The following is a 460262-nucleotide window of genomic DNA, read 5'->3' on the forward strand; positions in this document are numbered from 1 at the left end:
GAGGCCGAGGCTCATCAGGACGCCCTGGAGCAGGCCGCGGCCTCGAGTCGCGCGGCGCAGGCGGCGGCCGACCGGCTCGACGAATTGCTGGCTCGCAGTAGCGATTCCAGTGCCCAACAGCACGTCGGCGAGGTGCTGCAGAGCTGGAACGACCGGCGTCGCAACGCGGTGTGGGAACGGCTCGGACGCAGTGACGACGACATCGGCGAAAGCCCGGCGTCGGCCATGCGGCGGCTGCGGCTGGAGATGCTGGCGGCCGAGCGCGAGACATACATCGCCGAACGCGACGCCGGAAACATCGACGACGAAGTGCTCCGGTCGGTGTTGCATGGGCTGGATCTGGAAGAGGCGGCGCTCAACCGGGAGTAGGGCTTGGCTCCCGCGCCGAGAGTCAAGTTGAGCCTGCAGTGAGGGCGCAACCTACTCGCAGAAATACGCCCTAGGTACAGGATCAACCGGTCTACACGCCAATCCCAGGTTGAGCCCGCAGTGACGGCGCAACCTACTCGCACAAATACGCCCTAGGTACAGGATCAACCGGTCTACACGCCAATCCCAGGTTGAGCCCGCAGTGACGGCGCAACCTACTCACACAAATACGCCCTAGGTACAGGATCAACCGGTCTACACGCCAATCCCAGGTTGAGCCCGCAGTGACGGCGCAACCTACTCACACAAATACGCCCTAGGTACAGGGTCAACGGGCCACCGTGCACTTTCGACGCAACCAGCCCTTGACGCCGCCGCGACGCCGACCTAATCTACAACCAAATGGTTGTAGATACTTTTCCCGAAGCATTCACCGATGCGGAGATCGACCGGATCTTCCACGCATTGGCGGACGCCACGCGCCGCGACATCGTCGCCCGCACCATGCGCAGCGACCAGTCGGTGAGCGCGCTCGCGCGTGGCTACGACATGAGCTTCGCCGCGGTACAGAAGCACGTCGCGGTACTGGCCGGAGCCGCGCTGGTGCATAAAGAGCGCCGCGGCCGGGAACAACTCGTGCGTGCGGTGCCAGAAACCCTGCACCGAGCGGGCGTGCTCCTGGAGCGCTACGCGGCGCTCTGGCACGACCGCGCCGCGAGCATCGAGGCGATCCTCGCCGAAGACGGCTATCCGCCACACCAAACATCAAGCCGCACAACACCACCCAACCGAAAGGACCACCGATGACGGTGATCAGCAGCGCCGCCGACCCGCAAGCCCTCACCATGACCTTCGTGGCCGAGTTCACCGCGCCGCCGGCGCGCGTCTGGCAGGTGTGGGAAGACCCGCGCCAGCTGGAGCGCTGATGGGGTCCGCCGACCTGGCCGGCCACCTTCACGCGCCATGAGCTCACCCCGAGCGGGCAGTCGCGCTACCACATGACGGGTCCCGAGGGCGAGAAGGCGCCGGGCTGGTGGACGACGCTCGAGGTCGACGCACCATCGCGACTGCTCATCGAAGACGGCTTCTCGCAGCCCGACGGCGAGCCCGACCCCGAGATGCCCACCATGCGCCTGGAGGTGTCGTTCGACGCGACCGACACCGGTACCCGGATGACGATCGTCACCCGGTTCACCGACCTCGAACAACTCGAGAAGGTGACCGCGATGGGCATGGTCGAGGGCATGACCGGCGCCCTGGGTCAGATCGACGCGCTGCTGGCCGCCTGATCCGCCGAAAACGACTGACAGACAAGGAGAACGACATGCCGACCGCCATCCAGCCATGCCTCTGGTTCAACGACCAGGCCCGCGAGGCCATGAACTATTACGTCGAGGTGTTTCCGAATTCCCATGTCATCTCGGTGGAGGAGTACCCGGACGAAGCACTTGACGAACATTTCAAGGGCATGTCGGGCAAGGTGCTCAACGGCCGATTCAGTTTGAACGGTGTCGATTTCGTCTGCCTCGACGGCGGACCGTTGTTCACCTTCAACGAATCGATCTCGTTCGTCGTCGAATGCGCAGACCAGACCGAGATCGACCACTACTGGTCCAAGCTCTCGCATGTCCCCGAATCCGAGCAATGCGGTTGGTGCAAGGATCGATTCGGGATCAGCTGGCAGATCATCCCGGCCAAGATGGACCAGCTACTCGGCCGGCCCGAACAGATCCAGACGATGATGCGGCAGAAGAAGATCGTCATCGCCGAACTGGAGAACGCCTGACCGACCCAGCCGCGGAGATCGCGCTATCGTGGAAAGTGGCCCGCCGGAAACGAGATTCTAAGCGGGACAAGACCTCTACGGTAGAAGGCGAGGATTCGCTATGAACGCGGCGGGCAAACCCGAAGCACTCGGCGAGGTTTACGAGCAGGCGGGTGCGATCGCCACGGCGACGCATGACGCCGACGGACGGTTGCAGTGGACGGTGCAGTCGCACGACGGATCCAGCGCCGACACAAAGGCTTTGGCGAGCACGACGAGCTGGACGCCCGTGAATCCGGAGACAGTGCTGTGACCCTGTACGGACCGGACACGTCGAACAACAACTTCCGCTCGGCCGCCGATGCCATCGCCTTCGTCTCCCAGCTACCCGGCCAGGGTTTCTCCTGGATCGAGCAGAAGGTGTCCGAAGGCAGTTACTACCGGGATCCGTATTGGCCGGTGATCGCACAGTGGTGCCGGGACAACCACTTTCCGCACATCGGCTATCACTACGTCACCACCAACAGCCCGGCAGCGCAGGCCCAAACGTGGCTGAGCAACAACGGCGGCAAATACGCGATGTTGGACTTCGAGGCGAATTCCGGTGACATCCACAACTTCTGGGCCGTGGTCAATGCCTTCAACGCCGTCGGGGTGACGATCTCGCTGTCGTACATACCGCACTGGTACTGGCAACAGATCGGCTCGCCCGACATCTCTCAGGTACCCGGCCTCATCGCATCGAATTACGTCAACGGCACCGGCTACGCGTCAAACCTCTACCCCGGCAACGACAATCAGCGGTACTGGTTCCCCTACGGCGGTGCCACGCCGCAGATTCTGCAATTCACCGATGCCGCACTGGTCGGGAATCTGTCGGTGGACTGCAACGCGTTCCAGGGCACGCTCGACCAACTCATCGCACTGCTGAACGGAGGAACCGTGACTCAGCCCGACCCGACCACCGCAACCCTCAATCAGATCCTGGCCATCGTGCAGGACATCCAGACCCAGTTGCGCGGGCCGAACCTCAACGGCTGGCCACAGCTCGGCCAGAACGCCGCCGGCCAGAACCTCACGATCGTGGACGCAGTGGCCGCACTCCGGGCGGACGTGTACGCCCTCAAGGCCGCCTCGTCCGTGTGATCACGGCTCGCCGGGAGCGGGTTCGGCACGGAACGCCCGCATCGCACCGGTGAGCGCCACGAAGACGCGGTGCGCCGCTTCGAGGTCGGCGTCGGGCAGGTCGGCCAGGGCCCGCGTGTTGAGCTGAGCCAGCGGGCTGAAGAACTCCCGGCCGACGTCCAGCCCCTTGGCGTCGTTCCGCAGGATGACCTTGCGCCGATCGGCGGGATCGGCGTCGCGGCGCAGATGACCCGAGTTGATCATCCGCTCCACCAGGTACGTGATGGCCGCGCCTGATGTGCCCATCAATTTGCGCAACTCGCCCGCCGTCAGCGGCGTGCCGGCGGACTCGGCGACCATGACATGTAGCAGGGCGCGAAAATCATTGGCGCCCAGATCGTTTTCCGTCGCAAACACCCGCCCGATCTGGTCGGATTCAGCCGTCAGCGCGCGCACGTCAGCGGCGATCTGCGCCTCCAGTTCGGCACGGTCCAGCGGCGGCTTTGGCACGCGGAGAGCATAGCGCCCGCGATGTTCAGTTGATTAATAGTTAAGTATCTGAAATATTTTCCAGGTGTCCACTCGAGTCGCCTGGGCCGTGGCCCTGATCGTCCTGATGCTCTCCGGCGCCGCCATGGCGTTGTTCGGCGCCGGAGATTCGGCATCGCAGTCACCGGTGGCCGTGCCGGCCGGCGCGGAATCCGCCCGCGCCGACGCACTACGCGCACAGTTCCCCGGTGGTGAGACCGCGCCGGCGATCGTCGTCGTCTCCCGTACGGACGACGCGCCCTTGACCCCGGCCGACATCTCCGCGGCCGGAGCGGGTGCCCGGGTATCCGCAGACGGCAGAGCGGCAGTGCGGGTGGCGCCGCTGGCGGCCAACCTGTCCGGCTTCGGTCTCCGCGACGCCGTCCACGAGTTGCGGTCGCAGGTATCGGCCGCACTGCCCGAGGGATTGCGGGCTCAGGTGACGGGCGGGCCGGCGTTCGGCGCCGACATCGCCAATTCCTTTGCCGGAGCGAACTTCACGCTGCTCGCGGTGACCGCGACGGTCGTGGCGCTGCTGCTGATCGTCACGTACCGCTCTCCCATCCTCTGGCTGATCCCACTCTTGGTCATCGGGTTCGCCGATCAGGTGGGCGCGGTCGTCGGAACCGCGGTGGCCACAGCGACGGGCCTGAACCCGGATGGTTCGACGGCGGGTATCACCAGCGTGCTGGTGTTCGGCGCGGGCACCAACTACGCGCTGCTGCTGATCTCGCGGTACCGCGAGGAACTGAGCCGGCGCAGCGATCACCGGGACGCGCTGCGGGTGGCGTGGCGCGCCGCAGCCCCAGCGATCATCGCCAGCAACGCCACCGTCGTGTTGGCCCTACTGACTCTGCTACTCGCCTCGGCGCCGAGCAACCGCAGCCTCGGAGTACAGGCCGCGTCAGGCCTCGTGGTCGCCGCGGTGTTCGTCCTGTTGGTGCTGCCGCCGCTGCTCGGATTGTTCGGCCGCCGGCTGTTCTGGCCCTTCATCCCCGAAACCGGTTCGCACGCCATGCCGCTCACCGAGAGCGGCGTCTGGCACCGCGTCGCAGCAGGCGTGTCCCGCCGGCCGGGCCGCGTCGCCACCGTGGCGCTGGCGGGCTTGGCCGCGCTGTGCGTCGGGCTGGTGAATCTGCCCATCGGGTTGTCCCAGACCCAGCAGTTCCGGGTGCAGGCCGAGTCCGTAGCCGGCTATGACACCCTGGCCGCGCACTTCCCCAGCGGCCTGACGAATCCCACGACCGTCATCGCAGCGGACCCCGCGGTCGCCGACGTCATCACCCACTCCCCTGGCGTGGTGTCGGCGACGCCGGCCGGGCGCTCGGCGTCGGGCCTGACGCAGTGGTCGGTGGTGCTGGCTGCCGCGCCTGCTTCCCCGGAGGCATTCAAAACGATTGACGCCCTTCGCGACTCGGTGCACCAGATCGATGCGCAAGCAGTCGTCGGCGGCCCCGACGCACAGGCCCGCGATGCCGCGGCGGCAGCGCAACACGACCGGAAGATCGTCATCCCGGCGATCCTGCTGGTCGTCCTCGTCGTGCTGTACGTGCTCCTGCGCTCGGCCCTGGCCCCGCTGCTGCTCGTAGCGGTGACGGTGCTCAGTGCGCTGGCCGCGCTGGGCCTCGGTGGCTGGGCCAGCGTCCACCTGTTCGGATTTCCCGCGCTGGATAATGGGACCCCGCTGTTCGCGTTCCTGTTCCTGGTCGCGCTCGGTGTGGACTACACGATCTTCCTGGTGACCCGGGCCCGGGAAGAGACGCCCGAGTTCGGCAACCGGCAGGGCATCGTGCGCGCGGTGTCGGCGACGGGCGCGGTGATCACCAGTGCCGGCATCGTGCTGGCCGCGGTGTTCTGCGTGCTCGGCGTGCTGCCGCTGATCGTGCTGACGCAGCTCGGCATCATCGTCGGCCTGGGCATCCTGCTGGACACCTTCGTGGTGCGCACCGTGATCATCCCGGCGCTGTTCACACTCATCGGGCCCCGCATCTGGTGGCCCGCGCTGCGCGCCGAACCTTAGGGCTGGCCGGGCAGCAGGCTGACCATCAGGCCGTTGGCCTCGGCCAGCAGGTTGCCCTCGGGGTCGAACAGTTCGGCCGCGACGAACGTCTTACGGCCGTCGACCTCGGTGACGTGGGCCTTGGCGGTCAGCACCGTGTCGATCGGCGTGACCTTGCGGTAGTCGACGTGCAGGTACGCCGTACGGCTCATCGGTCGATTGACGGCGTGGATCAGCATGCCGAAGGCCTGGTCGAACAGCAGCGGCAGCACCCCGCCGTGCACGGCGTAGTTGCCGCCCACGTGGTACCGGCTGAACTCGACCTCCATCTCGACGCCCTCGGGCGAGAACTTGGTGACCGTCCACGGCGGCATCAGCAGACTGCCGGCACCCGGCAGCGACGGCACCCGGATGGCCGGGCCGACACCTTCGGCCGCCTCGAACGGCTTCAGCAGCTTGACGAGTTCCTCGACGCGATCGGCGGCGTCGTCCCAGGTGTCGCTGTCCGGGTTGGCCGAGACCGCCAGGTCCTGCAGCCGCCGCATGCCCTCGAGGAAGCGGCCGAAGCCGGGACCGGGGTCGGCAACCTCGAATCGTGGGAATCCGCCGTGCTGGTCGATGAAGCCTTCGGTTTTCCCCGTCGCTTCGCTCGCCCCGTGGGTCACCCGAGGATGTCCCGGCGCACGATCGTCTGATCCCGGCCGGGACCGACGCCGATGCACGACACGTGGGCGCCCGAGAGCTCCTCGAGCCGCAGGACGTAGTCCTGCGCCTTGGCCGGCAGATCGGAGAACTCGCGGGCCCCGGAGATGTCCTCCCACCAGCCCGGCAGTTCTTCGTAGATCGGCTCGGCGCGGGCGATGTCGGCCTGCGTCATCGGCATCTCGTCGGTGCGCTTGCCGTCGACGGTGTAGCCGACGCAGATCGGCACCGTCTCCAGGCTGGACAGCACGTCGAGCTTGGTCAGGAAGTAGTCGGTGATGCCGTTGACGCGAGTCGCGTACCGGGCGATGACGGCGTCGAACCAGCCGCAGCGCCGGGCCCGGCCGGTCGTCACGCCGACCTCGCCGCCCGTCTTGGACAGGTAGGCGCCGTACTCGTCGAACAGCTCCGTCGGGAACGGACCCGAGCCCACACGGGTCGTGTAGGCCTTCAGGATGCCCAGCACCGTCGTGATGCGGGTGGGGCCGATGCCCGAACCGACGGCCGCGCCGCCCGCCGTCGGGTTGGACGACGTCACGAACGGGTAGGTGCCGTGGTCGACGTCGAGCAGGGTGCCCTGCGAGCCTTCCAGCAGCACGGTCTCACCGCGTTCCAGCGCCTGGTTGAGCAGCAGCCGGGCGTCGGCGATGCGGTGCTTGAAGCCCTCGGCCTGCTGCAGCAGGCTCTCGACGACCTCGGCCGGGTCGAGCGCCTTGCGGTTGTAGATCTTGACCAGCACCTGGTTCTTGAACTCCAGCGCGGCCTCGACCTTGGCGGCCAGCTGCTCCTCGTCGAGGACGTCGGCGACCCGGATACCGATGCGCGCGATCTTGTCCTGGTAGCAGGGACCGATGCCGCGACCGGTGGTGCCGATCTTCTTGCTGCCCGCGTACCGCTCGGTGACCTTGTCGATGGCCACGTGGTACGGCATGAGCAGGTGCGCGTCAGCCGAGATCATGAGCTTCGAGGTGTCCACACCGCGGTCCTCGAGCCCGGAGAGCTCACTGAGCAGCACACCAGGGTCGACCACGACACCGTTGCCGATGACGTTGGTGACCCCGGGTGTCAGGATGCCCGAGGGGATGAGGTGGAGCGCGAAGTTCTCCCCCGTGGGCAGTACCACCGTGTGCCCGGCGTTGTTGCCGCCTTGGTAGCGGACCACCCATTGCACACGTCCACCGAGTAGATCGGTGGCCTTACCTTTGCCCTCGTCACCCCATTGGGCCCCGATGAGCACGATTGCCGGCATCGTTTTGCCTCCCGCATTACCTGCCTGAATACAGTGGCAGCCGGTGAGCAACCTTATCCCAGCAGGACGAGAGGAGAGGCCTTGACCGCCAGAGAGGCCTCAGGCGATGTCGTGGCGCTGGTCTTCGGCGACCGCCGGACACCCCGCGCACTGGCCGATCTGGAGGCCATCCCGGTGCCCGCGGGCAGCGCCCCGACGATCCCCGACGGCACCGTCCGGGTGATCGTCGTCGGCGACCACGCCGACCTGTCGGCCACCCTGGCCCGGCTGTTGCGCGACGACCGGCTCGACGTCGAGGTCGGCTTCGTCCCACCCCTGACCCGCGGTGGGCTCGGTGCCGCGCGCCGCGCCAGAGACGGTGTCGCCCAACGCGTTCCGCTCATCCGCGACGAGACCGGCGCGGTGATCGTGCGGTCCGCGCGGTGGCTGCCGTCGGGCGGCGACGCCATCACCGGAGAGGCCGTCGTCGACGACACCGTGCTGTTCGACGGCGAGTCCGCGGGCGTCGTCATCGAACCCCTGCCCGGCATGCCGGGGCTGCGCGCGCGGGCCCTCGGGGCCGGGCGTTCGGGGCCGGGGCGGGGCTGGGTCGCCGGTCGTGCCGCGCAACTCGGCAGCACCGGAGTTTTGGTTGAGCGCGACGGCGTGGCGGCCGCCCGTCCGGCGCGCCGGTCGGCGTTCTACCGCCATATCCAGGGTTGGCTGCGGGTCGGCTAGTTTGCAGTCATGACCATGCCTGTGCGGCGCGCCGTCCGTCCCAGCCCTGTCTTCTGGGCGATCGTGGCCCTGACCGTCGCCGGTGGCGCTCTGGCCTGGTTCTGCGGCGCCGAGGTCCGGCCGCTGGCCTATGCCGGCGTCTTCGTGTTCGTCATCGCGGGGTGGACGGTCTCGCTGTGCCTGCACGAATTCGGCCACGCCTACACCGCCTGGCGGTTCGGCGACCGCGATGTCGAGCTGCGCGGCTATCTCACGCTCAACCCCGCGAAGTACGCCAGCCCGCTGCTGTCACTCGGGCTGCCGGCACTGTTCATCGCCCTCGGCGGCATCGGCCTGCCCGGCGGCGCGGTGTACGTGCGCACCGAGTACATGACGCCCCGGCAGCGCACGCTGGTCAGCCTGGCCGGTCCGTTCGCCAACCTGGTGCTCGCCGTCATCTTGCTGGTCGCGACGGCGGTGCTGTTCGACAACGACCATCCGGTGTTCTGGGCGGGGCTGGCCTTCCTGGGCTTCCTGCAGGTGACGGCGCTGTTCCTGAACCTGCTGCCCATTCCGGGGCTGGACGGCTACGGCGCGCTGGAACCGCACCTGAGCGCCGACACGCAACGCGCGTTGCTCCCCGCTCGGCAGTGGGGCTTCCTGATCCTGATGCTGCTGCTGATCGTCCCCGAGCTCAACCGGCTGTTCTTCAACGTCGTGTACTCCGCCGTCAGCCTCACCGGCGTGCCGCCGCGCCTGGCGATGATCGGCAGCGCCCTGACTCGCTTCTGGTCCGCCTGGTAGCAGGGATTTGTGCACGATTTTCCGCGCTGACCGCGGAAAATCGTGCACAAATCCCAGGGCGCCTTGCGACATATGCAGAGTTCTGCATATATTGCTGGCATGGGTGCCGGACACGACCACAGCCATGGCTCGAACGCACGCGCCAGCCGCATGATCATCGCCGCAGCCGTACTCAGCGTCTTCTTCGTCATCGAGCTGACCACCGCGCTGCTGATCAACTCGATCGCGCTGCTGGCCGACGCCGGCCACATGCTGACCGACCTGGTCGCGATGTTCATGGGCCTGGGCGCCGTCCTCCTCGCCCGCCGCGGGTCGACGTCCGCCGCCCGCACCTACGGCTGGCACCGCGCCGAGGTGTTCACCGCGGTCGCCAATGCCGTCCTGCTGATGGGCGTCGCGGCGTTCATCCTCTACGAGGCCGTCGAGCGCATCGGCAACGCGCCGGGGATCCCGGGTGTGCCGATGATCGTCGTCGCCCTCGCGGGGCTGCTCGCCAACCTGGTCGTGGTACTGCTACTGCGCTCCGACGCCGACAGCAGCCTCGCCGTCAAGGGTGCCTACATGGAGGTCGTCGCCGACACCGTCGGCAGCGTCGGCGTCCTGATCGCGGGCATCGTCAACGTCACCACGGGGTGGCCGTACGCCGACGTCGTCGTCGCCGTCCTGGTCGCGCTGTGGGTGTTGCCGCGCGCCATCGCGCTGGCCCGCGCCGCGCTGCGGATCCTGTCCGAGTCCTCACCCCGCCACATCGACGTCGACGAGCTGCGCGAAGCGCTGGCCGCCGTGGACGGCGTCACCGATGTGCACGACCTGCACGTGTGGACCCTGGTGCCCGGCAAGGACATGGCCACCGCCCACCTGACGTCCGCGGCGGATTCGGCACGCGTCCTCGAGTCGGCGCGCGCCGTGCTGGCCGCCCGCGGGCTGGACCACGCCACCGTTCAGGTGGAGCCGCCGGCCGGCGACTGCCACTGCGAGATGGACTAGTCAGAGACCCAGCTCGGCGCGCGCCGCGGGATCGCAGTCGTCCAACAGGTCCAGGCAGCGCAGGTACTCGTCCTGCTCGCCGATGGATTCCGCCGCCTTCGCCAGCACTGCCACGCAGCGCAGGAAGCCCTGGTTCGGTTCGTGCGCGAACGGCACCGGGCCGAAACCCTTCCAGCCGTTGCGACGCAGCTGATCCAGGCCGCGGTGGTAACCGGTACGCGCGTAGGCGTAGGCAGTGATGGTCTGACCGTCGGCCAGCGCGGCCTCGGCGAGGGCGGCCCACGCGACAGAGGCCGTCGGCTGCGCCGCAGCAACGTCGGTCGGCGATTTACCGGCGGCGAGAGCGTCCTCGGCCTCGAAGTTGGCAGGCAGCAACACCGGCTCCGGACCCAGCAGATCACCCATTCGCGTCATGAACGCCATTGTGCCGTGCGGCCGCTCACGGAGATCCCGCAGGCGGGAGATTAAGCTCCAGGTAGGACGTCGCGGCCTGCTCCAGGACGCATCGGCCCCAGTGCGCGATCTGATCTCGGGAGGACAGTCACCCCCATGTCGAACCCAGCCGCCATGTCGAACCCGACGGGACCGGACGGCCGTCGTGATGCCGATCAGCGCGCTGCCTCGACAGGCGACGACGCCGCGGCGGCAACCGAGATCTTCGAGCCCGCAGATCCAGCGACCGACCCGACGATCCCGGTGCGGCGCTTCACCGCGCCGTCGGGCTTCGACGGCAAGACGCAGATCATCACGCCGCTGCCGGATCCGGAAACCGAACTGATGCCGCCCGCCGCGCCGCAGGTGATCCCCGGCGCCGTCAAGCCACCGAAGGACCGTCGCAGCTGGGGCTGGGTCATCGCACTGGTGCTGGTGATCGCGGCCATCGCCGCCGTCGCGGTGCTGGGCACGGTGCTCCTCACGCGCGGCCACTCGGCCATGAACGCCGAATGGCCGGTCACGACACAGGGTTTCGCGATTCCTGCGTCATGACCGGCCAGTCGGCGGTGTCCAGCTTTGGCTACTTGCCGAGCCCCGCGGAGACGCTGCGGCCCGTGCTGTGCAGGTCGTTGCACGCTTCGATGACGCGCTGGGTCATCGAGGCCTCGGCCTTCTTCAGGTAGCTGCGCGGGTCGTAGACCTTCTTGTTGCCGACCTCGCCGTCGATCTTCAGGACGCCGTCGTAGTTGGTGAACATGTGCGCCGCCACCGGACGGGTGAACGCGTACTGGGTGTCGGTGTCGACGTTCATCTTCACGACGCCGTAGCGCAGCGAGTCCTCGATCTCGGACTTCAGCGAGCCCGAGCCACCGTGGAACACGAAGTCGAACGGCTTGGAGCCGGCGGGCAGACCGAGCTTGGCGGCGGCCACCTTCTGCCCCTCGGCCAGCACCTCGGGCTTGAGCTTGACGTTGCCCGGCTTGTAGACACCGTGGACGTTGCCGAAGGTGGCGGCCAGCAGGTACTTGCCGTTCTCGCCGGAACCCAGCGCGTCGATGGTCTTCTCGAAATCTTCGGAGCTGGTGTACAGCTTCTCGTTGATCTCGGCCTCGACGCCGTCCTCTTCACCGCCGACGACGCCGATCTCGACCTCGAGGATGATGTTGGCGGCCGACGTCAGCTTCAGCAGCTCCTGCGCGATCTCCAGGTTCTCGTCGATCGGCACCGCGGAGCCGTCCCACATGTGCGACTGGAACAGCGGGTTCTCGCCGCGGGCGACGCGCTCGGCCGAGATGGCCAGCAGCGGCCGGACGAAACCGTCGAGCTTGTCCTTGGGGCAGTGGTCGGTGTGCAGCGCGACGGTGATGTCGTATTTGGCAGCGACGACGTGGGCGAACTCGGCCAGCGCGACGGCACCGGTGACCATGTCCTTGATTCCGAGACCGGAGGCGAATTCGGCGCCGCCGGTGGAGAATTGGATGATGCCGTCGCTACCGGCGTCGGCGAAACCTTTGATCGCCGCGTTGACGGTTTCCGACGACGTGCAGTTGATGGCCGGGAACGCGAAGGAGTGTTCCTTGGCGCGGGCCAGCATCTCCGCGTAGACCTCGGGCGTGGCGATGGGCATGTTTTTCCTCTCGGCGAACCTGCAGTCTGGGCCAGTATGTCAGTCACGCGAAGCTGAAGTGCGGCACCGGGGGACACCCGACAGCTCATGCGGTCAGACGGTCAAGACCATCCGGTAGCGCGCGTGGCCGCTGTTCATCCGGTCGAAAGCTTCGGCGGCCTGCGCGAGAGGCCGTTCCTCGATGACGGCGCGCACGCCCGTCAGCGCGGCGAAGTGCAGCGTCTCCTCGATATCGCGTGAGGTGCCGGACGGATGCCCGATGACCGAGAAGCCACCGTTGATGAGGTCGAGCGGGCTGATCGGCAGGGCCTCGGGCGTGACACCGACCGTCACGAGCTGCCCCTCGGGCGCGAGCCCGGCAACCGTGGCGGCCATTGCCGTCGAGCTCGCGGCGGTCGCGAGCACGACGGTCGCCCCACCGAGGCGCCGCAGTTCGGCGGCGACGTCCGAGGCGTTCGAATCGATGTAGTGATGGGCGCCGAGCTCCTTGGCGGCGGCCTCACGCTCCGGCCCGCGCGCGATCGCGACGGTCTCGAAGCCCATCGCCCGGGAGAACTGCACGCCGAGGTGGCCGAGGCCACCGATCCCGATCACCGCGACCAGGTCGCCGGCCTTGGCGCGCGTCTTGCGCAGCCCGTTGAACGTCGTCACGCCCGCGCAGCCCATCGGGGCGGCCTCGGCGAACGAGAACTCGTCCGGGATTCGGGCCAGCGCGGTCGCGGGCGCCGTGACCGATTCGGCGTATCCGCCGGGGTAGTGCCAGCTCGGCACCTCCATGCGTATGCACTGCATGAAATGGCCCTGTCGACATGGGACGCAGCGGTTGCAGTTGCCGCCGAACCAGCCCACCGCCACCCGGTCGCCGACGACGAAGTCTTCGACGCCGTCGCCCAGTTCAGCGACGGTGCCGGCGATCTCGTGGCCGAGGGTGATCGGCCACGAAAGTCCCGGGAAGTGCCCCGCGTGGAACTCGCGGTCGGTGCCGCACACCCCGCACGCGGCGACCTCGATGCGGACGTGGTCGCGCGGCGGCGAGACGGTGTCGACGTCAGCGAGTGCGAGCGGGCCGTCGGCTTGCGCAACGTGAACTGCCCTGTGAGTGGCCATGCGCCGACCTTATGGGCGATGTGCGGTTAAGGGAACAGCCAACACACACCGGTATGTTGACCCCATGATCAGCACGCTGTCGCTCATGCCGGACTTCATGGATCCGGTGAAGCTCATCGCCTATTTCGGCACGTGGGCGCTGGTCGGACTGCTGGTCGTCATCTTCGTCGAGTCGGGCGTGCTGTTCCCGATCCTGCCCGGCGACACCCTGCTGTTCGTCGCGGGCATGCTGGCCGCCGGCACCGCCGCCCAGGCCGAGGTCGCCGCCCAGGCCAACTTCAACATCTGGCTGCTGATGGTGACCATCCCCGTTGCGGCCATCCTCGGCGGGCAGGTCGGATACTTCATCGGACGCTTCCTCGGTACCTCGATGTTCAAGCCCGACGCCCGCGTCCTCAAGCAGAAGTACCTCGATGAGGCGCACACCTTCTTCGAGGAACGCGGACCGTTCGCGATCCTGCTGGCCCGCTTCGTGCCGATCGTGCGCACCCTGGCACCCATCACCGCCGGCGCCGCCCGGATGGGTTATGGCGCCTTCACGCTGTACAACGTGATCGGCGCGATCGTGTGGGGCTGCGGCATCACGCTGCTGGGCTACTGGCTGGGGCAGTTCCCGATCGTGCAGAAGCTGCTCGAGCCGATCTTCATCCTGATCCTCGTCGCGTCCATCACGCCGATGATCTGGGAGTGGTACAAGCGGCGCAAGGCCGCCGCGACGGAGGGCTGAGCCGGCCCGACGGTCGGGTTCGAAAAACTTTGGTCACTTTGTTAGCGCTGGTCACGGTAGGTAACTAGCGTCACATTTCCGGCGGCTTCTTGTCGGTGGTTCGAACTAATGTTCGATGTATGGGATTGACCGATCCAGCCGCTGTCGAGGAGGCGTACGCCGCCTACGAGGCGGCGCACGCGCGGCTCGCATCCCTGGACTACACCGGCCTGGACGTGGCGACATTGTTGGAATTGAAGTCCCGCCGCGAGAGGTTGAGGTGCGCCGCCGAGGCGGTCGATCACCGGATCTTGGTTGCGGCGCAGTCTCAGGTCACGGCCCGAGAACTGGGCGCGAAAAACTGGGCCGAGGTGCTGCGCATCCGGCTGCGCCTGGACACCACCGAAGCCCACCGCCAGGTCCGCGACGCCCAGCATTTGGCGGCCCGCACCGGGCTGACCGGCGAACCGCTGCCGCCGCTGTGGGAGTTCGTCGCCGCGGCCCAGGCCGACGGCGCGATCAACACCGAGCACGTCAAAGTGATCGGCCAGTTCATCAACAAACTCCCCGGCTGGATCGACCCCACCACCAGTTCACAGTTCGAACAGTCCCTCGTCGCTGGGGCGCGGCACCAGACCCCCGAAGAACTGCGCGCCGCCGCCGAGGCCCTGCTGTACCTGCTCGATCAGGACGGCCCCCTGCCCGATGACGCCGAACGCGCCCGCAAACGCAGCTTCCGCATCGGTAAACAACAACCCGACGGCATGTCCAAAGTGGACGGCTGGCTCGACCCCGAAGCACGCGCCACCCTCGAAGCAGTCCACGACAAACTCGGCGCCCCCGGCATGTGCAACCCCGCCGACCCCACACCCTGCCAATCCGGCACCCCCACCCAGGCCCAGATCGACCACGACACCCGCAGCACCGACCAACGCAACCACGACGCCCTGGCCGCCATGGGCCGCATCGCCCTCGGCACCGACCTCGGCGACCACAACGGCCTACCTGTGGCCATCGCGGCCACCTGCACCGTCGCCGACTTGGAGCGCGGCACCGGCCACGCACTCACCCTCACCGGCAGCCGGTTACCGATCCGCGATCTCCTCCGCATGGCTGCCCGCGGCGCCGACCACTACCTCGTCGTCTTTGACGACCACACCGAACAACCGCTGTACCTGGGCCGAGCGCGTCGCACCGCCACCGTCGCCCAACGATTCGCCCTCTTCGCCCGCGACCTGGGCTGCACCAAACCCAACTGCACCGCCCCCGCCACCCGCTGCCAAGCCCACCACGTCGACACCGACTGGCGCGATGATGGCCCCACCGACATCACCAACCTCGCCCTGGCCTGCGGCTGCGACAACCGCCTCGCCGACACCGGCGGCTGGCACACCACCATGGTCAACGGCCGCGCCCACTGGACCCCACCACCACCACTGGACGTCGGCCAACCCCGAACCAACCACTACTGGCACCCCACCCTCTACCCACAGGAGAGTGGCGATGATGGCGGCGAAAGTGACTGTGCAACAAACTGATTGGCCGACGCAGCAGAAACCCTTCGCTGCGGCGCTGATGGTCGCCTTACCGGGGACGGACTGAAGCGCACCCTGGCAGGCCGGTCCAACCGGCAGCCGACCTACAGCCCCAAGGCTGCGGCCAGCTCGCGCAGGCCCGGCCGCGGGTCGGCGGTCGGATGCTCGCCGAGCATCTGCACGACGACGTGGTCGGCGCCGGCATCGAGGTGCGCCTTCACCTTCGCCGCTGCGTCCTCGACGCTACCCATCCCGACCAGCGCGCGGGCCAGTCGTTCGGATCCGCCACGGACCAGATCGCTCTCGTCGAAGCCCTGGCGCAGCCACGAGTTCCGGTAGTTGGGCAGGCCGCTGTAGACGTTCAGGTGATCGTGCGCGCGGCGCAGCTGTTCGGCGTCATCACCGCCGACGACGACGGCCTGCTCGGAGACGATCCACTTGTCCTGCCCGAGGATTTCCCGCGTCGTGGCAGTGGCCGACGGCAGGACCAGGTACGGATGCGCACCGTCGGCCTGGCTGCCCGACAGCTCGATCATCTTGGGGCCCAATGCCGCAAGCAGTCGGGGCGGCCGGCCCACCCCGGGTTCGATGACCTCCGGCACGGCGGCCATGCGCTCCAGGTAGCTGCGCATCGTCGCGAGCGGCTTTTCATAGGTGCCGCCCATCCCCCGCTCCACCAGCGGGCCGTGACTGACGCCGAGGCCCAGCACGAACCGTCCCGGGTACAGCGCGGTCAGCGTGCGGGCACCGGCCTCGGCGGCCGACGGCAGGCGCACGTGAATGTTGGCAATGCCCGTACCGACCACCAGCCGGTCGGTGGCCGCGAGGAACGCCGCCGATTCAGTGAGGCATTCCTTGCCGACGGTTTCGGGCAGGAACAACGAGCCGTAGCCCATGGCTTCGATGTCGCGGGCCACAGCCTGAGCGTCCGGCATGGCCCAGCTGTCGCTGGCCCACCAGACGCCGATGCGGGACGGAAAGTCGATGCGCGCGCGTTCAGTCACCAGTCCACAATCGCCTACCGCCACCCGGACGGCGACGCGGGGTCACCCCTGCAGCCGACCCGACAGCTCGTGAGCCTGCTCGAGAAGCAGCCGCCCCAGTTCACGTCGACGCCCGGCACGGAACCGGGTCTCGACACCGGTGAGGCTCAGGGCCCAGCCGGGCAGGCCACGTCGGTCGAACACCGCGGCCGCCATGCCCCAGCTGCCTTCCACCAGGAGCGCGGGATTGACGGCATAGCCGGCGCGCCGGGTCTGCTCGATGCGCTTGCGGATGGCCGCTTCGGAATGATTTGGCCCCCAATTGGTTTCCGGCTGTTCGCGGGAGAAGTAGTCGTCGACGTCCGCGGCCGGTAGGTGGCTGAGGATCGCCAGCCCGGCGCTGGCCACCCCGAGCGGAAACCGGATACCGACCTGCAGGACGTGCGAGCGCAACGGGAAGCTGCCCTCCTCGCTCAGTACGCACACGGTCTGATCGCCGCGACGGGCCGAGAAGAACGCACTCTCGCCGGTCTCGCGTGCCAGCCGCGTCACCACCGCACGCGCCTGATCGGTCACGTCGTGGTGTTGGGCCGCACCGACCCCGAGCAGATACAGCTCGGGTCCGAGTGACCAGCGGCCGGTCTTCTGATCCCGGCTGACCAGATGTTCGTCGGCCAGCGCCGTGAGCAGCCGGTGTGCCGTCGGCCGGGCCAGCCCCGCCAGTTTTCCGAGCTCGGTGGTGGAGGCGCCTTCGGGTTCGGCCGTGGCCACTGCCCGCAGCATCGCCCCCACGCGGGCGACGACATTCGGACCGGTCATCACCACATCCTAGGCGTTCATCCAGTGAACGCACATGGCGTCAATGCTCACCATGTGAACACATTCGACCAGCTTCGAGCAGAGACTTGCCTTGTCAGCGGCGTGCCGTGTTGAGTGGGTCACGCGTTTACTGGATGAACGGAGTGTCATGACCTCGAAGGTGTACGCCTCGGCCGCCGCAGCGGTCGCCGACATCGGTGACGGCGCCACGCTGGCTGTCGGCGGATTCGGTTTGTGCGGCATCCCCGACCAACTCATCGATGCCATCGCCGCGTCGAGCGCCACCGACCTCGAGGTGTTCTCGAACAACTGCGGCGTCGACGGCGTCGGCCTCGGCGTGCTGCTGGGCCTCGGCAAGGTCCGTCGGGTCACCGCCTCGTACGTCGGCGAGAACAAGGAGTTCGCCCGCCAGTACCTGTCCGGCGAGCTCGAGGTGGAGCTCACGCCGCAGGGCACCCTGGCCGAGCGGATGCGCGCCGGCGGTGCCGGGATCCCGGCGTTCTACACCCCGGCCGGCGTCGGCACCCCGGTCTCCGACGGCGGTCTGCCGTGGCGCTATGCGGCCGACGGTTCCGTCGCTGTTGCCTCGCCGCCCAAGGAGATTCGCGAATTCAACGGCAAGCGCTACGTGCTCGAGGAGTCGATCAACGCCGACTTCGCGCTGGTGCACGCGCTGCGCGCCGACACCGCGGGCAACCTGGTCTTCAACAAGACCGCACGCAACTTCAACCCGCTGGCCGCGATGGCCGGGCGGATCACCATCGTCCAGGTCGAGGAACTGGTGCAGCCCGGGGAGATCGACCCCGACGACGTCCACCTGGCAGGCGTGTTCGTACAGCGCATCGTGCACACCGGACCGCAGGACAAGCAGATCGAGAAGCGCACGGTGCGAGAGGATGCCAAATGACCGGCTGGAACCGTGACCAGATGGCCGCGCGGGCCGCGGCCGACATGATCGACGGCGAGTACGTCAACCTCGGCATCGGCCTGCCGACGTTGATCCCCGGCTTCCTGACGGGCGACGTGCACGTCACGCTGCACTCGGAGAACGGCATCCTGGGCACCGGCCCGTACCCCACCGAAGACAACGTCGACCCCGACCTCATCAACGCCGGTAAGGAAACCGTGACGGTGAATCCCGGTGCGGCGTACTTCGATTCGTCGCTGTCGTTCGGGATGATCCGCGGCGGCCACATCGATACCGCGGTGCTCGGCGGCATGGAGGTCTCGCGCACCGGTGACCTGGCCAACTGGATGGTGCCCGGCAAGATGGTCAAGGGCATGGGTGGCGCCATGGACCTGGTGCACGGCGCCTCGCGCGTCATCGTGCTCATGGAGCACACCGACAAGGCCGGCAACCCCAAGATCGTCCCGGTCTGCACACTGCCGCTGACGGGTCAGGGTGTGGTCGACCGGATCATCACCAACCTGGCCGTCATCGACGTGCCCGGCGACGGCACGCTGATCCTGCGCGAGACCGCCCCCGGCGTGAGCGTCGACGATGTCATCGCAGCGACCGGCGCCGAGCTGACAGTGCAGCTCGACTAGGTAGTCAATTACGCCGTTCGGCTGATGTGTTGTCGCCCTCCTCGGCCCGATAGTGACTTCTATCGAAACCGAGGGAGACATCGATGACCATCGCCGCCAGCCATCCTGTCAGCGTCTTGGACGCCGGCCTTCCGGTCATCGACTACGAAGCCGTCGACGACCCGGCAACCGCACACCGGATGATCAAAGAGGTCCGCCGGCAGGGAGCCGTGGCCACCGGCCCGCACGCACCTGAGGTACTGAGCTACGAATTGGTCCGTACGGTGCTGCGCGACGCGCGCTTTCATGAGCCCGGCGTGCGCGGGCTGGTCCCGCGCGGCGTCACCGGCGGTCCGCTCTGGGACCGCATCGGCAGTGCGCTGCTCAGTCTCGACGGCGAAGAGCACACGCGGCTCCGGAAGCTGGTGTGCAAGGCCTTCACCAGCAAGGCCGTCGGCCGGCTGGATCCGCTGATCGACGCCGTCCTGGCCGAGTTGGTCGATCCCGTTGCCGCCGTGGGCAATTGCGACATCGTCGCCGACGTCGCCCAGCCGTACCCGATCCCGGTGATCTGCGCGCTGCTCGGCGTGCCGCGCACCGACTGGCGGATGATCTCGGATTGGACCGACGACATCTTCAAGATGTTCTGGTGGGATGTGGCCGCACACGAATCGGAAATCCTCACGGCCTGGCAGAAATTCGACGACTACATCGACGCGATGATCACGGAGCGTCGCACCACGCTGACCGACGACCTGCTGTCCGCCCTCATCCGCGCGGAGGACGACGGCGACCGGCTCAGCCATCCCGAATTGCTCATGCTGTCCATGGGAATCCTTGCGGCGGGCACCGATACCACGCGCAATCAACTGGCCGCTGCCGTGGACACCTTCTGTGATCACCCCGACCAATGGGCGCTACTCGCCACGCATCCCGAGTTGGTGCCCCAGGCAGTCGATGAAGTCATGCGGTTCGCGCCGATCGTCCTCAATGTGCCGCGATATGTCACCGAAGATGTGGAGCTGGCGGGGTACTTCTTCCCGCGGGACTCACTCGTCGTCGCCAATACCGCTGCGGCGAACCGGGATCCGCAGGTATACGAAAATCCCGATCAGTTCGACATCACCCGGCGTGATGCGCAGCCGATGCTCACCTTCGGCGGCGGCGTGCACTACTGTCTCGGCTCGCATCTGGCGCGGTTGGAACTGGTCAGAGCGCTCACGGTGCTGACGCAGCGGATGCCGAACATTCGCCGCACGGGTCCGGCGCCATGGAAGCCGCTGATGGCGGTCAGTGGGCCGCAGACGCTGCCGGTGGAGTTCGACGCCGGGCACTGATCATGTGAGTGGTTGCGATTCTTCCGCGCGGGTACTCCGAGTTCGGCAGGCTGTCAGGAGCCGGGGTCGGGGTCACGACGCAGAAGAGGAGCACTTCATGAGGATCGGCATCATCGTGGGATCGATTCGGGATGGGCGCAGCGGTGCCGGCGTCGGCGACTGGGTGGCCGAGCAGGCCGCCCACCGCGACGACGCCCAGTTCGAACTCATCGACCTGAAGACCTTCGACGTGCCGCTGCTCACGGCTGCGACGGTGCCGGCCGCGGCCAAGAAACAGTACGAGTCCGAGAACGTGCAGCGGTGGAGCGCGGCGATCGACGCCTGCGACGGGTTCATCTTCGTCACCCCGGAGTACAACCATGGCGTCCCGGGCGCATTCAAGAACGCTGTGGACTCCCTCGGTTCTGAATGGTTCGGCAAGACAGTGGGTTTCGTCTCCTACGGCGCCGACGGCGGGGTGCGCGCCGTGGAGCAGTGGCGACAGATCGTCGCCAACTTCCAGATGCTCGACGTCCGTGCCCAGGTGTCGTTGTCGCTGTTCACCGAGTTCGGCGCCGATGGCTTCACCCCGCTGGAGCGGCGTGCCGGAGAACTGGCAGGGCTGTTCGACCAGCTGATCACATTGACCGCGAAAGTGGCCGGCTGAACTCAGCCCGCCGCGCCCTGCAACACTTCTCGGCCCGGCGCCGTGCCGGCGATCAACGGCACGTCCCGCCGCGGTCGCGACGGCCGGCGCGTGAACGTCCGGGACACCACGCCACGCACCAGCGGAACCGGCGACCACCAGAACCACCGCCCGAGCAGCCCCGCGATGCCGGGCACCACGAACGTCCGCACGATCAGGGTGTCGATCAGCAGTCCGACGCCGATGGTGGTGCCGACCTGTTCGATGCTCAGCACGTCGCTGGACAGCATCGCGAACATGGTGATGCCGAAGACGATTCCGGCCGTGGTCACCACGCCGCCGGTACCGCCGAACGTCCGGATCATGCCCGTCTTCAAACCCGCGTCCGGCCGACTCACCTCTTCGCGCAGCCGCATGGTCAGCAGCAGGTTGTAGTCCGCGCCGACGGCCACCAACGCGATCAACGCGATCGACGGCACCGCCCAGTGGAGGTCTTTGCCCAAGAGGTCCTGCCAGATGAAGCTGCTGACCCCGAGCGCCGAGGCGTAGGACACCACGACGGTGCCGATCACCACCGCGGCCGCCACCGGGCTGCGCAGCATGATCAGGATGATCAAGAACACGAGCGCCAACGCGACAGCCGCGAGCAACAGGAAGTCGTCCGACACATAGCCGCGAAGCTCCGCCGTGCCGGTGCCGAAACCGGTGACAAAGACCGTGTTTCGGACCAGCGTGCCCTCTTTCGTGGCCTCCCGGACCGCGGTCAGGATTTCGGGCGAGCGCAGCGCGCCGTCCGTGCCGAACACCTTGCCGTCACCGTAGACGAGCAGGCGCGTCGACCGGCCGTCGGGCGCGAAGTACAACCCGGCCGCGCGCTGGAACCGCGGGTCCTGCCACGCGCGCTGCGGCAGGTAGAAGCCGCCCGAGCCACTGTCCTGGAAGTCGGCCCGCACCCCGCGCAGGTAGTCCGTCAGCCCGGAGAACATGCCCCGGGTCTCGCCCACCGTCTTGGTCAATTGTGTTGTGACGGCGCCGAGTTGGTCGACGGCGGCGCGCATCGAGCGCACCGACGCCTGCGCACCCGTCAGCGACCTGGCCATGTCCGTGGTCCCGGCGCCGAACTGCCGCGTGCTGTCGGTCAGGGTGCCGGTGGCCGCCACCACCGAATCCATGGGCTCGACCACCTTGAGCACCAGCGAGCAGATGGCATCGGCCGCGCAATTCGGGTTGGCGTTCGTGAAGCCGCGCAACGGATCCATGTACTGCGACACCGAGGTGACGTTGTCCCGCAACTGCTGCATGCCGCCGTGCATGGCGTCGATCCCCGAGCCGAGTTGCCCGAGACCGCGGACGCTGCCGCCCAGCCCGTTCTGCAATTGCGTTATCGCCGAGGAGAACTGGTCCAACGTCGCGGACAGCTGGTTGACGGCGCCGAGCCGCTTGCTCAGCTGGGCCACCCCGTCGTCGAGCTGGTCGGCGATGGTGCCGGCCTGGTCGGTCAACGCTGCCTGCTCGGGCACCGACCCCGCCGGCCGTGACGCCGACTGCACCATGCGAATGCCGGGAATCTCCATGATCTTCCGCGTCACCCGTTCGACCGCGATGACGCCCGCCGGGTTACGCAGGTCGTGATCGGTCTCGATGGACACGATCTCGGGCAGCAGCCGGTTGGGCGGGAAGTGCCGGTCCATGGCCTGGTAGCCCCGGTTGGCGTGGGTGGAATCAGGTTGTGCGGCAAGCTCATCGAAGCCCAGCCGGATACCGGCGAGCGGGATGGCGCAGACCAGGAGAATCACCGACGAGGCCACCAGTACCGGTCCCGGCCACCGGGCGACGACCGTCCCGACCCGGCGCCAGCTCCGGCCGGGCACCTTGGCCGCGGCACGGCTTCGCGGCTGCGCCAGGCCATGCCGGCCGGCCAGCCCAATGAACGCCGGCAACAACGTCAGCGATGCGAACATCCCGGTGAGAATGCCGATGGCGCAGGGTAATCCGGCGCTGCGCAGCATGCCGACCTGGGCGAACAGCAGGCATGACAGCGCCGCCGCGATGGTCAGACCTGACGCGGCGATCACCGGCGCGACGCTGCGGTTCGCGATCACCAGCGCGTCCTCGTGGTCGACCCCGGCGCGGCGCTGTTCGTGGTAGCGGCCCAGCAGGAAGATGCCGTAATCCGTTGCCGCCCCGAGCACCATCGCGGCCAGGAGCGACACCGAGAAGATCGACACCTCGATCACGTCCCGCTCCCCCAGGAACGCCACGACACCCCGCGCGACCCCGAGCCCCAGGCCGACGGTCAACAGCGGGATCGCCGACGTGATCACCGAGCGGTAGACGACGAACAACAGCACCGCGATCAGCACCACCGTGACACCGGTGATCATCAGCATCTGCTTGTCGATCGCGCTGAGCTCGTCGGCGATGGTGGCGCCGGGTCCGGTGACGTAGGCGTGCAGGCCCGCGGGTGCCGGCGCAGCCGCGACGATCCGCCGCACCGCATCCAGCGCGGCGTTCGCCTTGGCGGCGCCGAGCTCGCCGCGAATCCGCAGCATCGTGTAGACAGCCTTGCCGTCGGTGCTCTGCGCGCCGGCCGCCGTCACCGGGTCGGACCACAGGTCCATCACCGAATCCACATCCTCGGTGTCGGCGCGCAACGTGCTCAGCAGGCGGTCGTAGTAGGCCCGCTCCGGCGCACCGAGCGGGCGATCACCCTCCAGCACCAGGTAATTGAGATTGCCGCCGGATCCGTCGTGGAACTGCTCGTCCATCTGGACGCCGGCGAGGTTCACCGGGGCATCGGCGGGCAGGAAGCCCCGCGCGTGATTGTGCGCCGTGCTTTCCACCTGCGGGACAAGCAGATTGCCTGCCGCCGCGGCCAGCACCCACAATCCGATGATCAGGACCGCGAAGCGGCTGCAGAATCTTGCGATGACGTCCCACATGCGTCCGAAACTACGAGCGACCAGGGCCCGTAAACGTCGTGCTGCGGACGAGACCGGGCCTCCTACCGTGGTAGGAGGCCCGAGCCGTCCCGCGAATGATGTGTAAAACCCGGCACCGGCTCTACGCTGGCGGTATGGGCCGGCTCCGTGACTTCGCGCTGCGTCGGCGCGCCCTTGTGCCCTACGACTACCCCTTCACCGTGCCGGTAGTGATGTACAGCGGCACCCTGATGGCCCTCGGCGCCGCAGCGGTGCAGCGTGACTTCACACGTCCGTGGCTGCTCGTCGTCGCCAGTTTGCTTGCCCTGGCCCCGATCGTGGTGTTCATCTTCATCGGTGTGAAACCGCCCCCGTTGGCCGCCGCGGCCTTCGGTTTGTCCGCAGTGGCAGTACTGATGTCGTGGCCGCCGGTCAGCAACGACACCGCGCCGTGTCTGCTGCTGTTCGTGCTCGGCGAGATTTTTGCCCTCAGTTCGTGGCGAGACGGTCTCATCGTCGCCGCAGCATCTGCGGTGCTATTGCTCGTCGCATCCCACACCGGCCACCTCGTCACACCGCTGCTCTATGTCGCGTTCCTGCCGCTGGCCGCAATGATCGGCCGAATCCTGCAATTGCAACAGCGACTGGTCCTGCACGAACGCGAGCGCCAAGTTGCCCTCGCCGAGCAGGCGGCGGCAGACGAGCGCCGACGGATCGCCCGCGAGGTACACGACGTGATCGCGCACTCGCTGTCGGTCACGATGCTGCATCTGACCGGTGCCCGGCGCGCCCTGCAAGAGGACAACGACATCGACGACGCCGTTGACGGCCTGCTCGACGCCGAGCGCCTGGGACGACAAGCCATGTCGGACATCCGGCAGACTGTCGGTCTGCTCAGCGCAGGCGACATCACACCACTACGCGCCACACCCGAGCCCGGGCTGTCCGATATCCCTGAGCTCGTCGAGAGTTTCGCCTCGGCGGGCCTGCGCGTCGACTCGCGTCTGGAGGCCGACGAGGCGGACGTCACCGCGGGAGTCGGGCTGGCGCTCTTCCGGGTCACACAGGAGTCGTTGGCCAACATCGCTAAACACGCACCAACTTCGGCCGTTGAGTTGCGGCTCCGCCTCGATGAAGGTGTCGCCGATCTGTCGGTGCGCAATTCCCTGCCAGGCCCCGTGGCCGCGGTGAAGCAGGGCGCAGGGCTGCCCGGCATGCGGCAGCGCATCGAAACCCTCGACGGGCAGTTCGAAGCCGGCCCTGGACCGCAAGGCTGGACCGTGCAGGCCCGCGTGCCGGTCGCACCCGCCACCACCGGGCACTGCGCCATGCACCGAATCCTGATGCCACGCACCGAGGTTCGTCATGACTGACGGTGCGGTACTGAAAGACGGTGCCACCGTCGACGTCCTGCTGGTCGATGATCAGGAACTCGTCCGCTCGGGCCTGCGCCGGATCCTGCGCCGCAAGGACGGCTTCGCCATCGTCGGTGAATGTGCCGACGGCGACGAGGTGCCGCGCGAGGTGCTCCGGTGCCGTCCCGACGTGGTGGTGATGGACCTGCGGATGAAGCGCGTCAGTGGTGTCGACGCCATCCGCGCCTTGCGCACAGGCGGCGGTCCACCGGCCTTGGCGCTCACCACTTTCGACGACGACGACCTGTTGTCCGCGGCGCTGCGCGCGGGGGCGTCGGGCTTCGTCCTCAAGGACTCACCGGCCGAGGAACTGATCCGGGCCGTGCACGCCGTCGCACGCGGTGAGGCGTACCTGGACCCGGCCGTCACCGCCCGGGTGCTGAACGGTTACCGGCGCGCGCCCGGCGCACCGTCGGACGACGTGGTCGACCGGCTCACCGCTCGCGAGCTCGACGTGCTGCAGCTGATCGGTTCCGGCGCGACCAACGCCGAGATCGCCGACCGCCTGGTCATCTCAGAGGTGACGGTGAAGAGCCACATCGGGCGCATCTTCACCAAGCTCGACCTGCGGGACAGGGCGGCCGCCATCGTCTACGCCTACGACCACGGCGTGGTGGCGCCGAAGTAGCGGCTACTCATCTACCCGGCGGCGAATTCCTTCAACTTCGCATCCAGCTGGTCTTTATCGGGGTAGCCGTACATTTTGTGGTTCGAGCCGTTGTACAAAGCCACTACCGGGCAGCTGGTCGAAGGGCCTCTCACCGAACCGAGACTCTTGATTCGCTTGCCAGTTTTGGCCTCGCGCAACTCCACTTCGTAGTCGACCGAGTAGCGACTCACGCGGTCCTTGTCGCCCCCGCTGTCGTATTCGCAGGTGCCCTCTTTCTTCTCGGTAGCCGACTGCCGCGACAGGCACGCGACGACATTGATCGACGAAGGCGGCAAATTGGCCCCGGAATAGTCTGCTCCGGCCCCCAGCAAGGTCACTGCCGACCACCCGGTCACCGACTCGTAGAACGTGACGACCTTGTACGGCTTTTGGTAGTCGGCGGCATTGCTCACCGAACCGTTCTTACAAACGGCCTTGAAATCGTCGGCCGTGTTCGCAGTAATCGGCGGTTCGCCCCGAACGCCCGCTGTGATACCGACAATCGCCGCGATGACCACCGGTATGGCGAAGATCGCGGCGACGACACCGATAATGCGGCCGGTGGTCTTTTTGGGCGGTGGCGGATAGTGCGACCACTGGCCCTGCGGGACGTGACCGTACGGCGCCTGGCCATACGGAGCTTGCCAATAGGGTTGCGGCCCTTGATTACCGGCGCCCGGCTGTGCCGCCGCCGGCCACTGCGGAGCCGGCGGCCCGTACTGCTGTCCAGGCCCTGGATAGCCGGGCGGCGGGTACGGGGGCTGCGTCATTCGTCGATCGTAAGCACAGCCAATGCCGGGGTTTGACGCCAAAAACCGGCCACGGGCCCTGCGCGGACGCCGGGTACGGCCTCAGTCGGCGAACACCCCGCGCATGGCGTCGGCGCCGAACATCGGTTCCATCATGGCCGAGAAGTCCGGGCCGCGGCGCAGCTTCTGACCACCGTCGACGTTGATCAGCTGACCGGTGATCCATTGCGATGCGTCGCTGAGCAGGAACAGCGCCAGGTTGGCGACGTCCTCGACCTCACCGGCCCGGGGCAGCGGTGTGCACTGCTTGTAATCCTCACGCAGCGGCTCGAATTCGAAGATGCTGGCCGCCACCAGATCGGTGCGGATCAGGCCAGGACGGATGCTGTTGGCCCGCACCCAGGACGCACCGAGCTCGTCGGCCGCGAGCTGCACGAGGTGATCGAGCGCCGACTTGGTGACGCCGTACGGCCCGAACCAGCGGTGGGTGTTGCTCGCCGCGATCGACGAGATGCCGACGAACGAGCCGCCGCCACCGCGCACCATTTCCCGCGCGGTGTGCTTGACGACGTACATGCTGCCGTTGACGTTGAGGTCGACGGTCTGGCGCCACATCTCCGAATCCAGGTGAGTGACGGGCCCGACGGTCAGCGAGCCACCGGCACAGTGCACGGCACCGGAGAGCTTGCCGTTCCACGCGGCCGCGGTCGCGACGGCGCTGGCGACGTCGTCCTCGTTGGTGACGTCGGCGGTCTGGAAGCGGATGGCGCCCGGTCCCCCGGAGGCGGAGATCTCGTCGACGGCGGACTGCAACGTGGCCTCGGTGCGGCCCACGATGAGCGCGTTGCCGCCGGCGGCCACCACTCCTTGCGCGATGGCCTTACCGATGCCGCTGCCACCGCCGGTGATCAACACCGTCCGATCTGTCAGCCAACCCTGGACTGAAAACTGCACCGACGTACTCCTCTGGACAGATCAACGGGGAACACGTCTTGTATACACTTTTCAAAAGTTGTACACAACGCTGGTCGAGCGGCCAATTTTCCCGTTCGCGGCACAGCACGCGGGCGTACGCTGAAATTTTCGCCAACGAAAGCGTGACGCGATGAGCATTCAGATCCAGCGACGCCTCCTGGTGGCCGGCGGCTTCGCCTTCGCGACAGTCGCCGCACCCGCCGTATTCGCCCTGAGCGGCCCCGTGCCCGCCGCACTGCTCGGGGAGACCAACTGCCCGCCCGGCATGACGGAAAACCCCGTCAGCGGCTCCTGTTTCGAGGGCGGCAACGACCAGGCGCCGCCGCCGGTACAGGCGCCGACGAACCAGCTCGGCGAGATCAACGGCATTCCCTGCACCGGCCACAACACCGGCGAATGCATCGGCCTCTCGGAGGAACAGGTGCCCGAGGTACAGCCGCACTCGTCGGTGAGTTCCAGCCCGTAACAACATTCGCCTAAGGTTGTGTAATGCCTGCAAAAACTGATCCCGCCGATATCGGCGATGTGGAGCCCCTGGCCGACAGCACCGCCCGTCAGGCCCGCCGGGTCGTAGCCGCGTACGCAAACGATGCCGACGAATGTCGGATGTTCCTGTCCATGCTGGGTATCGGGCCCACGAAGCTCGACGCGTGACGGCCCGCGGAGGCAACGACGCTTCTGCGGCGTCCACCGCGAGTCCCAAAACCTCCAAGGGCGGCAAGTCCGCCGCGAAACCCGTCGGCAACTCCGACTTCGTCGTGGTCGCCAACCGGCTGCCCGTCGACATGGAACGGCTCCCCGACGGTTCGGTCACCTGGAAACGCAGCCCCGGCGGCCTCGTCACCGCGCTGGAGCCGCTGCTGCGCAAGCAGCGCGGCGCCTGGATCGGCTGGCCCGGCGTCGCTGACAGCGACGAAGATCCGATCGTCCAGGACGAGCTCACGATGTGTCCGGTCAGCATGTCGGCCGACGAGATCGCCGACTACTACGAGGGCTTCTCCAACGCGACGCTGTGGCCGCTGTACCACGACGTCATCGTCAAACCCATCTACCACCGGCACTGGTGGGACGCCTACGTCGCGGTCAACCGGCGCTTCGCCGAGGCCACGGCCCGCACCGCGGCCAAGGGCGCGACCGTCTGGGTGCAGGACTACCAGCTGCAACTGGTCCCCAAGATGCTGCGGGAGCTGCGTCCCGACCTGACCATCGGGTTCTTCCTGCACATCCCGTTCCCGCCCGTCGAGCTGTTCATGCAGATGCCGTGGCGCACCGAAATCATCGAAGGCCTGCTCGGCGCCGACCTGGTGGGCTTCCACCTTCCCGGCGGTGCGCAGAACTTCCTGGTGCTGGCCCGTCGACTGCTCGATGCCAACACATCGCGCCACACCATCGGTGTCCGGTCCCGGCTCGGCGAGGTGAGCCACGACGGCCGCACGGTCAAGGTCGGCGCGTTCCCCATCTCGATCGACTCGGCGGCGTTGGACGCGCAGGCCCGCAGCCGCACCATCCGGCAGCGCGCCCGTCAAATCCGCGATGAGCTGGGCAACCCACGCAAGATCATGCTGGGCGTGGACCGGCTGGACTACACCAAGGGCATCGACGTGCGGCTGCGCGCGTTCTCGGAGCTGCTCGCCGAAGGCCGGGCCAACCGGCACGACACCGTACTGGTCCAGCTGGCCACTCCGAGCCGCGAGCGCGTGGACAGTTACAAGGTCATGCGCGAAGACATCGAGCGCCAGGTCGGGCATATCAACGGCGAGTACAGCGAGGTCGGTCACGCGGTGGTGCACTACATGCACCGGGCGATCGGCCGCGAGGAACTCATCGCGTTCTTCGTCGCGGCCGACGTCATGCTGGTGACGCCGCTGCGCGACGGCATGAACCTGGTGGCCAAGGAGTACGTGGCGTGCCGCAGCGACCTCGGCGGCGCCCTCGTGCTGAGCGAATTCACCGGCGCCGCAGAGGAATTGCGGCAGGCATACCTGACCAACCCGCACCACCTGGACGGGGTCAAGGACGCCATTGCCGACGCCCTGACCCAGTCCCCCGAAGAGGGACGACGTCGCATGCGCGCGCTGCGTCGGCAGGTTTTGGCCCACGACGTCGACCGCTGGGCCCGGGCGTTCCTCGACGCCCTGTCGCACACCCGCGACTGACGCACCAAGATTTCAGGCCCCGGAGCAACCGCTCCGGGGCCTGAATCATGTTGGGGTACTTAGAAGATCGGCGTCATCTCGTCGATCAACCACTTGCCGTCGATCTTGCGGTAGTCGACCTTCAGCCGGCTGCCCTCGTAGTTGGGCTGCTTGCGCTCGTCGGTGATGACCCGGTTCACGAAAGCGAGAACTGTGCCCGAGTCGCGGTGCGACGAGATCATGCCCGCGCCAACGACATTCACCTGACTGATGAGCTTGCGCTTCACCGCGTCGTTGAAGATGTTGTTCTTGGCCGTCAGTTCCTCGTACCGCTTCCGGAACGCCGGCGTCATCAGCGTCAGCGCCTGCGTCGTGGACCGCTGCACGCTGCTGTACTCATAGCCAAGGATCTGTGGGATCTGGGACCTGGCCAGGCTGGGCAACTCGTCGGCCGTCGCCTGTTCGCCGGAAAGCTCCACGTGATTCCAGAACGCCGACCCGCCGAGCGCCCCGAGCGCCACCACGGCGACCGCCAACAGTGCGCCGAGCGCCACCAGCAACCGGTTCATCAGTTGCCTCCGTCCGGGTACTTGATGTCATAGGCACTCATGTGGCCGCTGTCGTCCTCGCGGATGAACACCCGCTGCCGGTACGGCGTCGACGGCTGGTTCACCCCGTTCATGTCGGACAGCGTCACGCGGACCGTCACCAGCACCTTCGCGATGTTGGAGGTGTTGTCGATGCTCTCCAGCGCCGCCGCGGTGATGACGGCCTCCGAGTTGGCCTGCGTCTGCTTGAACAGGTACTTCAGATTGTCGGCGTTGTTGCTCTGGTTCATCATGTCGCGCAGCGGGCCGGGGCCGATGCCATTGACGAAGCGGTTCACGCTCTCGTCGACGGTGTTCTGCGTGTAACTGAACATGTTGACCACGGTCTGCTTCGCGGTGTCGACGAACCGCTGATCACGGTCCTGCGTCGCCTCGATCTGCCCGTTGCCGTGCCAGAGGAACCAGGTGCCGCTTCGCCAGTGCCGCCACGAGCACGGCGACGACCGCCAGGCCGATGGTCATGACCAGCGACCGGTGCGGTTGCCGTCGCGGTGCCTGGATCGCGGGCCGCGCCTTGGTGGTCACCGATTCGGTTGATGATGTCTTGCTCGCGGTCGACGGAATCGCCACGTCGAGCACTGTTGCCTCTGCTGAACCGGCGGTGCCGGCGGGCCGTGAGGCCCGCCGCCGCGCGCGGCTCACCGGCGGCTTCGACGTCTCGTCCGTCGCAGCCGGTTCGTCACTCATTAAACCTGCCTTGGATCCTTCATCAGGTCGACCCAGGACTCGCCTGCGTCGCCGTTACTCGAGCCGGCGTTGAACACTCCCGTACCGCCGGCAGGGTCAGCGAAGACCCCGGTATTCGCATCGTACGTCGTGCTCTGCGGCCCCTTCGGCCCGCTTGCCTGCGGCTGGCCCTCGGGGCCGGGCGCCGGCGGGTTGTTGATCGCGTACGGCGGAGTCACCTGATCCGGCGGCGCGAAGAACGGCCAGGGCAGCGGCTGCGGACCCGGATCGCTCGGCGGGTACGGCAGCGGGAACGGCGCGTTGGGCGCAGGTCCCGGCCCGGCGGGCACCCCCGGCGGCAATTGCACCGACGGCGGGCCCGGGTCGTAGTCGGCGCCCGGCGGGATCATCGGGAACCGGTTCGGCGGGGTGATGTTCCGCGGGTCGTTGATCGGGGTGTCGTACGGCACTGGCGGACCGCGCCACGGGTTGCTGCCGAGCGGCACGTAACCACGCGGGTCACGGCAGATCTGCACCGTGGGGGCGCGCTTGCCCGGGTACTCCATGCACGGGTAGTTGCGGGCACCGCGGACGGTGCTCGGATCGCTCTGCGCGGTCTTGCAGTAGAGGTCCTTCGGCAGGTCGCGCACGGTGGTGTCGGCCGGTGTGCGGTTCTCCGGTGCCGGGATGAAGCCCGTCGAACATGCCGGCTGGCCGAGGCTGATCTTGAAGTCCAGCTTCGCACCTTCGTCGATGGGCACGCCACCGGCGTCGGTCAGTAGCGCCGCGATCAAGGCCGGGAAGATCACCAGCGCCTGCTCGATCGACTTGTGATAGATCACGCCGATCCGGCCGAAGTTGGCGAGGTTGGCCGCCAGCACCGGGAACGTCGGGCGGATGCCGTCGAACGTCTCGTTGACGGTGTCGACGGCGCCCGGGACGGTCTTGAGCACCGACCGAATCTGCGGGTCGGCCTGTGCGGCTTCACCGGTCAGCGTCGCGAGGCTGCTGGCCATGGTCTTGAGATCCGCGCCGGCGCGGATCTGCGCCTTCAGCAGCGGGCCGGCCTGATCGAGCAGCTTGTTGATCTCGTTGGTATTGGCGTTGGCCTCGTCCACCAGCAGCCGCGACGACTGGATCATCCGCGACAGCTCCGGACCCGATCCGTTGAACGCCTTGAACGACTCGCGCAGCAGGTCCTGCAACCGGGTGTTGCTGATGCTGCTGACCAGACTCTGGGCCTGGTTGAGCAGGTCCACGATGTCCTGTCCGACCGCGGTCCGGTCGACGCCGATGGTGGCGCCGTCCTTCAGCATGTTCTTCGAGGCGCTGGCGGGCGGCACCAGGTCGATGTACTGCTCACCGATCGCGGACACGCTCTTGACCGTGGCGGTGACGTTCTCCGGCACCGGGGTGTCGGTGTTGAGCCGCATCCGGGCCGTCACACCGTTGTCGGTCAGGCCGACGTTCGTCACGCGGCCGACCGTCACGCCGCGGTAGGTGACGTTGGCGTTCTGGTAGATGCCGCCACCGACGACGAACTTGGCGTCCACGTTGTAGACACCGAGACCGACAGCGGCCGGGAGGTGCAGGTAGGACGTCGTGATCAGGGCGAGGCAGATGACGGTGACGACACCGAAGATCGCCAGCTGGAAACGCGCAAGACGGGTCAACAACATTACGGCTTCGCCCCTCCATGTTGCGTCGCTGTGCCTGCTGGAATCTTGAACGGGTCGGCGGCCTGTCCGGACAGGTTCGCCAGCGCGCCCAGCAGGAAGTCCGGCGGGTTGATCACTTCGTCCAGGTGCCTCATGTTCGGGTCGAGACCCCCCGAGGTCGCAAAGATGGTCTCACCGAGGCGTCGCAGCGTCAGGTCGAACGTAACGTAGACGTTCAGGTAGTCACCGCGCACCGCGTTGCGGAAGTACTTGTTGGAGAACGGGAATGTGGGCAGCAGGTCCAGGTCGTGGATGAATTCGTCGGCGTTGTCGTTGAACGCCTTGATCACCGGGAAGATGTCCTTGAAGTCCGCGGCGAAGTCATCCTTGGTTGCGGACATGACCTTCGCGCCGACCACCGCGAGCTTCCGGAGCGCGGTGAACGCATCTACGATGTTCTTGCGGTTGTCGTTGAGGACCTTGATAGCACCGGGCAGCGTGTCCAGCGTGCGGCCAAGGCTGTCCGTGCTCTTCGCCAGGATCGAGGCGAAGCGGTTCAGCCCGTCCATGGCCCCGATGATGTCGGTGGTCTGCTTGTCCAGGGACTGGGTGAGCTCGGCCAACCGCGGGATGAAGTCGACGAACTGCCCCGCCCGGCCGGCGACCGCGGCATAGGCCTCATCGGTGATGTCCTGCAGCGCACCGAGATTGCCCTTGTTCACCACCAGGCCCAGCGACGACAGCACCTCTTCGGTGGTCGGATACCGGCCGGTGTGCGCCAGCGGAATCTCCGAGCCCTGCTTGAGCCGGCCCTGCGGCGCTTCCCCGACAGGTTCCGACAGCTGCACGTGCTGCGAGCCGAGCAGCGAGGTCTGGGCGACCTTCGCCCGCGCGTTCGCCGGCAGCTTCACATCGCCGTTGATCGACAGCTTCGCCGCGGCATAGAACGTGCCGTCCGCACGCTGGACCGCGTCCAGGCCCGACACGCTGCCGACGGTGACGTCGTTGACCATCACCGGCGAGTTCTGCGGCAACGTCGCGACGTCCGGCAGCTGCACCGTGACGGTGTAGGAACCGGCGCCGTGGCCCTGGGTACCCGGCATGTCCAGCGAGTTCAGGCCACCGAACTGGCAACCGGCGAGCACCACGGCACTCGATCCGAGTGCCAGGACTTTTCCAACCGTCTTCATCAGTTGCCTCCGGCTTCAGCGGGCAGCGGTGCGCCCACCGGGGCTGCGGGCGCCGGGGCGGGGCCGGGCAGCGGACCAGAACCGTTCAGCGGCGTCGAGCCCGGTCCCACCGGCGGCGTGGCCGGCGAAATCTGACCCGGAATGGCCGGCGGCGGCAGGATTAGGTCGCTGAGCGTCCCGTCCGGCTGGACCTTCGGCGGGACGACGCCAGGGGCGGCGTTCCACTGCAGGTACGGCACCGGAGTCTGCGCCTTGGCTTCAGTCTGCGGGGTGTCGTAGATGACCTGGCCCTTATATGCCGTGATGCTGTTGATCGGATGGAACAGCACGGGCGGGTAGTTCATCGCGATCCGGCGCAGCACCGGACCCATGCGCTGACGGCAGATTTCCGCCCGCTTGTAGTTGTCCGGAGAGGCACCGATGTCGAAGTTGCCGCCGCACAGGAATTGCACCGGGTTCGCGAAGTTTGGCAGCGACAGCAGACCGTCCAGCGAGCCCTGCGCCGGGTTGTAGATGTTGTAGAAGTTGGCCAGACCGTTCGGCGTGATATGCAGAACCTGCTCGATATTGTCGCTGTTGTCGGTCAGCACCTGGGTGAATTCGGCCAGCTTGCCGACCTGGTCGATCAGCGCCGCGTTGTTGTCCTTCAGCAGGCCCTTGACGTCACCCAGCGCCTGGTTCAGGGCGCCAAGGGTCTGGTCCAGACCGGCCGAGCTCTCCGCCAGCACCTGCGAGACGGACGCGACGTGGTCGGTGAACTGCACGATCTGCTCGTTGCTGCCGGACAGCGCGTTGACCAGAATCTGCAGGTTCTTGATGGTGCCGAACAGGTCGCCACGCGAATCACCAAGGCGCCCAGCGGTTTGCGACAGTTCACGCAAGGCGTTGCGGAACGAATCGCCCTTGCCATCGAGGGTGTCGGCGGCCTGGTTGATGAACGCACCGAGCGGACCCTGCGGGGCACCGTCCTGCGGGCCGAGCTGAGCGCTGAGCTGGGTCAATTGCTTCTTGACGTCGTCCCACTCGACCGGGACACCGGTCCGGGCCAGCGGCACCTCGGCGCCGTTGGCCAGCGCCGCTCCGCCGTTGTAGACGGGGGTGAACTGCACGAACCGCGCCGCCACCAGGTTCGGCGAGATGATGATCGCCCGCGCGTCGGCCGGGATCTTCACGCCGTCCTTGACGGTCATGCTGACCTTGACCGAATTAGCCTGCGGCTCAACCGAATCGATGGTGCCGACCGGAACCCCCAGCACTCGCACCTCGTCGCCGGCGTACAGGCCCACGGCGTTGGTGAAGTGAGCGACCACCTTGTGACCGCCATGTGACGGCCACAGCAGATAGGCGCCGGCAGCCACCAGCGCGACCACCACGGCTACGACCGCAAGGATCGCGCCCCGCGAGTTCATGTTCTTCATCATGGCGACTTCGGCCTCACGACGATCCGTTCAGAGATGTAGCCCTTCAGCATGTCGCCGAGGCTGGCCGGCAGCTTGCCCGGCTGGAAGTACGTGTCGAGCAGGACTTCCGACATCGTCGAGGGCGGTAGGCCGTACAGGTTGATGTTGAAGCCCGGGCCGTTACCGACCACCTCGCCGAGCGTGGTTGCGTAACCCGGCAGGCGCTTGAGCGCCTCACTGATGTGCTCTTTGCGTTTCAGCAGCTCGTCCAGCACCAGGTTCAGCTGCTTGAGCGCCGGCCCGAACTCGCGCTTGTTGTCCGCGACGAATCCGGAAAGCTGTTGCGACACACCGCGAATACCGGAGATCAGCGTGCTGATCGACTGGCGCCGCTCGTCCAGCGCGGCGAACAGCTGATTGCCGTCGATCACCAGTTTGTTCACCTGGTCGGCACGTTGCGCCAGGGTGTCGGACACCTTCTTGGCGTGGCCCAGCAGCTGCTCGAGCGCCTGGTCGCGCTTGTTGAGGCTCCGAGACAGGGCTGCCACCCCGTCCAGCGCGCCGCGCAACTGCGGCGTCGCGTCGTGCAGCGTGTCGGTCAGCACCTTGAGCGCCTGCTCCATCTGCGGCTTGTCCAGCTCGCTGCTGTTCTGGCCCAGGTCCTGCAGCGCGGTGTTGATCGTGTACGGAGTCGTGGTGCGGCCCAACGGGATAACCGTTGCTTCCTTCGTACCCTTCGGGGTCACCCAGAGGGACTTCTGACCCAGCACCGTGTCGGTCTTGATCGACACCAGCGACTGGTCACCGACCCGGATCTGGCGGTCGACGGTGAAGTTCACCTTCGCGGCCGTACCGGCGAGCTCCACGGTGCCCACCTTGCCGACCTTGATGCCCGACACCCGGACGTCGCTGCCCGGCGTGATGCCACCGGCGTCATTGAAGAACGCCGAGTAGTTCTTGCCCTGCGGAAAGAACGGCAGTCCGGTGTACCCGAACGAGATCAGCACGAGGCACGTCACGAGGAAGACGCCGAGTACGCCGGTGCGGACCGGATCCTTTTCCGGCTTAGCCATTTTCGGAGCACCTGCCCTTCGACGGATCCGCAGGACCACCGAACGGCACGATCAGGTCGCTGCCCGCGGGGCCGCTCATCTTGATCTTGACCGAGCAGTAGTAGATATTGAAGAACGCGCCGTACGCACCCAGGGCGTTGAGCCGCAGATAGTTCTCTGCGAGGTTCTCGATGACCGGGTTCACTTCGGCTCGGCGCTCGTACATGCGCTGCGCGAACGGGCGGGCGTTCTCGATGACGCCCTGCACCGGGCGCCGTGACTTCTGCAGCATCTCGGTCAGGTCGTTCTCGGCCGAGGCCAGCGGGCCGATGGCACCGGCGATCGGGTCACGCCCCTCGGCCAGGCCGCTGATGAGCTGCTGCAGCCGGTCGATGCTGGTGTTGAACTGGGAGCCCTTGGCGTCGACCGTCGTGAGCATCGTGTTGAGGTTGGTGATGGTGTCGCCGATCAGCTGGTCCCGCTCACCGAGCGTCTGGCCGAACGAACTGGTACTGGACAGCAGGTCGTTCAGCGCGCCGCCCTGCCCCTGCAGGGCCTCGATCATGGCGGCGGTGATCTCGTTGACCTTCTCGCCGTCCAGGCCCTTGACCACCGGGCGCAAACCACCGAGCAGCGCGTCGAGGTCAAGCGCCGGCTGGGTGTTGGCGAGGACGACGGTGCCGCCGGGGGGGAGCTTGCGCAGCTCGCCGGGGCCGGAGGCGATTTCCAGGTACCGGTCACCGACGAGGTTCTGGTAGCGGACGAGGGCACGGCTCGAGGTGTAGAGCTGGTACCGCTCGTTGAGGGTGAACTTGACGTCGACGGTGTTGTCGCTCTTGAGCTTGACGCTCTTCACCGAACCGACCTGCACGCCCGCGATGCGGACGTCCTCACCGGCCTTGAGCCGGGACGCGTCGGTGAAGTTGGCGTGGTAGGTGGACGTCGAGGCGAATCGGAACTGGCCGAACACCACTACCAGGCCGGCAGCGACCAGCAACATCACGACGGTGAACACCGTGACGTTGATCATTTCGCGCTTGTGTCTCATGGGCGGCCCCACTCACTCGCGGACATCAGTAGCGGTCCCTCTCTGCGTAGGCACCGGAGAACAGGAACTGCAGCGTCGAGGGAGCGTCGAACTGCAATTCGGTGTTCGGCTGGTATGGGATGTAGGCGTTGTCGGTCACCAGGAACGGCGTGTGGTACCACGAGCCGCCGTACTGTTTGGACGGGACGTCCGGAAGGCCACGGCAGTTCGGGCCACCGGAGGCGTTCACCATCGGCAGGCTCTCGGGGTAGGTGTAGTTGGGCGCACCCGGGAAGAAGTTCGAGGACACGAACAGACCCGGCTTGACGCCACCGAAGACCGGACCGAAGCGGTCCACTGCCTTCGACACACCTTGCAGCAGACACGGCAGCTCCGGTGAGTACTCGCCGAGAACCTTCAGCGGCGCGCGCAGGCGCTGGATGGCGGCGATGTAGTCGTCGGCGGCCGGCGAGATGGTCGCGTAGGCGTTGTTGGCGAACCCGGTGGATGCCAGCAGCGCCGCGTTCAGGTCGTTCTGCTCGTCGGTCAGCGTCTTGCTGACGGTCGGCGCGTTGTCCAGAATCTTGGCCAGGTCGGGCGCGGCGTCACCGTAGATGCCGGCGACGGTCGCGGTGTCCTTGAAGTCCTGCTGCAGGGTCGGCAGCTTGGGGTTGAAGTACTCGAGGTACTTGCTCAGCCCGGCCGCCGCGGCACCGGCGTCGTCGCCGTGGCCCCGCAGGCCTTCGCCGAGCGCGGTCACCGTGGCGTTCAGGTTGACGGGGTCGATCTTGTCGAGCAGGTCCGTCAGGGTCTGGAAGACGGTGTTCATCTCCAGCTGGACGTCCTTGGCCTGCACCTGCGCGCCGGGCCGCAGTGACTCCTTCGACGGATGCTCGGGCGGGAGGAACTCGACCGACTTGGCGCCGAACACCGTCGTGCTGCCGAGCCGGACCCGGGCGTTCGACGGGATGTAGCGCATCTGGTCGCTCAGGACCGCCAGATTCAGCTTCGCCTGGTCGCCGGCGTACTCGATGGTCTCGACCTTGCCGACCTGGATGCCGCGGTACTTGACCTTGGCATCGGGATCCATGACCAGGCCGGCGCGGGGCGCCATGACCGAGACGGTGTCGGTGGGGGTGAAGGCCGCGGTGTACGACAAGTAGGTGAACACCACGGCGGCCAGCATGATGCTGATCAGCACCGCTGCCGCGAGCCTCACATGGCTGCGTTTAGGACCGCCGGAAGACATCGTCGTGCACCCCCTATCCGGAGAGGTTGAAGTTGCCGGACGCGCCGTACACGGCCAGGGAGATGAGCAGGACGATCGTGACGACCACGATCAGCGAGGTCCGCACGGCCTGACCGACGGCGATGCCCACGCCGACGGGTCCGCCACTGGCGTTGTAGCCGTAGTAGGTGTGCACCAGCATCACCGCGACGGACATGACGATGGCCTGCAGGAATGACCACAGCAGGTCAGTGGGCACCATGAAGGTGCTGAAGTAGTGGTCGTAGAGGCCGGCCGACTGGCCGTTGATGTACACCGTGGCGGCCCGCGCTGCGAAGAACGACGCCAGGACGGCGAGTGCGTACAGCGGGATGACGGCGATCAGGCCCGCGATGATCCGGGTGGACACCAGGTAGGACACCGAGTGCACCGCCATCGATTCGACGGCGTCGATCTCCTCGGCCACGCGCATGGCGCCCAGCTGCGCGGTACAGCCGGCCCCGATCGTGGCGGCCAGCGCGATACCCGCGATGATCGGCGCGACGATGCGGACGTTGAGGAACGCGGACAGGAAGCCCGTCAGCGCCTCGATACCGATGTTGCCCAGCGACGAGTAACCCTGGACCGCGATGACGCCACCGGAGGCGAGCGTCATGAACGCCGCGACGCCGACGGTGCCGCCGATCATCACCAGCGCGCCGGTGCCCATGGTCATCTCGGCGATCAGCCGGATGGTCTCGCGGCGGTAGCGGGTAAGCGCGTTGGGGATGTACCGGAAGGACTCCCCGTAGAACAGCGCCTGCTCACCGATGCCGTCGAAGACGGCGGGCACGGCCCGGAACATTCGTTTGAATCTGAGGGTTGCGTCGTAGCTCATGGCCGAATCACCTCACCAGTACTCGGACGCCGATGGCGGTCATGATCACGTTGATGACGAACAGACAGATGAAGGCGTAGACCACGGTCTCGTTCACCGCGATGCCGACGCCCTTGGGGCCGCCCTTGACGGTGAGGCCGCGGTAGCAGCCGACCATGCCGGCGAGCAGGCCGAACAACACGGCCTTGATCTCGGCGAGCATCAGCTCGCCCAGGCCCGTCAGCACCGTCAGGCCGTTGATGAACGAACCCGGGTTGACGCCCTGCAGGAAGACGGAGAAGACGTAGCCGCCCGAGATGCCGATGGCGCACACCAGGTTGTTCAGCAGCACGGCGACAAAGGTCGACGCGAGGACGCGGGGCACGACCAGCCGCTGGATCGGGTCGATGCCGAGCACGCGCATCGCGTCGATCTCTTCGCGGATGGTGCGGGCGCCCAGGTCGGCGCAGATTGCGGTGGCACCCGCGCCGGCGACCACCAGCACGGTGACGACGGGGCCCAGCTGGGTGACCGTGCCGAATGCGGTGCCGGCGCCGGAGAGGTCGGCGGCGCCGATCTCACGCAGCAGGATGTTCAGCGTGAAGGCGACCAGCACGGTGAACGGAATGGCGACGAGCAGGGTCGGCACGAGCGATACGCGGGCGATCATCCAGGTTTGTTCGAAGAACTCCCGGAATTGAAAAGGGCGACGCCACATCTTTGTGAATGTGTCGAGGGCCATTTCGAAGAACCCGCCGACGGCCCGGGCCGGAGCCGCAAGCTGTTCGATCAACCTTCGACTCCATTCTCGGTCCGGGCTGAGCAGTCACGGCGAAGAGTGGGGTTTCCCTCTTCCACAGCGGCCTGATCACCACGTTGTAATGCATGGCTCTTGTGAGCCGGCTCATAGTAGCTAGAACATGTTCGCACTGGCAAAAGAACAGCAAAATCACTGGGAAACGACATATAATCGCAGCTCAGAGTATATTTTGACGTTGCCGTCACTGAAACAAGTTCTAGTGCCGACGCGGCGCTTTCTACGCCGCGTCAGCACTCGATCCGGGACGTTCAGTCCCTCGACTCCATCAGGGCAGTCGCCGAGAAATTCCGCTCCGGATCGCGGTCAGCAAAATATCCGCGCAACGTGGCACTCAGTTGTGTCATGTCCCACTCAGCGGACGACGCTGTGAAGTGGCTCTCCACGGTCGGGGCTGCTACCAGGGTCACAGTCGGACCATAAACGATGAAGAGCTGGCCATTCACGTTTTCCGACGCGGGCGAGGAAAGGAAACGCACCAACTTCACAACGTGTTCCGGCGACAGCGGGTCGACCTCTCCTTCACCAGGAGCCGCACCGAACACATCGGCCGTCATCGCGGTACGAGCCCGCGGCGCGATCGCGTTGGCGCGAACGCCGTAGCGCTCCAGACCGCGGGCCGCGGTCAGGGTCAGGGCCGTGATGCCGGCCTTGGCGGCACCGTAGTTCGCCTGCCCCACCGGACCGGCCAGGCCGGCCTCGGACGAGGTGTTGACGATCCGGCCGTAGACCTTGCCGTCGGCCGACTCCTTGGCCTTGGCGCGCCAGTAGGTCGCGGCGTTGCGGGTCAGCAGGAAGTGGCCGCGCAGGTGGACCGCGATGACCGCGTCCCAGTCCTCGTCGGTCATGTTGAACAGCATCTTGTCGCGGGTGATGCCCGCGTTGTTGACCACGATGGCGAGCCCGCCCAGGCTGTCCGCCGTGGCGACGAGCTCGTCGGCGGTGCTGCGGGCGCTGATGTCGCCCGCCACCGCAACACCTTTGGAGCCGGCGGCCTCGATCTCGGCGAGCACGTCCGACTTGTCGAGCGCGCCGGCCATGTCGTTCACCACGACGGTGGCGCCGGCCTGCGCCAGGCCGATGGCCTCGGCGCGGCCGAGCCCCGCGGCGGCACCGGTGACCACGGCCACCTTCCCGGACAGGTCAGTGGAGTCGATTTGGCTGGTCAATTTATGAATACCTCTAGTCTTTGCGGAGAAGGGCGGCGCGGGGGCATTCCGCGATGGACTGCTCGGCGAGTTCTTCCTGGTCGGCAGGCACCGGATCGGCCTTGACTACTGCATAGTCGTTGTCGTCGAGATCGAAAAGGTCCGGCGCAATTCCCACGCAAACCGCGTTTCCTTCACAGCGATCGTGATCAACTTCAACCCGCATGACACCCTCCTGAGAGCCCGGATTTCGACAGTGAGGCCAACATAACGACCCCACCATGGCGATGCCAGTGTGGCACGCTCTGGACCCCAAGACTAGAACGTGTTACAAGTTTGAATAGGCACGGGTCGACGAAAGCCGCCCCGGCAACGTGACAACGGACCACAGACCCAACCCAATTCAACTGATAAAGGATGAGTTCGATGCGGATCGGCTACACGCCCGAGCAGGAGGAGCTGCGGCGCGAACTGCGCTCGTACTTCTCCAAGCTCATGACCCCGGAGCGCGCCGAGGCGCTGGCGTCCAACGACGGCGAGATGGGACGCGGCAACGTCTACCGCGAGACCGTCGAGCAGATGGGCAAGGACGGCTGGCTGACGCTGAGCTGGCCCAAGGAGTACGGCGGCCAGGCCCGGCCGCCGATGGACGGCCTGATCTTCAACGACGAGGCCGCCATCGCCAACGTCCCGGTGCCGTTCCTGACCATCAACTCCGTGGCACCGACGATCATGCACTTCGGCACCGAGGAGCAGAAGAAGTTCTTCCTGCCCAAGATCGCCGCGGGCCAGCTGCACTTCTCCATCGGCTACAGCGAGCCCGGCGCCGGCACCGACCTGGCGTCGCTGCGCACCACCGCGGTCCGCGACGGTGACGACTACGTCATCAACGGCCAGAAGATGTGGACGTCGCTGATCGCCTACGCCGACTACGTCTGGCTGGCGGCCCGCACCAACCCCGAGGCCAAGAAGCACCGCGGCATCTCGATGCTGATCGTGCCGACCACCGCCGAGGGCTTCTCCTGGACGCCGGTGCACACCATGTCCGGTGTGGACACCAGTGCCACCTACTACCAGGACGTCCGCGTCCCGACCTCCAGCCTGGTCGGCGAGGAGCACGGCGGCTGGAAACTGGTCACCAACCAGCTCAACCACGAGCGCGTGGCGCTGGTGTCGGCGCAGCCGATCTTCGTCGCACTGGACGGGGTTCGGGAATGGGCCCAGAACACCAAAGACCACCACGGCAAGCGCCTGATCGACTCCGAGTGGGTGCAGCTGAACCTGGCCCGCGTGCACGCCAAGGCCGAAGTCCTCAAGCTGATCAACTGGGAGCTGGCCTCGGCCACCGACTCTGCCCCCTCCCCCGCCGACGCCTCTGCGGCCAAGGTGTACGGCACCGAGCTGGCCACCGAGGCCTACCGCCTGCTCATGGAGGTACTTGGCACCTCGGCGACGCTGCGTCGGGACACCCCCGGCGCGCTGCTGCGCGGCCGGATCGAACGCTGGCACCGGTCGTGCCTGATCCTGACCTTCGGCGGCGGCACCAACGAGATTCAGCGCGACATCATCGGCATGGTTGCTCTCGGCCTGCCCCGGGTCAATCGGTAAGGGACATCATGGATTTCAAGACGACTGAAGCATCTGAGGACCTCGGCGGCCTGGTCCGGTCCATCACCGAATCGGTGGTGACCCCGGAGCGCCAGAAGGAACTGGACAAGCAGGCCGAGCGGTTCGACCGTGAGCTGTGGGCCAAGCTGATCGACTCCGACATCCTGTCCACCACCGCACCGGAGTCGCTGGGCGGCGGCGGTTTCGGCCCGCTGGAGCAGTCTGCCGTGCTGGTGGCACTGGGCCGCCAGCTCGCGGCGGTGCCGTACCTCGAGTCGACCATCCTGGCCGCCGGCGCCATCGCCGAGTTCGGTTCGGCCGAGCTGCAATCCGAGTGGGCCGCACCGGCGGTCGCCGGCACCAAGATCGTCGTGCCCGCGCTCGACGGTGAGATGGGCCAGGGCCCGGTGCAGGCCACCCGATCCGAAGAGACCGGCTACAAGCTGACCGGCACCCGTACCCAGGTCGCGTACGGCCCGGTCGCCGACGCCTTCCTGGTGCCGGCCGAAAGCGATTCCGGCGTCAAGGTTTTCCTGGTCGCCGCGGCCGATGCGGGCGTCACCGTCACGTCGCTGGACACCACCGGATACGGCAGCGTCGCGCATCTGGATCTGCAGGGTGTGGCCGTCGCCGCCGACCGCGTCGTCGGCGGCGCCGAGGTGCTCGCCTGGCTGCAGCTGCACAATGCCCTGGGCCGCACCGCATTCCAGCTCGGCGTGGTGGAGCGCGCGCTGGAGCTCACCGCGTTGTACGCCCGCGAGCGCGAGCAGTTCGACCGCCCCATCGGCAGCTTCCAGGCCGTGTCGTCCCGGTTGGCCGACGGCTACATCGACGTCAAGGCGCTGCGCCTGACGCTGACCCAGGCCTCCTGGCGCGTGGCCGAGGGCCTCCCCGCCGAGGTGGACGTCAACACCGCGGCGTTCTGGGCCGCCGAGGCCGGACACCGGGTGGCGCACACCGCGGTGCACGTGCACGGTGGTGTCGGCATCGACATGGATCACCCGGTGCACCGCTACTTCCTGGCTGCCAAGCAGACCGAGTTCGCGGTCGGCGGGGCCACCGGGCAGCTGCTGCAGATCGGGCGCGAACTGGCCGAGACGCCCGTCTAGATTCGACTGATGTCCTCCCGGCCCACCGTCAGCGACCTGCTGCGCCCGCTCGTCGACGTCACCGACCGCGGGTTGTACGACTGCACCACGGCGCCGGACGATTCACCGGTCGGCCCGGCTGATCTGATCAGCTGGGCCGACCACATCGCCGCGGGCGCGCAGTTGGCCGCGGCGTTGAAGGCGCGACTGGACCCGGCCAAACCGCCGCACATCGGTGTGCTGCTGAGCAATACGACGTTCTTCTCGTCGCTGCTGGTGGCCGCCGCGCTGGCGGGGCTGGTTCCGGTCGGCCTCAACCCCACCCGCCGCGGGGCGGCGCTGGTCGGCGACGCCGAGCGCTCCGACTGCCAGTTGGTGCTCGCCGACAATCCCGACCTGGTCCCCGCCGGTCTCGATGCCGCGGGCATCGACGTCATCGACGTCGAATCCGCCTCGTGGGCAAGCGAACTCGCCGGGTTCGCCGGCACCCCGGTGCAATTCGCGGACGTCGATCCCGACGACCTGTTCATGCTGATCTTCACCTCGGGCACCAGCGGTGATCCCAAGGCCGTCCGGGTCACCCACGACAAGGTGGCGTTCCCGGGCCAGATGCTGGCCGATCGTTTCGGCCTCGGGCGCGACGACACGTTCTACCTGTCCATGCCGCTGTTCCATTCCAACGCGGTGATGGCCGGCTGGGCGGTGGCGCTGGCGGCGCAGGGGTCGATTGCGTTGCGCCGCAAGTTCTCCGCCTCCGGATTCCTCCCGGACGTGCGCCGCTACGGCGCCACCTACGCCAACTACGTCGGCAAGCCGCTGTCGTACATCCTGGCCACCCCGGCCCGGCCGGACGACACCGACAACCCCCTGAAGTTCATGTACGGCAACGAAGGTGCTCCACGTGACCTGAACCGGTTCGCACAGCGTTTCGGCGTCATCGTCGTCGACGGTTTCGGCTCCACCGAGGGCGGCGTCGCGATCGCCCGCACCCCGGACACCCCGGCCGGCGCGCTCGGGCCGCTGACCGACGAGGTGGCCATCGTCGACGTGGAGACCGGCCTGCCGTGCCCACCGGGTGTCGTCGGCGAAATCGTGAACCCGACCGGCCGGGGCTGGTTCCGCGGCTACTACAACAACGAGGCGGCCGAGGCCGAACGCATGGCCGGCGGCATCTACCACACCGGCGACCTGGCCTACCGGGACGAAGCAGGGTTCATCTATTTCGCTGGGCGCCTTGGTGATTGGATGCGGGTCGACGGCGAGAACCTCGGCACCGCGCCCATCGAACAGGTACTGCTGCGGCACCCCGACGTCGTCGAGGCGGCCGTCTACGCGATACCCGATCCCGCCGTCGGCGACCAGGTGATGTCGGCACTCGTCCTCCTCGACCACGCGGAGTTCTCCGCGGACGACTTCAGCGCCTTCCTGGCCGCCCAAGAGGACCTGGGCCCCAAGCAGTGGCCCCGGTTCATCCGCGTCGCCACGACCCTGCCGCGGACCGAGACCTTCAAGGTCATCAAGCGGCAGCTGTCGGCCGAGGGTACCGACTGTGCCGACCCGGTTTTCGCGATCGCCCGCTAGTCGTGGACCGGGACGGCCTCGACGAGTGACATCGGGCCCGCCGTCTGGACCACCCGGGTCTGCCGAAAGCCGGCGCGTGCCAACAGGTCCGCGTATTCCGAACCGGTCCGCTCCCGGCCGCCGGCGGCGACCAGCATCTCCAGGTCGAGCAGCATGCCGGGATGGCTGGGCGTGCCTTCCGGCAGCACCAGTTCGACGAGGGCCAGGGTGCCATCGGGGTCGATCGCCTTGCGGACGTTCCGCAGGATCACCAGTGCGCTGTCCTCATCCCAGTCGTGGATGATCGTCTTCAGCAGATACGCGTCCCCGCCTTCGGGCACGGCATCGAAGAACGAGCCACCCGTGACGGTCACGCGGTCCGACACGCCGGCCGCCTTGAGCACCGGGCCCGCGCCCGCGACGACCGACGGCAGGTCGAACAGCACGCCCTGAGCGTCGGTGGCCTGCTGCAGCACCGCACTCAGCAGCGCGCCGTGGCCGCCGCCGACGTCGACGATGTTCTTGAAACGACTGAAATCGTATGCGGGCATGAGGGTTTCGATCGCCATGGCCGACACCGCGGTCATGGCGTTGTTGAACACGTCGGCGAGGTCGCGGTCGGTCTCCAGGTACTCGAAAACGGGCATGCCGCGGAGCATCTCCGCGGATGTCTTGCCGGTCTGCACCGAATACAGCAGCTGCCCCCAGTGCTCCCAGTGCTTCGGGTGGCCGACGAACTGCAGCATGGGCGCCATGGAACCCGGCGCATCGGACCGCAGCGCATCTCCGAGCCGGGTCAGCGCGAACCTGCCGTCGCGCTCCTGTTTGAGCAGCGAGTTGCCGGCGAGCGCCCGCATCAACCGGAACGTGGCGCCGGGATCGGAGCCCACCCGACCGGCGACGTCGTCAGGCGTGGCCGGTCCGTCGGCAAGGATGTCGAAGATGCCGAGTTTGGACGCCGCGTACATTGCCTGGGTCAGCCAAGCGCCCTGAACCATCTCGAACACGGTCAGATTGGGCGGCACCACGGCCTGCCGGATCTGACTCAGCCCTTCCCGGACCCGGCCGATGCCGTCCATGAGCCAGGCGGCGGTGGTTTCTGCGCGTTTGCCACTGGCACACAGTCATGCCACAGCTAACGCCCACGCTAGAGCCGGTTTCGAGTAGCTCCCCGTCCGGCTCACAGGATCACCGCGAGCGTTGTCGATTAGTCTCGGCCGTATGAGAACGTCCGCGATCACCGGCCTCGTCGCGGCGGCGACCGCACTGTCTGTGGTGCTGGCCGGTTGCGACTCCGGCAAAGACGCAAGCGCGTCGTCCGACAATGTGACGAGCGCAGCGGCGACCGCCGCGGACGCCGGCAACAACAATGCCACCGACGGCCCGAACCCGACGATCGCCAGCTACATCAAAGAGCACAAGATCACCGAACAGCAGGTGCACCGCACCGACCCGGGCGAACCGAAGGTCGACCTACCGAAGCCCGATGGCTGGCGGGCCTCCGGTGACGACAACCCGCCGTGGGCCTACGACTCGATCATCTACACCGGACCGGTCGACGCGGCGAACTATGCGCCCAGCGTGATCGCGCTGCTGTCGAAGCTGACCGGTGACGTCGACGCCAAGGCGTTGATGGCAACCGCACCCGGAGAGATTCAGAACCTCCCGGGCTTCACACCGTCGGGCCCCGGGACCGAGACCAAGGTGCGCGACTACCCCGCCTACCGGATCGCCGGTACCTGGGTTTCCGACGGCAAGACGAAGTTCGTCGCGCAGCAGACGGTCATCTTCCCGTCTGACGGGGCAACCTATGTCCTGCAACTGAATGCGGACGGCGCGGCGGACCAGACGCCCATCATCCAGGCGGCCACCGATGTGGTGGCGCGGCAGGTGAAGATCACGCCGTAGCGCTGAAACTCACCTGCCGCGCGCGAAATCAGTTGTCGCGGATGGCATCCAGGCGCTTGGTGGCAGCCTCGAACTCGGCGACCAGCTCGGCGATGATGACCTCGACCGGGCGGATCTCGTTCATCCGGCCGACGATCTGACCGACCGGCATCGCGACCGCGGTCGGATCGGTGGACTCGTTCATCCGCTGATGCGCCTCACTGACCAGGATGTTCTGCAACGGCATGGGCAGCGGATCGGGCGCACCCTCGGCGTCCCAGGCGTCGGTCCAGCGGCTCTTGAGCAGCCGCGCCGGCTTGCCGGTGTAAATCTTGCGGCGGACGGTGTCGGCCGAGGTCGCGTTCAGCATCGCCTGCTGCACAACCGAAACGCCCGACTCCAGGCGCACGCCGAGGTCGTACTCGGCCGAGGTCAGGAACGCCGAGCCCATCCAGACGCCCTGCGCACCCAGTGCCAGTGCGGCGGCCAGCTGCCGACCCGTGCCGATGCCACCCGCGGCGAGCACCGGGGCCGAACCATCAAGGGCATCAACAATTTCCGGCCACAACACCATGGAGCCGATCTCACCGGTGTGACCACCGGCCTCATGCCCCTGTGCGACGACGATGTCGACGCCGTTCTCGACATGCCGCGCCGCGTGCTTGGCCGAGCCGGCCAGGGCGGCCACCGGAACCCCGGCGGCGTGCGCCTGGTCGATGACGTCCTTCGGCGGCGAACCGAGGGCGTTGGCGATCAGCTTGATCGGGTGCTTGAGCGCCACCTCGACGTGGCTGCGCGCCACCGAGTGCAGCCAGCCGAGCACGCCTTCGTTCTTCTCTTCGTCCGCCGGCAGCGGCGGCACGCCGAGATCGGCGAGGGTCTTGGCGACAAAGTCCTTGTGCGACTGCGGGATCAGTTTGTTGATGTCGACGCTGGTGCCCTCGGTGGGCACCTTGGCCGGCATCACGATGTCGACGCCGTAGGGCAAGCCGAGAGTGTTGGCGTCCATCCACTGCAGGACGTTCTCGAGGTCGTCGGCGTCGTTGAACCGGACGCAACCCAGCACGCCCATGCCGCCGGCGCGGGTCACGGCCGCGGCCACCTTCTCCGACGGCGTGAAGACGAAGATCGGGTATTCGATGCCGAAGCGTTCGCAGAGTTCGGTTTTCATCTCTCGTTCCTGACTAGGCTTGTGCGCCTGCGTGTTTCGCGTGCACCTCATCGGCGGGACGCGCCTCGGTCTGCTCCTTGGCCCAGCGGTAGTCCGGCTTACCGGCCGGGGACCGCTTGACCTCGTCGACCAGCCACAGGCTGCGCGGCACCTTGTAGCCGGCGATCTCGCTGCGCACGAACGCATCCAGGTCGGCCAGCGCCGGCTTGGTGCCCTCGCGCGGCTGTACGACGGCCGCGACGTGCTGGCCGAAGCGCGGGTCCGGAACGCCGACGACCAGGGCGTCGAACACATCCGGGTGTCCCTTGAGCGCGGCCTCGACCTCTTCGGGGTAGATCTTCTCGCCACCGGAGTTGATCGACACCGAGCCGCGGCCCAGCATCGTCACGCTGCCGTCGGCCTCGACCTCGGCGTAGTCGCCGGGGATCGCGTACCGGACCCCGTTGTAGGTGCGGAAGGTTTCGGCGGTCTTCTTCTCGTCCTTGAAGTAGCCGACCGGGATGTGCCCGCACTTGGCGATGATGCCGCGCACGCCCGAGCCCGGAACCACCTCGTTGCCGTCCTCGTCGAGGACCTTGGTGTTCTTGTCGATGGTGACGCGGGGACCGCCGGTGTGCGACTGGCCCTTCGCCACGATGCTGGTGCCGCCGAAGCCGGTCTCCGACGAGCCGATCGAGTCGGTGATCACGCGGTTCGGCAGCAGCTCGAGGAACTTCTCCTTGAGGCTGGTCGAGAACAGGGCGGCGGTGCTGGCGAGCAGGAACAAGCTGGAGAGGTCGTATTCGTTGCCGGCGTCCTGATGCGCCAGCAGCGCGTCCAGCAGCGGCCGGGCCATGGCGTCACCGGTGAAGAACAGCAGATTCACCTTGTGCTCGTGGATCATTCGCCACGCGGCGTCGGCGTCGAACTCTGGCATCAGCACCACGGTGTGGCCGGTGAACAGCGCCATCCAGGTGGCGGACTGCGTCGCGCCGTGAATCATCGGCGGGATGGGGAGCCGGATCATCGGCGGGTTGGCGGCGGCCTGCTTGGACAGGTCGTACTCGTCGGCGATGGGCTCGCCGGTGGCGAAGTCGGTGCCGCCGAACAGCACTCGGTAGATGTCCTCGTGCCGCCACATGACGCCCTTGGGGAATCCGGTGGTGCCGCCGGTGTAGAGCAGGTAGATGTCGTCCTCGCTGCGCGGACCGAAGTCACGCTCGGGCGAGCTGTCGGCGATGGCGGAGTAGAACTCGACGCCGCCGTAGCGCTGGAAGTCGTTGTCGGACCCGTCCTCGACGACGAGGATCGTCTTCAGCAGCGGCAACTCGGGCAGCACATTGGCGACCCGGTCGGAGTACTGGCGCTCATGGATCAGGGCGACCATGTCCGAGTTGTCGAACAGGTACTTCAGCTCGCCCTCGACGTAGCGGAAGTTGACGTTGACCAGGATCGCGCCGGCCTTGACGATGCCGAGCATCCCGATCACGATCTCGATACGGTTGCGGCAGTAGAGCCCAACCTTGTCGTCTTTCTTCACGCCCTGCGACTGGAGGTAGTGAGCCAGGCGGTTGGCCTTCTCCTCCAACTGGGCATAGGTCAGCTGTTCGTCGCCACAGATGAGTGCGACGCGGTCCGGCACAGCATCGATGGCGTGCTCGGCGAGATCTGCGATGTTCAGAGCCACGTTACATAAACTAGAACGTGTTACATTTTGTGACAAGTCTAACGATCTCGAGACCGGAAGTTGGTACCCGTGAGCGCACCCGAAAAAACCGCCGACGCCCTCATTGAGCAGCGCGGACACACGTTGATCGTCACCCTGAACCGGCCCGAGGCCCGCAACGCCCTCTCAGGCGAGATGCTCTCGATAATGGTCGAGGCGTGGGACCGCGTCGACAGCGATCCGGAGATCCGCACCTGCATCCTGACCGGTGCGGGCGGCTACTTCTGCGCCGGTATGGACCTCAAGGGCGCCGCCAAGAAGCCGCCGGGCGACTCGTTCAAGGACGGCAGCTACGACCCGTCGCGCATCGACGGTCTGCTCAAGGGCCGCCGCCTGACCAAGCCGCTGATCGCGGCAGTCGAGGGCCCGGCCATCGCCGGCGGCACCGAGATCCTGCAGGGCACCGACATCCGCGTCGCCGGGGAGAGCGCCAAGTTCGGCATCTCCGAGGCCAAGTGGAGCCTGTACCCGATGGGCGGTTCGGCGGTGCGCCTGGTGCGCCAGATTCCGTACACCATCGCGTGCGACATGCTGCTGACGGGCCGGCACATCACCGCGCAGCAGGCCTTGGACTACGGGCTGATCGGCCACGTGGTTCCGGACGGCACCGCGCTGGAGAAGGCTCTCGAGATCGCCGAGGTGATCAACAACAACGGTCCGCTGGCGGTGCAGGCCATCCTCAAGACCATCCGCGAGACCGAGGGCATGCACGAGAACGACGCCTTCAAGCCCGACACCGCCAACGGCATCCCGGTGTTCCTGTCCGAGGACGCCAAGGAAGGCCCGCTGGCCTTCAAGGAGAAGCGCGCACCGCAGTTCAAGATGCGCTGATGCACATCGCAGTGACGGGCGGCACCGGCTACGTCGGTGCCCACACCGTCCGCGCCCTGCTGGCCGCCGGACATACGGTCCGGCTGCTGGTGGTTCCCGGCGGCAGCGACGCCGCCGCGCTCGACGCGCTGGGCCAGCTGGGGCCGCTCGAGGTGCTGACCGGCGACATCCGCGACCCCGCAACGGTTTCCGAGCTGTTGACCGGCTGCGACGCCGCGCTGCACGCGGCCGGCGTCGTCGGCACCGACGGCCGGCGCACCCAGCTGATGTGGGACATCAACGCCTACGCCACCGAGGCCCTGCTGACGCGGGCATGTGAGCTCGGGCTGGACCCCGTGGTCTCGGTGTCGTCCTACAGCTCGCTGTTCCCGCCGGCTGACGGCGTGATCGGGCCCGACACTCCCCCGGCGCCCGGCCGTAGCGACTATGCCCGCACCAAGGCCTACGCCGACAACGCCGCCCGCCGGCTGCAGGCCGAGGGCGCGCCCGTCGTCGTGACGTACCCGTCGTCGGTCGTCGGACCGGCGTTCCACACGGCAGTCGGTGTGACACAACGTGGTTGGGACCCCATCGTGCGCTACCGCGTCGCCCCGCGGCTGCGCGGCGGCATGCAGATGATCGACGTCGGTGACGTGGCCCGGGTACACACGGCGCTGATGCGGCCCGGCCGCGGCCCGAAGCGCTATGTCTGCGGCGGCGTGCTGCTGACGTTCGATCAGATGGTCGACGCGCTGCAGTCGGCGCTGGGCCGGCCGATCCGGCGGATTCCGCTGTCGCCGGGCATGTTTCGCGGCGTGGGCCGGGTGTCGGATGCCGCCGGGCGCTGGCTGCCCCTGGCCGAGGGGCTGAGCTACGAAGCCGCCCTGCTGCTGACGGCCGCCGTCCCCACCGACGACAGCTTGACCTTGTCCGACCTGAGCCTGACCTGGCGCGACCCCCGAGAGTCGATCGTCGAATCTTTTGCGTGATTCGTGCACGATTTTCCGCGGCCATCGCGGAAAATCGTGCACAAATCACGAAAGCCGGGGGGACTCAGATGCCAACCACCGACACCTCGCTGGTGCGTGGCCTGCTGCTGCAGTTCGCCCTGCGGGCACTGCTGGCGGTGTTCGTCGGATTCGGCCTGCTGCTGGAGCCCCCGAACGCGAACCTGCGGCTGCACTGGGGCATCTTCGCCTGCTACGTCGCGATGGTCGCGGCGTGGGGTTGGTGGGGACGACGCTCGGCCGACCACTCCGATCGACGCACCCAGCGCGCCGTGGCGCTGCTCATGCTGTGCGCGGATCTGACTGTGGTGGCGGTCATTTCGGTGGACAGCGGGCTCAGTTCCCCGGAGACGTGGACGTCGGACGTGATGCAGCACGGGCTCTTCCTGATCCCGCTGATCGCGGCAGCTCAGCTCGATCCCGCCGTCAGCGCCATGATCGCGATTCCCACCGTCGCCACGTTCTTCGTCGTGAACTGGATCGACCGCGAGGCCAACGGTCACGAACCCTGGGCCTCGATCCTGTTGCGGACCGCCATCGTGTTCGGCCTGGCCGCCGGTTCGGTCGCGCTGTCGTGGGTGCAGCAGTCCAAGACCAGGACCATCGCCGGGCTGGCCCAGGAGCGGACCCGTCTGCTCGAAGAGGTGATCAGCCTGGAGAAGCGCGAACGTCAATCCCTCTCGGAGCGCCTGCACGACGGTGCGCTGCAGTACGTCCTGGTGGCGCGGCACGACATGGAGGACGTCCGTGACGGGTCGGTCGAGGGCATGGACCGCGTCGACTTCGCGCTCGCGGAATCTTCCCGGCTGCTGCGCGACGTGGTGCGCGAACTACATCCCGAGGTGCTGGCCCGCTCCGGCCTCAAGGCCGCGATCACCGCGCTGGCCGACGGCATCGGCGCACGGACCAGCATCACGGTTCATCTGGACGCCGACGACTGGCCCGACAGCCTGCGCACCGACGCCGACCATCTGCTCTACAGCGCGGCCCGGGAGTTCTCGACCAACGCGATCAAGCACGCGCACGCCGACAATCTGCGATTCACGCTGGCGCACAAGGGAAACCGTGCCGAACTACGCATCGCCGACGACGGCGTCGGCATCCCGCCGGACCGGCTCGCGCAGAGCGTCGAGGACGGTCACATCGGATTCGCGTCGATCTGCACGAAAGTGCTTGCCACGGGCGGCGAATTCGCCGTCACCGGCACTCCCGGCACCGTCATCTCGATGACGGTGCCGGCCGCTGTGAGCAGCTAGCTCAGAGCACCCGGGCAGTCGGGGTGAACACCACCGGCATGGCTTCGGGGCCGCTGACGAAGTTGGCGGCACGCAGGGGGATCTCCGCACCGTCGGCCAAGCGAAGGTCGGGCAGGCGCTGCAGCAGCCGCTCGGTCATCAGGCGCAGCTCCAGCCGGGCCAGCTGGTTGCCCATGCAGAAGTGGGTGCCGAAGCCGAAAGCCAAGTGGCTGTTGGGGTTCCGGTCGATGTGGAACTCGTCCGGGTTCGGGAACTGGTCACCGTCGAAGTTCGCCGACTCGAACATCAGCATGACCTTCTCATCCTTCTTCAGCTCGGTGCCGTAGAAGACGGTGTCGGCGGTCAGGATGCGGCACATGTTCTTGATGGGCGAGGTCCAGCGCAGCATCTCCTCGATCGCGCCGGGCATCAGCGACGGATCCGCGACGAGGCGGTCCCACTGGTCGCGGTTGCGCATCAGCTGCTCGGTGCCGCCGGACAGCGTGTGCCGCGTGGTCTCGTCGCCGCCGATCAGGATCAGCAGTGTCTCCATGACGATCTCGTCATCGCTCAGCCGCTGACCTTCGACCTCGGAGTTGATGAACACCGAGAACAGGTCGTCGGTCGGGTTGGCCCGCCGGTCCTTGATGACGTCCATGGTGAAAGCGGTGTATGCCGCAAAGGTTTCCATCAGCTTCTGGATCGACGTCTCGTCCAGGTGCGACGACAGCCCCGACACCAGCTCATCGGACCAGTCGAGCAACATCTCGCGCTCTTCGGGCACCACGCCGAGCATGTCGCCGATGACGGCCATGGGCAGCGGGGCCGCCAGGTCGCGGACGAAGTCGGCCTCGCCCTTCTCGCAGACGTTGTCGATCAGCGCATCGACCAGACGCCCGATCGACGGCACCTTGTCCATGACGCGCTTGCGGGTGAAGCCGGCGTTGACGAGCTTGCGCCGCAACAGGTGTGCCGGATCGTCCATGTCGATCATGTACGGCATCCCCGGCTGGTCGGGGCGGATGCCGCCGGCGTTGGAGAACAGCTCGGCATTGCGCTCGGCGTCGAGGACGGACTGGTAGGTCGTCACCGCGGCCTGTCCGGTGCGGTCCCGGAACACCGGCTCGTTGGCCCGCATCCACCGGTACGCCTCGTGCGCGGCTGCCCGGTCGGCATAGAACCGGCCGTCGGCCAGGTCAACGTCGGGGCGGGTGATAACACTGGTCACTTGATCTCCTGAGCGTCGGCGAAGGTCATGTCTACGTTGTCAGCGGAACCCGAGAGCATGGCGCGTTTCGGCAATCCGAGGGCCGCCAATTCCCGGGCGTACGGGTGGTCACCGAGGCGCACCGTCACGCCCCCGGGCCGGTAGCGCACGCCGGACGGTCTCATCACGCCGACGGTCTCGCGGGTGACACCGTCGAGGTGCGAATAGGTCGGGGGCGCCTGGGGTTTCGACGGCGCGGGCACCGGCAGGCCGGGCCGGAAGTCCATCCCGACGGCGAACCGGCCGTCGATGGTGACGTCGAAGCCGAAGTTCTTCCCGTCACGGACGGCGAAGTCCGCCATGACCTTCGGATAACCCCAGATCGATCGACCGGCTTCCAGCGTGAAGGCCTGGTCGACGGGCAGGTGATGGATGAAGGCGCCGGCGGACTGCAGGGCGCGCAGGCCCGAGGCGTTCGAGCCGGGCGGGTTCACCATGATGTTGGTGCCGTACTCGTAGTACTCGCCGAGGTCGCTGTCGACGTAGTGCATCAGCATCAGCACGGCCACCGCCCGGCGCGGGCGAAACCGGCACACCTGCAGGCCGCTGTAGTCGATCATGCGCTGTGCGGCATCGGCGTCGACCGAGAACATCGCCATGTGCTGCGTCGCCTTCCGGACGCGCACGGGCATGGTCAGCACGGTGCCGGCAATGACATGCTGCGACGGTGCGGACTCGGTGGCGTCTGTCACAGCACAAATCTAGAACACGTTATAGACACTTTGCAATAAGTGTCTACTGCCAACTTCGCGAGCAGACGCAAAACTGCACGTCGACAGCCCAAAACGACAGTTTTACGTCTGTTCGCGAGGGAAACTAGACCAATTCAGCCAGCTGGTTGATCTGCTCGACCGACTTGGCCCCGACGACCATCATCGTCACGCCCGAGGCTTCCCAGGCCTTGATCTGTTCCTTGACGTAGTCCAGGTTGCCGACGATCGCGGAGTCGTCGACCAACTCGTCCGGAATGACCTTGGCCGCCTCGTCCTTGCGGTCGCTGCGGAACAGCTTGGTGACATCGTCGACGACCTCGGAGTAGCCCATGCGGCGGTACACCTCGGCGTGGAAGTTGGTGTCCTCCGAACCCATGCCGCCCATGTAGAGCGCCAGGTGCGGCTTCATCATCTCCATGACCATCGGCCGGTCGTCGGTGACGATGATCTGTGCGGTGGCACAGATTTCGAACGTCTCGCGGGTCCGGCGAGCGCCGGCGCGCGCGAAGCCCTCGTCGAGCCATTCGTTGTACATGCCGGAGATCCGGGGCGAGTAGAAGATCGGCAACCACCCGTCGGCGATCTCGGCGGCCAGCGCGACGTTCTTGGGGCCTTCGGCGCCCAGCATCACCGGGATGTCCGCGCGCAGCGGATGCGTGATCGGCTTGAGCGGCTTGCCCAGACCCGTCGTGCCCTCACCCGAGAGCGGCAGCGGGTAGTGCGGGCCGTCGCTCGTCACCGGGGCCTCGCGGGCCCATACCTTGCGCAGGATGTCGATGTACTCGCGGGTGCGGGCCAGCGGCTTCGGGAACTTCTGGCCGTACCAGCCCTCGACGACCTGCGGCCCCGAGACGCCGAGGCCGAGGATGTGCCGACCGCCCGACAGGTGGTCGAGCGTGAGGGCCGCCATGGCGCACGCCGTGGGGGTGCGGGCCGACATCTGGATCACCGAGGTGCCCAGGCGCATCCGCGTGGTTTCCCGGCCCCACCAGGCCAGCGGGGTGTAGGCGTCCGAGCCCCAGGCCTCCGCGGTGAAGACGGTGTCGAAACCGGCTTCCTCCGCGGCGGCGACGAGCGTCGCGTGGTCGGTGGGCGCCTTGGCGCCCCAGTATCCGAGCTGCAAACCGAGTTTCATGGGGTCGCCTTTCCGAACGTGCTTGCCACGATTGTTAGAACCTGTTCTACTCGATGCCGTGAGCGTTAGCCAAAGCAGCCCAGCCCAGATGGCAGGCCATGAGCCGCCCCTTTCGGCTCCGCTGAAACTGTCATTCGACTACACCCGTTCAGTCGGTCCGGTCCTGAGTCAGTTCTTCACCGCGCTGCGCGGACGACGCATCGTCGGCACCCGCGGTTCGGACGGCCGGGTACACGTCCCGCCCGCCGAGTATGACCCTGTCACGTACGAGGCCCTGACCGAGGTGGTTCCGGTTTCCAGTGTCGGCACCGTGGTGTCGTGGACCTGGCAGCCCGAGCCGCTGGAAGGCCAGCCCCTGCAGCGCCCGTTCGCCTGGGCGCTCATCAAGCTCGACGGCGCGGACACCCCGCTGTTGCACGCCGTCGACGCGCCTGAGGGGTCGCTGAAGTCCGGCGATCGCGTCCGCGCGCACTGGGTCGACGAGCCCGTCGGCGCCATCACGGACATCGCGTACTTCGTGCCCGGTGAAGACGCCGAAGAACCGTTGCCGGCCGACGACCGCGACCCGGTGACCATGCTGGTCTCGCCGTCGTCCATCGAAATCCAGCACACCGCTTCACTTCCCGAGAGCACCTTCCTGCGCGGTCTGCAGGAGGGCAAGCTGCTCGGTGGCCGCACCAAGGTCGGCCGCGACGGTAAGCCCGGCCCGGTGCTGTTCCCGCCGAAGGAGGCCGACCCGGCCACCGGCATGGTTCTCGACGAGTTCGTCGAGCTGCCCGACCGCGGCACCGTCACCACCTTCGCGATCATCAACATCCCGTTCCCGGGTCAGCGCATCAAGCCGCCGTACGTGGCCGCCTACGTGCTGCTCGACGGTGCCGACATCCCGTTCCTGCACCTGGTCACCGAGATCGACGCGGCCGATGTCCGGATGGGCATGCGGGTCCAGGCGGTGTGGAAGCCCCGCGAGGAGTGGGGCCTGGGCATCGACAACATCTCGCACTTCAAACCATCCGGCGAACCCGACGCCGACTACGACTCGTACAAGCACCACCTGTAAAGGGCCACAATGACTTCCAGTGAAGTAGCGGTCGTCGGGTTCGCGCATGCCCCGCATGTGCGCCGCACCGACGGCACCACGAACGGCGTCGAGATGCTGATGCCGTGCTTTGCCAAGCTGTTCACCGAGTTGGGCCTGCAGCAGACCGATATCGGTTTCTGGTGCTCGGGCTCCTCGGATTACCTTGCCGGCCGGGCATTTTCGTTCATCTCCGCCATCGACTCGATCGGCGCGGTGCCGCCGATCAACGAGTCGCACGTCGAGATGGACGCCGCTTGGGCGCTGTACGAGGCCTACATCAAGATCCTGACGGGCGAGGTCGACACCGCGCTGGTCTACGGCTTCGGCAAGGGCAGCGCCGGCACCCTGCGCCGGGTGCTGGCCCTGCAGACCGACCCGTACACCGTCTCGCCGCTGTGGCCGGACGCCGTCTCGATGGCCGGCCTGCAGGCCCGCTTGGGTCTGGATGCCGGCAAGTGGACGGCCGAGCAGATGGCCCAGGTGGCGCTGGACTCCTACGCCGCGGGCGGCCGCACGGACAAGGTGGCACCAACCGGATCCATCAGCGAACTGCTGGCCCAGCCGTACTTCGCCGATCCGCTGCGTCGCCACGACATCGCCCCGATCACCGACGGCGCGTCGGCGATCGTGCTGGCGTCGGCCGACAAGGCCCGGGAACTGCGCGAAAACCCGGCCTGGATCACCGGTTTCGAGCACCGCATCGAGACTCCGATCCTGGGTGCGCGCGACCTGACCACCTCGCCCTCGACGGCCGCGTCGGCGCAGGCCGCCACCGGCGGCGACGCCGGTTCGATCGACATCGCCGAACTGCACGCGCCGTTCAGCCACCAGCAGCTGATCCTCACCGAGGCGATCGGGCTCAAGGACTCGACCAAGATCAACCCGTCGGGTGGCGCGTTGGCCGCCAACCCGATGTTCTCCGCCGGCCTGGAGCGCATCGGCTTCGCCGCCGAGCACATCTTCAACGGCTCGGCGAACCGCGTCCTGGCCCACGCCACGAGTGGTCCTGCGCTGCAACAGAATCTGATTGCCGTCCTGGAGGGTAAGAACTGATGGCGAACAAAGCTGCCGTCCTCGGTACGGGACAGACCAAGTACGTCGCCAAGCGTTCCGACGTCTCGATGAACGGCCTGGTGCGCGAGGCCATCGACCGCGCGCTCGCGGACTCCGGTTGCACGATGGCCGACATCGACGCCGTCGTCGTCGGCAAGGCACCGGACTTCTTCGAGGGCGTCATGATGCCCGAGCTGTTCATGGCCGACGCCACCGGCGCCACCAACAAGCCGCTCATCCGCGTGCACACCGCCGGTTCGGTGGGTGGCTCGACCGCGATCGTCGCCGCCAGCCTGGTCAAGTCCGGCAAGTACCGCCGCGTCCTGACCATGGCGTGGGAGAAGCAGTCCGAGTCGAATGCCATGTGGGCACTGTCGATTCCGGTGCCGTTCACCAAGCCCGTCGGTGCCGGCGCGGGCGGTTACTTCGCCCCGCACGTGCGCGCCTACATCCGCCGCTCGGGCGCGCCCGAGCACATCGGCGCCATGGTGGCGGTCAAGGACCGGCTCAACGGCGCCAAGAACCCGCTGGCGCACCTGCACCAGCCCGACATCACCGTCGAGAAGGTGATGTCATCGCAGATGCTCTGGGACCCAATCCGTTTCGATGAGACCTGCCCGTCGTCGGACGGCGCGGCCGCCCTGGTCATCGGCAATGAGGAAGTGGCCGACGCCCGCGTCGCCGAGGGGCACCCGGTGGCCTGGATCCACGCCACCGCGCTGCGCACCGAGCCGCTGGCCTACTCGGGCCGCGACCAGGTGAACCCGCAGGCCGGCCGCGACGCGGCCGCTGCCCTCTGGCGCGACGCCGGGATCACCAGCCCGATCGACGAAATCGACTGCGCCGAGGTCTATGTGCCGTTCTCCTGGTACGAGCCGATGTGGCTGGAGAACCTCGGCTTCGCGCCCGAGGGCGAAGGCTGGAAGCTGACCGAGGCCGGCGAGACGGCCATCGGCGGTCGGATTCCGTTCAACGCCTCCGGCGGTGTGCTGTCGTCGAATCCCATTGGCGCATCCGGCATGATCCGCTTCGCCGAGTCGGCCATCCAGGTCATGGGCAAGGCCGGCGACCACCAGGTCGAGGGCGCCCGTAAGGCGCTGGGCCACGCGTACGGCGGTGGCGCACAGTACTACTCGATGTGGGTCGTCTCGAGCGACAAGCCCGGAAAGAACTGACATGACGGTTTCCGACCCGAATCACCCCGCGCACCTGGCCGGCAAGCGGTCCCGCGATGCCGTGGCCGCCCGCGACAAGGAGGCCTGGCTGGCCAACTTCGCCGACGACGCCATCGTGCAGGACCCGATCGGGCCGTCGTTCCTCGATCCCGAGGGCAAGGGGCACCGCGGCAAGGAAGCCATCTCGGCCTTCTGGGACAAGGCGATCGCGCCCACCGACAGTCTCGTGTTCAACTTCGAGACCACCTACCAGTGCGGTGACGAGGAAGCCAACGTCGGCAACATCGTGACCACCATCGGCGGGCACGACTTCACCACCCACGGCGTCTTCACCTACCGCGCCAACGAGGCCGGGCAACTCCTGGCGCTGCGCGCCTTCTGGGAAGCGCCGCGTACCTCGTGATTTGTGCACGATTTTCCGCGCTGGCCGCGGAAAATCGTGCACAAATCGCTCGTTAGAAAGTCCAGGAGCCCGACGGCTGCAGGACGAAGCCGTGGCCGCCGCCGGTGGAGTCGATGCAGGCGGTGACGCCACCGGCCACCACGCCGCACGTCATCGTCGTCAGAGTGACCTTCTCCCCCGGCGCGAGTAGTGGTGCGCCGGCCAGATCGGTCGGGTAGTCACCGCGGTAGTTGCTGATCGTGCCCTCGTTGGCCGCGTGCAGCTGCGCCACCCCGAAATCGCGGGGCGCCTTGGCGTTGGGATCGGCGGTGACGGGCAGGCCCGTCGTCCCCGGCACCGGGCCGTAGCACCGCACGCTCGGCGCCACGCCGCCCAGCGCGCTGATGAGGCATGCCAGGCCCTCGGGTGTTGAGAACTTCACCACCTGCTGATCGGTGCGCTGGTAGGTCGCCAGATGCGTCGACGTGACGACGCTGAAGCCCGTGAAGTCGGGAAAGTTGGGCGGCGGCGCGGCGTGCGCGGACGGAGCCGTCAGCGCAATGGAGGCACCGGCCAGGACGACGAGCGGCAGCTTCATGCGCCCAGTCTTGGCCGAACGTCGGCCCGAATGTCAGATTTCCACGAAATCCGGGCGCTACAGCTCTTCGAGACCCGTCAGGTAGCGCTCTGCCAGTTCGCGGTAGGCCTGCGGATTGGTGTTGATCCACGTCTCGGCACCGGTTCCGGAGATCGGGCCGCGAATCTTGGCCGGCGAACCCACGACCAGCACTTCGTCGGGGATCTTGGTTCCGGCGACCACCAGCGAATGGGCGGCGACCAGGCTGCGGCGGCCGATCACCGCGCCGTCGAGGATGGTGCTGTTGTTGGCGATGAGTGCTTCGGCACCGACATGGGCGCCGTGCACGACGCACAGGTGCGCGATGGTCGCGCCGGGCCCGATGTCGACCGGAATGCCGGGAGGGGCGTGCAGCACCGACCCGTCCTGCACGTTTGCACCGTTGCGGATGACGACGGGCGCGTAATCGGCGCGCAGAACCGCGTTGAACCACACCGAGGCCCCGGCTTCGACACGAACATCGCCGATCAGCACGGCGGTGGGGGCGATGAACGCCGTGGGGTCGACGACCGGGCTCCGGCCCTCGAAGGAGTAAAGCGGCATGGACAGAACCTACCCCGTCGCTTCGCTCGCCCTCGCAATACACCGCAGGTGGGGACGCTTGCATTGCGCTGCACCGAGGAAAAACTGTAACGTGTTCTAGTTACTAGGCACAGATTGGGAGGCCAAGGTGAGCACCGAAACCGCGGGGGTTCGCGAGATCGATACCGGCGTGCTGCCGGACCGCTTTGCCCGTGGATGGCACTGCGTGGGTCCTGTGAAGAACTTCCTGGACGGCAAGCCGCATTCGTTCGAGGCGTTCGGCACCAAGTTGGTGGTGTTCGCGGACTCGAAGGGTGACCTGAAAATCCTGGACGGCTACTGCCGCCACATGGGCGGTGACCTGTCGCAGGGCACCATCAAGGGGGATGCGGTCGCATGCCCGTTCCACGACTGGCGCTGGGGCGGCGACGGCAGGTGCCAGCTGGTGCCCTACGCCAAGCGCACGCCGCGCCTGGCCCGTACCCGCGCCTGGCACACCGACGTCCGTGGCGGTCTGCTCTTCGTGTGGCACGACCACGAGGGCAACCCGCCTCAGGAAGAGGTGCGGATCCCCGAGATCCCCGAATTCCACAGTGACAACTGGACCGACTGGCAGTGGAACTCGCTGCTGATCGAGGGCAGCAACTGCCGCGAGATCATCGACAACGTCACTGACATGGCGCACTTCTTCTACATTCACTACGGCCTGCCGACGTACTTCAAGAACGTCTTCGAAGGTCACATCGCCAGCCAGTACCTGCACAACGTGGGCCGGCCGGACATCGGTGGCATGGGCACCCAGTACGGCGAGGCGCACCTGGATTCGGAGGCCTCGTACTTCGGGCCGTCGTTCATGATCAACTGGCTGCACAACAACTACAGCGGCTACAAGGCCGAGTCGATCCTGATCAACTGCCACTACCCGGTCAGCCAGGACGCGTTCGTGCTGCAGTGGGGCGTCATCGTCGAAAAGCCCAAGGGCATGGACGAAAAGACCATCCAGAAGCTCGCCGACGCCATGACCGACGGGGTCAGCAAGGGCTTCCTGCAGGACGTCGAAATCTGGAAGCACAAGACCCGCATCGACAACCCGCTGCTGGTCGAAGAAGACGGCGCCGTCTACCAGATGCGCCGCTGGTACCAGCAGTTCTACGTCGACGTCGCCGACATCACCCCGGACATGACCGACCGCTTCGAGCTGGAGATCGACACCACGGTCGCCAACGAGAAGTGGCAGGGCGAAGTGGCCGAGAACCTGCGCCTGCAGGCCGAGGCCAAGGAATCAGCAGAGCAGTCCAGCTGATGCCCCAGCACAGCGAGCGGGATCAGGCTCGGAGCCCATTCGTCGGCACCGCCGACGAAGCCGAGAGCCTGGCCCGTTCGATGCTGCAGCTGATGGGTCACGGCGAAGACGACGACCACGCCCATCCCGCATCCGATGCGCCGGCGAACGGATCCTGGTCCAAGGCACCGGATTTCGCCGGCGACCCGGTGCGCCTGGCCGCGGTTCGTGAAGCCACCGCGGCCGACCGGCAGCGGTACCTGACCTCGGGTCTGGTTCCGGTCGACTGCCGGTTCTGCCACTCGACGGTCTCGGTGAAGAAGTTGGGTCCGGAACACACTGCGGTGCAGTGGAATTCGGAGGCGACGCAGCGGTGCGCATATTTCAGCGAGATCCGCGCCGAAGGCGGCGATCCCAGTCGCAGCCGCTCGTGCCCCAAGATGTCCGACAGCATCAAGCACGCGGTCGCCGAGGGATGCCTGGAGGAGTTCTCCACCGCTCCCTCCCCCGGCGACGGCTGAGTTTCTCTCGCGCAGAAACGCGAAAACCCCCTGAATCAGTTGATTCAGGGGGTTTTCGCGATCGTCCGGCCGCTACAGGTTGGCGAAGCGCTCCTTGACCTGCTCCTCGGTCAGCCCGTAGTCGGACAGCGAGTAGGTGTGCTTCGGCGCGCGCGGACCCTGCTGGCTCTGCGCGTGGCTCTCGGTGATGGCCTGGCGTGCGGCATCGGTGAACTCGATGCCGAACGTGCGGTAGATGCCCTCGACGGCGCCGACGGGGTCCTTGATGAACTCGAAGTAGTCGACGTCGCAGAACTGCTTGGGATCATGCTTGGCCCGCTCGGCGTCGAACAGCTCGAGCCCGCGCGACCAGGTTTCGAGCGCATCTTCACCGATCACCTTGCCGGTGAAGGTGTTCGACCAGCCGGCCGTGGTGTGCTGCGACAGCGAGCACATGGACGCCAGGATGGTCTCGGCCGGCCGGTGGCACTGCACGACGAGCGCATCCGGGTACACCTTGAACAGGGCCTCCAGCGCGAACAGATGGCTGGGATTCTTGAGCACCCAACGCTTCTCGGGCTCGTTCAAACCGATGAGCTGCAGGTTCTTGCGGTGCCGCTGGTAGGACTTGGTCCAGTCCTGCTGTGCCAGCCACTGCGCGTACGACGGGACGTGCGCCAGCGTCTCGTACGACACCGAGTGCAGGGACTGCCGCAGCAGCTGCCAGCATTCCTCGACCTCGTCGGCCGTCATGAAGTGCAGGCCCGTGTAGTCCGGGTTCTCCTCGTGCTCCTTCTTGAAGCGGGCGTCCAGTGCCGCGAAAACCGGGTCGTCCGCCCAGGTTTCACGCGGCGGTCGCGGCTGTGGGAACTCGGCCAGCCACATCTCCAGGCCCTGGTGTCGCGGGTCGGCCGTCAGCAGCCGGTGGATCACCGTGGTGCCGGTGCGCGGCAGGCCGGTGACGAAGATCGGCCGCTCGATCGGCACATCGGCGTGCTGCGGGTACTGCTTGAACGCCGCGTTGGACACCAGACGCGCCACCAGCGCGTTGCGGGTGAAGAACCGCTGCATCTTGCTGCCGAGCTCGGTCAGGTCGGCCTCGCGCTGGTACGAATCCAGCAGCACGCCAAGGGCTTCCAGATAGTTGTCGTCGTCACCACCGAAGTCGTCCAGGCCGCAGGCCTTGACGGCCGAGGCGTGCAGGTCCTCGACAGTGCCGACGTTCGTCCGAAGTGCGCTCATGCCTTGTACTCCCCGCAGTTGACGTCGAGCGACTGACCGGTGATGCCACTGGCCAGGTCGCTGGCCAGGAACAGGATGGCAGAAGCCACCTCGTCCTCGGTCGGCAGGCGCTTCAGGTCGGAGCCGGCGGCCGACGCCGCGTAGATCTGCTCGACGGTGGTGCCGTACTTCTGCGCCTGATGGCTGAAGTAACCCTCCAGGGTTTCGCCCCAGATGTAGCCCGGCATCACGGAGTTCACGCGGATGCCCTTCTCGCCCAGCTCGGTCGAGAGGGTCTGCGACATGGCCAGCAGCGCCGACTTCGCCATCTTGTAGGCGCCGTACTTGGCCTGCGAATGCCGCACGACCATCGAATTCACGTTCACCACAGAGCCTTTGGCCGTCTCGAGCGCCGGGGTGAAGCCCTGCGTCATGCGCAGCGCACCGAACACGGTCAGCTCGATCGCATCGCGCATGTGCTCGAAGGTCGTGTTCGCGAAGGGCTTCATCGACGGCACCCGGAACGCGTTGTTGATCAACACGTCCGCCTTACCGAACTCCTCCGTGGTACGGGCCACCACATTGGCGACCTGCTCCTCGTCGGTGATGTCGGCGCCCACCACCAGCGCGCGCCGGCCCAGCTCCGTCACCTCCTTGGCGACGACCTCGAGCCGTTCCACCGTGCGGGCCACCAGCACCAGGTCGGCACCGTTCTCCGCACATCGGCGCGCCAGCGTCGTTCCGAGCCCAGGCCCGACGCCGCTGATCACCACGACCTTTCCATCGAGCAGTCCACTCACGGTCAGCCCACCATCCTCTCGCCAATAAGCCTCTGGCGCAGTGCAATCCGCGCGCGCCAATCTTCTTCGGAAATCTTGTTGGTCTCGTAGAACGGCAGCTTCGAGGCCACCTCGTCGAGACCCACGACCTCGCACGTCGGGCCGTCCTCGGCCGTCAGCTCGCGCGACACCCGCTGCCAGCGGAACTGCAGGTAGCCCCTGGCGTGACCGAGCGTCTCGCACCAGTTGGTCACGCCGGGGTTGTTCTCCGACACCACGATCCGGATCTTGCCGTCCGGATCCGCCTGCGCCTGAGTGCCGTTCAGCGACGTCTGGTGGTTGATGTAGTCCAGCGAGATGTACCAGAGGCTGCCCAACTGGAAGCCCAGGTACGGCGCGTCCGACACCGGCAGCGTGATGACCATGGCCTGGTCCGGCGTCATGTCGTAGTGGCCGACAGACGAGTACTGGGTGGCCAGCCCGCCCGGGGTCAGCCGCGGCGCGGTGAGCGTGTTGACCGGCAGGTTGTCGTAGAACCACTTCGGGAACTGCAGCCAGGTCTTGACCCGCTGCACCAGCTGCTTGCCGGCGACGGCGTAACGCTTCTCGATCAGCTCACGCGTCAGCGGCTCGGGCGCGGTGCCCGCGGTGTCGGTGCGGGCGATGGCGAACGAACCACGCTGCGCCGACCAGTCGTTGTAGACCTCGCGGATCACCAGCTGCGCCGGGGTGGCCGGGGTGAACCGCCACTCGAACGTGCCGTCGGCGGCGATATCGAGCTTGCGGTCGTCGAACGCCGTTTCACTGTCCGGCACGTTCGCGTCGGTGTACTCGCCACCGAGCAACTGGAAGCTGACGTCGGTGGTGGTGCCGCGACGTCCGGTGACGACGTACTCGTGGCCCGGCTGCACGCGGGTGCCGAAGTACATGGTGTCGGGATTGTCGAGGCCCATCTTCTCGAACGGCCCGGTGCCGCTGTGCAGGAACGGGTGGTCCCTGTCGAAGTCGAACGCCACGTGCGTGCACGACGCGATGCAGCCGGCGAGGTATTGCAGGCCTTCGAGCAGGTCGGCTTCGGATTCGATGAACGGCGCTGCGGCGACGAGGCGCTCCGCCTCGGCGACGGCGTCGACGAATGACTGCGAAAACATTCGGTAGCACCCTTCCGTTCCAATATTGGAACGCATCGGTAGATATTCCGACTGAAGAGTAGAACGCGTTGCAGTCATCGTCAATGCCGTGCAGCTCAGCCGGGGTGGCAGAACTCCCCGACGGCGGTCCATATTTGGACCGCTGTCGTACATTGCTTGCCATGACTGACACCGGTCGCGCGTCGCCGCCCACCGCTCGCGTCGTCGCGGTGCTGGATTTCCTGGCCCGGCACCCCCACGAGCAGTTCGGGCTGTCCGAGTTGGCGCGCCGGCTCGACCTCAGCAAGCCCACCTGCCTGGGCATCGTCACCACACTCGCCGAAGCCGGGTATCTGGTGCGCGATACCGCCGAGAAGACCTACCGCCTGGGCCCGCGGTTGATCACGCTGGGCCACACCGCGCAGGAGTCCATGCGCATCAGCCCGGCTGCGCGGGCCGAACTGCGCCGGCTGTCAGAGGCGTTCAACGCCACGGCGGCGCTGTCGGCGGTGATCGACGATCGCATCACGCTGCTGGAACTTGTTGCGCCGCCGGGCAGTCCGGAGCCGGTGCAGGTCGGGCAGAGCTATCCGTTCGCCCCGCCCGTCGGGCTCATGTTCGTGCTGTGGGACGAGCGCGCCGTGCGCGACTGGCTGGCCAAGGAGCCCACCATTCCGCTGCGCACCGACAGTGCTCGGCTGGAGCGCGTCATCGCCGAGTGCCGCGAATCGGGTTATCTCGTCGAACGGCTGACGCCCGGCGGCCGGCGGCTGTACGCCATGATGGCGGGCATGTCGAGCAACCTGCCCGACGAATTGCGGGTCCTACTGGGCGAACTCGTCTCCGACATCGGCGAGCGCGTGTACCTGCCCAGCGAGTCAAGCGGGCGCTCCAAGCACGACATCAGCGTCATCGCCGCGCCGGTGTTCGACCATCATCAACGTCAGGTGATGGTGCTGTCACTGCAGATCGGCCACGCCCTCACCGATGCGGAGATCACCAAGCGGGCACGTGGACTGGTCGCCGCAGCTGCGACGCTGACGGCGCAGCTGGGCGGGTCGCAGCCCGGCTAGACGCCGTTCAGCACTGCCAGGGCGTCGGTCGGCGCGACCTGCAGGCCGCAGCGGTCCTTGTAGGCGGCCAGCGGAGCCTGGATGCCGCGCAGCGCGTCGGCCTCGTCGGGGTGGGCCTTGAAGTAGCTGTCGAACTGGCTCATGGCGGCGAATGCCGACTGCCGGGTGGCGTCGAGCAGCGCCGCGTCGGCATCCGGGTGCGCGGCGAAGTAGTCCGAGAGCTGCAGGGTCACCGTGCTGATGGTCTTGGACAGCGTCGCGGTGCTGCAGTCGGCGACGGTGGCGGCCGGCGCCACGGTGGTGGTCGTGGTGGTCGACGGCGCCGTGGTCGACGTGGTCGGCGTAGCCGAGGTGGTCGGGGTCGCGGCGGTGGTCGCCGTCGTGGTCGGCGACGCGGTGGCCGAGGTGGTCGGCGATGTCGGGCTCACCGGATCAGCGTGCACCTGGGGCGTGGCAATCGCGGCGCAGGCGGCGCCCAGAGCGATGAATCCGAGAGTGGAACGGCCGAACGTCACGGCACGAGTCATGGAGTCCTCCTTGGTCCTGGCCGCATCGGTCTTCCCCGGCCTCTGGGGGTAATTTCGCTCGCCACGGTGCTGCTGTTACACAAGCGACCGAAGTTGCAGGTCAGCACGGTTGGAAGCGGCAAATATTCACTTTCGTGAATTAGCTCGGCTGTGTTGGTATTGGGCATGCGCCCTTCGCCCTGGCCACTGGCGGACCTGGAGGTGATCACCCCGGTTCTGCGGCTGTGCCACGTCACCGAGGGCCTGGCCGACGAACTTGCCCGCCTGGCCGCCGAAGGCATCCACGATCCGGCCGCGATGCCGTTCGCGGTCCCGTGGACCGACGCGGTCCCTCCCGAGCTGGAGCGCAACACCGTGCAGTACTTCCGGCAGACCCGCGCCGAGGTCTCGACGGAGCATTGGGACGTGCCGATGGCCGTCATCGTCGGTGACGACGCCGTCGGCGTGTGCGCCGTGACTGCCGACGGCTTCCCCACCCGCCGGACCGTGTCCACCGGGTCCTGGCTGGGCCGCCGCCATCAGGGCCGCGGCCTCGGCCGGGAGATGCGGGCGGCCGCGCTGCACCTGATCTTCGCCGGGTTCGACGCCGATGTCGCGCGCACCGCCGCGTGGCACGACAACGCGGCGTCGCTCGGTGTCACGCGGTCACTGCCCTATGCGCAGACGGGATCGTCCCGGCAGTCACGGCGTGGTGTGCTCGACACCATGCTGGAGTTCACCATGACCCGCGGGCAGTGGGACACGATGCACCGCAACGACATCCACCTGCGTGGCGTCGACGCGGTGGTCGATCAACTAAGCCTGCGCCGGCCGTAGCCGACTCAGCTGACCGACGCGATCGCGAACGGCAGCACGGCGGGCGCCCCGGCGGTGCGCAGCGCCTGCGTCGCCATGGTCATGGTCCAGCCGGTGTCGACCAGATCGTCGACCAGCAGTACCGGACCGCTCACGTCCAGCGTCGGCACCTCCCACGAATCCACCAGCGCCGCAACGCGGTACGCAGAATTGGCCGCCGTCACGGGCCGCCGCTGCGGCCGGTAGTGCAGCGTGCCCAGGTTCTGCAACCGGCCCAGTTCCGCCAACCGGGTCACCAGCGAGCCGATCAATTGCGGGTGACATTCGGAATCCAGGCCCAGCACCGCCACCGGACGTTCCTTCCAATTCCAGGCCTTGAGCACCGCAACGGCCGCCTGCACGACGGCGTCGGGCACCTCGCCATCCGGCCCGTCGAGCAGTTGCCGCAAGCGTGCACCCCAACCGAGGTCGGTGAGCCGCCCGATCACGCGGCCCGGTTCGGCACCGCCCGCAATCCGACCGGAGAGCGCAATTCCCAAGGAACCCAACCCTGTTGGCCATTGCTTGCGCGGCGCGATCTCGACACCGGGACGCATCAGCTGGTCCCGCACTGTCGACGCAGCCTCGGCGTCGACGTCAGCCGTGTAGTGCGAGCCGGCGCAGTTGTCGCACCGGCCGCAGCCGTTGCCGTCGAGCTCGGGATCGTCGAGTTGGCTGCGCAGGAACACCATTCGGCACTCGGTGGTCGCCTGGTAGTCGAGCATCGCCTGCTGCTCACGCTGCCGCGCGGCGTCCAGGTTCCGGTAACGCTTCTCGTCGTACGACCACGGCTCACCGGTACTGATCCAGCCGCCCTTGACGCGGCGCACCGCACCGTCGACGTCGAGCACCTTGAGGACCATCTCCAGCCGGGACCGGTTGAGGTCGACCAGCGGTTCCAGCGCGGCCGTGGACAGCGCGCGGTCCGGTTCGAGCTCACTGATCACCTTGCGCACCAAGGCTTCCGACGGGAAGGCCACCGACGCGAAGTACCGCCAGATGTCGGCATCCTCCCGCCCCGGCAGCAGGATCACCTCGGCACTGGCGGTGGCACGACCGGCACGGCCCACCTGTTGGTAGTACGCGATGGGCGACGACGGCGCCCCCAGGTGCACCACGAAACCCAGGTCCGGTTTGTCGAACCCCATGCCCAGCGCGGAGGTGGCGATCAATGCCTTGACCCGGTTGTTCAGCAGGTCGGCTTCCAGCTGCTCGCGTTCGGCGGCCTCGGTGGACCCGGTGTAGGAGGCCACGGTGTGGCCCTGTTCGCGCAGGAGCGCGGCGATGTCGTGGGCCTGCGACACCGTCAGGGTGTAGACGATGCCGGAACCGGGCAGCGAATCCAGATGCGCCGCAAGCCATGCCGCACGCTGCGCCGGTCCCCCGGCCTGCACCACCGACAGCCGCAGCGACTCGCGGTCCAGCCCGCCGCGCAGCACCAGGGTGTCCTTGTCAGCACCGCCGACGCCCAACTGCGCCGCGACGTCCTGCACCACGCGGTCGTTGGCGGTCGCGGTGGTGGCCAGAACCGGTATGCCCGAACCCAACTCGCCGATCAGTGTGCGGATGCGCCGGTAGTCGGGCCGGAAGTCATGGCCCCAGTCCGAGACGCAGTGCGCCTCGTCGACCACGACCAGCCCCGCATCGGCGGCCAGCGCCGGCAGCACCGTGTCGCGAAAGTCGGGATTGTTCAAGCGCTCCGGACTGACCAGCAGCACGTCGAGGTCCCCGGCTGCGACGCGCTGGTGGACCTCATCCCATTCGGTGACGTTGCTCGAGTTGATGGTCGCGGCTCTGACGCCCGCACGTTCAGCTGCAGCCACCTGGTTGCGCATCAGCGCCAGCAGCGGCGAGACGATCACCGTTGGGCCGCGGCCCGCCGCCCGCAGCAATTTGGCGGCGATGAAGTACACCGCGGACTTGCCCCACCCGGTGCGCTGCACCACCAGCGCCCGCCGGCCGTGCACCACCAAGGCCTCGATGGCCACCCACTGGTCGTCGCGCAGCACGGCTCCGGGGCCGGCGAGTTGTTCGAGCAGGGCCTGGGCGTCAGTACGCGTAGGTGTTGCGGGGCTTGGGAATTGGGTCGGCACTGGTCACTTCCATGGTCGGGACGAAATTCGTGGACGGGCTGGACGACCCGGGTATCACCTTGCCCTGCACCTTCAGCCAGGTGTCGTCCGGGTGCGAACCGATGGCGCCGGTCAGCCGGACACGGGCCAGCTGCGCGTCGGCGGCGCAACACACAATCACGACGCGGGCCAGATCGTCGCCCATGACGAACCCGGTGACCGTGATAGTGCGTCCTTCAAGGCTTTTCGTCGAATCAGCGGCGGCCCGCAACACCACCTCCGGCAGCGACACCACACCGTCGGCCGGCAGTGGCGGAAAGGCCCGCTGCGGCGGCGCGACCGCCGCGGTCACCGTCTCGGCACCGACCGCGCCCATCGGCGGCACGGTGACGAACGCGGTCAGCGCCACCGGGATCAGCAGCAGCCACGCCAACAGCCCGCGGTGGTGATGCCCGCTCGGCGGCCCGTGGCGCAGGTCCCGCACCAGGCACACCAGAGCCAGCGCCACCAGCAGGACGGCGGCGACCACCAGCCACGGAAGCAGCGCCGGCTTCACGAAATTCAGGTATGTGCCCTTCACCGCAATGAGGCCAGTGCTGAGCCCGATCAGCAGCATCAGAATGTTCTGGGTTTCGCGGCTCACGGCGCACCCCCGAGCATCAGCAGGCCGACGGCCGTCGCGCTGGCCGTCGCCACCACGAGGGTCACCGGCGCGAATCGCATCGCGAACGGCCGGCCGAACACCCCGGCCTGCATCGCGAACAACTTGACGTCCACGGCCGGGCCGACCACCAGGAACACCAGGCGCGGCACCAGCGGGACCATGGTCAGGCTGGCCGCGACGAACGCGTCGGCCTCCGAACACAGCGCCAGCACCACCGCCAGCAGCGCCATGGTCACGACGCCGATCACCAGATTGCCGGCGACGTGCTCGAACACCCATGGCGGCACGGCCGCGCGCAGCACCGCCGCCGCGCCGGCGCCGAGCACCAGATAGGCCGCGGACTGCAGAAAGTCATGCCGGGCCGCCTCGCTGAAGACGGTGAATCGGGACGCGCCGTCATCGTGATGAGCGGGCAGTGCGCGGGTCACCCATTCGGCGCGGCCCCAGCGCTGCCACAGCAGCCCCATCACCACCGCGGTCAGCAGCGATGCCACACACCGCGCCGCCACCATCTGCGGCTGGCCGGGGAAGGCGACGGCCGTCGCCACCAGCACCACCGGGTTGATCGCCGGGGCGGACAGCATGAAGGTCAGGGCGGCCCCGGCCGTCTCCCCGCTGAACAACCGGCGCGCCACGGGCACCGAGCCGCATTCGCAGCCGGGCAGCGCGGCACCGCCGACACCCGCCACCGCCACCGCGAGCGCCGGCCGGCGCGGCAGCAGGCGGGCCAGCCGCTCCGCGGTGAGATATGCGGCCACGAGCCCACTGACGATGACGCCCAGCACCAGGAACGGCAGCGCCTGCACGAAGACGCCGCAGAACACCGTGGCCGCGGCGGCCAGGCGGGCATGGTCGGTCAGGACACCGCTGACCCAGGAACCCGACAGCGCCAGTGCGGTGAGGGCGATGAGCAACAGTTCCATCGACCCGGCCCGCCGCCGGCGGACCGGCGCCAGTGTGGATTCATCCCCGGCCATGCGCCCATCTTGCCGGGGAAGTCTGACAAGTCGCTCGCTACGTCGCTTGTGGCTGGGTGGGCACGACCGGGATCCGGCCCGCGCTCGCGCCGCCGTCGACCGCCAGGTCCGCGCCCGTCATGTACGACGACGCGTCCGACGCCAGAAACGCCACCACCTCGGCGACCTCCTCGGGGGCGCCGACGCGCGTGAGCGGCGCACCGGGGTGCCCGCCGGGGCCGCGTTCGATCGGCAGGTGCGCCGCCATCGGGGTGTCGATCATGCCGGGGTAGACGGTATTGACCCGGATTCCCATGGGGCCCAGCTCGATTGCGGCGACCTTGGAGAAGCCCCGCAGGCCCCACTTCGAGGCGCCGTAAGCGCTGTAGCCGGCCAGGCCCTGCAGACCGGCCTGCGAGGACACGTTGATGATCGAGCCGCCGCCGACCGCACGCATGGGCTCGACGACAGCCTTGGTGCCCAGGAACGGCCCGATCAGGTTGACGCGCAGCTGCCGCTCCCACGACTCGGCGGTGTGGTCCAGCAGCGGTTCGACGGTGCAGATGGCCGCGTTGTTGACCAGCGCGTCGACCCGGCCGAACTCGCTCAGCGCCAGCTCGACCGTTGCGCGCCAATCGCTTTCGCTGCCGACGTCGTGCCGCTGGAACCGGGCGGCGGCGCCGATCGACGCAGCGACCGCCTCCCCCTCGTCGACCAGGACATCGGTGAGCACCACCTGCGCGCCGAGCGCGGCGAACAACCGCGCCTCGGCCTCACCCTGACCGCGCGCCGCGCCGGTGATGATCGCGACCTTGCCGGCCAGGTCCATGACTAGTCGCTGTCCTGGTCGATGCCGGTCAGCATGAGCTCGGACACCCGGCGCGGGGTCTCGGTGAGGTACGCCATCGCCGCGATGCGCTTGGGCAGGATGACGTGCTTCTTCTCCTTCTCGACGGCATCGGCGATGGCCTCGGCGACCATGTCGGCGTCCAGCGGCTCCTGCGGGATCATCCGGAACTTGAGCGACCGTTCGATGGTGCGGCGCGCCGGGCCGAACGACCGGATGTGATCGATCATGTCGGTCTTGACCTCACCGATCTGCACCAGCGTGGTGTTGACGGGCTTGTTGCGCAGCTCGGAGCGGATGCCGGCGGTGAAGTGGCTGAGGCCGGCCTTGGAGGCGCCGTACAGGGTGACGCCCGGTCCGGTGGAGATGGCGCCCATCGAGGACACGTTGACGATGTGGCCGCGGCCGCGCTTGATCATCCCCGGCATCACCTGGCGGCACAGCTCCATGGGCGCAATCAGGTTGACCTGCAACAGGTCTCGCACATCCTCCGACGACGCCTCGTAGAAGCGGCCGACGCGGTCCACACCGGCGTTGTTGATGATGACGTCGACGGGACCGTCGGCCTCGACACGGCCGATCAGCTGCTCGACCGCCGCCGGATCCATCAGGTCAGCGGGATATGCCTTGCCGCCCAACTCCTTTGCGAGCTCTTCGAGCTGCTCGGCGTTGCGCGCGACGAGTGCGACATCGGCACCGCGGCGCGCCATCGCCTGCGCGATGTTCCTGCCCAGACCACGGCTGGCACCGGTCACCAGAACCCGGCTGTTCCTCAGTTGCATATCCCTACTCCATTCAGTCAGATACCGACCCGGCGGAGCCCTCGGGCTCCGCGTCGCGACGCCGAGTCAGCTCATGGTGAGCACGCTAAACGGGGTGTGAGCCGAAATTCAGAGGTAGTTCCCGATCAACGAGACAACATGTCCGCTGGCTCACATTTTTGGCCTCATAGTGATGTATGCGACGTTTATCGGGCGAGGACAACAGCTTCCTGGCGTGGGAGAGTGCCGTCCAGCCGCAGCACACCATCAAGGCCGTCGTACTCGATCCGGCCCAGGGCCACGAGCCCATCACCTTCGAAGCCGTGCGCGCCGCACTGCCCGGTCTCGTCGACCGCGTCGAACCCCTGCAGTGGCAGCTGATGTCGCCGCGGTTCGGTGCCGGCCGGCCGTGGTGGATCACCCGCGCCCGCGGCGACTTGAACTACCACATGAAGCGCGCCACCGCCGCCGCACCGGGAACCGATCGCGAGCTCGGCGCGGAGATCGCCAAACTCTTCGAAGAGCCGCTCGACCGGGACCGCCCGGCCTGGCAGATGTGGTACATCGACGGTCTGGCGGACGGCCGCGTCGCGCTCGTGCTGAAGATCCACCACGCGGTGGCCGACGGCATGGCGTCGCTGAACCTGCTCGAGCAGTTCTACAGCCAGGACCCCACGGACCGGCTGCCCGAGCCGTCGGCCCGCCCGGCGCCTGACGAGCACCGGCCACCGACCGCCGAGTGGCTGCCGATGGTGGCGCGCCAGCAGGTCAGGTCGCTGGCCAAATTCCCGAAGGTCCTGGCGCGCACGGCGAAGGTCACGCGCACCATCCAGAACCGGCAGAAGGCGGGCAAGCCCGGCTACGCCGAGGCCTTCATCCCGCCGGCCCTGCCGTTCAACGAGCCGCTGACCGCCCGGCGCGGCTTTGCGTTCGTCAATGTCGAGATGGATCAGATCAAGCGGGTGTCGAAGACGTTCGGCGTGAGCGTCAACGACGTCTTTCTCGCCATGTGCAGCACCGTCCTTCGCGAGTACCAGGCGTCCCGCGGCCCCGTCGGCGACGACACCATGACCGCCGTGGTGCCGGTGTCGATGCGCCCGCAGGACGGCGACCGGTGGGGTAACAAGGTCGCCCGCTGGAACGTCGAACTCGCGACCAACATCGCCGATCCGGTGGCGCGGCTGAAAGCCATCTCGGCGAACACCGCCACGGCCCGCGAAGTGCAGAGCGAGCGCGACGCCTGGCTGCAGCACGACTGGATGGAGTACTGGCCGCTGTTCAAGGTCTACTCGCGGGTGCTGCCGACCATCGGGGCGAAGGTCAAGAAGCGCCCGATGTTCAGCATGATCGCGTCGAACATGCGTGGCCCGCAGCAGACGCTGTACTTCGGCGGCGCCCCGGTCGAGAAGCTGATCTCGACCGGCCCGCTGGTCTTCCCGATGGGCATGAACATCACCGGCTGGAGCTACGAAGGCGGCATGCAGATCTGCGTACTCACCTGTACTGACCAGGTGAAGGATCCGCAGGCCATCGCCGACCGGCTGCCGGCGGCACTGGCCGAGCTGGTGGCCCGCTGCGAGACCGCGACGGATTCCGTCACCAGCTGACCCGGCTACGCAAAACGCCGGCCGTCCCTTTCGGGGCGGCCGGCGTTTTCGCTTGCGGCAGTTAGGCTTTGCCCTCGGCCCGCTCGCGCTGGATCTCGAGAGCGATGTCGATCAGCTGGTCCTCCTGGCCACCGATCAGCTTGCGCTGGCCGACACGGAGCAGCAGCTCGTGGGCGGGCACGCCGTAGCGTTCGCCCTGGCGCACCGCGTGCTTGAGGAAGCTCGAGTACACGCCCGCGTAGCCCATCACCAGTGCGTTGCGGTCCAGCAGGCACTCGGCCGGCATCGCCGGGGCGACAACCTCTTCCGCGGCGTCCGCGATGTCGAAGAAGTCGATGCCGGTCTTGACGCCGATCTTGTCGAACACGCCGACCAGCGCCTCGACCGGCGCGTTACCGGCACCAGCACCGAACCGGCGGCACGAACCGTCGATCTGCTTGGCACCCGCACGCACGGCCTCGACCGAATTGGCAACGCCCAGACCGAGATTCTCATGGCCATGGAAACCGACCTGCGCGTCGTTGCCGAGTTCGGCGACCAACGCGCCGACGCGGTCGGCGACACCTTCGAGCACCAACGCACCCGCGGAGTCCACCACGTAGATGCACTGGCAGCCGGCGTCGGCCATGGTGCGGGCCTGCGCGGCCAGCTTCTCGGGAGAGATGGTGTGGCTCATCATCAGGAAGCCGACGGTCTCCAGGCCCAGCTCGCGGGCGAAGCCGAAGTGCTGGATCGCGACATCGGCCTCGGTGCAGTGCGTGGCGATGCGGCAGATCGAGCCGCCGTTGCCCTGCGCGATCCGGATGTCTTCCTTGGTGCCGACGCCCGGCAGCATCAGGAAGGCGATCTTGGCGTTCTTCGCGGTCTCGGCCGCGATGGTGATGAGCTCCTGCTCCGGGGTCTTGGAGAACCCGTAGTTGAAGCTCGAACCACCCAGCCCGTCGCCATGCGTGACCTCGATGACCGGGACGCCGGCGTTGTCGAGGGCACCGACAATCGCGCGCACCTCGTCACCGGTGAACTGGTGCCGCTTGTGGTGCGAGCCATCGCGCAGCGAGGTGTCCGTCATCCGGACGTCCCAGGCTGCGTCGAAGAAGATGTCTCCGGGTTGCAGTGCGGTGCTCATGCCTTAACTCCCACGATTTCCTTGGCGATCTCCTCGCCCACCTTGGTGGCCGCGGCGGTCATGATGTCCAGATTTCCAGCGTAGGTCGGCAGGTAGTCGCCGGCACCTTCCACCTCGACGAAGATGCTGACGACGTGCTGACCGCCGTTGACCACCGACGGCTCGTCGAACTGCGGATCGTTCAGCAGCCGGTAGCCGGGCACGTAGGTCTGTACATCGGCGACGACGTCCTTGACCGACTGCGTGATGGCGGCGTGGTCGGCATCTTCGGGGATGGCGCAGAAGATGGTGTCGCGCATGATCATCGGCGGTTCGGCCGGGTTCAGGATGATGATGGCCTTGCCGTCGCGCGCCCCACCGATGTCGCGCACGCCGGCGCTGGTGGTCTTGGTGAACTCGTCGATGTTGGCCCGGGTGCCGGGGCCGGCCGAGGCCGACGACACCGACGCGACGATCTCGGCGTAGGGCACGCCCCCCTGTGCCTCGACGGCACGGCTCACCGCGTAGACCATCGGGATGGTGGCCTGGCCACCGCAGGTGACCATGTTGACGTTCATCGAGTCCAGGTGCGCCCGCAGGTTCGCCGGCGGGATCACGCCCGGGCCGACGGCGGCCGGCGTCAGGTCGATGGCCCGGATGCCGGCTTCCTCGTACCGCGGCGCGTACGCCTTGTGCACGTAGGCGCTGGTGGCCTCGAAGATGAAGTCCGGCTTCTCGCTCTGCGCCAGCAGCCAGTCCGCTCCTTCGGCGCTGGTCTCCAGCCCGAGTTTGCGGGCGCGGGCCAGGCCCTCGCTCTCCGGGTCGATACCGATCATCCAGCGCGGCTCGAGCCAGTCCGACCGCAGCAGCTTGTACAGCAGGTCAGTACTGATGTTTCCCGAGCCGACGATCGCGACGCTCGCTTTGGACGGCATGCTCACTCCTCTATAGAAACTTTGGGTATTACGCGAAAGACAGGTGGACAGAACCCAATCCGGCGAATTCGGCGACGAAGTCGTCACCCGGCTTGGCATCGAACGCCCGCATGCAGGCACCCGGCAGCACGACGTCGCCGGCCTTGAGACGCACGCCGAACTGATCGACCTTGCGCGCCAGCCACGCCACCGCGGTCACCGGGTTGCCGAGCACCGCGTCACTGCGGCCCTCGCCCAGTACCTCGCCGTTGCACTTGAGCACGGCGTCGATGTTCCGAATGTCGATGTCCTTCGGGGACACCCGCTCCTTGCCCAGCACCCAGCCGGCCGAGGATGCGTTGTCGGCGATGGTGTCGCACAACTTGACCTGCCAGTTGGTGATGCGGGTGTCGATCAGCTCGATCGCCGGCGCGAACGCAGCGGTGGCGGCCAGCACGTCGTCCTCGGTGCAGCCGGCGCCGGGCAGATCATCGGCAAGCACGAACCCGACCTCGACCTCGACCCGCGGCAACAGGTACTTCGAGGTCAGCACGGGCTTGTCCTCGAATACCTGCATGTCGTCGAGGAGGTGCCCGTAGTCGGGTTCATCCACATTCATCATTTTCTGCATGGCCTCGCTGGACAGGCCAACCTTGTGTCCCACCACGCGGGCACCTTCCGCGACCCGCTGACGAATGTTGAGCAGCTGGATCTCGTACGCGTCGACGACGTCGATGTCGGCGTAGGTGTCGGTCATCGGCGACATCGCGACCCGGCTGCGCTCAGCTTGGGCCAGCGCGGCGGCGAGCTCGGCACGCACGTTGTCGGACAGCATTCGTGAATTCCCCTAACTTCATGGACCGGCGCAGTTGTCCACAGGCCGGGCAATTCTATAACGTGTTCTACATGACTGGACAGGAGTACGACGTTGTCGTCGTCGGCAGCGGTGCAGCCGGTATGGTCGCCGCCCTCACCGCAGCCCATCAGGGCCTTTCGACAGTAGTCGTAGAAAAGGCCCCACACTATGGAGGTTCCACTGCGCGGTCAGGTGGCGGCGTCTGGATCCCGAACAATGAGATTTTGCAGCGTGCGGGGGTAAAAGACACCCCGGAAGCAGCCCGCACCTACCTGCACAAGATCGTCGGCGACGTGGTGCCCGCAGAGAAGATCGACACCTACCTGCAGCGCGGCCCCGAGATGCTGTCCTTCGTTCTGAAGAACTCGCCGCTGAAGCTGTGCTGGGTGCCGAACTACTCCGACTACTACCCGGAGGTCGAGGGCGGCCGCGCCGGCGGACGGTCCGTCGAGCCCAAGCCGTTCAACGCCAAGAAGCTCGGCGTCGACGAAAAGGGCCTGGAGCCGGCGTACGGCAAGGTCCCGCTGAACATGGTTGTGATGCAACAGGATTACGTCCGGCTCAACCAGCTCAAGCGCCACCCGCGGGGCGTGCTGCGCAGCCTCAAGGTCGGCATCCGCGCCACCTGGGCCGGCGCCACCGGCAAGAACCTGGTCGGTATGGGCCGCGCCCTGATCGCGCCGCTGCGCATCGGCCTGCAGAAGGCCGGCGTCCCAGTGCAACTGAACACCGCGCTGACCGACCTGTACTACGAGGACGGCCGGGTTGCCGGCATCTACGTCCGTGACACCAACGCTCCGGAAAGCGCTGAGCCGCAACTGATCCGGGCTCGTCGTGCGGTGATCCTGGGCAGCGGTGGCTTCGAGAAGAACCAGGAGATGCGCACCAAGTACCAGCGCCAGCCGATCACCACCGACTGGACCGTGGGCGCCAAGGCCAACACCGGCGACGGCATCCTGGCCGCCGAAAAGCTCGGCGCCGCACTGGAAATCATGGAAGACGCCTGGTGGGGGCCGACGGTGCCGCTGCCCGACAACCCGTGGTTCGCCCTGTCCGAGCGCAACTCCCCCGGCTCCATCATCGTGAACATGAACGGCAAGCGGTTCATGAACGAGTCCATGCCGTACGTGGAGGCCTGCCACCACATGTACGGCGGCCAGTACGGCCAGGGCGAGGGCCCGGGCGAGAACGTGCCGGCGTGGTTGCTCTTCGACCAGCAGTACCGCAACCGCTACATCTTCGCGGGTCTGCAGCCGGGACAACGCATCCCGAAGAAGTGGACCGAGGCCGGCGTCGTCGTCAAGGCCGACACCATCGAGGAACTGGCGGAGCTCACCAACCTGCCCGTCGATGAGCTCAAGGCCACCATCGAGCGCTTCAACGGCTTCGCCCGCAGCGGTGTCGACGAGGACTTCGGCCGTGGCAACAGCGCCTACGACCGGTACTACGGCGACCCGACCAACAAGCCGAACCCGAACCTGGGCGAGATCAAGCACGGCCCGTTCTACGCGGCCAAGATGGTGCCCGGCGACCTCGGCACCAAGGGCGGCATCGTCACCGACATCCACGGCCGCGCTCTCCGCGAGGACGGCTCGGTGATCGAGGGCCTGTACGCATCTGGCAACGTCAGTGGACCGGTCATGGGTCACACCTACCCGGGCCCCGGCGGGACCATCGGCCCCGCCATGACCTTCGGATACCTCGCGGCACTGCACGTGGCAGGAAAGGGCTGACATGCCGATCAATCTCGATGAGGCCATCGGAGCCGAACTCGCACCCGTCGAATTCTCGTGGAGCAGCAGCGATGTGCAGCTGTACCACCTGGGCCTGGGTGCCGGCGCGGACCCCATGAGCGAGCGCGAGCTGCGCTACCTGATCGACGACAAGCCGCAGGTGCTGCCGACGTTCGGCAACGTGGCGCAGAGCTTCCACGAGACCAAGGCGCCGACGGTCAAGTTCCCGGGCATCGACATCGAGCTCAGCCGGGTGCTGCACGCCAGCGAGGCCATCTACACCGATGCGCCGATCCCGCCGTCGGGCACGGGCCGTGCCGTCACCAAGTTCACCGAGATTTGGGACAAGGGCAAGGCCGCCGTCATCTGGTCGGAGACGACCGTGACCACCCTCGACGGCGCTCCGCTGTGGAAGCAGAAGCGGTCCATCTTCGCCCGCGGCGAGGGCGGATTCGGCGGCGACCGGGGTCCGTCGACCTCGGCGGCCGAGCCCGACCGCGCACCGGACCTGCAGATCGCGCTGCCCACGCTGCCGCAGCAGGCCCTGCTGTACCGGCTCTGCGGTGACCGCAACCCGCTGCACTCGGATCCGGCGTTCGCCAAGGCCGCCGGCTTCGACCGCCCGATCCTGCACGGTCTGTGCACCTACGGCATCGGCTGCAAGGCCATCGTCGACAACGTGCTCGACGGCGACGCCGGCCGGGTCCGGTCCTACGGCGCGCGCTTCGCGGGCACCGTTATCCCGGGTGAAACCTTGCAGGCCAACCTTTGGCGTGACGGTGAACGAATCACCGGCGTGCTGACGGCGCCGAGCCGGGACAACGTCGTCGTGCTTGCTGGAATCGAGCTCACGGCGTCCTGACCAGGACGTATACGGAATCGGCCGCCTGTTCGGCGGCCGATTCCGGCAAACCAGGGGCAGCGGCCGGGTCACCGCTGTCGCGTCCACCTGTATCCACAGCTGACGCTTAACCTGCTAGTTTTCGTAGTAGTCAGTAATTGTCCAATTACTCGTGACGCAACTTCCGTGGGGGAAGCCGCCCGTCGGACGACTTGGAGACAAAGGAGCCACATCACCATGAGTACCCGCAAGATCACCATCGCCATCGGCGCAGCCGCCGCATTCGGCCTGATCGCGACGCCGTTCGCCGTGGCCGACTCGACTCAGCCCGCAAGTGTGTCGCCCGCTCCGACCACCATTGCGTTCGGCAAGGACGGCAAGCTCGTCGACGGGAACACCGTCGCGGAATGGCAGATCAGCAACCTCAAGCCCAGCACCGACGTGCTGTCGCAGCACCTCAACGGCACGCTCTGGGAAGCGACGGCCGAGTACTCCGCTGAGCGCGGTAGCTCCCAGCCGTTCGTGCCGAACCTGAACGCCCGCACCGCCGACGGTGAGAACTACCGCGTGCTGTGGGGCGCGGCCACGCCGCAGGGCCTCAACCCCGCCGGTCTCTCCGAGGGACAGGAGTCCAAGGGCAAGGTCTACTTCGATGTGACGGGCGCCGCGCCGACCAGCGTCGTGTACACCGACGGTGACCGCGAGGTGCTCAAGTGGCAGGGCACCGAAGCCGCCACCGGTGCCGCTCCCGCCGCCGCTCCGGCTCGTGGCACTGCCCCGGCCGCCACCCCGGCGCCCGCTGCCGCTCCCGCCGCCGCTCCTGCTGCCGCCCCGGCGGCCGCTCCTGCCGGTCTCGGCAGCGCCGTGCCCGGCGCCACCCCGGCCGGCTCGGTTCCCGCCGCCGCGGGCGCGCAGCCTCCGGCCGGCACCACCACCGGTCAGGTTCCGGCGGCGACGCCGAACGGTGAGACCCCTGCCGCCACCCCGGCCGGTACTCCGGCTCCGGCCGGCACCCCGGCGGTTGCTCCGGCCCCGGCCGGCACCTCGGCTGCTGACGCTCCGGCTCCGGCCGGCGCCCAGGTTCCGGCGGGCAGTCCGGCCGGCACCCCCGCGGGCACCCCCGCGGGCACCCCGGCCACGCCTCCGGCCGCCGGCCAGGCCCCGGAGGCCGCTCCGGTGCCCACCGCCGCCGAAAGCGGCCCGGGCACCGCTGCCACTGCCGGTGGCGCCGTCTCGCAGGCTCCGCTGACCCCGGCGCCGGCTCCGGCCCCGAGCCAGGCCATCGCCGGCCAGCCGGCCTCCAGCGCGGGCCAGGGCACCACCGCCCCGGCCGGTAACCAGCAGGCCGCTCCGGCTGCGCCGGTCACCCCGACCCCCGCTCCGGCCCCGGCTTCCTAACGGTCAACCATCGAATTGGGGCCAGTCGCGATTTCGCGACTGGCCCCAATTTCGTTGTCTGGCTTGTTGTTTCGGTAACTACATCTGACGGCCGACGTCACCGCCACGCTGCGGCGGCGGGGCCACGGGCGCGACCGGCGCCGGACCGGCGTTGTGCGAGCCCGCACTGGGACCCGCCGCCGGCGGTGCCGCCGGAGCCGGAGCAGACGTGTGCCGACGGGAATCGCGGGCGTCCTGCTGGGCCTCGCGCCGATCCTGCTGCGACTGCCGGTTGTCCTGCTGTTGCTGGCGCGCGTCCTGCTGGGACTGCCGGTCGTTCTGCTGGTTCTCCCGGGCGTCCTGCTGCGCCTGACGCTGCTCGGGTGACATGGGCGCACCGCCGCCGGCCGGCCCACCGGGCTGGCCCTCCGGGGGCTCGCCGCCCGGCATGCCGCCTTCCTTGCCGCCGCCCTTGCCCATGGCCTGCTGGATCATCTGACCGAACTGGCCGGCCTGCTGGCCCATCTGGCCCAGACCGCCACCCTGGCCGGCCATCTGGCCCGCCTGCTGCCCCATCTGACCGAGCTGGCCGAGCATCTGACCCATCTGGCCGACGCCCTCGCCGCCCTTGCTGTCGGCGTTGTCGTATGCCGACTGGGCCATGCCGACCTTGCCGGAGAACATGCCTTCTTTGGCCTGCAGCGACGCCACATTGGCGGTCATATCGGCTGCCATGGCCGGCAGGATCGCGGCGATGGTCGCGCTCATGGCGTCCTCGCCGGGCTGGATCATCGGCATGTCAGGCAGCTCGACGGAAGCCGTGTTCCAGCTGATGTTGTCCGGTGTCTGCATTATCGACATCAGATATCCCCCCTACTCACCAGTCGTCGTCGATGTCTTCGTCATAGGAACCGTGTTCGAGCGCTTCGGGCACCGCCAGCTGGGTGATGCGGCCCCCGCCGCCACCACCTTCGCGGTGCCCCATGCCGCCCATGGCACCCATCGCGCCACCCGCACCCGCGGCGGCCGCGACCGGAGCCAGGCCGCCGGCACCCATGCCGGCCGCGGCGCTCGCCGGCATCACCCCGGGTCCGGCCGGACCGGGGCCGACCATCTTGGCCAGCAGCGGCGTCTGCACGGAAGCCGCGCCCACACCACCGCCGCCACCGCCGGGCATGCCGCCCTTCATCAACCCCGCGCCGTGGGCGGCCCCGGAACCACCGGCCAGCGGATGATTCGAGAACGCGCCGAACGGCGACGCGCCGAGGCCGGCCTTGCCCTGACCGCCGCCCTGGAACAGGGACGTCAACTGCTGCAGCGGCTGCGAAAGTTGTTGCAGCGGTTGCATGGCCTGCTGCGGCAGCTGCCCGAGCATCTGCGGGAGCTGACCGGCCATCTGCATCATCTGGCCCATCATCTGGCCCATCTGGTCGCCGCCCTTGCCCGCCGACTCCGCGGTCTTCTGCGCGGTCTGCGCCACCTGCGGCGGCACGCCGGCCGTCGGGATGCTCGGGGGCGCGCCGACGAAGTTGGCCACCTCGGTGGCACTGGCCGTCACCGCGGCGATGTTCTGGGACAGGCCCATCTTGATCCGGCTCTGGATCAGTTCCTGCACGTTGGGGAACGGCGCCGCCGACAGCGCCATGCACTCCGCCTGGACTTCCTCGGCGGTGGCGTTCACCAGGTTCTTGGTTTTGACGACCGCGGCCACCATGGACTGCAGCTTGACGGCGATGGCCGCCGCCTGCGCGCCATTGGCCTCGTGGCCGCCGATGATGGTGCCGGCCTCGCCCGCCGCCGCCAGCGAAGCCGCGCCCTGCCACTGGTCGGTGAGGTTCATCAGCTGGCTGGTCTGCTGGGGCACCACTGATCCGCTGATCTTGGTGGCCAGCTTCGTATAGTGGGCGGCAGCTTCTTCGAGCTGTTCCTCATTGACGTTGGGCCACCCCGGGCCCGTCACCGTCTGCGATCCGAACGGACTGCTGTCCGGCTGAATCCCCATAGACACGGCCCCCTTCCCCAGACATACCGCGTCGGTTCGAGCCTACCGCCCCGACGGCTACCCACCCGACGCGAACTGACGGTCCGGATTCGGCTGATCCTGCCGGGCGAGCAACCGGGCATAGCCGGTCCCCATGGCCAGCAGCACGAGGCCCACGACGATGAACACCGCCACCCGGAACATGCCGTTCAGGGTCCCGAGATCGAACAGGAACAGCTTGGCCATCGCCGCGGCCACCAGCGCCAGCCCGCCGCCGATGGGCAGTGATCGCTGCGCCTTCGGCCGGCGGGCCGCGTACCCGAACAACGCCGCCGCGACCGCGATCCAGCCGATGGTCGCGACCATGTGACCCGCGAAGAACCCGCCCTTGACGCCGCCGATCAGCACGCCGGCGGTGACGGTCGCCATGGTGGACGCGTAGGCGGCGACCACGACCGCGCCTGCCCACATCAGCCGCACCTCGTCGTCGTCACGCCTGCCGGTCCACGACCACACGACGGCCACCGCGCTGGCCACCGCAAGGATGCTGGAGATGACGGTGGACACCGCACTGTGGGTGTTCAGTTCCACCGCGCGGAACAGCAGGTCCGGCGGAGAGTAGCTGAGGTAGACGGCCCCACCGACGGCGCCGAATCCGGCAGCGACCCAGCGGGCAATCGCGTCGCGACGCCCGGCGACGGCCACCACGACGGACATCGCGAGCAGCACCGCGCCGCCGGTCCTACCGTCGAAGGCCACCAATACCGCGACCAGCGCGCAGACGGCCGATGTCGCCGCCCAGATCCGCCGCACCACATCAGCGACGCCGGGCAGTCGGTTGCCGGCCAGCACGACGGCCAGGAACAGGGCCGCCACCGCGGCGATGATCGACGCGGCGATCAGCGGACGGACCACTGCCGAAACGAACAGCACCGGCACCGCACCGCCTGCCGTGGCCAGGGCCAGCAGCGAGCGGTTGGCGGTCTTGGGCAACAGGATCAACGCGCCCGCGACGGCCAGCACGGCTGCCGCCGCGCAGGCACCGGCGAGACCCGGATTCCGGTGGGTGCCGAATGACGCCGAGGCCAGTGCCACCAACAACGGGAAGGTGCAGACGGCGGTCCGGGCCACGAACATCGCAACCCAATCCTTGCCGATCTGCACCGGCAGCGACGCCGCGGACAGCGCCAGCATGAACCCGATCAGCAGCAGCGAGACGCCGTCGGCCACCACGGGCGCCAGCACGGCCAGGGGCACCAGCACCAGCAGCGCGAGTTGCTGCGAATCCCAGCGCCGCGCCAGGGTCAGCCCGCCGCCGCCGATCACCGCCGCGAGCACCAAACCGACCGGCGCAGAAAGCCATTCGTAAATCGTGGTGACCGCGACGACGTCGATGTACGCCGCGGCGATACCGGTGGCGGCCAGGGCGACCGCGCCCACCGTGCCGCCGGGCCGCGTCTTCAGGCGAGTCGCCCCGACCACCAGACCGGCCGCCAGGACCGCCCCTGCGCCGACCCGGAACTCGGGCCGCAACAGCCCGGCCTGCGCGGCGAGCACCAGCAGCAGGGCGACGCCGATCAACGTCACCGCGACGCCGGCGGCGGCCAGCGCCTTGCCGATCCAGCCGTCCGAGCGCTCGGGCCGCGGCGGCTGCTGTTGGGGCTGCGGCGGCGCGGCCTGTGCCGGCTGCCAATACTGTTGCGGCGCGGCGTATCCGACGGGCTGCGCGGCCGGCTGCTGGTACGCCATCGACCGATCGAGCTCGGTGAGGCAGGCCGAGACCCATGCCAGGTGATGGGAGATCGCTGCGACATCCTGCGAGAGCCGGGCAACCATCGCCCGCTGCGGTTCGGTCATGCAGGTCATCATGGCGCCGAGCCACGCGAGTTCGGATGAGTAGGACTACCCCTTTTGACGCAGAACTGCCCCTTTTCTTTCGAAAAGGGGCAGTTCGCGAGCGGGGTGATTCAGCCCAGGATCAGGCCTGACGTCGGAACACCGGTGCCGGCGGTGACGAGCACGTGCTCGACATCGGGCACCTGGTTGACCGACGTGCCGCGCAGCTGGCGGACGCCCTCGGCGATGCCGTTCATGCCGTGGATGTAGGCCTCACCGAGCTGACCGCCGTGCGTGTTGATCGGCAGCTTGCCACCGAGCTCGATCGCACCGTTCGCGATGAAGTCCTTCGCCTCACCCTTGCCGCAGAAACCGAGCTCCTCGAGCTGGATCAGCGTGTACGGGGTGAAGTGGTCGTAGATCACCGCGGTCTGAATGTCATTGGGCGTCAAGCCACTCTGACCCCACAATTGCTTGCCGACCAGGCCCATCTCGGGCAGACCGAGCTCGTCGCGGTAGTACGAGTACATGGTGAACTGATCCTCACCAGCAGCCTGCGCCGCCGCCTCGACGACGACCGGGCGCTGCTTGAGGTCCTTGGCGCGCTCCGGCGTGGTGACGACGATCGCGACACCACCGTCGGTCTCCTGGCAGCAGTCCAGCAGGCGCAGCGGCTCGGCGATCCACCGCGAGTTCTGGTGGTCCTCGATGGTGATCGGCTTGCCGTAGAAGTGCGCCTTCGGGTTGGTCGCCGCGTGCTTGCGGTCGGCCACCGAGACCACACCGAAATCGGCACTGGTGGCGCCGTATTCGTGCATGTAACGCTGCGCGACCATGGCGACCGAGGCGGCCGGCGTGCTCAGCCCGTGCGGGTACGACCAGCTGTACTCGACGCCGCGGGAGTCGGCGTTGACGGTCAGACCCGTCATCACCTGGCCGAAGCGGTGCTCCGAGCGCTCATTGAAAGCCCGGTATGCCACAACGACTTCCGCGATACCGGACGCCACCGCCAGCACCGCCTGCTGCACGGTCGCGGCCGCGGCGCCGCCGCCGTAGCCGATCTGGCTGAAGAACTTCAGCTCGCCGATGCCGGTGGAACGGGCGACCGCGGTCTCCAGGTTGGAGTCCATGGTGAAGGTCACCAGACCGTCGACGTCCTTGGGCGACAGGCCCGCATCGTTCAGCGCGTCAGTGACTGCCTCTGCCGCCAGCCGCAGTTCACTGCGGCCGGAGTTCTTGGAGAAGTCGGTGGCGCCGATACCTGCGATGACCGCCTTGCCGGAGATGCTCACTGCGCGGCTCCCATCGTGAGCGTCGAGGTGGCGATGACGTGATCGCCGAGACTGTTGGTGCCCACCACTTTCAGTGTCACCAGGTCACCTTCGACAGCGGTTACCTCACCGCGGAAGGTGATGGTGTCGTAGGCGTACCAGGGCACACCGAGACGCAGCTTGATCGACTTCACGATGGCGTTCGGGCCGGCCCAGTCGGTGACGTAGCGCCCCACCAGACCGGTATCGGTCAGGATGTTGACGAAGATGTCCTTGGAGCCCTTGGCCTGTGCCTTGTCCCGATCGTGGTGAACGTCCTGGTAGTCCCGGGTGGCGATGGCCGTCGAGACGATGAACGTCGGGTCGCCGTAGATCGACAGTTCTGGCAGCTTGGTGCCCACCGTGGCACTGACAGTCGCGGTCACTTCGCTGCCTCCCATGCGTACAGACTCCAGGCCGGACTGACATCGCTGTCCGGGAAGTCGAGGAACGTTGCGCTGACCGGCATTCCGATCTTCACGTCGTCATGCTCGACGCCGCGCAGCTCACCGAGCATGCGCACACCCTCTTCGAGTTCGACGAGCGCGATGATGAACGGCAGGCTCCGGCCGGGCACCTTCGGCGCGTGGTGCACGACGTAGCTGAACACCGTGCCCCGCCCCGAGGAGACGACGTAGTCGATCGGAGCATCTTTGTCCTGCCAGATCGCCGGCACCGGCGGGTGCTGCAACGAACCGTCGGGCCGCTTCTGGATCCGCAGTTCGTGGGCGTTGACGCCGTCCCAGAAGAACTGGGTGTCCCGCGACGACGACGGGCGCATCAGCTTGTCCGGGTCCAGATCGGCTGGGATGGAACCGGTTTCGGCCGCTTGTTGGCCCTGCTTGTTGGCGGGCAGGAACTTCATGATCCGCCAGTCCATGTCGGCGACTTCCTCGTCACCGACATGCCACCGGATCTTCTGGTTCACGAAGTAGCCCTCGCCCAGCGCGGTCTGCTTCGGTCCCACCACGTCGGTGACCTCGGCACTGATGCTGACGCGCTCCCCCGGCTGCAGGTAGCGGTGGTAGGTCTGGTCGCAGTTGGTGGCGACGACGCCGACGTACCCGGCATCATCGAACAACTTCATGATCCGGGCCAGCGGATCATCGTCGGACCGGCTGCGGCCCAGGCCCATCATGGTCCACACCTGGATCATGGCGGGCGGCGCCACGATGCCGGGATGCCCGGCGGCCTTGGCGGCCTCCTCGTCGACGTAGATCGGGTTCTTGTCGCCGATCGCGTCGACCCAGTGGTGAATCATGGGCTGGTTCACCGGGTCCCGACTCAGGGTCGGCTTGCTGCGCCCGGCTGCGACGATCTCGTCGATACCGGTCTGAAGATCAGTCATCGATCGCCCTCCTACCGCGAAACCCGCGGCACTTTGAGGCCCGATGCCGCGATCATCTCGCGCATGACCTCGTTGACCCCGCCACCGAACGTGATGACCAAGTTGCGCTTGGCGATGGTGTCCAGCCACTGCAGCACCGTTGCGGTGTGCTTGTCGGCCGGGTTGCCGAAGCGTCCGACGACCTCTTCGGCCAACCGGCTCACTTCCTGGATGCGCTCGGTGGAGAACACTTTCGTCGCGGCCGCGTCGGCGACGGCGATGTTCTCGCCGGACGACGCGACCTGCCAGTTGAGCAGTTCGTTGAGCCGCATGATCGACTTGATCTGGCCCAGCAGCCGCTTGGCCTCCGGATTGTCCAGCGGGACAACGCCATCGGAGCCCGCTTCGGAAGCCCACGCGTGCACCTGCTCGTAGATGCCCGCCACGCGACCGGCCGGTCCCAGGCCGACACGCTCGTGGTTGAGCTGAGTGGTGATGAGCTTCCAGCCACCGTTCTCCTCGCCGACCAGCATGTCGGCGGGCACCCGCACATCGTTGTAGTACGTCGTGTTGGTGTGGTGGGCGCCGTCGGACAGGATGATCGGGGTCCAGGAGTAGCCCGGGTCCTTGGTGTCGACGATCAGGATCGAGATGCCCTTGTGCTTCGCCGCGGTCGGGTCGGTGCGACAGGCCAGCCACACGTAGTCGGCGTCGTGGGCGCCGGTGGTCCACATCTTCTGGCCGTTGACGATGTACTCGTCACCGTGCCGCACGGCGGTGGTCCGCAGCGACGCGAGGTCGGTGCCGGCCTCGGGCTCGGAGTAACCGATCGCGAAATGCACCTCGCCGGAGAGGATTCCGGGCAGGAACTTCTTCTTCTGTTCCTCGGTGCCCAGCAGCTGCAGGGTCGGTCCCACGGTCTGCAGCGTGACCATCGGCAGCGGGATGTCGGCGCGGTTGGCCTCGTTGATGAAGATCTGCTGCTCGATGGGCCCGAAGCCCAGGCCGCCGTACTCCTTGGGCCAGCCCACACCGAGCTTGCCGTCGCTGCCCATGCGCTTGATGACGGCGCGGTAGGCCTCGTTGTGCCGGTCGGTCTCCATCGCCGCCGCCTCTTCGGGCGTGATCAGCGTCGAAAAGTACTCGCGCAGTTCGGATTGCAGCTTGCGCTGTTCCGCGGTCAGGTCGATAAACATCAGGCTCCCACCAGATCGAGACGGTGCGACGGACCACCGAGCAGGCGGTTCAGGTCCTTGATCGAGGAGTAGTAGCGGTCCATCGGGTAGGTGATGTCCATGCCCATGCCGCCGTGCAGGTGATGGCACAGCCGCATGGCCGGCGGGGCCTGGGAGGTCAGCCAGTAGCCCAGGATCGCCAGGTCCTCGGATGCGTCGAGTCCCTCGGACAACCGCCACACCACCGAGGTGGAGACGAGATCGATTGTCCGCGAGGCGATGTAGACCTCGGACAGCTGCGCCGCCACCGTCTGGAAAGTGGACAGCGGCCGGCCGAACTGCTCGCGCGTCGCGGTGTAGTCGGCGGTCAGCCGCAGTGCACCGGCGACCAGACCGGCACCGAACGCGCCGATCATGGCCAGCGCCAACTCGTTCACCCGCGCCACCGTGGCGCCGGCCAGCACGTCATCGTCGGCCACTGCCACGTCGGTGAAGGTGACGACGTATTCGTCCGAACCGTTGGCGGTCGGGGTCTTCTCGACCGTCACACCGGCGGCCTTCGGCGAGACGACGACCACACCGCTGTCGGTGGTGACCAGCAGCCACTGCGCCGACTCGGCATACGGCACACCGATTTTGGTGCCGTTGAGCTTGCCGCCGGCATAGCTGGTCGACGGCTTCTCCGGCAGCTGGTTGCCGGCTTCGTTCAGGGCGGCAGACAACACCGCGCCCTGCGCGACACCCGCGAGGTACCGGTCCTGCTGCGCTTCGGTGGCCAGGTCGACCAGCGGGACCAGGGCGAGCCCGATGGTGGCGAGGGCCGGCCCCGTGGTGCCGCGCCGACCGATCTCGGTCAGTGCGGTGGCCGCCTCCGGCAGCCCCAGCCCGTCACCGCCCAAGCGGTCCGGCACCGCGAGTGCCACGACGCCACCGGAAACCAGTGCGTCCCAAGTGTTTTCCCGCTCGAGCACAGATGTCACCACATCGGCGACAGCCTGCTGCTCAGGGCTCGGTGTGAAATCCACCCGAATCCTCCTTGATTCGTGTTACCGGACTACTGCAGTCAGTCGCCGTCAGTGCTCGGCGGGGCTGGGGGTACCTCCCGCTTGCGGGGGATTACCCGTGTAGTCAACCTGCCAGTGCTTGATGCCGTTGAGCCAGCCCGACATGAGCCGCTCGGGCTCGCCGATCGAGGTCAGGTCCGGCATGTGGTCGGCGATGGCGTTGAACATCAGGTTGATGGTCATGCGCGCCAGGTTCGCGCCGATGCAGTAGTGCGCGCCGGTGCCGCCGAAGCCGACGTGCTGGTTCGGCGACCGCATGATGTTGAAGGTGTGCGGGTCCTCGAACACCTCTTCGTCGAAGTTGGCCGAACGGTAGGACATGACGACCCGCTCGCCCTTCTTGATCTTCACGCCACCGAGCTCGGTGTCCTCCAGCGCGGTGCGCTGGAACGCGGTGACCGGCGTGGCCCAACGGACGATCTCGTCGGCGGCCGACTCCGGGCGCTCCTTCTTGTAGAGCTCCCACTGATCGGGGTTCTGGGAGAAGGCGATCATGCCGTGCGTGATCGAGTTGCGGGTGGTCTCGTTACCGGCGACGGCCAGCATCACCACGAAGAAGCCGAACTCGTCGTCGGACAGCTTCTCGCCGTCGATGTCGGCTTCGATCAGCTGCGTGACGATGTCGTCGGTCGGGTTCTTGGCCCGCTCGGCGGCCATGTTCATGGCGTAGGTGATCAGCTCGAACGACGATGCGGCCGGGTCGATGTGGGCGTACTCCGGGTCCTCGCCGGCGGTCATCTCATTGGACCAGTTGAAGAGCTTGTCGCGGTCTTCCTGCGGCACGCCGAGCAGTCCGGCGATGGCCTGCAGCGGCAGCTCGCAGGACACCTGCTCGACGAAGTCACCGGTGCCCGACGCGGCGGCGGTCTCGGCGATCTTCTGCGCCCGCTCGTTCAGCTCGGCCTGCAGCCGGCCGATGGCACGCGGGGTGAAACCACGGGAGATGATCTTGCGCAGGCGGGTGTGCTGCGGGGCGTCCATGTTCAGCAGCACCGCGCGCTGCACGTCGACGGCCTCACGCGTCATGGCCTGCGGCCACACCGGAATCGCGCCATCGGGTGCGCTGCCGAAGATATCGTTGCGCTTCGACACCTCTTTGACGTCGTCGTAGCGGGTGACGATCCAGTAGCCCTTGTCACCGAAGCCGCCGGTGCCGCCGGGCACGTCCACCCAGTGCACTGGCTCTGACTTACGCAGGGCGGCGAGCTCCTCGATGGGCAGGCCTTGGAGGTTCAGGTTCGCGTCCAGCAAGTCGAAGTCGGACGGGATCGGGCAGGGCATGGTGTCTCCTTGGGGAATCCAACGCCTCAGAACAGGGTTCCGAGACAAATCCTTCTAGTTCGGCGTTGCGACCATTGAAACACGCCTTCACCGCAGATAAAAGGCACGTCCCGATGATTGCTTGTCAGAGTAATGAAACGTGTTCTAGCCTGAGCTCATGGGTAATCCTGTCATCGTTGAAGCCACTCGCAGCCCCATCGGTAAGCGGGGAGGCTGGCTGTCCGGCCTGCATGCGACCGAACTTCTGGGCGCCACGCAGAAGGCTCTCGTCGAGAAGGCCGGGCTGGATGCCGGCGACGTCGAGCAGCTCATCGGCGGCTGCGTCACGCAGTACGGCGAGCAGGGCAACAACATCACCCGCCAGTCCTGGCTGGTCGCCGGATTGCCCGAGCACGTCGGCGCCACCACCATCGACTGCCAGTGCGGCAGTGCCCAGCAGGCCAACCACCTCATCGCGGGTCTGATCGCCACCGGCGCCATCGACATCGGCATCGCCTGCGGCATCGAGGCCATGAGCCGGGTGCCCCTGGGCGCCAACGGCGGTGGCGCACGCGCCGCGTCGTGGGACATCGACCTGCCCAACCAGTTCGAGGCCGCCGAGCGCATCGCCAAGCGCCGGGGCATCACGCGCGACGACATCGACGCGCTGGGCTTCGCCTCGCAGGCCAAGGCCAAGCAGGCCTGGGCCGAGGGCCGCTTCGACCGCGAGATTTCGCCCATCGAGGCGCCGGTCATCGACGAGAACAAGCAGCCGACCGCCGAGCTGAACCTGGTCAGCCGGGACCAGGGCCTGCGCGACACCACCCTGGAGGGCCTGGCCGCGCTGAAGCCGGTCATCGAAGGCGGCATCCACACCGCCGGCACCTCGTCGCAGATTTCCGACGGTGCCGCCGCGGTGCTCTGGATGGACGAGGACAAGGCCAAGGCCCTCGGCTTCAAGCCCCGCGCCCGGATCATCGCGCAGGCCAACGTCGGCGCCGAGACCTACTACCACCTGGACGGCCCGGTGCAGTCCACCGCCAAGGTGCTCGAGAAGGCGCGCATGTCGATGGCCGACATCGACCTGGTCGAGATCAACGAGGCGTTCGCATCCGTCGTGCTGTCCTGGGCTCAGGTGCACAAAGCCGACATGGATAGGGTCAACGTCAACGGCGGCGCCATCGCGCTGGGCCACCCGGTCGGTTCCACCGGCTCGCGGCTCATCACGACCGCGCTGCACGAGCTGGAACGGACCGGCAAGTCGACGGCGCTGATCACGATGTGCGCCGGCGGTGCGCTGTCCACCGGCACGATCATCGAGCGCATCTAGAGCGAGGAGCAGGGTCGCCGCCATGGCCGACGGGGAAATGAGCGACAGGCAGCTGAAGATCCTGAATTCCAAGGGAATGCAGGTCGGCTTCAAGTGGATGTCGCGGATCAACACCTGGGCATTCCGGGCCACCGACGGCCGGATCGGCGCCAAGTGGCGGCTGGGCTCCAAGCCCGTCGCCACGCCCCCGCCCGTCGGGATCCTGACCACGATCGGCCGCAAATCCGGCGAGCCGCGCGACAGCCCGCTGCTGTACCTGCGTGAAGGCGACCGGATCGTCGTCGTCGCCTCGCAGGGCGGTCGCGACACCCATCCGATGTGGTACCTGAACCTGGTCGCCAACCCGAAGGTGACGTTCCAGGTGCGCGGCGAGAAGCTGCAGCGGATCGCCCGTGAGGCCACCGATGCCGAACGCGACGAGTACTGGCCCAAGCTCGACGCCATGTACCCGGACTTCGTCGACTACCGCTCGCACACCGACCGGAAGATTCCGATCATCCTGCTCGATCCGGCCTGAGCACCGACCGAAGAACTCCCCTGGACGCCCGTTGTCCAGGGGAGTTTTTCGTGGGCGGTGAACCGATCAGGCCCGGCGATCGCGCCAGCAAAGTTCTTCAGTTAATTGACGGAACGGACTAGACAGATTCATAGATGTGTACATAGTGTGGCCCTGCACACATCCAGGGCAACACTATGGAGCCGTCTATGTCATCAATGTTCCGTCGGGGGCTGTCGCACAGCCGGACATTCAAACGCGGAGCACGAGGCGCGGCCGTCCTGGTCGCGGCCGTGTTCATGTTCCTCACCTCGGCCTTCTCGGCCTGGGCCGCAACCAACATCACCATCACGTTCGTCCGGCACGGCGAATCGGCGGGCAACGCCTCGGGCCTCATCGACACCAAGATTCCGGGCCCCGACCTGACGGCGACGGGCCAGACACAGGCCCAGACCGTCGCCGGCGTCCTCGCCAACGACGGCCTGGCGCACGACGCCATCTTCGCCTCGGACATGGTGCGCACCCAGCAGACCGCCGCGCCGTACGCCACCGCGACCGGCATGCCGGTGACGGTGCTCAGCGGTCTCCATGAAGTGCAGGCCGGCATCTTCGAAGGCCAGTCGCAGGACTCCGGCTTCGCCCGCATCCTCTACGCGCTGATCCCGCTGTCGTGGGCCACCGGCAACCTCCTGATGCCGATGCCCGGTTCGCCCGACGCCAACGGCATGGTCTTCCAGGACCGATTCAACGGCGCGGTCGACGACATCTACAACAGCGGCGCACAGAACCCGGTGGCCTTCGCGCACGGCATGTCGATCATGGCGTGGACGCTGATGAACGTCGAGAACCCCGACCTCACGCTGATGCTGAAGCACCCGCTGGGCAACACCGAGATCGTCACCGTGACCGGCAACCCCGAAGACGGCTGGACCCTGGAGAACTGGGGCGGTATCGCCGTCACGCAGAACCCGGCGCTGCCCACCAAGCTGTTCGTCAACGTCCGCGACGCCGTCAAGGTGCCGCAGATGGCGCTCTACAACGTGGCGAAGGCGCTGCGGACCGGCAACATCTCCAACATCGCCAACGCCATTCGCGACGGCGTGTTCGATACCGCCAAGGCCGTCGTGAACCTCCCCGTCAACATGGTCAAGAGCGTCGTGAAGTCCGTCCAGACCGGCACCGTCTTCAAGGCGGCACCGCCGCCTTCGTCGGTGCAGGCCGTCACCCCGAATGCGGCCGCGGCCAAGGAATCCGACAGCACCGACAAGCCTGCGGTGACGCCGACGCTCGCCAAGCAGGTCTCCGCCCTGAAGCCGGCCACCACTGGCGCCAAGGACAAGACCGTCAAGACCACCAAGGTCGACGACACCCCGGCCGACACCACCAAGGCTGACGACGTCAAGGCCGGCGACACCAAGGCCGACGACGCGACCGCGGGCGGCACCAAAGCCGACGACAAGGGCACCGAAGGTCAGGGCACCAAGGTCAAGAAGGACAAGTCGAAGAAGGACAAGTCCGACAAGGCCGACAAGCCGAAGGCTGAAAAGCCGAAGGTCGAAAAGCCGAAGAAGCAGAAGAAGGACAAGGCCGCCAAGGCCGAGGCCGCCAAGTAACAACAGCAAAGAGGCTCCCCCAGAACGAGTTTCGTTCTGGGGGAGTTTTTCTTTCCGAGACGGAATGAGTGCCTCGGCCGCGGTCGTTGTCGTTGATATGCCAACCGGAGTTGTGCTGGACCCCGACCGTACTTCCCCCAATCATGTCGCTGCCGCGATCGACCAGGCCCGCGGCGCCTACAACGCCGGCGTGGGCCAGGTGTGGATCGCCCAGCAGTTCGATCACGACGCCATCTCGCTCGCCGGATACGTCGGCGCCGCGGTACCCGGCCTTGCCGTCGGCACCTTCGTCGTACCGATCAATCCGCGCCACCCACTGACGCTCGCCTCGCAGGCCCTGACCGCCCAAGCGGCCACCGGCGGGAACTTCAGCCTCGGTCTGGGTTTGGGAGCGCACGGCCCCGAACAGGTGGCTTTCGGCACCGCATGGCCCAACACCATCGGCCGGCTGCGCGAACACCTGCAGGTGCTCCGGTCGATCCTCGACACCGGCACCGTCGACTTCCACGGCGACGAATTCACCGCCGCCCCAGAGTTTCCGGTGACGGTCGCCGGCGGCACGCCCCTGCCGGTCTACGTCGCGGCCATGGGACCCAAGGCATTACGTGTGACAGGAGAATTGGCGGACGGCACGCTGCCCTATCTGGCCGGGCCGCGCACCATCGAGGAATTCATCGTGCCGACCATCTCCGAAGCGGCCAGCGCAGCCGGCAGGCCCGCGCCCAAAGTGATTGCCGCGGTACCCGTCCTGGTGACCGACGACGTCGACGAAGGCCGGACCACCGCCGCGGAGGCCCTCGAGTTCTACGCGACCATCCCGTCGTACGCGAAGGTGATCGAACGCGAAGGCGTCGACTCGGTCATCGATCTCGCGGCCGTCGGTACTGCCGCGCAGGTGTCGACTCAACTCCGCCGCTACTTCGCGGCAGGGGCGACCGATGTCGTGCTCAGTCCCCTCGTCCGCACGGGCATCGCAGCGCTCGAACCGATCTGGGATGTCGCCGCCGCGCTGTGAAGCAGACCAAAAAAGCGTCCCCGCAACATGATTGGTTGCGGGGACGCTTCAGCAATCGTGGCGGTTACGAGCCGTAGACCGGCACCGCGGGACGTGCCTTGGCCAGCAGATCCGCGACGACGGGGCCCAGCTCGGCCGGGTCCCACTTGGCACCCTTGTCGATCTCGGGGCCGTGCGCCCAGCCCTCGGCGATGCGAATCTTGCCGCCTTCGAGCTCGAACACCTTGCCCGTGACGTCACGCGACTCGACACTGCCCAGCCACACCACCAGGGGCGAGATGTTTTCGGGCGCCATGGCATCGAAGGCCTGGTCCTGAGTGGCCATCATGTCGGCGAAGACCGTCTCGGTCATGCGGGTCCGGGCCGACGGCGCGATGGCGTTGGCGGTGACGCCGTAGCGACCCATCTCGGTCGCGGCGACCAGCGTGAGTGCCGCGATGCCGGCCTTGGAGGCGCTGTAGGTGGCCTGGCCGACGCTGCCCTGCAGGCCGGCGCCCGAGCTGGTGTTGATGATCCGGGCATCGACGGTCTCGCCGGCCTTGGACTTGGCCCGCCAGTACGCGGCGGCGTGCTTCATGGTGGCGAAATGCCCCTTGAGGTGCACCGCGGTGACGGCGTCGAATTCGTCTTCGGTGGCGTTGGCGAACATGCGGTCGCGGACGATGCCGGCGTTGTTCACCAACACATCGAGGGTGCCGTACGTGTCGACGGCCTGCTGGATCAGGGCCTCGGCCTCCGCCCAGTTCGCGACGTTCGAGCCGTTGGCGACGGCCTCGCCGCCGGCGGCGACGATCTCGTCGACCACGTTCTGCGCGGCGCTGCCGCCACCGGCGGGCGAACCGTCCAGGCCGACACCGATGTCGTTGACCACGACGCGGGCACCTTCCGCGGCGAACGCGAGCGCGTGCTCACGCCCGATTCCGCCACCGGCACCCGTCACGATGACCACGCGGCCGTCGAGCAATCCCATTTGATCTCTCCCTTTACTTGTTGGCGCTTGACGCTTCGAGGTAGTGCGGCGGCTCGCCGCCGCCGTGGACCTGCAGGGACGCGCCGCTGACGTACGACGCGGCCTCGGAGGCCAAAAATGCTGCGGCCCAGCCGATGTCGGTGGGCTTGGCCAGCCGCTTCAGCGGCACCGTCGCGGCCACGGCGGCGACCGACTCGGCGTCGCCGTAGAACAGCTCGGACTGCTCGGTCTCGACCATGCCGACGATGACGGAATTCACCCGGACCTTGGGCGACCATTCGACGGCGAGCGTCGTGGTCAGGCTGTCGATGCCGGCCTTGGCGGCACCGTACGCACCGGTGCCCGGAGTTGGTCGGTGGGCGCTGACGCTGGAGATGTTGACGATCACGCCGCCGGCGTCCTGCTGCTGCATCACCGCGTTGGCGTGCGTCGAAACCAGCAGCGGCGCAATCAGGTTGAGCTCGATGATCTTGGTGCTGAACTTGGCCGACGCGTCGGCGGCCAGCGCGAACGGCGAGCCACCGGCGTTGTTGACGACGACGTCCAGCCGGCCGTGCTTGGCGACGATGGCGTCGATCATGGCCTTGACCGCCGCGTCGTCACGAACGTCGCAGGCGTGGAACTCGTAGGGCAAGCCCTCGACCTCGCGCCGCGCGCAGGTGATCACGGTGGCGCCCTGCTCGGCGAACACCGCGCTGATGCCGGCGCCGACGCCGCGCACACCGCCGGTGACCAGCACCACGCGACCGGCCAATTGCAGATTGATTCCAGCAGTCACTGTGCTAGCGTACCAAGCAAGTGCTTGCTTAGGTACCCGTCCCCCAGGAAGTGACTGATGACCATCACCACCAAGACAGTCGAACCGGGCATCGTCTCGGTCACCGTGAACTACCCCCCGGTCAACGCCATCCCGTCGGCCGGTTGGTTCGAGCTGGCCGACCAGATCACCGCCGCCGGGCGCGACAAGAGCACCCACGTGGTGATCCTGCGGGCCGAGGGGCGCGGCTTCAACGCCGGCGTCGACATCAAGGAAATGCAGAACACCGAGGGCTTCGGCGCGCTGATCGACGCCAACCGCGGCTGCTACGAGGCGTTCCGCGCGGTGTACGAATGCCAGGTCCCGGTCGTCGCGGCCGTCAACGGCTTCTGCGTCGGTGGCGGCATCGGCCTGGTCGGCAACGCCGACGTCATCGTCGCGTCCGACGATGCGAAGTTCGGTCTCCCCGAGGTCGAGCGCGGCGCCCTGGGCGCGGCGACCCACCTGTCGCGCCTGGTCCCCCAGCACATGATGCGCCGGCTGTTCTTCACCGCCGCGACCGTGCCCGCCTCGACGCTGCAGCACTTCGGTTCGGTGCACGAGGTCGTCCCGCGCGAAGAACTCGACGAGGCCGCGCTGCGCGTCGCCCGCGACATCGCGAGCAAGGACACCCGCGTCATCCGCGCCGCCAAGGAGGCACTGAACTTCATCGACGTGCAGCCCGTCAACGCGCGCTACCGCATGGAGCAGGGCTTCACCTTCGAACTGAATCTGTCCGGCGTGTCCGACGAGCACCGCGACGAGTTCGCGGGGACCAACAAGGGGTCGAAATAATATGGCAGACAAGACAACAACTCTCGATGCGGCCGTAGCCGAGATCGAAAGCGGCATGACCATCGGCATCGGTGGCTGGGGTTCGCGCCGCAAGCCGATGGCGTTCGTGCGGGCGCTGCTGCGCACCGACGTGACCGACCTGACCGTCGTCACCTACGGCGGCCCGGATCTCGGATTGCTCTGTGCCGCAGGCAAGGTCAAGCGCGTCTACTACGGCTTCGTGTCGCTCGACTCGCCGCCGTTCTATGACCCGTGGTTCGCGCGCCGCCGCACCGAAGGCGCCATCGAGGCCCGCGAGATGGACGAGGGCATGCTGCGCTGTGGCCTGCAGGCTGCCGCACAACGTCTTCCGTTCCTGCCGATCCGTGCCGGCCTGGGCAGCGACGTCCGCGCCTTCTGGGGTGACGAACTCAAGACCGTCACCTCGCCGTACGAGACCGACGGTGCCCACGAGGAACTCATCGCCATGCCGGCGCTGAACCTCGACGCCGCCTTCGTGCACATGAACCTCGGTGACGTGAAGGGCAATGCCGCCTACACCGGCATCGATCCCTACTTCGACGACCTGTTCCTGATGTCGGCCAAGCGCCGCCACCTGTCGGTCGAGAAGATCGTCTCCACCGAAGAACTGGTGAAATCGGTTGTGCCGCAGCAGCAGATCATCAACCGCATGATGGTCGACACCGTGGTCGAGGCCCCCAATGGCGCCCACTTCACCACCAACGAGCCCGACTACCGGCGCGACGAGAAGTTCCAGCGCCACTACGCCGAGGCCGCCGGCTCGGACGAGACGTGGGCCGAGTTCGTGAAGACCTACCTGTCCGGAACCGAGGCCGACTACCAGGCCGCGGTCCGTAAGTTCGCCGAGGCCCAAGCAGCCCAGAAGGAGGCCGCCAAGTGAGTGACGCAACCCGCGCCGAGGTCTGTGCCGTCGCCTGTGCCGAATTGTTCCGTGACGCAGGGGAAATCATGGCCAGTCCCATGACGACCGTCGTGCAGATCGGCGCCCGCCTGGCCCGGCTGACCTTCTCCCCCGACATCGTGATCACCGACGGTGAGGCCCGCATGCTGGCCGACACCCCGGCGATCGGCGCCCCGTTCGCCGTCGAGGGCTGGATGCCGTTCAACCGCGTCTTCGAGACGCTGGCCTGGGGCCGTCGCCATGTGGTCATGGGCGCCAACCAGATCGACCGCTACGGCAACCAGAACCTGTCGGCCTTCGGCCCGATCCAGCAGCCGACGCGCCAGATGTTCGGTGTCCGCGGCGCGCCCGGCAACAGCATCAACCACGCCACGAGCTACTTCGTGGGTAACCACACCAAGCGCGTGTTCGCCGAGTCCGTCGACATCGTCTCCGGAATCGGCTGGGACAAGGTCGATCCGGCCAACCCGGCATACCGCTTCCTGAACGTATACCAGGTGGTCTCCAACCTGGGTGTGTTCGACTTCAACGGACCCGAGCACCAGATGCGCGCCGTGTCGCTGCACCCGGGTGTGACGGCCGACGAGGTCGCCGACAACACCTCGTTCGAGGTGCACGGCCTCGACGCCGCCGGCGAGACCCGCCTGCCGACCGCCGAGGAACTGCAGCTGCTGCGTGAGGTCATCGACCCGAAGTCGTTGCGGGACAAAGAGGTCAAGGCCTAAGTCATGGGCAAGCTCAGGACACCGCTGACCGAACTGGTCGGCATCGAGTACCCGGTCGTGCAGACCGGCATGGGCTGGGTGGCCGGCGCGCGACTGGTCGCGGCCACCTCCAACGCCGGTGGTCTCGGCATTCTGGCGTCGGCGACGATGACACTGGAAGAGCTGCAGACCGCCGTCACCAAGGTCAAGGCGGCCACCGACAAGCCCTTCGGCATCAATATGCGAGCCGACGCCGGCGATGCCGATGCCCGCTGCGACCTCCTGATCCGCGAAGGAGTCAAAGTCGCCTCCTTCGCCCTGGCTCCCAAGCCCGAGCTGATCGCCAAGCTGAAAGATGCGGGCGTCGTGGTGATCCCGTCGGTCGGCCTGGCCAAGCACGCCAAGAAGGTGGCGAGCTGGGGTGCCGACGCGGTGATCGTGCAGGGCGGCGAAGGCGGTGGCCACACCGGCCCGATCGCCACCACGCTGCTGCTGCCGTCGGTGCTCGACGCCGTCAAGGACACCGGTATGCCGGTGATCGCCGCGGGCGGTTTCTTCGACGGTCGTGGCCTGGCGGCCGCGCTGTCCTACGGCGCCGCCGGCGTCGCGATGGGCACGCGGTTCCTGCTGACCTCGGACTCGACCGTGCCGGACGCCGTCAAGCAGCGCTACCTGGAAGCCGCACTGGACGGCACCGTGGTGTCGACCCGCGTCGACGGCATGCCGCACCGGGTGCTGCGCACGGGTCTGGTCGAGAAGCTCGAAAGTGGTTCTCCGGTGCGCGGTTTCGTCGCCGCAGTCGGCAACGCGCAGAAGTTCAAGAAGATGTCGGGCATGACCTGGCGGTCGATGATCAAGGACGGCCTGGCCATGCGCCACGGCAAGGACCTGACCTGGTCACAGGTCGTCATGGCCGCCAACACCCCGATGCTGCTGAAAGCCGGTCTGGTGGAAGGCAACACCGAGGCGGGCGTGCTGGCCTCGGGCCAGGTGGCCGGCATCATCGACAGTCTGCCGTCGTGCGCCGAGCTGGTGCCGCGGATCGCCGACGAGGCCATCGCCCACCTGCAGGCTGCGACGAGCTACATCGTCTAACTACTGCACGACCAGTCGTAAGCCCCCAGATCTTTGTGGATTTGGGGGCTTACGCCTGTGCGCGGCAGCGAGGTTCGCGTCGAGGGTGCGTACAGATCGTCAGGTCCACTCTTGAGACGCGCTGGCGGCACAGTCGCGAGCCTCTCCTGGACACAGGATCAACGCGAGCAGCAACATTCGCCCGGCCTGTCAACCCCGGCCGTGGACGTTGGCTTCTCGCGACAACATATCGCCGGATCCGTGCCGAATCTTCGGCTGCCGAGGATGTCGAAACTCCTCCCCGAGCTCCGTAGCGTAGCCATCGACCCCAGCGGCAAGGTTCCTACCTGCTATAACAGGCTCGACAAACCGCACCAGAGAGGTAACCGGTCGAATGACTGCCATCGGTGGTGTGGCCTACATCGTCGTCACCTTGCTCCCCGTTCTGACCCTTGCCGCGATCAACGCCATAGTCCGCGCGATCGGTAGGCGCCGCGGACGGCCAGACCCCGCAAACGAGGACTCATGACCACGCCGACCGCCGCACCGCTCGCCGTCCCCAACCCGACGTTCATGCGGTACGTCCAGAACCCGATCTGGAACTTCCTGTGCGACCACTACTTCCGGCTCGAGATCGACGGCTGGCACAAGGTGCCCGACGAGCCGTCGCTGCTGATCGGCATCCACTCCGGCGGCTCCCTGACCATGGACGCCTGGACCCTGGTGCACTCCTGGTACCGGCATTTCGACGGGCAGCGCATCCTGCACGGCACCGCGCACGACGTGCTGATGGGTGCCCCCGGCCTCGGTGACTACTTCCGTGCCGTCGGCGTCATACCCGCGTCGCGCGACGGGGTGACCAACGCGCTGGCTGCGGGCCGCGACGTCGTGGTGTGGCCGGGCGGTGAGCTCGACGCGATGCGCACCTGGCGCGACCGTGACAAGGCGATCCTCGCCGGCCGCAAAGGCTTTGTGAAGCAGGCGATCCGGTCCGGTGTGCCGATCGTCCCCGTGGCCACCATCGGTGGGCACGACACCGTCTTCGTGCTGAACGAAGGCAAGTTCCTGGCCAAGTGGAGCGGCCTCGGAAAGCGGTTGCGCGGCGCCAACATGCCGATCATCGCCGGCTTCCCGTTCCCGCTGGCCGTCGAGGTGCTGCCGATGCACCTGCCGCTGCCCGCGAAAATCCGCACCGAGCTGCTCGACCCCATCTACGTCGATACCGACCCGGAGCGCGCGAACGATGCCGCCTACGTCGACAAGGTGTACGACGAGGTGCAGTTCGCCATCCAGTCCGGCATGGACCGGCTGGCCAAGCGCCGCAGCTTCCCTGTGCTGGGCTGACGCAGTGCGGCGGCGTCCTCGATAGGCGCCGCCGATCACGTGCTCGGAACTTCCACTTTGACGGCCGTTCCCCGCTGCGGAAACCTTGGTGGGGCTGACATCGTCATCGATCGGAGTGGGCCCATGCGCACCGTCTACCTGCGCGTGCGCCGGGCCATGACCCCACCGACGGAAGACCACCGGCCCGCGTTACGGGTCGCGCTCGGGTTGGCCATCCCGGGTGTCGCGCTGCTGGCCGCGGGACGCCCCGACCTGATCATCTACGCGGTGTTCGGTGCGATCACCGGCATGTACGGCCGCACGGAAACGCGCGGCCGGCGGTTCGCGCATCAGACCCAGGGCGGCGTGATCCTGGTCCTCGGCGTGGCCATCGGCGTGGCACTCGCCAATTCCCATGTGCCACCGGCGGTCCTGGTCATCGCCGCCGTGGCATTCGCATCCATCGGCTCGGTGGTGACCGACTACCTCGCGCTCAAGCCAGAGGGACCGTTCTACGGTGTCTTCGCGCTGGGTGCCATTGCCACGGTGCCCGCCGGCCGCGTCACGCCTTCATCGGCGATATTGCTCTGCGCCGCAACAGCTTTGTTGTGCGTCCTGCTGGGTGTGCTCGACGCGCCGCGAGCCGTGACGCCACCCGCCCGGCTTTCCCTGCCGAACCGGCGCGATGTGCTGATCCACGCAGGCCGCTACGCGCTGGCCATCACCGCCGCCGGCACCGCCGGCCTGGCGCTGGGCGTCGACCACGCCAACTGGGCCATCGCGGCCGCGGCCGGACCGTTGGCGGCCGCCGACGCCAGTGGTCGCATCAGGCGCGGAATCCACCGCCTGGGTGGCACTTTCATCGGCCTGGCCGTGGCAGCCGCACTGCTCGTGCCGGGGCCCAGCGAGTATGTGCTGGCGATCTGCGTCATGGTCCTGTTGTTCCCAACCGAACTGTTCATGGCCCACCACCACGCGGTCGCGCTGGGCTTCTTCACCCCGTTGATCATGCTGATGACCGACCTCGCCGCGCCCACCGAACCGCTGGTGCTGCTGACCGCCCGTGGTGTCGACACGATCATCGGCGTCACCGCGGCGATCGCGGTGGCGATGCTGTTACCGGGTGCCCGCGAGTAGCGCGAACCTGAGCTTGTGCGCCAGTCGCGCGAGGAATCTGGCACACAAGCTCAGGTTCGACTAGGCAGACTTCGTCAAGGTCACCTTGACGTTCTTCATGATGGGCTGGTCGCTCTGCGAGCTGAAATCGCCGATGGCACAGAGCACATTCATCTCCGGCATGTAGCCGGCCGCGTTGCCGCGCGGGATGCCGTAGGGCACGGCCTTGTAGCGGCGCAGTGAGCGGACGCTGCCGTCGCGCGCGGTGGCGACGATGTCGACGTCGTCGAACTCCTTGATGCCGCGGTCGGCCATGTCGCGCTCGTTCATGAAGATGAGCGTGCGCAGGTTCTTGATGCCACGGTACCGGTCGTTGTCGGAGTACACGGTGGTGTTCCACTGGTCGTGCGAGCGCAGCGTCGCCAGGATGAGCGTGCCTTCGCTGACAGTGTCGTCGGGCAGCTCGACGGCCGAGAACTCCGCGCGGCCCGACGGGGTCAGGAAGATCAGTTCCCGTGCGGGCTGCTTGATCCGGAAGCCCAGCGGCAACCGGACCCGGCGGTTGAAGTCCTCGAAACCGTTGAGCACCTTGGCCATCGTGTCGCGGATGCGGTCGTAGTCCTCGACGTACCAGTGCCACGGCGTCTGGCTGTTCGGCAGCGCGGCCGCGGCGATACCGGCGATGATCGCCGGCTCGGACAGCAGGTGCGGCGAGGCCGGCTTCTTCATGCCGACCGACAGGTGCACCATGCTCATCGAGTCCTCGACCGACGTGGACTGGATGCCCTCCTTCTGCTGGTCCTTCTCGGTGCGGCCCAGGCACGGCAGGATCAGGGCCTGCCGGCCGTGAATCACGTGGCTGCGGTTGAGTTTTGTGCTGACCTGGACGGTGAGGTCGCACTTCTGCAGGCCCTCGAAGGTGTACGCGGTATCCGGTGCGGCACTGGCGAAATTGCCGCCCATCCCGATGAACACCTTGACGTCACCGCTGTGCATGCCCTCGATGGTGTGGACGGTGTCGAGCCCGTGCGCGCGGGGTGGGTCGATGCCGCAGACCTCGGCCAGCCGGTCCAGGAACTCCTCGGTCGGCCGGTGGTCGATACCGCACGTGCGGTTGCCCTGCACGTTGCTGTGCCCGCGCACAGGCGACGGTCCGGCGCCCTCACGGCCCAGATTGCCGCGCAGCAGAAGCAGATTCACGATTTCCCGGACGCTGTCGACACCGTGTTCGTGCTGGGTGACGCCGAGGCACCAGCTGATGATGCTGCGGTCCGCGTCGCGGTAGATCTTGGCGGCCCTGCGGATATCGCGCTGCGACACCCCGGACTTGTAGACGATCTCGTCCCACGACGTCGCCTCGACCGCGGCCCGGTAGGCCTCGAACCCGGTGGTGTACCGCTCGATGAACTCGATGTCGAGCGCCTTCGGATCCGTTTCTGCTTGTTCCAGAACAGCTTTGGCGATGCCACGGATCAGGGCCATGTCGCCGCCGATCCGGGGCTGCAGGTTCAGCGTGCTGGTCTTGGTGGACTTGAAGGTCGCCATCCGCAGGAAGTCATGCGGGATGATGGTCTTGGTGGCGCCGGCCTCGACCAGTGGGTTGATGTGCACGATCTGCGCGCCGCGGCGGTAGGCCTCCGACAGCGCGGTGAGCATACGGGGCGCGTTCGAGGCGGCGTTGACGCCGATGACGAACAGCGCGTCGGCGGTCTCCCAGTCCTCGAGGTCGACGGTGCCCTTGCCGGTGCCGAGGGCCGCCTGCATGGCGCGGCCACTGGCCTCGTGGCACATGTTGGAGCAGTCGGGCAGATTGTTGGTGCCCAGTTCGCGGGCCATCAGTTGATAGAGGAACGTCGCCTCGTTACCGAGCCGGCCCGACGTGTAGTACGACGCCTGGTTCGGGTCGTCGAGTTCCGCCAGCGCCCGGCCGACGAGGTCGAAGGCGTCGCGCCAGCTGATGGGCTTGTAGCGGTCGGTCTCGGGGTCGTACACCATCGGTTCGGTGAGCCGGCCGGTGTCTTCGAGCGCGAAGTCACTCCACTCCGCCAGTTCCGAAACCGTGTGCTGGGCAAAGAACTCCGGCCCGCAGCGCTTGTGCGTCATCTCCCACGTGACGTGCTTGATGCCGTTCTCGCAGATGTCGAGCTTGAGGCCCTTCATGTCGTCGGGCCAGGCGCAGCCCGGGCAGTCGAAGCCACCGTCCTCGTGGTTCATCTTCATGATCGCGTGCGGTCCGCTGATGGGCTCACGCTCGCGGGCCAGGAACTTCGTGACGCTGATCGCCGCGCCCCAGCCGGCCGCGGGATGGTGGTAGGGGTGGAACTCGGGCTCGCCGTGTCCCTCGGTATCGACTCGCTGCTCAATGCTCCGGTCGGTCATGCGATAAGTCTGCTCGGCAACCGACGCCTGAGTCCAAGGGCAATTTCCGTGAGCCTGATAGGCATCGCCTATCGACCGTGGTCGAATAGTCCATGCTGTTTCGCCAGCTCGAATACTTCGTGGCGCTCGCCCGCGAGAAGCACTTCGCGCGGGCCGCCGCCGCCTGCTACGTCTCGCAGCCGGCATTGTCCGAGGCCATCCGCAAGCTCGAGAACGAACTCAAGGTCCCACTGGTGCGGCGCGGGCAGAGCTTCGAGGGCCTCACGCCCGAAGGTGAACGGCTGGTGTTGTGGGCGCGCCGGATCCTGGCCGATCACGATGCCCTCATCCACGAGGTCACCGCGTTGCAGACGGGTCTGACGGGCGAGCTGCGGCTCGGCGTCATCCCGGCCGCGTCGGGCACGGTAGCCCTGCTGACCGATCCGTTCTGCCTCGAACACCCCTTGGTACGAGTGCAATTGGAGAGCAGCCTGCGCTCGGCGGGCATCGTCGAGCGCATCCGCCGCTTCGAACTCGACGCGGGCATCATCTACCCCGACGGCGTCGACACCACAGGCCTGACGGTCACGCCGCTCTACGAAGAACGGCAGGTGCTGATCGCGGGCGCAGAACTGCTTGCCAGCCAGCCGAATCCGCTGACCTGGTCCGACGCCCTGGAACTCCCGCTGTGCCTGCTGAACACGGGGATGCGGGGCCGGCAGTTGCTCGACGACGTCCTGGCGGCGCACAGCCTGACGGCCACACCGCGGCTCGAGGCCGACTCGGTGGTGTCCCTGCTGGCGCACGTCAGCGGTGGCCGCTGGGCGAGCATCGTCCCCCAGACCTGGCTGCACACGTTGCGCCCGCCGGACGGCGTGCGAGTCGTGCCGCTGGAGGAACCTCAGGTCACGGCGACGGTCGCGCTGGTCACCAGCGCTGCCGAACCCGGTTCGGTGCTGGCGCGAGCATTGGTCGCGACGGCGCACCGCGCGCCGATGAAGCCCGACTAGCGATACCACCCGGGAAGCTCGCTGGGCCGCAGATCGGTGGTGTCCCCCGGCCGGGTCAGCGTCAGCACGGCCCGCACGATCTCGGGGCGCGCGGCCAACGCGTCGGCGATGGCGTTGAGCCGTGCGGCGACGTTCGATTCGGCCGCGTCACCGACGAGGTCGACGGCGGCGACGAGGTAGATCCGGTTCGCCCCAACCCATTCCATGTGCAGATAGCTGACCCGCTCGATGTCGTGATGGTCCAGCAGGGCCAGCAGCGCGTTGTTGCGCGCAAGCGGCGTGACCGTCTCCCCCGTCAGGAAATCCATGTTGCGCTCGATGAGGAACAGCGCCACGCCCCCGAGCAGCAGACCGACCAGGATCGAGCCGATGGCGTCCCAGACCGCGTAGCCGGTGAGTTGGTGCGCCAAGATGCCGCACGTCGCGATCACGATGCCGATGAGGGCCGAGAGGTCCTCGGCGAAGACGGCCCGCAGCATGGGGTTCGACGTGACGCGGATATAGCGCAGCGGATGGATCCGCCGTTCGAGAGCGCCGGACTTCGTCTGCGAAAACGCTTGCAGGAAAGACGATCCCTCCAACACGAACGAAACCGCGAGCACCGCATAGGCCCAGCCGTAGGACGTCGCCTCGGCTTCGCCTTTGAGGGACTGGATGCCGTGCCAGATCGACACCACGGCGCCGACGGTGAACAGGCCGAAGGCCGCGAACATCGACCAGATGTAGCCCGCGCGGCCGTAACCCAGCCGATGTTGGGCATCGGCCGGCTTGTCCGACTGGCGGGTGCCGATGAGCAGGAACACCTCATTACCGGTGTCCGCCCAGGAATGCGCGGACTCGGCGAGCATCGACGCGCTGCCCGTGACGACGGCGGCGACGGTCTTGGCCACCGCGATCAGGGCGTTGGCACCGAGTGCGACGACCACCGTGAGGAAGCTGTTGTCGTCCGATCCACTCATGCCCTGAACACTAGAGCCCGTCAGTAGGCGTCGCCGGGTTGCACGATGCGGACCGGTCCACGCCGCGGCGCCGGGGGTTGCGGCTCCTGCACCCATTCGGCGCCACTGGCCGTCATCAGCCGGCCGATCTCATCGATGTGCATGTCGGCCAGGTCCCACACGTCGGGCACCAGCTCGCGGTCGACGATGAAGCCGAAGTCCAGCCGGTCCAGATAGCTCACCACGGTGATGTTCAGTCCCTGTCCTTCGGTGACGATCGACACCGGGAACTGATGGACCAGCTGCGCGCCTGCGAAGTACAGCGGCTTCCGCGGACCGGGCACGTTCGAGATCACCAGGTTGAACGGCGTGGCCGCGATCCGGTGCGCCAGCCCGAAGCGGGACGCCAGCCGCATGGCGGACGTCGACAGCACGGGAGCCGACACCTGCGCCATGTCGCCGAGTTGGCTGGCGGGCACCAGGTCCAGCAGACGCTTGGCGTCGAGCATGGCCTCGCGGCAGCGGGCCACGCGCTCGAGCGGGTCCGCGCAGTCGGTCGGCAGTTCGGGGAAGATCGCGGACACCCGGTTGGTCCACGGGTCCTCCTCGTCGCCGGTACGGATCGACACCGGCACCATGGCGCGCAGCGGGCCGTCGGGCAGCGCGTCGTGGGCCTGCAGGTAGCTGCGCAGGCCGCCGGCACAGATCGCCATCACGATGTCGTTGACCGTGCCGCCGGTCGCGGTCTTGAGTTGTTTGACGTTTTCCAGCGATGCGGTGCGCATGGCGAACCGGCGATGCCCGGTGATGGGCTTGTTCCACGGCGTCGGCGGCGCCGCCGAGGTGGGCAGCGGAATCTTCGGGCCGTCTTCTTTGCCAAGGCGCGCAATGGCTTTGATGGCCGAACCGGCCTTGCTGGCGGCACTGCCGATGCTGTCGATGCCGGCCGCGTCGGCGAGCTGGCCGACCAGCCGGGTCTGGAACCGCAATGCCTTGACCGGATGGCCCGCCAGGTTGATGACAGCCCGGCGGAGCAGATCGATATCGCTGGGTAGCGGCTCGGCTTCCCACGCCCGGCCGGGAGCGGGCGGCGTGGCGTTCGGATCGGTGTCGGTCAGGATGTTGAGCATCAACTGCCCGGCGGCGCCGTCGATGGTGGCGTGGTGATACTTCGTCAGCATCGCCCAGTTCCCGTCGTCCAGGCCGTCGATGACGTAGACCTCCCACAGCGGCCGGCTCCGGTCCATCGGGCGGCCGACGATGCGCGATACCTGGTCGGCCAGCTGATCGACCATTCCCGGTCGGGCCAAATGGATTTCGCGGATGTGGAAGTCGAGATCGAAGTTCGGGTCGTCCACCCAGTAGGGATGGTCGAGACCCAGCGGCACCTCGACCAGTCGCCGCCGCAGTGGTTCGAGCTCACCGATGAGCGACGCGTACTTGGCGTGCACCGCCGCGTAGGGGTCGAACTCCTCGCTGGGCCGCTCGAAGATCATCAGCCCGGTGACGTGACCGAACGTCGTCGGCGTCTCCAGGTAGAGGAAGGTGGCGTCCATGCCGCTGAGCTGCTTCACGAGTGTTCTTCTCCTTGTTGGGTTTCCAGCTCAGCTGGTGAGCAGGCCACCCTCGACGGGCAGGGTGATTCCGGTGACGTAGCTGCTGGCGTCGCTGGCCAGGAAGATCAGTGCGGCGCTGAGTTCCTCTGTGCGCCCGAGCCTTCCGGCCAGCGTCCGGGGCAGGACGGTGGTTTCGAAGTAGCCGTCCGCATACTGATCGGTCATCTCGGAGGCGAAGAATCCCGGTGCGAGGGCATTGACGCGGATGCCCTTGCGTCCCGTCCACTGCTGGGCGAGGTCGCGCGTCAGGCCGATCAGGCCCGCCTTCGATGACGCGTAGGCCGCCTGCGGGAGGCCCGCGGTGGTCAGGCCGAGAATGCTGCTGACGTTGATGATCGAGCTGCCGGGCTGCATGTGGGCGGCACACGCCTGCGCCATCCAGTAACACCCGTTCAGGTTCAGGTCGATGACGGACCGGAACTGCTCGGGCGTTTCGCGCGTCGCCGGGACGGCCGTGCCCACTCCCGCATTGTTCACCAGAATGTCGACCCGTCCGAAGGAATCGACCGCAGCTTGTACGAGGGCCTTGCAGTCGTCCGGATTGGTGACGTCGGTACGCACGGCGACGGCCCGGCGACCAACGGCTTCCACCAGTGCCTTGGTCTCGGCCAGCCGGTCTTCTCGACGCGCACCGAGCACGACGTCGGCGCCGGCCTGCGCCAATGCCTGCGCGAATCCGACGCCGAGGCCGCTCGAGGCGCCGGTGACGACCGCGACGCGGCCATCGAGACGGAAGAGATCAAGGATCGAAGCTGCGTCGCTCTGGGTCACTCGTGCATCATATCCAGATACGTTGCACAGACGAGACTGATCGAGATATATCTCACTCAGACATCAGCCGCTACCATGATGCGGAGACGGCGAGATGAACAGGAGGTGTGCCATCAGCGAGACACCGTTGGGTCGCATGCTCGCGTCGACAGACCGGCGCCCCGACCCACTCGAGGCGTTCCGCATCGCGCGCCGCTGGTTCATCGAGGGTCGCCGCATCGAAATGCAGGAACTGGCAACCGAACTCGGCATCAACCGGGCCACACTGTTCCGCTGGGTCGGCGGGCGCGACGAACTGATCGCGGAAATCCTGTGGTCGCTGGCCGAGCCCACACTCCAGGCGTCTATCGACGCGGCACCCGGGCACGGCGCCGCGCACATCGCGCGGGCCGTCGGCCACTTCGCCACCGTGATCGACGAAGCCGGCTTCTTCCAGGCGTTCCTGCGGCGCGAACCCGAACGCGCCCTGCGGATTCTGGCCACCCGTGCCGGGACGTTGCAGGGCCGCCTCGTCGGCGTGATCGAAGAGCTACTCAACGACGAGATCGCCGCGGGTCAGCTGGACCCGCCGCTGCCCCCGCGCGACCTCGCGTTCCTCATCGTCCGCATCGTGGAGTCGTTCCTCTACGCCGACATCATCACCGGCGAACCGCTGGAGGTCGGCAAGGCCGAGCAGGCCATCGGCGCGCTGCTGGGCCACCGACCCACGTAATTCCCTACCGCCCGGGGCCCATGGGTCCGGGCACCGCCGGCACCGGCGGTGGATTGGGAATCGTCACGCTGGGCGGCGGCACCGTGACGGTGACGGTGCTGGTGCTGGCCCGCGTCGACGGGGTCGTCGGCGGCGTCGACGGACCGACCGGAACTCCCGGGATGATCTCCGTCGAAGTCACCGTCGTGCTCGTGCTGGAGGTGGGCTGCGACGGCGGTGGCGACTCGTCCGAACAGGCGCTTGCACCGAGAGCAGCTGCTGCTGCCACGGACACGACGACGATGGACCTCAACATGATTGCCGAATGCCCGTTCATTCGAACCGGTAAACCCGGACAGACACAAAACTGCCCCTCTCCCGGAGGAAAGGGGCAGTTTCGTCGTGCGTGATATCAGAGGCGCTCGATGATGGTGACGTTTGCGGTGCCGCCGCCCTCGCACATCGTCTGCAGGCCGTAGCGGCCGCCCGTGCGCTCCAGCTCGTTGAGCATGGTGGCGAACAGCTTGGCACCGGTGGCGCCGAGCGGGTGGCCCAGCGCGATGCCGCCGCCGTTGGGGTTCACCTTCGCCAGGTCGACGCCCAGCTCCTTGGCCCACGCCAGTACGACGGACGCGAACGCCTCGTTGATCTCGACGACGTCGATGTCGTCCATGGTCAGGCCGGTCTTCTCCAGCGCGTACTTGGTCGCGGGGATCGGGCCGGTCAGCATCTTCACCGGGTCGTCGCCGCGGCAGCTGATGTGGTGGATGCGGGCCCGCGGCTTGAGGCCGTGCGCCTTGACCGCTGCCTCGGAGGCCAGCAGCGTTGCCGACGCGCCATCCGAAATCTGGCTGGCCAGCGCGGCGGTCAGCCGGCCGCCCTCGACCAGGACCTTCAGCGAGGCCAGCTTCTCGCGGGTGCTCTCGCGCGGGCCCTCGTCGACCTTGAAGCCGTCGACCGGGATGATCTCGTTGTCGAAGCGGCCCTCACGGATCGCGGTGAACGCCCGCTGGTGGCTGTTGAACGCGAACTCTTCCATGTCTTCGCGGGAGATGTCCCACTGCTCGGCGATCATCTCGGCGCCGCGGAACTGCGAAATCTCCTGGTCGCCATAGCGTTCCACCCAGCGCTTCGACTCGTTGGTCGGCGAGGTGAAGCCGAACTGCTCACCGACGATCATCGCCGAGCTGATCGGAATCTGGCTCATGTTCTGGATGCCGGCGGCCAGGATCAGGTCGGCGGTGCCGGACATGATGGCCTGCGCACCAAAGGAAATGGCCTGCTGCGAGGAACCACACTGCCGGTCGACGGTGGTGCCGGGCACGCCCTCGTCGTAGCCGGCGGCGAGCCAGGTCAGGCGGCCGATGTTGCCGGCCTGCCCACCGATGGCGTCGACGCAGCCGACGATGACGTCGTCGAACGCGGCGGGGTCGACGTCGTTGCGCGCGAAGATCCCGCGGTACACCTCCACACCGAGATCGATCGGGTGGTAACCGGAGAGGCCACCACCCTTCTTGCCGACGGCGGTGCGCACAGCGTCGATGACGTACGCCTCAGATGCGGCCATTTCTCATCTCCTTCTTTGGGTGAAACTCATTTGGCGGCAAGGCGTTACGGGGCTACCGCGACGCCGCCGAGCACGATGGTCAGGTAGTGCTGCCCGACGTCTTCCGCGGTCAACTTGCCGCCCGGCTGGTACCAGCGCACCGAGACCCAGGTGGTGTCACGGATGAAGCGGTAGACCAGATCGACGTTGAGGTCGGACCGGAAGACGCCTTCGGCCATGCCCTGCTTCAGAACGTCGACCCACATCTTGCGCTGCTGGCGGTTGCGTTCGTCGACGAAGGCGAACTGCGGCAGGACCCCGAGCCGCTTGGCCTCGTCCTGATAGATGACGACCTGCGCGTGCCGGTGCTCGATGGCATCGAACGACGCCATGAACAAACCCTTGAAACGCGCCAGCGGATCGGGCTCGGTGGCGATGATGTGCTCGTACCGGGTGAACAGCCAATCGAGGAAGTCACGCATGACCTCTTCGACCATCTGTTCCTTCGATTTGAAGTGATGGTAGAGACTGCCTGACAGGATTCCTGCCGAGTCTGCGATGTCCCGGACAGTGGTTGCCTTCAGCCCACGCTCAGCGAACATCGCCGCGGCGAGCTGAAGAAGCTCGTCGCGCCTGGTCGCCGGTTGACTGGGCGATGGAGACGCCATCGACACAGCATAGCAACCAAGCGCTTGTTAGGTCGATTGTGGAGGCTGGTGACTGTCGCCACTAGCCATTTCCCCGCCGAAACTGAGCTTGATGGCGAGAAATCGCCTGAATATCGCCATCTTCCTCACGTTCGACGAGGTGGCGGCGCAATAGTCTGTGGAGGTGGGGGACATCGCTGTCGGGGCGTTCGTGGTCGGGCTTGTCGTCATGGCCGTCGCCGCGTTCCGAGACGATCCGGCCACGGCCGCCCGCATCTATTGGACCGGTGCGGCCATCACCACGGCGGCGGCAACCCTCATCGGCATCCCGCGCGGCTGGTCAGGAGCGCTCGAGGGGCTTCTCCTCTCCGTGTGCTTGATCCTGTTGTGCACGTACGTCCGGACGCCGTATCTCAAGGTCGGAGGGAAGACCCGAACGCTATTCAGCGCCGAGCCCGAGCCCTACGGCATGAACCTCAGCACGCCGAAGACGTGGTGGCTGCTCGTGGTCGTGGCGATAGTTTTCATGTACCCGGTGCTCGCCTTCGTCGACGACGGTGTGCGCGATTGGAAATTGGTCGCCTATGTCGCAGGCACGGTCCTCGTCGGCATGCGGTTCGGCTACCTCGACCGACTCCTCGGCCACCCGATTACGGCCGGCCAATACATCCAGTTCGGGCTCGTCTCGATTCTGACGATCGCGCTCTTCCCACTGGGGTACCTGGCGATGTACTACGGCGGACGGCATTGGATCACGAAAACTGCCGCGTACGAACGACAAGCGCGTCGTCGAACGTGAGCTTGTGTGCGAAGAATCGCAAATTTTTCGCACACAAGCTCACGTTCGGCGCGGGAAACTGTTCCTTCGATTTGAAGTGCTGGTAGCGACTGCCTGGCAGGATGCCGGCCGAGTCTGCGATGTCCCGGACAGTGGTTGCCTTCAGCCCACGCTCAGCGAACATCGCCGCGGCGAGTCAAGAAGCTCGTCGCGCCTGTTCGCGGGTTGACTGGGCGATTCAGACGCCATCGCAACAGCTTGGAAACCAAGCGCTTGCTAGGGTAGGTCGGGCCGGTGTTGACTTGGCCACTATGTACACAAAGAACGAGTGCTCACAGGGGTCGCGCGCGTTGAGGCGATCGCGGCTCTGAGAGCGGGCGAGGTCACAAGCGCGGTTCTCGACCGCGACCGATAGGTGGGGCGCGTAAAGCGTCGGGCGCTGCGATTCGCAGTCCTATGCTTGCGCGCAGCACGACTTGAAATGGATGAGTAGCAGGAGATCATGAGCACGACACAGCGTGCCCTGGAGGGTATCCGGGTCATCGACATGACCCGCGTCTTCGCCGGCCCGATCAGCGCGCAGATACTGGGCGACCTCGGCGCTGACGTCATCAAGGTGGAGCGACCGGGCAGCGGTGACGAAGGGCGCGGTTACGGTCTTGCCTCGGTCGAGGGCAAGGACGGCAAGGACCTTCGCCAGTCCGGCTTCTTCACCGCGTCGAACCGCAACAAGCGGTCGATCACGGTCAACCACTCCAAGCCGGAGGGGCAAGACATCCTGCGTGCCCTGGTCAAGACCGCGGACATCCTGGTCGAGAATTACAAGGTCGGCGACCTCAAGCGGTTCGGGCTGGACTACGAGAGCCTGAAGGCGATCAATCCCCGCCTCATCTACTGCTCGATCACCGGCTTTGGCCAGACCGGGCCAATGGCGGCGCGCGCGGGCTACGACGGGTTGTTCCAGGCGAGCGGCGGCATGATGGCCGTGACCGGCATCCCCGAAGGCCAGCCCGGCGCGGGGCCAGTGAAAGCCGGTCCCAGCCTGGTCGATTTCGTGACCGGCCACAACAGCGCCATCGCGATCCTCGCCGCGCTGAACCATCGCAACAACACCGGCGAGGGCCAATACATCGACATGGCGCTGCTCGACAGTTCCGTGGCGATGGTCTGCCACATCATGCAGGACTATCTGATCAGCGGCGTCCAGGCGGAGCGTCTGGGCAATGGTGGCAACGGCGGCGGCCCCGCCGACCTGATCCATGCGCGCGACGGCATGACGTACATCACGGCCGGCAGCGACGCTCACTGGCGGCGCATGTCGGAGTTGATGGGCCAGCCCGAGCTCTACGACGACCCGCGCTTCGACACCAACGCCAAGCGGGCCAAGATCAATCGCGCGGAGTTGATCGACATCATCAACGAGTGGAGCCGGCAGTTCACGACGGAGGAGCTCCAGGCGAAGTTCGACAGCGTGGGCATCCCGGCCGCGCGCTATAACGATCTGGCGGAGGTCTGGGAAGATCCGCAGGTGCAGCACCGGGGCCTGCGCGCGACGACGCCGCATGCATGGGCCGCCGCCGGATCGGTCGATCTGATCGGCAGCCCGCTGGCGGGTATGGGTGCCACGCCAGCGACGATCCGCCTCGCCCCGCCAGTGATCGGCGAGCACAACGCGGAGATACTCGAAGAACTGGGCTACGACGCGGCGCAGATCGCGGAATTGCAGGAGCAGGCGATCATCTGATCGAGAGGGTCCGCCACCAGGTCAGGCTTGCGAGATCGCGAGCCAGCCACACATGAAAATGCCCGCCTGATTGCGACAACGTTGTCGCAATCAGGCGGGCAGTGCACATATCCGAACCTCGCGGCCGGATGAAAACTACGCCCGCTGGCTCGACACCGAAATGATCTCGCCGGTCAGGTAGCTGGAGTAGTCGCTGGCCAGGAAGGCGATGGTCGACGCGATCTCCCACGGCTCGGCGGCGCGGCCGAAGGCCTCGTCCGAGGACAGCCGGTCCAGCAGATCCGCGGACGCCGACTTCTCCAAGAACTTGTGCCGCGCGATGCTCGGCGACACCGCGTTGATGCGGACGCCGTACTCGACGGCTTCGATTGCGCTGCAACGAGTCAGCGCCATGACGCCGGCCTTGGCGGCGGCGTAGTGCGACTGCGAGTGCTGCGCGCGCCAGCCCAGAACGCTGGCGTTGTTGACGATCACGCCGCCGTGGTCGACGCCGCGGAAGTACCGCAGGGCGGCGCGGGTCGCGCGCATCACCGAGTTCAGAGTGACGTTGAGGACGCGGTCCCACTCGTCGTCGGTCATGTCGACCAGCGGGGTCTCGCCGCCCAGGCCGGCGTTGTTGACCAGCACGTCCAGCCGGCCCATTTTCTCGACGGCCGCGGTGATCAGGGCGTCGACGGCCTCGGTGGAGGTGACGTCGCAGACGACGGCCTCGACCTTGCCCAAGCCGAGAGCGGCCAGCTGGTCACGCGTTTCGCCCAGGCGACGCGCGTGGTAGTCGGACACCACGACGTCGGCGCCCTCCAGCAGTGCGCGACGGGCGGTGGACGAGCCGATGCCCGTGCCGGCGGCGGCCGTGACGAGGACGACCTTGCCCTTCAGCAGGCCGTGGCCTTCAACCTCGGTAGGAGCAACTGAAAGATCCATCAGCCCTTGGCCTCTCGGGGTAGGCCGAGCACGCGCTCGGCGATGATGTTGCGCTGAATTTCGTTGGAGCCGCCGTAGATGGTGTCCGAACGCGAGAACAGGTACAGGCGTTGCCACTCATCGAACTCGCCGCCGGGCAGCGTCAGCCCCGCCATGCCCTGCACCTCCATGGCGATCTCACCGAGCTCGCGATGCCAGTTGGCCCACAACAGCTTTGACACGTTGTCCTGGCCGGGCTGCTCGACGTCCATGGTCGCCATGGCGTAGGACCGCATGGCTTGCAGGCCGGTCCACGACTCGGTCAGCTTGTGCCGGATCAGCGGATCGTCGATGGCGCCGGTGGTCTTGGCGACACCGATCAGGCCTTCGAGCTCGCGCTTGTAACGGATCTGCTGGCCCAGTGTGGAAACGCCGCGCTCGAACGTGAGCGTCGCCATCGCGACGCCCCAGCCTTGCCCGGGCTCACCGACGACGAGCGACGCCTCGGTACGAGCGTCGTCGAAGAACACCTCGTTGAACTCGGAGTCGCCGGTCAGCTGGACGATCGGGCGGATTTCGACGCCCGGCTGGTCCAGCGGCACCAACAGATAGGAGAGCCCGTGGTGACGCTTGGAGCCCTTCTCGGTGCGGGCCACCACGAAGCACCACTGCGCCCAGTGCGCCAGCGAGGTCCAGACCTTCTGACCGTTGATGACCCACTCGTCGCCGACGAGTTCGGCCGACGTCGAGACGTTGGCCAGGTCGCTGCCGGCGCCGGGCTCGGAGTAACCCTGGGCCCACAGCTCGGTGACGTTGAGGATGTTCGGCAGGAAACGCTTCTTCTGCTCTTCGGTGCCGTACGCGATGAGCGTCGGGCCGAGCAGTTCCTCACCGAGGTGGTTGACCTTGTCCGGGGCGTCCGCCTTGGCGTACTCCTCGTAGAAGGCGACGCGGTGCGCGACCGACAACCCGCGGCCACCGTGCTCCTCCGGCCAGCCCAGGCAGGTCAGGCCCGCCGCGGCCAGGTGCTGGTTCCACGCGCGTCGTTCTTCGTATGCCTCGTGCTCACGGCCGGGGCCACCAAGACCCTTGAGAGCTGCGAATTCACCGACGAGATTGTCTGCGAGCCATTGCCGGACCTCCGCCCGGAACGTCTGGACCTCTATCACCCTTATAGGCTAACCTACCAAGCACTTGCTTTGTTAGAGGGAGTTCCAATGAGTGGGTCCGACGGCACCCAGCAGCCCGGTCGGCAGACCCCACCGCAGACCTACACCAAAGAACATTTGGCTAACTTCAAGACGCCGCGTTCGGTGGCGTTCCTCGAGACGCTGCCACGCAACCCTGGGGGCAAAGTGGTCAAACCACAACTGCGAGAGATGAATCGGTAAATGGATCTGACATTCGACGACGAAACCGAGGAGTTCCGGGCCGAGGTCCGCGACTTCTTGGCGGCCAACAGGGACAAGTTCCCCACCAAGTCCTACGACACCCTCGAGGGCTTCGAGCAGCACCGCGTCTGGGACAAGGTGCTTTTCGACGCCGGCCTGTCGGTCATCGCGTGGCCCAAGGAGTACGGCGGCCGCGACGCCACCATGCTGCAGTGGGTGGTGTACGAGGAGGAGTACTTCAAGTCCGGCGCCCCCGGCCGGGCTTCGGCCAACGGCACCGCGATGCTGGCGCCGACGCTCTTCGCGCACGGCACCAAGGAGCAGCTGCAGCGCGTACTGCCGAAAATGGCCTCCGGCGAAGAGATCTGGGCCCAGGCCTGGTCCGAGCCCGAGTCGGGTAGCGACCTGGCGTCCCTGCGCTCGACCGCGACCAAGGTCGACGGCGGCTGGAAGCTCAACGGCCAGAAAATCTGGAGCTCGCGCGCCCCGTTCGGCGAGCGGGGCTTCGGCCTGTTCCGCTCCGATCCGGAAGCGCAGCGCCACAAGGGTCTGACGTACTTCATGTTCGACCTCAAGGCCGAGGGCATCACCGTCCGGCCCATCGCCCAGCTGGGTGGTGAGACCGGCTTCGGCGAGATCTTCCTCGACGACGTGTTCGTGCCCGACGAGGACGTCATCGGTCAGGTGCACAACGGCTGGACCGCCGCCATGAGCACGTCGAGCAACGAGCGCGGCATGTCGCTGCGCAGCCCGGCCCGCTTCGTCGCCCCGGCCGAACGCCTTGTCGCGCAATGGAAGACCGACAAGAACCCGGCCTACGCCGAGCGCGTCGCCGACGCCTGGATCAAGGCCCAGGCCTACCGCCTGCACACCTTCGGCACCGTCACCCGGTTGGCCAACGGCGGCGAGCTGGGCGCCGAGTCCTCGGTGACCAAGGTGTTCTGGTCCGACCTCGACGTCGCCCTGCACCAGACCGCACTGGACCTGCGCGGCCCCGACGCCGAGCTGTACGACCACTGGACCGAAGGATTGCTGTTCGCCCTCGGCGGCCCGATCTACGCCGGTACCAACGAAATTCAGCGCAACATCATCGCCGAGCGCCTGCTGGGCCTGCCCCGCAAATAAGAGGGATTGTTCACGTGTTCTTTGAATTGGACGAATCGCAGCGCGATTTCGCTGCGAGCATCGACGCCGCGCTGGGAGCGGCAGACGTGCCCGCCGCCGTTCGGGCGTGGGGCGGGGTCGAGAAGGCGGCCGACGCCGCACCCGGCCGCAAGGTCTGGTCGACACTGGCCGACCTGGGCGTCACCGCACTGAACGTGCCGGAGGAGTTCGACGGCATCGGCGCGCATCCGGTGGATCTGGTTGTCGCCCTTGAACGTCTGGGCTACTGGGCCGTGCCGGGTCCGGTCACCGAATCCATTGCCGTGGCTCCGGTGCTGCTGGCCGCGGATAAGCGTGCGGAAGGCCTGGCCTCGGGCGAGCTCATCGCCACCGTCGCCCTGCCGCCGCTGGCCCCGCGGGCCGTCGACGCCGACACCGCCGGCCTGATCCTGCTGGCCTCCGACGCAGAAGGCGGCCAGGTGCAGGACGCCGTCATCGGTGCCGAGCACCAGTCCGTCGACCCGGCCCGTCACCTGTTCGACGTAACCGCCACCGGCGAGGCCCAATCGGCCGACACGGCAAAGGCTTTCGAGTTCGGTGCGCTCGCCACCGCAGCGCAGCTGGTCGGCGCCGGCCAGGCGATGCTCGACATGGCTGTCGCGTACGCCAAGCAGCGCACCCAGTTCGGCACCGTCATCGGGTCGTACCAGGCCATCAAGCACAAGCTGGCCGACGTGCACATCGCCGTCGAGCTGGCCCGCCCGCTGGTCTACGGCGCGGCCCTGGCCCTGGCCGACGGGTCGCCCACGCTGGCCCGCGATGTCAGTGCCGCCAAGGTGGCGGCCAACGAAGCGGCGCTGCTGGCCGCCCGGTCGTCGCTGCAGACGCACGGCGCCATCGGTTTCACGCAAGAACATGATCTGTCCCTGTTGCTGCTGCGCACGCAGGCGCTGCGCTCGGCGTGGGGCGACTCGACGTGGCACCGGACCCGCGTACTGGAAGGGCTGTGAGCATGAGCGAAGAACGGGAGATGCTGCGCGCCACCGTCGCAGCGCTGGTCGAAAAGCACGCCAATCCGGAAGCCGTGCGCGCTGCCATCGAGTCCGACAAGGGCTACGACGAGAAGCTCTGGCAGATGCTGTGCGAGCAGGTCGGCGCCGCGGCGCTGGTCGTGCCCGAGGAGCTCGGCGGCGCCGGCGGCGAATTGGGTGACGCCGCAGTCGTTCTCGAGGAGCTGGCCAAGGGGCTGGTCCCGACGCCGCTGCTCGGCACCACGCTGGCCGAACTGGCGCTGCTCGCCGTCGGTGCGGAAGAACCGCTGGAGGGCCTGGCCGAGGGCACGTCCATCGGCACCGTCGTTTTCGATGCCGGCTATGTCATCAACGGCGACGTCGCCGATGTGGTGATCGCCGCGCAGGACGGCCAGCTGACCCGCTGGACCGACAACACCGTCACCCCGGCCACCACCATGGACCCGACGCGTCGCCTCGCGGCCGTCAGCCCGGGCAGCACCACCACCCTCGGCGCCGACCCGGGCCTGGCGGACACCGCCGCCATCCTGATGGCCGTCGAGCAGGTCGCCGCCGCAAGCCGCTGCCTGGACCTGACCGTGGCCTACTCCAAGGACCGCGTGCAGTTCGGCCGCCCGATCGGCAGCTTCCAGGCGCTCAAGCACCGGATGTCGGACCTGTACGTCAAGGTCTCGGCCGCCCGGTCCATCGTCAACGACGCTCTCGCCGACCCGACGCCCACGAATGCGTCGCTGGCCCGCTACATGGCCACCGAGGCGTTCAATGCCGTTGCCGGCGAGGCGATCCAGATGCACGGCGGCATCGCGATCACCTGGGAAAGCGATATCCAGTTCTACTTCAAGCGCGCGCACGGCAGTGCGCAGCTGCTCGGGTCGTCGCGGGAGCACCTGCGTCGCCTCGAGGCTGACGTTCTGGCCTAACGTCGAGGTATGACCAATCCGGTAGCGCTGCGCGCGGGCATCCCACCGTTCTATGTGATGGACGTGTGGCTGGCCGCGGCCGAGCGCCAGCGCAGCCACGGCGACCTGGTGAACCTGTCGGCGGGGCAACCCGCCGCACAGGCACCGGCGCCCATCCGGGCCGCGGCCGCCGAGGCGCTGGCCAACGACAACCTCGGCTACACCGTCGCGCTCGGTATTCCAGAGCTGCGGGAGGCCATCGCCAAGTCGTACCTGGACCGGTACGGCGTCGAGGTGGAACCGGACGCCGTCGTCATCACCACCGGATCCACCGGCGGATTCCTGCTGGCGTTCCTCTCGTGCTTCGACATCGGCGATCGCGTCGCGGTGGCCAGCCCCGGCTATCCCTGCTATCGGAACATCCTGTCGGCGCTCGGTTGCGAGGTCGTCGAGATACCGTGCGGACCCGAAACCCGTTTCCACCCAACCATTTCCATGTTGGAGCAGCTGGATCCACCGGTGAAGGGTCTGATCATCGCCAGCCCCAACAACCCGACGGGCACCGTGCTGCCGGCCGAGGATCTGGCCGCCATCGCCACCTGGTGCGACGACAACTCCGTACAGCTCATCAGCGATGAGCTGTACCACGGCCTCATCTACGACGATGCCCCCGCGACCAGCTGCGCCTGGGAGACCTCGCGCAATGCCGTTGTGGTGAACAGCTTCTCGAAGTACTTCGCCATGACCGGCTGGCGGCTGGGCTGGCTGCTGGTGCCCGAGCCGCTGCGCCGGGCCGTCGACTGCCTGACCGGCAACTTCTCCATCTGCCCGCCCACGCTGCCGCAGTACGCGGCCGTCGCGGCGTTCACGCCCGAGGCCATCGCCGAGGCCGACGCACTGGTGCACCACTACGCCGAGAATCGGGCCCTGCTACTCAGCGGGCTGGCCGAGGTCGGGCTCGACAAGCTGGCGCCCGCCGACGGCGCGTTCTACGTGTACGCCGACATCTCGGAGTACTCGACGGACTCCCTCACGTTCTGCGAGGAGCTCCTGGCCGACACCGGTCTGGCGATCGCACCGGGTGTGGATTTCGACACTCAGCACGGCGGATCGTTCGTGCGGCTGTCGTTCGCCGGACCGAAGTCCGACATCGAAGAAGCGCTCCGCCGGCTGGGTCCCTGGCTCGCCGCGTACCGCCAGGGGTAGCTGTCGCGTTTGCCACACAAGAGGCAAGAACAATCGGCAGGCCGGTACCATCGGTCCGCAATGTCCCAGGAAACCGACAACCCAGAACCGGAAGTTACCGACGACTTACCGGTGAACCGCGAGGGCCTCGAACGGCACGGCATCAAGCTGTCCACGCCCATCGGTGAGATCGCCATCGCGATCTCGACGCCGCGCGGCGGTTTGGCGATTCCGAAGCGATTCGACCCGCTCGGCCTGGCCAACCGCGCCCTCGGCGTCGCGAAATTCGGTTTCAAGCTGGCCGCATGGGGTGGCGAGCAGATCGCGATCGCGACCAAGACCACCGTCGAAGCCATCGAGATGGCCCCCGAACGGACGCCGGCTCCCGCCCCGCAGAAGCAGCCCGCCAAGGAGTCCCTGCACGGCAAGCTCGGCGGCCTGCTGGACCGTGCCCTCGACCAGAGCACCGCCGACGGCAAGACCGAGCTCTACCACCGGCTGCTCGATCAGCTGGTTGCCGACGAGGCCCGCATCATCGGTGCGCTGTCCGACAACGAGTCGTCGCCGCTGGTGAACATCTACCCGCGGAACCGCAGTGTCGCGACGCTGGAGAACGCATGCCTGATCGGCCGCACCGCCAATGTCGCGCTGCCGCTGATGGTGCCGCAGTACGTCAGCCACCTGCTGGCGCTCGGGCTGGTCGAGACCGTCCCCGAGGACCCAGACCTGAAGGCCGACTACGAGATTCTCAGCGCAGAATCGATGGTGTTGAAGGCCATCAAGGACGCCTCGCGGGGCCCCTTCCCGGCGCGCGTCGAGAAGCTTGCGTTGCGGCTCTCGGAGCTCGGCCGCGGGCTGTGGGAAGCCGCGATGCAGGACGAGTCGTAGTCGACATTTTCGTGCGCGACGGCCAGCCTAAAACCATTCATGGCTGCCGCTGCGCGGTCAATTACTTGAGATCGACGCCGTAATTGCGACAGAAGTCACGTCGCTCGGCGGGCGATCCGCCCCCCAACGCGGCGAACGGATCGCCGTTGTTGGCGCGTTCACATTGAAGCCGGTAGTACTGCTCCCTTTCGTTACTTCTCTGGTGAGCCGCCGCCATCTCGAATCCGAACCAAATCACAGCAATCAAAGCAATGGCAACGACAACACCCCGTTTCACGTGGGACGGGATTTTCGCTAGGGACGTCCAAACGATTCGAACCGGAATTGGCTCTGGCGAGGGCTCGCCGCTTGGCTTCTGCGTGGAATCGGACAATCTTCCCCCTTAGTGATCCAACTGCGATCGTTCGGCATAGCCTGCCACCTCGATGAAGCCCGGTAAAGCCACTAACAAACTCCTGCGCGATCGTTGAGGCGAGGATCCAGGAACCCACCAGGGCACGTACAAGGACACCAACGGCCAACTGTGTCATTACTTTCCAAGAGGCACCGGACTACCCGTGCATGAGTCGGGTATCTGCGAAACGTCGCTGACGGACTCGCCGACCACTCCCTCGATACCTTGGCAGCTAGGAGCGTGGGTCAGTAACACGCCGGGCGGGGTGTTGGTGCGAGCTGCCGGTATACGGGATCCTTAGGTGTGCGTGATGATCTCGGTGATGGCGGGTTGTTCGAGGTAGACCCCGGGCAGCGGGTGGATTCACATTCTGTGGCGCCGAAGGCGCCGGTGGACAAGACGTTTCGCCCGTTCGCGCCGGAGCAGGGCCTGTTGTTGCCGCCGTCGCTCGATGACTGGCTGCCCGCTGAGCATCTGGCCCGGTTCATCGCCGAGTTGGTCGATGAGCATCTGGACTTGTCCCGGATCCATGCCGCCTATACCGAGGTCCGGGGTGGGCCACCGTACGATCCGCGGCTGCTGGTGCGGATTCTGCTGTACGGGTACACGACCGGGGTGCGTTCCTCGCGCAAGCTGGAAGCCGCCTGTGTTGACGTGGTCGCGTTTCGGTGGCTGGCCTCTGGTAGCGCCCCCGATTACCGGGCGATCGCCCGGTTCCGTAAACGCCACCTGTCCGCCCTGGGACATGTGTTCGTGCAGGCGTTGGCGTTGTGTCAGGCCGCGGGCATGGTGTCCCTGGGCCGGGTCGCCCTTGATGGCACGAAGGTGCGGGCCAACGCCTCCAAACGCAAAGCGATGAGTTATGCCCGGATGACCGAGAAAGAGAAAGTCCTGGCCGCCGAGGTGTCAGCGCTGCTATTGGAAGCTGAACGGATCGACAAGGCCGAAGACCAGCAGTTCGGTAAGGACCGCCGTGGTGATGAGCTCCCGGCCGAGTTGGCCCGCCGCGAGACCCGGCTGGTGAAGATTCGCCAGGCCAAAGCCGCCCTGGAGCACGAAGCCGCCGAGGCGGCCCGCGCCGACGCTGAACGCAAAGCCCGTGAACGCGACGATGATGACGACACCACCACCAGTGCGGGAGCGGCCGCCGCCGCAGCAGCCACACCGAAACCCAAGGCGCAGCGCAACTTCACCGATCCGGATTCCAAGATCATGCTCACCGCCGATGGGGCGTTTCACCAGTGCTACAACGCCGCGGCTGTGGTCGATGCCGATCATCAGGTGATCGTGGCCACCGCAGTGGGCACCAACGCCGCCGATGTGGGCACCCTGTTGCCGATGACCCGGCAAGCGGCGGCCAACACCGGCCGGGTTCCCGCCCAGGTGCTCGCTGATGCCGGCTACAGCAGCGCCGCCAACTGTGAGGCCGCCGCCGCATACACCGCTACGTATGGGACCGAGTTCTTCATTGCCCCCGGCCGCCGGCGCCGTGATGACCCGGCCCCGGTGGCCCCACGCGGACGCATCCCGGCCGATGCCACCACCAAGCAACGGATGGCCCGCAAGCTCACCACCAAACGTGGCCAGCAGGTTTATGCCCGCCGTAAAGCCATCGTGGAACCGGTGTTCGGTCAGATGTCGACGCTGCAGAACGCCAAACATCTTCTGCTGCGCGGCCTTGAGCAGGCCCGCGGCGAATGGCTATTGCTCGCGGCGTGCCACAACATACGAAAACTGCACGGCCACATCGGACTTACCGGCCTCTCGGCCCTACCCGCCTATTGAGGCCCCGTCGGCAGGGCACCGGGCGCACTGGGCGCTCACCACACGCGATCGCGCATCGAACGTGCAACCAGATCACCTCAGAGCCACGGACTGCGATCTGTACGCACCTTCGACGACCTCACCCCACCAACGGCTTACCGACCCAAGCTCCTAGCGGACGTTACTGTTCCCAGGGCGGCCAATTGAATCGGATACCCAGTCGCGTGACGGTCGATCGCGACGATGGCGCAACCACACGTTCTCTGTCGGCACGGTCGACCTCAGCCAGGTCGATCCCCTTGGTCTCGTGCGCGAACGCCAACGCCACCAGCGTCACCACGCAGGCCCCGGCCAGGTAGATCGCGATGGGCACCGACGAGTGGAAATCCTTCAGCAGCCGCACCGCGATGATCGGCGCGAGTGAACCCGCGAAGATCGCCGTCACCTGATAGCCAAGGGACACACCGGAATACCGCATCCGGGTCGGGAACATCTCGGACATCAACGCCGGCTGCGGCGCATACATGAAGGCGTGCGCCACCAGGCCGGCGGTGATCGCGCTCATGATGACGAAGTAGTGCTTGCTGTCCATCATCGGGAACGCGACGAAACCCCAGGCCGCGGTGAGCAGCGTCCCGACCAGGTACACGGGCCGGCGCCCGACGCGGTCAGAGAGCTTGCCCACCAACGGAATTGCCACCAGGTGCACGGCATGCGCCACCAGCAGATACCACAGGATCGACGTAGTGCTCACGCCCGCATGAACTTTCAGATACGTGATCGAGAACGTGACCACCAGGTAGTACATGATGTTCTCGGCGAACCGCAGGCCCATGGCGGTCAGCACCTTGCCCGGGTAGTACCGGAGCACCTCGATGACGCTCAGTGACGACGCCTTGACGCGCTCGACTTCCTGTTGTGCCGCAACGAATATCGGCGCATCGGTCACCTTGGTGCGGATGTAGTAGCCGACCAGCACCACCACCGCCGACAGCCAGAACGCCACCCGCCAGCCCCAGGACAGGAACTCCGACTCCGGCAGCGTCCCCGTCAGCGTGAGCAGTACGACCGTCGCCAGGATGTTGCCGACCGGCACCCCGGCCTGCGGCCAACTAGACCAGAATCCCCGGCTCTGCGCCGGGCTGTGCTCGGCGACCAGCAGCACCGCGCCGCCCCACTCCCCGCCGACCGCGAAGCCCTGGATGAACCGCAGCACCACCAGCAGGCCCGGCGCCCAGTAGCCGATCTGCCCGAAGGTCGGCAGGCAGCCCATCAGGAAGGTGGCCGAACCGACCAGCAGCAGCGAGAACTGCAGCAGTGTCTTGCGGCCGAACTTGTCGCCGAAGTGACCGAACACCACGCCGCCGAGCGGCCGGGCGACGAAGCCCACCGCGTAGGTGACGAAGGCGGCGAAGATGGCATCGAGATCGCTGCCGCTCTGCCCGAAGAACACCTTGCTGAACACCAGGGTGGCTGCGGTGCCGTACAGGAAGAACTCGTACCACTCCACGACGGTGCCGGCCATGGAAGCCAGGACGACCCGACGCAATCCGGACCGGATCGGCGCGCTCATTGCGCGACTATAGCCAGGTGTCCTCGGTCGTCGTGGTGAGAAACGCATCCAGATCGTCGCGCCATTGCGCCGGGGTGTTCTTGTCCGGCTCGATGCCGGTGTACTCGCCGCGGTAGAACAGCAGCGGACGCGGCTTGATGGCCTGCGGCTCGGACATGGACTGCACCGCGCCGAACACCACGAAATGGTCGCCGCCGTCGTGGACCGAGTGCACCGTGCAGTCGATGTGGGCGAGCGTGCCGTCGAGCACCGGGGAGCCCAATCCCGAAGGGCTCCAATCGATCCCGGCGAACTTGTCCTCGGCCCTGGAGCCGAACTGCGCCGAGACGTGCTGTTGGTTCTCGTGCAGCATGTTGACGCAGAACTTGCCACTGGCCTCGATGGCCTTCCAGGCCCGGGACTGCTTTGTCGGGCAGAACAGGACCAGCGGCGGGTCCAGTGACAGGGCAGCGAACGACTGGCAGGCGAAACCGACCGGCACACCGTCATTCACGGTGGTGATGACGGTGATGCCGGTACAGAACTGCCCGAGCACATTACGGAATGTGCGGGGGTCGATCTGCGGGGTCGAAGTCATGCCGCGCGAGCCTACTTGAACCCGACGCTGAAGTCGTGACCCCAGAGGCTGATGCCGACGCTCTCGCGCGCGATCCAGCTCTCGTCCTCGACTTCGAGTCCCTCGCAACCGAATTCCATGTCGAAGCCACCCGGCGTCTTCATGTAGAAGGACAGCATCTTGTCGTTGATGTGCCGGCCCAGCGTGGCCGACATCTTGACCTTCTTACGGTTGGCGCGGTCCAGGCACAGGCCGACGTCGTCGGAGTTCTCCACCTCGACCATCAGGTGCACGATGCCCGTCGGGTTGGGCATGGGCATGAACGCCAGCGCGTGGTGGCGCGGGTTGCAGCCGTAGAACCGCAGCCACACCGGGTCGCCGTCGGCCGGGCGGCCCGCGATCTGCGGGGGCAGCCGCATCGAGTCGCGCAGCCGGAAGCCCAGCACGTCCTGGTAGAACGCCTGCGCCGCGGCGTCGTCATTGCAGGTGAGCACGACATGGCCGAGGCCCTGCTCGGCGGTGACGAACTTGTGGCCGTAGGGGCTGACGAAGCGACGACCCAGGTACTGGATGCCGTAGTACACCTCGAGGGTGTTGTCGGCCGGGTCCTGGAAGCTGATCATGCCCTCGACCTTGCGGTCGAGCAGTTCTTCCTTGGTCCCTTCCTTGAACGGGACGCCGTGGGCGCTGAGGGTTTCCTTCAGCTGCTCGAGGGCAGGCGCGTCGGCGACCTCCCAGCCCGAGGCCAACAGGCGGTCCTTCTCGCCGGGCACGATCACCAGACGCGCCGCGACGTCGTCCATCCGCAGGTAGAGGGCATCCGGGTTGGTGCCCTCGCCCTCCATCATGCCGAGCACCTTGAGCCCGAACTCGCGCCAGGCCGCCACATCGGTGGCCTCGATGCGCATGTAGCCGAGGGCCTTGATCGTCGTCATGCCATGTCTCCTCTAGCCGCCCAGAAAATCGAGGGTCAGCTTGTTGAACTCGTCGAACTTCTCTAGTTGTGCCCAGTGGCCGCACTGACCGAACACGTGCAGCTGGACCCGAGGAATCTGCTTGAGCGCCACCAACGCGCCGTCGAGCGGGTTGACCCGATCCTCACGGCCCCAGATCAGCAGTACCCGCTGCCGCAGCTTGTGCACTTCGCGCCACATCATGCCGAGCTCGTAGTCCGGCCCCGCGAAGGACTTGACCATCGCGCGCAGTGCGGCGAGCGACTCGGGTGTGCTGGCGATGGCGAACCGCTCATCGATCAGCTCCGGGGTGACCAGGCTCTGGTCGAAGACCATGATCCGCACGAACGCCTCGAGGGTCTCGCGCGTCGGTGCGTAGGCGAACTTGCCGAGCAGCTTCACGCCCTCGGTGGGATCGGGCGCGAACAGGTTGACGCTCAGCCCGCCGGGGCCCATCAGCACCAGCCGGCCGGCCCGCTCCGGATGATCCAGCGCGAACCGGACCGCCGTGCCACCGCCGAGCGAATTGCCAACCAGCGCCGCCCGTTCGATACCGAGGTGGTCGAACAGCGCCAGCAGCGCCGTCGCGCTGTGGCGGTGGTACTGCACGTGGTCGGTGGGCTTGTCCGAATATCCGTAGCCCGGCTGGTCGACGGCCAGCACATGGAACCGCTCGGCCAACACCGCGATGTTCTTCGAGAAGTTCGACCAGCTCGACGCACCCGGGCCGCCGCCGTGCAGCAGCACGATCGTCTCGGCGGCCGGGTCGCCGGCCTCGTGGTAGTGCAGGCGCAGATCATCGCTCACCTGCGCATACCGCGAAGTGGACTCGAAAGTGACCTCGGATACCGCGGCGGTCATCAGACCATGGTGTCGGCCGGGGGCAGACCGAATTCGTTGTTACCGAAGATGAGGTAGGCGCGTTCGGGCTCGTTGGCCGCGTGCACCCGGCCGGCGTGGGCGTCGCGCCAGAAGCGCTGCAGCGGGGTGCCGTTGGCCAGCGCGGTGGCGCCGGCGGCCTCGAAGAGGCGGTCGACGGACGCGATGGCGCGGCCGGTGGCGCGCACCTGGTCACGACGGGCACGGGCCCGCAGCTCGAACGGAATCTCCTTGCCGGCGACCAGCAGGGCGTACTCGTCGGCGACGTTGCCGATCAGCTGGCGCCAGGCGGCGTCGATGTCGCTGGCGGCCTCGGCGATGCGGACCTTGGCGAACGGGTCGTCCTTGGACTTCTCACCGGCGAACGCGGCGCGCACGCGCTTGCCCTGGTGCTCGACGTGCGCGGCGTAGGCGCCGTAGGCCATGCCGACGATCGGGGCGGAGATGGTGGTGGGGTGCACGGTGCCCCACGGCATCTTGTAGACCGGGGCGGTGTTGGTCTGGTAGCCGCCGGCGGTGCCGTCGTTCATCGCCTTGTAGGACAGGAAGCGGTGCCGCGGCACGAACACGTCCTTGACGACGATCGTGTTGCTGCCGGTGCCACGCAGGCCGACCACGTTCCACACGTCGTCGATGGTGTATTCGGTGCGCGGGATCAGGAAGCTGCCGAAGTCGACCGGGCGGCCGTCCTTGATGACCGGGCCGCCGAGGAACGCCCAGGTGGCGTGCTCCGAGCCGGAGGACCAGTTCCAGGCGCCGTTGACGATGTAGCCGTCGCCGGTCTCGGTCACCACGCCCGCGCCCATCGGGGCGTAGGACGAGGAGATACGGACGGTCGAGTCGTCGCCCCAGACGTCTTCCTGGGCCTGCTGATCGAACAGCGCCAGGTGCCAGTTGTGCACGCCGATGATCGACGCGACCCAGCCGGTCGAACCACAGGCGCTGGCGATGCGGCGGACCGCCTCGTAGAACACGGTGGGGTCAGCCTGGAGGCCGTCCCACTGGGCGGGCTGCAGCAGTTTGAAGAAGCCGATCTCGTTCAGACTGTCGATAGACTCCTGCGGCACCTGGCGCAGGTCCTCGGTCAGCTGTGCGCGTTCGCGCAGTACCGGCAGCAGGTCGTCGATACCGGCCAGCACGGCCTGCACGTCGAGTTGTTCAATTGACGTCACGGATTGCCTCCCGGGGAGTGGTCGTCTAGACAGAAGATTAGAACACGTTACGATTTGTGTCGAGCATGGCGGTACTACAGCAGGTAGACCCGCATAACTGCACTTTTGTAACCTGTTCTAGTTACTGGCCGCCAGGCCGGTTCGAACGAAGGGTGATGGTTGTGGACGAGCCGCTGGGCAGCCACGTACTGGAACTTGTGGTGGCCGATGTCGTCGCCGAGACCAACGACGCCCGCGTGTTGGTGTTCAAGACGCCCGACGGCAGCGACATCCCGCCGGAACGACTGAAGTACTCCCCCGGTCAGTTCCTGACCCTGCGCGTCCCGAGCACCCGTACCGGATCGGTCGCCCGCTGCTACTCGCTGTGCAGCTCTCCGCACGCCGATGAGGCGCTCACCGTCGCGGTCAAGCGCACCGCGGACGGCTACGCGTCGAACTGGCTGTGCGACAACGCGCACGTCGGTATGCGGATGCACGTCCTGGCGCCGTCCGGCACGTTCGTCCCCAAGAACCTCGACACCGACTTCCTGCTGCTGGCCGGCGGTAGCGGCATCACCCCGATGCTGTCGATCCTCAAGTCCGCGCTGTCCGAGGGCACCGGCAAGGTGACGCTGTTCTACGCCAACCGCGACGAGAAGTCGGTGATCTTCGGCAAGGCGCTGCGCGAACTGACGGCGCTGTACCCCGACCGGTTGTCCATCGTCCACTGGCTGGAGTCGGTGCAGGGCCTGCCCAACCCGACCATCCTGGCTACGCAACTGGCGCCCTACACCACGCGCGAGACCTTCATCTGTGGCCCGGCCCCCTTCATGGCCGCCGCCGAAGAGGCGCTGCTCAAGTCCGGCGCCGACAAGAACAATGTCCACCTCGAGGTGTTCCAGTCACTGGACTCCGACCCGTTCGCCGCCGTCGTGCTCGCCGAAGATGACAGCGATGAGGGCCCGGCCACCGCAATCGTCACGCTCGACGGCGAGACACACGAGTTGCAGTGGCCGCGCAAGGCCGTACTGCTCGATGTGCTGCTCGACAAGGGACTGGACGCACCGTTCTCCTGCCGCGAGGGGCACTGCGGGGCGTGTGCGGTGCTCATGAAGAAGGGCGACGTCGACATGGCGATCAACGACGTGCTGGAGCCGTCCGACCTCGAAGAGGGCCTCATCCTCGGTTGCCAGGCGGTGCCCAAGACGGATTCCGTCGAAGTCACCTACGACGAGTAGCGAACGGATTACTTTCTTGACTGTGAACCGGCTTACTGCAGCAAGTGCGGCCGCTGTGCTGACCGCGACCGCTCTGATGTCCCCTGTGACGGCTGCTGCCGCGGTCAATTCGGCCGACGCCTTCGTGCCCGTCGACGACGCCACCAAGATTCAGATTCACGTGACGGCGCAGTGCTCCGGGGGTGCGTGCACCTTCAACACCGCCGCCAACCTGGTGGTCGGCGGCAATCCGGTTCCACTACCGCCGAACACCTGGGCACGCGAGAACATCACGCTGCGCAGCGCCAACCGCAATGTCTACCAAGACGTCTCGTACAGCGCACCCACCGGAGCCCCGCCCATCAACCGCGGCTCGTGGAACGGCCCGGTGAACTCGCGGCAGCTCAAATCGCAGAACAGCGCCCTGGTCTCGGTCACGTTCAACGGCGGCGGCACGTTCGAGGAGTTCGCGGTCGACGGCACCTCGTTGACGCTCGACGTGCGGACCGGCAGGCCGAACACCGAGGCCAATTTCATTGCCTGCGCGGACATTCAGGTCACCTACCCCGGCGTGAACCTCACGACGCCGACCGCCTGCGCCACGACGCACTACAACTGAGCACCGCCGAACGTGAAGTAGATAGCGAACTTTCGCGGTTTCTTCGGTATCTACTTCACTCTCGGCCGGCGACTCTCGCCTGAGCGCGGCGAGTTGATCTGCGGCAACGAATCATCCGGTGCCGCAGATCAACTGCCTCGTGTCAGGAATTCGCGTCGAGCGACCGGACGGCGCCCACCAACGCGTCTGCGGCCAAGATGCCGAGATTGTTCGATGCCAACGGGCTGTCACCGGTGAGCAGCTTGCGGTCTTGGTGGACCTTGCCCGTCATATCTTCATTCACGATGGTCAGCCCCTGCTTGCTGAGCAGGTCGGCGACGAGCCACTGCAAATGACCTGGTAGATAACCGATCTCGATGTTGGGCCCCTGATCGAGCGCGTCCGGGAACACGCAGACCTCATAGCCCTTGAACGGCGAGGCCTTGCCGCCCTGCCCGACGGACAACAACGCGGCCGGGCCGTGACACAGAGTGACGACGAACTTGTCATTGGCCAGCGCCCATTCCAGGGTTTGCGCCACCGCCTCGGCGGCCGGCAGGCCGACCACGGCACCGTGCCCGCCCGGGATGAAGACCGCGATGTAGTCCGAGTCCGGGCCCAGCTCGTTGGCGACGACGTCGGCGAGCTTCTTCGGCTGCTTGAGCTTCGGCTTGAGCGCTTCGTAGGTCTGTAGGACCGCCTCATCCTCATTGGGCATTGCCCACAATTCGAGCTTGGCCGGGTAGCCGGCGACGGTGGCGACGTCGACGTCGAAGCCGGCCGCCATCATGTGGTGCAGGGGCAGCAGCATCTCGACCGGATGATTGCCAGTGGAGAACATCTTGCCGTTCTCGCACAGCACATACCGTTCCTCGGCGGCAATCATGAGCACCTTCCACCTGCCCCCGGTGTAGGAGTTTTGATGCTTGACGCCGTCGAAGTCGGTCTTCGACTGGGTGTACTGGCTCAACGAATACGGCGAGGGTAGAAATGCGTTGTCCTCGACCGGATCTGGCGTCGGGTCCTTGCTGAGGTCATCTGGATTGTGCGACATGTCGTGTACCCGTTCCTTTGCGTTTTCGCGGATTCTGGGGCCGACGCTGGCACCCAGATTCAGGCGCGGCGGCTTTTTCTCAACCGCCGATACCTCGATACCGGGTCACCTCTAATCTCAAACGTCTTCGCTGGAAATGGCACGCACATTCGTCTCATCGCGCGCCTGCCGAGCCACCCGTGACAGCAGTGACCTGAAAAGCACCTGCTCCTCAGGATCCAACGCCGACAACACGGCCTGCTCGGCTGGGACAACCTCGTCCCGTAACCGCTGGAACGTCTCGACTCCGCGTGCGGTGGCGACGACCTTCCTGGCGCGACGGTCCGCCGGGTCCGGCTGCCGTTCGACCAACCCGGCCTTCACCAAATCGTCGATGACGTACGGCAGAACCGTACGGTCGATACCGAGGTACTCCGCCATCTGCAATTGATTGGGCAAGCTCTTGCAGATCACGGTGTAGAGCACCTGGTACCCACGTTCCCCACGGGGCAAGTCGGCAACACGCGGCTGAACCTGCGCCCGGTAATGCCGCATCAGCATTCCGGCCGACCAGCCCAGGTCGCAATCAGCCTCCTCGCCGGTTACCGCATCTTCCGTTGAAGCCATGGCCTCGACACTAGAGGCCCCGGTAGAACGACCATAACCAATAATGGTTGGTATGACAAATCAGTTGTTCTACATACTATCTTCGCTGCGACAGCGACCCCGGTCGAAGATCAGGTTGCCCCTACCAGGAACCGACCACGCCGGCTCAGCCCCGCGCGACGGCGAGGTCCACTTCCGCCGCCTCGGCGTCAGCCTGCCGCCCCCAGCGGCCGGCCAGCATCGCGCAGGTGATGAGCTGAATCTGGTGGAAGATCATGAGCGGCAACACGATCAGGCCCACCGGATGCCCGGCGAACAGCACCGTCGCCATCGGCAGCCCGGTTGCCAGGCTCTTCTTCGATCCGCAGAAGATGATCACGATGCGGTCGGCTCGATCGAACTTCAGTAGCCGCGCCACCCCGGCGGTGATGCCGAGCACCACGGCGAGCAGCACCACACTGACGGCGATCACCGCGAGCACGTTGGTGACCTTCATGCCCGTCCAGATGTGCTCGGCCATACCGGCACTGAACGCCGCATAGACGACGAGGTAGACCGAACCGCGGTCGACGACCTTGGTGAGCGTGGTGTGCGAGAGCACGCGGTGCAGCTTGGACCGCAACAACTGGCCGGCGAGGAACGGCAGCAACAGCTGCACGACGATTTCCAGGACCGAGTTCGCCGACACCGTGGCAGCGCCCGTGGTCGTCATGAGCAGGGTCACCAACAGCGGGGTGAGGAAGATGCCCAGCAGGTTCGATGCCGACGCACTCACGACGGCCGCCGCGACATTGCCGCGCGCGATCGAGGTGAACGCGATGGACGACTGCACCGTGGACGGCAGCAGGCACAGATACAGCATGCCGGTGTAGAGCTCGTCGGTGAGCACCGACGGCACCAGCACCTTCATCGCCAGCCCGAGCAGCGGAAACAGCACGAAGGTCGCGGCCAGCACCGTGGTGTGCAGCCGCCAGTGTTTCAGCCCTTCGAGCGCCTCTCGCGGCTCCAGCCGCGTGCCGTACAGCAGGAACAACACCGCGATGGCGACTTTGGTCGCGGTCTCGACCGCCTCGCCGGCGTCACCGCGTGCGGGTAGCAGCACGCCGATGGCCATCGCGGCGAACAGCCCGAGCAGGAAGCCGTCGATGCGGAGCTTGGCGAGCAGGTTCACCGGGAAAACGTACTGCGGTCGCAACTCATAGCGCCAGGCGATATATCCGATATCTCTGAACGGATATGGTGATCAATGTGCTGGATCCCGAACTGCTGCGCACCTTCCTGGCAGTCGAGCGCGCGGGCGGGTTCACCGCGGCCGGGCGTCTGCTGGGCCTGCGCCAGTCGACGGTGAGCGGCCACATCGCCCGCCTCGAGCAGTCCGTCGGCCGTGAACTGTTCCGCCGCGACACCCGCAACCTGGCCCTCACCGCCGACGGCGCGGCGATGGTGGGCTTCGCGCACGACATCCTGGACGCGCAGGCCAAGGCCGACCGCTACTTCTCCGAATCCCAACCCACGGGCCTCATCCGGCTGGGCGCCTCGGACGATCTGGTCGGCCGCATGCTCTCGGATGTGCTGGTCGAGTTTCGGCGGTCTTACCCCGGCGTCGACCTGGAGCTCGTCGTCGGGCTGAGCGAGAACCTCAAAACCCGAATGGCCGCAGGCGAATTGGATCTCATGGTGGCCAAACGCCTGCCCGGCGAACAACACGGTGAACTGCTGTGGCGCGACCGCCTGGTGTGGGCCGGCCGCCCCGGGTTGACCGACATCACCGACCCGGTGCCGATCGTGACGTACCCACCGCCGAGCCTGACCCGGCACATCGCACTACGCGAATTGGAACGCGAGCGCCGCAGCTGGCGCATCGCGTGCGTCAGCGACAGTCTGCTCGGCCTACAGGCCGCGGCCCTCGCCGGGCTCGGCATCATCGCGCATTCCGAATCGGTTCTGCCGCAGGGGCTTCAACCGATCACCGACAACCGCCTACCGAACCTCGGCCACCTGGAATTCGTCCTGCTGCACCGGCGCAGCGCACCATCGGAAGCCGAGATCGCGCTGCACGACGCCATCGTCGCCGGCGCACACCGCATGCGGCACTGACAGTTCAGCGGGACTGCGCCTGCGCGTGGTCGCGAAGGTTGTCGCGCAGGGTGACCACCGCCTTCTGCAGCTTGTCGAACTCGTCGGACGGCAAGCCGGTCGCCGCCACCAGATTCATCGGCAGCGCCTTCTCACGCAACGCCCGGCCCGCATCGGTGAGGCTGACGATGACCTGACGCTCGTCGGACGGATCGCGCCGGCGGCGCACGTAACCCTGTGCTTCGAGCTTCTTGAGAATCGGGGTCAGTGTGTTCGACTCCAGGAACAGGTTTTCACCCAGGCCACGGACGGTCTGATGGTCGTTCTCCCAGAGCGCGACGATCGCGATGTACTGGGTATATGTGACACCAAGCTCGTCGAGGATCGGCTTGTACGCCTTGCCGTAAGCGAGATTCGCCGAGTAGATCGCAAAACACATGAAGTCGGCAAGCCGGGGACCGGCGGCCTCGGTCGGGCGCTCGACAGCCATCGACAACTCCTGACTTTGAGTGACATCCGAAGCGATTCTATCGGATGCGATTCAATCGGATGGGTTGACATCTCGACGCCCTCGGATAGTCTCATCGCATCCGAGTTAATCGGATGCGATTTACATTCCAACTCGCCGTTCTCAAGGAGCAACATGAGCACCACCACCCACGACGCCGTTCTCTACACCGGCAAGACCCGCACCACAGGCGGCCGCGACGGACACGCCCAAAGCTCCGACGGCCGGCTCGACATCCGCCTCGATCCCCCCGGCAGCAATCGCGCCGGCACCAATCCCGAGCAGCTGTTCGCGGCGGGGTGGTCCGCGTGCTTCATCGGCGCCATGCACATCGCGGCCGGCAAGGCGAACGTCAAACTGCCGGCCGAGACCGCCGTCGACGCCGAAGTCGATCTCTGCAACGTGGACGGCGCCTACTTCTTGCAGGCGCGCCTGCACGTCAGCCTGCCGGGCATCGCGCGGGACACGGCCCGAGCCATCGTGGACGCCGCACATCAAACCTGCCCGTATTCCAAAGCCACCCGCGGCAACATCGACGTCGTGCTCAGCATCGCCTGACCAGACTCGGACGCACACCGAAATGTCCACTCCACCAACGGCAGCCGCACCGACCAACCACCAGGAGACGCCAGTGAGCATCACCGCAACCGGCACGGCCAGAACGACCGCAATCCCGTTTCACGCCATCACGCTGATAGTCGCCGGCGTCGCGGCCGTCGTCACATTCGGTACCGGTTGGGCGATGCTCTCGGCACCAGCGATGTTTCTCGGCTGGATCGCCTACGGTGTCACCGGCGACACCGTGCGTCACCGCTACGCCAATCTGGCGTCATACGTGGTCGGCCTGGTGTTCGCCGCCGCAACGACGCTCGTGATCAATCGGCTGCAGCCGTCACTAGGTCTGGCGGCCACCGGTATTGCGATATTCGGCCTGGTCGCCATCGTCATGTGTCTGCGAGCGCTGCCCCTGTTCAACTACCCACCCGCGTACTTTCTCGGCATCACCAGCTTCTTCTACGCGGGACATGCGCCGACGGTCGCAACAGTGATCGCGCTCGCGACAGCGGGAGCCGTCGGAGCCAGCGGCGCAGCGCTTGCCGACTACTGTCAGAGCCGCTTTCTCGCCCGGTGAATCGCCGCACCCGCCAGTGCCAGAAATTCAGGAGGAAACACGAATGAAGAAGCTGCCGCACCTCATCGGCTACGCGGTCGTCGCGGCCACTGCGGGGCTCATCGCATCATGTGGCACCACGGTCGACAGCTCGGACCACACGAAACACGAGAGTTCCTCTGCCCCTTCGACTACCCGCACCGCAGGAACACCGAGCGCCGCGGACGTGCTCGGCGCGCCGGGAGTGGTGCCGCTGACCACGCCGCAGCCGCCGGCGAAACTGATCGTCGATCCGCCCATTCCCGAGGCCCTCGCCAAGGGGCAGGTGTTCATCCAATACCGTGCCGAAAACCTGCGCATCGAACCGGTTTTCGGTCCCGAGGCACTCAAGGTGACTCCGCGTATCGGCCACATCCACGTGGTTGTCGACGGTGCGCCGTGGCACTGGGCGGACGCCAGTGGTGAACCGGTGATCCTGGTCGGCCTACCACCCGGACCGCACAAGGTGGAGATCATCCTCGCGGATGCCAACCACCATCCGCTCGACCACGTGACCACCGATTTCGTGGTCCCCTGACCGGACCCGAGCCGAGATCGACGAAATGGTTGCCGGCCGAAAGGCTTTCGCAACCACTTCGCCGATCTCGTCCCCCCATTTAACCCGCGTTGGCTGACTGCTGCGTCGACGACGACGCCTTCTTCGGCTGCTTGGCGACTTTCGGCGCCTTCGGTGACTTCTGCGCCTTCGGCGCCTTCTCTGCCTTCTGCGACTTCCCTGCCGACTTGTCCTGCTTGCCCGCCGAATCGGAGTCAGACGAGGTGGCACCCGTCGCCTTGGTGCCCGGTTCGGACGTGGTGGTGTCCTTCTGCGCCGGTTTCGTTGTCTCGACCTTGGCCGGTTCGGCCGACACCGGGTCCGCAGCGGGTGTGGATGCCTCGACCTTCACCGGTTCTGCAACCTTCACGGGCTCCGTGACCTTCACCGGCAGCGTCTCCACGGCCTCGGCGTCGGTCGAGACCGGCGTCGCAGGCTTCGGATCCGCCTTGGCCACAGTCGCTTTGACCTTCTCGGGAGTCGACGATTCCTTCACTGGAGCGCTTGCCTCCACAGCCGCCGTGGTCGCCGAGGACAGCACCTTGGCGGCCGAGGCCTGGACCGCGGCCGGGCCATCCACGGTTACCGCGACCGGAGCCTCCGGAGCCGGCGGCTTGATGGCGTCGGCGATGGTCTTGAACCCTTGCATGACCGCGGCGACGACCCCGAACGACCCGAAGATGCCATACATGCCCTTGCTGCCCTCGCCCCACCCGTTCAGTACGGCGCCGGTGAGATTTGCCGGAGCGTTGATCAATTCGCTTGCGGCAGTGACGATATCCCCGACCCGCGCGGCGTCGTAGAAGTTCTGGGCGATGTCACCGAAGGCATCCGTAGCCTGATACATGGTGTTCAGCACCGCGAACCCCAACTGCGCCACGACCGGGGTGATCGCCTTGACCACATTGGCCATGTTCTGCGCGACCTGCTGCGGGATGTCGAGTTGCAGGACCGGGAACAGAACGCCCACAACACCGTTCACAAAGATGCCCCAACCCGACATCACCGCATCGGAGATCTGGCCGGCAGCCAATTGCTGCGCCATGGTCCGTAAGGAATCGGGAACGGTATTGGCCCAGTTGACCACGCCGTTGCCCACGCCCTGGGCGATGGACATGAGCTGGTTTGCGTAGCGGACCTGATTGGCGATCACCTGCTTCGCGAGCGGGAAGGGGTCGGCGGCGAACGCCTGGCCCAGTTTCCCGATATCGGCGACGGTCGTGGTGAGCACGTCACCCCACACCGCGAGCGGGTTGACGAACGCGGTGAGGTCGACGGTGCGGGTCGATGCGACGGTAGTCGGCGCCGGTAGATGAAGGTCTGGCGGCGGGATTGACAGCGGGCTGATGGCGATGACGCCGGCGGTTGCCATCGCCATCCCCGCAGTCGAATATCGGCGCAACTCGAATGCCATACGTTCTCCTTGGACTCTGAGGTGTCAGCACTTCTGGCCGCGCAGACGGTAGTGACCATGCCGAGAACAAACATTCGAAATATGCAACAAGTTCTAATTTTTATTGACTGGCTTGCAGATTTTTCACAGGATGTTCGGAGAAAGCCGCCACGAGCCCGCGCCCGAGGGCGCATGATCATGGCCAAGCTGGACACCCGGAGGTTTCGCATGGCCGTCAAGCCATGGAATGACGACCGGCCCATGAAGCCACGCATCGTCGTCGGCGAGAGGTCCGTCGACAGTCGCGGCATGTCGCTACGATTCGCCACCGAGCGCATCGAGCAGCCTGCCGACTGGTGCTGCCACGATTCGAGTCGCCACCTCATCTACGTCCACCGCCACGGCGAACTCCGATCGATGGAGACCAACCTGGACTGGGGCCCGACCGATCGCACGCTGCCGCGCATCGGCGATACCTGGGTGGTGCCGGCGGGGGTGCGCTGCACGTCGGTCGTCACCGGCGACATCTCGGGATTCTGCGAAATCTCGATACCCGAGAACGCCCTGGGCGAGGTCGTGCACGTCCCGCGGCGTAAGCATCACGATCCGCTGATCCTGCAGCTGGTGACCAAGATTCGCAGTGTCGCAGGCCGCGACGACGCGGTCGCCCGGCTACTGCTCGATTCGGCCGGCGAGACGCTGCGGCTGCTGATCCGGGACACCTACACGACCGCCCCACCGCCCGAACCGGAGCGCGACACCTTGCCACCGTCGGCGCGCGCATCGATAGTCGAGTTCCTGGAAACGAGCCTGGAATCCGACATCCATCTGGAATCGCTTGCCCGCCTTGCCCAGATGTCCGTGGCGACGTTCATCAAGGCGTTCCGCGCCGCGTTTCACACCACGCCGTACCAGTTCCTGCTCGACCGCCGCATCGACCGCGCCAAGACGTTACTGTCCTCGACCAGGTTGTCGATCACCGAAATCAGTGCGGCAGTAGGATTTTCGACACCCAACCACTTCGCCACGACATTCCGGCAGCGGGTCGGCCTGACCCCGAGGGACTTCCGGCGGGGCCGCTAGCGCGGCAGGCCCAGCAGGCGCTCGCCGGCCACGGTCAGCAGGATCTGTTCCGTACCACCGGCGATCGACAGGCAGCGGGTGTTGAGGAAGTACCGGACGTCCGGCGAATCCTCGATGCCCGCACCGTCGTGAGCTTCCATGATCGTCTCGGCCAGGGCCTGGCGGTAGCGCACACCGATCAGCTTGCGCACGCTCGACGGGGCACCCGGGTCGTGGCCGCCGACGGCCATCTGCGCCGTCAGCTGATCCAGCAGCGAACCGACCTGGGCCGCAACGATCAGTGCGCCAAGGCGTTCCGCGTCGGCGGCATCCAGCTCGCGGTCGCCGAGCACGTCCAGCAGGTGCTCCATGCCCTTGTCCAGCGCGCCACCGGCGGCCATCGCGACGCGCTCGTTGGCCAGCGTGGTGCGGGCCAGGGCCCAGCCGCCGTCGATGGGACCGATGACGCAGTCGTCCGGCACGAACAGGTCGTCCAGGAAGACCTCGTTGAACAGCGCTTCGCCGGTGATCTCGCGCAGCGGACGGATGTCGATACCGGGCGAGCTCATATCGACGACGAAGTAGGTGATGCCCTTGTGCTTCGGCGCGTCAGGATTGGTGCGCGCCAGGCAGATTCCCCAGTTGGCGCGGTGCGCATTGGAGGTCCATACCTTCTGGCCCGTCAGCTTCCAGCCGCCGTCGACCTTGACGGCCTTGGTGCGCAGGGCCGCCAGGTCCGAGCCGGCGCCCGGTTCGCTGAACAGCTGGCACCAGTACACGTCGCCGGTCAGCGTGCCGGGGATGAAGCGGTCGATCTGCTCGGGCGTGCCGTGACCGAGGATGGTCGGCGCGGCCCACCAGCCGATCGAAATGTCCGGGCGCACAACGCTTGCGGCACTGAGCTCGTCGTCGATCACCAGCTGCTCGCCCGGCGACGCCGCGCGGCCGTACGGCGCGGGCCAGTGCGGCGCCATCAGTCCGGCCTCGGCCAGCGCGGCCTGATGCTTCTCGACGGGCAGTGCCGCGATCTGGGCCACCACGGCGGCGATCTCGGGACGGATCGTCTCGGCCGCACCGGTGTCGACGTGCAGCTGACGACGCAGCCCCGCACGGGTCAGCGCGGCCACGCGGCGCAGCCAGCTGCCGTGGCCGCCGAGGATCTGCGACGTGGCGCAGGCGCGCCGCAGGTACAGGTGGGCGTCGTGCTCCCACGTGAAGCCGATGCCACCGAGCACCTGAATGCAGTCGCGGCCATTGTGTTTCGCAGCGTCGATGGCGGCCGCGGCGGCCACCGCGGCGGCGATGGAGAGCTGCGTGGCATCGCCTTCCACAGCGGCCTCGGCGACATCGCTTGCGGCGACGGCGATCTGCTGCGAACGCAGCAGCATCTCGGCGCACATGTGCTTGACGGCCTGGAAACTGCCGATCGGCTTGCCGAACTGCTCACGCACCTTGGCGTATTCGGCGGCGGTCTCGAGCTGCCAACGCGCCAGGCCTGCGGCCTCGGCGGCGAGCACGGTCACGGCCAGGTCGGCCACCGGCGCGTCGAGGACGGTCGCCGCGGCGCCCGCCAACTCGACGCGGGCCAGCGGGCGCGAGAAGTCGGTGGCCTCGAGCGGCGTGACGGTGACGCCGGCCGCGGCGGCGTCGACCAGGATCCAGGTGTCGCCCGCGGGCAGGATCAGCAGGCCGTCGGGCAGGGCACCCAGGACGAACTTGGCGGTGCCGGTGGCGACCTGCCCGTCGAAGGCGATGTCGGACGTCAAAGCGAGTCCGGCGGTCCGCTGCCCGGAAGCCAGCGCCTCCAGCAGCGCGGCGTCGGTGATGACCAGAGTTGCCAGCGCGGTGGTGGCGACGGGTCCGGGCACCAGCGCGGCGGCGGCTTCGTCGACCATCACGCACAGATCGGCGATGGACCCGCCGGCGCCGCCGAGGTCCTCGGGCACCGCGACGCCGAAGGTCCCTAGTTCGACAAGACCGCCATACGGGCCCCGCCAAGCGTCAACGACATTCTCCGCTCCGCCCTCCATCGCCCGGACCGCGGCGATGGAACCCGACGCGACAGCCCAGCTACGGACCATTTCGCGGACCTCGGCCCGCTCCGAGTCGATAGTTGTGGAAGTGATGGACACCATGCGCTCCTAGCGTTTGGGCGAGAAGAACACGCTTCTCACTAGAACGTGTTCTAATGGTGACAGCAATCAGACGTCAAGTCGATCGCCATTACAGCAGGACACTCGGGTGTCCCGGGGCGCCTGGAGGTGGGAAATTACCGATCACTTTGCGTATCGTTTTCACCCAATGCGCTACCTGAAGGAACTGACCGCCGAATGCCGACGCCAGCAACACCCGAGTCCGATTCCGCCGTCCGCCCGCGGGAGGTGACGAACATGGCCGTACTAACCGAATCCGAGCTCGGTTCCGAAGCACAGCGCGAGCGCCGCAAGCGCATCCTGGACGCCACCCTGGCCATCGCCTCCAAGGGCGGCTACGAGGCAGTTCAGATGCGTGCGGTGGCAGAACGTGCCGACGTCGCCGTCGGCACCCTGTACCGCTACTTCCCGTCCAAGGTGCACCTGCTGGTGTCCGCGCTGGGCCGGGAGTTCGAGCGCATCGACGCCAAGACCGATCGCGCCTCACTGACGGGCGGTACGCCGTACCAGCGCCTCAACGTGATGGTCAGCAAGCTGAACCGGTCGATGCAGCGCAATCCGCTGCTGACCGAGGCCATGACGCGTGCTTTCGTGTTCGCCGACGCGTCCGCAGCCGGTGAGGTTGATCACGTCGGCAAGCTCATGGACTCGATGTTCGCCCGCGCCATGAGCGACGGCGAACCCACCGAGGACCAGTACCACATCGCCCGCGTCATCTCCGACGTGTGGCTGTCGAACCTGCTGGCCTGGCTGACGCGTCGTGCCTCGGCCACCGACGTGAGCAAGCGGCTCGATCTGGCGGTCCGGCTGCTGATCGGTGACGGGGAGCACCCTAAAGTCTGACCGGTGCTCCCGGCTGATCTGATCGCGGCGCTCGACACCGTCGCCACCACCCCCCGACTGCTCGTCACCTCGGATTTCGACGGCACGCTGTCGCCGATCGTGAACAACCCTGCCGACGCGCGGGCCCTGCCCGCCGGGTCGGCCGCCCTGCTGGACCTGGCTGCCCTGCCGGACACCTTCGTCGCACTGGTGTCGGGACGCGCCCTCGACGTCCTGCGCGAGCTGTCCGGCATGCCGGATTCGGTGCACCTCGTGGGCAGTCACGGCGCGGAGTTCAACACCGGATTCACGCAGACCGTCGACACCGCACTGCTGGCCGAGATCGTGGATTCACTCACCGAGATCGCAAACCGCTACCCGGGCGCAGCGGTCGAGACCAAGCCGGCCAGCGCCGCCCTGCACGTGCGCAACGCCTCGGCGGCCGACGGCGAGGCCGCGCTGGCCGCCGCGCGCGAGGCGGGAACGCAGTGGGCCGCCGAGCCCACCGAGGGCAAGGCGGTGCTGGAGTTCGCGGTGGTCACCACCAACAAGGGCTCGGCCATCGATGCCCTGCGGGAGCGCGACGACGCGACCGCCGTGGTCTTTCTGGGCGACGATGTCACCGACGAGAAGGCCTTCGCCCGGCTGCGCGACGGTGACGTCGGCGTGAAGGTCGGCCCGGGGCCGTCGGCCGCGCAGTACCGCGTCGACTCCCCCGAGGACGTCGCGGCGGCGCTGGCGTACCTGGCGGCGCGCCGGGCCGGTTAGGCAGGCGGGCCCGAGGTGCGGCCGCGGACCAACTCGGTTTCGAGCACCTCGATCACCGGGATGCCGGACCGCGGCGGATTGTTCAACAGATATCCGGCCCGCCGGCCCTTCTCGAGGCTCGGCTGGGCGACGGTCGTGAGCCCGCGCGCCAGCGCCTCGGGGACGCCGTCGAATCCGGTGACGGTCATCTGGCCGGGCACGTAGATGCCGCGTGACCGCAAGTGGTCCATCGCCGAGAGCGCCAGCACGTCGGCGGTGCACATCAGCGCCGTGATGCGCGGATTGGCTTGCAGCGCAACGGCAGCCGCCGTGCCACCGGAGCTCGGTAGGTGCTCGAAGGTCTCCACCACAGTCAGGCCGTCGGGGTTCAGGCCCGCATCGGACATCGCGTCGCGGACCCCGAGGATGCGTTCGCACTGCACGTGGAAATGCTGCGAGGTGAGCCGTTCCGGGTCCACCACGGCCGACTGCGCGTCACCGTGCGGCCAGTCCCGGCCGAGCCGCATGGTCAGCAGGCCGATCTCCCGATGCCCAAGGCCGACAACGTATTCCGCGATCCCGCGCATGGCCGCGCGATCGTCGATACAGACCCGGGATGCGCCCTGCAGGTCCTTCGGCTGGTCGACGACGACGATCGGGACGCCGCGCTGCTGCACGACCGGTAGGTACGGATCGTCGTCGGAGGCGGCGTACACCGCGAACCCGTCGACCCCGGCGGACAGCACTGCGGCGGTGCCGTCCTCGACCGACCGATTGGGCCCGGCCGCCACCAGCAGCAGGCCCTGCCCGGCCTCCTCACATGATTCGGCAAGTCCGGCAACGAAATCCAGCGCCGCCGGGTCGCGGAACGAGTAGTTGAGCGGCTCGGTGATGATCAGTCCGACGGCACCGGCCTTCCGGGTGCGCAGCGAACGCGCCACCGGGTCCGGCCCCGGGTAGCCCATCTCCTTGGCGGCGGCGAGCACCCGCTCACGCAACTCCGGCGAGAGCTGGTCCGGCCGGTTGTAGGCATTCGAGATCGTGGTGCGCGAGACCTTCAACTCGGCAGCGAGCGAGGCCAGCGTGGCCCGACGCCTCGGGTTGGGGCTCCTCGGCATATTTGTGACGCTAGCGCATCCGATTCGCGCTGCACGGCAACGGTGCACTAGATTTATTGCAAACGGTTTTCATTAACACTAGCCCACAGGAGCACACATGACCCGGACCAGGCTCATCGCACTGTCCGCCCTCACCGCGCTGGCCTCGGTCACCGGGTTGGCCGCCTGCGGGTCGCAGGACGACTCCGGCCACGCCAACGGCGCCGCCAAGGTCGTCACCACCACCAACGTCTGGGGCAGCGTCGCCACCGCCGTCGCCGGCGGACACGCCGACGTCAAGTCCCTCCTCACCAGCGACGTCGACGACCCGCACTCCTACGAGGCCACCCCGGCCGACGCGGCCGCCATCGCCGACGCCTCCCTCGTCGTCATCAACGGCGGCGGCTACGACCACTGGGCCGACGATGTGCTGAAGAACCACAAGAACGTCACCACCGTGGACGCCTACTCGCTGCTGCCGCACAGCGCGCCCGGCGAGGCCAACGAGCACGTCTTCTACAACATGGCCGTCGCCAAGGCCGTCGCCGCCAAGATCGCCGACGACCTGGCCAAGTCCGATTCCGCGAACGCCGACGCCTACCGCGCCAACGCCGCGGAGTTCGGCAAGAAGACCGACGCGATCGCCGCCACCGAGCACGCCATCGGCCAGAAGCACCCGGGCGCCGCGGTGGTCTCCACCGAACCCGTCGCGCACTACCTGCTCGCCGCCGCGGGCGTCGTCGACAGCACCCCGCACGGCTTCGCCGCCGCCGCCGAAGAAGGCCACGACCCCGCCCCGGCCGACGTGGCCGCGGTGCTCGACCTCATCAACGGCCACAAGGTCGACGCCCTGGTGGTGAACAAGCAGACCGAGACCGCCGTCACCAAGCAGCTCCAGGACGCCGCCCGTAAGTCCGCGCTGCCCATCGTCGAGGTCACCGAGACGCTGCCCGCCGGACAGGACTTCCTGACCTGGCAGCGGCAGACCGCGGAGGCATTGGCCCACCAGCTCGATATCGCCGCGGCGCCGGGTCGATAATCAGTAACCGTGCCTTCTGAAGCGGTCGCCGAACTCACCGGCGCACGACTGTCGTTCGGCGACCGCGTCCTGTGGGACCGGCTGGACCTGACGGTGCGCCGCGGCGAGTTCATCGCGGTGCTCGGCCCGAACGGCACCGGCAAGACCTCGCTGCTCAAAGTGCTGCTGCGCCAACAGCTGCTGACGGCCGGGCGGATGACCACCACCGGCGCCATCGGCTACGTGCCGCAGCACCGCTCACTGGACACCGGGCTGACGCTGCGCGGCCGCGACCTCGTCGGCCTCGGCTGCGACGGGCACAAGTGGGGTTTCGCCGGTCCGCGAAAGCGCGCGCAGCGCCGCGCCGTGGTGACCCAGGCACTCGGCCAGGTCGACGGCGCGCGGCTGGCCGACGTCCCCGTCTCGGTGATGTCCGGCGGCGAACTGCAGCGGGTCCGCATCGCGCAGGCCCTGGCGTCCGACCCCGCGCTGCTGCTGTGCGACGAACCGCTGCTCAACCTCGACCCGGCCAACGCGAAACTGGTGTCGGCCCTCATCGACCAGCGCCGCAAGGACGCCGGTACCGCGGTCCTGTTCGTCACCCACGAGGTCAATCCCGTACTGCCGTACGTCGACCGCGTGCTGTACCTGGTCGACGGCCGCTTCCGGATCGGCACCGTCGAGGAGGTCATGACGTCCGAAACGCTGTCCGCGCTCTACCGCGCCGACATCCAGGTCGCCCGGATCGGTGGCCAGTACGTCGTCGTCGGCCAGGACGGTACGGGCGTGGACAACTCCGAGCATGCGAGCGGACACTGCTGTGAATAACTTCTTCAACACGGCGCTGACCGCGGACCTGCTCGGCCGCGACTTCGTCCAGCAGGCCGTGCTCGCGGCGGCGCTGCTGGCGCTCCTCGGCGGCCTGATCGGACCGTTCATCGTGATGCGGCAGATGTCGTTCGCGGTGCACGGCTCCAGCGAGCTCTCCCTCACCGGTGCCGCCTTCGCCCTGTTGACCGGGCTCAACGTCGGCCTCGGCGCCCTCGTCGGGAGTGCCCTGGCGGCAATCCTTTTCGGCATCCTGGGGCAACGCTCACGCGAGCGGGACTCGGCGATCGGCGTCGTGCTGGCCTTCGGCCTCGGTCTCGCCGTGCTGTTCATCCACCTGTACCCAGGCCGCACCGGCACCAGTTTCGCGTTGCTCACCGGGCAGATCGTCGGCGTCGGCTATTCAGGACTGGCGCTGCTGGCCGTGGTGACCGTGCTGGTGGTCGCGATCCTGGCGGCCTGCTACCGGCCACTGCTGTTCGCCACTGCCGACCCCGAAGTGGCTGCGGCCCGCGGGGTTCCGGTGCGCGCGCTGGGCATCGTGTTCGCCGCGCTGGTCGGCGTCGCCGCCGCACAGGGCGTGCAGATCGTCGGGGCACTGCTGGTGATGTCGCTGTTGATCACCCCCGCCGCCGCGGCCGGCCGGGTGTTCAGCTCCCCCGTCACCACGATCGTGGCGTCTGTGGTTTTCGCCGAGATCGCCGCGGTCGGCGGCATCGTGCTGTCCCTGGCACCGGGCGTCCCGGTCTCGGTGTTCGTGACGTCGATCTCGTTCGGCATCTTCCTGCTGTGCTGGGGCGCGGGGCGGGTCAGGCGCCGGTAGCGATCGGTCGCCCGGGCTCATTGCTCCACTGCGACCACGAGCCGGGGAACAGCGCCACGTCCCGGCCCGCGGCCGCCAGCGCGGCCACTGCCACCGCCGCGGTGACACCCGAACCGCAGTACACGCCATCCACATCGGCGCCGTCGGTGCGCAGCGTACCGTCGGCCGCCAGCACGCTCGGCAGATTGATCGCGCCCGGAATGTGCCCGGCGATCGGGTCGATGGGTTCGACGTCGCCGCGATACCGTTCCGGCGCGCGGACATCCCCCAGGCGCGGGCCCAGCGCCGCGGCCTCGTCGGCGGTCAGCGTCGGCATGGCCCCGGCATACGAGATCCTGGTGCGTGACGGTGATGTTGCCCGGTGCCGGTTCGACGTCGCCGCGGTCCAGCGGACCACCCGAGGTGGTCCACGCCGCCAGCCCGCCGTCCAGGATGCGCACGTTCTCGACGCCGGCGGCGCGCAGCACCCACCAGGCACGCGCCGAGCCCGCACGGTTCCAGTCGTCGTAGACGACCGTCGGCACACCCTCCCGCACGCCCCAGCGTCGCGCGGCCTCCTGCAGCGCCGCGCCCGACGGCAGCGGATGGCGACCGCGCCCCGTGACGGTGTGGTCCGACAGGTCGTCCTCCAGCGAGACGTACACCGCATCGGGGATGTGCCCGGCCAGATACTCGTCGCGGCCGTCGGGCTTGGCCAACTGCCAGCGCACGTCGAGCAGCGTCACGTCGCCGGCGGCGATCAACTGGGCGAGGCCGAACGCGGTGATGAGAATGTCGTCACGAGTGGACATGCCGGCCAGCCTAGGCTGGCAGACATGTCAGCGGTGGACCTCAATGCCGATCTCGGCGAAAGCTTCGGGGTGTGGCGGCTGGGCGACGACGACGCGATGCTCGATCTGGTCACCAGTGCCAACGTCGCCTGCGGCTTCCATGCCGGCGACCCGGCCGGGCTGCTGCGGGTCTGCCGCGCCGCCGCCGAACGCGGCGTCCGGATCGGCGCGCAGGTGGGCTATCGCGACCTGGCAGGCTTCGGTCGCCGCTACATCGACGTCGGCCCGGACGACCTGGCCGCCGAGGTCATCTACCAGATCGGCGCACTACAGGCCCTCGCACAGGTCGCCGGGTCGGCCGTCACCTACGTCAAACCCCATGGCGCCCTGTACAACACGATCGCCACCGACCACGTGCAGGCGCGGGCGGTGGCCGCCGCGGTGCACGCCGTGGACCCGGCGCTGCCGGTGCTGGGGCTGGCTGGTTCGGCGTTCTTCACGGCCGCCGAGGAGCTCGGACTGCGCACCGTGCCCGAGGCTTTCGCCGACCGCTCGTACCGCCCCGACGGCCAACTGGTGCCGCGCACACAACGTAATGCGGTGCTGCACAACGTTTCGACCATCGCCGACCGGGTGGCCTCCATGGTGACCGCGGGCCGCGTCGGCGCCGTCGACGGTTCCACCATCAAGATCACCGTGAAATCGATATGCGTACACGGCGATTCGCCCGGTGCCGTCGACATCGCCCGGGCGGTCCGCGACCGCCTGGCCGCAGAGAACGTACAGATCGAGGCCTTCTGCTGATGCGACTCAAACTCGGCCGGCCCGACCTGGCCGCATACACCCGCTACTTCGATCAGCCAGCGGCCGGCACCGACTCGCCACTGACCGTCACCTGGGCCGGCGTCACCACCATGCTGGTGTCCGACGGTTCGTCGGCACTGCTGACGGACGGCTTCTTCTCCCGGCCCGGTCTGCTGTCCGTGGGGCTGGGCCGGCTGGAGCCCTCGGTACCGCGCATCGATGGCTGCCTGCACCGGCTCGGCATCGACCGGCTCGATGCGGTGCTGCCGGTCCACACGCACTTCGACCACGCGATGGACTCGGCGGCCGTCGCCGCGCGCACCGGTGCGCAGCTGGTGGGCGGCACGTCGGCCGCGCACATCGGCCGCGGCGGCGGGCTCCCCGACTCGCAGTTGACGGTGGCCACTCCCGGCGAGCCGATCACGTTGGGCGCCTTCGACGTCACGCTGTTCACCGGCCACCACTGCCCGCCCGACCGCTTCCCCGGCACCATCACCGCACCCGTGGTGCCGCCGGTCCGCGCGTCGGCCTACAAGTGCGGCGAGGCGTGGTCCACGCACATCCACCACCGCGCCAGCGGCCGCCGGCTGCTCGCCGTCGGCAGTGCCGGTTTCGTACCGGGCGCGCTCGCCGGACAACGCGCCGACGTCGTATACCTCGGCATCGGGCAGCTCGGTCTGCAGCCCGAGAAGTACCTCGTCGACTACTGGCACGAGACGGTGCGGACCGTCGGCGCGCGCCGGGTGGTGCTGACGCACTGGGACGACTTCTTCCGGCCCCTGCACGAGCCGCTGCGCGCCCTGCCCTACGCCGGCGACGATCTCGACGTCTCGATGCGGGTGCTGAGCCGGCTGGCCGCCGAAGATGGCGTGCCGCTGCATCTGCCGACGCTCTGGCAACCCGCAGATCCCTGGCTGTGAGCACCGCGCTGCACGAGATCGGCAGACTGCTGCCGGTCGTCGGATTTCTGGCCGCCGTCCTGGTGCTGGCCAAACTCTGCGATGACGAAGGGCTGTTCCACGCCGCCGGGGTCTACATGGCCCGGCGCAGTTGGGGCGCAGGACAATCCGGAGAGTCCAGAGCCCGCCGGCTGCTGGTCACCGTCTTCCTGATCGCCGCCGGGACCACCGCCGTCCTGAGCCTCGATGCCACCGTCGTGCTGCTGACGCCCGTCGTGCTGACGACCGCGCGGACACTGGACGTGCCGCCGCGGCCGCCCGGCTACGCCGCCGCCCATCTGGCCAACACCGCGTCGCTGCTGCTGCCGGTGTCCAATCTGACCAATCTGCTGGCCTTCACGACCGCGGGCCTGAGTTTCACGAGATTCACCGCGGCCATGTCCCTGCCCTGGCTGTTCGCGGTCGCCGCCGAATACGTGTTGCTGCGGTGGTTCTTCCGGCGTGAGCTCCGGGCCGGCGCCACGGACCGGCCGGCCCCACCCGCACCGGAGATCCCGTATTTCGTCCTGACCGTGTTGATCCTGACGCTGATCGGCTTCGGCGCCACGTCGCTGCTCGGCCTGGAACCGGCGTGGGCCGCATTCGCCGGCGCCGCGGTGCTGGCGGTGCGGGCCGTCGTGCGCGGTCACGAGACACCCATGGGCATCCTGCGGGCGGCCAACGTCCCGTTCCTCATCGCCGTGCTGGCGCTGGGTGTCTTGGTGAGCGCGGTACTGGATCTCGGCCTGGGCCGTGTGCTGTCGCACGTGCTGCCACACGGCGCGTCACTGCCGGCCCTGCTCGGCATCGCGGCCGTGGCGGCGGTGCTGTCGAATCTGATCAACAACCTGCCCGCCGTGCTGGTGCTGCTGCCGCTCGTCGCGGCCGGTGGACCGGTCGCGGTGCTGGCGGTCCTCATCGGGGTCAACATCGGCCCCAACCTGACCTACCCCGGATCACTGTCGAACCTCTTGTGGCGCAATGTGGTCCGCGACGAGATGACGGCGCGGGCCCGCGAGTTCACGACCGTAGGGCTGGTGACGGCGCCGGTCACCCTGATTCTGGCCGTGACCGGATTATGGTTGACCTGTTCGATGTTGGGACTGCGATGAGCGGGGAAGACGAATGGCCGACAGCTGGAACGAACAGATCATGGCCGAATTCCGGGCCAACGGCGGCAAGGTCGGCGGACCGTTCGAGAACCTGACGCTGCTCCTGCTGCACACCACCGGCGCCAAGAGCGGTGAGCCGCGGGTGAACCCGGCGGCCACGTTCGTCATCGACGGCAAGCGACTGATCGTCGGATCCGCCGGCGGCGCCGACGCCGACCCGGCCTGGGTACACAACCTGCGGGCAAATCCCAACGCCCACATCGAAATCGGCACCGAGGAATACGACGTCGTGGCGCGCGAACTGCCCCGTGCCGAACGGGACGCCGCCTACGCCCGCATCGTCGAGCGCGCACCCGGTTTCGCCGACTACGAGAAGAAGACCGACCGCGTCATCCCGGTCGTCGAGCTGCAGCGCCGCTGAGCCAGCGCGGTTACCGCGGCGAGAACAGCACACGTCGATTCGTTGTCGGGCGGCGCTGCCGCCGGGCCGGCGGTCCGCATCGCAGGCAAGATGGCTGTCGTGGACGTGAGCCGCAGATCGCTGATCGTGGGAGGCACGTCGGCTCTCGTCGGCGCGGGCCTCGGAGCCGGCGCCACCGGATACGTCACGACCACGCGCAGCGGTCCGATGCTGTGGCAGCGGGCCGACCGCGGCGGCGCCCCACCGGTCACCGGGCTGCACACCCAGTTCGGCTCCGACGCGGCCACCGAGGTCGTGGTGTCCTGGCACACCGCGTCCGCAGTGCAGAATCCCCACGTCATGCTGGGCACCCCGGACGACGGTGTCGGCACCGCCGTCGCGGCCGAGACCGTCACCTACCGCGACGCGGCGTCACGCAGTGAGATTCGCGTCCACCATGCCCGGTTGACCGGCCTCGCGCCCGACACCGACTACATCTACGCCGCCGTGCATGACGGCGCGAGTCCCGAACTGGGCTCGGTGCGTACCGCACCCCGGGGCCGCGCACCCATCCGGTTCACCAGCTTCGGCGACCAGTCGACGCCCATGCTCGACGCCAAGGTCGCGGCATCGTTCGGCAGCGATCACGTCGGATCGCCGGCCGCCGGCGACATCACCACCGCGGTCGAACGGCTGGCCCCGCTGTTTCACCTCGTCAACGGCGACCTCTGCTACGCCAACCTCGCGCACGACCGGGTCCGCACCTGGTCGGAATGGTTCGAGAACAACACCCGTTCCGCGCGGCACCGGCCGTGGATGCCGGCGCCGGGCAATCACGAGAACGAACTGGGCAACGGCCCCATCGGCTACGGCGCCTACCAGGCCTACTTCGGGCTGCCGGACTCCGGTTCCGACCCCGAACTGCGTGGCCTCTGGTACGCCTTCACCGCCGGCTCGGTCCGCGTGATCATCCTCGCCAACGACGACGTCTGCTACCAGGACGGCGGCAACTCATACGTGCGCGGCTACTCCGGTGGCGCCCAAAAACGTTGGCTGGAAAAAGAACTCGAACGAACCCGCAGCAACAAGGACATCGACTGGGTGGTGGTGTGCATGCACCAGACGGCGGTCTCCACGGGCAACAAGACCAACGGCGCCGACCTCGGCATCCGCGAGAACTGGCTGCCCCTGTTCGACCGGTTCAACGTCGACCTCGTGGTGTGCGGGCACGAGCACCACTACGAACGCAGCCATGCGCTCCGCGGCACCCTGCCGACCGACACCCTGACACCGAATCCGGTTGCCGCACAATCGGACTCGATCGACACCAGCAAGGGCACCGTGCACCTGGTCATCGGCGGGGGCGGCACGTCGATCCCGTCGAACACGATGCTGTTCCCCGAACCGCGCTGCCGCGTCCTCATGTCCGTCGGCGAGGTGAATCCCGGCACCGGAAGGAAGACACCGAACTACATCGAGGAAGCCGCGCCCTGGTCCGTCTTCCGCGATCGGGAAAACCCGTGCGGATTCGTGGCTTTCGATGTCGACCCAGGCCAACCGGGTGGCAATACCTCGATGGACGCCACCTACTACGCGGTGAGCGGTCCGTTCGGCGAGGTGCGGGCGGTCGACAGCTTCAAGTTGACGCGGCCCCGCACCGACCGCTGAATCAGCGGCGCTGCCGGGCGATCTCGGCCAGCACCACGCCGGCGGCCACCGACGCGTTGAGCGACTCGGTGGGGCCCGCCATCGGGATCGAGACGATGTGGTCGCAGTTCTCCCGCACCAGTCGCGACAGACCCTTGCCCTCCGAGCCCACCACGACGACCATCGGCCCCGAGGCGTCCAGCTCGTCCAGGGTGGTGTCGCCGCCGGCGTCCAGTCCGACGATGGTCAGGCCGGCGTCGGCCCAATCCTTGAGCGTTCGGTTGAGATTCGTCGCCCGAGACACCGGCAGCCGGGCGGCCGCTCCGGCGCTGGTGCGCCAGGCCACCGCGCTGACCGACGCCGAACGCCGCTGCGGGATCACCACGCCATGCCCGCCGAACGCCGCCACGGACCGCACGATGGCGCCCAGGTTGCGCGGGTCGGAGATGTTGTCGAGCGCGACGAGCAGGGCCGGGCTCGAGTCGGAGGTCGCCGACTTCAGCAGATCGTCCGGGTGCGCGTACTGGTACGGCGGCACCTGCAGCGCGATGCCCTGGTGCATGCCGTTGCTGGTGATGCGGTCCAGATCGTGGCGCTGCACCTCCATGATGGCGATACCGGCATCGGCCGCGCGCGTGACCGACTCGGTCAGCCGCTCGTCGGCCTCGGTGCCCAGCACGACATAGAGCGCGGTGGCCGGGACGCCGGCGCGGAGGCATTCCACGACCGGGTTGCGGCCGACCACGACCTCGACGTCATCGGTCTTCTTGTGCCGTCCCTGATTCGACCGGGCGGCCTTCTGCGCGATCTTGTACGCCTTGTGGTTGGGGCGCTGTTCGGCGCGCGGCGTCGCGCCCTTGCCCTCCAGCCCACGCCGGCGCTGGCCACCGGAGCCGACGGTCGGGCCCTTCTTGGTGCCCGCTTTACGAATCGCGCCGCGGCGCTGGGAGTTTCCGGCCATGTCCTACCTCTTCCCCGTCGCTTCGCTCGCCCCAGGAACCCCATCAGTCAGGGCCCACTGCGGGCCGTCAGCGGTATCGGTGACCTCGATGCCGGCCAGCTTCAGCTGGTCGCGGATCGCGTCGGCGGCAGCCCAGTCCCGGTTCTCCCGGGCCTCGGCGCGGCTCTTGAGCGCCCACTGCACCAGAGCGTCGACGGCGTTCAGCGCTGCCGACGTCTCGTCGCGGGTTTCCCAGCGCTCGTCGAGCGGGTCGCAACCGAGGATGCCCATCATGGCCCGGATCGACGTCGCCGCGGCCATCGCGCCGGCGTGGTCACCGGCATCCAGCGCGCGGTTGCCGTCGGCGCGGGCGGCGTGCACCTCGGCCAGGGCCGCCGGCACCGCCAGGTCGTCATCGAGTGCGGCCGCGAACTTCTCGGTCCAGGTACCGACCTCGACGGCACCCACCCGGGTGCGGACCCGGTGCAGGAACTCCTCGATGCCGGTGTAGGCCTTGGCCGCGTCCTGCAGCGAGTTCTCGGAGAACTCGAGCATGGACCGGTAGTGCGCACTGCCCAGGTAGTAACGCAGCTCGGCGGCCCGAACCCGTTGCAGCACAGCCGGAATCGCCAGCACGTTGCCCAACGACTTGCTCATCTTCTCGCCACCCATGGTGACCCAGCCGTTGTGCAGCCAGAACCGCGCGAACTCGTCGCCGCAGGCGTTGGCCTGCGCCGTCTCGTTCTCGTGGTGCGGGAAGATCAGGTCCATACCGCCGGCGTGGATGTCGAACACCGAGCCCAGGTACTCCTGGCACATCGCGACGCACTCGGTGTGCCAGCCGGGGCGGCCCCGGCCCCACGGCGTCGGCCAGGACGGTTCACCGGGCTTGGCGCCCTTCCACAGGGTGAAGTCCCGCGGGTCACGCTTGCCGGTCGCCACGCCCTCGCCCTGGTGCACATCGTCGATGCGGTGACCCGAGAGCTTGCCGTAGTCGGGCAGGCTCAGCACGTCGAAATACACGTCGCCGTCGGCGGCGTAGGCGTGCCCGCGCTCGATCAGCTTCTCGATGACCTCGACCATCTGGGTGATGTGCCCGGTGGCCCGGGGCTCGGCCGACGGCGGCAGCACGCCCAGCGCGTCGTAGGCGGCAGTGAAGGCCCGCTCGAAGGTGGCGGCCCACTCCCACCAGGGCCGGCCGGCTTCGGCGGCCTTGTTGAGAATCTTGTCGTCGATGTCGGTGACGTTCCGGATGAACGCAACGTCGTAGCCCTTGGCCGTCAGCCAGCGTCGCAGCACGTCGAAAGCGACGCCGCTGCGGACATGGCCGATGTGGGGCAGGCCCTGCACGGTTGCGCCACACAGGTAGATGGATGCGTGTCCGGGCCGCACCGGGGTGAAGTCCCGCACGGCACCGGTCATGGTGTCGTAGAGCCTCAGGCCCTCGAGACGGTTTTCGGTCACGACGGGCCAGCTTACCGGCCTAATCGAGCGAGACCACCAGCGCCGTCGCAATCGCCGCCAGACCCTCGCCCCGACCGGTGAGCCCGAGACCATCGGTGGTGGTCGCCGAGACGGAGACAGGAGCATCCAGAAGCGCCGACAGCACCTGCTGGGCCTCTTCCCTGCGGGGCGCGATTTTCGGGCGGTTGCCGATCACCTGGACCGCCGCATTGCCGACCCGAAAACCGGCAGCCGTCAGCAGCGTGGCGACATGTTTGAGCATGTCGGTGCCGGTGACGCCGCGCCACTCGGGACGATCGGTACCGAAGACACTGCCCAGGTCACCGAGGCCGGCAGCACTCAGCAAGGCATCACAGAGTGCATGCGCGGCGACGTCGCCGTCGGAATGCCCGGCACAGCCGTCAGCATCGTCAAAGGACAGGCAGAGCAGCCAACACGGCCGCCCTGCCTCGATGGGATGTACGTCGGTACCGAGACCGATACGGAAGTTCACTGCTCCGTTGGAGATGGCGTTCAGGACGCCGCGGCGAGAACCTCGTCCAGGATGGTGGCGGCCTTCGCGTCATCGGTGTTCTCGGCCAGGGCCAGCTCACCGACAAGGATCTGACGAGCCTTGGCCAGCATGCGCTTCTCGCCGGCGGACAGCCCGCGCTCCTGGTCACGACGCCACAGGTCACGAACGACCTCGGCGACCTTGTTCACATCACCGGAAGCCAGCTTCTCCAGGTTCGCCTTGTAACGACGGGACCAGTTGGTCGGCTCCTCGGTGTGCGGGGCGCGCAGCACCTGGAACACCTTGTCGAGGCCTTCCTGACCCACCACGTCGCGAACACCGACGTATTCAGCGTTTTCTGCGGGTACTCGAACGGTCAGATCGCCCTGCGCAACCTTGAGGACGAGATATTCCTTCTGCTCGCCTTTGATGGTCCGGGTTTCAATCGCCTCGATCAATGCTGCACCGTGGTGTGGGTAAACGACGGTGTCTCCGACCTTGAAAATCATCAGATTCGGGCCCCTTTCACATAGCAATGTTAGCACGGGCGTCAGACACCCGCGGATCAACAATGCAGGTCAGGGGCCATACAGATGCGTGAAAGGGGTTGACAGCGCGGCGTTTACGTGCAGTGGCGGGGGCCACAATCCGGCCGAATTCCCCCGGATTCACGTCCCATTCACCGGTCATTCCCGGCCGGAAAGACGCCCGAACCAGGCAGATGGCGGGCCTCCGCTACCGCCGCCAACCGCCACCTACTACTCTGCATAGTCGAACGCCGGACCAGTCCGGGGACACAGCAGGACATACCCAAGGCCGTCACGCGCATCGCCGCTGGCGCCCAAGCAGGAGGCTTGAGTGAACCGCATGAAATCGCGCACTTCTGCCGTCACGCTGGCCGCCTTCGGGCTGGCCACCGCGGTGACGCTCACCGGCTGCAGCAGCGGCCAGGTCTCACAGAGCGCGAACCAGCTGCCTGCGGTCAACGGCACCGCCACCACCATCGGCAACGAGAAGGCCGGTGTGGATCTGCGCAACGTCTACCTGCGCGCCCCGCAGACCCGCGACTTCGTCAAGCCCGGCACCATGGTCGAGCTGCTGTTCGTCGCGACCAACAAGTCGCCCGACAACCCCGACAAGCTGATCGGCATCACCTCCGACACCGGCGAGGTGCTGGTCAACGGCGGCACCACGGTGCCCGCGGGCGGCGTGCTGCTGGTCGGCACCCCGGACGGCCAGAAGCAGACCCTGCCGCGGTCCGAGGACGCCACGACCTCCATCGCGATGGTGGCGCTGACCAAGCCCATCAGCAACGGCCTGAACTACAACTTCACGTTCAAGTTCCAGAACGCCGGCGAGAAGACCATCGCGGTCCCGATCTCCGCCGGCGAGGCCCCGCGCCGCGAGGCCGGCGACGCCGCTCCGGCACCTGCCGGCGGCGGCGAGGGACATCACTAGCCTCGCTTCGTTCCTCGCAGCCACCACCGGTCGCGCTGCGGGATGCACCGTCGTCGAACTCGGAACGGTGCAGGTCAGTACCGGCGCATTGATCGCGCGGGATCCGTTCGGCCCGAGAAGCGGCGGTTGCATACTCGCCGTCCCGAATGGCTCGTACCGGGTTTGGGCAACGGTGGTCGATGTGAGCGACGACGGCACTCCTGAGCCCCGCCAGGCATATTTGAGCGTGGCGATCGGCGACGGCCAACCGGCCCTGCTCGGTTCCGCCGACGAATTACTCGTGCCGCCCGTCCCCAGCTTCGGCGCGTTCACCGGCACCGACCACGGGCTGCTCGCGGTTCACGATGCGGCGGTCGAGGATTCAGTGCTGGCAGATCGCGCCGAGGCCATCGACCGCGGCCTGTGGGCACCGGATATCGGCCCGGGCTACGCCAATGTGTCACTCGACCCGGCCTCCGGTGCCAATGTCGTCGTCAGCGGATCCGGTTGGGGCGACGGCGGTTTCCCGGTCCTTGCGACGTACGACCGCGACGACAGGCCCGTCGCCGTACACGTGGATTTCGGTGTCATCGGGGACCACCCGGATGATCAACCCGGCTTGATGCGAAAACTGGCCAGGCGACTCGGATTCGGACGCCGAGCCTGACGCAATCTGTCGGTACCAGCGACTAAGTTCGCGGCATGGCCAGAACCGGTTCGAAAGTACGTTCGCAGTTCCGCTGCTCGGAGTGCCAGCACACCACGGCGAAATGGGTGGGCCGCTGCCCGGACTGCGGCACCTGGGGCACGGTCAACGAAGTCGCCGTACTGAGCACGCTGACGCCCGCGACGCATCGCGCCGTCGCGCCGGCGTCGCCCGCAGTACCGATCAGCTCGATCGATCCGGGCACGACCAGGCATTTCCACACCGGGATCAGCGAACTGGACCGCGTGCTGGGCGGTGGTGTCGTACCGGGTTCGGTGACGCTGCTGGCCGGTGATCCCGGCGTCGGCAAGTCGACACTGCTGCTCGAGGTCGCGCACCGCTGGGCCATGTCCGGGCGGCGTGCGCTCTATCTGTCGGGCGAGGAGTCCGCCGGGCAGATCCGGCTGCGCGCCGAGCGCACCGGCTGCACGCACGACGACGTCTACCTGGCCGCCGAATCCGATCTGCAGACCGCGCTCGGCCACATCGAGGCAGTCCAGCCCACCCTCGTGGTGGTGGATTCGGTGCAGACCATGTCCACCGCCGAGGCCGACGGCGTCACCGGCGGCGTGACACAGGTCCGGGCCGTCACCACTGCCCTCACCATGGCGGCCAAGACGACGGGCATCGCGATGGTTCTGGTCGGCCACGTCACGAAGGACGGCGCCATCGCCGGGCCGCGCTCACTGGAGCACCTCGTGGACGTCGTGCTGCACTTCGAGGGCGACCGCGCGTCGGCACTGCGCATGGTCCGCGGCGTCAAGAACCGCTTCGGCGCGGCCGACGAGGTCGGCTGTTTCATGTTGCACGACAACGGAATCGAATGCGTTGCCGACCCGTCTGGGCTGTTCCTCGACCAGCGGCCGGCCCCGGTGTCCGGCACCGCGGTGACCGTCAGCCTCGACGGCAAGCGGCCACTCATCGGCGAGGTGCAGGCGCTGATCGGCTCGCCGTCAGCGGGTTCGCCGCGCCGCGCGGTCAGCGGTATCGACTCGGCCCGCGCGGCCATGATCACCGCGGTGCTCGAGAAGCGGGCGCGGCTTCCCGTCGGCACCAACGACATCTACCTGTCCACGGTGGGCGGCATGCGGCTGACCGATCCGTCGTCCGATCTGGCGGTCGCGCTGGCCATCGCGTCGGCGTACACCGACCTGCCACTGCCGGCCACCGCGATCGCCATCGGCGAGGTGGGCCTGGCGGGTGATCTGCGCCGGGTCACCGGCATGGACCGCCGGCTCGCCGAGGCCGCCCGCCTCGGCTTCACCACGGCCGTGGTGCCCACCGGAATCGAGTCACCGCCGCGCGGGCTTCGGGTGCTGCCGGCCGACAACATCACCGCGGCGTTGCGGGTGTTACGCAAGATCACAGAGAATGTGGACCGGACCGGGTAGAGCCCGGCCGGAAAACCACCGAGGAGTGCACCGATGTCGGTGAAAGCGGGAACCCGGGCCGGGCGCGGCAACGTCGTGCATCTGGCCCGACCGACACTGCGCGAGACGTTGGGCAAGCTGGCGCCCGGCACGCCGCTGCGGGACGGCCTCGAGCGCATCCTGCGCGGCCGTACCGGCGGGCTGATCGTGCTGGGCTACGACGACAGCGTGGAGGCCATCTGCGACGGCGGCTTCCCCCTCGACGTCCGGTTCGCGCCGACCCGGCTGCGGGAGCTGTCGAAGATGGACGGCGCCGTCGTGCTCTCCAGCGACCTCACCCGCATCCTGCGGGCCAACGTGCAGCTCGTGCCCGACCCGTCCATCCCGACCGACGAATCCGGTACCCGGCACCGCTCGGCCGAGCGCGCGGCCATCCAGACCGGCTTCCCGGTGGTGTCCGTCAGCCACTCGATGAGCATCGTCACGGTGTACGTCGCCGGGGAGCGGCACGTCGTTCCGGAATCGGCGACCATCCTGTCGCGCGCGAACCAGACCATCGCCACGCTGGAGCGCTACAAGTTCCGGCTCGACGAGGTCAGCAAGCAGCTGTCGATGGCCGAGATCGAGGACTTCGTGACGCTGCGCGACGTCATGACCGTCGTGCAGCGCATGGAGATGGTCCGCCGGATCAGCCTGGAGATCGACGCCGACGTCGTCGAGCTCGGTACCGACGGCCGCCAGCTCAAGCTGCAGCTCGACGAACTCGTCGGCGACAACGACGCCGCCCGCGAACTGATCGTGCGTGACTACCACGCCAACCCCGACCCGCCGACCGCCGACCAGGTGACGGCGACGCTCGAGGAGCTCGACGCACTGAGCGACAACGAGCTACTCGACTTCACCACGCTGGCAAGGGTTTTCGGTTATCCGTCGACGCCCGAGGCGCAGGATTCGGCGATGAGCTCGCGCGGCTACCGGGCGATGGCCGGCATCCCGCGCCTGCAGTTCGCACACGTCGACCTGTTGGTGCGGTCGTTCGGATCGCTACAGGGCCTGCTCGCCGCGAGCGCCGACGACCTGCAGTCGGTGGAGGGCATCGGGTCCATGTGGGCCCGCCACATCCGTGAGGGTTTGTCGCTGCTCGCCGAGTCGACGATCGCAGACCGGCTGGCCTGAGATCAGTTGGCCGGGCCGGGCAGCGTCGGCTCGCCGGGCGCCGGGGCCGCCGGCGCCGGGGGCGGTGCCTCGCCCGCCGGCGGTGCACCCGCGCCGGGCTGCTGCGCCTCGGACAACACGAACGGCACGGGGGCCGATCGCAGGTTGCCCAGCTGGACGACCAGGTTGTAGGTGCCCGGCCCGATCGCCTGACGCGGCAGCGGGCAGTTGGGCGCCGAGCCCATGCCGGTCCAGGTGACCTCGGTGGTCACCTGCTCGCCGGGCTTGAAGCCGCGGACCAGGGTCTCGTTCGACGGGGCGCAGTCCAGGTTGGACCACAGCCGGTTGTTGTCCAGTGAGTAGACGTAGGCGGCCAGCACCGCGGCACCGACGTCACGCTTGCACTCGACGAGGCCGATGTTGGTGACCACCATCGTGAACTTCGGCTGGTCGCCGATCACGTAGGTCGGCTGGTTGGTGATGCCCTTGGCGGCCAGTGTGCTGTCCGGGCAGTCGTCGCCCGCCTTGAGCACCGGCGGCGGCGTGACCGCGGTGGTCGGGGTGGGCGTCGGGGCCGGAGCCGCGTTCGGCGGCGGCGCGATCGGACTCTTCACCCCGGGTGTTTCGCCCGGAAGCGGCGTCGCGGACGTCGACGTCTTCGCGGTGGGCTGAGCATCCTTGGAATCGCCCGTGCTGTTGCTGAAGACGACGACCCCGATGATCACAACCAGGAGCAGGACGACTGCGGCGACACCGATCGCCAGCATCCGACGACGGAAATAGATCTGGGATGGCAGCGGGCCATGCGGTTCTAGATCCGGCACATTGTCACGGTAAGGGCACAAAACGCGGTGGGCTCTGACCTGGTCCGGCGTGTCGTCTGTGAACTGGGGTGGTATTCGCCACCCCAGTTCCGCCGACTATTCGCCGATATCGCCGACGTGGTCGCGCTTGGTGATCCGACCCTCGGCCAAGTGATAGGTGGCGCCGACGATGGCGACCTTGCCCGACGCCAGACGCTCGGCGATGATGTTCGACCGCCCGCTCAGCAGGCGCACCGTCTCGTTGACGTGCTTGGCCTCGAGCTCGTCGACCTCGGAGAGTCCTTCGCGGCGGCCGACGAGGATCGACGGCGTCACGCGCTCGACGATGTCCCGCACAAACCCGCCCGGCACCGCGCCGTCGTCGAGAGCCGTGATGGTGGCCTTGACCGCACCGCAGCTGTCGTGGCCGAGCACGACGATCAGCGGCACTTCCAGAACGGCCACGGCGTACTCGATCGAGCCGATCACCGCGGAGTCGAGGACGTGACCGGCGGTACGCACGACGAACATGTCGCCGAGACCCTGGTCGAAGATGATCTCGGCGGCGACGCGGCTGTCCGCGCAACCGAAGAGGACGGCCGTCGGCTTCTGCCCGCCGGCCAGTTCGGCACGGCGCTCGATGCTCTGGCTGGGGTGCAGCGACTCACCGGCAACGAATCGCTCGTTACCCTCTCTCAGTGCTTTCCACGCGCTTATCGGGTTCGAGTTGGGCATGCCGCCCATTGTGCCCTGCACGCATAGCGGACGCGCAATGAGTTCAGGGCAAATTCTCATACCCGCCGACGAGCTCCTGGGCTGGTACCGCACGGCGCAGCGCGACTTGCCGTGGCGGGCCCCGGATGTCACCGCATGGCAAATTCTGGTCAGCGAGTTCATGCTGCAGCAGACCCCGGTGTCGCGGGTCGAACCGATCTGGCGGGACTGGATCGCCCGCTGGCCCACGCCGTCCGCGACCGCGGCGGCCGGGGCCGCTGACGTGCTGCGCGCGTGGGGCAAGCTGGGCTATCCGCGGCGCGCCAAGCGGTTGCACGAATGCGCCGAGGTCATCGCCACCGAACACGGCGACGAGGTACCCCGCGACGTCGAGACGCTGCTGACACTGCCGGGCGTCGGCGCCTACACCGCGCGGGCCGTCGCCTGCTTCGCGTATCAGCAGGACGTCCCCGTGGTCGACACCAACGTGCGCCGCGTGGTGGCACGCGCGGTTCGCGGTGTGGCCGACACGCCCGCACGCTCGCGTGACCTCGACGACGTCGCCGCGCTCCTGCCCGAAGATGGCACGGCACATGTGTTTTCGGCCGCGTTGATGGAACTGGGCGCCATCGTCTGCACCGCCCGCACACCGAAATGCGGCGTCTGCCCGTTGACCGTCTGCGCGTGGCGCAGCGCCGGCCATCCGGAGCTGGACGCGCCGACGCGTCCCGTGCAGAAATACGCCGGGACCGATCGCCAGGTCCGGGGTCGGCTGCTGGATGTGTTGCGCGGCAGCGCAACTCCGGTGACGCGGGCGCAGTTGGATGTGGCGTGGCTCACCGATACCGCGCAGCGCGACCGAGCCCTGGACTCACTGCTGGTCGACGGCCTGGTCGAGCAGACCGCCGATGACCGGTACGCACTCGCGGGTGAGGGCGAGCGCTAAAAACCCCGTTTCAATGAGAACGGCATGAAACCGCCTGCTTTCCAATGAGAACGGCATGAGTCAGTACCACATGCGGTGATGCTCCGATAGAACGGAAGCATGACCGCATACCGAATTTCAGGTGAACAGAAAGCAAACAACAATCGACGCGGCCTCGTCATCGTCGGAGCCGCCGCAGCCGCAATCGCTGCCGCGGCACTCGCCCCGGCCACGGCCTCCGCGCTGCCGACCGGCGGCGGCTCGGCCGTCGACACCATCAACGAGCTGCAGTCCCGCGGCTATCACGTCCAGGTCAACACCAGCACTTCCGGCCCGCTGTCGGCGTGCTCGGTGACCGATGTGCACGGGCTGACCGGCTCCAACATCGACGGCCGGGGCCAGCGCATCAACTCCGGTCAGTTCGACACCGTGTACGTCAACGTGCAGTGCCGGCCGCAGGGCTAGTCAACGCGCTTGCGGCGCAACCAGATTGGGACAGGCGAAGCGCCGCCGGTAGTCGGACGGGTTGACGCCGACGACGCGCCGGAAATGGTGCCGCAGCAAGGTTGCGGTACCGAATCCGGCCTTGTCCGCCACCCGGTCGACATCGAGATCCGTCTCCTCCAGTAGCCGACGGGCGTACAGCACGCGCTGATCGGTGACCCATTGCATGGGCGTCCGGCCGGTCTCCTCGACGAACCGCCGCGCGAACGTGCGCCCCGACATGCTCGCCCGTTTGGCCAGGCTCGCCACCGTGTGCGGCTGCCGCAGGTTGGTCAGAATCCAATCCAGATGCGGCGCAAAGCCTTCCGAGCACCGGACCGGGATCGGCTGCTCGATGAACTGCCGCTGTCCGCCGTCGCGCTGCGGTGGCACCACCATGCGGCGCGCGATCTTGTTGGTGATCTCGCTACCCATCTCGCGGCGCACCAGATGTAGGCAGGCATCGATGCCGGCAGCGGTTCCCGCGCTGGTGATCAGATTTCCGTCGTCGACGAACAGCACGTCACGGTCGACGCGGGCGGTGGGAAACATGCGAGCCAGCTTGTCCGCATGCATCCAGTGCGTGGTGCACGCCCGGCCGTCGAGCAGCCCCGCGGCGCCGGCGACGAACACCCCTGAGCAGATGGTCAGGATCATCGAACCGGAGTCCGCGGCATTGCGGATGGCATCCAGCGCCGCCTGCGGATAGACCGGACCTGCCACGGCCGGAATGGCGACCAGGTCGGCCCCCAGCAGCTGGTCGATGCCGTGGTCGGGGGTCAAAGAGGCGCCGACCGACGTCCGTACGGGCTGCCCGGCCACCGGCCCGCAGACCTTGAAATCGAAGTTCGGCACACCGTCGGCTGACCGGTCGATGCCGAAGACCTCGCACACCACGCCGAATTCGAACGGCGCCACTCCGTCCATCACCAGGACCGAGACACTGTTGATCATGGCAGTATTTTATCGATTGCCGTCCGAACTGCCACTGTTTATTCGGTTGCCCCGGATTCGAGAATTATCGGCATGAACACCATCCTGACTCTCGTCGCGATGGTCGCGATCATGGTCGCCCCCTTCGCACTCGGCGCCCTGTTGAGCGCCATCACCCGAAATCCCGGTGCGCGCAACGGTTTCGGCAACGTCAACTGGACCGACGTGGGAGACTCCCGCGACCTTGACCGCGTCGCGCACGACCTCGCCGCGGCACGTTCCCGGTTCGAATGATCAGACGGACGCGAGAAAATCCTCGACCGCGCGGCGGTAGACCTCGGGTGCGTCGTCGTGCACGAGGTGGCCGGCGCCGGGAACTTCCACATACGTTGTCCGGTGCCCGATCTCGGCCATCTTGCGCATCTGCCCCGGCGGCGCGACCCCGTTGCCGGCCTCGATGAGGAGTGTCGGCGCCCGTACTGCCGTCCACTGCTGCCAGTAATCCCGGGTGCCCCACTCGGCGGCGATCGCCACCCAGTGCGCCGCCTCGCCATGCAGCCGCCAACCGGTCTCGGTGCGATCGAAAGCGTCCAGGAAGTACTGGCCGGCGACCGGGCCGAACAGATCCAAAACCTGTTGCGCCGAATCGAATTCGACCGGAATCGAATGTGTCCAGGGATCCCAGGCACCGATGGTGAAGCCGACGAAATCCGCTGCCATGTCCTCGACCACCAGCGCGGTGACCAGTTCCGGATGCTCGGCGGCCACACACCAGCTGTGCAGCCCACCCATCGAGTGCCCGATCAACCGCGCCGGGCGCCCCAGCGAACCGACCGCGTCGGCCAGGTCAGCGACGAACCGTTCGGTGCTGATCGGCTCGGAATCGTGGACGCCACGCCCGCGGTGCCACGGGGCGTCGTACGTGTAGACCTCGCCCAATTCCGTCAACCACGGCAACTGCCGGTCCCACGTCGTCCCGCGGCCCATCAATCCGTGCACCAGCACAATCGGCTCGCCGGTGCCGCCCCGGGCGGTGAGCAGGTCGGTCGTCATGGCCCCATCCTGCCTGTCGACTAGCGCGGTAACCTGAACCACATGCCTGTGGTGAAGATCAATGCGATCGAAGTTCCGCCCAACGCCGGCCCGGAATTGGAGAAGCGGTTCGCGAACCGTGCTCACGCAGTGGACGGCCAGCCCGGCTTCCTCGGGTTCCAGCTGCTCCGCCCGGTCAAGGGCGAGAACCGCTACTTCGTGGTGACACAGTGGGAGTCCGACGAGGCGTTCCAGGCCTGGGCCACGGGCCCGGCCGTCGAGGCCCACGCCGGGCAGCGGGCGAATCCCGTCGCCACCGGAGCATCACTTCTCGAATTCGAGGTTGTGTTGGACGTTGCTGGTTCCGGCCAGCAGGCATAAGACCCGGGCTGCGCTCGCCACGGCCGGCGCAGTCATCGTCGTCTTAGGCGGCTGTAGCAGCACGCCCGCAGCCGTCGCGCCGCCATCGAGCGCTGCCTACGGCGCGCTGATCGACATGAGCACCCCGCAGGGCATGCGGTCCAGGCAGACGATGGACATGCTCAACTCGGACTGGTCCATCGAGCCGGCCGGGGTGAAGACGCTCGCCGCACCCGACCAGGTCGACGACATCACCTACCGGATGAAGTGGATCTGGTGGGACCGCCCGTTCAAGCTCACCGGCATCGACATCGGCGCCGGACAGTCGACACTGCACGTCACCAACTCCTACGGCGTGAACCAGGACATCCAGCTGCACGTCGACGGCAAGGGCACCGTCGACCGCATGGAGGTCTCGCTGCGTCCGCCGACCGTCAAGTCCTGGGCCGACGTCGACGCGGCGATCGCGAAGTCCGGCGCGCACTACTCGTATCAGGTCGCCAAGGTCGTCGACGGCAAGTGCGTCAAGGTCGCCGGCACCAACGTCGACGAGCCGATGCCGCTGGCGTCGATCATGAAAATCTATGTGCTGCTTGCCGTTGCGCGGGCCGTGTCGGCCGGCACCCTCAGCTGGGACGACAAGGTCACCGTCACCGCCGAAGGCAAGAAGCTCGGTTCGGCCGGCATGGACAACCTGGCGCCGGGTACCCAGGTGACGGTGCACGAGGCGGCCCAGCAGATGATCTCGGTCAGCGACAACATGGCCACCGACATGCTGATCAACAAGGTCGGCCCGGCCGCGGTCGACGAGGCACTCGTGGTCGCCGGGCACCACGACCCGGCGAGTCTGACGCCGTACCCGACCATGCACGAGCTGTTCTCGATCGGTTGGGGCAAGCCCGATGTGCGTGACCAGTGGAAGAACGGCGACAAGGCGCAGCGCACGGCGCTGTTGCAGCAGGTGAGTTCACGGCCGTACGAGCCCGACCCGTACCGCACCCGGACGCCGGCATCCAGCATCGGGGCCGAGTGGTACGGCAGCGCCGCCGACATCTGCCGCGAGCACGTCGCGGTGCAGGCCGCCGCTGTCGGGCCGGCCGCGCCGGTCCGGGACATCATGTCGAAGGTCGCCGGCATCGACCTGGACCGCGCCAAGTGGCCGTACCTCGGCTCCAAGGGCGGCAATCTGCCGGGCGACCTCGGTTTCAGCTGGTACGCCGTCGACCACACCGGCCAGCCGTGGGTGGTGAACTTCCAGCTGACCTGGCCGACGTTCAAAGGTCAGACGGCGGCGCAGTGGCTGCTGAGCATCATCAAGCAGGCGTTCGATCTGATCCCGGTGCGGTGAGCACGCAGTCGCCGCAGCACGCCGCCCTGTCGCCGGCCAGCTGGTAGATCAGGCAACAGCTGTTTCGGCGAAATGCCGGCCCTGAGCGCAGCACTCCCCCGTCGACTCGGGGGTCCGCGAGCACCGCGTCGGCCGCTTGTCGTGCCTGCTCGGCCAAGTCGGGCCGGGTCCGGCCGATCTGCTGGGCCGCACTGTTGGCGGCCGACCCGACGTTGCCCCACAACACTTTCGGGCTGACGCCGAATCGCCCGAACGCGTTCGTGAGTACTTCCACTGCGGGCGCGCCCCCGGCCGGCCGCGCGGAGACCGCCAGTGGATAGGGACCGCCCAGCTGGTCCTGCCAGGCCAGGTCGGCCAATGACCACGACACCGGCTCCCCGAGAGCGGCGGTGCCGATCATCGGCGCGATCAGCCGCGCCACCAGCCCCAGGTGCGCGACGGACGCGGCAACGCGAATCTCGGGCTCGCCGTTGCCCATCAGCGCCGACCTGACCTTGTGCACGCGCGCGGTCAGCGCGTCGGGATCGTCGACGAGCTCGGCCATCGGCCGCCACGGCGGCATCGGCGAATCCTGTTGCCGCACAATGGCGAAGAACGGGCCGAACCCGGCCAGGTCGTCAGTCACCGGCGGGCTGTTGAACCAGCCGGCGCGCGGCCTCGGCGACGGCGGCGCGCCGGACGGCGGCGGTTTCCGGCGACAGCGGCTGATCGACGATGCGGTCGATACCGAATCCGCCCGCGGCCAATGCATAGGTCATGTCGTTGAGCAGCACCAGCAGATCCATCGGCCGCCACGACGCGTCGATGATTCCGCTCCGCTGGGCCTCGGCGATCCGGTCCAGCTTGGACTGGAAGATGCGGCGCAGCACGTGGTCACCGAACATCCCGTCGGCGGCCTCCAGCTCGATCCAGCGCTGCAACCGCGCCCCGACCGGGTCCGCGACCATGTAGTCGAAGAGCGCGACAGCGTACGCCGGCACGTCGTCGGGTTTGAAGATCGCGTCGTACGGCGCGTCCTGAATCCACTGCTCGACGACCGCCTCGAACAGGTTCTGCTTGCTCTGGAAGTAGCTGTACAGCCGCTCCTTGCTGGCATTGGCTTCGGCGGCAATGCGATTCAGCCGGGCACCGGCAAATCCGAGGGCGGAGAACTCCGCTTTGGCGGCAGCCATGATGCGCTCGCGTGTCGCATGTCCGGCTGCTCTCATAGCATCCGCCAGGGTAACAGCCAGCTACCTCACTGGTCGCGTTCGAGGAGGAAGTAGAACAGCTTGTCGTCGGTGCGCTGCCGCTTGCCGTTCATGATGCCCATGAGGGTGTCGCTGTCGACCCGCTTGAAGTGGTCGAACACCGGCTGCCCGTCGTAGACCATGGTCCCGGTCACCTCGCCGCGAAACTCGATGTCCCACAACGTCGCGCCGCCACGGCTGAGGTCCCTGTTCGAAAACAGTTGCCCCGCTTCGTCGTAGCAGACGATGGGCTCGACATCGTTGATCGATTTGAAGATCTTGCCGTACCACCGGGCCGCCTGCAGTTGGCCGTTCATCTTGTGGCCGGTGTCGAACTCGTCGCCTTTCCAGTTGCCGACCATGTCGACGGCTCGGACCGGTTCCAGCGAGGCCCAGATTTCGTCCAACTCGGCCGGATCGACATGAGCCTGGCCCCGCAGTTCGGCGAAACGAGCGCGGGCGGTATCGACGTCCACAGGGACCTCCCAAGTCAGTTGGTTCGGAAACTGACTGTAATCCCGAACCAACCGGTTCGGCAAGCCTGGATATTGACGTGCCCAGATATTAATTCAGGTGTGCCCGCCCGAAGACGAGTAGGGCAAATCGGTGCTGCTGTGCCGGTCGACCTGCACGGGACGACCGACGTAGGGAAAGGCCCGCTGCGGGCAGGCAGGGCGGTCACAGATCTTGCAGCCCGCACCGATCGGAATCGCGGCCTCAGGGTCGGCCAGATCGATGCCGGCGGAATAGATCAACTTGTCGGCGTGCGCCAGGTCGCAACCGAGACCGATGGCGAAACGCTTCCGCGGCCCCCGGAACCGACTTGGGGCCGACGTCGTCGTGCGCGCGATCCAGAAATACGACCGCCCGTCGGGCATCTGCGCCACCTGGGTGATGAACTCCCCGGGTCTCGCGAAGGCCTGGTGCACCACCCACAACGGGCAGTTGCCACCGACCCGGGAGAAATGAAAGGCAGTGGCGGACTGACGTTTCGAGATGTTGCCCGCGCTGTCGGTGCGCACGAAGATGAAGGGCACACCCCTGGCTTCGGGGCGCTGCAGCGTCGAGAGCCGATGGCATACGGTCTCGAATCCGACCTCGAACCGGCGCGCCAACTGGTCGATGTCATACCGCAGTTCCTCGGCCGCCGCCAGGAACAGCCGGTACGGCATCAACAGCGCGCCGGCGAAGTAGTTCGCCAACCCGATCTGCGCGACTTCCCTTGCCTCGGCGCTCAGTTGGTCGTCGGCGGCCACCAGCGCCGCGATCAGGTCGGCATACATCAACAGCGCCAGCTGGGTGGCCAGCTGGAATGCGCGCTGCCCCGGGTGCAGCCACCGGGCCACGTAGAGAACGCCGACGTCCTCGCGGTACAAGCGTTTGGCATTGGGCCCCAACACCTCCCCGTCGTCGATGACCACACTGATGCCGAGCTCTGCGGTCAGCAAGTCGGCCAGTTGGGCATCCAAACCGCCGAGCCGCATAGCGAACCGGCCGAACAACGATTCGGCCGCGGCGTCCAGTTCACCGACGTGGTTCTTCCGGTCGTAGAAGAAGTCCCGGACTTCTTCGAACGGCATCGGCTGCGGCAACGGCGCCGACGCGTCGACGGTGGCGCGGGTGTGCATGGCGTCGAGTTCGGTTGTGGCATCGAACAATCGGCGGTTCATGCTGACCAGCATCTGACCGACCGCCGGCATTCTCGCCACCAGTTCCTCGATCTGGCCGGCCGTCGCCGAGGTGTCGGCGAGGATCTCGCGCAGGTCGGAAACCAGCCGCGCGTCCGATTCGGGCGCGAAGTAGTTGGTCGGCAGATCGAAGCGCTCCGCCAAGGTGAGCAGCACCGGTACCGTCACCGGGCGCTGGTCGTTCTCCAGCTGGTTGACGTAGCTCGTCGACAAACCCAGGACGCGCGCCAGCGCGACCTGCGTCAGGCCCTGTTCCTCGCGCAGCCGTCGCAGACGGGCGCCCACGAATGTCTTTGCCACTGCCGCGAGCCTAACCCCCGCGGCTTACACAAAGTTCGCAAACTACAACCACCAAGGACGCAAAATTACGCAAATACAGGGTCTTTCCGGCTCGCGATCAGCTGCGTAGCGTGCGAATCATGCAGACACACGAGGTACGCACCCGACGCAGCGCGGAGGAATTCCCCCGCTCGGAACACCTGGCGTGGAAGATCGCGGAGGTGGCCGCCGATCCGGTCGACGTGACGCCCGAAGTCGAGGCGATGGTCGTCAACCGGATCATCGACAACGCCGCGGTCTCGGCCGCATCGGTGATCCGGCGTCCCGTCACCGTCGCCCGGACCCAGGCACAGGCGCACCGCACGCCGCGCGGTGCCACGGTATTCGGCATCGACGGCACCTACTCGCCCGAGTGGGCCGCCTGGGCCAACGGGGTGGCCGTCCGCGAACTCGACTTCCACGACACCTTCCTGGCCGCCGAGTACTCGCACCCGGGGGACAACATCCCGGCCCTGGTCGCGGTGGCCCAGCAGCTCGACGTCCGCGGCGCCGACCTGATCCGCGGCATCGCCACCGCATACGAGGTGCAGATGGACCTGGTCCGCGGAATCTGCCTGCACGAACACAAGATCGACCACGTCGCGCACCTCGGCCCGTCCGTCGCCGCCGGCCTCGGCACCATGCTCCGGCTGGACCCCGAGACCATCTATGCCGCGGTCGGCCAGGCGCTGCACCTCACCACCGCCACCCGCCAGTCCCGCAAGGGTCTGATCTCCAGCTGGAAGGCCTACGCCCCAGCGCTGGCCGGCAAGGTCGCGATCGAGGCCGTGGACCGTGCCATGCGCGGTGAAGGCTCCCCCGCCCCCATCTGGGAAGGCGAGGACGGCGTCATCGCCTGGCTGTTGTCCGGGCCCGAGCACACCTATCGGGTGCCGCTGCCCGGCCCCGGTGAACCCAAGCTGGCCATCCTGGACAGCTACACCAAGGAACACAGCGCCGAGTACCAGAGCCAGGCCCCCATCGACCTGGCGCGCCGGATGCGTTCGCGGATCGGCGATGTCGACCAGATCGCCACCATCGTGCTGCACACCAGTCACCACACGCACGTCGTGATCGGCACCGGCTCGAACGATCCGCAAAAGTTCGACCCGGATGCAACACGGGAAACCCTGGATCACTCGGTGATGTACATCTTCGCGGTCGCACTGCAGGACGGTGAGTGGCACCACGAACGGTCGTACGCGCCCGAGCGCGCCCGCCGGCCGGACACCATCGAGCTGTGGCACAAGATCTCGACCGTCGAGGACCCGGAGTGGACCCGCCGCTACCACTCGAATGACCCGGCGGAGAAGGCGTTCGGCGCCCGGGCCGTGGTGACGCTCAAGAGCGGCGAGGTGATCGTCGACGAGCTGGCCGTGGCCGACGCGCACCCGCTCGGCGCGCGTCCGTTCGGGCGTGAGCAGTACCGCGACAAGTTCACCACGCTCGCCGAAGGCGTCGTCGCCCCTGCCGAGCAGGACCGGTTCCTGGCCGTGGTCGACGGCCTTGCGGCCATGAAGCCGGGCAGCCTCGGCGCCCTCAACGTGCGCGTCGACCAGGTCGTGCTGGACAAGGCGCCCACGATCCCGTCGGGGATTTTCCGATGAGCGCCGGCCTGCTCGGCTCGCGGGTCTCGGCCGCCGACAAGCGGGTGGCGTTGCGGACGGCACTGAATTCCGGCCGGCTGCAACGCTATCCGGGCGCATTCTCGCCACTGGTGGCGAAGCTGGTGTCAGAGATCGGCTTCGAGGGGGTCTACGTCTCGGGCGCGGTGCTGTCGGCCGACCTGGGCCTGCCCGATATCGGGCTGACCACCTTGACCGAGGTGGCCGCCCGCAGCGCCCAGATCGCCGCGGCCACCGACCTGCCCACCCTGGTGGACGCCGACACCGGCTTCGGCGAGCCGATGAGCGCCGCACGCACCATCACGATCCTGGAGGATGCCGGGCTGGCCGGCTGCCATCTGGAGGACCAGGTGAACCCCAAGCGCTGTGGCCACCTCGACGGTAAGGCAGTCGTGCCGGCCACCGAGATGATCAAGCGACTGCGTGCCGCGGTCGCCGCTCGCCGGGACCCCAACTTCGTCATCTGTGCGCGCACTGATGCCGCCGGAATCGAGGGCATCGCCGCGGCCATCGACCGGGCCAAGGCCTACGCCGATGCCGGCGCCGACCTGATCTTCACCGAAGCACTGTCCACCCCAAGGGAATTCGAGCAGTTCCGGGCAGCGGTCGACACTCCCCTGCTGGCCAACATGACCGAGTTCGGCAAGTCGGAACTCGTGACGGCCCAGCGGTTGTCAGACATCGGCTACAACCTGGTGATCTACCCGGTCACCACGCTGCGTCTGGCGATGCACGCGGTCGAGATGGGCCTGCGCGAAATCCACACCGCCGGAACCCAGGCCGGCCTGCTCGGCCAGATGCAACACCGCAGCCGGCTGTACGAGTTGCTGCGCTATGCCGAATACAACCAATTCGATTCCGACATCTTCAATTTCACCCTCCAGGACGTGAAATCATGACCACTCAACCGCCCCACATCCACAAGGGTCTGGCCGGTGTCGTCGTCGACACCACCGCCATCTCCAAAGTCGTGCCCGAGACCAACAGCCTGACCTACCGGGGCTATCCGGTACAGGATCTGGCGACGCACTGCACGTTCGAGCAGGTGGCCTACCTGCTGTGGCACGGCGAGCTGCCGACCGAACACGAACTCGCGATGTTCTGCCAGCGCGAGCGGGCGTCCCGGCGGATCGACCGGTCGATGTACTCGCTGCTGGCCAAGCTGCCCGAGAGCTGCCACCCGATGGACGTGGTCCGCACCGCGATCAGCTACCTCGGCGCCGAGGATCCGGAAGAGGACGACAGCACGACTCCCGCCAACTACGCCAAGTCACTGCGCATGTTCGCCGTCCTGCCGACGATCGTCGCCGCCGATATCCGCCGACGGCAAGGACTTTCGCCCATCCAACCGCACAGTCAGCTGGGATACGCCGAGAACTTCCTGAACATGTGCTTCGGATCGGTCCCCGAACCGGCGATCGTCGTCGCGTTCTCCCAGTCCATGGTGCTGTATGCCGAGCACAGCTTCAACGCGTCCACGTTCGCCGCCCGGGTGGTGACCTCCACGCAGTCGGACATCTACAGCGCGGTGACCGCCGCCATCGGCGCCCTCAAAGGCTCGCTGCACGGCGGCGCCAACGAGGCCGTCATGCACGACATGCTGGAGATCGGCTCGGCCGCGAACGCCCCGAAGTGGTTGCACGGCAAGTTGTCTCGCAAAGAGAAGGTGATGGGCTTCGGACACCGCGTCTACAAGAACGGTGACTCTCGGGTGCCGACGATGAAGGCTGCGCTCGACCGGGTGGTGGCAGCCCGCGGCGGCCAGCGGTGGCTGGACATCTACACCGTGCTGGAGCGCGAGATGTTCACCGCCACCAGGATCAAGCCGAACCTCGACTTCCCCACCGGGCCGGCCTACTACCTCATGGGTTTCGACATCCCGGTCTTCACACCGCTTTTCGTGATGGCCCGCATCGTGGGCTGGACCGCACACATCATGGAACAAGCGGCGTCGAACGCACTGATCCGTCCCCTGAGTGAATACTCGGGCCAACCACAACGTTCCATTGCCTGAGCGCGCCATCACCAAAGTCCTCGTCGCCAACCGGGGTGAGATCGCGATCCGGGCCTTCCGGGCGGCCTATGAGCTGGGTATCGCGACGGTGGCGGTATACGCCCACGAGGACCGGAACTCCCCACACCGATTGAAGGCCGACGAGTCCTACCAGATCGGCGAGCCTGGCCATCCCGTTCGGGCTTATCTGTCGGTGCCCGACATCATCCGGGTGGCCCAGCTGTCCGGCGCCGACGCGGTGTACCCGGGATACGGATTCCTCTCGGAGAACCCCCAACTCGCGGCAGCGTGCGCCGCGGCCGGCATCACGTTCGTCGGCCCGAGTGCCGGCGTCCTGGAGTTGACCGGTAACAAGGCCAGCGCCATCGCCGCGGCCCGAACCGCCGGCCTACCGGCGCTCGCATCGTCGGCTCCGTCTGCGTCAGTCAGCGAATTGCTCACGGCCGCAGCCGGTATGGAGTTTCCCCTGTTCGTCAAGGCCGTCTCGGGTGGTGGCGGACGTGGCATGCGGCGGGTGACCGAGCCGGCCGCGCTGGCCGAGGCCATCGCGGCGGCGTCGCGCGAAGCGGAGTCTGCTTTCGGTGACCCGAACGTCTACCTCGAGCAGGCGGTCCTCAACCCCCGCCACATCGAGGTGCAGATACTGGCCGACGGAACCGGCGAGGTGATCCATCTCTTCGAACGGGACTGCAGTGTGCAACGCCGGCACCAGAAGGTGGTCGAGCTGGCCCCCGCCCCGAACCTCACCGACGAACTGCGGAACCGGATCTGTTCTGATGCGGTGACATTCGCGCGCCAGATCGGTTACTTCTGCGCCGGAACCGTCGAGTTCCTGCTCGACGAGCGCGGGCACCATGTGTTCATCGAGTGCAATCCGCGCATTCAGGTCGAGCACACGGTGACCGAGGAGATCACCGACGTCGACCTGGTCACCGCCCAGTTGCGGATCGCGGCCGGCCGGTCGTTGGCCGAGCTCGGGCTGAGCCAGGATCGTGTCAGAATCCGTGGCGCCGCCATGCAGTGCCGCATCACCACCGAAGATCCCGCCAACGGTTTCCGTCCCGACACCGGCCGGATCACCGCCTACCGTTCTCCCGGCGGTGCCGGCGTCCGGTTGGACGGCGGCACCAACGTCGGTGCGGAGATCAGCGCCCACTTCGACTCGATGCTGGTCAAACTCACCTGCCGCGGCCACGACTTCGCGACGGCGGTCAGGAGGGCCCGACGCGCCCTCGCGGAGTTCCGCATCCGCGGGGTGTCGACGAACATCCCCTTCCTGCAAGCGGTTCTCGATGATCCGGACTTCGCCGCAAGCAAGGTGTCGACATCGTTCATCGACGAGCGTGCGCAACTGCTGACGGCCCACACTCCAGGGGACCGCGGCACGCGCATCCTCAACTACCTCGCGGATGTCACGGTGAACCAACCGCATGGCGGTCGTCCATCGGCTGTGTATCCACGTGACAAGCTGCCGAAGATCGATCTCGACGGTCCGGCACCGGCGGGCAGCAAGCAGCTGCTGACCGAGCTCGGCCCAGAGCGCTTTGCGGCCGCCCTGCTGGAGTCGCCGCGGCTGTGGGTCACCGACACCACGTTCCGCGACGCCCATCAGTCGCTACTCGCAACTCGAGTGCGTACCTCGGGCCTGGTCAAGGTGGCCCCGTACGTGGCGCGCATGACGCCGCAGCTGCTGTCGGTCGAGTGCTGGGGCGGCGCGACCTACGACGTGGCGCTTCGGTTCCTGAAAGAGGACCCGTGGGAGCGGCTGGCCGCGCTGCGGGAGGCGATGCCCAACATCTGCCTCCAGATGCTGTTGCGCGGCCGGAACACCGTGGGTTACACACCCTATCCGACATCGGTCACGTCGGCGTTCGTACAGGAGGCCACCGCCACCGGCATCGACATCTTCCGCATCTTCGACGCGCTGAACAACGTGGAGTCGATGCGGCCGGCGATCGATGCAGTGCGCGAAACCGGTTCCGCGGTGGCCGAAGTCGCGATGTCCTACACCGGCAACCTCTCCGACCCCGCGGAGACGCTGTACACGCTCGACTACTGGCTGAAGCTGGCCGAGCAGATCGTCGATGCCGGTGCCCACGTGCTGGCAATCAAGGACATGGCCGGTCTGCTGCGACCACCCGCGGCGGCAAAACTCGTGTCGGCGTTGCGATCCCGTTTCGACCTGCCTGTACACGTCCACACCCACGACACCCCAGGTGGACAGCTGGCCACGTACGTCGCGGCCTGGCAGGCCGGTGCCTCTGCAGTCGACGGGGCGGCGGCACCGCTGGCCGGCACCACCAGCCAGCCTGCGCTGTCGTCGATCGTTGCGGCAGCCGCGCACACCGCGCACGACACCGGTCTGTCGTTGGCAAACGTCTGTGAGCTGGAACCGTATTGGGAGGCGTTGCGCCGCGTCTACGCGCCGTTCGAGGCGGGCCTGCCCGCACCGACCGGCCGCGTGTACACCCACGAGATCCCGGGCGGGCAGCTCAGCAATCTGCGTACCCAGGCCGCCGCCCTCGGGCTGGGCGGCCGGTTCGAGGACATCGAAAACGCCTATGCCGGAGCAGATCACGCTCTCGGCAGGCTGGTGAAGGTGACGCCGTCGAGCAAGGTGGTAGGTGATCTTGCGCTGGCGCTCGTCGGCGCCGGGATGAGCGCCGGGGAGTTCGCCGCCGACCCGCACCGCTGCGACATCCCGGATTCGGTGATCGGCTTCCTCCGCGGCGAGCTCGGCGACCCGCCCGGCGGCTGGCCGGAACCCTTGCGCAGCAAGGCCCTTCGCGGAAGGTCCGACACCAGGCCGACGGCAACCCTCACCGTCGAGGACTACGCCGAACTGGCGGAACCCGGTCTTACCCGCCGAGCGGCCCTGAATCGGCTGCTCTTCCCCGGTCCGACCCGCGAATTCCGCACGCATCGAGAACAATTCGGCGACACCTCCCGCCTGAGCGCCAACCAGTTCTTCTACGGGCTGCGCCGCGGCGAAGAGCACCGCGTCGAGTTGGAGAAGGGCGTCGAGCTGCTCATCGGTCTCGAGGCCATCTCCGAGCCCGATGACCGCGGCATGCGGACGGTGCTGTGCCTGTTGAACGGTCAGCTACGCCCGATCCTGGTGCGGGACAGGTCGATCGACAGCGCAGTCCGCGCGGTGGAGAAAGCGGACCGCGGCAACCCGGACCACGTTGCGGCGCCGTTCGCCGGCGTCGTGACGATCCGGGTGACCGTTGGCGAGCGGGTGAGCGCCGGCCAAACGGTCGCCACCATCGAGGCGATGAAGATGGAGGCAGCCATCACGTCGCCGAGAGCCGGTACCGTCACGCGGCTCGCGGTGGCGCCCACGGCCAGTGTCGAAGGCAATGACCTGCTGGTGGTGGTCAGCTGACCGTCGTAGTGTTCACGGCACGACGACGAGCTTGCCGTGCACATGGCCCGTCGTGCTCGCCGAGAGCGCGGCACCGGCTTCGGTCAGCGGGTACGTCTCGCTGATCGAGACGGCAAGACGTTCCTGCGCGACAAGCGTCGCGAGTTCGCGAAGGGCGGCGCCCAGTTCGCTTCCGGACCCACCGGCGTGCACCTCGATGCCGGTGTCGGCCTGGTCGAAGGCGACCAGCGTGAGCACCCGGGCCGGATCGCCGGTGAGCTCGATCGACAACGGAATCTCGCCGCGACCGGAGGCGTCGAGAACGGCGTCGACTCCGTCGGGTGCGGCGGCCCGCACCCTCTCGAGCAGACCATCGCCGTAGGTGACCGGCGTCGCGCCGAGCGAACGCAGGTATTCGTGGTTGGATTCACCCGCCGTGCCAATGACATTGACACCCTGAGCCTTTGCGAGCTGGACGGCAAAAGTACCTACGCCGCCCGCGGCCGCATGGATGAGCAGGGTGTCGCCCGCCTTGACGCCGAGCTTCCCCAGCACCGTGTACGCAGTGCCGCCCGCGCCTGCCAGCGAGCCCGCCACTTCCCAGCCGACGCCCTCAGGCTTACGGACGAGCTCGGCAGCTTCCGCCAGCGCAAGATCCGCGAACGAACCTGTCGTCGACCGGCCCAGAACCTCGTCGCCAACCGCCCACTCGGTCACCTCGGACCCAACGGCGTCGACGACGCCGGCCACGTCGGACCCCACACCGGCGGGCAGCTCGAGCGGCATCAGTTCGCGCATGTATCCGCCGAGGATCTTCCAGTCGATCGGATTGACGCCCGCGGCACGTACCGCGATTCGCACCTGGGTGGGTCCGGGAGCCGGCGGCTCGACATCGACCACTCGCAAAACCTCAGGTGTGCCGTATTCGGCGAACTGCACTACTCGCGACATCGATTCGTCTCCAATCGGTTTCCGGGCGCTGGCCCAGCAAGGTCAAGGCTCGGGCAGCCGGTTTTATTTCAGGTGACGCACTGCCGCGTGACCCCGAAAAGAACTGCGCTCCGGAACCTGGCTCAGGTTCCGGAGCGCAGTCATCGGCGAGCTATCCGGCGCGAACCAACAGTGCCGCCTGCACCATGCGCCGCAGCGACTCGGTCACCTCGTCGGTCTTGCGGGTCTTCAGCCCGCAGTCCGGGTTCACCCAGAGCCGTTCTGCCGGAACGGCATCCAGCGCACGGCGCAGCGATGTCGCCATCTCGCCGGTGGTGGGAACCCGGGGCGAGTGAATGTCGTACACACCGGGGCCGACGCTGTTCGAGAACCCGATGCCGTTGAGGTCGTCGAGGACCTCCATGTGTGAGCGTGCCGCCTCGATCGACGTCACGTCGGCATCGAGATCGGCAATGGCGCCGATCACCTCACCGAACTCCGAATAGCACAGGTGCGTGTGAATCTGCGTGGCGTCGCTGACGCCCGACGTCGAGAGCCGGAACGCGTCGACCGCCCACTGCAGGTAGGCCGCCTTGTCGGCATTGCGCAGCGGCAGCAGCTCTCGCAACGCCGGCTCGTCGACCTGGATGATCGCGATGCCGGCGGACTGCAGATCGACGGTCTCGTCCCGGATGGCCAGCGCCACCTGGTTGGCCGAGTCCGCCAGCGGCTGATCGTCGCGAACGAACGACCAGGCCAGGATCGTCACCGGGCCGGTGAGCATGCCCTTGACGGGCTTGTCGGTCAACGTCTGCGCGTAGGTCGCCCACTCGACCGTCATCGGCTGCCGCCTGGTGACGTCGCCGAAGAGGACCGGCGGGCGCACGCAGCGGCTGCCGTACGACTGCACCCAGCCGTTCTTGGTGGTCAAGAAGCCGTCGAGATGCTCGGCGAAGTACTGCACCATGTCGTTGCGCTCGGGCTCGCCGTGCACCAGCACATCGAGGCCGAGTTCCTCCTGCAACCGGATCACCGTCTCGACTTCGGATTTCATCCGGCCGATGTAATCGGCCTCGTCGATCTCGCCGGCGACGAACGCCGCCCGGGCCTTGCGGATCTCGACGGTCTGCGGGAACGAACCGATCGTCGTGGTCGGCAGTGCCGGCAGATGCAGGCGGGCGTCTTGTGCCTTACGCCGTTCGGCGGCCGGCCCGCGGCTGATGCCACCGGACAGGACCGTGCCGAGCCGGGCTCGGACGGCGGCGTTGTGCAGTCGCGGGTCGTGCCTGCGTGACGCGACCGCCCGGTTCGATGCCTCGAGCTGCGCGGCCACCGAGCCCCGGCCAGTGCGCAGCGCCGTCGCCAGCGTCGCGACCTCGTCGACTTTCTCGGCACCGAACGCCAGCCAGCCGCGGAGCGCGTCGTCGAGACCGTCCTCGCGCTCGAGCGAGTACGGGACGTGCAGCGTCGAGCACGACGTGGACACAGCCACCGAACGTGCCGACTCCTGCACTGACTCCAGCCGGACCAGTGCGGCCTCCAGGTCTGTGCGCCAGACGTTGCGGCCGTCGACGACGCCGGCCACCAACAGCTTGTCCGCGAGACCGGGAATTCCGGCCGTCGGCTGGTCACCGCCGGCGACGAAATCGACTGCGACGCCGTCGATCTGCGTGCGCGCCAGCGCCGGCAGCACACTCCCCAGCTCGCCGAAGTAGGTCGCGACCAGGATCGCCGGACGTTCGGCGGCTGCCGCGAGCGTGGCGTAGGCATACTCGGCCAATTCGGCGGCGTTGGCAGTGCCGTCCAGGATGTCGGTGACCAAGACGGGTTCGTCGATCTGCACCCACTCGGCACCGGCTGCGGCGAGTCGGCCCAGCAGTTCGGCATACAGCGGCAGCAGCTCGCCGAGGCGCCCGATGGGCACCTCGGCGCCGTCGACGGCCTTGCTCAGCGCCAGGAACGTGATCGGCCCGACGATCACCGGCCGGGCCGGAATACCCTGCGCCTGAGCCTCTTTGAGCTCTGCCAGCACCTTGTCCGGATGCAGTGTGAACGTGGTGTCGGGGCCGATCTCCGGGACCAGGTAGTGGTAATTGGTGTCGAACCACTTCGTCATCTCGAGCGGTGCGATGTCCGCCGTCCCGCGAGCCGCCGCGAAATAGCGATCGAGATCATCGGCAATGCCGCCCGCGCGACTCGGCAGGGCGCCGAGCAGTACCGCGGTGTCGAGCATCTGGTCGTAGTAGGAAAACGTATTGACCGGAATGGAATCCAGTCCGGCGGCCGACAACGCGGCGATGGTCTCGCGGCGCAGGCCCGCGGCGATTTCCTCGAGCGCGGCCCGGTCGATCCGGCCCGCCCAATAGCGTTCGACGGCCCGCTTGAGTTCACGGTTCGGACCGATGCGGGGCGCGCCGAGAATGGTTGCGGTGAATGGTGTTGACAACTGACGTCCTTCAAATGCGACGGAAGTGCGCACCGCCCAAGGACATTCATCGAGGACAGCACAAACCGCCCTCGGCGATCAGCCCATTCCACGAGGCGATGCACCGCCGGACGCGGCGCATCCGGCACAGCTGGCAGGTCTTCGGACTCGCAGGCACGCACCCTTCGGGTGCACCTAGTGGCCGTCGCTTCCCAGTCCGATGCGGACCAGTGCGGATGACGGCGGTCGTTCCTGCATACCGCTGCGGGACAGTCCCGGATTCTCACCGGGTTCCCTCTCATGGCGGTTCCCCGCCATTCGACGCCGCAGACACCGAAGCGTCATTGGCAAACCAGCTGCGCCGTGGAGATTACCCTGTCGGGCCCTGTGCCGGGCCCGGACCGCCGCCGTAACCCAACTGCTGTGCGGTGTAGCGGGCGGCGTCGGTGACCGGAACCGCTTGTACCGCAGTGCCGTACGCGCAGATCTCGGTCCACACGTCACCGATCTCGGTGGTGTCGAACCGCATCCCGATGATGGCATTGCCGCCGCGGGCGTGACATTCCTGGAGCAGCCGGCCCATGGCTTCGTTGCGGCTCTCGGCGAGGTTCTTGGTCATGCCCTGCAGCTCGCCGCCGAACATCGCCTTGAACCCGGCGCCCATCTGCGCGAAGGCGTTCCGGGACCGGACGGTGAGGCCGAACACCTCACCGCAGACCCGCTGAATCTCCCACCCGGGCAGGTCATTCGTCGTGACAACCAGCATGCTGCCGCCTTTCTGTGTCGGTATGCCTCGAACTGTAGTGCGCGGCAACCGCAATCGTCAGAGCGCGGCTGCCACGTCCTGTGCCGGTGCGGCCTTCCTGGCGCCACCGAGGTAGCGCTCGACGAGCCCGCCGAACACCAGCCCGATGACCGTCCAGATCAACGCCTGGTCGATCAGCGAGTACCACCGGAACTTCCACAGCAGGTCGGCGTCGAATCCGGGGTAGATCAACTGCCCGGGGGCGTAGACCTTGCCGTCGACGGTGACCGGCGTATCGAAGGTGTTGGTGATCGGCTGCGGCGTCTCGGTGGCGGCGCGCGCGAAGCCGAACTCGCCCGCGTGCTCGACATTGGCGGCCAGATCACCCAGCGACGGCAGCGCCGCCAGCAGACCGCCGTACAGCACGAAGAAGCCGAGCACCGAGATTCCGACGGCACGCGCCCAGCCGACCTTCGCAGACAGCTTGCGCGCGGCGAACACCGCGAGGCCCAGCAGGGCCAGCGACCCCCACACCATTCCCAGGTACAGGAAACCGCGGGCCTCCATGGTGAATTCATGGCCGACAGCGGGCGGGTTCGACGGGTATTTCACGAACGGCAACAGGTACACACCCAGGAAGCCGAAACCGGCGGTGGTCCAGCCCAGCACCTTGGGCCGGACCTGGAACCGGCCGTGCAGTACCAGATACGCGACAGCCACCAGCGCACCCATCGCCACAGAGAACGCGATGATGCCGGTGGCCGCACCGATACCCGACTGGATGGACCGGCTGAACAGCTCGGGCCCGTCCGGCTCGACCGGATGGCCCATGGCCGTGTGGACGGTCGAGAGCACGTTCATGCGGCCGGATTCGTAGTCGATGGCCTTGTCGATGGTGGGTTCAGCAAAAATCCAGGCAAACAGGAACCCCAGAATGCCGGCGATCAGACCGGCGAGGGCTCCGCGCCCGATGACGCGGATTTCCATGAAAGTCCCTTGCGTCAGTGGCAGGGGAAGCCGAGGAAGTGCCGCGAGTCGTGCACCCACTCGTGGACCACGACGGTCTTGCCGAACATCGACATCATGCCCTCGTCGATGCCGACGAGGTAGTACGCCAGCATGGCCAGGAAGATCGTCACGCCCAGCAGCACTGCCACTCGAGTGGCCGAAAGCGCCTTGGTCGATACGCCCGGCTTGGAAACCGCAATACTCGTCATGGTCAAACCTCCTACGGGGTCACGCGCCCCTACATTGTTCGGTTCTGCACGACGGCGAAAGATCTGACTCGCCGCAGAGGGCTCACAGTGGCGCAACCGTGCCGGATTCTCACCGGCTTCCATGCACCGTCGTAACGGGATCAAGATACACCGAACCGTTTCCCGTCCGCGCAGATCCGTAGGGACTTCCCTTATATCCGTGGCACCGCCGGGCGCTTAGCGTCGATCTCGACCCCCTGCACAGCGACGGAAAGGCACTGCGATGTTGTTCGCCACCACGGCCAGATTGGTCTGCACAGTCGCCACCGCCGCCACGCTCGCGGTGGCCGGATGTGGCACCGCCGGCCACAGTTCGAACTCGAGCGCGGGCACGGCCGGAGCGACCGCCGCGGCCGGCAACAGCGGCGCCGGCGACTTCTGCACACTCGACGCGAAGCTGGTCGCCCGCAAGCTGCGCGACATGAACTCGGCATTCGGCAGCGGTGCGGCAAACCAGAGCCAGATCGTCGACGACCTGCTCAAGGACGCGCCCGTTACGCAGGGCGAACTCATCGCCGCGGCGCCCGCCGAACCGCATCGCTACCTCGAAGACCTCGCCGATCCCAACAAGATGGACGCGATGCTCGACAACATGAAGGCGCTCAACGACTGGGCGCTCAAGAACTGCGATGCGAAGTACCGCCCGCTGTTCGAAGAGCACGGGAAACTCGTCGGCTGACCAAACGGAAAAGCCCCCGACGAATCGGGGGCTTTTCACGTTGGCTGACTACTCCGAGGCAGTCGCAGCGGCCTCGGCCAGGTCGGCCGATTCCTTGCGACGGCCGGCGAACGTGAACACCGCATCCTCGGTGTTGTTGCTCTCGCCGTCCCAGTTGTCGACGTCCACGGTGACCAGCTGACCGGGGCCGACCTCCTCGAAGAGAATCTTCTCGGAGAGCTGGTCCTCGATCTCGCGCTGGATGGTCCGACGCAGCGGGCGGGCACCCAGGACCGGATCGAAGCCGCGCTTGGCCAGCAGTGCCTTGGCCTTGTCGGTCAGCTCCATCTCCATGTCCTTGGCCTTGAGCTGCTTGGACACCCGGCCGATCATCAGGTCGACCATCTGGATGATCTCGTCCTGCGTCAGCTGGTGGAACACGATGATGTCGTCGATACGGTTCAGGAACTCCGGGCGGAAGTGCTTCTTCAGCTCGTCGTGCACCTTGAGCTTCATCCGCTCGTAGTTGTTCTCGCCGCCACCCTGGGTGAAGCCGAGGCCAACCGCCTTGCTGATGTCGCTCGTACCGAGGTTCGAGGTGAAGATCAGCACGGTGTTCTTGAAGTCGACAGTGCGACCCTGACCGTCGGTCAGGCGGCCGTCCTCGAGAACCTGCAGGAGGCTGTTGTAGATCTCCTGGTGGGCCTTCTCGATCTCGTCGAACAGCACCACACTGAACGGCTTGCGGCGCACCTTCTCGGTGAGCTGGCCGCCCTCTTCGTAGCCGACGTAGCCCGGAGGGGCACCGAACAGCCGCGACGCGGTGAAGCGGTCGTGGAACTCACCCATGTCGATCTGGATGAGCGCGTCGTCGTCGCCGAACAGGAACTCGGCCAGCGCCTTCGACAGCTCGGTCTTACCGACGCCGGACGGGCCGGCGAAGATGAACGAGCCCGACGGACGCTTCGGGTCCTTCAGGCCGGCGCGGGTACGCCGGATGGCCTTCGAGACCGCCTTGACGGCGTCGACCTGGCCGATGATCCGCTTGTGCAGCTCATCTTCCATGCGCAGCAGACGGGTGGTCTCGGCCTCGGTCAGCTTGAAGACCGGGATGCCGGTCCAGTTGCCCAGGACCTCGGCGATCTGCTCGTCGTCGACCTCGGCGACCACGTCGAGGTCACCCGAACGCCACTGCTTCTCGCGCTCGGCGCGCTGGGCGACCAGCGTCTTCTCCGAGTCGCGCAGCCGGGCTGCCTTCTCGAAGTCCTGCGCGTCGATGGCCGATTCCTTCTCCCGGCGCGCATCGGCGATCTTCTCGTCGAACTCGCGCAGGTCTGGCGGAGCGGTCATCCGGCGGATGCGCATGCGGGCACCGGCCTCGTCGATCAGGTCGATGGCCTTGTCCGGCAGGAACCGGTCGTTGATGTAGCGGTCGGCCAGCGTCGCGGCCGCGACCAGCGCACCGTCGGTGATGGAGACGCGGTGGTGCGCCTCGTAGCGGTCCCGCAGACCCTTGAGGATCTCGATGGTGTGCTCGACGGTCGGCTCACCCACCTGCACCGGCTGGAACCGGCGCTCGAGGGCGGCGTCCTTCTCGATGTACTTGCGGTACTCGTCGAGCGTCGTCGCACCGATGGTCTGCAGCTCGCCACGGGCCAGCTTCGGCTTCAGGATGCTGGCGGCGTCGATGGCGCCCTCGGCGGCACCCGCACCCACGAGCGTGTGCAGCTCGTCGATGAACAGGATGATGTCGCCGCGGGTGTTGATCTCCTTGAGCACCTTCTTCAGGCGCTCTTCGAAGTCACCGCGGTAACGGCTGCCGGCGACCAGCGAACCCAGGTCCAGCGTGTAGAGCTGCTTGTCCTTCAGGGTCTCGGGGACCTCGCCGTGCACGATGGCCTGCGCCAGGCCCTCGACGACGGCGGTCTTACCGACACCGGGCTCACCGATCAGCACCGGGTTGTTCTTGGTGCGGCGGCTCAGCACCTGCATGACCCGCTCGATTTCCTTCTCACGGCCGATGACCGGATCGAGCTTGCCCTCGGCGGCGGCGGCGGTCAGGTTGCGACCGAACTGGTCCAGCACGAGCGACGTCGACGGGTTGCCCGTCTCGCCACCGCGGCCACCGGTACCGGCCTCGGCGGTCTCCTTGCCCTGGTAGCCCGACAGCAGCTGGATGACCTGCTGACGCACGCGGGTCAGCTCCGCACCCAGCTTCACGAGCACCTGGGCGGCGACGCCCTCGCCCTCGCGGATCAGGCCGAGCAGGATGTGCTCGGTGCCGATGTAGTTGTGGCCGAGCTGCAGCGCCTCACGCAGCGACAGCTCGAGCACCTTCTTGGCGCGCGGCGTGAACGGAATGTGGCCCGACGGCGCCTGCTGGCCCTGGCCGATGATCTCCTCGACCTGGCTACGCACACCCTCGAGCGAGATGCCGAGCGATTCCAGCGACTTGGCAGCTACGCCCTCGCCCTCATGGATGAGGCCAAGCAGGATGTGCTCGGTGCCGATGTAGTTGTGGTTGAGCATCCGGGCTTCTTCTTGAGCCAGGACGACGACCCGGCGGGCCCGGTCGGTGAATCTCTCGAACATCGGTGTTACCTGCTCTCCCTCGTAGCGCAGCTCCTGCCACGTCACTTCGCGTGTCGCGACGCTGTGCGCCTACCGTCCACTCTAATGGGCGGCGACCATGCGTGCCCTGCGGTATCCCCTAGCTCGCAAGGCCACTCAGCGCTGCGAAAAGGCCAACGCGCTGCGGCGACGAAACGTTTCCCGGATCGGGCCGACCGGGCTACGCCGAAAGCGAACAGAGAAACTGCGGGCAATCCTGAATTCTGTTGCCCGCGGGCTCAGGTGGCGGCGTGGAACGCGTCGATGATCTCCGCCGGGATACGGCCCCGGCTGGAGACATTGTGGCCGTTGCGGCGCGCCCATTCCCGGATCGCGGCGCTCTGCTCACGGTCGATGGACGCGCGGCCCCGTCCTGTCGCGCCGGTGCTGGCGCGGCCGCGGCGGCGACCACCGACACGACGGCCGGCCTCGACCCATTTCTTCAAATCATTCCGGAGCTTGGTGGCGTTCTTGGTGGTGAGGTCGATCTCGTAGTTCACCCCGTCGAGAGCAAATTCGACCGTCTCATCCGCCGCACCTTCACCGTCGAAATCGTCGACGAGCGTGACAGTCACTTTCTTTGCCATCGGCCCACACTAACCCTTCTGCCTCGGAAAAATGCAGAATCGACTCTGCCATAACAATGCTGGCATAGGAGTTCAATTCCTTCAACAAGTCTCAGGGTCAGCTCAGTTTTCAGTCGGCTTGGCGCCGCACAATCGGGAACAAAACCGTGTCCCTAATCGTCAACCCCGTCAACGCCATGAGCAAGCGGTCGAGTCCCATTCCTGTTCCGGTCGTCGGCGGCATCGCATACTCCAATGCGATAAGGAAATCCTCATCAAGTCGCATTGCCTCGTCGTCACCGGCAGCGGCGGCACGCGCCTGCGCCTCGAAACGCTCGCGTTGAATCACCGGATCGATCAACTCCGAATATCCGGTGGCGAGCTCGAACTTCCGGACATACAGATCCCATTTTTCTGTAACGCCCGGAATACTGCGGTGGGCCCGAGTGAGCGGCGTGGTCTCCACCGGGAAATCCCGGACGAAGGTCGGCGCCCAAAGGTGATCACCGACGGTGTGCTCCCACAGTTCCTCGATCAATTTCCCGTGGCCGTATCCGCGGTCCCTGGGAATCTCGGCGCCGAGCCGTTCGGCCACCTTCCACAGGTACTCGACCGAAGTCTCCGGGGTGATCTCCTCACCCAGCGCTTCCGACAACGACGGATACATTTCGATGGTCGCCCATTCACCATCGAGGTCATAGGTGGAACCGTCCGGCAGCGGGACCATTCGGGTACCAATGGCCTCGTCGGCAACCTCCTGAATAAGCTCACGCGTCACAATCGCGGAATCGTCATATGTGCCGTAGGCCTGATAAGTCTCCAACATCGCAAATTCCGGTGAATGCGTGGAATCCGCGCCCTCGTTGCGAAAGTTCCGATTAAGCTCAAAAACCTTCTCGAAGCCACCGACCAGGCAGCGCTTCAGGAACAACTCGGGCGCGATGCGCAGGTACAGATCCGCATCGAGCGCGTTGGAGTGCGTGATGAATGGCCGGGCGGCAGCGCCACCGGGCAGCGTCTGCAGCATCGGGGTCTCGACTTCGAGAAAACCGCGACGCTCCAATGCCGAACGCAATGCCCGCACCACCGCAATGCGCTGGCGGGCGACATTGCGGGCCTCGGGCCGCACGATCAGGTCGACGTACCGCTGCCGGACCCGCGTCTCTTCATTCAATTCCTTGTGCGCGACGGGAAGCGGTCGCAGCGCCTTGGACACAATTTGCCAGTTCTGGGCAAGCACAGACAATTCCCCGCGCCGGGAGCTGATGACCTCGCCCTCGATGAAGACGATGTCGCCCAGGTCGACGTCGGACTTCCAGGCATCGAGCGACTCCTGGCCCACCTTGTCCAGGCTCAGCATGGCCTGCAGCTGTGTGCCGTCACCCTCCTGCAGCGTCGCGAAGCACAGTTTTCCGGAGTTCCGGGCGAACACCACACGCCCTGCGACGCCGACGATGTCACCGGTCGCGGTGTCCGCGGCGAGCTCCGGATAGGCCGCCCGCAGCTCGGCCAGGGTGTGGGTACGCGGCACCTCGACCGGATACGGGTCGCGCCCCTCGGCCAGCAGCCGCTCACGCTTGGCCTGGCGGATGCGGAACTGCTCGGGAATGTCGGGGCTGTCGGCTTCGCTCACGAAATGCCAGCTTAAATGAAGCCCATGGCCACCAGTTTCGAGCAGTCCGCCGTAGACGCGCTGGACCACGAGCCGATCGACTGGAAATTCAAGGGACTGCCGGCCTCGTGGTGGGGCCAGACGCCTGCTCAGGTGTGCCGGCGACGCCCCAGTCTGTTCGCCGACGGCGCGGTGTCGCCGGTGTGCACACTGCGTACCCAGCCGCTGGTGCACAACATGGTCACCATGGCGCGCTGGTGCCGGCGCCGGGGCGTACAGCTCGCGCCGCACGGCAAGACCCACATGTCACCGCAGCTTCTCGCCCGTCAGCTCGGCGCGGGAGCAGTGGCTGTCACGGCCGCCACCATCAGCCAGGTCCGGGTGTTTCGGGCGTTCGGGGTGCGCCGGATCATCCTGGCCAACGAGCTCGTCGACGTCACCGGGCTGCGCTGGCTGGCCGCCGAGCTGGACGCCAATCCCGACTTCGAGCTGACCTGTTGGGTGGACTCGGTGCGTGGCGTGCAGTTGATGACGTCCGCGCTGACCGGCCGGCGCCGCCAGGTGGACGTCTGCGTCGAGATCGGCCAGCCGGGCGGCCGCACCGGCTGCCGCGACGCCGAGACCGTCGACGCCGTGGCGCGCGCGGCGGTGGACTCGGACCGGCTGCGGCTCGTCGGCGTCGCCGGATACGAGGCGGCCACCGGCCATGAGGTCGGTGACGCCGCGGTGGCTGCCGTCTCGGCGTACCTGCAGACCATGCGCGACACCGTCATCCGGTTGCACACGCTGTTCGAGACCGACGAGATCCTGGCGACGGCCGGCGGCAGCACGTACTTCGACCTGGTCGCCGACATCCTGACCGGTTGGCCCGACGGCATGACGGTGCAGACCGTCCTGCGCAGCGGCTGCTACCTGACGCACGACGACGGTCTCTACGCCCGCACGACGCCGCTCGGCCGCACCGACAGCGCCCACCTGGAGCCCGCGCTCAGCGTGTGGGCGCAGGTGCTGTCCCGGCCCGAGCCCGACCTCGCCATCGTGGGCATGGGCCGCCGCGACGTCTCGTTCGACCAGGACCTGCCCGTGCCGTACGGGCGGCCCGACAGCCGCGTCGAGAAGCTCAACGACCAGCACGCCTACCTGCGGCTGGCACCGGCCGACCAGGACCTGGCCGTCGGTGACTGGCTGGAATTCGGCATCTCACACCCGTGCACGGTGTTCGACAAGTGGCAGCTGATCCCGGTGCTCGACGCCGACCACCGGGTGGTCGAGTTAGTCCGGACGTTCTTCTAGGCCCGGCGGGCGTTGCGCTGGTTGCGCTCGAAGACCAGGCGGAGGCCGTCGAGCGTGAGGTTCTTCTCGTAGTGCTGCACGGTCCGTAGATCGGGCAGCACCAGCTGCGCGGTGTGACCGGTGGCCACCACGGTGACGTGGTTTCCGTCGAAGCCGTCGACATCGTCACGCACGCGGTTCACCAGGCCGTCCACCAGGGCCGCGAAACCGAACACCGCACCGGCCTGCATGCACTCGACGGTGTTCTTGCCGATCACCGACCGCGGCCGGGTCAGCTCGACGCGGCGCAGCGCCGCCGAACGGGCCGCGGCCGCATCAGAGGACACCTGGACCCCGGGCGCGATGGCACCACCGAGGAACTCACCCTTGGCCGAGACGACGTCGACGCAGATCGACGACCCGAAGTCGACGACGATGGCCGCGGTGCCGTACTTGTGGTACGCCGCAAGGCAGTTGACGATGCGGTCGGCCCCGACCTCTTTCGGGTTGTCGACCAGCAGCGGGATGCCGGTGCGCACACCCGGCTCGATCAGCACGTGCGGCACCTTCGGCCAGTACTGGTCCAGCATCACCCGGATTTCGTGCAGCACCGACGGCACCGTCGACAAACCCGTTGCACCGAGCAGGTTTTCGGCGTCGTCACCGATCAGGCCGTCGATGGTCAGCGCGAGCTCGTCGGCCGTCACCTCCGACTCGGTCCGAATCCGCCAGTTCTGCACCACTTTTGCGTGATCTCCGGAGCCGGAGATCAACCCGACGATGGTGTGGGTGTTGCGGACATCGATTGCCAGCAGCACCGGCGTTACCGCGGTGACAGCAGGCCGTCGACGCCGTCCGGGACGTGCGCGGCGTCGTGCGAGAAGTCGATCTGCCGGTTCTGCGCGTCGACGAAGATGACGTTCGGCTGGTACGTGCGGGCCTCGGCATCGTCCATGGTGGCGTAGGCGATGAGGATCACCAGGTCACCCGGATGGATCAGATGCGCTGCGGCACCGTTGATCCCGATGATGCCGGTGCCGCGCTCACCGGTGATGGCGTAGGTGACCAGCCGGTTGCCGTTGTCGATGTCGACGATGGTGACCTGCTCACCCTCGAGGATGTCGGCGGCGTCCATCAGGTCGGCGTCGATGGTCACCGAACCCACGTAGTGCAGGTCCGCCTGCGTCACCGTGGCCCGGTGAATCTTGGACTTCAGCATGGTGCGAAACATCAATTCCTCCAAGGTAATTCGTGGTTTCCGTCCTGGTCTAAGGCAGACCCCACATTGGGGTGACCGTCGATCCCTGCGGATGCACCGATGTCGATGGCGATGTTGTCCAACAATCTGGTCGTGCCGAGCCGGCCCACCACCAGCATCCGGGCCGGGCCCGAGGCCGGTGCCGGACCCAGCCAGGGGTCCCGGACTTCCAGATAGTCGACGTCGATGGCGGGTACCTCGTCGAGGACCGCCCGGGCCGCATCGAGTGCGGCGGCCGCGCCGTGCGACGCGGAGTACTTACCGGCGAGCAGCGCCGCGGACAACGCCCCGGCCTGCTCGCGCTGTTCAGCATCGAGGTAGCGGTTGCGCGACGACATGGCCAGTCCGTCGGACTCGCGCACGATCGGCACCGCCTGGATGCGCACGTCGAGGTCGAGGTCGTCGACCATCTGGCGCACCAGAACCAGCTGCTGGTAATCCTTTTCGCCGAAGAACGCGCGGTCGGGCCGCACGATGTTCAGGAGCTTGAGCACCACGGTCAGCATCCCGGCGAAGTGTGTCGGGCGGGAGCCGCCCTCCAGCTCGGCGCCCAGCGGGCCGGGCACGACCGTGGTGCGCCGGCCGCTCGGATACATGGCAGCGGCGCTGGGTGCGAAGACGATGTCGACGTCCTCGCCGCGCAGCAACTCGACGTCGGAGTCCAGCGTCCGTGGGTAGGCGTCCAGGTCCTCCCCCGCGCCGAACTGCAACGGGTTGACGAAGATCGACACCACCACGACGGCGCCGGGCACCTTCTTGGCAGAGCGCACCAGCTCCAGGTGCCCCTCGTGCAGCGCGCCCATGGTCGGCACGAGCATCACGCGGCGCCCCGTCGCGCGCAGCACCCGCGACACATCCGACACGTCGGTCGGATTGGTGTAGAGGTTCAGCTCGCCGGCGGTGAACTTCGGCGGCCTGCGATCGGTCACTGCGCTCTCCCTGAGTCGTTCAACACGGCGAAAACCTCTTCGGGTGCGTGGGCACGCTGTGCGGTGCGCAGCGACATGGCCCGATATGCCTGCGCCAGTTCGGGATTCACTTCCGCCATGGCGTGCAGGTGCGCCGCGACGGCAGCGCCGTCACCGCGGGCCACCGGGCCGGTCAGCGCGCTCTGCCCGCGCTGCAGCGCGTTCTCCAGCGAGGCCCGCGCCAGTGGCGCGAGGATGCGCTCGGCGATGCCGGCGGGATCACCCGTGACCAGTTCCTGCCCCAGCAGTTCCTGCCCGGCGAGCGCCTCGCGCAGGGCTTCGACGGCGTCGAGGACGACGGTGATGACGTGATTGCCGGCGTGCGCCAGGGCCGCGTGATAGAGCGTTCGGGCGTCTTCGCGAACCCGGAACGGTTCGCCGCCGATCTCGAGAACCAGGGACTGGGCGATGGCGTAGCCGATGTCGTCGGCCGCGGTGATGCCGAAACAGGTCTCCGACAGCCGGGTGATGTCTTCGTCCGAGCCGGTGAACGTCATGGCCGGGTGGATCGCCAGCGGGATGCAGCCCTGCTCGGTCAGCGGGGCCAGTACAGCGATGCCGTTGGCGCCCGAAGTGTGCACGACGATGGTGCCGGGACGGACCGATCCGGTGGCCGCCAGGCCGGCGACGACGGACGTCAGCTCGGCGTCCGGCACGGCCAGCAGCAGGAGCTCGGCCTTGGCGGCGACGTCGTGTGCGGGCAGCACCTGGGTGTCGGGCAGCCGGCGCTCGGCACGACCGCGCGACGCATGGGAGATCGCGCTACACGCGACGACGACGTGGTCGGCGCGCTCCAGCGCAACACCCAGCGCACTGCCGACCCGCCCTGCGGAAATGATTCCGACAGTGAGCCGGGCCGGACGCAGTCCGTCGAGCTGCTTCATTGCAGCGACCTCACAATTGGTGGTTTCTCCTCGTTCCAGTCCTGCTCGGCAGGTACCGGACGGTCACCGCAGAGCGTAGCTCAGTCCTCGCGGCGACGTCGACGGCCGCCGCCGCTGGGATTGGCCTGCAGCCGCGCCAGCAATTCGGCCGCCGGCTGCCCGCCAACGTGCTGACCTGCGGGTTCGTCGTCCGGCTCGGCTCGGCGCCGACGGCCGGATGTGACAGGGGTCTCTGTCGCGGGCGGCGCAGTGGCCGGTTCCGCGGGGGCCCCGTGGCGGCCCCGGCGCGGCGGTTCGGGGGCCGGCTCGGGAGCGGGTGGGACGACCGGCAGGGTCATGGTCGGTTCGGGCCCGCGGTCCTGGACCGGCGGCGGCGGGGGCGGCGCCGGTTCCGGCGTCGGGGCGGCCCAGTTGCTGCCGGGCTGACCGGCCGGAATCCACTGGCCTTCGGCCGGCGTCGGCTGCCAGTCGGATGGGCCCGGCTCCGGCGGACGACGGTGCGCGCCACCGAACGGCGGCTGCGGCGGCGGGGGTGGTGGCGCCCACGGGTCCGGCGGCACATGCGGCTCGGCCGCCACGTCGATGATGGGGCTCTCTTCGGTGTTCGGCTCCGACATCAGGTCGGGCCGGTCCTCGGTGTCGATCCGGCTGGCGACGACGCGGCCCACCGGCGCGGCCTGCCCGGTGCGGTCGGTCTCGAGCGCCGGGCGGTGCGCGAGATCGGTGTCGAAGTAGAACTCGAGGTTGGCGCGCAGCGCGGCCAGCTCCGCACGCAGCGCCGCGACCTCGTCGGCCGACTGGGCGCGCAGTTCGGAGGCCAGCTCACGGCGCAGATGCGATTCCAGCGACAGTTCGTATTCGCGGCGCGCCGCGATCTCGCGGTCCAGCTGCAGGTCGTAGACGAGCTTGAGGTCGCGGGCCCGGGCCTGGTCCAGATCAGCCTGGCGCCGGTAGATGAACGAGGCGAACGCCGCCGCCACCGCGGCCCACAGGGCGATGACCACGGCGAGTTTCAGCAACTCGACCTGATCGGTGAACACCAGCGCGGAACTGGCGATGATCGCGAGCACCAGCAACGCCGTCAGCAGCAACCAACCCGGCCTGCGGTTCGCACGCCTGCCGCGCGCAGCCCGGGTCGGATCGATCATGGGCTGACTGTACCGTTTTGCCTTCCCATCGCAGGTCGACCGACACCCCGTCCGGACGGATCGTTACCTATTCGGTTGCGCCGTCGGACTTCTCCGGCGGGTCCAGCGGCGCGCGGCAGCAATGCTGCAACCACAGACCCGCCACCACCAGGGCCAGCGCGCTCACCGCGGCGACCGTCACACCCGGGAAATCGGCCGCCGCCACGCGCAGGACGCCGCGTCGCGGGAGCACGTAACCGAGCACGCCGAGCCACCAGCCGAGGGCCAGCGCCCCGACCCAGGCCGACGCCTTGGCCACCACGACCGACCGCGCGACGGCCAGCGGATGGATCCGGCCGCCCCCCACCCCGATGTCACCGCCCGAGATCTTGGCGCGCAGGAAGAATGCCCAGCCCGCCTCCGCGGCGGCAAAAACCAACAGCGACAACCCCGTCCACACCGTGATCGGCGGGAACCAGCGGTACACCAGGATCACCAGCAGGTACGCGACGACCGTGGCCAGCACCGTGCCGATGGCCAGGTCCCGCTTCCGGGTCGGTCCCATCAGGACACCAGCGCCAGGTCGGTACGGCGCACGCCGTCGCGTTCGACGGCGTCGATGGCGGCCAGCAGTTCGGCGACCGGAACACCTCGCAGTTGGGCGGCCGGGTCGACGGCCAGCCACGGCACCAGCACGAAGGCGCGTTGGTGCGCCAGCGGGTGCGGCAGTGTCAGGACCGGATCGTCGGAGCGCACTTCGACGTCGCCGTCGTGGCAGCTGACGATATCGACATCGAGAGTTCGTGGCCCCCAACGCTGTTCGCGCACGCGGTCCGCCGCGTTCTCGAACTCATGGGCCCGCCGCAACCACCCCGGGCCGTCGAGGCCGGGATCGTCGGCCAGCAGCACGGCATTCAGGAACGGCCCCTGCTCGACACCGCCCCAGGCCGCCGTCTCGTAAACCGGTGAGACCGCGCGGACCGCACCGCGCAGCCCCGAGACCACCGACTGCAGGTGAGCGAGCCGGTCACCCAGGTTGGAGCCGATGGACAGGACCACGGACGTCACCCTCGGCCGCCCCGCCTCGACCGGCGCGCCACGACCGCAACGTCCTTGAACGTCAACGGGATCGGCGCGCTGGGCTTGTGCAGCACCACCTCGACGGCATGGACACGCTGGTCGGTCATCACCGAGTCGGCGATCTCGGCCGACACCGTCTCGATCAGATTGCGCGGCGGCCCGGCGATGATGTCGGCGGCCTGCTGCGCCAGCTTGCCGTAGTCCAGAGTGTCCGACAGCTCGTCGCTCAGCGCGGCGGCGGCCAGGTCGATCCACACCGTGATGTCGACGACGAAGTCCTGGCCGTCCTCGCGTTCATGGTCGAAGACGCCGTGATTCCCGCGAACGGTCAAGCCGCGCAATTCGATTCGATCAGCCATGCCAGGCCTGCACCACCTTCACCGCATCCACCGACGCCTGCACATCATGCACCCGCACTCCCCACGCGCCCTGCTGCGCCGCCAGCGCCGAGATCACCGCGGTGGCCGTCTCCCGGCCGTCGGGCTCGCGCGGCGTGCCGTCGGCATCCGCCAGCAGGGTGCCAAGGAACCGCTTGCGCGACGCCCCGACCAGCACCGGGATACCGGTGGCCACGAACTCGGGCAGCGCCCGCAGCAGCGCCCAATTGTGCTGCGCCGACTTGGCGAAACCCAGGCCCGGATCGATGATCAGGTTGCCCGGCTCCACGCCCGCAGCCACCGCATCGTCGACCGCGGTGAGCAGTTCGGCCCGGACATCGGCCACGACGTCGGAGTACTCCGGAATCCGGTGCGGCTGCGCGGCGTCGACCTCGCGCCAGTGCATCAGCACCCACGGCACCCGCGCGCCCGCCAGCAGCGGGGCCATGTTCGGGTCGGCCCGGCCACCCGACACGTCGTTGACGATGTGCACGCCGCATTCCAGCGCGGCCTCGGCCACGTCGGCGTGCATGGTGTCGACGCTGACCGTGATGCCTTGTGCCACAAGCTCTCTGATCACCGGCAGGACGCGGCCGCGTTCGACCTCGGGATCCAGCCGGGCCGCGCCGGGCCGCGTGGATTCCCCGCCGACGTCGATGATCTGCGCTCCCTGCGCCGCCAGCTCCAGACCGTGCTCGATGGCGCGGTCGTGGTCGAGGAAGCGGCCGCCGTCGGAGAACGAGTCGGCGGTGACGTTGACCACGCCCATCACGCGCGTGCGGACGGGGTTCACTTCCGCAGGATCAGATCCAGCGCCTCGGCTCGCGACGACGCGCAGGTCTTGAACTGGCCGCGCACCGCCGAGGTGGTGGTCACCGCGCCGGGCTTGCGGACGCCGCGCATCGCCATGCACAGGTGCTCGGCCTCGACCACCACGATGGCGCCCTGCGGATTCAGCTTGCGCATCAGCGCGTCGGCGATCTGGCCGGTCAGCCGTTCCTGCACCTGGGGCCGCTTGGCGTACAGGTCGACCAGGCGGGCGATCTTCGACAGTCCCGTCACCCGGCCGTCCTCACCCGGGATGTAGCCGACATGCGCGACGCCGTGGAACGACACCAGGTGGTGCTCGCAGGTCGAATACATCGGGATGTCCTTGACCAGCACCAGCTCGTCGTGCCCCTCGTCGAACGTGGTGTCGAGCACCGAGTCGGGGTCGGTGTACAGCCCGCCGAAAATCTCTTCGAAGGCGCGCGCGACGCGGCCGGGGGTGTCCCGGAGCCCGTCCCGGTCCGGGTCCTCGCCCACGGCGAGCAGCAGCTCACGCACTGCTGCCTCGGCTCGATCGTGATCGAACTTCGGCGGGGTGAGCCTGGCCGAATGGATCTGCGACCGCGTCATCTATGCGCCTACTCGTCGTTGGGTTTGGCAGGCGGCGGCGCCGGCTGCTGCGGGTACGGCTGGTAGCCCTGCGACGGACCGGGTTGTCCCCAGCCCGGCTGCGGGTACCACTGGCCCGGCTGGGCGTGGTGGCCGTGGCCGTGCTGCTGCGGTCCCTGGGGCGGCCAGCCCGGGGCCTGCCAGCCCGCGGGTGCGCCGTAATTCGGCTGGGTCTGCCCGTGCTGGGGCTGGCCGTTCGGCGCGGCGTGCGCGCCGTTGGTGCCGTTCACGCCGGATCCGGCGGCGGCCTGGCTGGCCGCGGCGATGGCCGCCTTGAACGCCGGCTCCTTGACGGGCGGGGGCCACGGCTCGCCGCGCTCGATGGCCAGCTCGCCGGGCGTCTTGATGGGCGGCTTCTCCGACGGAATCCGGCCACCGAAGTCGTCGAACAGCGTCAGGCGGGGCCGCTTCTCGACGTCGGCCAGGATGCGCTCCAGGTCGGGCCGGTGCAGCGTCTCCTTCTCGAGCAGCTCGCCGGCCAGGGCGTCCAGCTGGTCGCGGTACTGCGTCAGCACGTCCCACGCCTCGGTGTGCGCGGCCTCGATGAGCTTGCGCACCTCGTCGTCGATGTCGCGGGCGACCTCGTGGCCGAAGTCAGCCTGGGTGCCCATGGTGCGGCCCAAGAAGGGATCACCGTGCTCGGTGCCGTACCGGACGGCGCCCAGCTTGGCGCTCATGCCGAACTCGGTGACCATGGCGCGGGCGATCTTGGTGGCGTTCTCGATGTCGGACACCGCGCCGGTCGTGGGCTCACGGAAGATCAGCTCCTCGGCGGCCCGGCCGCCGATGGCCATGACCAGCCGCGCGATGAGCTCGGAGCGGGTCTGCATGCCCTTGTCGTCCTCGGGGACGGCGACGGCGTGCCCACCGGTGCGGCCGCGGGCCAGGATCGTCACCTTGTACACCGGGTCCAGGTGCGGCATGGCCCAGCCGGCCAGCGTGTGCCCGGCCTCGTGGTACGCGGTGATCTTCTTTTCCAGCTCGCTGATGATGCGGCCCTTGCGGCGCGGACCACCGACGACACGGTCGACGGCTTCCTCCAGCGCCGGGCCGGTGATCACGGTGGCGTTCTCGCGGGCGGTCAGCAGCGCGGCCTCGTTGATGACGTTGGCCAGGTCGGCGCCGGACATGCCGACGGTGCGCTTGGCCAGGCCGTCGAGGTCGGCGTCGGGGGCGATGGGCTTGCCGGCCGAGTGCACCCGCAGCACGGCCTTGCGGCCGGCCAGGTCGGGTGCCGAGACCGGAATCTGCCGGTCGAAGCGGCCGGGGCGCAGCAGGGCCGGGTCGAGGATGTCGGGCCGGTTGGTGGCGGCGATCAGGATGACGCCCTGGCGGTCGCCGAAGCCGTCCATCTCGACCAGCAGCTGGTTCAGCGTCTGCTCGCGCTCGTCGTGGCCACCGCCCAGGCCGGCGCCGCGCTGGCGGCCGACGGCGTCGATCTCGTCGACGAAGATGATGCACGGGCTGTTCTGCTTGGCCTGCTCGAACAGGTCACGCACGCGGGAGGCGCCCACACCGACGAACATCTCGACGAAGTCCGAACCGGAAATCGTGAAGAACGGAACCCCGGCCTCACCGGCGACCGCGCGGGCCAGCAGCGTCTTACCCGTTCCCGGCGGGCCGTACAGCAGCACGCCCTTGGGGATCTTGGCGCCGAGGGCCTGGTAGCGGCTCGGGTTCTGCAGGAAGTCCTTGATCTCGTAGAGCTCTTCGACGGCCTCGTCGACACCCGCGACGTCGGCGAACGTCGTCTTCGGCATGTCCTTGCCGAGCATCTTGGCGCGCGACTTGCCGAAGCCGAAGCCCATGCGGCCGCCGCCCTGCATGCGGGAGAACATGAAGAACAGGCCGACGAGCAGCAGCAGCGGCAGCAGGTAGATCAGCAGCGAGCTGAGGATGCTGCCCTGGTTGACGACGGTCTTGGTCTTGACGTTCTTGCCGTTGAGCGCATCGAACAGCGGCACCGCATAGCCCGTCGGGAACGACGTGATGATCTTGTTGCTGTTGTCGGTGTCGGCGCTGACGCTCTTCAGGTCCAGCCGGACCTGCTGTTCGCGATCGTCGATCTGGGCGCCGGTGACGTTCCCGGCGTTGATCTGGGCGACCGCGACAGACGTGTCGACCTGGTGATAACCGCGCGTGTCATCACTGAAATAGAAGAAAGACCAACCCAGCAGCAACACGACCGCGACGACGGTCAGGGTGCGGATGACGTTTTTTCGCTTCATCGACATATTTCGGCCGGCGAATACTCGTCGGCCAGGTCCTTCCGATACACAGATGCGGGATAGTTCACAGGTTACCGCTATGCAAACGATCGGCAGTTCCCGGAGGGAAACCTGTGCTTTGGTGAAACGGTGATGACGTCCACCAAACGGTTAGTCGAGACCAATGGCGTGCAGCTGCAGGTCACCGAAGCCGGCGACCGCGGCGCACCAGTCGTGGTGCTGGCGCACGGCTTCCCCGAGCTCGCGCACTCCTGGCGGCACCAGATCCCGGCGCTCGCCGCGGCCGGCTACCACGTACTGGCCCCCGACCAACGCGGCTACGGCTGTTCGTCGCGCCCGGCAGCCATCGAGGACTACGACATCATCCACCTCACCGGGGACCTGGCCGGACTGCTCGACGACGTCGGCGCCGAGCGCGCGGTGGTCGTCGGGCACGACTGGGGCTCGCCCGTGGTGTGCAACTTCGCACTGCTGCACCCCGACCGGGTGCGGGCGGTCGCCGCGCTGAGTGTGCCGCCGGTGCCGCGGGCATCGGCGCCGCCGACGGAAATCTGGCGCCGGCGGGTCGGCGACAACTACTTCTACATCCTGTACTTCCAGGAGCCGGGCGTGGCCGACTCGGCACTGGGCCGCGATCCGCGCAGCACGATGCGCCGGATGGTCGCGGAGGAAGGCTTCGCCGCGCCGCCGGACTCGCTGGCGGACACCCCGCTGCCGCCGCTGCCGGACTGGCTCCCCGAAGACGAATTCGAGACGTACGTCAGGGCTTTCACCGAGAGCGGTTTCACCGGTCCGCTGAACTGGTACCGCAACTTCGACCGGAACTGGAAGCTGACGGAGACCACCCCCGCCGCGACCATCACGGTGCCGACACTGTTCGTGGGCGGCACTGCCGATCCGGTCCTGAGCTTCACGCCGCGCGACCGGGTGCGGGACGTCGTCACCGGCGACTACCGCGAGGTCATGATCGACGGCGCCGGGCACTGGCTGCAGCAGGAACGGCCCGACGAGGTCAACGCCATCCTCATCGACTTCATCGGAGGAGTGAAATGACGGGTCGCCCACTGGATTTCGGGGCCTTCATCACACCGTTCCACCCGGTCGGCCAATCTCCCACCACCGCACTGGAATACGACCTGGAACGCACCGTCCGGCTGGACCGGCTGGGCTACGACGAGGTCTGGTACGGCGAACACCATTCCGGCGGGTACGAATTGATCGCCTGCCCCGAGGTTTTCATCGCCACGGCCGCCGAACGCACCAAGAACATCCGATTCGGCACCGGCGTGGTGTCGCTGCCGTACCACCACCCGCTGATGGTCGCCGACCGCTGGGTACTGCTCGACCATCTGACCCGCGGCCGGGTGATGTTCGGGACCGGTCCGGGCGCGCTGCCGTCGGACGCCTACATGATGGGCATCGACCCCGTCGACCAGCGCCGCATGCAGCAGGAATCCCTCGAGGCCATCCTGGCCCTGTTCCGCGCCGCACCCGACGAGCGCATCACGCGGGAGACCGACTGGTTCACGCTGCGCGACGCCGCGCTGCACATCCGGCCGTACACTTGGCCGTATCCCGAGATATCCACGGCGGCAATGGTTTCCCCTTCCGGTCCGCGACTGGCCGGGCAGCTGGGCACGTCGCTGCTGTCGCTGTCGATGTCGGTGCCCGGCGGCTACGCCGCCCTCGAGACCACGTGGGACCTGGTGTGCGACCAGGCCGCGAAAGCCGGCCGGCCCGAGCCCGACCGGCGCAGCTGGCGGGTGCTGGGCGTCGTGCACCTGGCCGACACCCGGGAGCAGGCCATCGAGGACTGCACCTACGGTCTGGAGGATTTCTCGAACTACTTCGGCGCGGCCGGCTTCGTCCCGCTGGGCAGCCAGACCGGACCGGCGCCGACGTCCCGGCAGTTCGTCGAAGACTATGCGGCCAAAGGCAATTGCTGTATCGGCACGCCCGCCGACTGCATCGGCTACATCCAGGACATGCTGGACCGGTCCGGCGGCTTCGGCACGTTCCTGATGCTGGGCCACGACTGGGCGCCGCCTGCCGCCACCATGCACTCTTACGAACTGTTCGCCCGCGAGGTGATCCCCCATTTCAAGGGCCAGCTCACCGCGCCACGCGCCTCGCACGAATGGGCAAAAGGCCTGCGCGACCAGCTGTTCGGCCGGGTTGGCGAGGCCGTCGGCAACGCGATCGCCGAGCACAACAAAGACGCGTCGGTACGCTGACAACCATGCCATTTGCGACCCGACGTACTGCCGCCCTGACCCTCGCCGGACTTGCGATCGCCACCACCGTCGGCGTCGCCGGCTGCGGTTCCGACGACGCCAAGCCGGAGAGCCGCCAGGTCACAGTCGTCGGCAACGGCAAGGTCCAGGGCACGCCGGACACCCTGAACGTCACCGCGTCCATCGAGGCGACGGCGCCCGACGTCACCGCCGCCATGAACCAGACCAGCAGCCGTCAGCAGGCCGTGATCGATGCGCTGTCCGGGGCGGGCATCGACAACAAGGACATCGCCACCAAGCAGGTCGAGCTGCAGCCGGACTACCGCGACGCCGTCATCACCGGATACCGGGCCAGCAATACCATCGACATCAAGGTCCGCAAGCTCGACACCGCGTCGCAGGTGCTGGCGAAGATCGTCACCGCGGGCGGTAATGCCACGCGGATCAGCAACGTCGCGTACTCGATCGACGACGACTCGCAGCTGGTGAAAGACGCCCGCACGCACGCCTTCGACGACGCCAAGGACCGCGCGCAGCAGTACGCGCAGCCGTCCGGCTTGAGCCTCGGCAAGGTGGTCTCGATCTCCGAGGCCACCGGCGGCACCACCCCGACGCCGTTGCCGGCGCCGCGGATGGCGATGGCCGAAGCCGTGCCGCTGTCCCCCGGTCAGCAGACCGTCAGCTTCTCGGTGACGGTGATCTGGGAACTCGGTTAGCCCGCCGCGGCAATTTCGACCGGAATGCCGTTCAGCACCGCGGTACCCGACAACCGGTCCAGGTCGGTGCCGTCGTTGAGCTGGTTGACGTTGACGCCCGGATGGCTGCTCGCGAGCTGTTGACCGGTGCCACCGCGGTTGTGGCCCCAGCCGTGCGGAAGCGACACCACGCCGCGCCGCATCACGTCCGTCACCTCGATGGGGGCGAGGAGTTCGCCGCCCGGGCCCTTGATGAGCGCGACGTCGGTGAGGCCGAGGTCGGCGGCGTCGTCGGGGTGAATCTGCAGCGTGCAGCGGTTGGAGCCACCCGACAGCGCGGGCAGGTTGTGCATCCAGCTGTTGTTGGAGCGCAGGTGGCGGCGGCCGATGAGCAGGAAGCCGCCGGCCGAGCGGCTCAGCGCCTCGCGTAGCCGCGCCACGTCGGCGACGATCGGCTCCGGAGCGAGTTCGATTCTGCCGCTGGGGGTTCGGAGCACCTCGGGGATTCTCGGCCGCATCGCGCCCAGGTCGATGCCGTGCGGATTGGCCTTGAGCTTCTCGAGGGTGAGGCCGTCGGGCTTGGCGCCGAAGGCGTCACCGTAGGTCCCGAGCCGCAGCATCATGTCGAGGCGGCGCTCGTAACCGGGGCCCGAGGGGAGCATGGCCGTCAGTTCGTCGACGTCGCGGCCGGCGACCGGGGAATCCGCGTCGTGCGTCTCCTTGGCCAAGGTCAGCGCGATCACCTGCGCGTCGACCAGGGCGGGATCCGCTTGTGCCCCAAGACCGGTCAGGATCAACGCGATACGCGACAGGATTTCGGCCTCGCCCGGCCGGTCGGCCAGCGGCAGCACCGGCGGCGAGTAGCGCACGTTGTTGCGCACCGCGAGGTTGTTGAGCAGCACGTCGAAATGCGGACTCTGCGAAGGCGGGGGCGGCGGCAGGATGACGTCGGCGTGCCGCGTGGTCTCGTTGAGATACGGGTCGACCGACAGCATGAATTCGACGCTGTCCAAGGCCTTGTCGAGCCGGTCGCCGTCCGGCGCGGACAGCACCGGGTTCCCGGCGATGGTGATCATCGCCTTGATCTGCCCCTCGCCCGCGGTGTCGATCTCCTCGGCGAGCGCGGTGGCCGGCAATTCGGACATCACCTCGGGGTAGCCGGAGACCCGACTGGCCCACCGGCCGGTCCGGAAGCCGCGGCCCGGCTTCGGTGGCCGCGGCGCCGGCACCGCGGCACCCAGCGGGAACATCACCCCGCCGGGCCGGTCCAGATTGCCGGTGAGGATGTTGATGACGTCGACGAGCCAGCTGCCGATCGTGCCGAATTCGACTGTGGAGGTGCCGATCCGGCCGTACACGGCCGCCGTCGGCGCCGCCGCGAGCTCACGGGCCAGTTCGCGGATCTCGTCGGCGCCGACTCCGCAGGCCTGTTCGACAGCCTCGGGCGCGAAGTCGGCGGCCAGCGCGCGGACCTGCTCCACGCCGGTGACGTGCTCGGCGTTCGCCCCGAGATCGACCAGACCTTCGTCGAACAGCACATGCACGACGGCGAGCAGCAGCGCCGCGTCGGTCCCGGGGCGCGGCGCCAGATGCCGGTCGGCGAGCTTGGCGGTCTGGGTGCGCGCCGGGTCGATCACCACGAGCTTGCCGCCGCGCTTCTTCAGCGCCCGCAGCTTGCCGGGGAAATCGGCCGCGGTGGTCACGCTGCCGTTGGACACCAGCGGATTCGCGCCGATGATCACGAGATGGTCGGTGCGGTCGAGGTCGGGCACGGTGAACGCGCCCGGGCTGCCGAACATCAGGCCCAGCGCAACGTGTTTGGGCATCTGGTCGAGCGTGCTGGCGCTGAACACCTGGCGGGTGCCCAGGGCTTTGAGGATCAGCGGGGCATACAGCGCACCCGCGATCGTGTGCGCGTTCGGGTTGCCGAGGTAGACCCCGACCGATGCCCCACCGTGCGCGGCGATCACCGCGCCGAGCTGATCGGCGACGACGGCGTAGGCCTCGTCCCAGGTGGCCTCGGTCAGTACACCGTCACGACGGACGAGCGGGCGGGTCAGCCGGTCGGGATCGTTGTCGAGCTCACCGAAGCTGGCACCCTTGGGGCAGATGAAGCCCGCGCTGAAGACGTCGTCGTGATCACCACGTGCGCCCGTGACACGGCCGTCGTCGATGGTGAGGGTCAGGCCGCAGGTGGCTTCGCAGAAGGGGCAGATCCGGAGGGCGGTGTCCATGCTCCGGATTCTGCTCCGACTAGTGCTGTTCGTACACCTTCGGATCGAGCGTGCCGATGTACGGCAGGTCGCGGTAGCGCTCGTCGTAGTCCAGGCCGTAGCCGACGACGAACTCGTCGGGGATGTCGAAGCCGATGTGCGCCACGTCGATGTCGGCGCGCATGGCGTCGGGCTTGCGCAGCAGCGTGCACACGCGCAGCGTGCGCGGGCCCCGGGTCGCCAGGTTGCGCAGCAGCCACGACAGCGTCAGGCCGGAGTCGATGATGTCTTCGACGATCAGCACGTCGCGGCCGCTGATGTCGCGGTCGAGGTCCTTGAGGATGCGCACAACGCCCGACGAGGAGGTCGACGACCCGTACGAGCTGACCGCCATGAACTCCAGCTGCGTCGGCAGCGGGATCGCGCGGGCCAGGTCGGTGACGAACATGACCGCGCCCTTGAGCACCGTGATCAGCAGCAGATCCTGGTCGCCGGAGTCGGCGCGGTAGTCCTCGGCGATGAGCGCGGCCATCTCGGCGATGCGCGCCTGAACCTGCTCCTGAGACAGGAGAACCGACTTGATGTCACCCGGATACAGCTCCACGGCAACAGCGTGCCACGTTGCCTCGCCGAGTACCAAGACCGTCCCATTCGGCGGTCGCTCACACGGGCCGGGCGGCGACGGTGAGCAGTCCCGCGCGGCGGGTGACGATCAATCGCTGGTACCGCAGCGGCGAGCTCACGGCGGCGCCACCCTGCCCGTGCCAGTCCGCCACGAGCGCGTCGACGGCGCGCAGCTGGACGTCGGTGAGCGTGGTGGCGCCGACGCTCAGCAGCCAGCCGCGGATCACCCGGCGCCGCAGCGCGGCGGGGAGATCCTCGAGCCCGGCGACGGTGAGGCCCTCGCCGTCACGCAGGGCGGCCAGGTGCCCGGCGGCCAGGGCGTCGAGGGCGTCGTTGTCCTCCCGCAGCGCGGCGGCGGTACGGGCCAGGGCCGGCGCGACGCCGCCGGCGAGCACGTCCTCCAGCAGTGGCAGCACCTCGGTGCGCAGCCGGACCCGGGTGTAGCGCGGGTCGGTGTTGTGCGGGTCCCGCCAGGGCGTCAGTCCCAGTTCGGCGCAGACCGCTTCGGTGTCGGCGCGCCGCACCTCCAGCAGGGGCCGTCCCCACGGTGGGTCCCAAACCCGCATGCCGGCAATGGATCTCGGGCCCGAGCCGCGCCCCAGGCCGAGCAACACCGTCTCGGCCTGGTCGTCGAGGGTGTGCGCGAGGAGCACCGGAGCACCATCGCGGGCGGCGTCCAAGGCCGCGTAGCGCGCCGTGCGGGCCGCGGCTTCCGGCCCGCCGTCGGTACCGACATCGACGGAGAGCACTTGCGCGTCAACGCAACCCAACTGCCCGGCCTGTGCCGCCGCAGTGGCGGCCACGTCGGCCGATCCGGTTTGCAGGCCGTGGTCGACGATCAGCGCGACGGTCGGTTTGAGGGCGGCCGCGACGGCGGTCAGCGCCAGCGAGTCAGCGCCACCGGAGAGCCCGACGCACCACCGGTCGGCCGGGTGCCGGCGCGCGAAGGCGGTGACAGCCGCGCGCAGCGGGGTCAGAGCACTCGATCGATCCATCGCCGTGGCTCGTCGATTTCGGTTGGCAGCGGCAGGGTTTCGGCATCGGTCCAGATCGCGTTGAACCGCTTCATGCCGACGGTCGACACCACCTCGTCGACGAACTTCTTGCCGCGGGTGTACTGGGCGATCTTGGCGTCGACCCCCAGCAGGGCGCGGACAATCCGTTGCAACGGGGACTGTTTGCGGTGGCGGCGCTCGTCGAACCGGCTGCGGATGGTGGCGACCGACGGCACGACCGCCGGACCGACGGCGTCCATGACGTGATCGGCGTGCCCTTCCAGCAGTGTCCCCAGCACCAGCAGCTGATCCAGCGCACGCTGCTGCTCGTCGGACTGCATGATGCGCATGATGCCCAGAATGCCTTGCGAATTCGCGTCGGCGTCGCCGTCACGCTGTGCGCGCACGTACTCCGCCAACCGGCCGATGACGTCGCCGGCATCCAGACCGGATTCGTCGGTCAGCACGGCGAGCGCCTGCGACATGTGTTCGGTGAGCCAGGGGTTCGCGCGGAACTGCACGCGGTGCGTCACCTCGTGCAGGCACACCCACAGCCGGAAGTCGGCGGGTTCGACCTTCAACTGCCGTTCGGCGGCAAGCACATTCGGGGCGACCAGAAGCAGCTCTCCACCATTGACCGCGAAGGGGTCGTACTGCCCGAGGATGCCCGACGACACGAACGCCAGCACCGCGCCCGTCTGCGCCCCGGCGATACGTCCGCCCAGCTTCGCGGCCAGGCCTGTGGGACTGGAGGTTTCGCCACCGGTCATCACCCGCATGGAGTCGGCGGCAGCACGCACCCAGTCCTGCCGGTCGACGACGCGCGCTTCGGGCACTTCGGCGCCCTCGTTGAGGAGCGTCACCTCGCGCACCGGGAGCTCGGCCCGGCGCGCCGAATCGGCGAGCTGCACTCGCACCTGGTTGCGGGTGTAGTCGGTGGTCGCCGGTTCCGGGCGGGTCAGCTTTGCCCCGACCGTGGCGGCGAAGCCCCAGTCGACGGCCCGGCCGACGGTCGGCTTCCGGCTCACGTGCCGCACCCGCAGGACCGGAACGCCGCGGCGAGGGCGTCCAGCGCGGTGCGTCCTTCCGGACCGGCGTTGTTGGAGATGAGCGCGAAGGTCAGGACCCGTCCGCTCTGATCGGTGACGATGCCCGCGAGCGCGTTGGTGCCGGTCAGTGAACCGGTCTTGGCGCGCAGGTATCCGGCCGACGAGGTGTCGGCGTAGCGGTTCCACAGCGTGCCACTGCCGCCCGCGATCGGCAGGACGTCGAGCAGCGGGCGCAGGCGGGGCTCACTGGTGCCAGCGGCCGCGTTGACGACGTCGTCCAGGACCGTGGCGGTGAGCCGGTCGTTGACCGACAGACCGCTGGCGTCGAACAGCGTCGCACCCGAGGTGGTCAGTCCGGCCTTCGCCAGCTGCCCGAGAACGGCACGTACCCCGCCGTCGAAACTCTGCGGCTGGTTCACCGCGGCGGCGACCTCGCGGCCGATCGACTCGGCCATCACGTTGTCGGAGGCGCCCATCATCTCGCGCAGGCGCTCGATCAGCGGCGGCGACTGCACTGCCGCGAGCTGCTGGCCGCCGGCAGGGGTGCTGCGAAGGGTCACGTTGGCGGGGTCGACCCGCAGCGCGGCCGCCAGGGCACAGCCGGCGTCGAGGGCCGGTGTCGTCGAGCGCTTGGACTCGACCGTCGTGGGCTGGACGCGACCGGCGTCGACCATCACCGACTGGATCGGCGCCCAGTCACCGCCCTCGATGTCGGCGACGTCCCAGCCCGGCGCCATGGTCGGGCCCGAGTAGAGGCTGGTGTCGACCTGAATGGCCCGGGGCGTGACGCCGGCCTTGCGGACCTGGTCGGCCAGATCGGAAATCCGGGCCGCGTCGCCGTACCAGGTGTCGGTGCCCGGCGGCGCCGCCGACAGCGTCGGGTCGCCGCCGCCCTTGAGCACCACGACGCCCGGGGTGTCGCCGGACACGACCGTGGTGGTCAGCCGGGCGTTGCGGTCGAGGGTCAGCAGGGCCGCGGCCGCCGTGAGGGTCTTGTTGGTGGACGCGGGCTGCAGCGGGACGTTCTCGCTCAGCCCCCACACCTGGGTGCCGGTGATGGCATCGGTGATCCGGCCCCCGAGAATGCCGAGATTCGGGTTGGCGGCCAGCGGCGCCAGCACGGCGGCGAGCTGCGCGGGCACCACTTGCGGCGCGTTGTCGGAGACCGGTTGCACGGCTGGTCGGGGCGAGACGAGCGCGGGCTGGGGCTTGACCGTCGCCCCGGCTGCCGGGACCGCATCGTGCCGCGTCATCACCGCGGCGGCCGCCACCAGCGCGGCAACCAGCACGAGAACTGCCACACCGATCACCACGTGGGTCGATCGGCGCCACCGGGTGGGCCGCATGTTGCTCCTGAACTCGTACGGGTCACTCAGCAGGGTATCGCTCGTCTAAGGTGTAGCCCGTTATCAGCACAGAGCTAAGGAGTCTCCCGGTGGAGCACGAAGTCGTCATCGAGATCCCCAAGGGTTCGCGCAACAAGTACGAAGTGGACCACGAGACCGGACGGGTGAAGCTCGACCGCTACCTGTTCACCCCGATGGGTTACCCCACCGACTACGGGTTCTTCGAGAACACCCTCGGCGAGGACGGCGACCCGCTGGACGCGCTGGTGCTGCTGACCGAGTCTGTCTTCCCGGGCTGCATCGTCGACGCCCGCCCGGTCGCCATGTTCAAGATGACCGACGAGGCCGGCGGCGACGACAAGCTGCTGTGCGTGCCCGCCGGTGACCCGCGCTGGGACAACGTCCAGGACCTGAGCGACATCTCGGAGTTCGAACTGGACGCCATCAAGCACTTCTTCGTCCACTACAAGGACCTGGAGCCGGGCAAGTTCGTCAAGGCCGCCGACTGGGTCGGCCGCAAAGAGGCCGAAGAAGAGCTGGCCCGCTCGATCGCCCGGTTCGAAGAGCAAGAGCACTAGTCTTTCGTTTTCCCCGAGCCTGACCCGCCGTACGCTGGAAAGCAGCGGCGGGTCAGGAATCGGCGATGGATTGGTTCACAGCACCCGAATACTGGTTCAGCCGGCTGGTGCTGGAGCGTGGCATCGCCGGCGTCTACCTGATTGCCTTCCTCTGCGCCGCAAGGCAATTCCGCGCCCTACTCGGCGCACAGGGCATGTTGCCCATTCCGCGATATCTGTCGGCGGTGTCGTTCCGGCAGGCGCCCAGCACCTTTCACTGGCATTACTCCGACCGGTTCTTCGCGGCCGTCGCCTGGTCGGGTGCCGCACTCAGTACCGCGCTGGTCGCGGGCGCCGGCGACCTCGTGCCGCTCTGGGCGGCGATGCTCCTGTGGCTGCTGCTGTGGGTGCTGTACCTGTCGATCGTCAACGTCGGGCAGCGGTGGTACGCCTTCGGCTGGGAGTCCCTGCTGCTGGAGGCCGGATTCCTCGCGGTGTTCCTCGGCAACGACTCCGTGGCGCCGCCCGTGCTGGTGATCTGGCTGGCGCGGTGGCTCGTCTTCCGCACCGAGTTCGGCGCCGGGCTGATCAAGCTGCGCGGTGACCGGTGCTGGCGCGATTTGACGTGCCTCTACTACCACCACGAGACGCAGCCGATGCCGGGCCCGCTGAGCTGGTTCTTCCATCACCTGCCCAAGCCGCTGCACCGGGTCGAGGTCGCGGTCAACCACTTCACGCAGCTGGTGGTTCCGTTCGGGCTGTTCGCACCGCAGCCCGTCGCCACCATCGCGGGCGCGATCGTGGTGGTCACGCAGCTCTGGCTGGTGATCTCCGGTAACTACGCGTGGCTGAACTGGTTGACGATGGTGTTGGCGTTCAGTGCGATCGCCGGGCCGGCGTCCGCCACACCCCTGCCCGCCGCAGCGCCGACGTGGTTCGTGGTGCTCGTCATCGGATTCAGCGCCCTGGTCGTGGTGCTGAGCTACTGGCCGGTGCGCAACCTACTGTCGCCGCAGCAGCGCATGAACGCATCGTTCGATCCGCTGCACCTGGTGAACACCTACGGCGCCTTCGGCTCGATCGGCCGCGTCCGGCGCGAGGTGGTGATCGAGGGCACCGACGATGACGACATCACCGACGAAACCGTCTGGCACGAATACGAATTCAAGGGCAAGCCCGGCGCCGTCGGCCGGCTGCCGCGGCAGTGGGCGCCCTACCACCTGCGACTCGACTGGCTGATGTGGTTCGCCGCGATCTCGCCGACCTACGGGCGCCAGTGGTTCGCCGGCCTACTGGAGCGATTGCTGCGCGGCGACGCGGACACACTGAAACTGTTGCGGCACAATCCGTTTCCGGATTCGCCACCCAAGTTCGTCCGCGCGCGGATCTTCCGCTACCGCTACGCCACTCCCCACGAACTGTGGCACGACCGGGTGTGGTGGCACCGGACGCCGGAAGGCGAGTACTTCCCGCCGGTCACGCTGCCCGACTAGTGCGCGGCTTCGATCCGGCCGGCCAGCATCGCGGTCCAGTCCGCGATGTACTCGTCATCGGGGATGTCCACCTGCGGGGCGTGGAAGACGACACGTGTCGCCTGCTTGCCCAGCAGCGCGTTGACCCCGACCACGGCGATCCGCCGGGCGTCGGCCGGATCGAGGCGGGGCGCGCAACCCCTGATCCAGTCGGTCAGCTCGCTGTAGAGGCCGTCGACCAGAGCGGCATAGGCGGCGTTGACGCGGTCCGACTGGTCGGCCGGTGTGCGGGCCGCCACCTGCAGGAACTGGCTTTCCTGGTTCAGGACGCTCAGCACGTACCGGCCGAGCAGCGTGAGCTCGGTCCGCAGCTCGCCCTCGCCGGCGAACAGTGCGCTGATGTCGTGCATCGCGCGACGCCGGTCCAACTGCCTGTCGATCCCCGCGGCGAGGACGGCCTCTTTGGTCTTGAAGTGGTTGTAGAGGGCGCCGCAGCCGGGCACCAGGCCGGCCGCCTTCTCGATCTGGGTGATGCTGGTGGCTTTGTAGCCCTGCTCGCTGAACAGCCGCATGGCCTCGGTGACCAGGCGTTCCTTGGTCCGTTCCCTTGTCGAGGTTTCCACCGCTGACTCCCCACCATTGACCGGATATAAGAAGGGTCATATATTTCGTACTAGGTCACCATACAACGCTGGGAGGCGCAATGACCGGGAATGTGCCGCGCGGACGCATCCGCCGCACCATGCCGGTCGCCGGCTTCACCGCCCGCGCCGCCGGTGGCCGGATGGTCGCGGCGCTGCGCGAGAAGGCCGGCAACACCGGCGCCGTCGAACGTTTCCACGAGCGCACCGCCGAGCAGTACGCCGAACTGCTCGGCCACTCCAAGGGCGTGTTGATGAAGGCCGGTCAACTGGTGTCGATGGTCGACGCCAATGCCATTGGCGGCGGCGAACTCTCGCCGTACCAGCGCGCACTGACGCGGCTACAGGCCGACGCGCCACCGATGGATTCAGCGCTGGCCCGGCGGGTCGTCGAGGACGATCTCGGTCGCCCGATCTCCGCGGTCTTCGCCTCGTTCTCCGACGAACCGATGGCGGCGGCGTCCATCGGACAGGTCCACCGTGCGGTGCTGCACGACGGCCGCGACGTCGCGGTCAAGGTGCAGTATCCCGGTGTGGCACAAGCCATTCGCGATGATCTGTCGAACACCGAATTGCTGGCGACGATGTTCCGGTTCGCGGCAGGCGCGGCGAGCACGCTCGGCACCGTCTTGCCCGATGTCACACCCATCGCCGCGGAGATTTCCGAACGCATCTCCGAGGAGATCGACTACCGCAGGGAAGCCGCGCACATCACCGCGTTCCATGAGCTGTACCGCGATCATCCGTTCATCCGGGTACCCGAGGTCGTTCGCGAGGCATCCGGCGACCGTGTCCTCACCATGACGTATCTGGACGGATTGGACTGGGCCGCAGCGCAAGACGTCGATCAGAACTTGAAGGACACCTGGGCCGAGGTGATCACCCGGTTCATCGCCGGAGCGTACCGGCACGGCAATCTGTTCCACGCCGACCCACACCCGGGCAACTACCGATTCGGCCTTGACGGCACGGTCGGATTCGTCGACTTCGGCTGCGTGAAGGTGTTATCCGAGGATTTGCGTAGTCGCATTGTGCGCATGATGCGGTCAGCGGTCGACGGGCGCAGACCCGAGCTGAGGTCAGTCATGATCGAAAGTGGATTCTTCACAACCGATTCCGCGCTGACAGCTGATGACGCTTATCGGTGGTACCAAGGCATCATCTATGAGATTCTCGCGCCTCAACCAGTGACCTACACCGAGGACACATCGCGGCGCGCGATCGCAAACCTCCTGGACGTACGCGATGCTGACCACCTGATGCGGCACATCACAGTGCCGCCCGATCTCGTCTTCTTTTCCCGGCTCAACCTGTCCATGAACGCCATCTTCACCGCCTTGCACGCGACCTTCCACGCCCGTGCCGCGGTCGACGACATGGACGGCGTCGCGGAGCCGATCACAGAGTTGGGCCGTCAGCACGTGGCCTGGGTTCGCGAGCGTGGCTTGCCTTTCGGGACGGACAACCATGTCCGCTAACGGCGTCACGGCGGCCCGGCTGCCCTGGGACGCCGCCGATCCCTATCCCTTCTACGAAGCCCGGCGGCGCGACGGAGATGTCGTGTGGGACAACGCCGCACAGGGTTGGTTGGTGCTCGGCTACGACGCGGCCCGGCAGGTGCTCGGCGGCGCCGGGTGGACGAGCGACCCGCTGGCCAACCCAGTCGCACGCGCGTCGATGACCATGCTGGGGCCGGAATTCGCGAAGGCGTCGATGCTCTTCACCGACGGCGCCGACCACGACCGGCTGCGCGGCGCGGTCCGGGACGCGTTCACCCGCAGCACGATATCCGGGCTGACCGAAGGCGTGGAGACCATCGCCGCCGAGGTCATCGCGCAGGCACCCACTGGCGAGCCGTTCGATTTCATGTCGCGGATCGCCCTACCGTTGCCGATCGCGGTGGTGGGTGAATGGCTCGCGCTGGAACCCGGCCACGCGGCGTCGCTGCGCGAACTGTCGCCGTCGATCATCCGCATGCTCGGCACCCTCGCCGATCCCGTGGAGGTGGCCGAGGGCTTCGGCGCCGCCGCCGCACTCATGGCGGAGTTCCTGCCGCTCGCCGCCGATCGACGGGCCAATCCCGGCGATGACCTGTTCAGCTTCATCGCCACCGATCCCGAACTGTCGCTCGAAGACGTCGTGGTGACCGCCATCCTCATCGCGGTCGCCGGACACGAAACCACCGCGAATCTGCTTGGCACCGGGCTGATTCGGCTGGTGACAGAACAGGTCGACACCGTCGACGGGGCCGTCATCACCGAGCTGCTGCGACTCGACGGTCCGGTGCAGTCGACGGTGCGCACCGCGACCGAAGACCAGACGGTGGGCGGCGTCGACATCGCCGCCGGCGACAGCGTCGTCGTCGTGGTGGCGGCCGCGAACCGCGACCCGGCGGTGTTCGATGACCCCGACCGCTTCCGCTTGGACCGCACCGGCCCCGCACCCGTGGCCTTCGGGTACGGCGCGCACTACTGCCTGGGTTCGGCGCTGGCCCAGCTGGAGTTGGCCGTCGCGTTGCGGGAAGTCCTTGCGCGCCAACCTGTTATCTGCGGCGCAGTCACGTGGCGAGATACGCCCGCCATTCGCGGACCGCAGACGTTGCCGGTGGCGTTCAGCTGATGCGGGTGTTCGTGACCGGCGGGACGGGCGCCATCGGCGTCCACACCGTGCCCGCCCTTGTCGCGGCGGGGCACGCCGTCACGGCGCTGGCCCGCAGCGATGCGAAAGCCGCTCGGTTACGGAGCCAGGGCGCTGAGCCGGTTTCGGTGTCGCTGTTCGACCGTCATGGGCTGGCCGACGCATTCACCGGCCACGACGCGGTGATCAATCTGGCGTCGGCGCTGCCGTCGACCACGGCATTCATCCGCAAATCCGCCTGGGCGGAATGTGAGCGCGTGCGTTCGGAGGGGTCCGCGAACGTTGTTGATGCCGCGCGGGATGCGGGCGTTCCGAACCTGATTCAAGAATCCGTGGTGATGATCTACCGCGACGGCGGCAGCGACTGGATCGACGAAGACCAGCCCGTCGACCACTACCCCATCACCCGCGGCAACCACGCTGCCGAGGCCAGCGCACGCCGGTTCGCAGCGGCCGGCGGGCAGGCGACGATCCTGCGGTTCGGCGTCTTCTACGGCCCGCATGCCGCGCACAGTGAACAGATCCTCGACATGGCCAAGTGGCACATCGGGTTCTCTCCCGGACGGCCCGGCACCTACCTGTCGTCGATCCACGTCGCGGATGCGGCGAGCGCCGTCGTCGCGGCACTCACGGCACCCGGCGGCACCTACAACGTCGTCGACGACCGGCCACTCACCAAGCGCGAATACGCCGAGGCCTGCGCCGCCGCCGTCGGGCGCCGCATCTGGATCAGCGGGCCGGGACGGCTGGGGCTCCTGCTCGGTGACCGACTCACGTCGATGACGAGGTCACTTCGGGTGAGCAACAAGCGCTTTCGCGAGGCCGCGGGCTGGCGTCCCCGCTACCCCAGCGCAGTCGAGGGTTACCGCGCGATGGCAGAGCTACGGTGAAACACATTCCGAGGGTGCGGATTCGCACCACGGTGTAACGCCGCGGAAGTGGTAGCGGTGGGTCGCGACCCAGCGGTAGATCCACTCTTGGAGCGCGCCGACGCCCGGGATGCCGTAAACCCACAACGGCAACCGGGTGCCGATCGCCGCGGACACCGCAGCGTTCGCCGCCTTGGCGCCACCGAGCACCTCGCCGGAGGAATCCAGCCACCACACCGATTCCATCAAGTGCTCGGGTGCCACTCCGAGTCGTTCGGCGGTGCCGGGCTTCTGCAGTGGTTCGGTGCGAAGCCGGCCGGTGCGATTCATCCGCAACAACTGATTGCGGGCGCGGGTACACATCCCGCACTTGCCGTCGAAGAACAGCACACCGTCCATGACTTCATCATGCGCCGCCAGGCGCGGCCGGAAACCGTGAGTCGCCACACATCAGGGCTAGTTGCGCATGATTCGCGGGCGCGATCCCTCGTCGATGATCGCGAGATGGACCCTGCGGGTCAGGATTTGCAGTCCTGTCGGCATCGGCGGCGCGGCGGAGGTGTAGACCGCACCGGTCGGAGTGGTCAGTGTGACGGTGTGGCGGCCGTGCCGGTCGTAGGTTGTGACCGCGTGCCAGCCGGGTTCTTCTTTGACGTAGTTGCAGTGCGCACATTGGCCTTGACCGTTGTGCACGCTGGTCGGGCCATGCTGCGCGTGCGGCCGGATGTGGTCGGTGTGCCGAATCCTGGCGTTGCAGTACGGGGTCCGGCAGATCTGATCCCGCAACGCGATGAACCGGGCCAGGGCTTTCGGGAACGCCCGGGATTTCGACTCCATCGCCACCAGCTTGTTGGTGCCCGGCTGGGCGTACAGGCGCCGCACCGCGGCCGCGCCCTGCGCATCGAGCGCGCCGACCAGGACGAGATCCCGCGCTATTTCGGCCGGGATCGGCCCGTACCCCTCCAGATGCGCCGGTTCTGAGCCACCGCCGAGCAGGGTCTCATCCGAGAGCACCAGGTTCGCCGTCACCGGCACCGGCGACTGCACCGGGTTGCGGCCCGTGACCCGCTGCACCATCACGTCGACCATGATCTGGTCGTGGGTGCGGCCCAACCCGGCCGGTACCGTCGTGCCCGGCAGTGTCGAGGCCAGCGTGCTCGCCGCCTCATCGGACAGCGCGGTATGCATGGCGCGGCCTTCGGCAGCCGGCAGCCGCACGCTCACGGTGGCCATGCCGTCACCAGCAGGCCGGAACCGGACATGACGCCCGGCCGGCGCGCGGCGCACCCGCTGCACGATCGCCTCCTGATCGAGCCGGTAGGCGATCCGCTTGGCCTCGGCGGTGATCTCGGCATCACCCTTACCATCGAGAATGGCAGGGTCCGAGCACAATTCGGCATCCAGCAGCCGGCGATCCAACACCGACAGGCACTCAGCCTCTTTGGTGATCAGCTCGGCCCGGTGCTCGGAGAGCACACCCGACTCCAACGCGGCCAGCGTGCACGGCATGTCCGCGACCAGGATGCGGGCCATCGCCATCAACCGCTCACCCCGATGCGGCGACTCCCGCCGCGCCAACCCGATCTCCGAACCCAGCGCGGCCCGCGACACCCGCGGCCCACCCGCCGCGGCAGCCGCCACCCGCCGCGCCTCCAGTTCGGCCGCAAGCCGCGCCTGCTCCGCCGCCGCACGCGCTTTGACCCGTTCGAGCTCCGCCATGCGACCCGACAACGCCGCCTCATCGGCCTCAGGGTCCATCAACGGCGTTTCGAACATATGTGCGATTCTATCGGATACCTGTGATGCACGCCAGACCCCAGATAAATGAATTTGCCCCGCTGTAACACGAGGAAATCTGCCCGTACCCTGCAGATTCGATGATGTCTATGTGTTGATGCATCAGGGAATCGGTCTCGACGCGTTCAACGCCATGCCGAAGCAGCGGGCGGTGCACGCACTGTACGAATGCTGCTACAGCGTGCCGCTGGCCGGCAGCCTCGCCGACGGGCGCGCCTACAAAGACCACGACCACCTGTTCCGGCGGGCGGACGACCTCCTCTTCGCGCTCGGCGACTCCTCGGTGGACGCGATCCTGCAGGCCTATCCGCAGCTCGGCCGCCGCCCCGGCAGCGCCCGCTCACAGTTCGAACAGTGCGCGGTGTGCGACCGCGACCCCGATCTCATGGCAACCCTGACCGCGCACGCCGCGACCTACCGGGACCACTTCGGCTTCGACTTCGTGATGTTCGTCGGCGCCATGAGCGCCCACGAAGTGCTGACCCACATGGCCGACCGCATGCACAACGACCACGAGACCGAGCGCAAGGTGGTCCGCAACGAGCTGGCCCGCATCAACCGGACGCGATTGGAGCGCATGCTCGGGCCTGAAGGCGGCTACAACAACTGGTAACGAAGCCGCCACGGCGTGCCCGCCGCCAGGAAGCGTTCGCCAAGCCTTAGTAGTTTGTACCCGTGCATCAGGAGATCCCCCCGCAGTACGTGCGTTCGGCGAACGCACCGCAGGCCCGGACCCTCATCGACATCCTCTACGCCACGGCCGCCCAATATCCCGATGCACCCGCCATCGACGACGGCACCGTCCAGCTCACGTATGCCGAGCTGATCGCCGACGTCGAGGAGAGCGTCGCCTGGCTGGCCGCGCGCGGCATCGGCCGAGGTGACCGCATCGGCATCCGCATGCCGTCGGGCAGCTACGCGCTGTACGTGTCGATTCTGGCGACCCTCGCGACCGGCGCCGCATACGTCCCCGTCGACGCCGACGATCCCGAGGAACGCGCCGCGCTGGTCTTCGGCGAGGCCGGCGTCGTCGGCATCATCACCGAGGCGGGCCTGGTCCGCGGGCCCGGCTCGACCCGCGGCTGGCAGGCCGGCCGCCCGCTGACCCGCGACGACGCCTGGATCATCTTCACCTCCGGCTCCACCGGCACCCCGAAGGGCGTCGCGGTGACGCACCGCAACGCCGCCGCGTTCGTCGACGCCGAGGCCGAGATCTTCCTGAAGGACAATCCGCTTGGCCCGGGCGACCGGGTGCTGGCCGGGCTGTCGGTGGCCTTCGACGCGTCCTGCGAAGAGATGTGGCTGGCCTGGCGCCACGGTGCCTGCCTTGTCCCGGCCCCGCGCTCGCTGGTGCGCAGCGGCATGGACCTCGGCCCGTGGCTGGTGTCGCGCGACATCACCGTCGTCTCGACGGTCCCGACGCTGGCCTCGCTGTGGCCTGCCGAGGCCCTGGAGGCCGTGCGTCTGCTGATCTTCGGCGGCGAGGCCTGCCCGCCCGAGCTCGCCGAGCGCCTGGCGGTCGAGGGCCGTGAGGTGTGGAACACCTACGGACCGACCGAAGCCACGGTCGTCGCGTGCCTCGCGCCGCTCGGCGGTGGCCCGGTCAGCATTGGCCTGCCGCTGCCCGGCTGGGATCTGGCGGTCGTCGACAAGGACGGCCTGCAGGTTGGCTACGGCGACGTCGGCGAGCTGGTGATCGGCGGCGTCGGCCTGGCCCGCTACCTGGACCCGGAAAAGGACGCCGAGAAGTACGCGCCGATGGAGACCCTCGGCTGGGGCCGCGCGTACCGCAGCGGCGACCTGGTCCGGCTCGAGGCGGACGGACTCTACTTCCAGGGCCGCGCCGACGATCAGGTCAAGGTCGGCGGCCGGCGCATCGAGCTCGGCGAGGTCGACGCCGCACTGGTCAACCTGCCGGGTGTCAGCGGCGGTGCCGCCGCGGTGCGCAAGACCGCCACCGGCACTCCCCTGCTCGTCGGCTACATCGCCAGCACCGACCCCGAATTCGATATCACCAAGGCCCGCAAGACTCTTGCCGAGTCGCTGCCGGCCGCGCTGGTGCCGCGCCTCGTCCTGGTCGACGAATTGCCCACGCGCACATCAGGAAAGGTCGACCGCAACGCACTGCCGTGGCCCATCGAAGGGGCGGGCGCGGCGGGCGACGACAGTCCCGACCTCGACGGCACCATGGGCTGGCTCGCCGGGCTGTGGCGCGACGTGCTGGCCTCCCCGATCGACGGACCCGGCGCCGACTTCTTCGCACTCGGCGGCGGCTCACTGTCCGCCGCGCAGCTCGTCTCGCTACTGCGGGAGAAGTACCCACAGGTCACCGTCGCCGACCTGTACGACCACCCGCGCCTGGGCTCTCTGGCCGGCTACCTCGATGAACTCGACCCGCCGCCGCTCGTCGAAACCCGAAGCGTCACACCGGTTCCGCTGACGACGCAGCTCATCCAGACCGCTGCCGCGATCCCGCTCGCGACGCTGGCCGGCATGCAGTGGGTCGTGTGGCTGGCCATCCTGAACAACGTCGCCGCCGCGCTGCACCTGCTGCCCTGGGCCCACACCGTGAACTGGTGGGTGATCCTCGTCGGATTCCTGGTGTTCGTCACGCCGCTCGGCCGCATGGGTATCGCCGTGTTCGCCGCCCGCGCCCTGCTGTCCGGCCTGGAACCGGGCACCTACAAACGTGGCGGCTCCGAGCACCTGCGGGTCTGGCTCGCCGAACGGCTCGGCGAGGCCAGCGGCGCCGAAAACCAGGCCGGTGCACCGTGGTTGGTGTACTACGCCCGCGCACTGGGCAACCGCGTCGGCGAGGGCGTCGACCTGCACTCGACGCCACCGGTCACCGGCATGCTCACGCTCGGCGACCGCTGCTCGGTCGAGCCGGAGGTCGACCTCACCGGCCACTGGATCGACGGCGACCTGTTCCACGTCGGCCCCATCAGCATCGGCAACGACGCCACCATCGGTGCCCGCACGACGCTGCTTCCGGGTGCGGTGGTCGGCAAGAACGCCGACGTCGCACCGGGTTCCGGCGTGATCGGCAAGGTCAAGGCCAAGCAATACTGGAAGGGTTCGCCGGCGGTGAAGTCGGGCAAGGCCCATCACCCGTGGCCCGACGAGCGGCCGGGCCGCGCGCCCATCTGGGTGGCGATGTACGGGCTGACGTCGGTGCTGCTCGGCGGACTGCCGATCCTGGCCCTCGCCGCGGGGCTCGCGGTGCTGATTCTGCCGGTGCGCCATACGCATTCGCTGCCCGAGGCGGTCCTGCCGGTCGCGTTGTGGACGCCCGTCGCCGCGGTGGTCGCCATGGCGGTGTACGCCGCGCTGACCGTGATCGGGGTGCGCCTGCTGGCCCTCGGCCTGACCGAGGGCTACCACCCGGTGCGCAGCCGGGTGGGCTGGCAGCTGTGGGCCACCGAGCGCCTGATGGACGCCGCCCGCAACTACCTGTTCCCCATCTACGCGAGCCTGCTGACGCCGTGGTGGCTGCGGATCCTCGGCGCGAAAGTCGGTAAGGACACCGAGATTTCGACGGCCCTGCTGACCCCGAAGTTCACCGAGGTGCTCGACGGCGCGTTCCTGGCCGACGACACCATGGTGGCGTCGTACGAGCTCGGCGGCGGCTGGATTCACGTCGCCAAGGCGACCGTCGGCCGGCGCGCGTTCCTCGGCAACTCGGGCATCACCCAGCCCGGCCGCCGCGTCCCCGACGACGGTCTGGTCGCCGTGCTGTCGGCGACGCCGCACAAGGCCAAGGCCGGTTCGTCGTGGCTGGGCAGTCCGCCGATCCGGTTGCGCCGCCAGCCAACCGAAGCCGACGCGGTACGCACCTTCCATCCGTCGCTGCGCCTCAAGGTGATGCGGTCGACGGTCGAGACCCTGCGGATCGTCCCGGTGATGGTGACGTTCGGCATCGGCGTCGCGGTCCTCGGCGTCCTGCAGGCCCTGGCCGGCGAATTGGGCTGGGTGTGGGCGGCATTGGGCGCCGGCCTGGTCCTGCTGAACGCGGGCGCCATCGCCGGTGCCATTGCCGTGGTCGCGAAGTGGTTGATGGTCGGGCGCATCCGGGCCGTCGAGCACCCCCTGTGGTCGCCGTTCGTGTGGCGCAACGAGGTGTCCGACACCTTCGTCGAGACCGTCGCCGGCCCGTGGTTCGCCCGCGCGGCCAGCGGCACCCCGGTGATGAACCTGTGGCTGCGGGCCCTCGGCGCGGCGATCGGCCGCGGCGTGTGGTGCGAAACCTATTGGCTGCCAGAGGCCGACCTGGTGACGCTGGGCCGGGGTGCGACGGTGAACCGGGGCTGCGTGGTGCAGACCCACCTGTTCCACGACCGCATCATGCAGCTCGACACCGTGGTGCTGGAGGCGGGCGCGACGCTCGGTACCCACTGCGTCGCGCTGCCCGCGGCCAGCATCGGCGCGGGCGCGACCGTCGGCCCGGCCTCCCTGGTGATGCGCGGCGACGCGGTGCCGGCCTCGACGCGCTGGCAGGGCAATCCGATTGCCCCGTGGGTCGGCAAGAAGCGCAAGTCCGGCAACCGACAAAAGGCGCAGGCCGCGTGACCCGGACAAACAAGAAGGACCGCAAAAGCGTTGCGCCGGTGATCGATCCGTACCTGCCCAACAACGGCAACTTCGGTTTCCGGGTGTCCCGCTACGAGCTGAGCCTCGAATACAAGGTCGAGAGCAACCGGCTGACGGGCATCGCCCACATCACCGCGGTCACCCTGGCGTCGCTGAACTGGTTCACCCTGGACCTGTCCGACGACCTGTCGGTGGCCAAGGTCGAGGTCAACGGACGGCGACCGGCCAAGTTCCGCACCGTCAACGGCAAGCTGCACATCACGCTGGCCGACCAGCTGCCCGCCGGCGCCGCGATGAAGGTGACGGTGCGCTACGGCGGCAACCCACGCCCCATCAAATCCATCTGGGGCGCAGTCGGTTTCGAGGAACTGACCGAAGGGGCCCTGGTTGCCGGGCAACCGAACGGCGCGGCGTCCTGGTTCCCGTGCGACGACCACCCGAGCAGCAAGGCCAGCTACCGCATCGCGATCAGCACCGACAGCCCGTACCGGGTGGTCGCCAACGGCGAGCTGGTCAGCCGGAAAACCCGTGCGGCACAGACCTTGTGGGTGTACGAGCTCGCCGAGCCGACGTCGACCTATCTGATCACGCTGCAGATCGGCCGCTACGAGTCGGTGCGCCTGGCCAAATCGCCGGTGCCGATGTCCGCCGCCCTGCCGCAGCGGCTGATTCGCAACTTCGAATACGACTTCGGCCGCCAGCCCCAGATGATGCAGCTGTTCACCCGGCTGTTCGGGCCGTATCCGCTGTCGACCGGCTACACCGTCGTCGTCACCGACGACGACCTGGAGATCCCGCTCGAGGCGCAAGGTATTTCGATCTTCGGCGCCAACCACTGCGACGGCCGCCGCAGCGCCGAGCGGCTCATCGCGCACGAGATGGCGCACCAGTGGTTCGGCAACTCGGTGACGGTACGACGCTGGCGCGACATCTGGCTGCACGAGGGATTTGCCTGTTACGCGGAGTGGCTGTGGGCCGAGGAGTCGGGCTGGCGCACCGCCGACCAGCTGGCCGCCCACAATCTGCAGAAACTCCGGGGCCTGCCGCAGAACCTGCTGCTGGCCGATCCCGGGCCCGAGGACATGTTCGACGACCGCGTGTACAAGCGCGGCGCACTGACCCTGCACGCCCTGCGGCGCACCATCGGCGACGCGAATTTCTTTGCGCTACTGCGTGATTGGACCACCCGGTACCGGCACTCGACCGCGCTGACCGACGACTTCACCGGCCTGGCCGCCAATTACACCGACCAGTCCCTGCGCGGACTGTGGACCGCGTGGCTCTACACGACGGAGCTGCCGGCACTGTGAAACCCAGCGGTGTGGCGCGGGTCGCCGTCGCGACGGTGCTCAGCGCGCTCTGCGGCTACGCGATCCTGTACCTCGCCGCGCGCGATCTGGCCCCCGCCGGGTTCTCGGTGTTCAGCGTCTTCTGGGGCGCGTTCGGGTTGTTCACCGGCGCGGCCAACGGACTGCTGCAGGAGGCCACGCGTGAAGTCCGCGTCGCGCGCATCGCTGAGCCCCAACCAGGACCGCACCTGCAGCCGCTCCGGGTGGCCGCGCTCGTAGCCGTTGCCGCGGGCCTGCTGATCGCCGGCACCGCCCCGCTGTGGGCGGCGCACGTGTTCGTCGAATCCACCCCGCTGAGCGTGACGCTGCTGAGCGTCGGCCTCGCCGGCTTCTGTCTGCACGCCACGTTGCTCGGCGTGCTGGCCGGGGCCGACGGCTGGACGCAGTACGGGACGCTGATGGTGACCGACGCGGGTATCCGGGTCGCCGTCGCGGTCGCGGCGTTCATCCTGGGCTGGGGCCTGGACGGCTACCTGTGGGCCACCGTCGCCGGGTCGATGTCGTGGCTGATCCTGCTGCTGGCCTCCCACGTCGCCCGGTCCGCCGCCGCCATCCACACGCCCGGCACCCCGCGGACGTTCCTGACGGGGTCGGCGCACTCGATCGCCGCCGCGGGCGCCAGCGCCGTGCTGGTGATGGGTTTCCCGGTGCTGCTGCAGGCCACGTCCCGCGACCTGGGGGCCACCGGCGGCGTCATCATCCTGGCGGTGACGCTGACCCGCGCCCCGCTGCTGGTCCCGCTGACCGCCATGCAGGGCAACCTGATCGCGCATTTCGTCGACAACCGCAGGCTGCGCGCGCTCCTCACGCCGACCCTGGTGCTCGCCGGACTGGGCGCACTGGCAGTGGTGGCGGCCGGGCTGCTCGGCCCGTGGCTGCTGCGCACGCTGTTCGGGCCCGAGTACGCCGCGAGCGGCGCGCTGCTGGCCTGGTTGACGGCCGGCGCCGTCGCCATCGCCTTCCTGACCCTGACCGGGGCCGCCACCGTCGCCGCCGCGCTGCACCGCGCCTACGCGATCGGCTGGGTGAGCGCCACCGTGGCCGCAGCACTGTTGTTGCTGCTGCCGCTGGACCTCCAGACCCGCACCATCGTCGCGCTGATGTGCGGACCGCTGGTCGGAATCGTCGTCCACCTCGCCGCGCTGAGCGCGATCAGGCGCCCCTGAGCGTGTAGTTTCGGCAGCAACATGTCCTTCTATCACGACGTCTGGATCGTCATCCCCGCGTACAACGAGGCGAGCGTCATTGCCGACGTCGTCACGGACGTGCGCGCCGTCTTCCCCAATGTCGTCGTCGTCGACGACGGCGGCCGGGACGACACCGGCGACCGCGCCTTTGCCGCCGGCGCCCACGTGGTGCGTCATCCGGTGAACCTCGGTCAGGGGGCGGCCATCCAGACCGGCGTCGAATACGCCCGATCCCGGCCCGGGGCACAGTTTTTCGCCACGTTCGACGCCGACGGCCAGCACCAGGTCAAGGACGTCGTGCGGATGCTCGACCGGCTGCGGGCCGAGGATCTGGACATCGTCATCGGCACGCGGTTCGCCGACCGGCCGCCCGACCGCATGCCGATGCTCAAGCGGCTGCTGCTGCCGATCGTCGCCAAACTCAGCCGGTCCAGCCGCCAGCTGCACCTGACCGACGCGCACAACGGGCTGCGGGTGTTCAACAAGACGGTGGCCGACGGACTGAATCTGACCATGAACGGCATGAGCCACGCCAGCGAATTCGTCGCGCTGATCGTGGAGAACCAGTGGCGGATCGCCGAACAACCGGTGCACATCCTGTACACCGACTATTCGATGTCCAAGGGTCAGCCGCTGGTCAACGGCGTCAACATCATCGTCGACGGGTTGCTGCGCGGGAGGTTGCGCCGATGATCTGGACCAAGGCATTGCTGATCGGCGCGGTGGTCCTGCTGCTGGCCTACCTGTTCTCGTCGCGGCGCAACGCGCAATCCCGGGCCTGGGTCAAGGTCGGCTACGTGTTCTTCGTGCTCGGCGCCATCTACGCGATCCTGCGCCCCAACGACACCACGGTGGTGGCGCACTGGCTCGGCATCGGCCGCGGCGCCGACCTGCTGTTGTACGCGCTGGTCATCGCGTTCCTGTTCACGACCATCAGCGCATACATGCGGTTCAAGGACCTCGAACTGCGCTACGCCCAACTGGCCCGCGCGGTGGCGCTGGAAGGCGCGCGGGTGCCCGATCCCGAGCCGCCGATCCGTCAGGTCTGAACGCCCAGACTCCCCAGCATCGTGGCCAGCAGTTGGATGCGGCCATCCTCGAGTTCCGGCTGCGGCAGCACGGCGCGGATCAGCGCCGCGCCGTCGAACGTATTGACCATGACGGCGACGATCAGCATGAGCAGTTCCGGCGGCAACTGATCGGCGCCGGGCATCTCCTGCGCGGTCTCGTAGATGTTGCGGCCGTATTCCACGAGGGCGCCCTGCAGCGTCGTCCGCAGCTTCTCGTCGGTGCGCGCCGCCACCATCAGCTCGTACATCACGGCGTTGGTGGCGTTGCCGCTGATGTCACGCAGCGCGATCAACGCGCCCTCCAGAGCGGGCCGGTCCGAGGGGATTTCGCCGATCTGCTTACTGAACTGCTCCAGCTGCCGGCGCATGACCTCCAGCGCCGTGGCGGCCATGAAATCGCCCATGGTGGCGAAATGCTTGAACAGCGCGCCGTCGGAGACCTCGGCCCGGCGCGCGATCACCGCCGCCGAGGCACGGGCGTAGCCCACCTCGACGATGGTGGCGATCGCGGCGTCGAGAAGCCGGGCCCGGGTCTCCTCCCGGCGCTGCTGTTGAGTTCTGGCCACGTCAGACCGCTTGTGCCACCGGCAGTTTCGCGCCGCGCGCCGGCAGGTAGTGGCCGGACTTCACGGTCTGCCCGTAGCCCTCGACGAATTCGCCGTCGCGGAACACCACCTGGCCACCCACTCCGGTCGCCACCACGGCGGCGTCGCTGCGGTTGACCATGCGGCTCAGGCCGCCGTAGAACTCGACCGAATCCTCGTGGTACGCCTCGAGTCCGGCGTCGAGACCGGCGGGATCGATCACCACGAAGTCGGCGCGCTCACCCTGACGCAGCGTGCCGGCCTCGAGACCGAACCAGTCGGCGACCTCACCGGTGAGCCGGTGCACGGCGTGCTCGGTGGTCATGAACGGGCGGCCGGCCTTGTCGGCGTCCTGCACGCGGCGCAGCATCCGCAGCGCGTAGTTGTAGAACGCCATGTTCCGAAGGTGCGCACCGGCATCCGAGAAGCCCATGTGCACCGACGGTTCGACGGCCAGCTTGTCGAGCTGCTTGGGACGGTGGTTGGCCACGATGGTGGTCCAGCGGGTGTTGCGTTCGCCGTGCTCGACCAGGACGTCGAGGAAGGCGTCGAGCGGGTGGATGCCGCGCTCGTCGGCGATCTGGCCAAAGCTCTTGCCGATCAACGACTTATCGGGGCATTCGACGATGGTCGAGTCGTGGAAGTCACGGTGCCACAGGGTCGGGCCCAGCACCTTCTTGTCGAACGACTTCCGGAACCGGCGCCGGTACTCCGGGTCGGCCATCAGCTTGTTGCGCTCCAGCTGGTCACGCAGATGCAGCGCGGCGGTGCCCGCACCGAACTCCTCGAAAACCGGGAGATCGATTCCGTCCGAATACAATTCGAACGGCACTGGCAGGTGCTGGAAGCGGACCTTCGAGTTCAGTACCTTGTTGGCCAGGCGGGTCACCGGGCCCAGCAGGTACACCGCGCCGGGCGACGACTTGGCGTCGGCGGCCACCAAGAGGCTCATCCGCACGCCGCGGCGACGGCCGAACCAGCCACTGCTCTCGAGGAAGAAGTTCAGTGCCTCTTGCAGTTTGGCGACGTTGGGCGCGCTCTGCAGGATGCGGCCGCGCTTGCGCAGCACCTTGATCAGCCGGCGGCGCTCCCGCCAGGTGGCGAATGTCGACGGCAGGGCGCGGGACCGGAAGCGGTCACCGTCGAGCTTGTCGATGGCGGCGTCCATGCCGGACATACCGAGCATGCCGGCGTCCAGGGCCGCTTCGAGCCGCGACGCCATGGTCTCGAGCTCGGCGTTGGTCGGGGTGACGTTCGGGGTCGTCGCGCGGTCCAGGCCCAGCACCGAGGTGCGCAGGTCGGAGTGACCCAGCAGCGAGCTGACGTTCGGGCCGAGCGGCAGCGCCTCGAGCGCCTGCACGTACTCGGCGGGTCCGGACCACGACCGGTTCTGCTCGAGCGCGCCGACGACGAACTTGCGCGGCACCGCCTCGACGCGGCTGAACAGGTCGGCGGCGTCGTCGTTCTCGGCGTAGACGGTCGACAGCGAACACATGCCCAGCAGCACGGTCGTCACGCCGTGGCGGACGGACTCCCGCAGGCCCGGATCGAGGAGCACCTCGGCGTCGTAGTGGGTGTGCACGTCGATGAAGCCCGGCGTCACCCACTTGCCTTTGGCGTCGATGACGTCGGGGCAGCCCGTCTCATCGAGCGGTTGTGCCGACACCGTCGCGACGACGCCGTCGCGGATACCCAGGTTGCGCAGTTGCGGCGTGCGGCCGGTGCCGTCGAACCACAAGCCGTCTTTGACGATCACGTCGTAGGTCATGACGTGAGACTAGGACAGAAAGTGAGTGCTTACAATCTTTTTCTGCGTAATCGCAGGTCAGGGGCGGAAGAAGTCCACCGTCCGGGCCACGCCCTCGGCCAGCGGCACCTTGGGGCTCCACCCCAGCACGGCACCGGCGCGGCTGATGTCCAGGCACGATTTCCGCAGGTCACCCAGGCGCGGCGGGTGGAACTCGGGCGCATCCGGCACGCCGACGGCCGCGGCGATCGCGGTGTGCAGCTGCGCCACCGACGTCTCGACCCCGGTGCCGACGTTGAACCGCTGCCCGCCGCCGGCTTCCCCGCCTGCTCGCACGAAGGCGTCGACGACGTCGTCCACGAAGACGTAGTCGCGGGTGTCGGTGCCGTCACCGAAGATCTTGGTGGGCCGCCCGGCCAGCAGCGCCTGGCTGAAGATCGCGACCACGCCGGCTTCACCGTGCGGGTCCTGGCGCGGGCCGTAGACGTTGGCGGGCGCGATGTGCGAGCAGTCCAGCCCGTACAGGTTGCGGAACATGTTGAGGTAGACCTCGCCGCACACCTTGCTGGCCGCGTACGGGGACGACGGATCGACCGGCATGTCCTCGTTGGTCGGGTAGCCCGGCGGGACGCCGTAGATCGACCCGCCCGACGAGGTGTGGACGACCTTGCGCACGCCGTTGCTGCGCGCCGCCTCGGCCAGCCGCACGGTGCCGACGACGTTGACCCCGGCGTCGAACGGCGAGTCGGTCACCGACCGTGCGACGGAGATCTGCGCGGCCAGGTGGAAGATCACCTCGGGCTGCTCTTCGGCCACGATGGCGTGCAGATCGGCGTCGACGATGTCGGCCTTCACGAACTCGAATCGCTCGTTCTGCTCGGCCTGGGCGAGGTTGTCGACCTTGCCGCTGCTCAGGTCGTCGAGCCCGACGACGTCGTGTCCTTCGGACAGGAGCCGGTCGACGAGCGTCGATCCGATGAACCCGGCAGCACCAGTGACAAGTGTTCGCACGGCGCAACCATACCGACGGTTGCTGCGTGACGCCCCGTACAGTCGACAAGAGTGAACTGGGTCGCCCGAACCGCCGCCGCGCTGGTGGCGCTGCAGCTGATACTGCGGGCGGTCCTCGCATTCGGCGGCTACTTCTACTGGGACGACCTGATCCTGATCGGCCAGGCCGGCACCCATTCCCTCCTGTCGCCGGACTTCCTCTTCAATGATCACGACGGGCACGTCATGCCCGCCGGATTCCTGCTCGCCGGGGTGCTGACGCGACTGGCCCCGCTGACGTGGTTCTGGCCGGCCGTGAGCCTGGTGGTGCTGCAACTCGTCGCGTCCGTGGCGCTGGTGCGCGCCCTGCGTGTGATTCTCGGGTGGCGGCCGGTGCTCCTGGTGCCGCTGGTCTTCGCACTCTTCACACCGTTGGGGGTGCCGGCGTTCGCCTGGTGGTCGGCGGGGCTCAACGCGCTGCCGATGGCAGCGGCCATGGCCTGGGTCTGCGCCGACGCCATCCTGCTGGTCCGCACCGGAAATCCGCGGTATGTGTGGACCGGCTGCCTGGCCTACCTGGGCGGGCTGCTGTTCTTCGAGAAGTCCGCGGTGATCCCGTTCACCGCGTTCGCGGTGTGCTGGCTGCTGATGTACGTGACGGGGGCCGGCTCGCTGAAGACGGTGTGGCGCGCCGGCCTGCGGCTGTGGCTGGGGCTGCTGACCATCACGATCGGCTGGGTCGGCGTCTACCTGCTGGTGGTCAACCAGAAACGCTGGACGCTGGACCTGGCGATGACGTGGGAACTGCTGGCGCGGTCCGTCACGCACGGCCTGGTGCCCACGCTGGCCGGCGGGCCGTGGGACTGGCAACGCTGGGCGCCGGCGTCCCCGTGGGCGACGCCCGGCCCGGTCGTCATGGTCCTCGGCTGGCTGGTTCTCGCCGCCGTGGTTGCGGTGTCGCTGCTGCGGAAGCGGCGACTGGGCCCGGTGTGGCTGGCCGCCGTGGGATACGTGGTGGCGTGCCAGGTGCCGATCTATCTGATGCGGTCGTCGAAGTTCACCGCCCTCGAGCTGGCACAGACGCTGCGTTATCTGTCCGATCTCGTCGTGGTGCTGGCGCTGCTGGCCGCCGTCGCGTTCTGCGCACCCAACCGGAGTGGGCGGTTCGACGACTCCCCGCGGCGCCGCGGCGCTGTCGCTTGTGCCGCAACGGCATTCGTGGCCAGCAGCCTGTACTCGTGGGCGACGTTCCTGCCCAGCTGGCGCGACAACCCGACGCGCGCCTATCTCGTCAACGCCGAGGCAGCGCTGGCCCATGCGCCCCGCGGGGTGCCACTGCTGGACCAGGAGGTCGATCCCCTGGTGCTGCAACGCGTGGCATGGCCGCAGAACCTGGCCAGCCACATGTTCGCCTTGCTGCGCGACCGCCCCGAATTCGCTTCCAGCACAACCTCTTTACAGATGTTCACCGCGACCGGCCAGCTGGTACCGGCCCAGGTGACCTGGACCCGCACGATCGCCCCGGGACCGGCACCGAACTGCGGCTACCTGGTGCAGACCGACGCGCCGGTCACCATGCCGCTCGACGGCCCGCTGCTGCCGGCCGACTGGACCGCCGAGATCAACTACCTCGCCAACAGCGACGGGTCCCTGACCATGTCCCTGCCCGAGGGCCGCGAGGCCCGGGTGCCGGTACACCCCGGCCTGAACCGGGTGTTCGTCCGGCTACCCGGCGCCGGGGCCGCGATCCAGGTGAAGGCCAACACGTCGGCGCTGTCGGTGTGTGTCGCCTCCGGGCCGGTGGGATTCCTGGCGCCCAAATAGCCGCGCAAAAAACTGTCCCCTTCCGGGACGGTGCCCACTCCTACCTGTGTCAGCAAGTCCACAAGGGCCTGTGACCACAGGAAAAGGAGAACTCCCATGACCACCACCACCGGGACCGCAAACGGCAAGCGCATCGCACTGGCCGCGCTCATCGGCACGGCTGCGCTGTACGTGGCCCCGCTGGCGCTGACGACGCCCATCGCAAGCGCAGATTCCCTGGCCGAGCGCTGCACAAAAGGCAACGGCACCTTCGCCCTCGGGACGCGGTCGGACGGGTCGATCGTCGCGAGCTGCACCACGACCAACTCGGACGGCGTCAAAACCCAGTGCTCCGAAATCAATCACAAACCGCAGGGCTGCATCACCGTGCCGCGGACGGCTGTGAAAGGCCCCCACATCCCGACCGGTGACCTCGTCCCGGTTCAGGTCGATCGCTCCTGACCCCCGTCGTCCACCACCCCGAAAAGGAATCCAGCAATGAACACGAACTCGATGATCAAGCCGACATTGGCCGCCCTGCTGAGTGCTGCCGCGCTGTACGCCGTTCCGGCGATCCTGTCCGCGCCCGGCGCCAACGCCACGGTCGGCAGCGATTGCATGGGTTCGAACCAGACCTACGAATCCAAAGTCGCGGGCGGGCACTCCTACGAGGCCTGCACGACGACCGACAAGAACGGCGACAAGACGAAGTGCTCGTACGTCGACGGAAAAGCTCAGGGCTGCATCGCCGTCCCGATGCGCAAGCCGAAGTTCAACCTGGACCCGAGCGTGTTGACGCCGGTTACGGAGACGCCGTCCGCGGGCCCGCACGTGCAGCCCGAACAGCGCCGGTAGCGCAAAAAGTTGTGGAGCCACCCAGGGGAATCGAACCCCTGACCTATTCATTACGAGTGAATTGCTCTACCGACTGAGCTAGGGTGGCGCGCCCCACCGAGGCGGGGCGGGACGAGTCTACGGGACGCGTCCGGCGCAACCAAAGTCAGTTCCGTTGTCCGGCCCGCAGAGCCTGACCCATGGTCGCCACCATGGCGTCGACGGCGAACTTCGGCTTGACGTTGGTGGCCAGTGCCTCGCGGCAGGCCAGCACCGCCTCGATGCACCGCAGCAGCTGGTCGGCGGGCACGTGAGCGGCCATCGCGGCGGCCTTGTCACTCATGTCCGGATGGTTGGCGGCGGCCACGCCCGTCGCGCCCGACGACACCAGCAGCGCATCACGGAAATAGGTGGCCAGGTCGATCAGCGCGCGGTCCAGCGCGTCGCGCGACGCCCGGGTCTGCCGCGACTTCTGCCGCTTCTCGAGGTCCTTCAGAGCGCCCGCGGCGCCCCGCAGTGCCCCCGCCGCGCCCTTACCGGTACCACCGGCGCCCAGCGCGGTCTTGAGCTCCTCGGTCTCGGCCTCGTTGCGGCCGGCCGTCAACGCGACGGCCTCGGTCTCGGCGGCCGCGACCAGCTCCTCCACGGCCGCGTACGCGCGCGCCGGCGTCGCGGCATCGCGGGCGAGGCCCAGGGCCCGCTCCCGGCGTGATCGCGCGTCCGGATCGGTCGCAAGGCGGCGCGCCCGGCCGACGTGTCCCCCGCTGACCGACGCCGCCCAGCGCGCGTCGGCCTCGGACAGCCCGTCGTTGTCCATGAGTACCTGCGCGATGGCGTCGGCCCGCGGCGTCGTCAACGCCACGTGCCGGCACCGCGACCGCAGCGTCACCGCGATGTCCTCGGGATCGACCGACGGCGCGCACAGCAGGAACACCGTCGACGGCGGCGGCTCCTCGACGACCTTCAGCAGCGCGTTGGCGGCGCCCTCGGTGAGCCGGTCGGCGTCTTCGACGACGACGATCTGCCAGCGGCCGGTGCCGGGCCGCCGGGACGCGGTCTGCACGATGGCGCGCATCTCGTCGACACCGATCGACAGCCCCTCGGGAATCACGCGCCGGACGTCGGCGTGCGTGCCCGCCATGGTCGTCGTACACGCGCGGCAGGCGCCGCACCCCGGACCGCCTTCGGCGGCCTCCGCAGTGCACTGCAGCGCCGCCGCAAAGCACACCGCGGCGATGGACCGGCCCGAACCGGGCGGCCCCGTGATCAACCACGCATGCGTCATGCTGCCGGTTGTGAGCCCGCTGTGAGCCGAATCACCCCGGGCCGCCCGCGCTGCGGCCACCAACTCGGCTTCCACGGCATCCTGGCCGACCAAACGCGAGAAAACTCCGCTCATCGCGCCCCACAGTAACCGGCGCGGACGACACGAACCTGCGCGCAGCGGCAATATCCGTCGCCCTGGCCGGATACGGTTAGCGGGTGGCCACCGATGTAGAGCGCATCGGGCGAATCAGGGGGTTCGTCCGATGGGTGGCGCGCACCCCGTGGCCGGTGTTCACGCTGAGCCTGCTGCAGGCCGACATCATCGGCGCCCTGTTCGTTCTGGGCTTCCTGCGGTTCGGTCTGCCGGCCGAAGATCGCATCCAGCTGCAGGACCTGCCGGCGGTGAACCTGGCGGTGTTCCTGGCCGTCCTGTTCGTCTCGTTCGTGGTGGCGGCCTGGCTGAGTCTGCGGCTGCTGATCCCCGTGATCCGCTGGCAACGGCGCGACACGCTGCACGGCGACGCCGACGACCCCGCATTCACCGAGCTGGCCCGCACCCGGGCGCTCAAGATGCCGTACTACCGGACGCTGATCAGCGTCGGGAACTGGTTCCTCGGCTCGGTGGTGTTCATCATCGCCAGCTGGCCGGTGGCGAGCCGCTCGGCGCCGTTCGTCGCCGTGGCCAGCGCGCTCGGCGCCACCGCCACCGCGATCATCGGCTACCTGCAGTCCGAGCGCGTGCTGCGCCCCGTCGCGGTCGCGGCGCTGCGCGACGGCGTGCCCGAGAACTTCCGGGCCCCCGGCGTCATCCAGCGCCAGGTCCTGACCTGGGTGCTGTCGACGGGCGTGCCGCTGCTGGCCATCATCGTGGCCCGGCTGGCCGGCCAGTACACGACCTTCATCGCCCAGAACGACCAGCTCAACACCCCCATCCTGCTGCTGGCGATCACCGCGCTGGCCGTCGGCCTGGCCGGCAACGTCCTGGTCGCCATGTCCATCGCCGACCCGCTGCGCCAGCTGCGCTGGGCCCTGGGTGAGGTGCAGCGCGGTAACTACAACGCGCACATGCAGATCTACGACGCCAGCGAGCTGGGCCTGCTGCAGGCCGGGTTCAACGACATGGTGCGCGACCTGTCCGAGCGGCAGCGCCTGCGCGACCTGTTCGGCCGCTACGTCGGCGAGGACGTCGCGCGCCGCGCCCTGGAGCGCGGCACCGAGCTGGGCGGCCAGGAACGCGACGTCGCGGTGCTGTTCATCGACCTGATCGGGTCGACGCAGCTGGCGTCGACGCGGCCCGCCGCCGAGGTGGTGTCGATCCTCAACGAGTTCTTCCGGATCATCGTCGACACCGTGAACCGGCACGGCGGGTTCGTCAACAAGTTCCAGGGTGACGCGGCGCTGGCCATCTTCGGCGCCCCCATCGAGCACCCGGACGCCTCCGGTGCCGCGCTGGCCGCGTCCCGTGATCTGCACGACGAACTGGTGACGGTGCTGGGCACCACGGAGTTCGGTATCGGCGTATCGGCGGGCCGCGCCATCGCCGGCCACATCGGCGCGCTGGCCCGCTTCGAGTACACCGTGATCGGCGACCCGGTGAACGAGGCCGCCCGCCTGACCGAGCTCGCCAAGCTCGAAGAGGGCCACGTGTTGGCATCGGCGATCGCGGTCAGCGGTGCGCTGGACGCCGAGGCACTGTGCTGGGACGTCGGCGAGACCGTCGAGCTGCGCGGCCGGTCCGCGCCCACACAGCTGGCGCGGCCGCTGTCGCTGGCGTCGCCGCGGCCGGCTCCCGAAACCGAAGCCGCCAGCTAGGCCGGACGCCGATCAAGCAGCGAGGTACGAGCTGCGTTGAGAAGTCCGGCAAATGTGCCTAGGCCTTCTTCGCGGCGGCCTTCTTCGCCGGCGCCTTCTTGGCGGCCGTCTTCTTCGCCGCCGTCTTCTTGGCAGCGGTCTTCTTCGCCGCCTTCTTCACCGGACCACGAGCGCGCCTGTCCGACAACAACTCCGAGGCCCGCTCGTCGGTGATCGACATGACGTCGTCGCCCTTGCGCAGGCTGGCGTTGGTCTCACCGTCGGTGACGTACGGACCGAAGCGGCCGTCCTTGATGACCATCGGCTTGCCCGACACCGGATCGGTGCCCAGCTCACGCAGCGGCGGCGTGGCAGCGCCCTGGCGCCCACGGCGTTTCGGCTCGGCGTAGATCTTCAGCGCCTCTTCGAGCGTGACGGTGAACATCTGCTCTTCGGTGGCCAGCGAACGAGAGTCGGTGCCGCGCTTGAGGTATGGGCCGTAACGGCCGTTCTGCGCGGTGATCTCTTCTTTGCTCTCCGGGTCGACACCGACGACGCGCGGCAACGACAGCAGCTTGAGTGCGTCATCGAGCGTCACGGTCTCGAGATCCATTGAGCGCAGCAGAGATCCGGTGCGCGGCTTGGGGCCGACGGGCTTCTTGGTCTTCTTCGCGCCGGTGCCGGCGTCCGGCTCCTCCGGCGGTGCCGGCAGCACCTCGGTGACGTACGGCCCGTACCGGCCGTCCTTGGCGACGATCTCGTGCCCGGTCTCCGGGTCGACACCCAGGACGCGGCCCTCTTGCGGTGTGGCGAAGAGCTTCTCGGCCAGTTCGAGGGTCAGCTCGTCGGGCGTCAGATCGTCATTGAGGTTGGCGCGCTGCGGTTTCAGCTCACCGGGGTTCTCGTCATCGGCGATCATCCGCTCCAGGTACGGCCCGTTACGGCCGACGCGGACGTTGATGGCCCGGCCTTCGGCGTCGTCGAACAGCTTGATGGAGTTGACTTCTCGCGCGTCGATACCTTCGAGGTTGACGCCGACGAGCTTCTTCAGGCCACCCTCGCGGGCCACCGACCCTTCGACGCCGTGGTCGCCGCCGAAGTAGAAGTTGGTCAGCCAGTTGGTGCGCTGCTCGTTGCCGGCGGCGATCTCGTCGAGTTCGTCCTCCATGGCGGCGGTGAAGTCGTAGTCGACCAGGCGCCCGAAGTGCTGTTCGAGCAGCCCGACGACCGCGAACGCCACCCAGGCCGGCACGAGGGCGCTGCCCTTCTTATAGATATAGCCGCGGTCCTGGATGGTCTTGATGATCGACGAGTACGTCGACGGGCGCCCGATGCCCAGGTCTTCCAGCGCCTTGATGAGCGAGGCCTCGGTGTACCGGGCCGGCGGGTTGGTGGTGTGCCCGTCGGCGGTGAGCTCGGCGGCGTCCACGCGCTGGCCCTGCGTGAGGTTCGGCAGGCGGCTCTCGGCGTCGTCGGCCTCGCCGCCGGCCTGCTCGTCGAGGCTCTCGACGTAGGCCTTGAGGAAGCCGGCGAACGTGATGGTGCGGCCGGAGGCGCTGAAGACGACCTGCTCGCCCGTCCGGGCCTGGCCGGAGATGCGGAGCGACAGCGTCGTGCCGCGGGCGTCGGCCATCTGGGAGGCGACGGTGCGCTGCCAGATGAGCTCGTAGAGCCGGAACTCGTCGGTGTCCAGCGCGCCGTGCAGCTGGCCCGGGGTCTGGAACACGTCACCCGCGGGGCGGATGGCTTCGTGTGCCTCCTGGGCGTTCTTGACCTTGCGGGTGTACTGCCGCGGCGTCGGGTGGACGTACTCCGGCCCGTACAGCTGCCCGGCCTGCGTGCGCGCGGCGTTGATCGCCGACTCCGACAGCGTCGTGGAGTCGGTACGCATGTAGGTGATGTAGCCGTTCTCGTACAGCCGCTGCGCGATGCTCATGGTGCGCTCGGAGGAGAACCGCAGCTTGCGGCCGGCTTCCTGCTGCAGCGTCGACGTCATGAACGGGGCGTAGGGCTTGCGCGTGTACGGCTTCTGCTCCACCGAGCTGACGGTCAGCGACTCGCCGCGCAACCCGGCGGCCAGGGCGCCCGCAGCGGCCTCGTCGAGGACCAGCACCTCGTCGGGCTTCTTGACGGCGCCGAGAGAGTCGAAATCACGGCCGGAGGCCACGCGTCGGCCGTCGACGGTGTTGAGCTTGGCGGTGAACTTCGGCGGGGACGCTTCGGCATCGGAGACGCTGGCGTCCAGCTCAGCGGTGACGTCCCAGTAGCCGGCGCTGCGGAACGCCATGCGTTCGCGCTCGCGCTGCACGATGATCCGGGTCGCGACCGACTGCACGCGGCCCGCCGACAGCTTCGGCGCGACCTTTTTCCACAGCACCGGGCTGACTTCGTAGCCGTAGAGCCGGTCGAGGATACGACGGGTCTCCTGCGCGTCGACCAGGGCGATGTCCAGGTCGCGCGGGTTCTCGGCGGCGGCCAGGATGGCGGGCTCGGTGATCTCATGGAACACCATGCGCCGGACCGGCACCTTGGGCTTGAGCGTCTCGAGCAGGTGCCACGCGATGGCCTCCCCCTCGCGGTCACCGTCCGTCGCGAGGTAGAGCTCGTCGACACCCTTGAGCAGGTCCTTGAGCTCGGTGACCGTGGCCTTCTTGTCGGGGCTGACGATGTAGAGCGGCTCGAAGTTGTCGTCGACGTTCACGCCGAGGCGCGCCCAGGGCTCACCTTTATATTTGGCCGGCACGTCCGCGGCGTTGCGCGGGAGGTCGCGAATGTGTCCGCGCGACGATTCGACGACATAGTTGGAGCCGAGGTAACCGGCAATCTTGCGCGCCTTGGTAGGCGACTCGACTATGACGAGTCGCCGGACCCGGCTGCCGCTACCGGCACCATCGAGGTCAGCCACCGTATCTATACGCTCCACTTCTTGGTCGGCACTAGGACACCGAATGAATGCCTAACGGTCATCCGGTTCCAAGGCAAGTCACAATTTGACACTCCGCGCGAGCCTACGCAAACCGGATGCGGCCAAAATATACGGGCTGCATCCCCTAAATCCGGGGCCATTGGAGAAACGCCTCCGTGAACCCGGGCGGCTCGCCCACGTTCTCTACCAGGCGCAACAACCTCCGACGGCCGCTGATCCGCAGGGCCGGATGGTGACCCCGCGTCCCGATCAGGGTCGGCGCGATACCGACTCGCATAAGTGCCGACGCCAACGTCGAATGGGTATCCGGTGCGTGCGGATCCAAACCCAACAGGTAGCCGTTCGGTTCCGCGGTACCCGCGGCCAGCACCCACGCGCGCAGCTCCCGGGGGCCCGGCAACCACCCGTCGGGCACGGTTTTGACCGCACCGCGCGTCCAGTCCTGCGCCATCCGGGCCAGCCGGGCGTCGGCCTCGGTGCGCACCAGCGGCGTCTTCTCGTCGGTGTGGGTGATCTCGGGCTTCAGGCCCGCCTCGGCGATCATCTCGGCCAGCGCCTCGGCCCGCCACAACGCGTCGACGACGACGGAGAGCCGGACTCTGGCTTCCCCAGCCATCACCACCTGTCCCGGCGCGGCGAGCAACCCGGTCAGGTCGGCGACCGCAGGCGGCACCGACTCGGCCGAGAAGAAGGACAGCTGACTCACCCTGCCGACAGTAGGCCAGCTCACACCAAAAGGCAGGGAGGCCGGGCGCGACCTACCCGGCGATGCGAAACGCCCCCACTTCGTCGCTGACGATGCGGGGGCGTTCGACGGAGTCTGTGAACCTCAGACGGTGCGGACGTTCAGAGCCTGCGGACCCTTGGGGCTCTGCTCGATCTCGAAGTCGACCTTCTGATTCTCCTCAAGGGTGCGGAACCCGTTGGATTGAATCTGCTTGTAGTGGACGAAGACGTCGCCTCCGCCGCCTTCCTGCTCAATGAAGCCGTAACCCTTCTCCGGGTTGAACCACTTCACAGTCCCCTGTGGCATTTGTCCTTCATTTCCTTCTGTTACTGCGGGTGCGGTCCACCGAGTCTTCCGGCGTACCGGGAACGCAGGCGACGTTCCCGGGTGCGGACACACGAACACAGAAGCTGCGACCAAGATCAGTCAACCATGTTCCACGCTGCCGCAACAGTCGCACAGCGAACTGTGGTTAACAATTCATCTTGTGACGCAGGGACAGTCGAACTTCGGCCGCACGCTGTTGTCGGCTGCGCTGGACGGCACGCCGGCCGGCGAGCAGCCGCTGCGGCACGTCGCCGACCTGCCGCCGCGACAGGCGCGCCGAATGCCCTGGCCCACTTGGGTTGGCGCCGAGGTGGCGCAGGCCTTCACCGATCGTGGTGTGGCACAGCCGTGGTCGCACCAGGTGGCCGCGGCCGAGTTGGCACATGCCGGGCGGCATGTGGTGATCGCGACGGGCACGGCGTCCGGTAAATCCCTGGCCTACCAACTGCCGATCCTGCATGCGTTGCAAACCGATGCGCACGCCCGCGCCCTGTACCTGTCCCCCACCAAGGCGCTGGGCCACGACCAGTTGCGGGCCGCGCAGTCGCTGTGCGCCACGATTCCCGGCCTCAGCAACACCGCACCGTCCGCCTACGACGGCGACAGCTCAACCGAGGCAAGGCAATTCGCCCGGGAGCGATCCCGATGGATCTTCTCGAATCCCGACATGGTGCACCTGTCCCTGCTGCGCAACCATTCCCGGTGGGCGGTGTTCCTGCGGCAGCTCGAGTACGTCGTGATCGACGAATGCCACTACTACCGCGGCATTTTCGGTTCCAATGTCGCGATGGTGCTGCGCCGGCTGCTACGGCTGTGCGACCGGTACGGGTCCGCACCCACGGTGGTGTTCGCCAGCGCGACCACGGCCGCCCCGGCGCAGACGGCGTCCGAGCTGCTCGGCCAGACCGTCACCGCCATCACCGAGGACGGCTCGCCGCACGGCGGCCGCACGGTGGCGCTGTGGGAGCCCGCGCTGCTCACCGATCTGATCGGCGAGAACGGTGCCCCGGTGCGCCGGGCCGCGGGCACCGAGGCCTCGCGCGTGATGGCCGACCTGATCGCCGAAGGCGCCCGCACCCTGACCTTCGTCCGTTCGCGCATCGGCGCCGAGTTGACGGCGCTGGGCGCGCGGGCCCGGCTGGAGAACGTCGCACCCGACCTGGCCCCGCTGGTGGCGTCGTACCGCGCGGGGTATCTCGCCGAGGACCGCCGGGCGCTGGAACATGCACTGACGGAAGGCGAATTGCGTGGCCTGGCGACCACGAACGCGCTGGAACTCGGCGTCGACATCGCCGGACTGGACGCGGTGGTGCTGGCCGGGTTCCCCGGCACGGTGGCGTCCTTCTGGCAGCAGGCCGGCCGGGCCGGACGGCGCGGTCAGAGCGCGCTGATCGTGCTGATCGCGCGCGACGACCCGCTCGACACCTATCTGGTGCACCATCCCGCCGCGCTGCTCGACAAACCCATCGAGCGGATCGTCATCGATCCCGCCAATCCCTTCGTGCTGTCCCCGCAATTACTGTGCGCGGCAACCGAACTCCCACTGACCCCGGCCGAGGTGCGGATGTGGGACGCCGAAGCGGTGGCCGAATCCCTCGTCGACGACGGCCTGCTGCGCAAGCGTCCCGCCGGCTACTTCCCGGCGCCCGGCGTGGATCCGCATCCCGCCGTGGACATCCGGGGCTCGTCCGGCGGGCAGATCGCCATCCTGGAGTCCGGAACCGGACGCATGCTGGGCAGCACCGGCGCCGGGCAGGCACCGGCCTCGGTGCATCCGGGCGCCGTCCACCTGCACCAGGGTGAGACGTTCCTGGTCGACGCACTCGACTTCGAGGCCGGCGTCGCCTTCGTGCACGCCGAGGATCCCGGGTACACCACGTCGGCCCGGGAGGTCACCGATATCAGCGTGCGCGGTACCGGAGAGATCCACCGGTTCGGGCCCGTCGCCATCGGCCTGGTCCCGGTGTCGGTGTCCAACACCGTCGTGGGCTTCCTGCGCCGGGCCATGGACGGCACCGTGCTCGATTTCGTCGACCTGGACATGCCGACCCGCACGCTGGACACCATGGCGGTCATGTGCACCATGACCCCGGAGATATTGCTGGACAAGGGGATTGATCCGCTGCGCGTACCCGGTGCACTGCACGCTGCCGAGCATGCCGCGATAGGCCTGCTGCCGCTGGTGGCCAGCTGCGACCGGGGCGACATCGGTGGGGTGTCGACCGCGGCCGGCCCCGCCCCCGGCGACTTGTCCGGCCTGCCAACGATTTTCGTGTACGACGGCTATCCGGGCGGCGCCGGGTTCGCCGACCGCGGGTTCCGGCAGCTGTCCACCTGGTGGGCCGCGACGGCCGCGGCGATCGCCGCGTGTGAGTGCCGTCACGGTTGCCCCTCCTGTGTGCAATCGCCCAAGTGCGGCAACGCGAACGATCCCCTGGACAAAGCCGGTGCTGTCCAGGTACTTCGCCTGGTAGTGGACACTTTGGCAGCCCACGGCAGGTAGGCGGCAGGCCGCAGCCGGGCAGAGCAAAGAGCGCCGAAACGGATAAACTACGACCATGACGGACGACTGGCTCCTCGTCGAGACCCTCGGCGCCGAACCTGCCGTCGTCGCGTTGGGGCAGCAAACCCAGGACATGGTTCCCATCAGCACTTTCCTGCGGCGCAACGCGAGTCTGATGGCCATCCAGTCGGCGATCGGGGAAACCGTCCGCGCGGGCCTGCCACTGACGAGCATCACACCCAAGAGCGACCGGGTGATCCGGACCGAAGTGGTGCAGATGACCGACGGCCGCATCCATGGCGTCCATGTCTGGGTCGGCGCTCCCGATGCCGACCCACCGGACCGGATGATCCCCGGTCCTCTGAAGTGGGACCTGACCAACGGCATCGCGACCGACACCATGGAGTCGCTGGCCAACAGCGGCCTCAACCCGGCGGCCGAGGCCACCCACGGCCGGGCGTTCGCCGACGACCTGCAGACCCGCAAGCTCAACCCGAACGAGGCGCGGGTCATCTCGGCCGTGCTCAAACCCGAACCGGGCCAAACCTTCACCAGCACTTGGGAAATGACCGACTTCCGGGGCCGGCCCATCAGCGTCGGATTCGCCGCGCGGGTGCTCAACGAGCCCGACGAGGACGACCGAGATCGGCTGATCTGCCGGGCCATGAACTGGCGCGGCGTGCGCGACACTTCGGCGGCCACCCCGCTCGACCGGGCGCAGCAGCTCGCGGGCGGCCCGGCCGTTCCCGGCGTGTACCGGGCCTTGGTCGATCTGAACACCTGGAAGCTCATCAAGTGGGTCGACGAGCCCTGTCCGCTCTTCGACTGGAGCGCCGACGCGACGTCCGAAACCGTGGTGCACCCCAACGAGATCGCCGAGATGGCCGTCATGACGGTCGAATTCGGCAGCGGACCGACATCGCGGGTGCTCCGGTTGCGCGCCAACGACGGCGGGTGGGTGCCGATTCACGTCACCGCGCACCGGCTCCAGGTCGCCGACGACACCTTCGCCGGCCTGCTGTCCCTGCGACTGCCCACCTACGGAGAGCTGGTGGCAGCCGGGGACCGGCTGAACGACGACGTGCCGGAATCCTGACCCAGACGAGTTCTATTCGGCGCCAGCCGGATTCGACCCGTCGAACGGCAGCAGGCGCCGCGCACCCGGCCCTTCGGCGGCGAGCGTGTCGCCGGGGTTGATGACCAGACAATGGTTGAGCGAGATACACCCGCACCCGATGCACTGGTCCATCTCGGACTGCAGCCGCTCCAATTCGAGCTGCCGTTCACGCAGTTGCGCCCGCCACCGCTTGTTGAGCCTGGTCCAGTCGCGCAATGACGGCATCCGGTCGTCGGGCAGCGTCTGAAAGTGCTCGGCCACCTCACTGAGCGGAATGCCGAGCCGCTTCGCCACCTGGATGACGGCGATGCGGCGCTCGAGGTGACGCGGGTACAACCGCGTCCCGCCCGACGTGCGTTCGGGGTGGATCAGCCCCTTTCGCTCGTAGAAGTGCAACGCGGACGCGGAGACTCCCGTCCGCTTGACGATCTCCCCGATGGTCAGGAGGTCGGTCGGACCCATACGCTTGATCTCAACCATAGTTGAGATTCTACGGTAGTGACATGGCAAGTGACACAACGACCGATCGGCCCGGGTGGGGTGACCTCTTCTTCTGCGTCCTCCTGATCGTTGTGACCATCGCGCTGCCGTCAGCCTGGCCCGGCGCGGGCCCGGCCGTGCGCGTCGCCGAGGTGCCAGCGACCGAATCGCACCGGCACCTCCACGTCGACCACCACATCCAGCCGCTGCACCGCGCAGTTACCAACCCGGCTGCCCATGGCTTCGGCAACCGCGACCGCCCGGCCACAGGACTGACTGGGTCCGGCAACCAGTGCGCCCGCGGCGGCGAGTGCGGCCAGGTCGGCCGCTGACTGGGCGCGATGCCGGCCGATCACCGCGGCGCCCACGGCGGCAGCCCCCGTCATGAGCCCGATCAGCACCACGATGAGCGCGACCGCGAACACCGTCGCCGAGCCCCGTTCGTCACGCACCAGGTTCGGGTGCCGCCACGGCCTCGGCCCCCACGGTGACGCCGGGCAGCAACGGTGCGGGAACGCGGACCCGCGCGACGATTCGCCCGCCGTCGCGTCGCACCTCAACCGAGGCCCCGTCCGGGCCGGTGCGCCGGGCCGTGTCGACGGCGGCACGGTCGTCACCGCGGGCCGCGAGACGGGCCGCTTCCCGGGCCGCGTCGATGCAGCGCACCTGCGCCGAGACCGCGCCGAGCCCACCGATACCGAGCACTGCGACCGCGATGAGTGCGGCAACCGAGAACGCCGCCTCGACCGTGACGCCACCCCGGTCATCACTTGGTGGTGAGGGCACGGGCGATGATGTTGGTCAGGGCGCTGACAATCGAGTCCCCCGTGACCACCGTGTAGAGGATGGCGCCGAACGCCGCAGCCGCCACCGTCCCGATGGCATATTCGACGGTCGACATCCCGCTCTCGTCGGTGAGCAGCATGGTCACGCGGGCCTCGAGCGCGCGAAAGCTGTTCATCTTCATGGTTTTTCCTCCCCTTGTTGCGATCAGTTGTTGCGATCAGAACACCCCGGACCGGAACACGTCACCGGCCAGGCCGGCGACCACCGGCACGATGCCGAGACAGACGAATGCCGGCAGATAACAGAGCCCGAGGGGCCCGGCGATCAACACATTGGCCCGCTCGGCGGCCGCGTCCGCCGCATCACCGGCGTCGGCCCTGGCCTGCTCGGCCAGTTCGGCGACGCCCTGCGCCATCGCGGCGCCCGACGACGCCGACCGCCGCGCCAGCCGGAGCAGTGCGATCACGTGCGGGTCCGTACCACGACTCGGCTCCGCCCAGGCCGTCGCGGGGCCGGCACCCAGTGCCAGAAGTTCGGCCGCGCGGCGCAGGACGCCCGCCAGATCAGCCGGTGCCGACGCGACCGCCGCCCCGGCCGCCGCACCGGTCGCCATGCCGGCCGAAAGGCAGGCTGCCAGCACGTCCAGGCTCGACGGCACCGCCAGCGGGTCGTCCGGCGCCGCGGTCGGCGAGAACCGGTCCGGCGGACGGGGCCGGATTCGGTACACCGCTGGGCCGGGGATCAGCAGAATCGCCACGGCGAGCAGGAGAACCGGCACCGCGCTCATCGCTGCGCCCGTGTGATGATCCGGTCCGACCACAGCAACCCGAGGCAGCACAGCACCACACCGACCGCCAGCACGGCCGCGCCCTCGCCCACCAGGAAACGCACGGGGTGCGCACCGATCAACTGCCCCAACACAATTCCGAGTGCGGGCAGCCCCGACAGCACGGCTGCCGTCGTTCGCGCACCTGCCATGCCCGCCCGGATCCGCGACGTAAAGCGTTCCCGTGCAACGACGTCACGCTCAGCGGCGCGCATCAGCGGGGCGATGGCCAGGCCGTGGTCGAGCGCCAACTGCCAGTACACGGCGAGGCGCTGCCAATGGGCCGGCAGCGCCGACGATGCCGCGACGGCGCGCAGACCGGCCGAGACGTCGGCCCCCAGCCTCGCCCGCGCCGCGACCTCCCCCAACGCCACCGCGACGGGCCCGTCCACTTCATGGGCCGCGGCATCGAACGCCGCGACCGGATGCGCCCCGGCCCGCAATTCGCCGACCAGAATGCCGAGTGCACCCTGCAGGGTCTGTGCTTCCTCGGCACGCTGCGCCGCCTGCCGCGAGCGCCGCCACCGGAGCCCGACGGTCCCGACCACCGCCGCCCCGGCCAGCAGCACCGGCAGCGGCAGGACGACGAGCGCCACGACGGCGAGCACGGCCGCCACCGACCAGAGCAACCGCGGTCGACCGCGAGAACCCGATTCCGCCAAGCGTTTTCGATGTCCCAACCGCGTTGGCCCACACGGGCCGGGCGCGACCAGCACGGCCAGCGCCAACAGCAGCGCGGGACTCACGACCGGCCCCGCGCAGCCAGCAGTTCGCTCAGCGCGGGCATGCCCGGACCGGCGCCCCGGTCGACGTGCCAGGCGGTCACGACCGTGACGGTCCCGTCCGTGGCCCGGCGCAGCACCGCGATCTCACTCAGGTGCCGGTGCCCATCGCGGGTCCGCGCGGTGTGCAGCACCACCTGGCACGCGGCCGCCAGTTGCGAATGCAGTGCGGCGCGGTCCAACCCGCCGACCGCGGCGAGCGCTTCCATGCGGGCGGGCACCTCGGCGGGGCTGTTCGCATGCACCGTCCCGGCCCCGCCCTCGTGGCCGGTGTTGAGCGCCGCGAGCAGATCCACGACCTCCGCACCGCGGACCTCGCCGACCACGATGCGATCGGGGCGCATCCGCAGTGCCTGCCGGACCAGGTCACGCACCGTCACCTCGCCGACGCCCTCGACATTGGCACCGCGCGCGACCAGCCGGACCAGGTGCGGATGTTGCGGTGCCAGCTCGGCGGCGTCCTCGACGCAGACGATCCGCTCCGCGGGGTCGACAGCTCCGAGCAGCGCGGACAACATGGTGGTCTTGCCGGCGCCGGTCCCCCCGGAAACCAAAACGGCCAGCCGCGCCGCGACGATGTCGGCGATGAGCGGGACGGCGGGCGGCGCGATGGCCCCGGAGCCGACGAGGCCGGCCAGGTCCTGCGTCGCGGGCCGCAGGACCCGCAGCGAGAGGCAGGTGCCCGCGGCGGCGATCGGCGGCAGCACGGCATGCAACCGCACGGTCAAGCCACCGCCGATACCGCCGAGGTGGCCGTCGACCCAGGGCTGCGAATCATCGAGCCGCCGCCCGGCCGCCAGCGCGAGCCGCTGCGCCAGGCGCTGTACGGCATTCTCGTCCGGGAATCGGATCGCGCTGCGGCGCAACCCGTTTCCGTCGTCGACCCACACCTCGTCGGGTGCGCTGACCAGCACGTCGGTGGTACCCGGTGCCCGCAGCAGCGGTTCCAGAATTCCGGCACCGGTCAGTTCGGTCTGCAGCAGCCGCATACCGGCCAGCACGTCGCTGTCGGCGACCACGCCGCCGGACTCGGCGCGGATCGCCGCCGCCACCGCGTTCGGATGCAGGGCACCACTGGTCTGCGCGGCCAGGCGTTCCCGGACGCGGTCCACCAACGACGACGTCACGCCGCCTCCCCCGGCTGTTGGCGCAGCACCGTGAGGACACGACGGGCGGCGACGGCCAGCGGTGACCGGCTCCGCAGACTCCGGCCGAGACCGCCCCGCTCCAGCGCGCCGTCGAGGTTGCTCTCCGCACGCATGGCCGCCAGCAGCGGCAGTCCGAGGATCGTGGACATCTCGGCGGCGCGCAGCCCACCGGGCGCGGGACCCCGGACCACGAGGCCGACATTCGGGTTGACGGCCGTCACCCAGTCGGCCACGACCCGGGTCGCCGCGCAGGCGCGCACCTCTGCCGGCGTCACCACGACCACGAGATCGGCTGCGGCCAGTACGGTCTCCGCCGCCGCCGACGACTGCCGCGGCACGTCGCAGATGACGGTCGCGCCGGCGCGGCTCCCGGCGTCCATCACCGCGGCGAGCGCCGTCGGCCTCAACTCGGCACCGGTGCGGCCGGCCGACAGCACCACCACCCCGCGCCGGCGCGGTAGCGCGTCGCGCAGGGCCGGATAACTGAGCCGTCCCCCTGCTGCCGTCAGGTCCGGCCAGCGCAGGCCGGCATCGCCCTCGGCACCCAGGGCGAGATCGAGGCCGCCACCCCAGGCGTCGACATCGACAAGTAGGCACTCGCGGTCCGGTTCAGCCGCGACCTGCGCCAACGCGATCGCGAAGACCGACGCACCGCCGCCGCCGCGCCCGCCGATCACCGCGACCACGGCGCCGCGGCGCCCCTCGGATTCACCGGCCGCGGCATCCGACAGGACGCCGACGAGCCCCGATTCCTGGCCGGGGAGGGTGATGACCTCCTGCGCACCGATCACCATCGCGGCCTCGAACTCGCAGGTGTCCGGCGCGTCGGTGGCGATCAACACCACGGCGGGCCGCCGCGGCATCCCGAGCTCGCGACAGCGCCGCGCCGCCGCGACGTCCAGCAGGACCGCCGCCGCACCGGCCCACGCCTTGCGGCCCGAGGGCTCCGCCGCGTACACCACCCGGATGCCCGCCGCCGCGGCGATGCGCTCGATTTCCTCGCGCAGTCCGGGGTCGGCGATCAGGGCCAGTGCCCCGTTCGTAGTCATGGATCCACCGTGATCCGGGGCGGGCCGCGGCACCAGAGCCCGCACGCAGAATGTGGATGAATCGCAAACTGTGGACAACTTTATTGACGGAGTCGTGAGAATGTCGTTCCGCAACTTTTCCGTGGATGCACCACGACACTCGATGGACCTGGGTCGCAGCACCTGCGCCACGCGGGGAAAACAGCAATCGGGCGCCGGTTGAAAGACGCCGGAGAGGCCATGCCTCGAGGAATTCGACTGACCCCGAAAAAGGGACGACCCCCGCCAGGGGGGGAGGAGGCGGAGGTCGTCGTGGATCAGCCCCGGGGGGTCGGGCTGATGCACACCCGGCGCTGGCCGGGTAATGCCCACTATACACACGTCAACAGGGCTGTGCGCAACTGTTGATTGTCTGTGAAAGGCGCGTGTCAGCACGTCAATCGCCGCGATGGCCACCCCGCGGGCGACCGACACGGCGACACCGCCGCCCACCCGGCACCGGCGTTCCGGAGCATATGCTGGGAGCCGTGACCGCATCCGATCCGGCCGCCGGGGCCGCGGCCGCGCCGCGTCAGGAGGCCGAGTCGAGCGCTCCGGTGCGCACCGCGGCCTTCTTCGATCTCGACAAAACGGTGATTGCCAAGTCCAGCACCCTCGCTTTTAGCAAACCTTTTTTCAACCAGGGACTGCTGAACCGGCAAGCCGTCCTCAAGTCCACCTATGCACAGTTTCTGTTCCTGATGTCCGGCGCCGACCACGATCAGATGGACCGCATGCGGTCCTACCTGACCAACATGTGCACCGGCTGGGACGTCGAACAGGTCAAGTCGATCGTCGCCGAGACGCTGCATGACATCGTCGACCCGCTGGTCTTCGCCGAGGCCGCGAACCTGATCGCCGACCACAAGCTGTGCGGCCGCGACGTCGTGGTGGTCTCGGCATCCGGCGAGGAGATCGTCGCGCCCATCGCCCGCGAACTCGGTGCCAACCATTCGATGGCCACGCGCATGGTGGTCGCGGACGGCAAGTACACCGGCGACGTCGACTTCTACTGCTTCGCCGAAGGCAAGGTCCAGGCGATCGAGGAACTCGCGGCCCGCGAGGGCTATGCGCTCGAGCACTGCTACGCCTACTCGGACTCCATCACCGATCTGCCGATGCTCGAGGCCGTCGGCCACCCGGCGGTCGTCAACCCGGACCGCGCCCTGCGCAAGGAGGCCGTCGCCCGCGGCTGGCCGGTACTGACCTTCACCCGCCCGGTCTCGCTGCGGGACCGGCTGCCGGCACCGTCGGGCGCCGCCGTGGCCACCACCCTGGCCGTCGGCGCCAGTGCCCTCGCGGCCGGCGCCGTGACGTACTCGCTGCTCCGTCGACTGAACTTCTGAAAGCTACTGGCGAGTTGCTGAGACCGGCTCCGTAACAATCACAAATCGCCGGTGATTGACCCTTGATGTGACTGCGGTCACGTAGTACAAAGGAAGCACGGAAGCCCCCCGAGGCCAAGACCGAACCGGAAGAGAAGGTTCGGCCTCCCGAAGAGGGCATCCCAGCACGGAATACCGGCACCCACGCGGAGCACATACCGCGACAATGGTAAAAGCGTTGTGGGCCTGCGTAATTGCGAAAAGCGAACGGCTAAGAGGACCCCTTGGGTGGGGTTGTAGTCGCAGCGCATTGCAGGGACGCCGAGGCCACCCACACAACCCGACAAGCACGCTTGGTAACCGGGGTTCCGTGCTAGCGGGCGGCGAGCCGAGTCAGATGTCCTCTGACGACGGAGCGTCGCCCGCTTTTATGTTTCCGTCTTTGCTGGAGAAGATCGCGGACAGCCCGCTACTTGGCCGAGGCCTGCGCGATCGACAGCGCCTCCCGGGCCCCGGCGTGCAGTGCGCGACTGCTGCAGATCAACCACGCCGTCAGCCCGTCGGCCGTGCCCGACGCGAAGCCCCGTGCCGCGGCACGGTATTCGCCGACCTGGCGCATCCAGTACATCTCCGGAACGCCGAGGCCGTGCGGGTCGAGTCCACTGGACATGGTGATCAATCGGGACACCGCGCGCGCCACCACACCGTCGGCGACCCCGAATGGAGCCAGGCTCAGTAGTTCGCCATGAGCGACGCCCGCGAGGACGGTCGCCGGTACCCGGCTCCCACCGCTCACGATCTCGCCGAGCAGCTCGAGCCGGCGGCCCACGTCCGGATCGTCGGTGCGGGGCCGGCCGAGCCGGTCCGGGTCCGTCAGATCCGCGGCCGCCAGCGAGTGCAGCCGGGCGATCGCCTGCAGCGGCGCGCGCTGCCAGACGCCGACGAGCGCGGTCGCGCCGCCTTCGAGCGCTTCGGCCACCCGCAGCGCGCCGGCGAGCACCGCGTCGGCGCGCTCACCTTTCGCCGGGGCCTCGCCGTCCTTACTGAAGCTCAGGGATCCGCCGTCAAGTACCGACGACGCCCGAGCGGCCCGCATCGACGCCTCGGCCGCGGTGGCCGGCCAACCGCGCAGGTTCACCTTGTGCCGGTGGGCCCGGCCGAGCGCTTCACGCGCCTCGTCTCCGGCCTCGGCCACGCCGGGCAGTTCGGCCAGGGGAGCCAGCGGGTCAGGTGCAGCCACGTCCGCACACGGTAGTGCCACCAGGTGGTCACCTCCAACGTCACGGTGGCGAGCCACCTCCAACGTCATTGCAACGTGCCAGTGACTACGCTCACAACCATGACACAAGACACCGCTGTGCCACAGGCTTACCCGCCGCCTGCCGAGTTCGCCGCGCAGGCCAATGCCACCGCCGCGCTGTATCAAGAGGCCGACGCCGACCGCCTGGATTTCTGGCGCCGCCAGGGCGAGCGGTTGTCGTGGGCGACCCCGTTCACCGAGGTGCTCGACTGGTCCAACGCACCCTTCGCGAAGTGGTTCGGCGACGGCAAGCTCAACGTCGCCTACAACTGCGTCGACCGCCACGTCGAGGCCGGCAATGGCGACCGCGTCGCGATCCACTGGGAAGGCGAGCCCGTCGGTGACGCCCGCGACATCACCTACGCCCAGCTCAAGGACGAGGTCAGCAAGGCCGCCAACGCCCTGACCGCCCTGGGTCTGACCGCGGGCGACCGCGTCGCCATCTACATGCCGATGGTGCCCGAGGCCATCGTGGCGATGCTGGCCTGCGCGCGCCTGGGTGTCATGCACTCGGTCGTGTTCGCCGGCTTCTCGGCCACCGCGCTGGCCGCCCGCGTCGAGGACGCCCAGGCCAAGCTCGTCATCACCACCGACGGGCAGTACCGCCGCGGTGTGGCGGCCTCGCTCAAGTCCGCGGTCGACGAAGCCGTCACCGGCCAGCCGAGCGTCGAGCACGTCCTGGTGGTCAAGCGCACCGGCATCGACGTCGACTGGACCGAGGGCCGCGACGTCTGGTGGCACGAGATCGTCGACTCACAGTCCACCGAGCACACCCCCGAGGCGTTCGACGCCGAGCAGCCGCTCTTCCTGCTGTACACCTCCGGCACCACCGGCAAGCCCAAGGGCATCGTGCACACCAGCGGCGGCTACCTGACGCAGGCGTCCTACAGCCACCACAACGTCTTCGACATCAAGGCCGACGACGTCTACTGGTGCACCGCCGACATCGGCTGGGTCACCGGGCACACCTACATCGTCTACGGGCCGCTGTCCAACGGCGTCACGCAGGTCGTCTACGAAGGCACCCCGACCTCACCCAACGAGCACCGGCACTTCGACATCATCGAAAAGTACGGTGTCACCATCTATTACACGGCGCCGACGCTGATCCGCACGTTCATGAAGCTGGGCCACCAGATCCCCGCGGCGCACGACCTGTCGAGCCTGCGGGTGCTCGGCTCGGTCGGCGAGCCCATCAACCCCGAGGCTTGGCGCTGGTACCGCGAACACATCGGCGCGGGCACCACGCCCATCGTGGACACTTGGTGGCAGACCGAGACCGGCGCCATCATGATCTCCCCGCTGCCCGGCGTCACCGCCGCCAAGCCCGGCTCGGCCATGACCCCACTGCCGGGCATCAGCGCCAAGATCGTCGACGACGACGGCAACGAACTGGTCCCCGGCGCCGACGAAGAAGAACACGTCACCGGCTACCTCGTGCTCGACAAGCCGTGGCCGTCGATGCTGCGCGGCATCTGGGGCGACGACGAACGCTTCAAGGACACCTACTGGTCCCGCTTCGCCGAGCAGGGCTGGTACTTCGCCGGTGACGGCGCCCGCTACGACGCCGACGGCAACATCTGGGTCCTGGGCCGTATCGACGACGTCATGAACATCTCCGGGCACCGCATCTCCACCGCCGAGGTCGAGTCCGCGCTCGTCGGGCACTCCGGTGTGGCCGAAGCCGCCGTCGTCGGCGCCACCGACGCCACCACCGGGCAGGCCATCTGCGCGTTCGTCATCCTCAAGGCCTCCGCGCACGGCGGTTCGGAGAACATCGTCGAAGAACTGCGGGCCCAGGTCGCGACCGAGATCTCCCCCATCGCCAAGCCGCGCGAGATCCACATCGTGCCCGAGCTGCCCAAGACGCGCAGCGGCAAGATCATGCGCCGCCTGCTGCGCGACGTCGCCGAGGGCCGCGATCTCGGGGACACCTCCACCCTCGTCGACCCCAGCGTCTTCGAGGCCATCCGCGCCAGTAAGTAGGGCAGCCGGCAGGGCCAGGCCGGCTCAGGCGATGGGCACGTAGCCCGCGCCGGGCCGGCTCTTGGCGTCGAGGTCGGCGATCACCGCGTTGATCGACACCGTCACGGCCGGGGTGTGCAGCGGCACGTACTTGACGACGCACGTCGGCAGGTCGTCACTGAAGGCGCCGTGGATCATGCCGACCAGTTTGTTGTTGACGGTGACGGGCGCGCCCGAGTCGCCGGGCTGGCCACACACCTGGTCCACGATGGTGCCCGGGTCCTGTCCGGGGCCCCACGTGACACCGCACGTGTAGCCGGTGGTGCGGCCCAGCTTGCACGCCACCTGGCCGAAGGCCGGGTCCGGGCCGATGCCGTCGATCTGGAAGCCGTTGACGTTGTTGAGGGGCTGCACCTTGGCCGGGTCGAACTCGATGACGGCGTAGTCCAGCGGCTGGCTACCGGCCACCATGACGCCGAGGCTGCCTCGGTTCTCTGCGCCCTCGGCCGCCACCTCGTGCCCGGGTCCGCCGCAGTGCGCCGACGTGAAGCCGACCAGCTTGCCGCGATTGTCGTGACCGATCGTGGTCAGGGTGCAGAACGTATCGCCGTCCACGACGATGCCCGAGCCACCGCCCAGCGGCACCGGTGCGTCCGCGTGGGCCGGCACCCCGACCGATGTGCCGAGCAGAGCAATGGCCATCCCACACATCGAAGCAAACCCGGGTGCCAAACGCATCGGGGCAGTGTATCGCTGGGCCGGATCGTTAAGCGGCGCCCCACGTGGCAACATATGCCAGGACTACACCGACGCCGGGAGGACGTGTTCGTGAGCAATGGCGATCGCAAGAATGGCCCCGTTCCAGCCACGGTGACCTCGATCCCGCTGGTGGACCCGCATGCGCCCAAGGCCGATCCGTCGATCGGCGATCTGGTCAAGGAAGCCACCGCGCAGATGTCGACGCTGGTGCGGGCCGAGGTCGAGCTCGCGCGCGCCGAGATCACCGCCGACGTGAAGAAGGGCCTGACCGGCAGCGTCCTGTTCATCGCCGCCCTGGTCGTGCTCTTCTACTCGACGTTCTTTTTCTTCTTCTTCCTCGGCTCGCTGCTGGAGCTGTGGCTGCCGAGCTGGGCGTCGTACCTCATCGTCTTCGCGCTGATGGTGCTGACGACGGGTGCGCTCGCGTTCCTGGGCTTCCTCAAGGTCCGCAAGATCCGCGGTCCGCGGGACACCATCGCCACGGTCAAGGAGGCCAAGGTGGCGCTGACGCCGGGGCACGACAAGCCGTCGAGTCAGATCACCGCCCGCACGGCTTCTAGCGACACCTCAGGCTGGTAGTGCCGCCACCTGATCCGTCGGTCGTCCGGATCGACGGTCCGTGGCGACACCTCCAGGTGCACGCGAACGGGATCCGCTTCCACGTCGTGGAGGCCGAGGGCTCCGAGCCCGAGGATCGGAACGCGGACGGTTCCTCCAACGCCGAGCGTCCGCTGGTCATCCTGCTGCACGGGTTCGCCTCGTTCTGGTACTCGTGGCGGCATCAGCTGCGCGACCTGCGCGGCGCCCGTGTGGTCGCGGTCGACCTGCGCGGCTACGGCGGCAGCGACAAACCACCGACCGGATACGACGGCTGGACGCTGGCCGGGGACACCGCCGGCCTGGTGCGGGCGCTGGGACACCACTCCGCCGTGCTGGTCGGACATGCTGACGGCGGCCTCGTGTGCTGGGCGACGGCGATGCTGCATCCGCGGGCGGTCCGGGGCATCGCGCTGGTCAGTTCACCGCATCCGGTGGCGCTGCGGTCCTCGACACTGACCGACAAGGGCCAGCGCGCGGCCCTGCTGCCGGCGATGCTGCGCAACCAGGTGCCGTGGTGGCCCGAGCACGTCCTGACCCGGCGCGGCGGTGCTGCCGTCGAGCAGCTGGTCCGCAGCCGCGCCGGCGCCGCCTGGCCGGCGTCGGCGGATTTCGCCCAGACCGCCGCGCACCTGCGCACCGCGATCCAGATTCCGTCGGCCGCGCACTCGGCGCTCGAGTATCAGCGGTGGGCGGCGCGCAGTCAGGTGCGCGGCGAAGGCCGGCGGTTCATGCGCGCGATGAAACAGCGCACCGCCGTGCCGGTCCTGCACCTGCACGGCACCGCCGATCCGTACGTGCTCGACGACCCGGTCCGCCGGACCCAGCGCTATGCCCCCCAGACCCGCTTCGTATCCGTGCCCGGCGCAGGCCATTTCGCGCACGAGGAGCAACCGTCGACGGTCACCTCAGAGCTGTCGACGTTCCTGCACCAGCTACCCGGCTGAGATGCACTTCCCGGTCGGCACCGCGTCCTGGTTGTCGACCTTGGCCATCTGCTTGGCCACCTCGTCGGCGGTGAGGACGAAGCCCGTGTCGGCGTCGTCGACCGCGGCGCCGAACACCACGCCGAGCACCTTCCCACTGCCGTCGATCAACGGCCCGCCCGAATTGCCTTGGCGGACATTGCCTCTGATGGTGTAGACCTCACGCGTGACGGTCGTGGAGTGGTAGATGTCCGGGCCGTTGAGCTTGATGACCTCGCGGATGCGTGCCGGCGTCGCGGCGAACTCGCCGCCACCTGGATAGCCCATCACCACCGCGCCGGTCCCGGTCTGCGCCTCCTGCATGTCGAACTTCAGGGGCGCCGCGGGCAAGTCGGGGGCGTCGAGAATCGAGATGTCGGCCTCGGGGTCGTACGACACGACCTTGGCGTCGTAGCTCTTGTCGTCGACCTGGACGGTGACGCTGTTGGAGCCGGCCACCACGTGGGCGTTGGACATCACCCGGCCGGGCGCCACCACGAAGCCGGTGCCCTCGAGCACCTTCTGGCAGCTCTGCGCGACACCGCGGATCTTCACGACGCTGCCCTTGGCCGCGGCCACCGCCGGATCGGCGACGAGCGCCGGGTCGGGTGCCGAAACGCTGACGATCGGGGTGCGGCCGAACGGCTGCAGCACCGACGGCAGGCCCGAGGTGTTCAGCAGCGCCGAGAGCCGCGTGGGCACGCGCTTGAGCCAGGCCGGTGCGAGATCGTTGACCTCGGACAGCACGCGCGAGCCGTTCACCGCGGCCGCCAGGTTCGGTTGGTCGGACGACGTCAGCGGGGTGGCCAGCAGCCAGGCGGCGACCAGGACCGCGACCAGTTGCAGGGCCATGCCGACGACCGAGTCGAACCCGCGCACCACTTCGTTGCGCATGGCGCCACGGACGGCGCGGCCCAGCACCACACCGGCGATCTCGCCGACCACGACCAGGCCCAGGATCAGGAACAGGGCGATGAAGAGCTTGCTGCGGGCGCCGTCGACGTGCGCCACGACATGCGGCGCCAGCAGCACACCGGCCACCGCGCCGAGCACCACACCGAGAAAAGACAGCAGCGAGCCCAGCGCCCCGGACCGCCAGCCCGAGACGGCGGCGACGAAGGCGACGGACAGAACGGCCAGATCCAGCCATTGTGAAGGTGTCATGGTTGATCCACACGGTAGCCGCTGGACTCGCCCAGCAGCGCCATTGCCGCGTCCAGTTCCTCGACGACGTCGGTGTTCCACGGCTTGGCCCAACCTGCGACATCGAGCATCGCGGAGATCACCTGAGCGGTGAAGCCCCACACCAGCATCTGGTTGAGCAGAAATGCCGGGCCGGCGAACCGGCTGGTGTTCTCCTTGCGGTACACCATCAATCGGTTCTCGGGATTGACGAAGGCGCGCACCGGAACCCGCGCGACGATCGCGGTCTCCGCCGGGTCGACGGCGAGGACATGGCCGGGGTCGGGCGAGTACGCGAGCACCGGAACGACGTGAAAACCCGAGGGCGGGATGAACATTCGGTCCAGCTCCGCAAGTATGTGCAGCCGGGAGGGATCGATGCCGGTCTCCTCGTTCGCCTCCCGCAGGGCGGTGCCGATCGGACCGTCGTCCCCGGGATCGGATGCGCCTCCCGGAAAAGCCGCCTGCCCCGCATGGTGCCGCAACGTCGACGCGCGGACCGTGACCAGCAGGTCGGCTTCGGGCGGCAGGGCACCGGCCGGGGCGTCGGGCGCGCCCGAGAACAACACCAGGACGGCGGCGTCGCGTTTGGTGCCGGTCAGTGTCGCGGTGGCGCCGGCGGCGGTGATGGCCGCCAGCACGCTCTTCGGCACCCGGCGCCGGTAGGCCTGCGGCAGGTCCGCCGCGTTGTCGACGAGGGGCCGCAGCCAGGCCGGGGCGGCCTGCGGGTTCAGCACACTCACCCCGACACTCCTAACTGTGGGTTCACTGCACTGGCGATCTCGTCGGCACTGGTGAACGGCCGGGGCAGGACCTGCGCAACGCTACCGTCAGGGCGCAGCAGCACGGTCGCAGGCATGACATTGGGGACGCGCAGCGCGGCCGCGATCAGCCGCCGGCCGTCCTGCAGCATCGGCAGCTTGACGCCCAGGTCGGCCAGCCGCAGCAGCCCGGCGGTCTCGTTCTCGTCCTGATGCACCGTCAGCACCGTCACCTTCGGGCCCACCCGGCGCTGGTACTCGGCCAGTGCGGGCAGTTCGTCGGCGCACGGGCCGCACCAGTAGGCCCACAAGTTCAGCACCACGGCGCGGCCGGCGACGGCCTTGGCGACGTCGACGGGCGTCCCGTCGGCCGCGCAGTCGACCGTGATGCCCTGCAGCGCTTGCGGTCCGGGCCCGCCCTGCGGTGCCGGACAGGGCGGCAGGGCCGCCTTGGCCCGGGGTCCGGCCAGCGCCGCCGGGGTGTCGGCGTCGCGATGTGCGCGCGCGACAGTCTGCTGGCCCGCCGGCCCGGACGCGGTCCGGTCGTCACCGAGTTGCCGCCACAGCGCCACACCGAGAACGACGAACACGGCCAGCACCACCACGGTCCAACGGGCAGACCGACTCACTCGGTGATCCCGGCCAGGGCCAGCAGGTGTTCGGTCTCGGGTCCCTTCACCAGCGCCGCGGCGGCCGCCAGGTCCGTCGGCCCAAGTCCGTACGACGGGCAGTCGCGGGCCAGCACACACACGCCGCAGGCCGGGGTCCGGGAATGGCAAACCCGGCGCCCGTGGAAGATGACGCGGTGCGACAGCAGGGTCCATTCCTTGCGCGGGATCAGCTCGCCGACGGCGTGTTCCACCTTGACCGGGTCCTCTTCGGCGGTCCAGCGCCAACGTCGCACCAGCCGGCCGAAGTGCGTGTCGACCGTGATGCCCGGGATGTCGAAGGCGTTGCCCAGGATGACGTTCGCGGTCTTGCGTCCCACACCCGGCAGCGTGACCAGCTCGTCCAGGGTGTCGGGCACCTCGCCGTCGAAACGGGTGACCAGTTCCTGGCCCAGCCCCATGATCGACGTCGCCTTGTTGCGGTAGAAGCCGGTGGGCCGGATCAGCTCCTCGAGTTCGGTCCGGTTGGCCTGCGCATAGTCCAGCGCCGTCGGGTATTTGGCGAACAGCGCCGGCGTGGTGAGGTTCACCCTCTTATCCGTGCACTGCGCCGACAGGATCGTGGCCACCGCCAGCTCCAGCGGATTGGTGAAATCCAGCTCGCAGTAGACGTGCGGGAACGCTTGCGCCAGTTCACGATTCATTCTCCGAGCGCGACGCACCAGACCCAGGTGGGTTTCGCGGTCGTATTTTGCGGTGGATCGTCGCGCAGGCACGCCGGTAAGCGTACTGAGAGAAGTCGGTAAGGATACTTTGACCGGCGTCGTTTCGTGATCACCCTGAGACATTCGGCGTGTTTACTTCTGCGTGTGTCCTGGTTGCTCGTGGTGTGCATTCCCGGGTTGCTCATGTTGGCAACCTTCGGGTTGAGCCGCCTCGAAGCGATGCTGGATACGTCCAAGGAGACGTACACCGCGGCAGACGTCAAAGCCTTCGTCGAGAAGGTCAAGAACGCCTGGTCGGAACAGTCCGCATCCGCCGGTACGTTGCCGCACCGATCAGCACCCCGATTCGAGGAGCCGCGCGCCCTCGCGGCCCCGTCGCCGACGCGCGACAACCCGCTCGGCGCCTTCGGTGAGCCCGAATTACCCAGCCGCGCGTATGCCCACTATGCGAGCAATCCGCAATTTCGCGAGACTCGCCAGGCGAATCGTGTGTAGCGTGGCTGGTTGCGAAACGGCTTACCACTAGACTGACTTTGTTAACCAGTTCACTGGCTAGCTTGCGCGCGTTTTTTATCACTCACCAGCCTTAGGGAGCAACGTGGACGAGACCCTGGCGAGGGCCGGAATCTTCCAGGGTGTCGAGCCCACCGCGGTATCCGCACTGACCAAACAGCTGCAGCCTGTCGACTTTCCTCGCGGACACACCGTGTTCGCCGAAGGCGAGCCCGGCGACCGCCTCTACATCATCATCTCCGGCAAGGTGAAGATCGGCCGCCGGTCGCCGGACGGCCGGGAGAACCTGCTGACGATCATGGGTCCGTCGGACATGTTCGGTGAGCTGTCGATCTTCGACCCGGGTCCCCGGACGTCGAGCGCCATCACCATCACCGAGGTGCGCGCCGTCTCGATGGACCGTGAAGCGCTGCGGGCGTGGATCGCGGACCGTCCGGAGATCGCCGAGCAGCTGCTGCGCGTGCTCGCCCGCCGGTTGCGCCGCACCAACAACAACCTGGCCGACCTGATCTTCACCGACGTGCCCGGTCGCGTGGCCAAGCAGCTGCTGCAGCTGGCCCAGCGCTTCGGCACACAGGAGGGCGGCGCCCTGCGCGTCACCCACGACCTGACGCAAGAAGAGATCGCCCAGCTGGTCGGCGCCTCCCGCGAAACCGTGAACAAGGCACTCGCCGACTTCGCGCACCGCGGCTGGATCCGGCTCGAAGGCAAGAGCGTGCTGATCTCCGACTCGGAGCGGCTGGCCCGCCGAGCGCGGTAGTTCTGACAAGATGCCCCCGACACGCGTCGGGGGCATCTTTGTCTGGTTCAAGCAGTCCGCAGGTAGTCCAACTGGGCCTGCACCGATTTCTCGGCGGCGTCCCACAGCTTCTGGTCGACGTCGGTGTAGACGTGTTCGACCACCTGCCGCGCCGAGGCCTCTTCACCCAGCGCCTTCAGGGCGCCGCGCACCTGGTCCAGCCGTTCCTCGCGGTGCGCGAGGTACATGGCCGTCACCTGCGACAGGTCGGCCAGATCGGGACCATGGCCGGGCAGGACGGTCCGCTGCCCGAGGCCCTGCAGCCGCCGCAGTGATTCCAGGTAGTCGCGCAAGCTGCCGTCCTCGGCGTCGATGACGGTGGTGCCGCGGCCGAGGACCGTGTCCGCGGTGAGGACGGCGTCGTCCACCAGGAACGACAGCGAATCCGCGGTGTGCCCCGGTGTCGCCATGACCGTGATCCGCAGGCCCGCGGCGTCGATCACCTCGCCATCGGTGAGCGGCCCGCCGAGTCCTCGCAGGAACCCGCTGCCGACCGAGCGCACCACCGCACCCGTCATGCCGACCAGCTTGTCGATGCCGCCGGTGTGGTCGTCGTGCTTGTGACTGATCAGCACCAGCGGAATCTTGCCGAGTGCCGCGATGCGCTCGATGTGCGCATCGTCGTCAGGTCCCGGGTCGACGACGACCATCTCGTCACTACCGCGCCCGCGCAGCACCCAGGTGTTGGTGCCGTCGAGCGTCATGATCCCCGGGTTGTCGCACAGCAGTACAGAGGCTGCCTCCGTGACCGGCCGCAGCACTCCGTACGCGGGATGGGTCATACGACCTCGACGATCAGCTCCACCTCGACCGGCGCATTCAACGGTAACTCCGAGACCCCGACGGCCGAGCGGGCGTGCGCACCGGCCGGGCCGAACACCTCGCCCATCAGTTCGGACGCGCCGTTGATCACCGCGGGCTGGCCGTTGAAGCCCGGCGCCGAGGCGACGAAACCGACGACCTTGACGATCCGCACAACCGAGTCGATACCCACCAGCGCGTGCACGGCGGCCAACGCGTTGAGGCCGCAGATCCGGGCCAGGGCCTTGCCGTCCTCTGCACTGACCTCGCCGCCGACCTTGCCCTCGGCCGGCAACTGGCCGCCCTGCATGGGCAGCTGGCCGGAGGTGTAGACAAGGTTCCCGGTCCGGACGGCGGGGACGTAAGCGGCAAGGGGCTGGGCGACTTCCGGCAGCTCGATGCCGAGCTCGGCCAACCGGTCGGAGACGGTCACTTCGGCCGCTTCAGGTACGCGACGTGCTGCTCACCGCTCGGGTTGGCCAGCACCGACACCAGCTCCCACCCGTCCTGGCCCCACTGGTCCAGGATCTGCTTGGTGGCGTGGATCAGCAACGGGACGGTGGCGTACTCCCACCGGGTCGGTTCGCTCATGCCGCCGAGCTTATCGGCCGAGGGGTACCGCATGGTTAACATGCTGGGGTGACCTCCGAATCGACGGGCCGAACCCACACCGGTTGGCCCGCGCGCCTGGACCAGGCGCGCCTCCACTTCGTCACCGGCAAGGGCGGTACCGGTAAAACCACCGTCGCTGCCGCGCTGGCGCTGGCGCTGGCGGCCGGCGGCCGCAGCGTCCTGCTGGTCGAGGTCGAGGGGCGGCAGGGCATCGCGCAGCTTTTCGACGTGCCGCCGCTGCCGTACGGGGAGCAGAAGATCGCCACCGCCGAAGGCGGCGGGCAGGTGAACGCGCTGGCCATCGACACCGAGGCCGCGTTCCTGGAGTACCTGGACATGTTCTACAACCTCGGCATCGCCGGCCGCGCCATGAAGCGCATCGGCGCCGTCGAGTTCGCGACCACGATCGCTCCCGGCCTGCGTGACGTCCTGCTCACCGGCAAGATCAAAGAGGTCGTGGTCCGCAACGGCAAGACCGCCAAGGAACTCAAGGGTCAGCGCCCCTACGACGCCGTCGTGGTCGACGCCCCGCCGACGGGCCGCATCTCGCGCTTCCTCGACGTCACCAAGGCCGTCTCGGATCTCGCCAAGGGCGGGCCGGTGCACTCTCAGGCCGACGGCGTCGTGAAGCTGCTGCACTCGGAGCTCACCGCCATCCACCTGGTCACCCTGCTGGAGGCGCTGCCCGTGCAGGAGACCCTGGAAGCCATCGAAGAGCTGCGGGAGCTGGACCTGCCGATCGGCAGCGTCATCGTCAACCGCAACATCCCGGCGTACCTGTCGCAGGATGATCTGGCGAAGGCCGCCGAGGGCGTCGTCGACGCCGACGCGGTGCGCGCCGGGCTGGCCGACGCCGGAATCACGTTGTCCGACACCGACTTCGCCGGACTGCTCACCGAGACCATCCAGCACGCGACGCGCATGATGGCGCGCGCCGAGAGCGCCGAGGCGCTCGACGCCCTCGAAGTGCCCCGCCTGGAACTGCCCGCACTCCCCGACGGGGTCGACCTGGGCAGCCTGTACGAACTCGCCGAAGCACTCGAGCAGCAAGGGGTTGGCACCAAATGAGCGGCAAGCCCTTGAAGTTGGACATGCACGCGATCCTGTCGGACAAAGCGAACCGCGTCGTGGTGTGCTGCGGCGCGGGCGGCGTCGGCAAGACCACCACCGCCGCCGCGATGGCGCTGCGGGCCGCCGAGTACGGCCGCACCGTCGTGGTGCTGACCATCGACCCGGCCAAACGCCTGGCACAGGCCCTCGGCATCAAGGACCTCGGCAACACCCCGCAGCGGGTGCCGCTGGCTCCCGAGGTGCCGGGTGAGCTCTACGCGATGATGCTCGACATGCGCCGCACCTTCGACGAGATGGTGCTGCAGTACTCCGGCGAGGACCGGGCCGACGCGATTTTGGAGAACCAGTTCTACCAAACCGTCGCGACGTCGCTCTCGGGCACGCAGGAGTACATGGCGATGGAGAAGCTCGGCCAGCTGCTGGCCGAGGACAAGTGGGATCTGGTCGTCGTCGACACCCCGCCGTCGCGCAACGCGCTGGACTTCCTGGACGCGCCGAAGCGACTGGGCAACTTCATGGACAGCCGTCTGTGGCGGCTGCTGCTCGGGCCGGGCCGCGGCATCGGCCGGCTGGTCACCGGGGCCATGGGCCTGGCGATGAAGGCGCTGTCCACCGTGCTGGGTTCGCAGATGCTCTCCGACGCGGCCGGTTTCGTGCAGTCGCTTGACGCGACGTTCGGCGGGTTCCGGGAGAAGGCCGACCGCACCTACGAACTGCTCAAGCGCCCGGGTACCCGGTTCGTCGTCGTTTCAGCTGCCGAGCCCGACGCGCTGCGTGAGGCGTCGTTCTTCGTCGACCGGTTGTCGCAGGAGCAGATGCCACTGGCCGGCCTGATCCTCAACCGCACCCACCCGATGCTGTGTGACCTGACCGCCGATGCGGCCGACGAGGCCGCCGGCAAGCTGGAGCAGTCCGGTCAGGACACCGACGCGCTGGCCGCGGCGACCCTGCGGATCCACGCGAACCGCACCGTGATCTCCAAGCGTGAGGTGCGGCTGCTGTCGCGGTTCACCGGGGCCAACCCGCACGTGGCGTTGGTGGGGGTGCCGTCACTGCCGTTCGAGGTGTCCGATCTCGAGGCGCTGCGGGCCATCGCCGATCAGATCACGGGTGACGTCGTCAAGGCCTGACAGGCAACGGCTTTCAAATGCTTGTGCCCGGGATTTCCTAGGAAATCCCGGGCACAGCTGTTTCTACGTCTGTCAGACCGCGTTGCGGTGCTTGCGCTGGGTCGCGAAGAACTCGGCCCAGGACACCACCTCGGGGTGCTGTTTGAGCAGGGCACGACGCTGACGCTCGGTCATGCCGCCCCACACGCCGAACTCGACCCGGTTGTCGAGGGCGTCGGCACCGCATTCGACGATCACCGGGCAATGCCGGCAGATGACCGCGGCCTTGCGCTGTGCGGCACCGCGGACGAACAACTCATCCGGGTCGGCCTGTCGGCACCGGGCTTGGGACACCCAGGCGATGCGGGCTTCCGCTTCAGGTTGGACCACGCCCTGTATCGCGCCGTTTCCGGCCTGGGGAGCGATTGTCGTGCGAACTACTGGCTGTGTACCTGCCACCAGCGATCCCTTCGTCACACCGTCTCCCGACGGCCGAGTCCTCCCGAGTAGGTCGCTGATGCGATCTACGCCACATTGCGGCTAGTAGTGTTACCTAGATCGCATTGTGTGTTCAAGTTAGGTGGTCAGGGGCCTATTGCGCAATGGGTCTGGGGCCGCTTTTTTGGGACGTGTGTCCAAACGTTAATTTTTGCCCGTGTCGCAGCCCCCTAGATGCCCTAAGGACGTGGTAATCGACCAGCACTCAGCTGCTGGCCACCACGGTCGCTAGGCTGTACCCCATGCCCGAGCGACCGCAGAACCGTCCGCCGACCGCGGTCACCGTCATCAAGATGACGTGGTGCGTTCTGCTCGCCAGCGTGGTGCTCGCCGCGATGATGTTCCCGCTCATCGGGGGTGTCGGCCTGATGTCCAACCGGGCATCCGACGTCGTGGCCAACGGTTCGGCCCAGCTCGTCGAAGGTGACGCACCCGCCGTGTCCACCATGGTGGACGCCAAGGGCAACCCCATCGCGTGGCTGTATTCGCAGCGCCGTTTCGAGGTGCCGAGCGATCAGATCGCCAACACCATGAAGCTGGCCATCGTCTCGATCGAGGACAAACGGTTTGCCGAGCACAACGGGGTTGACTGGAAGGGCACCCTGACGGGCCTGTCCGGCTACATGTCGGGTTCGGCCGATACCCGCGGTGGATCCACCATCGAGCAGCAGTACGTGAAGAACTACCAGCTGCTCGTGGTCGCGCAGAGTGACGCCGAACGGCGGGCCGCCATCGAGACCACCCCAGCACGCAAGCTGCGCGAAATCCGCATGGCGCTGACCCTCGACAAGACGTTCACCAAGTCCGAGATCCTGACGCGCTACCTGAACCTGGTGTCGTTCGGCAACGGCGCGTTCGGCATCCAGGATGCCGCCCAGACGTACTTCGGCATCAACGCCAACCAGCTGAACTGGCAGCAGGCCGCACTGCTCGCCGGCATGGTGCAGTCGACCAGCGGACTGGATCCGTACGTCAACCCCGACGGCGCCCTGGCACGTCGAAACCTGGTGCTGGACACCATGATCCAGAACGTCCCGCAGGAAGCCGAGGCCCTGCGCGCCGCCAAGGCCGAGCCGCTCGGCATCCTACCGCAGCCCAACCAGCTGCCCCGCGGCTGCATCGCCGCCGGTGACCGCGCCTTCTTCTGCGACTACGTGCTCGACTATCTGTCGAAGGCCGGCATCAGCAAGGACCAGGTGGCCAAGGGCGGCTATCTGATCCGCACGACGATCGACCCGGACATCCAGAACGCGGTCAAGTCGTCGATCGACGGCATCGCCTCCCCCACCATCGACGGCATCGGCAGCGTCATGAGCGTCATCCGGCCCGGTAAGGACAACCACCAGGTGGTGGCGATGGCCAGCAACCGGACGTACGGCCTGAACACCGCGGCCGGGGAAACCATGCAGCCGCAACCGTTTTCACTGGTCGGTGACGGCGCCGGATCCATCTTCAAGCTGTTCACCACGGCCGCCGCCATGGACATGGGGATGGGCATCAACGCGCAGCTGGACGTGCCGGGCCGGTTCGAGGCCAAGGGCCTGGGCAGCGGCGGCGCCAAGGGCTGCCCCAAGGACAAGTGGTGCGTCGAGAACGACGGCCGCTACAAGGGCAGCATGAACGTCACCGAAGCGCTGGCGTCGTCGCCGAACACCGGCTTCGCCAAGCTGATCTCGCAGATCGGTGTCCCGCGCACCGTCGACATGGCGGTCAAGCTGGGGCTGCGGTCCTACGCCGCGCCGGGCACCGCCCGGCCGTACGACCCGAACAGCAACGAGAGCCTGGCCGACTTCATCAAGCGGCAGAACATCGGCTCGTTCACCCTGGGCCCGTTCGAGGTCAACGCGCTGGAGCTCTCGAACGTCGCGGCCACGCTGGCGTCGGGTGGCACCTGGTGCCCGCCGAACCCGGTGGACAAGGTGTTCGACCGGCACGGCAACGAGGTCTCGGTGACCACCCAGACCTGCGAGCAGGCGGTCCCCGAGGGTCTGGCCAACACCCTGGCCAACGCGATGAACAAGGACGCCATCAGCGGCACCGGTGCCGCGGCCGCACAGTCGGTCGGCTGGACGCTTCCTGTATCAGGCAAGACCGGCACCACCGAGGCCCACCGGTCGTCCGCGTTCCTGGGCTTCACGAGCGCCTACGCCGCCGCCAACTACATCTACGACGATTCACCGACGCCGTCCGACCTGTGTTCGTTCCCGCTGCGCCAGTGCGGCCGCGGTGACCTGTACGGCGGCCACGAGCCGGCCCGCACCTGGTTCACGGCGATGAAGCAGTTCACCCCGCCCAACGTGGTGATGCCGCCGACCGAACCGCGCTACGTGGACGGCGGGCCGGGCTCGAAGGTGCCGAGCGTCGCGGGCATGGACCTCGACCTGGCGCAGAACCGCATCAAGGAAGCCGGCTTCCAGTTGTCCGCGCAGCCGTCGTGGGTCAACAGCACCGCGCCATCGGGTCAAGTGGTCGGAACCTCGCCGTCGGGACAGACCATCCCCGGCTCGATCGTCACGATCCAGGTCAGCAACGGCATCGCGCCGCCGCCTCCGCCGCCACCGCCAGTGGGGATTCCGGGCCTCGACGGCCTGCCGCCGGTGCAGATCGGGTCGACGGTCGTGGAGATTCCGGGCCTGCCGCCCATCACCGTGCCGGTTCTCGGTCCCCCGCCCCCATAGGCCCGGCCGAAACCTCAGAACGACCTAAGCCAACCCTGTGGGCTTTCTAACGATGACCAGCGACAACGGGCCAATTGCTGCGCTGAGCAAGTAGGCTGCCTGCATGTCTGCCATCGCCCGCAACGCAGCCGTCACCGTCGCCGGAACCCTGGCTGCGGGCCTCGCCTACGCGTCGCTCATCGAGCGCAACGCGTTCGTGGTCCGCGAGGTCACCATGCCGGTGCTGACGCCCGGCTCGTCGCCGCTGCGGGTGCTGCATCTGAGCGATCTGCACATGATGCCGGCGCAGCGTCGCAAGCAGGCGTGGCTGCGCGAGCTGGCCCGCTGGGAGCCCGATCTGGTGGTCAACACCGGCGACAACCTCTCGCACCCCAAGTCGGTGCCGGCGGTGGTGCAGGCGATGGGCGATCTGCTGGCGGTGCCCGGCGTGTTCGTGTTCGGCAGCAACGACTACTTCGCGCCGAAGCCGAAGAACCCCGCCAACTACCTGTTCAGCAAGCACAAGCGGATCACCGGGCGGCCGCTGCCGTGGCAGGACCTGCGCGCGGCGTTCACCGAGCGCGGCTGGCTGGACATGACCCACACGCGGCGCGAGATCGAGGTCAACGGGCAGCTCATCGCCGTCGCCGGCGTCGACGATCCGCACCTCAACCGCGACCGCTACGACACCATCGCCGGACGGCCCAACCCGGCCGCCAACCTGTCGCTGGGCGTCACCCATGCGCCGTACACCCGCGTGCTGGACCGGTTCGCCGACGACGGCTACCAGCTGGTGCTGGCCGGCCACACGCACGGCGGGCAGCTGTGCGTGCCGTTCTACGGCGCGCTGGTGACCAACTGCGACATCGACACCTCCCGAGTGAAGGGCCCGTCACGCTGGGGCGCCCACACGCAGCTGCACGTGTCCGCCGGTCTGGGTACCTCGCCGTACACGCCGGTGCGCTTCTGCTGCCGGCCCGAGGTGACGCTGCTGACGCTGGTGGCCGCCCCGACCGGCGGCGGGCACGCCGGTATCGGCGCCGACGTGACGCAGCCGGCCATCTCGGCACGGTGAGCCGCGACTGGGTGGACAACGCGGTCCGCCTGATCGAGGCGGACGCCCGGCGCAGCGCCGACACTCATCTCCTGCGTTATCCCCTGCCGGCCGCGTGGAGCGCCGGCGTCGACGTCCAGCTCTATCTGAAGGACGAGAGCACCCACATCACCGGCAGCCTCAAACACCGGCTGGCCCGGTCGCTGTTCCTGTACGGGTTGTGCAACGGCTGGATCGGCCCGCAGACCACCGTCATCGAGGCGTCGTCGGGTTCGACGGCGGTGTCGGAGGCGTATTTCGCGGCGCTGCTGGGGTTGCCCTTCATCGCGGTGATGACGGCGTCGACGAGTCAGTCGAAGATCGCCCTGATCGAATCCCAAGGCGGCCGTTGCCATTTCGTCGAACAGTCGTCCCACGTGTACGACGAGGCGGAGCGCCTGGCGCGCGAGACGGGCGGCCACTACCTCGACCAGTTCACCAACGCCGAGCGCGCCACCGACTGGCGGGGCAACAACAACATCGCGGAGTCGATCTTCTCGCAGCTGCGTGAAGAGGCCCACCCGATCCCGGAGTGGATCGTGGTCGGGGCGGGCACCGGCGGTACGAGCGCCACGATCGGGCGGTTCCTGCGCTACCGGCGCCATGCCACGCGGCTGTGCGTGGTGGACCCGGAGAACTCGGCGTTCTATCCGTCGTGGGCCACGGGCGACCGAGAAGTGTTCACCGGGGCGTCGTCGCGTATCGAGGGCATCGGCCGGCCGCGGGTGGAGCCGTCGTTCCTGCCGGGCGTCGTGGACGCCATGGTGTGCGTGCCGGACGCGGCGTCGGTGGCCGCCGCGCGGCACGTGAGCAAGGTGCTGGGACGACGGGTGGGTCCGTCAACGGGGACGAACATCTGGGGCGCGTTCGGACTCCTGGCCGAGATGGTGGCGCAGGGCCGTAGCGGTTCGGTGGTGACGCTCCTGGCCGACAGCGGCGACCGCTACGCCGACACCTACTTCGACGACGCGTGGGTCAACAGTCGCGGGCTCGAGTCCGCCGACGCCGTGGCGGCACTGACGGAGTTCGAGCGCTCCGGCCGCTGGGCGTGATCCTGACGGCCCAGCCAGGCCGCCCGGTAGTCAGAAGTCGCGAACAGCCACAGCGCCGCGAGACCGAAGAATCCGCAGTAGAGCAAAGCTCCCAAGCCGGTCATGTTCGTTCCTCGCTTTCTGGCGTTCGGTTGCCGTTCATCAGAGTTACCCGTTTTAACGCACGTTGCGCAAAAATCCATCCCTCGAATGGACGTGATCTTCGCCGCTGACCCCGCCCACCAGCGGCTATCTCACCTGGCGAGGGCCGTTTGGCTTCTGAGGGCACCCGTGCGATAGGCTGTCGAAGCTTCACGCGGGGTGTGGCGCAGCTTGGTAGCGCGCTTCGTTCGGGACGAAGAGGTCGTGGGTTCGAATCCCGCCACCCCGACAAGTGAGCAAGGCCCTGACCAGGGAAATCTGGTCGGGGCCTTCTTCGTTTCTGGGGTCGGTGAGCCCCCACCTGCGACGTGATCACTCTCACCAGCCCCACATTGGGACATCAATGTCCCATTTTCGGCCAATCGTGCTATTTTTGACGCATGGCTGAGTTGAAATCGTTCGACACTGGCGTGCGGTCGCGCACCCGGAAGGCGATTCTCGATGCCGCCACCGCCGTCCTGGCGACCAACCCCGCGGCGTCCTTGACCGACATCGCCACCGCCGCGAACGTCGGCCGCAGCACTCTGCACCGGTACTTCCCCGAGCGCTCCGAGCTGATCCGCGCCGTCGCGCTGTACGTGCACGAGATGTGCAACACCGCCATCGACAAGGCCGAGCCGGCCTGTGGTCCCCCACTCGCCGCGCTGCGCCGGGTGGTCGAATCCCAGCTGGACCTCGGACCCATCGTGCCCTTCGTCTACAACGAGCCGACCATCGTGGCCGATCCGGAGTTGTCCGCGATCCTCGATACCGGCGACGAGGCGATAGCCGAAGTGCTGGCGCGGGTTTCGGCACGACCGCAGACCAGCCCACCGGAGTGGCCGCGCCTGGTTTTCTGGGCCCTGCTCGACGCCGGATATGAGGCACTGCGCCGGAACATCGCGCCGCGGGTCGAGATCGTCGACGCCATCATGGCCAGCCTGACGGCCGGCACCATCACCCCGGATCAGTCCTGATCCACCTGAATTTGTTTCACCGCAACGTATTTCATGCTGACTTCGGCTTGGACAGCCGCCGCATGAACAGTTAAGGAGCTCTCATGTCCACCAGTCTCGTCACCAAAGAGGTGACGAACCGGACCCCACAACGTCATTGGTGGGCGCTGGCAGTGCTGATGCTGCCCGTGCTGCTCGTCTCCATCGACAACACGGTGCTGGCCTTCGCGCTGCCCCGCATCGCCGAGGACTTCCGCCCGTCGGCCGCCACCCAGTTGTGGCTCGTCGACATCTATTCGCTCGTGCTGGCAACGCTTTTGGTGACCATGGGCAGCCTCGGTGACCGGTTCGGCCGGCGCCGGCTGTTGCTCATCGGCGCCGTCGGGTTCGCCGTCATCTCGGCTGCCGCGGCGTTCGCGCCCAGCGCCGGCTTCCTGGTCGCCGCGCGTGCCGCACTCGCCGTGTTCGGCGCCATGCTGATGCCGTCGACGCTGTCGCTGATCCGCAACATCTTCACCGAGGCCACATCGCGCCGCCTCGCGATCGCCATCTGGGCGTCGTGCTTCGCGGCCGGCTCGGCCCTCGGCCCGATCGTCGGCGGCCTGCTGCTGCAGCACTTCCACTGGGGCGCGGTCTTCATGATCGCCGTGCCGATCCTGCTGCCGCTGCTCGTGTTGGCGCCCAAGCTGGTGCCGGAATCGCGGGACCCGAACCCGGGCCCGGTCGACGCGCTGAGCGTGCTGCTGTCACTGGTGGCCATGCTGCCGATCGTGTGGGCGATCAAGACCTCCGCACACGACGGCATCTCGGCGGTGACGCTGGCGGCCGTCGCCCTGGGCGTCGCTGCGGGCGTCTGGTTCGTGCGTCGGCAGAACAGCAGTGCCACACCGATTCTCGACATGCGGTTGTTCCGGAACGGCCCGTTCACGGCGTCGATCCTGGCCAACTTCCTGTCGATGGTGGGCCTCATCGGGTTCCTGTTCTTCGTGTCGCAGCACCTGCAGCTGGTACTCGGACTGGCCCCGCTGACCGCCGCGCTGGTCATGTTGCCGGGAGCGGCGGCCTCGACCATCGCGGGCATCGCCGTGGTGCGGCTGACCAAGCGGTTCGCGCCGCAGACGCTGATGGTCACCGGTCTGCTGCTGGTGGCCGCCGGCTTCCTGCTCATCGTGCTGTTCCGTCACGACCTGACGATGGTCGGCGTCATCGCGTCGTTCACCGTGCTGGAGCTGGGTGTCGGTGTGTCGCAGACGATCTCGAACGACACCATCGTGGCGTCGGTGCCGTCGGAGAAGGCCGGCGCGGCGTCCGCGGTGTCAGAGACCGCCTACGAGCTGGGCGCGGTGATCGGCACTGCCGGACTGGGCACCATGTTCACCGCGTTCTACCGCGCGAACGTCGAACTGCCGGGCGCCCTGTCGCCCGCCCAGTCGGCCGACGCCGGCGAGAGCATCGGCGGCGCCATCTCGGTGGCTCGGACCCTGCCGACCGAGCTCGGCAACCACCTGATGGAGTCGGCGCGCGTCGCCTTCGATTCGGGGATCGGCGCCACTGCGGCGACAGCCGCGACGCTGGTTCTGATCGCCGCGGCAATCGTGGCCGCCGCCTTCCGCGGCCGGCAGTAGACGCTGAATGCACTGTGGCCCCATCGCCTTTCGGCGGTGGGGCCACAGTCGCGTAGTGAGTTACTTGCTACCGGAATCGCCCTTGGACGCCTTGGGCGCCTTCGGGGCCTTCGGTGCCTTGGTGGCACCCTTGATGGCGCCTGCGATCGACTTCGCGACCTTGGACACGGGGTTCTGCGCCTTCTTGGTCTTGGGCGCGGTGTCCTTGGGCGTCGTCACGGTGTCGGCATCCGTGGTGGCACCCTTGGTGTCCGTCGCCTTGGTGTCGGCATCCTTGGTCGCACCCTTGGCGTCGGCGTCCTTCGCGTCGGCGGCCTTGGTGTCAGCGGCCTTGGTGTCAGCGGCCTTGGTATCGGCAGCCTTGGTATCCGCGGCCTTGACGTCGGCGTCCTTCGCCGCGTCGGTCGCCGGGGCGGTCTCGGTCGAAGTTGCCGCCGCCGCCTTCTTCGTCGTCGTCGCCGTGTCAGCCGCTCCCGCGGCGGAGGACTCCGTGGCCGTCTTCGAGGTCTCGGCTGCCGGCGCCGCCGCCAGGGCGGCAGTTGTCGTTGCGGCAACGGGGACGGTGACGCCGCCCGGTGCGTTCGGGTTGACGTTCAGCGCCGTGATGATCCGGTTGACGATGTACGGGACGGTGCCGGTCTCAAAATCGGTGACATTCTTCTGAATGTTCTGCACGAGGCTCACCACATTGTTGAGCACGCCGTTGTAGATGGTGCCCGGATTGAGGGTCAGCACCGACTGCAGAATGCCCGTCACGCTCTTGACCACCTGCTGCACCACCGGCGTGGTTCCGAGGCACGAGCCGCAGCCGATGCCGACGGTCGAGATGGCCAGGCCGGCGACCAGAGCGGTGACCGAATCCAGCACCGCGGGCACCATGGCCTCCGCCACGGCCAACGGTTGCTGCAGGATGTTCTGCACCGGCCCGTTGATGCCCGTGATCAACTGCAGACCGCCGGGAAGCAGCCCGCCCACCAGCGAGTCGATGGCGCCGTTGACGTTGAGCGTGCCGAGGTTCCCCAGCACGTTGGCGAGGGTTCCCGGCAACGCGCCACCGAGGGTGAACGTCGCGCCGGTGATGTTGCCGATCAACTGCATGCCCTGCTGCACGCCGTAGTTCGCATCGAGCACCACCTGGCGCACCAGCGGGTTCACGCTGGTCTCCACCATGTAGCTGGTTTGCCCGACGGTCTCGGCGAGCGCGTTGTAGATGTTGCCCAGCGCCACGATCGGGTTGACCAATGCCGTCAGATGCACATCGGAAACCTGCACGTGCGAAACCGCAGGCAAGTGAGTTTCGGTCTGCGGCACCACCGGCGCCACAGCAATCACGCTCGCTCCTGCGAGGGCAATGCCCGCAGTGACATACGGCTTCATTGTGAGCTGCATTTGAGTCCTCCCAGTTATCGCGACACCCGTGTGGCGCAGAAATTTACCCCTAGTAGATAGGCATTTTTAACGAACCTACACATTTCCCAGCTAACCAAAATCGACCCGTCAGGAAATTGTCAATTCCGTTAGATTGCTGCCCTGACGAGCAAGTTAGCTGCGCTACCGAAACAGCAAATTGGTCGGGGTGAACCGCCCAAATCGCGACTCGGGCTGTTCATCGCATGACGAGACCCACGTCACACCACGGATTGAGTGGCTTACAAAACACACTGCAAATGGAAAGCGTCGAAAAATTGCAGTTTCAGCAAATTACGCTACGCATAACTTGCGCGCGCGTCAGTCGTAGCCGCGGACGGCGCACGCGGAGCGCACTCCACCGGCCGCGCGTCCACATGGTGAGACGGTGCGTCGGGCCGGACGCGACTGCGGAATTCACGCCGTCGCAGTTTGCCGACGCCGGGCGATCCCGCCGGCCACGGACGTCGCCACGACGGTCAGCAGCGCGCCGAGAATCAGCGCCGACGGCTCGCCCGGACTCAGCAGCTGCTGTTGCGTGCCCAGCGTGGCGGCGGCCACCGGCACGCCCAATTGCGCAGCCGCCAGCACCCCGAGCGACAGCGGCTGGCCGAGGAGCCGGCCGCTGAGGTGCGCGAGCACCGCTCCCACGCCCAGTGCCACACCCAACCCGATCAAGACCGGATGCTCACCCAGCTCCCGTACCTGCAAAGAGGCGCCGAGCCAGACGAAGAACAACGGCGCGAAGAACCCCTCGGTGATGCCGAACAGCTGGCGCGCCAGTCGACGTGGCTCGCCGATCGCCGAAAGGCAAAGGCCCAGCGCAAAACCCGCGAGCATGATCGACACGTGCGTCGACTTCGCCAGCGTCGCCAACCCGAACAGCACGATCAGGCTGATCCGCAGCTCGAGCGCCAGGTGCCGACTGTGCGAGTACTTGTGCATCCGCTTGAGCCACCCACGCTTGGCCTCATACCGCAGGAAGAAGTACAGGAGGACCGTGCATGCGGCGATCGCCAGGACTCCGACCGCCGCGCGCGGGGCGCCCGCCGGATTGATGACCAACGGCAACAGGACGATCGACGCGGCGTCGGCAATCGCGATCTGGGCGGTGACCGACAGCACCGGCGGTCCCGTCAGCCCCAGCGACTGGATGACCGGCAGCGCGAGCGCCGCCGAGGACGACGCCATGAGGACTGCGTACAACGGGGCGTGGCCCGTGCCGAACAGTTGCGTGACGACCACGCCCAACACCGCGGCGAACGCGCCCACCACGACCGCCCGCAAGAGCGCTCTGGGCAGGTCGCCCCGTAATGATCTGTCGCGCACCGGCACATGGGTCCCGACGATGAACATCACCAGTGCAAAGCCGATGTCCGCCAGCAGCATGAACGTCGGGTTGTCCGCGTCGACGATGCCGAAACCGGTGCGCCCCACGACGATTCCGGCAGCGAGTTCGCCGACGATCAAGGGCACCCGCAGCTTCGGCACCGCCGCCAGCAAGGGCCCCACGAGGCCGATGACGGCCACCAACGCGAGGGCATGAAATCCGAAGTCGCCCGCCATCGCCACACCCTAAACGCGGAGGCTCCGGTCGGCGCGTGACGCAGCCAACTCTCAGCAGACTGTTGCGCACCGATAGTTTCCGATATATCGTTAATGCATCGGAGGCGCATCGAGCGCCTCCCGCCGAAAGAGAGAACACATCTATGGAAACCCCATTCACCCCACCCGGCCGCCCGTTCGACGGCGGCCCCTTCAATCGCCCCTCCCACGGAGGTGGCTTCGGCTTCACCCCCGGCGACCGCGCACCGTTCATCGGCCCCGCCGACCGGCGCGCTCGACATGACGAACGCCGCGCAGCCCGTCGCGAGATGCGCGAACAGTTCCGCGACCACGTGCGGGATCACCGCGGCGAAGGCGGCTTCGGCTTCGGGCCGGGCTTCGGCTTCGGCCCCGGCTTCGGCCCCGGCTTCGGTCCGGGCTTCGGCGCCGGCCCCTTCGGACCGGGCGGTCCCCGCGGGCGGCGTCATGGCGGCCGCGGCCGCGGCAGTGGTCGCAGCCGGCGCGGCGATGTCCGGGCCGCGATCCTCAAGCTGCTCACCGAGCGGCCGATGCACGGCTACGAGATGACGCAGGAGATCGCCGCGCGCAGCGACGGTCTGTGGAAGCCCAGCCCGGGCTCGATCTACCCGACCCTGCAACTGCTGGAGGACGAGGGTCTGATCAAGCCCGCCGAAAGTCATGGCAGCAAAAAGACTTTCGAGCTGACCGAGGACGGCCGCACCGCCGCCGACGCCATCGAGACCGCCCCGTGGGAAGAGATCGCCGAAGGCGCCGACCCGGCCGCCTTGAACCTGCGCAACGCGCTCGGGCAGTTGTTCGGCGCCGTCGCACAGTCGGTGCACTCGGCGAATGCCGAACAGCAGCAACGCATCCTGGACATCGTGAACAACGCCCGCCGCGAGATCTACCAGATTCTCGGCGAGTCCGACTAGCGTTAGCCTGGCTGCATGACGACGTACGCGCTCGGTCGGTACCAGGTCCACCGGATCGGATTCGGGGCCATGCAGCTGCCCGGGCCCGGCGTTTTCGGCCCACCACGTGACCACGACCAGGCGCTCGCCGTATTGCGACGCGCGGTCGAACTCGGCGTCAACCACATCGACACCGCGCAGTTCTACGGCCCGGACGTGGCCAACCAGCTGATCCGCGAGGCCCTGCATCCCTATCCGCAGGGCCTCGCGCTGGTCAGCAAGGTCGGTGCCCGCCGCGACGAGACCGGCGGCTGGCTGCCGGCACAGCAGCCCGATGAACTGCGGGCCGCGATCGAGCAGAACCTGGAAACCCTCGGCACCGACCGGCTCGCGGCGGTGAACCTGCGGGTGATGGGCGCCGACGGCGATCCCAGTGCGCCCGGCGATGTCGACCGGGACCTGTTCGACCGCCAGCTCACGGCCATGATCGCCGCCCGCGACGAGGGCCTGATCGACGGCATCGGCCTCAGCAGCATCTCCCTCGAGCATCTCGAGATCGCGCTGCAGCGCACCGACATCGCGTGCGTGCAGAACGCCTACAACCTCCTCGATCGAGCCTCGCAGCCGGTGCTGGACGCCTGCACCGCACGCGGCATCGCGTTCGTCCCGTTCTTCCCGCTGGGATCGGCGTTCAATCCGGAGAACCCGGTGCTCGGCCACCCCGAAATCCGCAAGACGGCAAGCAAACTCGGCCGGACGCCCGCGCAGGTCGCGTTGGCCTGGACCCTGGCCGCGGCACCCAACATGCTGCTCATCCCCGGCACGTCGTCGGTCGCGCATCTCGAGGAGAACCTCGCGGTGGCCGACATCGAGGTACCCGCCACGTTGACCGAGGCCCTCGGATGAGCGCCGACATCGATCGCATGCCGCGCGGCGGCCCGCAGGCGTCATGCCTCGATCGCGCGCTGCAGACCGATCAGCCCGAATACCTCGACCGCGACGACATCGATCCCGCGATCAAGCGCAGCGTGGTGCGCGCGCTGGAGCTCACCGGCAACTGGTTCGGTCTCCACGAACGCTTCGCCTACATCGTCATGGACGAAGTCGCCGAGGTTCCCGATCCGCGCATCCTCGAGCTGGGGGCCGGCCATGGGGGTCTGTCGAAGAAGGTGCTGGAGATGCATCCCACGGCAACCCTCACGGTCACCGACCTCGAGCCGGACTCGGTCGCGGCCATCACCGCCGGTGACCTGGGTTCCGATCCGCGGGTGACGGTGCGCGCCATGGACGCGACGGCCATCGACGCGGCCGACAGTGCTTATGCCCTGGCTGTTTTCGCGTTGTCGTTCCACCATCTACCGCCGTCTGCCGCCGTCCGGGTGCTCGCCGAGGGCACCCGGGTGGCGGACAAGTTGCTCATCATCGACCTGCCCCGGCCACCGTCGCCATTGCACCTGATGCGGCTGGCGGCCATGCTGCCGCTGGCCCCGTTCGTGCCGTTCGTGCACGACGGCGTCATCAGCTCGCTGCGGGCCTACAGTCCGTCCGCACTGCGGGCATTGGCCGACGCAGCAGGCGTCGACATCGAACTGCGCAGCGGCCTGTACTCGCCGCAAATTGCCGTCGCCACCCGGCGGCCGCCCGCGTAGGTTGGACGCATGACCGACTCGTCGAACGAAGTGATGGATTGGGACAGCGTCTACCGGCAGGAGGGCGGTTTCGACGGTCCGCCGCCGTGGAACATCGGCGAGCCGCAGCCTGAACTGGCTGCGCTGATCGACGCCGGTCAGGTCACCGGTGACGTCCTCGACGCGGGCTGTGGCCACGCGGAGCTGGCCCTCGCGCTGGCCGCCGCGGGTCACAACGTGGTGGGCATCGAACTCTCCCCCACCGCGGTTGCCGCCGCGAAACAGGCTGCCGCGGAACGGAATCTGACCAACGCGACATTCGTCGAAGACGACATCACCTCGTTCACCGGATTCGACGGACGATTCGACACCATCATGGACTCGACGTTGTTCCACTCGATTCCGGTCGAGGCCCGCGACGCCTACCAGCAGGCGGTGTTCCGCGCTGCCGCGCCGGGCGCCAAGTACTACATCCTGGTGTTCGCCAAGGGCGCGTTCCCGGCCGAGGCCGAGATGAAGCCCAACGAGGTCACCGAGGACGAGCTGCGTGAAGCCGTCGGCAAGTACTGGGCCATCGACGAAATCCGGCCGGCCTTCATCCACGCCGGTATGGTCGCGCCGCCATCGGTGCCGGGGCAGCCGCCGCTCGAGATGCCGCCGCACGCGCTCGACGAGAAGGGCCGGCTGAAGATGCCGGCGTTCCTGCTCACGGCACACAAGGCCTGACGGTCAGGTCGACGCGGCAGTCAGCGCACCGGCGAAGGACTCCAGTTCGTCGCCGGTGACGTCGACATGCGGCGAGACCCGCAGCACCGGGATCTTCATCTCGAAGGGCGCCCGCTCGATACCGGCCACGGTCGTGACGACATGGTGCTCGGTAATCAGCTTGGTGCGCACCGAGTTCGGGTCGGCGCCGCGCGTCGGCTCCAGCGTGGTGATGGCCGTCGGCTCGTCGACGTCCTCGACCACGCGCCACCCGGGCAGTCCGGCCAGCGCGGTGCGGGTCAGACGGCCCACCTCGGCCAGTCGGGCCCGGACCAGCTCGGGCCCGGCCACCAGATGCTCTTCGAGGGCCTTCGAAAAGGCCACGCGGGCAGCCACATTGGCCTCACCGAGGTCGAGCCGTTTCAGCACCGGTAGCGGTGTCCCCCATTCCGGCAGCGGGATGCGCGGCCGAAGCCGGTGCGACACAGATGAACTGATCGCCAGCACGCCGACGCCGCGCGGCCCGGCCAGCCATTTGCGCGACGACGCGTAGATGACGTCGGGAGCCACCGCGCAGTCCAGATGGCCCAGCGCCTGTGCGGCGTCCACCGCCACCGGCACCCCGATCGCATGGCACGCCGCGACGAACTCCGACAGCGGCTGGGCCACCCCGCGGTGACTGCCGAGTGCCGTCAGATGGGCCAGCGCGGGCGGGTCACCCTGCATCAGCGCGACCGCCACTTCGACGTCGAGCCGCCCCTGGCCGTCGACCGGCAGCTCCCGGACGGTGAATCCGTTGGCTTCCATCACCACCAGATTGGGGCCGTATTCGCCTGGCAGGCAGGCGATGGTCTTGTCGCCGTCCCAACTGCTGAGCAGGAGGTTGAGCGCGTTGTTGGAACCCGTGGTGAACACCACGTCGCCGGCGGCCATCCCGGTCAGCGCGGCCACGGCCGCCCGTCCGCCCTCCAACACGGGTTCCGCGGATTCTGCGGCGACATAGCCGCCGACCTGAGCTTCCAGCCGGGCATGCTGGGCCGCGGCGTCGATGACGGCGAAGCTCTGCCGCGAGCAAGCGGCGTTGTCGAGATGCAGGCCCGCCGGTGTGGGCCGGGCTGCGCGCCACAGGCGCGCGACGGCGGAATCGGCCCCGGTCACGTCCGCAGGTCCGGCTTGACCGCCAGCGACAGCCCGAAATCCCCGGCGGGGTCGGTCCACCAGTCGGTCTGCCGGAGTCCGGCGGCCGCCAACTCGGCCGCGACGCCCTCGGGGCGGAACTTGCACGACACCTCGGTCAACATCTCCTCACCCGCCTCGAACTCCACCGACAGATCCAGCTCGCGTATCTGAACCTGTTGCGCGGCAACAGACCTCAGCCACATCTCGATACGCTCGTGCTCGGTGTTCCATCGTGCCACATGTTCGAAGCGGTCGAGATCGAAATCCGCATCCAGCTCCCGGTTCACCACCGCCAGGACGTTGCGGTTGAACCGCGCGGTGACCCCGGCGCTGTCGTCGTAGGCGGCCACCAACCGGGCGGTGTCCTTCACCAGGTCGGTGCCGAGCAGCAGCGTGTCGCCCGGCCGCATCGCCGCGGCCAGGCTCTCGAGGAACTCCGCCCGCGGGCCGGCCGTCAGGTTGCCGATCGTCGACCCGAGGAACACGATGAGCCGACGGCCCACCACGGGCAGTTCGCCCAGATGCTGCTCGAAATCACCTCGCACGCCGCTGATCTCGACACCCTCGTACTCGTCGGACAACTGCGTGAGCGCGGCGCTGAGTACGTTCTCGTCGACGTCGAACGCCACGAACCGGCGCAGCGCCGCGGCGTCCCGGAACGCGTCGAGCAAGATGCGCGTCTTCTCCGACGTGCCGCTGCCGAGCTCGACGAGGGTGTCCGCGCCGGAGGCCGCCACGATGGCGGCCGCCGCCTCATGCAGGATGTGCGCCTCGGTGCGTGTCGGGTAGTACTCGGGCAGGCGGGTGATCTGATCGAACAGGTCACTGCCGACGGCATCGTAGAACCACTTGGGCGGCAACGATTTCGGCGACTGCGACAGGCCATCCCGGACATCACGCCGCAATGCACGGGGCGCCCAGTCGGCGGCGAGATGGTTGGTCAGCAGCGGTGCCGTCTTGCTCGGTGTCATCGTGGGTCCTCTTCCTCAGGTCAACGGCGTCATCGCGACGCCGGCGGCCGTCACCTCGACGAGGTGACGGTCTGGGATGTCCTGCCAGTCGGGGTGGTCGTCGTAGGGCTCGCTGGCCAGCACGACCCCGTCGGGCCGGCGCAGTATCGACACCGTCTCGCCCCACACGGTGGCCAGCATCCGGGAACCGTTGGCCGCCAGGATGTTCAGCCGCGCCGACGGATCGGACTCCCCGACCCGGCGCACGGTGTCGCCCAGGCTGTCCAGTCCCTCGGCGAAGATGTGCGCGGCCAGGATCGCGCTGTCGACCGTCGATTCCGCGGTTCGCGACACCGGCAGCACCGCCCGGTCGACGATGCCGTTGTGCGACAACAGCCACTCGCCGTCGGTGAACGGCGCCGATGCCGACGGCTCGATGGGCATTCCGACGGTGGCCGAGCGGACGGCGGCCACCACACACGCACTGCGCAGCGCCGGCGCCACCGATGCCAGCGACGCATCGCCCCACAACGGCGCGGCGCTGCGCCAGCGCCGCGGTGTCGCGCCGTCGAAGAAGCCGACACCCCAGCCGTCGGCATTGAGCAACCCGTGCTTCTGCCGTCGGGGTGAATAGGACTGCACCAGAAGCCCGTTCGCCGGTTCCAGGATCAGTGACGACACCGAGACGGGGTTGCCGAGCCAGCCCAGATGACGACACATCAGCCGCGCACCTCGTCAACCGACCAGGCCAGCCGCACGCCGGAGAAGATCTGACGACGGATCGGGTGGTCCCAGTTGCGGAAGCTGGGCCGCAGGATGTCGCCGGCCACGGCCCAGGAACCGCCGCGCAGCACCCGGTAGTCACCGCTGCCGGTGCCCTCGAAGAACGGCTGCGAATAGCGGTCGTAGATCATCGGCGTGAAACCCGGCCACGGGCGCAGCGGTGACGTGGTCCACTCCCAGACATCGCCGAGCAGCTGCTCGGCACCGTAGGCCGAGGCGCCCTCCGGGTAGGCCCCCGCGGGCGCGGGACGCAGCGCGTCGCCGCCGAGATTGGCGAGGTGCGCATCGGGTTCGGCGGCGCCCCAAGGGAATCGGCGCCGTTGTCCGGTCGTGGGATCCCACGCGCAGGCCTTCTCCCACTCCACCTCGGTGGGTAGCCGCGCCCCGGCCCAGGCGGCGTAGGCCTCGGCTTCGTAGAAGCTGACGTGCTGCACGGGCTCGTCGGGCGGCAGCTCCTCGACATGCCCGAACCGGACCCGCGTGGTGCCGTCGGCGTTCCAGAACTGTGGCGCCACCAGACCCGCCTGCTGCCGATGCGCCCAGCCGGCCGCCGACCACCACCGGGGCTGCCGGTAGCCACCGTCGGCGATGAACTCGCGCCATTCGGCGTTGGTGACCGGCACCCGGCCGATCCGGAACGACGGCACGTCGACGACGTGCGCCGGGCCCTCGTTGTCGAGCGCGAAAGGTTCGTCGGCCGCGTCGACACCGAGTACGAACGGTCCGCCGGGTACCAGCACCGAGGTGCCGGCGACCCCGTGACGCCCCCGCGGCAGGACGGCGCCCGGCCCCAACAATGGCGGGCCGCTGCGCAGGTTCAGGGCCTGCAGCATGGTCTCGTCGTGCTGGTTCTCGTGGCTGATCACCAGGGCGAACGGGAACTGGGCAGCGGCCTCGTCCGGCGCCCGGTCAAGGGCGTCAAAGGCTTTCGACCGGATGGTGCGGCAGAAGGCGCGCGCATCGGTCGGCGGCAATAGCGGCAACGACACCCGGCTGGCGCGCGAATGCACGAACGCGTCATACAGACCGTCCACGTCGGGCGGCAGCAGGCCGGGACGGTTCAGGTCGCCGCCGCGCAGCAGCCACAGTTCTTCCTGCTGACCGATGTGCGCGAGGTCCCACACCAGCGGACTCATCAGCGGGTCGTACTGACGCAGCAGTTCGGCGTCGTCGAACTCGACAAGGGCCAGAGTCCGGTCCCGGGCCCTGGTCAGCCCTCGGGCCAACAGCTCGCGCGTACTCACACCCCACCTTTCAGCCGGTCATCACATGCCAACCCGGTGATGGCCGAATCGATTCCGTGAGCGACGACCCGGTCCGCGAAGTCATCGGCCGCGCTGCGCCCTTGCCGTACCTGCCGCAGCAGCCGGTCCATCGAGTCCGCCACATCGGCCGGCGCGGCCTCGGCGGCCGCTTCCACACATCGCACCGCGGCCGCCTGCAGCCGCGGATCGGCCAGGCCCACCCGCGCCGCCTGATCCCATGCGGTGGCAACCGATTCCGTTGCCTCCCAAGCGATCTGCGACAGCCGAGCGTCGTCCAGCAGCGTCACCAGGGTGAACACGACAGCCGGCCACAGGTCGTCGGACACGGCGTCTAGGTAGCGGATCTCCAGCCAGCGCCGCGGCCGGACCGGCGGGAACAGCGTCGTCAGGTGGTAGTCGAGGTCGGCCTCGGTCGGCCGGCGCCCACCGAGCAGCGTGCGCCCGTCCGCCCAGTCGGCGAACGGCACCCATTCGGTGACCGGCTCAGCCTCCGGCGTGTGCACGAGCATCACCGGCGCCTTGAGGGCGTAGCGCGCCCAGTCGTTGGCCGGATCGTCGCCGCTGGCACCGAGAACGGGCCCGCAGCGGGCGGTGTCCAGCTGGCCCCAGATGCGCTGCCGCGTGCTCTGCCATCCGGTGAATTCGCCGCCCAGCATCGGCGAACTCGCCGACACCGCGGTCATGGTGGGGCCGAGCGCGTGGGCAAGCCGGACGCGGTCGGCCCAGCCCTCGCGCGGGCCGGCGTCGACATTGATCTGCAGCGAGGCGGTCGACGTCATCATCGCGGCCCCCGCGGCACCCGTCCCGCCGGCCGCGAAGAACGCCTCCATGGCCCGGTACCGGCCGCCGGGGTTCACCCGGGCCTGTGGCCGGAGCGGGTCCACGCCGACCTGCAGCAGGCCCAGACCACGGCGCCGCAACGACTCCCGGAGCACGGCCTGATCGGCCTGCATCGCCGCGATGGCGGCCCCGGCGCCGTCCATCGGCGGACCCGACAGTTCGATGGCGCCGCCGGGCTCCATGGTGATCGTGCTGCCACCGGGTAGCTGCGGAACGGCCTCGACGGCCTGCGTGAGCTCATCCCAGCCGGGACGCCGCGTCAGGTCGGACAGGTCGAAGCAGTGCGCCTCCAGTTCGAGGCCGACGCGGCCCACCGGTCCGTCCCGCAGGCACCCGCCGCCGGCCAACAGCGCGGCGCTGTACGCGCTCGACAACTCGGGGTATTCGGCGTGCGGACGACACATGGCGGTAGCGGTGCCCATCTGAACATCCCCTTCCGGGACCGGGGGCCTGGCCCCGCATCCGTTGGTTGGTGTTCCCGGACCAAGTCTGCGTTACACAGTCAGACGCGTCCCGAGCATTACCTGTTCGTCCGACGATGCCATGAGGCACCGACAAAAATCTGCGCAATATATGTGCGATGCCTGACTCACCCCGGACATGGTCATTGCCCCAACGCGTTCTGCATGGCTCCGGCCAGCACGTTGACCGCGAGGCCGGCGTTGCCGGATTGGCAGACTTTCGCCTGCAGCAGAACGTTCTCCCGCAGCCGGGTCTGCGCGAAACAGCGGCGATCGGTGCCCGCTTCCTGCTTGACCCACGCCTCGTCCGCCGGGCCGGCCTGCGCGCCCGCGAAGCTCCACACCTCGGTCCGGCCGTCCTCGAGGTGCATCGCGGTGGTCTGGCCCGAGCAGCCGGCGGTCCGGTCGACGACCCGGTGGAACGCCCGTGACGCGGCCTCGGCGGTCGCGAATACACCCACCACCTGCTTGGCCGCGTGGCTGTCATCGGTGGCCGCCGTCTGCGCCACGGCGCCGTTGAACGACGCCAGGTCCGGGTCGCCGTACACCTCGGGCAGTCCGATGTCGGCCCAGTTGTTGCACGCCGGGAGATCGACGAAGAAGCCCTGGAACGGCGCGGTGAAGGTGGACTCCCAGCCCATCGGTGCGCCGACCACATTGCCCACGGATCCCTTGCCCAGTACGGCGTACGACACCACACCCGGATCCGAAGGCCTGGCGGCAGCGGCCGGCGCCAGGGCCAGGGCCGCGGTGACGCAGGCTGTGAACCAGATCGGGCGCGCAGTCATGGCTTCGATGATGCCAGTTGCGGCCCTCTTGTCAGCCGGTCAACCGGGCGGTGGCCCCGGCATCGACCGGCAGGACCGTGCCGGTGATGTGGGTGCTGTCCGGGTGTGCCAGGAACATGACCGCGCGCGTGATCTCCGCGGGCTTCAGGAAGGGCACCGGCTGCAGGTGCAACGACGCGAACACCGATTCCACGTCGGCGAGCGTCGGTTTTTCGAGATCGGGTCGCATGGTTCCGAACAACGCGTCGTTGAAGGTCATCGGGGTTTCGACGTTGCCGGGCGCCACGGCATTGACGGTGATGCCGTACCCGGCCAGATCGTGCGCGGCGACCTTGGTCAGTCCGATGACGCCCCATTTGGAGGCGGCGTACGCGGCCTGCGCGAAGTTTCCGCTGCGGCCCAGCATCGAGGACACCGTGACGATCCGCCCGAACCGGCGCGCGATCATCCCCGGCGCCACCGCGGCGATGGTGTTGAACGTGCCGGTGAGATTGGACCCGATCACTTCGTCCCACTGCGCCGACGGGACATCGGGCAGCATCGCGATCGCACTGACGCCGGCGTTGGTGACAGCGATGTCCACGCGGCCGAGCTCCGACTCGACGCGGGCCACGAACTGCTCCAGCGCACCGCGGTCGGCCGTCGACAGTTTCGCTGTGAGACAACGCCTTCCGGTCGCCTCGACCATCTCGGCGGTGGTGGCCAGATCTGCTTCCGTCGCCAACGGGTATGCGATCTGTTCGTTGTTCTCGCACCGGTCGCAGATGGCGATATCCGCGCCTGCTTCGGCGAGTGCCACCGCGTGCGATCGGCCCATTCCTCTTGCGCCGCCGGTGATCAGCGCAACGCGGCCATCAAAGTCGCCCATACAGCTCCTATCTCAGTTCGGCTTGCCGGTGACCACGCAGTGGGTGCGGCTGTAGATGGTGGGCATGCACAGATTGCAGTGTGTGCAGCCCGATTTCACCGTCTTGTCGGCTCGAATGCGGTTGAGTAGGTCGGGTTCGGCGAGCAGCGCCCGGCCCATCGCAACGAACTCGAAACCCTCGGCCATGGCCAGATCCATGGTTTCGCGGTTGGTGATGCCACCGAGCAGGATCAGCGGCATCGACAGTTCGGCCCGGAACTGCCGGGCCTGCTCGAGCAGGTAGGCCTCCTGGTACGGGTACTCCCGGAAGAACTTGTGCCCGCTCATCCGGATACCCCAGCTGATCGGCGGCCTGAAGTTCGCCGCGAACTCTTTGACCGGCGCATCGCCGCGGAACAGGTACATCGGATTGACCAGCGAGCTGCCGGCGGTGAGTTCGAGCGCGTCCAGGGCGCCGTCCTCTTGCAGCCAGGTGGCGGTCTGCAGCGACTCGGCCATCGGGATACCGCCCCGGACGCCGTCGCTCATGTTGAGTTTGGCGATCACCGCGATCCGATCACCCACGGCCTCCCGTACGGCCTGCACCGTGCCGCGGGCCACCTTGGCCCGGTTGTACAGCGAGCCACCGAACTCATCGCGGCGCTTGTTGATCAACGGCGACAGGAACGAGGACGCGAAGTAGTTGTGGCCCAGGTGCACCTCGACGGCGTCGAACCCGGCCTCGATCGCCAGGCGGGCGGCGTTCGCGTGCGCGGCCATCACATCGTCGATGTCGGCGCGGGTGGCCTTGCGGGCGAACCGCATCGACAGCGGGTTGAACAACCGCACCGGCGCCAACGCGGTGGCCTTGTTGGTGCGGGCATTGGCGACCGGGCCGGCATGCCCGATCTGCGCGCTGATCGCCGCCCCCTCGGCATGCACCGCCGCGGTCAACTTCTGCAGCCCCGGGATCGCTTCCGGGCGCATCCACAACTGCCACCCATCGGTACGCCCACCCGGGGCCACCGCGCAATAGGCCACCGTCGTCATCCCCACCCCACCGGCGGCGGGCAGCCGGTGATAGCGGATCAGATCATCGGTGACCAGCGCATCCGGCGTCGCCGCCTCGAACGTCGCGGCCTTGATGATCCGATTACGCAACGTGATCGGACCGAGCTTGGCCGGCTGGAAGGGATCGGGTGCCATTCTGCGCGGAGTCCTTTCGATAAGTCGTGTTACAACAACGTCTTTCACGGCTTCGCACCGTGCTGGGTGGCAGTTCCGGGCGGAATCTGGAACGGGTCGGCGGCCTGGCCGGACAGATTGGCGAGCGCACCGATCAGGAAATCCGGCGGATTGACGATCTCGGACAGCCGCGGCATGTTCGGGTCGAGCGCCGAGGTGGTGAGCATGTTTTCGCCGAGCCGCCGCAGGGTGAGGTCGAATGTCGAAAAGACGTTGAGATAGTCGCCTCGAACGGCGTTGCGCAGGTACTTCTGGGAGAACGGGAACGTGGGCAGGATTTCCAGATCGTGAATGAAGTCATCGGCGTTGTCGTTGAGGGCCTTGATGATGGGAAATATGTCCCTGAGATCGGCAGCGAAGTCGTCCTTGGACTGCGACAGAACGCGTTCGGCAGTCGAGGCCAATCGGCGCAGTGCGGCGAACGCCGCGACGATGTTGGCGCGATTTCGGTTCAGGGCATCGAGTGCGGCGGGCAGCGTCTCCAGCGTCCGCGCCAGCGCGCCGGCGCCGTGCGCCAATGCTGCCGCTGTCCGGTCGACGCCTTCGATCGCCGTGATGATGGTGCCCGTTTGCGCATCGAGGAAGCCGGTCAACTCGGCCAGCTTCGCCACCAATCCGGTGAACGTGGTCGCGCGTTCGGCCACAGCTGCGTACGCCTCGTTCGTAATATCCTGCAGGGCACCGAGATTGCCGTTGTTGACGATGACACCGAGCGCGGCCAGCACCTCTTCGGTGGTGGGATAGTGACCTCCCCGGCCGAGCCGGAGGTGCGCGCCGTCGGCCAGCTTGGCGGGCACCGGCTGGTTCGACGGCACCAGTTCGACGTGCTGGGAGCCCAACAGCGAGGTTTGCCCGACCATCACCGACACGTTTTCGGGGAGATCAACGTGGCGGTCCAACGAAAGACGAACGGCCGCATACACGGTGCTGTCGGCGCGCTGCCTGACGGCGACCCCGGAGACGCTTCCCACGGTCACATCCCCGACCTTTACCGGCGAATTCTGCGGCAGGCCAACGACGTTGTCCAGCTCGACGGTCACCTCGAAGGAGCCCGGGCCGTGACCGGCCGTCCCCGGCAACGACAGCGAATTCAATCCGTCGAACTGGCACCCCGACAATGCGGCGGCGACACAGGCCAGGAGCGCGCAGCCGCGCAACCCGATACGACGATCACCCATTCTCCGAGCACCGGCCCTTCGATGGGTCGGGAGCTCCGCCGATGGGAATGATGATGTCGCTACCCGCCGGCCCGCTGAGCTTGATCTTGCTGGAGCAGAAGAAGATGTTGAAGAACGCACCATACGCGCCAAGTGAATTGAGCCGCAGATAGCTCTCGGCGAGGGGCTCGATGGCGGCGTTGACCTCCGCCTTGCGCTCGTAGACCCGCTGCGCAAAGGGACGCACATTCTCGAGGACGCCCTGGACCGGCCGCCGGGAGCGCTCCAGCATCTGGGTCAGCTCCGCCGACGACGCGGCCAGCGGCCCGATGGCTCCGGCGATGGGGTCACGGTCCTGCGCCAGACCGGTCAGCAGTTGCTGGAGCGTGTCGATACTGGTGCCGAACTGCCGGCTCTTCGAATCCACGCTGCCGAGAACCGCATTGAGGTTGGTGACGACGTCGCCGATGAGCTGATCCCGGCCGGATAGATTCTGCGCGAAGTTTCCTGTCGTCGAAAGCAGTTGGGACACAGCACCGCCCTGGCCCTGGAGCAGATCGATGACGGCGGCGGTGATGGCGTTGACCTTGTCGCCGTCGAGGCCCTTGAGCACGGGACGCAGGCCGCCCAAGAGCGCGTCGAGATCCACGGCGGGCTGGGTGTGACTCAGCGGGATGGTCGCCCCCGCAGCCAGCTCGTGCAAATCTCCTGCGGCGAAGGCCAATTCGAGATAGCGGTCACCGGTGAGGTTCAGATAGCGGATGACGGCCCTGGTCGACGTGTAGAGGCGGTAGCGCGAATCAACACTGAAGAGCACGTCGACGGTGTTGTCGGCGCCCAGCGACACGCGGTCGACCTTGCCCACCGGCAGCCCGGCCATCCGCACGTCCTGACCGACTGTCAGACGTGAGGCATCGGTGAACTGGGCGTGGTACCGCTCGCCCGTCCCGAACCGGAACTGGCCGAACACCACCACCAGCGCGGCGGCGACCAACAGCATCACCACGGTGAACGCAGTCACCTTCGCCCCGGCGGCCATCGCCAACCTCCTTAATTAGTGATCCAGTGGTACACTAATTACCGGCATGGCGTCAATGGCATCGCCGACAGTCGGGTGCTGTGATGATGGACCCGTGAGCAGTCAGTCAGGCCCGGGCCGGCCACGGGACGCGAGTATCGACGATCGCGTCCTGACGGCAACCCGAGAGCTCCTGTCAGAGGTCGGGTTTCAGGATTTGAGCATGCGCCTCGTCGCGCAGCGCTCCGGCGTCACGCGCGCCAGCCTGGCTCGGCGATGGCCGTCGAAGGGCGCGTTGGTCATCGATGCGGTGATGGGCGTGGCACCCGACCTGACGCCGTTCGATGGCACCGATGTCTACGGCTGGATAGATTTCGTCGTCCGCGGCAGCCGGGCCCTGTTCAACCGCCCCGATATGAAGGCTGCGGCACCCGACCTCACCCAGGCCCTGGTCGAAGACAAACAGCTGGGGCGGTCGCTGTGGAATCGGTTCACGGGACCGGCGGTCGAACTGTTCGCCGACGACGTCGGAGCACAGACCGCCGAAGAGCGGCGCAGTGCGGAACTGGATGCGCGCGCCGTCCTGATCATGGCGGCGGGTGCCGCCATGTACGTCTCCACCATCGCCGCCGACGACGACTCCACCGAGCTCGAGGAACGGATCGTCGAACTGCTGACCACCGGCTATCGAGCAGTGGTCGCGAACCGCCTGGCGGCCGAAGGGCAGGCCTAGAGCAGACGACAGGCCGCACCCTGCGCGGGCACGGCCTGTCGTGTGACGCGGGACTGTGGTGGGGTCAGCGACCGGGCTGGGCCGGTCCGGGCTGGCCGGGTGCTTGCGGTCCGGGGCCACCGGGGCCCTGTCCGCCGGGACCACCGGGGCCCTGTCCGCCGGGCCCACCGGGGCCCTGTCCGCCGGGACCCTGCCAGCCGGGGCCGCCGGGGAACATCGGATGCCACATGCCGCCGCCGCGCGGTCCGTGGCCCTCGCGGAACTCCGCGGTGTCATGCCCGCGGTGGTGCTTGTGCCAGCCGTGGTGGCCGCCGCCGGAATGCGCGCCGAGAATGAAGCCGGAGAAGAAAATCGTCGCGACGATGAACACGATGCCCGCGACGATGCCAACCCACGCCAGCACCTTGTTCAGCTTGCTGGGCTCGTGCTCGGCGGGCGGGGTGGCCACTGCGGTGGCCGTTGCTACGGGCGGGAAGGAGTCCGTCGGGGTGTCCGGCGCCTCTGGCGTTTCTTTAGGGGTTTCGTCACTCATGCCATCGATGATCCGTCCGTCAACCACTGCGGTGGCTAGGTTGCGCGTAAGAATCAGCTATGAGGCGCGCGGCGCGGTAGCGTGGCCTGTGTAGCGGAGCTTCGGCCGGGCTTTGGGGGCCGGCCGACGCTCCGATATCAGCACGCGCGGCAGAAAAGGTGAGATGTCCAGAACCACCCTGCGCGCCGCGGCTCTCGCCTGCGGCACCGCGTTGCTCCTGACCCTCACCCCGGCGTGCGCGAAGCAGACCGCCGTGCTGACGGGCCCGGCTCCGACGGCGTCGCCCACGGCTGCCTCCCACACCCAAGCGCCGGCACCGACGACCAAGAGCAAGTCCGGGCTGCCCGTCTGCCAGCTGTCGTCGCTGCCACCCGAGACCACCACCACGGTCGACCTGATCCACCGCGGCGGGCCGTTCCCCTATTCACGCGACGGCATCGTGTTCGGCAACTTCGAGCGCCGGCTGCCGAACCAGCAGCGCGGCTACTACCACGAGTACACGGTGCCCACGCCGGGCGCGAAGACGCGCGGCACCCGACGGGTCATCACCGGCGGCGAGCCGCCGACCAACCCACCGGAGTTCTACTACACCGGCGACCACTACGAGACGTTCTGCCAGATCGGAGGAGCGTGAAGACGTTCACCGTGCGGGGTGCGCGGATCCATTCCCGCGCAGACCTTTTCACCGAGCTGGGGCACGCCGTCAACGGCAGCGGCGGCTACTTCGGCAGCAATCTGGACGCACTGGCCGACTGCCTCGGCGGCGGCTTCGGCACGCCGGACGACGAGCCGTTCCGCTTCGTGCTGACCGACAGTTCAAAAGCCAAGAAGGCGTTGGATTCTCACACCTGGAGCGGACTGCTCGAGGTGTTCGACAGCGCCGGCGTCGACCTGGTGCTGCGCTGACAACAGCGCCTAGGTGTACTCGGCCATGACGTTGGTAGCGGGCGTGTTGGCTTGATGTGGGGAGAACCTCCGGGTGAGGTGTGGCTTGTCGAAGGCCCATCACCAACCCGGAGGTTCTCGTGTCCCACCGTAATGCCCGTACGACGTTGCACGGCCGGCTGCTGATTGTGCAGCGGCATCAGCAGGGCTGGAAACAAGCCCATATCGCTTCAGCGATGGGCATTTCCCGCAAATGCGTCCACACCTGGATCAGCCGTTATGCCCTCGAGGGAGAGGCCGGACTTCACGACCGGTCCTCACGACCGCACCACAGTCCGACCAAGACCCCAGCGCGGGTGGAACGACAGGTGGTGGCGGCGCGCCGCCGGCATCGCCGGGGCCCGGACTGGCTGGGTGCCGAACTTGGGATCCCCGCGCGGACCGTCGGACGGATTCTTCATCGTCGGGGCGTACCTCATCTGCGCGACTGCGATCCGATGACCGGCGCGGTGATCAAGGCATCGAAGGCCACTGCGGTGCGCTACGAGCGCGACCATCCTGGCGAACTGGTCCACGTCGATGTCAAGAAGCTCGGCCGCATCCCCGACGGGGGCGGGTGGCGCGCTCACGGGCGCAGCGAAGAGGTCCGCGGCCGCGGCATCGGGTATGACTACGTGCACTCGATGGTCGATGACCACAGCCGGCTGGCGTACTCAGAGATCCATCCCGATGAGAAGGGATCAACATGTGCCGGGTTCATCGCTCGGGCGGCTGAATACTTTCAATCACAAGGGATTTCGAGTATCGAACGAGTCATCACTGACAACCATTTCAGCTATCGACGCTCGGCCGACGTCGCGGCGATCATCGACCAGCTGCATGCTAAACACCTCTTCATCAGGCCTCACTGCCCGTGGCAGAACGGCAAGGTGGAGCGCTACAACCGGACGCTGCAAGGCGAATGGTCCTATCGCCGGGTTTTCGCCTCCAACGCAGACCGCGCCCGAGCCCTTGCACCCTGGGTCGAGTTCTACAACACTCAACGCCGCCACAGCGCACTCGACGGACTACCACCCATCAGCCGACTGCGACCAACCTGATGGCCGAGTACACCTAGGGCTTGACCGGATTCACGGCGAACTGGATGACGCGGTAGGGCGCGGTATCGCGCGGCGTGGTGTTCCACTGGCTGACCAGGATGCGCAGTTCATCGAGCGTCGAGCCCGGCGAGATGTAGCCGCCGTACGGCTGTGCCAGCTGATTGTCTTGCGGCTCAGGCAGTTCGTCGGCCTGCTCGGGCCAGCCGCCGGCCACGACGACCGTCGTCACCGGCGCGGTGCCGAGTTCCGTCGGCGAGTTCGCGACGCGGACCTCCATGTTGCCGGTGCTGCTGTTGAAGTACGACAGCACGGTCTTGCCGTCGACCTGCTTCATGCTCATCTCGCCGATCAGGTCGCGCCACAACGGAGTTGGCGGTTTGCCCCAGCCCGCCGTGGCGGACCAGCCCTGCCAGCTGGATCGGTCCGTGAACGCCTGCGGCGTGGCCCGGTAGAGGTAGGCCGGGCTGCTGCGGTCAAAGTTGTTGGCGACCAGGTAAACCCAGCCACGCGGCGAATCTGCGGTGGGCACCGGGTCGTAATAGCCCGTGATCTGACTCTGCGCTCCCCCGGCATAGCCGGCCGGCCGCACAGAGCCCGGCACGGTCGGCCAGGCCGCGCGCGCCGGGTCGGCCTTGACCAGTCGCGAGCTCGCCGGCTTCAGGTCGCGCGTCGTGGTGATCAACAGGTAGTTCTCCCGGTTGATGCTCACCACGCCGGCCGGAAGTTGGGACGTGCCAGGAGCCTTGGCGTCGGCCAACAACGGCTTGTCGACGCCCATGACACCGCGGTACCGCAGGCCGTCCGGAGAGTTGACGGAGTCGGTCTCGACGTGCAGCGCGACGGGCGCATACCAGCCCCCGAATCCGACGCCCTGCCCCGCGAAGCTGTCGCCGCAGATCTGCAGGATGCCGCTCGGGAACTCCATGAACTCGCAGAGGTCCGTCGCACCGATGCCGTAATCGGCTGTCGGCGTGCCGGTCCCGGCGACCGGGCCGATGCGTGTCACCTGCCCGACGACCAGCGGTTTCAGCACCGGAGTCGGTACCGGCGCAGGCGGATCAGCCTGCGCCGCCGGCATCCCCATGCCGAGCCCGAGCACCAGCGCCGCGATCGACGCCGCCCCCGCCCGCAAGATCAGCGCGTGGCGAGCAGTTCGGCGATCTGAACAGTGTTGAGCGCCGCGCCCTTTCGCAGGTTGTCACCCGAGACGAACAGCGCGAGGCCACGACCGTCCGGCACGCCGGGGTCCTGGCGGATGCGGCCGACCAGCGAGTCGTCGGCGCCGGCGGCAGCCAGCGGCGTCGGCACGTCGACCAGCGCCACCCCGGCCGCGTCGGCCAGCAGTTCGCGGGCCCGCTGCACCGAAAGCGGCTGCGCGAATTCGGCATTGATCGACAGCGAGTGCCCGGTGAACACCGGCACGCGCACGCAGGTACCGCTCACGGCCAGCTCCGGGATGCCGAGGATCTTGCGGCTCTCGTTGCGCAGCTTCTGGTCCTCGTCGGTCTCGCCCGAGTCGTCGTCGACGAGCGAGCCGGCCAGCGGGATGACGTTGAAGGCAATGGGCGCAACGTATTTCACGGGCGCCGGGAACTCGAGCGCCGATCCGTCGTGCACCAGTTGCTCGGCGCCACCGATGACCGCGCGGGCCTGCGAGGCCAGTTCGTCGACACCGGCGAGACCGGAACCGGACACGGCCTGGTAGCTCGACACGATGAGCCGGGTCAGTCCGGCCTCGTCGTGCAGCGGCTTGAGCACCGGCATGGCGGCCATGGTGGTGCAGTTCGGGTTGGCGATGATGCCCTTGGCGAGCTGCTTGCCGCGGACGTCGCGATCGAAGTTGACCTCCGAAACCACCAGCGGCACATCGGGATCCTTGCGCCATGCCGACGAGTTGTCGATCACCGTGACGCCGGCGGCGGCGAAGCGCGGGGCCTGCACGCGCGACATGGTCGCGCCGGCGGAGAACAGCGCGATGTCCAGACCCGACGGGTCGGCGGTCTCGCTGTTCTCGACCTCGATCTCCTGGCCGCGGAACGTCAGCTTCTTGCCCTCGGACCGCGCCGAGGCGAAGAACCGCACGGAGGTCGCCGGGAAGTCGCGCTCCTCGAGGAGCTTGCGCATGACCTGGCCGACCTGACCGGTCGCACCCACCACACCGATGTTCACCATGACTAGCGCCCCGTCCCGCCGTATACGACCGCGGCCTCTTCGCTGGCGAAACCGAAGGCCTCGTGCAGCGCGGCGACAGCCTTGTCCAGCTCGGTGTCCTTGACCAGCACCGAGATTCGGATCTCGGAGGTCGAGATCAGATCGATGTTGACGCCGACCTCGGCCAGCGTCTCGCAGAACTTCGCGGTGACGCCCGGGTGGCTGCGCATACCGGCGCCGACCAGCGACACCTTGCCGATGTGATCGTCGTACAGCACCTGAGAGAAACCGATCTCGTCTTTGAGGGACGTCAGCTTCTCGACGGCGCCGGGGCCGTTCTCGCGCGAACAGGTGAAGGTGATGTCGGTCTTGCCGTCCTCCACCTTCGAGATGTTCTGCAGCACCATGTCGATGTTCACGTCGGCGTCGGCGACCGCGCGGAACACCTTGGCGGCGTAGCCCGGAACGTCGGGAACGCCGACGACGGTGACCTTCGCCTCGCTGCGGTCGTGCGCGACTCCGGTGAGGATGGCGTCTTCCATGGGGATGTCCTCGATCGATCCTTTGACGATGGTGCCGGTCTTGTTGGAGTACGAGGACCGGACGTGAATCGGAACGTTGTAGCGGCGGGCGTATTCCACGCAGCGCAGCATCAACACTTTGGCCCCGCAGGCCGCCATCTCCAGCATCTCCTCGAAGGAGACGGTGTCCAGGTGGCGGGCGTTGGGCACAATGCGCGGATCGGCGGTGAAGATGCCGTCCACGTCGGTGTAAATCTCACAGACGTCGGCGTTCAGCGCGGCGGCCAGCGCCACGGCGGTGGTGTCCGAGCCGCCACGGCCCAGCGTGGTGACGTCCTTGCTGTCCTGGCTGACGCCCTGGAAGCCGGCGACCAGCACGATCAGGCCCTCGTCGAGCGCGTCGCGCAGACGGCCCGGGGTGACGTCGATGATCTTGGCGTTGCCGTGCGTGCCGGTGGTGATCACGCCGGCCTGCGAACCGGTGAACGACCGGGCCTGCGCGCCGAGGGACTCGATGGCCATGGCGACCAGCGCGTTCGAGATGCGCTCACCTGCGGTGAGCAGCATGTCCATCTCACGGGCGGGCGGCGCCGGGGACACCTGGCGAGCGAGATCGAGCAGATCATCGGTGGTGTCGCCCATGGCCGAGACCACGACGACGACGTCATTGCCGGCCTTCTTGGTTTCGACGATTCGCTCGGCGACTCGGCGGATCCGCTCGGCGTCAGACACCGAGGATCCGCCGTACTTCTGGACGACGAGCGCCACTGTTCGCGTTCCTTCTCTGAATTGGCAGCAAGCATTCGCATCAATGCTGCCCACAAGGATAAGGGAGGGACGAAGCCGTTTTTGTTGCCCGGTCGCCTGCCCGACCTGCAACGCGCGAGACGTTCGTCACTCTCGCCCGGGTCAGAAGATGTCGGTGAGCTTCCGCTGCGCCGGGCAGGCGTCGGTCAACGCCTTCATCTGTTCGGTGATCTGCGCGTTGATCGCCGACAGCTGGTAGGCCTCGGTGGGCGCGGGGGCGCCGGGTGCCCGGCCCTGGGCGGCGATCCGGTAGGCGTCCAGCGCCGAGGTGAACTGCGAGGCCAGCGCCGCCAGCTGCACGGCGTTGGCGGCGACCTTGTCACCGGTCACCTTCTGCGCCCGCTCTGCCATGCCGTCGGCCCAGGCCCGGTAGGCCGTCTCCTCGGCGATGGTCGGGACGCCGTTGCCGTTCTTGTCGATCTTCGACTCGATCTGCGCGGCTTGCGCCTTGTTGTAGTCGAGCATGTCGCGCACCGGCTTGCACTCCGGCGTCGGCCCGCGGAACTCGGTCTGCCACACCACGAGGCCGATGACGACGGCGAGCGCGACCGCGATGCCGATCTTCCAGCTGCGGTCCAGGCTCAACAACCATCTCGTCAACACGGTCGAACTGTATCGGCACAGTGAGTGCGCTGCCCATTACACCTGGCCAGGACGTTGTCACCCGGCAGCCCCACCTCGTTTTGGCGATCTACCGGACGGGAGTAAACTCGTCACCGATGTATAGCGCGCGGGTGCTCCTCCTCGGACGCCGCGACGGGGTCTGATCCGACCGGCCTCCCGTCGCGGGGGTTTGAGATGCGCCGGTCCTGACCTTCTAGGTCCCATCCAGACAGACCGGAGCAAAAAACCGTGACCACCTACTCTCCCGATTCTTCTGCCGACTCCTTCTCGTCGGTACGCGCCATCACCACCCCGTCCGGCCCGCGCCGCGAAGGCCAGCCGTCCTGGAACACCCAGCGCAACTCCGCGATGCCGGTCAACCGGTACCGCAGCTTCGCCGCCGAGGTCGAGAACATCTCCCTGCCCGACCGCACGTGGCCCGACAAGGTCGCCACCGTCGCGCCCGGCTGGTGTGCGGTCGACCTGCGCGACGGCAACCAGGCCCTGATCGATCCGATGAGCCCCGAGCGCAAGCGCCGGATGTTCGACCTGCTGGTCCGCATGGGCTACAAGGAGATCGAGGTCGGCTTCCCGTCGGCCAGCCAGACCGACTTCGACTTCGTCCGCGAGATCATCGAGCAGGGCGCGATCCCCGACGACGTCACCATCCAGGTGCTGACGCAGTGCCGGCCCGAGCTGATCGAGCGCACCTTCGAGGCCTGCAACGGCGCACCGCGCGTCATCGTGCACTTCTACAACTCGACGTCCATCCTGCAGCGCCGCGTGGTGTTCCGCGCGGACCGCGAGGCCGTCAAGAAGATCGCCACCGACGGCGCCAAGCTGTGCGTCGAGGAGGCCAAGAAATACCCGGGCACGCTGTGGCGGTTCGAGTACTCGCCGGAGTCCTACACCGGTACCGAGCTGGAGTACGCCGTCGAGGTGTGCAACGCGGTCGCCGAGATCGTGCAGCCGACCCCGGACTGGCCACTGATCGTCAACCTGCCGGCGACCGTCGAGATGGCGACGCCCAACGTCTACGCCGACTCGATCGAGTGGATGAACCGGCACCTGGCGCCGCGTGACTCGATCATCCTGAGCCTGCACCCGCACAACGACCGCGGCGAGGGCGTCGCGGCCGCCGAGCTGGGCTACCTGGCCGGCGCCGACCGCATCGAGGGCTGCCTGTTCGGCAACGGTGAGCGCACCGGCAACGTCTGCCTGGTGACGCTGGGTCTGAATCTGTTCAGCCGTGGCGTCGATCCGCAGATCGACTTCTCCAACATCGACGAGATCCGTCGCACGGTCGAGTACTGCAACCAGCTGCCCGTCGCCGAGCGCCACCCCTACGGCGGCGACCTGGTGTACACGGCGTTCTCCGGCAGCCACCAGGACGCCATCAACAAGGGCCTGGACCAGATGAAGGTGGATGCCGACGAGGCCGATCAGGACGTCGACGACATCCTGTGGCAGGTGCCCTACCTGCCCATCGACCCCAAGGACGTCGGCCGCACGTACGAGGCCGTCATCCGCGTGAACTCGCAGTCCGGCAAGGGCGGCGTCGCCTACATCATGAAGGCCGACCACGGGCTGGTGCTGCCGCGCCGCCTGCAGATGGAGTTCAGCCAGGCCATCCAGAAGATCACCGACGGTGAAGGCGGCGAGGTCTCCCCGAAGGAGATGTGGGACGTCTTCAACGAGGAGTACCTGGCGCCCATCACCCCGCTGGAGCGCATGCGGCAGCGGGTCGACGCGGCCGAAGAGGATGGCGGCACCGACACCATCACCGCCATCGTGAAGATCGACGGCGAGGAGCGCGAGATCGTCGGGGCCGGTAACGGTCCGCTGGCGGCCTTCACCGACGCGCTGGGCGCCGTCGGCTTCCACGTCAACGTGCTGGACTACTCCGAGCACGCCATGTCGGCCGGCGAGGAAGCACAGGCCGCGGCCTACGTCGAGGCGTCGATCGGCGGCAAGACGGTGTGGGGCGTCGGCATCGCGCCGTCGATCACCACGGCGTCGCTGCGAGCCGTCGTCTCGGCGGTGAACCGGGCCGCGCGCGGCTAGCCGAAGTCACCAGCCCGGCGCACCCGGCTCCTCCGGCACCCGGAGGACCCGGGCGCACCAATTGACCGCCTGCTCGGCAAAGTCTTGTGCGGTAACGGCTTTCGACTCGCCGAGCAGCCGTTCGTTGATCAGGGTGGCCACCCCGCCGACGCAGAACAGGGCCGCGTCGAAGCTCTCCTGATCGGCGTCGCGGTCGGGCTGCAGCAGCGCCAGGATGGCGGCAGCCACCCGGTGCTGCGCGATGCGGATGTGCTCGGAGACCGATTCGATGTGCCGGGCGTCGGTCAGGAAGATCCGGACGGCCAGCGGGTCGCTCTCGGCATGCTCGATGAACCCGGCCAGCCCCAGCGTCAGCCGGGTCTGGACCGTCGCCGACTCGGGCGCGCTGCCCCCGGCCAGCATCGCGGCGAAGGGCCCCTCCAACACGTCGTCGATGACGGCGCCGATCAGCGCACCGAGGCCGGCAAACTGCTCGTAGAAGTAGCGGTCGGTGAGTTTCGCGCGGGCCGAGACCGCACGGACGCTCAGTGCCGACAGTCCGCCCTCGCGCCACAGCGCCTCGGCCGCGTCCAGCAGCAGCCGCCGCCGATCGGCCCGTCGCTCCTCCGCTGACCTGCCGGAGTACCGTCGCTGCGGCGCGGCACCTGAACCGGCGCCCGATCCGTCGTCAGCCATCTGGCGCAACCCCTCCCTCCGACTGCCACATGATGTCGAAATCCGAAGAAGGAAGACGGACTCCCGTTTCAAACGCGGTCTTCTGGCAATATTACCGACGAGTAAGGTTCAGGGTTCATCTACATAGTGGGGTGGAACATGGCAGCACAGCTCGCCGAGCAGGTCACCGTGGTGGCCGGGGCCGGAACCGAAGGCGGGGGCGCTGCCCTCGACCAGGTGCTCGGGATGTCCGTGGCCACGGGCATCATCACGGCCGGCCTGTTGTGGATCGGCTATCTGCACCGGCAACGCCGCATCACCTGGCTGCAGGATCTGGCGGACAAGGCCGGCCGCAAGATGAACCGGCCCAGCTGGGTGGCCCTGCCCTCGCTGCTGTTCATCTCGACGATCATCTGCGCGATGTTCGGCTTCATCTGGGACGTCAGCCTGCACATCGGCAAGGGCCGCGACGCCGGCCCGCTCGCCAACCCGGCGCACTACTTCATCCTGGTCGGTCTGTTCCTGCTGTTCATCGCCGGCTCGCTGTCGATCATCCTGCCGTATGACAAACCCGGTCCGGCCGCCATCAAGATCACCAAAACCTGGTACGCGCCGGTCGGCGGCGTGCTGATGGCCGGTTGCGGGCTGTACGCGCTCATCGGCTTTCCGCTCGACGACATCTGGCACCGGATCTTCGGTCAGGACGTCACGCTGTGGGGCCCGACACATTTGATGCTCATCGGCGGCGCCGGTCTGTCGCTGGTCGCCACGCTGCTCCTGGAGCGCGAAGGCGATATCGCGATGGGCGCCGACGCCCCGCCCGCCCGCAGCAAGGTGCTGCCGTACCTGGCCTTCGGTGGTCTGGTGATCGGCCTGTCGGTGTTCCCCGTCGAATACGACTTCGGCGTCGAACAGTTCCGGCTGGTGCTGCACCCCATGCTGATCGCCGCCGCGGCGGCGATGTCGCTGGTGGCCACCCGACTCACGCTGGGCCGCTTCTCCACCTTCGGGGCCATCGCCTTCGCGTTGTTCATCCGCGGACTCGTCGCACTGGCAGTCGGACCCATCCTGGGTTCGCCGTACAGCTGGTGTGCGCTGTACCTGGGCTCCGCGATCGTCGTCGAGCTGATCGGCCTGACCCCGCTCGTCAACCGCCCCATCCTGTTCGGCGCGGTGGCCGGGCTGGGCGTGGGCACCGTCGGCATGTGGCTGGAATCGTTCTGGGTCGACGCCCTGTTCCGCACCCCGTGGCCCAGCAGCATGTGGGGCGAGGCGCTGACGATGTCGACGCCCGTTGCCATCGGCATGGGAATGTGCGGCGCCCTGCTGGCCATCGTCCTGGCGGGCCAGCGCCTGCCCGCGCGTCCGATCGGCATCGGCATCGTGGTCGCCACGGTCCTGGTGATCGGCGCAGCCGTGGCCAACGGGCTGAACGTCACGGTGCCGGAGCACGCCCGCGCGCAGATCACCCTCACCGAGGCACCGAGCCCAGCTGGGCAGCGGTTGGTCAACGCCGACATCCAGGTCACACCGACCAATCTGATCAGTGACGACCCGGAATGGGTCACGCTGATGGCGTGGCAGGGCAAGCTCGAACATGAGCGCGGCCTGGTGGCCGACCACCTGCAGCAGGTCGGCCCCGGGCACTACCGGTCGACCCGGCCGATCCCGGTCTGGGGCACGTGGAAGACGGTGCTGCGCGTGCAGGACGGCCGGACCATGGCGGCCGTCCCGGTCTACCTGCCTGCCGATCCTGGCATCGGCGCCGAGGAGACACCGGCGATCTCGACAACCCGTGACTTCATGGAGGAGATCAAGGTTCTGCAGCGCGAACGCAACCTCGATGTGCCGTCGTGGCTGTACCCGGCCGCCTCGCTGATCGTGCTGGTGTGCTCGCTGATCCTGATCGCGTTGCTGAGTTGGGGTGCGGGACGGATCAATTCGCGCGAGCAGTTCAGCGCCACGGAGACCAGGGAACCCGTCGGACAGCCGTGACCTATCTGGCCGATCACTCGCTATTGTTGGCGCTGCCGGCGTTCGCCCCGGCGTTCGTCGTGGCCGGCGTGGTCGCCTGGGTGGCCATGAAGGACCGGCGGGCGCACGACAGCTCCACCTCCGACGGCGACGAAACCGAATCGGAGACACCAGGTTCAACCGATGAGGATGGTTCCACGTGACCTTTGTGAAGACCTTCGCCGTGGCCGGCGTCGTCGCGCTGGCGCTCGCCGGCTGCAGCAAGACCGAGTCGACGCCCAGCGGTTCGTCGAGCGCCTCCACAACGAGCACAACGCAACTGAGCAACCCCCAGGCCCCGCCTGCGCGCGTGTACATCGACGTGACCATCGCGGGCGGCACCGCGACGCCGATCAACCAGCAGGTGCAGGCGAAGCTCGGCCAGCCGATCATCGTCCGCGTCAACAGTGACGCCGCCGACCAGCTGCACGTGCACTCGAGCCCCGAGCACACCTTCGACATCAAGCCGGAGAAGGGACAGGAGTTCCAGTTCACGGTGGACGTGCCGGGCAAGGTCGACGTCGAGCTGCACCACCTGGACAAGACCGTCGCCACCATCACGGTGCAGTAAGCACTGTGCGTCCCGACGCCGTGACCTCGACCGTCCTGGCACACGGGCTTGGCGGGTCCAGTGATCTTCCGATCCCGCTGACGTACGCGCTGATCGGCGCCGCGTGGGCCTTGACCTTCACCTTCGCGGTGGTGGCACTGGCCTGGCGCAAGCCGCGGTTCGATCCGGAGGCGCCGGGACGGCCATTGCCGCGCTGGGTGACGACGGCCGTCGACGCGCCTGCGACGCGGTGGGCGGTCGGGCTGCTGGCGCTGGCGTTCGCCGGGTGGGTCGCGGTGGTGTCCGTCGCCGGGCCGTCCGGGTCCGGCAACCCGTTACCAGGCGTGTTCTACGTGCTGCTGTGGGTCGGAATCGTCGCGCTGTCAGTGCTTTTCGGCCCGGTGTGGCGGGTGCTGTCGCCGGTGCGGACCATTGCCCGGTTGCTGCGGCTGAGCCGCGATGCGTATCCCGCGCAGCTCGGCTACTGGCCCGCGGCCGCCGGGCTGTTCGCGTTCGTCTGGCTCGAGTTGGCCAGCCCCGACCCGGGTTCTGTTGGCGCTGTGCGGATCTGGCTGCTGATCTACTTCTGCGTGACGCTGGCCGGGGCCGCGGCGTGCGGCACCCGCTGGTGCTCGCACGCCGACCCGTTCGAGGTGTACAGCGTGGTGGCCTCGCGATGCGCCCCGGTGCGGCGCAACGCCGACGGCCGGATCGCCGTCGGCAATCCGTTCAATCACCTGCCCACATTGCCGATCCGGCCTGGCACGGTGACGGTGCTCGCGGTGCTGCTGGGCTCGACGGCCTTCGACAGCTTCTCGGCGACGCCGACGTGGCGGGGGGTCGTCGAAGCGCATGCGCACGGCGGGTGGCAGGTCACTGCGATGAAAACCGTTGGGTTGGCGGTATTTGTCACGACGGTCGCGGTGTCGTTCAGCCTCGCCGCCTGCGCCACCGGCGGGGTGGATCGCGCGCGGCGCCGGCAGCTGCCCGGATTGCTGGCGCACTCCCTCATCCCGATCGTCATCGGCTATGTGTTCGCGCACTACCTGACCTATCTCGTCGAAAAGGGGCAGCAGACCGTCTTCCAGCTGTTGGGCCTGCACGACGCGCACGTGTATTACCTGCTGTCGAAGCACCCTTCGCTGCTGGCCACGACCAAGGTGCTGTTCGTGGTGGCCGGGCACATCGCGGGCGTGGTGGCCGCGCACGACTGTGCGCTGCGCGTGCTGCCCAAGCGGCATCAACTCACCGGGCAGCTGGCGATGATGCTGGTGATGGTCGGCTACACCTTCACGGGGCTGTACCTGCTGTTCGGCGGTTAGCTCGCCGAAGGGGCCGTGCGTCTGCACGGTCCCCAGAACACGAATGTGCGTACAGATCGCCAATTTCACCGTGAAGACCTTCTGGCCGCACAGTCGCGGCCGGGTCTGCTTCGACGACTCTGCCAATGTGCGCGTAGATCGCGACAACTGCGAAATCGGCAATCTGTACGCACGCTCGCCCGGATTTTTCGTCGAGGTTGATGGGGCCCGGACTTGCGGCGGGGTCCGTGGTGAGGGTGGTTTTTTGCGGCCTCGGGGCGTGGTGGGGTGATCCCGTGTCGCCGGGAGGGGCGGGCTTTCCCAGTGCCAGTTGGCCTTTCGTGGTCGATCGGAGATGGGGCTGTCGGTCAACCGAAGGCGGTGCGGATCTTCTGCCAGGCGGTCGCGATCTGGGCGGCCCACCGCCAGGTGGCATCGATGCGCAACCGGACTTGGCGGGCGCTGCGGGTGATGCGGGCGGCCACGTGCAGGACCCGGTAGCGGAACGTGGCGATCTCGGCACGGGCCAAACCGGGATGGGTGCGGAATCCGATGAGTCGGCACCAGGTGACCAGGTCGGCGGCGGCCAGGGCGATTTCGAGCCAGGCGGCGTTGGCCCAAAAACCGTGACACGGCAGGTTACGCAGGCCGGTGGCCTTCAGTTCGCGGATCCGGTCTTCGACGCGGGCGTGTTGGCGGTGCCGTAGTTCCAGACCGGCGACCTGCCCTGGAACAACACCGGGTGGTGTGTCGGTGATGAACGCGGTGACCCGCATCCCGTCAGCATCGGTGAACCGCAACTGCGCACCGGGATGCGGGCGCTCCTTGCGCAGGATCAACCGCGTTCCGGGCGGCCAGGAGTCCAAGCTCACCAGATCGGTGGCCTCGGCGACCCAGGCACCGTCACGCAGACCACCGGCGCCCTCGATCGCCGGATACCAGCACGCCCCGAGGTTGAGGGTGTCCACGGCGTCCTGGACCCGGGCATCGACGGGGTAGCCGAAGGAGAACCCGACTCCCGCGGTGCGGCAGGCTGCGGCGAATCGGTGGGTGGCCCCGGCGGTGTCGCAGCGCACCAGCACCTGCGGTCGGGGGACATCCTGGTCGCGATTCGGGTCGGGTCGCCACCCCGGCGGGAGGGCCGCCAGCGCCTGGGCCAAGACGATGATGTGGTCGGAGGCGGTGTTGGAGCCGGCGTTGCCGGTGCGCAGCAGCCCGGCCAGGGCTTCCCCACCGGCGATCTCGGGGCGGTCCAGAAAGGCCAGCAGCGGGTGGTGGCCGAACGTTTTCTTCCAGGTCGGCGTGGCACCGTGCTTGTTGTCGGAGTGATCGATCACCAGGGTGGCATCGATGTCGATGTGCAGCCAATCGCCCGAGATGGGGGCGGCGCCGGCCTCCCACGCCGCCACCCGTGCGGCGGCTCGTGCTGCCCGCACCGCGGGCAGATGTGCGGCGTCGATCCGTTGGTCGATTAGCCGCCACATCGTGGTCGTGGAGGCTTTCGCGCCGAAGGCGTGCTCCCGGTCGCCGCACAGTTGGCCGACGGCGTCGATGCAGTCCGCTCCGTCGGCGACCGCGGCCGCCAGGTCGGCGAACACCTCCCCGGGGGCATACACCCACGGGCCGCGGTAGGTGTCGGCCAACGCGGCGGTGACCTGCGCCGATAGCCCGGTCCGGTCCGCGAGTTCCCGCAACATGGCCATCCCGGCATGCGACACGACGCCGTGGCCGTCGGCGGACACTTTCACCCGTGCTGCGGTCGCGATATTCTTCACCTGCGAGGTGCCTTCCCGCTGGAACGATCCGAACCTTAGACAAGTCCGATTATTCCTTGCAGGACAGGCACTTTCGCTTATCTACACACCCTCACCAGCAACAATCCGCGAAAAATTCGGGCTCGGAGCGGGCGATAAGTGGCGATTCGGCCTGAAACCTTGACATCGACAGGCTCGGGCTCAAAACTGAGGACAGATGTCCTCAGATAGAGGTTGTATGACCCGTTGCGGCCCAACATCCCCACGCTGTTGCGCACCCGATCACTGGCGAAAGCCCTGGAATACCAGACCCGCAACGGGGCGACGCGATTCGCCCTGGTGCCGCGCGACGGGTCCAAGCCCCGCATCATCGAGCACGAGGCGCTGACGCACATCCACGTCACCAACGCATTCGAAGACGGTTCCGACACCGTGGTGGAGTTCTTCCGGTTCGAGGACTCGGACATCTTCGGCAAGCTCGGTAAGGCCTGGCAGGACCCGTCGGACCCCACCGACCCCCGCGCGCACCTGACCATCGACGAGTGGCCCCGCGGGCACCTGTCGCGGTTCCGGATCAGCAAGTCCGGACGGATCACCGAGACGGTGCTATCGGCAACGGCCCCAATGGAATTCCCCCAGTACGACTGGCGTCGCTCGACGCTGGAGCACAACGTCACCTACGCCTGCAAGGCCACCGAGGACGTCGGCCATTACAACGCGGTGACGCGCATCGACCACCGCACCGGGGATCAGACCACGTTCGACTTCGGCCTGGCCCAGACGGGCGAACCGTTGTTCGTGCCCCGTACCCGCACCGCTGCCGAGGACGACGGCTGGCTGCTGGTGCTCAATCACGATCTGCGGAAGCATCGTTCGCAGCTGGTGATCTTCGATGCCCGCACCATCGAGGACGGGCCGCTGGCCACCGCGCATCTGGAACACCACCTGCCGATCGGGTTCCACGGCACGTTCACGCGGCGTGTCGCCGGCTGACGCTGCCTTCCGGCACGAGGCAGCCCGCCACGCGGAAATAACACCTGAGTTCGGACATTTGGCCTAGTACCCGGGTTTGATGCCGAGGTCGGTGAGGATCTGGCGCTGGGCGTCGGGAATGGCTGGCGGGAACGTCTGTGTCGTTCCGTTGATGTTGATGGTGGCGCTGCGCAGTGGTCGGAGTTGCTTGACGACCTTGGCGATGGACAGTCCGGTGCGTGACTGGATGGCGTGGGCGACGGCCAGGGCGGTGAACACGATGGTCAGGTGGGCCTCGATGGCTGCGCGGGTGTGGTGAAACATGGGCCGTCCACGAAGGTCGCTCTTGGACATGCGAAATGACTTCTCCACGTGCCACAGGTCGTGATACTTGGCGATCACCTCGGTGGGGGGCATGACCGTGATCGGCACGTTGGTCACGTAACCCTTGAGGCCGATCAGGGATTGGGCGCGGGCGAGGTTGGTCTCATCGAGGGTGCGGTCATCGCCGCGGACTTTCACGAATCGCGCGGCCTTGGCCTTCTTGTCGCCGGCGACGATCGCCCGTGCGCGGGCTTCCTGGGCGGCCAAGGTTTTCTGGTCGCGCCGGGCCCGTTTGGCCGAGTATGACCAGATCGCCCGCCAGGCCCCCGAGTCGTGTTCGGGATCCCAGACGGGTTCGGCACGCAGCTTGGTGTCGTTGACCTTGGTGTTGCCGTGGCGGGGCGTGACGGTGTCGATGACCTGGCCGTCGGTGAAAACATCACCGTACCAATGGAAATGGGATTCAAGGTCCCGGGGTGCTTTCGTGACTCGCGAGCCGACGATGAACGACAAGCCCAACTCGTCGAGCGCTTTGAGATTGCTCTGCGAGAGCATCCCGGCGTCAGCGGCCACGACCATCGGCGTGTCCTTGAGGCCGTGGCGGTCCAGGAAACTGGTGATGATCGGCACGATGGTCGTCGTCTCGGCGGTGTTTCCTTCGAAACAGCCGATTTCCAAGGGGAATCCGGTCCGGTCGACGAGCAGTCCGACGACGATTTGAGGGTCGATCCGGCGTTCCTTGCTGAACCCTACTTTGCGGAGATCATCCTCGTTCTCGGCCTCGAAATAGAGCGTGGTCACGTCGTACAACAGAAGGGACAATCCGCCGCAATTGCCGCTGTAGTCAAAGCATTTGGCGGCGATCGCATCCCGATACCCACCCGGCCCGACCTGGTCGAGGTGACGAGCCATCGTGCGGTAACACACCGTCGATGCACCCAGATCGGTCAACACCCGCTCTGCATCGGCCTTGCTGGTGGGCTCAACGATCCGGGCGATCACCAGATCCCGGAACACGCTGTCGGCGACCCCATTGAACCCGAGCCAATCATAGACCCCCGAGACGACGTCGTAGAGCAACCGCGAACAGGTGCCCATCGTGCGTCCCGGCGGCACCACTGGCGCCACGCTCGCCCCGACGGATTCGGCGATCAGCGACCGCTGCATGCGGAAGTCAGGCACCTCGGTCATCGACTCCGCACGCGCGGCCACCTCGAAATCGAGTGCCGCCTGCCCGCCGGCAACGATCTGGCGCGCCGCGTCGAGCAAAATGCCCAGCTCAGCATCGGTATGCGCCGAACCCAGGTGCGCCAAAATCACCACTTTGCCCTGGTCCTTGCGCGCGACCTGCACCGCCACCGCGCCCGAGGTCGTGCGCACCTTCCGCACGTACGCCACCGCCCGAACCTACCCGCCTAGTACCCCAAACACAGCACCGAGACAGACAAACCCGCAGGTCACGGACCTATCAGATCGAAAGCCCGCCGACCGTGTCCGAAGTCAGGAGCTCGGTAAGGCCTGGCAGGACCCGTCGGACCCCACCGACCCCCGCGCGCACCTGACCATCGACGAGTGGCCCCGCGGGCACCTGTCGCGGTTCCGGATCAGCAAGTCCGGACGGATCACCGAGACGGTGCTATCGGCAACGGCCCCAATGGAATTCCCCCAGTACGACTGGCGTCGCTCGACGCTGGAGCACAACGTCACCTACGCCTGCAAGGCCACCGAGGACGTCGGCCATTACAACGCGGTGACGCGCATCGACCACCGCACCGGGGATCAGACCACGTTCGACTTCGGCCTGGCCCAGACGGGCGAACCGTTGTTCGTGCCCCGTACCGCACCGCTGCCGAGGACGACGGCTGGCTGCTGGTGCTCAATCACGATCTGCGGAAGCATCGTTCGCAGCTGGTGATCTTCGATGCCCGCACCATCGAGGACGGGCCGCTGGCCACCGCGCATCTGGAACACCACCTGCCGATCGGGTTCCACGGCACGTTCACGCGGCGTGTCGCCGGCTGACGCTGCCTTCCGGCACGAGGCAGCCCGCCACGCGGAAATAACAGTCAGGTCGGGATCGGGCCAGGGACACGCAGGCCAGAGACAACGATTGCACTCGGGTCGAATAGATGTCGCGACTGCTACTCGGTCAGCGATGCTCTGCTTTCCTAGGCGGCGGTATCCGGCCAGCCAGGAACCGGTGGGTCTGCGACCGGTGCTGAATCAAGCACGCTCATGAGGATTTGAGCTCGCTGCTGGGGGTTGTGCGGCATCGCCTTGCTGCATTGTTCTAGTCGCTGGAGGTACTCGGGCGCCTGGGGCGTCGGTGAATCGTCTACCGGACCCCAGAAGTTACCCATAGCTGCGCCGTCAATGCGCCAGCGACCGAATACGTCCCCAATCGGCGCGGGGTTAGGGCCCTTCTGTGGAGTTCCCTTGTCCAGCCCTTTAGTTTTGTTGCTGAATTCAATGCGCCAAACGTTAAGAGCGTCTCTCTCACGTTTTTGGGCATCAGAGTTCGATCCCGACCGATAGTCCTCGATGGAGGTGTATTTTCCCGGGTTCCCCACCGCCGGATGAAATACATTGTATGAACCATCACATACATACGCGCGATATCCGTCAGGAGTAGTCGCAATTTCGAGGACGTGGAAATACTCGTTGCCGTAAAATGGGCCGTTGCCGAAGTTGATGTGTTCATCAATGGCAGGCCTTATCCATTCGAGTTGGAACGGCAGTCGGTTCCATTCCGCGGCAGCCGACCCACTGCTAGCTGGGATCGGAATTTCGGGTACCGCACGCTGAAATCCTGGGTATACCGTGTCGATCGTTTTGGTCATGTAGCCGACGCGATAGGACTCAAGATACGCCCGCAACGGGACCGCGGGACCCGTCAGCAAATCGATGCCCGGTTCGGCTGTCCAGCGGAACCTCAAGCCGTCGAGTTCGTTGGGCCAATTGGGAATCTTGGTCTTTGCGGCTGGTGGTGGTGGTGTTGCCGCGGGGTGACTCGCACAAGCCCCGAAAGTCGTCACGGCGACGAGGAAGGCGAGAAACGAAGCGAACTGTTTCATTGAATACTTCACCTATGCTAGCTGCCGAATTTCGGTGGTTGGTGCGGAAGCGTCGATTGGTAGGTGTTCTCTGCTCCGTTTAGATCACTGGCAATTTCACTTCCGAGATAGCGCTGAACAGTGCTTCTCAAGACGCCTTGATCGTTGACGTAATCCTGGTAGGTGGGAAATCCATTTGGGAATAGGTTTCGGTCACCGTAGCCTTGCTGGAACAGCTGTTGAGCAATCTGATACTGCGTCGCGCCGCCACTGTTAACCGGAATGTGGGGCACCACCTGCTCCTCAGGCTGCTTGCCAACCAGCATATCTTTGAGCATGGCATCACCGCCCGGAATATTGCCGAGATCATTGATGACGGAGTTGACGCCCGGAATCGAACTACCCGCGGTCTTGAGAGCGTCATAGGCGGCAGATTTGTCGTTATAGATTTCGAGAGCGCGAGCGTGGTCGAGAGCACCTTGTTGTGCGTGCGACATACTGGAGGCGACATCGTCGAGTCCCTGGAGCCGACTGGCAGCGTTGAGCGCATCGACATCAGGGGTGTTGTGACTGGCGATGGAGTCGGTGAATTGCTTGTGGTAGCCCAGCCGATCCTGATCAATCGCGGCGTGCAGGGTTTTGGCGGCTTCGGGATCGGACTCCAGGATGCCGAGCAAGTCGCGGGTGTGCGGCATATTCGCGTCTGTGCGGTCGTCTAGCGGCGTGAAGCCACGGCTGTGGTCAAGGTTGTGCCCCATCATGTCATCAAGGAACGGCGTGTTCGCCTCGGACAAAGCGCGAACCAACTCGGGATCGGCCTTGCCGAACATTTCATTTGTCCGGTAGACCGGCCCGTCACCATGCCAATGGTCCTTGGGTTCGAGGGCAGTCATGCTGGTGAACTCTTTGCCATGCGAACCGATGTACTGGTCGAACGCGTGCACGGTTTCACCGGCTCGGGTCGCAGCACCGAGTTGTGTGGTGTCATTGGCAACTGGCGCCAGTCCATGCAGTAGCGTGCCGGCGGCTGCGCCGCCGTCGTCCCAATGGTGCCGCAGCAGGTTGCTGATGTACTCGTTGTTGGGCGACTTGCCATCTGCGCCGGCCACCAAGTCGTGCACGGCCCAGTGATCCCGTCCGGCCGCTGACAACATGTCTTTGAGCGCCGGATTGGCCGATAGCTCCCATCCCTGCTTGTACGTCCCGTCCGGAGCCCCTTTGAGGATCTGTTCGGTCTGCTTGAGCACTGACCGGTCCAGGTCGGAGCCGTGCAAAAAATCGGTGCTGCCTTTCATCATGATGGCGGCCAGGTCTCGGCGATCTTGAGCATGGATATCGCCAGGACTTGACGGCAACCCGGCGGCCACGTTCTTGATCCCAGTCGGCAGCCGATCCAAGCCACCTTTGATCCCGCCGCCCGCAGCTTGCACCTTCGGATCGGACAGCATCTGGAGCCCGTTCATGAGATTTGCGCTGGCACCGGGATTAGTCTTGTCGAGCTGGTCCATCATGGCTCGCACCTGCTGAATGTTCTTGCCGTCCAGGGACCGAGCCAGCGAGTTCAGATAGTCCATTTGCGATTGCGGCAGCTCGAGCTTGCCCGCCTCCCACGCCTTGATCTGCTCAGGGGTCAGCTGCGTTGCGGCTTTGAGTCGATCCAACTCTTCCGGGGTAAGTTTGCCGCTACTCAGGGCATTGCCGTCCTCGGTGCCGTCTTTGCTGGTCGGTGCTACCTGCCCTCCGGTGCCGGTCCTGATGGCATTGGCGAATTCGAAATCGGCTTCCTGACCCTCAGACAGGACCTTCTGCATCTGCTTTTGCAGGTCACCGAACTTCATCTCCGCAGCAGCCTTGGCTTGGTCGGTCAGGAAACTCGTGTTAGGTGGAGAGATGGTATTGGTGGCCTCATCGATGTGGCACGCGGGTTGCTGCTCGGCGTAGTTCACCAGAGCGTTCAGATCGGTGACCGTCTTTTGAGCCCGTTCATGGGCTGCGGTCGCGGCTGCGACCATGGCCATGTCTTTCTCATGGGAGGCATCGAACGCACTAACTCGGCGATTCAAGGCATCGTCGGCGGCGTCGCGCGCGGTGCCTTTCCACTGTGTTGCATCCCGTAGCGACTTGATTTCGCTGGCAGCGTCCGCGCTGCCATTGGCGCGTTTTTGCGCCGCGTCACGAAATTCATCAATCAGCTCGGGCAGCTTGCGCAACTGAGCCAATGTCAGCCCCACCTTGGACCCGGCTTCTACAGCGCCGAGCCGGCAGCGTCGATGCTGTGCCGCCCATCGTCATCGGCAGCGGTGTACTTGGTTGCCGCGCTGCGGTGATGATCAGCCAGCCCGATCATGTCCTTGTGATGGGCTTGCGTTTCCTGTTCCCAAGTGCCCAAGACATCAGCGATAGCCGCTCCGGACACACTGTCGCCAAAGTGCGGCAGCACGCGGGCCACATCAGCGTGCGCCGTCGAGTGCTCCGTGTGCACCGCAGAAGCGGCCACGTCCAGACGCGCTGCTCGGACGTGCAAATCGTCCACGCGGACCCGTAACTCGTTTCCCGCCATGACCTAACCCCCAAAACCCGTGACATATGCGGAATGCCCCCAACCGCAACGTGCATCAAGGCTACCTGAACCGCCCCAGGTTTGATGCCGCTGCTGTTTGAGTCCGGAAGGATGAGCAGCATGCCTAAGAAGATCGATCCTGCGTTGCGTGACCGTGCGGTGCGGTTGGTGACCGAACATCAGCAGGAGTATTCGTCGTTGACCGCGGCCTCCGAGGCGGTCGCGCGCCAACTCGGCGTGGGCAAGGAATCGGTGCGTCGCTGGGTGGTCCAAGCCCAGATTGATGGCGGACAACGCCCGGGTGTAACGAGCGAAGAAATCGACGAAATCAAACGACTGAAAGCTGAAAACCGAAGGCTGCGTGAGGATGTCGCGATTCTGAAAGCGGCAACGACTTTCTTCGCGGGGGAACTGTGCGCCACGAGGCGCTGGGTATATCGAGAGGCGGTGAGAGACCGTCTCCTTTGGGTCGTCGCAGCGGCCTGAGGAAGCATCGGGGCAGCCGATCGCCGGGAACGACGGTGAGCGGTGGCAAGCGGTCCCGAGAAGGCGAGCCGTGCCGGTACTGCCAGACGGTGCGGGCTTGTCGAGCAAGGTCAGAAGGTGCAGCGTAAGCGAACCAGTGTCAGACGCTCCGTAACCGCGAAGCCGGCTCCAATCTGGTGGATATGGGCCGGTGTGCAGTGCACGAACCCGAGCGGGTGGGGTTTGACTCCGAAGCCGTTTAGTTCCAGCGGTGGGGAGGCCACGGTGAAGGCCTGCGGCGTAGCCGTGGCGATGCTGCCGGAGTAGAGCTGGGCGCCTCCCTGACCAATCGATGACCTGGTGAACGTGGGAACCACCCTGCGGGACCGCTCATTTCGTTTCCGGCAGCCAGTCGGGGCGGGTGTGACGACTCGGGTTCGGAGTCAAGGAACCGCATTTCAGGGTGGGGCGGAGGCCTCGTAGTAGTCGCGGGCGGTGACGTGCCCGTCGTGGAGACCGAGAAAGGCGGTCACAGGGCGAAGGGGGCCAGCAAGACATGCAGTGCGGAAACTGGAAGGTCAGGAGAGGAAGTTATGTCGCCGGTGAATACCGACGAGCTGGAGTTGGCGCTGATGCTGGCGCGGCAACGGGTACTGAAGATCCAGACCAAGCTGCACCGTTGGGCACGCGATGATCCTGATCGCCGGTTCGACGATCTGTTCAACCTCGTCGCCGATCCCGCGTTCGTGTTGGTGGCGTGGGATCGGGTCAGCGGGAATAAGGGTGCCGCCACGGCCGGGGTGGATCGGCGCACCGCGTCGTCCATCACTGCCGGGCAGGGCATCGAGGTGTTCCTCGATGAACTGCGGTCGCAGTTGAAGGACCGCAGTTTCCGCCCGTTGCCGGTGCGCGAGCGGATGATCCCCAAGACCGGTGGTGCGTTGCGCCGCTTGGGGATTCCCACCGTGGCCGATCGGGTGGTCCAGGCATCGTTGAAGTTGGTGTTGGAGCCGATCTTTGAGGCGGATTTCCTGCCGTGTTCCTACGGTTTCCGTCCGAAGCGCCGCGCTCATGATGCGGTGGCCGAAGTGCGTTATCTCGCAACACGTCCCCGGTGTTATGACTGGGTTGTTGAGGGAGACATCAAGGCCTGTTTCGATGAGATCGACCACACCGCTCTGATGGGGCGGGTGCGTCGACGCGTCGGTGACAACCGTGTCTTGGGGTTGGTGAAGGCGTTCCTCAAGGCGGGCATCCTCACCGAGGACGGCCTGCTGGCGGACAGCACCGCCGGAACTCCGCAGGGTGGGATTCTTTCGCCGCTGTTGGCCAATGTGGCGTTGTCGGTGCTCGATGAACACATTGCCGGGTTGCCGGGTGGTCCGGCTACCGGCTCGGTTGAGCGCGCTCGACGACTTCGTCACGGGCAGCCGAACTTTCGGCTGGTCCGCTATGCCGACGACTGGTGTCTGATGGTGCGGGGCACCAGAGCCCACGCCGAAGCACTACAGGAGGACATCGCCGCCGTGTTGGCGACGATGGGGTTGCGTCTGGCACCGGACAAGACCCTGATCACCCATATCGACGAGGGGCTGGACTTCCTCGGGTGGCGCATCCAGCGTCGCCGCAAGCGGGGCACCAGCTGCAGCTACGTCTATGTTCATCCGTCCACGAAGGCCGTGTTGGCGGTCAAACGGAAGATCAAGACGCTGCGCCGAACAGTTGAACTCAACCAGCCGCTCGATGACCTGCTGCGCCGCATCAACGCGACGCTGCAGGGATGGGCGGGCTATTTCCGGGCCGGGGTGTCCTCGGCGACCTTCTCCTACCTCAGTCACTACACGTGGCAGACGGTGTGGCGCTGGCTCCGACGAAAACACCGCAAGTCGACCTGGAAAGACCTGCGCCGCCAATATTGCGGCGGCGGCTGGTGGCCAGCCACCGAGGACCGTGTGCTGATCGATCTGGAGAAGATCGGCACGACCCGCTACCGCTACCGCGGTGCGGTCATTCCCTCGCCCTGGCCGACCGACGAGGAGGACACCACAGCAGCCTGACCGGGTCTTGTGGAGAGCCCGGTGCATTGAAAGGTGCACGCCGGGTTCGGGAAGCGGCCCGGGAAAACGGAACAGCCCCAACGGTTGTCACCGCGTCCCGGGCCGACTTTCACCGACCCCCGCAACCGTTGATCGCCGCGTTCATCGACGATCAACGCGCCGCCGGGCACGCGGTCGAGTCGATCTGCCGGGTCCTGCACGAGCAGGGCTGCCAGATCGCCGCGCGCACCTACCGGTCCTGGAAGCAACCGGGCCGGGCCGTAGCGGCCCGCACCATCACCGACGCCCAGGTCATCGACGCCGTCCACGAGGTCGCCTGGTCGACTAACGCTGCCGGGCAGAAGGTACTGGCGCCCGAGGGGCTCTACGGGCGGCGCAAAATGACCGCCCTGATCCGCCGTACCGCCCTGCCGGACGCATCCGCTGGGGCCGTGGACCGAGCTATGCGCACATTGGGTTTACAGGGCATCCGGCGGTCCAAGAAGGTGCGCACCACGATCCCGGACGCCGGCGGCTCTCGGGCGCCGGATCTGCTCAACCGCAACTTCTGTGCCGATGCCCCGAACCGGGTGTGGGTCACCGACTTCACCTACGTGCGCAGCTGGGCCGGATTTGTCTACGTGGCGTTCATCGTGGACGTGTTCGCCCAGCGGATCGTGGCCTGGCACGCCTCGACGTCCAAGGCCACGGATCTGGTCATGACCCCATTACGCATGGCGGTATGGCAACGCGACCACGAAGGCCACCCCACCACGGCCGGCGCACTGATCCATCATAGCGACGCGGGCAGCCAGTACACGTCGATCAGATTCACCGAACACCTTGAACTGGAAGGGATTTCACCATCGATCGGCAGCGTGGGAGACGCCTATGACAATGCGTTGATGGAGACCATCAACGGCCTGTACAAGACCGAATGCATCCGCACCACGGTGTTCCAGCCGGGCCCGTTCCGCACCGTCGCCGACGTCGAGTACGCGACAGCGGCCTGGGTCGAGTGGTACAACAACCGACGGCTGCACTCAACTCTGGGCATGGTCACCCCAGTCGAATACGAGCAAGCCCACTACGACGCCCTCAACCGAGAGCGTCAACCCATATAGCAGCGGCGGAGAACCTGGGGCGGTTCAACCAGCGTCGATGAAGCTCGACCTGCACCAAAAAATTCTCGCGTGATGTGCCGGCGCAATCGCTCGAAAACCTTTGCTGCGACAAACTGCGACTGTGTCCGAAGCCTCGATGTCATGCCCGCAACCCCAGCGTCCTGACGCAGGACTAGTCCGACAACCACCGCGGGGCCAACGCCCAAACGATGCCGGACCAGGCAGATCGGCCCAGAACACAGAGGACGTGACGTGGTGGCCGTTCTCACCGCGCACGTCTGATCACCGAAATGAATTCCCCTGGGCTGCGCCGCTACGTCAGCTACCTACCGTGGCCAGCGCAAACAAGGTGACCAAAGTGTTTCAGCGGAGACCGCTAGTGGTGTGTCTCAGTTTTGATTGACTGCTTGTTGGAGTTTGGTGCGTGCGCGGCGAACTTTGGCGAGGATGGATTCGGCGGTGGCCGTCCACACGTAGGGCTTGGGATCGGCGTTGTGGGCGTTGAGGTATGACTCGATGCTGGCGATCAACTCGGGCACACTGCCGAAGATACCGCGGCGTAGGTTCTTGTCGGTCAGGTCGCGGAACCACCGTTCGACCTGGTTGAGCCATGACGATGAGGTCGGGGTGAAATGGAAATGAAACCGCTTGTGCCGCTTCATCCAGTTCGTGACCTCGACGTGCTTGTGGGTGGCGTAATTGTCCAAGATCAGGTGGACCTGTAACCCCCGGGGAACTTCGCGGTCGATTGTGTTGAGGAATTTGATGAACTCGGTGTGGCGGTGTCGGGGCAGGCATTGGCCGATCACCGTGCCGGTCAGCACGTCCAGTGCGGCGAACAGCGTGGTGGTGCCGTTTCGTTTGTAGTCATGGGTCATGGTGGCGGCCCGCCCCTTGACCATCGGCAGTGACGCCTGGGTGCGGTCCAACGCCTGGATCTGGGACTTCTCATCCATGCACAACACGATGGCCTGCTCGGGCGGATTCAGATACAACCCGACCACATCGATGAGTTTGTCCTCAAACGTGGGATCCCCTGACACCTTGAACGTGTCCACCCGATGGGGCTTGAGACCTAAGTCGGACCAAATCCGTTGCACCGTAGCCGAACTGACCCCGACTCGCTTGGCCATCGTGCGACATGACCAATGCGTGGCACCATCGGGAGTTGTCGTCGTGGTCAACCGCACAATCTCGGCGATCGTCTCCTCCGAAATCGACGGCTTGCGGCCGCGCCCGACCCGGATCTTGCCCAGCCCGGCAAGCCCGTCCTGACTGAACCGCTCACGCCAGCTGCGCACCGTCACCGGTGTCACCCCAACTTCCTCGGCGATCCGGGTATTGGCCTCACCGTCGGCGGCCATCAGCAGCACCTTCGCCCGCAGCACCTGCTGATGCGGCGCAGTGTGCGACCGTTCCAGCTTCTCCAACGTTTCACGCTCGGCCGGCGTCATTGGCAAGGCCGCTGCTGGTGATGCACTCACCCAGACAGAATAACCAACATACGACTATTTATTTACGAGACACACCACTAGAACAACATGAATTGGTCGCCGGCCGGCGTGCGGTCGACGAACTCTTCGACGTCCGAACCGCCGACGACGTGGCCCAGGAGCGCCATGAAGTCGGCGTCGGAGACCAGCGGGACGCCGAGCTCCCTGGCCTGGTAGCCCTTGCCCTGAGCGGGCGCCGGGTCGTTGCAGATGACCAGCGAGGTATGGGCGTCGACGCTGTCGGAGTAGGACAGTCCGACGTGCACGATGCGCTCGATGACTTCTTCGTGCGTGCGCTGCATCTCACCCGACAGCGCCACCCGCATGCCCTGCACCAACGGCTGGCCGGCGACGAACCGGCCGGGGTTGGCGTAGGCACACGGCAGTCGCGACGCCAGGACTTTCAGCGGCCGGAGTTCGTCGTGCGTGATGGCGCCGCTCGGCCAGCGCTTGCGGCCCACGTTGCGGATGGGCAGCCAGCGCCGGTGCTCGCGCGCCGCGGCCAGTGCCGGTTTGAGGATCTGGGCCAGCACCATGGCGTCGTCGAGGGCATCGTGCGGACGGATCTGCGTCGCGCCGTAGTGCGTCGCCAGGGTCTCCAGGCGCAGGTTCTCGGTGCCCAGGTTGAGCCGGCGGGTCAGTTCGACGGTGCACATGACGCTGTCGACGGGCAGGACCGCGCCGACGCGCTCGCACTCGGCGGCCAGGAAGGCGTAATCGAAACCGGCGTTGTGAGCGACCAGCGTGCGACCGGACAGCACGGCGGCCAGGTCGCCGACGACCTCACCGAAGGTCGGCTGGCCCGCCAGCATCTCGGAGGTCAATCCGTGCACGTGCGTGGGGCCGGGATCGACTCCGGGATTCAGCAGGCTGCTGAACGAGTGCTCCACATTGCCGTCGTCTCCGAGGGCCAGCGCCGCGACGCTGATGACCCGGGCGTGGCCGGGGTCGAATCCCGATGTCTCGACGTCGACGACAGCCCAACCCGCGCCGGCCTCAGTGGCCGGTCGGCCCCAGCCGAGGTTGGTTTCGTCCACGTGGCAAGGATGGCATGGACCCCCGACAGATTTGGCGGGCAGCGCAGCGTGTCGCCGATCGGAGCCGGATCAGACCCGGACACGCAGACCGTCTGCGACCGTGGCCAGGTATGCCGCGAGCAGTCGGTCGATTTCTTCTGGGCCGGACCGCAGCGCTCCCGGACGCCAGGACAGGGCCAGCAGACCGTTGAAGGTCGCCCAGAACATCGTCGCGAGGTCGTCGGGGTCGAGAGCGGGATTCACCAACCCGGCTTCGATACCGGTGCGCAGCACGGCCGCGAGTTTCGCGTTCTGGGTACGGGTCAGCTCGGCGATGCGGTCGACCGCGTCCGGGACGTCCGGCGGTTCGACGAGGATCTGGAATTCGTGCGGACGTTCGCGGGCAAAGCGGGCATACGCGTTGGCCGCCAGCATTATTCGCTCTTCCACCGTGCCGTCGGCCGCGTACGCCGCATCCATGTAGGCCCGGTTCTCCTCCATCGCCTGCTCGGCGACTGCGGTGAGCAATGCGGCCCGCCCGCCCACGCGGTTGTAGACGGTCTGCAGTGCGACGTCGGCCCGCTCGGCGACGGCCTCGAGATTCAGCCCGTGCACACCTTCGGTCGCGATGATCTCGCGGGCAGCGTCGACGACGGCGCGACGGTTGGCCTCGGCCCGTCGCTGCGTTCTGGTCATCCCGGGATCGGCCACGCCCAGAGTGTAACCGGTACCACTTTTGTAAGTACTTACAATTTTGGGGTTACTTACATATCGTCGCTTCATGACCCGCACCGATGTGACTTTCCCGTCGGGCGACGCCACCTGCGCCGCCTGGCTGTACACGCCCAAAACCCCCGCCACCGGAAAGCGGCCGATCATCGTGATGGCCCACGGTCTCGGCGGCGTCAAGGAAATGCGCCTCGACGCCTTTGCCGAGCGCTTCACCGCCGCCGGCTACGCCTGCGTCGTCTTCGACTACCGGCACTTCGGCGCCAGCGCGGGCGAACCGCGCCAGCTGCTCGATATCGACAGGCAACTCGAAGACTGGCGCAGCGCCATCGCGTACGCCCACACCCTCGACGGCGTCGATCCCGACCGCGTCGTGGTCTGGGGAACCTCGTTCGGCGGCGGGCACGTGATCGTCACGGCCGCGCAGGACAAGCGGCTTGCCGCGGCAATCGCGCAGTGCCCGTTCACCGACGGCTTCGCGTCGTCGTTCGCCATCCCGCCGTCGACGTCGGCCAAGGTCACCGCCCTCGCGGTGCGCGACCAGATCGGCGCCCTCCTCGGCCGCGATCCCGTCATGGTTCCGACGTACGGACCGCCCGGGTCGACGGCGCTGATGACCTCACCCGATTCGGTCGCGGGGATCCAGAACCTCTTGCCACCGGACGCCGAAATCGAACGCGACGTCGCAGCGCGCTTCGCCCTGCAGATCGTGCGCCACTTCCCCGGCCGCCGGGCCCGCAACGTCACCTGCCCGATCTTCTTCGCCATCTGCGAGCAGGACGCCGTCGCCCCGCCGGGGCCGACCCGGAAGTACGCCGCGCAGGCACCCCGGGGCGAGATCAAGCTCTACGACACCGGCCATTTCGACATCTATGTCGGCGAGGAGTTCGAACGCAACGTCACCGACCAGCTCGACTTCCTGTCGCGCCACGTTCCGGCGGCCACATCGTGACCGGCGGCAACAAATCTGGATTGTGGGAGATGAACCCCTCGGCGAGGTGCTCGACGCTATCGTCACGGGCATGACCACGATCGCCCCCGACGCCCCCGTCCTCGTCACCGGCGCCAGCGGGTATATCGGCAGCTGGATCGTCCGCTACCTCCTCGAAGCCGGGCATACCGTGCACGGCACGGTGCGCAACCCGCAGAAGCCGACAGGCCTCGAGCACCTGCACAAGCTGTCGGCCGACCATCCCGGCAAGCTCACGCTCTTCAAGGCGGATCTGCTCGACATCGGCAGCTTCGACGAGGCGATGGCCGGCTGCGAGCTCGTCATGCACACCGCGTCACCGTTCCTGCTGCAGGGCGTCACCGACGCGCAGGAGTCGCTCGTGCGCCCCGCGCTGGAAGGCACCCGCAACGTGCTGGATTCGGTCAACCGCACCGAGAGCGTCAAGCGCGTGGTGCTGACCAGCAGCGTGGTGGCGATCTACGGTGACGCCCGCGAATCCCGCGACGTCCCCGGCGGCGTCTTCACCGAGGACCAGTGGAACACCACCAGCAGTGTCGACCACCAGCCGTACTCGTATTCCAAGACCGTGGCCGAGCAGGAGGCCTGGAAGTACCAGAAGGCGCAGAACCGCTGGGATCTGGTCACCATCCACCCCGGCCTGGTGCTCGGGCCCTCCCTGACCAGCGCCAGCGACTCGGCCAGCCTGGCCACCATGAAGCAGTTCGCCGACGGCACCATGCTGACCGGCGCACCGGAGCTGACCTCTGGCGTCGTGGACGTCCGCGATGTCGCCGACGCCCACGTGCGCGCCGGCTTCACCCCCGAGGCGCACGACCGCTACCTCGTCAACGCCGCGTCGCTGAGCCTGCTCGAGATCGGCCAGATCCTGCGCGGCGAGTTCGGCGTGCTGTATCCGTTCCCGTGGCTCAACGTGCCCAAGGTCGCCGTGAAGGCTGTCGCGCCGGTGCTCGGGCTGACGCGCGAGTTCGTGGACACCAACGTGGGATACCCGCTGGTCTTCGACGCCAGCCGCAGCCAGAGCGAACTGGGATTGGTGTACCGGCCCATCGAGCAAACGGTCATCGACCACTTCCAGCAGATGCTCGACGACGGCATCGTGCGCAAGCGGCCGAGCATCCGACTGCCGTAAGTGGGCACCCTCACACGTGTCGTCACATCCGGGGCTGCCCTCTTAGACTTCCGGGGATGATCACCGCACGAGGACGTGTCGCGCTGGGCGCGGGCGCCGCCGCCCGTTGGGCGTCACGCGTGACGGGCCGCGGTGCCGGCGCCATGATCGGCGGGCTCGTCGCGATGAAGCTGGACCCGTCGATCCTGGGGCAGCTCGGTTCCGGGCGGCGGTCCGTCGTTGTCACCGGCACCAACGGCAAGTCCACGACGACGCGGATGACGGCCGCGGCGCTGGCGACCATCGGGCCGGTGGCCTCCAACAGCGAGGGCGCCAACATGGACGCGGGCCTCATCGCCGCGTTGGCTGGTTCCCGTAAGGCGACACTGGCCGCCCTCGAAGTCGACGAGATGCACGTACCGCACGTTTCCGACGCGGTCGACCCGTCGGTGATCGTGTTGCTCAACCTGTCCCGTGACCAGCTGGACCGGGTCGGCGAGATCAACCACATCGAACGGACGTTGCGCGCCGGGTTGGCCCGGCACCCGTCGGCTGTGGTGGTGGCCAACTGTGACGACGTGCTGGTGACATCGGCGGCGTACGACAGTCCCAACGTGGTGTGGGTGGCCGCCGGCGGCGGTTGGTCGGGCGACTCGGTGAGCTGTCCGCGCAGCGGTGAGGTGATCGTCCGGGAGAACGGGCACTGGTATTCGACCGGTTGCGATTTTTCCCGGCCGGCTCCGCAGTGGTGGTACGACGAGACGAACATCTATGGGCCCGAAGGCTTTACCGCACCCATGACGCTGGCCCTGCCCGGCACGGTGAACCGCGGCAACGCGACGCAGGCAGTCGCCGCGGCGGTGGCGCTGGGCGCGTCGCCCGCCGCGGCGGTGGCGGCGGTGTCGACGGTCGACGAGGTCGCCGGCCGCTACCGGACCCTGCAGGTCGGCGAGCACACCGTGCGCATGCTGCTGGCCAAGAACCCCGCCGGCTGGCAGGAGGCGCTGTCGATGGTCTCCAGTGACGTTGCCGGAGCGGTCATTTCGGTGAACGGCCAGGTGCCCGACGGCGAAGACCTGTCCTGGCTGTGGGACGTGAACTTCGAGCACTTCGTCGACTTCCCGGCGCCCATCGTGTCGGCCGGCGAACGCGGCACCGATCTTGCGGTGCGCCTGGGTTACGCGGGCGTCGACCACACGCTGGTGCACGACACGCTGGCCGCCATCAAGTCCTGCCCGCCCGGGCACGTCGAGGTCATCGCGAACTACACGGCGTTCCTGCAGCTGAGCCGGGAGCTGGCATGAGCACGCCCGTACGCATCGGTCTGGTGCTGCCCGACGTCATGGGCACCTACGGCGACGGTGGCAACGCCGTCGTCCTGCGACAGCGCTTGCAGATCAGGGGAATTGATGCCGAGATCGTCGAGATCACCCTGAACGACCCGGTGCCCGATTCGATGGACCTCTACACCCTCGGCGGCGCCGAGGACTACGCCCAGCGACTCGCCACCCGGCACCTGCTGCAGTACCCGGGCCTGCAACGCGCCGCCGAACGCGGCGCTCCCGTGCTGGCCATCTGCGCCGCCATCCAGGTCCTCGGGCACTGGTACGAGACCTCGTCGGGCGAGCGCGTCGACGGCGTCGGACTGCTCGACGTCACGACCTCACCCCAGCCCGAGCGCACCATCGGCGAAGTGACGTCGGTTCCGGTGATCGCGGGCCTGACCCAGAAGCTGACGGGCTTCGAAAACCACCGCGGCGGAACCGATCTGGGCCCTCTGGCCCAGCCGCTGGCACGCGTCGAGAAGGGCGCCGGCAATCGCGCCGGCTCCGGCTACGACGGTGTCGTGCAGGGCAGCGTCGTAGCGACCTATCTGCACGGCCCGTGCCTGGCCCGCAACCCCGAGCTGGCCGACTACCTGCTGGCTCAGGTCGTCGGCGACCTGCCGCCCCTGGACCTGCCCGAGGTCGACCTGCTCCGCCGCGAGCGCCTCGCCGCGCCCCGTCGCGCTTAATCCCTGCCGCGCAGGTTAGCCGATGGCGCACCGGTATCCGGCAGTAGCTCACTCGGAGCCCCAGTGTGCAAGACCACCAACACATCTCGCGCGCGAGTGGCTGCGACGTATAGCAGCGACCGCTCACGCCGAAGTGCATCTGCGCGTTCAGCTTCAGGAAGTGACTTCAGCCGGTACTCCGACGGCAGACTGTCCCTCCCTACTCCAACCAGAATCACCCGGGAGAACTCCATGCCCTTCGAGCGGTGCATGGTCATCACAGCAGCTTTCCCAGACGCGGCCTGGCCGTCGCGGTCGACGAACCGCACCTCGGCGCCGTATTCGGCCAGCACCCGCGGCAGTCGCTCACCTTCGTTGCGCGTCGACACGAGCAGGCCAACCGGACCAACGGCATCGCCCCACTCCTTCACGAAGCCCGCTGCCCGCTCATAGAGTGCGCTGAGCGATTCACATTGCACAACAAACGGTTTCGGCCCACTGCGCGCAGACCGATAGCCATCAGATGACACGGCCTCTTCGTTCAGGTCCACGAATTGCTCGCCGCTGAGAATCCCGAGCGCGTACCGCAAATTCTGGTCAGTCGTCCGGTAGTTCAAGGTGAGTCGTTTGGACCGCCCGACGATGTTGATGCCGAACCGCTTGAGTGCCACTTGGTTCCCGTAGATCCGTTGATGCGAATCTTCTGCCAGGAAAAGATCATTCGGCCCGGGGGCCACCAGAGCCCGCAAGAGCATCAGCCGGGTCGGGCTGAGGTCCTGCGCCTCGTCGACCAGGATGTGGTCAGCGAACCGCAGGCCCGTCGTGTCCAGGTAGGTCGCGGCGATGGCGGCCCGCTCGTCCCAGTCGGTCGCGCCGTTGGCGGCTGCGGTGGAACGGTACGCCTCGATGATGTCCCAGACCTGCCCACGTTTGCCGCGGTCGAGCGCAACGCCGCGCCCGGGTCGGCGGACTTTCAAGTACTGCTCACGCGAGGTGATTCGGTTGGGCAGCACGATCATTCCGTACTCGGCCGCCAAGAAACCCGGCGAACGAAGCTCTGCCGACAGGTCCGACCCCGCCGCCGCATTGGCCCACTCCCCGTCACCGACGACACCCAGAACATCCGCGCCCCGTGGGCCGAGCACCGATGTGACGGCAGCGCTGTCGGCCATCGTCAGCACACGATGCGCGATCGCATCGACGCCGCCAACATAGATACCGGGCTCCCCCAGCGCATTGGCGATTGGCAGGTCACGGTCGAGCACTTTCAACTGGTCGCGCAATCCATCGGCGAGTGTTCTGTTGAACGTTGTCAGCACGATTCGTGCAGACGGATTCGCCTTGGCCAGCGCACGGGCTCGATGCAACAGAACGACGGTCTTGCCGGTTCCGGCGCCACCGGATAATCGAGCGGAGCTGTTGTAGCGCTTGTCGACGAACATCCGTTGTTCGGGATGCAGGTAAACCCGCCATGCATGAAAGTCGTTCTTCTCCAGGATGTCCCGCAGCGAGTCGTCGTCACCGTTGATGAACGCGAACTCCATCTGGGCCGCGGGATGCTTCAACGCCTCGAGCAGGTCGTCGTCTGATTCGTCATCGGTCTTCGTGTCACGAATCGAGTAGGCGTCGCGGACGTCCGACAGTGGCTTGCCGGTGTAGATGTCGAGCAGCGCTTCGCCCTGCCACTTGGCAGACGCTGTGGCTGCATAGTCGAGAAGTTCTGAAGAGTCGGTGATGTCGAGCACGCCTTCGGCGAAGTCGGCGTCGATGCCGAGATCGGTGAACATATCGACGGTGAATTCCCGTTCACGCAACGACTTTTCGACCGTGGATACAACTTCGGTCGTCGCCGGCTGGGGCGTCGGCGGCTTTGGTGCCGCCGCCTCGGCGTCCTGGTCGGCTTTGATCAGCTCGGCAATTCCATTGCGCGGGTTGATCGACACCTTGACCTTGCGCGCCTGCTCGATCGCGTCGTCGTGCGGAAGGGTGCCGAGGTAGACGTAGTGTGCCTCGGCGCCAGAGCCCTGGACCTTGACCATAACTGCGCGGTAGAAGTCGTTGACTCGGCCCGTTCGTACTCTCGGGTCGATGCAATTGTTGATCGGCTCGATGTGCAGTCCCGGTGCGGTGTCGTCCTTTTGGAGTTTGGCCAGAAACGCATACACCGCCTTCTGGGTACTGCCGTCGACATCACCGAGTTGGGGACCGAAAACGATCTGCGGCATTACGAGGACACCTTTCCGATCACCGCTGAAATCTCTGACGCCTCGGCTGCAACCAGCCGCCAACCGAGATCGACCAAATCTGTGCGGTCCTCGTCGTACAGCTCCAAGTCCACAGCGATCTTGTACTCGGGCCACGCAATGCTGGTCATTATTCCTTCCACCTCGGCGCCGACGGTCGGCTTCGGCAGCTTCAACTCGTCGATCCGCGCCAGCAGCCTGGCCTCGACTTCTGTTGCACCGTCTGCATTTTCCGCCTCTGGCACCACAACCGACCCGAGCTTCATGTGGTTACGCGTGGTGATGACGGTTTCGGCTTGCCGCAGGCTGAGCAGATTGGACAGCCAGAGCCATTCCTGCCAGGAGGCCTTGCCGTCGGGTCCGGCTTCCGCGTCGTCGAGCACGACGGCGGTGGCGAATGTGAACGTTGCCTGGTCGACGTGACGAAGGACGACGGCCAGTCGGTCGCGTCGCCATACCGTGGCGACGGCATCGCCTGCCGCAGGCGCACCCCCATCGAGGACGTCAAGACCCACCTGCGCCAGGTGGGCATCCGACCGCATTGGCAATTGTGTGACACCGTCGGGGACGAGGAAGAACGGCACCCAGTGGGCCAGGTCTCGACGCTCGTCTGCCGAGGGCGCCTGAATCCAGGCCAACAGGGATTCCATCGGCCCGCGCGGAATGAGGTCCACCGCTTTCGCTGACAGCTTGTCGCCGGCTGCGGCCAACACCGGGGACACGGTCTGCGCCGAGTACCACGACGGCGGTTTCGCCTCTTTGAGGTCATCCCAAGTGAAAGCCATCACGAAATATCCTTGGCCGCGCAGATTTTGCCGCTTCTCGGCGTCGTCCCACAGTCGGTTATTGGTGATGCTGGCGTGGAAGTCGAATCCGTCGGTGAAGATCGCGACCGGCGGCACGCCGGGCTTTTTGGACCGAAGCACGAAGTCGGGCTTGCACCCGGAAATGTTCTGCTGCGGCTGAAGTGTCCACTCTCGTCCGGCTCCCAGCGAGAAATTCCACGCGATGCCAGAGCCGGTCCAGAACGGTTCGATGGTGGCGCCGAGAGTCTTGAGCCGTTCTTCCAGTACCCGACGGAATTCGAGTTCGAGAGTCGATTCGTGGGACTTCGTGTCCGGCCACTCTTCCTTCAAGTTCCACGTCATTGTGGTGGGGGCGCCGAGCAGTTCGCGCAGCCGGTTCTCCGCGTACGCACGGTCGGTGTACTTCACCTGATGCAGCGACGCGAACGGCAGCAGGCATTTGTCGCAGGCCAGCTTGCCGTCATCCTGGCACGGGCACGCCGCGACAACGTCGAGTGCCAACCGCAGGATCGTCCACACAATCTCCGGGTTGGCGAGCTCGGCCAGATATCCGGTCCCGCCCGGGACGATGTCGTGGATCAGGAGTGCACGGGCTCCGCTGTCGGGATCGCGGATCGGCTGGACCTGCAGGTGGTCGGGCGCGCCGCCGATGTGTTGTTGCAGCCCGAGCAGCAGCGCGGCGGTCATGGACGGGATCGCGAAAGGGTCTGCGCCGACGGTCCATTCGATGGGCAGTCGCATGACGAGCCCCTCAGTGACCATCTTGCGGCCCAGCGCGATGCTGACGGTCTTCTCGTTCTGAGCCGTACGCAACGAGCACCACGGCCGGTGCTCGCGGGGCGAGTTCGAGCCGGTGGCGAGGTCGAGCTTGCCGCACTCGGAGCACAGCCGGAACATGGCCGCGTTCCACTCGTCCCCGGAGATGAACCGCGACGTGCCCGGCGCGTGGGTCTTGCCGATGTTGAGCCACCGCAAAGTCAGGCCACGAATGTGCTTGGCCCCCAACCCGACATCGTTGGCGTACCAGGTGCGGGACGTACCGGCTCCGTCGATGTCGGCAGCGAACACGATGTCGAAGCGCTCGCGGGTCCGTTCATCGCGCACGTCGTCGATGGTGGCTTCTTCGCGGCGGATCGCCGAAGACACCGCGGTCAACTCCACCACAGGGATGCGTTGCCCGACGTCGGCGATACCTGTTGCCTCGCAGCGTGGACACTTCGCGGGCGAGGCTTCCTCGTCGATGAATCCGCAGTCCGGGCAGCACGCCCACGCCCGCATCGCCTCACCCTCGACGCCCAGATCGACGGCGTCGATCGCGATCGCGAATCCGTTGGCGTAAAACGTTGAGCCGGGTGCGAAATCGCGTAGCGCCGCAGCCGATCCCCGGGAGAGTTCGAAGGAGGTGTCGTCGTAGGACTGGGTTTCGGGGTCCATCCACGACACCGACACGGCGAGGGTCACGGAGTCGTCGAGCAGTGTGTAGTTCGGGAACAACCCGAACGTTTCCAGCGTGCTGATCCAGTATTCGCTGCGCAGATCGCTGATCTGACGGTTGGTGAGGTTCAATGCTGCGAGCGCGGTGCGGTATTCGCGTCGGTCGTCTTCGGTGGCGGCCGCAGAATTCGCCTTTTCTTGCAATGCGGGAAGCACACCCTGAACCTGTGTGCGCCGATGTCCCAGTGTTTCAAGGCGTTTCGACCACGCCAACGATGCTTGATGGCATCGGTCCGCGAGGCCGCCACCGGGCGTGGCCCACTCGCGCAGCCGCTTGACCACATCACGATCAAGGGAGCTGAACCCGCCGACGAATGCATCGATGAGTGCGGGGTTGGTCTCGGCCTCGTGGATGAGCGTCCCGAGGTAGGTTCCGGCGACGGTGGATGACAACGCCTCCACGGTGTTGCGTGGGTGCGGCATGTCCTTGTCGCGGGCCAGGCGATCGGCGACCGACGCTACGAACTGGCGGCGCAGAATCTCTTCGGCGTCAAGGTAAGTGGCGGGCGGTCGCACCGCACCGTTGATGATGTCCAGTGGCCGGTAAAACCTCGGTAGCTGGTCACCTCGGGCGGTGACGAACGCGAGGTTGAACGCATTGCCGGTGATGCGGCCGGCGCGGCCCACCCGCTGCAGGTAATTGGCGACGGTCTTGGGCACCGATGCCAACATGACGGCCGACAGGTCGCCGATGTCGATACCCATCTCCAGCGTGGGTGTCGCAACCAAGACGTTGGGCGCATTGGGCGCGGGATTGCGGGCCTTGAACTGGTTCTCGTACTCCAGCCGAACCTTGTCCTCCAAGAGGCTGGTGTGCTCGCGTGCCACCACCCGCTGAATGTCGGACGATTCGTACATCTGGCGATAGAAGTTGTCCTGCAACGGAAAGGCACGCTGGAGACCAGCGCAGCGCGGGACAAAGCAAGGGCCGCCGACCAGTCGGGCCACTGCATCCGGCGCGGCCACGGTGACCGCGTGGCAATCGTCGCACTGCAGCGCCACTTCGCCGCCCGCCATCTCGTCGGGCACGACAGCGCGCACGATCAGCGCGCGCGGATCGAGGTGATAGGTGGTGGCACCTGTCTTGGAGGTGACGGTTCCGATGACGCCGCGATCGGCCAGCTGCTCGAACAGCAGCCGGGCGAGGGTGGCGCCGTCGTTGGCGGTATCCAGGCCGAGCACCTTCTTGGTCCATGCGGCATACCAGCCTCGGACGGAGGCCACCGGTTCCAGATCGGTATCACCACTGCCGCGCTTGCCGGCTACCGGGAATCCCGGCGTGGAGCTTCCTTTGCCGAAGCCGGGCATGCCTTCTTGGCGTTTGCGGCCACCGGTGATCCACCAGCGGTTCCCGTCCTCCTGCCGGAACTTGGCGAACCATTCGTGGTCGATCGCGCCCCGTGTGCGCATCCGCTCGATGACGCCGACGACCCACCGCAGCAGCAGATCGTCGGTTGTGTTGATGATGCTCGACTGCGTTCCCGCGGCGGCCTCCCACGCGGATCGGGCGCAGCGGGTCAGCAGGCCGGGGTTCGCGTCGAGCTCAGCGACGGCACTGCCCGAAAGCTCAAGCGTGCGACCGACATTCGAGCGCAAACCGAATTCCAGCTCGATGTCGAGCAGCAACCGTTTCTCCACCCAGCCACGCACCTGCCGCGGAACCTGCCGCAGAGTCGGCGTCGACCAGAACTTCTCGAACTTCTCCCGCGCGGCGAGCTCGGGCGGCAGCACGCGATAGCGCTTGCTCTGGTCATCGCCGGCCAGATCCACGACGCGCGCGGCCAGTTTCGCGAGGTCGATGTCGTCGTCGCCGATCGCCTGGCGCACCAGCGAGCGCAGAGTCAGCGCGTGGGAGCGGGCCTGGACGAATCCGGCCCGGTGCGCCGCGTCCTGCACGCTGTCGGTGAACACCAGGGCTTTCTTCTCCCGCGGGTCCAATCCTGGTGTGCCGAACAGCCCTGACAGCGACACCGACAGCATGGTCGCGATCGCCGAACCCAGGAACCGAATCCCCTCCGCACGAAGACACGACGGGCAGGTGTCCTTCTTCGAGAGGTCTCCCGCGTTGTCGCCCTTGTGGGTCAGCACCGGAAGTACGACGGACTCTTCGCCGCCGCCGCACGCGGACACCAGTTGCCGCGCGTCGACGTCGAACCACATCAGGTTGGAGTCTTCGCCTGCCTCCGGTTCGCGGTCCCCGTCAGCGGGAGCGTAGATAAGTGGTCGGAACCGTTCATCGCCCTTCATGTGCTTCGTGCGGATCGCGTCATCGCTGGAGTCCAGTTCCCAGCCGGTGGGCGCCAGGATCACGCCCCAGCCGGAGCGGTGGCAGTGCCGGCAGTAGATCGCCGGGAACGTCGGCAGCGCGTGGCCCGAGGCGTCGGCGACGATGCCGTCGTCCTCCCAGATCAGCCGAGGCGAACCGGCCGCCTCACGCCCGACACGGGTCAGCTCACGGATCCACAAGTGTGCCTCTAGCGAAACCGCTTCGCGGCCGCACTCCTTACGGAGGTGGCTGAGCATCCCCAGCACCGCTTCGAAGAACGCCTCGACATCGGCCGGCCTGGCCACCGCGATCTCGCGAGGATTCACGGTCTCCGCCGCGAGGTCAGCCAACGACATCGCGTCGCCCGACGCCGAAACGACCGCTTGGACCAACGGATGCTGTTTGGCCAAGTTGAGCAACGCTTCAGCGTCAGCATCCTCGATCGCCTCACGTGGCGCCGAATCATACAGCGCTGCCAGGACTTCAACCGCAATGGCGGCGGGAGGTGTCGGCTTCTGAAGTGCCCGAACCCGGTGAACAACCCCGCTAATCACCGATGCGTCAACATCATTCGGAGGCCACGGTGGAGGTGCACCCGCCGCCCATTCGTCGATGCCGAACCGCGACTCGGTGACGACCGCCGATTGGTCGAACGGCTCGCCGAATACGGTTTCGGCGAAGTCCAGCATGGTGCGTGGATCGCCCTTGTCCCCCAAGGTCGCCGACGTCGCGATCGGTGTGATGCGACCCAGCGGCCGCCTCCAGTCTTCCTCGGTCAGGCTCTGGTCGGCGGCGTTCCAGTAGCTTTTCAGCGTTAACCCGAGACGGCGCAACAGCATTGACACGTCGGTGCCTTGGGCGCCGTCATAGGTGTGGAATTCGTCGAGCACCAGGTACTGCAGGCTGTGTGCGCTCTGCCGCCAGATGCCTGCGTCAGCGTGACGAAGCAGTAGCTGGTCGAGCATCTTGTAATTGGTGAGCAGGATGTCGGGCGCGCAGTCGCGGATGATGTCGCGGCTCGCAATCAGTCCGTCGGCGCTGACTTTGGAGCGTTCGGGACCTTCCTGACCGGTGTAGAGGGCGGCGGTGACGCCGCTGATCGGCTCGTTGCAAACGATAATCGACGCCAGACGGCTCGCCTGATCGTTGGCCAGCGCGTTCATCGGGTACAGGATGATCGCTTTCGTCCCGGTGATGCCCTGGCGTTTGGCGCGCTGAACGTGATCGAGGATCGGATACAGGAACGACTCGGTCTTACCCGACCCGGTACCCGTGGTGACCAACGTCGGTAAAGGACGGGGCTTGTCGGCGGTGAGGTTGAAACTGCTCAGCCGCTCAAAGGCCGCCGCCTGATGGCCGTAGGGTGTGAAGCCCTCGTACCACTCCAGACTGTCGCGCCACCCGGGATCGGCGGGACGGAACGGCAGACGGAGACGCACATACGGCCCCCGGAACAACCCGGTTTCCGGATGCTGCAGAAATTCGTCCAGCGCATAGCGCGCATCTGGATCGGCAAGGGCGAACGTCGTTCCCAAGTAATCGAGCAAGCTGTCCCGGATGGACGCGGCCTGCGAGATCGGGAGCAGCTCAAAGGCCTCCGTGCCGGTGGAGGTGCCAGATTGCGCCTGTCGCATCGCCGGATTCTACGTCTGACGTCTGACAGGCAATTGACAGACTTACCTCACGGATGCCATCTGCGAGACCGCTCGAGAATCGCATCCCGCACCTTGGAGTCGTCGACGGCGATGTAGCGCTGGGTCGTCGCCACGGACGCATGGCCGAGGAGCGTCTGAACGAGGCGTAGGTCATGAGTCGCGTCGTGGATTTCGGTTGCGCACAGATGCCGAAGCTGGTGCATCGTCGTGCCATCTACGAGAGCCCGGGAGACCAAGGTCCCAACCCAGTGCGGCGACAAATGTCCACCCGTCTGGTTCGGAAAGAGGTACCCGGGCGGGGCTGCGCGCAGCACATCCGCCAACTCGTTCGGCAGCGGCAACACGCGGTTCTTTGCGCCCTTCCCATGAACGACGAGCGACCATCCAACGAGGTCGTGGACGAGGTCGTCCTCGGGGCGCACCTGCGCGACTTCCCCACGGCGCATGCCTAATTCATTCGCGAGTCGGAGCATCAGACCCACCCGGCCGTCCGCAGAACCGATCGCTCCGGCGACAACCGCGGGCGCTGCGGGACGTGGCAACGGCTGGCCGGGACGAACCGGTGGCAGCACGTCGGCCAGGTTCACGTCAGTCCGGCCGGTCTCGACCCCCCAAGCCCAAAATCTGCGAAACGACGAACGGACAGCACGGGCAGTCTCTCGTGCCCACTGATGGCCACCAGCCCATTCCAGGAGATCACTTGGGCCCAATGTCCAGGGAGACCCTGACAGGCCTGCCCTGCCGAGTCTCCGCACATGATACATCCGAAGTTCGATGGTCTGGGGCGATTGCCGCATCGCTTGGAGTGCCAACTGCCAGGCGGATAGTTCGGAGGTCCACAACGGACCGATCGAAGGTTGAGTAGTAGTCATGACCGATTGCACGCCCCAACAGGCGGCAGGGCGATGGGATCGACGGACGCGCCACCGAACCGCAGCCGGAACAACAGGTTCGGTCGGCCTCATTCATCCCGAGACGCATTTCACGGACGAGAAGGCGGGGTTGTTGCGGTCTGCGACGTATCGGAGGTTGCGGCGGCACTGGCAGTTCTTGAACGAGCTTCAGCTGTTTGAGGAGATTGACCACCATGTTGGGTACGGCATCCACGTTTACAGCGGGGAGCGCGCGCCGACCTTCAGCCACGCTACGTCGCTCTATCACCCCGATACGGTTCTTCGGTCGCTCGAACATGATGGTTCAGGAACCGAACCCGGCTTGAAGGACGCCGACGGCAAATGGGACTTACGTGGCTCTTCGCAGTTGAGGGTGTAGAGGTCATCGGCGCGTCGTTGCCGGGATAGGGGTCGAGGTCTCTCGAAGATGAAGGTTCCTACACTCCTCATCCGAAAGACCTCGACGTGCCTGACGCTACCGGTCGGGCGGGCTTCGCCTGCGCTGACCTGACGACTTTCTGCCGCCTCGACGAACTTGGGCTGCAGGTGACCGGACAACGCCTTGAGCCCGGCCGTGCTGTGCTGGCGTGCCGGGTGACCGACGAGGACCGGTGGTGTCGTCGCTGCGGCGAAGAAGGCATCCCACGCGACAGCCTCACCCGTACTCTGGCCCATGAGCCGTTCGGGTGGCGCCCCACCACACTGCTGGTGACCATCCGTCGCTACCGGTGCGCCGGCTGCGCCCACGTGTGGCGACAAGACACCACCAGGATGGCCGAACCACGTGCCAAGCTGTCGCGGCGTGCTCTGCGGTGGGCGCTGGAAGCCATTGTCTGCCAGCATCTATCCGTGGCTCGCATCGCCGAAGCGCTCGCGGTGTCGTGGAACACCGCCAACAACGCGGTGCTGGCAGAAGGCCGACGGGTGCTGATCGCCGATCCGGCCCGTTTCGACGGCGTGGCGGTGATCGGCGTCGATGAGCACGTCTGGCGGCACACCCGTCGCGGTGACAGGTACGTCACCGTCATCATCGATCTCACCCCTGTGCGTGACGGGACCGGTCCGGCTCGGCTGCTCGACATGGTCGAGGGTCGCTCAAAAAAGGCGTTTCAGGACTGGTTGGCCGAGCGGCCGCAGGACTGGCGTGACGGCGTGGACGTTGTTGCTATGGATGGCTTCTCCGGGTTCAAGACCGCTACCGCCGAGGAACTGCCCGAGGCGGCGACGGTGATGGACCCTTTCCACGTGGTGCGCCTGGCTGGCAACGCCCTCGATGAGTGCCGCCGCCGGGTGCAGCTGGCGACATGTGGGCACCGCGGCCGCAAGTCCGACCCGCTCTACACCTGCCGACGCACCCTGCACACCGGTGCCGATCTGCTCACCGACCGCCAGCGCACCCGGCTGGCCGCCTTGTTCGCCGCCGACGCCCACGCAGAAGTCGAGGCCACCTGGCAGATGTATCAGCGCACCGTGGCCGCGTATCGTGAACCCGACCGCACGAAAGGCCGCACGATGATGGCGGCGCTGATCACCACGCTGAGCACCGGCGTTCCCAAGCCGCTGACCGAACTGATCACCCTGGGACGGACCCTGAAGAAGCGTGCCGCCGACGTGCTGGCCTACTTCGACCGCCCCGGCACCTCCAACGGGCCCACCGAAGCGATCAACGGCCGCCTCGAACACCTGCGCGGATCCGCGCTGGGCTTCCGCAACCTCACCAACTACATCGCCCGGTCACTGCTCGAGACCGGAGGCTTCCGAACTCAGCTCCTTGCACCTCGGCAGTGAAGAGTCCTCAACGCATATTCGACGCGGCCAGAGCGTCATTGGTCTCGGTCACCGAGAAACGATCGGGGTGCCAGCCTCGGGGCAGCCAGTCGCGCATCTCCTGCGCACCCAGCCCCATCGGTGTTGCCCGCGGGTCGTACCCGCCACGAACCCACGCAGCCAATTCCTCATAGCCGCCCAAGCCACCACAATCCTCCGGCGGGCAGGCCATCTTGCCCGCCAGGCACGCCGGAGCCGAAGGTGGATCATCGAGAACGTCTTCGACCACCAGCACGTGCTCCCATCCGTCGCCGAAGTCGTAGTCATAGAACAACCGGTCGCCCTTACCGGAGACCACCTGATCCAGGCGCACACCGTCCTCGACGAGACCGTCGTCGCCTTCGCTGAGATCAAATCTGGTGACGAAGTAGGCACGGGTACGCCGGTCCGCCCCGACACCGAACTTATGCAGATGGCCGTCCTGCCAGCCCATCGCAACCTGCAGCACGTCATGCAGCTCATCGAGCACGAGGTCACCCGGCAGGACCAGACGACGCCAGATCGGCGGCTTGGCGTACATCAGGTCGACCCGCACCCGGAAACCCCGCACACGCTCCGGCACAGCTCCCACCTCGGGTGTCGGTTCATCGAACACTCCCGCGAACAAATCCCGGCCAGCATCGGCCATCAGCTGTTGCAGCATCGACAGGTCCACACCACCCCCGGACACCGCGCTCTTCCTCTTACTCTTCCGCTTCTCCTCCGGCACACACCCAGCCAACCAGACACCCCAATCACAGGCCGACAGCAGCTGACCGTTCTACACCCTCAATCATGAAGAGCCACTTACGTGCCCACGCCGGACGCATCATCACCGTCGACAACCACGTGCTCCGGTCCTGGAACGACATCCTCGAAGAAGGTCAGGTTCCGGTCGAGCAGTCACGGATGGTCTATACCGTCAACAAATCCGTCGCGAGCGTGCTCGAAAAGCTTGCGGACGCACCGAGGATCGGTTCGTTGAACCTGCTGTTCAGTTCCGGCTGGCACGAGAAGAACGACCGGACCAAGGGATATTTCGAGTCAGATTGGGGCGTTCCTGAATCGTGGGATCAGGTCATCCTGCAAGGACCGCACCTGCACGTCGCCACCCCGTTGTACAAGTCGCCGAACCCCACGATGCTGCACAACCAAGACTGGACCGCCACCGACTTCACCACATTGACCGAAGACGCGATACCCGCCACGTCCTACAAACCGGCAGGTAGCCGCGCAAAATACGACGCCGACTACACGAGCTGGCGAATAGACGGGGAAGAGGTCCGAGCGCGGGACAGCTACCGCGTGGCATGGCGGCGAATGGCTGCCAACACGGGCGAACGAACGTTGATCCCGGCGGTCGTTCCGCCGGGGGCGGCGCACGTCAACGCGGTACACACAGTTGCCACCAGCAGCGGAAGCGAACTCGCACTCGTCGCAGGCGTCGTGTCGTCGTTGCTGACAGACTTCGCGGTTCGGTCGGCCCCAAAGTCGGAGATCTTGCTCAGCACGCTGAATCGTCTGCCACTGGTCACAGCACCGAAGCTGCAGCCAATCTTGATCGAGCGCGCCCTTCGCCTCAACTGCGTCACCAATGCCTACGCCGACCTCTGGTACGACGTCGTGGGAACCACGTGGACCTGGGACACCCCACACCGTAAACCCGAGGACCGCCGCCAAGCCCTCGTCGAAATCGACGCGCTCGTAGCACTCGGCCTGAACCTCACCGCCGACGAGCTGTGCACGATCTACCGCACCCAATTCCCCGTCCTGTACGGCTACGACCGCAAAGCCGGCTTCGGCCGCGAAGCGGCCATGCGCGAGGCATTTCATCGGTTCCAAGCCGTGTAAAGAAACGCCAACAGCGCCACCGCGAGTGCCAGGTCGATATTCGACGGGGAAGCTCCGGAGAAGGAAGCTCGGCGAGGAGGCAGCTGAACCCCCTGGTTTGTGCGAACAAAAGCGTGTATACACGTTGTTAGAGAATAAGTCCAACAACCGAACATGATGATTCAGCATTTCGGTTGTATCTGCAGTCTAGGGGCTGGCCAATGAGCGGATCTGCCGCGTTCGGACTTCTCGGCGAGGCTGGTATTCAAGTCTCGGGCGGCATGCATGAGCTGGACCTGGCGTTGCCTGACGGTTCGCGTGTCGCGGCAACGGCGCGGCTGGGTAGCAGTCCCAATCCGGCCCAGATTGCGGCAGACCGTCGCACTGCGGGTGGCCGGCGCGTTCTCTATTGCCTGCATAGCGCCGGTGCCGCTGTCGTCGGCGCGGCCCAGCGCGGAGAGGTCGACCTGGTTACGTTTGATGAGCGTCGGGTGGTCATCGGCGCCAAAGACTTTCTCGACCCACCATCGACGTTTAGAGCCGAACCCCGACGGCGGCCATGGGGTCGATGGGCGATTGAGCGAGTCCGCCTGCTCGACCCGAAAACCGTTCGGCAGGCAGACATTGCCGCCGCTGTCGGCGCCTCCCAACAGGCGGTCGCCAAGAGCCTCAAGGCGATGCCTTCCAAACCGGCGACGGTGCGTGAATGGCTGGGCACCTATCCCGGCGCAGGAGGGCTCAAGCAATGGTGGTACCACCTGGAAGGTGTTGCGCCGCAAGGTGATATAGCCGCACGTGCGCTTGCCGAGCTCGGCCTTTCCGGGTGTATATCAGGAGACCTGGCTGCCGACCGCTACGCACCGTGGAGGCTCCCCGTCCAGGCCCACGTGTACACACCCGAACTAGTGGACCTGACACCGTGGGGATTCGTCAGCGCCAGTCAAGCCGAGGCCACTCTGGTCATGCAGGTCCCTGAGGACAGGACACTGTGGGCTACCGCCGCCTGGTACCAACCCCAGGGGGACCTTGTCGATCCGCTCATCGCGCTATGGGATGTCGCGCATGCGCCCGGCAGCGATGCACTTGATGCCGCCGAGAAGTTGGCAGAGGCCATCATGAGGCACACCGACGGTGCGTAGGCGGTTAGATATCGTGTCGACGTCGAACGCGAGTGACCTCGGGTTCCTGGCGTTATCCGATCTTGCGTCCGCAGCGGAGCGGACCGATTACCGCGTGGTGGGCGGCCACATGGTTGCCCTCCTGGGCTACAGCTTTCCAACTCCTGGCGCCACGATCCGCGCGACCACCGACGCCGATGTAGGCATCGCGCGCCTCGCAGCAGCAGGCGGTGAGCTTCACACGGCGCTCCAATTGCACGGATACCAGCCGGTCTTGGGAAACCAGTACGTCAAGTCAGTTGGCGAAGGCGAATTGTCCATCGATGTGCTGGTGCCCCGCACCACATCGGATGGAACGGCCATTCTTGGCGGTCGCGGGTTCGATCCGATACCGGGCCTGTCGCTGGCATTGGCGATCGACCCGATTCAGATCGAAACCCGCGTAACACTGCGGGATGGAGCCGTCCGGGAATTCGTGGTCCCCGTACCCTCGGTCGAAAGCGCGGTGGTTCTGAAAGTCCTTGCCTGGGACAAACGAATGGCGGACAAGGACCTGGCCGACCTTGCCGCCTTGCTCGAAATTGCCGCAGCGTTCAGGGCCGAAATCGATTGGCAGCTCGACCAAATCCCGCTGCGCGGCGAACGCCTGGACTGCGCACGTGCGGCGCAACGTTTGCTACGGCTCCCCCGAAAACTCCCTGCCCGGACCAGGGCATTGCTGCAGTCATTCATTGGGCAGGCGTAGTCACGCCTCATGAAGACCTGAGAGCCGCGAACTGCAGGAAAGCCGTCTGCATGGCCGCTTCGCGGTCGAAGCCGGCTTTGCGGTCGTAGCCGTACAGGACGGGGAATTGGGTGCGGTAGATCGTGCACAGCTCGTCGGCGGTGAGGTTCAGGCCGAGTGCTACGAGCGCGTCGATTTCGACGAGGGCTTGGCGGCGGTCCTCGGGTTTACGGTGTGGGGTGTCCCAGGTCCACGTGGTTCCCACGACGTCGTACCAGAGGTCGGCGTAGGCATTGGTGACGCAGTTGAGGCGAAGGACACGCTCGACTAGATCGGGGCGAATTGTATCTGATGATGTGACCGGCAACCGTGCGATCGTTGACAACCGAATGCTCGACTTTGGGGCCGCACGAACAGCGAAGTCGGCAACTAGAGACGATAGACAGGCTGCGGTCAAGGACAGGTCCGTATCATCGTCCATCGCAACTGACAGGACCGACTGGCGGAGGTGAATTGCCCCAGGTGGAATGATCGCCGGAATCAACGTCCGCTCGCCAGTATTTGCTGCCATGCTGCGCCAGACGATTCGAAAACGACTCCGCGCGGTCACATTCCGCCCGTCGACATTCCAGCTCATACAGGCCGCGGCGAACCGGTCTGCCGAAACAGCTCTGCGGTATGAAGTAGCCGGAACCGCGCCTGCTGCGAGGGTTTGAAAGTCGGTCGCTGTCCAGTCTTGGTTGTTCAGCATCGTGGGGTTGGGTGACTTATATAGCGGGGTGGCGACGTGAATGTGTGGGCCTTGCAGTATGACGTCGTCCCATGATGAAGGGACGCCCCACACCGAATCGAAATAACCTTGAGCACGGTCAGTTGACTCGTCCATTCCGCGCCAATAATGCAGGCGCTTCCCTCCAATGCGTGGTGCATCGGCGATCTTTTCGAGCACGCTCGCGACGGATCGGTTGACGGTATAGACCATCCGTGACTGCTCGACCGGAACCTGACCTTCTTCGAGGATGTCGTTCCAGGACCGGAGCACGTGGTTGTCGACGGTGATGATGCGTCCGGCGTGGGCACGTAAGTCCCATTTGCCGTCGGCGTCCTTCAAGCCGGGTTCGGTTCCTGAACCATCATGTTCGAGCGACCGAAGAACCGTATCGGGGTGATAGAGCGACGTAGCGTGGCTGAAGGTCGGCGCACGCTCCCCGGCGTACACGTGGATTCCGTACGAAACGAGATGGTGCACTTCGTCGAACAGCTGAAGCTCGTTCAAGAACTGCCAGTGCCGCCGCAACCTCCGATACGTCGCAGACCGCAACAACCCCGCCTTCTCGTCTGTGAAATGCGTCTCGGGATGAATGAGGCCGACCGAACCTGTTGATTTGGCGTTTCGCCAGGTCCGTTCCATGAAACACCGGTAGAGGTCCGGCTGGAGGCCTTTCAGATGCGGGTACATCCGCTCGTCGCCGACAAATGCCGCGGTGCAGGCAACTTCGGCTGTCCCGCCGATAACCAGATCACGAATCCCCGGCCGGTCCAAAGCTGCCTCCCGGTGCTGGGCAACTTCGGCTTGCGTCGCCTTCGCCTTCAATGAGAACCACGGGTCGCCCTCGGCGAGCAGCGCCTCGACATCCGAGCGGGGCCGCACCCAGGGCGGGTTTCCGACCTGTAGATCGAATCCGCCGTTCTCGAAGACCGGCGCGAATTCGAGCTCCCAGTGGAAGAACCCGTACCGATTCGCGATGCGTTCGCATTCGCCCAACCACGGATTGTCGGCCACAAGCCGTGGAACGTCCGCAACAAAAGCAAAGGCCAGATCGGTTGCCTCGGCCTCTTCCAATTCGTCCCAAGTAACGGCGTCGCCGAAAGTCAGCTGCTCTTCGTGCCCACGCTTCACCTTGCCCTCAACTCCGAGCAGGGCCTTCATCACCTCGATCCACTGGCCAACCGTCGGCGGGGCAACATCGGTGGTCAGCGGCCAGAACCACAGCGCGCACCACGCGTCCATGGCACGGCGAAGACGCCGGTAGGCACCGCTCGAATCCGCAAGCGAAGCCTCGACCTGCTCGCGGGTAACAGCGCCACCGACGGGGAGGTCTGTGGCACCCCATACCTCGATGTTGCGCCGGATTTCCGCCTCGGCGATCTGTAGACGGCGGGCCGCGAAATCCCAGAGTCGTTCGGCACGACTCGTCAGCGCCTTCAATTCCTTGACCTGCGCCGCAGTCAGCTTTGGCTTGAGCACCTTGCGCCACTCCTGCAAGCGCTTCAGTTCAACGGGCGCAAGAGTCTTTGCCTCCTTCGCCTCGACCGTGCTCCCCCAGCCGGCGCTCGGCTTCAGAAACTCAAATACGCCACCGTCCAGTACCTTTCGGGCGCCGATAAGGGAGTTTCCGCGCCGCAGATGCAGACCGAACCACGGCGCCGCCAGACCCTTGCCCATGGTCGCCAGCCACAGGGAGATTTCCGCGAATTCGACCGCCGTCGCATTCAGGTCTACCCCGTAGACCTGATGTAATGCCAAGTACGCCTTGACCTTTTGCAGTTCTGCCGCGTACTGGTCCGGGTCGATGCGCTCGCCCAGTTCGTGCTGGCGGCGGGTGAGGTATTGCTCGGCGAGCTGCGTCACGGCCTCGATCGCGAACGCCCCGGACCCGAGTGCGGGCTCGCACACAGTGAGGTCGAGAATCTCGCGGGCAGTCGTCGTTCTGCCGTCCTGGTCGAGCAGCTCCGCGAGGGCTTGACTCACCGTGAAGCGGGTCAACACCTCAGGGGTGTAGTAGGAGGCCGATTGCTGGCGTTCACGGCCGGCCAGCCGGAACACGAAGGTTCCGCGCTGGTGCAAAACTGGCTTGCTCTCGCCAGTGTTCTCGTCGACGGCACGGACGAAGTCGGCCTCGCTGATGCCGTCGATCCGATCATGCGGAACGACCCAGGAGCCTTTCGACGAATCCCCGTTCTTCGCAACCTCATACAAGTCAGTCCCGGCAAAAAAGCCGGTGTAACTCATCAGGCCCTCGTATACGGCGCCGAGTTGGTTGATGCCCAGCTCCGCGTACGAGATGAAGCCACGGTCGCGGCCGGCCTGCTTCTTGCTGAGCAGCAGATGTCGCAGCACCCGCTGCAGCTCACCGTTGCCGAGCTTCACCTCGTCGATCAACGCGGTGGCGCGACCGAGGAACAGGTCGGCTTTCAGCGCGTTGAACGTCAACCCTTGTGCACGCGAACCTTCTTCGTCGTTCTCGACGCCGCCGTCATGTCCCTTGTCGATACGCGTGAACAGCACACCCAGCGAATCGAACAGATGGGTCCCATTCAGTGACCGTGGGCTTGCCAACTCAACGAGAGTCAGATCACGCAGCCGGTCCAGGCTGTAGCCACGCTCGTAGGCATGTTCACCGACCGGCAGCACACCCATCTCGGGCGACGCTTCGGCATAGAGCAGAAACAGGATTCGGTACAGGAAGCGCAGCGACTGCCGCGCCAGCACCTGGGCCTGATCCTGCGGCAGCGGTTCCAGACCCTGTGCCCGGCGGCGGCTCACCACCTCGTTGGCGATGATCTCGATCGACAACCGCACACCTTCACGCAGGTCCTGCGAGACACCGACGGTGTGCTTGACCGATTCGTCGAAAACGTCTGTCCACCAGATGTTTCCCTCGGCGTCCGGAGCCACCGACTCAGCACATATGCAGGCCAAGGCGGTGTCGATTTCACCGGCCTTGGTGGCGTCCGCGCGCTCCCCCACCAGCTGCAAATCAACAGCGAGGTAACGGCCTTCGGGCCAGCGTTCGCGCTCGGCCAGCAGCACAATCGACCCGGCGAAAACCAGTGCGAACTGAGGTCCATCCTCGGCGACAAACAGGTGCGACAGCAGTCGGGCCACCGAAGTCAGCTCGGTCTTCTCATCCACCGAGAACGGCTGCAGCAGATTGTCGTTGTCCTTGTCGAGCAACGCCTCCAACTCTTGGTTCGCCTGCGCGTCGATCAGCGCCAACGGCGCGGCACCGGACAGGCCGCTGGCACGGATGGTCAGGATGGAATCCCTTGGCTCGATGTCGAATCCGAGTCCCTCGAATCCCAGAGCGGTGCGCAGTTGGCCATAGAGGCCGGGCAGGTCGACGGTGCCTTCATCGAGCGCCGCGAAGGACTTGCCCAGCTGGTCGCGGGCCTCCATATAGCGCGATCGGACCGTCGGCTCGACGCTGGCTTTCACCTCGTCCCACACCTTACGGCAGGCCAGAACCCGCGAGCGAAATGACTGCTTGGTCGCGTCGGTGCCGAAGTAGTGCTCGCTGACGAACTCGCCGCCGAGGATGATCGCGTCACTCATCGGCTCTCTCCGATCAGGTCAGCCACGGATGTACCAGCAGGGATGACCACGAGCAGAGGCCGGATCAACGTCCGGTCCGGATTCATCTCCTCGGCCAGCACAGCCTCTTCGCGCACGCGGGTCCGCCTGTCCTTCAATTCTTTTCGCTGGACGAGCGCGTCGGCTTCGTCGTCCCACTTCTTGCTGCGCTCCACCCAGCGGTCGATGCGGCCGCGTGTCTCGGCCTTGATGGCATCGATCTGGCCCTCGACCACCGCCTCCGCCGAGGCCACCGCATGCTTCACGTACGGCTGCAGCTGATCGGCGTCCGCGATGTCGCCGGTGTTGATGCTTGCCAGCTTGAGGTGACCGATAGCCTCCTCGGCGGACGGATAGGGACGGGCGAATCCGCTGAATGCGTAGGGAAATTCGACGTTGATATAGCTCGACGCGACAACCTGCCCGAGCGTGTTCGTCAGGGTAGCCTGCGCTAGGACGGTCGGAGCATTGACGTCGCCGCGCACCACGAACACCTCGTTGCGGCCGAGCTCGGCCAGTGCCCGGTCGCTGGCCCAGTCCATAATCGGGTGCAGCGGCGCGAGGTAATGCGCCTCCGGCCATGCCGAGGTGGACTGTCCCGACCGAGCCGCCGTGAGCTCCTGCTGCCCGCGCGCCACTGTGAACGCCAACCGGAACAGCTCAGTTACCTTGCGCGCCGACAAGTAGGACTGCGGCAGCACCTGCAGGCGCTGTTTCAAGTCCTTCGGCGGTTTGAGCACCGCGGACTTGTGCTGGTCGTTGCGCTGCCACGCCACTCCCAACGGCGGCTCCAGACCCGGTGTCTTAAGGAACTCGTCGAGGGCGTCGGACAGATAGTCGATATCGGTGGCATAGATGCCTCGGTGCTCCGTCGTCGGCTGTTCCGACGCGGCCTGGGTGGGCATCGTCATCAGGCGAGCCAGCAGTCCGTCCATGCCGCCGGACGCCTGCACCTGGGCGACCGTCTTGACGACATCGTCAAGATTTTTCTTGCGGGCCAGCACATCTCGGATCGCGTCCTCTTCGGCCTTGACCTCGTAGGTTCCGATTAGCGACGCCGAGTCACCGAGAGCCTTGTGCGCTTCGTGTTCACGCTCGATCAGGCGGGTGAGAACCCTGATGTCCCCAGCAAATTCGTCAGTGTCGGGCTCCAACAGCAGCGTGGTGATCTCCGGGCGATGCTTCTGGCCGTAACGGTCGATGCGCCCGTTGCGCTGCTCGATCCTGATGAGCGACCATGGTATGTCGAAGTGGATCAGGTGGTGGCACTGGCTGTGCAAGTTCACGCCTTCGGAGGCGACATCGCCGGTGACCAGGATGCGAATCGGCGAGGATTCCAGCTTGAAAGACTCCACAATGTCCTGCTGCTCAACATCCGACAGACCACCGTGCAGGATCGCTACCTGATCCTTGGTGATCCCGAAGTCCTTCATTAGGCGCTTCTGCAGCCAACCTAGGGTGGCCACCCGTTCGGCGAACACGACCGCGCGGGTCGCATTACCTTTCCTGACACCGATTTTGGCGAGATACTCGACCAGAGCGTCGTACTTCGCGGATTTTCCGGCCTCGGCCTGCTGAGCGAGTGTCAGCAGATTATTCAGTGCGGCTTGCTCTTTCGGCTCCACCTGCCGCTTGAGACGTTCCTTGCAGGACTGGGCGAGCGCGGCGGGCGACGATAGGAATGCCTTGGCGAGGGTCCACGGAAACAGCGGGACGCTGGTCGGCGCGCTGCCCTGTGGGTGCAGCCACACATCATTGAGCTCACGGGCGATCTGATTCTCGATCGGCGAAGCCTTGACGAGCAGATTGCGTGGCTCCAGACGCTCGGCCCAGTCCGAACCGACCTCGCCCTTCACATCCGGGTGATGACGGTGCCGGCGGATGATGAGGCGCCTGACCTGCTCTTCGTCGATGGTGCCGTCGGCCTTCACCGCGCTGGGTTCGAGCATGCGGATCAGCTCGGCGAACGACTCGGCCTTACCGTTGTGCGGGGTTGCCGAGGCGAGGATCAACGCGTCAGACCGGGCGGCCAGTAGACGAGCCAAGCGGTTGTTCTGCGACATCGCGTTGGTGACGTTGTGCGACTCGTCGATGACCACCGCGTCCCAGCGCTGCTTGCGCAGATGCGCAATGTACTTGTCGCTCTTGAGCGTATCGATCGAGATGATGATCCGCTTGTAGTACGTGAACGGGTTGCGATTGGCCGGTAGCTCGCGGCGAATGCGCTGAATACCTGCCGAGTCCAGCCGGACGAACGGCAGGGCGAAGCGGGTCCACATCTCCATCTGGAACTGCTCGAGCACGTGTTTTGGGGTGACTACCAGGATGCGTTCACCGCGGCCGCGGCGGACCAGCTCCGCGAGGATCATGCCGATTTCGAGGGTCTTGCCGAGGCCGACAGCATCGGCGAGCAGGATGCGCGGCCGCAGATTGTCGGGGTCGAGGGCTTGCCGCACGGCCTTGAGCTGGTACTTGAGCGTGTCGGCGAGACCTCGATTGGCGACCGTCAGTTCGGGGTCGGCGATCGGCACGGGCGTCTTGCGCAGCATCGCTTCCAGCCAGAGTTTCGTCTTGCGGAAGCCATGAGAGTCGTCACCCTTGACCTGCACCCCTGCCGGGTCGGATTCGATGATCTCGTCCAGTGCGGTCGAGAACGTCGCCTCAGTGTCGCGGACCAACTCAGACAGGCCGACTACGTGGACAAAGAAGCCGTCGGTCGCTGGGTCGATCTTGGTGACGAGCCAATCCTCGTCGCGGACAACAACAGTGGAACCTGGGGCGGCGGTAAAAGTTGCGGTCAACCTCGTGTTCCTCCTGTACGCACACCCGAGCAACGAATCGTCATCCGTTTCCCGTCGGCCCAGGCCAGACAGCGCAGACCGCCGCGGCCATTCTCCGTGAGCGTTCCGCAATATCGTCGTCGGTCCAGGATTCGACATGGTCCTTCAGGATTGATTTATTCAGGACGAGCAGGCTGAAGGAATCAATCAGGCTGCGCTTACCCATGCCAGGCTGACCACCTTCCATCAGCCCCGTTGCCTGCACGTCAGTCCAAGGCCTGTTCGACAGCGACGCGTTGAGCGATTTGGTCACCAGCGTCAGATTTCCAATCGTATTGATGTATTTGTCGCGCTTCGCCGCGTCTTCGGGCGACATCGGAGGCACCGTGTCCCAGTGAGTGCGCCAGCCACGGGGCATAACATGTTCGATCTCCAAACCAGCCGGCAACGAGATGTCTTCATACATTGCACTTTGTGCGCGCAAGTGGTGCTCAATGGCTCCGAGCACCACGCGCAGTCGGCCCTGGCGAATTACGCCGTAGAGCTTAACTTCCGGAAGCTGCGTCCGTAGATCGAGATCGGTGGGCCAGAGGCGGGTCTCGGCGGTCTGTGAGGCGAGATACTCACGCAGCTTCTCACCTACCTCGGCTGCACTAATGTCGTTGAGCGACTTAAGGATCGCGACGACAAACTTGTTGACGTCCTTGGTCGTCATGCGTAGCAATGTCCTACGAATGACCCAGCTCTCCAGTGATTCGAAGCCGATCCGCAGCTGACGAGCTGGAACGTGGTGGTTCGGCGACAACAGCCACAGAAACACCGGCGTGATGGCGGCGAGCTCCATCGTCTCGATGACTCGGGAATAAAAACGACCTTCGGGCGTCGTCGGAGCGAGTTGCGCGAAGGTTCGATAGGAATCGGCATCCTGCCGAAGCTCAGCCAGGAGGGCGTCGGCGCAACCTGCTGACGTGAAGTGAGGTCCGGCGTAGGAAACGAAGATTCGGAAAATGTCCTCTGCCTTGACCTCGTCCTGGGTCCGCATGGTCAGCCAGTATTGGAGGAAGATGTCGATGCGAGACCTCACATGCCGGCCTTGCGCTATTTCCTCCCGCCACCACGCATCGTCAAACTCGGCCCAATGGGTAACCGACCACTTCTCGACAGTCGCCCCAATGGCTTCACCCGTTCGGAAGACCCAGTTCTTGATCAAATCGGCCTTCAACAGAGGAGTTCCACGATCGTTCAGGGTCTCGAAGATCAGCTGTGCGTCATCGTGACCAGTGAGGTCGATCGCGACGAGTATCAGTCGGTCCTGCAATGTGGAGGTCAGCGCTTCGACGCGCAATCCCTCGGTGCTCGGCGGAACATCCCCGTCGTCATCCGGTTCGCCGCTCAGCCAACGAGTAGCTTCTCGTCGAAAGAATTTGTGAGCATCCAGGATTCGGTGCTCGCCATCACTGGGCGCCGCCGGGTCCATGGCTGCGGCAAAGGCCAGGCGATCGGCTTGCGACGGCCAGAGCTTGAACCGTTCGCGCTGGTCTATGAACGCCTTTTGCTTGTTGAGGATGAGGCCTTCCAGCGCCTCTGCAAGATCTTCGTGACCACGCTCGTCGATCACCTGCTGGACTGCGTCAAGCAGCAATTGCAGGGTAGTCATGCGTTGTTGACCGTCGATGACCTCATGACGGGTCACGTCGCCGGTGACCGGCGGCCTTGTCTCGTAAACCACCGCGCCGAGAAAGTGCTGTCGGATTGCGGGTTCTGTGCCAGATTCCTTTGCTGCAATATAGCTTTCTGCGACCCGGAGCACGTCGTCCCACAGCGGTGCCCACTGATCTTCTTCATTCCAGACATACGGCCGCTGAAAGGCGGGGATCTCGTAATGTTCTTTGCCCTCGAACAGCACTCGGGGGCTACGGGGATGCGCTTCCATGCCTCAGGACCTCACGCGACCGATGCCGGGAGCACCAGAGTTCCGATCTGCTGCGCCAGCGGGCTGATCGCACCGAGCGAGATTCCCCTCGACCGATCGACATTGACCGACAGCGGATGAGCCTCAACCGTAGCTACCCGGGAGTCCGCGAACGCCGCCAGTGCAGAACGCGTCTCAGTGAGACGCGCAGGTGTCAGCTCGTCAGCCGTCGGGACCGCCACAATCAAACCTTCTTCGGTCCCGAGCATCCAAACGGAACTAGCACGTCGTCGTGGCCGTCGTTCACCTGTTCCTCACTCATCATTACCCGTCATTTTTGGCATCGGTGGGAGTGTAGGACCACCTACCGACGGAGATGTGTTCTCGACGCTATGTGCAAAGTTTGACATGCCACCAGAGCATCAATCTCGGGGCACCCACTGATCGCTTTGCGGGTTGCCTGCGCAATCCCATCGAACGGGCCACGCAGCGCGTAAGCACCGGACCCGTTCAGGAGATCGTCGTCCCTCTGCCCTCGGGCTCGCCGGCGGCTGCCGGACACCGCTACGCGCGAGGCGGGGATGGAACGACTGCCGAACCCGCCGTTGCGCAGAGAAAGTGCGGGTAGCGGCCTGCTGGAATGGCGTTTCGGCGATAGCTACCCGAGTAAGCCCGAGCCCTGGGCGACGAACGCCAGTCCGACGAGCGTCACGATCGCCACCACGATCTGCTGCCGGTAGCCGCCGACCCTGTCGTGCACTTTCCGCAGTGCCGCTTGGGTTTTCACCGGGGAGACGACGTTGCAGAGCAGCACCACTTCCACGACGGCGAGGCTCACCACGATGAAAACCAGTGCGACGCCGATCTGCGTGCCGATGGCGGCGCCGGATGCCAGGATCGTCGTCAGGGCGAACAGCACCAGCGACGGGTTGGGGCCGGCCCAGAAGCCGATCACCGCGGCGACCCACAGCGCCCCGCTCTCCCAGGCCCGTTGCGCCCGTCCCAGCAATCCGCCCCGTGGCGGCGCGTCGGGGTCGCGCTGCAACAGTTTCGAGATGGGTGAGGCGTCCGTGTCCGGCGCGCGCCGGCGCGTCACCATCCGCATGGCCGTCACCGCCGCGATGACCAGCAGCAGCACGCCGACGAACACCTGGACATGCCGCATGGTCGCGCTCGCGGTGGTGCGGGGATTGGCCAGATCGTGCACCCACGCCAGATCGGTGAAATGCAGCGCCAGCAGCGGGAGCAACAGCAGCATGACGCTCGCGGTCACACATCCGACCCAGTACACCAGCAGGTTCTGCGCCGGCCGTGGCCGGGAGATCAGCAGCAGGTTGACCCCGAGACGTACCGGATCGAACGCGATCGGCAGCGCCAGCACCGCCACAGAACCCCACATTGCCGCCAACTTACCGGTCGCGGCGCGAAGCTAGCTGGGCCGCAGCACCGGTATCAGCGCATCGATCACCGAGCTGTCCTCGATGGTCGACGGCACGACGTAGTCGGTGCCTTCGGCGATCTGCCGCATGGTCTTTCGCAGAATCTTCCCCGACCGGGTCTTGGGCAGCGCGCCCACGACCGTGACGTCGCGGAAAGTGGCGACAGCGCCGATCTGGTCCCGCACCATCGCCGCGAGTTCCTGTTGCAGCACCGCGCCGTCGACGTCCGCACCGGCCTTCAGCACGACATAACCGCTGGGCCGCTGCCCTTTGAGGTCGTCGTGGATGCCGATGACGGCGCACTCCGCGACAGCCCGGTGGCCGGCGATGACGGCTTCGATGCTTCCGGTCGAAAGCCGGTGGCCCGCAACGTTGATGACGTCGTCGGTGCGGCCCAGCACGGTCAGGTAGCCGTCGTCGTCGACGTAGCCGAAGTCACCCGTCAAGTAGTAGCCCGGGAACGCCGACAGGTACGACTGCACGAAGCCCTTGTCGTTCTGCCACAGCCCGGCGAGGGTGCCCGGCGGCAACGGCAGTTTGATGACGATGTTGCCTTCGACGCCGGGCGCGACCGGATTACCCGACGCATCGACGATGCTGACGCGGTAGCCCGGTACCGGGACGGTCGGTGAGCCGGCTTTGATGGGCATGGGTTCGAGGCCGCGCAGGTTCGCGCAGATGGCCCAGCCGGTTTCGGTCTGCCACCAGTGGTCGACGACGGGGCAGTGCAACTTCTCCGATGCCCATTCGTAGGTGTCGGGGTCCAGCCGTTCCCCGGCGACGAACAGTGTGCGCAGCGTCGAAATGTCATGTCCGGCAAGCATCGACGCGTCGGGATCGGCTTTGCGGATGGCGCGCAGCGCGGTCGGCGCGGTGAACAGCGCCTCCACCCCGTGCTGTTCGATGACCCGCCAGAACGCGCCGGCGTCGGGGGTGCCGACGGGCTTGCCTTCGTAGAGCACCGTGGTGGCGCCGGCGATCAGCGGCCCGTACACGATGTACGAGCTGCCGACGACCCACCCGATGTCCGAGGCGGTCCACATCACCTGGCCCGCGCTGATGTCGTAGACGTTCTTCATCGACCAGGCCAGCGCGACGGCGTGCCCACCGTTGTCGCGCACGACGCCCTTGGGCCGGCCGGTCGTCCCGGAGGTGTAGAGGATGTAGAGCGGGTCGGTGGCGGCCACCGGCACCGGAGCTACTGGCTCGGCGCCGGCCACCAGCTCGTCCCAGTCGAGGTAGCCCGGGTAGTCGGTGGCCTCGCCCGCGATCTCCCCGCGGTTCTTGACGATCACCGTGGCCGGCGCGGCGTCGGTCAGTGTCAGCGCCTTGGCGACGACGGGCAGGTATTCGACGGTGCGTCCCGGTTCCAGACCACCGGAGGCCGTGAGCAGGGCCACCGGCTGCGCATCGTCGATGCGCGCGGCGAGTTCGTTGGCGGCGAACCCGCCGAAGACCACCGAATGCACGGCGCCGATGCGGGCGCACGCGAGCATCGCGACGACGGCTTCGGGGATCATCGGCATGTAGATCACGACGCGGTCGCCCTTGGTGACGCCTTGTGCGGCAAGCACTCCGGCGAAGCGCGCCACGCGGTCGAGCAGGTCGGCATACGTGAAGGACTGCTGCACGCCGACCATCGCCGAGTCGTAGATCAGCGCGGTGCGGTCGCCGTTGCCGGCCTCGACGTGCCGGTCGAGGGCGTTGTAGCAGGTGTTGAGCTGCCCGTCGGGGAACCAGCGGTAGTGCGGCGCCGCCGAGTCGTCGAGCGCGCGGGTCGGCGCGACGGTCCAGTCGATGGCCTGCGCGGCCGTCAGCCAGAAGTCGTCGGGCCGCTCGGCGGCAGCCTCGAACGCCTCACGATAAGCACTCACGCGAGCTCCTTGACGACGGCAGAGAACACCGTCATGAACCAGTCGAGGTCCGACATCGAGAACACCAGAGGGGGTCGCACTTTGAGGATGTTGCCATGTCCGCCGCACACAGAGATCAGAACGCGGTTATCGCGCATCATGTCGACGATGCGCTGCGCTGTGCCCCTGTCGTGTTCCTTGGTGTCGGGGTCGGCGACGATCTCGACGCCGGTGTACAGGCCCGCGCCGCGGACGTCGCCGACGAACGGGTAGTCCTTCGCCAGCGCGCGCAGTTCGGCGCGCAGTTGGTCACCGACCTCGACGGCGTGCGCGGCCAGCCCGTCGCCCTGGATGACGTCGAGGACGGCCTGCGCCGCGGCCATCGAGACGGGGTTGCCGCCAAAGGTGTTGAAGTAGGGCGTCTCCTGTGCGAAGGCGTCGAGAATCTCCGGGCGGGCGGCCATCGCCGCGACAGGAATGCCGTTGCCCATGGGCTTGCCCATCGTCACCAGGTCGGGCACCACGCCGTGCCGCTGGAAACCCCACATCGCCTCGCCGGTCCGCGAGAAGCCCGGCTGCACCTCGTCGGCGATGAACACGCCGCCGGCGCGGTGGACGACCTCGACAGCGGGCGCCAGCACCGATGGATCGACGTAGATGCCGTCGGAGGAGAAGATCGAATCCAGCAGCAGCGCGCTGAACTTGTGGCCGTGCCGCTCCAGATCGGCGATCGCGGCGCTGACCTGGTCGGCGAACCACTGGCCCAGCACCGCCGGGTCGATGCGGTACGAGTCCGGCGCCGGCACCGTGCGCACGTTGGCGCCCAGTGGCACACCGACGCCCAGCGACGGCGACATCGCCGAGATCAGCGCACTGTTGCCGTGGTACGCCTCCTCGGTGACGATGACCCCGGTGCCGCCGCTGTACTGTTCGGCGACCCGGACGGCCAGGTCGTTGGCCTCGGATCCCGTGCAGGTGTACATGATCGACGAGATCTCCGCCGGGAACGTGGCCAGCAGCTTCTCGGAGTAGTCGAGGATGCCGCCGTGCAGGTACCGGGTGTGGGTGTTGAGCTCCGACATCTGCCGGGTGACGGCCTCGATGACCCGCGGGTTGCAGTGCCCGACGCTGGCCACGTTGTTGTAGGCGTCGAGGTACTTGTTGCCGTCGGCGTCATAGAGATGGGCGCCCGAGCCTTTGACCAGGTGGACGGGCCGGTTGTAGAAGAGCCGATAGGACGGACCCAGCGTCGATCGCCGCTTCTCGACCATGGCATCGGTGGTGGGGTCGAGATCTTCCCCTCCGGTGTAGCTGTTGGAGTCCATGATTGTGGAGAAAGCCATGTTCGTTGTCCTTGCGGTAGAAAGCGATCGGCGCGGTGTGACGAGGTGACGGCGGATGCTGGATGACGCCTACGGCGTCAACGTTCTTCGTCGAGCACGACGCGCCCCAATCGGTCGTAGCGCTGCGGGGACCGGGCCCGAAGTACCAGGGCGACAACGATTCCGGCGATCGCGGTGCCACCGACGACCCAGGGAATCGAATCGAAGACGATGTCGTCCTTGGCCGTACCCGCCGCGAACGAGGCGTTCTTGATCAGCAGGTAGATGACGTACAGCATGCCGATGCCGCCGAGCCCGGGGGCGACCAAGGTGCGGAACCAGTGCGTGGTCTCCGGATGTTGCTTGCGCACATGGAAGTACGAGACCACCGAGAACGCCGCCATCGCCTGCACGATGAGAATGGCGGATGTGCCCAGCAGCGCGGCAAGGCCGTAGAGCCCGCTGTAGGGATCGCGACCGGAGACCGCGAACCACAGCACGATCACCAGGGTGATGGCCGTCTGCACGAAGCCCGCGAAGTGCGGGGATCCGTGGATGTGGTGGGTACGGCCAATGGTTTTCGCGGTTCCGGGGAGGATGTCTTCCCGGCCGAGCGCGTAGATGTAGCGGGCAGCGCAGTTGTGGAAGGCCATGCCGCACGCGTACGAGCCGGTGGTGAGCAGGATCTGGAACATGGTCACGGCCCAGCCACCGAGGTGCTCACGCACCGGGGTGAAGAAGATCTCCCCGGCGGTGTTCGTATCCTGCGCCAGCGCAATGGATTTGCTGGGTCCGGTGCCCACGATCGCCAGCCACGACACCACGATGTAGAACGCCCCGATGCCGAGCACCGACGACATGATCGCAACGGGGATGATCTTCTTGGGGTTCTTGGACTCTTCGCCGTACATGGCGCTGGACTCGAATCCCACCCAGGACCAGAAGGCGAAGAACAAGCCGATCCCGGCGGAGCCTGCCACGGCCATGGTGCCCGCGCCGCTGACGTTTGGGACGACGGCGTCGAGCCCCTTCAGCCCGTTGATCGGGTTGAGAGATGACAGCGACCAGCCTTCCGGGCCACCGCCGCTGACGACCACCGAACCCGCCATCAGCGTCAACATCACAATCTCGGTGATCAGCAGTCCGCCAAGCACTTTCGCGGCCAAGTTGACATCGAAGTAGGTGAGTACCGCATTGGCGACGATCATCACCACGGCGAACAGCAGCCACGGCAGATGCACGTTGAACAGTGAGGCGAACAGATCCCGTGAGAAGAACGAGAAAATGCCGACCAGGGACGCCTCGAAAACCACGTACGCCAGGACCGTCAGGAAACCGGCCGACAGACCGAGCACCCGCCCGAGTCCGTGCGAGATGTAGCCGTAGAACGCACCGGTGGCGGTGATGTGCTTCGACATCGCCGCATATCCGACAGCGAAGAGGCCCAGCACGATGGTGGCGATGAGGTACCCGGCAGGAGCGGCGGCGCCGTTACCGGACCCGACGGCGATCGGGACGTTGCCGACCATCGCGGTGATCGGGGCGGCGGTGGCCACCGCCATGAACAGCACGCCGATCAAGCCGACGGCGTTGGGTTTGAGGCGCTGCACGCCGGGGCCGCTGTCGGGCGGTGCCGGTGTCAGCGGGGCGGTTCGTGGGTGGTCGTCGATTTCACTCATGGGTGCTGACCGATCCGATCTGATGGGAGATGGGTCCGGGCCACGCTGGCCGGTTTTGGGTTTATTTGGTCTGCTCTGTCGAGCGGCACTTCAGCTAATCCGATGGACCAATGGACCCCCACGCCATCGGCACAGGGCTATTGGTACCAGACCGCCCCGACGTGGTCAATACCCGAACTACCTGCACACTTCCTGTGCGCCCTGCCAAAATCGCGCCATATTTCCGGCCCGTAAAGCCGTCGTTACCAATTTTCGGTTTTGGTTCACTTTCGAGCCAAAGTGCGCTACAACTGACCAGACCAAATAGTGACCGTGCCCATACCGCCAGTTCAGGAGAGCCACAATGAGCGACATGGCCGCCACCGACTACGAACGCTTCGCGCGCGCTGCGCTCCCGCACTATGGGCTCGATTCGGCAACCGTGACGCTGCTGAGCTACTCGGAGAACGGCACCTTCCTGGTGGAATCGGGGACCGAACGCCAGGTCCTGCGCGTGCACCGGCCCGGCTACCACTCGCTGGCCGCCATCGAATCCGAACTCGACTGGATGGAGAGCCTGCGCCGCGACTCCGCGATCACGACACCGCAGGTGATTCCCGCCCCCGACGGACGCCGGGTGGTGGAGGCCCGCATCGGCGACCAGAGCTGTCTCGTCGACCTGTTCACGTTCGTGGAAGGCACCATCGCCGAGGACGACGCCTCGGACATCAGCTTCAGCGAGTTGGGCGCGATCACGGCGACGCTGCACGACCACGTCCAGCGCTGGCAGCGACCGGAGGCTTTCACACGCTTCCGGTGGGACCTCGACACCATGCTCGGCGCCGCCGGCCGGTGGGGTGACTGGCGGGACGCGCCGGCCCTGTCGGCCGGCGATGCCGCCGTCATCGAGGAGGCCGAGCGCAAGGTCATCGAACGCCTCACCGACTACGGCATGGGCCCCGACCGCTTCGGGCTGGTCCACGCCGACCTGCGGATGTCGAACCTGATGGTGCACAAGGGCAAGATCACCGTCATCGACTTCGACGACTGCGGCTGGTCGTGGTACCTCGCCGACCTGGGTGCGGTGGTGTCGTTCGTCGAGGACACCCCGGACGCCGCCCGCATCATCGACGAATGGCTCGCCGGCTACCGCACCGTCCGCGACATCCCCGCCGCCGACCTCGCCGAGATCCCCACCTTCGTCATGCTGCGCCGCCTGATGCTCACAGCCTGGATCGGCAGCCATCCCGAATCCGGACCGGCACAGACCCTCGGGCACCGATACGCCTCCGGCACAGCACAATTGGCGCAGTCCTACCTAACCGACCCATCGTGGTTCCGGGTTGATGTGCCCGCGACCGCTCCCACTCTCTCCCACTGACAGGACACCGCGCACCATGTTCGATCTCACCAACAAGAACGTCATCGTCACCGGCGCCACCAAGGGCATCGGCTACGGCATCGCCGCGGTCTTCGCCACCGCGGGCGCCAATGTCGCCGTGGCGGCCCGCTCACTGCACGACCTCGACACCGCCGTCTCCGGCCTGGACGGGCTCGGGTCCGGCAAGATCATCGGGGTCGCGGTCGACGTGGCCGATCCCCGGTCCTGCCACGCGATGGCCGAGGCTGCCGTCGACGCCTTCGGCGGCATCGACGTGCTGTGCGCCAACGCCGGCATCTTCCCCGAGGCACCGCTGGCCACCATGACACCCGACGATCTCGCCACCGTGCTCGACGTCAACGTCAAGGGCACCGTCTACAGCGTGCAGGCCTGTCTCGAGGCGCTCACCCGCAGCGGCGCCGGCCGTGTCATCCTCACCTCGTCGATCACCGGTCCGGTGACGGGCTTCCCCGGCTGGTCGCACTACGGCGCATCCAAGGCCGCACAGCTGGGCTTCATGCGCACCGCGGCAATCGAACTCGCGCCCAAGCGCATCACCGTCAACGCCATCCTGCCCGGCAACATCCTCACCGAGGGTCTGCAGGAGATGGGCGAGGACTACATCGCCGGCATGGCCCGCTCCATCCCCGCCGGGACGCTGGGCACTCCCGAAGACATCGGCCACGTCGCCGCGTTCCTCGCCAGCGACGAGGCCCGTTACCTCACCGGCCAGTCCATCGTCGTCGACGGCGGGCAAATCCTGCCGGAATCCCTGGACGCCGTCGCCGGGTGATACCAGGTCGGTACGGTGAACGACATGGACGAGTCCGAGGGTGGCCCGGTAGCCGAGGATGTGCGGCGCCGCATCGTCAGCATGCTCGACGCCGGAACGCTCCGTCCCGGTGACCGTCTCGGTTCCGAACGCGAGATGGCCGAGCAGTTCTCCGTCTCGCGGGCGACGCTGCGCAGTGCCCTGGTTCCGCTGAGCCGCGCCGGCATCCTGGAGCGGCGCAGCGGCCGTGCGGGCGGCACGTTCATCAAGACCGTGCTCGTGGAACGCAACGTCGCCGAGCTGTCGGGCCTGCCGAATCGGCTGAAGCAGGGCGGTCATTCCACGACCCGCAGCCGGGTGCTGTCGACGGCCCTGCGCGGCGCCACGGCCATCGAGGCGCAACGCCTGGGCATCGAGCCCGACACCGAACTCGTCGTCATCCAGCGCCTGCGCTATGCCGACGGCTTCCCGCTGTCGGTCGACTGCGCGCACTTCCCCGCCGACCTCGTTCCGGACCTGCTCGAGCAACCTCTCGGCGGGTCGCTCTACGACATCTTGGCCGTCCGCTACGACCTGCGGCCGGTCACCTCGGTCGAGAGCATCGAGGTCGTCAGCGCCAATCCCCGTGAAGCGTCCTGGCTCGAAATCCCGACGCGCACTCCCCTGCTGGCGATGACGCGTGTCGCCTCGGATGCGGGCGGGCGGCCGTTCGAATACTCCGAGGATCTGTTCCGCGCCGACCGGGTCCGGCTCGTCGCCAAGACCTCCGCGCTGGCCGAGCGCGAGACCCTCGGCACCGACGGCCGCGTCGAGCTCACCGTCACGGCCTAGCTGTCCCACCGAGCGCGCCGAGAATGCCCAGGGATTTCCACTAGCTCCAGCTCATTTAGGCTGCGACACAAGTGAAAACAAGTCGTTCGCGCCGCGACCCAGCAGCGTGGTGTTGACCCTCCATACTTCCCGCACAGTCACGTCTGGGGAGCTTGTGCCTGGCATGGCCCACGCGGTTTCACATGTCGCCATATCCATGCCATAGGCGACCGGTGACGGCTCGCCCGTCAGGATGGCGATCGCGCCATCAGAGCCGATGTAGCTGGTGGACAGGCCTTCGGCATCGCAGGCCTTTCCCTTGGCGCCCGTTCGCAGGTCGAATTGCTGCCAACTTCGAAGCCGCTTGTCGGAGGCGACGTACAGGGTCGTACCAATGAGCCGTGCGTATAGCCGTAACGTCGGCTTGGGGATTTCGAGCAGTTGCCGCCCACTCATCGTGACGACTCGAAGCTGCGACTCGTCCTCCACGATCGGCACGTCGGGCGAGGTATTCACAAGGCCTCCGGCTATCTGCGCCGATAACCGGCCGGATTCATCAAGCAGCGCAACGCGTTCCGAGCCGTCTTGATCGTGATAGCTGAACCCGAACCCACCGGCGTAGACGATGGCACCCCCGACTGATGCGTCACGCCCCGCTGAAGGCTTCACCGAGACGCCGTCGACAACCGAGAAAACGATGTCCGGCGCCCTGAAAACACCTTGCGACGCAAACTTCATCGGCTGAAGGTCCGAATTGGCTCCCGCAGAATCCCCGAGCAGACCATCGCCCGGGACAAACCATGTGAGCTCGGCATGCGGGCCGACCCCATGAACACCACTGTCCGGCACCGCGGCAACCACGTAGTCACCTACCTGGCTCAAGCGTGGTTCGGGACCTGATCCGTATGCTCGTAGTTCAGTCGGGCCGTCGAACATCACGGCCCCAGTCTCGGTGTTGACGACCCACGCCCGCCGCGGCTGTCCCGAAGCCTCCCATACGCACAACAACATCGCCGGCCCATTCACGAAACAGCGAGTACTGGCCGCGCGTGCGTTGGGGCCCAGCCGAACCGGAGCGAACAGCCGGTGACCATCCGCCACGTTGACCCCGACAACTCGCCACCCGTCGCTCGAGGCACCGAGAAAGAATCCACGGTCCCCCACATTGCCGGCCGGATGGATCATCGAATCTGCCGGTAGCCCCAGCTCGGCTGCCGTCACGTGCCAGCCGAACACCGGTTGCTTCCGCATCGACTGAGACAGCAACAACTGGTTGGGCAACCCCAACTGCTCTGCGGTGGCCAGCGGTGGCGCAGACTGTGGCCTGCCGTCGACCGGTCGCTGGACGACGATCACGGCAGCCACCACCGCAGCAGCCAAAGCCAGCGCACCAGCCACCAGCCACCATTTGCGAAGCCCGCCTCGACGGATCATTCGACCTCGAAGTCCTGCGCCCGCAACCGTTCGATCGCCCGGCCATTGGCGAGCTCACCGCGGTTCTCCGGATACAGCCAGTAATGCCGGATAGCCCAGTAGAGCGCAGCTCCATTCGCCTGGTAGGTAGGCAAGCTGTTGATGGTCTGCGTTTCACCATCTGTCATCACCATCACCGCCGGACAGCTCACGGCCTTGCCCTTGGGCGCCTGGTCAATGACATCCACCACGTCATCCCACGCTCCACTGGCGGTCGTGGTTACGGAGTTTGAGACCTCAAACCCTTCCGGCGACAGTTTCAGATATCCCCAGCCGTTCGACCTACCGCGCAGGAGAAGGTAGGCAAACCAACACACCATTCCGGCAACAATAATGGGGTAATAGATTTGCCTGGCCCCACCGATTCCGATTGCGAGCCGCCCGCTAGGAACGTAGCAAACAAAAGAAATTCCACTAACTATCGCGCTGACAATCGATAGCTCCAGGAACCGGGTCTTTGCGTGTGGTGGACGGAAATATGTGCCGTCGGCTTCACTGGTTGCCTGAGGAACAACGCGACCCAGCCGAACCTGTAGTGCCAAAACAAGCAGAAACAGGAAACACAGTAGTAGTCCGACAGCGAATACAGAAGTTAGATAGTCACGACGGCCAAGTAGATAGAGAACCCAGATGAGGCAAAGCGCAACGAGAACCGCAAAAACCGAGATAGAAAAATTCGCGGCCACTCTTGGATTTTTCCAGTGCTCGGGCATCTGTAATTCTATTTCGGGCAAAATGCACCACCAACCTGATTTCCTATCCACTCCATTCCCTTGCCCCCGCCGAACGCACCCCCGACCGCAAACACTGGCACTGTAAACGCCGCCACCTCGGGCCCAAACGGCGCACCGACTACGGCACCGAGCTTTGCACCGCCCCAGCCTCCGGCGTAATCACCGCCAACCCCGAAAACCCCAGAGATGCCTGCGACACAGGCCTCATGCGGAGTCGGCGCAGCGGCAAACTTATACATTGTTGTCAATAGTCCCAGAGCTGGCCCGCCGTATCTGGCAGCCTTACCGATGTCCTTGACGGAGTCCGGGGTCAGCCCCGGCAGGCTGCCGCCTCGGCCCACGTGTGCATCGAGGCCTGTGAGTGCCCCGCCGACCACCGTCGGCGCGTCGCTGGTAAAGAACGGATTGTCGGGCGGCAACGCTCCGTGCCGCCCATCCGGCATTGTCCAACCCGCTGTTTGGTGTCCGTCCGGGGTCTCGGTGGCGAGGAAGAATGCACCGTTGTTCCCGAAATCCATCTGGGTGTATTTCACCTTTGTTCCAGGGTCAACCCAGGACGCCGTGTGACAAAGCAAATTGCCGTTCTTGTCGAACCAATTCGACCCCACATGTTCCATCTTCTTCGTATTATTGAAGTCATACGTCGTGATGACCTTCTTGCCGCCGTCCGCCATTGTCAACGTGGTGACGTGATTTCCGTCCTTGTCAATCGATTCGGTCGTGGCAATTCTGATAGTCGCCATATCTTCGCCACGGACGATGCCTTGCTGCATCAATCCGTCCATGGTGAGCGGGTTTGGAACCTCGTCCGCCGGTTGCACCGGCCCGGTCGTCGGGAACCCCAAGCCGATGTCACTCGGCGCAGGCAACGCGAAGCCAAAATTCTTCGCAGCAGCCTGCACCGCAGCTGCCGTACCACTATCGGCGCCACCGACGGCCACCAGCAGCCGGTTGACTTCTACCTGCTCCACTTCCGCTTGACGCTGGAGCGCGGCGGCCTTCTCCTCTGACATCTCGGCTGGTTTGATCAGCACTACCCACTGATCGCTGACGTGAAGTTCGGTCCGATCGATCGCGTCGGCTTTGTTGATGAGCGCGGCCCTTGCATTGCCAATATCTGACGCGCCCTTGGCGAGTGCCGATTTCACCGAGCTCGTGTACTTCGCGAAATCATCAGCGGCTCTCGTCGCCCGGCCGAACATCGCGGTCGCTGCGTCATGTGCGGAGCCCGACCATGCGCTCGCCTCAGGCATCCGCCTGATCTGGTCGTCGAGAGATCGAACGGCTGACGCGATATCGTCGCCGCTCTTTCCCAGTGCACTCCCCGCCGAGACGAGGGAATCTGGCGACCATTTCTCCAACCGGGGTCTCGACGGCAACATCGGTCAGAACAGCCCTTTGAACGCCCCGGCGAGGTCGCTGTCGGTCACCTCGTACTTGTCGCCGGCCCCGCGAACCGCCGCCCCCATACGCGTGATGCTGCTTGCGATCTTCTCAGCCTCGGCGGCGATATGGGCTCCGACAACGCGGCAGGCCCATTGCGTAGTGGAACCAGGTAGCCCATCTCCGGCGCTACTCGCCTTGCTCCCCATGTCCGCGGCACGGATCGCATTGGATGCGATACCAACTTGATCTGCGAACGCCCGCAAAATCTCAGGGTCAACCAGCATTCGGATCCTCCCCACCCTCGCGTTCGAGGATATCGCGCACCGCGAGGGCGAACCGTCAGCAAAATCAGAATTGACCGATCTTTACTGGATGCCGAGACTTGACCGATCCGCAGCGCCCGTTGAGTAGATGGCCTGCTGGCCGCGGATTCACCCGAACAGGTCGACGGCCGCGGCGATGCGGGCCGCGGCATCGCCGACGATCGCCTCACCGTGGCCGAACCCGGCGATGCGGGCGCCGGTCGCCGCGATGATGCCGGCGGCCCGGACCGCGGCGGGCCGGTCGGTGTTGAAGACACCCACGGCCACTTGACCGTTCACCTCCGCGACGGCGTCGCCGGTGAGCACGGCATCGTCGTCCGACAGGTACAGCGCGATACTGCCCGGCGTGTGACCCGGGACGGCGATGACGCGGGCGCCGCCGGCGAAGTCGAGGATGTCACCATCGGCCACCGTGCGGTCGACAGGGCAGGCCGGGCCGTGCGGTGCGGCGTCGAAGTCCGGCCGCAGCGTCCGCTCGGCATCGGTGAGGACCGGTACCGGCCCGTCGGCGGCACCCGTGATGTACGACGAATCCAGCTCCCCGGCAATCACTTCGGCACCGGACCAGCCGGCGATCTCCGCGGCGGCGCCGCAGTGGTCCTCGTGAAAGTGCGTCAGCACAATACGTTTCACATCGGCGGGCTCCCGGCCGAGTGCGGTGAGGGCGTCGGCGACCAGTGCGGCGCTGTCGGGCCAGCCGGTATCGACGAGCGTCACACCGTCGGGGTCGAGCCGCAGATAGCAGTTGAGCAGATGGGCCCGCTCGCCAGGGATCCGCAGTCGGTACAACAACGGGGTCAGCGCGAGCAGTTCGGCCATGTCCCCACGCTAGCCGAGGACGGGCGCCGGCCTCCGCTTGGAACCGCTCCTGTTTCTCGATGTCCACCAGTTGTACTTGCCGACCAGTACGGCCAGCGCCGGCACGGTGACGGTGCGGACGATGAGGGTGTCGATCAGCAGGCCCACGCCGATGATGAAGCCGCCCTGCACCATCGAGCCGATGCTGCTGAACAGCATGGCGAACATGGGTGCGGCGAAGATCATTCCGGCAGAGGTGATCACGCTGCCGGTGCTCCGCACCGTGCGGATGACGCCCGAACGGATGCCGTTCGGCGATTCGTCGCGGATCCGGGAGATCAGCAGCATGTTGTAGTCGGCGCCGACGGCCACCAGCACGATGAAGGCCATGCCCGGAGTACTCGCCGCCATGGGCTGACCGCCGAGAATCTGCAACACGATGACCCCGATGCCGAGCGACGACAGGCACGAGAGGATCACGGTGCCAACGAGATACAGCGGTGCGACGACGGCCCGCAGCAGCAGCACCAGGATCAGGAAAACCACGATGACGGTCATCAGCACGATGTACCGCAGGTCCTTGTTGAAGTAGTCGCGCAGTTCCGCGTAGTACGGCGTCATGCCCGACATCGCGATCTTGGCGTCCGCCAGCGACGTATTGGCCTGTGCGCCTTGCGCGGCGGCGAGAATCGCCTTGACCTGATCCATGGCCTTGGTGTCGTAGGGGTTCAGCTTGGACTCGACCAGGTACCGCGCCGAATGCCCGTCCGGGGACATGAAGACCCGGGCCAGGTCCTTGAATTTGTCATTGCCGAGGATCTCCGGGGAGATGTAGAAGCCCGCGGCTCCCGGCTCCGAGGCGTGCAGTTTCATCGCCAGCAGGAATGCCGACGCGTGCGAGAGGCCTTCGCCGAGCTGCTTGGTCTGGTCGTCGAGGACGCGCAGCCCCTCGGCGATCTTGCGGCTGCCCTCGGCCAGCGCGTTGGCGCCCTCCTGCAGCGACGCCATGTTCTGCTTCATGCTCGCCGGGCTGGCGCCCGCACCACTGCCGCCAAGGGAGCGAAGGGCTTTGGCCGCCGAGTCCAAAGAGGGCTGCATCTTGTGCAGGCCGTCCGAGAGCCGCTGCAGTTGGTCGCGCTGCCCCGCGCAATCGGGATCGGCATCGCAACCCGGGTTGTCCTTGCGCTGCTGCAGCAGCGCGTCGGCCATGGCGACCATGTCCTGGAAGTTCTGGCTGCCCGACCGCGGCGGGATGTTCGGCACGTCACCGGAATTGCGCACGCTGTCCAGTTGCCGCTGCGCGTCCTGGAACTCCTGTGAGCTCTCCAGTTGGTCCTTGATGCTCGCCATGCTCTTGTTCAGGCTGTCGATCACGCCCATGGTCTTGGTCAGCTGGGTGCGCACCGTGGCGAGGCTGTCGGCGAGCTTGCCCGCACCGCCGACGAGAGCCTGCCGTTGGTCGACGCTGCCGTTGATCTTGTTGGTGGCCTCGGCGAGCTTGTCGCCGATCTCGCCGGCCTGGTAACTCAGCGTCGCCTGCTCCAGCGGGGCGCCGGTCGGGCGGGTGACGCCGCGGACGGCGGCGATGTCGGGCAGCTGCGCGACGCGCTGCGCCATCTGTTCGAGGTCGGCGAGGCCCTTGGTCGTCCGCAGGTCGTGCGGCGACTGGACGAAAAGGTATTGCGGCGCCGTCACACTCGCCGGGAAGTGCCGCTCGATGGCGGCCATGCCGATGTTGCTCTCGGCCGTCGCGGGCAGTGCGGTGCGGGCGTCGTAGCTGGTGTGCAGCCAGCCGACGCCGGCCGCCAGCGCGATCAGCACGACGAGACTGCCGACCAGGTGGACCACGGGGCGCCGCACGATGTTGATGCCGGACCGGTGCCAGAAGCGGCTGGTCAGTTCCTTGCGGGGCCGGGCCCAGCCGCGCCGCCCGACGAGCGTGAGGATCGCCGGCAACAACGTGATGGACGACAGGAACGCCACCGCGATCGTGACCGCCAGCGCCGGACCCGTCGTCGAGAAGACCTTGAGGCTGGTGAAACTCATGCCCAGGAACGTCACCGCGACGGTGGCCGCCGACGCCGCGATGACCTTGCCGATGGCGGTCAGCGCCCGCGCCACGGCCTCGTCGGAATCGAGTCCCTGCCTGAGGTATTCGTGGTAGCGGCTGATCAGGAAGACGGCGTAGTCCACGCCGGCGCCGATCATCATGGCGCTCATGAACACGACGGTCTGCTGCGAGATGGGCAGCCCCCATGTCGCCAGCGCCGCCACGCCCTGCGTCGCGGCGGCCTGCGACACCGTGATGGTCGCCAGCGGCACCAGGATCGTGACGATGTTGCGGTACACCACAAAGAGGATCAGCAGCACCATGGCGACGGTGGCGGTCTCGATGACCCGCAGATCACGCAGCCCGAGCTGTTCGCGCTCGGCGACGGTGGCCGTCAGGCCCGTCATGTGGACCGTCAGAGTCGAGCCGGAGACGGTGTGGTCGACGATGCCGACGACGCGTTTGTACGCCTCGCTGGACTCCGGTGAGCCGAGCTCACCCCGGATACCGACGGGGATGAACCACGCCTTGTTGTCCTTGCTGGCCAACACTTCTCGCATGGGTGGTTGCGAGATGAAGTCCTGCACCATCACCACGTCGGCGGTGTCGCGGTGCAGGCTGTCGACCAGGGTGCGGTAGACGTCTTCGTCGGCCTTGGTCAGGCCGTTCTCGTCGGTGAGGACCACCAGCGCGATGTTCTGGATCCCGGGTTCGTGGAACGCGGACGTCATGTCCCGGGTCGCCGCCATGACCGCGGAGTTGCTCGGCAACAGCTCCTGGTTGCGGTCGCTCGCCAGCTTCATCAGCGGCGGCACGGCCGCCGACAGCGCCACGACGAGCAGCAGCCAGGCGCCGATCACGGCCCAGGGCCGGCGTAGCACCAATCGCGCCAGCAGCTCGAAAGCCCCGGCGAACACACCCTTGCCCGACCGAGCTATCACGTTGCCTCACCGCTCAGATACCTGCCGTACTCGGCAAGCGCTTCGCCGGTCAGCATCTCATGGTGTCCGCGCCGCACCTCGTGCACCGTGACGGTGCCGGCCACGTGCGGGCGCCAGCTCTGTGCGAGGAAGGCGCCGCGCTCGGCGTCATCCGCGGCCGCCGCGATCACCACGACATCGCCGTCGAACCGGCCGGCCTCGTGCTCCCGGTACAGCGCGACGTTGGTGTCGAAGTTGCGCACCAACAGGTCCATCAGACCGTCGTCCACGATGCCGGCCAGCTGATCCCGGTCGACCGCCTGGTTCGCGACGCGCAGGCTCGGCTCGGCGTCGAGCAGCACCAGCCGGGCGACAGTGCCGCCGCGCCGCTGCAGCTCGACCGCGACGGCATGCGCGACGACACCGCCGAACGACCAGCCCAGCAGGTGGTACGGGCCGGACGGCTGCTCGGCCTGAATCCGGTCGGCGTAGGTCGCCGCCATGTCGCTCAGCGATCCCGGGGTGTCCGCGGCGGGTTGCTGAATGCCGATGATCGGACCGTCGACGTGGCCGCCGAGCACCTGGTACGGCCAGCTGATGCCGCTGACCGCGTGCAGGCAGAACAGTGGGACGCCCGTACCGGTCTTCAGCACCTGCACCGGGGCGATCTCGGGTGCCGCCGCGCTGTCTTCCGTCAGCCGCTCGGCGAGCTCCTGCACCGTGGGCGCCTCGAACACCGCCGTGACCGACAGCTCGGTGCCGAGGTCGGCGCGGATCGCCGCAACGAAGCGCATCGCCGAGATGCTGTCGCCACCGAGGTCGAAGAACGACTCGTCCACACCGACCCGTTCGACACCGAGGACCCGGCCGTACACGGCGGCCAGCGCCACCTCGGTGGCGGTGCGCGGAGCCAGGTAGGCGCCCGCCCGGTATTCGGGCGCGGGCAGCGCGCGGACGTCGAGCTTGCCGTTGATCGTGACGGGCAGCGCCGGCAGGACGACGACGGCGGCCGGGACCGCGTGGGCCGGCAGCAGGTCGGCGAGCTGAGTGCGCAGTGCCGCGGGATCGGCGGTGCCGGTGATGTAGCCGACGAGGCGCTTGTCGCCGGCGCGGTCCTCGCGGACGATCACCGCCGCCTGCTCCACGCCGTCGAGGCGTGCCAAAACCGTTTGTACTTCGCCGAGTTCGATGCGGAAGCCACGAATCTTGACCTGCTCGTCGGCGCGGCCGACGTAGTGCAGACGACCGTCGTCGTCCCAGCGCACCAGGTCGCCGGTGCGGTACATCCGCTCCCCCACGCCCGGGAACGGGCAGGCCACGAACCGGCCCGCGGTCAGCCCCGGCCGGCCGGCGTAGCCGACACCCACGCCGGCACCCGCGACGTACAGCTCGCCGACGACGCCCGTGGGAACCGGGCGCAACCAGCCGTCCAGCACGAACAGCGCCGTGCCGGGCACCGGCGTGCCGATGGGTACCGAGGCCGTGCCGGCTGTCAGCGGTTCGGTCACCGCCGCGTACACCGTGGTCTCGGTGGGGCCGTAGGCGTTGACGACGGTGTGCCCGCAGGCCGTCCAGCGGTCGACCAATTCGGTCGGGCAGGCCTCACCGCCGAGCAGCAGCGCCAGTGGCGCCAGTGCATCCGGCACCAACGCGCCTGCTGCGGAAGGGGTTTGGGTGAGGACGTTGACGTGCTCGGCCGCGAGCAGGCGCTGGAACTCGTCGGGGCTCGCCGTCACCGACTCGGGCACGATCACCAGCCGGGCACCGTGCAGCAGCGCGGCCCAGATCTCCCACACCGAGAAGTCGAACGCGTACGAATGGCACTGCGTCCACACCGGATCGGCGGGCAGACCCGCAAGCGGTGTCGCGAATTGGCGCGCCACGTTGCGGTGCGCCACCGCCACGCCCTTGGGCAGGCCGGTGGTACCGGAGGTGTAGATCAGGTAGGCGACGCTGTCGGGGTCCGGGTCCGGAAGCCTTGTGGCAGGAGAGTTTTCGGTGGCAGCGTCGACGATGACCGGGCCGTCGAAGTCACCGAGCCGGCCGGCCAGGTCTGCCGTCGTGACCGCGACGCTCGGCGTCGCATCGGACAGCAGGAACGCGAGCCGCTCCGCCGGCAGCGCCGGATCGATCGGCAGGTACGCCGCCCCGGCCTTGAGGACCGCGAGGATCGCCACCACGGCGTCGACCGACCGGGGGAACAGCAGTGCCACGGTCCGCCCCGGACCGGCGCCGGCATCGATCAGGTGGTGTGCCAACCGATTCGCGGCCTCGTCGAGATCGCGGTAGGTCAGCGAGCGGTCCGGTCCGGTGAGCGCGACAGCCTCCGGGGTGCGGTCGACCTGGGCGGCGAAGAGTTCCGGAATCGATGCCTGCGCCTCGGCTGTGGCGGCCCGGTTGCCGATCCGATCCAGTTGCGAGCACTCTTCGGCAGCAAGCAGATTCACCGACGCAAGCCGCCCGGTGGGCGCGGTGGTCATCGCGACCAGCACGCGTTCGAACCGCTCGACGAGCCGGTCGATGTCGGCCGCCTCGAACACCGCGGTGTCGTACTCGAGGCGCAGGCCGAGTTCGTCACCCGGCATGGCCTGCACCGTCAACGGATAGTGGTTCTGCTCATGGCTGCTGAACTCGGTGATGGTCAGGTCCCCGACGCCGCCTGACGCGGCGGCGCCCAGCGGGTAGTTCTCGTACGCGAACAGCGTGTCGAAAAGCCGGTCCTGGCCGGTGATCCGGTGCATCTCGGCGAGTGACAGGTGCTGATGATCGAGCGTCCGGTTGTGCGCGTCCTGCATCTGGTCGAGCAGTTCGGCCACGGTGGTGACCGCGGTCGCGGTGGCCCGCACCGGGACGGTGTTGATCATCAGGCCGACCATCTCGTCCGCGCCGGCCACGTCGGTCGGGCGGCCCGACACCGCGGTTCCGAACACCACGTCGTGCCGGCCCGTCAGCTGCATGAGCAGCTGCGCGTAGGCCGCCTGCAGGACGACGTTCACGGTGGTGTGACGGGCCCGCGCCAGCTCTGCGACGGCACGTGTGGTTTCGGCTGACAGCGCAGCGGATTTCACGCCACGGCCACCCGATGCGGTCCGTGCGGCAACCAGTGTCGGAGTGTCGACACCGGCCAGCACCTCGGCCCAGGCGGTGCGCGCGGCATCGAGATCCCGGTCGGAGAGCCAGGTGACGAAGCGGCGGTACGGCACCGCGGCGGGCAGCCGGTAGCCGTGATAGCCCGCGAAGATCTCGCGCAGCAGGACCGGCAGTGACCAGCCGTCCATCACGACGTGGTGGTTGGTGAGCACCAGCCGGTGCCGCTGTTCGCCGGCGCGGATCAACGCAACCCGGAAGGGCGGCTGGTCGCCGAGGTCGCACACCGCGGCGCGTTCGGCGGCGCAGATGTGCGTGACCTCGTCGTCGGTTGCGTCCAGCACCCGCCACGCTACGTCGGGTGCCGCCGGGATGACCTGCACCTCCAGGCCGGCGTAGAAGTGGGCCGCGATGTTCGGGTGCCGTTGCACCACCGTCTGCACGGCGTCGCGGAGCCGCTGCGCGTCGAGCGGTCCGGCCAGCGTCAGATCCAGTTGCACCGCATACAGATCGGCCTCGGCGCCGGTCTGCGCGGCGTGGAAGAGCAGGCCCTGTTGTAGCGGCGTCACCGGCAGGATGTCGGCGATCGCGTGTTCACGCTCCAGCTCGTCGATCTGCTGCTGGCTCAGTGCGGCCGGTGCGATGTCCGACGGGGTCAGCCCACCACCGCCGGCACGCACGAGGGTGCAGATGCCGGTCAGCGCATCGAACCACAACCGGCTGAGCCGCTCGACCTGCTCGCCGTCGAGCGCCGACGGTGCCCACGTCCAATTGGCGTGCAGCTGCGGGCCGGCGTCGGTGTCGACTGTGCCGGCGTTGAGCTCGAGGGTGTGCATCAACGGCATCGGTACCGCGGTCGCCAGACCGGTGACCTCAGCTGCCGCCGCACCGTCCCGGCCGACCTGCCACAGCTCGTCGGACAGCTCGGACCCACCACCGAGTCGGCCCAGATAGTTGAATCCGATTGCTGGATCGGCGGTTTCGAGATCGATGTCGTCGTTGAGGTAGCGCAGCAGGCCATAGGTCAGGCCGTCCGGCAGTGCGCGCAGCTGCTCCTTGGCGTGCTTGAGCACCGCGCCCAGGGCGGCCTCGCCGGACGTCACCTGGCTCCAGGACAGCTCCCCGACCGTGACGGCCACCGGGTACTTGGTTGTGAACCAGCCGACGGTGCGCGACAGATCGACGTTATCGGTGATCTCGTCGTGCCGGCCATGGCCTTCCACGTCGATACCGATGGTGCGGCCGCTACCGGCGAATTCGGCCATCGCCAGGGCGAACCCGATCAGCAGGACGTCGTTGATGCCGGCATGGAACGCCGCCGGGGCCTCGCGCAAAAGCGTCTGGACGGTGTCGACGTCGTCCAGCGTGACCGACAGCTGCCCGGCCGTGGCGAAGGTGTCCCGCTCCGGCTGCACGGCGGGCAACAGTGCGGGCGTCGCCGCCGCCTCCCGCCACGCCTCGGCCTGCGCAACCACCTCGGGCGCCGCCGCGTGTTCGACGAGGACCTGCGCCCAGCGCTGGAACGACGTGCCACTCGCCGGAAGCTCGACCGGCTGCCCCGCGCGGGACTGCAGCCACGCGACGTTCAAGTCCTCCAGCAGGATTCGCCACGACACGCCGTCCACGGCGAGGTGGTGGATGATCAGCACGAGCTGACGCGCCGGCGCCACCCACAGCGCGCTGAGCATCACACCGGCCGCCGGATTCAGCCGCGACCGTGCCGCGGAGACCGCGTCTTCCGTCAGCTCGTCGACCGTGTGCAGGCACTCCCGAGCATCGACAGTGCCCGCGTCGGGCACGTGCAGCGACCAGTCGGTGCCGGCCCGCAGTCGCAGCATGGCGTGCCGATCCAGCAGGGCCTGCAACAGCATTGCGACGTCGGCCTCGGTGGCGCCTGCCGGAGCCTGCACCACCATGGTCTGGTTGAAGTGGTCCGTCGGACCGTCGACACCTGCCAGCCATCGCATGATCGGTGTCGCGACCACCGGGCCGACACCCGCGTCGGCGACATCGGCGGTGTCGCCGACGGTTTCGACCACGAGGGCCAGGCGCGCCACCGTCTGCTCGACGAAGACGTCGCGCGGCCGGCAGCTCAGACCGGCCGCCCGGGCCCGGGCCACCACCTGCATCGACATGATGCTGTCGCCGCCCAGCTCGAAGAACGAATCGTCCACGCCGACGCGCTCGACGCCGAGGACGTCGGCGTAGACCGCGGCGAGCGTCTCCTCGACCGGCGTTCGCGGCGCCCGGTACTGGTCGGCGTTGCCGTACGTCGGTGCCGGGAGCGCGCGCCGGTCCAGCTTGCCGTTGGGGGTCAGCGGCAGCGTCGCCATCGCGACCACCGCGGCCGGAACCATGTACGCCGGAAGGTGTTTGGCCACCGCGGCCCGCGCCTCGGCCGGGTCGGCGGTGCCGGTGATGTAGCCGACGAGGCGCTTGTCGCCCGGGCGGTCCTCGCGCACGATCACCGCGGCCTGGCGGACGCCGTCGAGACCGGCCAAAGCCGTTTGCACGTCACCCAGTTCGATGCGGTAGCCACGAATCTTGACCTGCTCGTCGGCCCGCCCCAGGTACTGCAGCTGGCCATCGGCGCCCCACCGCACGAGGTCACCGGTGCGGTACATGCGTTGTCCCGGCGCGCCGAACGGGCACGCCACGAAGCGCGACGCGGTCAATCCGCCGCGCTGCACGTATCCGGCCGCGACGCCCGAGCCGGCGACGTACAACTCACCGACCACGCCGACCGGCACGGGGCGCAACCGCTCGTCCAGGACGAAGGCCGCCGCACCCGACACCGGCGTGCCGATCGGTGCGACGGGCGAACCCGCGGTGAGCGGCGCGCTCACCGCGGCGTAGATGGTGGCCTCGGTCGGGCCGTAGGCGTTGAGCATGACGCGGCCCGCTCGGGCACTGTCGGTCGCCCAGCGATCGACGAGCTCGGGCGGGCAGGCTTCGCCCGCGACCACCAGCGACGTCGACTCCAGCCCCGCCGGCGACAACATCATTGCGGCGGAGGGAGTTTGGGTCAGCATCGTGACACCCTCGGCAGCCAGCAGCTCGTGCAGTTCCTCCGGCGAGCGAGCCACCGTCTCGGACACCACGACGAGGCGTCCACCGTGCAGCAGCGCACCGAAGATCTCCCACACCGAGACGTCGAAGGCCAGTGAATGCCACTGGCTCCACACGCGTGCCGTCGGCAGCTGGTCTTTCAGCTCACCGAGCAGACCCACGACGTTGCGGTGCGTGATGGCAACACCTTTGGGCACGCCGGTGGTGCCGGAGGTGTAGATCAGGTACGCGATGTCACCCAGGCTGGGTGCCGGAGGCGTTGTGGCGGGCTGGTTTTCGATATCCGCGTCGGCGACGTCCAGGACGGGCCGGTCGAATCCGGCCAAGCGCTCGACCAGATCGCCGGTGGTGACGGCGGCGACCGGTGCGGCGTCGCCGAGCATGAACTCGATGCGCGCCGACGGCAGGGCGGGATCGATCGGCAGGTACGCCGCCCCCGTCTTGAGCACCGCGAGGATCGAGACGATCGCGTCGGCAGACCGGTGGAACAGCAGTGCCACCGTCTGCCCCGGACCGGCACCGAGACCGATCAGTGCGTGTGCCAACCGATTTGCCGCCGCGTCCAGTTCCGCGTAGGTCAGGGTCCGGCCCTGCCAGGTGAGCGCACCCGCGTCCGGAGTGCGGGCCACCTGCGCGGCGAACAACTCCGGGATGGAGCCGGCTGCCCCGGCCGGCGCGGTGAGCACCGCACGGTGCCCGAGCTCGTCGAGGCGGACCTGTTCGGCGGCGTCGACCAGACTCACCGACGACAGCGCCCGCTGCGGCTCAGCGGTCATCGCCGCCAGCAGCAATTCCATCCGGTTGACCAGCGCGGCAACGGTTTCCGCGTCGAACACGTCGGTGCGGAACTCCACCTCGCCGCCGATGCCGGCGGGTGCACCTGTCGCAGTCCAGCGTTCGGAAAGCGAGAAGGTCAGGTCCATGCGGGCGGACTGGGTGCCCAGCGGGATCGACGTGACGTCCAAGCCCTTCAACCCGGAACCGGCGGCGGGGTCGGTCAGGCCGGTGAAGTTCTGCCACGACAGCATGACCTGCACCAGCGGATGGTGGGTGAGGCTGCGCGCCGGATTCAGCCGCTCCACCAACAGCTCGAACGGCACGTCCTGGTGCTCGAAGGCCTCCAGGCTGCGGCTGCGGACCTGGTTCAGCAGGTCGGCGAATGTCGGGTCGCCGGTCAGGTCGGCGCGTAGCACGAGAGTGTTGACGAAGAAACCGACCAGGTCATCGAGTGCGGGATCGCGTCGTCCGGCGATCGGGAAGCCCACGGCGACATCGGCATTCGCGCTGACCTTGGCGAGCAGCGCCAGCAAGGCGGCCTGCACGACCATGAAGGTCGTGGCATTGTGCTCGCGGGCCAGCCGGGCGACCTGTTCCTGCAACTCGGCGGGCCACTGCACGGCGACCGTCGCGCCGGCCATGTCGGCGACCAACGGGTAAGGCCGGTCAGTCGGCAGCTGTACGCGCTCGGGCAGGCCGGCGAGCGCGTCCTCCCAGTACGCCAGCTGCGCCGCCACCCGGCTGCCACGGTCGTCGAGGCGGCCGAATTGTGCGCGTTGCCAGAGGGTGTAGTCGATGTACTGCACCGGCAGCGGTGCCCAGTCGGGCGCCTGCCCGGCGCACCGGCTGGCGTAGGCCAGTCCCAGATCCGCGACCAGCGGCCGCAGCGACCAACCGTCGGCGGCGATGTGATGCACCACGGCCACCAGCACGTGTTCGTCGTCCGCGACGCGGAAGAGTTTCGCCCGCAACGGGATATCGACGGCCAGGTCGAAGGTGCTCCGCGCGGTGGCCTCGAGAGCGTCGTGCAGCCGGCTCGCCGACCACTGCGTGGCGTCGACGACGTTCCAGCCGAAATCGGCACGCGCCGCGGGAATCACGACCTGCTGGGGCGTGCCGTCGGGTGCGGTGAGCAGCGTGCGCAGGCTCTCGTGCCGGCCGACGACATCGGTCAGCGCCGCGCCGAGGGCCTCGACGTTCAGTGCGCCTTCGATCCGCAGGGCCGTCGCCATGTTGTAGACCGGCGAAGGCCCCTGCACCTGGTCGACGAGCCACAACCGGTTCTGCGCGAACGACAGCGGCACCACGTCGGGCCGCGCCGCCACGGTCAGCGGCTGCAGGCCACGCTCGCCGGCGACGATTCGCGGCGCCAGCTGTGCGACGGTGGGTGCCTCGAAGACCGTGCGGACCGGGAGGTCGACGTCCAGTGCGGAGTTGATGGCCGCGACCAGCCGCATCGTCGACAGCGAATCGCCACCGAGGTCGAAGAACGAATCGTCAACACCCACCCGTTCGATGCCGAGCACCTGCGCGTAGACGCCGGCCAGGATCTCCTCGGTGAGGCTGCCCGGCGCGCGGTACACGCCCGCAACGTATTCCGGTTCCGGCAGCGCGCGGGTGTCGAGCTTGCCGTTGACCGTGACGGGAAGTTCGGCCAGGCCGAGAACGGCCGCCGGCACCATATAGCCGGGCAGACGCTGCGCCAGCGCGGCACGCACCTCGGCCGGATTCACCGACCCGACGACGTAGCCGACCAGACGCTTGCCGCCGGCTTCGTCCTCGCGGGTGACCACCACCGCCTGCTCGACGCCGGCCACCGCCGCCAGAGCAGACCGCACTTCACCCAGTTCGATGCGATGGCCGCGGATCTTGACCTGTTCGTCGGCGCGGCCGAGGTAGCGCAGCTGCCCGTCGGGACCCCAGCTCGCCAGGTCGCCCGTCCGGTACATGCGCGTTCCGGGCGCGCCGAACGGGCACGCCATGAAACGTGTTGCGGTCAAGGCGGATCGGCCCCAGTAGCCGACCCCGACGCCGCGGCCCGCCACGTAGAGTTCGCCGATCGCGCCCGGCCGCACCGGCCGCAGCCACTCGTCGAGCACGAACAGCGCGGCGCCCGGGACCGGCGAACCGATCGGCGGCGCACCGGACCCCGCGGTCAGCCGCGTGCTCTTGGAGACCCACATGGTGGTCTCGGTCGGGCCGTAGACGTTGAGCATCACACGCCCCGGCGCCCACCGGTCCACCAGTTCCGGCGGGCAGGCCTCGGCACCGATCAGCAAGGCCATCGACTCCAGACCCTGCGGCGACAGCAGACTGACCGCCGACGGTGTCTGCGCCAGCACGGTGACGCCCTCGCGAACGAGCAAGGCGTGGAACTCATCCGGCGACCGGACCACCGCGTCGGAGACCACCACGAGGCGCCCGCCGTGCAGCAGGGCCGCCCAGATCTCCCACACCGAGAAGTCGAACGAGTACGAATGGAACTGCGCCCACACCTGTTCCGGACCCAGGTCGAAGCCGAGGTCCAGCCCGGCGAAGAGCTGCGTCACGTTGCGGTGCGTGACAGCGACGCCCTTGGGCTGCCCGGTGGTTCCGGAGGTGTAGATGATGTGCGCGATGTCGTCGGGGCCCGGTCCGGAAACCGCTGTGACGGTGCCGTTGCGCTGTTCCGCGACGGTGTCCACGTCCAGCACGGGGACACCCGGTCCCGACATCTCGGCGACCAGTTCCGGGGTGGTGAACAGCAGCACCGGCGCCGCGTCGGCGACCATGAACTCGACGCGTTCCGTGGGTAGTGCGGGGTCGATCGGCAGGTAGGCCGCGCCGGTCTTGAGCACCGCCAGGACCGCGATGACCGCGTCGGCCGAGCGGGGGAACATCAGTGCCACGGTCTGTCCCGGACCCGCGCCGCGAGCCGCCAACGCGTGAGCCAACCGGTCCGCGGTGTCGTTCAGGTCCCGGTACGTCCAGGCCGAGTCCTGGTAGGTCAGGGCCACCGCATCGGGGGTGCGAGACACCTGCGCGGCGAACAGTTCCGGAACCGTCTGCCCGGCGACGGGTTCGGTCAGGACGGCGCGCCCGCTCCACCGATCGACCGTGGCCCGCTCGTCCGGCTCGAGGGCATCGATCGCCGACAGCGGCCGGTCCGGATCGGCGGCCATGGCCGCCAGCACGGTCTGCAGCCGCTCGACCATCGCCGCGATGTCGGCCGTGCCGAAGACCGTCGTGTCGTACTCGACGCGGATGGTCAGCTCGCGGCCCGGTTGCGCCTGCACGGTCAGCGGGTAGTGCGTGGATTCGTGGGTCGCCACATCGGTGACGGCCAGCTCGGCATCGCTGGACAGGGCCGCGGTGTCGACGGGGTAGTTCTCGAACGCGAACAGCGTGTCGAACAGCTGGTCCTGACCGGTGATGCGGTGAATGTCATTGAGCGCCAGGTACTGATGCTCCAACGTGTCGTTGTACCCACCCTGCAGTTGGTCGAGCAGCGCGGCGGCCGTGGTGGTCGCGGTGAGGTTGGCGCGCACCGGCACGGTGTTGATGAACAGGCCCACCATCGATTCGACGCCGGCGACCTCGGCGGGCCGGCCGGAGACCGTGGTGCCGAACACGACGTCGTGGCTGCCGGTGAGCCAGCACAGGAGCTGGGCGTACGCGGCCTGCAGCACGGTGTTGACGGTGGTGTGCCGGGCGCGTGCCAATTCGGCGGCCGCCGTGGCGATTTCCGCCGGGAGCGTGACGGTCTCGACACCGCGCGGCCCCGATTCCGTGCGACCGGCGGGTCCGACCAAGGTGGGCGTATCGAGGCCGCGGAGCAGTTCGCCCCATGCGGCGGTGGCCGCGTCGTGGTCCCGATCGGTCAGCCAGCTGACGTAGTTGCGGTACGGCGTGGCCGGCGGGAGCCGGTGACCGTGGTAGTTCGCGAAGATCTCCGCCAGCAGGATCGGCATCGACCAGCCGTCGAGCACGATGTGGTGGTTTGTCAGCACGAACCGGTACCGGTCGGGTGCGACCCGGATCAGCGCGGCGCGGAAGACCGGCCCGGCACCGAGGTCGCACACCGCGGCACGCTCGGCTGCGCGGAGCTGTGTCACCTGCGCGTCGCTGTCGAGTTCCAGGTACTGCCAGCCGATTTCGGGCTCGGCCGGGATGACCTGGACCGGCTGGCCGAACCTCGAGTGGAAGCTCGCCACCAGATGCGGATGCCGGGCGACCGCGGCGCGCACGGCGGTGTGCAGCCGGTCGGCGTCGAGCCGGCCGGTGACGCCGATGTCGAGCTGTCCGGCGTAGAGGTCACCGTCGCTCTGGGCGGTGGTGGCGTGGAAGAGCAGGCCCTCCTGCACCGGGGTCAGTGGTAGTACGTCGGCGACTGCGCGCTGCCGTTCCAGCTCATCGAGCTGCTGCTGGCTGAGGCGGGCCGGCGCGATGTCGGACGGTGTCAGGCCGCCACCGCCGTCCGACACGTGGGCGCAGATGCCGGACAGCGCTTCGAACCACAGCCGGCTCAGGCGCGTCACCTGTTCCGCGTCGAGTGCCGATGGCGCCCAGGTCCAATTGGCATGCAGCCGTGGACCGTCGGGAGTCTCGACGGCGCCGGCCCCCAGTTCCAGGGTGTGCATGAGCGGCATGGGGATCGCCAGGGCCGCGGAGGGGGTCCGGTCCCCGATGCGCCAGAGGTCCTCGGACAGTTCGGTGGTACCGCCCTGTCGCCCGAGGTAGTTGAAGCCGACGGTCGGATCGTTGCCGTCCACAACGGGATTCAGGTACCGCAGCAAGCCGTAGCTGAGCGGGTCCGGCAGTGCCCGGAGTTGCTCCTTGGCGTCCTTGACGACGGCGCCCAGCGCCGTGTCACCGGCGATCACCTGTGCCCAGGTGATGTCCCCGAGGGTGATCGACACCGGGGACTTGGTGGTGAACCAGCCGACGGTCCGGGTCAGGTCGATATCGGCGCCGAGGTCTTCATGACGCCCGTGCCCCTCGACATCGATGCCGATCGTCCCGCCGTGCTCACCCGCGAATTCCGCCAGGGCCAAGGCGAATCCGATGACCAGGATGTCGTTGATCCCGGCGTGGAACGCCGACGGCACGGCGCTCAGCAGCGTCGCGGTGGTCTCGGCATCCAGTTCGGCGGCGAGGTGCCCCGCACTGGCGAAGGTGTCGATCGCGGGCTGCACGGCAGGCAATACGGCCGGCGCCTGCGTGACGCGCTGCCAGGCCGCGGCGTGAGCGGCGACGTCGGTCGTCTGGGCATGCTCGGCGAGCACCTGCGCCCACCGCCGGAACGAGGTACCACCCGCCGGCAATGCCACGGGCTGTCCGGCCCGGTGCTGCACCCACGCGATGTTCAGGTCTTCCAACAGGATTCGCCACGACACGGCGTCGACCGCCAAGTGGTGGATGATGATCGCGAGTTGCCGGCTGTCGGCCACCCACAGCGCGCTCAGCATGGCCCCGGCAGCGGGGTTCAGCTGCGCGCGCGCCGCGGCGAGCGCGTCGTCGGTCCAGGTGTCGGCGGTGTGCAGGCAATCGCGGACGTCCACGGCGCCGGGCTCAGCGGTGCTCAACTCACCGTCCTCGACGCGCAGGCGCAGCGTGGCGTGGCGATCGAGCAAGGCCTGCAGCAGGATCGCCGCGTCCGCGTCGGTGGCGTGCGCCGGGGCCTGCAGCACGACGGTCTGGTTGAACTGGTCGGTGGGGCCGTCGACGGTGCGCAGCCATTCGATGATCGGGGTGGCCGGCAGCGGGCCGACACCCGAATCGGCGTCCCCGTCGGGGTTTTCGCTCACCTCGACCACCCGGGCCAGCCGGGCGACGGTCTGCTCGACGAACAGGTCCTTGGTCCGGCAGATCAGGCCTGCCGCCCGCGCGCGGGTCACGACCTGCATCGACGAAATGCTGTCGCCACCGAGGTCGAAGAACGAGTCGTCGACGCCGACGCGCTCGACACCGAGTACCGCGGCGTAGATGCCGGCGAGGACTTCCTCGATGGCGTTGGCGGGCGCTCGGTAATCACCCGCGGCATATTCGGGCGCCGGAAGCGCCCGGACATCGAGTTTGCCGTTGGCGGTCAGCGGCAGTTCCGGCACCACAACCACCGCGGCCGGAATCATGTACGCCGGCAACCGGTCTGCCAGCGCGGCGCGAACCGTCTCCGGGTCGGCCGAGCCGGTGAGATAGCCGACGAGTCGCTTGTCCCCCGGCCGATCTTCGCGGGCGATCACCGCGGCCTGGTCCACACCGTCCAGGTCCGCCAGCGCGGCCTGGATATCGCCCAGTTCGATGCGGTAGCCACGGATCTTGACCTGATCGTCGGCCCGGCCCAGGTAGTCCAATTGGCCGTCGGCCCGCCACCGCACCAGGTCACCGGTGCGGTACATGCGGGCGCCGGGCGCGCCGAACGGACACGCCACGAAGCGTGCGGCGGTCAGTCCGCCGCGGCGCAGATACCCTGCCGCCACTCCCCCGCCGGCGAGGTACAGCTCACCGACGACACCGACCGGAACCGGCCGTAAGTGACTGTCCAGCACGAACGTTGCGCCGTTCGGCACCGGCGAGCCGATCGGCACCGTCGGCTCACCGGCTGTGAGCGGTGCGCTGATCGCGGCATAGATGGTCGCCTCGGTGGGTCCGTAGGCGTTGATCATGACGCGGCCGGCCCAGCGGTCGACCAGATCGGTGGGGCACGCCTCGCCCGCGACCACCAGGGTGACGCCGTCCAGGCCGTCGGTCGAAAGTGCGCCTGCCGCAGAGGGAGTCAGGCTCAGTACGGTGACCCGCTCGGCCACCACGAGCGCGTGGAGGTCCTCCGGTGCCCGCGCCACCGACTCGGGCACGACGACCAGGCGGCCGCCGTTCAGCAGCGCACCGAAGATTTCCCACACCGAGACGTCGAACGCCAGCGAGTGCCACTGGCTCCACACACCGGCGGTCGGCAGCCCGGAGTCCGGGGCGCCGATCAGCTGGGTCACGTTACGGTGCGCGACGGCAACGCCTTTCGGGACACCGGTGGTGCCGGAGGTGTAGATCAGGTAGGCGATGTCGTCTGCTGCGGGTCCGGCCAGGGCGGTGTCGGGCCGGCCGGCCACGGACGGCTCGTCCACATCGAGCACCGCGATGTCGATGCCGGAGACGCGGTCTGCCAGGTCGCCGGTGGTGATCACCGCGACCGGCGCCGCGTCCGCGAGCACGAATTCGACGCGGGACGCCGGCAGCGCCGGATCCAATGGCAGGTAGGCCGCCCCGGTCTTGAGTACCGCCAGGATCGCCACGATGGCTTCCGCGGACCGGGGCAGCAGCAGCGCCACAGTCTGTCCCGGACCGGCGCCGTGCGTCGCGAGCAGGTGCGCGAACTGGTTGGCCCGCCGATCGAGTTCGCGGTAGGTCAGGGTGTCGCCCGCGCAACTGACTGCGTGCGCGTCCGGCGTGCGCGCGGCGACGCCGGCGAACAGTTCCGGGATCGATACGTCAGGGGCGGGCCGCTGGAGCGCCGCACGGTTGGCGAGCTCGTCGAGGCGCGTGTGCTCGGCGTCGTCGAGCAACGTGACCTTGGACACCGGCGCCGTGGGATCGGCACTGACGGAGGCCAATACGCGCTGCAGCCGCTCGATCAGTGTCTCGATGCTCGGCGCGTCGAACACGTCGGTGCGATATTCGACGGTTCCCGCGATGCCGGCGGGAGCGCCGTCGTCGGCCCAGCGCTCGCCGAGCGAGAACGTCAGGTCCATGCGCGCGGTCTGGGTGTCGACCGGGACCGGCGTCACCTCGAGGTCACCGAGCGTCAACCCGGCGCCGTGCGCCTGCTGGCCTGGGAGGTTCTGCCACGCCAGGAGCACCTGCACCAGCGGATGATGCGTCAGGTTCCGCGTCGGGTTCAGCCGCTCGACGAGTACCTCGAACGGCACGTCCTGGTTCTCGTAGGCCGCGAGGCTGCGCTGCTGCACCTGCGCCAGCAGGTCGGCGAACGTCGGGTCGCCGGACAGGTCGACACGCAGCACCAGGGTGTTGACGAAGAAGCCGACGAGGTCGTCGAGCGCCGGGTCGGTGCGGCCGGCGATCGGGAAACCCACGGCGACATCGGGACTCGCGCTGACGGCCGACAGCAGCAGGGCCAGAGCCGCCTGCACCACCATGAATCCGGTGGCGTTGTGGTCACGCGCCACCTGCGCGATCTGCTGCTGCAGCGCGGCCGGCCAGTCGATGGCGACGGTCGCGCCGTGCTGATCCGCCACGAGCGGGTACGGCCGGTCGGTCGGCAGTTGCAGGCGCTCGGGCAGCCCCGCCAACGCGTCCTGCCAGTAGTCGAGCTGCGCCGCGATCGGGCTGTCACTGTCGTGCAGATCCCCGAATTGCGCACGCTGCCACAGCGTGTAGTCGACGTACTGCACCGGCAGCTCGGACCACTGCGGTGTCAGTCCGGCGCACCGACTCGCGTAGGCGACGCCCAGATCGCGCGCCAGCGGCGTGATCGACCAGCCGTCGGCCGCGATGTGATGCACGGCGGCGACCAGGATGTGGTCGTCGTCGGCAACCCGGAACAGGCTGGCCCGCAACGGAATCTCGGTGGCGATGTCGAAGGCGTACCGGGCCGCGTCGGCTACGGCAGCGTCCAGCCGGTCCCTGGACCAGCCGGTCGCATCGGTGCTCTCCCAACCGATGTCGGCCCGGGAGGCGGGCAGCACCACCTGCTGCGGCACGCCGTCCGGGGCGACGAACACGGTCCGCAGCGCCTCGTGCCGGGCCACGACATCGACGAGCGCGGCGTGCAGCGCGCCGGCGTCGAGCTCTCCGGTGAGACGCAGCACCGTGGCGAGGTTGTAGGTCGCGGACGGGCCCTGCAGTTGTTCCAGGAACCACAGGCGATTCTGGGCAAAGGACAGCGGGATGACGTCCGGCCGTTCCCCGGGTACCAGCGGCTCGCGCCGCGGCGCGGCCGTCCCGATCCGCGGCGCCAACTCGGCGATCGTCGGCGCCTCGAACACGGTGCGCACCGCCAGGTCCGTGTCCAGTGCGGCGTTGATCGCGGCGGTCAGGCGCATGGCGGCGATGCTGTCGCCACCGAGATCGAAGAACGAATCGTCCACACCGACACGGCTGTGTCCCAACAGATTCGCGAAGATGCCGGCCAGGATTTCCTCGACCGCGGTGGCCGGTGCCCGGTAGTCGCCTGCCACGTAGTCGGGCGCGGGCAGGGCCCGGGTATCCAGCTTGCCGTTGGCGGTCAGCGGCAAGCGGTCCAGCGTCATGATCGCGGCCGGCACCATGTAGCCCGGAAGCCGGTGCGCCAGTTCGGCCCGCGCCGCGGCCGGGTCGACCGCGCCGGTCACGTAGCCGACCAGGCGCCTGTCACCCGGCCGGTCCTCACGGGCGATCACGACGGCCTGCTGCACTCCGTCGACGGCGGCCAAAGCGCTTTGCACGTCACCGAGTTCGATGCGGTAGCCGCGAATCTTGACCTGCTCGTCGGCACGGCCCAGGTACGTCAACTGTCCGTCGGCACCCCAGCGCACCAGGTCGCCGGTGCGGTACATCCGCTCTCCGGGCGCCCCGAACGGGCATGCCACGAAACGCGATGCGCTCAGCCCGGCGCGTCCCAGATAGCCGACACCCACACCGGCACCGGCGACATACAGCTCGCCGACGACCCCGGGCGGCACCGGCTGCAACGAGTCGTCGAGTACGAACAGCGCCGCGCCGCCCACCGGTGAACCGATGGGCACCACAGCGGATTCCGATACCGATTCAGCCGTCAGCGGCGCGCTGATCGCGACGCACATCGTGGTCTCGGTCGGCCCGTAGGCGTTGACCATCAGGCGACCGCCGGTCGCCCAGCGCTGCACCACCTCGGGCGGGCAGGCCTCACCCACCGCGACAAGGGCCGCATCTTCCAGTCCGGCCGGCGACAACACCGCTGCCGCCGTCGGGGTCTGGGTCAAGACCGTGACGCTTTCGCGCACCAGAGTCTGATGCAACTCCGCCGAAGACCGGGCCACGTCGTCACCGATCACCACGACGCGGCCGCCACGGAGCAGCGGCCCGAAGATCTCCCACACCGAGACGTCGAACGCCAGCGAATGCGCGTGGCTCCAGACCCCGGCAGCCGGGAGGCCCGCGTCGACCGGCCCGAGCAGCTGCGTCACATTGGCGTGCGTGAGCCCGACACCCTTGGGTACTCCGGTGGTACCGGAGGTGTAGATCAGGTAGGCCGGCGCATCGGCATTCGGCACCGGCAGCGCTGAATCAGCTTGTCCGGCAGCGTCGGCGACCGAGACCACCGCTCCACTGAAGCCCGACAACAGGTCCGGCTCGGTACTGATCGCCGCCACCGGTGCCGCGTCATCGAGGACGAACGCGATGCGCGCCGACGGCCACGTGACATCGATCGGCAGATAGGCCGCGCCGGCCTTGAGCACACCGAGCATCGCGACAATGGCGTCGGCCGAGCGGGAAAGCAGCAGCGCGACAACCGAACCCGGACCGACGCCGCGGTCGGCCAACAGGTGGGCAACGCGGTTCGACGCCGCATCGAGCTCCGCGTAGGTCAGCTCGGCACCCGCGTCGGTGATCGCGACCGCATCGGGCACGGCACGGACGTGGGTGGCGAACAGCTCGGGGATCGACGGCGGACTCGATGGCCGCGTCAACACGTCCCGGTGGCCGATGGCCGCGATCCGGTCGCGCTCCTGGGGCGTCAGCAGATCCACCGTGGACAGCGTTCGGGCGGGATCGGCTGTCATGGCCGCCAACACACCCTGCATCCGATGCACCAGCGCTTCGACGCTCGCCGCGTCGAAAACGTCGGTGCGGAACTCGACGATGCCGCCGATGCCCGCGGGTTCTCCTGTGGCAGTCCAGCGTTCGGACAACGAGAACGCCAGGTCCATGCGCGCGGCCTGGGTTTCCACCGGCAGCGGCGTGACCGTGAGGTCACCCAGCGCCAGGCCACCCGCGGTATCGATGTGCTGCCAGGGCAGGTTCTGCCAGCCGAGCAGCACCTGCACCAGCGGGTGGTGCGACAGGGAACGTGCCGGGTTCAGGCGCTCGACCAGTACCTCGAAGGGCACGTCCTGATGTTCGTAGGCCGCGAGGCTGCGTGCGCGCACCTGCGCCAAGAGCTCTTCGACGGTCGGGTTTCCGGTGAGGTCGACGCGCAGCACCAGGGTGTTGACGAAGAAGCCCACGAGGTCGTCGAGGGCGGGATCGCGCCGCCCCGCGATCGGAAAGCCGATGGCGACATCGGAACTCGCGCTGAGCTTGGCCAGCATGACGGCGAGCGCTGCTTGCACCACCATGAAGCTGGTCGCGTTGTGCTCACGTGCCACGCGCGCGATCTGCTGCTGCAACTCGGCGGGCCAGTCCACGTCGATGGTCGCGCCCTGGAGATCGGCGACCGCGGGGTACGGCCGGTCGGTCGGCAGGTTGATCCGGTCGGGGATGCCGGCCAAGGCCTCGGTCCAGTAGGTCAGCTGGGCCGCGACCTCGCTGTCGGGTGCGTCGAGTTCGCCGAGTTGCGCACGCTGCCACAAGGTGTAGTCGACGTACTGCACGGCCAACGGCGCCCAGCCCGGCGCTTGCCCGGCACAGCGGCTGACGTACGCCGTGCCGAGATCGGTGACGAGCGGCTGCAGCGACCAGCCGTCCGCGGCGATGTGATGCACGACTGCCACCAGCAGGTGCTCATCGTCGGCGAGGCGGAACAGGCTGGCGCGCACCGGGATTTCGGTGGACAGGTCGAACACGTACTGTGCGGCCGCACGCACCGCATCTGTGCGCTGCTCATCGGTCCAGGCGCCGGCATCGACGACGTCCCAGCCGAGTTCCATCTGGTCGGCGGGCACGACCACCTGCCGGGGCGTGCCACCGGTCGCCGTGAACACCGTGCGCAGGCTCTCGTGCCGGCCGACCACGTCGGCCAGCGCTGCCCGCAACGCGTCGGCATCGAGCCGGCCCTGCAACCGCAGCATCACCGGCATGTTGTAAAGCGCTGACGCACCCTGCAATTGGTCGACGAACCACAACCGGTTCTGGGCGAAGGACAGCGGGATGGTGTCGGGTCGCTCGACAGCCACCAGCGGCGCGCGCCGCGTCGCCCCGTCGCCGATCCGCGCGGCGAGCTGAGCCACGGTGGGTGCCTCGAAGACCGTGCGCACCGGCAGCTCGACATCGAGCGCCGCGTTGATGCCGGCGATCAATCGCATGGTGGACAACGAATCTCCGCCGAGGTCGAAGAACGAATCGTCGACGCCGACCCGCTCGACACCGAGAAGTTCGGCGTAGATGGCTGTCAGGGTTTCCTCGACCGGCCCCGAGGGCGCCCGGTACCGCGCGGCGTCCTGGTAGTCCGGCGCCGGCAGTGCCCGCGTGTCCAGCTTGCCGTTGACGGTGACCGGAAGTGCCGGCACCGCGATGACGGCGGCCGGGACCATGTAGCCCGGCAACCGGTGCGCCAGTGCGGTGCGCGCCTCGGCCGGGTCCGCCGGGCCGACGATGTAGCCGACCAGGCGCTTGTCGCCGGGACGGTCCTCGCGCGCGATCACGGCCGCGTGTTCGACACCCGGCAGCTCGGCCAACGCCGAACGGACATCACCCAATTCGATGCGGTAGCCGCGCACCTTGACCTGCTCGTCGGCGCGCCCGAAGTAGTCGAGCTGCCCGTCGGGGCGCCACGACACCAGGTCGCCGGTGCGGTACATGCGCGTGCCCGGTTCGCCGAACGGGCAGGCCATGAAACGCGTTGCCGTCAGGCCGGACCGGCGCCAGTAGCCGATGCCGACGCCGCGGCCCGCGAGGTACAGCTCACCGACGACGCCCGGCGGCACGGGGCGCAACGACTCGTCGAGGACGAAGAATGCCGCGCCCGCCGTGGGCGAGCCGATCGGCGGCGCCCCGGAGCCCGCGGTCAGCGGCAGGCTCTTGCACAGCCACATGGTCGTCTCGGTCGGACCGTAGACGTTGACCATGGTCCGGCCGGGTGCCCAGCGGTCGACCATCTCGGGCGGGCAGGCCTCGGCGCCGATGACCAGGTCGGCCGCGTCCAGCCCATCGGTGGACAACACCGCTGCCGCGGAAGGGGTTTGGGTGAGGACGGTGACGCGCTCGCGCACCAGCAGGTCGTGGAAGTCATCGGCGGAGCGGGCCACCGCGTCGGGGACCACCACGAGCCGCCCGCCGTGCAGCAGCGCGCCCCAGATCTCCCACACCGAGAAGTCGAACGCGTAGGAGTGGAACTGCGTCCACACCTGTGCATTTCCCGTCGCTTCGCTCGCCCCGGCTGCCGGCGACAACTCGATGCCGATCTCCAGGCCCTGGAACAACTGGACGACGTTGTATTGCGTGACCGCAACGCCTTTGGGCGTCCCGGTGGTGCCCGAGGTGTAGATCAGGTGAGCCACGTCGTCGGGCGCGGGGCCCTGCGGCGGGGTGCTGCGCTGCGTCGCCACCCGCGGATCGGCCACGTCGATCACCGTGACGCCGAATCCGTCGAATCGGTCGGCGAGCTCGGCGGTGGTGACAACCGCGATCGGTGCGGCATCACCGAGCATGAACTCGATGCGCGATGCCGGCAGCGCCGGGTCGAACGGCAGGTATGCCGCGCCGGACTTCTGCACCGCGAGGATCGCCACGATCGCTTCGGCCGAGCGCGGGAACAGCAGGGCGACAATCTGTCCCGGCCCGGCGCCCTGCGCGGTCAGCAGGTTCGCCAGCCGGTTCGACGCCGCGTCGAGTTCCCGGTAGGTCAGGGACCGGTCGCCACACACCACCGCGACCGCATCGGGGGTGCGGGCGGCCTGGGCGGCGAACACCTCGGGCACCGTCGTCACCACTGCCGGCTGACCCAGCACGGCGCGGTTGCCCCAGCGGTCCAGCCGGGCCTGCTCGACGTCGTCGAGGAGGTTCACCGACGACAGCCGCTGCTCCGGATCGGCGCTGAACGCCGACACCATTCGCTCGAATCGGCCGACCAGCGCCTGGATGCTCTCCGCGTCGAAGATGTCCGTGCGGAACTCCACCATCACGTCGAGCCCGTCGGGTTCGCCGTCACCGTCCCAGCGCTCGCCCAGGGAGAACGCCAGATCCATCCGGGCGGTCTGGGTATCGACCGTCAGCGGCGTCACCTGCAGGTCGCCGAGGGCCAGCCCGGCCGCATCGCCGGCCTGCCAGGAGAAGTTCTGCCAGCCCAGCAGCACCTGGACCACCGGGTGATGGGTGAGGCTGCGGGTGGGATTCAGCCGCTCGACGAGCATCTCGAACGGCACGTCCTGGTGCTCGTACGCCGCCAGGCTCCGTCGGCGGACCTGCGCGAGGAGGTCGACGAACGTGGGGTCGCCGCCCGGGAACTCGCCCAGGTCGACGCGCAGCACCAGGGTGTTGACGAAGAAGCCGACCAGATCATCGAGTGCGGCGTCACGCCGGCCCGCGATCGGAAAGCCCACCGCCACATCGGAAGTCGAGCTGATGCGTGCCAGCAGTGCCGCGAAGGCCGCCTGGATCACCATGAAGCTGGTCGCGTTGTGCTCCCGGGCGACGCGGCGGATCTGCTGCTGCAGCGCTACCGGCCACTGCACGGTGACCCGGGCGCCGTGGTGGTCGGCCGTCGGCGGATAGGGGCGGTCGGTGGGCAGGTCGAGACGCTCCGGCAGGCCGGCCAGGGTGTCCTGCCAGAAGTCGAGCTGGGCGGCGATGGGACCGTCGGCATCGTCGAGTTCGCCGAATTGTGCACGCTGCCACAGCGTGTAGTCGACGTACTGCACCGGCAGCGGCGACCAGTCGGGAGACCGTCCCGCGCACCGGCTGGCATAGGCCAGTCCGAGATCGCGCACCAGCGGCGTGACCGACGAGCCGTCGGCCGCGATGTGGTGCACCACGACGACCAGGATGTGATTGTCGTCGGTGATGCGGAAGAGCTTGGCGTGGAACGGGATCTGCGCCGACAGGTCGAAGGTGTGCCGGGCTGCCGCGCCCACCGCGTCGTCGACCCGATGTGCCGGCCAGCCGCCGGCGTCGATGGTCTCCCACCCGATGTCGGCCTGGTCCGCGGGGATGATCACCTGCTGGGGTGCGCCCTCCGGCGCCACGAACAACGTCCGCAGGCTTTCATGGCGGGCCACCACGTCGGCCAACGCGCGGCCGAGTGCGTCGGTGTCGAGGCGGCCGCGCAGCCGCAGCGCCACGGCCAGGTTGTAGATGGCCGACGGTCCCTGCAACTGGTCGAAGAACCACAAGCGGTTCTGCGCGAACGACAGCGGAAGTACCTCGGGCCGGTCGCCGGCTTCCAGCGGAGCCAGGCGCGTGGCGTCGCCACCGATGCGCGGGGCCAGCTGCGCCACGGTGGGTGCCTCGAACAGGGCGCGCACCGAAAGGTCCACGGCCAGGCTCGAATTGACCGCGCCGATCAGCCGCATCGCGGACAGCGAGTCGCCGCCCAGGTCGAAGAACGAATCGTCCACCCCGACGCGCTGCACACCCAGCACCTGGGCGTAGATGTCCGCGAGGATCTCTTCCACCACACCGGCCGGGGCCCGGTAGCCGTCGGTGTCGGTGTACTCGGGCGCCGGCAGCGCCTTGCGGTCGAGCTTGCCCGATGTGGTCAACGGCATCTCGTCGAGCACCACGATGTGCTGCGGCACCATGTAATCGGGCAGCCACGCGCTCAGGCGGTTCCGGACGGCGCCGATCTTCGTGCTGCTGTGCGGTTCGTTGGCGTGCACGCCGGTGTGCGCGAGCGGCCGGTACAGGTCGGTCAGCGGGCTGTCACCCGGACTGACGAAGACGGCGTCGACGCTGCCCGGTGCGGCACCCCAGGTGACGGCGACCTGATATCCCGCCTGTTCGCCGACGCGGTGCAGTTCTTCCGTTGTGGCCTCGGGGATTTCGGTGTCCGCGGGGATCCCAGCGAGCTCCTGTTCCAGCCGGACGTCGATGCGCACGCCCGCGCGGGGGATGTCGGTGATGCGGATGGCCTCGGGCCGCAGGTCGGCCAGCCGGTGCTGCAGGCCGGCCAGGTCGGCGCAGTCGTCCCACGTCCAGGTCGGGATGTCGGCCACCGACCGGCCGGACGCGGGCGCCTTGTGGATGGTGACGTCGTACCGGTAGCGGTTGAGTTCGTTGTCCGCGGTACCGCGCTTGATCCGAATGGCCAGTCCGACAGCGGATTCCCGCCGCGCGGCCCAGGTCGTGAAGTACTCGGGCGCCAGGAGCAGCTCGGCCTCACCGAGCACGGCATGCTCGACACGCTGCCGGAGCACGGCGGCATCGGTGCCGGCGTTCTCGCTGCGGGCCAGCACGATGGCGGTCTGGAAAGTGTGCTGCAGACTGTGATTACGGATGTCGCCGAGGAACAGGGTGCCGCCGGGCGCCAGCAGCTCGACGGCCTTGTCGATGACCTCGGTCAGGTATGCCGCATTGGGGAAGTACTGGACCACCGAGTTCACGATGATGGTGTCGAAATGGCCGCGGGGCAGCCCATCGGTGACGTGCGCCGGTCGTGCCATGAACTCGACGCGGTCACGCCACGGAATGTCCAACTCGCGCAACGACCGCGCCAGCTTGTCCACCGCCGCCGATGACACGTCGGTCGCGACGTACTGCTCGCAGTGCGGTGCGATCTGGGACAGGATCAGGCCGGAACCGGCACCGATCTCGAGGACGCGCCGCGGCCGCAGCTCCATGATCCGGTCGATCGTGGCGGCCCGCCACTGCTCCATCTCGGCCAGCGGAATCGGCTCGCCGGTGTAGCTGCTGTTCCAGCCCCGGAAGTCCGAACCGAACTCGGGCGCTTCACCTTCCGCGTCGTCGGCGGCGTAAAGCTCGTCGTAGATGTCCTGCCACTCCCCGACGATCTCCGCGTCGTGTTCGGTGTCGCGGGTGCCGTCGGTGGCATGTTCGAACGTGATGTAGCCGACGAGTTGGGCGCCGCCGGTGCCGTGGTGCACGGTGGCGGCCGCCTGGCTGACCTGCGGGCAGGCCAGCAGCGCGCTCTCGATCTCACCGAGTTCGATGCGCTGGCCGCGCAGCTTGATCTGGGTGTCGGCCCGGCCCAGGTAGTCCAGCGTGCCGTCGGCGTTCCAGCGCGCCAGGTCGCCGGTCCGGTACATCCGGCTGCCGGAATCATCTTGACGGCCATGCGGATTGGCGACGAACCGCTCGGCGGTCAGCGTCGGACGGCCCACATAGCCGAGCGCGACGGCGGGGCCGGCCAGGTACAGCTCACCCGTCACGCCCGGCGGTACGGGGTTGAGCTGCGCGTCGAGCACCAGGGTCCGGGTACCCGCGATGGGCGTCCCGATGTTCACCGGCCGCCCCGGCGTCAGCGGCGTGCCGGTGGCCCAGATGGTGGATTCGCTGGGTCCGTACGCGTTGAACATGCGGCGCCCGGGTGCCCACGCCTGCACCAGTTCTTCGGGGCAGGCCTCACCGCCGGTGATCAGTGTGGTCAGTCCGTCGAGCCGCGCCCGATCCAGCGATGCCACCACCGTCGGGGTCAGCAGCGTCGCGCTGACCCGGTGTTGTTGCATCAGGTCGACGAGCGCCTCACCGGCGTACACGTCCCGCGGCGCCACCACCAACGCGGCGGCCGCGCCGGTCGCCATCAGCATCTCGAACAGCGACGCGTCGAAGGTCGGGGCGGCGACCATCAGCACGCGCGCGTCGGCCGTCAGGCGGTACGAGTCGTGTTGTGCCGCAGCGGCACCCAGCAGACCGGCATGGCTGACCGCGACGCCCTTGGGCTCGCCCGTCGAGCCCGACGTGAAGATGACGTAGGCGGTGTTGTCGACCGTCAGCGGCGCCGAGCGCTCGGCGTCGGTGACCGGTTCGGCGCTGTGGTCCGACAAGTCGGTATCCGCCCGGAGTACCGGACGTGATCCCGCGCCACCGATCTGGTCGGTGTCCCGGGTGAGTACGCACGTGGCGGCAACCGAATCCAGCACCGTGGCAATGCGTTCGACGGGATGGGTGCGGTCCACCGGCACGTACACGCCGCCGGCCTTGAGCACCGCCCACCATGCCACCACCAGTTCGGCGCACCGGTCCATCGCGACACCCACGGCGCGTTCGGGACCGACGCCGCCCGCGATCAGCAGGCGCGCCAATCGATTCGAGGCTTCGTCGAGCTCGCGATACGTCAGACTGTGGGCTCCGTCGATGACGGCGACTGCATCCGGATCGGCCGCGACGGCCGCGGCCAGGAGCTCGGGCCCGAGGCCGATCGGTGCCCGTACGCCGGCACCCGACCAGCGCCGCAACTCGTCCTGCTCGGCCGCGTCGAGGAGGTTGATGGACAACAGCTTTCGCGCCGGGTCCGCGGTCATCGCCACCAGCAGCCGGCTGAGCCTGCCGATCAGCGCATCGATACCGGCGGCGCTGAACACCTCGGTGTCGTATTCGATGTGCAGCCCGAGTTCATCGCCCGGGAACGCCTCGACGGTCAGCGGGTAGTGGTTGAACTCGCGGTTCGCGAACTCGGCGATGGCGAGGTCGTCGACCCCGACAGACATGCCGGCCTCGACCGGGTAGTTCTCGTACACGAACAGCGTGTCGAACAGCTGGTCGTGGCCGGCGACGCGGTGAATCTCGCCCAGCGCCAGGTGCTGGTGGTCGAGGGTGTCGTTGTGCGCGGTCTGCAGCTGGTCGAGCAGGCCGGTGACGGTGGTGCCCGCGGTTAGGTTGGCGCGCACCGGCACAGTGTTGATCAGCAGGCCCACCATCGATTCGGTGTCGCCCACATCGAGCTGGCCGAGCCGCGACCGCGCGGTTCCGAACGCCACGTCGTGCTTGCCGGTCAAGGACGTCAGCAGCACGGCCCACGCACCTTGCAGCACGGTGCTGACGGTGGTCTGGCAGGAGCGCGCCAGCTCGCCGAGGGCGCGCGTGGTCTCCGCCGGAACCTGGAACGACGCAAAGCCGCGCTGGCCGCGACCCAGGCGGTCCTGAAGCCGGTCCTGCGGGCCCACCAGCGTCGGTGTCTCGAAGCCCGCGAGCACCGCACCCCACGCCGCGCGCGCCGCATCGAGATCGCGGTCGGCGAGCCAGGTGATGAACTTCCGGTACGACGCCGCGGGCGGCAACCGGTGCCCGGCGTAACCGGCGAAGATTTCCCGCAACAGGATCGGCAGCGACCAGCCGTCGAGCACGATGTGGTGATTGGTCAGCACGAACCGGTGCCGGTCCGGAGCGATGCGGATCAGCAGCGCCCGGAACGGCGGCTCACCGGCGAGGTCGCCGACCGCGATACGTTCGGCGGCGCACAGCCGCTGAATCTCGTCTTCGTCGAGCACGCCCGTCGCGCCGAAATCGACGAATCGCCAGGCGATTTCGGGCTCGGCCAGGATCACCTGCACCGGATCGTCGAACTGCTGGCAGAAGGTGGCCGCCAGGTGGGGATGCCGGTTGACGGTGCGTTGCACGGCGTCGCGGAGCCGCTGCGGGTCCAGCGCGCCGGTCAGTGTGAAGTCCAGCTGCACCGAGTACATCTCGGCCGCGACGTCCGCCCGCTCGTGCGCGGTGCTGCTGTGGAACAGCAGACCCTGCTGCAACGGCGTCAGCGGCAGGATGTCGGCGACCCGGTATTGCTGCTGCAGCTGGTCGATCTGCTGCTGCCCCAGGTGCGCCGGCGCGATGTCCGACGGCGTCAGGCCGCCGCCACCCGCCCGGACGTGTGCGCAGATGCCGGCCAGCGCCTCGAACCACAACCGGCTCAACCGGTTCAGCTGAGCGTCGTCGAGAACCGAGGTCGCCCAGGTCCAGTCGGCCTGCAGTTGCGGTCCGGCGTCGGTGTCGACGGTGCCGGCGTTGAGTTCCACGGTGTGGAACAGCGGCAGCGGGGCCGCGGCGCCGGCCAGGGACAGTTCGTCGCGTCCGAGACGCCACAGTTCTTCGACACCGGCGATCTGCGGAAAGCCGAGGCGCCCAAGGTAGTTGAACCCGATGCTCGGCTCCGCGCCATCGAGATCGATGTCGTCGTCGAGGTAGCGCAGCAGCCCGTAGGTCAGGCCCGCGGGCTGTGCACGCAGCTGTTCCTTGGCCGCCTTGACAACTGCGCCGAGCGCCTCGTCGCCCGAGGTGATCTGGGACCAGGACAGCTGGCGCATCGCCAGCGAGACCGGGTATTTGGCGGTGAACCAGCCGACGGTCCGCGACAGGTCGACAGCGTCGGCGATGTCTTCGTCACGCCCGTGGCCTTCGACGTCGATGCCGACGGGCGACCCACCGGTGCCCAGGAATTCGGTGACCGCGAGGGCGAAACCGATCAGCAGGATGTCCTGCACGCCGGCGTGGAATGCCGCCGGCACCTCGCCGAGGAGGGCCCTGGTGTGCTCGGCGTCGAGCGTCACCGACAGCCGGCCCGCGGTGGCGTAGGTGTCCACATCGGGGTCCGCGGCCGGCAGCGCCGCCGGTACCGAGGCCGCCCGTTGCCAGGCCACCGCCTGCGCCCGCACGTCCGGATGGTGCGCGTACTCGCTGAGCAGCGTGGCCCACCGCTGGAACGACGTGCCTGTCGTCGTCAGCTCCACCGGCTGGCCGGCGCGATGCTGCGCCCACGCAATGTTGATGTCTTCCAGCAGGATTCGCCACGACACCCCGTCAACCGCGAGGTGATGGACGATCAGGACCAGCTGCCGGCCGGGGCCGACCCACAACGCGCTGACCATCACTCCGGCACCCGGGTTCAGCCGTCGCCGCGCCGCGGCCACGGCGGCCTCTGACAGCTCGCCGACCTCGACGACGCAGTCGCGGGCATCGACAGAGCCGGCCTCGGGTACCGACAGTTGCCCGTCGGCGCCGACCCGCAGCCGCAGCATGGCGTGCCGATTCATCAAGGCCTGCAACAACATCACCGCGTCGTCCCCGGTGGCGCCGTGCGGCGCCTGCAACACCAGGGTCTGGTTGAACTCGTCGACCGGTCCTTCGATCCCGGCGAACCACCGGATGATCGGGGTGGCCGGCACCGATCCGATGCCCTCGTCGACGACATCGTCCGCGTCGTCGGTCACGGTCACCGTCTGCGCGAGGCGCGCCACCGTCTGTTCGACGAACACGTCACGCGGGCGGCATGCCAGGCCGGCGGCCCGGGCGCGCGCCGCCACCTGCATCGCGAGAATGCTGTCGCCGCCCAGCTCGAAGAACGAGTCGTCGACGCTGACGGCCGCCGGCTCCAGGCCGAGGATCTCGGCATAGATGGCGGCCAGAATCTCTTCGACCGGGCTGTCCGGCGCGCGGTAGTCGTCGCCCGTGTACTCCGGGGCGGGCAGGCCACGGGTGTCGAGCTTGCCGCTGGTGGTGAGCGGCAGCTCGGTCAGCGCCACGACCGCGGCCGGAACCAGGTACGCCGGCAGGCGCTCGACGAGGGCGGCCCGCACCTCGACCGGATCGACGGCGCCGGTGACGTAACCGACGAGGCGCTTGTCGCCGGGACGGTCTTCCCGGACGATCACCGCCGCCTGCACGACGCCGTCGACTGCGGCCAAAGCTGTTTGGACTTCACCCAATTCGATGCGGTAGCCACGGATCTTGACCTGGGCGTCGGCGCGCCCGACGTACCGCAGTTGTCCGTCCTCGCCCCAGTACACCAGGTCTCCCGTGCGGTACATCCGTTCGCCGGGCCTGCCGAACGGGCATGGCACGAAACGTGATCCGGTCACGGCGGTCCGGTGCAGATACCCGACACCCACCCCGGCACCGGCCACATACAGTTCGCCGACCACGCCGGGCTGCACCGGCCGCATCCAGCCGTCCAGCACGAACAATGCCGTGCCGCGCGGTGGCGCGCCGATCGGCGCCGCGCCGGCGTCGGCCGCCAGCGGCGCGCTGATCGCGGCGTAGATCGTGGTCTCGGTCGGACCGTAGCCGTTGACCATCGTGCGGCCCGGCGCCCACTGTTCGACCACCTCGGCCGGGCACGCCTCGCCGCCCATCACCAGCGCGCAGGACTCCAGCCCTGCCATGTCCAACATCCCGATGGCAGAGGGCGTTTGGGTGAGAACGGTGACTTTTTCGGCGATCAGGAAGTCATGGAACTCGGCCGGATCGGCGGACACCGACTCGGGCACCACCACCAGCCGACCGCCGCGCAGCAGCGCCGAGAAAATCTCCCACACCGAGAAATCGAAGGCGTACGAATGCCAATGCGACCAGGCCTGCTCGGACGGCAGGCCGGCATCCTGCGAAGCAATCAGCTGCGTCAGGTTCTGATGGGCGATCGCAACGCCTTTCGGCGTCCCGGTCGTGCCCGAGGTGTAGATGACGTAGGCGACATCGTCGGGCTCCGGGCCGGCTGCGGCCGGCCAGTCGTCGGGCCCGTCGGACAGCTCCCGCACATCGATGACGACGCCGTCGAAGCCGTCGAACCGGTCAGCCAGGGCCGTGGTGGTGACGGCCGCGAACGGTGCGGAATCGTCGAACATGAAGGCGATTCGGGACGCCGGCAGTGCCGGGTCGATAGGCAGGTACGCCGCGCCGGTCTTGAGCACGCCCAGGATGGTCACGATGGCCTCGGCGGAACGCGGCAGCATCACCGCGACTCGGCGCCCCGGACCCGCGCCGCGGTCGGCGAGAAGCTGAGCCATGCGGTTCGACGCGCGGTCCAGCTCCCGGTAGGTCAGGGGCCGACCATCACCGCTAAGCGCAACGGCCTCCGGCACGCGAGCCACCTGAGCCTCGAAAAGTGCCGGGATCGACAGCGGCACTGTCGTTTCGGCGGCAAGCGTCGCCCAGTTTCCGAGCTCCGCCAGCCGGTCCTCGACCGGTGCACCGAGTACCGGCAACGCCGACAGACGCTGCGCCGGGTCCGCCGTCATGGCGGTCAGGACGCGGTGCAGCTGGTCCGCCAGTTCCACGACGTCGAGCTGCCGGGTACCGAACGTCGTGACGGAGAGTTCGTCGCCCGTACCCGAGAACGCCAGTCCGGAGCCGCGTCCGAGCCCGGAGATCAGCTGAGCTGCCGCGGTGGCCTCGCCCAGCGGCACGGTGAATCCCGACGGCAGGAAGTCCACCACGATCCGGTCCGCACCCGGCCCGTGAATCTTGCGCTCCAGGGCCTGCACGGGAAATCGCTGATGGCGCACCGCTTCTCGGGTTCGGGTGTGCACATGCGCGCAGAATTCGGCGACCGTGGCGTCGGGGGAAACCTGCAGCACCAGCGGGACCACCCCGGCGACCATGCCGGGCAACGTCTTCGACACCTGCAGCACGCGCCGCGTCACCGGCAGGTCGAGCACGACCTCGTGGCCCTCGGCCGCCCGGCCACGCAGGACCAGTGCGCACGCCGCGATGAGCACCGTGGACCGGCGCACGTCCCAGTCCGCACACAGTCGTTCGACCTGGGACAGCAGCGCGGGGGCGAGCGGGATCGGCTCTGACGAGCCGTCGGCGCCCGCGACGTCATCAGGCGGTAGTTCGCGCGTCGGCTCTGCGGGCAGGTTGGCCGCCCAGTACGCCTCGTCCTCGGCGTAGTCCGGGGAGGCCTCGTACGCTTCCTCCGACTCCAGCAGGTCCCGCAGCGAACTGAAGTAGGAGGGCTGAATCGCCACTCCCGCAACGGATTCCGAGTAGACCGCGGCGATGCGCTGCAGGACCAGCGCCAGTCCGATGCCGTCGGCGACGATGTGGTGGCAGCAGGCGAAGAAGAAGGACTGGTCGGCGCCGGCCCGGAAGTAGGCGAAGCGCAGCAGTGGGCCGTCGAGCGGCATGGGGGTGCGCTGCAGCGCCGAGGCCGTCGCGCGCGCCTCGGCCATCGGCTGGTCGGCGTGGGTCAGATCGTGAAAGGCCACCTCAATGTCGGCGACGTCGAGCAACCGCTGCCGCACCTGCCCATCGGATTCCGAGAACGTCGCCCGCACCGGGTCGGCCTCGCCCACGACGTGGCGGATCGATTGCTCGAAGATCTCGAAATCAACCGGCCCGTCAATTTTTACGAAGATGCCGAGCTGCCACTCCGCAGCCGATTGACCGGTTTCCTGCGCGAGCCAGATGTCCAACTGCCCACGCGTGACAGGCAACGACGAATCGCCGAGATCCATCCCAAACACTGAAATGACGAACTACCCCTGAACTAACGAAGGCTCAGCGCGGCTGCCCAACCGACAGTCGGTCACGCAAGCTCTTGGGCCGGATATCGGTCCATTCCCGTTCGATGTACTCCAGGCACGAGGCACGGTCGGCTTCGCCGTGCACCACTCGCCAACCCTCGGGAACGTCCGCGAACGTGGGCCACAGGCTGTGCTGCTCCTCGTCGTTGACCAACACAAAAAAGGTGCCATTGTCGTCATCGAACGGGTTGGTGCTCATGGTGCTCCCCAAAAGAATTGACGCTCAAGATAATTGGGGCTTCCGATCCTCCGGTTGGCCCGTGCGCGAATGCTACATGCCCACACTGAGTTCCCACACACGTGTTTGCCAACGGGCCGCAGCCGCGCGATCGACGCGAAATCCCCAAGGAAACAACAACTTTGGCGCAATTCTTTGCCGGATGCCGATACCGGTACGGACTTCCCAGTACACGCCCCTCACCCGCCGCGTCAGCTCGTTAGCCAAATCTGCGGAAACGGTAATTTGGCAGGGAAAATGGGTGACGGGGCCAGACCGAATGCGGTTTCGGCGGGGAGCGAGTTGAACCGGGGCGGATGAGCTTGCCGGGCCGGGCGTCAGACAACCGCGGCCGAGCCGCGCGTCAGACCATCGCGCGGCGGCCGGCCAGGGCCCGGCCCAGCGTCAGCTCGTCGGCGAACTCGAGGTCGCCACCCATCGGCAGACCCGACGCGATGCGCGTCACCGTCAGCCCCGGAATGTCGCGCAGCATGCGGACCAGGTACGTCGCCGTGGCCTCGCCCTCGGTGTTGGGGTCGGTCGCGATGATCACCTCGACGATGTCCACGCCGTCGACCCGCTGCCCAATCCTGTTGAGCAGCTCGCGAATTCGCAGCTGTTCCGGCCCGACGCCGGACAGCGGATCCAGTGCGCCGCCCAGGACGTGGTAGCGCCCGCGGAATTCGCGGGTGCGCTCCACCGCCTGGACGTCCTTGGGCTCCTCGACGACACACACCAGGGAGCCGTCGCGGCGCGGATCGCTGCAGATGCGGCACCGGTCGTCGTCGGACACGTTGCCGCACACCGCACAGAACTTGACGCCGTCACGCACCCGGTTCAGCACCGCGGTCAGCCGGTCGATGTCCGGCGGCTCCACCGACAGCAGGTGGAACGCGATGCGCTGGGCACTCTTCGGCCCGATCCCCGGCAGCTTGCCGAGTTCGTCGATCAAATCCTGTACGGGTCCTTCAAACACATCAGAACCCGGGCAGGCCCATGCCCTGCATGCCGCCGGCCAGCGGGCCGAGGCGCTGCTGCGCCATCAGCGTCACCTGCTCGGAGGCGTCGCCCAGGGCACCCACGATGAGGTCCTGCAGCGTCTCGATGTCGTCGGGATCGACGACCTTCGGGTCGATGGTGAGCGCGGTGATCTCACCGCTGCCCATCATGGTGACCTTGACCAGACCGCCACCGGCCTGACCGGTCACCGACGAGGTGGCCAGGGACTCCTGCGCCGCCATGAGCTGCTGCTGCATCTGCTGCGCCTGAGCGAGCAGCGCGGACATATCGGGCTGGCCACCGGGTTGCATGACGGTCCCCTCGAGTTTCGATGATCGGGTGTGCGCGCCAGCCTAGTCGCCCGACGGATCACCGGGCGACCGACTGGCCGCGAAAAGAATCTCCGTGCGCCGAAGAGCTAGCCTTCGACAACCTTCTTCAGGTTGCCGAGCACCTCGTCCTGGATCTTGCGCAGGCCCAGCGGGGCGAAGGTCTTCTCGAAGAAGCCGCCGATACCGCCGGCACCCTGCCACGCCGTCTTGACGGTGACGGTCGAGCCGGTGCCCGCCGGGGCGACGGTCCACGTGGTCACCATCGACGAGTTGGCGTCCTTCTCGATGACGCTCTTGCCTGCGACGTCGACGGTGGCCTTGACCTCACGCGAGCGCTTCTTGGTGGCCTGCAGCTTCCAGGTGGCGACGGTGCCGGCGCCCTGTCCGCCTTCGAGCACCTGGTAGCCGCTGTAGTTCGACGAGAGGATCTTCGGGCGCACCGTCTGGTAGTCGGCGACTGCTGCCAGCACCTTCTCCGGTTCGGCGAGAATCAACACGGTGCTGGACGCACTGACCTGTCCCATCAGGTAAAACTCCTGTTCATACGGCTTCCCTTGCGGTCGCGAGGACCGCGATCTCGGTCTAGCGTATATGTGTGACTGCTGTCACGAGCGATGCGACGGCCGCCCACGAGGCGGCCGTTCAGCGACTGCTGGACAGCTATCGCGCCATCCCGCGGGGGGCGACGGTGCGGCTGGCGAAACCGACGTCGAACCTGTTCCGGGCGCGTGCGCGCACCAAGACCAAGGGGCTCGACGTCTCGGGGCTGAACGGCGTGCTGGCCGTCGACACCGAGAATCGCACCGCGGACGTGCAGGGCATGTGCACCTACGAGACGCTGGTCGCCGCGACGCTGCCGTTCGGCCTGGCGCCGCTTGTCGTGCCGCAGCTCAAGACCATCACCCTCGGGGGCGCGGTCACCGGGCTGGGCATCGAGTCGACGTCGTTCCGCAACGGCCTGCCGCACGAGTCCGTGCAGGAACTCGACATTCTCACCGGGGCCGGCGAACTGATCCGGGCATCACCGCACACCCACTCCGACCTGTTCTACGCCTTCCCGAATTCCTATGGGACGCTGGGCTATTCGGTACGGTTGCGCATCGAGCTGGAGCCGGTCCGCCCGTTCGTGAAGCTGCGGCACCTGCGTTTCCACCGGGTGGCCGATCTGGTGGACGAGCTGCAGCGCATCCTCGACACCGGCGGCCACGACGGTGTGCCGGTGGACTACCTCGACGGCGTCGTGTTCGGGCCCGACGAAAGCTACCTGTGCCTCGGCATGAAGACCGGGACCGACGGCCCGGTCAGCGACTACACCGGTCAGCGCATCTTCTACCGCTCCATCCAGCACGACTCCGGTGAGCGGCACGACCGGCTCACCACGCAGGACTATCTCTGGCGCTGGGACACCGACTGGTTCTGGTGTTCGGCGGCCTTCGGCGCACAACGCCCACTCATCCGGCGGTTGTGGCCCCGCCGGTACCGGCGCAGCAGCGTCTACTGGAAGCTCGTCGGCCTCGACCAGCGCTTCCGGATCGCCGACCGGATCGAGCGCCGCAGCCTCCTGGCCCCGGAAAAGCCGTTGCGCGAACGGGTGGTGCAGGACGTCGAGGTGCCGGTCGAGCGCGTCGTCGACTTTCTCGAGTGGTTCCTGGCACGTGTGCCCATCACCCCGATCTGGTTGTGCCCCTTGCGGTTACGCGATGACACCCGCTGGCCGCTGTATCCCATCCAGCCCCACCGCAACTACGTCAACGTCGGGTTCTGGTCATCGGTCCCGGCCGGACAGGTGGCCGGTGAGACGAACCGCCTGATCGAGGACAAGGTCGACGAATGCGGCGGCCACAAGTCCCTGTACTCCGAGTCGTTCTATTCGCGTGAGGAATTCGACCGGCGCTACGGCGGCGCGGAGTACCAGAAGGTCAAAGACGTTTACGACCCCGAATCGCGGCTACTAGGTCTCTATGAGAAGGCGGTACAACGGCAATGACGACAACTGACGATCGAGGGACGACCGCCGGCAGGCTCACGCTGGCCGAGGTCCTGGAGAGCTTCTCGAGTGGTCGGCTGCCCCTCAAATTCGAGGCGTACGACGGCAGTTCGGCCGGCCCCGAGGACGCCGAGCTGGGGCTGAGCCTGCTCACCCCGCGCGGCACCACCTATCTGGCGACCGCACCCGGCGATCTGGGCCTGGCCCGGGCCTACGTCGCAGGCGATCTCGCTGCGCTCGGCGTGCATCCGGGCGACCCCTACGAACTGCTCAAGGCGCTGGCCGACAAGGTGGAATTCAAGCGTCCGCCGATCCGGGTGCTGGCGAACATCGTGCGGTCCATCGGATTCGAACACCTGCTGCCGATCGCCCCGCCCCCGCAGGAGGCGCTGCCGAGATGGCGCCGGATGGCAGAAGGGCTGCGGCACAGCCGAATCCGGGATGCCGAGGCCATCCATCACCACTACGACGTCTCCAACGCGTTCTACGAACGGGTGCTCGGGCCGTCGATGACGTACACCTGCGCCTGCTACCCGCGGCCCGACGCCACGCTCGAGGAAGCCCAGGAGAACAAGTACCGGCTGGTGTTCGACAAGCTGCGCCTGCAGCCCGGCGACCGGCTGCTCGACGTCGGCTGCGGCTGGGGTGGCATGGTCCGGTACGCCGCCCGGCACGGTGTGCAGGCCACCGGTGTCACGCTGTCGGCGGAGCAGGCCGGCTGGGCGCAGCGCGCCATCGCCGACGAAGGCCTGGCCGATCTCGCCCGCGTCGTGCACGGCGACTACCGCGATGTGCGGGAAGGAAATTTCGACGCGGTGTCCTCGATCGGTCTGACCGAGCACATCGGTGTCGCCAACTACCCGGCCTACTTCCGGTTCCTACACGACCGGCTGCGCCCCGGCGGACTGCTGCTCAACCACTGCATCACCCGGCCGCACAACCGCGCCGGGAACATCGGCGGGTTCATCGACCGCTACGTCTTCCCCGACGGAGAGCTGACCGGCTCGGGGCGGATCATCGCCACCGCCCAGGATGTCGGGCTGGAGGTGCTGCACGAGGAGAACCTGCGCCCGCATTACGCCCTGACGCTGCGCGACTGGTGCGCCAACCTGGTGCGGAACTGGGACGAAGCGGTCGCCGAGGTCGGCCTGGCCACGGCCAAGGTCTGGGGCATGTACATGGCCGGTTCCCGCGTGGGATTCGAGACCAATGTCGTTCAGCTGCACCAGGTCCTGGCCGTCAAACTCGACGAGCACGGGGCCAACGGCGGGCTGCCGCTGCGGCCCTGGTGGACGCCCTGATCACTCCCCGATGGGGCGGGCGCCCAGCTCGCTCTTGAGCAGTTCGAGCGCCACCTCTTCGGGGTCGCGGCGGGGCACGTCCGTGCCGCGGTCGTTGGCGGCGTCGGCCAGCATGTCCTCTTCTTCGGCCCGCTCCACGGCGGCCTGCTGCTCGGGCGTCGGGGCCGCCGGACGCGGGGCTGCCGCCGCGGGCGCGGAACCGGCCGACGGGCCCCCGGCCGCACCCGCAGGTGCCGCACCGGCGTCGCACCGCACCCGCCAGTTCACCCCGAGGGCATCCTTGAGCGCCTCGCGGATGACGTCGGCGTTGTGCTGCTCGCTGAGGCGCCTCGCCAGCGGCGGGGCCGGGTGCGCCAACACCAAAGTGTCCGCCTCGATACCGCGGACCGTCGCCTCCATGAGCATGGCTTCCAGCGAGCGGCTGCGCATGCGGACCTTCTCGCGCACCGTCGTCCACATGGCGCGCACGGCGGCGGCATCGGGCTCACCGGGTGTCGCGGCGGCCGGCTGCACGGGCGCCGCCGCTGCCGGTGCGGCAGCCGGCGGGGCGACGGGTTCAGGTGATGTTTCACGTTGAACCGGCGCCGGTTCGGGCGCCGGACGCGGCTCGGGCCGCGGCGCCGGAGGTGCGGGTGGCGGCGTCGGCTCCGGTTCGGGTGCCGAAACCGATTGCGGGGCTTGACTTCTCCGCGTGAACTGCCGATTTCCTGCCGAACCCGACGGAGCCGGCGGAGCGCTCGGGGCGCTCGGGGCCTCCGCGAACGACTCGGCGGCCGGTGCCGGGACCGGGGCCGCCACCGGAGCGGGACGCGGGGCAGCAACGGCCCCGCCCTCCGAAGCCGGGATCGACACGTTCATCCGGGTCTCGATGCGCTCGATGCGTTGCAGCAGAGCGGCTTCGGTGTCACTGGCCGACGGCAGCAGCAGCCGGGCGCACACCACTTCGAGCAGCAGCCGCGGTGCCGTCGCGCCGCGCATCTCCCCGAGCCCGGCGTGCATCACCTCGGCGTACCGGGTCAGCGTCGCGGTGCCGATCTGTGCGGCCTGGTCCCGCATGCGCTCCATGACGTCGTCCGGCGCGTCGACCACACCGCGGGCCGCGGCGTCCGGAACCACCTGCAGGACAATCAGATCCCGGAAGCGCTCCAGCAGGTCGGTGCCGAACCGGCGTGGGTCGTGCCCGGCGTCGATCACCGACTCCACGGCTCCGAAGAGCGCGGCGCCGTCGCCGGCGGCCAGCGCGTCGACGGCGCGGTCGATCAGCGCGAGGTCGGTGGCGCCGAGCAGCGACAGCGCCCGCTGGTACACGACGCGGTTCTGCTCGGCCCCGGCCAGCAGCTGGTCGAGCACCGACAACGTGTCACGCGGCGAGCCGCCACCGGCCCGGATGACCAGCGGGTACACCGCATCGTCGACCTGCACGTCTTCTTGCGCGCAGATCTTCTCGAGCAGGCCGCGCATGGTCTTCGGCGGCAGCAGCCGGAACGGGTAGTGATGGGTGCGCGACCGGATGGTCGGCAGCACCTTCTCCGGCTCCGTGGTGGCGAACACGAAGATCAGGTGCTCCGGCGGCTCCTCGACGATCTTCAGCAGCGCGTTGAAACCGGCATTGGTGACCATGTGCGCTTCGTCGATGATGAAGATGCGGTACCGCGACTGCGCCGGCGCGTAGAACGCCCGGTCACGGAGTTCGCGGGTGTCGTCGACACCACCGTGGCTGGCGGCGTCGAGTTCGACGACGTCGATGTTGCCAGGCCCGTTCGGCGCCAGCGCCACGCACGAATGGCATTCGCCGCACGGATTGGCCGTCGGCCCCTGCTCGCAGTTCAGTGAGCGGGCCAGGATGCGCGCCGACGACGTCTTGCCGCAGCCGCGCGGCCCGGAGAACAGGTAGGCGTGGTTGATGCGGCCCGATTCCAGCGCGTTGCACAGCGGCTCGGTGACATGCTCCTGCCCGACTACCTCAGCGAAACTTGCCGGTCGGTACTTGCGGTAGAGAGCCACGGAAGAAGGCTACCGAGCGGGTCCGACTCGTGCTCTGGTGGATTCGCCATTCCGCGAAGCTGACGTGGTGGCGGAAAATCAGGCCGCAAATCGCCGTGCAGTCAGGCTCGGCGAACACGACCACCACGACTCGATTGACCCTGTGCCTGCGCACCCCGCTACTCGCACAACTGCGCCCTCAGTACAGAGTCAACGCACAGAGCAGGCAGGACCTCAGTCCTTGAGCAGCGCCTCGGTCGCGGCCAGCAGCGCGCACGTCGCCAAGCCGTCGATGGCGAGGCGCAGGTCCGGCAGCGGCGGGAACGAAGGCGCGATCCGGATGTTTTTGTCCTCCGGGTCCTTCTTGTACGGGAACGATGCGCCTGCCGCCGTCACCGCGATGCCGGCGTCCTTGGCCAGCGCCACGGTCCGCTTCGCGGTGCCCGGCCACACGTCGAGGCTGACGAAGTAGCCACCCTTGGGGTCGGTCCACGACGCGATCTTCGACGCGCTGAGTCGGTCGTCGAGAATCTCGGCGACGGCCGCGAACTTGGGCGCCATCAGCGCCTGGTGCCGCTGCATGTGCAGCCGCACGCCGTCGGCGTCACCGAAGAACCGGAGGTGCCGCAGCTGGTTGACCTTGTCCGGGCCGATGGTCTTCTTCTCGGCGTGCTGCAGGTACCAGGCGATGTTGCCGAGCGAGCCGCCGAAGAAGCTGACGCCGGCGCCGGCGAAGGTGATCTTGGACGTCGAGGCGAAGACGTACGGCCGGTTCGGGTTGCCCGCGGTGGCGGCCAGGCCGACGACGTCGACGTTCTGGACCGACTCGTGCGTCAGCGTGTGCACGGCGTAGGCGTTGTCCCAGAACAGCCGGAAGTCCGGTGCCGCCGTCTGCATCTGCACCAGCCGGCGAGTGGCCTCCCACGAGTAGGTGACGCCGGTCGGGTTACCGAAGACCGGCACGCACCACATGCCCTTGATCGCCGGGTCGGCGGCCACCAGCTCCTCGATGAGGTCGACGTCGGGACCGTCCTCGAGCATCGGGACCGGGATCATCTCGATGCCGAAGCTCTCGGTGATCGCGAAGTGCCGGTCGTAGCCGGGCGACGGACACAGGAACTTCAGGGCGGGTTCTTGCACCCAGGGGCGCGGCGAATCGACGCCGCCGTGCAGCAGCGAGAACACGATGACGTCGTGCATCAACTCGAGGCTGGCGTTGTTGCCGGCGATCAGGTTCTGCACGGGCAGCCCGAGCAGTTCACCGAAGATGGCCCGCAGCTCGGGCAGGCCGTGCAGGCCGCCGTAGTTGCGGGTATCGGTGCCGTTGCCGTCCAGGTAGGAACCGGGGGTGTCTCCCGGCAGGCTCAGCATGGCGTTCGACAGGTCGAGCTGTTCTGCCGACGGCTTGCCGCGAGTCAGGTCGAGGGCCAGGTTGCGGGCCTGCAGTTCGGCGTAATTGCGCTGTTGCAGATCGTGCTGGGCCTGCAATTCGTCACGGCCGAGGGACAGAAACGACACGGCGCGCCTCTCGCATCAGATCGCGAAAACATAGGGGACCCCGCGCACCCGCCAGAGCCCGTTGACCCTTGCTGCCTTCCGGCCCTGGGGGAGTTCACAGGATGGACGCCGCGCGGGGTCCGGCCACGAGTGTAGTACCCACCCAGTGGCACACGAGTAGGGCGTCGGATCCGGGTCGGGTACCCTTGTCGACGGAGGATTCGCCTAGTGGCCTATGGCGCTCGCCTGGAACGCGGGTTGGGTTAACAGCCCTCAGGGGTTCAAATCCCCTATCCTCCGCACTCGGTCCGGGGTGCGACCAGCTGATCAGCCGGTCGCACCCCGGCCCACTATCAGAGCGAAAAACCCTCGAGGAGCAGTATGCGGCGGCCGGTAGCGATCATTTGGCACGCGTCGTTCCTCATCCTCGCCGGGCTGCTGTACTTCTTCTTCGCGCTGCCCCGGTGGAACGAGCTGACCGGCGACTGGTCGCACACCCTCGGCACCGCGATGCGCATCGTCTGCGGCCTGATCGTCGCGTTGTCGGCGCTGCCGGTCCTGTTCACCCGCCAGCGCACCGCCCTGCCGGAGTACGGCACCCCGCAGCTGGCGCTGACCTTGCGCACCTGGTCGATCGTCCTGCACATCGCCGCGGGCGTCCTGATCATCGGCGCTGCGATCAGCGAGATCTGGCTGACCCTGGATCAGGCCGGCACCTGGCTCTTCGGTATCTACGGCGGCGCGGCCGGCCTGGCCCTGCTCGCCGCCCTGGCGTTCTACCTGGCCTTCGTCGCCGAGTTGCCGCCTCCGCCGCCGGCGCCGCTGAAGGTCAACGACAGCAAGCGCCGCGGCCGCCGCAAGGCCGAGGCCGCCGATGAGGCCCCGGCCGTCGCCGCTGAAGTCGCGGAAGCCGGCGATGAGAGCGAGACTGACACCGAAGCCGAGGCCGAAGAAGAGGCCACGGACAAGGCCGACGACGACGCGGCCGAGACCACCGAAGCCGACGACGCTGGTAACGCCGACGCCGCAGAATCCGATGAAGCGGCCAAGACGTCCGGCGAAGAGACCGCCGACACCAACGAGGACGAGGCGGAAGAAACGGCCACTGACGACGCCCCCGCCGGTAAGCTGCGCAACCGCCGCTCCGGCAAAGGCTCCGGCTTGTTCGGGCGCGGAGCCTAAGGGCCATTCGCAGGGCCATCACCTCGCAGTCCGGAGGACAGCACATGGGCGGGTTCCGCTTCTGCCGTCGGCTCGGCACCGCGGCCACCGCGGCGGCCGTTGCCGTGGCCACCATCAGCCTCGCCCCCGTCACCCACGCTGACCCGTCCGCGGCCGCAGCCGTCGTCGAACCCGCGACCGCGCGCGTCGACACCGTCATCAACTACCAGCACGCCATCGGTGCCGGTACCGGCTTCGTCCTGGACTCGGGCGGCGCGCTGCTGACCAACTTCCACGTCGTACAGGGCGCCGACAAGGTGACCGCGACCATCGGTGGGCGGCCATACCGCGCTGACCTGGTCGGCTACGACCGGCACCGCGACATCGCGGTGCTGCAGCTGCGCGGCGCGGCCGACCTGCCGGTCGCCCCGCTGGGCGACTCGTCGGCGGTGGCCGTCGGCGACGAGGTCGTCGCACTGGGCAACGCCGACGGCAGTGGCAACTCACTGACCCACGAGGCCGGTCACGTCATCGGGCTGAACCGCACCATCACCGCCAAGGACGAGTTGACGGGCAGTTCCGAGCAGGTGACGGGCCTGATCCAGTTCGCGGCCCCGGTCCGCGCCGGCGATTCGGGCGGCCCGCTGGTCTCCGCCGACGGCCGGGTGGTCGGGATGACGGTCGCGGCGACGCTGAACTTCCACATGGGCCCGGGCGGCGAGGGCTTCGCGATCCCGATCAACGAGGCGCTGGCGACGGCCGCGCAGATCCGGGCCGGCGCGGCGTCGAACAACATCCACATCGGGCAGCCCACGCTGCTCGGCGTCGGCGTCGGCGGCACCGACGAGCACTCGCAGCTGCCCGGTGTGCTCATCCGCGACGTGATCAGCGGCGGCCCCGCGCAAATCGCCGGGATGGTCCCGGGTGACGTGCTGGTGAGCATCGACGCCGTCACGGTGAGCTCGGCGAGTGCGCTCACCAGCGTGCTGGACCGGCACTACCCCGGCGACGTCGTCGAGCTGTTCTGGATCGACCGCGCGGGCCAGCAGCACACCGCCAAGGCCGTGCTGACGTCCTGACACGTAACTTTCTGGCAAAAAAATCTACTAGTCCGTCAAAGTAGCTGGATACCGGCACTAAGCGGGTACCGCGCGTGAAGGCTATTTGCCACGGCCCCCTGACGTGCCGAAATGCGGTTTTGCCGACTGACGAGGCCCTTGGCGGGGACACCATCGCGAGTTAGATTGGCGACACATTCACCTGCAAATGAGCCTTCGGTCACAGCTGTTCACGCGGCGGTTACCCGGTCAAAGGGAGTAGCCCAGTGGTCCACCTCTACGTGGAGGCGTACACAGCGATATGGGCTGTGGTGACCCTGGCGACGTATCTCCTCGGCCGCCGATTCAGCAACGACGAGCGACCCGACCACCAGCTCCTCACGAGCGTGCTGGCCGGAGCCATGTGGCCCGTCGTCGTGGTCGGACTCCTGGAGGCGTTCACCGTCGCATTGATGTCCGGCAGCCACGCATGGCGCGACCCGGCGCCGGTGGAGCCGGCCTGCGTCGCTCCCGTCGCGCCACTGCCGTAGTACTCAGGCCGCCGTACTCACGCCACCCCGCGCAGGTGGGACGCCGACGCCCCGATGGTCGCCTCATCCCCGCCGATCATGGTGCGCAGCAGGGCTTTCTGCTCGCGTAGCCCGCGGTCTGCCGCGCGGTCCGAACCGCCCGGCAGCACCAGCGCCGCGATGCTGCGCACGCCGTTGACGGGGATACGGAGCACCGGGTACCACGGCGGCATGTAGGACGGCAGCCCCAGCGTGCGCATCACCCGCGGGCCCAGGAAGGCCGTCGTCACCGACAGGTGCTGCGCCCACGCCAGCCGCCGGCGGAGGCCCGTCGCACCGCGGTAATGCCAGCTCAGCGGGTCACGCGCCATCGGTACCGACAGCTGTTTGGTGGTCTCGTCGGAGACCGCCAGTGCGGTGGACGTGTGATAGAGGATGCGGACGCTGTCCCGGAAGGACCGTGGCAGCCACTCGTCCTGCACGCCCATCAACCAGCCGACGTAGCGCGTGAGGTGCGCGATGGCGCTCAACTCGGCGGGTGTGGCCACGATGCCCATGGCCAGGCCGCCGAGAACCGGCGCGATCAGGGCGCCCACCAGCGTGGCCGCCATGTCGGTCTGATTGACCGGCAGGCCCCACTGCTCGGCGCGCCAGTCCGGCATCGCCTGCACATGCCGTCGCACCATGGCGTGTACGAAGCGGACGCGGACGGTGGACCGGTATCCGGAACCGAACTTCTCCAGCCCGCCGGCGTCGATCACGTCGAGCGCCCACTGCATGGTTTCGGCGAACCGCTGGTTGGAGCCCTTTTCCAGGGCTCCGGTGCGCAGCAGGGTCTGGTTGAAACCGGAGAACTGGTAGCCGCCCAACAGCGCGACGTCCCGGGCGATGTACATGCCGTCGGCACCGCCCCGGCGCAACGTGCGCTGTCCGATCCGCAGCGCTTCAGGGTCGACCCAGTCCGGGGTCGCCTCGACCTCTTCGAAGAACCGGCGCAGCGGCTCCGGCGCCTCCGGAACGGTGGCGATGCCGTCGGTGAGCGCGCGGTCGAACAGCGGCCGCAGCTGCTTCGTCCCCTGCTCCGACATCCAGGCGACCAGGGCATCCATGGGTTCGTCGCCCACATTGAGGCGTTCGCCCAGCCGCTGCCACTGCGTGGCGTCGGGCTTCCCGATGGCCAGCATGGTGGCGAACGAACCGATCGCCGCAGGTACCGGTTGCGGCCGGTCGGGATGACGTGCCGGGATCGGCAGGGACATCGCGCGTACTCCTTGTCACCGTTGACAACGTATGTAGTCAAAACTAGGCGGTACCGGCGGTCTCGTCAATGGCAAATGGGGCACGAGCGCATAGGCTGGCCCTCATGTGGCGGGGAGAACAGTCCAAACACCAGCGTCGGAACACAGTGGCAGCCGCGATCGCGGCGCTCGGGATCGGCGTCGCTCTCGGCGGAGCACCGGTCGCGGCAGCGGCCGACGCACCCGACCAGGTGGCCATGACGGCCATCGACGACATCGCCGCGGGCAACTACGCCGCCGTCACCGCGCGGTTCGATCCGGAGCTGCAGAAACGGTTGTCCCCCAAGGCATTACAGCAGGTATGGGACGGCTACCAGCGCACGTTCGGGGCGTACCAGTCGCACGGCGGCCCCGAGGACACCGCGCGCGGCGACCTCACCGTGGTGAACGTCCCGCTGCAGATGGACCGCATGCCCGGCCAGTTCCGGGTGAAGATCCATCCCGATGGCACCATCGCGGGCGTGTACTTCCTGCGCGAAGGTGTGCCGGTCCCCTGACCGTCACGCCCGCCGGGGGTCGATCAACGTGACTCCCACCGGGCTGGCGGCGCCGAACTCCGGCAGCAGGCGCGCGCCTTCGGCGAGCCCCACCACCCGCTCGACCAACGCCTGCGGGCGCAGCTTGCCCGCCGCGACCTGGTCGAGCATCTCGGGGTAGTCCGCGCTGGCCATGCCATGCGACCCCAAAACATCCAATTCCCAAGCGATTACGCGATCCATGGGCACCTGCGGATGCCCGTCGACGTTGGGCAGCAGGCCCACCTGCACATGGCGTCCCTGCCGGCGCAGGCTGTGGATCGCATCGGCGCACGTCCCCGCGGTGCCCACCGCGTCGACCGCGACATGGCTACCGCCGCCGGTGATCTCGTGCACCGCTGGCGCCACCTCGGCGCCGTTGGCGAGGACGGTCTCGGCGGCACCGAGGCTGCGCGCGAGTTCCAGTGCCGCCGGCGTGCGGTCGACGGCGATGACGTTGGCACCGGCCGCGGCCGCCACCTGGACAGCGCTGAGGCCCACACCCCCGACACCGATCACCGTGACCCACTCGCCGGGCTTGACGTCGGCACGGGCCCGCAGCGCGCGGTAGGCGGTGGCGAAGCGGCAACCCAGCGCGGCCGCCGCGGCGTCGTCGATATCTTCCGACACCGCAACGAGATTCGTGTCCGCCGCGTGCAGCGCCACGTACTCACCGAACGAGCCCCAGTGGGTGAAACCCGGCTGGGTCTGGTCCGGGCACACCTGCGCCTGGCCGCCGGCACACCATTCGCAGGTGCCGCACCCGCACACGAACGGTGTGGTGACGCGGTCACCGACCCGCCAGCGCCGGACGTCGGTGCCGACCGCGACCACTTCTCCGACCAGTTCATGTCCGGGCACATGCGGGAGGGCGACGCCGTCGTCGTGCCCGGCCCAGGCGTGCCAGTCGCTGCGGCACAACCCGGTTGCGTGCACCTGCACCACGACGCCGCCGGGCGACGGCGTCGGGTCGGCCACCGACCTGACGTCCACGGGGCCACCGAACTGCTCGAAGATCACCGCGCGCATCAGGTCATCGTTGCACGCCCCGGACGCGCCGGAGGCACCGCTGCGAGCAACGCGCGCGTGTACTCGTGTTCCGGATGCGCGAACAACTCGGCGGCAGAGCGGTATTCCACCGATTCGCCGCCGCGCAGCACCAGGACGTCGTGGCTCATCCGCTCGATCACGGCCAGGTCGTGGCCGATGAACAGGTAGGTCAGGCCACGGTCCTGCTGCAGCCGGGTCAGCAGGTCCAGCACCTTGGCCTGCACCGAGACATCGAGTGACGCGGTCGCTTCGTCGAGGATCAACAGCTCGGGCGCCACGGCCAGCGCCCGGGCGATGTTGACGCGCTGCCGCTCGCCGCCCGACAGTTCGTGCGGATACCGTGCCGCGTAGTCCGCCGGGAGCTCGACGGAGTCCAGCAGCTCACGCACCTGCGCCCGTCGGTCCCTGGCCGCACCCGCCAAGGGCTCGGCGATCGAAAGACCCACCGGGATACGCGGATTGAGCGACGAGAACGAATCCTGGAACACCAGAGCGATCCGGCGGCGTACCGCCTTGCGGTCACGGCGCTTGACCGTCAGCACGTCGGTGCCGTCGAGGAGTGCGCGACCGCCGTCGGGCGCGACGAGACCGGTCAGCGCGGCCGCCACGGTCGACTTTCCCGAACCCGACTCGCCCACCAGCCCGAGGGTCGTCCCCCGGCGGATGCGGAACGACACGTCCTTGACCGCGTGGACCACCATCCGGCCCGTCGGCGTGCTCACGGGAAACCTGACGTCCAGATGGGAGACGTCCAGCAGTGTCGGGGTGTCCGGAACTTCGCGGGCGGGGTGTCCCAAAACCGGCCTGGCATCGAGCAATTCGCGGGTGTAGGCCTGCTGCGGCGCATCGAATATCGCGTCGACCGGTGCCTGTTCGACGGCCGCACCGCCGCGCAGCACGGTGATGGTGTCGGCGACCTCGCCGATCACCCCGAGGTCGTGACTGATCCACACCACGGCGGTACCGAACCCGCGCTGCAGCTCCCTCACCAGCTCGATGATCTGGGCCTGTGTCGTGACGTCGAGGGCCGTCGTCGGCTCGTCGGCGATCAGCAGTTCAGGGTCGCAGGCCAGGGCGATCGCGATCATCACCCGCTGACGCTGGCCGCCCGAGAGCTGATGCGGATAGCTGCGCAGCCGCCGTTGCGGGTCGGGCAGGCCCACGGCCTCCAGCAGTTCCAGGGCGCGCACCGCGGCGTGCCGGCGGGTCACCTGCTTGTGTGTTTCAAGAGATTCGGTGATCTGCCGTTCGATGGTCAGCAGCGGGTTCAGCGAGGTTCCGGGATCCTGGAAGACGAACCCGATCCGGCCGCCGTGCACGCGCCGCAACGTCCGTGCCGGGGCGCCGACGAGTTCCTGTTGTCCGCCAAGGAGACTCGATCCGGTCACGATCGCACCGGGCGCGTCGAGCAGTCCCGTCGCGGCGAGCACCGTCGTCGACTTCCCCGAGCCGGACTCACCGACGATGCCGAGCGTCTGCTCGGGCTCGACGACCAACGACACACCGCGCACGATGTCGCGGCGCCCGATCCGGACGGACAGATCGTCGACCGACAGCACGCTCATGACTGCCGCCGCGCTTCGATCATCGTGCGCTGCTTGGGATCGAGGACATCACGCAGCCCGTCACCGAGCAGGTTGCAGGCCAGCACGATGACGACTATCGCGGCGCCGGGGAACACCGCCATCCACCAGGCCAGTGTGACGAAGCCCTGCGAATCGAAGATCATCCGGCCCAGCGACGGCTGCGGCGGCTGGATGCCCAGCCCCAGGAAGGACAGCGCGGCCTCGGACAGGATGGCGAACGCCAGCGACAGCGACGTCTGGACGATGAGCGGCCCGGTGATGTTCGGCAGGACGTGCCGGGCCAGGATGTAGGCCGTCCCCGTGCCCATGGTGCGCGACACCGCCACGTACGGTTCCTCCCGCACCGCCAGGGTGCTGGCCCGGGCCACCCGCGCGAAGATCGGCACGTAGACGACGCTGATCGCGGCGATCGTCGTCGCCAGCCCGGGCCCGAGCACCGCGACGATCGCCATGGCCAACAGCAGCACCGGGAACGCGAACATCACGTCGACGACCCGCATCACCACGGTGTCCAGCCAGCCGCCGCGGTACCCGGCCATGACACCCAGCGCGGTGCCGACCACCGCGGCGCACGCCACGCTGACCACCGCCACCGTCATCGACGCCTGCAGGCCCGTCAGCACGCGGGACAGCACATCGCGGCCCAGCTCGTCGGTGCCGAACCAGTGTGCGCCGCTCGGTGGCCGCAGTGCCTGCGGTACGTCGACGTCGTTGATGCCGTACGGCGCCAGCCACCCGGCGCCCACGGCAACGACCACAGCGGCCGCGACGACGGCGGCGCTGAGCACGGTGACGGGGTTCGTGCGCAGTCTCATGACAGCCGAATCCTCGGGTCGACAAGGGCGTACAGCACATCCACCACCAGGTTGACCGTCAGGAACAGGACCGCGATGAGCAGCACCGCGCCCTGGATCACGGGGTAGTCACGCGCGGCCACCGAAAGGTAGACCAGCCGGCCCAGGCCCGGCCAGGCGAACACCACCTCGACCACGATGACACCGCCGAGAATCGTCGCCAGCTGGATACCGGTGATGGTGAGGATGGGCACCAGGGCGTTGCGCACGACGTGTCGCAGCGTGATCACCCGTGGCGGTAGGCCTTTCGAGCGCGCGGTCCGGACGTAACCCATCGCGGACACCTCCAGCACCGCGGCGCGGACGTAGCGCGTCATGATCGCCGCGGCCACCAGGCCCACGGTCAGGCCCGGCAGGATCACGTGGCGCAGCCAGCCCGCCGGATCGTCGAGCAGCGGCCGGTAGCCCGATGTCGGCAACCAGCCCAGCACCGTGGAGAACAGCGAGATGAGCAGGATGCCCAGCCAGAAGTCCGGGACGGATACCCCGAATTGGCTTGTGACGCGGACGATCACGTCGCTGAGCCGGCCCTCGTGCGCGGCCGCGTAGATACCGGCCGGCAGCGCGATCACGAGCGCCAGGACGATGCCGACCACGGCCAGGGAGACGGTGGCGGGCAACCGTTCGGCCAGCACCTGGGCCACCGGGTCACCGCTGCGGAAGCTGACGCCGAGATTCCCCGTCGCGGCATGGCCGAGGTAGTTGACGAACTGGGCGGCCAGCGGCCGGTCCAGACCACTCGCATGCCGCAGGGCGTCGTACGCCTCGGGCGTGTACCGCGTGCCCAGGGCGATGCGCACCGGATCACCGGGAACCAGATGGACCAGGGCGAACACCACGATGAGAACGCCCACCAGAACCACCAGCGAGTAGACGAGCCGGCGGGCCAGGAATCGCAGGATGGTCATGGCCGGTCACCCCCGAGTACCGCGCCCCGGAAACGAATTGCCTTGTCGCGCCTGGCCTCATAGCCCGTCAGCCGCGGCGACCAGGCCTGCACCACGGCAGGGTTGTACAGGTAGAGGTAGCTCACCTGGTCCGCGATGAGCGTCGCGGCCTGCGTGTAATCCTGGTGCCGCACTTGCTGATCGGTCTCGGTACGGCCGGCGTCCAGCAGCGCGTCGACGCGCGGATCCGAGAACTTCTGGGCATTGCTCGCACCGCCGGTGTGGTGCTGCGCGTAGTAGAAGTCGTCGGGGTCGATGTTGCCGAGCCAGCCCATCATCAGCATGTCGAAGTGGCCGTTGTGCTGTTCGTCGAGCCACGTCCCGAAATCGACGGTGCGGATGGTGACCCGGATGCCCAGCGGCGCAAGGTTGTCGGCGATCACCTGGGCGGCGGTGACCGTCTGCGGGTACTCGCTGGTGACCAGCAGGTCCATGGCGGCCGGCGCCGAACCGGCCTGCCGCAGCAGCGCCTTGGCGTGGTCGATGTCGTAGCGGTACTTGTCATAGGGCGTGTACCACGGGTTGCCCTGCGGGATCGCGAGCTGATTGGCCTGCGCCGCACCGTAACTGGTGGCCTGCACGATCGAGGCCCGGTCGATGGCGTAGGCGACGGCCTGCCGCACCCGCACGTCCTGCCACGGCGGCCGGGCCTCGTTGAGGGCCAGGTACCAGTAGTCATTGCTCGGCGTCACCGCAAGATGGAGCGAATCATCGCCCCGCAGCTGGGCGATCCGCTGCGGCGGCACCGCGTCGGTCCAGTCGATCTCACCGGCTTGCAGCGCCGACAGCGCCGTCGACGGCTCGCTGATGAAGCGGAACGTCACGCCCGGAATCCGCGGGGCCCCGGCCCAGTAGCCCGGATTTGCGCGCAGCGTGATCGCATCTCCACTGCGCTGGCCGGCGAAGGCGAACGGCCCGGTGCCGATGGGGTGGCTCGCGATCTGCCCGTCCTCGACGTTGCGACGCTGCACGATCGCCACGCCCTTGAACCCCCCGAGATTGGTCAGCAGGTTCGGCGTCGGGTGGGCCACGGTGATCCGGACCGTGTGGTCGTCGGTGGCGGTGACGTCGGTGACGGCGCTGAGCTTGTCGGCATTGGCCAGCTTGCCGTCGATGATCCGGCGGTAGGAGTAGACGACGTCCGACGCGGCGAGCGGGCTGCCGTCGTGGAACGTGACGCCGGGCCGCAGGTGGAACGTCCATGCCAGTTGATCAGGAGAGACGTCCCACGACTGCGCGAGGGCGGGCCGCATGATCAGGTCGGCGTCCGGTTCCACGAGGGTGTCGAAGACGTTCTCCAGAACCTCGAAGGAGAAGTACGCGCTGGTTTTCTGCGGATCGAGTTGGTCGGGCTCGCCGGAGATCGCGGCGATCAGGTATCCCGCATCCCGGCCCAGGTCAACGCGCTGCGCGGGCGCGCACGACGTCGCGAGGAGGACGGAAACGACAGCGAGCACGGCCGCAACCAGTCGCATGTCCGTCACTTCCGGGCCGGGGCCGGCAGACAGCGGAGGCCGGCGCTCTCCTGCCGTCCGCATACCCCGCGGAAGGCCGGTTCACACCTGACATCGATATGTGCAGTTCAGGGTGCGCACGGGCATCGAACTGAGCTAAGATGCCGAGCGGACGTTTCTTCCTAACGTCCGCTCTACATGAGAGAAGTTGGTATATGCCACAGGGAACTGTGAAATGGTTCAACAGTGAGAAGGGCTTCGGCTTCATCACTCCCGACGACGGCTCCAAGGATCTGTTCGTCCATTACTCGGAGATCAAGAGCAACGGTTTCCGCACCCTCGACGAGGGCCAGCGGGTCGAGTTCGAGGTCGGTCAGGGCAGCAAGGGCCCGGCTGCGACCGGAGTCACCGCGGTCTAACTGAGCCCGAAAGCTCAGTCGGCTGGTGCGGACCGCTTCGCACCAGCCACAATTCTTTTCACACTGTCGCGCGGATGCGCAGGTCTGTGACCTGGGCATCCGCGCGACGGCGTCTCTACCGGAGTTTTCCGGTCAGGAACAGCTGTCGCCTCGGGCTGCCCTAGAGCCACCCGAGCGCACGTGCGCCGTTGTGCAGCACCATCGCGCCGATGACGACCATCACCACCGCCATCAGTGCGGCGTTGTTCTTCTCCATCCAATCTTTGAGCCGCCGCATCGTGTCGTCGAGCCGGGCACCGGCGATTGCGTAGGCCACGGTGGGGATCGCCACTGTCGACGCGGCGACGATGACGAAGAAGGCTGCGGCCAGCCAGTCACCCTCGAGGCCGAGCCCCGCGGTGCCGATCGCCAATCCGGCTGGCACACAGATCAATACGACGTCGGGGCGCACCGCGACCAGCGCCCCACCCATCGCCGCCGCGCGGGCCGGGGTGAGGGTCGCGATCTTTTTCATCCAGCCCGGCGAATCGGTGCTGTCGTGCCGGGTGAACCAACGATAGATACCGAAGACGATGAGCGCGGCGCCCAGCACCACCCGCAGCCACGACGCCCACTCGGGCGGCGACTTGTGGTCATGGTGCGCGCCACCGAGCAGGTGTGAGGCCTGGACGCAGACGGCCGTCACCACCGCCAGGCCGACGGCCCAGCCGGCGAGGAACGCCAGTCCCGTCGGCCGGGGTCGCGGCGCCTGCAGGACCAACACCGCCGGGATGACGGTGATGGGCGACAGCGCCACCACCAGTCCGAGCGGAACGAGCCCGGTCAACACGGTGCCCCAACTTCCAGTCATGGGCAGCAATCTACCCAGTGGATCGGCCCGGAGCCGCCGCGATCGTCAATATGCGCCAATGTACGATCTCAGCGAACTTGTTCGGCGATTTCTGGCTACCAAACGGTGCCTACCGGTAGGTTGCCAGTAACTAGGCAATATTCACACTGAGGAGGTGGCATTGTGCGAAACCAGCAAAATATTTCACCTGGCGTCAGCGACTCATCGGAACACCAGGTGAATACCCGTTCGTGGCGTGGAAAGCCCCTCCGCTACCTCGCCGTGCTGGCACTGCTGGTCTCGGCAACGGCGCTCGGCTGCGGCACCGATGATCTCCAGGCACTGCCCAGCCCGCAGGGCGTGACGCACACGTGTTCCCCGTGATCACCCGGTCCTAGGAGTCCTTGAGGTCCCGGTCCTTGCTCGGCTGCACCCGCTTCGGCTCCCCCGGCATCTTGGGATAGTTCGGCGGATACGGCAGATCACCCAGCCCCCGGTCCTCGTCCGCCTGCACCATGTCGAGCAACGGCTCCAGGGAATGCGCCACGTCGTCGATGCCGGCCCACGGATCATCGCGCTGCGCAAGCAGTTTCGGCACCGTGGCCATGGTGTAGTCGTCGGGGTCGGCGTCGGCGAGCTGCGCCCACGACAGTGGCGTCGACACCGTCGCGATCGGCGTCTTGCGCACCGAGTACGCCGAGGCGAAGGTCCGGTCCCGGGCATTCTGGTTGTAGTCGATGAACAGTCGCTCGCCGCGCTCCTCCTTCCACCACGACGTCGTCACCGCATCGGGCGCGCGCCGCTCCACCTCACGGGCCAAGGCGATACCGGCCCGGCGCACGGCGATGAAGTCCCACTCCGGCTTGATCCGGACGAAGACGTGGACGCCGCGGCCGCCCGACGTCTTGGGATAACCGGTCAGGCCGAGTTCGTCGAGGATCGGTTTGAGCACCCCGGTCGCGATCTCCCGGGCTTCTTTGAACCCGGTCCCCGGCTGCGGATCGAGGTCGATGCGCAGTTCGTCGGGGTGTTCGACGTCCGGACAGCGCACCTGCCAAGGGTGCAGCGTGATGGTGCCCATCTGCGCGGCCCAGATGATGGCCGAGGGATGCGTCACCTTGAGTGCATCGGCGGTGCGGCCCGACGGGAAGGTCACCGTGCAGGTCTTCAGATAGTCGGGACGCTTCACCGGCACCCGCTTCTGGTAGATCTCCTCACCTTCGATGCCGTCCGGGAAGCGTTGCAGATGAGTGGGCCGGTCCCGCAGCAGTGTCACCATCCGGTCGGCGACCGCCAGGTAGTAGTCGACCATGGTGCGCTTGGTGCCCTTGCTCCCGAGCTGCGGGAAGTACACCTTGTCCGGGTTGGTGAACCGGACGGCGACGCCGTCGACGTCGAGTTCTTCTGCGGCGCTTGCCATCACGAGTTCTCCAGGACGTCATAGAGGTCATAGTTGAGCGGCACGTCGAGCTGGTCGAAGGTACAGCTCTCCGGATCCCGGTCCGGGCGCCAGCGCCGGAACTTCACCGTGTGCCGGAACCGTCTGCCATGCACGCTGTTTCCCTCCATCTGGTCGTATGCCACCTCGCATACCCGCTCCGGACGAATCGGAATCCAGGTCTTGTCGGCGGCCGAATTCCAGCGGCTCGGTTCACCATCTTGGGCATCCCCGGTGCGCAGCGGCTCCAATTCGGCCAACAATGCAATCCGGTCTTTCACGGTGAAAGACGCTGCGCCACCGACCATATGGAGATCGCCGGCGTCGGTGTAGAGCCCGAGCAGGATGGACCCGATACCCTCGCCGCTCTTGTGGATGCGATAACCGATCGCCACACAATCGGCGTCGCGGGCGTGCTTGACCTTGATCATCTCCCGCTTGCCCGGCAGATAGGCGCCGTCGAGACGCTTGGCGATCACGCCGTCCAGTCCCGCACCCTCGAACGTCGTCAGCCAATGCGCGCCCAGTTCGGGATCCTCGGTGGTCCGCGTGACGTGACACCACTGCTTCTCACTCACCAGGTCCTGCAAAGCGGCGCGGCGGACGCGGAACGGCTCGGCCAGCAGGCCGCGGTCACCGTCGGCCAGCGCGTCGAATCCGATGAAATGCGCCGGCGTCTGCTCGGCCAGCATCTGCACCCGGCTGGCCGCGGGATGGATGCGCTGGCTCAGCGATTCCCAGTCGAGCCGGATACGGCCGTTGATCTCCCGCGGCACCACCACCTCACCATCGAGCACACACCGCGGCGCGATCTCGTCCCGCAGCGCCGCGAGCAGTTCCGGGAAGTACCTACCCAGCTCTTTGCCGTTGCGCGACTGCAGCACCACCTCGTCACCGTCGCGGAACACCAGGGCGCGGAACCCGTCCCATTTCGGTTCGTATGACCACAGCCCGGCCTCGTCCGGCACCTTCGCGGCGGCCTTGGCCAGCATGGGGTCTATCGGTGGCTGCACGGGTAGGTCCACACTCCTCATACTCACGTAGACCGGCGCGAGTGGGCAATCTCATCGCACGGCGCGTTACATTGCGGTCGTGTCCCATTCCCCCGCCGGCCGGTTCGCGCCGAGCCCGTCCGCCGATCTGCACATCGGCAACGTGCGCACCGCGGTGCTGGCGTGGTTGTTCGCGCGGTCCACGGGCCGGCGGTTCCTGGTACGGGTCGAGGATCTGGACGACCGTACGTTCCCCGAAGTGGCGCAGCGGCAGCTGGACGATCTGGCGGCTGTCGGGCTGACCTGGGATGAACCACCGGAATACCAGGCCTCGCACGGGGGCCGCTATCTCGCCGTCGTCGACGACCTCACCGAGCGCGGCCTGACGTTCGAATGCTTCTGCAGCAGAAAGGACATCCTGCAGGCGCCGCGGGCCCCGCATGCGCCGGAAGGCGCGTATCCGGGCACCTGCCGGAACCTCAGCGCCGACGAGCGTGCCCAACGCCGGGCCACCGGCCGGGCGCCGGCCATCCGATTACGCTCGGACACAGCCGAATACACCGTCACCGACCTGCTGCACGGCAGCTACACCGGCGTCGTCGACGACTTCGTGCTGCGCCGCGGCGACAACGTCCCGGCCTACAACCTGGCCGTCGTGGTGGACGACGCCGCGCAGGGCATCGACCAAGTGGTCCGCGGCGACGATCTGCTCTCGTCCTCGCCGCGACAGGCGTATCTGGCTGCGCTGCTGGGCTATTCGCCGCCCGTCTACGCGCATGTTCCGTTGGTTCTCAACGCCGACGGCAAGCGACTCGCCAAACGCGATGGCGCGGTGACGGTTTCGGAGATCGGCGCGGAGGCGGCGTTGGCACAGATCGCGGCGTCGCTGGACTACACCGCCACGACGCTCGACGGCATGCTCGCGCAGTTCGACCCGGCCAGGCTGCCGCGCGAGCCGTGGATCTTCCGGCCCGAGTAGGCGTCTAGTTGGTCGACGGTGTGGGTGGTGGTTCGAAGGGTTGGTACCACCACCATTGGGCGCGTTCCCCGGTGGGTCCGGGGCAGGGCGGCACATCAGGGAAGGGGGTGGTGGGTGGCCTTGCCAGGGATCCGCCGTCGAGTTGGCGGCCCGCGGCATCGGTGACGACCAGCCGATCAGCCGGACCGGTGATGGTGATGACCCGCTGGTGATGCAACCGGTGGTGATACGGGCAGACCAGCACCAGGTTGTGCAGCTCGGTGTCCCCGCCGTTCTCCCAATGAATGATGTGATGGGCATGCAGGCCGCGGGTGGCCCCGCACCCGGGGACCCGGCAGCAGCGGTCGCGGTGTTCCAGGGCGCGGCGCAGGCGGCGGCTGATGGTGCGGGTGCTGCGCCCGGCGCCAATCGGCTGACCATGTTTCTCCAGCCACACCTCGCACGTCGCATCGCACAACAACAGCCGGCGTTCCTCGTCGGTGAGCAGCAACCCCAGATGCAATGCGGCCGCGCGCTTTTCGAGGTCAAAGTGCACCACCACGGCGGTGTGCTGCCCATGCGGACGACGTTCCACATCGCTGTCCCACCCGGCCTCAATCAGGCTCATGAACCCATCGACCTGGTTCGGGAACGGCGGCACCACATCCGACACCGGGTCACCGGTTTCTGAATTCTCGTGGTCGCGTTTCCAGTCCGCCACCAACGCATCCTGATGCGACGCCACCGCGGCATCGAACTTCGCCGCCTCCAACTTCGGCAGCCGGATCTTGTACGTGGCCGACCCGTCCTCATGGCTGGTCTTGCGGATCGACCGCTCCGGCTCCGGCGCCGGTTCCGGCTCGGGATCGGGGCGCGGCTCCAGCTTCACCGCAGTCCGCAACTGGGTGACCGTGGCGCTCTCGGCGAACTGGGCGTAATGCTCATCCGAACCGTCGGCCGCGTGTTCGGCGACCACCCCAACCTGATCCAACGACAACCGGCCCGCCCGCATCGCCTCAGCGCACCGCGGGAACTCCTCCAGGCGGTGCGCCACCGCGACCATGACTTCCGCATTGCGGGGCGACACCCCGGTTTTCCACGCCACCAACGACGGCAATGACCGGGCGCCCGTCGCGCCCCACAGCCCGTCGCGGTCGATCTCGGCCACGATCTCCACCAGACGGCCGTCAATTGCGTTGCGCTGACCGATCAGCTCCGACACCTCAACCGACAACGCATCGAAACGCTCACACGGCGACGGCGCCTCAACCTCGAAAGCCGTTGCCGTGCTGGACATGACACCATCAAAGCAGAACGGTACGACAAATTTCTGACCCTAAAACGCTGCCGGCGAGAAGCCCGGAGTCGTCACACCCGCCGCGGCACTCCGAAGACCTTGGCCAGCAAGAACCCGCGGACGGACGCCGGGATGTTCGTCATGAGCGCGGCCTGCAACTTCGGCCCCAGCCCGACGATGTACCGCGCCTTGGGCCGCCGCGCGGTGAGCGCTTCCTCCACCACCGCAACGACTTTCGCCGGATCGACCGCCATCTTCTGCGACAGCGGCACCATCTTCTTCATGCCCGCGATATGCCGGCCGTACAGCGCGTGGTGCGCCGGCGAAACGCCGGCCTCGAGCTCGGTGACCATGTCGTCGGCCTTGCGCCACATGTCCGTATCGGTCTGCGAGGGCTCCACGACCACCACCGGGACACCCCAGGGCCGCAGTTCGATTCGCAGTGCCTCGGCACCGGCTTCCAGCGCGAACTTCGACGCCGCATAGGCGCCGATCATCGGCGTCGACAGCTGGCCGTTGACGCTGGAGATGAACACCACGCGGCCCCGGGACTCCCGCAGCTTGGGCAGCACCGCCGCCGTCACGGCGAACTGACCGACCACGTTGACGTCCAACTGCTTCCGCCAGTCCGCCGGGGTCAGTGTCTCGACGGGACCGGCAACAACGATGCCGGCGTTGTTCACCACTGCGTCGAGCCGGTCCGGCAATGCCGCCGACAGGGCCGCGACGTCATCTTCGGAGGTGACATCGAGGATCACCGCCGAAATCCGTTGCGGGGCCAGCGCCACGACCGCGGCGGCGTCGGCCTTGCTGCGCACTCCGGCGATGACGTCCCATCCGGTGGCGGCGAGGTGCTGCGTGATGGCCAGCCCGATGCCGCGACCGGCGCCGGTGACGAGAACTGAAGGCATGTCCGCGAGGGTAATGGCCCGGGTCAGACAGTGACCGGCAGGCTCGCCAGGCCTCGCAGCGTCAGGTTGGGCTTGTACACGGGCTCACCGGCCAGCTGCGCGTTCGGGAATCGCGCCGCCAGCGCCGACAGCGCGACCGACGCCTCCAACCGGGCCAGCGGCGCGCCGAGACAGAAGTGCGGACCCTTGCCGAACGCCAGATGCTTGATCACGCCACGGTCCGGGTCGAATTCGCCGGGCCGGTCGTACATGCGCGGATCCCGTTGCGCGGCAGCCAGAAGCAGCATCATGATGTCGCCCTTGGGCACCGCCACGTCGCCGATCTGGATGTCCTCCACGGCGACGCGGCTGGTCAGCTGCACCGGCGGATCGAACCGCAATGTCTCCTCGACGATCGCCGACGCCCGCGACGGGTCCGCCGCCAGCGCCGCCCAGTGCTGCGGGTGCCGCAGCATGGCCAGCGCCGCGTTGGCGATGAGGTTGACCGTGGTCTCGTGCCCGGCGATCAGCAGCAGATTGCAGGTCGCGACGATCTCTTCGGAGGTCAGCTGGTCGCCGTCCTCTTCGGCGGCGATCAGCGCGGAGATCAGGTCCTCCCCCGGCGAGCTACGCCGCTCCTCGATGAGGTCCCGCAGATACCCGCGCAGCCAGAGGCCGGCCTCCATCAGGTCGGCGGTGTCATCGGCCGTCTCGTCGTCGACCGCGACAAACGGGTCCAACCCGCCTGCCAGCAACGCCGACGCCCGGCTGAACAGCGGCTCGTCCGCCATCGGCACCCCGAGCAGCCGGCAGATCACCGCAACCGGCAACGGATAGGCCAGGTCGGCCACCACATCCATCGTGCCCGTGACACCCTCGAGCAGCCCGTCCACCATGGTCACGATGTCGGCCTCGAGCGCCTTGATCACCTTGGGCGCGAACGCTTTCTGTGCCAGCCCGCGCAGCCGGGTGTGGTCCGGCGGATCGAGGAACAGGAACCCCGGTTCACCGAAGGGCCGGGCCTGCCGCTGGCCGGCGGCGATCTGCTTCTGCGTCAGCGTCGACTTCAACCGGTCGTTGGCCGATGCCGGGTGCCGCAGCACCTCGTCGCACTCGGCGAAGCCGGGAAACACCACCAGATTCGCGTCGGGCAGTGCCAGCGGTCCGCTGTCCAGGAATCGCTCGTACAGCGGGTACGGATCGGCCCGGTTGCCCGGATCCATCAACCCGAGAAGCAAGGTTTGCGGGTCGATCACTCCGGGTGCACCAGTCATACAAGCAATTGTGCACAGCGCCGGATCGCCGCAGGTGGCCAGCTATCGGGACCCGTAGTAGCGCCCCAGCACGTGGTCCCGCAGCTCGTCGAACTCACCGGCGCCGATCGCGGCGCGGATCTGGTCGACGAGCCGGATGATGAACCGCTCGTTGTGGATCGTCCCCAGCGTGGACGCCAGAATCTCCTTGGCCTTGAACAGGTGGTGCATGTACGCCCGGGTGTAGTTGGCGCAGGTGTAGCAATCGCATTCGGCGTCAATGGGATTGAAGTCGCGCTTGAACCGGGCGTTGGTGACGTTGAAACGGCCGGTCGCCGAGTACATCGCGGCGTTACGGGCGACCCGCGACGGCGACACGCAGTCGAAGGTGTCGGCGCCGGCCTCGATGGCGGCGAACAGGTCATCGGGCTCGCTGATACCGAGCAGATGCCGCGGTTTGTCGTCGGGCAGTTCGTCGGTGACCCAGCCGACGATGGTCGCCAGGTTCTGCTTCTCGAGCGCGCCCCCGATGCCGTATCCGTCGAAGCCGTGCCCGTCGTCGTCGACGATGCCGACGAGCCCCTTGGTGGCCTGGCGGCGCAGGTCTTCGTACTGCGCGCCCTGCACCACCCCGAACAGCGCCTGCGCCGGCTTGCCCGCGCGTTCGATGCTCAGTCGGCGGTGTTCGGCCAGGCAGCGCACCGCCCACCGGTGGGTGCGTTCCACCGAACGTTCTTGATAGGCACGGGTGTTCACCAGGGTGGTCAACTCGTCGAAGGCGAAGATGATGTCCGCGCCCAGCTGGTGCTGGATGCCGATGGACACCTCGGGTGTGAAGCGGTGTTTGTCGCCGTTGAGGTGCGAGCGGAACGTCACGCCGTCTTCGTCGACATGGGCCAGCCGCTCTTTTCCCTCGGCAATGATGTCGTCGGCCTGCAACCGGGCCGTGTCCATGGCCAGCACCTTCTTGAAGCCCACCCCGAGCGACATCACCTGAAAGCCGCCGCTGTCGGTGAACGTCGGCCCGGGCCAGTTCATGAATGCGCCGAGCCCGCCCGCCTCGTCCACAACATCGGGCCCGGGCTGCAGGTACAGGTGGTAGGCGTTGGACAGAAGCGCCTGCACCCCAAGCGATTTCATGGTCTCCGGCAGGACGCCCTTGACCGTCGCCGCGGTACCGACGGCGATGAACGCCGGGGTCTGGATGTCACCGTGCGGAGTGTGGATCACGCCGGCCCGGCCGCGCCGGCCCGGCAGCTGCGCGGTGACTTCGAAGAACTGCTGACTCACCGCTGTATTCAATCAATTGTCCGCCCCGACTCCCGAATGCCGGCTAACTACGCGGAAACAAACAGGTCAGGACGGTTACAGGGATTTTCTGTGAATTTGGTGAAAGGGCGGTTGGCGGACCCCATAATGCACTGGATGACCCGCCGTCCGGACGGTTCGCACAAATTAGGAGCACAAGTTATGAAGCGTGGTTTGGTTGTCGCGGTCGCTGGTGCCGCGGTTCTGGCCGCCGGTCTGACCGGCTGTTCCAAGGATGACAAGAAGTCGTCCGGCTCGTCGGCCACCGCGTCGGCCTCGGCGTCGTCGGCTGCGGGTAACTCCACCGCGGGCTCCGGCACCGCGAAGGTCAGCATCGACGGCAAGGCCCAGGACGTTCAGGGCCAGATCGGCTGCACCACGGCGGCCGGCAACCTGGTCATCGCCATCGGCAACGCCTCGGGCGGCCTGGGCGTCACCCTGACCGACGCCGACCCGCCGGTCGTCAAGACCGTCGGCCTGGGCGCCGTCAACGGCGTCACCCTGGGTTACACCGACGGTGTCCCGGGCGGCGAAGCCAAGGCCACCAAGGACGGCAAGACCTACAAGATCAGCGGCACCGCAACCGGGGTCGACATGGCCAACCCGATGGAGCCCACCAAGAAGCCCTTCGAGATCGAGGTGACCTGCCCCTAGCAGGCACTCACGAGAGACACGGGTGGTGTTCCGGATTATCGGAACACCACCCGTTTTCTGTTCCGGGGGAAGTTGCAAATTCCCATCTAAAGGCCTGGTCGCGGGAGTAGCGTCCGGTTCACGCCTAGTCGGGGGAGCGTCGATGTCAGTGCAGATGTTGCCGGCCATCAGTCCTGCCGTTCGCGGAATGCCACGCGTCTTCCTGTTGGTCGCACTGTGCTGTGCACTGCTCGTGAGTCCGGCCACCAACATCACGTCGAGCTTCGTCGTCGGCCTGATGAACACCGTGATCGGCATCGGTGGCCGGGGCGATCCGACGTCGGCCAACATCCCGGCCAAGCTCAACCACACCGTCGTGCCGCCCGGCTACGCCTACCTGCCCATCAACTACCCGGCGTCGATCCAGCTGTCGGCGAGCACGACGGTCTCCGGGCCGAAGGTGTACGACGCCATCACGTCCCGGCCTGGCGAGCAGCTGATCGTCGCCGGCTATTCGGAAGGCAGTCTGGGCGCCGAGTGGGCCAAACGTCGGCTGCTGGCCAATGGCACCGGCCCCGCGCCATCGCAATTGTCGTTCGTGATGATCGGCTCGCCGTTCGCCGGCAACGGCGGCATCTTCGAGCGGTTCCCCGGCATGAATGTGCCCTTCATCGTCAACAATCAGGGCCCGTCCGCACCGTCGCCCTACGACACCACGTTCTATACGCGTGAGTACGACCCGTACGCCGACTTCCCGGCCTATTTCAATCCACTCTCGTTGGCCAACAGCCTGCTCGGCGTGATGTACGCACACCCCGATGCGTACTACGACTCGTACATCCCCGGCACCACGCCCGCCATCATCACCGTCGTGCCCGACAACGGCGCCGGCGGCACGGACACCTACGTGTTCATCAGGACTCCCGATCTGCCGCTGCTGGTGCCGCTGCGCATCGGCGCCGGAGCCATCGGATTGACACCGTTGGTCAAACCGCTGCTGGACGCTGTCGAGCCGCTGCTGCGGGTGCTGGTCGACATGGGCTACACCGACCGCGACAACCTGAATCCGGCCAAGAAGACACCGTTCTCGTTGTTCACGCCGCTGTCGAAGATCGTCGAGACGCTGAACGCGATACCCGGTGCCCTGCAGGAAGGCGCCAACAACTTCGTCGACGACATCCGGGCCGAACTGCACCTGCCGCCCCTGGCGGCGACACCAGCGGTCACTCCCCCGGTGACCACTCTGGATGTCTCCGCCAAGAAGACCGCGACTCTGGCGCCCGTGGCGGCGACGGTCGAGGACAAGCCCGCGGCGGGCACGAAGGTCGACGACACCGACACCAAGACCGACGTGAAGACCGACCCGAAGACCGACGTCAAGACGGACCCGAAGGCCGACGTCAAGAGCGAGCCGGCGCAATCGCCCGCCGCGACGCCGGCCACCGACACCGATCAGAAGCCGGCCGACGCCACCGACCCTGAACCGAAATCGACCAAGCCGCAGTCAGATCCGGACACGCCACCGGTCAAGTCGACCAAGCCGAAGACCGATCCCGACGCGCCGCCGGTGAAGGTCACCAAGCCGAAGAAAAAGAAGAACGCGCCCACCACGGACGCCGACACCCCCAAAGATGCCTCGAAGACCGGGCCGAAGACGGGTGCCACGGCCGGAGCGAAGGACAACCCCAAGACCGAGCCCAGCCCAGCCGCGGCCTGAGTCGCCGTCAGGACGTCGGTTCGGGCCGCGTGATGCGCCAACCGAGTTCGGCCCGCGACCGGATCCCCAACTTCCGATAAATCCGGGACAAGTGCACCTCCACCGTCTTGGCACTGACGAACAACTTCGCCGCCACCTCACGATTACTCATCCCCGACGCCACCAACTCGGCAATCCGACGCTCCGACGCCGTCAGCACCGCACCCCGATCAGACCGCTCATCGATCCGACCCAACGCACGCCGCGCCTGCTCCGCCCACAACGGCGTACCCAGCCCCTCGAACGCCCCCAACGCCTCCTGCAACGTCACCACCGCCACCGCCCGCCGACGCTGACGACGCTGCAACTGCCCCAACACCAACACCGTGCGCGCCCGCTCAAAAGGCATCCACAACCCGTCATGCTCGACCAACGCACACTCAGCGACCGCCACCGCCTCATCCACACGGCCCAGCGCACCCAACACCAGAGCCCGGCACCGCCCACCGACCGCCAACATCCACCCACGACCCAACCGCCGACCATTGGCCTCCAAAGCCACCACCAACGACTCGGCCTCAGCCAATCGACCCAACCCCACCAACGCCTCCACCGCATCAGGCACCCACTCGGCGACGTAAATCTCCGTCGCCTCGGGCCGCTGCGCGAAGGTCGACAACAACGGCTCGAGCGCGGCCAGCGCGGCGTCGTAGTTGCCCAGCGAGAGGTCCAGGAAGCCGAGGGCCATGATCGCCCATCCGGTCAAGATGAAGCACTCGGACAGGGGCACGGTGGCAAGGACGTCGCGGACCGCGTCACGCGCGGTGTCCTCCCTCCCCGCATACGCGGCGCACCGCGCGCGCATGACCAGGGCCGCGGTGTGGTGGAAGCCGCCGAGATGCACGGCGCGTTCCATGGCGTCGTCTGCCAGCAGCGTGGCGGCGGCAAGGTCCCCGCGCCAGATCTCGTTGTGGACGGCGTTGATCGCGACAAAGTTCTGGTCGGTCTCCACTCCGCCGTCGATGCACTGCTGCCTGATGGCGCGGAACTCGGCGCGTGCCGCATCGAGTTTCCCGGTGCACGACCACAAGGTGGCCCTGTGCATGCGGGGCAGGAAGAATGCCGACGTGGCCGCGTCTCCGTCGTCCAAATCGATTGCCCGCTGCAGACTTTCCTCGTCGACGCCCTCGCCCAGCCAGAATCGCACCAAGGTCCGCATGCTCAGCGCCTGACTCAGCAACCCGGGCTGCCCGAGCCGGGTTGCACAATCGGTGGCTTCGTCGATTCGGCGTGCCGCGAGCGCGTGCTGGTCGATGTTGTAGAGCGCAAACGACATCGGCACCAAGATCTGCACCCGCGCCGCCAGATCGGCTGCGGCCTCATCGAGAGCACGCTCGAGCAGTCGAGCTGCCCCGCTGTGACTTCGATCGACGATCTCGATGGCGCCGAGCAAGCTGAACGCTTGCGCCCGAACCGGTCCCGGGACAGCTTCTCCCACCGTCCGATTGAGCAGCGATCGGGCGCGGTCGGCGTCGCCGGCGTTGTAGTGGTGGCTCGCCTGGCGGATCCGGCGCTCGGGGGTGTCGCCGCCGAGTCCGGCTGCCAGATCGAGCAATTCGGCCGCGGCGGCCGGGGCACCCCGGATGAGCGCTCTCTCCGCGGCGATGTCCAGGGCTTCCAGCGTGTGCGGATCGCCCCGCGTGACCGAGAGCGCGAGATGACGGGCGTGCAGCTCCGGATCGTCGATGGCCGCAGCCAGCCGGCGATGCGTCGCACGCCGTTGCGCCGGGGTCGCGGCAGCATAGACCCCGGCCGCCAACAGCGGGTGCGTGAAGCGAATTCGCTGCCCCTCGATCCCGACGATCCCATTGGCCTCGGCGTCCTCCAACAGCGCCACGACGCCGTCCGCCGGCAAATCCCTCACGCGGGCAACAAGTTCCACCGACGGGGTGGCAGCACACGCCACCACCAACAACGCCTCGCGCGCGTCAGCGCCGACGCTGCCGATCCTGTCCTGGACCAACTCGGCGAGCGAGCCCGGCCATGACATCTCGCCTGTCGACGCCGGAGTACCGATCGTGCGGGCCAGTTCGAGCGCATAGAACGGGTTGCCACCGGAAATCTCGTGAATCCGGACCATGGTGGGCCGGGGCAGACTCAGCCCCAGCCGCTCGGCGAGCAGACCGTGCAATTTCCCAAGGCTCAGGGGCGACAACTGGATCCGGGTGATCGCGTCCGCTCTCGGCAGCTGCAGCCACGACACCGCGGCACCGTGTAGAGATTCGGTGCGGACCGTACCGACCACGGCGACCCGGCCCACCAGTCGCCGCGCGGCGAAAGCCACCACCTGCCGGCTCGAGGTGTCCAGCCATTGCAGATCGTCGATCGCGATGATCACCGGCGACTCATCAGCCAGCCGCTCGATCACCGACAGGAAGCCGGCCGCCACCGCCCGCGGATCCGTCGCCTCGTCATCGTCACCCGCCCCGCGCAACAACACCCGGTCCATCGCGATCCGCTGCGGGGCAGGCAAATCCGTCAACACGGCGGCATCGACGGCGCCCAACAGATCGGCAAGTGCGGCGTAGGCCAACACCGACTCCGCCGCAGCCGTACGCGCCGACAACACCCGGACACCCGAGGTGCGTGCCTGATCGATCACCGACAACCACAGCGTCGTCTTCCCGATGCCGGCCTCACCCTCCAGGAGCAAGGCGGCGGGCCACCGTGACGGGGCCAGGAACTCGCCGATCACTCGCGGCTCGTCCAGGCGATTTCCCAGCACACCGCGATTATGCGCTGTGAAATTCCTTGGGGATACCCCTACGGAAACTATGCGTCAGCCCGGAAACTCGATGTCTTTCGCCACACTGAGACGCTGCGCGGGAAACCCGGCCCGGTCACATGTCCGGGTGACGATGTCCGCGGAGTCGGCCACGAAAATCCCGAAAGCCACCTCGTCGTTGGGCACCGAAATCACGGTTGCGACGCGTACCGATGCCTCGGTGGTGGACAGTGACAGGGCTGCCGCAGCAAGCGTCGCGGCCGCTTCAGCAAGCATCGGCCCGATGAAACTCGGGTGGTACCACTCGACGAGATAGCACGGCTCCACCGGAAGCATGAACGCAACGTATGACATGGACCGCGCGAGCGAAATAAGGGTTCTCCCTAACCCTGCCGCTAGCACTTCATCGGGGTTCGAGAGTGCGCACAGATCGCGATCCCCCGCTAATCGCGATCTGTCCGCACGCTCGGCGCCGCCGAGCCACTCTCAGCGATCACCCAGCCAACACTTTACATACCATTGGTCTTGAATTACGATTTCCGCAGCACCTGTCCATTCATGGGGGGATCACGTCGCGAAAGGCGCCAGACGTGACCGCAACACATCTCAGGGAGCGTCGGCCGTGGTCACGGTCGAGGACTTCTCACGCGTAGTCTCCTCGATCTACGATTCCGCGGTCCAGCCAGAGCGATGGACCGCGACAATGGCCCAACTCCACACCATGTTCGAGGCAACCGGTGGGGCTGCCCTGGTATTGGCCGATGGCGTGAGCCGCGCACCCCAGAGCGTCACCATCCCGACCGACGCCCTGGCCGAGTACGCCGAGTACTACCGTCACATCGACTACCTCCTCGAGGCCGTCGAGAACGGGCCCGTCGGGTATGTGCACAGCTGCCAGGAACTCGCCGAGCTGCAGCCGCAGGCAGAGTTCCTCATGGACTGGATGCGGCCGCACCGACTCGACGACGGGCTGTTCGTCCGCCTGACCGATGGACCGCAGCCTGCCACCTGGCTCGTCGCCACCGAGAAACGTTCCGACCCGTTCGACACCCCGGACCGCGTCCACCTCACAGAGGCACTGGTCCCCCACTTCCAGCGCGCATTGCGCATCCAGCACGACCTCAGCGCGGCCACCCATCAAATCCGGAACATCTCGTCGGCGATGGACAACGTCACGCGCATCGGGATGGCCGTCGTGGACTGCACGTTGTCGGTGCGATACCTGAACACCGCGGCCGAGAACATCGTCCGCCGGCACGACGGATTGACCATCCGGGAAGGCTCGTTCGAGTTCGCGCACCCGCCCGCCGACGCAGCGCTGCGCCACGGCATCAACGCCGCACTCGGGCAGACCGGATCGGTGGTGCGGGGCGGCACCTCGCTGTTGTGCCCGCGCCCATCGGGCCTGCGCCCGTACGTGATTCACGTGCTGCCGTTCCAGCACGTGACGGCTCCGCTCGCCGAATCGCGGGCGCTGGTGCTCATCCTCGATCCCGAGCGACACCCGGAACCGGACACCGAGATGCTGCGCCGCCTGTACGGGTTGACGACGGCCGAAGCGGCAGTGGCCATCAGGCTGATACAGGGCGACGGCATCAAGCCCATCGCCGAGAGCATGTGCCTGTCTGCCGGCACTGTCCGAACCCACGTGCAACACATCTTCGACAAGACGGGCACCCACCGCCAGGCCGAGCTCGTGCGCACGCTGCTCGCCATATCCCTGTAGTGCGCCAAGGAAATACGCCAATCGACTGATTGCACCGGCGGGCCCGATGCCGGAGCCTTTTTCCAAGGAACAAGGAGGCCTCATGGGCAACGACACCACCGGACCTGGAATCCAGCGCTGCGACGTCTGCATCGTCGGGGCCGGAATCGCCGGTCTGAACGCCCTTTTCACCACCTCCCAGTACCTGTCGCCGGGTCAGCGGGTGATCCTGCTGGACCGTCGGCACCGACCGGGCGGCATGTGGGTCGACACCTACGACTACGTGCGCCTGCACCAGCCACACCCGTTCTTCACCGTCGGGAACATCGGGTGGACACTGGGCGCCGAACCGTCGCACCTGGCCACCAAACACGAAGTGCTGGCGCACTTCGACCATTGCCTCGACGTGCTGCGCCGGCGCATCGCGGTGGACGAATATTACGGCTGGACAATGCAATCCGATGCCGAGGCCGACGGCGTGGTCCGCATCCAATGTGCTTCCGACGACGGCCGGAGCATGGTCATCGAAGCCAAGCATCTGATCAAGGCCACCGCAGCCGACGTCGAACCGAACGACCCGCTGCCGGTGTCCAGCACCAGCGTCCACTCGGTGTCACCGAACTACTGCGACATGCGCGGCGGTGACATCGACGCCAGCGGCGCGCCGGTGTGGGTGATCGGCAGCGGCAAGACCGCGATGGACACCGCGTACGCACTGATCACCCGTCACCCCGGACGCGAGGTGAATCTGCTGGCCGGTTCGGGAACCTACTTCGCGCACCGCGACCGCCTGTTCCCGACCGGCGGCAAGCGATGGTGGGGTGGACTGACGTTCAATGCCTTGGTCGACGACCTGACGCGGCTGTTCGACGGCACCAACGAAGAAGAAGTGGCCCGCCGCTGGCGGGAACGCTGCGGGGTGTGGGTGACGCCCGAGACCGGCAATTTCCTGCTCGGGTTGTTGTCGACGGCGGAGCGCGACGCCATCGCCGCCGGTCTGGCCGACATTGTCATGGACCATTTCGTGGATGCCGTCGATCGCGACGGGCGGACCGAACTGCAGTTGCGCAGCGGCGCCGTCCGGGAGATCGATCCGGACAGCTGGATCGTCAACTGCACCGGGTACCTGCTGAAGCGTTCGGGGCCGTACGAGCCCTACGCGTCGCCCAGCGGCCGGGTGCTGTCATTGAACAGCAGGGCGGCGACACTGCATCTGACGACGTTCATGGGCTACTTCCTGCCCCATCTGATGTTCACCGGCCAACTCACCGAGGTGCCGCTCTACGAGCTCGACATGATCGACCTGCGGCGCAAGTGCAACGCGGTGTTCCCCCACACCTTGATGACGCTGGCGCTGCACAATCTCAGCCTCTTGACGGATGCTTTGCCCGCCAAGGTTTTTCAGGACTGCGGGCTGGACTTCGCGAAGTGGTATCCGATGCCACGTCAGCTCGTCGGGACGGCCCAGTTCCTGGCAACCCACCGCCGTCGGCGTCCGCACCTGCAGCGCACCCTGGATACCGTCGCGCGGCGGTTCGACGTCCACTGCGCCCCGCTCGAGAGGAACAGCGCACGCCTACTCAGCCAGTGACAGCTCCGGCGGCGGGACCCGCAGACCGCGGGTGAGGACCAGTAGGTACACCACGCCGATCGCCATCCAGATCACCCCGAGAGTCAGTGCCGCACTGCCGAGTTGGGTGAGCAGGTAGACGTCGACGATCGCGCCGATCAACGGAATCGCCACGTACGTCAAGGGATTCAGTCGCTTCTCGTGGCGATGCCGGACAAAGTAGCCGATCACCGACAGGTTCACGAGCGTGAAGGCGGTGAAGGCGCCGAAGTTGATGAACGACGTCGACGTCGCGACGCTGAGGAACACCGCCCCCAGGCCGATCAGCCCGCACAGCACGATGTTGAAGACGGGCGTGAAGAACCGGGGCGACAGCTTGCCGAAGAACTTCTTGGGCAACACCGAGTCTCGGCCCATCGCGTACAGCAGCCGGGACACGCTGGCCTGCGCGGCCAGGCCCGAGGTGAACTGGCCGATGATCAGACCGGTCACGAAGAACGCGGCGAACAGCGCCCCGCCGATGGTCCGGGCGGTGTCGGCGGCGAGCGAATCGGCATTCGTGAACGTGCCGCCAGGCTGGACGAGCGTCAGGACGTAGGCGACCGCGACGAAGACCACGCCGCCGATGAGCGCGACGAGCATGATGGCGCGCGGGATGTTGCGCTGCGGATTCTTGGTGTCCTCGGTGAGCGTGCTGACGGCGTCGAACCCGAGGAACGAGTACGCCGCGATGGCCGCGCCCGCGGCGATCGCGGAGAAACCGCCGGTGCCGCTGAACGGTGTGCCGGACAGCAGCGAGCCGGCGCCGTGGTGAGAGACCATGTGGGCCACCGCGAAACCGACGAACAGGGCGATCACCAGGAACTGCAGGGCCATCAGGACCAGATTGGCCTTGTCGGCCACCTTGAGTCCGAGGATGTTCAGCGCGGTCGTCAGAACGATGAAGAGCACGATCCACACCCACGCCGGTACCGACGGGAATTCACCGGTCAGGTACGCGGCGCCGATCAACCAGATGACCAGCGGCAGGAACAGGTAGTCGAGCAGGATCGTCCAGCCGACCAGGAACCCGAGCCGCGAATCCAGCGCCTTGCGGACGTAGGTGTACGACGAGCCCGCGACCGGATAGTGCACCGACATCTTCGCGTAGCTCGCGGCGGTGAACAGCATGGCCACGGTGGCCAGCAGATAGGAACCCGCGCTGGCGCCCGCGGACGCCTCGGCGATCACGCCGAAGATGCCCAGGACGATGATCGGCGCCATGTAGGCGAGGCCGAACAGCGTCACGCCACCCAGGCCGAGGGTGGCGTTGAGGTGGCCGGCCTCGTCGGTCTGCTGCGCGGTTTCGGTCATGAGCGTCCTTCGGGGTTGACGGTCTGCGGCTGCCACCGCTGTTGCACGAGCTGGCCGCCGTAGACGGGCAGTTCGATGGGGTCGTCATCGGCGTGCAGCTGTTCCCACACCCGGTTGACCCCGGCGGTGCCATGGGTCCGCACCGCCGTCACCCGGTCGAGGTCGATCGTCAGATACGTGACCTCCGGCTCGGCGTGGGCTGCCTCAGCAAGTACCTCACCCTCGGGTCCGACGTAGATGCTCTGCCCGCGCCCGAGTGGCCCGGCGGCGTTGACGCTGAGGTAGTAGATCTGGTTCGTGATCGCGTTGGCGCGGGCCAGGACGAGTTCCTGCGCGCGGTCGTCGGACGTCGTCTTGACGATGTTGAACACGACCTCCGCGCCGAGCCACGCGATCTGCCGGGTCGCCTCGGGGAACCAGCTGTCGTAACAGATGTTGACGCCCATTCGGCCGACACCGGGTACATCGAAGGTCGTGAAACCGGCGCCGGACGCCCACGGTTCGTGCGGGCGCCACGGGAACACCTTGCGGTACGACGAGACCAGACGACCGTCGGGGTCGAAGACGAGAGCGGTGTTGTAGACCCGGCCGTCGTCGCCGCGCTCGGCGATCGAACCGGGCACCAGCCAGACGCCGGCGTCGGCGGCCACGGCGCCGAGCCGCTGCGCGAGCGGTCCGGTGAGCGGCTCGGCAACCGCGTCGAAATAGGCCGCAGGGTCGTCGGCGCCGTCGCTCGCGCCGAGCAGGTGAATCTCGGGGAAGACCACCATCTGGGTGTCCGGGTGCTCAGCGCGGATCGCCGCGAGCTCCGCAGTCAGTTCGGCCACCGGGTCGTCGCCCTGCAGTGGGCTGGCCTGGACGAGGGCAACCCGCCAATGTCTGCTCATCTCACCTCACCGTCGGCGGTCACGGCCCTAGTGTGCGCCGGGACACAGTTCAACGCTCGGACAATCTGGGGATTTTGCGTGTGCCCATTCGACATTCCGTACACCGGCGTGGTTTCAGCGATGATGCGCGTCGAAGAACCGCCAGATGACGTCGGTCGCGTTCAGCGCCGTCGACGGCGGCGGCAGGTCGCCAAGTCGTTGCGCCAACGGGCTCGGGACGCCGCCGGGCCACTGATGGCCGGCGCCGGCGATGCTGATGAGTTCGACGGTGCGGCCGCCGGGACAGTCGGCGGCCTGTGTCGTCACGGCGCCGGCAGTCGATGTCACCGGAGCACCGCACGCGTCGATGCCCCGCCACGTCGCGTTTACCGCGGGCACCGACGGCCCGTCGACGTTGGGCGCACCGGTGAGCGTCCGGGCCTTGCCCGGCCCGCCGTCGAACGGGACGCGGTCGTCGGCGGTCCCGTGGATCTGCAGCACCGAGGTCGGTGCGGCGTGCGAACAGTCGGTCAACAGCGTCCCGGCGACGGGGGCGACCGCGGCGAACAGGTCCGTCTGGCACGCGAGGCGCAGCGCCATCATCGCGCCGTTGGACATCCCGGCGACGTAGACCCGGGCCGGATCGATGGGCAGCTGCGCTTCGATCGCACCGACCATGGCGGTGATGAACCCGACGTCGTCGATGTCGCGGTTCTTCGGTATCCCGCAACAGGTCCCGGCGTTCCAGGCGCGATCCATGCCGTCGGGATAGGCGACGACGAACCGGCCGGCGTCGGCCTCGGCGTCCCAGTTGTAGGCGCGCTCGGCCTGCGCCCCGTCGCCGTACCCGCCGTGCAGCATGACGACCAGCGGCGCCGGGCCGCTGAGCCCGTCGGGCCGGTAGAGGTGGAAGGTGCGGGTCAGGCCACCGGACTGCACCGACTGACTCGACGCGTTTGTCGGGGCACCGGAGGCCGGGTGCGTGCCGCAGCCGGCGAGCGCCGGCAGCGCGAAGACGAGCATGACGGCACTCAGTGCCCACAGCAGCCGGCGGCTCATGCGTCCATGGTGCACCCCGCATCCGACCCACGCCTGCCAGAATTGAGCGGTGACTTCAGCAATTCGCGTCATCCGCGCTGACGAACGCTGGCACTGGCGCAACGAGTGGCTGGAATCGTGGCAGTCGTTCCCGGCGACCGGTAACTTCGATCTGGCGGCCAACGCGCACGGCCTGCTGATGATCAACAACGACGACACTGTCGACCCCGGTGAGGGCTTCGACGCGCACGACCACCGGGATATGGAGATCATCACCTGGGTGCTCGAAGGCTCACTGGTACACAAGGATTCGTTGGGCAACGAGAGCACCATCTATCCGGGCCTGGCCCAGCGGATGAGCGCGGGCACCGGCCTGCGGCATTCGGAGCGCAACGGCGCCGGGCGGCAGGAACGCCGGCCGCTGCGGGTCGTCCAGATGTGGATTCCGCCCGAGGAACTCGGCGGTGCACCCAGCTATCAGGAAGCCGACATCTCCACAGCACTCGCCGGAAATGCGTTGATTCCCATGGCTTCTGGCATGCGCAAGTACCGGGACGACGCCGCGATCACCTTCGGCAACAGCTATGCCGCGCTGCACGTCGCACGGTTGGATGCCGGTCACGCGGTGCAGGTGCCGGACGCACCGTACGGCCACGTCTTCGTCACCCGCGGGCAGGCCGAATTCGAAGGCTCCGGTCCGCTGTATCGCGGTGACGCCGTGCGACTCACCGCGAGCGGCGGACAACGCATCACCGCGGCCGACGAGGGCGCCGAAATTCTGGTCTGGGAGATGCACACCGTCGCGGTGAACGTATAGCTAGCGTCCCCACCGCGCCAAGGCGACGGTCGCGGCATTGGCCCCGCACATGCCGTGCCCACCCGGTCCCGGTGGCGTGGCCGCCGAGCAGATGTACATGCCCGGGACACCGATGGTGTACGGCGAGAGCGTGGTTCGCGGCCCGAAGGCCAGCTGCCGGATGTCCTTGGCGCCGGTGTTGATGTCGCCACCCACGTAATTGGTGTTGTAGACCGACATCTCGGTGGTGGACCGCACGGCCTGTCCGACGATGCGATCGCGGAATCCGGGGGCGAACCGCTCGATCTGCGCGATGATCGCCTCGGTGGCGTCGCCGCTGTAGCCATTGGGCACATGCGCATACGCCGACACCGGATTGACAGTGCCGACCGAGCGCTCCGGGTCGGCCAGGTACTGCTGGAACGCCAAGACGAAGGGACGCTGCGGCATCCGGCCCGCGTGGATGTCCCGTTCGGTCGTGGCGATCTCGGCGAAGTCACCGCCCAAATGCACGGTACCGGCCCGGCGGGCCGCCACGTTGGTCCACGGCACATCGCCCTCCACCGCGAAGTCGACCTTGAAAGCGCCTGGGCCGTAACGGAACCGATCGAAGGCGCGCCGCACGCGCGCCGGCAGCCGGTCTCCGAGGATCCCGGCAATGGCAGTCGGCGACAGGTCGAAGACGGTGATGTCGGCGGGCGGCAACTGGGATGCAGCGGTGATCCGCACGCCCGTCTCGATCTTGCCGCCCAACTCGGTCAGCACCGCCTCGAGGGCGTTGGTGATCGCCTGTGATCCCCCGGCGGCCACCGGCCAGCCGTTGGCGTGCCCGGCAGTGATGATGCCCAGCCCGATCGCCGAGGTCAACGGGTGGTGCAGCGGCTGAAAGGTATGTGCGGCAACACCTCCGAACAGCGCACGCGCCTGCGGTGTCCGGAAGACGCGGGCCAGCGCTGCCGCGGGCAGCACCGTCGGCGCCCCGAACCTGGCGAGCCCCAACGGATGTCGCGGCACCCGCAGCAGCGGGCCCATGATGTCCTCGGACAGGGCGTCGAACCGGCGCGACGGTCCACCGAACAGCATTTTCCACCGTGGTCCGTCGGTCCCGAGCCCGGCGGCTGTGGTCTCGACCGAGCGGTAGAGGGCGCCGGCGGAGCCGTCGTCGAGCGGGTGGACGCAGTCGATGTCGGTCCACTTCCACTGCAGGCCATGGCGATCCAGGCCGAGGTCCTTGATGAACCTGGAGCCCGCCGGCATCACATGGATGGCGGCGCAGTCGTCGAACACCAGGCCCGGTAGGACGTACTCGCTGGAGCGGATGCCGCCGCCGATGCGGTCGGTGGCCTCCAGCACCGTGACGTTGATTCCGTTGGCGGCCAAGGTGATGGCGGCGGCGAGTCCGTTGGGCCCGGCGCCGACCACAACCGCATTACTCATGCGCGATCCGCCTTCGCTACCCGCTGGCCCCTCATCACTGCAGGACTCCCGCCCGCTGCCACGTGACGTTGAGCGGGATCGGGCCGTTGGGCAGCCACGGCTGCTCGTCGACCAGGTCCTTCACATTCCACGTGCCGCGCTCGATGACGCCCAGTGCCGCGTCGATCACCTTGTACTCCTGCGTCATCTTGTGGATAGGCTGCGACTCCACCCAGGCAATGACGAACTCGCCCGGCTCGAACTGCGCCTCTGACTGGATAGCCCGGATCAGGTCTTCATTGTGCAGGTGCCCGTCACCGAAGTTGAAGCCGATGATGGTGTTGCAGGACATCTCGCCTTCGCGCACGGTGCGGGTGTCGATGTCGGGCAGGCATTTCAGCAGCACAGAGTACAAACCGCGGCCCTGGCTGTGCATGGCCCGCCACGCCGTCACCTGCTGGGTGAACACTTCGGCGGTCAGCGGGTCCCATCCGAAGGCGACGTACTGGTCGGCCGAGTTGGGCGACGACCGGGTGACGCGGTTGAGCTTCTGCTCGGCACCGGGTGTGAAGGTCCACACCGCCGACGCCCAGTTGCCGGCGTACTGGCGCATGGCCGGCAGGAACGACACGAGGTCGGGGCGCAGGTTACCCAGGATCGGGAAGAACGACAGCGCCGCGGCGAGCACGATGGCCAGCCAGCCCGGGTTCATGTCCCACACCGCGTAGCCGTCCCCGTTGGGGAAGCCCAGGAACAGGAAGATGGTGGCGTACGCGAACAGCACGTTCCATTCCACCGGTACCGCCAGCGGGAACGTCGAGATGATGAACAGGTGGAAGCTGACCATGATGGCGGCGGCCGCGATGGACAGCCACGGCCACGGCGAGAACAGAAGTGCCAGCGGCGCAGCGATTTCCACGATGCTGCCCGGCCCGTGCGCCATGAAGGTGGCCAGGTGCGACGGCCGCAGGTCCTCGGGGAAGTTGCGGTAGTGGGCCCGCTTGAGCCACTTGAACGGGATGGCGGGGCTGTTGCTCACCATCGGCGGAATGACGTTGGTGAAGTGCAGGCCGAATTTCGAGACCCCGGCCCAGATCCAGACGGTGCCGATCAGCAGCTTGCCGGCGATGATCATGTTGACGAACGGCAGCGTGGCGAAGAAGATCAGCGCCGGCAGGTACTGCTCGCCACGGCCGGCGAGGAAGATCGTCTTGTCCCGCAGGCCGATCAGCACGAACAGGATGATCGGTGCAATGAACAGCGCTGGGTTGACCAGTCCGGAGGTGTTGTCGGGCAACGCTTTCGACAGCGATTCACTGGGCACGCCGGGCAGCACCAAGGCGATGAGCACGGTGGCCATCAGGGCGACGTACACGACGATGTCGAACCAGGTTCGCCGGTCGCCGTTCGTGAACGGCACCGCCTTCCACGGCCGCAGCCGAATGGTGTTGGGCTTGGCCCAGAATCGGAACCCGCCCGTCATCGGCTTGGTCTTGCCGGCCAGCGGTCCCCAGGAGCCGGCGAATCCGACGAGTTCCAGCAGGACCGTCCACAGGATCACCTTCTGGTACACGATCGGCTGGTCCCACCACTGCGAGACGTGCCAGAACGCCGGCAGGTGTGATGTCGCGGTCGCGATCGTGACACCACCGATGGCGTAGAAGACCGTGAGTTTGAGGATGTAGAGGACGTGGATCATGCGCGGTGCGCCGTACCCTTCGTCCACCCACTTGAGGCACATGATGCGGAGCCGCTCCTGCAGCGGCATGCGGAGAAACTCTTCCAGGTCGACCTTGGGCAAGGTCGGTTCGATGAATCCCATGAGGTGAGCTCCTTTGCTGGTATCAGGCTAGATTCGCGGATCGGCGGCGGTGAGGGTTTTGCGCAGGGACGGCTTGTCGATCTTGCCGACGGGGTTCTTCGGCAGCGTCTCCAGGACCGTGATATCCACGGGCAGTTTGTATTTCGACAGTGACGCCTGCAGGTGCGCGGTGATGTTGTCGACGTCGAGTTCGGCCCCCGGATGCGCGGAGACGAACAGTACGGGCTCTTCGCCGTAGAGCCCGCTTGCGCGTCCGACCACCGCGGCCTCGGCGACGCCGGCGACCTGGTGTACGACGGTCTCGATCTCTTTGGGGTAGATGTTCTCGCCGCCGCGGATGATCATGTCCTTGGCCCTGTCGACCAGGACCAAGTACCCGTCCTCGTCGAACCGGCCGACGTCGCCGGTGTGCAGCCAGCCATCCTTGAGGGTCTTCTCGGTCTCCTCGGGACGGTTCAGGTAGCCGCGCATCACGTTGGGTCCCTTGATCACCACCTCGCCGAGTTCCCCCTGGGGCACTTCGGCGCCGGCGAGGTCGACGATGCGAATCTCCTGACCCGGCAACGGAATTCCGACGGTGCCGACCTTGCGGGGCCCGTTCAGCGGGTTGCCGGTGCTGGCGCACGATCCCTCGGACAGTCCGTAGCCCTCGATCAGTGGGATGCCGTAACGCTTTTCGAAACCCTCCAGCAGTTCGATGCTGGCCGGCGCGGCGCCACACACGGCGAACCGCACCGCGGAGGTGTCGGGCTGCACCTCGGGCGGCAGGCCCAGCAGCATGGTGTAAATGGTTGGCACCGCGGAGAAGTAGGTGGCGCGGCTGGATTCCAGTCGGGCGAAGAAGGTCGCCGGGTTGAACCGGCCGGCGATGGTGGTGCGACCACCCGCGAGCAGCGGCGACAGCACGCTGACGACGATGCCGTTCACGTGGAACAGCGGCAGGATGAGCAGGCTGTGGTCGGCGTCGGTCAGCTCGAAGCCCTCGATCACCATGGCGCACATGGCATTCAGGTTGGCGTTGTCGAGCATGACGCCCTTGGGCCGTCCGGTCGTGCCGCTGGTGTAGATCAGCAGGGCCAGGTCATCGTCGTTGCCGGCCACGGGATCGGCGGTGCGGGGCTCGCCATCCATGTCGTCGACGTGCAGCACGGTGACGTCGGAGTCGACGTCACGGTCGACGACGAGCACGGCCGCGCCGGCGTCGGTCACCTGGTAGGCGACTTCGGCGGGTACCAGGGTCGGGCTGATGGGCGTCGCGACGGCGCCGAGCCGCCAGGTGGCGAACAGCGCGACGACGAAGGCCGCGCGGTTCGGGAGCATGATGCCGACGACGTCGCCGGTGCGCACACCGCGCTGATGCAGCGCCCCGGCGGCGCGCTGAACGGCATCGAGAAATGCGGCGTTGTCGAGGTCGGTCTGGTCGTCCGCGACGGCCGGCGCGTGGGGCGCCGCGGCAGCGCGACGGTCGGGCAGGGTGGCGAGGTTCATGTCATAAAAGTAGGAGTTTGTGGTGTGCACCACTCCGTCGTGCGCCGATCAACTTTGTCGGCCGATTTGTACGCTCGACACAAACTCTGGCTCTACAGTCGGCACATGGATCCGGCGGTCAGCGAGGCCAACACCACGATCATGACCCGCCTCATCGCGCGCCAGGCCGAGGTCGCGCGCTCCGTCGGGCACCGTCTGGCCAGCGATATCACCGAACTGCGCGGCGACCCCGAGATCATCGAACTGCTCCGCGCCAGTGTCGGCGGCAATGTCGAGACCATCTTCCACGCGCTGCGCTACGACATATCTCTGGAAAACATCGAAGCGCCCACCGCTGCCCTCGAGTACGCGCGCCGGCTCGCGCAGCGCGGGGTACCGATGAACGCCCTCACGCGTGCCTACCGCATCGGCCACGCGCTCGTGCTCGACGTCGCGGCCGAGGAGATCAACCGCGCCGGGTTCGCGCCCCAGACCTGCCTGGCCATCTACGAGCGCATGACGTCGGTGACGTTCCGCTACATCGACTGGATTTCACAGCAGGTCGTCACGGTCTACGAGGACGAGCGCGACCGCTGGCTCGCCAACCGCAACAGCACACAGGCGCTGCGGGTGCGGGAAGTGTTGTCCGGCAACGACTCCGACCCCGAAGCCGTCACGGCCGCGATCCGCTATCCGATGCGCCGCCATCATCTGGCCGTGGTGCTGTGGTGGCCCGCGGGTAGTGGCCAGGTCACCGGGCACGACGACGCGCTGGCCCGACTCGAACAGTTCCTGCGCGCGGCTGCCGATCATCTCGGCACGCAGGGAAGTCCGCTGTTCCTGGCCGCCGATCAGCGGACCGGCTGGGGCTGGCTGCCGTTGTCGGGCGCCACCGCGGACGGCGCGTCCGCACAGCTGCGACAGTTCACGGACTCCCAGCCGAGCGCCCCTGCCGTCGCCGTCGGCACCCCGCTGCCGGGCGTCGACGGCTTCCGCCGGTCGCACCGGCAGGCCCTGCGCGCGCACAGTGTCGCGGTGACGGCGGACCTGACAGGTGTCACCGCGGCCGATGACCCGGGCTTTGCCGCAGCCGCGCTGCTGGGCGAGAACCAGGATGACGCCCGGGAGTTCGTCCACACGGTCCTCGGGCCACTGGCCGGGACCGGTGCCAATGACGCCCGGCTGCGGGAGACCTTGCAGGTGTTCCTGCGACACGGCGGTAGCTACACAGCCGCGGCCGACGAGTTGGTGGTGCATTTCAACACCGTCAAGTACCGCGTCGGGCGGGCGCTGGAACGGCGGGGACGGCCGCTCGGCGACGACCGGCTGGATGTCGAGATGGCGTTGCTGCTGTGCCACTGGTACGAGGCCGCGGTTTTGCTCGACGACTAGCGGGCCGCCCGCCAGCAAGACCGGCGCAAGCGTCAACTGCCAGCATATTCACAGTACGAGTGATCAAATCGAGACTGACAGCAAATCATGGCGTGTTAACCAGCTGGTTCACTGCTGTAACGGATGCGCCGTGGCCGGCGATACGAGGGTAGTGGTCGGAGGAACCGAGTACGACCCAGTAGGTTCACCTGGCCACACGCGAGAGAACCATGATTGGAGTATCACTAATGCGCAACTCAGGACGTTTGATCGGATTTGCTGCGGCATCGGCCCTGGCGCTGGTCCCGCTCGCCGTCGCGGCCCCGGCTTGGGCCGACGACGAGGTTTCCGGTGAAACCGGCGCCGCGGTCGCTACCCCGATCGGCAACGGCAACGCCGGTGGCGGCGCCGGCTTCGGCGTGGAGAACCCCTTCTGGCACCCCTTCGATGCCTCCAGCAACGCGGGCGGCGGCGCCGGTGTGAACACCCCGCTCGGCGGTGGCGAGTTCAACACCGCGACGGGCACCGACGCCGGCTTCGGTGGTGCGGGCTTCGACACCAACACCGGCGCGGCGATCAACACCCCGCTCGGCGGCAGCAACTTCAACACCGGTGCGTCCACCGATTTCAACGTGCCCAACCCGGCTGACTTCATCCCGAACTTCGGTGGCGGCGCCAACGCCGGCGGCGGCGCGGGTGTGAACACGCCGTTCGGTGGCAGCGGCTTCAACGCCGGCGCCGCCAACGAGTTCGCCGCGCCCGCCCCGGCCGACTTCATCCCGACGTTCGGTGGCGGTACCGGCGGCGGCGCAGCCGTCAACACCCCGGTCGGCGGCAGCGGCTTCAACACCGGCACCTCCGGCGAGATCGGCCCCGACGGCGTTCAGGCCGGCACCAACTCCGGCGCCGGCGTCGCGACCCCGGTCGGCGGCTCCAACGTCGACGGCGGCTCGGCCTTCACCTTCGGCCGCTAGTTCCTGATCACATAGGCCAGGCACCCGAGATGGGTGCCTGGCCTTTGTGTTTCCCGGATCTCAGCGGGCGGGCTCCTGCAGGTCGCAAAAAAGCCCCTCACCTGCGGTGACAGGTGAGGGGCTCCATGGCGGTGGCGGAGGGATTTGAACCCTCGGTGGGGGGTTACCCCACACACGCTTTCGAGGCGTGCTCCTTAGGCCGCTCGGACACGCCACCGTGTGGCAGCTTACCGAACCCGGGCCCCAGTCCCTAATCGCTGGTCGCGTGACGCCGAAACCAGGCTTGCGTCCGTGACCTGAGCTCTAGTTGGGTGCCTTTGGGACTACCCGCACGGGCCTCGGGCCAGAAAGTCCGTAGCTTCACTCGCTGGACGCTCGAAGCCACTTTGACTGAAACCAGGCACCTTTTCCCGCTGCGACAAGTCCCTGGTTTCAGTCGCAACAGGTTGATCGCCCATTCGACTGAACTCACGTACTTCTCTGATGTGGCAGCGAGGAATCCTGGAAATCAGCGCTGCCGGGCGAAGAACCCCTCCATGAGCGCCGCGCACTCGGCCTCCAGGACCCCGCCGCGAACTTCGGGCCGGTGGGTCAGCCGCCGGTCGCGCACCACGTCCCACAGCGAGCCGACGGCGCCGGTCTTGGGTTCCCACGCCCCGAACACCACGCGGGCCACCCGGGACATCACCAGCGCGCCGGCGCACATGGTGCACGGCTCGACGGTGACGGCCAGCGTCGCGCCTTCCAGCCGCCAGCCGTCGCCGTGGACCGCGGCAGCCGCGCGCAACGCCAGGATTTCCGCGTGCGCGGTCGGGTCACCCAGGGATTCGCGGGCATTGGCGGCCCGAGCCAGCTCCACCCCGTCGGCCGAAAAGACCACCGCTCCGATCGGCACGTCGTCGGCACCGGCGAGTTCGGCGGCCTCCAGGGCAACGCGGATCAGCCGTTCGTCGGCGGAGCCGACAATCGGGCCACAGTTAGCGGAGCTCACCGCCCCAGCTTGTCCAATACCGCCACGAGTTCGTCGTTGAAGCCCATCTCCTGGGCGATGCGGCTGAGTTGTTCGTCGGCGTACTCGTCGTCGGCGAGGATCACGCCGAGCACCGCCTCGGGCAGACCCAGATCGGCCAGCAGCCCGAGGTCGCCTTCCTCGAACGGATCGTCCTCTTCGAGCTCTTCCAGGCTGAGGTCGGCGTCCAGCTTCTCCAGCACGTCGGCCGCGATGTCGTAGTCCAGCGCCGCGGTAGCATCCGAGAGCAGCAGCCGGGCACCCGAGGGGGCCGGGCGGACGATGACGAAGAACTCGTCGTCGACGTTCAGGAGGCCGAAAACCGCGCCGGCGGAACGTAGTTCGCGAAGTTCGGTCTCGGCGGCTGCCAGGTCGACCAGCGCGGCCCGTTTCAGCGGGACGCAACGCCATGCGCCGTCCTCCCGGACGACCGCGACTCCGAAGCCGTCGGGGAGATCGGCAACCTGCTGCTGTGCCTGCGCGCGCTGTACTCCCATGCGGATAACGCTAGTCCGCACTCTGCCACTTGACCAGCGGTCCCATATGTACCCGACCGGGGCCGTGTGCAAACCTTGGAAGGTGACAACTCCGGTGTGTGTGCTCGGTATGGGACTCATCGGCGGATCGCTGATGAGGGCCGGACAGGCCGCGGGCCGCGAGGTGTTCGGATACAACCGCTCGATCGATGCGGTCCGGGCGGCGACGGCCGACGGCTTCGACGCGACCGAGGACCTCGGCGCCGCGCTGAAGCGCGCTGCGGCGAGCGACGCGCTCATCGTGCTGGCGGTGCCGGTGCCCGCGCTGCCGATCATGCTCGAGCACATCCGCGACACCGCCCCGGACTGCCCGCTCACCGACGTGGTGAGCGTCAAAGGCAATGTGCTGCAACAAGTTCAGGAGCACGGGCTGCTCGACCGATTCGTCGGCGGCCACCCGATGGCCGGCACCGCACATTCCGGCTGGGCGGCGGGCACCCGCGATCTGTTCGCCGGGGCACCATGGGTGGTGAGCGTGGACGACCACGTCGACCCGCAGGTGTGGGCCCAGGTGATGCATCTGGCGCTGGACTGCCGCGCGGTGATCGTGCCCGCGCGCTCCGACGAACACGACGCCGCGGCCGCCGCGATCTCGCATCTGCCGCACCTGCTGGCCGAGGCCCTCGCCGCGACTGCGGGTGAGGTTCCGCTGGCATTCGCCCTCGCCGCGGGTTCGTTCCGGGACGGCACCCGGGTTGCCGCCACCGCACCCGACCTGGTCCGGGCCATGTGCGAGGCCAACGCCACGGAGCTGACGACAATGCTCGACCGGGCGATGGAGCTGCTCAGCCAGGCCCGTTCGTCACTGGTCGAGGCACAGTCGGTGGCCGAGCTCGTGGAGAGCGGCCACGCCGCGCGGGTCCGTTACGACAGCTTCCGGCGCCCGCAGATCCTCGCGACGACCATCGGAGAAGAGGGCTGGCGCGAAGAACTGGCCGCGTTGGGCCGCGCCGGCGGCGTGATCAGATCCGCTCTGCCAGTCCGGGGTAGCCGAGGATGAAGCCGTCGTCGTCGACGGTGATCGAGGTGTCCGCGACGGGCGAGTCCAGCTTGATCGGCTTGCCCGGGCCGGCACTGGTGTAGCCGATGGTGACGGCTTCCACCGTCAGATCCGGCACCCGGACGTAGACGACGGGCAGCGACACCGACGCGGTGCGGTTGTGCAGGCCGGTACGCCGGATGGGCAGCGCGTTGAAGAACGGGCTGAAGACGACGTCGACGTCCAGGGCACCGTTGTAGGCGGCGCGCCGGGCCTGGTTCTGGTGGTCCTGCACCAGCCACATGTTCTCTTCGTCACGCGCGATGGACAGCTGCCGTTCACGCTGCGCGAGGGTGACGGTGAGAGACAGCCGTTTGGTTGCGCCGCTCTCGTCGGTGACCAGGTCATACGACGCGCTGAATGCGGGATGAATCTCGGTGGCAGCGGCCACGATCCGGCCGTAGGCCTTGATCCTGTTGCCGGACAACTGGACCCGGACCGACTCCATGCGCGACACATCCTGCGCGCGCCAGGTCAGAATCGCGGGCCAGGCGGGTTCGGTGACATCGGACTGGTCTGCGCTCACCCGTCTACCGTAGGCGACGAAGGCCCGGCTTCGCAGTCACGATTGCAACTCCGGCCGGGCCCGGCCGCGAGACCCGCACAGCCAACGCCAAGGCGGCATCGAGCGCCAGCGCGAGAGCTGCCACCAGCAGGGCGCCGACGAGGGCGAGATAGAACTGGCGCACCTTGATGCCGTCGATCAGGAACCGGCCCAGCCCGCCCAGGCTGGCGTACGCGGCGACGGTCGCGGTCGCCACCACTTGCAGCGTCGCGGTCCGCAGCCCGCCGACGATGAGCGGCATGGCGTTGGGCACCTCGGTGCGCAGCAGCACCTGGCGCTCGGTCATGCCCATGGCGCGGGCGGCGTCGACCACCACCGGATCGACGTTGGCGATCCCGGCATAGGTCCCGGCCAGGAGGGGCGGGATGCCCAGCAGCATCAGCGCGACAGTCGGCGGCACCAGGCCCAGCCCCCACAGCAGGACGCCGAGCAGCAGGACGCCGAGGGTGGGCAGGGCGCGCAGGGCGTTGACGCCGCCGACCACCAGGGCCGTACCGCGACCGGTGTGTCCGACGTACATGCCCACCGGAATGGCGACGAGCGCACTGCAGAGCACCGCGATACCGGTGTACTCCAGGTGCTCCAGCATCCGCATGCCCAGTCCCGCCGGGCCGGTCCAGTTGGCCGCGGTGAAGATGTAGGCGAGGGCCTGGTGCAGGAAGTTCATGCCGGCGCCTTCGCCCGGGTCCAGGGGGTGGCCAGGCGTCCGACGCTCAGGATGACGAGGTCGACGATCACCGCCAGCACGAAGATCGCGATGATGCCGGCGATGATCTGGTCGCTCTTGTCGGCCTGATACCCCTCGGTGAACCAGGTGCCCAGCCCGCCGATGCCGATCACCGAACCTACCGACACCATCGAGATGTTGGTGACGGCGACCACGCGCATGCCTGCCGTGAGGACCGGAATCGACAGCGGCAGTTCGACTCTCAAGAACCGGGTACGCGGCCGGTAGCCCATGGCCGTGGCCGCTTCCCGGGTGTCGGCGGGCACCGCGTCAAGCGCCTCGGGCACCGTCCGCATCAGCAGGGCGACGGTGTAGAGGGTCAGGGCGACCAGGACGTTGGCCTCGTCGAGAATCCGCGTCGGGATGATCAGCGGCAGCACCACGAACAGCGCCAGCGACGGGATGGTGAAGACGATGCTGGCGGTGATGGTGCTGAACCGGCGCAGCCGCGGCCGCTGCCGCACGTAGGCGCCCAGCGGTACGGCGATCAGCACGCCGATGAGCAGCGGCAGCAGGGCCAGGCGTAGGTGTATCTGCGTGAGCAGCCACGCGCCTTCCAGGTGATTCAGCAGGTATCGCACTGCTCGCCCTTACGGCTCTTGATGATTGCCAGCACATCGTCGAGGCTCACGCCGCCGGCGACGCGGCCCCGCTCATCGACCGCGACCCCCAGACCCGACGGGGATGACAGGGCCGAATCGAGCGCCAGCCGCAGCGTGCCGTCCGGCCGGAACAGCGAGCCACCGGCGATGGTGCTGTCGTACAAGGACTTTCCGTGCCGGTGCAGACCCACGCCGTGGGCGTTGATCCACGCGTACGGCGTGCCGTCGGCGTTGACCACCAGGGCCCATTGGCCGTCGGTGAGATCGAGCGCGTCGACCGCCGGTTCGGCGACGGTGCGGATGTCGCGGAGCTTGAGTCCGTCGGCGTCCCGGAACTGCAGGCCGCGGTAGCCGCGGTCGGCACCGACGAAACCCGCGACGAATGCGTTGGCCGGGTTGGACAGCAGCCGCTGCGGCGCGTCGTACTGCTGCAGCGTGCCACCGGGCCCGAACACCGCGACGCGGTCGCCGAGTTTGACGGCCTCATCGATGTCGTGGGTGACGAAGACGATGGTCTTGCGCAGATCGCTTTGCAACCGCAGGATTTCGGCCTGCAGGTCTTCGCGGACGACGGGGTCCACCGCGCTGAACGGCTCGTCCATCAACAGGATGGGTGGGTCGGCGGCCAGCGCCCGGGCCACCCCGACGCGCTGCTGCTGCCCGCCCGACAGCTGGGCCGGGTAGCGGTCGGCGAGCTTGACGTCGAGTCCGACCCGCTCCAACACGCCCAGCGCCTTTTTCCGTGCACTGCGCCGTGATTCGCCTTTGAGTACCGGCACCGTGGCGACGTTGTCCACCACTTTGAGGTGTGGCATGAGCCCGGCGCTCTGCAGCACGTACCCGATGCCGAGGCGCAGCCGCACCGGGTCGACGGTGGCGACGTTGGCACCGTCGACGGTCAGGGTTCCGGAGGTCGGGTCGATCATCCGGTTGATCATCCGCATTGAGGTGGTCTTGCCGCACCCGGACGGCCCGACGAACACCGACAGCGTCCCCTCGGCGATCTCGAGGGTCAGTTCATCGACAGCAACGGCGCTGCCGTAGCTCTTGGTGACCTTGTCGAACGTGATCATCGGCCCACCGGCTTGTCGAATCCGTTGTCCTGGACCCATTTTTTCGCAGCCTGGTCGGCGTCGACGCCGTTATTCCCGGAGACCGCGGTGTTCATCTCGATGAGCGCTTTCGTCGTGAGTTTCGCACTGACGCCGTCGAGCACCGTCTTGAGCAGATCGGACTTCTTCTGCGACGCCACCAGCGGCACCACGTTGGCGGCCAGGAAGTTGTGCTTCGGATCCTCGAGCACCACCAGGTTGTTCTGGACGATGGCCGGCGAGGTGCTGAAAATGTCTGCCGCGGTGACGGTTCCGTCGACCAGTGCCCGTACGGTGGCCGGTCCCCCGCCGTCGCTGATGGCGATGAAGTTGGCCGGTGCGATATCGAGGCCGTACTTGGCTTTCAAGCCGGGAAGGCCTTCGGTCCGCTGCAGAAACTCCGACGGGGCACCGAATTTCACCTGGGCCGAGTGCTGGGCCAGATCAGCGATGGTCTTGAGGTTCCACTTCTTCGCCGTCTCGGCCGACACGGCGACGGTGTCGGTGTCTTCGGCCGGCGAGGGAGTCAGGATCGACAGATCACCCGGAAGCACTCGCGCGAGCGCCAATTCGACATCGTCGGCGGCGGTGGCTCTGGTCTTCGGGTCGAAGTACTGCAGCAGGTTGCCCGTGTACTCGGGGATCAGATCGATCGAATGATCCTTCACCGCAGGGACGTACGTCTCGCGGCTGCCGATGCCGAACTGCCGGCCCACGGTAAAGCCGTTGGCCGCCAACGCCTGCGCATAGATCTCGGCGATGATCTTCGACTCGGGGAAGTCGGCGGACCCCACCACGATCGACTTGAGATCGCCGGAGATGCTGCCCCCACCGAGGGGATTGGCACTGCCGCAGCCCGTCAACAGGGCAGCCAGCAGTACCGCCAGAGCGGTCAGAATTCGCGCCACCCGAACATCCTTTCGGCGTCGTGCACTCAGGCCGACCCTAGCGTTATTCGAAAATTGGTGCCGCAGTTCCCGGCATCCGGCCCGCAGAACCGTCAAGATGGTGCCTATGAGTAGCGACCACGCGACTTCCCCAGACCCGTCGGAGTCGACGTCCAAGCCGGCAGCTGTGCCCGCCGAACCGCCGGCGCCCAAGTCGCCCAAGTCGCCCAAGCCGGACTCGGCCCCGGCCAAGAAACCCAAGACACCCGAATCCGCGGTGAAGTTCACCCGCACCGCGGCATTGTGGTCGGCGCTGGTCCTCGGTTTCCTGATCCTGATCCTGCTGCTGGTGTTCATCCTGCAGAACGGCGACGACGTCACGCTGCGGCTTTTCGGCTGGCAGCTGACCATGCAAAAGGGTGTGGCGATCCTGCTCTCGGCCGTCGCGGGTGGTCTGCTGACCTTCGCGGTCGCGAGCATCCGCATTCTGCAGCTGCGGCTCGCCGCACGGAAGAACTTGAAGGCCGGGTTGTAGCTCTAGTTCCGATCCCCCCGCGAGCGTGCGTGTCTGCACCCGACACGCCGCCCGCAATGCACAATAACGTCGCGCTCGTCAGCTGCGAGCGCGACGTTTTTGCACGAGGACCCCGGCGTGTTGCGTGCAGACACGGACGCTCGCGGTAAGAAAGGCACGCGCGCTCGCGCTAAGAAAGGACTGCTAGTCCGGCGGCGATGAGCGGCGCGACGGCCTCGCCGACGGGGTCGTCGTGGCCGGCTTCGCCGGCGGCCATGCGGGCGCGGAAGTCGATGCCGGCGGCGATGATCGCCAGCTTGAAGTACGCGAGCGCCAGGTAAAAATCCCAGTGATCGAGAGGCTGCCCGGCCGCCACGGAGTACTTCTGGGCGAGCTGGTCCATCGGCGGGATCTTGTCCGAGGACCACGCCGCGTCGGAATGCACCATCGAGAACATCGGGTGCCGGTAGACGCACATCAGCGCGGCGTCCGACAGCGGGTCGCCCAGTGTCGACATCTCCCAGTCCAGCACCGCGCGCACCCTGGTCGCGTCGACGGCGTCGAGCATGGTGTTGTCGATGCGGTAGTCGCCGTGCACGATGGCGCTGCGGCTCTGCGGCGGCAGCTTCTCGGCCAGCAGGGCGTGCAGCCGGCGCACATCGTCGTCGCGCGGATCGTCCGGCAACCGCACCAGGTCCCACTGCGAACCCCACCGCCGCACCTGCCGTTCCAGGTACCCGTTGGCCTTCCCGAAATCCCCCAGCCCGACCGCTTCCGGGTCCAGGGCGTGCAGGTCGGCCAGCACCTTGATCAGCGCGTCGACACAGGCGTCGATGGTCTGCTGATCGCCCAGCGCGTCGAGCTCTGCCGAGTACCGCACAACCCGGCCGGGCACGAATTCGACCATCTGGAACGGCGCACCGAGTACCGAGTCGTCGTCCCGCATCGTCACCGGATGCGCCACCGGCACCGTTGTACCCTCAAGCGCCGCAACGACTTTGTACTCGCGGGCCATGTCGTGCGCCGACGGCGTCAGGCCGTGCAGCGGCGGCCGGCGCAACACCCACTTGGCGGCGTCGTCGAACACCAGGAACGTCAGATTCGACCGGCCACCGGCGATCAATTCGGCGCGCAGCTCGCCGGCTCGGGTCACCCCGATGTCGCGCAGGTGCGCGTCGAGGGCGGTCAGATCAAGGCCGTCGAGAGATCCCACCCGATCTGTCTACCACCGCTGATTTCGCGGCAGCAGATCCCACACGTGTTCGACGCTGTTGACGCCGGCGACCGCCAGCCGGCCGCTGCGCGAGGCCAGCAGCCGGGTGATGCCGGTGTAGTCGACCTGGAACGACAGGATGCGCTCGGTCGGCACGATGTCGTGCAGCAGTCCGTTGATCACGCCGCCGTGGCTGAAGATCACGACGGTGTCCTCGGCCTCGGCCTCGCTCGCGATGTCGGTGACGGCCTCGGTGATGCGGGCGAGGAACGCCTCCTCGTCGACGCTGCTGGGCAGGTGGCCGGTCATGAGCCGGGCCATCTCCTCGGGATGCTCGGCCGCGATCTGCTCGATGGGGATGTACTGCGCCATGTCGCGGTCGTACTCGGCGAGCCGGTCGTCGATCTCGATGGGCAGCCCGAGCGCATCAGCCACCGGCTGGCCGGTCTGGATGGCGCGCTTCTGCGGGCTGCTGATGAGCCGCGTGATCGGGAACCGCTTGAGCGCGTCCGGCAGCCGGTCGGCCTGCGCGATGCCTTCCTCGGAGAGGTCGGGGTCGGCGCCCTCACCGGGCTCGTTGCGCAGCGGCAGGGCATGACGGATCAGAAGCAGTTGCATAGCGGTTTCCTCCACAGCGGTTGTGCGCTGACGGGCAATACTATGCAGCTAAGTTGTCATGACAAGACACCGAGAGGCGGTACACCGATGGTCGGCTCCCGGTCGCGCCATGAGCACGTCGCGGCCGTGCTGCGGCAGCGGATCACGCGGCACGAGTACCAGATCGGTGAGTCACTGCCCGCCGAGAGCGCACTGTGCGCGGAGTTCGACGTATCCCGAGGTCCGGTCCGCCAGGCCCTCGCGACGCTGAAAAACGAAGGCCTGATCCGCATTTCGCGGGGCAAGCCGGCCACCGTCCGCAGCCACGACGTCCGCCAGACGCTGGACACGTTCACACCGTTCACCCAGTGGGCCGAACGCAACGGCCGCACCGCAGGGAGCCGAACCCTGGAGATCTCGCGCCGACGCGCCGGCGAGACCGCGGCCACCGCGCTGAGCCTGACCACCGACGACTTCGTCGTCGAAGTGCTGCGCGTGCGACTGCTCGACGGTGAACCCGTGATGATCGAGCGGAGCAGTTTCACCGACGCGGTGGGTTCGCTGCTGTTCGAATTCGACACCGACTCCGGATCCATCACGGACTATCTCACCGACCGTGGTGTGCAGTGGGACGCCATGGAGCACATGCTGGACGCTGTCGCCGCCGACGACATCGACGCCGAGAACATGCACCTCGAGCGGGGCAGTCCCCTGTTGCGTGAGCGTCGTACCTCACGCGATCAGTTCGGGGTGGCGTTCGAATATTCCGACGACCGTTACCGGCCCGACGTGGTGGCCTTCAGCATCGTCAACGCCCGCACCATCGACGTCCGCGCCTGACGAACGATCCCCCGCAAGCGAACTCGCGGGGGATCGCGCACAGGTGGCTAGTCGGCCACCGGCATCCGGTTCCAGTAGGGAATCAACAGCAGCATGGCGATGAACGCGGCCCCGGCGAAGCCGTAGAACAGTGCCGAGGTGCCCAGGTAACCCGGCAGCAGGCCACCGAGGATGGCGCCGACCGAGCCGCAGCCGTTGATGATGCCCGTCGCCGTGCCCGCGTGCTTGGACGTACCGAAGTCGACGGCCGCGATACACGAGATCATGGCATCGGCGCCATAGACGGTCAGGCCGATCAGGCCGAGGACGCCGACCATGATCCACACATTGCCCGTCGCGGTCAGCGGCCCGAACAGCATGAGCACCACAACCAGCACGGCCAGGCTGATCACGCTCGCCGGCACCCGGCGGGCCTTGAACACCTTGTCCGAGACGCGGCCCAGCAGGATCGGGGCGATGACGCCGGCGATGCCGAACGCCACCGGGACGGTCACCGCGGTGAACTTGTCACCGTCGTGCAGCTGTTCGGCGACGATCACCGGGCCCCACAGCAGGATGGCGTAGCGCGCCGGCTTGAGCAGAAAGTACGCTGCCCCAAGGGTTCTCACCATTTGATCCTTCAGCACGACAGCCAGGGACTCGCGCCACGACGAGCTGGGCTCGGCGATGGCCTCGTCCGCAGCGGCGGCGTCGAGCTCGACCCCCTCCACGGAATCCTCGGCCGCCCGGTACTCCTCGATAGGCGGCAGGCCGACATCGGCAGGGCTGTTGCGCTGGAAGATGAAGAACAGGACGAACACCGCAGCGACGATGGCCGCACCACTGAAGAACGCCGCGCGCCAGCTGCCGAACAGGTCGTAGGCGAACCAGCCGACGACCGGCGCGGCGACGAGGCCGCCGAAGGCGTAGTTGGTGCTCCACAGCCCCAGGACGTGGCCACGTTCCCCGACGGAGAAGAACTGGGACATGTTGCTCAACGTGCCCGACCAGCCCGTCGATTGAGCCAGGCCTTGCACGATCATCAACGGCAACAGGAAGACCACGGCCGGCAGCAGACCCATGAACAGGGTAGCGACCGCCGAGATGGCCAGGCCGCCGAGCACGACCACGCGCGGGCCGAACCGGTCGGAGACCTGACCCCAGACGAATTGGCCGACGGCGTAGGCCGTGAGATACGCGGCGTCGAGGTTGGCCATGACGCTCTTGGTCAGATGGAGGTGCAGGACGGGGTCTTCGAGAATGCCGAGCTTGGCGACGGAGAACGTCTGACGGGTGAAATAGAAACCGGCACAGGCGATCCAGGTGATGGCAAAGATGCGGATACGCCAGCGTTGGTACTTCGGATTGGTGGTGCGCGACTTGGACAGCAGGGTGTGCGACATGGCTGTTCACTTCCACTGGATGCGGGGTAAGGGAGCGCGGAAAAGAAGAGGGGCCGACCGGAGGCGTCAAAGCGCCATCGAGATCGTCGGCAAGGCAAGGGTTTTGGCGCGAGAGCGCGAGAGGTTAGAGTGAGAAGAGCGGGGGTGGCCGGGGCCGAGGGTGCGGCGCCCGACCACCGCGGAGTGCGTGGTCGGATCAGCCCAGGGTTGCCACCAAACCGGGCAGGTCGGCCACGCTGTCCAGGACGTGGGTGGCGCCGGCAGCGGACAGCTGCGCGGCGTTGTGCGCGCCGGTCAGCACGCCGACCGAAGCGCGTGCTCCGGCGCGCAGGCCGGTGATGACGTCCGACGAGGTGTCGCCGACGACCACCATCGATTGCACCGAGTCGGTCTCGGTCTGCATGAGGGCTGCGAGCGCCATGTCGGGGTAGGGCCGCCCGCGGACGCCGGGAGCGGGGCAGAGCACTGCGTCGGCGAGGTCCTGCCAACCCAGCGCATCGATGATGGCCTGCTGGGTTTCCCGGGCGAAGCCGGTGGTCAGCGCTACCTTGATACCGCGGGACCGCAAAGATGTAATGACATGTTCGGCCTGCGGGATGGGGCTACAGTTGCCGTCTGCGACCAACTGGGCGTAACAGCGCTCGAACTCCTTGTTTGCCGCTTGCGCTTGCTCTTCGTTCCCGCGGCTGAGGTGGCGGAACACGACGATCTTCGACTGCCCCATGGTGTCGGCGACGTAGCGCAGCATCTCTTCGCGGTCCGAGTCGGTCTTCGACAGACCGGCATGACTGTCGGCGGCCAGGAACGATTGCTGTACCAGGCCGGTGTCCTCGACTGTCGTGCCGGCCATGTCGAACACGACCAGGCTGATTCCGGGTGCTGATTGACTTTCCACTTTCGCGTCCTTTTCCTTTGTGGTGGTTGATGTTTGGTGTGGTTCAGACGGTTGCCGGGATGCCGCTCGGCGACAGCACCCGGTCGACGACGGCGGCCGCCAGGCCCAGGCCGGTCGTCATGCCGATCCCGGTGGTGACCGTCACGACATGGGTGCGTTCCACCGGCTCCTCGATGAGGAACTCCTGCCCTGGGGCCGAGCTGTAGACGCCCTGCCACCGTTCTCTGACTTCGATGTCGTTGATGCCGAACAGTTTTCGGGTTTGGCTGAGCAGGATGTCGAAGCCCTGCTCAGACTGGAACGGCGCCGCTGCGACTTCCCGGATGTGGGTGTCGCCGATCAACAGCGAGCCGTCGGGCTGCAGCGTGAACATCAGGTGCAGGTCGATGTCCACCGCCTCGGGGTGCTCGTCCCGCAGTCGCTGTGCGACGGCCCCGACGCTGGGCAGGTCCTCGAAACCTGAGTACCGCAGCAACGACCAACCGGTGAACAGCGGCGCGGGGAGCGTGACCGCCAGCGGCAGCCTGGCCCGGATCATGTGCAGCCGGCAGCGCAGCAATCCGTCGCGCTCAGCCAGTTCGGGAAAGAGCCGGTCGATGTCGTAGTTGACGGCGATGAAGGTGGTCTCGGTATGTATCGGCCCGCGCGAGGTGTGCACGAGGCCCGGTTCGAAGCCGGAAGCCGCGGTACGCCAATGGAAGTCGACGCCCTGCGATTCCAGCCACCGCGCGATGGATGGCACCGCCGTTCGCGGGTCGACCTGAAGGTCATTGGGCAGGTACATGCCCCCGACTACGCGCGGATCGCGCACCGGCACGCGGTCGAGCAGCTGCCGGCGGCTGAGCAGGTGCACGTCACCGCTGGGCCGGACGTCGACGAATTCACGCATGACGGCCAGTTCGTCCTCGTGGCGGGCGACGCAGTAGGTGCCCGCCTGCTTCGACCAGAACCCGGCCTGCCGGGACAGACCGAGCCAGTGCTGCCGGCCGGCCCGGGCGTAGTCCAGCGCGACACCGTTCTGCGCGGTGATGCACGCGTGGCCGAAGTTCTGCACCGACGCGCCGACCACACCGGCGGCGTGATCGACCACCGCGACCGCCAGTCCGCGACGGTGGGCGTGATAGGCGTGGGCAAGGCCGACGATTCCAGCTCCTACGACAACGACGTCGTAGCTCCGTTGATTTGGCATGGCAATAACAGTGCGGCACATCGCCATAGTTGTCAATACAAGTTATGCACGATTTCAGTACTCGTATATATAAGTGTAACGGCGTGTGAACGTGCGGGAAACACTGCCGATGGCGCACGACCACTACGCCACGGTCGCCGTGACAACATGGGGACCAACACGCCACCCCAGCACCGAAGGAGCCGCCATGGGGTACGCCGACGAACTGTTCGACCTCACGGACCGGGTGGTCCTGATCACCGGAGGCAGCCGCGGACTCGGCAGGGAGATGGCGTTCGCGGCGGCCCACTGCGGCGCCGACGTCATCATCGCCAGCCGGAACCTGGAGTCGTGTCAGGCCACTGCTGCCGAGGTCGTCGCCGAGACGGGCCGGGCCGCACTGGCCCATCAGGTGCACGTCGGCCGCTGGGACGAGTTGGACGGTTTGGTGGACGCCGCCTATGACGCGTTCGGCAAGGTCGACGTGCTGGTGAACAACGCCGGGATGTCGCCGTTGTACGAATCGCTGGACTCGGTGCCCGAGAAGCTGTTCGACGCTGTGGTGAATCTGAACTTCAAGGGGCCGTTCCGGTTGTCGGCACTGATCGGCGAGCGGATGGTGGCCGACGGCGGCGGGTCGATCATCAACATCAGTTCGTCGGGCTCACTGCGGCCCGACGCCCACATGCTGCCGTACGCGGCCGCCAAGGCCGGATTGAACACGCTCACAGAGGGTTTCGCGAAAGCGTTTGGCCCGACGGTGCGGGTCAACACCCTGATGGCCGGGCCGTTCCTCACCGACATCAGCAAGGCGTGGGGTGCGGATCCGTCGAGCGCCTTCCGCTCGCTGCCGCTGCAGCGCGCCGGTGATCCTCGCGAAATCGTCGGCGCTGCACTGTTTTTGATGTCCGACGCATCCAGCTTCACCACCGGCTCGATCCTGCGCGCCGACGGTGGTTTCGCCTAAACGGGGGAATTCGGGCTCACGCCATCGACTTCCAACCGATTGCGGCCAAGGTGCTTGGCCGCGTAGAGCGCCCGGTCCGCACGGCTGAGCAACTGCGAGGCGGCGGTGTCGGGATCATCGACCGCTACGCCAGCCGGCCACGCTGCGAGCCCTGCAGAAGCCGTGACGCGAGGGCGATCGCCGTCGTCACCCTGACGTCGGCCGGTGACGGCCATGCGAACCCTCTCCGGCGTATCCGTGGTTTCGGCACCACCGGCGAGAACGACGGCGAACTCCTCGCCGCCGAGGCGAGCCGCGAAGCCGCCACATTCGGCTGTCGCACTGCGCAATTGGTCTGCGACGGTGCGCAGACATGCGTCACCCGCCGGGTGTCCGAGTCGGTCGTTGTACTGCTTGAAGTAGTCGACGTCGATCAGCAGCACCGCCGGCGCAACCCCGGAAACCAGTCGCTCGCGCAGCTCGGCTGTGAAAGCTCTCCGGTTGGGCAGGCCGGTCAGGGGGTCGGTGCTGCTGAGCTCTTCGAGAAGCCGTGAACGGCTCCAATCGAGCCGCCGAGAGCGCTCCAGCAGGTACGCGAAGCGCAAGCAGACGAAGACCATGAGGATGGTCGCGCAGATGGTCAAGAACTCGTTGCTCGTGATGGGCAGACTGACCATTTCGACGATGATGATGCCTGTGGTGAGCGTGACCATCGACGGCATCAGCAACCGGTACACGATCTGCACGACAGCCAGGCTCAACAGCACCGCCACCGGCATCAGGTAGGGGACGACATCGAACCCTTTGGGCGTCTGAATCGCCCGCTCGAACATCTGGGCGGACAGGATCACAGCGACCGCACCGATGTAGATCGGTGCCGACCACGCGCGCAGCCGCACCCAACTCGCGCCGATCAGAGCGACGACTGCGGCGGGCGCGATACCGACACCAAGGGTGAGCCGGCCGAAAGTCACTGCCTCGGAGGGAATTTTGAGCAGCGGCTCCTGAAACACGAAGATGAATGCGCACACCAGCAGCAGACCGATCATGATGAACCGCCGGGTGCGACGGCCCTGTACCTCGTACATGCCGAGAAACGCCGCTTCGTCCTGCCGGTTGAGAAAGCGCAGTGTGGACGTCTTTGTCTGGAGTTCCGGGAGTGCACGTTGGCCGGGCGACCTGTCCGCGACAAGCGGTGCCGTTACGCGGGTGTCCGCACTGTGATTCTCGTTGCGGTCATGCACAATTCGGTTCCGGCCCGCGGCCTTCGCCTGATACAGGGCACGATCGGCACGATCGATGAGCCTGTGAATCAACGCAGACCGGCGCTCGGCGGTCAGCGGTCGCACATCCGGCGGCACGAGAATCTCGGCGGACCCGGCGGACGCCGTGACCACGGCGCCGTCATTCGACCGCATGATGCGCAACGTGCCGATCGATTCGCGCAACAGTTCAGCACGTCGACGCGCATTCTCCGGTGTGGTGCCGTGCCACATCACGACGAACTCTTCGCCGGCGTAGCGGGCCGCAAACTCATGTCGTGTGTCGATCTGCTCACGCAGGTGTGCACCGACCGCCGCCAAACATTCGTCTCCGGCGATGTGCCCCAGCCGGTCATTGAGGCTTTTGAACTCGTCGAGATCGAGAATGGCGAGCACGACGGAGTCCCCGGCGGCAGCAGATTCCACTGCAGCGTCCAGGCTTTCGTCGAAAAATCGCCGGTTGGGGAGACCGGTCAAACTGTCGACGCGGGTGAGCTCATCGAGCTCGCGTTGGCGCAGCCAGGCGTGGCGGCTGCTGTTCTCCAACTCATAGGCCGATGCCGGGGACACGCTGACGATCCCGGCGGACGCCATCAACTGGAACAATGTCGAAGAGGTGACCGCGTTCAGACTCAATTCGGCGACGACGATGCCGACCAGGCCCAGAAGCATGGCCGGAACCATGAACACGAACCGGATCTGCACGACCACCAGGCTCATCAGGATGGTGACAGGAACGATGATCGGCAGCACGTCCATGCCGTGCTGCAAGCAGATGGTGCGCACGGCCATCATGCACGCGATATCGAGATAGGCCGCAATCACGAACAGTGCCTGAGACCACCGCCGTACGGGGCCGCTGGACCCACTCACCCAGCGCAGGAGGGCAGGGATCCCGATGGCGACAATCAGGAGCGGCCCCCACGCCAGCAGCTCTGGCGGCACCTTGAGCAAATACCGGTGAAACAGGAGTACTGCGCCAACTCCCAGCAGCATCACGAGCCAGAGTTCCAGCCGGAGAGCGCGTCCCTGATCGTCGAAGGCCGCCCGGAAGTCACGCTCCGCGACTGGGTCGTCACCTCCCGACAATGCTTTTTCCTGCGCCGCCGACGATGCGTCAGGGAAGGCCCCGCCCCGCACCGCACCCGTGGTCACGGCGCTACCTTACCTGCGACTGGGCGCCCCGGCCGGTGCTATTCGCCAATTTTGAACCCGGCGAAGATAGAATCCAGCAAAACCACACGCGACGGTGGTTTCGCCTAGGTCACAGATGACCGCTCGCCACGAGCGCAGCGGCCGCGGTGGCGAGTGACTCGTTGGCACGGTCTCGTTCGTCGCCCATTCCGACGAGGAAATCGACGATCATCGGGGTGAGAATATCCCGCAGTCCGTGGCCTTCCGCGCCGAAGAATCCGGCCATCTCGAGCATCACCGCCCCGTGGCACATGCTCCAGATGCGGCCTGCGACAGCGACTTCGCCGTCGTCGCGGATGCGGCCGGCCTCGGCCATCCGGCGCACGGAATCGCAGAGCGTCTGGAAGGACGCGTCGCGCGACGTGGCATGGCCGGTCACCGTCAGATCGCTGCGGACGCTCGACAACGACGCCGGGACCGTCGTGCCGAACATCAATTGATAGTGCTGCGGATTCTTCAGTGCGAACCGGCGGTACGCGGCGCCCATCGAGAAGAAGTCCGCCACCGGGTCATCGGTATGCGGGATGGCTGCCAGCGCTGCACCGAACCGCGCGAAGATCTCGGCCGACAGGGCGTCGACCACACCGGTCATCGAACCGAAGTGGGTGTACACGACCATGGTCGACGTGCCCACCTCGGCGGCGAGCTTTCGCACCGTCAGCGCCTGGAGACCGTCGCGTTCGAGTATCACGATGCCGGCTTCGATCAATTGCCGACGAATTTCTTCGCTCACCCTTGCAGACCTCTCATAACAGTGTTATACCAGTAACCGCGGCCAATAACACTGTTATGGAGGTTCTGGGATGACCAACCGCTACCTGGAAGGCGCCTTCGCGCCACTGCACGACGAGTACACCCTGACCGATCTGTCCGTGACCGGCACGATCCCGGACTACCTGGACGGCCGCTATCTGCGCAACGGCCCCAACCCGATCGGCGAAATCGACCCCGAGCTCTACAACTGGTTCCTCGGTGACGGCATGGTGCACGGCATCCGCCTCCGCGACGGCAAGGCCGAGTGGTACCGCAATCGTTGGGTGCGTGGGCCGTTGACCACGGCGGCGCTCGGCGAGGGCACGCCGCCCGGGCACGGTAGTCCGTTCGGCATCGGCGCCAACACCAACGTGCTGGGCCACGCCGGCAAGACCCTGGCACTGGTCGAAGGCGGCGGGGCGAGTTATGAGCTGACCGACGAACTGGACACCGTCGGCGCGTGCGATTTCGACGGCACCCTCAGCGGCGGCTACACCGCACACCCGAAGCGCGATCCGGAAACCGGTGAACTGCATGCGGTTTCGTACAGCTTCACCCGCGGCAACACCGTGCAGTACTCGGTGATCGGTACCGACGGCCGAGCCCGGCGCACCGTCGACATCGAGGTCCACGGCAGCCCGATGATGCACGACTTCTCGCTGACCGAGCGCCACGTCATCTTCTACGACCTGCCCGTGAGCTTCGACGCGCGGACCATCACCGAGATGGTGGTGCCAAAGGCACTGCGACTGCCGGCGCGACTGCTGTTGTCCTCGGTGATCGGCCGGGTCAAGATTCCCGATCCCGTCGTCGCGCGCCAGTCGAGCTTCAGATCGAGTGATCGGCGCTTCCCGTACTCGTGGAATCCCAAGTACCCGGCGCGCATCGGCGTGATGCCCCGCGACGGCGGGAACGCCGACGTGCGCTGGTTCGACGTCGAACCGTGCTACGTCTTCCACCCGATGAACGCCTACGACTCCCCCGACGACAACACGATCGTCCTGGACGTGGTGCGGCACCCGAAGATGTTCGACACAGACCGCATCGGCCCCAACGAAGGGCCGCCGACCCTGGACCGGTGGACCATCGACCTCAGCGCCGGCAAGGTGCTCGAGGACCGCGTGGACGACCACCCCCAGGAGTTCCCCCGCGTCGACGAACGCCTGGTCGGCAAGCGTCACCGTTACGGCTACGCGCCGATGATCGCAGAGGGAGTCAGTGGCAGTGACGCGCTGCTCAAACACGACTTCGTCGGCGGCAATACCGCGACCCGTCACTTCGGTGCCGGGAAAGAGCTGGGCGAGTTCGTCTTTCACCCGTCGTCGGCGACCGCCGCCGAAGACGACGGCGTGCTGATGGGCTTTGTCTACGACGCGCCGACCGACCGCAGTGAGCTGGCGATCCTCGACGCCCAGACGCTGCAGGACGTCGCGAGCATCAAACTGCCGCACCGCGTGCCGGCCGGCTTCCACGGCAACTGGGTGCCGACCGTATAGCCGAGACGGCCGGCCCGGCTACGGCGTGATGATGTTGAACGCCGGGTCGGGCCGGTCGATCGCGCCCAGCAGCGTGGGCAGGGCACTGGCGTCACCCGTAACCTCGACACCCGGCGAGCTGGTGTCGCCCGCGGCAAACGCCAAGAGCCGCAACTTGTTCGCCAGCGTGACGGTGGCCTGGGCGGTATCCGGGTCGGCGGCCACCTTGCGGTACACCAGCACGCCGTTGCGCAGGCTCAACCGGTAGTTGGTCGCGACATCCTGGAACGTCACGTCGATGGCCAGGTTCAGGTCCCACGACCGCGGGCCGTTGATGTTGATCGCGAAGGTGTCGAACATCTGCGCCGGGGTCAGCTGCGCGAGCAGCGTCGGCGACGAGCTCTGCGTCGGGGTACCGAAGTTCCCGACCCGCAGCTCGGTGGCACCGGACAGGAAGAAGTTGCGCCACACGGCGTTCTCGGCACCGTAGGCCATCTGCTCCAGCGTGTCCGCATACAGCGCCCGGGCCGCGGGGTGATGCTCGTCGGTGAAGATCGCGTGGTCCAACAGGGTTACCGCCCAACGGAAGTCGCCCTCGTCGAACGCGGCCTGCGCCAGCTCGACGACCCGGTCGATACCGCCCATCGCCGCGACGTAGCGCGGCGCCGCGGCGGCCGGCGGGTGCTGCCAGAGGCGGCCCGGATTGCCGTCGAACCAGCCCATGTAGCGCTGGTAGACGGCCTTGACGTTGTGGCTGACCGAGCCGTAGTACCCGTGCGTGTGCCAGGCCTTCTCCAGAGCCGGTGGCATCTGGAAGGTTTCGGCGATCTCGATGCCGGTGTAGCCCTGGTTGAGCTGGCGCAGCGTCTGGTCGTGCAGGTAGGCGTACAGATCCCGTTGCAGCGACAGGTATTCGACGATGTTGTCCTGCCCCCACGTCGGCCAGTGGTGCGACGCGAAGACCACGTCGGCGCGGCCGGAGAAGGTGTCGATGGCCTCGGTCAGGTAGCCCGCCCAGCCGTGCGGGTCACGGACCAGCGCGCCGCGCAACGTCAGCAGGTTGTGCAGGTTGTGGGTGGCGTTCTCGGCCATGCACAGCGCGCGGAATTGCGGGAAATAGAAGTGCATCTCGGCGGGC

At 67.5% G+C, this 460262-nt stretch carries 400 protein-coding genes, 4 tRNA genes, 1 other RNA gene, 9 pseudogenes and 2 riboswitches (2 of these 416 only partly in view); of the genes and pseudogenes, 183 read left to right on the forward strand and 231 right to left on the reverse strand.

The annotated features are described in order from the left end of the window. The 7 genes and pseudogenes from ACZ5IQ_RS25180 to ACZ5IQ_RS25210 form a co-directional block, all read left to right on the forward strand. Positions 1 to 369 carry the final stretch of a Na+/H+ antiporter gene (locus ACZ5IQ_RS25180; RefSeq protein WP_464480444.1) on the forward strand. Its footprint begins 1224 nt before the window's first position, so 369 of the gene's 1593 nt are visible here — the last part of the coding sequence; the start codon falls outside the window, past its left edge; its stop codon occupies positions 367 to 369. A gap of 402 nt (positions 370 to 771) precedes the next feature. Continuing rightward, a complete protein-coding gene (locus ACZ5IQ_RS25185) occupies positions 772 to 1176 on the forward strand; it encodes an ArsR/SmtB family transcription factor (protein WP_212807173.1) in 405 nt (134 codons plus the stop codon). Continuing rightward, positions 1173 to 1295, forward strand: a complete 123-nt coding sequence (locus tag ACZ5IQ_RS25190) for a hypothetical protein (protein WP_329602562.1) — start codon at positions 1173 to 1175, stop codon at positions 1293 to 1295. The genes ACZ5IQ_RS25185 and ACZ5IQ_RS25190 overlap by 4 nt, the downstream gene beginning before the upstream one ends. A gap of 27 nt (positions 1296 to 1322) precedes the next feature. Continuing rightward, positions 1323 to 1658 (forward strand): annotated as a pseudogene (locus tag ACZ5IQ_RS25195) (SRPBCC family protein); the annotation flags it as partial. Positions 1659 to 1693: 35 nt separating this feature from the next. Beyond that, the gene (locus ACZ5IQ_RS25200; protein ID WP_226519757.1) at positions 1694 to 2155 is read left to right on the forward strand and encodes a VOC family protein; all 462 of its coding nucleotides are present in this window, start codon (positions 1694 to 1696) and stop codon (positions 2153 to 2155) included. 100 nt (positions 2156 to 2255) lie between these two features. After that, a complete protein-coding gene (locus ACZ5IQ_RS25205; protein ID WP_020100680.1) occupies positions 2256 to 2447 on the forward strand; it encodes a hypothetical protein in 192 nt (63 codons plus the stop codon). Continuing rightward, entirely contained in the window at positions 2444 to 3280 is an 837-nt protein-coding gene (locus tag ACZ5IQ_RS25210) for a GH25 family lysozyme (protein ID WP_346415999.1), read from the forward strand. Before ACZ5IQ_RS25205 ends, ACZ5IQ_RS25210 begins: the two co-directional genes overlap by 4 nt. Here ACZ5IQ_RS25210 and ACZ5IQ_RS25215 read toward each other — a convergent pair whose 3' ends face one another. Then, the gene (locus ACZ5IQ_RS25215; RefSeq protein ID WP_346416001.1) at positions 3281 to 3769 is read right to left on the reverse strand and encodes a MarR family winged helix-turn-helix transcriptional regulator; all 489 of its coding nucleotides are present in this window, start codon (positions 3767 to 3769) and stop codon (positions 3281 to 3283) included. Positions 3770 to 3875: 106 nt separating this feature from the next. On the opposite strand from ACZ5IQ_RS25215, the gene ACZ5IQ_RS25220 reads away from it, so the two are divergent. Beyond that, positions 3876 to 5807: an MMPL family transporter gene (locus ACZ5IQ_RS25220; RefSeq protein ID WP_464481506.1), complete on the forward strand. Its 1932-nt coding sequence runs from the start codon at positions 3876 to 3878 to the stop codon at positions 5805 to 5807. Here ACZ5IQ_RS25220 and ACZ5IQ_RS25225 read toward each other — a convergent pair. Then, positions 5804 to 6451: a PaaI family thioesterase gene (locus ACZ5IQ_RS25225; RefSeq protein WP_346416004.1), complete on the reverse strand. Its 648-nt coding sequence runs from the start codon at positions 6449 to 6451 to the stop codon at positions 5804 to 5806. The genes ACZ5IQ_RS25220 and ACZ5IQ_RS25225 overlap by 4 nt on opposite strands. After that, complete coding sequence (locus ACZ5IQ_RS25230; protein ID WP_020100685.1) at positions 6448 to 7737, reverse strand: adenylosuccinate synthase; 1290 nt, start codon at positions 7735 to 7737, stop codon at positions 6448 to 6450. Before ACZ5IQ_RS25230 ends, ACZ5IQ_RS25225 begins: the two co-directional genes overlap by 4 nt. 81 nt (positions 7738 to 7818) lie before the next feature. On the opposite strand from ACZ5IQ_RS25230, the gene ACZ5IQ_RS25235 reads away from it, so the two are divergent. From ACZ5IQ_RS25235 to ACZ5IQ_RS25245, 3 genes are all read left to right on the forward strand, one after another. Then, positions 7819 to 8454, forward strand: a complete 636-nt coding sequence (locus ACZ5IQ_RS25235; RefSeq protein WP_464480445.1) for a peptidase M50 — start codon at positions 7819 to 7821, stop codon at positions 8452 to 8454. A 9-nt stretch (positions 8455 to 8463) separates the two neighbouring features. Further along, positions 8464 to 9237: a site-2 protease family protein gene (locus ACZ5IQ_RS25240; RefSeq protein WP_346416006.1), complete on the forward strand. Its 774-nt coding sequence runs from the start codon at positions 8464 to 8466 to the stop codon at positions 9235 to 9237. A 99-nt stretch (positions 9238 to 9336) separates the two neighbouring features. Continuing rightward, positions 9337 to 10224 carry a cation diffusion facilitator family transporter gene (locus ACZ5IQ_RS25245; RefSeq protein WP_346416007.1) on the forward strand — a complete coding sequence of 296 codons (888 nt, stop codon included), beginning with the start codon at positions 9337 to 9339 and terminating at the stop codon, positions 10222 to 10224. Here the strand turns inward: ACZ5IQ_RS25245 and ACZ5IQ_RS25250 are convergent, their stop codons facing one another. Then, on the reverse strand, positions 10225 to 10638 hold the full coding sequence (locus tag ACZ5IQ_RS25250; protein ID WP_346416009.1) for a DUF3151 domain-containing protein: 414 nt from the start codon (positions 10636 to 10638) through the stop codon (positions 10225 to 10227). Positions 10639 to 10773: 135 nt separating this feature from the next. Here ACZ5IQ_RS25250 and ACZ5IQ_RS25255 point away from each other — a divergent pair, with 135 nt between their 5' ends. After that, positions 10774 to 11211, forward strand: a complete 438-nt coding sequence (locus tag ACZ5IQ_RS25255) for a hypothetical protein (RefSeq protein WP_406784572.1) — start codon at positions 10774 to 10776, stop codon at positions 11209 to 11211. A gap of 28 nt (positions 11212 to 11239) precedes the next feature. Here ACZ5IQ_RS25255 and fbaA read toward each other — a convergent pair whose 3' ends face one another. Both fbaA and ACZ5IQ_RS25265 read right to left on the reverse strand, forming a co-directional pair. Further along, positions 11240 to 12286, reverse strand: a complete 1047-nt coding sequence (gene fbaA, locus ACZ5IQ_RS25260) for a class II fructose-bisphosphate aldolase (protein ID WP_346416011.1) — start codon at positions 12284 to 12286, stop codon at positions 11240 to 11242. A 93-nt stretch (positions 12287 to 12379) separates the two neighbouring features. After that, positions 12380 to 13393, reverse strand: coding sequence for an alcohol dehydrogenase catalytic domain-containing protein (locus tag ACZ5IQ_RS25265; RefSeq protein WP_346416013.1), 1014 nt, complete (start codon positions 13391 to 13393; stop codon positions 12380 to 12382). Positions 13394 to 13457: 64 nt separating this feature from the next. Between ACZ5IQ_RS25265 and ACZ5IQ_RS25270 the strand changes: the two genes are divergently transcribed. Beyond that, entirely contained in the window at positions 13458 to 14120 is a 663-nt protein-coding gene (locus ACZ5IQ_RS25270; protein WP_318985489.1) for a VTT domain-containing protein, read from the forward strand. A 119-nt stretch (positions 14121 to 14239) separates the two neighbouring features. After that, on the forward strand, positions 14240 to 15637 hold the full coding sequence (locus ACZ5IQ_RS25275) for an HNH endonuclease signature motif containing protein (protein ID WP_346416015.1): 1398 nt from the start codon (positions 14240 to 14242) through the stop codon (positions 15635 to 15637). 101 nt (positions 15638 to 15738) lie between these two features. On the opposite strand, the gene ACZ5IQ_RS25280 is transcribed toward ACZ5IQ_RS25275, so the two are convergent. Continuing rightward, the gene (locus ACZ5IQ_RS25280; protein ID WP_346416017.1) at positions 15739 to 16638 is read right to left on the reverse strand and encodes an LLM class F420-dependent oxidoreductase; all 900 of its coding nucleotides are present in this window, start codon (positions 16636 to 16638) and stop codon (positions 15739 to 15741) included. Positions 16639 to 16680: 42 nt separating this feature from the next. After that, on the reverse strand, positions 16681 to 17436 hold the full coding sequence (locus ACZ5IQ_RS25285) for an IclR family transcriptional regulator (RefSeq protein ID WP_346416019.1): 756 nt from the start codon (positions 17434 to 17436) through the stop codon (positions 16681 to 16683). A 148-nt stretch (positions 17437 to 17584) separates the two neighbouring features. Between ACZ5IQ_RS25285 and ACZ5IQ_RS25290 the strand changes: the two genes are divergently transcribed. The 4 genes from ACZ5IQ_RS25290 to ACZ5IQ_RS25305 all read left to right on the forward strand — a co-directional run bounded on the left by ACZ5IQ_RS25290 (position 17585) and on the right by ACZ5IQ_RS25305 (position 20946). Beyond that, the gene (locus tag ACZ5IQ_RS25290) at positions 17585 to 18343 is read left to right on the forward strand and encodes a CoA transferase subunit A (protein ID WP_020100731.1); all 759 of its coding nucleotides are present in this window, start codon (positions 17585 to 17587) and stop codon (positions 18341 to 18343) included. Then, the gene (locus tag ACZ5IQ_RS25295) at positions 18340 to 18984 is read left to right on the forward strand and encodes a 3-oxoacid CoA-transferase subunit B (protein ID WP_212807180.1); all 645 of its coding nucleotides are present in this window, start codon (positions 18340 to 18342) and stop codon (positions 18982 to 18984) included. The genes ACZ5IQ_RS25290 and ACZ5IQ_RS25295 overlap by 4 nt, the downstream gene beginning before the upstream one ends. 83 nt (positions 18985 to 19067) lie before the next feature. Beyond that, positions 19068 to 20300 carry a cytochrome P450 gene (locus ACZ5IQ_RS25300; RefSeq protein ID WP_212807181.1) on the forward strand — a complete coding sequence of 411 codons (1233 nt, stop codon included), beginning with the start codon at positions 19068 to 19070 and terminating at the stop codon, positions 20298 to 20300. A 97-nt stretch (positions 20301 to 20397) separates the two neighbouring features. Further along, positions 20398 to 20946, forward strand: a complete 549-nt coding sequence (locus ACZ5IQ_RS25305) for an NADPH-dependent FMN reductase (protein ID WP_212807182.1) — start codon at positions 20398 to 20400, stop codon at positions 20944 to 20946. 2 nt (positions 20947 to 20948) lie between these two features. Here ACZ5IQ_RS25305 and ACZ5IQ_RS25310 read toward each other — a convergent pair whose 3' ends face one another. Further along, on the reverse strand, positions 20949 to 23867 hold the full coding sequence (locus ACZ5IQ_RS25310; protein ID WP_212807183.1) for an MMPL/RND family transporter: 2919 nt from the start codon (positions 23865 to 23867) through the stop codon (positions 20949 to 20951). A 134-nt stretch (positions 23868 to 24001) separates the two neighbouring features. Here ACZ5IQ_RS25310 and ACZ5IQ_RS25315 point away from each other — a divergent pair, with 134 nt between their 5' ends. Together ACZ5IQ_RS25315 and ACZ5IQ_RS25320 are read left to right on the forward strand one after the other, a co-directional pair. Continuing rightward, positions 24002 to 25219 (forward strand): sensor histidine kinase, encoded by a 1218-nt coding sequence (locus tag ACZ5IQ_RS25315; RefSeq protein ID WP_212807184.1) that lies wholly within the window; start codon positions 24002 to 24004, stop codon positions 25217 to 25219. Continuing rightward, the gene (locus ACZ5IQ_RS25320; protein WP_212807185.1) at positions 25212 to 25889 is read left to right on the forward strand and encodes a response regulator; all 678 of its coding nucleotides are present in this window, start codon (positions 25212 to 25214) and stop codon (positions 25887 to 25889) included. The genes ACZ5IQ_RS25315 and ACZ5IQ_RS25320 overlap by 8 nt, the downstream gene beginning before the upstream one ends. 11 nt (positions 25890 to 25900) lie before the next feature. Here ACZ5IQ_RS25320 and ACZ5IQ_RS25325 read toward each other — a convergent pair whose 3' ends face one another. Next, on the reverse strand, positions 25901 to 26680 hold the full coding sequence (locus tag ACZ5IQ_RS25325; RefSeq protein ID WP_212807186.1) for a hypothetical protein: 780 nt from the start codon (positions 26678 to 26680) through the stop codon (positions 25901 to 25903). A gap of 81 nt (positions 26681 to 26761) precedes the next feature. Continuing rightward, complete coding sequence (locus ACZ5IQ_RS25330; RefSeq protein WP_244872759.1) at positions 26762 to 27613, reverse strand: SDR family oxidoreductase; 852 nt, start codon at positions 27611 to 27613, stop codon at positions 26762 to 26764. A 151-nt stretch (positions 27614 to 27764) separates the two neighbouring features. Here ACZ5IQ_RS25330 and ACZ5IQ_RS25335 point away from each other — a divergent pair, with 151 nt between their 5' ends. Genes ACZ5IQ_RS25335 through ACZ5IQ_RS25345 form a run of 3 tightly spaced genes read left to right on the forward strand, consistent with a single transcriptional unit; the run spans position 27765 to position 29790 of the window. Next, on the forward strand, positions 27765 to 28100 hold the full coding sequence (locus ACZ5IQ_RS25335; protein WP_346416025.1) for an intersectin-EH binding protein Ibp1: 336 nt from the start codon (positions 27765 to 27767) through the stop codon (positions 28098 to 28100). Between the two features lie 23 nt (positions 28101 to 28123). Beyond that, positions 28124 to 28288 (forward strand): hypothetical protein, encoded by a 165-nt coding sequence (locus tag ACZ5IQ_RS25340; RefSeq protein ID WP_090562895.1) that lies wholly within the window; start codon positions 28124 to 28126, stop codon positions 28286 to 28288. Beyond that, positions 28285 to 29790, forward strand: coding sequence for an alpha,alpha-trehalose-phosphate synthase (UDP-forming) (locus ACZ5IQ_RS25345; protein ID WP_043984614.1), 1506 nt, complete (start codon positions 28285 to 28287; stop codon positions 29788 to 29790). The genes ACZ5IQ_RS25340 and ACZ5IQ_RS25345 overlap by 4 nt, the downstream gene beginning before the upstream one ends. 59 nt (positions 29791 to 29849) lie before the next feature. Here ACZ5IQ_RS25345 and ACZ5IQ_RS25350 read toward each other — a convergent pair whose 3' ends face one another. From ACZ5IQ_RS25350 to ACZ5IQ_RS25405, 12 genes and pseudogenes are all read right to left on the reverse strand, one after another. Continuing rightward, on the reverse strand, positions 29850 to 30338 hold the full coding sequence (locus tag ACZ5IQ_RS25350; RefSeq protein WP_043984613.1) for a mammalian cell entry protein: 489 nt from the start codon (positions 30336 to 30338) through the stop codon (positions 29850 to 29852). Continuing rightward, a pseudogene (locus tag ACZ5IQ_RS25355) lies at positions 30338 to 31064 on the reverse strand (mammalian cell entry protein). The gene ACZ5IQ_RS25350 and the pseudogene ACZ5IQ_RS25355 overlap by 1 nt, the downstream one beginning before the upstream one ends. After that, positions 31064 to 32719, reverse strand: a complete 1656-nt coding sequence (locus ACZ5IQ_RS25360; RefSeq protein WP_043984679.1) for an MCE family protein — start codon at positions 32717 to 32719, stop codon at positions 31064 to 31066. The pseudogene ACZ5IQ_RS25355 and the gene ACZ5IQ_RS25360 overlap by 1 nt, the downstream one beginning before the upstream one ends. A 2-nt stretch (positions 32720 to 32721) precedes the next feature. After that, positions 32722 to 33891 carry an MCE family protein gene (locus ACZ5IQ_RS25365; RefSeq protein ID WP_043984611.1) on the reverse strand — a complete coding sequence of 390 codons (1170 nt, stop codon included), beginning with the start codon at positions 33889 to 33891 and terminating at the stop codon, positions 32722 to 32724. Then, positions 33891 to 35309 (reverse strand): MCE family protein, encoded by a 1419-nt coding sequence (locus tag ACZ5IQ_RS25370; protein WP_043984610.1) that lies wholly within the window; start codon positions 35307 to 35309, stop codon positions 33891 to 33893. Before ACZ5IQ_RS25370 ends, ACZ5IQ_RS25365 begins: the two co-directional genes overlap by 1 nt. Next, positions 35309 to 36364 (reverse strand): MCE family protein, encoded by a 1056-nt coding sequence (locus ACZ5IQ_RS25375; protein ID WP_043984609.1) that lies wholly within the window; start codon positions 36362 to 36364, stop codon positions 35309 to 35311. Before ACZ5IQ_RS25375 ends, ACZ5IQ_RS25370 begins: the two co-directional genes overlap by 1 nt. After that, positions 36357 to 37391 (reverse strand): MCE family protein, encoded by a 1035-nt coding sequence (locus ACZ5IQ_RS25380; protein ID WP_043984608.1) that lies wholly within the window; start codon positions 37389 to 37391, stop codon positions 36357 to 36359. Before ACZ5IQ_RS25380 ends, ACZ5IQ_RS25375 begins: the two co-directional genes overlap by 8 nt. 25 nt (positions 37392 to 37416) lie before the next feature. Beyond that, positions 37417 to 38619 carry an MCE family protein gene (locus tag ACZ5IQ_RS25385; protein ID WP_464480446.1) on the reverse strand — a complete coding sequence of 401 codons (1203 nt, stop codon included), beginning with the start codon at positions 38617 to 38619 and terminating at the stop codon, positions 37417 to 37419. 13 nt (positions 38620 to 38632) lie between these two features. Next, positions 38633 to 39475, reverse strand: coding sequence for an MlaE family ABC transporter permease (locus ACZ5IQ_RS25390; protein WP_073696005.1), 843 nt, complete (start codon positions 39473 to 39475; stop codon positions 38633 to 38635). 7 nt (positions 39476 to 39482) lie between these two features. Further along, the gene (locus tag ACZ5IQ_RS25395) at positions 39483 to 40247 is read right to left on the reverse strand and encodes an MlaE family ABC transporter permease (protein WP_029105067.1); all 765 of its coding nucleotides are present in this window, start codon (positions 40245 to 40247) and stop codon (positions 39483 to 39485) included. Between the two features lie 275 nt (positions 40248 to 40522). After that, the gene (locus ACZ5IQ_RS25400; protein ID WP_168176041.1) at positions 40523 to 41449 is read right to left on the reverse strand and encodes a 3-oxoacyl-ACP reductase; all 927 of its coding nucleotides are present in this window, start codon (positions 41447 to 41449) and stop codon (positions 40523 to 40525) included. A gap of 4 nt (positions 41450 to 41453) precedes the next feature. Beyond that, complete coding sequence (locus ACZ5IQ_RS25405; RefSeq protein WP_043398182.1) at positions 41454 to 41645, reverse strand: ferredoxin; 192 nt, start codon at positions 41643 to 41645, stop codon at positions 41454 to 41456. A 200-nt stretch (positions 41646 to 41845) separates the two neighbouring features. Between ACZ5IQ_RS25405 and ACZ5IQ_RS25410 the strand changes: the two genes are divergently transcribed. Genes ACZ5IQ_RS25410 through fadD17 form a run of 3 tightly spaced genes read left to right on the forward strand, consistent with a single transcriptional unit; the run spans position 41846 to position 45696 of the window. Further along, positions 41846 to 43027 (forward strand): acyl-CoA dehydrogenase family protein, encoded by a 1182-nt coding sequence (locus ACZ5IQ_RS25410; RefSeq protein WP_073696006.1) that lies wholly within the window; start codon positions 41846 to 41848, stop codon positions 43025 to 43027. An 8-nt stretch (positions 43028 to 43035) separates the two neighbouring features. Continuing rightward, positions 43036 to 44136: an acyl-CoA dehydrogenase family protein gene (locus tag ACZ5IQ_RS25415; RefSeq protein WP_464480447.1), complete on the forward strand. Its 1101-nt coding sequence runs from the start codon at positions 43036 to 43038 to the stop codon at positions 44134 to 44136. Between the two features lie 9 nt (positions 44137 to 44145). Beyond that, positions 44146 to 45696 carry a long-chain-fatty-acid--CoA ligase FadD17 gene (gene fadD17 / locus ACZ5IQ_RS25420; RefSeq protein ID WP_464480448.1) on the forward strand — a complete coding sequence of 517 codons (1551 nt, stop codon included), beginning with the start codon at positions 44146 to 44148 and terminating at the stop codon, positions 45694 to 45696. Here the strand turns inward: fadD17 and ACZ5IQ_RS25425 are convergent. After that, the gene (locus ACZ5IQ_RS25425; RefSeq protein ID WP_464480449.1) at positions 45693 to 46754 is read right to left on the reverse strand and encodes a methyltransferase; all 1062 of its coding nucleotides are present in this window, start codon (positions 46752 to 46754) and stop codon (positions 45693 to 45695) included. The two genes, fadD17 and ACZ5IQ_RS25425, sit on opposite strands and share 4 nt — an antisense overlap. A 142-nt stretch (positions 46755 to 46896) precedes the next feature. On the opposite strand from ACZ5IQ_RS25425, the gene ACZ5IQ_RS25430 reads away from it, so the two are divergent. Continuing rightward, on the forward strand, positions 46897 to 47583 hold the full coding sequence (locus tag ACZ5IQ_RS25430; protein WP_267324105.1) for an LpqN/LpqT family lipoprotein: 687 nt from the start codon (positions 46897 to 46899) through the stop codon (positions 47581 to 47583). A 28-nt stretch (positions 47584 to 47611) separates the two neighbouring features. Here ACZ5IQ_RS25430 and ACZ5IQ_RS25435 read toward each other — a convergent pair whose 3' ends face one another. Next, on the reverse strand, positions 47612 to 48733 hold the full coding sequence (locus ACZ5IQ_RS25435) for an NAD(P)H-dependent flavin oxidoreductase (protein WP_464480450.1): 1122 nt from the start codon (positions 48731 to 48733) through the stop codon (positions 47612 to 47614). 13 nt (positions 48734 to 48746) lie between these two features. After that, the gene (locus tag ACZ5IQ_RS25440) at positions 48747 to 50399 is read right to left on the reverse strand and encodes an acyl-CoA synthetase (RefSeq protein ID WP_464480451.1); all 1653 of its coding nucleotides are present in this window, start codon (positions 50397 to 50399) and stop codon (positions 48747 to 48749) included. 69 nt (positions 50400 to 50468) lie between these two features. Here ACZ5IQ_RS25440 and ACZ5IQ_RS25445 point away from each other — a divergent pair, with 69 nt between their 5' ends. The 3 genes from ACZ5IQ_RS25445 to ACZ5IQ_RS25455 all read left to right on the forward strand — a co-directional run bounded on the left by ACZ5IQ_RS25445 (position 50469) and on the right by ACZ5IQ_RS25455 (position 53511). Continuing rightward, on the forward strand, positions 50469 to 51269 hold the full coding sequence (locus tag ACZ5IQ_RS25445) for a crotonase/enoyl-CoA hydratase family protein (protein ID WP_138250786.1): 801 nt from the start codon (positions 50469 to 50471) through the stop codon (positions 51267 to 51269). Further along, positions 51269 to 52237, forward strand: coding sequence for an NAD-dependent epimerase/dehydratase family protein (locus ACZ5IQ_RS25450; protein ID WP_138250787.1), 969 nt, complete (start codon positions 51269 to 51271; stop codon positions 52235 to 52237). The genes ACZ5IQ_RS25445 and ACZ5IQ_RS25450 overlap by 1 nt, the downstream gene beginning before the upstream one ends. 68 nt (positions 52238 to 52305) lie before the next feature. After that, positions 52306 to 53511, forward strand: a complete 1206-nt coding sequence (locus tag ACZ5IQ_RS25455) for a sensor histidine kinase (protein WP_464480452.1) — start codon at positions 52306 to 52308, stop codon at positions 53509 to 53511. 1 nt (position 53512) lies between these two features. On the opposite strand, the gene ACZ5IQ_RS25460 is transcribed toward ACZ5IQ_RS25455, so the two are convergent. From ACZ5IQ_RS25460 to ACZ5IQ_RS25470, 3 genes are all read right to left on the reverse strand, one after another. Further along, positions 53513 to 54718, reverse strand: coding sequence for a cytochrome P450 (locus tag ACZ5IQ_RS25460; RefSeq protein WP_464480453.1), 1206 nt, complete (start codon positions 54716 to 54718; stop codon positions 53513 to 53515). Next, positions 54715 to 55389, reverse strand: a complete 675-nt coding sequence (locus ACZ5IQ_RS25465; RefSeq protein WP_406775275.1) for an acetoacetate decarboxylase family protein — start codon at positions 55387 to 55389, stop codon at positions 54715 to 54717. Before ACZ5IQ_RS25465 ends, ACZ5IQ_RS25460 begins: the two co-directional genes overlap by 4 nt. A 184-nt stretch (positions 55390 to 55573) precedes the next feature. Further along, positions 55574 to 56605: an LLM class F420-dependent oxidoreductase gene (locus ACZ5IQ_RS25470; RefSeq protein ID WP_406784564.1), complete on the reverse strand. Its 1032-nt coding sequence runs from the start codon at positions 56603 to 56605 to the stop codon at positions 55574 to 55576. Between the two features lie 58 nt (positions 56606 to 56663). Between ACZ5IQ_RS25470 and ACZ5IQ_RS25475 the strand changes: the two genes are divergently transcribed. From ACZ5IQ_RS25475 to ACZ5IQ_RS25490, 4 genes are read left to right on the forward strand one after another with little or no spacing between them, the layout of a single operon-like run. Further along, positions 56664 to 57665 carry a Zn-ribbon domain-containing OB-fold protein gene (locus ACZ5IQ_RS25475; protein ID WP_406784563.1) on the forward strand — a complete coding sequence of 334 codons (1002 nt, stop codon included), beginning with the start codon at positions 56664 to 56666 and terminating at the stop codon, positions 57663 to 57665. 9 nt (positions 57666 to 57674) lie between these two features. Next, a complete protein-coding gene (locus ACZ5IQ_RS25480) occupies positions 57675 to 58739 on the forward strand; it encodes a thiolase domain-containing protein (RefSeq protein ID WP_464480454.1) in 1065 nt (354 codons plus the stop codon). Beyond that, entirely contained in the window at positions 58739 to 59914 is a 1176-nt protein-coding gene (locus ACZ5IQ_RS25485) for a thiolase domain-containing protein (protein WP_406784561.1), read from the forward strand. Before ACZ5IQ_RS25480 ends, ACZ5IQ_RS25485 begins: the two co-directional genes overlap by 1 nt. A gap of 1 nt (position 59915) precedes the next feature. Continuing rightward, positions 59916 to 60317, forward strand: coding sequence for a nuclear transport factor 2 family protein (locus ACZ5IQ_RS25490; protein WP_020100770.1), 402 nt, complete (start codon positions 59916 to 59918; stop codon positions 60315 to 60317). Positions 60318 to 60369: 52 nt separating this feature from the next. Here ACZ5IQ_RS25490 and ACZ5IQ_RS25495 read toward each other — a convergent pair whose 3' ends face one another. Further along, positions 60370 to 60894 (reverse strand): hypothetical protein, encoded by a 525-nt coding sequence (locus ACZ5IQ_RS25495; RefSeq protein ID WP_318985469.1) that lies wholly within the window; start codon positions 60892 to 60894, stop codon positions 60370 to 60372. Positions 60895 to 60951: 57 nt separating this feature from the next. Next, entirely contained in the window at positions 60952 to 61476 is a 525-nt protein-coding gene (locus ACZ5IQ_RS25500; protein ID WP_318985468.1) for a gamma carbonic anhydrase family protein, read from the reverse strand. Positions 61477 to 61603: 127 nt separating this feature from the next. On the opposite strand from ACZ5IQ_RS25500, the gene ACZ5IQ_RS25505 reads away from it, so the two are divergent. Continuing rightward, a complete protein-coding gene (locus ACZ5IQ_RS25505; RefSeq protein ID WP_464480455.1) occupies positions 61604 to 62758 on the forward strand; it encodes a Rieske 2Fe-2S domain-containing protein in 1155 nt (384 codons plus the stop codon). Beyond that, positions 62758 to 63258 (forward strand): hypothetical protein, encoded by a 501-nt coding sequence (locus tag ACZ5IQ_RS25510; RefSeq protein WP_318985466.1) that lies wholly within the window; start codon positions 62758 to 62760, stop codon positions 63256 to 63258. The genes ACZ5IQ_RS25505 and ACZ5IQ_RS25510 overlap by 1 nt, the downstream gene beginning before the upstream one ends. A 72-nt stretch (positions 63259 to 63330) precedes the next feature. Here the strand turns inward: ACZ5IQ_RS25510 and ACZ5IQ_RS25515 are convergent, their stop codons facing one another. The 3 genes from ACZ5IQ_RS25515 to ACZ5IQ_RS25525 are packed head-to-tail and all read right to left on the reverse strand — an operon-like array spanning position 63331 to position 66388. After that, the gene (locus ACZ5IQ_RS25515) at positions 63331 to 64479 is read right to left on the reverse strand and encodes a sulfotransferase family protein (protein ID WP_464480456.1); all 1149 of its coding nucleotides are present in this window, start codon (positions 64477 to 64479) and stop codon (positions 63331 to 63333) included. After that, positions 64476 to 65258: an SDR family oxidoreductase gene (locus ACZ5IQ_RS25520; protein ID WP_318985464.1), complete on the reverse strand. Its 783-nt coding sequence runs from the start codon at positions 65256 to 65258 to the stop codon at positions 64476 to 64478. Before ACZ5IQ_RS25520 ends, ACZ5IQ_RS25515 begins: the two co-directional genes overlap by 4 nt. A 2-nt stretch (positions 65259 to 65260) precedes the next feature. Then, a complete protein-coding gene (locus tag ACZ5IQ_RS25525; RefSeq protein WP_464480457.1) occupies positions 65261 to 66388 on the reverse strand; it encodes a hypothetical protein in 1128 nt (375 codons plus the stop codon). Positions 66389 to 66549: 161 nt separating this feature from the next. On the opposite strand from ACZ5IQ_RS25525, the gene ACZ5IQ_RS25530 reads away from it, so the two are divergent. Beyond that, positions 66550 to 67440, forward strand: coding sequence for an IclR family transcriptional regulator (locus tag ACZ5IQ_RS25530; protein WP_464480458.1), 891 nt, complete (start codon positions 66550 to 66552; stop codon positions 67438 to 67440). On the opposite strand, the gene ACZ5IQ_RS25535 is transcribed toward ACZ5IQ_RS25530, so the two are convergent. Next, positions 67437 to 67967 carry a hemophore-related protein gene (locus tag ACZ5IQ_RS25535; RefSeq protein ID WP_244872758.1) on the reverse strand — a complete coding sequence of 177 codons (531 nt, stop codon included), beginning with the start codon at positions 67965 to 67967 and terminating at the stop codon, positions 67437 to 67439. The genes ACZ5IQ_RS25530 and ACZ5IQ_RS25535 overlap by 4 nt on opposite strands. 165 nt (positions 67968 to 68132) lie before the next feature. Here ACZ5IQ_RS25535 and ACZ5IQ_RS25540 point away from each other — a divergent pair, with 165 nt between their 5' ends. Beyond that, positions 68133 to 68783, forward strand: coding sequence for a GNAT family N-acetyltransferase (locus tag ACZ5IQ_RS25540; RefSeq protein WP_212807213.1), 651 nt, complete (start codon positions 68133 to 68135; stop codon positions 68781 to 68783). A gap of 5 nt (positions 68784 to 68788) precedes the next feature. Here ACZ5IQ_RS25540 and ACZ5IQ_RS25545 read toward each other — a convergent pair whose 3' ends face one another. The 5 genes from ACZ5IQ_RS25545 to ACZ5IQ_RS25565 are packed head-to-tail and all read right to left on the reverse strand — an operon-like array spanning position 68789 to position 74122. Further along, positions 68789 to 70894, reverse strand: a complete 2106-nt coding sequence (locus tag ACZ5IQ_RS25545) for a RecQ family ATP-dependent DNA helicase (protein ID WP_464480459.1) — start codon at positions 70892 to 70894, stop codon at positions 68789 to 68791. Then, positions 70851 to 71516, reverse strand: a complete 666-nt coding sequence (locus tag ACZ5IQ_RS25550) for a TIGR03943 family putative permease subunit (protein ID WP_464480460.1) — start codon at positions 71514 to 71516, stop codon at positions 70851 to 70853. The genes ACZ5IQ_RS25545 and ACZ5IQ_RS25550 overlap by 44 nt, the downstream gene beginning before the upstream one ends. Next, entirely contained in the window at positions 71513 to 72514 is a 1002-nt protein-coding gene (locus tag ACZ5IQ_RS25555; protein ID WP_464480461.1) for a permease, read from the reverse strand. The genes ACZ5IQ_RS25550 and ACZ5IQ_RS25555 overlap by 4 nt, the downstream gene beginning before the upstream one ends. 37 nt (positions 72515 to 72551) lie before the next feature. Next, a complete protein-coding gene (locus ACZ5IQ_RS25560) occupies positions 72552 to 73322 on the reverse strand; it encodes a glucose 1-dehydrogenase (protein ID WP_464480462.1) in 771 nt (256 codons plus the stop codon). A 2-nt stretch (positions 73323 to 73324) separates the two neighbouring features. Then, positions 73325 to 74122: an SDR family NAD(P)-dependent oxidoreductase gene (locus tag ACZ5IQ_RS25565; RefSeq protein WP_464480463.1), complete on the reverse strand. Its 798-nt coding sequence runs from the start codon at positions 74120 to 74122 to the stop codon at positions 73325 to 73327. Positions 74123 to 74298: 176 nt separating this feature from the next. Here ACZ5IQ_RS25565 and ACZ5IQ_RS25570 point away from each other — a divergent pair, with 176 nt between their 5' ends. After that, positions 74299 to 75708 carry a wax ester/triacylglycerol synthase family O-acyltransferase gene (locus tag ACZ5IQ_RS25570; protein WP_406801603.1) on the forward strand — a complete coding sequence of 470 codons (1410 nt, stop codon included), beginning with the start codon at positions 74299 to 74301 and terminating at the stop codon, positions 75706 to 75708. Between the two features lie 61 nt (positions 75709 to 75769). On the opposite strand, the gene dmpG is transcribed toward ACZ5IQ_RS25570, so the two are convergent. Genes dmpG through ACZ5IQ_RS25585 form a run of 3 tightly spaced genes read right to left on the reverse strand, consistent with a single transcriptional unit; the run spans position 75770 to position 78562 of the window. After that, complete coding sequence (gene dmpG, locus ACZ5IQ_RS25575) at positions 75770 to 76834, reverse strand: 4-hydroxy-2-oxovalerate aldolase (protein WP_406803696.1); 1065 nt, start codon at positions 76832 to 76834, stop codon at positions 75770 to 75772. Next, positions 76831 to 77748 (reverse strand): acetaldehyde dehydrogenase (acetylating), encoded by a 918-nt coding sequence (locus ACZ5IQ_RS25580; RefSeq protein ID WP_133426440.1) that lies wholly within the window; start codon positions 77746 to 77748, stop codon positions 76831 to 76833. Before ACZ5IQ_RS25580 ends, dmpG begins: the two co-directional genes overlap by 4 nt. A 28-nt stretch (positions 77749 to 77776) precedes the next feature. After that, positions 77777 to 78562 carry a 2-keto-4-pentenoate hydratase gene (locus ACZ5IQ_RS25585; RefSeq protein WP_020100790.1) on the reverse strand — a complete coding sequence of 262 codons (786 nt, stop codon included), beginning with the start codon at positions 78560 to 78562 and terminating at the stop codon, positions 77777 to 77779. A gap of 71 nt (positions 78563 to 78633) precedes the next feature. Between ACZ5IQ_RS25585 and kstD the strand changes: the two genes are divergently transcribed. The 3 genes from kstD to ACZ5IQ_RS25600 all read left to right on the forward strand — a co-directional run bounded on the left by kstD (position 78634) and on the right by ACZ5IQ_RS25600 (position 82555). Beyond that, positions 78634 to 80316 carry a 3-oxosteroid 1-dehydrogenase gene (gene kstD / locus ACZ5IQ_RS25590; protein ID WP_133426438.1) on the forward strand — a complete coding sequence of 561 codons (1683 nt, stop codon included), beginning with the start codon at positions 78634 to 78636 and terminating at the stop codon, positions 80314 to 80316. A 1-nt stretch (position 80317) separates the two neighbouring features. Then, the gene (locus ACZ5IQ_RS25595) at positions 80318 to 81178 is read left to right on the forward strand and encodes a MaoC family dehydratase (RefSeq protein WP_020100792.1); all 861 of its coding nucleotides are present in this window, start codon (positions 80318 to 80320) and stop codon (positions 81176 to 81178) included. 216 nt (positions 81179 to 81394) lie between these two features. After that, on the forward strand, positions 81395 to 82555 hold the full coding sequence (locus tag ACZ5IQ_RS25600) for a DUF1942 domain-containing protein (protein WP_464480464.1): 1161 nt from the start codon (positions 81395 to 81397) through the stop codon (positions 82553 to 82555). 78 nt (positions 82556 to 82633) lie between these two features. On the opposite strand, the gene ACZ5IQ_RS25605 is transcribed toward ACZ5IQ_RS25600, so the two are convergent. The 9 genes from ACZ5IQ_RS25605 to ACZ5IQ_RS25645 all read right to left on the reverse strand — a co-directional run bounded on the left by ACZ5IQ_RS25605 (position 82634) and on the right by ACZ5IQ_RS25645 (position 92508). Then, complete coding sequence (locus tag ACZ5IQ_RS25605; RefSeq protein WP_133426436.1) at positions 82634 to 83395, reverse strand: hypothetical protein; 762 nt, start codon at positions 83393 to 83395, stop codon at positions 82634 to 82636. A gap of 16 nt (positions 83396 to 83411) precedes the next feature. Continuing rightward, the gene (locus tag ACZ5IQ_RS25610; RefSeq protein ID WP_212813579.1) at positions 83412 to 84536 is read right to left on the reverse strand and encodes a hypothetical protein; all 1125 of its coding nucleotides are present in this window, start codon (positions 84534 to 84536) and stop codon (positions 83412 to 83414) included. A gap of 57 nt (positions 84537 to 84593) precedes the next feature. Beyond that, positions 84594 to 86372, reverse strand: coding sequence for a DUF2339 domain-containing protein (locus tag ACZ5IQ_RS25615; protein ID WP_406801607.1), 1779 nt, complete (start codon positions 86370 to 86372; stop codon positions 84594 to 84596). 110 nt (positions 86373 to 86482) lie between these two features. After that, on the reverse strand, positions 86483 to 87637 hold the full coding sequence (locus ACZ5IQ_RS25620; RefSeq protein ID WP_464481507.1) for a lipid-transfer protein: 1155 nt from the start codon (positions 87635 to 87637) through the stop codon (positions 86483 to 86485). Between the two features lie 2 nt (positions 87638 to 87639). After that, positions 87640 to 88062, reverse strand: a complete 423-nt coding sequence (locus ACZ5IQ_RS25625; protein ID WP_138250824.1) for a MaoC family dehydratase — start codon at positions 88060 to 88062, stop codon at positions 87640 to 87642. Continuing rightward, on the reverse strand, positions 88044 to 89009 hold the full coding sequence (locus ACZ5IQ_RS25630) for a bifunctional MaoC family dehydratase N-terminal/OB-fold nucleic acid binding domain-containing protein (protein ID WP_212807221.1): 966 nt from the start codon (positions 89007 to 89009) through the stop codon (positions 88044 to 88046). Before ACZ5IQ_RS25630 ends, ACZ5IQ_RS25625 begins: the two co-directional genes overlap by 19 nt. Positions 89010 to 89020: 11 nt before the next feature. Beyond that, positions 89021 to 90184 (reverse strand): acyl-CoA dehydrogenase FadE29, encoded by a 1164-nt coding sequence (fadE29, locus tag ACZ5IQ_RS25635; RefSeq protein ID WP_135356017.1) that lies wholly within the window; start codon positions 90182 to 90184, stop codon positions 89021 to 89023. Beyond that, positions 90184 to 91188, reverse strand: coding sequence for an acyl-CoA dehydrogenase family protein (locus ACZ5IQ_RS25640; RefSeq protein WP_464480465.1), 1005 nt, complete (start codon positions 91186 to 91188; stop codon positions 90184 to 90186). Before ACZ5IQ_RS25640 ends, fadE29 begins: the two co-directional genes overlap by 1 nt. Positions 91189 to 91236: 48 nt before the next feature. After that, on the reverse strand, positions 91237 to 92508 hold the full coding sequence (locus tag ACZ5IQ_RS25645; RefSeq protein ID WP_464480466.1) for a cytochrome P450: 1272 nt from the start codon (positions 92506 to 92508) through the stop codon (positions 91237 to 91239). A gap of 157 nt (positions 92509 to 92665) precedes the next feature. On the opposite strand from ACZ5IQ_RS25645, the gene ACZ5IQ_RS25650 reads away from it, so the two are divergent. The 4 genes from ACZ5IQ_RS25650 to ACZ5IQ_RS25665 all read left to right on the forward strand — a co-directional run bounded on the left by ACZ5IQ_RS25650 (position 92666) and on the right by ACZ5IQ_RS25665 (position 96941). After that, positions 92666 to 93817, forward strand: a complete 1152-nt coding sequence (locus tag ACZ5IQ_RS25650) for a steroid 3-ketoacyl-CoA thiolase (protein WP_212807224.1) — start codon at positions 92666 to 92668, stop codon at positions 93815 to 93817. Between the two features lie 22 nt (positions 93818 to 93839). Further along, entirely contained in the window at positions 93840 to 94334 is a 495-nt protein-coding gene (locus ACZ5IQ_RS25655; RefSeq protein ID WP_305798793.1) for a nitroreductase family deazaflavin-dependent oxidoreductase, read from the forward strand. Between the two features lie 188 nt (positions 94335 to 94522). Further along, positions 94523 to 95926 (forward strand): histidine phosphatase family protein, encoded by a 1404-nt coding sequence (locus ACZ5IQ_RS25660; protein WP_244872756.1) that lies wholly within the window; start codon positions 94523 to 94525, stop codon positions 95924 to 95926. Between the two features lie 97 nt (positions 95927 to 96023). Then, a complete protein-coding gene (locus ACZ5IQ_RS25665) occupies positions 96024 to 96941 on the forward strand; it encodes an LLM class F420-dependent oxidoreductase (RefSeq protein WP_212807225.1) in 918 nt (305 codons plus the stop codon). A gap of 64 nt (positions 96942 to 97005) precedes the next feature. Here ACZ5IQ_RS25665 and ACZ5IQ_RS25670 read toward each other — a convergent pair whose 3' ends face one another. Next, positions 97006 to 97911 (reverse strand): SDR family oxidoreductase, encoded by a 906-nt coding sequence (locus tag ACZ5IQ_RS25670; RefSeq protein ID WP_212807226.1) that lies wholly within the window; start codon positions 97909 to 97911, stop codon positions 97006 to 97008. A 13-nt stretch (positions 97912 to 97924) separates the two neighbouring features. Beyond that, complete coding sequence (locus tag ACZ5IQ_RS25675) at positions 97925 to 98689, reverse strand: SDR family oxidoreductase (RefSeq protein WP_226519803.1); 765 nt, start codon at positions 98687 to 98689, stop codon at positions 97925 to 97927. Positions 98690 to 98746: 57 nt separating this feature from the next. On the opposite strand from ACZ5IQ_RS25675, the gene echA20 reads away from it, so the two are divergent. From echA20 to ACZ5IQ_RS25705, 6 genes are all read left to right on the forward strand, one after another. Beyond that, on the forward strand, positions 98747 to 99502 hold the full coding sequence (gene echA20, locus ACZ5IQ_RS25680; RefSeq protein WP_212807227.1) for a (7aS)-7a-methyl-1,5-dioxo-2,3,5,6,7,7a-hexahydro-1H-indene-carboxyl-CoA hydrolase: 756 nt from the start codon (positions 98747 to 98749) through the stop codon (positions 99500 to 99502). Between the two features lies 1 nt (position 99503). Continuing rightward, the gene (ipdA, locus tag ACZ5IQ_RS25685; protein ID WP_212807228.1) at positions 99504 to 100403 is read left to right on the forward strand and encodes a cholesterol ring-cleaving hydrolase subunit IpdA; all 900 of its coding nucleotides are present in this window, start codon (positions 99504 to 99506) and stop codon (positions 100401 to 100403) included. After that, on the forward strand, positions 100400 to 101149 hold the full coding sequence (ipdB, locus tag ACZ5IQ_RS25690) for a cholesterol ring-cleaving hydrolase subunit IpdB (RefSeq protein WP_212807229.1): 750 nt from the start codon (positions 100400 to 100402) through the stop codon (positions 101147 to 101149). Before ipdA ends, ipdB begins: the two co-directional genes overlap by 4 nt. A gap of 3 nt (positions 101150 to 101152) precedes the next feature. Further along, positions 101153 to 102223: a (3aS,4S,5R,7aS)-5-hydroxy-7a-methyl-1-oxo-octahydro-1H-indene-4-carboxyl-CoA dehydrogenase gene (gene ipdC / locus ACZ5IQ_RS25695; protein ID WP_212807230.1), complete on the forward strand. Its 1071-nt coding sequence runs from the start codon at positions 101153 to 101155 to the stop codon at positions 102221 to 102223. Between the two features lie 504 nt (positions 102224 to 102727). Then, positions 102728 to 103546: a lysophospholipid acyltransferase family protein gene (locus tag ACZ5IQ_RS25700; RefSeq protein ID WP_464480467.1), complete on the forward strand. Its 819-nt coding sequence runs from the start codon at positions 102728 to 102730 to the stop codon at positions 103544 to 103546. A 123-nt stretch (positions 103547 to 103669) separates the two neighbouring features. Further along, positions 103670 to 104662 carry an FUSC family protein gene (locus ACZ5IQ_RS25705; RefSeq protein ID WP_406801613.1) on the forward strand — a complete coding sequence of 331 codons (993 nt, stop codon included), beginning with the start codon at positions 103670 to 103672 and terminating at the stop codon, positions 104660 to 104662. Between the two features lie 60 nt (positions 104663 to 104722). Here the strand turns inward: ACZ5IQ_RS25705 and ACZ5IQ_RS25710 are convergent, their stop codons facing one another. Beyond that, complete coding sequence (locus ACZ5IQ_RS25710; protein ID WP_464480468.1) at positions 104723 to 107020, reverse strand: FdhF/YdeP family oxidoreductase; 2298 nt, start codon at positions 107018 to 107020, stop codon at positions 104723 to 104725. A gap of 92 nt (positions 107021 to 107112) precedes the next feature. Here ACZ5IQ_RS25710 and ACZ5IQ_RS25715 point away from each other — a divergent pair, with 92 nt between their 5' ends. Next, complete coding sequence (locus ACZ5IQ_RS25715; RefSeq protein ID WP_212807234.1) at positions 107113 to 108009, forward strand: LysR family transcriptional regulator; 897 nt, start codon at positions 107113 to 107115, stop codon at positions 108007 to 108009. Here the strand turns inward: ACZ5IQ_RS25715 and ACZ5IQ_RS25720 are convergent. From ACZ5IQ_RS25720 to ACZ5IQ_RS25730, 3 genes are read right to left on the reverse strand one after another with little or no spacing between them, the layout of a single operon-like run. Then, entirely contained in the window at positions 108006 to 108968 is a 963-nt protein-coding gene (locus ACZ5IQ_RS25720) for a cation diffusion facilitator family transporter (RefSeq protein WP_464480469.1), read from the reverse strand. The two genes, ACZ5IQ_RS25715 and ACZ5IQ_RS25720, sit on opposite strands and share 4 nt — an antisense overlap. 20 nt (positions 108969 to 108988) lie before the next feature. Beyond that, positions 108989 to 110521 carry a WS/DGAT/MGAT family O-acyltransferase gene (locus ACZ5IQ_RS25725; RefSeq protein WP_464480470.1) on the reverse strand — a complete coding sequence of 511 codons (1533 nt, stop codon included), beginning with the start codon at positions 110519 to 110521 and terminating at the stop codon, positions 108989 to 108991. A 30-nt stretch (positions 110522 to 110551) separates the two neighbouring features. Then, positions 110552 to 111334, reverse strand: a complete 783-nt coding sequence (locus tag ACZ5IQ_RS25730; protein ID WP_464480471.1) for an SDR family NAD(P)-dependent oxidoreductase — start codon at positions 111332 to 111334, stop codon at positions 110552 to 110554. Between the two features lie 136 nt (positions 111335 to 111470). On the opposite strand from ACZ5IQ_RS25730, the gene ACZ5IQ_RS25735 reads away from it, so the two are divergent. Both ACZ5IQ_RS25735 and ACZ5IQ_RS25740 read left to right on the forward strand, forming a co-directional pair. Continuing rightward, positions 111471 to 112046 carry a QsdR family transcriptional regulator gene (locus ACZ5IQ_RS25735; protein ID WP_464480472.1) on the forward strand — a complete coding sequence of 192 codons (576 nt, stop codon included), beginning with the start codon at positions 111471 to 111473 and terminating at the stop codon, positions 112044 to 112046. A gap of 20 nt (positions 112047 to 112066) precedes the next feature. Further along, positions 112067 to 112435 (forward strand): hypothetical protein, encoded by a 369-nt coding sequence (locus tag ACZ5IQ_RS25740; protein WP_464480473.1) that lies wholly within the window; start codon positions 112067 to 112069, stop codon positions 112433 to 112435. Positions 112436 to 112437: 2 nt separating this feature from the next. Here the strand turns inward: ACZ5IQ_RS25740 and ACZ5IQ_RS25745 are convergent, their stop codons facing one another. Next, positions 112438 to 113592 (reverse strand): acetyl-CoA C-acetyltransferase, encoded by a 1155-nt coding sequence (locus ACZ5IQ_RS25745; RefSeq protein ID WP_212807240.1) that lies wholly within the window; start codon positions 113590 to 113592, stop codon positions 112438 to 112440. Positions 113593 to 113636: 44 nt separating this feature from the next. Beyond that, positions 113637 to 114239 carry a TetR/AcrR family transcriptional regulator gene (locus tag ACZ5IQ_RS25750; protein ID WP_212807241.1) on the reverse strand — a complete coding sequence of 201 codons (603 nt, stop codon included), beginning with the start codon at positions 114237 to 114239 and terminating at the stop codon, positions 113637 to 113639. 163 nt (positions 114240 to 114402) lie between these two features. On the opposite strand from ACZ5IQ_RS25750, the gene ACZ5IQ_RS25755 reads away from it, so the two are divergent. Next, positions 114403 to 115017, forward strand: coding sequence for a hypothetical protein (locus ACZ5IQ_RS25755; protein ID WP_406801617.1), 615 nt, complete (start codon positions 114403 to 114405; stop codon positions 115015 to 115017). Positions 115018 to 115075: 58 nt separating this feature from the next. Here ACZ5IQ_RS25755 and ACZ5IQ_RS25760 read toward each other — a convergent pair. Beyond that, positions 115076 to 115245 (reverse strand): annotated as a pseudogene (locus ACZ5IQ_RS25760) (helix-turn-helix domain-containing protein); the annotation flags it as partial. Positions 115246 to 115498: 253 nt separating this feature from the next. Between ACZ5IQ_RS25760 and ACZ5IQ_RS25765 the strand changes: the two are divergent. Then, positions 115499 to 116740 carry a CaiB/BaiF CoA transferase family protein gene (locus ACZ5IQ_RS25765; protein ID WP_212807243.1) on the forward strand — a complete coding sequence of 414 codons (1242 nt, stop codon included), beginning with the start codon at positions 115499 to 115501 and terminating at the stop codon, positions 116738 to 116740. Between the two features lie 135 nt (positions 116741 to 116875). Here ACZ5IQ_RS25765 and ipdF read toward each other — a convergent pair whose 3' ends face one another. Continuing rightward, positions 116876 to 117664, reverse strand: coding sequence for a (5R,7aS)-5-hydroxy-7a-methyl-1-oxo-2,3,5,6,7,7a-hexahydro-1H-indene-carboxyl-CoA reductase (ipdF, locus tag ACZ5IQ_RS25770; RefSeq protein ID WP_464480474.1), 789 nt, complete (start codon positions 117662 to 117664; stop codon positions 116876 to 116878). Then, complete coding sequence (gene ipdE1 / locus ACZ5IQ_RS25775) at positions 117664 to 118812, reverse strand: acyl-CoA dehydrogenase IpdE1 (RefSeq protein WP_464480475.1); 1149 nt, start codon at positions 118810 to 118812, stop codon at positions 117664 to 117666. Before ipdE1 ends, ipdF begins: the two co-directional genes overlap by 1 nt. A 102-nt stretch (positions 118813 to 118914) precedes the next feature. Between ipdE1 and ACZ5IQ_RS25780 the strand changes: the two are divergent. From ACZ5IQ_RS25780 to ACZ5IQ_RS25805, 6 genes and pseudogenes are all read left to right on the forward strand, one after another. Next, a pseudogene (locus ACZ5IQ_RS25780) lies at positions 118915 to 119034 on the forward strand (hypothetical protein); the annotation flags it as partial. Next, positions 119035 to 120159, forward strand: coding sequence for an acyl-CoA dehydrogenase family protein (locus ACZ5IQ_RS25785; protein ID WP_133426414.1), 1125 nt, complete (start codon positions 119035 to 119037; stop codon positions 120157 to 120159). Positions 120160 to 120173: 14 nt separating this feature from the next. Next, positions 120174 to 121148, forward strand: coding sequence for an acyl-CoA dehydrogenase family protein (locus ACZ5IQ_RS25790; RefSeq protein WP_464480476.1), 975 nt, complete (start codon positions 120174 to 120176; stop codon positions 121146 to 121148). Between the two features lie 2 nt (positions 121149 to 121150). Further along, positions 121151 to 122089, forward strand: a complete 939-nt coding sequence (ipdE2, locus tag ACZ5IQ_RS25795) for an acyl-CoA dehydrogenase IpdE2 (RefSeq protein ID WP_464480477.1) — start codon at positions 121151 to 121153, stop codon at positions 122087 to 122089. A 9-nt stretch (positions 122090 to 122098) separates the two neighbouring features. Continuing rightward, positions 122099 to 123274: a pyridoxal phosphate-dependent aminotransferase gene (locus ACZ5IQ_RS25800; protein WP_212807249.1), complete on the forward strand. Its 1176-nt coding sequence runs from the start codon at positions 122099 to 122101 to the stop codon at positions 123272 to 123274. A 60-nt stretch (positions 123275 to 123334) separates the two neighbouring features. Then, entirely contained in the window at positions 123335 to 124141 is an 807-nt protein-coding gene (locus ACZ5IQ_RS25805) for an Abi-alpha family protein (RefSeq protein ID WP_061006885.1), read from the forward strand. A gap of 61 nt (positions 124142 to 124202) precedes the next feature. Here the strand turns inward: ACZ5IQ_RS25805 and ACZ5IQ_RS25810 are convergent, their stop codons facing one another. Continuing rightward, the gene (locus tag ACZ5IQ_RS25810) at positions 124203 to 124418 is read right to left on the reverse strand and encodes a hypothetical protein (protein WP_212807250.1); all 216 of its coding nucleotides are present in this window, start codon (positions 124416 to 124418) and stop codon (positions 124203 to 124205) included. A gap of 507 nt (positions 124419 to 124925) precedes the next feature. Here ACZ5IQ_RS25810 and ACZ5IQ_RS25815 point away from each other — a divergent pair. After that, positions 124926 to 126320 (forward strand): IS1182 family transposase, encoded by a 1395-nt coding sequence (locus tag ACZ5IQ_RS25815; RefSeq protein WP_464481422.1) that lies wholly within the window; start codon positions 124926 to 124928, stop codon positions 126318 to 126320. A gap of 160 nt (positions 126321 to 126480) precedes the next feature. On the opposite strand, the gene ACZ5IQ_RS25820 is transcribed toward ACZ5IQ_RS25815, so the two are convergent. The 5 genes from ACZ5IQ_RS25820 to hsaA are packed head-to-tail and all read right to left on the reverse strand — an operon-like array spanning position 126481 to position 131432. Next, positions 126481 to 127872 (reverse strand): MFS transporter, encoded by a 1392-nt coding sequence (locus ACZ5IQ_RS25820; protein WP_464480478.1) that lies wholly within the window; start codon positions 127870 to 127872, stop codon positions 126481 to 126483. Positions 127873 to 127879: 7 nt separating this feature from the next. Further along, entirely contained in the window at positions 127880 to 128449 is a 570-nt protein-coding gene (gene hsaB, locus ACZ5IQ_RS25825) for a 3-hydroxy-9,10-secoandrosta-1,3,5(10)-triene-9,17-dione monooxygenase reductase subunit (RefSeq protein WP_133426408.1), read from the reverse strand. An 11-nt stretch (positions 128450 to 128460) separates the two neighbouring features. Next, positions 128461 to 129363, reverse strand: coding sequence for an iron-dependent extradiol dioxygenase HsaC (gene hsaC, locus ACZ5IQ_RS25830; RefSeq protein WP_064984852.1), 903 nt, complete (start codon positions 129361 to 129363; stop codon positions 128461 to 128463). A gap of 12 nt (positions 129364 to 129375) precedes the next feature. Beyond that, positions 129376 to 130242, reverse strand: coding sequence for a 4,5:9,10-diseco-3-hydroxy-5,9,17-trioxoandrosta-1(10),2-diene-4-oate hydrolase (hsaD, locus tag ACZ5IQ_RS25835; protein WP_133426407.1), 867 nt, complete (start codon positions 130240 to 130242; stop codon positions 129376 to 129378). After that, a complete protein-coding gene (gene hsaA / locus ACZ5IQ_RS25840; RefSeq protein WP_464480479.1) occupies positions 130242 to 131432 on the reverse strand; it encodes a 3-hydroxy-9,10-secoandrosta-1,3,5(10)-triene-9,17-dione monooxygenase oxygenase subunit in 1191 nt (396 codons plus the stop codon). The genes hsaD and hsaA overlap by 1 nt, the downstream gene beginning before the upstream one ends. 155 nt (positions 131433 to 131587) lie before the next feature. Between hsaA and ACZ5IQ_RS25845 the strand changes: the two genes are divergently transcribed. Together ACZ5IQ_RS25845 and ACZ5IQ_RS25850 are read left to right on the forward strand one after the other, a co-directional pair. Continuing rightward, positions 131588 to 132649, forward strand: coding sequence for a 2Fe-2S iron-sulfur cluster-binding protein (locus tag ACZ5IQ_RS25845; RefSeq protein WP_464480480.1), 1062 nt, complete (start codon positions 131588 to 131590; stop codon positions 132647 to 132649). Between the two features lie 85 nt (positions 132650 to 132734). Further along, on the forward strand, positions 132735 to 133247 hold the full coding sequence (locus ACZ5IQ_RS25850) for a hypothetical protein (RefSeq protein ID WP_464480481.1): 513 nt from the start codon (positions 132735 to 132737) through the stop codon (positions 133245 to 133247). A 142-nt stretch (positions 133248 to 133389) separates the two neighbouring features. Here the strand turns inward: ACZ5IQ_RS25850 and hchA are convergent, their stop codons facing one another. The 3 genes from hchA to ACZ5IQ_RS25865 form a co-directional block, all read right to left on the reverse strand. Beyond that, positions 133390 to 134280 carry a glyoxalase III HchA gene (gene hchA, locus ACZ5IQ_RS25855; protein WP_464480482.1) on the reverse strand — a complete coding sequence of 297 codons (891 nt, stop codon included), beginning with the start codon at positions 134278 to 134280 and terminating at the stop codon, positions 133390 to 133392. Positions 134281 to 134397: 117 nt separating this feature from the next. After that, complete coding sequence (locus ACZ5IQ_RS25860) at positions 134398 to 134886, reverse strand: MarR family winged helix-turn-helix transcriptional regulator (RefSeq protein WP_133426402.1); 489 nt, start codon at positions 134884 to 134886, stop codon at positions 134398 to 134400. Between the two features lie 145 nt (positions 134887 to 135031). Further along, positions 135032 to 136036 (reverse strand): bile acid:sodium symporter family protein, encoded by a 1005-nt coding sequence (locus ACZ5IQ_RS25865; protein ID WP_464480483.1) that lies wholly within the window; start codon positions 136034 to 136036, stop codon positions 135032 to 135034. A gap of 71 nt (positions 136037 to 136107) precedes the next feature. Here ACZ5IQ_RS25865 and ACZ5IQ_RS25870 point away from each other — a divergent pair, with 71 nt between their 5' ends. After that, a complete protein-coding gene (locus tag ACZ5IQ_RS25870) occupies positions 136108 to 136962 on the forward strand; it encodes a LysR family transcriptional regulator (RefSeq protein ID WP_464481508.1) in 855 nt (284 codons plus the stop codon). 4 nt (positions 136963 to 136966) lie between these two features. Here the strand turns inward: ACZ5IQ_RS25870 and ACZ5IQ_RS25875 are convergent, their stop codons facing one another. Continuing rightward, positions 136967 to 137431, reverse strand: coding sequence for a MarR family winged helix-turn-helix transcriptional regulator (locus ACZ5IQ_RS25875; protein ID WP_464480484.1), 465 nt, complete (start codon positions 137429 to 137431; stop codon positions 136967 to 136969). A 153-nt stretch (positions 137432 to 137584) separates the two neighbouring features. On the opposite strand from ACZ5IQ_RS25875, the gene ACZ5IQ_RS25880 reads away from it, so the two are divergent. The 3 genes from ACZ5IQ_RS25880 to ACZ5IQ_RS25890 all read left to right on the forward strand — a co-directional run bounded on the left by ACZ5IQ_RS25880 (position 137585) and on the right by ACZ5IQ_RS25890 (position 139137). Then, entirely contained in the window at positions 137585 to 138007 is a 423-nt protein-coding gene (locus ACZ5IQ_RS25880) for an organic hydroperoxide resistance protein (protein WP_138250855.1), read from the forward strand. Between the two features lie 73 nt (positions 138008 to 138080). Continuing rightward, on the forward strand, positions 138081 to 138581 hold the full coding sequence (locus ACZ5IQ_RS25885) for a DUF1097 domain-containing protein (protein ID WP_061006900.1): 501 nt from the start codon (positions 138081 to 138083) through the stop codon (positions 138579 to 138581). 43 nt (positions 138582 to 138624) lie between these two features. Continuing rightward, entirely contained in the window at positions 138625 to 139137 is a 513-nt protein-coding gene (locus ACZ5IQ_RS25890; RefSeq protein WP_464480485.1) for a DUF6130 family protein, read from the forward strand. A 79-nt stretch (positions 139138 to 139216) separates the two neighbouring features. On the opposite strand, the gene ACZ5IQ_RS25895 is transcribed toward ACZ5IQ_RS25890, so the two are convergent. After that, positions 139217 to 140569, reverse strand: coding sequence for a hypothetical protein (locus ACZ5IQ_RS25895; RefSeq protein WP_464480486.1), 1353 nt, complete (start codon positions 140567 to 140569; stop codon positions 139217 to 139219). Positions 140570 to 140746: 177 nt separating this feature from the next. On the opposite strand from ACZ5IQ_RS25895, the gene ACZ5IQ_RS25900 reads away from it, so the two are divergent. Continuing rightward, positions 140747 to 141631 carry a helix-turn-helix transcriptional regulator gene (locus ACZ5IQ_RS25900; protein WP_464480487.1) on the forward strand — a complete coding sequence of 295 codons (885 nt, stop codon included), beginning with the start codon at positions 140747 to 140749 and terminating at the stop codon, positions 141629 to 141631. On the opposite strand, the gene ACZ5IQ_RS25905 is transcribed toward ACZ5IQ_RS25900, so the two are convergent. Next, entirely contained in the window at positions 141628 to 143745 is a 2118-nt protein-coding gene (locus ACZ5IQ_RS25905) for an acyl-CoA dehydrogenase (RefSeq protein ID WP_464480488.1), read from the reverse strand. The genes ACZ5IQ_RS25900 and ACZ5IQ_RS25905 overlap by 4 nt on opposite strands. A gap of 255 nt (positions 143746 to 144000) precedes the next feature. On the opposite strand from ACZ5IQ_RS25905, the gene kstR reads away from it, so the two are divergent. Continuing rightward, positions 144001 to 144606 carry a cholesterol catabolism transcriptional regulator KstR gene (gene kstR, locus ACZ5IQ_RS25910; RefSeq protein WP_346416108.1) on the forward strand — a complete coding sequence of 202 codons (606 nt, stop codon included), beginning with the start codon at positions 144001 to 144003 and terminating at the stop codon, positions 144604 to 144606. Between the two features lie 3 nt (positions 144607 to 144609). Next, entirely contained in the window at positions 144610 to 145353 is a 744-nt protein-coding gene (gene otsB, locus ACZ5IQ_RS25915; RefSeq protein WP_464480489.1) for a trehalose-phosphatase, read from the forward strand. Here the strand turns inward: otsB and ACZ5IQ_RS25920 are convergent. After that, positions 145350 to 146450, reverse strand: coding sequence for a LacI family DNA-binding transcriptional regulator (locus ACZ5IQ_RS25920; RefSeq protein WP_464480490.1), 1101 nt, complete (start codon positions 146448 to 146450; stop codon positions 145350 to 145352). The two genes, otsB and ACZ5IQ_RS25920, sit on opposite strands and share 4 nt — an antisense overlap. A gap of 97 nt (positions 146451 to 146547) precedes the next feature. On the opposite strand from ACZ5IQ_RS25920, the gene ACZ5IQ_RS25925 reads away from it, so the two are divergent. The 3 genes from ACZ5IQ_RS25925 to ACZ5IQ_RS25935 are packed head-to-tail and all read left to right on the forward strand — an operon-like array spanning position 146548 to position 149098. Continuing rightward, positions 146548 to 147468, forward strand: a complete 921-nt coding sequence (locus ACZ5IQ_RS25925; RefSeq protein WP_406784038.1) for a metal ABC transporter solute-binding protein, Zn/Mn family — start codon at positions 146548 to 146550, stop codon at positions 147466 to 147468. A 9-nt stretch (positions 147469 to 147477) separates the two neighbouring features. After that, on the forward strand, positions 147478 to 148275 hold the full coding sequence (locus tag ACZ5IQ_RS25930; RefSeq protein ID WP_464480491.1) for a metal ABC transporter ATP-binding protein: 798 nt from the start codon (positions 147478 to 147480) through the stop codon (positions 148273 to 148275). Continuing rightward, positions 148268 to 149098: a metal ABC transporter permease gene (locus ACZ5IQ_RS25935; RefSeq protein ID WP_226519848.1), complete on the forward strand. Its 831-nt coding sequence runs from the start codon at positions 148268 to 148270 to the stop codon at positions 149096 to 149098. Before ACZ5IQ_RS25930 ends, ACZ5IQ_RS25935 begins: the two co-directional genes overlap by 8 nt. Here the strand turns inward: ACZ5IQ_RS25935 and ACZ5IQ_RS25940 are convergent. Next, positions 149085 to 149889 (reverse strand): annotated as a pseudogene (locus ACZ5IQ_RS25940) (sulfurtransferase). The gene ACZ5IQ_RS25935 and the pseudogene ACZ5IQ_RS25940 overlap by 14 nt on opposite strands. Before the next feature lie 24 nt (positions 149890 to 149913). Between ACZ5IQ_RS25940 and ACZ5IQ_RS25945 the strand changes: the two are divergent. The 5 genes and pseudogenes from ACZ5IQ_RS25945 (at position 149914) to ACZ5IQ_RS25965 (ending at position 154790) form a co-directional block, all read left to right on the forward strand. Next, positions 149914 to 150672, forward strand: coding sequence for a LamB/YcsF family protein (locus ACZ5IQ_RS25945; RefSeq protein WP_464480492.1), 759 nt, complete (start codon positions 149914 to 149916; stop codon positions 150670 to 150672). Beyond that, positions 150672 to 151592, forward strand: coding sequence for an MBL fold metallo-hydrolase (locus tag ACZ5IQ_RS25950; RefSeq protein WP_464480493.1), 921 nt, complete (start codon positions 150672 to 150674; stop codon positions 151590 to 151592). Before ACZ5IQ_RS25945 ends, ACZ5IQ_RS25950 begins: the two co-directional genes overlap by 1 nt. Beyond that, positions 151544 to 152722: pseudogene (locus tag ACZ5IQ_RS25955) on the forward strand (SLC13 family permease); the annotation flags it as partial. The gene ACZ5IQ_RS25950 and the pseudogene ACZ5IQ_RS25955, both read left to right, overlap by 49 nt. A 13-nt stretch (positions 152723 to 152735) precedes the next feature. Continuing rightward, the gene (locus ACZ5IQ_RS25960; RefSeq protein WP_212807270.1) at positions 152736 to 153143 is read left to right on the forward strand and encodes a nitroreductase/quinone reductase family protein; all 408 of its coding nucleotides are present in this window, start codon (positions 152736 to 152738) and stop codon (positions 153141 to 153143) included. 90 nt (positions 153144 to 153233) lie between these two features. Further along, entirely contained in the window at positions 153234 to 154790 is a 1557-nt protein-coding gene (locus ACZ5IQ_RS25965) for a purple acid phosphatase family protein (RefSeq protein WP_212807271.1), read from the forward strand. A 1-nt stretch (position 154791) separates the two neighbouring features. Here the strand turns inward: ACZ5IQ_RS25965 and rlmB are convergent, their stop codons facing one another. The 4 genes from rlmB to carD are packed head-to-tail and all read right to left on the reverse strand — an operon-like array spanning position 154792 to position 158175. After that, positions 154792 to 155730 (reverse strand): 23S rRNA (guanosine(2251)-2'-O)-methyltransferase RlmB, encoded by a 939-nt coding sequence (gene rlmB, locus ACZ5IQ_RS25970; protein WP_064984810.1) that lies wholly within the window; start codon positions 155728 to 155730, stop codon positions 154792 to 154794. Between the two features lie 3 nt (positions 155731 to 155733). Beyond that, a complete protein-coding gene (gene cysS / locus ACZ5IQ_RS25975; protein WP_256445373.1) occupies positions 155734 to 157173 on the reverse strand; it encodes a cysteine--tRNA ligase in 1440 nt (479 codons plus the stop codon). Positions 157174 to 157192: 19 nt separating this feature from the next. Then, positions 157193 to 157666 carry a 2-C-methyl-D-erythritol 2,4-cyclodiphosphate synthase gene (ispF, locus tag ACZ5IQ_RS25980; RefSeq protein ID WP_020100885.1) on the reverse strand — a complete coding sequence of 158 codons (474 nt, stop codon included), beginning with the start codon at positions 157664 to 157666 and terminating at the stop codon, positions 157193 to 157195. Between the two features lie 20 nt (positions 157667 to 157686). Next, positions 157687 to 158175 (reverse strand): RNA polymerase-binding transcription factor CarD, encoded by a 489-nt coding sequence (carD, locus tag ACZ5IQ_RS25985; RefSeq protein WP_020100886.1) that lies wholly within the window; start codon positions 158173 to 158175, stop codon positions 157687 to 157689. A gap of 349 nt (positions 158176 to 158524) precedes the next feature. Here carD and ACZ5IQ_RS25990 point away from each other — a divergent pair, with 349 nt between their 5' ends. The 4 genes from ACZ5IQ_RS25990 to disA all read left to right on the forward strand — a co-directional run bounded on the left by ACZ5IQ_RS25990 (position 158525) and on the right by disA (position 162355). Further along, the gene (locus ACZ5IQ_RS25990; protein WP_371825686.1) at positions 158525 to 159124 is read left to right on the forward strand and encodes a copper chaperone PCu(A)C domain-containing protein; all 600 of its coding nucleotides are present in this window, start codon (positions 158525 to 158527) and stop codon (positions 159122 to 159124) included. 67 nt (positions 159125 to 159191) lie between these two features. Next, positions 159192 to 159770 carry a DUF4241 domain-containing protein gene (locus ACZ5IQ_RS25995; RefSeq protein WP_212807273.1) on the forward strand — a complete coding sequence of 193 codons (579 nt, stop codon included), beginning with the start codon at positions 159192 to 159194 and terminating at the stop codon, positions 159768 to 159770. A gap of 35 nt (positions 159771 to 159805) precedes the next feature. After that, positions 159806 to 161200 carry a DNA repair protein RadA gene (gene radA, locus ACZ5IQ_RS26000; protein ID WP_135356482.1) on the forward strand — a complete coding sequence of 465 codons (1395 nt, stop codon included), beginning with the start codon at positions 159806 to 159808 and terminating at the stop codon, positions 161198 to 161200. A 75-nt stretch (positions 161201 to 161275) separates the two neighbouring features. Continuing rightward, complete coding sequence (disA, locus tag ACZ5IQ_RS26005) at positions 161276 to 162355, forward strand: DNA integrity scanning diadenylate cyclase DisA (RefSeq protein ID WP_346415104.1); 1080 nt, start codon at positions 161276 to 161278, stop codon at positions 162353 to 162355. 2 nt (positions 162356 to 162357) lie between these two features. On the opposite strand, the gene ACZ5IQ_RS26010 is transcribed toward disA, so the two are convergent. Both ACZ5IQ_RS26010 and ACZ5IQ_RS26015 read right to left on the reverse strand, forming a co-directional pair. After that, a complete protein-coding gene (locus ACZ5IQ_RS26010) occupies positions 162358 to 163101 on the reverse strand; it encodes a hypothetical protein (RefSeq protein ID WP_135356528.1) in 744 nt (247 codons plus the stop codon). Positions 163102 to 163254: 153 nt separating this feature from the next. Beyond that, complete coding sequence (locus tag ACZ5IQ_RS26015; RefSeq protein WP_135356481.1) at positions 163255 to 163872, reverse strand: carbonic anhydrase; 618 nt, start codon at positions 163870 to 163872, stop codon at positions 163255 to 163257. A gap of 37 nt (positions 163873 to 163909) precedes the next feature. On the opposite strand from ACZ5IQ_RS26015, the gene ACZ5IQ_RS26020 reads away from it, so the two are divergent. Continuing rightward, positions 163910 to 164797: an HhH-GPD family protein gene (locus tag ACZ5IQ_RS26020; protein ID WP_135356480.1), complete on the forward strand. Its 888-nt coding sequence runs from the start codon at positions 163910 to 163912 to the stop codon at positions 164795 to 164797. Between the two features lie 99 nt (positions 164798 to 164896). Further along, positions 164897 to 165241 (forward strand): hypothetical protein, encoded by a 345-nt coding sequence (locus ACZ5IQ_RS26025; protein ID WP_135356479.1) that lies wholly within the window; start codon positions 164897 to 164899, stop codon positions 165239 to 165241. On the opposite strand, the gene ACZ5IQ_RS26030 is transcribed toward ACZ5IQ_RS26025, so the two are convergent. Further along, positions 165242 to 166213, reverse strand: a complete 972-nt coding sequence (locus tag ACZ5IQ_RS26030) for a GlxA family transcriptional regulator (protein ID WP_135356478.1) — start codon at positions 166211 to 166213, stop codon at positions 165242 to 165244. 72 nt (positions 166214 to 166285) lie between these two features. Between ACZ5IQ_RS26030 and ACZ5IQ_RS26035 the strand changes: the two genes are divergently transcribed. Further along, positions 166286 to 166486 carry a hypothetical protein gene (locus tag ACZ5IQ_RS26035; protein ID WP_135356477.1) on the forward strand — a complete coding sequence of 67 codons (201 nt, stop codon included), beginning with the start codon at positions 166286 to 166288 and terminating at the stop codon, positions 166484 to 166486. Here the strand turns inward: ACZ5IQ_RS26035 and ACZ5IQ_RS26040 are convergent, their stop codons facing one another. After that, a complete protein-coding gene (locus ACZ5IQ_RS26040; protein WP_135356476.1) occupies positions 166487 to 167245 on the reverse strand; it encodes an alpha/beta fold hydrolase in 759 nt (252 codons plus the stop codon). A 42-nt stretch (positions 167246 to 167287) separates the two neighbouring features. On the opposite strand from ACZ5IQ_RS26040, the gene mhuD reads away from it, so the two are divergent. Both mhuD and ACZ5IQ_RS26050 read left to right on the forward strand, forming a co-directional pair. Then, entirely contained in the window at positions 167288 to 167605 is a 318-nt protein-coding gene (mhuD, locus tag ACZ5IQ_RS26045; protein ID WP_020100898.1) for a mycobilin-forming heme oxygenase MhuD, read from the forward strand. Continuing rightward, entirely contained in the window at positions 167568 to 168932 is a 1365-nt protein-coding gene (locus tag ACZ5IQ_RS26050; RefSeq protein WP_371824493.1) for a serine hydrolase, read from the forward strand. The genes mhuD and ACZ5IQ_RS26050 overlap by 38 nt, the downstream gene beginning before the upstream one ends. Here ACZ5IQ_RS26050 and ACZ5IQ_RS26055 read toward each other — a convergent pair. The 4 genes from ACZ5IQ_RS26055 to ACZ5IQ_RS26070 form a co-directional block, all read right to left on the reverse strand. Beyond that, positions 168898 to 169494: a (2Fe-2S)-binding protein gene (locus tag ACZ5IQ_RS26055; protein ID WP_167837992.1), complete on the reverse strand. Its 597-nt coding sequence runs from the start codon at positions 169492 to 169494 to the stop codon at positions 168898 to 168900. The genes ACZ5IQ_RS26050 and ACZ5IQ_RS26055 overlap by 35 nt on opposite strands. A 55-nt stretch (positions 169495 to 169549) precedes the next feature. After that, positions 169550 to 170104, reverse strand: coding sequence for a TetR/AcrR family transcriptional regulator (locus ACZ5IQ_RS26060; protein ID WP_135356475.1), 555 nt, complete (start codon positions 170102 to 170104; stop codon positions 169550 to 169552). A 65-nt stretch (positions 170105 to 170169) separates the two neighbouring features. After that, positions 170170 to 170637 (reverse strand): DUF4334 domain-containing protein, encoded by a 468-nt coding sequence (locus tag ACZ5IQ_RS26065; RefSeq protein ID WP_135356474.1) that lies wholly within the window; start codon positions 170635 to 170637, stop codon positions 170170 to 170172. A gap of 93 nt (positions 170638 to 170730) precedes the next feature. Next, a complete protein-coding gene (locus tag ACZ5IQ_RS26070; protein ID WP_135356473.1) occupies positions 170731 to 172149 on the reverse strand; it encodes a short-chain fatty acyl-CoA regulator family protein in 1419 nt (472 codons plus the stop codon). 119 nt (positions 172150 to 172268) lie between these two features. Between ACZ5IQ_RS26070 and prpD the strand changes: the two genes are divergently transcribed. From prpD to ACZ5IQ_RS26090, 4 genes are read left to right on the forward strand one after another with little or no spacing between them, the layout of a single operon-like run. Continuing rightward, a complete protein-coding gene (gene prpD / locus ACZ5IQ_RS26075; protein ID WP_212807280.1) occupies positions 172269 to 173774 on the forward strand; it encodes a 2-methylcitrate dehydratase PrpD in 1506 nt (501 codons plus the stop codon). Next, positions 173771 to 174691 carry a methylisocitrate lyase gene (gene prpB / locus ACZ5IQ_RS26080; RefSeq protein WP_212807281.1) on the forward strand — a complete coding sequence of 307 codons (921 nt, stop codon included), beginning with the start codon at positions 173771 to 173773 and terminating at the stop codon, positions 174689 to 174691. The genes prpD and prpB overlap by 4 nt, the downstream gene beginning before the upstream one ends. Next, the gene (locus ACZ5IQ_RS26085; protein ID WP_212807282.1) at positions 174688 to 175806 is read left to right on the forward strand and encodes a bifunctional 2-methylcitrate synthase/citrate synthase; all 1119 of its coding nucleotides are present in this window, start codon (positions 174688 to 174690) and stop codon (positions 175804 to 175806) included. The genes prpB and ACZ5IQ_RS26085 overlap by 4 nt, the downstream gene beginning before the upstream one ends. A 7-nt stretch (positions 175807 to 175813) precedes the next feature. After that, the gene (locus tag ACZ5IQ_RS26090) at positions 175814 to 179194 is read left to right on the forward strand and encodes a pyruvate carboxylase (RefSeq protein WP_406774131.1); all 3381 of its coding nucleotides are present in this window, start codon (positions 175814 to 175816) and stop codon (positions 179192 to 179194) included. A 12-nt stretch (positions 179195 to 179206) separates the two neighbouring features. Here the strand turns inward: ACZ5IQ_RS26090 and ACZ5IQ_RS26095 are convergent, their stop codons facing one another. The 5 genes from ACZ5IQ_RS26095 to ACZ5IQ_RS26115 all read right to left on the reverse strand — a co-directional run bounded on the left by ACZ5IQ_RS26095 (position 179207) and on the right by ACZ5IQ_RS26115 (position 184490). Then, positions 179207 to 180124, reverse strand: a complete 918-nt coding sequence (locus ACZ5IQ_RS26095) for an NADP-dependent oxidoreductase (protein ID WP_212807284.1) — start codon at positions 180122 to 180124, stop codon at positions 179207 to 179209. 151 nt (positions 180125 to 180275) lie between these two features. After that, positions 180276 to 182549, reverse strand: a complete 2274-nt coding sequence (metE, locus tag ACZ5IQ_RS26100; RefSeq protein WP_212807285.1) for a 5-methyltetrahydropteroyltriglutamate--homocysteine S-methyltransferase — start codon at positions 182547 to 182549, stop codon at positions 180276 to 180278. A 115-nt stretch (positions 182550 to 182664) separates the two neighbouring features. Continuing rightward, positions 182665 to 182872: riboswitch (cobalamin riboswitch) on the reverse strand. Positions 182873 to 182898: 26 nt separating this feature from the next. Then, positions 182899 to 183294 (reverse strand): YbjQ family protein, encoded by a 396-nt coding sequence (locus ACZ5IQ_RS26105; RefSeq protein ID WP_133426369.1) that lies wholly within the window; start codon positions 183292 to 183294, stop codon positions 182899 to 182901. Positions 183295 to 183351: 57 nt separating this feature from the next. Further along, the gene (locus ACZ5IQ_RS26110; RefSeq protein WP_212807286.1) at positions 183352 to 184260 is read right to left on the reverse strand and encodes a CbtA family protein; all 909 of its coding nucleotides are present in this window, start codon (positions 184258 to 184260) and stop codon (positions 183352 to 183354) included. Between the two features lie 14 nt (positions 184261 to 184274). Beyond that, positions 184275 to 184490 carry a CbtB domain-containing protein gene (locus tag ACZ5IQ_RS26115; protein ID WP_020100912.1) on the reverse strand — a complete coding sequence of 72 codons (216 nt, stop codon included), beginning with the start codon at positions 184488 to 184490 and terminating at the stop codon, positions 184275 to 184277. A 48-nt stretch (positions 184491 to 184538) separates the two neighbouring features. After that, a riboswitch (adenosylcobalamin (AdoCbl) riboswitch) is annotated at positions 184539 to 184623 on the reverse strand. A gap of 129 nt (positions 184624 to 184752) precedes the next feature. Between ACZ5IQ_RS26115 and ACZ5IQ_RS26120 the strand changes: the two genes are divergently transcribed. Beyond that, positions 184753 to 185208, forward strand: coding sequence for a hypothetical protein (locus ACZ5IQ_RS26120; RefSeq protein ID WP_133426367.1), 456 nt, complete (start codon positions 184753 to 184755; stop codon positions 185206 to 185208). 48 nt (positions 185209 to 185256) lie between these two features. Here the strand turns inward: ACZ5IQ_RS26120 and clpC1 are convergent, their stop codons facing one another. The 3 genes from clpC1 to lysS form a co-directional block, all read right to left on the reverse strand. Then, positions 185257 to 187779: an ATP-dependent Clp protease ATP-binding subunit gene (gene clpC1 / locus ACZ5IQ_RS26125; RefSeq protein ID WP_212807287.1), complete on the reverse strand. Its 2523-nt coding sequence runs from the start codon at positions 187777 to 187779 to the stop codon at positions 185257 to 185259. A gap of 257 nt (positions 187780 to 188036) precedes the next feature. Beyond that, on the reverse strand, positions 188037 to 188384 hold the full coding sequence (gene lsr2 / locus ACZ5IQ_RS26130) for a histone-like nucleoid-structuring protein Lsr2 (RefSeq protein WP_020100914.1): 348 nt from the start codon (positions 188382 to 188384) through the stop codon (positions 188037 to 188039). A gap of 109 nt (positions 188385 to 188493) precedes the next feature. Beyond that, positions 188494 to 189996 carry a lysine--tRNA ligase gene (gene lysS / locus ACZ5IQ_RS26135; protein WP_135356464.1) on the reverse strand — a complete coding sequence of 501 codons (1503 nt, stop codon included), beginning with the start codon at positions 189994 to 189996 and terminating at the stop codon, positions 188494 to 188496. Between the two features lie 24 nt (positions 189997 to 190020). Between lysS and ACZ5IQ_RS26140 the strand changes: the two genes are divergently transcribed. Then, entirely contained in the window at positions 190021 to 191268 is a 1248-nt protein-coding gene (locus ACZ5IQ_RS26140) for an alanine racemase (protein WP_212807288.1), read from the forward strand. Here the strand turns inward: ACZ5IQ_RS26140 and ACZ5IQ_RS26145 are convergent. The 11 genes from ACZ5IQ_RS26145 to ftsH form a co-directional block, all read right to left on the reverse strand. Further along, the gene (locus tag ACZ5IQ_RS26145; protein ID WP_135356462.1) at positions 191265 to 192065 is read right to left on the reverse strand and encodes a type III pantothenate kinase; all 801 of its coding nucleotides are present in this window, start codon (positions 192063 to 192065) and stop codon (positions 191265 to 191267) included. The two genes, ACZ5IQ_RS26140 and ACZ5IQ_RS26145, sit on opposite strands and share 4 nt — an antisense overlap. A gap of 5 nt (positions 192066 to 192070) precedes the next feature. Beyond that, positions 192071 to 192478: an aspartate 1-decarboxylase gene (panD, locus tag ACZ5IQ_RS26150; protein WP_020100918.1), complete on the reverse strand. Its 408-nt coding sequence runs from the start codon at positions 192476 to 192478 to the stop codon at positions 192071 to 192073. Further along, positions 192478 to 193434 (reverse strand): pantoate--beta-alanine ligase, encoded by a 957-nt coding sequence (gene panC, locus ACZ5IQ_RS26155; RefSeq protein WP_212807289.1) that lies wholly within the window; start codon positions 193432 to 193434, stop codon positions 192478 to 192480. The genes panD and panC overlap by 1 nt, the downstream gene beginning before the upstream one ends. After that, positions 193431 to 194357, reverse strand: a complete 927-nt coding sequence (locus ACZ5IQ_RS26160) for a Rossmann-like and DUF2520 domain-containing protein (protein ID WP_212807290.1) — start codon at positions 194355 to 194357, stop codon at positions 193431 to 193433. The genes panC and ACZ5IQ_RS26160 overlap by 4 nt, the downstream gene beginning before the upstream one ends. Before the next feature lie 80 nt (positions 194358 to 194437). Continuing rightward, the gene (locus ACZ5IQ_RS26165; RefSeq protein ID WP_212807291.1) at positions 194438 to 195505 is read right to left on the reverse strand and encodes a DUF6779 domain-containing protein; all 1068 of its coding nucleotides are present in this window, start codon (positions 195503 to 195505) and stop codon (positions 194438 to 194440) included. A gap of 67 nt (positions 195506 to 195572) precedes the next feature. Beyond that, positions 195573 to 196049, reverse strand: a complete 477-nt coding sequence (locus ACZ5IQ_RS26170) for a DUF3180 domain-containing protein (RefSeq protein WP_212807292.1) — start codon at positions 196047 to 196049, stop codon at positions 195573 to 195575. Next, on the reverse strand, positions 196049 to 196552 hold the full coding sequence (gene folK, locus ACZ5IQ_RS26175) for a 2-amino-4-hydroxy-6-hydroxymethyldihydropteridine diphosphokinase (RefSeq protein WP_212807293.1): 504 nt from the start codon (positions 196550 to 196552) through the stop codon (positions 196049 to 196051). The genes ACZ5IQ_RS26170 and folK overlap by 1 nt, the downstream gene beginning before the upstream one ends. Next, positions 196549 to 196923: a dihydroneopterin aldolase gene (folB, locus tag ACZ5IQ_RS26180; protein WP_135356456.1), complete on the reverse strand. Its 375-nt coding sequence runs from the start codon at positions 196921 to 196923 to the stop codon at positions 196549 to 196551. Before folB ends, folK begins: the two co-directional genes overlap by 4 nt. Next, positions 196916 to 197710 (reverse strand): dihydropteroate synthase, encoded by a 795-nt coding sequence (gene folP / locus ACZ5IQ_RS26185; RefSeq protein ID WP_212814554.1) that lies wholly within the window; start codon positions 197708 to 197710, stop codon positions 196916 to 196918. The genes folB and folP overlap by 8 nt, the downstream gene beginning before the upstream one ends. 20 nt (positions 197711 to 197730) lie before the next feature. Further along, on the reverse strand, positions 197731 to 198339 hold the full coding sequence (gene folE, locus ACZ5IQ_RS26190) for a GTP cyclohydrolase I FolE (protein ID WP_135356455.1): 609 nt from the start codon (positions 198337 to 198339) through the stop codon (positions 197731 to 197733). 8 nt (positions 198340 to 198347) lie between these two features. Further along, positions 198348 to 200606, reverse strand: coding sequence for an ATP-dependent zinc metalloprotease FtsH (gene ftsH / locus ACZ5IQ_RS26195; RefSeq protein ID WP_212807294.1), 2259 nt, complete (start codon positions 200604 to 200606; stop codon positions 198348 to 198350). A 132-nt stretch (positions 200607 to 200738) separates the two neighbouring features. On the opposite strand from ftsH, the gene ACZ5IQ_RS26200 reads away from it, so the two are divergent. The 3 genes from ACZ5IQ_RS26200 to ACZ5IQ_RS26210 are packed head-to-tail and all read left to right on the forward strand — an operon-like array spanning position 200739 to position 203556. Continuing rightward, positions 200739 to 201659 (forward strand): alpha/beta fold hydrolase, encoded by a 921-nt coding sequence (locus ACZ5IQ_RS26200; protein WP_305798790.1) that lies wholly within the window; start codon positions 200739 to 200741, stop codon positions 201657 to 201659. Beyond that, on the forward strand, positions 201656 to 202840 hold the full coding sequence (locus ACZ5IQ_RS26205; RefSeq protein WP_212807296.1) for an LLM class flavin-dependent oxidoreductase: 1185 nt from the start codon (positions 201656 to 201658) through the stop codon (positions 202838 to 202840). Before ACZ5IQ_RS26200 ends, ACZ5IQ_RS26205 begins: the two co-directional genes overlap by 4 nt. A 5-nt stretch (positions 202841 to 202845) precedes the next feature. Further along, a complete protein-coding gene (locus tag ACZ5IQ_RS26210; protein ID WP_464480494.1) occupies positions 202846 to 203556 on the forward strand; it encodes an SIMPL domain-containing protein in 711 nt (236 codons plus the stop codon). On the opposite strand, the gene ACZ5IQ_RS26215 is transcribed toward ACZ5IQ_RS26210, so the two are convergent. From ACZ5IQ_RS26215 to dacB, 5 genes are read right to left on the reverse strand one after another with little or no spacing between them, the layout of a single operon-like run. Continuing rightward, the gene (locus tag ACZ5IQ_RS26215) at positions 203553 to 205769 is read right to left on the reverse strand and encodes a molybdopterin-dependent oxidoreductase (RefSeq protein ID WP_464480495.1); all 2217 of its coding nucleotides are present in this window, start codon (positions 205767 to 205769) and stop codon (positions 203553 to 203555) included. The two genes, ACZ5IQ_RS26210 and ACZ5IQ_RS26215, sit on opposite strands and share 4 nt — an antisense overlap. A gap of 19 nt (positions 205770 to 205788) precedes the next feature. Beyond that, positions 205789 to 206388, reverse strand: coding sequence for a hypoxanthine phosphoribosyltransferase (gene hpt, locus ACZ5IQ_RS26220; protein ID WP_464480496.1), 600 nt, complete (start codon positions 206386 to 206388; stop codon positions 205789 to 205791). Between the two features lie 22 nt (positions 206389 to 206410). Continuing rightward, positions 206411 to 207367 carry a tRNA lysidine(34) synthetase TilS gene (tilS, locus tag ACZ5IQ_RS26225; RefSeq protein ID WP_212807300.1) on the reverse strand — a complete coding sequence of 319 codons (957 nt, stop codon included), beginning with the start codon at positions 207365 to 207367 and terminating at the stop codon, positions 206411 to 206413. Then, positions 207346 to 208395, reverse strand: coding sequence for a zinc-dependent metalloprotease (locus tag ACZ5IQ_RS26230; protein WP_244872752.1), 1050 nt, complete (start codon positions 208393 to 208395; stop codon positions 207346 to 207348). Before ACZ5IQ_RS26230 ends, tilS begins: the two co-directional genes overlap by 22 nt. Then, positions 208392 to 209762, reverse strand: a complete 1371-nt coding sequence (gene dacB / locus ACZ5IQ_RS26235) for a D-alanyl-D-alanine carboxypeptidase/D-alanyl-D-alanine endopeptidase (protein ID WP_212807301.1) — start codon at positions 209760 to 209762, stop codon at positions 208392 to 208394. Before dacB ends, ACZ5IQ_RS26230 begins: the two co-directional genes overlap by 4 nt. Positions 209763 to 209851: 89 nt before the next feature. Here dacB and ACZ5IQ_RS26240 point away from each other — a divergent pair, with 89 nt between their 5' ends. Beyond that, positions 209852 to 210340, forward strand: a complete 489-nt coding sequence (locus tag ACZ5IQ_RS26240; RefSeq protein ID WP_029118967.1) for an inorganic diphosphatase — start codon at positions 209852 to 209854, stop codon at positions 210338 to 210340. A 65-nt stretch (positions 210341 to 210405) separates the two neighbouring features. After that, positions 210406 to 211812: a lipase maturation factor family protein gene (locus tag ACZ5IQ_RS26245; RefSeq protein WP_212807302.1), complete on the forward strand. Its 1407-nt coding sequence runs from the start codon at positions 210406 to 210408 to the stop codon at positions 211810 to 211812. Here the strand turns inward: ACZ5IQ_RS26245 and ACZ5IQ_RS26250 are convergent. Beyond that, positions 211809 to 212363 carry a TetR/AcrR family transcriptional regulator gene (locus ACZ5IQ_RS26250; protein WP_212814550.1) on the reverse strand — a complete coding sequence of 185 codons (555 nt, stop codon included), beginning with the start codon at positions 212361 to 212363 and terminating at the stop codon, positions 211809 to 211811. The two genes, ACZ5IQ_RS26245 and ACZ5IQ_RS26250, sit on opposite strands and share 4 nt — an antisense overlap. A 131-nt stretch (positions 212364 to 212494) precedes the next feature. Here ACZ5IQ_RS26250 and ACZ5IQ_RS26255 point away from each other — a divergent pair, with 131 nt between their 5' ends. Genes ACZ5IQ_RS26255 through ACZ5IQ_RS26265 form a run of 3 tightly spaced genes read left to right on the forward strand, consistent with a single transcriptional unit; the run spans position 212495 to position 215959 of the window. Beyond that, the gene (locus ACZ5IQ_RS26255; protein WP_212807303.1) at positions 212495 to 213910 is read left to right on the forward strand and encodes an ABC1 kinase family protein; all 1416 of its coding nucleotides are present in this window, start codon (positions 212495 to 212497) and stop codon (positions 213908 to 213910) included. Next, positions 213900 to 215051 (forward strand): cytochrome P450, encoded by a 1152-nt coding sequence (locus ACZ5IQ_RS26260; RefSeq protein WP_212807304.1) that lies wholly within the window; start codon positions 213900 to 213902, stop codon positions 215049 to 215051. The genes ACZ5IQ_RS26255 and ACZ5IQ_RS26260 overlap by 11 nt, the downstream gene beginning before the upstream one ends. Continuing rightward, positions 215051 to 215959 (forward strand): NAD-dependent epimerase/dehydratase family protein, encoded by a 909-nt coding sequence (locus ACZ5IQ_RS26265; RefSeq protein WP_212807305.1) that lies wholly within the window; start codon positions 215051 to 215053, stop codon positions 215957 to 215959. The genes ACZ5IQ_RS26260 and ACZ5IQ_RS26265 overlap by 1 nt, the downstream gene beginning before the upstream one ends. Here ACZ5IQ_RS26265 and ACZ5IQ_RS26270 read toward each other — a convergent pair. Beyond that, entirely contained in the window at positions 215951 to 216385 is a 435-nt protein-coding gene (locus ACZ5IQ_RS26270) for a thiol-disulfide oxidoreductase DCC family protein (protein ID WP_306307996.1), read from the reverse strand. The genes ACZ5IQ_RS26265 and ACZ5IQ_RS26270 overlap by 9 nt on opposite strands. Before the next feature lie 9 nt (positions 216386 to 216394). Next, entirely contained in the window at positions 216395 to 217714 is a 1320-nt protein-coding gene (locus ACZ5IQ_RS26275) for an HNH endonuclease (protein ID WP_212807306.1), read from the reverse strand. A gap of 112 nt (positions 217715 to 217826) precedes the next feature. On the opposite strand from ACZ5IQ_RS26275, the gene ACZ5IQ_RS26280 reads away from it, so the two are divergent. The 6 genes from ACZ5IQ_RS26280 to ACZ5IQ_RS26305 all read left to right on the forward strand — a co-directional run bounded on the left by ACZ5IQ_RS26280 (position 217827) and on the right by ACZ5IQ_RS26305 (position 225910). Then, positions 217827 to 218348: a 2-oxo-4-hydroxy-4-carboxy-5-ureidoimidazoline decarboxylase gene (locus tag ACZ5IQ_RS26280; protein ID WP_318985393.1), complete on the forward strand. Its 522-nt coding sequence runs from the start codon at positions 217827 to 217829 to the stop codon at positions 218346 to 218348. Between the two features lie 62 nt (positions 218349 to 218410). Beyond that, on the forward strand, positions 218411 to 222304 hold the full coding sequence (locus ACZ5IQ_RS26285; RefSeq protein WP_464480497.1) for a Pls/PosA family non-ribosomal peptide synthetase: 3894 nt from the start codon (positions 218411 to 218413) through the stop codon (positions 222302 to 222304). Further along, complete coding sequence (locus ACZ5IQ_RS26290; RefSeq protein WP_406774087.1) at positions 222301 to 223635, forward strand: M1 family metallopeptidase; 1335 nt, start codon at positions 222301 to 222303, stop codon at positions 223633 to 223635. Before ACZ5IQ_RS26285 ends, ACZ5IQ_RS26290 begins: the two co-directional genes overlap by 4 nt. Beyond that, on the forward strand, positions 223602 to 224840 hold the full coding sequence (locus ACZ5IQ_RS26295) for a polysaccharide biosynthesis protein (protein WP_371824494.1): 1239 nt from the start codon (positions 223602 to 223604) through the stop codon (positions 224838 to 224840). The genes ACZ5IQ_RS26290 and ACZ5IQ_RS26295 overlap by 34 nt, the downstream gene beginning before the upstream one ends. Positions 224841 to 224861: 21 nt before the next feature. Further along, positions 224862 to 225554, forward strand: a complete 693-nt coding sequence (locus tag ACZ5IQ_RS26300; protein WP_318985390.1) for a glycosyltransferase family 2 protein — start codon at positions 224862 to 224864, stop codon at positions 225552 to 225554. Continuing rightward, positions 225551 to 225910, forward strand: coding sequence for a DUF2304 domain-containing protein (locus tag ACZ5IQ_RS26305; protein ID WP_212807311.1), 360 nt, complete (start codon positions 225551 to 225553; stop codon positions 225908 to 225910). The genes ACZ5IQ_RS26300 and ACZ5IQ_RS26305 overlap by 4 nt, the downstream gene beginning before the upstream one ends. On the opposite strand, the gene ACZ5IQ_RS26310 is transcribed toward ACZ5IQ_RS26305, so the two are convergent. The 3 genes from ACZ5IQ_RS26310 to ACZ5IQ_RS26320 are packed head-to-tail and all read right to left on the reverse strand — an operon-like array spanning position 225901 to position 229273. Beyond that, a complete protein-coding gene (locus tag ACZ5IQ_RS26310; protein ID WP_464480498.1) occupies positions 225901 to 226497 on the reverse strand; it encodes a TetR/AcrR family transcriptional regulator in 597 nt (198 codons plus the stop codon). The genes ACZ5IQ_RS26305 and ACZ5IQ_RS26310 overlap by 10 nt on opposite strands. Before the next feature lies 1 nt (position 226498). Beyond that, positions 226499 to 228283: an N-acyl-D-amino-acid deacylase family protein gene (locus tag ACZ5IQ_RS26315; RefSeq protein WP_212807312.1), complete on the reverse strand. Its 1785-nt coding sequence runs from the start codon at positions 228281 to 228283 to the stop codon at positions 226499 to 226501. A gap of 57 nt (positions 228284 to 228340) precedes the next feature. Further along, positions 228341 to 229273 (reverse strand): NAD-dependent epimerase/dehydratase family protein, encoded by a 933-nt coding sequence (locus ACZ5IQ_RS26320; RefSeq protein ID WP_464480499.1) that lies wholly within the window; start codon positions 229271 to 229273, stop codon positions 228341 to 228343. Here ACZ5IQ_RS26320 and ACZ5IQ_RS26325 point away from each other — a divergent pair. The 3 genes and pseudogenes from ACZ5IQ_RS26325 (at position 229239) to ACZ5IQ_RS26335 (ending at position 231910) form a co-directional block, all read left to right on the forward strand. Then, a pseudogene (locus ACZ5IQ_RS26325) lies at positions 229239 to 231076 on the forward strand (hypothetical protein). The gene ACZ5IQ_RS26320 and the pseudogene ACZ5IQ_RS26325 sit on opposite strands and share 35 nt — an antisense overlap. Positions 231077 to 231172: 96 nt before the next feature. Continuing rightward, positions 231173 to 231517 carry a hypothetical protein gene (locus tag ACZ5IQ_RS26330; protein WP_029118980.1) on the forward strand — a complete coding sequence of 115 codons (345 nt, stop codon included), beginning with the start codon at positions 231173 to 231175 and terminating at the stop codon, positions 231515 to 231517. Between the two features lie 36 nt (positions 231518 to 231553). Then, the gene (locus ACZ5IQ_RS26335) at positions 231554 to 231910 is read left to right on the forward strand and encodes a hypothetical protein (protein ID WP_212807315.1); all 357 of its coding nucleotides are present in this window, start codon (positions 231554 to 231556) and stop codon (positions 231908 to 231910) included. Positions 231911 to 231922: 12 nt separating this feature from the next. Here the strand turns inward: ACZ5IQ_RS26335 and ACZ5IQ_RS26340 are convergent. Both ACZ5IQ_RS26340 and ACZ5IQ_RS26345 read right to left on the reverse strand, forming a co-directional pair. Further along, positions 231923 to 231998 (reverse strand) — tRNA-Thr (locus ACZ5IQ_RS26340). A 57-nt stretch (positions 231999 to 232055) separates the two neighbouring features. Further along, entirely contained in the window at positions 232056 to 233288 is a 1233-nt protein-coding gene (locus ACZ5IQ_RS26345) for a DNA polymerase III subunit delta' (RefSeq protein ID WP_346415078.1), read from the reverse strand. 83 nt (positions 233289 to 233371) lie between these two features. Between ACZ5IQ_RS26345 and ACZ5IQ_RS26350 the strand changes: the two genes are divergently transcribed. After that, positions 233372 to 234967, forward strand: a complete 1596-nt coding sequence (locus ACZ5IQ_RS26350) for an adenylate/guanylate cyclase domain-containing protein (RefSeq protein WP_346415079.1) — start codon at positions 233372 to 233374, stop codon at positions 234965 to 234967. 58 nt (positions 234968 to 235025) lie between these two features. Here ACZ5IQ_RS26350 and topA read toward each other — a convergent pair whose 3' ends face one another. The 3 genes from topA to ACZ5IQ_RS26365 all read right to left on the reverse strand — a co-directional run bounded on the left by topA (position 235026) and on the right by ACZ5IQ_RS26365 (position 238905). Beyond that, positions 235026 to 237851 carry a type I DNA topoisomerase gene (gene topA, locus ACZ5IQ_RS26355; protein ID WP_464480500.1) on the reverse strand — a complete coding sequence of 942 codons (2826 nt, stop codon included), beginning with the start codon at positions 237849 to 237851 and terminating at the stop codon, positions 235026 to 235028. A gap of 145 nt (positions 237852 to 237996) precedes the next feature. Beyond that, entirely contained in the window at positions 237997 to 238578 is a 582-nt protein-coding gene (locus ACZ5IQ_RS26360) for a hypothetical protein (RefSeq protein WP_212807319.1), read from the reverse strand. Positions 238579 to 238701: 123 nt separating this feature from the next. Next, positions 238702 to 238905, reverse strand: coding sequence for a cold-shock protein (locus ACZ5IQ_RS26365; RefSeq protein WP_020100960.1), 204 nt, complete (start codon positions 238903 to 238905; stop codon positions 238702 to 238704). 181 nt (positions 238906 to 239086) lie between these two features. Between ACZ5IQ_RS26365 and ACZ5IQ_RS26370 the strand changes: the two genes are divergently transcribed. After that, positions 239087 to 241429, forward strand: coding sequence for a DEAD/DEAH box helicase (locus ACZ5IQ_RS26370; protein WP_346415080.1), 2343 nt, complete (start codon positions 239087 to 239089; stop codon positions 241427 to 241429). A 55-nt stretch (positions 241430 to 241484) separates the two neighbouring features. Further along, positions 241485 to 242525 carry a PAS domain-containing protein gene (locus ACZ5IQ_RS26375; RefSeq protein WP_346415081.1) on the forward strand — a complete coding sequence of 347 codons (1041 nt, stop codon included), beginning with the start codon at positions 241485 to 241487 and terminating at the stop codon, positions 242523 to 242525. Positions 242526 to 242537: 12 nt separating this feature from the next. On the opposite strand, the gene soxR is transcribed toward ACZ5IQ_RS26375, so the two are convergent. The 8 genes from soxR to ssd form a co-directional block, all read right to left on the reverse strand. Then, complete coding sequence (gene soxR, locus ACZ5IQ_RS26380; protein WP_346415082.1) at positions 242538 to 243026, reverse strand: redox-sensitive transcriptional activator SoxR; 489 nt, start codon at positions 243024 to 243026, stop codon at positions 242538 to 242540. A gap of 110 nt (positions 243027 to 243136) precedes the next feature. Continuing rightward, positions 243137 to 243478 (reverse strand): Rv3654c family TadE-like protein, encoded by a 342-nt coding sequence (locus ACZ5IQ_RS26385; protein ID WP_346415083.1) that lies wholly within the window; start codon positions 243476 to 243478, stop codon positions 243137 to 243139. After that, positions 243471 to 243812 (reverse strand): TadE family type IV pilus minor pilin, encoded by a 342-nt coding sequence (locus tag ACZ5IQ_RS26390; protein ID WP_346415084.1) that lies wholly within the window; start codon positions 243810 to 243812, stop codon positions 243471 to 243473. The genes ACZ5IQ_RS26385 and ACZ5IQ_RS26390 overlap by 8 nt, the downstream gene beginning before the upstream one ends. After that, the gene (locus tag ACZ5IQ_RS26395; RefSeq protein ID WP_406774071.1) at positions 243793 to 243993 is read right to left on the reverse strand and encodes a DUF4244 domain-containing protein; all 201 of its coding nucleotides are present in this window, start codon (positions 243991 to 243993) and stop codon (positions 243793 to 243795) included. Before ACZ5IQ_RS26395 ends, ACZ5IQ_RS26390 begins: the two co-directional genes overlap by 20 nt. 36 nt (positions 243994 to 244029) lie before the next feature. Continuing rightward, positions 244030 to 244599 carry a type II secretion system F family protein gene (locus ACZ5IQ_RS26400; protein ID WP_346415086.1) on the reverse strand — a complete coding sequence of 190 codons (570 nt, stop codon included), beginning with the start codon at positions 244597 to 244599 and terminating at the stop codon, positions 244030 to 244032. Then, complete coding sequence (locus tag ACZ5IQ_RS26405; protein WP_406774070.1) at positions 244596 to 245384, reverse strand: type II secretion system F family protein; 789 nt, start codon at positions 245382 to 245384, stop codon at positions 244596 to 244598. Before ACZ5IQ_RS26405 ends, ACZ5IQ_RS26400 begins: the two co-directional genes overlap by 4 nt. Then, positions 245381 to 246547 carry a TadA family conjugal transfer-associated ATPase gene (locus ACZ5IQ_RS26410; protein ID WP_406774069.1) on the reverse strand — a complete coding sequence of 389 codons (1167 nt, stop codon included), beginning with the start codon at positions 246545 to 246547 and terminating at the stop codon, positions 245381 to 245383. The genes ACZ5IQ_RS26405 and ACZ5IQ_RS26410 overlap by 4 nt, the downstream gene beginning before the upstream one ends. Then, positions 246544 to 247617, reverse strand: coding sequence for a septum site-determining protein Ssd (ssd, locus tag ACZ5IQ_RS26415; RefSeq protein WP_406774068.1), 1074 nt, complete (start codon positions 247615 to 247617; stop codon positions 246544 to 246546). Before ssd ends, ACZ5IQ_RS26410 begins: the two co-directional genes overlap by 4 nt. A gap of 506 nt (positions 247618 to 248123) precedes the next feature. Between ssd and ACZ5IQ_RS26420 the strand changes: the two genes are divergently transcribed. Beyond that, positions 248124 to 248981: an HAD-IB family hydrolase gene (locus ACZ5IQ_RS26420; protein ID WP_406774067.1), complete on the forward strand. Its 858-nt coding sequence runs from the start codon at positions 248124 to 248126 to the stop codon at positions 248979 to 248981. 448 nt (positions 248982 to 249429) lie between these two features. Here the strand turns inward: ACZ5IQ_RS26420 and ACZ5IQ_RS26425 are convergent, their stop codons facing one another. Further along, positions 249430 to 250200: a Fic family protein gene (locus tag ACZ5IQ_RS26425; protein ID WP_212807327.1), complete on the reverse strand. Its 771-nt coding sequence runs from the start codon at positions 250198 to 250200 to the stop codon at positions 249430 to 249432. Positions 250201 to 250299: 99 nt separating this feature from the next. Between ACZ5IQ_RS26425 and acs the strand changes: the two genes are divergently transcribed. Beyond that, a complete protein-coding gene (gene acs / locus ACZ5IQ_RS26430) occupies positions 250300 to 252246 on the forward strand; it encodes an acetate--CoA ligase (RefSeq protein WP_464480501.1) in 1947 nt (648 codons plus the stop codon). A 24-nt stretch (positions 252247 to 252270) separates the two neighbouring features. On the opposite strand, the gene ACZ5IQ_RS26435 is transcribed toward acs, so the two are convergent. Next, positions 252271 to 252936 (reverse strand): S1 family peptidase, encoded by a 666-nt coding sequence (locus ACZ5IQ_RS26435; protein ID WP_464481509.1) that lies wholly within the window; start codon positions 252934 to 252936, stop codon positions 252271 to 252273. A 117-nt stretch (positions 252937 to 253053) separates the two neighbouring features. Here ACZ5IQ_RS26435 and ACZ5IQ_RS26440 point away from each other — a divergent pair, with 117 nt between their 5' ends. Together ACZ5IQ_RS26440 and ACZ5IQ_RS26445 are read left to right on the forward strand one after the other, a co-directional pair. After that, positions 253054 to 253563, forward strand: a complete 510-nt coding sequence (locus tag ACZ5IQ_RS26440) for a phage holin family protein (protein WP_061007141.1) — start codon at positions 253054 to 253056, stop codon at positions 253561 to 253563. Then, complete coding sequence (locus ACZ5IQ_RS26445; RefSeq protein WP_064857700.1) at positions 253563 to 254528, forward strand: alpha/beta fold hydrolase; 966 nt, start codon at positions 253563 to 253565, stop codon at positions 254526 to 254528. The genes ACZ5IQ_RS26440 and ACZ5IQ_RS26445 overlap by 1 nt, the downstream gene beginning before the upstream one ends. Here the strand turns inward: ACZ5IQ_RS26445 and marP are convergent. From marP to nth, 4 genes are read right to left on the reverse strand one after another with little or no spacing between them, the layout of a single operon-like run. Beyond that, the gene (gene marP / locus ACZ5IQ_RS26450) at positions 254517 to 255710 is read right to left on the reverse strand and encodes an acid resistance serine protease MarP (protein ID WP_226519918.1); all 1194 of its coding nucleotides are present in this window, start codon (positions 255708 to 255710) and stop codon (positions 254517 to 254519) included. The two genes, ACZ5IQ_RS26445 and marP, sit on opposite strands and share 12 nt — an antisense overlap. Beyond that, positions 255707 to 256471 (reverse strand): NUDIX hydrolase, encoded by a 765-nt coding sequence (locus tag ACZ5IQ_RS26455; protein WP_464480502.1) that lies wholly within the window; start codon positions 256469 to 256471, stop codon positions 255707 to 255709. Before ACZ5IQ_RS26455 ends, marP begins: the two co-directional genes overlap by 4 nt. After that, positions 256468 to 257118, reverse strand: a complete 651-nt coding sequence (locus ACZ5IQ_RS26460; RefSeq protein ID WP_464480503.1) for a TlpA family protein disulfide reductase — start codon at positions 257116 to 257118, stop codon at positions 256468 to 256470. The genes ACZ5IQ_RS26455 and ACZ5IQ_RS26460 overlap by 4 nt, the downstream gene beginning before the upstream one ends. Continuing rightward, complete coding sequence (gene nth / locus ACZ5IQ_RS26465; RefSeq protein ID WP_406774129.1) at positions 257115 to 257801, reverse strand: endonuclease III; 687 nt, start codon at positions 257799 to 257801, stop codon at positions 257115 to 257117. Before nth ends, ACZ5IQ_RS26460 begins: the two co-directional genes overlap by 4 nt. Before the next feature lie 204 nt (positions 257802 to 258005). Here nth and ACZ5IQ_RS26470 point away from each other — a divergent pair, with 204 nt between their 5' ends. Continuing rightward, positions 258006 to 258317: a hypothetical protein gene (locus tag ACZ5IQ_RS26470; protein WP_135355510.1), complete on the forward strand. Its 312-nt coding sequence runs from the start codon at positions 258006 to 258008 to the stop codon at positions 258315 to 258317. A 103-nt stretch (positions 258318 to 258420) separates the two neighbouring features. Then, positions 258421 to 259095, forward strand: a complete 675-nt coding sequence (crp, locus tag ACZ5IQ_RS26475) for a cAMP-activated global transcriptional regulator CRP (RefSeq protein WP_464480504.1) — start codon at positions 258421 to 258423, stop codon at positions 259093 to 259095. Positions 259096 to 259142: 47 nt separating this feature from the next. Here the strand turns inward: crp and ACZ5IQ_RS26480 are convergent, their stop codons facing one another. Genes ACZ5IQ_RS26480 through ACZ5IQ_RS26490 form a run of 3 tightly spaced genes read right to left on the reverse strand, consistent with a single transcriptional unit; the run spans position 259143 to position 260526 of the window. Further along, positions 259143 to 259916: an MBL fold metallo-hydrolase gene (locus tag ACZ5IQ_RS26480; protein ID WP_464480505.1), complete on the reverse strand. Its 774-nt coding sequence runs from the start codon at positions 259914 to 259916 to the stop codon at positions 259143 to 259145. Next, the gene (locus ACZ5IQ_RS26485) at positions 259913 to 260368 is read right to left on the reverse strand and encodes a RidA family protein (protein WP_133426321.1); all 456 of its coding nucleotides are present in this window, start codon (positions 260366 to 260368) and stop codon (positions 259913 to 259915) included. Before ACZ5IQ_RS26485 ends, ACZ5IQ_RS26480 begins: the two co-directional genes overlap by 4 nt. After that, positions 260365 to 260526 (reverse strand): DUF4177 domain-containing protein, encoded by a 162-nt coding sequence (locus ACZ5IQ_RS26490; protein ID WP_090562576.1) that lies wholly within the window; start codon positions 260524 to 260526, stop codon positions 260365 to 260367. Before ACZ5IQ_RS26490 ends, ACZ5IQ_RS26485 begins: the two co-directional genes overlap by 4 nt. A gap of 48 nt (positions 260527 to 260574) precedes the next feature. On the opposite strand from ACZ5IQ_RS26490, the gene bagA reads away from it, so the two are divergent. Together bagA and bagB are read left to right on the forward strand one after the other, a co-directional pair. After that, a complete protein-coding gene (gene bagA / locus ACZ5IQ_RS26495; RefSeq protein WP_406801857.1) occupies positions 260575 to 261615 on the forward strand; it encodes an ATPase BagA in 1041 nt (346 codons plus the stop codon). Beyond that, positions 261612 to 262748 carry an ATPase BagB gene (gene bagB, locus ACZ5IQ_RS26500; RefSeq protein ID WP_060999408.1) on the forward strand — a complete coding sequence of 379 codons (1137 nt, stop codon included), beginning with the start codon at positions 261612 to 261614 and terminating at the stop codon, positions 262746 to 262748. Before bagA ends, bagB begins: the two co-directional genes overlap by 4 nt. Positions 262749 to 262820: 72 nt before the next feature. Here the strand turns inward: bagB and ACZ5IQ_RS26505 are convergent, their stop codons facing one another. Continuing rightward, positions 262821 to 263126 (reverse strand): WhiB family transcriptional regulator, encoded by a 306-nt coding sequence (locus ACZ5IQ_RS26505; protein ID WP_020100988.1) that lies wholly within the window; start codon positions 263124 to 263126, stop codon positions 262821 to 262823. 341 nt (positions 263127 to 263467) lie between these two features. Here ACZ5IQ_RS26505 and ponA2 point away from each other — a divergent pair, with 341 nt between their 5' ends. The 6 genes from ponA2 to lfrA all read left to right on the forward strand — a co-directional run bounded on the left by ponA2 (position 263468) and on the right by lfrA (position 270728). After that, on the forward strand, positions 263468 to 265903 hold the full coding sequence (gene ponA2, locus ACZ5IQ_RS26510) for a transglycosylase/D,D-transpeptidase PonA2 (protein WP_464480506.1): 2436 nt from the start codon (positions 263468 to 263470) through the stop codon (positions 265901 to 265903). A 103-nt stretch (positions 265904 to 266006) separates the two neighbouring features. Next, positions 266007 to 266957 carry a metallophosphoesterase gene (locus ACZ5IQ_RS26515; protein ID WP_060999412.1) on the forward strand — a complete coding sequence of 317 codons (951 nt, stop codon included), beginning with the start codon at positions 266007 to 266009 and terminating at the stop codon, positions 266955 to 266957. Continuing rightward, positions 266954 to 268027: an L-cysteine desulfhydrase Cds1 gene (cds1, locus tag ACZ5IQ_RS26520; RefSeq protein WP_464480507.1), complete on the forward strand. Its 1074-nt coding sequence runs from the start codon at positions 266954 to 266956 to the stop codon at positions 268025 to 268027. Before ACZ5IQ_RS26515 ends, cds1 begins: the two co-directional genes overlap by 4 nt. A 296-nt stretch (positions 268028 to 268323) precedes the next feature. Then, positions 268324 to 268397 (forward strand) — tRNA-Pro (locus ACZ5IQ_RS26525). Positions 268398 to 268548: 151 nt separating this feature from the next. Continuing rightward, positions 268549 to 269124 (forward strand): TetR/AcrR family transcriptional regulator, encoded by a 576-nt coding sequence (locus ACZ5IQ_RS26530; RefSeq protein WP_406774061.1) that lies wholly within the window; start codon positions 268549 to 268551, stop codon positions 269122 to 269124. Positions 269125 to 269207: 83 nt separating this feature from the next. Then, positions 269208 to 270728, forward strand: a complete 1521-nt coding sequence (gene lfrA / locus ACZ5IQ_RS26535) for an efflux MFS transporter LfrA (RefSeq protein ID WP_346415095.1) — start codon at positions 269208 to 269210, stop codon at positions 270726 to 270728. Positions 270729 to 270788: 60 nt separating this feature from the next. Here lfrA and ACZ5IQ_RS26540 read toward each other — a convergent pair whose 3' ends face one another. Then, positions 270789 to 272060, reverse strand: coding sequence for a hypothetical protein (locus ACZ5IQ_RS26540; RefSeq protein ID WP_346415096.1), 1272 nt, complete (start codon positions 272058 to 272060; stop codon positions 270789 to 270791). Between the two features lie 492 nt (positions 272061 to 272552). Continuing rightward, positions 272553 to 273701, reverse strand: a complete 1149-nt coding sequence (locus tag ACZ5IQ_RS26545; protein ID WP_346415097.1) for a cation:proton antiporter — start codon at positions 273699 to 273701, stop codon at positions 272553 to 272555. Between the two features lie 143 nt (positions 273702 to 273844). Between ACZ5IQ_RS26545 and ACZ5IQ_RS26550 the strand changes: the two genes are divergently transcribed. The 4 genes from ACZ5IQ_RS26550 to ACZ5IQ_RS26565 are packed head-to-tail and all read left to right on the forward strand — an operon-like array spanning position 273845 to position 276966. Then, entirely contained in the window at positions 273845 to 274633 is a 789-nt protein-coding gene (locus ACZ5IQ_RS26550; RefSeq protein WP_464480508.1) for a PadR family transcriptional regulator, read from the forward strand. Between the two features lie 15 nt (positions 274634 to 274648). Then, positions 274649 to 275518: an oxidoreductase gene (locus tag ACZ5IQ_RS26555; RefSeq protein WP_212807348.1), complete on the forward strand. Its 870-nt coding sequence runs from the start codon at positions 274649 to 274651 to the stop codon at positions 275516 to 275518. Beyond that, positions 275515 to 276261 carry a class I SAM-dependent methyltransferase gene (locus ACZ5IQ_RS26560; RefSeq protein ID WP_318985367.1) on the forward strand — a complete coding sequence of 249 codons (747 nt, stop codon included), beginning with the start codon at positions 275515 to 275517 and terminating at the stop codon, positions 276259 to 276261. The genes ACZ5IQ_RS26555 and ACZ5IQ_RS26560 overlap by 4 nt, the downstream gene beginning before the upstream one ends. A 9-nt stretch (positions 276262 to 276270) precedes the next feature. Further along, positions 276271 to 276966 (forward strand): class I SAM-dependent methyltransferase, encoded by a 696-nt coding sequence (locus ACZ5IQ_RS26565; RefSeq protein ID WP_212807349.1) that lies wholly within the window; start codon positions 276271 to 276273, stop codon positions 276964 to 276966. A 3-nt stretch (positions 276967 to 276969) separates the two neighbouring features. Here the strand turns inward: ACZ5IQ_RS26565 and egtE are convergent, their stop codons facing one another. The 10 genes from egtE to ACZ5IQ_RS26615 form a co-directional block, all read right to left on the reverse strand. Next, on the reverse strand, positions 276970 to 278103 hold the full coding sequence (gene egtE / locus ACZ5IQ_RS26570) for an ergothioneine biosynthesis PLP-dependent enzyme EgtE (RefSeq protein WP_212807350.1): 1134 nt from the start codon (positions 278101 to 278103) through the stop codon (positions 276970 to 276972). Next, positions 278100 to 279095, reverse strand: coding sequence for an L-histidine N(alpha)-methyltransferase (gene egtD, locus ACZ5IQ_RS26575; RefSeq protein WP_212807351.1), 996 nt, complete (start codon positions 279093 to 279095; stop codon positions 278100 to 278102). The genes egtE and egtD overlap by 4 nt, the downstream gene beginning before the upstream one ends. A gap of 15 nt (positions 279096 to 279110) precedes the next feature. Continuing rightward, positions 279111 to 279794 carry an ergothioneine biosynthesis protein EgtC gene (gene egtC / locus ACZ5IQ_RS26580; RefSeq protein WP_346415098.1) on the reverse strand — a complete coding sequence of 228 codons (684 nt, stop codon included), beginning with the start codon at positions 279792 to 279794 and terminating at the stop codon, positions 279111 to 279113. After that, positions 279794 to 281101, reverse strand: a complete 1308-nt coding sequence (egtB, locus tag ACZ5IQ_RS26585) for an ergothioneine biosynthesis protein EgtB (RefSeq protein WP_346415099.1) — start codon at positions 281099 to 281101, stop codon at positions 279794 to 279796. Before egtB ends, egtC begins: the two co-directional genes overlap by 1 nt. Next, positions 281098 to 282384, reverse strand: coding sequence for an ergothioneine biosynthesis glutamate--cysteine ligase EgtA (gene egtA / locus ACZ5IQ_RS26590; RefSeq protein WP_346415100.1), 1287 nt, complete (start codon positions 282382 to 282384; stop codon positions 281098 to 281100). Before egtA ends, egtB begins: the two co-directional genes overlap by 4 nt. Before the next feature lie 182 nt (positions 282385 to 282566). After that, positions 282567 to 283211 (reverse strand): sensor domain-containing protein, encoded by a 645-nt coding sequence (locus ACZ5IQ_RS26595; protein WP_346415101.1) that lies wholly within the window; start codon positions 283209 to 283211, stop codon positions 282567 to 282569. Positions 283212 to 283242: 31 nt separating this feature from the next. Continuing rightward, entirely contained in the window at positions 283243 to 284079 is an 837-nt protein-coding gene (locus ACZ5IQ_RS26600; RefSeq protein WP_346415102.1) for a mycofactocin-coupled SDR family oxidoreductase, read from the reverse strand. 12 nt (positions 284080 to 284091) lie between these two features. After that, on the reverse strand, positions 284092 to 285264 hold the full coding sequence (locus tag ACZ5IQ_RS26605; RefSeq protein ID WP_346415103.1) for an NADH:flavin oxidoreductase: 1173 nt from the start codon (positions 285262 to 285264) through the stop codon (positions 284092 to 284094). A gap of 44 nt (positions 285265 to 285308) precedes the next feature. Beyond that, the gene (locus ACZ5IQ_RS26610; protein ID WP_212807358.1) at positions 285309 to 286481 is read right to left on the reverse strand and encodes an MCE family protein; all 1173 of its coding nucleotides are present in this window, start codon (positions 286479 to 286481) and stop codon (positions 285309 to 285311) included. After that, the gene (locus ACZ5IQ_RS26615; protein ID WP_212807359.1) at positions 286474 to 287499 is read right to left on the reverse strand and encodes an MCE family protein; all 1026 of its coding nucleotides are present in this window, start codon (positions 287497 to 287499) and stop codon (positions 286474 to 286476) included. Before ACZ5IQ_RS26615 ends, ACZ5IQ_RS26610 begins: the two co-directional genes overlap by 8 nt. A 94-nt stretch (positions 287500 to 287593) precedes the next feature. Between ACZ5IQ_RS26615 and ACZ5IQ_RS26620 the strand changes: the two genes are divergently transcribed. Beyond that, positions 287594 to 288211 carry a TetR/AcrR family transcriptional regulator gene (locus ACZ5IQ_RS26620; RefSeq protein WP_244872745.1) on the forward strand — a complete coding sequence of 206 codons (618 nt, stop codon included), beginning with the start codon at positions 287594 to 287596 and terminating at the stop codon, positions 288209 to 288211. 64 nt (positions 288212 to 288275) lie between these two features. Here the strand turns inward: ACZ5IQ_RS26620 and ACZ5IQ_RS26625 are convergent, their stop codons facing one another. Beyond that, positions 288276 to 288743 (reverse strand): hypothetical protein, encoded by a 468-nt coding sequence (locus ACZ5IQ_RS26625; protein WP_244872744.1) that lies wholly within the window; start codon positions 288741 to 288743, stop codon positions 288276 to 288278. A gap of 163 nt (positions 288744 to 288906) precedes the next feature. On the opposite strand from ACZ5IQ_RS26625, the gene ACZ5IQ_RS26630 reads away from it, so the two are divergent. The 3 genes from ACZ5IQ_RS26630 to ACZ5IQ_RS26640 all read left to right on the forward strand — a co-directional run bounded on the left by ACZ5IQ_RS26630 (position 288907) and on the right by ACZ5IQ_RS26640 (position 290728). After that, positions 288907 to 289377: a guanyl-specific ribonuclease gene (locus tag ACZ5IQ_RS26630; protein WP_212807361.1), complete on the forward strand. Its 471-nt coding sequence runs from the start codon at positions 288907 to 288909 to the stop codon at positions 289375 to 289377. Continuing rightward, the gene (locus ACZ5IQ_RS26635; protein WP_212807362.1) at positions 289374 to 289649 is read left to right on the forward strand and encodes a barstar family protein; all 276 of its coding nucleotides are present in this window, start codon (positions 289374 to 289376) and stop codon (positions 289647 to 289649) included. Before ACZ5IQ_RS26630 ends, ACZ5IQ_RS26635 begins: the two co-directional genes overlap by 4 nt. 119 nt (positions 289650 to 289768) lie before the next feature. After that, positions 289769 to 290728, forward strand: a complete 960-nt coding sequence (locus tag ACZ5IQ_RS26640; protein ID WP_212813577.1) for an IS481 family transposase — start codon at positions 289769 to 289771, stop codon at positions 290726 to 290728. Between the two features lie 13 nt (positions 290729 to 290741). On the opposite strand, the gene ACZ5IQ_RS26645 is transcribed toward ACZ5IQ_RS26640, so the two are convergent. The 4 genes from ACZ5IQ_RS26645 to ACZ5IQ_RS26660 all read right to left on the reverse strand — a co-directional run bounded on the left by ACZ5IQ_RS26645 (position 290742) and on the right by ACZ5IQ_RS26660 (position 294810). Continuing rightward, on the reverse strand, positions 290742 to 291812 hold the full coding sequence (locus tag ACZ5IQ_RS26645; protein ID WP_464481510.1) for a DUF4185 domain-containing protein: 1071 nt from the start codon (positions 291810 to 291812) through the stop codon (positions 290742 to 290744). A gap of 50 nt (positions 291813 to 291862) precedes the next feature. Next, positions 291863 to 292900: an aspartate-semialdehyde dehydrogenase gene (locus ACZ5IQ_RS26650; protein ID WP_464480509.1), complete on the reverse strand. Its 1038-nt coding sequence runs from the start codon at positions 292898 to 292900 to the stop codon at positions 291863 to 291865. Between the two features lie 2 nt (positions 292901 to 292902). Then, complete coding sequence (locus tag ACZ5IQ_RS26655) at positions 292903 to 294168, reverse strand: aspartate kinase (RefSeq protein WP_133426300.1); 1266 nt, start codon at positions 294166 to 294168, stop codon at positions 292903 to 292905. 141 nt (positions 294169 to 294309) lie between these two features. Then, positions 294310 to 294810 carry a hypothetical protein gene (locus ACZ5IQ_RS26660; protein ID WP_293024037.1) on the reverse strand — a complete coding sequence of 167 codons (501 nt, stop codon included), beginning with the start codon at positions 294808 to 294810 and terminating at the stop codon, positions 294310 to 294312. A 249-nt stretch (positions 294811 to 295059) separates the two neighbouring features. Between ACZ5IQ_RS26660 and leuA the strand changes: the two genes are divergently transcribed. Beyond that, positions 295060 to 296874, forward strand: a complete 1815-nt coding sequence (gene leuA, locus ACZ5IQ_RS26665; RefSeq protein ID WP_064857727.1) for a 2-isopropylmalate synthase — start codon at positions 295060 to 295062, stop codon at positions 296872 to 296874. Positions 296875 to 296880: 6 nt separating this feature from the next. On the opposite strand, the gene ACZ5IQ_RS26670 is transcribed toward leuA, so the two are convergent. Further along, the gene (locus ACZ5IQ_RS26670; RefSeq protein WP_064857728.1) at positions 296881 to 297549 is read right to left on the reverse strand and encodes a TetR/AcrR family transcriptional regulator; all 669 of its coding nucleotides are present in this window, start codon (positions 297547 to 297549) and stop codon (positions 296881 to 296883) included. Between the two features lie 138 nt (positions 297550 to 297687). On the opposite strand from ACZ5IQ_RS26670, the gene ACZ5IQ_RS26675 reads away from it, so the two are divergent. The 4 genes from ACZ5IQ_RS26675 to ACZ5IQ_RS26690 are packed head-to-tail and all read left to right on the forward strand — an operon-like array spanning position 297688 to position 301413. Next, entirely contained in the window at positions 297688 to 299523 is a 1836-nt protein-coding gene (locus ACZ5IQ_RS26675; protein WP_064857740.1) for a hypothetical protein, read from the forward strand. Beyond that, the gene (locus tag ACZ5IQ_RS26680; protein WP_064857729.1) at positions 299520 to 299705 is read left to right on the forward strand and encodes a hypothetical protein; all 186 of its coding nucleotides are present in this window, start codon (positions 299520 to 299522) and stop codon (positions 299703 to 299705) included. Before ACZ5IQ_RS26675 ends, ACZ5IQ_RS26680 begins: the two co-directional genes overlap by 4 nt. Continuing rightward, entirely contained in the window at positions 299702 to 300112 is a 411-nt protein-coding gene (locus ACZ5IQ_RS26685) for a hypothetical protein (protein ID WP_064857730.1), read from the forward strand. Before ACZ5IQ_RS26680 ends, ACZ5IQ_RS26685 begins: the two co-directional genes overlap by 4 nt. A 20-nt stretch (positions 300113 to 300132) precedes the next feature. Then, positions 300133 to 301413, forward strand: coding sequence for a hypothetical protein (locus tag ACZ5IQ_RS26690; protein WP_064857741.1), 1281 nt, complete (start codon positions 300133 to 300135; stop codon positions 301411 to 301413). Between the two features lie 347 nt (positions 301414 to 301760). On the opposite strand, the gene ACZ5IQ_RS26695 is transcribed toward ACZ5IQ_RS26690, so the two are convergent. Beyond that, positions 301761 to 303167: an IS1380 family transposase gene (locus ACZ5IQ_RS26695; RefSeq protein WP_064857731.1), complete on the reverse strand. Its 1407-nt coding sequence runs from the start codon at positions 303165 to 303167 to the stop codon at positions 301761 to 301763. A 225-nt stretch (positions 303168 to 303392) separates the two neighbouring features. On the opposite strand from ACZ5IQ_RS26695, the gene ACZ5IQ_RS26700 reads away from it, so the two are divergent. After that, a complete protein-coding gene (locus tag ACZ5IQ_RS26700; protein WP_234789557.1) occupies positions 303393 to 304139 on the forward strand; it encodes a carotenoid oxygenase family protein in 747 nt (248 codons plus the stop codon). A 63-nt stretch (positions 304140 to 304202) separates the two neighbouring features. Here ACZ5IQ_RS26700 and ACZ5IQ_RS26705 read toward each other — a convergent pair whose 3' ends face one another. Further along, positions 304203 to 305840, reverse strand: a complete 1638-nt coding sequence (locus ACZ5IQ_RS26705; protein ID WP_064859529.1) for an IS1634 family transposase — start codon at positions 305838 to 305840, stop codon at positions 304203 to 304205. Between ACZ5IQ_RS26705 and ACZ5IQ_RS26710 the strand changes: the two genes are divergently transcribed. Together ACZ5IQ_RS26710 and ACZ5IQ_RS26715 are read left to right on the forward strand one after the other, a co-directional pair. Then, positions 305815 to 306357 (forward strand): carotenoid oxygenase family protein, encoded by a 543-nt coding sequence (locus ACZ5IQ_RS26710; protein WP_267324279.1) that lies wholly within the window; start codon positions 305815 to 305817, stop codon positions 306355 to 306357. The genes ACZ5IQ_RS26705 and ACZ5IQ_RS26710 overlap by 26 nt on opposite strands. Next, positions 306315 to 306464, forward strand: a complete 150-nt coding sequence (locus tag ACZ5IQ_RS26715; protein ID WP_209841066.1) for a carotenoid oxygenase family protein — start codon at positions 306315 to 306317, stop codon at positions 306462 to 306464. Before ACZ5IQ_RS26710 ends, ACZ5IQ_RS26715 begins: the two co-directional genes overlap by 43 nt. A 146-nt stretch (positions 306465 to 306610) precedes the next feature. On the opposite strand, the gene ACZ5IQ_RS26720 is transcribed toward ACZ5IQ_RS26715, so the two are convergent. Genes ACZ5IQ_RS26720 through ACZ5IQ_RS26730 form a run of 3 tightly spaced genes read right to left on the reverse strand, consistent with a single transcriptional unit; the run spans position 306611 to position 310055 of the window. Continuing rightward, complete coding sequence (locus tag ACZ5IQ_RS26720; RefSeq protein WP_131808654.1) at positions 306611 to 307516, reverse strand: hypothetical protein; 906 nt, start codon at positions 307514 to 307516, stop codon at positions 306611 to 306613. 17 nt (positions 307517 to 307533) lie between these two features. Next, a complete protein-coding gene (locus ACZ5IQ_RS26725) occupies positions 307534 to 309726 on the reverse strand; it encodes a TPR repeat domain-containing protein (protein WP_131808655.1) in 2193 nt (730 codons plus the stop codon). Positions 309727 to 309740: 14 nt separating this feature from the next. Beyond that, a complete protein-coding gene (locus ACZ5IQ_RS26730; protein ID WP_064857733.1) occupies positions 309741 to 310055 on the reverse strand; it encodes a type VII secretion target in 315 nt (104 codons plus the stop codon). Between the two features lie 120 nt (positions 310056 to 310175). On the opposite strand from ACZ5IQ_RS26730, the pseudogene ACZ5IQ_RS26735 reads away from it, so the two are divergent. The 3 genes and pseudogenes from ACZ5IQ_RS26735 to ACZ5IQ_RS26745 all read left to right on the forward strand — a co-directional run. Then, positions 310176 to 310463, forward strand: a pseudogene (locus tag ACZ5IQ_RS26735) (transposase); the annotation flags it as partial. 566 nt (positions 310464 to 311029) lie between these two features. Then, a complete protein-coding gene (gene ltrA / locus ACZ5IQ_RS26740) occupies positions 311030 to 312577 on the forward strand; it encodes a group II intron reverse transcriptase/maturase (protein WP_464480510.1) in 1548 nt (515 codons plus the stop codon). Then, a pseudogene (locus ACZ5IQ_RS26745) lies at positions 312544 to 313680 on the forward strand (IS3 family transposase); the annotation flags it as partial. The gene ltrA and the pseudogene ACZ5IQ_RS26745, both read left to right, overlap by 34 nt. Positions 313681 to 314069: 389 nt before the next feature. Here the strand turns inward: ACZ5IQ_RS26745 and ACZ5IQ_RS26750 are convergent. The 3 genes from ACZ5IQ_RS26750 to ACZ5IQ_RS26760 all read right to left on the reverse strand — a co-directional run bounded on the left by ACZ5IQ_RS26750 (position 314070) and on the right by ACZ5IQ_RS26760 (position 316885). Next, positions 314070 to 315134 carry an IS630 family transposase gene (locus ACZ5IQ_RS26750; RefSeq protein ID WP_064860309.1) on the reverse strand — a complete coding sequence of 355 codons (1065 nt, stop codon included), beginning with the start codon at positions 315132 to 315134 and terminating at the stop codon, positions 314070 to 314072. 77 nt (positions 315135 to 315211) lie between these two features. After that, positions 315212 to 316210 carry a DEDDh family exonuclease gene (locus ACZ5IQ_RS26755; protein WP_133428445.1) on the reverse strand — a complete coding sequence of 333 codons (999 nt, stop codon included), beginning with the start codon at positions 316208 to 316210 and terminating at the stop codon, positions 315212 to 315214. A 69-nt stretch (positions 316211 to 316279) separates the two neighbouring features. Then, complete coding sequence (locus ACZ5IQ_RS26760; RefSeq protein ID WP_133428446.1) at positions 316280 to 316885, reverse strand: TetR/AcrR family transcriptional regulator; 606 nt, start codon at positions 316883 to 316885, stop codon at positions 316280 to 316282. Positions 316886 to 316970: 85 nt separating this feature from the next. Between ACZ5IQ_RS26760 and ACZ5IQ_RS26765 the strand changes: the two genes are divergently transcribed. The 4 genes from ACZ5IQ_RS26765 to ACZ5IQ_RS26780 all read left to right on the forward strand — a co-directional run bounded on the left by ACZ5IQ_RS26765 (position 316971) and on the right by ACZ5IQ_RS26780 (position 321013). Continuing rightward, positions 316971 to 317870 carry an alpha/beta hydrolase gene (locus ACZ5IQ_RS26765; protein ID WP_133428444.1) on the forward strand — a complete coding sequence of 300 codons (900 nt, stop codon included), beginning with the start codon at positions 316971 to 316973 and terminating at the stop codon, positions 317868 to 317870. A gap of 70 nt (positions 317871 to 317940) precedes the next feature. Further along, entirely contained in the window at positions 317941 to 319020 is a 1080-nt protein-coding gene (locus tag ACZ5IQ_RS26770) for an SDR family oxidoreductase (protein WP_133428443.1), read from the forward strand. A 56-nt stretch (positions 319021 to 319076) separates the two neighbouring features. Next, entirely contained in the window at positions 319077 to 320303 is a 1227-nt protein-coding gene (locus tag ACZ5IQ_RS26775; protein WP_133428442.1) for a Mur ligase family protein, read from the forward strand. After that, positions 320300 to 321013 (forward strand): type 1 glutamine amidotransferase, encoded by a 714-nt coding sequence (locus tag ACZ5IQ_RS26780; protein WP_064860307.1) that lies wholly within the window; start codon positions 320300 to 320302, stop codon positions 321011 to 321013. Before ACZ5IQ_RS26775 ends, ACZ5IQ_RS26780 begins: the two co-directional genes overlap by 4 nt. On the opposite strand, the gene ACZ5IQ_RS26785 is transcribed toward ACZ5IQ_RS26780, so the two are convergent. The 3 genes from ACZ5IQ_RS26785 to ACZ5IQ_RS26795 are packed head-to-tail and all read right to left on the reverse strand — an operon-like array spanning position 321010 to position 330043. After that, complete coding sequence (locus tag ACZ5IQ_RS26785; protein WP_064860306.1) at positions 321010 to 323217, reverse strand: UvrD-helicase domain-containing protein; 2208 nt, start codon at positions 323215 to 323217, stop codon at positions 321010 to 321012. The two genes, ACZ5IQ_RS26780 and ACZ5IQ_RS26785, sit on opposite strands and share 4 nt — an antisense overlap. Next, positions 323217 to 329435 carry a DEAD/DEAH box helicase gene (locus ACZ5IQ_RS26790; RefSeq protein WP_406801883.1) on the reverse strand — a complete coding sequence of 2073 codons (6219 nt, stop codon included), beginning with the start codon at positions 329433 to 329435 and terminating at the stop codon, positions 323217 to 323219. The genes ACZ5IQ_RS26785 and ACZ5IQ_RS26790 overlap by 1 nt, the downstream gene beginning before the upstream one ends. A gap of 47 nt (positions 329436 to 329482) precedes the next feature. After that, positions 329483 to 330043, reverse strand: coding sequence for a tyrosine-type recombinase/integrase (locus ACZ5IQ_RS26795; protein WP_165605586.1), 561 nt, complete (start codon positions 330041 to 330043; stop codon positions 329483 to 329485). A gap of 283 nt (positions 330044 to 330326) precedes the next feature. Between ACZ5IQ_RS26795 and ACZ5IQ_RS26800 the strand changes: the two genes are divergently transcribed. Together ACZ5IQ_RS26800 and ACZ5IQ_RS26805 are read left to right on the forward strand one after the other, a co-directional pair. Then, positions 330327 to 330728, forward strand: coding sequence for a hypothetical protein (locus ACZ5IQ_RS26800; RefSeq protein ID WP_464480511.1), 402 nt, complete (start codon positions 330327 to 330329; stop codon positions 330726 to 330728). 86 nt (positions 330729 to 330814) lie between these two features. Further along, the gene (locus tag ACZ5IQ_RS26805; RefSeq protein ID WP_052545499.1) at positions 330815 to 332137 is read left to right on the forward strand and encodes an ISL3 family transposase; all 1323 of its coding nucleotides are present in this window, start codon (positions 330815 to 330817) and stop codon (positions 332135 to 332137) included. A gap of 7 nt (positions 332138 to 332144) precedes the next feature. Here ACZ5IQ_RS26805 and ACZ5IQ_RS26810 read toward each other — a convergent pair whose 3' ends face one another. Next, the gene (locus tag ACZ5IQ_RS26810; RefSeq protein ID WP_464480512.1) at positions 332145 to 332846 is read right to left on the reverse strand and encodes a plasmid pRiA4b ORF-3 family protein; all 702 of its coding nucleotides are present in this window, start codon (positions 332844 to 332846) and stop codon (positions 332145 to 332147) included. Positions 332847 to 332950: 104 nt separating this feature from the next. Between ACZ5IQ_RS26810 and ACZ5IQ_RS26815 the strand changes: the two genes are divergently transcribed. From ACZ5IQ_RS26815 to ACZ5IQ_RS26825, 3 genes are all read left to right on the forward strand, one after another. Next, the gene (locus ACZ5IQ_RS26815; RefSeq protein ID WP_464480513.1) at positions 332951 to 334006 is read left to right on the forward strand and encodes a type II restriction endonuclease subunit M; all 1056 of its coding nucleotides are present in this window, start codon (positions 332951 to 332953) and stop codon (positions 334004 to 334006) included. 200 nt (positions 334007 to 334206) lie between these two features. Continuing rightward, positions 334207 to 335124: a hypothetical protein gene (locus ACZ5IQ_RS26820; RefSeq protein ID WP_082934773.1), complete on the forward strand. Its 918-nt coding sequence runs from the start codon at positions 334207 to 334209 to the stop codon at positions 335122 to 335124. 13 nt (positions 335125 to 335137) lie between these two features. After that, positions 335138 to 335848, forward strand: a complete 711-nt coding sequence (locus ACZ5IQ_RS26825) for a hypothetical protein (protein ID WP_131808792.1) — start codon at positions 335138 to 335140, stop codon at positions 335846 to 335848. A 7-nt stretch (positions 335849 to 335855) separates the two neighbouring features. On the opposite strand, the gene ACZ5IQ_RS26830 is transcribed toward ACZ5IQ_RS26825, so the two are convergent. The 8 genes from ACZ5IQ_RS26830 to ACZ5IQ_RS26865 all read right to left on the reverse strand — a co-directional run bounded on the left by ACZ5IQ_RS26830 (position 335856) and on the right by ACZ5IQ_RS26865 (position 351166). Next, a complete protein-coding gene (locus ACZ5IQ_RS26830; RefSeq protein ID WP_464480514.1) occupies positions 335856 to 340163 on the reverse strand; it encodes an Eco57I restriction-modification methylase domain-containing protein in 4308 nt (1435 codons plus the stop codon). Continuing rightward, the gene (locus tag ACZ5IQ_RS26835; RefSeq protein WP_064858423.1) at positions 340160 to 342982 is read right to left on the reverse strand and encodes a helicase-related protein; all 2823 of its coding nucleotides are present in this window, start codon (positions 342980 to 342982) and stop codon (positions 340160 to 340162) included. The genes ACZ5IQ_RS26830 and ACZ5IQ_RS26835 overlap by 4 nt, the downstream gene beginning before the upstream one ends. Before the next feature lie 40 nt (positions 342983 to 343022). Continuing rightward, entirely contained in the window at positions 343023 to 344894 is a 1872-nt protein-coding gene (locus tag ACZ5IQ_RS26840; protein WP_135357872.1) for a DUF262 domain-containing protein, read from the reverse strand. An 11-nt stretch (positions 344895 to 344905) separates the two neighbouring features. Continuing rightward, on the reverse strand, positions 344906 to 345142 hold the full coding sequence (locus ACZ5IQ_RS26845; RefSeq protein WP_135357871.1) for a hypothetical protein: 237 nt from the start codon (positions 345140 to 345142) through the stop codon (positions 344906 to 344908). A 389-nt stretch (positions 345143 to 345531) separates the two neighbouring features. After that, positions 345532 to 346272: a GAP family protein gene (locus tag ACZ5IQ_RS26850; protein WP_064857867.1), complete on the reverse strand. Its 741-nt coding sequence runs from the start codon at positions 346270 to 346272 to the stop codon at positions 345532 to 345534. A 30-nt stretch (positions 346273 to 346302) separates the two neighbouring features. Next, positions 346303 to 348186, reverse strand: a complete 1884-nt coding sequence (locus ACZ5IQ_RS26855; RefSeq protein WP_064857866.1) for a propionyl-CoA synthetase — start codon at positions 348184 to 348186, stop codon at positions 346303 to 346305. Then, complete coding sequence (locus ACZ5IQ_RS26860) at positions 348183 to 349508, reverse strand: aspartate aminotransferase family protein (protein ID WP_464480515.1); 1326 nt, start codon at positions 349506 to 349508, stop codon at positions 348183 to 348185. The genes ACZ5IQ_RS26855 and ACZ5IQ_RS26860 overlap by 4 nt, the downstream gene beginning before the upstream one ends. 77 nt (positions 349509 to 349585) lie before the next feature. Further along, on the reverse strand, positions 349586 to 351166 hold the full coding sequence (locus ACZ5IQ_RS26865) for an APC family permease (protein ID WP_212807381.1): 1581 nt from the start codon (positions 351164 to 351166) through the stop codon (positions 349586 to 349588). Between the two features lie 343 nt (positions 351167 to 351509). Here ACZ5IQ_RS26865 and ACZ5IQ_RS26870 point away from each other — a divergent pair, with 343 nt between their 5' ends. From ACZ5IQ_RS26870 to ACZ5IQ_RS26880, 3 genes are read left to right on the forward strand one after another with little or no spacing between them, the layout of a single operon-like run. Then, the gene (locus ACZ5IQ_RS26870) at positions 351510 to 352526 is read left to right on the forward strand and encodes a phosphotransferase enzyme family protein (protein WP_212807382.1); all 1017 of its coding nucleotides are present in this window, start codon (positions 351510 to 351512) and stop codon (positions 352524 to 352526) included. 16 nt (positions 352527 to 352542) lie between these two features. Further along, positions 352543 to 353319, forward strand: coding sequence for a 3-oxoacyl-ACP reductase FabG (gene fabG / locus ACZ5IQ_RS26875; protein ID WP_212807383.1), 777 nt, complete (start codon positions 352543 to 352545; stop codon positions 353317 to 353319). Between the two features lie 24 nt (positions 353320 to 353343). Continuing rightward, the gene (locus ACZ5IQ_RS26880; protein ID WP_212807384.1) at positions 353344 to 354129 is read left to right on the forward strand and encodes a GntR family transcriptional regulator; all 786 of its coding nucleotides are present in this window, start codon (positions 353344 to 353346) and stop codon (positions 354127 to 354129) included. Positions 354130 to 354180: 51 nt separating this feature from the next. On the opposite strand, the gene ACZ5IQ_RS26885 is transcribed toward ACZ5IQ_RS26880, so the two are convergent. From ACZ5IQ_RS26885 to ACZ5IQ_RS26935, 11 genes are all read right to left on the reverse strand, one after another. Then, positions 354181 to 355506 carry a hypothetical protein gene (locus tag ACZ5IQ_RS26885; protein WP_212807385.1) on the reverse strand — a complete coding sequence of 442 codons (1326 nt, stop codon included), beginning with the start codon at positions 355504 to 355506 and terminating at the stop codon, positions 354181 to 354183. A 32-nt stretch (positions 355507 to 355538) separates the two neighbouring features. Then, positions 355539 to 356294, reverse strand: coding sequence for a hypothetical protein (locus ACZ5IQ_RS26890; protein ID WP_212807386.1), 756 nt, complete (start codon positions 356292 to 356294; stop codon positions 355539 to 355541). A gap of 8 nt (positions 356295 to 356302) precedes the next feature. Beyond that, positions 356303 to 357697 (reverse strand): WXG100 family type VII secretion target, encoded by a 1395-nt coding sequence (locus tag ACZ5IQ_RS26895; protein ID WP_371824496.1) that lies wholly within the window; start codon positions 357695 to 357697, stop codon positions 356303 to 356305. A gap of 3 nt (positions 357698 to 357700) precedes the next feature. After that, positions 357701 to 357985: a type VII secretion target gene (locus ACZ5IQ_RS26900; protein ID WP_212807388.1), complete on the reverse strand. Its 285-nt coding sequence runs from the start codon at positions 357983 to 357985 to the stop codon at positions 357701 to 357703. Between the two features lie 147 nt (positions 357986 to 358132). After that, positions 358133 to 358843 carry an MBL fold metallo-hydrolase gene (locus ACZ5IQ_RS26905; protein WP_212807389.1) on the reverse strand — a complete coding sequence of 237 codons (711 nt, stop codon included), beginning with the start codon at positions 358841 to 358843 and terminating at the stop codon, positions 358133 to 358135. Positions 358844 to 358852: 9 nt separating this feature from the next. After that, the gene (locus tag ACZ5IQ_RS26910) at positions 358853 to 361813 is read right to left on the reverse strand and encodes an MMPL/RND family transporter (RefSeq protein ID WP_464480516.1); all 2961 of its coding nucleotides are present in this window, start codon (positions 361811 to 361813) and stop codon (positions 358853 to 358855) included. Further along, positions 361810 to 392736, reverse strand: a complete 30927-nt coding sequence (locus ACZ5IQ_RS26915; RefSeq protein ID WP_464480517.1) for a non-ribosomal peptide synthase/polyketide synthase — start codon at positions 392734 to 392736, stop codon at positions 361810 to 361812. Before ACZ5IQ_RS26915 ends, ACZ5IQ_RS26910 begins: the two co-directional genes overlap by 4 nt. A 43-nt stretch (positions 392737 to 392779) precedes the next feature. Further along, positions 392780 to 393004 (reverse strand): MbtH family protein, encoded by a 225-nt coding sequence (locus ACZ5IQ_RS26920; protein ID WP_318983915.1) that lies wholly within the window; start codon positions 393002 to 393004, stop codon positions 392780 to 392782. Between the two features lie 382 nt (positions 393005 to 393386). Then, positions 393387 to 393998 (reverse strand): recombination mediator RecR, encoded by a 612-nt coding sequence (gene recR / locus ACZ5IQ_RS26925; RefSeq protein WP_029105128.1) that lies wholly within the window; start codon positions 393996 to 393998, stop codon positions 393387 to 393389. A 1-nt stretch (position 393999) separates the two neighbouring features. Beyond that, positions 394000 to 394332: a YbaB/EbfC family nucleoid-associated protein gene (locus ACZ5IQ_RS26930; protein WP_029105129.1), complete on the reverse strand. Its 333-nt coding sequence runs from the start codon at positions 394330 to 394332 to the stop codon at positions 394000 to 394002. A 107-nt stretch (positions 394333 to 394439) separates the two neighbouring features. Further along, positions 394440 to 394877: an SRPBCC family protein gene (locus ACZ5IQ_RS26935; RefSeq protein WP_020101051.1), complete on the reverse strand. Its 438-nt coding sequence runs from the start codon at positions 394875 to 394877 to the stop codon at positions 394440 to 394442. A gap of 71 nt (positions 394878 to 394948) precedes the next feature. On the opposite strand from ACZ5IQ_RS26935, the gene ACZ5IQ_RS26940 reads away from it, so the two are divergent. Both ACZ5IQ_RS26940 and ACZ5IQ_RS26945 read left to right on the forward strand, forming a co-directional pair. Further along, entirely contained in the window at positions 394949 to 396340 is a 1392-nt protein-coding gene (locus ACZ5IQ_RS26940) for an FAD-binding oxidoreductase (RefSeq protein ID WP_464480518.1), read from the forward strand. After that, entirely contained in the window at positions 396337 to 397641 is a 1305-nt protein-coding gene (locus ACZ5IQ_RS26945) for a class I SAM-dependent methyltransferase (RefSeq protein WP_464480519.1), read from the forward strand. Before ACZ5IQ_RS26940 ends, ACZ5IQ_RS26945 begins: the two co-directional genes overlap by 4 nt. Here ACZ5IQ_RS26945 and ACZ5IQ_RS26950 read toward each other — a convergent pair whose 3' ends face one another. The 3 genes from ACZ5IQ_RS26950 to ffs all read right to left on the reverse strand — a co-directional run bounded on the left by ACZ5IQ_RS26950 (position 397642) and on the right by ffs (position 401267). Beyond that, complete coding sequence (locus ACZ5IQ_RS26950; RefSeq protein ID WP_464480520.1) at positions 397642 to 399645, reverse strand: DNA polymerase III subunits gamma/tau; 2004 nt, start codon at positions 399643 to 399645, stop codon at positions 397642 to 397644. It lies immediately after the preceding gene. 213 nt (positions 399646 to 399858) lie between these two features. Further along, the gene (locus tag ACZ5IQ_RS26955; RefSeq protein ID WP_464480521.1) at positions 399859 to 401142 is read right to left on the reverse strand and encodes an aspartate aminotransferase type Ic; all 1284 of its coding nucleotides are present in this window, start codon (positions 401140 to 401142) and stop codon (positions 399859 to 399861) included. 28 nt (positions 401143 to 401170) lie between these two features. Beyond that, an RNA gene (ffs, locus tag ACZ5IQ_RS26960) (signal recognition particle sRNA small type) lies at positions 401171 to 401267 on the reverse strand. 68 nt (positions 401268 to 401335) lie between these two features. Here ffs and ACZ5IQ_RS26965 point away from each other — a divergent pair. The 4 genes from ACZ5IQ_RS26965 (at position 401336) to ACZ5IQ_RS26980 (ending at position 403870) form a co-directional block, all read left to right on the forward strand. Continuing rightward, positions 401336 to 401421, forward strand: a tRNA-Ser gene (locus ACZ5IQ_RS26965). A gap of 81 nt (positions 401422 to 401502) precedes the next feature. Beyond that, positions 401503 to 402303, forward strand: coding sequence for a hypothetical protein (locus ACZ5IQ_RS26970; protein ID WP_464480522.1), 801 nt, complete (start codon positions 401503 to 401505; stop codon positions 402301 to 402303). Positions 402304 to 402347: 44 nt separating this feature from the next. Beyond that, positions 402348 to 403361: a S1C family serine protease gene (locus ACZ5IQ_RS26975; protein WP_406804544.1), complete on the forward strand. Its 1014-nt coding sequence runs from the start codon at positions 402348 to 402350 to the stop codon at positions 403359 to 403361. Between the two features lie 245 nt (positions 403362 to 403606). Next, positions 403607 to 403870, forward strand: a complete 264-nt coding sequence (locus ACZ5IQ_RS26980; protein WP_212807396.1) for a hypothetical protein — start codon at positions 403607 to 403609, stop codon at positions 403868 to 403870. 17 nt (positions 403871 to 403887) lie between these two features. Here ACZ5IQ_RS26980 and ACZ5IQ_RS26985 read toward each other — a convergent pair whose 3' ends face one another. Continuing rightward, positions 403888 to 405108 (reverse strand): oxygenase MpaB family protein, encoded by a 1221-nt coding sequence (locus tag ACZ5IQ_RS26985; protein WP_406784005.1) that lies wholly within the window; start codon positions 405106 to 405108, stop codon positions 403888 to 403890. Between the two features lie 146 nt (positions 405109 to 405254). Here ACZ5IQ_RS26985 and ACZ5IQ_RS26990 point away from each other — a divergent pair, with 146 nt between their 5' ends. After that, positions 405255 to 405644 carry a DUF3887 domain-containing protein gene (locus ACZ5IQ_RS26990; protein WP_406774022.1) on the forward strand — a complete coding sequence of 130 codons (390 nt, stop codon included), beginning with the start codon at positions 405255 to 405257 and terminating at the stop codon, positions 405642 to 405644. 3 nt (positions 405645 to 405647) lie between these two features. Here ACZ5IQ_RS26990 and ACZ5IQ_RS26995 read toward each other — a convergent pair whose 3' ends face one another. Genes ACZ5IQ_RS26995 through ACZ5IQ_RS27015 form a run of 5 tightly spaced genes read right to left on the reverse strand, consistent with a single transcriptional unit; the run spans position 405648 to position 411574 of the window. Next, positions 405648 to 406691, reverse strand: a complete 1044-nt coding sequence (locus tag ACZ5IQ_RS26995) for a zinc-binding dehydrogenase (RefSeq protein ID WP_406774021.1) — start codon at positions 406689 to 406691, stop codon at positions 405648 to 405650. Continuing rightward, positions 406691 to 408277, reverse strand: a complete 1587-nt coding sequence (locus ACZ5IQ_RS27000) for a dipeptide ABC transporter ATP-binding protein (RefSeq protein ID WP_464480523.1) — start codon at positions 408275 to 408277, stop codon at positions 406691 to 406693. The genes ACZ5IQ_RS26995 and ACZ5IQ_RS27000 overlap by 1 nt, the downstream gene beginning before the upstream one ends. Further along, positions 408274 to 409113 carry an ABC transporter permease gene (locus ACZ5IQ_RS27005; protein WP_464480524.1) on the reverse strand — a complete coding sequence of 280 codons (840 nt, stop codon included), beginning with the start codon at positions 409111 to 409113 and terminating at the stop codon, positions 408274 to 408276. The genes ACZ5IQ_RS27000 and ACZ5IQ_RS27005 overlap by 4 nt, the downstream gene beginning before the upstream one ends. After that, positions 409110 to 410060, reverse strand: a complete 951-nt coding sequence (locus tag ACZ5IQ_RS27010) for an ABC transporter permease (RefSeq protein WP_464480525.1) — start codon at positions 410058 to 410060, stop codon at positions 409110 to 409112. The genes ACZ5IQ_RS27005 and ACZ5IQ_RS27010 overlap by 4 nt, the downstream gene beginning before the upstream one ends. Next, a complete protein-coding gene (locus ACZ5IQ_RS27015) occupies positions 410057 to 411574 on the reverse strand; it encodes an ABC transporter substrate-binding protein (RefSeq protein WP_464480526.1) in 1518 nt (505 codons plus the stop codon). Before ACZ5IQ_RS27015 ends, ACZ5IQ_RS27010 begins: the two co-directional genes overlap by 4 nt. A gap of 194 nt (positions 411575 to 411768) precedes the next feature. Here ACZ5IQ_RS27015 and cspE point away from each other — a divergent pair, with 194 nt between their 5' ends. Continuing rightward, positions 411769 to 411972: a transcription antiterminator/RNA stability regulator CspE gene (gene cspE / locus ACZ5IQ_RS27020; protein WP_043402873.1), complete on the forward strand. Its 204-nt coding sequence runs from the start codon at positions 411769 to 411771 to the stop codon at positions 411970 to 411972. Positions 411973 to 412132: 160 nt separating this feature from the next. On the opposite strand, the gene ACZ5IQ_RS27025 is transcribed toward cspE, so the two are convergent. Next, entirely contained in the window at positions 412133 to 412822 is a 690-nt protein-coding gene (locus ACZ5IQ_RS27025; RefSeq protein ID WP_061005497.1) for a GAP family protein, read from the reverse strand. Between the two features lie 216 nt (positions 412823 to 413038). Between ACZ5IQ_RS27025 and ACZ5IQ_RS27030 the strand changes: the two genes are divergently transcribed. Further along, a complete protein-coding gene (locus tag ACZ5IQ_RS27030; RefSeq protein WP_464480527.1) occupies positions 413039 to 413185 on the forward strand; it encodes a hypothetical protein in 147 nt (48 codons plus the stop codon). A gap of 10 nt (positions 413186 to 413195) precedes the next feature. Here the strand turns inward: ACZ5IQ_RS27030 and ligD are convergent, their stop codons facing one another. Further along, complete coding sequence (ligD, locus tag ACZ5IQ_RS27035) at positions 413196 to 414221, reverse strand: non-homologous end-joining DNA ligase (RefSeq protein ID WP_464480528.1); 1026 nt, start codon at positions 414219 to 414221, stop codon at positions 413196 to 413198. Further along, the gene (locus ACZ5IQ_RS27040; protein WP_464480529.1) at positions 414221 to 415273 is read right to left on the reverse strand and encodes an ATP-dependent DNA ligase; all 1053 of its coding nucleotides are present in this window, start codon (positions 415271 to 415273) and stop codon (positions 414221 to 414223) included. The genes ligD and ACZ5IQ_RS27040 overlap by 1 nt, the downstream gene beginning before the upstream one ends. A gap of 58 nt (positions 415274 to 415331) precedes the next feature. Between ACZ5IQ_RS27040 and gluQRS the strand changes: the two genes are divergently transcribed. Beyond that, on the forward strand, positions 415332 to 416210 hold the full coding sequence (gluQRS, locus tag ACZ5IQ_RS27045; RefSeq protein ID WP_464480530.1) for a tRNA glutamyl-Q(34) synthetase GluQRS: 879 nt from the start codon (positions 415332 to 415334) through the stop codon (positions 416208 to 416210). 4 nt (positions 416211 to 416214) lie between these two features. Here gluQRS and ACZ5IQ_RS27050 read toward each other — a convergent pair whose 3' ends face one another. From ACZ5IQ_RS27050 to tgt, 4 genes are all read right to left on the reverse strand, one after another. After that, the gene (locus ACZ5IQ_RS27050) at positions 416215 to 417486 is read right to left on the reverse strand and encodes an HNH endonuclease signature motif containing protein (RefSeq protein ID WP_464480531.1); all 1272 of its coding nucleotides are present in this window, start codon (positions 417484 to 417486) and stop codon (positions 416215 to 416217) included. Positions 417487 to 417557: 71 nt separating this feature from the next. Then, positions 417558 to 418397 carry an SDR family NAD(P)-dependent oxidoreductase gene (locus ACZ5IQ_RS27055; RefSeq protein WP_061000411.1) on the reverse strand — a complete coding sequence of 280 codons (840 nt, stop codon included), beginning with the start codon at positions 418395 to 418397 and terminating at the stop codon, positions 417558 to 417560. A gap of 23 nt (positions 418398 to 418420) precedes the next feature. Further along, complete coding sequence (locus tag ACZ5IQ_RS27060) at positions 418421 to 419650, reverse strand: cytochrome P450 (protein WP_464480532.1); 1230 nt, start codon at positions 419648 to 419650, stop codon at positions 418421 to 418423. Between the two features lie 42 nt (positions 419651 to 419692). Beyond that, the gene (gene tgt / locus ACZ5IQ_RS27065) at positions 419693 to 420919 is read right to left on the reverse strand and encodes a tRNA guanosine(34) transglycosylase Tgt (RefSeq protein WP_464480533.1); all 1227 of its coding nucleotides are present in this window, start codon (positions 420917 to 420919) and stop codon (positions 419693 to 419695) included. Between the two features lie 180 nt (positions 420920 to 421099). On the opposite strand from tgt, the gene ACZ5IQ_RS27070 reads away from it, so the two are divergent. Then, positions 421100 to 421591, forward strand: a complete 492-nt coding sequence (locus ACZ5IQ_RS27070; protein WP_133426124.1) for a lipoprotein LpqH — start codon at positions 421100 to 421102, stop codon at positions 421589 to 421591. Positions 421592 to 421733: 142 nt separating this feature from the next. Then, positions 421734 to 423287, forward strand: coding sequence for a PE-PPE domain-containing protein (locus tag ACZ5IQ_RS27075; protein WP_464480534.1), 1554 nt, complete (start codon positions 421734 to 421736; stop codon positions 423285 to 423287). A gap of 7 nt (positions 423288 to 423294) precedes the next feature. Here the strand turns inward: ACZ5IQ_RS27075 and ACZ5IQ_RS27080 are convergent, their stop codons facing one another. Continuing rightward, complete coding sequence (locus ACZ5IQ_RS27080; RefSeq protein ID WP_244872739.1) at positions 423295 to 426051, reverse strand: helix-turn-helix transcriptional regulator; 2757 nt, start codon at positions 426049 to 426051, stop codon at positions 423295 to 423297. Between the two features lie 54 nt (positions 426052 to 426105). Then, entirely contained in the window at positions 426106 to 426387 is a 282-nt protein-coding gene (locus ACZ5IQ_RS27085) for a hypothetical protein (protein WP_212807413.1), read from the reverse strand. Between the two features lie 367 nt (positions 426388 to 426754). On the opposite strand from ACZ5IQ_RS27085, the gene ACZ5IQ_RS27090 reads away from it, so the two are divergent. After that, positions 426755 to 427777 carry a helix-turn-helix transcriptional regulator gene (locus tag ACZ5IQ_RS27090; protein ID WP_212807414.1) on the forward strand — a complete coding sequence of 341 codons (1023 nt, stop codon included), beginning with the start codon at positions 426755 to 426757 and terminating at the stop codon, positions 427775 to 427777. 82 nt (positions 427778 to 427859) lie between these two features. Continuing rightward, on the forward strand, positions 427860 to 429347 hold the full coding sequence (locus ACZ5IQ_RS27095; RefSeq protein ID WP_212807415.1) for an FAD-dependent oxidoreductase: 1488 nt from the start codon (positions 427860 to 427862) through the stop codon (positions 429345 to 429347). Here the strand turns inward: ACZ5IQ_RS27095 and ACZ5IQ_RS27100 are convergent. The 3 genes from ACZ5IQ_RS27100 to ACZ5IQ_RS27110 all read right to left on the reverse strand — a co-directional run bounded on the left by ACZ5IQ_RS27100 (position 429333) and on the right by ACZ5IQ_RS27110 (position 432604). Further along, positions 429333 to 430679, reverse strand: a complete 1347-nt coding sequence (locus tag ACZ5IQ_RS27100) for an APC family permease (RefSeq protein WP_212807416.1) — start codon at positions 430677 to 430679, stop codon at positions 429333 to 429335. The genes ACZ5IQ_RS27095 and ACZ5IQ_RS27100 overlap by 15 nt on opposite strands. Beyond that, complete coding sequence (locus tag ACZ5IQ_RS27105) at positions 430676 to 431566, reverse strand: carbon-nitrogen hydrolase family protein (protein ID WP_212807417.1); 891 nt, start codon at positions 431564 to 431566, stop codon at positions 430676 to 430678. Before ACZ5IQ_RS27105 ends, ACZ5IQ_RS27100 begins: the two co-directional genes overlap by 4 nt. Before the next feature lie 114 nt (positions 431567 to 431680). Continuing rightward, a complete protein-coding gene (locus ACZ5IQ_RS27110; RefSeq protein ID WP_212807418.1) occupies positions 431681 to 432604 on the reverse strand; it encodes a CE1 family esterase in 924 nt (307 codons plus the stop codon). A 49-nt stretch (positions 432605 to 432653) separates the two neighbouring features. Between ACZ5IQ_RS27110 and ACZ5IQ_RS27115 the strand changes: the two genes are divergently transcribed. Beyond that, positions 432654 to 433400, forward strand: a complete 747-nt coding sequence (locus tag ACZ5IQ_RS27115; RefSeq protein WP_212807419.1) for a pirin family protein — start codon at positions 432654 to 432656, stop codon at positions 433398 to 433400. Here ACZ5IQ_RS27115 and ACZ5IQ_RS27120 read toward each other — a convergent pair whose 3' ends face one another. The 3 genes from ACZ5IQ_RS27120 to ACZ5IQ_RS27130 are packed head-to-tail and all read right to left on the reverse strand — an operon-like array spanning position 433401 to position 438105. Further along, positions 433401 to 434816 (reverse strand): phytoene desaturase family protein, encoded by a 1416-nt coding sequence (locus ACZ5IQ_RS27120; RefSeq protein WP_318983929.1) that lies wholly within the window; start codon positions 434814 to 434816, stop codon positions 433401 to 433403. Between the two features lie 34 nt (positions 434817 to 434850). Next, the gene (locus ACZ5IQ_RS27125; protein ID WP_212807421.1) at positions 434851 to 436617 is read right to left on the reverse strand and encodes a DUF3556 domain-containing protein; all 1767 of its coding nucleotides are present in this window, start codon (positions 436615 to 436617) and stop codon (positions 434851 to 434853) included. A 27-nt stretch (positions 436618 to 436644) separates the two neighbouring features. After that, positions 436645 to 438105 carry a class I adenylate-forming enzyme family protein gene (locus tag ACZ5IQ_RS27130; RefSeq protein WP_212807422.1) on the reverse strand — a complete coding sequence of 487 codons (1461 nt, stop codon included), beginning with the start codon at positions 438103 to 438105 and terminating at the stop codon, positions 436645 to 436647. 105 nt (positions 438106 to 438210) lie between these two features. Here ACZ5IQ_RS27130 and ACZ5IQ_RS27135 point away from each other — a divergent pair, with 105 nt between their 5' ends. Next, positions 438211 to 439476, forward strand: coding sequence for a PucR family transcriptional regulator (locus ACZ5IQ_RS27135; protein ID WP_212807423.1), 1266 nt, complete (start codon positions 438211 to 438213; stop codon positions 439474 to 439476). A 227-nt stretch (positions 439477 to 439703) separates the two neighbouring features. After that, complete coding sequence (locus ACZ5IQ_RS27140; protein ID WP_212807424.1) at positions 439704 to 440429, forward strand: hypothetical protein; 726 nt, start codon at positions 439704 to 439706, stop codon at positions 440427 to 440429. 126 nt (positions 440430 to 440555) lie between these two features. On the opposite strand, the gene ACZ5IQ_RS27145 is transcribed toward ACZ5IQ_RS27140, so the two are convergent. From ACZ5IQ_RS27145 to ACZ5IQ_RS27155, 3 genes are all read right to left on the reverse strand, one after another. After that, positions 440556 to 440646 (reverse strand) — tRNA-Ser (locus ACZ5IQ_RS27145). Positions 440647 to 440937: 291 nt separating this feature from the next. Beyond that, positions 440938 to 441396, reverse strand: a complete 459-nt coding sequence (locus ACZ5IQ_RS27150) for a nucleoside deaminase (RefSeq protein WP_212814529.1) — start codon at positions 441394 to 441396, stop codon at positions 440938 to 440940. A 20-nt stretch (positions 441397 to 441416) separates the two neighbouring features. Next, entirely contained in the window at positions 441417 to 441935 is a 519-nt protein-coding gene (locus ACZ5IQ_RS27155; protein ID WP_029119076.1) for a tRNA adenosine deaminase-associated protein, read from the reverse strand. A gap of 94 nt (positions 441936 to 442029) precedes the next feature. On the opposite strand from ACZ5IQ_RS27155, the gene ACZ5IQ_RS27160 reads away from it, so the two are divergent. Continuing rightward, positions 442030 to 442974: a prephenate dehydrogenase gene (locus tag ACZ5IQ_RS27160; protein ID WP_464481511.1), complete on the forward strand. Its 945-nt coding sequence runs from the start codon at positions 442030 to 442032 to the stop codon at positions 442972 to 442974. On the opposite strand, the gene ACZ5IQ_RS27165 is transcribed toward ACZ5IQ_RS27160, so the two are convergent. Genes ACZ5IQ_RS27165 through ACZ5IQ_RS27185 form a run of 5 tightly spaced genes read right to left on the reverse strand, consistent with a single transcriptional unit; the run spans position 442937 to position 446906 of the window. Next, positions 442937 to 443539 (reverse strand): putative glycolipid-binding domain-containing protein, encoded by a 603-nt coding sequence (locus tag ACZ5IQ_RS27165; protein ID WP_212807425.1) that lies wholly within the window; start codon positions 443537 to 443539, stop codon positions 442937 to 442939. The genes ACZ5IQ_RS27160 and ACZ5IQ_RS27165 overlap by 38 nt on opposite strands. Positions 443540 to 443543: 4 nt before the next feature. Then, on the reverse strand, positions 443544 to 444245 hold the full coding sequence (locus tag ACZ5IQ_RS27170) for an ABC transporter permease (protein WP_061004976.1): 702 nt from the start codon (positions 444243 to 444245) through the stop codon (positions 443544 to 443546). Continuing rightward, positions 444242 to 444886 (reverse strand): ABC transporter permease, encoded by a 645-nt coding sequence (locus ACZ5IQ_RS27175; RefSeq protein ID WP_061004978.1) that lies wholly within the window; start codon positions 444884 to 444886, stop codon positions 444242 to 444244. The genes ACZ5IQ_RS27170 and ACZ5IQ_RS27175 overlap by 4 nt, the downstream gene beginning before the upstream one ends. Continuing rightward, on the reverse strand, positions 444871 to 445980 hold the full coding sequence (locus ACZ5IQ_RS27180; protein ID WP_212807426.1) for an ABC transporter ATP-binding protein: 1110 nt from the start codon (positions 445978 to 445980) through the stop codon (positions 444871 to 444873). Before ACZ5IQ_RS27180 ends, ACZ5IQ_RS27175 begins: the two co-directional genes overlap by 16 nt. After that, positions 445977 to 446906 (reverse strand): ABC transporter substrate-binding protein, encoded by a 930-nt coding sequence (locus ACZ5IQ_RS27185; RefSeq protein ID WP_212807427.1) that lies wholly within the window; start codon positions 446904 to 446906, stop codon positions 445977 to 445979. Before ACZ5IQ_RS27185 ends, ACZ5IQ_RS27180 begins: the two co-directional genes overlap by 4 nt. A gap of 106 nt (positions 446907 to 447012) precedes the next feature. On the opposite strand from ACZ5IQ_RS27185, the gene ACZ5IQ_RS27190 reads away from it, so the two are divergent. After that, complete coding sequence (locus ACZ5IQ_RS27190; protein ID WP_464480535.1) at positions 447013 to 447420, forward strand: LapA family protein; 408 nt, start codon at positions 447013 to 447015, stop codon at positions 447418 to 447420. 169 nt (positions 447421 to 447589) lie between these two features. Here ACZ5IQ_RS27190 and ACZ5IQ_RS27195 read toward each other — a convergent pair whose 3' ends face one another. Together ACZ5IQ_RS27195 and ACZ5IQ_RS27200 are read right to left on the reverse strand one after the other, a co-directional pair. After that, positions 447590 to 448612 carry a phosphotransferase family protein gene (locus tag ACZ5IQ_RS27195; RefSeq protein ID WP_212807428.1) on the reverse strand — a complete coding sequence of 341 codons (1023 nt, stop codon included), beginning with the start codon at positions 448610 to 448612 and terminating at the stop codon, positions 447590 to 447592. A gap of 9 nt (positions 448613 to 448621) precedes the next feature. Next, positions 448622 to 449230, reverse strand: coding sequence for a histidine phosphatase family protein (locus ACZ5IQ_RS27200; protein ID WP_212807429.1), 609 nt, complete (start codon positions 449228 to 449230; stop codon positions 448622 to 448624). 87 nt (positions 449231 to 449317) lie between these two features. Here ACZ5IQ_RS27200 and ACZ5IQ_RS27205 point away from each other — a divergent pair, with 87 nt between their 5' ends. Continuing rightward, the gene (locus ACZ5IQ_RS27205; RefSeq protein WP_212807430.1) at positions 449318 to 450049 is read left to right on the forward strand and encodes a GntR family transcriptional regulator; all 732 of its coding nucleotides are present in this window, start codon (positions 449318 to 449320) and stop codon (positions 450047 to 450049) included. Between the two features lie 47 nt (positions 450050 to 450096). Here ACZ5IQ_RS27205 and ACZ5IQ_RS27210 read toward each other — a convergent pair whose 3' ends face one another. The 3 genes from ACZ5IQ_RS27210 to ACZ5IQ_RS27220 all read right to left on the reverse strand — a co-directional run bounded on the left by ACZ5IQ_RS27210 (position 450097) and on the right by ACZ5IQ_RS27220 (position 453515). Continuing rightward, positions 450097 to 451431: an MFS transporter gene (locus ACZ5IQ_RS27210; RefSeq protein WP_212807431.1), complete on the reverse strand. Its 1335-nt coding sequence runs from the start codon at positions 451429 to 451431 to the stop codon at positions 450097 to 450099. A gap of 196 nt (positions 451432 to 451627) precedes the next feature. After that, the gene (locus ACZ5IQ_RS27215) at positions 451628 to 452281 is read right to left on the reverse strand and encodes a phosphonatase-like hydrolase (protein WP_244872907.1); all 654 of its coding nucleotides are present in this window, start codon (positions 452279 to 452281) and stop codon (positions 451628 to 451630) included. A gap of 88 nt (positions 452282 to 452369) precedes the next feature. Further along, a complete protein-coding gene (locus ACZ5IQ_RS27220) occupies positions 452370 to 453515 on the reverse strand; it encodes a TIGR03364 family FAD-dependent oxidoreductase (protein ID WP_212807432.1) in 1146 nt (381 codons plus the stop codon). A gap of 187 nt (positions 453516 to 453702) precedes the next feature. On the opposite strand from ACZ5IQ_RS27220, the gene ACZ5IQ_RS27225 reads away from it, so the two are divergent. Next, positions 453703 to 454461 (forward strand): SDR family NAD(P)-dependent oxidoreductase, encoded by a 759-nt coding sequence (locus tag ACZ5IQ_RS27225; RefSeq protein ID WP_212814521.1) that lies wholly within the window; start codon positions 453703 to 453705, stop codon positions 454459 to 454461. On the opposite strand, the gene ACZ5IQ_RS27230 is transcribed toward ACZ5IQ_RS27225, so the two are convergent. Both ACZ5IQ_RS27230 and ACZ5IQ_RS27235 read right to left on the reverse strand, forming a co-directional pair. Continuing rightward, the gene (locus ACZ5IQ_RS27230) at positions 454458 to 456857 is read right to left on the reverse strand and encodes a GGDEF domain-containing protein (protein WP_212807433.1); all 2400 of its coding nucleotides are present in this window, start codon (positions 456855 to 456857) and stop codon (positions 454458 to 454460) included. The genes ACZ5IQ_RS27225 and ACZ5IQ_RS27230 overlap by 4 nt on opposite strands. A 109-nt stretch (positions 456858 to 456966) precedes the next feature. Beyond that, entirely contained in the window at positions 456967 to 457629 is a 663-nt protein-coding gene (locus tag ACZ5IQ_RS27235) for a TetR/AcrR family transcriptional regulator (RefSeq protein WP_212807434.1), read from the reverse strand. 70 nt (positions 457630 to 457699) lie between these two features. Between ACZ5IQ_RS27235 and ACZ5IQ_RS27240 the strand changes: the two genes are divergently transcribed. Continuing rightward, positions 457700 to 459145: a carotenoid oxygenase family protein gene (locus tag ACZ5IQ_RS27240; protein ID WP_464480536.1), complete on the forward strand. Its 1446-nt coding sequence runs from the start codon at positions 457700 to 457702 to the stop codon at positions 459143 to 459145. A gap of 18 nt (positions 459146 to 459163) precedes the next feature. Here ACZ5IQ_RS27240 and ACZ5IQ_RS27245 read toward each other — a convergent pair whose 3' ends face one another. Then, positions 459164 to 460262 carry the 3' portion of an alkyl/aryl-sulfatase gene (locus tag ACZ5IQ_RS27245; protein WP_318983946.1) on the reverse strand. 779 nt of this gene lie beyond the right edge of the window, so only the last 1099 of its 1878 coding nucleotides appear in the window; its start codon lies beyond the right edge, outside the window; its stop codon occupies positions 459164 to 459166.

The organism is Mycobacterium toneyamaense, from assembly GCF_055384815.1.

Bases quoted from the DNA above. Each gene is read 5' to 3' on its own strand.
- ACZ5IQ_RS25185 (WP_212807173.1), top strand. From the start codon at position 772: ATGGTTGTAGATACTTTTCCCGAAGCATTCACCGATGCGGAGATCGAC.
- ACZ5IQ_RS25190 (WP_329602562.1), top strand. From the start codon at position 1,173: ATGACGGTGATCAGCAGCGCCGCCGACCCGCAAGCCCTCACCATGACC.
- ACZ5IQ_RS25200 (WP_226519757.1), top strand. From the start codon at position 1,694: ATGCCGACCGCCATCCAGCCATGCCTCTGGTTCAACGACCAGGCCCGC.
- ACZ5IQ_RS25205 (WP_020100680.1), top strand. From the start codon at position 2,256: ATGAACGCGGCGGGCAAACCCGAAGCACTCGGCGAGGTTTACGAGCAG.
- ACZ5IQ_RS25220 (WP_464481506.1), top strand. From the start codon at position 3,876: ATGCTCTCCGGCGCCGCCATGGCGTTGTTCGGCGCCGGAGATTCGGCA.
- ACZ5IQ_RS25230 (WP_020100685.1), bottom strand. From the start codon at position 7,737: ATGCCGGCAATCGTGCTCATCGGGGCCCAATGGGGTGACGAGGGCAAA.
- ACZ5IQ_RS25240 (WP_346416006.1), top strand. From the start codon at position 8,464: ATGACCATGCCTGTGCGGCGCGCCGTCCGTCCCAGCCCTGTCTTCTGG.
- ACZ5IQ_RS25245 (WP_346416007.1), top strand. From the start codon at position 9,337: ATGGGTGCCGGACACGACCACAGCCATGGCTCGAACGCACGCGCCAGC.
- ACZ5IQ_RS25250 (WP_346416009.1), bottom strand. From the start codon at position 10,638: ATGACGCGAATGGGTGATCTGCTGGGTCCGGAGCCGGTGTTGCTGCCT.
- ACZ5IQ_RS25255 (WP_406784572.1), top strand. From the start codon at position 10,774: ATGTCGAACCCAGCCGCCATGTCGAACCCGACGGGACCGGACGGCCGT.
- fbaA (WP_346416011.1), bottom strand. From the start codon at position 12,286: ATGCCCATCGCCACGCCCGAGGTCTACGCGGAGATGCTGGCCCGCGCC.
- ACZ5IQ_RS25265 (WP_346416013.1), bottom strand. From the start codon at position 13,393: ATGGCCACTCACAGGGCAGTTCACGTTGCGCAAGCCGACGGCCCGCTC.
- ACZ5IQ_RS25270 (WP_318985489.1), top strand. From the start codon at position 13,458: ATGATCAGCACGCTGTCGCTCATGCCGGACTTCATGGATCCGGTGAAG.
- ACZ5IQ_RS25275 (WP_346416015.1), top strand. From the start codon at position 14,240: ATGGGATTGACCGATCCAGCCGCTGTCGAGGAGGCGTACGCCGCCTAC.
- ACZ5IQ_RS25285 (WP_346416019.1), bottom strand. From the start codon at position 17,436: ATGACCGGTCCGAATGTCGTCGCCCGCGTGGGGGCGATGCTGCGGGCA.
- ACZ5IQ_RS25290 (WP_020100731.1), top strand. From the start codon at position 17,585: ATGACCTCGAAGGTGTACGCCTCGGCCGCCGCAGCGGTCGCCGACATC.
- ACZ5IQ_RS25295 (WP_212807180.1), top strand. From the start codon at position 18,340: ATGACCGGCTGGAACCGTGACCAGATGGCCGCGCGGGCCGCGGCCGAC.
- ACZ5IQ_RS25300 (WP_212807181.1), top strand. From the start codon at position 19,068: ATGACCATCGCCGCCAGCCATCCTGTCAGCGTCTTGGACGCCGGCCTT.
- ACZ5IQ_RS25305 (WP_212807182.1), top strand. From the start codon at position 20,398: ATGAGGATCGGCATCATCGTGGGATCGATTCGGGATGGGCGCAGCGGT.
- ACZ5IQ_RS25310 (WP_212807183.1), bottom strand. From the start codon at position 23,867: ATGTGGGACGTCATCGCAAGATTCTGCAGCCGCTTCGCGGTCCTGATC.
- ACZ5IQ_RS25315 (WP_212807184.1), top strand. From the start codon at position 24,002: ATGGGCCGGCTCCGTGACTTCGCGCTGCGTCGGCGCGCCCTTGTGCCC.
- ACZ5IQ_RS25320 (WP_212807185.1), top strand. From the start codon at position 25,212: ATGACTGACGGTGCGGTACTGAAAGACGGTGCCACCGTCGACGTCCTG.
- ACZ5IQ_RS25325 (WP_212807186.1), bottom strand. From the start codon at position 26,680: ATGACGCAGCCCCCGTACCCGCCGCCCGGCTATCCAGGGCCTGGACAG.
- ACZ5IQ_RS25335 (WP_346416025.1), top strand. From the start codon at position 27,765: ATGAGCATTCAGATCCAGCGACGCCTCCTGGTGGCCGGCGGCTTCGCC.
- ACZ5IQ_RS25340 (WP_090562895.1), top strand. From the start codon at position 28,124: ATGCCTGCAAAAACTGATCCCGCCGATATCGGCGATGTGGAGCCCCTG.
- ACZ5IQ_RS25350 (WP_043984613.1), bottom strand. From the start codon at position 30,338: ATGAACCGGTTGCTGGTGGCGCTCGGCGCACTGTTGGCGGTCGCCGTG.
- ACZ5IQ_RS25365 (WP_043984611.1), bottom strand. From the start codon at position 33,891: ATGAAGACGGTTGGAAAAGTCCTGGCACTCGGATCGAGTGCCGTGGTG.
- ACZ5IQ_RS25370 (WP_043984610.1), bottom strand. From the start codon at position 35,309: ATGAAGAACATGAACTCGCGGGGCGCGATCCTTGCGGTCGTAGCCGTG.
- ACZ5IQ_RS25375 (WP_043984609.1), bottom strand. From the start codon at position 36,364: ATGGCTAAGCCGGAAAAGGATCCGGTCCGCACCGGCGTACTCGGCGTC.
- ACZ5IQ_RS25380 (WP_043984608.1), bottom strand. From the start codon at position 37,391: ATGAGACACAAGCGCGAAATGATCAACGTCACGGTGTTCACCGTCGTG.
- ACZ5IQ_RS25385 (WP_464480446.1), bottom strand. From the start codon at position 38,619: ATGTCTTCCGGCGGTCCTAAACGCAGCCATGTGAGGCTCGCGGCAGCG.
- ACZ5IQ_RS25390 (WP_073696005.1), bottom strand. From the start codon at position 39,475: ATGAGCTACGACGCAACCCTCAGATTCAAACGAATGTTCCGGGCCGTG.
- ACZ5IQ_RS25405 (WP_043398182.1), bottom strand. From the start codon at position 41,645: ATGCGGGTTGAAGTTGATCACGATCGCTGTGAAGGAAACGCGGTTTGC.
- ACZ5IQ_RS25410 (WP_073696006.1), top strand. From the start codon at position 41,846: ATGCGGATCGGCTACACGCCCGAGCAGGAGGAGCTGCGGCGCGAACTG.
- ACZ5IQ_RS25415 (WP_464480447.1), top strand. From the start codon at position 43,036: ATGGATTTCAAGACGACTGAAGCATCTGAGGACCTCGGCGGCCTGGTC.
- fadD17 (WP_464480448.1), top strand. From the start codon at position 44,146: ATGTCCTCCCGGCCCACCGTCAGCGACCTGCTGCGCCCGCTCGTCGAC.
- ACZ5IQ_RS25425 (WP_464480449.1), bottom strand. From the start codon at position 46,754: ATGGACGGCATCGGCCGGGTCCGGGAAGGGCTGAGTCAGATCCGGCAG.
- ACZ5IQ_RS25430 (WP_267324105.1), top strand. From the start codon at position 46,897: ATGAGAACGTCCGCGATCACCGGCCTCGTCGCGGCGGCGACCGCACTG.
- ACZ5IQ_RS25435 (WP_464480450.1), bottom strand. From the start codon at position 48,733: ATGAAAACCGAACTCTGCGAACGCTTCGGCATCGAATACCCGATCTTC.
- ACZ5IQ_RS25450 (WP_138250787.1), top strand. From the start codon at position 51,269: ATGCACATCGCAGTGACGGGCGGCACCGGCTACGTCGGTGCCCACACC.
- ACZ5IQ_RS25455 (WP_464480452.1), top strand. From the start codon at position 52,306: ATGCCAACCACCGACACCTCGCTGGTGCGTGGCCTGCTGCTGCAGTTC.
- ACZ5IQ_RS25465 (WP_406775275.1), bottom strand. From the start codon at position 55,389: ATGCCCGTGCGCGTCCGGAAGGCGACGCAGCACATGGCGATGTTCTCG.
- ACZ5IQ_RS25470 (WP_406784564.1), bottom strand. From the start codon at position 56,605: ATGAAACTCGGTTTGCAGCTCGGATACTGGGGCGCCAAGGCGCCCACC.
- ACZ5IQ_RS25480 (WP_464480454.1), top strand. From the start codon at position 57,675: ATGACTTCCAGTGAAGTAGCGGTCGTCGGGTTCGCGCATGCCCCGCAT.
- ACZ5IQ_RS25485 (WP_406784561.1), top strand. From the start codon at position 58,739: ATGGCGAACAAAGCTGCCGTCCTCGGTACGGGACAGACCAAGTACGTC.
- ACZ5IQ_RS25490 (WP_020100770.1), top strand. From the start codon at position 59,916: ATGACGGTTTCCGACCCGAATCACCCCGCGCACCTGGCCGGCAAGCGG.
- ACZ5IQ_RS25495 (WP_318985469.1), bottom strand. From the start codon at position 60,894: ATGAAGCTGCCGCTCGTCGTCCTGGCCGGTGCCTCCATTGCGCTGACG.
- ACZ5IQ_RS25500 (WP_318985468.1), bottom strand. From the start codon at position 61,476: ATGCCGCTTTACTCCTTCGAGGGCCGGAGCCCGGTCGTCGACCCCACG.
- ACZ5IQ_RS25510 (WP_318985466.1), top strand. From the start codon at position 62,758: ATGCCCCAGCACAGCGAGCGGGATCAGGCTCGGAGCCCATTCGTCGGC.
- ACZ5IQ_RS25515 (WP_464480456.1), bottom strand. From the start codon at position 64,479: ATGAGCGCACTTCGGACGAACGTCGGCACTGTCGAGGACCTGCACGCC.
- ACZ5IQ_RS25525 (WP_464480457.1), bottom strand. From the start codon at position 66,388: ATGTTTTCGCAGTCATTCGTCGACGCCGTCGCCGAGGCGGAGCGCCTC.
- ACZ5IQ_RS25530 (WP_464480458.1), top strand. From the start codon at position 66,550: ATGACTGACACCGGTCGCGCGTCGCCGCCCACCGCTCGCGTCGTCGCG.
- ACZ5IQ_RS25535 (WP_244872758.1), bottom strand. From the start codon at position 67,967: ATGACTCGTGCCGTGACGTTCGGCCGTTCCACTCTCGGATTCATCGCT.
- ACZ5IQ_RS25540 (WP_212807213.1), top strand. From the start codon at position 68,133: ATGCGCCCTTCGCCCTGGCCACTGGCGGACCTGGAGGTGATCACCCCG.
- ACZ5IQ_RS25555 (WP_464480461.1), bottom strand. From the start codon at position 72,514: ATGGCCGGGGATGAATCCACACTGGCGCCGGTCCGCCGGCGGCGGGCC.
- ACZ5IQ_RS25560 (WP_464480462.1), bottom strand. From the start codon at position 73,322: ATGGACCTGGCCGGCAAGGTCGCGATCATCACCGGCGCGGCGCGCGGT.
- ACZ5IQ_RS25565 (WP_464480463.1), bottom strand. From the start codon at position 74,122: ATGCAACTGAGGAACAGCCGGGTTCTGGTGACCGGTGCCAGCCGTGGT.
- ACZ5IQ_RS25570 (WP_406801603.1), top strand. From the start codon at position 74,299: ATGCGACGTTTATCGGGCGAGGACAACAGCTTCCTGGCGTGGGAGAGT.
- dmpG (WP_406803696.1), bottom strand. From the start codon at position 76,834: ATGAGCACCGCACTGCAACCCGGAGACATCTTCTTCGACGCAGCCTGG.
- ACZ5IQ_RS25580 (WP_133426440.1), bottom strand. From the start codon at position 77,748: ATGCCGTCCAAAGCGAGCGTCGCGATCGTCGGCTCGGGAAACATCAGT.
- ACZ5IQ_RS25585 (WP_020100790.1), bottom strand. From the start codon at position 78,562: ATGCTGTCCGACAACGTGCGTGCCGAGCTCGCCGCCGCGCTGGCCCAA.
- kstD (WP_133426438.1), top strand. From the start codon at position 78,634: ATGACTGGACAGGAGTACGACGTTGTCGTCGTCGGCAGCGGTGCAGCC.
- ACZ5IQ_RS25595 (WP_020100792.1), top strand. From the start codon at position 80,318: ATGCCGATCAATCTCGATGAGGCCATCGGAGCCGAACTCGCACCCGTC.
- ACZ5IQ_RS25600 (WP_464480464.1), top strand. From the start codon at position 81,395: ATGAGTACCCGCAAGATCACCATCGCCATCGGCGCAGCCGCCGCATTC.
- ACZ5IQ_RS25605 (WP_133426436.1), bottom strand. From the start codon at position 83,395: ATGTCGATAATGCAGACACCGGACAACATCAGCTGGAACACGGCTTCC.
- ACZ5IQ_RS25610 (WP_212813579.1), bottom strand. From the start codon at position 84,536: ATGGGGATTCAGCCGGACAGCAGTCCGTTCGGATCGCAGACGGTGACG.
- ACZ5IQ_RS25615 (WP_406801607.1), bottom strand. From the start codon at position 86,372: ATGACCGAACCGCAGCGGGCGATGGTTGCCCGGCTCTCGCAGGATGTC.
- ACZ5IQ_RS25625 (WP_138250824.1), bottom strand. From the start codon at position 88,062: ATGGGAGGCAGCGAAGTGACCGCGACTGTCAGTGCCACGGTGGGCACC.
- ACZ5IQ_RS25630 (WP_212807221.1), bottom strand. From the start codon at position 89,009: ATGACTGATCTTCAGACCGGTATCGACGAGATCGTCGCAGCCGGGCGC.
- fadE29 (WP_135356017.1), bottom strand. From the start codon at position 90,184: ATGTTTATCGACCTGACCGCGGAACAGCGCAAGCTGCAATCCGAACTG.
- ACZ5IQ_RS25645 (WP_464480466.1), bottom strand. From the start codon at position 92,508: ATGCCCTGCCCGATCCCGTCCGACTTCGACTTGCTGGACGCGAACCTG.
- ACZ5IQ_RS25650 (WP_212807224.1), top strand. From the start codon at position 92,666: ATGGGTAATCCTGTCATCGTTGAAGCCACTCGCAGCCCCATCGGTAAG.
- ACZ5IQ_RS25655 (WP_305798793.1), top strand. From the start codon at position 93,840: ATGGCCGACGGGGAAATGAGCGACAGGCAGCTGAAGATCCTGAATTCC.
- ACZ5IQ_RS25660 (WP_244872756.1), top strand. From the start codon at position 94,523: ATGTCATCAATGTTCCGTCGGGGGCTGTCGCACAGCCGGACATTCAAA.
- ACZ5IQ_RS25665 (WP_212807225.1), top strand. From the start codon at position 96,024: ATGCCAACCGGAGTTGTGCTGGACCCCGACCGTACTTCCCCCAATCAT.
- ACZ5IQ_RS25670 (WP_212807226.1), bottom strand. From the start codon at position 97,911: ATGGGATTGCTCGACGGCCGCGTGGTCATCGTGACGGGTGCCGGTGGC.
- echA20 (WP_212807227.1), top strand. From the start codon at position 98,747: ATGACCATCACCACCAAGACAGTCGAACCGGGCATCGTCTCGGTCACC.
- ipdA (WP_212807228.1), top strand. From the start codon at position 99,504: ATGGCAGACAAGACAACAACTCTCGATGCGGCCGTAGCCGAGATCGAA.
- ipdC (WP_212807230.1), top strand. From the start codon at position 101,153: ATGGGCAAGCTCAGGACACCGCTGACCGAACTGGTCGGCATCGAGTAC.
- ACZ5IQ_RS25700 (WP_464480467.1), top strand. From the start codon at position 102,728: ATGACCACGCCGACCGCCGCACCGCTCGCCGTCCCCAACCCGACGTTC.
- ACZ5IQ_RS25705 (WP_406801613.1), top strand. From the start codon at position 103,670: ATGCGCACCGTCTACCTGCGCGTGCGCCGGGCCATGACCCCACCGACG.
- ACZ5IQ_RS25710 (WP_464480468.1), bottom strand. From the start codon at position 107,020: ATGACCGACCGGAGCATTGAGCAGCGAGTCGATACCGAGGGACACGGC.
- ACZ5IQ_RS25715 (WP_212807234.1), top strand. From the start codon at position 107,113: ATGCTGTTTCGCCAGCTCGAATACTTCGTGGCGCTCGCCCGCGAGAAG.
- ACZ5IQ_RS25720 (WP_464480469.1), bottom strand. From the start codon at position 108,968: ATGAGTGGATCGGACGACAACAGCTTCCTCACGGTGGTCGTCGCACTC.
- ACZ5IQ_RS25735 (WP_464480472.1), top strand. From the start codon at position 111,471: ATGCTCGCGTCGACAGACCGGCGCCCCGACCCACTCGAGGCGTTCCGC.
- ACZ5IQ_RS25740 (WP_464480473.1), top strand. From the start codon at position 112,067: ATGGGTCCGGGCACCGCCGGCACCGGCGGTGGATTGGGAATCGTCACG.
- ACZ5IQ_RS25745 (WP_212807240.1), bottom strand. From the start codon at position 113,592: ATGGCCGCATCTGAGGCGTACGTCATCGACGCTGTGCGCACCGCCGTC.
- ACZ5IQ_RS25750 (WP_212807241.1), bottom strand. From the start codon at position 114,239: ATGGCGTCTCCATCGCCCAGTCAACCGGCGACCAGGCGCGACGAGCTT.
- ACZ5IQ_RS25765 (WP_212807243.1), top strand. From the start codon at position 115,499: ATGAGCACGACACAGCGTGCCCTGGAGGGTATCCGGGTCATCGACATG.
- ipdF (WP_464480474.1), bottom strand. From the start codon at position 117,664: ATGGATCTTTCAGTTGCTCCTACCGAGGTTGAAGGCCACGGCCTGCTG.
- ACZ5IQ_RS25785 (WP_133426414.1), top strand. From the start codon at position 119,035: ATGGATCTGACATTCGACGACGAAACCGAGGAGTTCCGGGCCGAGGTC.
- ipdE2 (WP_464480477.1), top strand. From the start codon at position 121,151: ATGAGCGAAGAACGGGAGATGCTGCGCGCCACCGTCGCAGCGCTGGTC.
- ACZ5IQ_RS25800 (WP_212807249.1), top strand. From the start codon at position 122,099: ATGACCAATCCGGTAGCGCTGCGCGCGGGCATCCCACCGTTCTATGTG.
- ACZ5IQ_RS25805 (WP_061006885.1), top strand. From the start codon at position 123,335: ATGTCCCAGGAAACCGACAACCCAGAACCGGAAGTTACCGACGACTTA.
- ACZ5IQ_RS25820 (WP_464480478.1), bottom strand. From the start codon at position 127,872: ATGAGCGCGCCGATCCGGTCCGGATTGCGTCGGGTCGTCCTGGCTTCC.
- hsaB (WP_133426408.1), bottom strand. From the start codon at position 128,449: ATGACTTCGACCCCGCAGATCGACCCCCGCACATTCCGTAATGTGCTC.
- hsaC (WP_064984852.1), bottom strand. From the start codon at position 129,363: ATGACGACGATCAAGGCCCTCGGCTACATGCGCATCGAGGCCACCGAT.
- hsaD (WP_133426407.1), bottom strand. From the start codon at position 130,242: ATGACCGCCGCGGTATCCGAGGTCACTTTCGAGTCCACTTCGCGGTAT.
- ACZ5IQ_RS25845 (WP_464480480.1), top strand. From the start codon at position 131,588: ATGGTTGTGGACGAGCCGCTGGGCAGCCACGTACTGGAACTTGTGGTG.
- hchA (WP_464480482.1), bottom strand. From the start codon at position 134,280: ATGTCGCACAATCCAGATGACCTCAGCAAGGACCCGACGCCAGATCCG.
- ACZ5IQ_RS25860 (WP_133426402.1), bottom strand. From the start codon at position 134,886: ATGGCTTCAACGGAAGATGCGGTAACCGGCGAGGAGGCTGATTGCGAC.
- ACZ5IQ_RS25875 (WP_464480484.1), bottom strand. From the start codon at position 137,431: ATGGCTGTCGAGCGCCCGACCGAGGCCGCCGGTCCCCGGCTTGCCGAC.
- ACZ5IQ_RS25880 (WP_138250855.1), top strand. From the start codon at position 137,585: ATGAGCACCACCACCCACGACGCCGTTCTCTACACCGGCAAGACCCGC.
- ACZ5IQ_RS25890 (WP_464480485.1), top strand. From the start codon at position 138,625: ATGAAGAAGCTGCCGCACCTCATCGGCTACGCGGTCGTCGCGGCCACT.
- ACZ5IQ_RS25895 (WP_464480486.1), bottom strand. From the start codon at position 140,569: ATGGCATTCGAGTTGCGCCGATATTCGACTGCGGGGATGGCGATGGCA.
- ACZ5IQ_RS25900 (WP_464480487.1), top strand. From the start codon at position 140,747: ATGGCCAAGCTGGACACCCGGAGGTTTCGCATGGCCGTCAAGCCATGG.
- ACZ5IQ_RS25905 (WP_464480488.1), bottom strand. From the start codon at position 143,745: ATGGTGTCCATCACTTCCACAACTATCGACTCGGAGCGGGCCGAGGTC.
- kstR (WP_346416108.1), top strand. From the start codon at position 144,001: ATGGCCGTACTAACCGAATCCGAGCTCGGTTCCGAAGCACAGCGCGAG.
- ACZ5IQ_RS25920 (WP_464480490.1), bottom strand. From the start codon at position 146,450: ATGCCGAGGAGCCCCAACCCGAGGCGTCGGGCCACGCTGGCCTCGCTC.
- ACZ5IQ_RS25925 (WP_406784038.1), top strand. From the start codon at position 146,548: ATGACCCGGACCAGGCTCATCGCACTGTCCGCCCTCACCGCGCTGGCC.
- ACZ5IQ_RS25945 (WP_464480492.1), top strand. From the start codon at position 149,914: ATGTCAGCGGTGGACCTCAATGCCGATCTCGGCGAAAGCTTCGGGGTG.
- ACZ5IQ_RS25950 (WP_464480493.1), top strand. From the start codon at position 150,672: ATGCGACTCAAACTCGGCCGGCCCGACCTGGCCGCATACACCCGCTAC.
- ACZ5IQ_RS25960 (WP_212807270.1), top strand. From the start codon at position 152,736: ATGGCCGACAGCTGGAACGAACAGATCATGGCCGAATTCCGGGCCAAC.
- ACZ5IQ_RS25965 (WP_212807271.1), top strand. From the start codon at position 153,234: ATGGCTGTCGTGGACGTGAGCCGCAGATCGCTGATCGTGGGAGGCACG.
- rlmB (WP_064984810.1), bottom strand. From the start codon at position 155,730: ATGGCCGGAAACTCCCAGCGCCGCGGCGCGATTCGTAAAGCGGGCACC.
- carD (WP_020100886.1), bottom strand. From the start codon at position 158,175: ATGATTTTCAAGGTCGGAGACACCGTCGTTTACCCACACCACGGTGCA.
- radA (WP_135356482.1), top strand. From the start codon at position 159,806: ATGGCCAGAACCGGTTCGAAAGTACGTTCGCAGTTCCGCTGCTCGGAG.
- ACZ5IQ_RS26010 (WP_135356528.1), bottom strand. From the start codon at position 163,101: ATGCTGGCGATCGGTGTCGCCGCAGTCGTCCTGCTCCTGGTTGTGATC.
- ACZ5IQ_RS26015 (WP_135356481.1), bottom strand. From the start codon at position 163,872: ATGCCCAACTCGAACCCGATAAGCGCGTGGAAAGCACTGAGAGAGGGT.
- ACZ5IQ_RS26020 (WP_135356480.1), top strand. From the start codon at position 163,910: ATGAGTTCAGGGCAAATTCTCATACCCGCCGACGAGCTCCTGGGCTGG.
- ACZ5IQ_RS26025 (WP_135356479.1), top strand. From the start codon at position 164,897: ATGACCGCATACCGAATTTCAGGTGAACAGAAAGCAAACAACAATCGA.
- ACZ5IQ_RS26030 (WP_135356478.1), bottom strand. From the start codon at position 166,213: ATGATCAACAGTGTCTCGGTCCTGGTGATGGACGGAGTGGCGCCGTTC.
- ACZ5IQ_RS26035 (WP_135356477.1), top strand. From the start codon at position 166,286: ATGAACACCATCCTGACTCTCGTCGCGATGGTCGCGATCATGGTCGCC.
- ACZ5IQ_RS26040 (WP_135356476.1), bottom strand. From the start codon at position 167,245: ATGACGACCGACCTGCTCACCGCCCGGGGCGGCACCGGCGAGCCGATT.
- mhuD (WP_020100898.1), top strand. From the start codon at position 167,288: ATGCCTGTGGTGAAGATCAATGCGATCGAAGTTCCGCCCAACGCCGGC.
- ACZ5IQ_RS26055 (WP_167837992.1), bottom strand. From the start codon at position 169,494: ATGCCGCCGTGGCGGCCGATGGCCGAGCTCGTCGACGATCCCGACGCG.
- ACZ5IQ_RS26060 (WP_135356475.1), bottom strand. From the start codon at position 170,104: ATGGCTGCCGCCAAAGCGGAGTTCTCCGCCCTCGGATTTGCCGGTGCC.
- prpD (WP_212807280.1), top strand. From the start codon at position 172,269: ATGCAGACACACGAGGTACGCACCCGACGCAGCGCGGAGGAATTCCCC.
- prpB (WP_212807281.1), top strand. From the start codon at position 173,771: ATGAGCGCCGGCCTGCTCGGCTCGCGGGTCTCGGCCGCCGACAAGCGG.
- ACZ5IQ_RS26085 (WP_212807282.1), top strand. From the start codon at position 174,688: ATGACCACTCAACCGCCCCACATCCACAAGGGTCTGGCCGGTGTCGTC.
- ACZ5IQ_RS26095 (WP_212807284.1), bottom strand. From the start codon at position 180,124: ATGTCGCGAGTAGTGCAGTTCGCCGAATACGGCACACCTGAGGTTTTG.
- ACZ5IQ_RS26105 (WP_133426369.1), bottom strand. From the start codon at position 183,294: ATGCTGGTTGTCACGACGAATGACCTGCCCGGGTGGGAGATTCAGCGG.
- ACZ5IQ_RS26110 (WP_212807286.1), bottom strand. From the start codon at position 184,260: ATGGAAATCCGCGTCATCGGGCGCGGAGCCCTCGCCGGTCTGATCGCC.
- ACZ5IQ_RS26115 (WP_020100912.1), bottom strand. From the start codon at position 184,490: ATGACGAGTATTGCGGTTTCCAAGCCGGGCGTATCGACCAAGGCGCTT.
- ACZ5IQ_RS26120 (WP_133426367.1), top strand. From the start codon at position 184,753: ATGTTGTTCGCCACCACGGCCAGATTGGTCTGCACAGTCGCCACCGCC.
- clpC1 (WP_212807287.1), bottom strand. From the start codon at position 187,779: ATGTTCGAGAGATTCACCGACCGGGCCCGCCGGGTCGTCGTCCTGGCT.
- lsr2 (WP_020100914.1), bottom strand. From the start codon at position 188,384: ATGGCAAAGAAAGTGACTGTCACGCTCGTCGACGATTTCGACGGTGAA.
- ACZ5IQ_RS26140 (WP_212807288.1), top strand. From the start codon at position 190,021: ATGGCCACCAGTTTCGAGCAGTCCGCCGTAGACGCGCTGGACCACGAG.
- panD (WP_020100918.1), bottom strand. From the start codon at position 192,478: ATGTTTCGCACCATGCTGAAGTCCAAGATTCACCGGGCCACGGTGACG.
- ACZ5IQ_RS26160 (WP_212807290.1), bottom strand. From the start codon at position 194,357: ATGAAGCAGCTCGACGGACTGCGTCCGGCCCGGCTCACTGTCGGAATC.
- ACZ5IQ_RS26165 (WP_212807291.1), bottom strand. From the start codon at position 195,505: ATGATCGATCCGACCCGGGCTGCGCGCGGCAGGCGTGCGAACCGCAGG.
- ACZ5IQ_RS26170 (WP_212807292.1), bottom strand. From the start codon at position 196,049: ATGGGACCGACCCGGAAGCGGGACCTGGCCATCGGCACGGTGCTGGCC.
- folB (WP_135356456.1), bottom strand. From the start codon at position 196,923: ATGGCTGATCGAATCGAATTGCGCGGCTTGACCGTTCGCGGGAATCAC.
- folP (WP_212814554.1), bottom strand. From the start codon at position 197,710: ATGGGCGTGGTCAACGTCACCGCCGACTCGTTCTCCGACGGCGGCCGC.
- folE (WP_135356455.1), bottom strand. From the start codon at position 198,339: ATGACGCGGTCGCAGATCCATTCGGCCAGGCTCACCCCGCCGAAGTTC.
- ftsH (WP_212807294.1), bottom strand. From the start codon at position 200,606: ATGAAGCGAAAAAACGTCATCCGCACCCTGACCGTCGTCGCGGTCGTG.
- ACZ5IQ_RS26200 (WP_305798790.1), top strand. From the start codon at position 200,739: ATGACGTCCACCAAACGGTTAGTCGAGACCAATGGCGTGCAGCTGCAG.
- ACZ5IQ_RS26205 (WP_212807296.1), top strand. From the start codon at position 201,656: ATGACGGGTCGCCCACTGGATTTCGGGGCCTTCATCACACCGTTCCAC.
- ACZ5IQ_RS26210 (WP_464480494.1), top strand. From the start codon at position 202,846: ATGCCATTTGCGACCCGACGTACTGCCGCCCTGACCCTCGCCGGACTT.
- ACZ5IQ_RS26215 (WP_464480495.1), bottom strand. From the start codon at position 205,769: ATGGACACCGCCCTCCGGATCTGCCCCTTCTGCGAAGCCACCTGCGGC.
- tilS (WP_212807300.1), bottom strand. From the start codon at position 207,367: ATGGATCGATCGAGTGCTCTGACCCCGCTGCGCGCGGCTGTCACCGCC.
- dacB (WP_212807301.1), bottom strand. From the start codon at position 209,762: ATGCGGCCCACCCGGTGGCGCCGATCGACCCACGTGGTGATCGGTGTG.
- ACZ5IQ_RS26245 (WP_212807302.1), top strand. From the start codon at position 210,406: ATGGATTGGTTCACAGCACCCGAATACTGGTTCAGCCGGCTGGTGCTG.
- ACZ5IQ_RS26250 (WP_212814550.1), bottom strand. From the start codon at position 212,363: ATGCGGCTGTTCAGCGAGCAGGGCTACAAAGCCACCAGCATCACCCAG.
- ACZ5IQ_RS26255 (WP_212807303.1), top strand. From the start codon at position 212,495: ATGACCGGGAATGTGCCGCGCGGACGCATCCGCCGCACCATGCCGGTC.
- ACZ5IQ_RS26260 (WP_212807304.1), top strand. From the start codon at position 213,900: ATGTCCGCTAACGGCGTCACGGCGGCCCGGCTGCCCTGGGACGCCGCC.
- ACZ5IQ_RS26265 (WP_212807305.1), top strand. From the start codon at position 215,051: ATGCGGGTGTTCGTGACCGGCGGGACGGGCGCCATCGGCGTCCACACC.
- ACZ5IQ_RS26275 (WP_212807306.1), bottom strand. From the start codon at position 217,714: ATGTTCGAAACGCCGTTGATGGACCCTGAGGCCGATGAGGCGGCGTTG.
- ACZ5IQ_RS26300 (WP_318985390.1), top strand. From the start codon at position 224,862: ATGTCCTTCTATCACGACGTCTGGATCGTCATCCCCGCGTACAACGAG.
- ACZ5IQ_RS26305 (WP_212807311.1), top strand. From the start codon at position 225,551: ATGATCTGGACCAAGGCATTGCTGATCGGCGCGGTGGTCCTGCTGCTG.
- ACZ5IQ_RS26315 (WP_212807312.1), bottom strand. From the start codon at position 228,283: ATGACCTACGACGTGATCGTCAAAGACGGCTTGTGGTTCGACGGCACC.
- ACZ5IQ_RS26330 (WP_029118980.1), top strand. From the start codon at position 231,173: ATGACCACCACCACCGGGACCGCAAACGGCAAGCGCATCGCACTGGCC.
- ACZ5IQ_RS26335 (WP_212807315.1), top strand. From the start codon at position 231,554: ATGAACACGAACTCGATGATCAAGCCGACATTGGCCGCCCTGCTGAGT.
- ACZ5IQ_RS26345 (WP_346415078.1), bottom strand. From the start codon at position 233,288: ATGAGCGGAGTTTTCTCGCGTTTGGTCGGCCAGGATGCCGTGGAAGCC.
- ACZ5IQ_RS26365 (WP_020100960.1), bottom strand. From the start codon at position 238,905: ATGCCACAGGGGACTGTGAAGTGGTTCAACCCGGAGAAGGGTTACGGC.
- ACZ5IQ_RS26375 (WP_346415081.1), top strand. From the start codon at position 241,485: ATGACGGACGACTGGCTCCTCGTCGAGACCCTCGGCGCCGAACCTGCC.
- soxR (WP_346415082.1), bottom strand. From the start codon at position 243,026: ATGGTTGAGATCAAGCGTATGGGTCCGACCGACCTCCTGACCATCGGG.
- ACZ5IQ_RS26395 (WP_406774071.1), bottom strand. From the start codon at position 243,993: ATGAAGATGAACAGCTTTCGCGCGCTCGAGGCCCGCGTGACCATGCTG.
- ACZ5IQ_RS26400 (WP_346415086.1), bottom strand. From the start codon at position 244,599: ATGAGCGCGGTGCCGGTTCTCCTGCTCGCCGTGGCGATTCTGCTGATC.
- ssd (WP_406774068.1), bottom strand. From the start codon at position 247,617: ATGACTACGAACGGGGCACTGGCCCTGATCGCCGACCCCGGACTGCGC.
- acs (WP_464480501.1), top strand. From the start codon at position 250,300: ATGACACAAGACACCGCTGTGCCACAGGCTTACCCGCCGCCTGCCGAG.
- ACZ5IQ_RS26435 (WP_464481509.1), bottom strand. From the start codon at position 252,936: ATGTGTGGGATGGCCATTGCTCTGCTCGGCACATCGGTCGGGGTGCCG.
- marP (WP_226519918.1), bottom strand. From the start codon at position 255,710: ATGACACCTTCACAATGGCTGGATCTGGCCGTTCTGTCCGTCGCCTTC.
- nth (WP_406774129.1), bottom strand. From the start codon at position 257,801: ATGAATCGTGAACTGGCGCAAGCGTTCCCGCACGTCTACTGCGAGCTG.
- ACZ5IQ_RS26470 (WP_135355510.1), top strand. From the start codon at position 258,006: ATGTTGGCAACCTTCGGGTTGAGCCGCCTCGAAGCGATGCTGGATACG.
- ACZ5IQ_RS26480 (WP_464480505.1), bottom strand. From the start codon at position 259,916: ATGACCCATCCCGCGTACGGAGTGCTGCGGCCGGTCACGGAGGCAGCC.
- ACZ5IQ_RS26490 (WP_090562576.1), bottom strand. From the start codon at position 260,526: ATGAGCGAACCGACCCGGTGGGAGTACGCCACCGTCCCGTTGCTGATC.
- bagB (WP_060999408.1), top strand. From the start codon at position 261,612: ATGAGCGGCAAGCCCTTGAAGTTGGACATGCACGCGATCCTGTCGGAC.
- ponA2 (WP_464480506.1), top strand. From the start codon at position 263,468: ATGCCCGAGCGACCGCAGAACCGTCCGCCGACCGCGGTCACCGTCATC.
- ACZ5IQ_RS26515 (WP_060999412.1), top strand. From the start codon at position 266,007: ATGTCTGCCATCGCCCGCAACGCAGCCGTCACCGTCGCCGGAACCCTG.
- ACZ5IQ_RS26530 (WP_406774061.1), top strand. From the start codon at position 268,549: ATGGCTGAGTTGAAATCGTTCGACACTGGCGTGCGGTCGCGCACCCGG.
- lfrA (WP_346415095.1), top strand. From the start codon at position 269,208: ATGTCCACCAGTCTCGTCACCAAAGAGGTGACGAACCGGACCCCACAA.
- ACZ5IQ_RS26545 (WP_346415097.1), bottom strand. From the start codon at position 273,701: ATGGCGGGCGACTTCGGATTTCATGCCCTCGCGTTGGTGGCCGTCATC.
- ACZ5IQ_RS26550 (WP_464480508.1), top strand. From the start codon at position 273,845: ATGGAAACCCCATTCACCCCACCCGGCCGCCCGTTCGACGGCGGCCCC.
- ACZ5IQ_RS26555 (WP_212807348.1), top strand. From the start codon at position 274,649: ATGACGACGTACGCGCTCGGTCGGTACCAGGTCCACCGGATCGGATTC.
- ACZ5IQ_RS26560 (WP_318985367.1), top strand. From the start codon at position 275,515: ATGAGCGCCGACATCGATCGCATGCCGCGCGGCGGCCCGCAGGCGTCA.
- ACZ5IQ_RS26565 (WP_212807349.1), top strand. From the start codon at position 276,271: ATGACCGACTCGTCGAACGAAGTGATGGATTGGGACAGCGTCTACCGG.
- egtD (WP_212807351.1), bottom strand. From the start codon at position 279,095: ATGACACCGAGCAAGACGGCACCGCTGCTGACCAACCATCTCGCCGCC.
- egtC (WP_346415098.1), bottom strand. From the start codon at position 279,794: ATGTGTCGTCATCTGGGCTGGCTCGGCAACCCCGTCTCGGTGTCGTCA.
- egtA (WP_346415100.1), bottom strand. From the start codon at position 282,384: ATGGGCACCGCTACCGCCATGTGTCGTCCGCACGCCGAATACCCCGAG.
- ACZ5IQ_RS26595 (WP_346415101.1), bottom strand. From the start codon at position 283,211: ATGACTGCGCGCCCGATCTGGTTCACAGCCTGCGTCACCGCGGCCCTG.
- ACZ5IQ_RS26600 (WP_346415102.1), bottom strand. From the start codon at position 284,079: ATGGGCGACTTTGATGGCCGCGTTGCGCTGATCACCGGCGGCGCAAGA.
- ACZ5IQ_RS26605 (WP_346415103.1), bottom strand. From the start codon at position 285,264: ATGGCACCCGATCCCTTCCAGCCGGCCAAGCTCGGTCCGATCACGTTG.
- ACZ5IQ_RS26610 (WP_212807358.1), bottom strand. From the start codon at position 286,481: ATGGGTGATCGTCGTATCGGGTTGCGCGGCTGCGCGCTCCTGGCCTGT.
- ACZ5IQ_RS26615 (WP_212807359.1), bottom strand. From the start codon at position 287,499: ATGGCCGCCGGGGCGAAGGTGACTGCGTTCACCGTGGTGATGCTGTTG.
- ACZ5IQ_RS26625 (WP_244872744.1), bottom strand. From the start codon at position 288,743: ATGAGTGACGAAACCCCTAAAGAAACGCCAGAGGCGCCGGACACCCCG.
- ACZ5IQ_RS26630 (WP_212807361.1), top strand. From the start codon at position 288,907: ATGTCCAGAACCACCCTGCGCGCCGCGGCTCTCGCCTGCGGCACCGCG.
- ACZ5IQ_RS26645 (WP_464481510.1), bottom strand. From the start codon at position 291,812: ATGGGGATGCCGGCGGCGCAGGCTGATCCGCCTGCGCCGGTACCGACT.
- ACZ5IQ_RS26650 (WP_464480509.1), bottom strand. From the start codon at position 292,900: ATGGTGAACATCGGTGTGGTGGGTGCGACCGGTCAGGTCGGCCAGGTC.
- ACZ5IQ_RS26670 (WP_064857728.1), bottom strand. From the start codon at position 297,549: ATGGCTGACGACGGATCGGGCGCCGGTTCAGGTGCCGCGCCGCAGCGA.
- ACZ5IQ_RS26675 (WP_064857740.1), top strand. From the start codon at position 297,688: ATGGCAGCACAGCTCGCCGAGCAGGTCACCGTGGTGGCCGGGGCCGGA.
- ACZ5IQ_RS26720 (WP_131808654.1), bottom strand. From the start codon at position 307,516: ATGAAACAGTTCGCTTCGTTTCTCGCCTTCCTCGTCGCCGTGACGACT.
- ACZ5IQ_RS26730 (WP_064857733.1), bottom strand. From the start codon at position 310,055: ATGGCGGGAAACGAGTTACGGGTCCGCGTGGACGATTTGCACGTCCGA.
- ACZ5IQ_RS26750 (WP_064860309.1), bottom strand. From the start codon at position 315,134: ATGACGCCGGCCGAGCGTGAAACGTTGGAGAAGCTGGAACGGTCGCAC.
- ACZ5IQ_RS26760 (WP_133428446.1), bottom strand. From the start codon at position 316,885: ATGACCAGAACGCAGCGACGGGCCGAGGCCAACCGTCGCGCCGTCGTC.
- ACZ5IQ_RS26765 (WP_133428444.1), top strand. From the start codon at position 316,971: ATGACCCGCACCGATGTGACTTTCCCGTCGGGCGACGCCACCTGCGCC.
- ACZ5IQ_RS26770 (WP_133428443.1), top strand. From the start codon at position 317,941: ATGACCACGATCGCCCCCGACGCCCCCGTCCTCGTCACCGGCGCCAGC.
- ACZ5IQ_RS26775 (WP_133428442.1), top strand. From the start codon at position 319,077: ATGATCACCGCACGAGGACGTGTCGCGCTGGGCGCGGGCGCCGCCGCC.
- ACZ5IQ_RS26780 (WP_064860307.1), top strand. From the start codon at position 320,300: ATGAGCACGCCCGTACGCATCGGTCTGGTGCTGCCCGACGTCATGGGC.
- ACZ5IQ_RS26785 (WP_064860306.1), bottom strand. From the start codon at position 323,217: ATGCCGCAGATCGTTTTCGGTCCCCAACTCGGTGATGTCGACGGCAGT.
- ACZ5IQ_RS26790 (WP_406801883.1), bottom strand. From the start codon at position 329,435: ATGCGACAGGCGCAATCTGGCACCTCCACCGGCACGGAGGCCTTTGAG.
- ACZ5IQ_RS26800 (WP_464480511.1), top strand. From the start codon at position 330,327: ATGACCGATTGCACGCCCCAACAGGCGGCAGGGCGATGGGATCGACGG.
- ACZ5IQ_RS26815 (WP_464480513.1), top strand. From the start codon at position 332,951: ATGAAGAGCCACTTACGTGCCCACGCCGGACGCATCATCACCGTCGAC.
- ACZ5IQ_RS26820 (WP_082934773.1), top strand. From the start codon at position 334,207: ATGAGCGGATCTGCCGCGTTCGGACTTCTCGGCGAGGCTGGTATTCAA.
- ACZ5IQ_RS26830 (WP_464480514.1), bottom strand. From the start codon at position 340,163: ATGAGTGACGCGATCATCCTCGGCGGCGAGTTCGTCAGCGAGCACTAC.
- ACZ5IQ_RS26840 (WP_135357872.1), bottom strand. From the start codon at position 344,894: ATGGAAGCGCATCCCCGTAGCCCCCGAGTGCTGTTCGAGGGCAAAGAA.
- ACZ5IQ_RS26845 (WP_135357871.1), bottom strand. From the start codon at position 345,142: ATGCTCGGGACCGAAGAAGGTTTGATTGTGGCGGTCCCGACGGCTGAC.
- ACZ5IQ_RS26850 (WP_064857867.1), bottom strand. From the start codon at position 346,272: ATGTGGGGTTCTGTGGCGGTGCTGGCGCTGCCGATCGCGTTCGATCCG.
- ACZ5IQ_RS26860 (WP_464480515.1), bottom strand. From the start codon at position 349,508: ATGGCTTTCTCCACAATCATGGACTCCAACAGCTACACCGGAGGGGAA.
- ACZ5IQ_RS26865 (WP_212807381.1), bottom strand. From the start codon at position 351,166: ATGAGTGAAATCGACGACCACCCACGAACCGCCCCGCTGACACCGGCA.
- ACZ5IQ_RS26870 (WP_212807382.1), top strand. From the start codon at position 351,510: ATGAGCGACATGGCCGCCACCGACTACGAACGCTTCGCGCGCGCTGCG.
- fabG (WP_212807383.1), top strand. From the start codon at position 352,543: ATGTTCGATCTCACCAACAAGAACGTCATCGTCACCGGCGCCACCAAG.
- ACZ5IQ_RS26880 (WP_212807384.1), top strand. From the start codon at position 353,344: ATGGACGAGTCCGAGGGTGGCCCGGTAGCCGAGGATGTGCGGCGCCGC.
- ACZ5IQ_RS26890 (WP_212807386.1), bottom strand. From the start codon at position 356,294: ATGCCCGAGCACTGGAAAAATCCAAGAGTGGCCGCGAATTTTTCTATC.
- ACZ5IQ_RS26895 (WP_371824496.1), bottom strand. From the start codon at position 357,697: ATGTTGCCGTCGAGACCCCGGTTGGAGAAATGGTCGCCAGATTCCCTC.
- ACZ5IQ_RS26900 (WP_212807388.1), bottom strand. From the start codon at position 357,985: ATGCTGGTTGACCCTGAGATTTTGCGGGCGTTCGCAGATCAAGTTGGT.
- ACZ5IQ_RS26905 (WP_212807389.1), bottom strand. From the start codon at position 358,843: ATGGCCGAACTGCTCGCGCTGACCCCGTTGTTGTACCGACTGCGGATC.
- ACZ5IQ_RS26915 (WP_464480517.1), bottom strand. From the start codon at position 392,736: ATGGATCTCGGCGATTCGTCGTTGCCTGTCACGCGTGGGCAGTTGGAC.
- ACZ5IQ_RS26920 (WP_318983915.1), bottom strand. From the start codon at position 393,004: ATGAGCACCAACCCGTTCGATGACGACAATGGCACCTTTTTTGTGTTG.
- ACZ5IQ_RS26930 (WP_029105129.1), bottom strand. From the start codon at position 394,332: ATGCAACCCGGTGGCCAGCCCGATATGTCCGCGCTGCTCGCTCAGGCG.
- ACZ5IQ_RS26935 (WP_020101051.1), bottom strand. From the start codon at position 394,877: ATGGGACAGGTCAGTGCGTCCAGCACCGTGTTGATTCTCGCCGAACCG.
- ACZ5IQ_RS26945 (WP_464480519.1), top strand. From the start codon at position 396,337: ATGACGACAACTGACGATCGAGGGACGACCGCCGGCAGGCTCACGCTG.
- ACZ5IQ_RS26970 (WP_464480522.1), top strand. From the start codon at position 401,503: ATGCGGCGGCCGGTAGCGATCATTTGGCACGCGTCGTTCCTCATCCTC.
- ACZ5IQ_RS26975 (WP_406804544.1), top strand. From the start codon at position 402,348: ATGGGCGGGTTCCGCTTCTGCCGTCGGCTCGGCACCGCGGCCACCGCG.
- ACZ5IQ_RS26985 (WP_406784005.1), bottom strand. From the start codon at position 405,108: ATGTCCCTGCCGATCCCGGCACGTCATCCCGACCGGCCGCAACCGGTA.
- ACZ5IQ_RS26995 (WP_406774021.1), bottom strand. From the start codon at position 406,691: ATGCGCGCGGTGATCTTCGAGCAGTTCGGTGGCCCCGTGGACGTCAGG.
- ACZ5IQ_RS27000 (WP_464480523.1), bottom strand. From the start codon at position 408,277: ATGAGCGTGCTGTCGGTCGACGATCTGTCCGTCCGGATCGGGCGCCGC.
- ACZ5IQ_RS27005 (WP_464480524.1), bottom strand. From the start codon at position 409,113: ATGAGACTGCGCACGAACCCCGTCACCGTGCTCAGCGCCGCCGTCGTC.
- ACZ5IQ_RS27010 (WP_464480525.1), bottom strand. From the start codon at position 410,060: ATGACCATCCTGCGATTCCTGGCCCGCCGGCTCGTCTACTCGCTGGTG.
- ACZ5IQ_RS27015 (WP_464480526.1), bottom strand. From the start codon at position 411,574: ATGCGACTGGTTGCGGCCGTGCTCGCTGTCGTTTCCGTCCTCCTCGCG.
- cspE (WP_043402873.1), top strand. From the start codon at position 411,769: ATGCCACAGGGAACTGTGAAATGGTTCAACAGTGAGAAGGGCTTCGGC.
- ACZ5IQ_RS27025 (WP_061005497.1), bottom strand. From the start codon at position 412,822: ATGACTGGAAGTTGGGGCACCGTGTTGACCGGGCTCGTTCCGCTCGGA.
- ligD (WP_464480528.1), bottom strand. From the start codon at position 414,221: ATGGCAAGCGCCGCAGAAGAACTCGACGTCGACGGCGTCGCCGTCCGG.
- ACZ5IQ_RS27040 (WP_464480529.1), bottom strand. From the start codon at position 415,273: ATGAGGAGTGTGGACCTACCCGTGCAGCCACCGATAGACCCCATGCTG.
- ACZ5IQ_RS27050 (WP_464480531.1), bottom strand. From the start codon at position 417,486: ATGTCCAGCACGGCAACGGCTTTCGAGGTTGAGGCGCCGTCGCCGTGT.
- ACZ5IQ_RS27055 (WP_061000411.1), bottom strand. From the start codon at position 418,397: ATGCCTTCAGTTCTCGTCACCGGCGCCGGTCGCGGCATCGGGCTGGCC.
- ACZ5IQ_RS27060 (WP_464480532.1), bottom strand. From the start codon at position 419,650: ATGACTGGTGCACCCGGAGTGATCGACCCGCAAACCTTGCTTCTCGGG.
- ACZ5IQ_RS27070 (WP_133426124.1), top strand. From the start codon at position 421,100: ATGAAGCGTGGTTTGGTTGTCGCGGTCGCTGGTGCCGCGGTTCTGGCC.
- ACZ5IQ_RS27075 (WP_464480534.1), top strand. From the start codon at position 421,734: ATGTCAGTGCAGATGTTGCCGGCCATCAGTCCTGCCGTTCGCGGAATG.
- ACZ5IQ_RS27085 (WP_212807413.1), bottom strand. From the start codon at position 426,387: ATGCTTCCGGTGGAGCCGTGCTATCTCGTCGAGTGGTACCACCCGAGT.
- ACZ5IQ_RS27090 (WP_212807414.1), top strand. From the start codon at position 426,755: ATGGCCCAACTCCACACCATGTTCGAGGCAACCGGTGGGGCTGCCCTG.
- ACZ5IQ_RS27095 (WP_212807415.1), top strand. From the start codon at position 427,860: ATGGGCAACGACACCACCGGACCTGGAATCCAGCGCTGCGACGTCTGC.
- ACZ5IQ_RS27100 (WP_212807416.1), bottom strand. From the start codon at position 430,679: ATGACCGAAACCGCGCAGCAGACCGACGAGGCCGGCCACCTCAACGCC.
- ACZ5IQ_RS27105 (WP_212807417.1), bottom strand. From the start codon at position 431,566: ATGAGCAGACATTGGCGGGTTGCCCTCGTCCAGGCCAGCCCACTGCAG.
- ACZ5IQ_RS27110 (WP_212807418.1), bottom strand. From the start codon at position 432,604: ATGAGCCGCCGGCTGCTGTGGGCACTGAGTGCCGTCATGCTCGTCTTC.
- ACZ5IQ_RS27120 (WP_318983929.1), bottom strand. From the start codon at position 434,816: ATGAGTAATGCGGTTGTGGTCGGCGCCGGGCCCAACGGACTCGCCGCC.
- ACZ5IQ_RS27125 (WP_212807421.1), bottom strand. From the start codon at position 436,617: ATGGGATTCATCGAACCGACCTTGCCCAAGGTCGACCTGGAAGAGTTT.
- ACZ5IQ_RS27130 (WP_212807422.1), bottom strand. From the start codon at position 438,105: ATGAACCTCGCCACCCTGCCCGACCGTCGCGCTGCCGCGGCGCCCCAC.
- ACZ5IQ_RS27135 (WP_212807423.1), top strand. From the start codon at position 438,211: ATGGATCCGGCGGTCAGCGAGGCCAACACCACGATCATGACCCGCCTC.
- ACZ5IQ_RS27140 (WP_212807424.1), top strand. From the start codon at position 439,704: ATGCGCAACTCAGGACGTTTGATCGGATTTGCTGCGGCATCGGCCCTG.
- ACZ5IQ_RS27155 (WP_029119076.1), bottom strand. From the start codon at position 441,935: ATGGGAGTACAGCGCGCGCAGGCACAGCAGCAGGTTGCCGATCTCCCC.
- ACZ5IQ_RS27170 (WP_061004976.1), bottom strand. From the start codon at position 444,245: ATGAACTTCCTGCACCAGGCCCTCGCCTACATCTTCACCGCGGCCAAC.
- ACZ5IQ_RS27180 (WP_212807426.1), bottom strand. From the start codon at position 445,980: ATGATCACGTTCGACAAGGTCACCAAGAGCTACGGCAGCGCCGTTGCT.
- ACZ5IQ_RS27190 (WP_464480535.1), top strand. From the start codon at position 447,013: ATGAGTAGCGACCACGCGACTTCCCCAGACCCGTCGGAGTCGACGTCC.
- ACZ5IQ_RS27200 (WP_212807429.1), bottom strand. From the start codon at position 449,230: ATGCAACTGCTTCTGATCCGTCATGCCCTGCCGCTGCGCAACGAGCCC.
- ACZ5IQ_RS27205 (WP_212807430.1), top strand. From the start codon at position 449,318: ATGGTCGGCTCCCGGTCGCGCCATGAGCACGTCGCGGCCGTGCTGCGG.
- ACZ5IQ_RS27210 (WP_212807431.1), bottom strand. From the start codon at position 451,431: ATGTCGCACACCCTGCTGTCCAAGTCGCGCACCACCAATCCGAAGTAC.
- ACZ5IQ_RS27215 (WP_244872907.1), bottom strand. From the start codon at position 452,281: ATGGCCGGCACGACAGTCGAGGACACCGGCCTGGTACAGCAATCGTTC.
- ACZ5IQ_RS27220 (WP_212807432.1), bottom strand. From the start codon at position 453,515: ATGCCAAATCAACGGAGCTACGACGTCGTTGTCGTAGGAGCTGGAATC.
- ACZ5IQ_RS27225 (WP_212814521.1), top strand. From the start codon at position 453,703: ATGGGGTACGCCGACGAACTGTTCGACCTCACGGACCGGGTGGTCCTG.
- ACZ5IQ_RS27240 (WP_464480536.1), top strand. From the start codon at position 457,700: ATGACCAACCGCTACCTGGAAGGCGCCTTCGCGCCACTGCACGACGAG.